General features: G+C 34.5%; 341 protein-coding genes, 1 other RNA gene and 2 pseudogenes. 144 read left to right on the forward strand and 200 right to left on the reverse strand.

Going from position 1 to position 351999, the window contains the following annotated elements; genetic code table 11:
* The first annotated feature begins 153 nt into the window (after window positions 1-153).
* The 7 genes from IL45_RS04605 to IL45_RS04635 all read left to right on the forward strand — a co-directional run bounded on the left by IL45_RS04605 (window position 154) and on the right by IL45_RS04635 (window position 8972).
* The gene (locus IL45_RS04605) at window positions 154-360 is read left to right on the forward strand and encodes a helix-turn-helix domain-containing protein (protein WP_036580901.1); all 207 of its coding nucleotides are present in this window, start codon (window positions 154-156) and stop codon (window positions 358-360) included.
* A complete protein-coding gene (locus IL45_RS04610) occupies window positions 357-2165 on the forward strand; it encodes a type I restriction-modification system subunit M (protein ID WP_036580904.1) in 1809 nt (602 codons plus the stop codon). Before IL45_RS04605 ends, IL45_RS04610 begins: the two co-directional genes overlap by 4 nt.
* The gene (locus IL45_RS04615) at window positions 2165-3562 is read left to right on the forward strand and encodes a restriction endonuclease subunit S (RefSeq protein WP_051788651.1); all 1398 of its coding nucleotides are present in this window, start codon (window positions 2165-2167) and stop codon (window positions 3560-3562) included. Before IL45_RS04610 ends, IL45_RS04615 begins: the two co-directional genes overlap by 1 nt.
* A gap of 2 nt (window positions 3563-3564) precedes the next feature.
* A complete protein-coding gene (locus IL45_RS04620; RefSeq protein ID WP_036580907.1) occupies window positions 3565-6570 on the forward strand; it encodes a type I restriction endonuclease subunit R in 3006 nt (1001 codons plus the stop codon).
* 10 nt (window positions 6571-6580) lie between these two features.
* Entirely contained in the window at window positions 6581-7465 is an 885-nt protein-coding gene (locus IL45_RS04625) for a phosphoribosyltransferase-like protein (RefSeq protein ID WP_036580909.1), read from the forward strand.
* 3 nt (window positions 7466-7468) lie between these two features.
* Window positions 7469-7783 (forward strand): hypothetical protein, encoded by a 315-nt coding sequence (locus IL45_RS04630; protein ID WP_036580910.1) that lies wholly within the window; start codon window positions 7469-7471, stop codon window positions 7781-7783.
* A gap of 154 nt (window positions 7784-7937) precedes the next feature.
* Window positions 7938-8972: a reverse transcriptase family protein gene (locus IL45_RS04635; protein ID WP_036580912.1), complete on the forward strand. Its 1035-nt coding sequence runs from the start codon at window positions 7938-7940 to the stop codon at window positions 8970-8972.
* Window positions 8973-9397: 425 nt separating this feature from the next.
* Here the strand turns inward: IL45_RS04635 and IL45_RS04640 are convergent, their stop codons facing one another.
* Genes IL45_RS04640 through IL45_RS04650 form a run of 3 tightly spaced genes read right to left on the reverse strand, consistent with a single transcriptional unit; the run spans window position 9398 to window position 10578 of the window.
* Entirely contained in the window at window positions 9398-9712 is a 315-nt protein-coding gene (locus IL45_RS04640) for a hypothetical protein (RefSeq protein ID WP_152550762.1), read from the reverse strand.
* Entirely contained in the window at window positions 9697-9903 is a 207-nt protein-coding gene (locus IL45_RS04645; RefSeq protein ID WP_036580918.1) for a hypothetical protein, read from the reverse strand. The genes IL45_RS04640 and IL45_RS04645 overlap by 16 nt, the downstream gene beginning before the upstream one ends.
* Before the next feature lie 18 nt (window positions 9904-9921).
* Window positions 9922-10578: a recombinase family protein gene (locus IL45_RS04650; protein ID WP_160165386.1), complete on the reverse strand. Its 657-nt coding sequence runs from the start codon at window positions 10576-10578 to the stop codon at window positions 9922-9924.
* A 438-nt stretch (window positions 10579-11016) separates the two neighbouring features.
* On the opposite strand from IL45_RS04650, the gene IL45_RS04655 reads away from it, so the two are divergent.
* Genes IL45_RS04655 through IL45_RS04665 form a run of 3 tightly spaced genes read left to right on the forward strand, consistent with a single transcriptional unit; the run spans window position 11017 to window position 14443 of the window.
* On the forward strand, window positions 11017-11727 hold the full coding sequence (locus IL45_RS04655; protein WP_036580923.1) for a hypothetical protein: 711 nt from the start codon (window positions 11017-11019) through the stop codon (window positions 11725-11727).
* Window positions 11728-11730: 3 nt separating this feature from the next.
* Window positions 11731-12459 (forward strand): hypothetical protein, encoded by a 729-nt coding sequence (locus tag IL45_RS04660; protein ID WP_036580926.1) that lies wholly within the window; start codon window positions 11731-11733, stop codon window positions 12457-12459.
* Entirely contained in the window at window positions 12446-14443 is a 1998-nt protein-coding gene (locus IL45_RS04665) for a hypothetical protein (RefSeq protein WP_036580930.1), read from the forward strand. Before IL45_RS04660 ends, IL45_RS04665 begins: the two co-directional genes overlap by 14 nt.
* On the opposite strand, the gene IL45_RS04670 is transcribed toward IL45_RS04665, so the two are convergent.
* From IL45_RS04670 to IL45_RS04680, 3 genes are all read right to left on the reverse strand, one after another.
* Window positions 14436-14720, reverse strand: coding sequence for a hypothetical protein (locus IL45_RS04670; RefSeq protein ID WP_152550763.1), 285 nt, complete (start codon window positions 14718-14720; stop codon window positions 14436-14438). The two genes, IL45_RS04665 and IL45_RS04670, sit on opposite strands and share 8 nt — an antisense overlap.
* A 38-nt stretch (window positions 14721-14758) precedes the next feature.
* Complete coding sequence (locus IL45_RS04675; RefSeq protein WP_036580935.1) at window positions 14759-16063, reverse strand: hypothetical protein; 1305 nt, start codon at window positions 16061-16063, stop codon at window positions 14759-14761.
* A gap of 62 nt (window positions 16064-16125) precedes the next feature.
* On the reverse strand, window positions 16126-16539 hold the full coding sequence (locus IL45_RS04680) for a lipocalin-like domain-containing protein (protein WP_036580938.1): 414 nt from the start codon (window positions 16537-16539) through the stop codon (window positions 16126-16128).
* A gap of 97 nt (window positions 16540-16636) precedes the next feature.
* Here IL45_RS04680 and IL45_RS04685 point away from each other — a divergent pair, with 97 nt between their 5' ends.
* A complete protein-coding gene (locus IL45_RS04685; protein WP_036580941.1) occupies window positions 16637-16900 on the forward strand; it encodes a helix-turn-helix domain-containing protein in 264 nt (87 codons plus the stop codon).
* A 143-nt stretch (window positions 16901-17043) separates the two neighbouring features.
* Here IL45_RS04685 and IL45_RS04690 read toward each other — a convergent pair whose 3' ends face one another.
* The 7 genes and pseudogenes from IL45_RS04690 to IL45_RS04720 all read right to left on the reverse strand — a co-directional run bounded on the left by IL45_RS04690 (window position 17044) and on the right by IL45_RS04720 (window position 23696).
* The gene (locus IL45_RS04690; RefSeq protein ID WP_036580943.1) at window positions 17044-18801 is read right to left on the reverse strand and encodes a recombinase family protein; all 1758 of its coding nucleotides are present in this window, start codon (window positions 18799-18801) and stop codon (window positions 17044-17046) included.
* A 60-nt stretch (window positions 18802-18861) separates the two neighbouring features.
* Window positions 18862-19701: pseudogene (locus IL45_RS04695) on the reverse strand (YifB family Mg chelatase-like AAA ATPase); the annotation flags it as partial.
* Window positions 19702-20590: 889 nt separating this feature from the next.
* On the reverse strand, window positions 20591-21247 hold the full coding sequence (locus IL45_RS04700; protein ID WP_036580946.1) for a response regulator: 657 nt from the start codon (window positions 21245-21247) through the stop codon (window positions 20591-20593).
* A gap of 6 nt (window positions 21248-21253) precedes the next feature.
* The gene (locus IL45_RS04705; protein WP_235183319.1) at window positions 21254-21988 is read right to left on the reverse strand and encodes a sensor histidine kinase; all 735 of its coding nucleotides are present in this window, start codon (window positions 21986-21988) and stop codon (window positions 21254-21256) included.
* A gap of 11 nt (window positions 21989-21999) precedes the next feature.
* Window positions 22000-22665 (reverse strand): hypothetical protein, encoded by a 666-nt coding sequence (locus IL45_RS04710; RefSeq protein ID WP_036580948.1) that lies wholly within the window; start codon window positions 22663-22665, stop codon window positions 22000-22002.
* Between the two features lie 14 nt (window positions 22666-22679).
* On the reverse strand, window positions 22680-23354 hold the full coding sequence (locus tag IL45_RS04715) for a hypothetical protein (RefSeq protein WP_146128652.1): 675 nt from the start codon (window positions 23352-23354) through the stop codon (window positions 22680-22682).
* Between the two features lie 9 nt (window positions 23355-23363).
* A complete protein-coding gene (locus IL45_RS04720) occupies window positions 23364-23696 on the reverse strand; it encodes a hypothetical protein (protein ID WP_036580953.1) in 333 nt (110 codons plus the stop codon).
* 131 nt (window positions 23697-23827) lie between these two features.
* Here IL45_RS04720 and IL45_RS04725 point away from each other — a divergent pair, with 131 nt between their 5' ends.
* Window positions 23828-24391 (forward strand): nitroreductase family protein, encoded by a 564-nt coding sequence (locus IL45_RS04725; RefSeq protein WP_036580956.1) that lies wholly within the window; start codon window positions 23828-23830, stop codon window positions 24389-24391.
* Window position 24392: 1 nt separating this feature from the next.
* Here the strand turns inward: IL45_RS04725 and IL45_RS04730 are convergent, their stop codons facing one another.
* Window positions 24393-24821 carry a DUF4268 domain-containing protein gene (locus tag IL45_RS04730; RefSeq protein ID WP_036580958.1) on the reverse strand — a complete coding sequence of 143 codons (429 nt, stop codon included), beginning with the start codon at window positions 24819-24821 and terminating at the stop codon, window positions 24393-24395.
* Window positions 24822-25026: 205 nt separating this feature from the next.
* Here IL45_RS04730 and IL45_RS04735 point away from each other — a divergent pair, with 205 nt between their 5' ends.
* From IL45_RS04735 to mnmE, 3 genes are all read left to right on the forward strand, one after another.
* Window positions 25027-25998 carry a 3-oxoacyl-ACP synthase III family protein gene (locus IL45_RS04735; RefSeq protein WP_036580961.1) on the forward strand — a complete coding sequence of 324 codons (972 nt, stop codon included), beginning with the start codon at window positions 25027-25029 and terminating at the stop codon, window positions 25996-25998.
* 30 nt (window positions 25999-26028) lie between these two features.
* Entirely contained in the window at window positions 26029-26853 is an 825-nt protein-coding gene (locus IL45_RS04740) for an SDR family oxidoreductase (RefSeq protein ID WP_235183320.1), read from the forward strand.
* 90 nt (window positions 26854-26943) lie between these two features.
* Window positions 26944-28380 carry a tRNA uridine-5-carboxymethylaminomethyl(34) synthesis GTPase MnmE gene (gene mnmE / locus IL45_RS04745; RefSeq protein WP_036580965.1) on the forward strand — a complete coding sequence of 479 codons (1437 nt, stop codon included), beginning with the start codon at window positions 26944-26946 and terminating at the stop codon, window positions 28378-28380.
* A gap of 108 nt (window positions 28381-28488) precedes the next feature.
* Here mnmE and IL45_RS04750 read toward each other — a convergent pair whose 3' ends face one another.
* Window positions 28489-29076, reverse strand: coding sequence for a DUF6642 family protein (locus IL45_RS04750; RefSeq protein WP_036580967.1), 588 nt, complete (start codon window positions 29074-29076; stop codon window positions 28489-28491).
* 345 nt (window positions 29077-29421) lie between these two features.
* On the opposite strand from IL45_RS04750, the gene IL45_RS04755 reads away from it, so the two are divergent.
* Window positions 29422-29784 carry a DUF6567 family protein gene (locus IL45_RS04755; protein ID WP_036580971.1) on the forward strand — a complete coding sequence of 121 codons (363 nt, stop codon included), beginning with the start codon at window positions 29422-29424 and terminating at the stop codon, window positions 29782-29784.
* Window positions 29785-29856: 72 nt separating this feature from the next.
* Here IL45_RS04755 and IL45_RS04760 read toward each other — a convergent pair whose 3' ends face one another.
* A complete protein-coding gene (locus tag IL45_RS04760; protein ID WP_146128653.1) occupies window positions 29857-30570 on the reverse strand; it encodes a hypothetical protein in 714 nt (237 codons plus the stop codon).
* Window positions 30571-30920: 350 nt separating this feature from the next.
* On the opposite strand from IL45_RS04760, the gene IL45_RS15110 reads away from it, so the two are divergent.
* From IL45_RS15110 to IL45_RS04770, 3 genes are read left to right on the forward strand one after another with little or no spacing between them, the layout of a single operon-like run.
* Complete coding sequence (locus IL45_RS15110; RefSeq protein WP_160165387.1) at window positions 30921-31094, forward strand: hypothetical protein; 174 nt, start codon at window positions 30921-30923, stop codon at window positions 31092-31094.
* 35 nt (window positions 31095-31129) lie between these two features.
* The gene (locus IL45_RS04765) at window positions 31130-32761 is read left to right on the forward strand and encodes a tetratricopeptide repeat-containing sensor histidine kinase (RefSeq protein ID WP_081866535.1); all 1632 of its coding nucleotides are present in this window, start codon (window positions 31130-31132) and stop codon (window positions 32759-32761) included.
* Between the two features lie 3 nt (window positions 32762-32764).
* A complete protein-coding gene (locus IL45_RS04770; protein WP_036580979.1) occupies window positions 32765-33430 on the forward strand; it encodes a response regulator in 666 nt (221 codons plus the stop codon).
* Window positions 33431-33584: 154 nt separating this feature from the next.
* Here IL45_RS04770 and IL45_RS04775 read toward each other — a convergent pair whose 3' ends face one another.
* The 16 genes from IL45_RS04775 to IL45_RS04845 form a co-directional block, all read right to left on the reverse strand.
* Window positions 33585-36644, reverse strand: coding sequence for a type I restriction endonuclease subunit R (locus IL45_RS04775; protein WP_036580981.1), 3060 nt, complete (start codon window positions 36642-36644; stop codon window positions 33585-33587).
* A 156-nt stretch (window positions 36645-36800) separates the two neighbouring features.
* Window positions 36801-37331: a hypothetical protein gene (locus IL45_RS04780; protein WP_036580983.1), complete on the reverse strand. Its 531-nt coding sequence runs from the start codon at window positions 37329-37331 to the stop codon at window positions 36801-36803.
* Between the two features lie 35 nt (window positions 37332-37366).
* Entirely contained in the window at window positions 37367-39208 is a 1842-nt protein-coding gene (locus IL45_RS04785; RefSeq protein WP_036580985.1) for a DUF262 domain-containing protein, read from the reverse strand.
* 10 nt (window positions 39209-39218) lie between these two features.
* Window positions 39219-43004, reverse strand: a complete 3786-nt coding sequence (locus IL45_RS04790; protein WP_036580987.1) for an NACHT domain-containing protein — start codon at window positions 43002-43004, stop codon at window positions 39219-39221.
* On the reverse strand, window positions 42991-43374 hold the full coding sequence (locus tag IL45_RS04795) for a hypothetical protein (protein ID WP_036580989.1): 384 nt from the start codon (window positions 43372-43374) through the stop codon (window positions 42991-42993). The genes IL45_RS04790 and IL45_RS04795 overlap by 14 nt, the downstream gene beginning before the upstream one ends.
* 10 nt (window positions 43375-43384) lie before the next feature.
* Window positions 43385-44716: a restriction endonuclease subunit S gene (locus tag IL45_RS04800; protein WP_036580991.1), complete on the reverse strand. Its 1332-nt coding sequence runs from the start codon at window positions 44714-44716 to the stop codon at window positions 43385-43387.
* Window positions 44716-47103, reverse strand: coding sequence for a type I restriction-modification system subunit M (locus IL45_RS04805; protein WP_036580993.1), 2388 nt, complete (start codon window positions 47101-47103; stop codon window positions 44716-44718). The genes IL45_RS04800 and IL45_RS04805 overlap by 1 nt, the downstream gene beginning before the upstream one ends.
* Window positions 47104-47167: 64 nt before the next feature.
* Window positions 47168-47782: a GIY-YIG nuclease family protein gene (locus IL45_RS04810; protein ID WP_036580994.1), complete on the reverse strand. Its 615-nt coding sequence runs from the start codon at window positions 47780-47782 to the stop codon at window positions 47168-47170.
* A 9-nt stretch (window positions 47783-47791) separates the two neighbouring features.
* The gene (locus IL45_RS04815) at window positions 47792-49642 is read right to left on the reverse strand and encodes a VWA domain-containing protein (protein ID WP_036580996.1); all 1851 of its coding nucleotides are present in this window, start codon (window positions 49640-49642) and stop codon (window positions 47792-47794) included.
* Window positions 49626-51155: an AAA family ATPase gene (locus IL45_RS14715; RefSeq protein WP_051788652.1), complete on the reverse strand. Its 1530-nt coding sequence runs from the start codon at window positions 51153-51155 to the stop codon at window positions 49626-49628. Before IL45_RS14715 ends, IL45_RS04815 begins: the two co-directional genes overlap by 17 nt.
* Before the next feature lie 4 nt (window positions 51156-51159).
* Window positions 51160-51297 carry a hypothetical protein gene (locus tag IL45_RS15240; protein WP_170062952.1) on the reverse strand — a complete coding sequence of 46 codons (138 nt, stop codon included), beginning with the start codon at window positions 51295-51297 and terminating at the stop codon, window positions 51160-51162.
* A gap of 159 nt (window positions 51298-51456) precedes the next feature.
* On the reverse strand, window positions 51457-52095 hold the full coding sequence (locus IL45_RS04825) for an EcsC family protein (protein WP_051788653.1): 639 nt from the start codon (window positions 52093-52095) through the stop codon (window positions 51457-51459).
* 136 nt (window positions 52096-52231) lie between these two features.
* The gene (locus tag IL45_RS04830; protein ID WP_036581000.1) at window positions 52232-52597 is read right to left on the reverse strand and encodes a hypothetical protein; all 366 of its coding nucleotides are present in this window, start codon (window positions 52595-52597) and stop codon (window positions 52232-52234) included.
* A gap of 4 nt (window positions 52598-52601) precedes the next feature.
* Window positions 52602-52811 (reverse strand): hypothetical protein, encoded by a 210-nt coding sequence (locus tag IL45_RS04835; RefSeq protein WP_036581002.1) that lies wholly within the window; start codon window positions 52809-52811, stop codon window positions 52602-52604.
* Between the two features lie 7 nt (window positions 52812-52818).
* Complete coding sequence (locus IL45_RS04840; protein ID WP_051788654.1) at window positions 52819-53244, reverse strand: hypothetical protein; 426 nt, start codon at window positions 53242-53244, stop codon at window positions 52819-52821.
* 5 nt (window positions 53245-53249) lie between these two features.
* Window positions 53250-53645, reverse strand: coding sequence for a hypothetical protein (locus tag IL45_RS04845; RefSeq protein ID WP_036581004.1), 396 nt, complete (start codon window positions 53643-53645; stop codon window positions 53250-53252).
* Between the two features lie 212 nt (window positions 53646-53857).
* Between IL45_RS04845 and IL45_RS04850 the strand changes: the two genes are divergently transcribed.
* A complete protein-coding gene (locus IL45_RS04850) occupies window positions 53858-54670 on the forward strand; it encodes an endonuclease/exonuclease/phosphatase family protein (RefSeq protein WP_036581006.1) in 813 nt (270 codons plus the stop codon).
* Window positions 54671-54998: 328 nt separating this feature from the next.
* Here IL45_RS04850 and IL45_RS04855 read toward each other — a convergent pair whose 3' ends face one another.
* The 5 genes from IL45_RS04855 to IL45_RS04870 form a co-directional block, all read right to left on the reverse strand.
* Window positions 54999-55376 (reverse strand): PH domain-containing protein, encoded by a 378-nt coding sequence (locus IL45_RS04855; RefSeq protein WP_036581008.1) that lies wholly within the window; start codon window positions 55374-55376, stop codon window positions 54999-55001.
* 75 nt (window positions 55377-55451) lie between these two features.
* Complete coding sequence (locus IL45_RS04860; protein ID WP_036581010.1) at window positions 55452-55877, reverse strand: hypothetical protein; 426 nt, start codon at window positions 55875-55877, stop codon at window positions 55452-55454.
* 224 nt (window positions 55878-56101) lie between these two features.
* On the reverse strand, window positions 56102-56398 hold the full coding sequence (locus tag IL45_RS04865; protein WP_036581011.1) for a hypothetical protein: 297 nt from the start codon (window positions 56396-56398) through the stop codon (window positions 56102-56104).
* A 98-nt stretch (window positions 56399-56496) separates the two neighbouring features.
* Window positions 56497-56670: a hypothetical protein gene (locus IL45_RS15115; protein ID WP_160165388.1), complete on the reverse strand. Its 174-nt coding sequence runs from the start codon at window positions 56668-56670 to the stop codon at window positions 56497-56499.
* A gap of 171 nt (window positions 56671-56841) precedes the next feature.
* Complete coding sequence (locus tag IL45_RS04870) at window positions 56842-57237, reverse strand: hypothetical protein (protein ID WP_316930401.1); 396 nt, start codon at window positions 57235-57237, stop codon at window positions 56842-56844.
* Window positions 57238-57278: 41 nt separating this feature from the next.
* On the opposite strand from IL45_RS04870, the gene IL45_RS15245 reads away from it, so the two are divergent.
* Window positions 57279-57434 (forward strand): hypothetical protein, encoded by a 156-nt coding sequence (locus IL45_RS15245; protein ID WP_170062953.1) that lies wholly within the window; start codon window positions 57279-57281, stop codon window positions 57432-57434.
* 50 nt (window positions 57435-57484) lie between these two features.
* Here IL45_RS15245 and IL45_RS04875 read toward each other — a convergent pair whose 3' ends face one another.
* Both IL45_RS04875 and IL45_RS04880 read right to left on the reverse strand, forming a co-directional pair.
* Window positions 57485-57874 (reverse strand): YchJ family protein, encoded by a 390-nt coding sequence (locus IL45_RS04875; protein WP_036581015.1) that lies wholly within the window; start codon window positions 57872-57874, stop codon window positions 57485-57487.
* A 60-nt stretch (window positions 57875-57934) separates the two neighbouring features.
* Window positions 57935-58363, reverse strand: a complete 429-nt coding sequence (locus IL45_RS04880; protein ID WP_036581017.1) for a hypothetical protein — start codon at window positions 58361-58363, stop codon at window positions 57935-57937.
* A gap of 192 nt (window positions 58364-58555) precedes the next feature.
* Between IL45_RS04880 and IL45_RS04885 the strand changes: the two genes are divergently transcribed.
* The 4 genes from IL45_RS04885 to IL45_RS15330 all read left to right on the forward strand — a co-directional run bounded on the left by IL45_RS04885 (window position 58556) and on the right by IL45_RS15330 (window position 62913).
* Window positions 58556-60145 carry a protein adenylyltransferase SelO gene (locus IL45_RS04885; RefSeq protein ID WP_036581020.1) on the forward strand — a complete coding sequence of 530 codons (1590 nt, stop codon included), beginning with the start codon at window positions 58556-58558 and terminating at the stop codon, window positions 60143-60145.
* Between the two features lie 251 nt (window positions 60146-60396).
* Window positions 60397-61155 carry a hypothetical protein gene (locus IL45_RS04890; protein WP_146128654.1) on the forward strand — a complete coding sequence of 253 codons (759 nt, stop codon included), beginning with the start codon at window positions 60397-60399 and terminating at the stop codon, window positions 61153-61155.
* Between the two features lie 122 nt (window positions 61156-61277).
* Window positions 61278-62681, forward strand: a complete 1404-nt coding sequence (locus IL45_RS04895) for an exonuclease domain-containing protein (protein WP_036581023.1) — start codon at window positions 61278-61280, stop codon at window positions 62679-62681.
* Between the two features lie 103 nt (window positions 62682-62784).
* A complete protein-coding gene (locus IL45_RS15330) occupies window positions 62785-62913 on the forward strand; it encodes a hypothetical protein (RefSeq protein ID WP_262496349.1) in 129 nt (42 codons plus the stop codon).
* Between the two features lie 50 nt (window positions 62914-62963).
* On the opposite strand, the gene IL45_RS04900 is transcribed toward IL45_RS15330, so the two are convergent.
* Both IL45_RS04900 and IL45_RS04905 read right to left on the reverse strand, forming a co-directional pair.
* The gene (locus IL45_RS04900) at window positions 62964-63398 is read right to left on the reverse strand and encodes a hemerythrin domain-containing protein (RefSeq protein ID WP_036581024.1); all 435 of its coding nucleotides are present in this window, start codon (window positions 63396-63398) and stop codon (window positions 62964-62966) included.
* 10 nt (window positions 63399-63408) lie between these two features.
* Window positions 63409-63909, reverse strand: a complete 501-nt coding sequence (locus IL45_RS04905) for a pyridoxamine 5'-phosphate oxidase family protein (RefSeq protein ID WP_036581025.1) — start codon at window positions 63907-63909, stop codon at window positions 63409-63411.
* Window positions 63910-64210: 301 nt separating this feature from the next.
* Here IL45_RS04905 and IL45_RS04910 point away from each other — a divergent pair, with 301 nt between their 5' ends.
* From IL45_RS04910 to IL45_RS04930, 5 genes are read left to right on the forward strand one after another with little or no spacing between them, the layout of a single operon-like run.
* Window positions 64211-65962, forward strand: coding sequence for a hypothetical protein (locus IL45_RS04910; RefSeq protein ID WP_146128655.1), 1752 nt, complete (start codon window positions 64211-64213; stop codon window positions 65960-65962).
* 11 nt (window positions 65963-65973) lie between these two features.
* Window positions 65974-72486 carry a hypothetical protein gene (locus tag IL45_RS04915; protein WP_036581028.1) on the forward strand — a complete coding sequence of 2171 codons (6513 nt, stop codon included), beginning with the start codon at window positions 65974-65976 and terminating at the stop codon, window positions 72484-72486.
* Between the two features lie 9 nt (window positions 72487-72495).
* Window positions 72496-74565 (forward strand): fibronectin type III domain-containing protein, encoded by a 2070-nt coding sequence (locus IL45_RS04920; RefSeq protein ID WP_036581031.1) that lies wholly within the window; start codon window positions 72496-72498, stop codon window positions 74563-74565.
* Between the two features lie 17 nt (window positions 74566-74582).
* Complete coding sequence (locus IL45_RS14720; RefSeq protein WP_051788655.1) at window positions 74583-77411, forward strand: sensor histidine kinase; 2829 nt, start codon at window positions 74583-74585, stop codon at window positions 77409-77411.
* Entirely contained in the window at window positions 77398-78135 is a 738-nt protein-coding gene (locus IL45_RS04930) for a LytR/AlgR family response regulator transcription factor (protein WP_036581033.1), read from the forward strand. The genes IL45_RS14720 and IL45_RS04930 overlap by 14 nt, the downstream gene beginning before the upstream one ends.
* A gap of 26 nt (window positions 78136-78161) precedes the next feature.
* Here the strand turns inward: IL45_RS04930 and IL45_RS04935 are convergent, their stop codons facing one another.
* From IL45_RS04935 to IL45_RS04970, 8 genes are all read right to left on the reverse strand, one after another.
* Entirely contained in the window at window positions 78162-79148 is a 987-nt protein-coding gene (locus IL45_RS04935) for a YihY/virulence factor BrkB family protein (protein ID WP_036581034.1), read from the reverse strand.
* 85 nt (window positions 79149-79233) lie between these two features.
* Window positions 79234-80076 (reverse strand): 5-oxoprolinase subunit C family protein, encoded by an 843-nt coding sequence (locus tag IL45_RS04940; RefSeq protein ID WP_036581035.1) that lies wholly within the window; start codon window positions 80074-80076, stop codon window positions 79234-79236.
* Entirely contained in the window at window positions 80069-80776 is a 708-nt protein-coding gene (locus tag IL45_RS04945) for a 5-oxoprolinase subunit B family protein (protein ID WP_051788656.1), read from the reverse strand. The genes IL45_RS04940 and IL45_RS04945 overlap by 8 nt, the downstream gene beginning before the upstream one ends.
* Entirely contained in the window at window positions 80769-81518 is a 750-nt protein-coding gene (locus IL45_RS04950; RefSeq protein WP_146128656.1) for a LamB/YcsF family protein, read from the reverse strand. The genes IL45_RS04945 and IL45_RS04950 overlap by 8 nt, the downstream gene beginning before the upstream one ends.
* On the reverse strand, window positions 81505-82701 hold the full coding sequence (locus IL45_RS04955; RefSeq protein ID WP_036581042.1) for an Nramp family divalent metal transporter: 1197 nt from the start codon (window positions 82699-82701) through the stop codon (window positions 81505-81507). The genes IL45_RS04950 and IL45_RS04955 overlap by 14 nt, the downstream gene beginning before the upstream one ends.
* Window positions 82682-83800: a DUF2891 domain-containing protein gene (locus IL45_RS04960; protein WP_036581045.1), complete on the reverse strand. Its 1119-nt coding sequence runs from the start codon at window positions 83798-83800 to the stop codon at window positions 82682-82684. The genes IL45_RS04955 and IL45_RS04960 overlap by 20 nt, the downstream gene beginning before the upstream one ends.
* A gap of 94 nt (window positions 83801-83894) precedes the next feature.
* Window positions 83895-85247 carry a TrkH family potassium uptake protein gene (locus tag IL45_RS04965; RefSeq protein WP_036581047.1) on the reverse strand — a complete coding sequence of 451 codons (1353 nt, stop codon included), beginning with the start codon at window positions 85245-85247 and terminating at the stop codon, window positions 83895-83897.
* Between the two features lie 101 nt (window positions 85248-85348).
* A complete protein-coding gene (locus tag IL45_RS04970) occupies window positions 85349-87016 on the reverse strand; it encodes an alpha-amylase family glycosyl hydrolase (protein WP_036581050.1) in 1668 nt (555 codons plus the stop codon).
* Window positions 87017-87149: 133 nt separating this feature from the next.
* Between IL45_RS04970 and IL45_RS04975 the strand changes: the two genes are divergently transcribed.
* On the forward strand, window positions 87150-88019 hold the full coding sequence (locus tag IL45_RS04975; protein WP_036581053.1) for a sterol desaturase family protein: 870 nt from the start codon (window positions 87150-87152) through the stop codon (window positions 88017-88019).
* Window positions 88020-88051: 32 nt separating this feature from the next.
* On the opposite strand, the gene IL45_RS04980 is transcribed toward IL45_RS04975, so the two are convergent.
* The 3 genes from IL45_RS04980 to IL45_RS04990 form a co-directional block, all read right to left on the reverse strand.
* Window positions 88052-89329 (reverse strand): hypothetical protein, encoded by a 1278-nt coding sequence (locus tag IL45_RS04980; RefSeq protein ID WP_146128657.1) that lies wholly within the window; start codon window positions 89327-89329, stop codon window positions 88052-88054.
* A 10-nt stretch (window positions 89330-89339) separates the two neighbouring features.
* Window positions 89340-90641, reverse strand: coding sequence for a hypothetical protein (locus IL45_RS04985; protein ID WP_036581059.1), 1302 nt, complete (start codon window positions 90639-90641; stop codon window positions 89340-89342).
* A gap of 168 nt (window positions 90642-90809) precedes the next feature.
* On the reverse strand, window positions 90810-91352 hold the full coding sequence (locus tag IL45_RS04990; RefSeq protein WP_036581061.1) for a CopD family protein: 543 nt from the start codon (window positions 91350-91352) through the stop codon (window positions 90810-90812).
* A gap of 192 nt (window positions 91353-91544) precedes the next feature.
* Here IL45_RS04990 and hemN point away from each other — a divergent pair, with 192 nt between their 5' ends.
* The gene (hemN, locus tag IL45_RS04995) at window positions 91545-92909 is read left to right on the forward strand and encodes an oxygen-independent coproporphyrinogen III oxidase (RefSeq protein ID WP_036581063.1); all 1365 of its coding nucleotides are present in this window, start codon (window positions 91545-91547) and stop codon (window positions 92907-92909) included.
* Between the two features lie 202 nt (window positions 92910-93111).
* Here the strand turns inward: hemN and IL45_RS15250 are convergent, their stop codons facing one another.
* From IL45_RS15250 to IL45_RS05035, 9 genes are read right to left on the reverse strand one after another with little or no spacing between them, the layout of a single operon-like run.
* Entirely contained in the window at window positions 93112-93255 is a 144-nt protein-coding gene (locus tag IL45_RS15250; protein ID WP_170062954.1) for a hypothetical protein, read from the reverse strand.
* Window positions 93256-93260: 5 nt separating this feature from the next.
* A complete protein-coding gene (locus IL45_RS05000) occupies window positions 93261-93992 on the reverse strand; it encodes a sulfite exporter TauE/SafE family protein (RefSeq protein WP_036581066.1) in 732 nt (243 codons plus the stop codon).
* A 1-nt stretch (window position 93993) separates the two neighbouring features.
* Entirely contained in the window at window positions 93994-94437 is a 444-nt protein-coding gene (locus IL45_RS05005; protein WP_036581067.1) for a FixH family protein, read from the reverse strand.
* A 59-nt stretch (window positions 94438-94496) separates the two neighbouring features.
* Window positions 94497-95918, reverse strand: coding sequence for a cytochrome c oxidase accessory protein CcoG (gene ccoG / locus IL45_RS05010; RefSeq protein WP_036581069.1), 1422 nt, complete (start codon window positions 95916-95918; stop codon window positions 94497-94499).
* A gap of 17 nt (window positions 95919-95935) precedes the next feature.
* Complete coding sequence (locus IL45_RS05015) at window positions 95936-96886, reverse strand: cbb3-type cytochrome c oxidase N-terminal domain-containing protein (RefSeq protein ID WP_036581072.1); 951 nt, start codon at window positions 96884-96886, stop codon at window positions 95936-95938.
* Window positions 96879-97070 (reverse strand): hypothetical protein, encoded by a 192-nt coding sequence (locus IL45_RS05020; protein ID WP_036581074.1) that lies wholly within the window; start codon window positions 97068-97070, stop codon window positions 96879-96881. The genes IL45_RS05015 and IL45_RS05020 overlap by 8 nt, the downstream gene beginning before the upstream one ends.
* 3 nt (window positions 97071-97073) lie before the next feature.
* Window positions 97074-99278: a cytochrome-c oxidase, cbb3-type subunit I gene (gene ccoN, locus IL45_RS05025; RefSeq protein WP_036581076.1), complete on the reverse strand. Its 2205-nt coding sequence runs from the start codon at window positions 99276-99278 to the stop codon at window positions 97074-97076.
* Window positions 99279-99280: 2 nt separating this feature from the next.
* Entirely contained in the window at window positions 99281-99463 is a 183-nt protein-coding gene (gene ccoS, locus IL45_RS05030) for a cbb3-type cytochrome oxidase assembly protein CcoS (RefSeq protein WP_036581079.1), read from the reverse strand.
* A 60-nt stretch (window positions 99464-99523) separates the two neighbouring features.
* Complete coding sequence (locus IL45_RS05035; protein ID WP_036581082.1) at window positions 99524-101926, reverse strand: heavy metal translocating P-type ATPase; 2403 nt, start codon at window positions 101924-101926, stop codon at window positions 99524-99526.
* A gap of 138 nt (window positions 101927-102064) precedes the next feature.
* Between IL45_RS05035 and IL45_RS05040 the strand changes: the two genes are divergently transcribed.
* Window positions 102065-102757, forward strand: coding sequence for a Crp/Fnr family transcriptional regulator (locus tag IL45_RS05040; protein WP_036581084.1), 693 nt, complete (start codon window positions 102065-102067; stop codon window positions 102755-102757).
* On the opposite strand, the gene IL45_RS05045 is transcribed toward IL45_RS05040, so the two are convergent.
* Window positions 102754-103557, reverse strand: a complete 804-nt coding sequence (locus tag IL45_RS05045) for an SDR family oxidoreductase (RefSeq protein ID WP_036581086.1) — start codon at window positions 103555-103557, stop codon at window positions 102754-102756. The two genes, IL45_RS05040 and IL45_RS05045, sit on opposite strands and share 4 nt — an antisense overlap.
* Window positions 103558-103601: 44 nt before the next feature.
* An RNA gene (gene ffs / locus IL45_RS14905) (signal recognition particle sRNA small type) lies at window positions 103602-103701 on the reverse strand.
* An 87-nt stretch (window positions 103702-103788) separates the two neighbouring features.
* On the opposite strand from ffs, the gene IL45_RS05050 reads away from it, so the two are divergent.
* Genes IL45_RS05050 through IL45_RS05060 form a run of 3 tightly spaced genes read left to right on the forward strand, consistent with a single transcriptional unit; the run spans window position 103789 to window position 106783 of the window.
* Window positions 103789-104838, forward strand: a complete 1050-nt coding sequence (locus IL45_RS05050) for a glutaminyl-peptide cyclotransferase (protein ID WP_036581087.1) — start codon at window positions 103789-103791, stop codon at window positions 104836-104838.
* Window positions 104838-105248, forward strand: coding sequence for an acyl-CoA thioesterase (locus IL45_RS05055; protein WP_006797096.1), 411 nt, complete (start codon window positions 104838-104840; stop codon window positions 105246-105248). Before IL45_RS05050 ends, IL45_RS05055 begins: the two co-directional genes overlap by 1 nt.
* The gene (locus tag IL45_RS05060; protein ID WP_036581090.1) at window positions 105245-106783 is read left to right on the forward strand and encodes a hypothetical protein; all 1539 of its coding nucleotides are present in this window, start codon (window positions 105245-105247) and stop codon (window positions 106781-106783) included. Before IL45_RS05055 ends, IL45_RS05060 begins: the two co-directional genes overlap by 4 nt.
* A gap of 364 nt (window positions 106784-107147) precedes the next feature.
* Here IL45_RS05060 and IL45_RS05065 read toward each other — a convergent pair whose 3' ends face one another.
* The 8 genes from IL45_RS05065 to htpG form a co-directional block, all read right to left on the reverse strand.
* Window positions 107148-108620: a carboxypeptidase-like regulatory domain-containing protein gene (locus IL45_RS05065; protein ID WP_051788657.1), complete on the reverse strand. Its 1473-nt coding sequence runs from the start codon at window positions 108618-108620 to the stop codon at window positions 107148-107150.
* A gap of 16 nt (window positions 108621-108636) precedes the next feature.
* Entirely contained in the window at window positions 108637-110151 is a 1515-nt protein-coding gene (locus IL45_RS05070) for a CsgG/HfaB family protein (RefSeq protein WP_036581094.1), read from the reverse strand.
* A 17-nt stretch (window positions 110152-110168) separates the two neighbouring features.
* Window positions 110169-110588, reverse strand: coding sequence for a curli production assembly/transport component CsgF (locus IL45_RS05075; protein WP_036581098.1), 420 nt, complete (start codon window positions 110586-110588; stop codon window positions 110169-110171).
* Window positions 110589-110599: 11 nt separating this feature from the next.
* Window positions 110600-111328 carry a CsgE family curli-type amyloid fiber assembly protein gene (locus tag IL45_RS05080; protein ID WP_081866538.1) on the reverse strand — a complete coding sequence of 243 codons (729 nt, stop codon included), beginning with the start codon at window positions 111326-111328 and terminating at the stop codon, window positions 110600-110602.
* A gap of 6 nt (window positions 111329-111334) precedes the next feature.
* On the reverse strand, window positions 111335-111841 hold the full coding sequence (locus IL45_RS05085) for a hypothetical protein (RefSeq protein ID WP_036581103.1): 507 nt from the start codon (window positions 111839-111841) through the stop codon (window positions 111335-111337).
* Between the two features lie 65 nt (window positions 111842-111906).
* The gene (locus IL45_RS05090; protein ID WP_036581106.1) at window positions 111907-113181 is read right to left on the reverse strand and encodes a hypothetical protein; all 1275 of its coding nucleotides are present in this window, start codon (window positions 113179-113181) and stop codon (window positions 111907-111909) included.
* A 101-nt stretch (window positions 113182-113282) separates the two neighbouring features.
* Complete coding sequence (locus IL45_RS05095) at window positions 113283-114563, reverse strand: hypothetical protein (RefSeq protein WP_036581108.1); 1281 nt, start codon at window positions 114561-114563, stop codon at window positions 113283-113285.
* Between the two features lie 556 nt (window positions 114564-115119).
* Window positions 115120-117012, reverse strand: a complete 1893-nt coding sequence (gene htpG, locus IL45_RS05100) for a molecular chaperone HtpG (protein WP_036581110.1) — start codon at window positions 117010-117012, stop codon at window positions 115120-115122.
* Between the two features lie 327 nt (window positions 117013-117339).
* Here htpG and IL45_RS05105 point away from each other — a divergent pair, with 327 nt between their 5' ends.
* The 6 genes from IL45_RS05105 to IL45_RS05130 all read left to right on the forward strand — a co-directional run bounded on the left by IL45_RS05105 (window position 117340) and on the right by IL45_RS05130 (window position 122835).
* Entirely contained in the window at window positions 117340-119055 is a 1716-nt protein-coding gene (locus IL45_RS05105; RefSeq protein ID WP_036581113.1) for an OmpA family protein, read from the forward strand.
* Window positions 119056-119112: 57 nt separating this feature from the next.
* On the forward strand, window positions 119113-120000 hold the full coding sequence (locus IL45_RS05110) for a hypothetical protein (protein WP_146128658.1): 888 nt from the start codon (window positions 119113-119115) through the stop codon (window positions 119998-120000).
* Between the two features lie 135 nt (window positions 120001-120135).
* Window positions 120136-120663, forward strand: a complete 528-nt coding sequence (locus IL45_RS05115; RefSeq protein ID WP_036581118.1) for a hypothetical protein — start codon at window positions 120136-120138, stop codon at window positions 120661-120663.
* 3 nt (window positions 120664-120666) lie between these two features.
* Entirely contained in the window at window positions 120667-121299 is a 633-nt protein-coding gene (locus tag IL45_RS05120) for a hypothetical protein (protein WP_036581121.1), read from the forward strand.
* Complete coding sequence (locus tag IL45_RS05125; RefSeq protein ID WP_036581125.1) at window positions 121292-122092, forward strand: sensor histidine kinase; 801 nt, start codon at window positions 121292-121294, stop codon at window positions 122090-122092. The genes IL45_RS05120 and IL45_RS05125 overlap by 8 nt, the downstream gene beginning before the upstream one ends.
* Window positions 122089-122835 carry a LytR/AlgR family response regulator transcription factor gene (locus IL45_RS05130; protein WP_036581127.1) on the forward strand — a complete coding sequence of 249 codons (747 nt, stop codon included), beginning with the start codon at window positions 122089-122091 and terminating at the stop codon, window positions 122833-122835. Before IL45_RS05125 ends, IL45_RS05130 begins: the two co-directional genes overlap by 4 nt.
* A 3-nt stretch (window positions 122836-122838) precedes the next feature.
* Here IL45_RS05130 and IL45_RS05135 read toward each other — a convergent pair whose 3' ends face one another.
* Window positions 122839-123444 carry a DNA-3-methyladenine glycosylase gene (locus IL45_RS05135; RefSeq protein WP_036581129.1) on the reverse strand — a complete coding sequence of 202 codons (606 nt, stop codon included), beginning with the start codon at window positions 123442-123444 and terminating at the stop codon, window positions 122839-122841.
* A gap of 51 nt (window positions 123445-123495) precedes the next feature.
* Between IL45_RS05135 and IL45_RS05140 the strand changes: the two genes are divergently transcribed.
* The 4 genes from IL45_RS05140 to IL45_RS05155 all read left to right on the forward strand — a co-directional run bounded on the left by IL45_RS05140 (window position 123496) and on the right by IL45_RS05155 (window position 127092).
* Window positions 123496-124344, forward strand: coding sequence for an OmpA family protein (locus IL45_RS05140; RefSeq protein ID WP_081866539.1), 849 nt, complete (start codon window positions 123496-123498; stop codon window positions 124342-124344).
* A gap of 132 nt (window positions 124345-124476) precedes the next feature.
* Complete coding sequence (locus IL45_RS05145; RefSeq protein ID WP_036581133.1) at window positions 124477-125610, forward strand: DEAD/DEAH box helicase; 1134 nt, start codon at window positions 124477-124479, stop codon at window positions 125608-125610.
* 103 nt (window positions 125611-125713) lie between these two features.
* A complete protein-coding gene (locus IL45_RS05150) occupies window positions 125714-126409 on the forward strand; it encodes a hypothetical protein (protein WP_036581135.1) in 696 nt (231 codons plus the stop codon).
* Complete coding sequence (locus IL45_RS05155) at window positions 126409-127092, forward strand: hypothetical protein (protein WP_036581136.1); 684 nt, start codon at window positions 126409-126411, stop codon at window positions 127090-127092. Before IL45_RS05150 ends, IL45_RS05155 begins: the two co-directional genes overlap by 1 nt.
* Here IL45_RS05155 and msrB (IL45_RS05160) read toward each other — a convergent pair.
* Window positions 127089-127475 carry a peptide-methionine (R)-S-oxide reductase MsrB gene (msrB, locus tag IL45_RS05160; protein ID WP_036581139.1) on the reverse strand — a complete coding sequence of 129 codons (387 nt, stop codon included), beginning with the start codon at window positions 127473-127475 and terminating at the stop codon, window positions 127089-127091. The two genes, IL45_RS05155 and msrB (IL45_RS05160), sit on opposite strands and share 4 nt — an antisense overlap.
* A 72-nt stretch (window positions 127476-127547) precedes the next feature.
* Entirely contained in the window at window positions 127548-128060 is a 513-nt protein-coding gene (gene msrB / locus IL45_RS05165; RefSeq protein WP_036581142.1) for a peptide-methionine (R)-S-oxide reductase MsrB, read from the reverse strand.
* 194 nt (window positions 128061-128254) lie between these two features.
* On the opposite strand from msrB (IL45_RS05165), the gene purE reads away from it, so the two are divergent.
* From purE to IL45_RS14990, 5 genes are all read left to right on the forward strand, one after another.
* Complete coding sequence (gene purE / locus IL45_RS05170; RefSeq protein WP_036581144.1) at window positions 128255-128749, forward strand: 5-(carboxyamino)imidazole ribonucleotide mutase; 495 nt, start codon at window positions 128255-128257, stop codon at window positions 128747-128749.
* Window positions 128742-128981 carry a hypothetical protein gene (locus IL45_RS14985; protein WP_146128659.1) on the forward strand — a complete coding sequence of 80 codons (240 nt, stop codon included), beginning with the start codon at window positions 128742-128744 and terminating at the stop codon, window positions 128979-128981. Before purE ends, IL45_RS14985 begins: the two co-directional genes overlap by 8 nt.
* Window positions 128982-129065: 84 nt before the next feature.
* Entirely contained in the window at window positions 129066-131126 is a 2061-nt protein-coding gene (locus IL45_RS05175) for a M3 family metallopeptidase (RefSeq protein WP_036581146.1), read from the forward strand.
* A gap of 7 nt (window positions 131127-131133) precedes the next feature.
* Window positions 131134-131697, forward strand: a complete 564-nt coding sequence (locus IL45_RS05180) for a sigma-70 family RNA polymerase sigma factor (protein ID WP_036581149.1) — start codon at window positions 131134-131136, stop codon at window positions 131695-131697.
* Window positions 131698-131701: 4 nt separating this feature from the next.
* The gene (locus IL45_RS14990) at window positions 131702-131947 is read left to right on the forward strand and encodes a hypothetical protein (RefSeq protein ID WP_146128660.1); all 246 of its coding nucleotides are present in this window, start codon (window positions 131702-131704) and stop codon (window positions 131945-131947) included.
* Between the two features lie 2 nt (window positions 131948-131949).
* Here the strand turns inward: IL45_RS14990 and IL45_RS05185 are convergent, their stop codons facing one another.
* Entirely contained in the window at window positions 131950-132801 is an 852-nt protein-coding gene (locus IL45_RS05185; protein ID WP_036581151.1) for a hypothetical protein, read from the reverse strand.
* Window positions 132802-132937: 136 nt separating this feature from the next.
* Here IL45_RS05185 and gcvP point away from each other — a divergent pair, with 136 nt between their 5' ends.
* Window positions 132938-135775: an aminomethyl-transferring glycine dehydrogenase gene (gene gcvP, locus IL45_RS05190; RefSeq protein ID WP_036581153.1), complete on the forward strand. Its 2838-nt coding sequence runs from the start codon at window positions 132938-132940 to the stop codon at window positions 135773-135775.
* Between the two features lie 239 nt (window positions 135776-136014).
* Complete coding sequence (locus tag IL45_RS05195; protein WP_036581155.1) at window positions 136015-137073, forward strand: 3-oxoacyl-ACP synthase III family protein; 1059 nt, start codon at window positions 136015-136017, stop codon at window positions 137071-137073.
* 133 nt (window positions 137074-137206) lie between these two features.
* Here IL45_RS05195 and IL45_RS05200 read toward each other — a convergent pair whose 3' ends face one another.
* Window positions 137207-137947, reverse strand: coding sequence for a peptidylprolyl isomerase (locus IL45_RS05200; RefSeq protein ID WP_036581157.1), 741 nt, complete (start codon window positions 137945-137947; stop codon window positions 137207-137209).
* Between IL45_RS05200 and IL45_RS05205 the strand changes: the two genes are divergently transcribed.
* The 8 genes from IL45_RS05205 to IL45_RS05240 all read left to right on the forward strand — a co-directional run bounded on the left by IL45_RS05205 (window position 137938) and on the right by IL45_RS05240 (window position 145880).
* Window positions 137938-138594 carry an NUDIX hydrolase gene (locus IL45_RS05205; protein WP_081866540.1) on the forward strand — a complete coding sequence of 219 codons (657 nt, stop codon included), beginning with the start codon at window positions 137938-137940 and terminating at the stop codon, window positions 138592-138594. The two genes, IL45_RS05200 and IL45_RS05205, sit on opposite strands and share 10 nt — an antisense overlap.
* Window positions 138587-140413 carry a T9SS type A sorting domain-containing protein gene (locus IL45_RS05210; protein WP_036581160.1) on the forward strand — a complete coding sequence of 609 codons (1827 nt, stop codon included), beginning with the start codon at window positions 138587-138589 and terminating at the stop codon, window positions 140411-140413. The genes IL45_RS05205 and IL45_RS05210 overlap by 8 nt, the downstream gene beginning before the upstream one ends.
* A gap of 75 nt (window positions 140414-140488) precedes the next feature.
* Window positions 140489-141292, forward strand: a complete 804-nt coding sequence (locus tag IL45_RS05215) for a lysophospholipid acyltransferase family protein (protein WP_036581162.1) — start codon at window positions 140489-140491, stop codon at window positions 141290-141292.
* 26 nt (window positions 141293-141318) lie between these two features.
* Entirely contained in the window at window positions 141319-142086 is a 768-nt protein-coding gene (locus IL45_RS05220; protein WP_036581164.1) for a hypothetical protein, read from the forward strand.
* A gap of 80 nt (window positions 142087-142166) precedes the next feature.
* Window positions 142167-144590, forward strand: a complete 2424-nt coding sequence (gene pheT / locus IL45_RS05225) for a phenylalanine--tRNA ligase subunit beta (RefSeq protein ID WP_036581167.1) — start codon at window positions 142167-142169, stop codon at window positions 144588-144590.
* Window positions 144591-144699: 109 nt separating this feature from the next.
* Entirely contained in the window at window positions 144700-145419 is a 720-nt protein-coding gene (locus IL45_RS05230; protein WP_036581169.1) for a hypothetical protein, read from the forward strand.
* An 85-nt stretch (window positions 145420-145504) separates the two neighbouring features.
* Entirely contained in the window at window positions 145505-145696 is a 192-nt protein-coding gene (locus IL45_RS05235; RefSeq protein WP_146128661.1) for a hypothetical protein, read from the forward strand.
* Window positions 145686-145880 (forward strand): hypothetical protein, encoded by a 195-nt coding sequence (locus tag IL45_RS05240; protein WP_036581174.1) that lies wholly within the window; start codon window positions 145686-145688, stop codon window positions 145878-145880. Before IL45_RS05235 ends, IL45_RS05240 begins: the two co-directional genes overlap by 11 nt.
* 75 nt (window positions 145881-145955) lie before the next feature.
* Here IL45_RS05240 and IL45_RS05245 read toward each other — a convergent pair whose 3' ends face one another.
* Window positions 145956-147575 (reverse strand): ABC-F family ATP-binding cassette domain-containing protein, encoded by a 1620-nt coding sequence (locus IL45_RS05245; RefSeq protein WP_036581176.1) that lies wholly within the window; start codon window positions 147573-147575, stop codon window positions 145956-145958.
* A 138-nt stretch (window positions 147576-147713) separates the two neighbouring features.
* Between IL45_RS05245 and IL45_RS05250 the strand changes: the two genes are divergently transcribed.
* Window positions 147714-149168 (forward strand): TlpA family protein disulfide reductase, encoded by a 1455-nt coding sequence (locus IL45_RS05250; RefSeq protein WP_036581179.1) that lies wholly within the window; start codon window positions 147714-147716, stop codon window positions 149166-149168.
* 59 nt (window positions 149169-149227) lie between these two features.
* Here the strand turns inward: IL45_RS05250 and fsa are convergent, their stop codons facing one another.
* Complete coding sequence (gene fsa / locus IL45_RS05255) at window positions 149228-149881, reverse strand: fructose-6-phosphate aldolase (protein ID WP_036581181.1); 654 nt, start codon at window positions 149879-149881, stop codon at window positions 149228-149230.
* A gap of 124 nt (window positions 149882-150005) precedes the next feature.
* Between fsa and IL45_RS05260 the strand changes: the two genes are divergently transcribed.
* The 5 genes from IL45_RS05260 (at window position 150006) to IL45_RS05280 (ending at window position 156483) form a co-directional block, all read left to right on the forward strand.
* Window positions 150006-150806, forward strand: a complete 801-nt coding sequence (locus IL45_RS05260; RefSeq protein WP_036581184.1) for an SUMF1/EgtB/PvdO family nonheme iron enzyme — start codon at window positions 150006-150008, stop codon at window positions 150804-150806.
* Between the two features lie 48 nt (window positions 150807-150854).
* A complete protein-coding gene (locus IL45_RS05265) occupies window positions 150855-151808 on the forward strand; it encodes a calcium/sodium antiporter (protein WP_036581187.1) in 954 nt (317 codons plus the stop codon).
* Between the two features lie 118 nt (window positions 151809-151926).
* On the forward strand, window positions 151927-154113 hold the full coding sequence (locus IL45_RS05270; protein WP_036581190.1) for a glutamine synthetase III family protein: 2187 nt from the start codon (window positions 151927-151929) through the stop codon (window positions 154111-154113).
* A 95-nt stretch (window positions 154114-154208) separates the two neighbouring features.
* Window positions 154209-154898 carry a hypothetical protein gene (locus tag IL45_RS05275; protein WP_036581193.1) on the forward strand — a complete coding sequence of 230 codons (690 nt, stop codon included), beginning with the start codon at window positions 154209-154211 and terminating at the stop codon, window positions 154896-154898.
* A gap of 406 nt (window positions 154899-155304) precedes the next feature.
* Window positions 155305-156483 carry an AIR synthase related protein gene (locus IL45_RS05280; protein WP_036581195.1) on the forward strand — a complete coding sequence of 393 codons (1179 nt, stop codon included), beginning with the start codon at window positions 155305-155307 and terminating at the stop codon, window positions 156481-156483.
* Between the two features lie 78 nt (window positions 156484-156561).
* On the opposite strand, the gene IL45_RS05285 is transcribed toward IL45_RS05280, so the two are convergent.
* Complete coding sequence (locus tag IL45_RS05285; protein ID WP_036581198.1) at window positions 156562-157038, reverse strand: peptide-methionine (S)-S-oxide reductase; 477 nt, start codon at window positions 157036-157038, stop codon at window positions 156562-156564.
* A gap of 62 nt (window positions 157039-157100) precedes the next feature.
* Between IL45_RS05285 and prfA the strand changes: the two genes are divergently transcribed.
* Both prfA and pyrF read left to right on the forward strand, forming a co-directional pair.
* Window positions 157101-158177: a peptide chain release factor 1 gene (gene prfA / locus IL45_RS05290; RefSeq protein ID WP_006797143.1), complete on the forward strand. Its 1077-nt coding sequence runs from the start codon at window positions 157101-157103 to the stop codon at window positions 158175-158177.
* 84 nt (window positions 158178-158261) lie between these two features.
* Window positions 158262-159071, forward strand: a complete 810-nt coding sequence (gene pyrF / locus IL45_RS05295) for an orotidine-5'-phosphate decarboxylase (RefSeq protein WP_036581200.1) — start codon at window positions 158262-158264, stop codon at window positions 159069-159071.
* 125 nt (window positions 159072-159196) lie between these two features.
* On the opposite strand, the gene IL45_RS05300 is transcribed toward pyrF, so the two are convergent.
* A complete protein-coding gene (locus IL45_RS05300; protein WP_036581202.1) occupies window positions 159197-161182 on the reverse strand; it encodes a DUF3352 domain-containing protein in 1986 nt (661 codons plus the stop codon).
* A gap of 91 nt (window positions 161183-161273) precedes the next feature.
* Between IL45_RS05300 and IL45_RS05305 the strand changes: the two genes are divergently transcribed.
* The 3 genes from IL45_RS05305 to IL45_RS05315 all read left to right on the forward strand — a co-directional run bounded on the left by IL45_RS05305 (window position 161274) and on the right by IL45_RS05315 (window position 164742).
* The gene (locus IL45_RS05305) at window positions 161274-162047 is read left to right on the forward strand and encodes an alpha/beta fold hydrolase (RefSeq protein WP_036581205.1); all 774 of its coding nucleotides are present in this window, start codon (window positions 161274-161276) and stop codon (window positions 162045-162047) included.
* Window positions 162048-162051: 4 nt separating this feature from the next.
* Window positions 162052-162744, forward strand: coding sequence for a response regulator transcription factor (locus IL45_RS14725; RefSeq protein ID WP_051788659.1), 693 nt, complete (start codon window positions 162052-162054; stop codon window positions 162742-162744).
* A gap of 66 nt (window positions 162745-162810) precedes the next feature.
* Window positions 162811-164742, forward strand: a complete 1932-nt coding sequence (locus IL45_RS05315; protein ID WP_160165389.1) for a T9SS type A sorting domain-containing protein — start codon at window positions 162811-162813, stop codon at window positions 164740-164742.
* An 84-nt stretch (window positions 164743-164826) separates the two neighbouring features.
* Here the strand turns inward: IL45_RS05315 and IL45_RS05320 are convergent, their stop codons facing one another.
* Window positions 164827-166455: an acyl-CoA carboxylase subunit beta gene (locus tag IL45_RS05320; RefSeq protein ID WP_036581208.1), complete on the reverse strand. Its 1629-nt coding sequence runs from the start codon at window positions 166453-166455 to the stop codon at window positions 164827-164829.
* Window positions 166456-166571: 116 nt separating this feature from the next.
* Between IL45_RS05320 and IL45_RS05325 the strand changes: the two genes are divergently transcribed.
* The 3 genes from IL45_RS05325 (at window position 166572) to katG (ending at window position 171601) form a co-directional block, all read left to right on the forward strand.
* A complete protein-coding gene (locus IL45_RS05325; protein WP_036581209.1) occupies window positions 166572-167735 on the forward strand; it encodes an aspartyl protease family protein in 1164 nt (387 codons plus the stop codon).
* Between the two features lie 77 nt (window positions 167736-167812).
* Window positions 167813-169207: an aminotransferase class V-fold PLP-dependent enzyme gene (locus IL45_RS05330; RefSeq protein WP_036581211.1), complete on the forward strand. Its 1395-nt coding sequence runs from the start codon at window positions 167813-167815 to the stop codon at window positions 169205-169207.
* Window positions 169208-169360: 153 nt separating this feature from the next.
* The gene (gene katG, locus IL45_RS05335; protein WP_036581212.1) at window positions 169361-171601 is read left to right on the forward strand and encodes a catalase/peroxidase HPI; all 2241 of its coding nucleotides are present in this window, start codon (window positions 169361-169363) and stop codon (window positions 171599-171601) included.
* Between the two features lie 71 nt (window positions 171602-171672).
* Here katG and IL45_RS05340 read toward each other — a convergent pair whose 3' ends face one another.
* The 11 genes from IL45_RS05340 to IL45_RS05385 all read right to left on the reverse strand — a co-directional run bounded on the left by IL45_RS05340 (window position 171673) and on the right by IL45_RS05385 (window position 180068).
* Window positions 171673-173316 (reverse strand): SulP family inorganic anion transporter, encoded by a 1644-nt coding sequence (locus tag IL45_RS05340; RefSeq protein ID WP_036581213.1) that lies wholly within the window; start codon window positions 173314-173316, stop codon window positions 171673-171675.
* A gap of 130 nt (window positions 173317-173446) precedes the next feature.
* Window positions 173447-173596 (reverse strand): hypothetical protein, encoded by a 150-nt coding sequence (locus IL45_RS15120; protein ID WP_160165390.1) that lies wholly within the window; start codon window positions 173594-173596, stop codon window positions 173447-173449.
* Window positions 173597-173760: 164 nt separating this feature from the next.
* The gene (locus tag IL45_RS05345) at window positions 173761-175038 is read right to left on the reverse strand and encodes a DEAD/DEAH box helicase (protein WP_036581218.1); all 1278 of its coding nucleotides are present in this window, start codon (window positions 175036-175038) and stop codon (window positions 173761-173763) included.
* Between the two features lie 57 nt (window positions 175039-175095).
* Window positions 175096-175521 (reverse strand): hypothetical protein, encoded by a 426-nt coding sequence (locus IL45_RS05350; protein ID WP_036581222.1) that lies wholly within the window; start codon window positions 175519-175521, stop codon window positions 175096-175098.
* Window positions 175522-175587: 66 nt separating this feature from the next.
* Window positions 175588-176247 (reverse strand): hypothetical protein, encoded by a 660-nt coding sequence (locus IL45_RS05355; RefSeq protein ID WP_036581224.1) that lies wholly within the window; start codon window positions 176245-176247, stop codon window positions 175588-175590.
* A 109-nt stretch (window positions 176248-176356) separates the two neighbouring features.
* A complete protein-coding gene (locus IL45_RS05360) occupies window positions 176357-176914 on the reverse strand; it encodes a CPBP family intramembrane glutamic endopeptidase (RefSeq protein WP_042246337.1) in 558 nt (185 codons plus the stop codon).
* A gap of 230 nt (window positions 176915-177144) precedes the next feature.
* Window positions 177145-177513 (reverse strand): hypothetical protein, encoded by a 369-nt coding sequence (locus IL45_RS05365; protein WP_036581227.1) that lies wholly within the window; start codon window positions 177511-177513, stop codon window positions 177145-177147.
* An 88-nt stretch (window positions 177514-177601) separates the two neighbouring features.
* Window positions 177602-178390, reverse strand: coding sequence for a TPM domain-containing protein (locus IL45_RS05370; RefSeq protein ID WP_036581230.1), 789 nt, complete (start codon window positions 178388-178390; stop codon window positions 177602-177604).
* On the reverse strand, window positions 178390-178830 hold the full coding sequence (locus IL45_RS05375) for a TPM domain-containing protein (protein WP_036581233.1): 441 nt from the start codon (window positions 178828-178830) through the stop codon (window positions 178390-178392). Before IL45_RS05375 ends, IL45_RS05370 begins: the two co-directional genes overlap by 1 nt.
* Window positions 178831-178834: 4 nt before the next feature.
* Window positions 178835-179458: a LemA family protein gene (locus IL45_RS05380; RefSeq protein WP_006797160.1), complete on the reverse strand. Its 624-nt coding sequence runs from the start codon at window positions 179456-179458 to the stop codon at window positions 178835-178837.
* A 271-nt stretch (window positions 179459-179729) separates the two neighbouring features.
* Window positions 179730-180068, reverse strand: a complete 339-nt coding sequence (locus IL45_RS05385; protein WP_006797161.1) for a single-stranded DNA-binding protein — start codon at window positions 180066-180068, stop codon at window positions 179730-179732.
* Window positions 180069-180448: 380 nt separating this feature from the next.
* On the opposite strand from IL45_RS05385, the gene IL45_RS05390 reads away from it, so the two are divergent.
* Together IL45_RS05390 and IL45_RS05395 are read left to right on the forward strand one after the other, a co-directional pair.
* The gene (locus tag IL45_RS05390) at window positions 180449-180856 is read left to right on the forward strand and encodes a hypothetical protein (protein ID WP_146128662.1); all 408 of its coding nucleotides are present in this window, start codon (window positions 180449-180451) and stop codon (window positions 180854-180856) included.
* 10 nt (window positions 180857-180866) lie between these two features.
* Complete coding sequence (locus IL45_RS05395) at window positions 180867-181331, forward strand: hypothetical protein (RefSeq protein ID WP_051788660.1); 465 nt, start codon at window positions 180867-180869, stop codon at window positions 181329-181331.
* 127 nt (window positions 181332-181458) lie between these two features.
* Here IL45_RS05395 and IL45_RS05400 read toward each other — a convergent pair whose 3' ends face one another.
* Window positions 181459-182055 carry an NAD(P)H-dependent oxidoreductase gene (locus IL45_RS05400; RefSeq protein ID WP_036581240.1) on the reverse strand — a complete coding sequence of 199 codons (597 nt, stop codon included), beginning with the start codon at window positions 182053-182055 and terminating at the stop codon, window positions 181459-181461.
* Window positions 182056-182149: 94 nt separating this feature from the next.
* On the opposite strand from IL45_RS05400, the gene IL45_RS05405 reads away from it, so the two are divergent.
* The 10 genes from IL45_RS05405 (at window position 182150) to IL45_RS05450 (ending at window position 189264) form a co-directional block, all read left to right on the forward strand.
* On the forward strand, window positions 182150-183061 hold the full coding sequence (locus IL45_RS05405) for a LysR family transcriptional regulator (protein ID WP_036581242.1): 912 nt from the start codon (window positions 182150-182152) through the stop codon (window positions 183059-183061).
* 116 nt (window positions 183062-183177) lie between these two features.
* A complete protein-coding gene (locus tag IL45_RS05410; RefSeq protein ID WP_036581245.1) occupies window positions 183178-184629 on the forward strand; it encodes an FAD-dependent oxidoreductase in 1452 nt (483 codons plus the stop codon).
* Between the two features lie 125 nt (window positions 184630-184754).
* A complete protein-coding gene (locus tag IL45_RS05415; RefSeq protein ID WP_036581247.1) occupies window positions 184755-185321 on the forward strand; it encodes a TetR/AcrR family transcriptional regulator in 567 nt (188 codons plus the stop codon).
* A 66-nt stretch (window positions 185322-185387) separates the two neighbouring features.
* Window positions 185388-185936: a carboxymuconolactone decarboxylase family protein gene (locus IL45_RS05420; RefSeq protein WP_036581248.1), complete on the forward strand. Its 549-nt coding sequence runs from the start codon at window positions 185388-185390 to the stop codon at window positions 185934-185936.
* A gap of 91 nt (window positions 185937-186027) precedes the next feature.
* Window positions 186028-186345, forward strand: coding sequence for an EthD family reductase (locus tag IL45_RS05425; protein WP_036581251.1), 318 nt, complete (start codon window positions 186028-186030; stop codon window positions 186343-186345).
* Window positions 186345-186989 (forward strand): DsbA family oxidoreductase, encoded by a 645-nt coding sequence (locus IL45_RS05430; RefSeq protein ID WP_036581254.1) that lies wholly within the window; start codon window positions 186345-186347, stop codon window positions 186987-186989. Before IL45_RS05425 ends, IL45_RS05430 begins: the two co-directional genes overlap by 1 nt.
* A gap of 29 nt (window positions 186990-187018) precedes the next feature.
* The gene (locus IL45_RS05435; RefSeq protein WP_036581257.1) at window positions 187019-187681 is read left to right on the forward strand and encodes a peroxiredoxin-like family protein; all 663 of its coding nucleotides are present in this window, start codon (window positions 187019-187021) and stop codon (window positions 187679-187681) included.
* Between the two features lie 15 nt (window positions 187682-187696).
* Window positions 187697-188386, forward strand: coding sequence for a haloacid dehalogenase type II (locus IL45_RS05440; RefSeq protein ID WP_036581259.1), 690 nt, complete (start codon window positions 187697-187699; stop codon window positions 188384-188386).
* Between the two features lie 136 nt (window positions 188387-188522).
* A complete protein-coding gene (locus tag IL45_RS05445) occupies window positions 188523-188885 on the forward strand; it encodes a DUF1304 domain-containing protein (RefSeq protein WP_036581261.1) in 363 nt (120 codons plus the stop codon).
* 10 nt (window positions 188886-188895) lie between these two features.
* On the forward strand, window positions 188896-189264 hold the full coding sequence (locus tag IL45_RS05450; protein WP_036581264.1) for a DUF4870 domain-containing protein: 369 nt from the start codon (window positions 188896-188898) through the stop codon (window positions 189262-189264).
* A gap of 50 nt (window positions 189265-189314) precedes the next feature.
* Here IL45_RS05450 and IL45_RS05455 read toward each other — a convergent pair whose 3' ends face one another.
* Entirely contained in the window at window positions 189315-189641 is a 327-nt protein-coding gene (locus tag IL45_RS05455) for a MerR family transcriptional regulator (protein WP_036581266.1), read from the reverse strand.
* Window positions 189641-190621, reverse strand: coding sequence for a M23 family metallopeptidase (locus IL45_RS05460; RefSeq protein ID WP_036581268.1), 981 nt, complete (start codon window positions 190619-190621; stop codon window positions 189641-189643). The genes IL45_RS05455 and IL45_RS05460 overlap by 1 nt, the downstream gene beginning before the upstream one ends.
* A gap of 158 nt (window positions 190622-190779) precedes the next feature.
* On the opposite strand from IL45_RS05460, the gene alaS reads away from it, so the two are divergent.
* The 6 genes from alaS to IL45_RS05490 all read left to right on the forward strand — a co-directional run bounded on the left by alaS (window position 190780) and on the right by IL45_RS05490 (window position 196229).
* Entirely contained in the window at window positions 190780-193401 is a 2622-nt protein-coding gene (alaS, locus tag IL45_RS05465) for an alanine--tRNA ligase (RefSeq protein WP_036581271.1), read from the forward strand.
* Window positions 193402-193947 (forward strand): hypothetical protein, encoded by a 546-nt coding sequence (locus IL45_RS05470; RefSeq protein ID WP_036581274.1) that lies wholly within the window; start codon window positions 193402-193404, stop codon window positions 193945-193947.
* A gap of 141 nt (window positions 193948-194088) precedes the next feature.
* Window positions 194089-194358 carry a hypothetical protein gene (locus IL45_RS05475; RefSeq protein ID WP_146128663.1) on the forward strand — a complete coding sequence of 90 codons (270 nt, stop codon included), beginning with the start codon at window positions 194089-194091 and terminating at the stop codon, window positions 194356-194358.
* Window positions 194359-194363: 5 nt separating this feature from the next.
* On the forward strand, window positions 194364-194645 hold the full coding sequence (locus tag IL45_RS05480; protein WP_036581278.1) for a hypothetical protein: 282 nt from the start codon (window positions 194364-194366) through the stop codon (window positions 194643-194645).
* Between the two features lie 46 nt (window positions 194646-194691).
* The gene (locus IL45_RS05485) at window positions 194692-195609 is read left to right on the forward strand and encodes a GSCFA domain-containing protein (RefSeq protein ID WP_036582061.1); all 918 of its coding nucleotides are present in this window, start codon (window positions 194692-194694) and stop codon (window positions 195607-195609) included.
* Window positions 195606-196229, forward strand: a complete 624-nt coding sequence (locus tag IL45_RS05490; RefSeq protein WP_036581281.1) for a DUF4230 domain-containing protein — start codon at window positions 195606-195608, stop codon at window positions 196227-196229. Before IL45_RS05485 ends, IL45_RS05490 begins: the two co-directional genes overlap by 4 nt.
* Here IL45_RS05490 and IL45_RS05495 read toward each other — a convergent pair.
* The 4 genes from IL45_RS05495 to IL45_RS05510 form a co-directional block, all read right to left on the reverse strand.
* Complete coding sequence (locus IL45_RS05495; RefSeq protein WP_036581284.1) at window positions 196226-196564, reverse strand: hypothetical protein; 339 nt, start codon at window positions 196562-196564, stop codon at window positions 196226-196228. The two genes, IL45_RS05490 and IL45_RS05495, sit on opposite strands and share 4 nt — an antisense overlap.
* Before the next feature lie 122 nt (window positions 196565-196686).
* On the reverse strand, window positions 196687-197160 hold the full coding sequence (locus tag IL45_RS05500) for a hypothetical protein (RefSeq protein WP_036581288.1): 474 nt from the start codon (window positions 197158-197160) through the stop codon (window positions 196687-196689).
* Window positions 197157-197660 (reverse strand): hypothetical protein, encoded by a 504-nt coding sequence (locus tag IL45_RS05505; RefSeq protein WP_036581291.1) that lies wholly within the window; start codon window positions 197658-197660, stop codon window positions 197157-197159. The genes IL45_RS05500 and IL45_RS05505 overlap by 4 nt, the downstream gene beginning before the upstream one ends.
* A 35-nt stretch (window positions 197661-197695) precedes the next feature.
* Complete coding sequence (locus IL45_RS05510) at window positions 197696-198244, reverse strand: RNA polymerase sigma factor (RefSeq protein ID WP_036581294.1); 549 nt, start codon at window positions 198242-198244, stop codon at window positions 197696-197698.
* A 122-nt stretch (window positions 198245-198366) separates the two neighbouring features.
* Here IL45_RS05510 and IL45_RS05515 point away from each other — a divergent pair, with 122 nt between their 5' ends.
* Both IL45_RS05515 and IL45_RS05520 read left to right on the forward strand, forming a co-directional pair.
* Window positions 198367-199086, forward strand: a complete 720-nt coding sequence (locus IL45_RS05515) for a Bax inhibitor-1/YccA family protein (protein ID WP_036581297.1) — start codon at window positions 198367-198369, stop codon at window positions 199084-199086.
* Between the two features lie 43 nt (window positions 199087-199129).
* Complete coding sequence (locus IL45_RS05520; protein WP_051788661.1) at window positions 199130-199933, forward strand: zinc-dependent peptidase; 804 nt, start codon at window positions 199130-199132, stop codon at window positions 199931-199933.
* On the opposite strand, the gene IL45_RS05525 is transcribed toward IL45_RS05520, so the two are convergent.
* The 5 genes from IL45_RS05525 to IL45_RS05545 form a co-directional block, all read right to left on the reverse strand.
* Entirely contained in the window at window positions 199930-200298 is a 369-nt protein-coding gene (locus IL45_RS05525; protein ID WP_036581299.1) for a hypothetical protein, read from the reverse strand. The genes IL45_RS05520 and IL45_RS05525 overlap by 4 nt on opposite strands.
* A gap of 88 nt (window positions 200299-200386) precedes the next feature.
* Window positions 200387-202078 carry an energy-dependent translational throttle protein EttA gene (gene ettA / locus IL45_RS05530; RefSeq protein WP_036581301.1) on the reverse strand — a complete coding sequence of 564 codons (1692 nt, stop codon included), beginning with the start codon at window positions 202076-202078 and terminating at the stop codon, window positions 200387-200389.
* On the reverse strand, window positions 202075-202488 hold the full coding sequence (locus tag IL45_RS05535; RefSeq protein WP_036581303.1) for a hypothetical protein: 414 nt from the start codon (window positions 202486-202488) through the stop codon (window positions 202075-202077). The genes ettA and IL45_RS05535 overlap by 4 nt, the downstream gene beginning before the upstream one ends.
* Window positions 202488-202664: a CAL67264 family membrane protein gene (locus IL45_RS05540; protein ID WP_235183329.1), complete on the reverse strand. Its 177-nt coding sequence runs from the start codon at window positions 202662-202664 to the stop codon at window positions 202488-202490. Before IL45_RS05540 ends, IL45_RS05535 begins: the two co-directional genes overlap by 1 nt.
* A gap of 141 nt (window positions 202665-202805) precedes the next feature.
* Complete coding sequence (locus IL45_RS05545) at window positions 202806-203972, reverse strand: THUMP domain-containing class I SAM-dependent RNA methyltransferase (protein ID WP_036581308.1); 1167 nt, start codon at window positions 203970-203972, stop codon at window positions 202806-202808.
* 44 nt (window positions 203973-204016) lie between these two features.
* On the opposite strand from IL45_RS05545, the gene IL45_RS05550 reads away from it, so the two are divergent.
* Window positions 204017-204817 (forward strand): SAM-dependent methyltransferase, encoded by an 801-nt coding sequence (locus tag IL45_RS05550; RefSeq protein ID WP_036581311.1) that lies wholly within the window; start codon window positions 204017-204019, stop codon window positions 204815-204817.
* A gap of 91 nt (window positions 204818-204908) precedes the next feature.
* A complete protein-coding gene (locus tag IL45_RS05555; protein WP_036581314.1) occupies window positions 204909-205577 on the forward strand; it encodes a ZIP family metal transporter in 669 nt (222 codons plus the stop codon).
* Here the strand turns inward: IL45_RS05555 and trhA are convergent.
* From trhA to mnmA, 4 genes are all read right to left on the reverse strand, one after another.
* Window positions 205574-206209 carry a PAQR family membrane homeostasis protein TrhA gene (gene trhA, locus IL45_RS05560; RefSeq protein WP_036581316.1) on the reverse strand — a complete coding sequence of 212 codons (636 nt, stop codon included), beginning with the start codon at window positions 206207-206209 and terminating at the stop codon, window positions 205574-205576. The two genes, IL45_RS05555 and trhA, sit on opposite strands and share 4 nt — an antisense overlap.
* Window positions 206202-207155, reverse strand: a complete 954-nt coding sequence (locus tag IL45_RS05565; protein WP_036581318.1) for an NAD(P)H-dependent flavin oxidoreductase — start codon at window positions 207153-207155, stop codon at window positions 206202-206204. The genes trhA and IL45_RS05565 overlap by 8 nt, the downstream gene beginning before the upstream one ends.
* A gap of 80 nt (window positions 207156-207235) precedes the next feature.
* On the reverse strand, window positions 207236-208816 hold the full coding sequence (locus IL45_RS05570) for a S8 family serine peptidase (protein WP_036581321.1): 1581 nt from the start codon (window positions 208814-208816) through the stop codon (window positions 207236-207238).
* Window positions 208817-208825: 9 nt separating this feature from the next.
* A complete protein-coding gene (gene mnmA, locus IL45_RS05575) occupies window positions 208826-210004 on the reverse strand; it encodes a tRNA 2-thiouridine(34) synthase MnmA (protein WP_036581323.1) in 1179 nt (392 codons plus the stop codon).
* Window positions 210005-210193: 189 nt separating this feature from the next.
* Between mnmA and IL45_RS05580 the strand changes: the two genes are divergently transcribed.
* The 3 genes from IL45_RS05580 (at window position 210194) to IL45_RS05590 (ending at window position 212170) form a co-directional block, all read left to right on the forward strand.
* Window positions 210194-211147 (forward strand): fasciclin domain-containing protein, encoded by a 954-nt coding sequence (locus tag IL45_RS05580; RefSeq protein ID WP_036581325.1) that lies wholly within the window; start codon window positions 210194-210196, stop codon window positions 211145-211147.
* Window positions 211148-211253: 106 nt separating this feature from the next.
* Window positions 211254-211712, forward strand: coding sequence for a transcription elongation factor (locus tag IL45_RS05585; RefSeq protein WP_200875684.1), 459 nt, complete (start codon window positions 211254-211256; stop codon window positions 211710-211712).
* A gap of 2 nt (window positions 211713-211714) precedes the next feature.
* Entirely contained in the window at window positions 211715-212170 is a 456-nt protein-coding gene (locus IL45_RS05590; RefSeq protein WP_036581327.1) for a hypothetical protein, read from the forward strand.
* A gap of 11 nt (window positions 212171-212181) precedes the next feature.
* Here the strand turns inward: IL45_RS05590 and IL45_RS05595 are convergent, their stop codons facing one another.
* Window positions 212182-212541, reverse strand: coding sequence for a hypothetical protein (locus tag IL45_RS05595; RefSeq protein WP_036581330.1), 360 nt, complete (start codon window positions 212539-212541; stop codon window positions 212182-212184).
* Window positions 212542-212634: 93 nt separating this feature from the next.
* On the opposite strand from IL45_RS05595, the gene rluF reads away from it, so the two are divergent.
* A complete protein-coding gene (gene rluF, locus IL45_RS05600) occupies window positions 212635-213396 on the forward strand; it encodes a 23S rRNA pseudouridine(2604) synthase RluF (RefSeq protein ID WP_036581333.1) in 762 nt (253 codons plus the stop codon).
* A 71-nt stretch (window positions 213397-213467) separates the two neighbouring features.
* Here rluF and IL45_RS05605 read toward each other — a convergent pair whose 3' ends face one another.
* The 14 genes from IL45_RS05605 to recQ all read right to left on the reverse strand — a co-directional run bounded on the left by IL45_RS05605 (window position 213468) and on the right by recQ (window position 231450).
* A complete protein-coding gene (locus IL45_RS05605) occupies window positions 213468-217079 on the reverse strand; it encodes a T9SS type A sorting domain-containing protein (protein ID WP_036581336.1) in 3612 nt (1203 codons plus the stop codon).
* A gap of 131 nt (window positions 217080-217210) precedes the next feature.
* A complete protein-coding gene (locus tag IL45_RS05610; RefSeq protein WP_051788662.1) occupies window positions 217211-218686 on the reverse strand; it encodes a TolC family protein in 1476 nt (491 codons plus the stop codon).
* The gene (locus IL45_RS05615; RefSeq protein WP_036581338.1) at window positions 218664-220019 is read right to left on the reverse strand and encodes an HlyD family secretion protein; all 1356 of its coding nucleotides are present in this window, start codon (window positions 220017-220019) and stop codon (window positions 218664-218666) included. The genes IL45_RS05610 and IL45_RS05615 overlap by 23 nt, the downstream gene beginning before the upstream one ends.
* 6 nt (window positions 220020-220025) lie before the next feature.
* On the reverse strand, window positions 220026-221699 hold the full coding sequence (locus IL45_RS05620; RefSeq protein WP_036581340.1) for a peptidase domain-containing ABC transporter: 1674 nt from the start codon (window positions 221697-221699) through the stop codon (window positions 220026-220028).
* A gap of 3 nt (window positions 221700-221702) precedes the next feature.
* A complete protein-coding gene (locus IL45_RS05625) occupies window positions 221703-222374 on the reverse strand; it encodes a TetR/AcrR family transcriptional regulator (protein WP_036581343.1) in 672 nt (223 codons plus the stop codon).
* A 151-nt stretch (window positions 222375-222525) separates the two neighbouring features.
* Window positions 222526-222801, reverse strand: a complete 276-nt coding sequence (locus IL45_RS05630; RefSeq protein WP_036582071.1) for an ATP-dependent Clp protease adaptor ClpS — start codon at window positions 222799-222801, stop codon at window positions 222526-222528.
* Between the two features lie 60 nt (window positions 222802-222861).
* The gene (prmA, locus tag IL45_RS05635; protein WP_036581345.1) at window positions 222862-223713 is read right to left on the reverse strand and encodes a 50S ribosomal protein L11 methyltransferase; all 852 of its coding nucleotides are present in this window, start codon (window positions 223711-223713) and stop codon (window positions 222862-222864) included.
* Window positions 223703-224287 carry a DUF1287 domain-containing protein gene (locus IL45_RS05640; RefSeq protein ID WP_051788663.1) on the reverse strand — a complete coding sequence of 195 codons (585 nt, stop codon included), beginning with the start codon at window positions 224285-224287 and terminating at the stop codon, window positions 223703-223705. Before IL45_RS05640 ends, prmA begins: the two co-directional genes overlap by 11 nt.
* Window positions 224277-225029, reverse strand: a complete 753-nt coding sequence (gene tpiA, locus IL45_RS05645) for a triose-phosphate isomerase (RefSeq protein ID WP_036581347.1) — start codon at window positions 225027-225029, stop codon at window positions 224277-224279. The genes IL45_RS05640 and tpiA overlap by 11 nt, the downstream gene beginning before the upstream one ends.
* A gap of 21 nt (window positions 225030-225050) precedes the next feature.
* Complete coding sequence (locus tag IL45_RS05650) at window positions 225051-226127, reverse strand: ABC transporter permease (RefSeq protein ID WP_036581350.1); 1077 nt, start codon at window positions 226125-226127, stop codon at window positions 225051-225053.
* Window positions 226124-227215: a BT_3928 family protein gene (locus tag IL45_RS05655; protein WP_036581353.1), complete on the reverse strand. Its 1092-nt coding sequence runs from the start codon at window positions 227213-227215 to the stop codon at window positions 226124-226126. Before IL45_RS05655 ends, IL45_RS05650 begins: the two co-directional genes overlap by 4 nt.
* Before the next feature lie 157 nt (window positions 227216-227372).
* On the reverse strand, window positions 227373-228305 hold the full coding sequence (locus IL45_RS05660; protein WP_036582076.1) for a peptidylprolyl isomerase: 933 nt from the start codon (window positions 228303-228305) through the stop codon (window positions 227373-227375).
* Window positions 228306-228438: 133 nt separating this feature from the next.
* Window positions 228439-229026 carry a hypothetical protein gene (locus IL45_RS05665; RefSeq protein ID WP_106200854.1) on the reverse strand — a complete coding sequence of 196 codons (588 nt, stop codon included), beginning with the start codon at window positions 229024-229026 and terminating at the stop codon, window positions 228439-228441.
* Between the two features lie 228 nt (window positions 229027-229254).
* Window positions 229255-231450 carry a DNA helicase RecQ gene (gene recQ, locus IL45_RS05670; protein WP_036581358.1) on the reverse strand — a complete coding sequence of 732 codons (2196 nt, stop codon included), beginning with the start codon at window positions 231448-231450 and terminating at the stop codon, window positions 229255-229257.
* 86 nt (window positions 231451-231536) lie between these two features.
* Between recQ and IL45_RS05675 the strand changes: the two genes are divergently transcribed.
* The 6 genes from IL45_RS05675 (at window position 231537) to secA (ending at window position 238471) form a co-directional block, all read left to right on the forward strand.
* Complete coding sequence (locus IL45_RS05675) at window positions 231537-232502, forward strand: KpsF/GutQ family sugar-phosphate isomerase (protein ID WP_036581361.1); 966 nt, start codon at window positions 231537-231539, stop codon at window positions 232500-232502.
* Window position 232503: 1 nt separating this feature from the next.
* Entirely contained in the window at window positions 232504-233343 is an 840-nt protein-coding gene (gene tatC, locus IL45_RS05680; protein WP_036581364.1) for a twin-arginine translocase subunit TatC, read from the forward strand.
* A complete protein-coding gene (locus IL45_RS05685) occupies window positions 233336-233683 on the forward strand; it encodes a carboxymuconolactone decarboxylase family protein (protein WP_036581370.1) in 348 nt (115 codons plus the stop codon). Before tatC ends, IL45_RS05685 begins: the two co-directional genes overlap by 8 nt.
* Window positions 233684-234004: 321 nt before the next feature.
* Window positions 234005-234577 (forward strand): cob(I)yrinic acid a,c-diamide adenosyltransferase, encoded by a 573-nt coding sequence (locus IL45_RS05690; protein WP_036581373.1) that lies wholly within the window; start codon window positions 234005-234007, stop codon window positions 234575-234577.
* A 152-nt stretch (window positions 234578-234729) separates the two neighbouring features.
* Window positions 234730-234951 carry a DUF2795 domain-containing protein gene (locus IL45_RS05695; RefSeq protein WP_036581376.1) on the forward strand — a complete coding sequence of 74 codons (222 nt, stop codon included), beginning with the start codon at window positions 234730-234732 and terminating at the stop codon, window positions 234949-234951.
* A 121-nt stretch (window positions 234952-235072) separates the two neighbouring features.
* Window positions 235073-238471 carry a preprotein translocase subunit SecA gene (gene secA / locus IL45_RS05700; RefSeq protein WP_036581378.1) on the forward strand — a complete coding sequence of 1133 codons (3399 nt, stop codon included), beginning with the start codon at window positions 235073-235075 and terminating at the stop codon, window positions 238469-238471.
* A 97-nt stretch (window positions 238472-238568) separates the two neighbouring features.
* On the opposite strand, the gene IL45_RS05705 is transcribed toward secA, so the two are convergent.
* Complete coding sequence (locus IL45_RS05705; protein WP_036581380.1) at window positions 238569-239192, reverse strand: DUF6705 family protein; 624 nt, start codon at window positions 239190-239192, stop codon at window positions 238569-238571.
* Window positions 239193-239207: 15 nt separating this feature from the next.
* A complete protein-coding gene (locus IL45_RS05710; protein WP_036581382.1) occupies window positions 239208-239981 on the reverse strand; it encodes a hypothetical protein in 774 nt (257 codons plus the stop codon).
* A 211-nt stretch (window positions 239982-240192) separates the two neighbouring features.
* Here IL45_RS05710 and IL45_RS05715 point away from each other — a divergent pair, with 211 nt between their 5' ends.
* The 8 genes from IL45_RS05715 (at window position 240193) to IL45_RS05750 (ending at window position 248929) form a co-directional block, all read left to right on the forward strand.
* Window positions 240193-240612 carry a hypothetical protein gene (locus IL45_RS05715; RefSeq protein WP_036581385.1) on the forward strand — a complete coding sequence of 140 codons (420 nt, stop codon included), beginning with the start codon at window positions 240193-240195 and terminating at the stop codon, window positions 240610-240612.
* On the forward strand, window positions 240613-241635 hold the full coding sequence (meaB, locus tag IL45_RS05720; protein WP_036581387.1) for a methylmalonyl Co-A mutase-associated GTPase MeaB: 1023 nt from the start codon (window positions 240613-240615) through the stop codon (window positions 241633-241635). It abuts the gene before it with no gap.
* A 111-nt stretch (window positions 241636-241746) separates the two neighbouring features.
* Entirely contained in the window at window positions 241747-242625 is an 879-nt protein-coding gene (locus IL45_RS05725; protein WP_036581391.1) for a DUF2971 domain-containing protein, read from the forward strand.
* Between the two features lie 21 nt (window positions 242626-242646).
* Complete coding sequence (locus tag IL45_RS05730; protein ID WP_036581394.1) at window positions 242647-242958, forward strand: hypothetical protein; 312 nt, start codon at window positions 242647-242649, stop codon at window positions 242956-242958.
* Between the two features lie 133 nt (window positions 242959-243091).
* The gene (locus tag IL45_RS05735; protein ID WP_036581396.1) at window positions 243092-244942 is read left to right on the forward strand and encodes a M1 family metallopeptidase; all 1851 of its coding nucleotides are present in this window, start codon (window positions 243092-243094) and stop codon (window positions 244940-244942) included.
* Window positions 244943-245110: 168 nt separating this feature from the next.
* Window positions 245111-245599 carry a hypothetical protein gene (locus IL45_RS05740; protein WP_036581397.1) on the forward strand — a complete coding sequence of 163 codons (489 nt, stop codon included), beginning with the start codon at window positions 245111-245113 and terminating at the stop codon, window positions 245597-245599.
* Window positions 245600-245851: 252 nt separating this feature from the next.
* Entirely contained in the window at window positions 245852-248158 is a 2307-nt protein-coding gene (locus tag IL45_RS05745) for an acyl-CoA dehydrogenase family protein (protein ID WP_036581400.1), read from the forward strand.
* A 147-nt stretch (window positions 248159-248305) separates the two neighbouring features.
* A complete protein-coding gene (locus IL45_RS05750) occupies window positions 248306-248929 on the forward strand; it encodes a MarC family protein (protein WP_036581402.1) in 624 nt (207 codons plus the stop codon).
* Window positions 248930-248957: 28 nt separating this feature from the next.
* Here IL45_RS05750 and IL45_RS05755 read toward each other — a convergent pair whose 3' ends face one another.
* The 6 genes from IL45_RS05755 to IL45_RS05780 form a co-directional block, all read right to left on the reverse strand.
* Window positions 248958-249695 carry an SCO family protein gene (locus IL45_RS05755; protein ID WP_235183321.1) on the reverse strand — a complete coding sequence of 246 codons (738 nt, stop codon included), beginning with the start codon at window positions 249693-249695 and terminating at the stop codon, window positions 248958-248960.
* A complete protein-coding gene (locus IL45_RS05760; protein WP_036581404.1) occupies window positions 249604-250122 on the reverse strand; it encodes a toxin-antitoxin system YwqK family antitoxin in 519 nt (172 codons plus the stop codon). Before IL45_RS05760 ends, IL45_RS05755 begins: the two co-directional genes overlap by 92 nt.
* 229 nt (window positions 250123-250351) lie before the next feature.
* Window positions 250352-251032, reverse strand: coding sequence for a YHYH protein (locus tag IL45_RS05765; RefSeq protein WP_235183322.1), 681 nt, complete (start codon window positions 251030-251032; stop codon window positions 250352-250354).
* A 99-nt stretch (window positions 251033-251131) separates the two neighbouring features.
* On the reverse strand, window positions 251132-251581 hold the full coding sequence (locus tag IL45_RS05770; protein WP_036581407.1) for an OsmC family protein: 450 nt from the start codon (window positions 251579-251581) through the stop codon (window positions 251132-251134).
* Between the two features lies 1 nt (window position 251582).
* On the reverse strand, window positions 251583-252173 hold the full coding sequence (locus IL45_RS05775) for a phosphatase PAP2 family protein (RefSeq protein ID WP_200875685.1): 591 nt from the start codon (window positions 252171-252173) through the stop codon (window positions 251583-251585).
* Window positions 252173-252403, reverse strand: coding sequence for a hypothetical protein (locus IL45_RS05780; RefSeq protein ID WP_036581412.1), 231 nt, complete (start codon window positions 252401-252403; stop codon window positions 252173-252175). The genes IL45_RS05775 and IL45_RS05780 overlap by 1 nt, the downstream gene beginning before the upstream one ends.
* A 155-nt stretch (window positions 252404-252558) precedes the next feature.
* On the opposite strand from IL45_RS05780, the gene lptB reads away from it, so the two are divergent.
* Window positions 252559-253305, forward strand: a complete 747-nt coding sequence (gene lptB, locus IL45_RS05785) for an LPS export ABC transporter ATP-binding protein (RefSeq protein WP_036581414.1) — start codon at window positions 252559-252561, stop codon at window positions 253303-253305.
* A gap of 9 nt (window positions 253306-253314) precedes the next feature.
* Here lptB and IL45_RS05790 read toward each other — a convergent pair whose 3' ends face one another.
* Window positions 253315-254070, reverse strand: coding sequence for a CDP-alcohol phosphatidyltransferase family protein (locus tag IL45_RS05790; RefSeq protein WP_036581417.1), 756 nt, complete (start codon window positions 254068-254070; stop codon window positions 253315-253317).
* 109 nt (window positions 254071-254179) lie between these two features.
* Here IL45_RS05790 and IL45_RS05795 point away from each other — a divergent pair, with 109 nt between their 5' ends.
* Complete coding sequence (locus IL45_RS05795; RefSeq protein ID WP_036581420.1) at window positions 254180-255262, forward strand: putative type IX sorting system protein PorV2; 1083 nt, start codon at window positions 254180-254182, stop codon at window positions 255260-255262.
* Between the two features lie 29 nt (window positions 255263-255291).
* Window positions 255292-256899 (forward strand): apolipoprotein N-acyltransferase, encoded by a 1608-nt coding sequence (gene lnt, locus IL45_RS05800; RefSeq protein ID WP_036581423.1) that lies wholly within the window; start codon window positions 255292-255294, stop codon window positions 256897-256899.
* Between the two features lie 60 nt (window positions 256900-256959).
* On the opposite strand, the gene IL45_RS05805 is transcribed toward lnt, so the two are convergent.
* The 35 genes from IL45_RS05805 to IL45_RS05975 form a co-directional block, all read right to left on the reverse strand.
* Window positions 256960-258351 carry a sugar transferase gene (locus tag IL45_RS05805; protein ID WP_036581424.1) on the reverse strand — a complete coding sequence of 464 codons (1392 nt, stop codon included), beginning with the start codon at window positions 258349-258351 and terminating at the stop codon, window positions 256960-256962.
* A gap of 28 nt (window positions 258352-258379) precedes the next feature.
* Complete coding sequence (locus IL45_RS05810; protein ID WP_036581425.1) at window positions 258380-259393, reverse strand: glycosyltransferase family 4 protein; 1014 nt, start codon at window positions 259391-259393, stop codon at window positions 258380-258382.
* Window positions 259393-260766 carry an O-antigen ligase family protein gene (locus tag IL45_RS05815; protein ID WP_036581426.1) on the reverse strand — a complete coding sequence of 458 codons (1374 nt, stop codon included), beginning with the start codon at window positions 260764-260766 and terminating at the stop codon, window positions 259393-259395. The genes IL45_RS05810 and IL45_RS05815 overlap by 1 nt, the downstream gene beginning before the upstream one ends.
* On the reverse strand, window positions 260766-261833 hold the full coding sequence (locus IL45_RS05820; RefSeq protein ID WP_036581427.1) for a glycosyltransferase: 1068 nt from the start codon (window positions 261831-261833) through the stop codon (window positions 260766-260768). Before IL45_RS05820 ends, IL45_RS05815 begins: the two co-directional genes overlap by 1 nt.
* Window positions 261830-262975, reverse strand: a complete 1146-nt coding sequence (locus IL45_RS05825) for a glycosyltransferase (RefSeq protein WP_036581429.1) — start codon at window positions 262973-262975, stop codon at window positions 261830-261832. The genes IL45_RS05820 and IL45_RS05825 overlap by 4 nt, the downstream gene beginning before the upstream one ends.
* Complete coding sequence (locus IL45_RS05830; RefSeq protein WP_036581431.1) at window positions 262972-263520, reverse strand: serine O-acetyltransferase; 549 nt, start codon at window positions 263518-263520, stop codon at window positions 262972-262974. The genes IL45_RS05825 and IL45_RS05830 overlap by 4 nt, the downstream gene beginning before the upstream one ends.
* Window positions 263520-264512: a glycosyltransferase family 2 protein gene (locus IL45_RS05835; RefSeq protein WP_081866544.1), complete on the reverse strand. Its 993-nt coding sequence runs from the start codon at window positions 264510-264512 to the stop codon at window positions 263520-263522. The genes IL45_RS05830 and IL45_RS05835 overlap by 1 nt, the downstream gene beginning before the upstream one ends.
* 1 nt (window position 264513) lies before the next feature.
* Window positions 264514-265545, reverse strand: coding sequence for an exostosin domain-containing protein (locus IL45_RS14730; RefSeq protein ID WP_051788665.1), 1032 nt, complete (start codon window positions 265543-265545; stop codon window positions 264514-264516).
* Window positions 265542-267032 (reverse strand): glycosyltransferase family 2 protein, encoded by a 1491-nt coding sequence (locus IL45_RS05845; protein ID WP_036581436.1) that lies wholly within the window; start codon window positions 267030-267032, stop codon window positions 265542-265544. Before IL45_RS05845 ends, IL45_RS14730 begins: the two co-directional genes overlap by 4 nt.
* The gene (locus tag IL45_RS05850) at window positions 267029-268171 is read right to left on the reverse strand and encodes a glycosyltransferase family 4 protein (protein WP_036581439.1); all 1143 of its coding nucleotides are present in this window, start codon (window positions 268169-268171) and stop codon (window positions 267029-267031) included. The genes IL45_RS05845 and IL45_RS05850 overlap by 4 nt, the downstream gene beginning before the upstream one ends.
* Entirely contained in the window at window positions 268171-269589 is a 1419-nt protein-coding gene (locus IL45_RS05855; RefSeq protein ID WP_235183323.1) for a glycosyltransferase family protein, read from the reverse strand. Before IL45_RS05855 ends, IL45_RS05850 begins: the two co-directional genes overlap by 1 nt.
* Before the next feature lie 45 nt (window positions 269590-269634).
* Entirely contained in the window at window positions 269635-270510 is an 876-nt protein-coding gene (locus tag IL45_RS05860; protein ID WP_036581440.1) for an N-acetylneuraminate synthase family protein, read from the reverse strand.
* Complete coding sequence (locus IL45_RS05865) at window positions 270497-271666, reverse strand: acylneuraminate cytidylyltransferase (protein WP_036581441.1); 1170 nt, start codon at window positions 271664-271666, stop codon at window positions 270497-270499. Before IL45_RS05865 ends, IL45_RS05860 begins: the two co-directional genes overlap by 14 nt.
* A 67-nt stretch (window positions 271667-271733) precedes the next feature.
* Window positions 271734-272876 carry a hypothetical protein gene (locus IL45_RS05870; RefSeq protein WP_036581443.1) on the reverse strand — a complete coding sequence of 381 codons (1143 nt, stop codon included), beginning with the start codon at window positions 272874-272876 and terminating at the stop codon, window positions 271734-271736.
* A complete protein-coding gene (locus IL45_RS05875) occupies window positions 272873-273988 on the reverse strand; it encodes a glycosyltransferase (RefSeq protein ID WP_036581444.1) in 1116 nt (371 codons plus the stop codon). The genes IL45_RS05870 and IL45_RS05875 overlap by 4 nt, the downstream gene beginning before the upstream one ends.
* A complete protein-coding gene (locus tag IL45_RS05880) occupies window positions 273985-274890 on the reverse strand; it encodes a glycosyltransferase (protein ID WP_051788666.1) in 906 nt (301 codons plus the stop codon). The genes IL45_RS05875 and IL45_RS05880 overlap by 4 nt, the downstream gene beginning before the upstream one ends.
* 7 nt (window positions 274891-274897) lie before the next feature.
* Entirely contained in the window at window positions 274898-275851 is a 954-nt protein-coding gene (locus IL45_RS14735; protein ID WP_081866546.1) for a glycosyltransferase family 2 protein, read from the reverse strand.
* Between the two features lie 5 nt (window positions 275852-275856).
* Window positions 275857-276495, reverse strand: a complete 639-nt coding sequence (locus tag IL45_RS05890) for a NeuD/PglB/VioB family sugar acetyltransferase (protein WP_036581445.1) — start codon at window positions 276493-276495, stop codon at window positions 275857-275859.
* A complete protein-coding gene (locus IL45_RS05895) occupies window positions 276495-277592 on the reverse strand; it encodes a DegT/DnrJ/EryC1/StrS family aminotransferase (RefSeq protein WP_036581447.1) in 1098 nt (365 codons plus the stop codon). Before IL45_RS05895 ends, IL45_RS05890 begins: the two co-directional genes overlap by 1 nt.
* The gene (locus IL45_RS05900; RefSeq protein WP_036581449.1) at window positions 277585-278655 is read right to left on the reverse strand and encodes a glycosyltransferase family 2 protein; all 1071 of its coding nucleotides are present in this window, start codon (window positions 278653-278655) and stop codon (window positions 277585-277587) included. Before IL45_RS05900 ends, IL45_RS05895 begins: the two co-directional genes overlap by 8 nt.
* Window positions 278648-279769, reverse strand: a complete 1122-nt coding sequence (gene wecB, locus IL45_RS05905; protein ID WP_036581452.1) for a non-hydrolyzing UDP-N-acetylglucosamine 2-epimerase — start codon at window positions 279767-279769, stop codon at window positions 278648-278650. The genes IL45_RS05900 and wecB overlap by 8 nt, the downstream gene beginning before the upstream one ends.
* 63 nt (window positions 279770-279832) lie before the next feature.
* On the reverse strand, window positions 279833-280858 hold the full coding sequence (locus IL45_RS05910; RefSeq protein ID WP_036581454.1) for a glycosyltransferase family 2 protein: 1026 nt from the start codon (window positions 280856-280858) through the stop codon (window positions 279833-279835).
* Window positions 280859-280864: 6 nt separating this feature from the next.
* Window positions 280865-281785, reverse strand: a complete 921-nt coding sequence (locus tag IL45_RS05915) for an NAD-dependent epimerase/dehydratase family protein (protein ID WP_036581456.1) — start codon at window positions 281783-281785, stop codon at window positions 280865-280867.
* Between the two features lie 42 nt (window positions 281786-281827).
* Window positions 281828-282688 (reverse strand): glycosyltransferase family 2 protein, encoded by an 861-nt coding sequence (locus tag IL45_RS05920; RefSeq protein ID WP_036581459.1) that lies wholly within the window; start codon window positions 282686-282688, stop codon window positions 281828-281830.
* Between the two features lie 6 nt (window positions 282689-282694).
* Window positions 282695-283504: a hypothetical protein gene (locus IL45_RS05925; RefSeq protein ID WP_146128664.1), complete on the reverse strand. Its 810-nt coding sequence runs from the start codon at window positions 283502-283504 to the stop codon at window positions 282695-282697.
* Window positions 283501-284469 (reverse strand): glycosyltransferase family 2 protein, encoded by a 969-nt coding sequence (locus IL45_RS14740; RefSeq protein ID WP_051788668.1) that lies wholly within the window; start codon window positions 284467-284469, stop codon window positions 283501-283503. The genes IL45_RS05925 and IL45_RS14740 overlap by 4 nt, the downstream gene beginning before the upstream one ends.
* Window positions 284466-285425, reverse strand: coding sequence for a glycosyltransferase family 2 protein (locus tag IL45_RS14745; RefSeq protein WP_051788669.1), 960 nt, complete (start codon window positions 285423-285425; stop codon window positions 284466-284468). The genes IL45_RS14740 and IL45_RS14745 overlap by 4 nt, the downstream gene beginning before the upstream one ends.
* A 3-nt stretch (window positions 285426-285428) precedes the next feature.
* A complete protein-coding gene (locus IL45_RS14750) occupies window positions 285429-286322 on the reverse strand; it encodes a glycosyltransferase family 2 protein (protein ID WP_051788670.1) in 894 nt (297 codons plus the stop codon).
* Complete coding sequence (locus tag IL45_RS14755; RefSeq protein WP_081866547.1) at window positions 286316-287353, reverse strand: glycosyltransferase family 2 protein; 1038 nt, start codon at window positions 287351-287353, stop codon at window positions 286316-286318. The genes IL45_RS14750 and IL45_RS14755 overlap by 7 nt, the downstream gene beginning before the upstream one ends.
* Window positions 287354-287376: 23 nt before the next feature.
* Window positions 287377-288501 carry a glycosyltransferase family 4 protein gene (locus tag IL45_RS05950; RefSeq protein ID WP_036581464.1) on the reverse strand — a complete coding sequence of 375 codons (1125 nt, stop codon included), beginning with the start codon at window positions 288499-288501 and terminating at the stop codon, window positions 287377-287379.
* 25 nt (window positions 288502-288526) lie between these two features.
* Complete coding sequence (locus IL45_RS05955; protein WP_036581467.1) at window positions 288527-289780, reverse strand: ABC transporter ATP-binding protein; 1254 nt, start codon at window positions 289778-289780, stop codon at window positions 288527-288529.
* Window positions 289777-290604, reverse strand: coding sequence for a polysaccharide pyruvyl transferase family protein (locus tag IL45_RS05960; RefSeq protein WP_036581469.1), 828 nt, complete (start codon window positions 290602-290604; stop codon window positions 289777-289779). Before IL45_RS05960 ends, IL45_RS05955 begins: the two co-directional genes overlap by 4 nt.
* Window positions 290604-291464 (reverse strand): ABC transporter permease, encoded by an 861-nt coding sequence (locus IL45_RS05965; RefSeq protein WP_036582100.1) that lies wholly within the window; start codon window positions 291462-291464, stop codon window positions 290604-290606. The genes IL45_RS05960 and IL45_RS05965 overlap by 1 nt, the downstream gene beginning before the upstream one ends.
* A gap of 42 nt (window positions 291465-291506) precedes the next feature.
* On the reverse strand, window positions 291507-293969 hold the full coding sequence (locus tag IL45_RS05970; protein WP_036581472.1) for an exopolysaccharide transport family protein: 2463 nt from the start codon (window positions 293967-293969) through the stop codon (window positions 291507-291509).
* 1 nt (window position 293970) lies between these two features.
* Window positions 293971-294774: a polysaccharide biosynthesis/export family protein gene (locus IL45_RS05975; protein WP_036581474.1), complete on the reverse strand. Its 804-nt coding sequence runs from the start codon at window positions 294772-294774 to the stop codon at window positions 293971-293973.
* Between the two features lie 245 nt (window positions 294775-295019).
* On the opposite strand from IL45_RS05975, the gene IL45_RS05980 reads away from it, so the two are divergent.
* From IL45_RS05980 to IL45_RS15125, 4 genes are all read left to right on the forward strand, one after another.
* Window positions 295020-296900, forward strand: a complete 1881-nt coding sequence (locus tag IL45_RS05980) for an ABC-F family ATP-binding cassette domain-containing protein (RefSeq protein ID WP_036581476.1) — start codon at window positions 295020-295022, stop codon at window positions 296898-296900.
* A 78-nt stretch (window positions 296901-296978) separates the two neighbouring features.
* Window positions 296979-297746 carry an O-methyltransferase gene (locus tag IL45_RS05985; RefSeq protein WP_036581479.1) on the forward strand — a complete coding sequence of 256 codons (768 nt, stop codon included), beginning with the start codon at window positions 296979-296981 and terminating at the stop codon, window positions 297744-297746.
* Window positions 297747-297803: 57 nt separating this feature from the next.
* Window positions 297804-298505 (forward strand): ABC transporter ATP-binding protein, encoded by a 702-nt coding sequence (locus IL45_RS05990; RefSeq protein ID WP_036581482.1) that lies wholly within the window; start codon window positions 297804-297806, stop codon window positions 298503-298505.
* Window positions 298493-298660, forward strand: coding sequence for a hypothetical protein (locus IL45_RS15125; protein WP_160165392.1), 168 nt, complete (start codon window positions 298493-298495; stop codon window positions 298658-298660). Before IL45_RS05990 ends, IL45_RS15125 begins: the two co-directional genes overlap by 13 nt.
* 2 nt (window positions 298661-298662) lie before the next feature.
* Here the strand turns inward: IL45_RS15125 and IL45_RS14760 are convergent, their stop codons facing one another.
* Together IL45_RS14760 and rimO are read right to left on the reverse strand one after the other, a co-directional pair.
* Window positions 298663-299343: a TlpA family protein disulfide reductase gene (locus tag IL45_RS14760; RefSeq protein WP_051788672.1), complete on the reverse strand. Its 681-nt coding sequence runs from the start codon at window positions 299341-299343 to the stop codon at window positions 298663-298665.
* Between the two features lie 190 nt (window positions 299344-299533).
* Window positions 299534-300838 carry a 30S ribosomal protein S12 methylthiotransferase RimO gene (rimO, locus tag IL45_RS06000; protein WP_036581485.1) on the reverse strand — a complete coding sequence of 435 codons (1305 nt, stop codon included), beginning with the start codon at window positions 300836-300838 and terminating at the stop codon, window positions 299534-299536.
* Window positions 300839-300948: 110 nt separating this feature from the next.
* On the opposite strand from rimO, the gene IL45_RS06005 reads away from it, so the two are divergent.
* Both IL45_RS06005 and IL45_RS06010 read left to right on the forward strand, forming a co-directional pair.
* The gene (locus IL45_RS06005) at window positions 300949-301773 is read left to right on the forward strand and encodes a hypothetical protein (protein ID WP_036581488.1); all 825 of its coding nucleotides are present in this window, start codon (window positions 300949-300951) and stop codon (window positions 301771-301773) included.
* Window positions 301774-301798: 25 nt separating this feature from the next.
* Entirely contained in the window at window positions 301799-302668 is an 870-nt protein-coding gene (locus IL45_RS06010) for a carboxypeptidase-like regulatory domain-containing protein (RefSeq protein WP_036581491.1), read from the forward strand.
* 16 nt (window positions 302669-302684) lie between these two features.
* Here IL45_RS06010 and IL45_RS06015 read toward each other — a convergent pair whose 3' ends face one another.
* The 10 genes from IL45_RS06015 to guaB all read right to left on the reverse strand — a co-directional run bounded on the left by IL45_RS06015 (window position 302685) and on the right by guaB (window position 310255).
* The gene (locus IL45_RS06015; protein WP_146128665.1) at window positions 302685-303008 is read right to left on the reverse strand and encodes a hypothetical protein; all 324 of its coding nucleotides are present in this window, start codon (window positions 303006-303008) and stop codon (window positions 302685-302687) included.
* Window positions 303009-303020: 12 nt separating this feature from the next.
* Window positions 303021-304622: an amidase family protein gene (locus tag IL45_RS06020; protein WP_036581495.1), complete on the reverse strand. Its 1602-nt coding sequence runs from the start codon at window positions 304620-304622 to the stop codon at window positions 303021-303023.
* 82 nt (window positions 304623-304704) lie between these two features.
* Window positions 304705-305658, reverse strand: coding sequence for a signal recognition particle-docking protein FtsY (gene ftsY / locus IL45_RS06025; RefSeq protein ID WP_036581498.1), 954 nt, complete (start codon window positions 305656-305658; stop codon window positions 304705-304707).
* A 165-nt stretch (window positions 305659-305823) separates the two neighbouring features.
* A complete protein-coding gene (locus tag IL45_RS14910) occupies window positions 305824-305976 on the reverse strand; it encodes a DUF4295 domain-containing protein (RefSeq protein WP_081866548.1) in 153 nt (50 codons plus the stop codon).
* A 6-nt stretch (window positions 305977-305982) separates the two neighbouring features.
* A complete protein-coding gene (rpmG, locus tag IL45_RS06030; protein WP_036581501.1) occupies window positions 305983-306165 on the reverse strand; it encodes a 50S ribosomal protein L33 in 183 nt (60 codons plus the stop codon).
* Between the two features lie 19 nt (window positions 306166-306184).
* A complete protein-coding gene (gene rpmB, locus IL45_RS06035; RefSeq protein ID WP_036581503.1) occupies window positions 306185-306424 on the reverse strand; it encodes a 50S ribosomal protein L28 in 240 nt (79 codons plus the stop codon).
* A 158-nt stretch (window positions 306425-306582) separates the two neighbouring features.
* Entirely contained in the window at window positions 306583-307830 is a 1248-nt protein-coding gene (locus tag IL45_RS06040) for a CinA family nicotinamide mononucleotide deamidase-related protein (protein WP_036581506.1), read from the reverse strand.
* Entirely contained in the window at window positions 307831-308166 is a 336-nt protein-coding gene (locus IL45_RS06045; protein WP_036581508.1) for an Hpt domain-containing protein, read from the reverse strand. It lies immediately after the preceding gene.
* Window positions 308163-308777, reverse strand: a complete 615-nt coding sequence (locus IL45_RS06050) for a fumarylacetoacetate hydrolase family protein (protein ID WP_036581511.1) — start codon at window positions 308775-308777, stop codon at window positions 308163-308165. Before IL45_RS06050 ends, IL45_RS06045 begins: the two co-directional genes overlap by 4 nt.
* Window positions 308778-308779: 2 nt before the next feature.
* Window positions 308780-310255, reverse strand: a complete 1476-nt coding sequence (gene guaB, locus IL45_RS06055; protein WP_036581514.1) for an IMP dehydrogenase — start codon at window positions 310253-310255, stop codon at window positions 308780-308782.
* Window positions 310256-310510: 255 nt separating this feature from the next.
* Between guaB and IL45_RS06060 the strand changes: the two genes are divergently transcribed.
* The 4 genes from IL45_RS06060 (at window position 310511) to IL45_RS06075 (ending at window position 316777) form a co-directional block, all read left to right on the forward strand.
* Complete coding sequence (locus tag IL45_RS06060) at window positions 310511-311716, forward strand: DUF4856 domain-containing protein (protein WP_036581517.1); 1206 nt, start codon at window positions 310511-310513, stop codon at window positions 311714-311716.
* Between the two features lie 79 nt (window positions 311717-311795).
* Window positions 311796-312917 carry an imelysin family protein gene (locus tag IL45_RS06065; RefSeq protein WP_036581519.1) on the forward strand — a complete coding sequence of 374 codons (1122 nt, stop codon included), beginning with the start codon at window positions 311796-311798 and terminating at the stop codon, window positions 312915-312917.
* A 67-nt stretch (window positions 312918-312984) separates the two neighbouring features.
* Window positions 312985-314367, forward strand: a complete 1383-nt coding sequence (locus tag IL45_RS06070) for an HTTM domain-containing protein (protein ID WP_036581521.1) — start codon at window positions 312985-312987, stop codon at window positions 314365-314367.
* Window positions 314348-316777, forward strand: coding sequence for a TonB-dependent receptor domain-containing protein (locus tag IL45_RS06075; RefSeq protein ID WP_036581523.1), 2430 nt, complete (start codon window positions 314348-314350; stop codon window positions 316775-316777). Before IL45_RS06070 ends, IL45_RS06075 begins: the two co-directional genes overlap by 20 nt.
* Before the next feature lie 202 nt (window positions 316778-316979).
* Here the strand turns inward: IL45_RS06075 and IL45_RS06080 are convergent, their stop codons facing one another.
* Window positions 316980-317777, reverse strand: a complete 798-nt coding sequence (locus IL45_RS06080; RefSeq protein WP_036581526.1) for a class I SAM-dependent methyltransferase — start codon at window positions 317775-317777, stop codon at window positions 316980-316982.
* Between the two features lie 82 nt (window positions 317778-317859).
* Here IL45_RS06080 and IL45_RS06085 point away from each other — a divergent pair, with 82 nt between their 5' ends.
* From IL45_RS06085 to IL45_RS15255, 6 genes are all read left to right on the forward strand, one after another.
* Window positions 317860-318513 (forward strand): flavin reductase family protein, encoded by a 654-nt coding sequence (locus IL45_RS06085; RefSeq protein ID WP_036581529.1) that lies wholly within the window; start codon window positions 317860-317862, stop codon window positions 318511-318513.
* Window positions 318506-318637 carry a DUF2256 domain-containing protein gene (locus IL45_RS14915; protein WP_081866560.1) on the forward strand — a complete coding sequence of 44 codons (132 nt, stop codon included), beginning with the start codon at window positions 318506-318508 and terminating at the stop codon, window positions 318635-318637. The genes IL45_RS06085 and IL45_RS14915 overlap by 8 nt, the downstream gene beginning before the upstream one ends.
* Before the next feature lie 13 nt (window positions 318638-318650).
* Window positions 318651-319979, forward strand: a complete 1329-nt coding sequence (locus IL45_RS06090; protein WP_036581532.1) for a DASH family cryptochrome — start codon at window positions 318651-318653, stop codon at window positions 319977-319979.
* Window positions 319980-320047: 68 nt separating this feature from the next.
* Window positions 320048-321589, forward strand: coding sequence for a cryptochrome/photolyase family protein (locus IL45_RS06095; RefSeq protein WP_036581534.1), 1542 nt, complete (start codon window positions 320048-320050; stop codon window positions 321587-321589).
* An 88-nt stretch (window positions 321590-321677) separates the two neighbouring features.
* Window positions 321678-321845 (forward strand): lmo0937 family membrane protein, encoded by a 168-nt coding sequence (locus IL45_RS14995; protein WP_036581536.1) that lies wholly within the window; start codon window positions 321678-321680, stop codon window positions 321843-321845.
* Between the two features lie 28 nt (window positions 321846-321873).
* Window positions 321874-322014: a hypothetical protein gene (locus tag IL45_RS15255; protein ID WP_170062957.1), complete on the forward strand. Its 141-nt coding sequence runs from the start codon at window positions 321874-321876 to the stop codon at window positions 322012-322014.
* Window positions 322015-322088: 74 nt separating this feature from the next.
* On the opposite strand, the gene IL45_RS06105 is transcribed toward IL45_RS15255, so the two are convergent.
* The 5 genes from IL45_RS06105 to IL45_RS06125 form a co-directional block, all read right to left on the reverse strand.
* A complete protein-coding gene (locus tag IL45_RS06105; protein ID WP_036582103.1) occupies window positions 322089-322646 on the reverse strand; it encodes a hypothetical protein in 558 nt (185 codons plus the stop codon).
* Window positions 322647-322726: 80 nt separating this feature from the next.
* Entirely contained in the window at window positions 322727-325204 is a 2478-nt protein-coding gene (locus IL45_RS06110; RefSeq protein ID WP_036581539.1) for a TonB-dependent receptor, read from the reverse strand.
* Between the two features lie 40 nt (window positions 325205-325244).
* Window positions 325245-325481 carry a hypothetical protein gene (locus IL45_RS06115; protein WP_036581541.1) on the reverse strand — a complete coding sequence of 79 codons (237 nt, stop codon included), beginning with the start codon at window positions 325479-325481 and terminating at the stop codon, window positions 325245-325247.
* A 155-nt stretch (window positions 325482-325636) separates the two neighbouring features.
* Window positions 325637-326623, reverse strand: a complete 987-nt coding sequence (locus tag IL45_RS06120; protein ID WP_036581542.1) for an NHL repeat-containing protein — start codon at window positions 326621-326623, stop codon at window positions 325637-325639.
* Between the two features lie 179 nt (window positions 326624-326802).
* Window positions 326803-328773 (reverse strand): putative porin, encoded by a 1971-nt coding sequence (locus IL45_RS06125; protein ID WP_235183324.1) that lies wholly within the window; start codon window positions 328771-328773, stop codon window positions 326803-326805.
* A 222-nt stretch (window positions 328774-328995) separates the two neighbouring features.
* On the opposite strand from IL45_RS06125, the gene IL45_RS06130 reads away from it, so the two are divergent.
* A complete protein-coding gene (locus tag IL45_RS06130; RefSeq protein WP_036581546.1) occupies window positions 328996-329595 on the forward strand; it encodes a ribonuclease HII in 600 nt (199 codons plus the stop codon).
* 62 nt (window positions 329596-329657) lie between these two features.
* Window positions 329658-332087 carry a hypothetical protein gene (locus IL45_RS06135; RefSeq protein ID WP_036581547.1) on the forward strand — a complete coding sequence of 810 codons (2430 nt, stop codon included), beginning with the start codon at window positions 329658-329660 and terminating at the stop codon, window positions 332085-332087.
* 8 nt (window positions 332088-332095) lie between these two features.
* Here the strand turns inward: IL45_RS06135 and IL45_RS06140 are convergent, their stop codons facing one another.
* From IL45_RS06140 to IL45_RS14920, 6 genes and pseudogenes are all read right to left on the reverse strand, one after another.
* Window positions 332096-333175 carry a DNA topoisomerase IB gene (locus tag IL45_RS06140; RefSeq protein ID WP_036581548.1) on the reverse strand — a complete coding sequence of 360 codons (1080 nt, stop codon included), beginning with the start codon at window positions 333173-333175 and terminating at the stop codon, window positions 332096-332098.
* An 83-nt stretch (window positions 333176-333258) separates the two neighbouring features.
* A complete protein-coding gene (gene lipB / locus IL45_RS06145; protein WP_036581551.1) occupies window positions 333259-333954 on the reverse strand; it encodes a lipoyl(octanoyl) transferase LipB in 696 nt (231 codons plus the stop codon).
* A 68-nt stretch (window positions 333955-334022) separates the two neighbouring features.
* Window positions 334023-334406, reverse strand: a complete 384-nt coding sequence (locus IL45_RS06150) for a hypothetical protein (RefSeq protein ID WP_036581553.1) — start codon at window positions 334404-334406, stop codon at window positions 334023-334025.
* 115 nt (window positions 334407-334521) lie between these two features.
* Window positions 334522-334967, reverse strand: a pseudogene (locus tag IL45_RS15275) (lipoyl protein ligase domain-containing protein); the annotation flags it as partial.
* Between the two features lie 54 nt (window positions 334968-335021).
* Window positions 335022-335750 (reverse strand): hypothetical protein, encoded by a 729-nt coding sequence (locus IL45_RS06160; protein WP_036581556.1) that lies wholly within the window; start codon window positions 335748-335750, stop codon window positions 335022-335024.
* 43 nt (window positions 335751-335793) lie between these two features.
* Window positions 335794-335952, reverse strand: a complete 159-nt coding sequence (locus IL45_RS14920; protein ID WP_081866550.1) for a YqaE/Pmp3 family membrane protein — start codon at window positions 335950-335952, stop codon at window positions 335794-335796.
* Window positions 335953-336112: 160 nt separating this feature from the next.
* On the opposite strand from IL45_RS14920, the gene lysS reads away from it, so the two are divergent.
* From lysS to IL45_RS06180, 4 genes are all read left to right on the forward strand, one after another.
* Entirely contained in the window at window positions 336113-337804 is a 1692-nt protein-coding gene (gene lysS / locus IL45_RS06165) for a lysine--tRNA ligase (RefSeq protein WP_036581559.1), read from the forward strand.
* A 39-nt stretch (window positions 337805-337843) separates the two neighbouring features.
* The gene (locus IL45_RS06170; RefSeq protein WP_036581561.1) at window positions 337844-338413 is read left to right on the forward strand and encodes an OmpH/Skp family outer membrane protein; all 570 of its coding nucleotides are present in this window, start codon (window positions 337844-337846) and stop codon (window positions 338411-338413) included.
* A 130-nt stretch (window positions 338414-338543) separates the two neighbouring features.
* Window positions 338544-338969, forward strand: a complete 426-nt coding sequence (locus tag IL45_RS06175; RefSeq protein WP_036582105.1) for a hypothetical protein — start codon at window positions 338544-338546, stop codon at window positions 338967-338969.
* A 110-nt stretch (window positions 338970-339079) separates the two neighbouring features.
* Entirely contained in the window at window positions 339080-339454 is a 375-nt protein-coding gene (locus IL45_RS06180) for a hypothetical protein (protein ID WP_036581563.1), read from the forward strand.
* Between the two features lie 68 nt (window positions 339455-339522).
* Here IL45_RS06180 and hemL read toward each other — a convergent pair whose 3' ends face one another.
* The 4 genes from hemL to IL45_RS06200 are packed head-to-tail and all read right to left on the reverse strand — an operon-like array spanning window position 339523 to window position 342953.
* Entirely contained in the window at window positions 339523-340815 is a 1293-nt protein-coding gene (gene hemL / locus IL45_RS06185) for a glutamate-1-semialdehyde 2,1-aminomutase (protein ID WP_036581565.1), read from the reverse strand.
* Window positions 340815-341666, reverse strand: a complete 852-nt coding sequence (locus IL45_RS06190; RefSeq protein ID WP_036581568.1) for a glucosaminidase domain-containing protein — start codon at window positions 341664-341666, stop codon at window positions 340815-340817. Before IL45_RS06190 ends, hemL begins: the two co-directional genes overlap by 1 nt.
* Window positions 341656-342621, reverse strand: a complete 966-nt coding sequence (locus tag IL45_RS06195; RefSeq protein ID WP_036581571.1) for a 1-aminocyclopropane-1-carboxylate deaminase/D-cysteine desulfhydrase — start codon at window positions 342619-342621, stop codon at window positions 341656-341658. Before IL45_RS06195 ends, IL45_RS06190 begins: the two co-directional genes overlap by 11 nt.
* Complete coding sequence (locus IL45_RS06200) at window positions 342618-342953, reverse strand: M14 family metallopeptidase (protein WP_036581574.1); 336 nt, start codon at window positions 342951-342953, stop codon at window positions 342618-342620. The genes IL45_RS06195 and IL45_RS06200 overlap by 4 nt, the downstream gene beginning before the upstream one ends.
* A 76-nt stretch (window positions 342954-343029) precedes the next feature.
* Here IL45_RS06200 and IL45_RS15130 point away from each other — a divergent pair, with 76 nt between their 5' ends.
* From IL45_RS15130 to IL45_RS06215, 4 genes are all read left to right on the forward strand, one after another.
* On the forward strand, window positions 343030-343200 hold the full coding sequence (locus IL45_RS15130) for a DUF5522 domain-containing protein (RefSeq protein WP_160165393.1): 171 nt from the start codon (window positions 343030-343032) through the stop codon (window positions 343198-343200).
* Window positions 343200-345209, forward strand: coding sequence for a urocanate hydratase (locus tag IL45_RS06205; protein WP_036581576.1), 2010 nt, complete (start codon window positions 343200-343202; stop codon window positions 345207-345209). Before IL45_RS15130 ends, IL45_RS06205 begins: the two co-directional genes overlap by 1 nt.
* Window positions 345210-345268: 59 nt before the next feature.
* Window positions 345269-345805 (forward strand): DUF4136 domain-containing protein, encoded by a 537-nt coding sequence (locus IL45_RS06210; protein WP_036581579.1) that lies wholly within the window; start codon window positions 345269-345271, stop codon window positions 345803-345805.
* A gap of 219 nt (window positions 345806-346024) precedes the next feature.
* Window positions 346025-347734 carry a hypothetical protein gene (locus IL45_RS06215; RefSeq protein ID WP_146128666.1) on the forward strand — a complete coding sequence of 570 codons (1710 nt, stop codon included), beginning with the start codon at window positions 346025-346027 and terminating at the stop codon, window positions 347732-347734.
* A gap of 36 nt (window positions 347735-347770) precedes the next feature.
* On the opposite strand, the gene IL45_RS06220 is transcribed toward IL45_RS06215, so the two are convergent.
* The 5 genes from IL45_RS06220 to IL45_RS06240 all read right to left on the reverse strand — a co-directional run.
* The gene (locus tag IL45_RS06220; RefSeq protein WP_036581583.1) at window positions 347771-348187 is read right to left on the reverse strand and encodes an OsmC family protein; all 417 of its coding nucleotides are present in this window, start codon (window positions 348185-348187) and stop codon (window positions 347771-347773) included.
* Window positions 348188-348625: 438 nt separating this feature from the next.
* A complete protein-coding gene (locus IL45_RS06225; protein WP_146128667.1) occupies window positions 348626-349099 on the reverse strand; it encodes a hypothetical protein in 474 nt (157 codons plus the stop codon).
* Between the two features lie 33 nt (window positions 349100-349132).
* Entirely contained in the window at window positions 349133-349582 is a 450-nt protein-coding gene (locus IL45_RS06230; RefSeq protein WP_146128668.1) for a hypothetical protein, read from the reverse strand.
* A 10-nt stretch (window positions 349583-349592) separates the two neighbouring features.
* Window positions 349593-351467, reverse strand: a complete 1875-nt coding sequence (locus tag IL45_RS06235; protein ID WP_036581591.1) for a hypothetical protein — start codon at window positions 351465-351467, stop codon at window positions 349593-349595.
* Window positions 351468-351650: 183 nt separating this feature from the next.
* On the reverse strand, window positions 351651-351999 hold a 349-nt coding region (locus tag IL45_RS06240), incomplete at its 5' end, for an OsmC family protein (protein ID WP_235183325.1).

Here is a 351999-nt window from a genome sequence, read left to right on the forward strand (position 1 = left end):
ATATATTCCTTTCATACCTAGAGAACGTGCGAACAAATAATTCAATTTAATAAAAGAGTCAAAACATCAAAAATCAATAAAATACAGTGTAAAAACTCACTATATTTCAATGGCATTTACTAGATTAGTGCATAACTTAAAAAAAGGTTTAAAATGAACCGAATAAAAGAAGTTCTTAAAGACAAAGGAATTAGTCAAACTTGGCTTGCAGACAAAATGGGTAAAAGTTATAATACGATTAATGAATATGCCCGTAACAAGAGACAGCCGAGTATTGAAGCCCTTTTTGAAATTGCTGAAATATTAAATATGGAAGCAAAAGAACTAATTGAGAAACGAGATTTGAAAGAAAATAAATGAATTTAGATACACAAAGTTTACAACCTATTATCAATTTTATCTGGACAGTAGCAGATGATGTATTGATAAATAAATACCTAGAAAACCAATACCAAGATGTTATTTTACCGATGACGGTTTTAAGACGTTTAGATTTGGCTCTAGAACCAACCAAAGACCAAGTACTAAAAACATACAATGAGTTCAAAAGTAAAATGGATAATCTTTCTGGGTTATTAACAAGTAAAGACCACGGTTCTGGATTAGAGTTTTATAATACGTCTCCCTACACAATGAAGATGTTATTGGACGACCCAAAAAATATAGACTCAAACTTTTTGGATTATCTAAACGGATTCTCCGAAAACGTTCAAGACATTATTCAAAAATTTAAGTTTCGTAATCAACTAGAAACATTTGAAACCACAGGAATTACATTTTCTTTACTTGAAAAATTCTGTAGCCCAAAGGTAGAATTGCGCCCAGAGAAAATTTCTCCAATGGCAATGGGATATATGTTTGAAGACTTAATCCGTAGATTCAACGAAAAAACCAATGCAGCCGCAGGACGACACTTTACACCTAGAGAAATTATTGAGTTAATGACTCATTTGGTCTATTTACCAGTAAAAGATAAAATACAAAAAGGAACGTACTTGGTGTACGACCCTTGTGCTGGTTCTGGTGCAATGCTTACACAATCTAAAAAGTTTGCCACAAATCCAGAAGGTGAAATAAAAAGTAAAGCAAGCTTTCATTTGTACGGACAAGAAAACACTGGCGAAATGTATGCGGTTTGTAAATCGGATATGCTCCTAAAAGGAGAAGACCCTGACAAAATACAATTTGGCTCTACACTTAGTAAATATGGTTTTGACCCTAACCTGAAGTTTAACTTTATGCTGACCAATCCTCCTTATGGAACGAGTTGGAAAGAAGACCAAAAAGAGCTGAACGTAGGTACAGCAAAAAAAATAGAAATAAACGATACCCGTTTTAACTTAGAAATTAAAAACTTTAAAGGAGAGTTAGAAAAACAATGTTTGACTTCTCGTAGTAATGACGGGCAGTTAATGTTTATGCTGCACATGTTGTCTAAAATGAAAGACCCTAAGGATGGAGGTAGTCGTATTGCTTCTGTACACAATGGTTCTGCTATTTTTACAGGTAGTGCAGGTAGTGGAGAAAGTGGTATACGACAATATATTTTAGAAAACGATTTGCTAGAATGTATCATTCAATTGCCAAATGCTATGTTTTACAATACAGGTATAGCTACTTATGTTTGGATATTAAGCAATAACAAAAGCCCTGAGCGAAGGGGTAAAGTGCAATTGATTAATGCTTCTTCTGAAAAGTTTTATAGCAAAATGCGTAAGGCATTGGGAAGTAAAAGCAATGAGTTGAAGCCGAATCACATATTAGATATTCAAGATATTTATTTCACTTTTGAAGAAAACGAATATTCTAAAATATTTGACAATGAGGATTTTGGATATTACCAAATAACAACTCATCAGCCAGAAAAAGACTTTAATGGGAAAATTGTTAAAGACAGTAAAGGAAATCCTAAATCAGACAAAGATTTAAAGGACACTGAAAACGTACCAATGAAAGAAAATATTAACGACTATTTTGCACGTGAAGTATTACCTTTTACTGACAATGCTTGGTATGATACGAAGAAAATGAAAGTAGGATATGAAATACCTTTTAACAAATATTTCTATCAATATAAAGCCCTACGACCTTTAAATGATATTGCGGCAGATATTTTGACTTTAGAAAATGAAACAGATGGTTTATTAAAAGAAATAATAGACTAATGAAAAAATATCCAAAACAAAAAGATAGTGGTATCGCTTGGTTAAGGGAAATTCCTGAGCAATGGAGAATAGAATCTTTTAAAAACATTCTAACTGAAAGAAACGAAAAAAACAACCCTGTTCGTACAAAAGAAATTCTCTCACTTTCCATAAACAAAGGAGTTACTTTATATGCTGAAAAAACTACAAATTTAGACCGTTTTAAAGATGATGTAACTAAATATAAGTTAGCTCATAAAGGTGATTTAGTACTCAATAGTATGAATATGATTGTGGGTGCAGTTGGTGTTTCAGACTATTTTGGTTGCGTAAGCCCAGTTTATTATACTTTTTATGGAAATAATAATGATACCTACACTACCAGATTTTATGAATATTTATTTAGAACTAAAACTGTGCAAAGTGTTTTGTATAGTCTTGGAAGAGGTTTAATTGCTATTGATAGAGGTGAAGGAAAATACAACACTTTAAGATTAAAAGTTTCAAGAGATGACTTACGTTCAATGAGATTACCATTTCCAAATATCTCCGAACAAATCGCTATAGTTAGTTACCTTGATTTTAAAACAGAAAAAATAAACCGTTTTATTGCTAAGAAAAAACAGTTAATACAATTACTTACAGAGCAAAAATCAGCGATTATAAACAAGACTGTTACTAGAGGAATAAACCCAGAAGTAAAACTAAAAACTTCTGCTGTTGAATGGCTAGGTGATATTCCTCAGCATTGGGAAGTTAAACCTTTGAAATATTATGTTACTTATAATGATGAAGCATTACCAAATAGCACAAATAAGAATTTAAAACTAAATTATATAGATATAAGTAATGTGAATAAAGATGGAGAGATAGACGAAATAATTGAATATACTTTCCAAGATGCTCCTTCAAGAGCAAGAAGGATTGTAAAAAAAGGAGACGTAATTCTCTCCACAGTAAGAACCTATTTAAAAGCGATAGCAAAGATTGAAGATGATAAAGACGTTATTGTATCTACAGGTTTTGCCGTTTTAAGACCTAAACATAATATAGATTCTGAATTTCTAAATTCTGCTGTTAGAGCAAATTATTTTATTGAAGAGGTTTGTGCAAATTCCTTTGGAGTTAGTTACCCTGCAATAAATGCAAGTGACTTAGTTACATTGAAATTAGCAGTTCCTAATTCTATTCAAGAACAAAAAAAAATTTCACATTTCATAAAAACAGAAACTACCAAAATAGACAAAACCATTTCTACTATAGAAAAGGAAATATCATTAGTAGAAGAATACAAAGCAGCATTGATAGTAGAAGCCGTTACAGGTAAAATAGATGTAAGAGATTTTAAGGTTCCTGTTAAAGAAGAATCTTTGGCAATGGTAGCGGAAGAAGCTGAAAATTATAATAAAGCAAATTAACAATGAGTAAAACCACTAACACAAAAGAAAACGGCTTTGAAAAGCACATTGTAGACCATTTAATAAATACAAATGGATATGTATTGCGTATATCACAAGATTATGACAACGTAAATTGTGTAGATAGTGAACTCTTGTTTCAATTTTTAGATGCTACCCAACCAAAAGCAGTAGAAAAACTAAAACGCTACCATAAAGAACTGTATCAGCAAAAAATAATTAAACGCATTAACGACCAAATAAAGCTAAAAGGTGTTATTGAAGTATTGCGTAAAGGCGTTACAGACGGGTTTACAGATACTAAAGTCCATTTGTTTTACGACAAACCAGTTTCTAATTACAACACTAAAAACAACAAGTTATATCAAGCAAATATTTTTTCGGTTATTCGTCAAGTTTACTATTCTACAAAAAACAAAAACTCTTTAGATGTAGTTAATTTTATAAATGGTTTGCCAATTATAAGTTTTGAGCTTAAAAACGAACTTACCAATCAAAATGTAAAACACGCCATAAAGCAATACAAAACAGACCGTGACCCTAATGAGGAGTTGTTTCGTCTGGGTAGAATGGTTGTAAATTTTGCTGTAGACACAGAAGAAGTTTGGATGTGTACACAGCTAAAAGGAGACAGCTCTTATTTTTTGCCTTTCAATAAAGGAAATAATAACGGAGCAGGAAACGAACCCAATGGTGGTATAAAAACAGACTACTTGTGGAAAGAGATTTTGACTAAAGAAACTCTTACTGACATTCTTCAAAACTATGCTAAGTTAATTACAGAAGAGAAAGAATACAAAGATGCTAAGGGCAAGAAGAAAATAAAGAAATCTAAAAAATTAATCTTTCCTCGTTTTCATCAGTTAAATGCAGTTTCTCGATTATTAGTAGATGCGCAAGAAAAAGGAGCTGGTCAAAAATATTTAATACAACATTCGGCAGGTTCAGGTAAGAGTAATTCCATTTCTTGGTTGGCGCACCAATTGGTTGGTTTGCACGATAAATCTGGTTCAAAGACAATTTTTGATACCGTTATTGTTATCACAGACCGTAGAGTTTTAGACAAACAAATACGAGAAAACATAAAGCAATACCAACAAGTAAAAGGTGTTGTACAAGCCATCACGGAGGGTAGTAAGCAATTAAAAACTGCTTTAGAAGAAGGTAAAAAAATCATAATTACTACTATTCAAAAATTCCCACATATTGTTGAGGATATTGGTGATTTACCGAGTAATAATTTTGGAATCATTATAGACGAAGCGCATAGTAGTTTGAGCGGACAGATGGCTCGTAAATTGAATGAAACACTCGCCAATGTTTCAGATGAAGAACAGCTTCAAAGTGATTTAGAAGATTATGACGAAAAAGAAGATGATGAAGTAACGGGGGAAGATTTTATCAGAGCAATGGTAAAAGCTCGTAAACTATTACCTAATGCAAGTTATTTTGCTTTTACCGCTACACCAAAAAACAAAACCTTAGAGTTATTTGGCGAACCATTTGAACAAGATGGGAAAACCAAATACAGGGCATTTCATTTGTACTCAATGAAACAAGCCATAGAAGAAGGGTTCATCAAAGATGTATTGCTCAATTATACAACGTACCAAAGCTTTTATGCTTTGCTGAAAAAGATAGAAGACGACCCAGAGTACGATAAGAAAAAGGCTCAAAAGAAATTGAAAGCTTATGTTGAAGGTCACGACCACGCCATTAAGAAGAAAACTGTTTTGATGATTAATCACTTTATAGATAATGTGGTTAAGAAGAAAAAAATGGGTAATAAGGCAAAGGCTATGATGGTTACGAGTAGCAGAGCTAAAGCGGTACAATACAAACACGCTTTCGATAATTATCTGAAATCCATCAATAGTCCATACAAAGCAGTTGTTGGTTTTTCTGGGGAAATAGATGGAGAAACAGAATCTAGTTTAAACGGTTTTCCGAGCGGTAACATTCCTGAGGAATTTGAAAAAGATGAATACAAGTTTTTATTGGTTGCTAATAAGTTCCAAACTGGATTTGACCAACCACTACTTCACACTATGTATGTAGACAAGAAATTAGGTGGTGTAAACGCAGTACAGACCTTATCTAGACTAAATAGAAGTCACCAGTTAAAAACAGACACTTTTGTTTTAGATTTTGCTAATTCTTCTGAGGATATAGAAAAGGCATTTAAGCCCTATTTTGAAAATACAATTTTAGGAGAGGCTACAGACCCAAATAAGTTATTTGATTTACAAGATGCTTTAGACAATTATCAAGTCTATTCTAGAGAGCAAGTAGAAGAATTTTCCAATAAGATTCTAGCAAATGTAACTGTAGACCAACTACACGACATTTTAGACCAGTCTAGTGCGGTATTTAGAGAAGATTTAGAAGAAGAGCAACAAGCGGATTTTAGAGCTAAAGTAAAGACCTATGTGCGATTGTATATTTTTCTATCACAAATTGTAGACTTTGAAAATGCGTATTTAGAACGTCTATATATTTTCTTAAATCATTTGCAAAACAAATTGGGAACAGAAGCTGAACCTGATTTTTCACAAGGTGTTTTAGATAATATAGATATGGATAGTTACCGCTTACAATTGGAGGCTACCACAAATATAGCAATGGAACAAGGAGAAGATTTACTGCCTATTCCAACAGAAATGAGAGGTGGCACAACTGACCCAGAAATTGACCAATTATCAAACATTATTCAAACTTTTAATGACCGCTACGGAACTGAGTTTGAAGATGCTGATAAGGTGAGGCAAATGGCTGAAAGCATCGTCAATGGAGTAGCTAAGAATAAAGATATGCTAAACTCTATTGAGCATTCTGATGAACAGAACGCAAGAATCACGAGTGATAAAATAGCACAAGACGAATTACTAAAGCATGTTACTACTAACTTTGATTTTTATAAAGTAATAAATGATAATCCTGAAGCTAAAGAGGAATTTAATTCTATGGTTTTCAACATGGTGAAAGAAATAGCAAGAAAATCACTCTAAGTTAGCAACTATGCGTTTAAAAAAGAATTCTAAATTAACATTCTCTGAAATCACTAATTTAAAAGAATCTTTTATCGAAAAGGGGTGGGATAAATTCTTAGGTTTTGATGCCTTCTTCGATAATTATTGTGATTTTTTAGAAGAATTGAATAAAGAGCAGTGTCAATTAATAGGTGAACTAACTGATGACTTTTTATGGATTCCAGATATTTCATACTTTGAAAATCTAATTATCGCACTGAATAAATTAACTCAATTTGAACATCTTAATTTTGATAAGATATATATCGTCCCAATATTAAGTAACAAAGATAGAAAGAAAAATAAGCCTAAAAGTTCTACAAAAGTAGCTTATGAGTTTCAAAGTACCCTCTTAAATTTTGATGATAGATTTGGCGATTCAGAATTCATTGTAATTAATAATTATGAAACTCTTCCAAAAAAATCAAAAATTGAAGGTAACAATCACCCTGTAATTCTTGTTGATGACTTCATTGGCACTGGTGAAAGTGCCATTACAGCATTAAGTGAACTTTTAGCTGTAAGACAATATTCAAATAAGCACTTATTTTTTTTAACTTTAGTAGGTCAAGAAAAAGGTTTACATGCATTAAAAGCTAAAGGATATAATGTAGCATATAGTATTCTTAGAAAAATGGGGTTGGATGATAAATACGTAGGAGCGGAATTACAGCGAAATAAAGATATAATGAATAGTATCGAAGATGTGTTGGAAAAAGACTTGAATTTTGAAAGGATAAAATATTCCTTCGGATATAAAAACTCTCAGTCTCTTGTTTCGATGGTAAGAACGCCTAACAATACTTTTCCGTTGTATTGGTTTTCACCTAAACTAAATGATAATAAAAAAAGGAAAGCTCCTTTCCCAAGATAGAATATGGAAATATCAACAATTATTAAAATTTTACTTCTCGTAAAAAATAATGGAAATATCTCAGAGCTATTAAAAGATGGTTACACTTACGGTCAAATAGCACGAATGACAAACGAGTGCATGGATGAAGGTTTTCTTGAAAAAGATGTCAACCAAATTAAAGTGTCCACTAAAGGTTTAGGATATTTAGATGAGAAATTTGCTAAAAAAAATAAGTTTGGAAGTGAAAGTTGGATAGTACCAGAGGAAAAAAGTAAAATTATGCAATTAGGTAAAAATGAGATATATTTACCCAATAGAAAAGAACTTGATTTTTAGAATTCTGAATGGTGAGTCACCATTTATTTAGAGAACTTACTTTCAAGCAAAACAACTTAAAATAAAGATTCAATCCGTAGGTATTCATCTTTTTTTTAAGTTGTTTTATCAGAACGGGGGCTTTTTTCAAGTCCCCCGTTCATAAGGAAAATCAATGAAAAATTTTGAGTCTTACAAATCCGAGTTTACTAAAAGGGCTTATAACGAAGGATTTTCAAGTGATGAGATATCCAAATGTCTTAATTATTCGGAAACGCTTTTAAAAAAGAATCTACCTATTATATTTAATTCATCTCATCTTTCTGCATTAGTTGGATACAATAAGGATTATTTAAATAGAGTATCTAAAGTAAATAAAACTTCATATTTCTACAGGGATTATTATATCCCAAAAAAGAATGGAGAAAAGCGTTTGATAAGGGAACCTTTACCCAGTTTAAAACAAATTCAGAGATGGCTACTTGATAACCTTTTTATAAAATTACCTATTAGTCCTTATGCTAAAGCTTACAGAGCTAAGAAAGGCATTCGAGACCATGTTAGGTATCATAAGAAAGAAGAAGTTGTAATAACAATGGACATCGAAAAGTTCTTTGATAATTTAGAATCAGGTTTAATAGTTAATATACTTTTATCAAAAGGTTACTCATTTCAGGTAGCCAATTTGATAACTAAAATATGTACATTAAATGATGTATTACCGCAAGGCGCACCTACTAGCCCAGCAATTTCGAATATATTGTTATACGAGTTTGACAACGAGATTTCCAAATACACAAATAGTAAAGGTTTAAAGTACACTCGTTACGCTGATGATTTAGCATTTTCAGGAAGCATACAAGACGTTGACACTCTTATTAAAATAGTAAAAGAGAACTTAGCAAAAATTAATTTGAAAATAAATCATTCTAAAACTAGGGTGATGTCTAAAAAAGCAAGACAAATTATATCTGGGATTGTCGTAAATGACAAAATTCAAGTGCCAAGAAAAGACAGAGATGACCTTAGACAGGCAATGTATTACATTGAGAAATTCAGTTTGGAAGAACACCTAAAGAAAATTGACTGTAATAAAGCAAATTACATAGAACATCTACTGGGTAAAGCGAATTATATGCTTAAAATAAATCCTAAAGATGAAAAGATAAAAGTTATTTATAACAAATTGAAGGTCATGAAAACTGGATGATAGAATCTAAATCATATAGAAATCTTTAATTTAAATCTCAACAATACCTAAGTAAAGAATAGTACCCACTGTGATTTTTAGCTTTTACGTCTTTTAAGCGTGCTATTATAGAACCGTTAACATAACGTAAGACGACCAAAAATATCATTTAATTGAGGTTTAAAAACCCTTTCACTAGAAGCGTGAAAGAATTATAAGCGACTAAAGCATACATTAATGCTAAGAAAATATAATTCAGCTTCTTTAAAAATTTAAAAGGTTTTTATTTATCGGAATAGGTTTAAAAATTTCTCCCACATATTTTTGGGCGGTAATTGTTTGTAGGTAGTTATGTATTCACCACATCCCTCGCATAAAAGAGGCAAGTTATCAGGATACATATTAAAATTTCCAGCACAATTTTTACAAAATTCAGCCATATGTCTTTATAATTTAAGTTGTGATTTTACATATCTACTTACGGAATCACTTAAAGATGGCTCTAACTCATCAAGTTTTTGGATGTCATCCCAAAAAGAGTCCAAGATGCATAGCTCATCATACTGATACACCTGCCATTCACTGATCTTAGTTTCCTTTATACTTTTCAGGAAATTCATCTTTTTGACTCGCTCCTGCTTATCGATACTAAGTTCTCCTAAATTCACGAAGAAATCAAGGAACACTAAGTCTGATAGTGAGGTGTCATAACGACACGCCTTTTCTATATAATCTATATCACTCATTAGGTTAAACTCCAAGTGACTTCACCTATCTCAAGTTCGTTCTGCATTTTAAAATCAATCCACGAGATACCGCCTTCTATAGAGTTGAGCTCTACGGTAAATCCTGAATGAGTTTCCTCTTCAAAGTTTATTTGAGTTCCATTAGCGATTTCTTGATTCAATAATTTGTATTGCTCTTCTGAAAGCTCTATTTTTAATTCCCTCATTATGGATAATTTAATATTTTAGTTAAGTAATCTACTTATTTGTATTGAGTTAAATTTATAACCTCTGGAAGTTAAAAATCCATTTTCATTTAAGTCATCTGCAATACTTTGAAGAGTAAAACCTTTTTCCCTTAAAACCTTAGCATAACTGCTCGCTCTTCTATTATTTTGATTAAGTTGTTTTTTAAATCTCATCGATAGCGCACCTTTACGTCTACCCTCATTAGTCAAATTATTTGGACTTCCTAATTTGAAGCCTTGTTCCTTTTTTACTTTTAAAGCTGCTTTCGTTCGTTCACTAATCTTCTGTCGTTCATCCTTCGCAATAGCCAATTTTAAATTCTTTAAGAGCTCATTATCATTTGGCGAGTCGGACTCGATGTAACTAACTCCTAGGTCTTCCAAACGGACGGCTATCTTAAACCCACTTCTAGATAATCGGTCTAGCTTCTTCACAATAAGAGTAGCTTTATTTGTTTGGCAAGCAATAATTGCTTTATTAAGATTCTCTCTGTTATTGTCACTACCTGATTTAATATCGGTGAATGATTCAACTAATACTCCACTAGTTGATTTTATATATTTCAAAATAGAGTCTTTCTGCGATTGAAGACCTAAACCTGATATTCCCTGTTCTTTTGTAGAAACCCTGTAGTAAGCAATAAACTTCTTCATATTTATAAAGATAATCATTTTATAACAAAACTGAAACCACCGTTTATGATTTGTTACAAGTAATAAATCTGATTGTATTTGTCACGACAACTCGATAAATATTAAAACTATTTTTGGAATGAATTTGAGAAAAACCTAAGGATTTAAAACTGTAGGTCTATCTTTAGTATTAAGTAGTCATTTTTAATTGTAAAAAAATATACAAAATGACTTAAAAAGAATACTATTGAAATTATACGTTTAAGAGTAACTCTATCAATAGATTAACTGTCTTAATATATGTATATTAAATAAATATTATTATAAAATACCCCAATTTCAGAAAAGACCTAACACAGTTGCCATAACCGCCTAATGGTCTTGTTTTTATATTTTAAGTATAAATTGAGCTTTTTGAAATTTAGAAACGCAAACCATATATAAAGTAAAGAATTATTAATGATACAATTAATAGATAGAAAACATATCAAGTCTGACGGTATAATGAAATTAATATCAGATAATGGCTTATTATCTCAACGCACTCAGAAAGAACTGATGAGGATTCCTTGTATTAGAACTAGAACTATTCTACTACAATTTACTATTCTTCGAAAGCAAGTAGATAACAAAGTACAAACTTTTCTTCCTCCCAATGAGCTTAAAGAACTTGTAACCAATTTATTGAAGGAAAATGAAAATTACTATAAACAGCTGGAACTGGAAAAATCTAAAAGTATAGCCATATATCGTAACCAAGAAATGAAGAGTTTAGGTCTTACTATGAAGGCATATGCTAAAAGACTAGGTATCAGCTACTCCCATTTGAAAAGGCTACAGAGTCTTCATATAAAGCCCAAATCATACGATTTCAAAAGTATAATAGACACTCACAAAAGAATTACAAGGCTACAAATAAGCTTAAAAGAGTATGCCAGACGAGAAGGAATAAGCTATATAAAGCTTTACAGAGAACAACAGATAATGAAATTACCCTCAATTATTTTAAAAGATATCGAATCTGGTAAAATAGATTTAAAGACCGCTAAATATTATTTAAAGTTACCTAGAAGTAACAGAGAACAAGTATTCAAAAAGAATTATCATTTAATGTATGATAAGAAAGAACTACAACAACATCTTGAAAGGGAATCCAATAAATTAAAATGAAGCATGGAATTGAAATATATAAATCCAAAAAAAGGTTCTCAAATTATTATGTATGAAGGATGCTCAAAACGTCTAAACACTGTGAAAAATCATCATAAGTTTAAACTTCAAAAAAAATGTACCATAATAAATTTCAACTTAAAAACTGACAGTTTTGAAAATTTTGAATGGTCATTTTATGAGTCAATTGAGTCTTTGAAAAAGTTAGTTAAGAATAAAGATTTCAAATACATAATTATTGATAAATGGTACTTATCAGCAATGTTCCAGATGAACTATAAAGGAATATTAAAAAATAATTTTCAAAATGAAAATGAGCTTGATGTTTACATAAAAAATATCGAGAAAGAGATGTACCGTAAATTTAATTTTATTAAAATCATTACCATTCTAGACAAGTCTCTATCGAAGAGTAAATTTTTACATAATAGTATTGACTTTTTCGATGATGAAGTCTATATAAAAAGGGACTTAATAATCAAAGATATCTTTGAACACGGTAAAACATCACTCTCACTTGCAGAAGATGACAAAGACTACTTAAATGATTATCTATATCTATTACTACAAAACCGATTTTTCATTGAGTATAGTTCATTTCATAAAAAGAACTCCTACGTGTACTTGATAAAAAACAATTCATTAAATCCTAAAAATATATCAGGTTACTTGTCAAAATTCACACAAACAAAACCAACAAAATCCAAAATAAAAACTAATGCAGAAAAGTAATGAAACACCTTTATTCGGAAGGTTATACCAAGAAAATGCTTACGGAAAAAAGCTGTTTGATTATATCGGAGAATCGAAGATAGGGAGCGAGATACCTTATTTCTATGACCTTGCAAGAAAAAACTTGTTAGGCGTGGTAACTACTAAGATATATTTTAATATCTCTGAGTTGTTTCTACAGGAAGATATGTTCATTAATAATATATTCGTTTACAAGTATGCAAGCTTTCTTCAAGCTCACAACATTAACAGAGATATATCTATAGAAGAAGTATATCAATTATCAACCCTCCTAGATAAGGATAGCGCTCAGCATCCAGATACTGATGAGTTCAGACACGCATACTTTAATGACAAGGAGAAACAGAACTTTTATATATCTAGAAAGACCAAATTTTTAGAATTTATTTATTCTTTAGACTTGAATGATTTAGAATTTAGAAGAAGGGTCAAAGATGTTTTATATAATAGCACACAGCGAGAGGTTAACACCCTTAACCCTTATGTAATTAGCAAAGAAAATAATCCCGATTTAGGGATGGCTACTAAAGTTTTTACTCAATTAAAAGAGTACAATATTACACTGCAAACTTTAGAAAATAATTTATTGAATTCTCTTGACGATTTCAAAAGTTCCTTGTTTCTATTGGATAACAGACTATATAAGGTCGATGAAACCCTTGAATATTATGATTTGGAAAATCCAGATGATAAAATCAATAGATTAGACTTTGTTAAAGATAGCGAAGAGATTATTAATAAGAAATATAGAAGACTACTTAAAAAAAGAAATTCTGCATCAGAGGACTACTTAGATGCAATTAACAAGCAAGTAAAGTACGTAAAGGAAATTTATTTGAAAAGACAAGGAGTTACAAGGGATGGAGATACTTTTATCCTTTGTGAATCATCAAATGGATACATAATATTTAATCTTCGAATTGCAAACAACAATACTTCAAAACTCAATGTCGAAGTATTTTTACTAAATAGACAGCATCAGCAAATTGGTTATCTCGATAACTATGAAATTTTCGCTGCCTCTCGAAGTTTTCGTAAATCATATTCGGATAAATTAGAAGTTTTAGATAAAGTTTTAAACGAAACTTTGACTAAAATCTTCACAAACTACCAAGTAATTTCGATTTCAAAATATAGCAATTTCAAGTATCTGTTTTTGACTTTATCTTCATCAACACATAACTGTTTGGTTTTTCCTATGTACCAACAAAAAAAGCAACTTGAAATAGTAAATGAATTGGTTTATTACAACCGACTTGAAGAATATATTGAAGAATTAAAAATTTCTTTCGTTCAAAATGGTAGTGTATTAATACAAAATTATGACGAAATTCAACATATGAAATCTTATTTAGAGTATGAAGAGATTAAAAGGTATGAATTTGAATTACATGCGTATTTTCATTCATTTAGAATAAAGGATTTTACTTCAAAATATGATACTATAGAGTCGAGTAAAGTATTGATAAAAAATAATGAAAAGTCTATAGAGAATAGACGTCGTAAAGACTTAAAACGATCTGAAATAGAGGGTTTGAAAAGAGATAAAAAGAACAACAAACTACTAAAAAAAATAACCCAAGAGCAATTAAGAAATTTACCATATACGAATGGTCTTCATAAGGATGTTTTAAGTCTTAAATATAATAACGAGAATGTATTAACCGAGAAATATTGTATGGTAAATTATCTAAATTATTTAATAAAAGGAAATGATAGAGACTTAATTATGTATTTAAAAAGTGAAGTATTCAGAACTTTAACTTTAGGTGAAGCTGAAAGACTTTTACAGCTTAAAAAAGAAGCAGAAAACGGGAATATTGCTGATGATGACCTAGAGTATGGTTATCTAAAAAACGTAAAAATCATAGATTTTGATAAATCCAATGAAAGTATGCAATTCTCAAAAAAAATAAAGCGATTCAAAGAACGACGTTACCCTAACATCCCTAATGTTATTTGACAGCATCATGAAGAAAAATGAACTCACCATTATCAAAAGGATAAAGTATAGAATATAAAAGTTGCTGTCCAAATAAATCCTGAGCCTTCGATAATGCAATATCTCTTAAAGATTTGTAATCAAAATTTTTTGGAGTAAACGCTGTTATTTTTCCTGATGGATAAACTTTAAAACATACAGTTTTTCTGTTAGTAAAAACAACATTATATAAAATTTCATTCTTTCCGTAGAATGTAGTGAACTGATAATTCATATTCTCAAAAATAATTAAAGCCACTCTATTTTAGAGTGGCTTTTTTATGGATAGACGTTTAATCAAAGACCAAGTATCTCAACAGAGCCGTCAAGCAACTGCTTGAAATCTGTGTAATCCTCAATTTCTTTGTAATCGAAGTGTTGTGATATGCTCCATAAAACGTCCTTGTCCCATCCTTTTAGCCTTTTTAATCTTTCATTGTAGGCTATCCCTGTTTTGCAGTCTTTCGTCCATTGAGCTAGTCTTGTAGTGGTCATTGTACCATTGTTATATGCAGATATATGTTTTGATAGTTTAGTTCCTATTACGTCAGCTTCTGGCATGGTACTTTTGAACTTCTTTAGTGAACTAGCAATTTGGTCTACGTGAGCCTTAGACGGGTCTTTCAAAATATTTCTTGTCATATAAACAGTTATACCATTAACCTTAAAGCGATTGCCTTCACCATCTTTAATGATTGTATACCCGTAATTTTCTATCTTCTTTAGTGCTACAGAATAGTCAACGATGAACTCATATCTTTCCAATAAAATTGAAGGTTCTGGGAGGTATAAATCGCCTGTTCTGCTATTGACGATTACTGTTTTGACTGTGTTCGAGTGGTCTGGTATCTCACTTTTTGTCCATTCTTTTATTTCATCTTTCAGGTTTTGACCGTCATCTTGGTCATACCTTATAAAAGTCTTATTTGAAACATAAAACTCCCCATTTAGCTCTGAAAGACGATTTTTCGTAACGTCTAAAATTAACTTTGTAAATTTAATGGTAGAATCCGATTTTACGATTTTTGTATCAAACTCTGGATAATGTCTTAACCTGTATTTTAAGTCCCTTAGCAAACCTTTATCAGTATCAACACTTCTCATCATAGGCTGAACATTGTAGCCACTAATTGAATAAGTCAAATCACTAAGGTACTTTTGCAGTTGTTCACCTTTGTATTTAGCTTTGTCTTTGTCTATGTTGTAAATAAAAACATTAAGTCCTATTTGGTCTGCTATCTTCTGTGCATTTTCAAGATATTTTTTCTTTACATTAAAAACAGAAGTATCACTTCTAAAGGAATTGATATTGTTTATAATCTGAAACTTTGATTTTATCTCCTGATACTTGGGATTAACGGTTTTTACAGTGTCTAATTTAGAGACTTCAACTGTTCTATTCTCTATTCTAAATATATCAACTTTATAATCGTATTCTTCAAGAAATGCCTTGGTTCGCTCAGGTGTGATACTGACTGTGTCTGTTTGTGCATTAGCGAAGAAGGTTGTAAAAGTAACAACACTGAAGATTACAATGCCCTTTTTAAAGAAATTCATCATTATTTGATTGTCGATTAGAGAAGCTAAAATTTGTTCTAACATTTAATTTTATTTCAATTTGCTTACATTAATTCAATTTATAAACTTTGGATATTATTTTGTTGCTATAATTTGACGTACGTCTCTTCTATAAGCACATTTCCATCCATGAACGTAAAGCGTAAAGTTTCATCAGTGAGCTCTACTACTTCATAAGTATCTGTATCTCCATCTAGAGAAAGTGTAAGAGTATCATTTAGTAAAGAGTATGTGCCAGCTTCAAATCGCTCATCGCAGAAGTCATCAAATTCTCGTTCTGTTACCATTCCATTGACTTCAAAAGTATAAAGCTCCCGCTCACCGTTGCATATAGTCTGAGAAGTGCTATCTACACCATCAAATGATACATTCGATTCTTCCCAAACACCTAATAAAAGATTTGTATGGTTGGAAGGTTGTTCTGATTTGCCATCATCGGTTGAACATGAAGTTATTGTGATTACACAAATAACTATACTGATTAATTTTAAGTGTTTCATATTAAAAATTGTGTTTTCAAAAATAACCAAATAATACTTATACGGAGTTATGTATACGGTTCTTTATAGCCTATTTTTTGTTAGCATCTTGTTTTTTATGAAAAAACGAGTTCGTAAAAATGCAATGCCTGTTATAGTCATTGAATTAGGAAAGAAAATCAGAGAAATTAGGGAAAGTAAAAAAATGTCTACGATGGAACTAGCGTTCTCTATAGGAATCGAAGCTCAACACCTAAGAAGATATGAAACTGGAAAGCAAGAAATGAAAATAAGTATGCTCGAAAAAATAGCGAATGGCTTGCAAATGTCTATAGGAGAATTGATTGAATATGAACTAATCAAAAAAAAGGACGATATTTAAAAACGGTTTTATTCATTTACGATATTTCAGGAATCCCATTGTTCTTGGAATTGTCGCTTATTGAAGTTTCCGTTACTCAATCCATAGCTACTAATACTTTGTAAGACAAAATTCGAGTAGTTTACTAAGGTCATAGTCAACTATTATTTATTGAAATGAAAAAGACTCTTTTTGTCAACATATATAGTCTGGAATTTCTTTTGTTTATTAATATATCTATTTGATAGACCCTCTTTTTTAAGATGACTAACTAAATTTTCATTCATCGAGGACATCTGCTTTAAGTAGTTAAATATACTATCATTTATATCATCTACTTGGTTTACTTTACCAATAAATTCAAATTTCTCGATACTCTTACCATTCATTCGTTCAGCCACCCATAGCACTTTTTCTTTATCCTCCAAATCAATATTTTTATATGAAATACTTAATTTGAGAAAAACTGACTTATCTTCTCTAATTGTAGAATCAATAACTATTTCATCTAAGATTTGATGTATAGCTTCCTGCAAGCTTTCAAAATCATTCATCAAATCATTCGATTTAATTTTTTTCTTAATTTCTTTGTAGTTGTTCAATCCCTTTTTTGATGATAAGTCATCAATTTTAGCTTGAATTTTCATTTGTGTATCTATGCCAATTTCAAGCTCTCGCTTTGTTTTTTTGTACAGGTCTAAAATCGTCTCGTCACCTTCTAGTTCATCGGCTAAGTATTTTGCATACTTATTTTTTTTTCTACTAAGTATGGATATTTTAGAAATAATTTCACTCAACTCATAATTTAAAGTTTTGAGTTTATCACTATTATTAAGCACCTCTTCAAGGTGGTTAATAAGATTTTTACTTTCGAATAAATGCTGAATTATGAAACTATCTAGACGAGGGATGTTAATACTGGCAGAGCCGCAATTCATGGTCGCTTCTCGTTTACTGCTACACATATAGTAATTCTCTCTACCGTGTTTTTTATAGCGACCGTATAAGTTTCTTCCACATTTACATCTCAACTTACCTTTTAAGAGATACTTATGTTTTCCCTCAAAACTTCTAAAGTTTTTCCTTTTTTTAAATAAATTTTGAACCTTATAAAAGTCAATATCGTTAATTATGATGGGACATGCGAAAGTTTTCTCACCATATGTTCTGGTACCAACATACCATTTATTTTGCAACATATCGGTGACCGTTTTTGCAGCCCAAACTATATCTTTTTTGCTTTTTCTGCTGACCTCCTTAGTATATTTGTTCTTGGTTTTGAGCGTTCCTTCGTAGTTATGGTATCTCGTTGGTATCTTGTCAAGATTGAGTTTCGTCGCAATCCGTTTTCCTCCCCATCCTTTTAGTGCTAATTTGAAAATCAATTCAACCACTTTGCTCTCTTCTTCATAAATCTCTAGTTTTTGATTCTCATCGGTGCGATAACCGTATGGTACAATGCCCCATACTTTCCCCTTTTCAGCATTGTCATGAAGTACTCTTTTTATCTTCTTTCTAGATGCCCCTGCATAGTAAGCATTAAATGCGGATAGGATACTTGTGTTAAGCAATGTCTGGGGGTCATTAAAATCCAACTGTTCTTTACTTCCGAAATAAACTAATACATTCGATTTTTTGACTGCATCAAGAAAAATGAAATAAACCATACTATTTCTGTCAAGTCTGTCTTGACTTCGCATCCATACGGCAGATATATTTTTGGAAGTATCCGAGATATCTGATATTAACTTTGAAAGAACAGGACGTTCGGTTATATCATTAGTACCACTTACACCAGCTCCTTCATCGTACAGTTCATACTGTAAAGACATTTCCTTTGCAAACTGTATTCCTTCTCGTTTTTGGTAGTCTATTGATTTACTTTCACTCTCGACAGAGAGTCTTGTATAGATGGCTAGCATTGCTTGATTTTATCTAGTAAAGATAAAGATTTACAACACCCCCACAAAATTACTTTTCTCATCTGATATGGTATGATGTGGACTGCGGAATGGGCGTTGTGCCATCAATCCTACTTTTTCTTGAGTACGACCGGCAACGCTATGAATTTTTGTCGTCTCTAATGCCTCATGTAATGTCATAGGTGGTAAGATGGACGGTAGTCTTTTTGCTAGCATTGTTTTTCCTGCACCTGGTGGTCCTATCAGGATAATGTTGTGTCCACCGGCTGCAGCTATTTCCATACATCGTTTAATAGATTCCTGTCCTTTAACATCTGCAAAGTCAAATTCTGGATGCTCTAAAGCCTGAAAGAACTCATCTCTAGTATCAACTATGGTAGGTTCTAGTGGCTTGCCTTCATTAAAAAAGTTTATCACTTGTGATATATTATCAACGCCATAAACTTCTAGTCCATCAACAATAGCAGCCTCGCGAGCATTTTGTGCCGGCAGTATAAATCCTTTATACTTCTCTTCTCTAGCTTTTATGGCAATGGGTAAAGCGCCTTTTATGGGTTGTAAGCTACCATCTAGAGATAACTCACCCATAATAAGATATTGGTCTACTTCGTCTGCTTTAATTTGTCCAGAGGATATTAATATACCTATGGCAAGTGTTAAATCATAAGCACTTCCTTCTTTACGTAAGTCTGCCGGCGCCATGTTAATAGTGATTTTCTTACCTGGCAGCTTATATCCTACATTAGACAATGCTGCTGCGATACGATAAGAGCTCTCGCTAATCGCTTTATCTGGTAACCCGACGAGGTGATATCCTATTCCTTTTACACTATTAACCTCTACTGTAATAGTTGTTGCTTCTACACCAAAAACGGCGCTTCCATAGACTTTTGTGAGCATATTATAGGTTTATGGTTTAAAAGTAGGAAATTTAACAGAAGTATTATAAATCTAATATATAGTAATACAAAGAATGGGACCTAAGTCCCATTCTTGCGGTTAATGTGTTGCTAATGCAGGTAATTTGATTACCCTAAATTGATGAAGTGATACATTTTCCCCCGAAAACTAGACGATCCATAACCATCAAAACAATTAGCAAAACTTATTAAAAACACTCAATTCAAATACTATTCCTTTTTAAAAAGGAAAGCAGAAATGAGGCGCTAGCCCCATTTCCTTTCCCCTTTAAATACTCTGTATACAGAGTGTGTAATTTCAAGTTCAACTCATAAACCTTTTCCCCTACAAAACTGAATAAAAGAAGAACTCTAGCTTAATTACAATCCAAAGTTATGCATACCTCATCGTTCATGAAATAGGTATAAATACCTGTTTTTGTATATTGAACAAATAGTGCGAAATAGAAAATGAGGCCGAAGCCTCACTTTCATTGCCTTAGAATATGATTCTTGAAGGTTAAATAAGTAGTTTTCAAACAGAATCAGAAGAGTCTCTCGGTTTTCCCTACAAAAACAAGAAAATCACCTGGTTAAAACTACTTACTTAAATATACAATATTTATATCGATTAACAAACTGAAAATCAATACTTATTAAGGTCATTAAATAGTAAATGAGGCCTAAGCCTCATTTACATTTTTCTAAAAATAAATTTTTGATGCGTCAAAAATTTATTTTAGTGTTCAAAGTTGAGATATCTTCTTGGTTTCCCCTACAAAATCAAAAAGAGTCTTCAACTTCTCTTATTTACTTATTTTACTTGTTCAAATTTATACAGTTTAAGAGGTGTACACAATAGGTATAAATACCTGTTTTTTGATAGAAAATCAAATTTTGACTGTGATAATGGCATTCTGTATGGCATAAGCCACAAGTCCAGCGACGTTTCTCATTTTTGTCTTAACCAATAAATTATTGCGATGCCCATCCACCGTGCGTTTAGAAACACAAAGTTGTTCTCCAATTTCGGCAGTTGTAAATTGCTCACAAATTAACTGTAATACATCTAATTCTCGTGGCGTTAATAAATTATGATCTAGTGTGCTGCGCTTATAATTTCCATCTTGAGAATTATCCTGTAATATGCGTAAAACATTTTTATCATAATAAAATCCTTTTGCCGCGACTTCTCTGATGGTAAGCTCAACTTGTGCAGGCGTGGTGTTTTTCACTAAATATGACGCGGCTCCTACACCTAACATATTAGAAATAAACACATCTGTATTGTAACTACTTAATGCGATAACACTTAGTTCTGGAAAAAGTTCTTTGATCTTTTTAGTAGCTTCTACTCCATTTAATTCTGGCATTTTAAGATCGGTAACTACTACATCTGGTAATGGCGATTGAGTAGAAAGTTGATTTACGAGATCCTGTCCATTTGTTGCTGTAAAAACCACATTAAAATCTGGAATTCTTTGCAACATAAAACTTAAGGTATCTAGAAATAAACTCTCATCATCTGCTAGGGCGATGTTTATCATATGGGTTTAAGTTTTAGGGAATTTAAAAGTATATGTAACACCATTACCATCACTAGTTTCTAGGTGATAGATTCCATTTAATAGGTCTACTCTACTGCTTATATTACTAGTTCCTAGACCTATTTGAGCATTATCCTGAAAACCTATTCCATTATCACTATAGGTAATTAGTCGATTATGTTCTTCTTCATGAAGTACTATGGATACTTTATCTGACTGTGCATATTTAATGGTATTATTGAGTAACTCTTGTATGACACGATACACATGTAATTGTGAATCAGGATTTAACTGCTCTTCATTCCAGTCACAGGAGAAATGAATATCAATTTTATCACCTTTAATACTCTTAACAACCTCTGTAAGTGCTGCACATAAACCAAATTTCTCAAGTACTGGAGGCAAAAGGTTATGAGCTATTTTACGTGCGTTTTCTAATGTTTTACCTGTTGCTGTTTCAATACGAGAAATCAACATTTCACGCTCTTCAACAGATAAAGATTCTTCCTTAAGCATGTTAGTATTCATGGCTATCACGTTCAATTTTGCACTGATCTCATCGTGCAAGTCTCTCGCGATGCGCTGTCTTTCTTTTTCTTGAGTTACAAGTGTAGCAGACATGACATCTTTTTGAGCTTTAATTTGAGTGTCCCTTACTTCCAGATCAGCTTCTGTGATACGCTTCCGCGAAAGCAGGAAAAAAATAACCATACCTATAGAAAATAGAATAATAAAAATCATCAACCCTATAGCTATATAGTTAATCGATGTATTTGAGATTTGAAGTATAACAGGCATTCGTAAATAAATAAGGTATGTAAAATTGTTAATGGTAAAACATGAAGAGTTCTGAGTAGAATTTTCACATCTGGAGGAACGCCTTCGTAAAACTGCATCGTCATAAAAAAGATCAAAGTTGTTCCTAGCATTATAAATAAACCAATATTAATAAAAGGATAGCCCATTTTATTTTTAAGTAATTCTATAAAATAATATGCACTAAAAAACAATAATAAAGGTATAGTCATTAAAGGTAACCAAACTGAGAATTCTAATATCCATGATGGATTAAAAATATATGGTATGATACCGATTATTAAAACTATGATTACCGAAGATTTAAAATATTTAGTAAAAACAGGACAGTCGATTACTTTCTTAAAGAAATAAGATAAAAAGACAAATTGCAAAATAGTGAAAAGAAAGAAAAAGGGAGCATTTGTTTTCTCACCTAAAACTAGAAAATAATCCCAAGTAATCATTTTACTCATGACCTCAGTAAATGCGCCAGCCATAAGGTATAAAAAGATAGGCTTGAAATCATTTTTCCCCATACTTATCGCTATAGTATAAAATAAAAAAGCGAGAATCAGTAGGGTTTTATAAACTGTAGAAAGATGGTCTAAAAATGACTCCATTAGTTAATCATACATTACTGCTGTAAACGTTGTAGCTTCATAACGTCATTTTCTTTAAAATATAAATATGATTCTAACAAAAACATGACATACATAATAATTAAAACCACTCTATTAATGGACTCTCTAAAAAACCAAACTTCAAGATCAACACCTACATAAGTACCATTTACAGCACTAGATATTAAAAAACTACCCGACACTAAGAAAATCCCTGTTGTGATATAAGGATAACCATCTCTAGCTTTCAACAATTGAATAAAATAAACCATCGAAGCTATGATGATAGCTGACATTAAAGAGAAAGCTAACCATGGATCATTTTCTAACCAATAATGTTTTAATCTTGATTGAGAAAAAATACCTATTACCGCACAAGTGGAAAATAGATAAACAAAATATCTTTTTGTTGCCTTACTTTTTTGAACACTGTATAAAAAGAACCCAAAAGTTAAGAAAGAAGTCCATTTATAAACATGACCAACTATCGCATTATTTTGTTCTCCCATAATTAATAAGTGGTGCTCACGTATTAAATATGTAAAGAATTCACATAAGATACCTATGATTAAACAAATAGTAATAGGTAAAAACTTTCTGGCACCATAAACAATTGATACTGAAAACACAATCGTAGTCAGTATCAATAGTAAATAGTATAAATCAGCAATGAAATCTGAAAAAGACAATGTTTAAATCTAATTTAAAGGACTTGATGAATCTCCATTAGGCGGAATACTGCTCGAATTATCGTAGATATAATATCCATTCTCTGCATCTATCAAGTCTTTACCGTCGCTCCCTACAGCCACTAACATTACTTTTGCCACGCCGCCGGTTCCTGGTTCAGTAAGACCTAAGTAAATTCTACAATCTACTCCGTTTTCTCCAGTTACCTGAGAAAGGTCACTTCCTGGAACTAAAAATCCTTGTAAACCATCTGTTTGTGCTTGGATCCACTCTTTACCAGATGCTTTCCAGTTGCTACGCCATTGTTGGGCTTGTTCTAATGGGATTGTGTTTTCTGACATAATACTCTAAAATTAATTGGGGTTAAAATTCATAATTCGATATAAAGCTAACATAATTTTGTTAAATCGGCATTAAAGCTTTTTGCAAACCCGTTATCGTCCACCATATTCATATTATCTTTATTAAAAAAATGATAGATCAAATCATCAAAACGCGTCGTAGTGTATTTCCTGCGCAGTATACCGGAGAAATAATACCAAGAGAAGATATTCTAAAAATTTTAGATAGCGCCAGATGGGCACCTAATCATCGTAAGACAGAACCATGGCGTTATCAAATACTGACTGGTAAAGCATTAGAAAGATTAGGTAACTTTATGGCGACATCTTATGCCCAAACCGAAGGCTATAAAAAGTTTAAACTAAAGAAATTACAAGAAAACCCTACCAAAGCTAGCGCTGTCATCTTGATTTTTATGCATCGTGACATCAATGAAAGTGTACCAGAATGGGAAGAAATAGCAGCGGTATCCATGAGCGTGCAAAACATGTGGTTAACTAGTCATGATATGAAATATGGCGCCTACTGGAGTTCTCCTAAACCATTTGCTAACATTAAAAACCTAGAAGGAATACATGTCGCAGATAATGAACAGTTTTTAGGTTTTTTCTATCTAGGAACATATCCTTATGAGGAGCAAGAACTTCCAGAACGCAAATCAATAAAAGAGATGGCTAGCTTTATTAACGAGTAAATCAACTTTCTATAAAATCTTTGTATTCCCAGAAAAATAATTCCAGCTTATCCATATAGGTATAGAAAAACTCATAGACCTCTGGCCATTGCGTCTTTTTCTGGATTTTAACACCTTCTAGCATCACATAAACCCGAGAAATCTGCTTGCCAGACTCTAGAACATAGTCTGCATCTAGAATAATATCTGGTGAGACTTCTTCCTTCAGAATCGCTTGAAGACTTATAAGCTTTTCAAAATAATACTCACGATAAAACATCTCATCATGTTCTATATCCATGGAAACCAGCGCACGTCGATCCTCAAAAGAGAACTTAAGAACCACATCTTTAATTTTAGTATTGTATAACAACCACTTACGATCATATCGTTTACCGAACATGGTCCAGAATTGCTGTCTAACTAATTTTGCTTCTTCACGTGAATACATTTTGCAAAAATAAATGTGATTAAAGAGTAAATCCTAGAAATGAGACTTTTTTATTTTATCAATTTGATGATTTAATGCAAGATTATTAAGTAAATAAAAATGAATTACGGATTAATTTACGAATATCTTAATTTACCGATATTTTCTTAGATATTACTCTTTTTTATTGTTTAAATGTCACATTTTTATGCGCTTATACTCATTTATGAATAACGCATATATTAAAGGAACTGGATCCTATGCTCCAGAAAACATAGTGAAAAACGATTTTTTTGAATCTGTAGGATCTAATGATGCCTGGATACAAAAAAACTTAGGAATAAAAGAAAGACGCATCTCCACAGGTGAAACTACCAGCGACCTCGCTGCAATGGCTGGTAAGGAAGCTATTAAAAATGCTGGTCTCACTCCTCAAGATATCGATTTAATCATTCTTGCCACCGCAACACCAGATAAGCTCGCTCCATCTTGCGCCTGTTTTGTACAAGAAAAAATAGAAGCGTTTAATGCTGTAGCCTTTGACATTTCTGCTGTTTGCTCAGGTGCTTTGTTTGCTACTACTACCGCAGTACAGTACATAAAATCTGGAATGTATAAAAATGTGCTTGTTATAGGAGCAGATACTTTTTCAAACATCACAGATTGGAATCGTAGAGACGCTGTATTTTTTGGTGATGGTGCTGGCGCCATGGTAATCTCTCATACTAATGAGGATAAAGGATTTATAGATTTCTTATTACATACAGATGGTCGTGGTAAGGATTGCTGGAATATACCTGCTGGTGGTTCTCTCACTCCTACTACCCCAGAAACTTTAGAAAAAGGGCTTCAATATTTTCAAATGGATGGTCCAGCCGTTTTTCAAACCGCTATAAAAGTTGTTCCAGAATCTATTGAAAAATTGCTTCATAGAAATAATACTCACATAGATGATATTGATTTTCTCATTCCACATCAACCTAGTGTGCGCATCCTTGAAGAAGTTGCAAAACGTGTCTCTTTACCATGGGAAAAAGTAATGACTAATATGGATCGTTATGCAAATACCTCTGGTGGTACTATACCTATCATGCTTCATGAAACCGTTTCAAAAGGAAAACTTAAGGATGGTGACATGGTATTATTTGCAGCCGTAGGCGCTGGATGGACCTGGGCAACCTCACTTTATAAATGGTAATTTTATTTTAATACTAAAACTTCACATCACATGATGTTCTCAAATAAAACTTTTTTAATTACAGGAATAGCAGACGAGCATTCTCTAGCCATGTATGCTGCAAAAGAAATTATTAATAATGGCGGTAAGGTCGTTTGTACAGGTCTAGGCGTAAGTCGTTTTCACGAAAATTTATCAGATAAAGCTAAGTCCTTTTTAAATAAAAACTTTGAAGATTTTAAATCCTCGGTTCATAATTCTTTAGGAGACGCCATGGTGGAGATCCTAGATGTTTCACTCGATGAAAATATAGAAGCATTTGCTCAAGAACTAGCCGCACGCAACATTAAACTCGATGGATTTCTTCATGCCATTGCCATGGATAAAACCATACGTAAAAAAGAAGTAAAACCACTTATAGACGTCACACTAGATGAGTTTTGTGATACCATGAATGTAAGTGCTTATTCCTTAATAAGAGTAACACACTATCTTTTAAAACATGACGTCCTACAATCTGGTGCTTCTATTTGTTCCCTAAGCTACATCGCTGCTGCAAAAGTGACGTTCCATCCTTATAGGAATATAAGTATTGCCAAAGCCGCTTTAGAACGTATCACCGTAGAACTAGCAGATGAGCTAGGACGCAAGCACGGTATACGTGTAAATGCCATAAGGTTCTCACCGTACATGGGAAGTAAAGCAGGAAATGCAACACTAAAAGAAGAAGATGTCGCCACATCCCATAAAATGAGTCCGCTGGGGAATGCTTTACCTATCGATCTAGCCTACGAAATTGCGCACCTTTTTAGACCAGAAAGTCGCATTACAGGTGAAATAAGACATGTAGATGGTGGTTATAATATTACTGGTTAATAGATTCCATTAAAGGTTTCAATAATATCTTAATTTAAGAATTGTCATAGGATTAAGATAGAACTGCTGGCTTCTCTTTACCTTTGTACTATGTATAAAAACGATACCATTGTAGCGCTGGCAACACCAGCAGGTTCTGGAGCTATTGCCGTTGTAAGATTATCAGGCTCTGAGGCTCATGAAATAGCAAGTAAGATTTTTGTTCCCGCTTTCGCGAAAGCGGACTCCAAATCAACATCAGAGCTATATCATAATCTAGGAGCAAACACGGTTACTTTAGGTCATATCTATGACGGTAATCGCATGGTGGATGAAGTGCTGCTTACTAAATTTAACGCACCACGATCTTACACAGGCGAGCACGTTGTTGAGATATCGTGCCATGGTTCTATATACATACAACAAGAGATTATTGCGGTATGCCTTAAAAACGGTGCCCGTATGGCAAACGCTGGTGAGTTCACTTTACAAGCATTTTTAAATGCAAAAATGGATCTCAATCAGGCAGAAGCTGTTGCAGATCTTATTTCTAGTGAAAGTGAGACGGCACATCAAATTGCGTTACAACAAATGCGCGGTGGCTTCTCTAGTGAGCTTAAGGAATTAAGAGGTCAACTGCTCAACTTTGCCAGCTTGATAGAACTAGAATTAGACTTTAGTGAGGAAGATGTCGCCTTTGCAGATCGTGAAGACTTGAAAAGATTATTATCAGAAAGTCAGCAAACCTTGCGTAAGTTAATCGACTCCTTTGCACTAGGAAATGTACTTAAAACAGGTATTCCTGTTGCGATAGTAGGTGAACCTAATGTAGGTAAGTCTACCCTACTCAATGCTTTACTTAATGAAGAAAAGGCTATCGTAAGTGATATTGCTGGTACCACTCGTGACTCTATAGAAGATGAAATTAATATCGATGGCGTACGCTTTAGATTAATAGATACTGCAGGATTAAGAGAAACGACAGACACCATTGAAGGTATGGGAATACAGCGTTCTTATGCCAAAGCGGAACAGTCTAAACTAGTGTTATATCTACTAGACGCCACACAGCTAAATACGGCACCTAGAATCATGCATTGCTTAATGCGCATACAGATTTTAAGAGAGAAATTTCCAGACAAACCACTAGTAGTAATTGTCAATAAAATAGATCAAATCACCGGTCTAGAACATGCTGAAATCACCAAACAAATTAACTCAAAGTCACCAGAGACGATTCTAATTTCTTTAAGTGCCAAGTCTCGTGCTGGTGTGGACGAATTAAAAACAGCACTGGTTAGTAGTTTTAAAAGTGGTGCTTTATCACAAGATGATACTATTGTGAGCAATGCTAGACATTATGATGCCTTACAGCAAGCCTATAGCTCTTTACTAGAAGTTCAAGAAGGAATAGAAAATGACATCTCTAGTGAATTTCTAGCTATTGACATACGCGCCACGGCAGAGTCCTTAGGCATTATCACTGGTGAGATTACTAATGATGAATTGTTGGGTAATATTTTTAGTCAGTTCTGTATTGGGAAGTAAGAATAGCAACATCCCTTTTAAATGTATTTATTCAGTACTATCTTTTATGTAATTGATGGATATCGCTTTCGCGAAAGCGTCTTCAAAAAAACTAAGGATCACAACAGACTAATAATACAACCTAAAGTCCAGCAGTTGACACAGTTTATACTGCTTATAAAACAAGCGCTCCACGACCTCTTTTAAATCATCGTTCTCATAGAACAAACTGAAAAACAAACGATCTAGCGTAAATGCACTGGTCATGTGAGCCGATGAAACTCCATAACCAGAAATGGCTCTGGCACCAGTGACATCAAGAAAATACTGTGACTCCTCATCAGTAAGGTCTAGTAGTTTTTTGTTTGCAAAATGTATGACTTTACCATCCATTTTACCTTCAAAAAGCTCTGCGATTTCCTCGATACTGTAGTAGTAACCATTGATTAATATATTGTTAGCCTCACCAGGTAAGACCAGATAAATCATTTCATAATCTTTAAAATGATGGTCATCATATAGTAAATGATTGATACTATCTTCTAGATCTTCAATGGTATCACAAGCTTTATAGATACTAGTAATTTGTTGCTGCAGTGCCATATCTTCTAGTATGGTAAGCACCTCAGTCGTATCAGTAGAAGCGGCATCGGGAACGACCTCTAGACAGTAAATAAAATTCTCAATCTCGGTTATGGGGATTTCCAGTTCGCTCATAGACGCCTCGCAATTCAATTTTAAAATGCAATATTAACCTTGAAAAGTTAGAATCAGACACTTCAAAATCTTAAAATGTAGAGGTGATTGTGGTGTGTGACAAAAGTTTTACCTCTTAAACTTATTTGAGTACTCTCGAAGCACTATCGATAACAACTACTATTATTTTCTTCTTATTAATGCCTTCACATTATGAGAACCTACTAGTTTTTCAAGAAAAAAATATCGTGAATTACGGAAATCCGTAAGAAAATATTTCATTGTAAAATTATGTTTGCCTGTCCGTCGGAATATGCTGAAAAACGACTTGAACCAGGAGTAGGCAATAACTAAACACTTTATTAAATGAAAAGATATTTATTAACCTTCTTAATGGCCGCATTATTTCTAACTAGCTGTGCAACACACCATGGTATTCCCAAAAACTATATTCAGAACTCCACTGAAGTAGTACTTACTCAAAATAATTTTAAAGTTATTGAAATAGTAAAAGGAGAAGCTGAGGCTTCCTATATTTTGGGCTTTGGAGGATTAGGCAAAAATGGCTTGGTGGCTGAAGCCAAAGCAAATATGTTAGCATCTGCAAAATTAGAAGGTACTTCTAGAACCATAATTAATGAAGTGGTTGAAGTAAAAACATCTGGAATATTTTTTATCACAAAGTATAAAGTTATAGTATCTGGCCAATTGATTGAGTTCGAGGATTAATGTCCTATAAAATAGGTCACAAAAGAGGAAAGGATTTAATTATTATTCCTTTCCTCTTTTTTATTTAAGGAATTAATCAATACATACATATTTGTTAATCATGTAATCCGTTATAGGCTTTAAGGTCTTACCTGTTTCGGGATGTAGACCTAAATCTGTAAAATATTCTATTTCTTTATTCTTATTCTTTCCATACCAGAAACGAACGCTATTATCATTATTAAAGAAAATAGTGTCACAGCTCACTTTTACTTTATTAAAAGATAAAACACGATCTTCTTTATATAATTTAAGATTACGCACACCATATTTTTTGGCATCAAAATTTACTTCAACATAATGGTCTTTTTGCCACACCATCCAGCGTTGCCTGTGAGAGTATTTATATATTAAAAAAGCTATGAAGACAATAGTACTCGCTGCGATAAAAAGTTTTACAACTTGAGAATAATTGGGTTTGCTTTTTATCATATCGGGTTGAGGTTCTATTCTTTTAGAATTCTTATTTTGAAAAAATTCTTGATAATTATGAAAGCCTAAGTATTGACATAGACCATTAATCACAGCGATTTGTTTGATGCTTATATCACTTTCATCATCATTTAACTTCAGTGCATCGCCTCGGTAATCTCTCAAACTCCTTTCACCCAATATAAAATTCTCTTTCTCTTCAATAAAAGCCGATAATTCGGTGGCCATTTGAGTTAAAGAAGGCTTTAACACACCTCTTTTCTTTATTTCTTGTTCCGCTTTCGCGAAAGCGTGTAATATTAAAATCTTATTCATACCGCTGATATTCAGTTTTTTAATCACGGAAATTTTCTGGAAAACTATTTCTATAAAGTTTCCTAATCAATTCCATGACACTTCCAATCATATTTTAAAGACAGCTCTTTATTTGTATCAGAATTAATTACCGCCTTATTCGCAATAGGGCTTGCGAAAATCAATTCTACCATGGAGTTGCATTGTAAAACGAGACAACCATTTGGGAAGTAATTATCTCTTTTACTCTTGCATGTCCATACTTCCCATTGAAGAGGAAGCTCTTCAAATTATAGCAAGTGTTGCTAACTGAAATTCTCTGAGAAAATCTCGGACAGCAACACTATTGTCCAATTTTAAATCATTCAAATATGAAAAAAATAACATTAATAGTGTTTACGGGAATCCTCATTTCTACATTAATATCATGTACACCAGATAGTATCATAAAAGACACCAATGATAAACAAGCGTGTTGTGAGAACGAGGGCACCATTGAATTACCACCGCCGCCACCACCACCGGAAGATGTTACCGGAGATTAATACTATATTTTCAATTTAGTTATTACATTAGAGGAATGAAATCGACCATAACTTCATTCCTCTTTTTTTGTTTGACCATCTTAGCCGTACAACTCTCTAGAGCCCAGGTCACCGACAGTTTAACATACTATACTCGCATCGTATCGAACCCAACTAAACCAGAGGATCTTGCTAAAGCCTATACCTTTTTTACAAAAGAAAAAACAAAGCATGCTAACAATAAAAAAAGTATTACAAATGAAATTTATGCCACTCAGTTTCTTGCTGAAATTCAAAAGCGACTAGGCTATTCTTCTGAAAACGAAAAGTTGAACCTAGAAAGTTTAAACCTATTAGAGCAAATTGAGACTAAAACAGAATGGACTCATATCAGTTACTTGAGAATAATTAATGAGTTAGGTATTATTTATAGAGAAAGAAAGGATTATACTCAAGCACTCCATCTATATCAAGAGGCGTTAACTAGCGGGACAACATTAACTCATCAGGCTGTTCTATTAAATAATATAGGACATGTATATGAGTCAACAGAAGAGTATGAAACGGCGCTTGATTATTACCAACAAGCTTATGACAAAGCAGTTGCTTCTTCTAATGATAGAGAAACTGCAAGGTCTTTGAGTAATATGAGTTTTATACAATCAAAACTAAACTTACCTCAAGCCGAAAGTGGTTTATTAAAAGCGTTGGAAATAAGAAAAACGAATAAATACAATTATGATTTAAGTTCGAGTTATAATCATCTTTCTAGATTTTATTACTCAATAAAAGATACGTTATCTGCGTCAAAATATTCAGATGATTTTTTACGACTCGCTCTTAAAAACAATAATGCCGAACACTTACAAAGTGCATTACGACTGAAAATAGAAACTAGTCAACCACAATATGCAAAACGATATGTAGCAGTTAACGATAGCATTAGTGCTTTAAAGCAAATGCAACGCAATAACTTTAACTACTATGTATATCAATATGATAAGAAAGAAAAAGACCTACAAAAAAGTCAATTATTCAGTGAGCGATTGTTGTATCTCTTATTATTAATTGCTCTAGCTTCTGTTTCCATTTATTTTATCTTAAAGTACAAGCACAAAAGAGAAAAATTACAGGAGGTTTATCATACCGAAACAAGAATTTCTAGAAAAATTCACGATGAAGTAGCAAATGATGTCTACCACGTGATGACCCAATTACAGACAGGAACAGAGCAAAACAAGGAACTATTAGATAATCTAGAAAATATTTACCATAGAACCAGAGATATATCTAAACAAAACAGTTCCATTAACCTTGATCTTCCTTATACAGAGTTGCTGAGTGATCTCTTTTTGAGTTATCAAGATGACCAAGTTAATGTAATTACAAAAGGGCTTCAACTGATCCATTGGGAACATTTAAAAGATGTACAAAAAGGGACGCTTTATAGAGTATTACAAGAGCTATTAACTAACATGAAAAAGCATAGCAACGCCAGTATCGTCATCTTAAGCTTTGAACAAAAGGGAAAATCACTTATCATAACCTATAAAGATAATGGTAAGGGAACAACGCTGATTAAAGGAAATGGTCTTCAAAATACGGAAAACCGTATTCATTCCATTAATGGAACAATTACTTTTGAGTCAGAAATAGAAAAAGGCTTTAAAGCCATAATTATGATTTAGGAAATGTTTAAAAAGGTATTAATTTCAGACGATTATAGCAGTATTAATCAAGGTGTTCTTGCTGTATTAGATCAAGTAGGTATTACAAAAGTGAAGCAAGTACAGTATTGTGATGACGCTTATCTTGAGATTAAAAGTGCTATAAAAAAAGGAGAGCCTTATGATTTGTTCATTACAGATCTTAATTTTAAAACAGATCACCGTAAACAAAAGTATTCTTCTGGTGAAGAACTCACAGCCCAGCTACGTAAAGAATATCCAGACTTTCCTATCATCGTATATTCTGTAGAAGATCGTTTACAAAAAGTACGCTATTTAATAAACTCCATAAAGGTAAATGCCTTTGTGTGTAAAGGAAGAGATGGCTTAAAAGATTTATCCAATGCTATACTCGCTGTAGATCAAAAAAACAAGTTTCTCTCTGCGCATGTAGAACAAGCCTTAAATCCTAGAAACCATCTAGAGATCAATGATTATGATATTGAACTATTATCTTTATTAGCATCAGGTCAGTCTAAAGAAGCGATAAGCAAACAATTTAAAGATCATGGCATTTCACCTAGTAGCCTAAGTTCCATTGAAAAAAAACAAGCAAAACTTCAATTACAATTTAGAGCAAATAACGCGATACACCTTATAGGTATTGTAAAAGATCTAGGACTTATATAATTATTATCCAGTCCTTACGGGAAACCGTAATTTAAATTAAGCCACAAATTTTAAATTTGATTTGAAGTTAGCATAAAGCTAATTTTCAGGGGTAATACGAGCGCATACTTGATAGGTATGCGCTTTTTTGATGTCGTTAAATTTTCTGCTTTAATTACTGTCCAACACTCGCCATACGCCTCATCGTATCAAACAGAGCTATTTTAAATGCATCATCTTTAGCATACAGCCTATAAAGATCTAGTTCTTGTTTACGTTGCTTAGACATCACGTCATTCATGATTTTTTCAAAAGCGATACTTTTATTTTGCTCGTCAGAATTATTTAAATATTTAGATTCAAAGTCTGGATGCGCCTGTATGGATTTTGTTAAACTAATAAACTTCACTCGTTGATCTTCTGGTGTGACTTCCCAACTTTGAAACCAGCGTTCATTAAAGCTTTGGATAATTAAATCTAATGGATCCTTATCTTCTTCTGATCCGTGAGCTCCTCTTGGATTTGGATTTTGAGGATCTAAGGTGCTGTCTGAATCATCTAAACCGATTTTCTCATTCAATCTTACTCGCTCTAAGCCATATGTAGATAAATCTACCGAGTTTAAGAGCTCGTCTAAAGCATCGATTTCTGGATTCTTTATTGGTAATTTAGGAACCAAGAATTTTAAGAACCAATATAGTTTTTCCCAAACCAAAATTTCAAAAGACATGATAGATGCCATTTGTCCATAGATTTTCACAAACTGCTTGGCTTTAATCTTAAAATCAGCTTTATCATCATCTTCTAATTCTAATTCATGAATAAAGCGTTCGGCAGCACTTTCAATAATCGGGCTCAACACTTGTGCGTCTTCTTTATTAAAAAATTTAGTGTTGAAATCTTCTACTTCGTTCCACTCATAAACACCTACATCATCTAGCACTTCTTTTAACTCGTGTAACACGTTTACATCTGTAGCTTCACTTAATGAGGTTGCTGTATAAAAAGGATCAAATGATGCTTTAATATCGGCAGAAGAATTGAAAAAATCTAGTACAAATACATCTTCTGTTTTCTTGCCTAACTTGGTTGCTGCTCTGTTTAAACGTGATAAGGCTTGCACGGCTAGTACGCCTTGCAACTTTTTATCTACGTACATCGCACACAATTTAGGTTGATCAAAACCTGTTAAATACTTATTGGCAACTACCAATATTCTATACTCATCTTCATCAAACTTAATACGAGTATCTTTTTCTGCAAAGCCATTCATCTCGGCTTCTGTGTATTCTATACCATCAACCTCTTTACTACCAGAAAAGGCTATTGCAATTTTAAAAGGATGTCCTTTATCTTTTAAAATAGATTGTAAGGCTTTGTAATACCGTATCGCAGACTCTATACTCTGCGTTACCACCATCGCTTTAGCTTTACCTTTTAGCTTTTTCTGATTGACAATTTTAGGAATAAAATGGTCTAGAATTATTTCTGCTTTGGTATTGATCGTTTGTTGATGTTGCTCTACATAAGCACGTAATTTTTTTTGCGCTTTTGTAGAATCAAACAACGGATTCTCCTCAATAGATTTTTCTATCTCGTAATAGCTTTTTAAAGTTGTATAATTTGCTAACACGTCTAAAATAAAACCTTCTTCAATAGCCTGCTTCATAGAATACAAATGAAACGGTTTAAAACTACCATCTTCCTGAGGTACTCCAAACTTTTCTAAAGTAATAGGTTTAGGTGTTGCAGTAAATGCTAGATAACTCGCATTTCCACGCATTTTTCGCGACTGCATGGCTTGTACTATTTTATCTTGAGCATCTCCAGCTTCGTCTTCTGTATATTGCGGTCCCATGGCTCTATTCATATTGTCATGTGCAGATCCACTTTGACTAGAGTGTGCTTCATCAATAATTACTGCAAAACGCTTGTCACTTAAATCTGCAATTCCATTAATTATAAATGGGAATTTTTGAATTGTAGTGATGATAATCTTTTTGCCTTGCTCTAAACTATTTCTCAACTCGGCAGAGGAATATGCTGGAGCGATAATATTTTTAACTTCAGAAAAATCTGCGATGTTATCTCTTATTTGCTTGTCTAATAGTCGTCTGTCTGTCACAACGATGACCGAATCAAACAATGGCCTTTGCACATCTGTAATGCCTGGTACGTTACTATTTACTGGATAGGTTTCTATCAATTGATAAGCTGCCCATGTAATGGAATTTGATTTTCCAGAACCGGCAGAATGTTGTACTAAATACGTTTGTCCTACACCTTTGATACTAGCATCTTCTATAATTTTGCGTACCACATCCATCTGGTGGTATCGTGGAAAAAACAAAGTCTTACTTTGTAGAGGATCTTTCTTCTTACCATCTAAACGCACAAAATGCTGAATGATATTTGCTAGACTTTCTCTAGTAAATACTTCTTCCCATAGGTATTGCGTACGATGTCCTATGGCACCAGTAGGTAATTCTGGATTGCCCTTACCGTGTTTATTCCCTTTATTAAATGGTAAGAAAAAGGTGTTTTTCCCATTTAACTTCGTGGTCATGTATGCTTCGTCTGTGTCTACTGCAAAATGTACCACACAACGCGCAAATTGTAATAAGGGCTGTTTTGTATCGCGCTGGGTTTTATATTGATGTTGCCCATGCACTCTAGCATTTTGACCTGTCCATGCATTTTTAAGCTCCATAGTTACCACAGGCAAACCATTTATAAACAGGACCATGTCTATTTCTTCGCGCGGATTGTCTATACTGTAACGCAATTGTCTGGTCTCACTAAAACGGTTTTTAGCAAAGTTATCTTTTACATGCTGACTGCTACTGGCTAGCGGCAATTGATAAAACAGCGTAAAATGAGCATCATCTACCTGCAAGCCTTTTTTAAGCAGATACAGAATACCATACTTTTTCACCAAACGATCATAACGGTTTAGAATTTTTAATTTCCAGTCGTTTTGCTTTTGTAGCTTTTCTAACTCTACCTTTTGAGTAGTTTCTAAAAAATCCCAAAAGAACTGCTCGTCTATGGCAAACTGTGCATTAAAATTAGAAGGCTGACCAATATAATAACCTTTACCAGTTCTATAGATTTCACCGCTTTCGCGAAAGCTATCTACCGACAAACCTTGTGCTTTAATTTCTTCTTGAGAAGTTCCTGTTAGGTGTTTTTCGATGGCTGCTTCTAGAGCTTGTTCGTTTAGTTTGCTATGCATAAAATATCTGTATCTTTACTTATCGGTTTTGTATAAGAATCGTTGCGTGTTTGCGTGCGAGGATTTTCCTTCGGAAAATCAGATGTAGCAAATACCTAACTACCTCTATTTAAGCACAAAATAGCAATTATTTTTATACGCTGTTGCCATTAGTTTTTATTCTTTCAGTTGTTTAATACTCCATTTTGTTCCGTAAATCAAATAGCGAAAAATAAAAAATATTAAAAATAAAGTCAGTCCAAATCGGAAAACGTCATCTTCACTAACACTATGATTGAAGATTGATTTTTTTGTCTTTTCCAATTTTGTTTCTAATGATTTATATTCCGTTGCTTTTTTTATTTCATTTTCTCCCAAAGCATCTTTTAAAAAACTATTAAAATCCGCTTCAGTTTCTAATTTACTATATGATAGTTTTTGTAGTTCTAAAGATTCTTTGAAATCAATTACAAATTCATCATAAGTCGCTTCAGTTGATAATTTTCCATAAACCAGTTTCAAAAGTTCTTTGTTTACAGATTGATTTTTTTTCTCAAATATCTCAATCTCTGTTTTAATCTCATTTTGTTTGTCATAATTTGATTCGGTTATTGAAATCCAAACAAATAGAATAAGGAAAAAAAGAATCGTTGTTCCTATTAAAAAAAGGAACTCTCTCGCTATTATTTTTTTTAATGTTCTGTTCATTTTAAATTAAAGGCAACAATTAATAAAAACTAAAATTAATTTTGAATGAAATTTGAATTGTCCCAAATACGTTCACAAAGTTCTTTCACTAAAATTGCTCTTTGATCTATATCGTTTCGATTTAAACTTTCATGAGGAACAAAATTCAAATCGCTTATGGAACTATTACGGTAATTAGGATTTTTCACATAAAATTCTGGATGTAATGTCTGAGCATAATTATTTTCTTTCAGATAATGAAGCAATTTTTGCTCATAAGGATCATCACCATAAGATTGATTAGTTCCATTTTGAACTAAAATTAATCCACCAATAGAATTACGTTTTTCTCTAAACTCTTCTATGTACTCAAATTCATGCTCATATCTATCAAAATGATCTGCCCATAGGTGTTCGATTTCATATTTCTTGCCTTTAGGTCTTGCATAAGTTAAATAATTTGTTGCTCTTCCAGTTTCTTGATCTACGTAACTGGTTATTCTACACAATAAATGCTTTACAAATCGTTTATTTTGACCGTGCAGTCTAAAAAATTGAACAGCATTAAGGTCTTGATCCATTTCATCTAAAAAACCTTTCAAAGAACTACTTAATTCTGGTAAGGATTGATTTCTAATTTGACGTATATAATTGAAGAACGTATATCGTATTGACGAGGCGCTAAACTTCTTATAATTTATTGAACGTTTAACGGTATAGGCCTCAAGAAATCTACCTATTACATCTAACTTTTTGTAACGTTCATCTGCACTATCTTCTGGATTAAGTGCAGCAAGATAGAGTTGATCTGAAAGACTATCGGCAATGCGCCACTGGTATGAGTAGAATACATGAGGACACATATCATTTAAGCTATTAGCATTTTCATATAATAACAAATATGATTTAGCCATGTAAACAAATTCAGTTGTGAAAAAAGAGTAAAAATCATCACTAGACTTTAAACCAAACAATTCCATATGATTATCCTTGAACCAATTATGGAAGCGTGTAGCGATCAATTCATAGTCCTGATTTTCTGATCCAGCTTTACCAGGTCTAATAGACTGTGCGTATTTACCTCTAAACCATGCTTTAAAAAACTCTTGATCTGCATCTTTATCCCATTCTTGAAAATTGAGCATTTGCTCTTTCCATAGCTCATTGAGCTTGCTACGTTTTTCTGGGTCTTGAATGCGGGATAGAACATATCCTTTTAGCATTTCACTACTAGTCAGGTTCATACCTCGATCATTCATCGTCTCAAAAATCGTGTAGGCATTCTCGTCAGAATATGCCTTTATTTTTACTAGAATTACTTTATCAATTAACCAGTCTATGAAAAAGGGTAAAGCTTCTTCTTGAAGCTCTTCTGGGAAATTTTTATGGATATCTTCATAACGAGCACTTATATTAATTACTGTAGCGTCTTCATCTTCTTTAATAATGTATTCTCCAGTTTCATATAAAGATTTAAGAATCACTTTTCTATCCTCATCAGTCATATTGAAGGACTTATCACCATATTTTTCTGAAAACACTAGATTAGAAATAGGCACTTTTACTTCACTATTTTTTTGAAGATTTTGTAAGTAAATTAATAGTAAAGTAATTGAAGTAATACGTTGCTGTCCGTCTATAATTGAATTTCGACCTTCGCTTTCACTAAAAACTACTGGGCCCAAGTAATAACTAGGATAATTTGCTACTTCTTGTCGTTCATGATCTTCTTGATAATGATTTAAAAAAGTGGTGGTTAAATCTTCAATTAATGCCACCATGTGCCTTTCTTCCCAGCGGTATTCTCTTTGAAAATAATCAATATAAAATTTTTGATCTTTGAGTAGATCATTAATATTTTTATCTGATGCTTCTATTTTGTTTTTTAGGTTGCTCATTTGTTTCTATTTATCTATTCAAAATTGAAAAAACAAATTGCATTCCTCTGAAATGTCCAGAAGGGCTATTAGTTGTTTGATCATAAGTATGTTGTTTCAATTGGTACATCAATAGTTGATTTGTTTCCTTTAAGTATTTCTCTAATAAATCAGTCCTGAAATAATGAAAGTTTTCTGAGTTCAGTCCATATTCAGAATAATATTCTTTAAAACACTCGGAAAGATTAGAATCTAATATTTTTGTTCTAGCAGAATCTACCGTTAAGTCTAAGTGTTTCCCTAAATTAACAGCAGGAATGTCACACCTTAATGATGTAATTTCTTTAGAATCTGTTTCCCATAAGAAATCCATTAAAGTTGCTTGATAATCAAAATTACAGTTTTCATAAACCGTTTCATCCGTATCAATTTCAATATCCTCGCGATTATATCTTTGCGACATCAAAGTATCAAAAACGCTTGGTTCCTTGACTTCTTCATTTACCGTTGTCAACGGTATATTGTGATTACTTTTATGAGCTACCGGTATCGTATCTGCCCAATATAATTCACCAAAGTAAACGTTAGAAATGGACTCGCCTCCATGCAATTCAAATTTCCAATCAAACTCTCTATTTTCAATCTGATCTATAAATTCTAAAACCTGATCTTTATTAACGAAATAAGAGTTTGCCTGTATCCATGATCTTGTGTTGTATTGTTCGTCTAATTTCTGATCTATAAATGCAGATAACAAAGTATATTCATCCTTATTATATAAAGAACTTAAAATGTCATAATTAGTTTCAGATATCCACGTATTATCGCCCGGTTTGCGGTTGATAAAAAAATTAGTCTCTATTACTTTATTATCGATTTTAACATGAACATCATAACTAGGTTCAATTTCTGTATCACTTAATCTTTCATAATATTTGTCATAGCCTCCATAATTGCTCCACACACCCAATTTATTTTGACTAAGTAAATAACCAGCATAATTAAAATATGCCATCCACGAATATTTCTTACCAAGACGATCAATCTTCTTATTAACGCCAATTATATTAGATCCTTTATAGAAGGAGTATTCTCTTTTAGACAAACCTTCTTCTTCACTTACATATCCAAGTCTAAGAATTTCTTTATAAATATTTGCTGTATTTTCTAATCTAGATTCATGATTTAAATTATCTAACCTCGGTATAGTATAGTGAACAAAATCTCCTGCTAATGGATCTGGATTTGGACTTAAATGCCATTGACTTGTTGAAGCAACTAATTCTCTATCTTGATCATCAATCTCAAACCAATCATTTTTAACGAAATGATATTCACGTAATCTTGCTAAACTTTTTTTATCTAACTCAAAAACTCCCTTTAAAATTGAAAGATCAATTATATGTTTATATGAATCAATAACTATATAATTGTATGTTGGTTTTTCTGGATCTTCTGCAAACTGCAAATCATATAAAACAGATCCCAATTCACCCAAATGATTATCAACAAATGATTTATCATTTTGTAAACGTAAACAGACACCATAACATACAAGTGCTAATCGTTCCTTGATGTAGAAACTATTAGAGTCTGAATATTCCTTTATATAACCTAACAACAAATCTGGATAATTGGAGAAATAACGCAATAGAAAACGAGTACTCTTATCTCTTAAATCTCTTATCGTTGTCTCGTTCAGCCATATAACTAATTCTATAATAATAGAATCCTTTTCATTTCCTTCTAATTCATCTGAGTTTTTAATAAAGTAGAGTAAGAACTCATTATAATCATAATGATTATTGTAGATATGAAATGTCCAAGTAAAATCTAAATTATAATTTGAAAGTTTGGTCAACACATCTCTTATGAAAAGGAAGTTTATATTAGAGTCTAAATCGTAAAATGTAATCGAAGTGTCATTTATTAATGTCCTTATTTCTTTTATTGAAAACTCAGCTTCCTTAAGCAATGAAACGAACTCTTGATATTTATCTGATTGTTTAGATCTTTGTAAATTTAGTAATGTAAATTTCTTAACAACGTCGAGAGAGATATAATCGGTAAACAATAAAGAACTGGCTTCACTTTTGGCTATTAAGAATTTTAAAATATCATCTTTTAATTTGTGATACGATCCAGAATTACCTAAAATAAAATTTTGGAAAAATTCTGAATTTACAATAGCATCCACATTGTCATAAGTCTCTATTAATCTATTCGCTAATAAATATCCTCCAACTTCTTCCTGTGTATGTACGACAACATCTCTGTTGTCTTTATTTTCATCTAAATAAATCAAGTATTCTTGCAATATTTCATAGCCAATAGAGCCTACGATATTATCAATAAATCTCCCTTGCATCTTTTCAAAAAATTCCATTTTTGGAACATAAGCTTTTATTTCATCTAACATTGCTTGAGAAACAAGAGCTATACCATCAGAAACTTGATCTACTGTTGGAAGGTTTAATTTTTGAAATGTCTTATTTGATAAATTAGAAACATACATATCAAACACTTGTGTAAAACCTTCTAAGCCCAATAAAGGGTCAACCATGTTAGCTTTATCTCCATTTAGCATTTGACAATACAGATCGAGAAATAAAGGTGTTTTAAAAAAGAATTTATCAGACTCTATTAAAATATCTGTATTTATTTTATAATCAATAAAATATTTTTGAATTAGTTCATTTAATTTACTTCCGTCAAATCCTTTAAGTTCAATCTGCTCATAAGGTAAATTATTATCTGCCCAAATTCTAGGGATATATGAGGTACGCAATGTTGCTACTAAATATAAGTGTGGAAAAGACTTAAGTGTCTCTACAAAAGAGTCCAAGCTCTTGATCCACATTTGACTAAAACCTTCATTTGCGTAACTAGTTTCATTTAAACCGTCAAAAATTAAAGATACACGTGTGTTATTTTTCTTAGCGTATTTATTGAGCTTTTTCAAAACTTCTTCTATCCTATAATTATCAGGTATTAAAAGATTATTCATGAAAATTTTATCAAAACTATCTGGATCTCCGCTAAAAGATTTTCCACTAATAATTATTGCAGGTTTTTCTTTTTTAGTTAACTCATTATAAATAAATGCTGAAAAATTGGATTTGCCCATTCCTGCATTACCATGGATAAATTTTAATTGATTACTTTTTTGTTGATTAATTAATCCATTAACGATTGCTATTTGGTTAACGATTTCAGATAACCTTCTAAATACAATCACAACGGAAAAACTATCCGTAGGTTCATACTCTATAAAACGATGTTCTTGACCGTATTCCTTAAGCCTTTGAAAATTAAAACCTTCCGAAACTTTAAGATTTGTATTATCAATTAAATTAAGCTGAATTGGAAGTGTTAATTTTTCAGAATCGATAATTCTCTCATTCGACTCAATCTTAGATAGTAATTTTTTACAGGTTTTTAATAAAAACTCGAGTTGTACAAACTGTTTTGAATTTTGATTTAATTCAATTTTTTCTATTTTCAGTAAGCTCTTTAGATTAGTATACTCTTTTTTAAAATCTTCAATCCATTCTTTAAGAACCCTAAGTTCATTTGATAAATAGCCAAAATGCGCTTGATTTAAAAGTATTTCATTTATTAAAGCTTGACCTGAATTTTTGTCTTGATCTACAAATAGGTTTTCGTTATATTTAAAGGTGAATTCAGAAGAATAGTGTTTTGTATGTAACTCCTCAAAAAACTCATTTGTAATTTTAAATGGTTTTCTGAATATCTTAAAGTTGTTAATAATATTTAATTGAAACCATCCCGAAAAAACACTTTTATTCTTTGTCATAATGATTAGTTTGAATATTAATTGTGAACCAACCAGAAAAGATATTCTTTGCGTTAATTACTTTTTGAGGTTTTAAGACATTAAATTCTATAAGTAAACAAATCAACAATATTATCAGGGCTACAGCAATACCCAACCAATTTATTCCACTTCCAAACTTATTTACAAGCCAGCCAGATATAGCTTTTACAGTTTCACCATATTTCTCGCCGATTTCTGCATAATTAGGTTCCGCCTCTGTTGGAATATCAGCATTATTTAACTCAATGAACATATATGTTACACTAGCAAAACCAGCAATACGATATAATCGTTTTCTACGAATTAACCATTTTACAACGATTACTATTATATCCAAAAATCTTTTCATAAATCTTTTTCTAACAAACCCTAACCTTCCCAGTAACAACACCATTAATCAAACTACTCTTATACTCCTTTAACTTCTCGATCTCTTGCTGCTTTAATGCTATAGCCGTTTCTATCTTTTGTGAAGCGGTTTCTATATAAACTAAAATCTCTTTTTGTTCATTTTTTGGAGGAACTGCAACATGAATATCAAATAAATCAGAGGTGTACAATCTTATTAAGCCTTCAACTATTCCTGTAGCTCTACAAATAAATTCTTTAATGTATTGTGGATTTCTAAAAAGTAATTCTAAGAACTTTAAATCTTCAATAATCCCTTTAGAATAATAAACCGCATAATCTGGACTTACAATTCCATCATAATCAATATTACTTTTAAAGAAAACTCCAAGATGAGCCTTTAATTTATTGAAAACCAAATCATTCTTTTTAACAATTTTATTGCCTTCATTATTTTGAGCAACTTCCGCCTTAGAATGGAATTCTGAACGAACAACTAATCCATGTATTTGACTCATCATCAAAAGCGGTTCTTCACCATCTTTTGAACGCTCTGTTCTTTCCTCCAATAAGTGTTTGACACGCTTCACTTCCCAATGCTCCGGAATCTCCCCAATCCACTCCACACCAGAATCTTTCATTGTTACACGATCATCTAAACCACGAATCACGGCTTTGTGTATTAAGATTTGTTTGCGCTCTTTAAGCAAACTGATTTGTTGCTCTTTAATGGCAATAGCATCCTCTATTTTGCTGGTTTTATCGTCTAAAAATTGGGCGATGGCGGTTTGTTCTGGAAGTGGTGGAATTGGTAAACTTATATTTCCTAAAATTGTTCTACTAATTCTTTTCATAATTGCACCTCTTGCTTTATTTTCTGTATGAGTAAAATACTGAGGCGAATTCATAACATAAACTAAAAAACTTCTATTAAACTCTAGATCTGCTCGTAATACACATACATCTACAGAAACAATAGTTTTTTTATCAAATTTTGGTGCTAAACAACATCTTCCTATAGGTAAATTTAATCTTGAAATTAAAATATCATTTTCAAAAATTTCCGTACAATTTAATTTGGCAAATGTTTTATTAGAGATAAACGTTCTTTCTTTATCATAAAACTTAAGTTCTCTAATATTTCCAGTAGTAAAATAGTAAACTTCATTACTACCAATATCTTTACTTTCTATCCAATCTCCATCAATAAAAATTGAATCTTTATTTTTATAAAAGAATTTAATTTTTCTTGTTTCCCAATGTTCAGGAATTTCTCCCAACCATTCTACTCCAGAATCTTTATACTTCTCGTAACGCTGTAATTTATTTTCAACTTCTATCATTACACCAAGTTTAAAATTTCAGCAATTAAACCATCGCTTTGTTTTTCTAAGTCTAAAATATCTTTGGTAACGTCTTCTACGTTACGCAATGGCGCATGCTTGTAAAAGTATTTGTTAAAGCTAATTTCGTAACCAATTTTGGTAGCGTCTAGGTTCATCCAAGCTTCTGGTACGTGTGGTTTTACTTCGCGTAAAAAGTAGCTATGTATGTTGTCTTTAAGTGGTACGTTTTCTGTATCGCGCAAGTCGCTTTCGGTCTCGTAGGTGATGTAGGTGTTTTTACTGGCAGATTGCTTCGCTCCTGCGTCGCTCGCAATGACGGTTTCATAAGAATAATAACCAAAATCTGCCAATTCTTCTTCTTTACAGTCTAGGTGTGCTAAAAGCTGGTTTAGTTTATCACCAGATAGTTTTTCTACTTTTTTTATCACTTTTTCAGCGGTAGCATCGTACCAACTTACCGCATTTAAAATGGCTTTTTTATCGCTCGCGCTTATATTTAGTTCCTGCTTTTTAATCGTAGCATCTACTAATTTTTTAAACTCGTTAAAGTCATTGTATTCATCTTCACCTATAGCTTTGAGTAACACAGTTCCTGCTTTTACTAGGTTTAAATGCTTTTGCCATGTAGCAGGCTTGGTGAGTTTGGTTTTATTTGCAGATGATAGGTTCAACTCGTTTTTATCGCACCATTCCAGTAATTCGGTAGCGTGTTGTTTAGGGTTGGTGTATATACGTTCTCCGTAGGTTTCAAACGCATATTGCATGGGTTCTTGTAACACACGATCATAACGCAAGCTCTCGATACGTTCTGGTGTAAATTGTGCTTTCAGGCGTTTTGGTCGTTCTATCGTCGCTTTATAGTAGCCAAAATCTTCATTTTCAAAAATTTGACTAGCAAGAGGTTGGTTTTCAGTTCGCTTTCGCGAAAGCGAACTCATATACACACTTGTTATTTCTTTTACATGCTCTGGTGCAAATTCACAGTTCTTATTTCCTAAGTTTTTGCGCAGTTTGCGGTACAGCTGTCCAGCGTCTATGAGTTGTACTTTACCTTTACGGTCAGTCGCTTTATTATTGCTCAAGATCCAAATGTAGGTGGTAATACCTGTATTATAAAACAGGTTATTAGGTAATTGTACAATAGCTTCCAGCCAGTCGTTTTCTATGATATAACGACGTATGTTGCTCTCGCCACCACCAGCATCACCAGTAAATAAACTACTACCGTTATGTACTGAGGCGATGCGAGTACCAGCTGGACTTTGAGATAGGGATTTCATTTTATCTACCATTTCCATAAGAAATAGTAATTGTCCATCGCTAGAACGTGGAATGGCATCTACCTCTTCTTCTACATCCCAATAATTTTTAAGACTGATCTTAAATCGTGGATCAATGACGTCTTTGCCATCCTTAATATATTTTTGCTCACTGCTCCAGGACTTTCCATAAGGTGGATTAGATAACATGAAGTCAAAGGTCTTTCCTGCAAACTCATCTGTAGAAAGTGTAGAGCCTACTTTTATGTTCTCTGGATCGTTGCCTTTAATCATCATGTCTGACTTACAGATGGCATAGGTCTCGTCATTTATTTCTTTACCAAAAAGGTATACATCACCAGTGGCACGTATGGCGCCTTCTTCATCTTTGATAAAATTTTGACTCTCGGTAAGCATTCCACCACTACCACAGGCAGGATCATAGATGGTCATGACTTCTGGTAAATTATCTTTAATAGGATCAAAAATGATGTGCGTCATCAGGTCGATTACCTCACGTGGTGTGAAGTGTTCACCAGCCTCTTCATTATTCTCCTCATTAAATTTTCTAATGAGTTCTTCAAACACATAACCCATTCCTAGGTTAGAGAGTGCTGGTAGTTTGCGGCCTTCTGGATCTTCTTTTTCAAAAGGCGTTAAGTTTATGTACGGCGATGTGAACTTTTCTAACACATCTAGCAGCACATCTTTGGTCGCCATGTGACGCACCTGACTGCGCAGTTTAAATTTCTCAATGATTTCCTTTACATTAGGACTGAAACCGTTCAGGTAATCTTCAAAATTTGCTTGTAGTATTTGCTGGCTATTTGTCGCAGTATCTTTTAACTTCTGTAAGGTATAGGTACTGGTATTATAAAATACATATCCAGAGGCTTCTCGCAGTCCTACTTCATCCCATTCTGTAAAGCCAGCTTCATCACGTTGAAAAGCCAGTTCTTCTAACACGGCATCTTTAGTAGGTTCTAATAGTGCATCTAGACGTCGCAATACGATCATAGGTAATATCACGTCGCGGTATTTACCGCGCACGTAAACGTCACGCAGGCAGTCGTCTGCAATGGACCAAATGAAGGATACTAATTTATTGTGGGATGATTTATTCATAGGTTATAGTTCTGGTAGTGTAGTTCTCAAAGTTAGGGAATAAGGATGCATTAGACCTGATATTTTAGTGTGTTCTAAATGTATTCATAGCTATTTTATGCGCGACCGCAAAGTGAATTTCAAAGCTTGCCAAAACATCATCATTTTCAATGGGTAAGTAAGCGATTTCACAATTTTGTAAAAATTCGAAAATAGTCTGCGTGTCAATATGTTGGAAAAAGTCCTTTCTAGAACCTTTGTATGGGCTTTCTATATTTTTTAAATTATAAATGTCTTTACCTATACGATAAGCTAAAGTAGATGTAAAATGAGATTGAGTACGTAAATGTTGGTGCGTTCTATAAATACAACTTCTAGATATTCCTACATAGATAGGTTTGTCTTCATAGAGATAGATGTATGCTCCCTTAAAATCTTCCTTTGTGATTTTAGCTTCTTGTTTTCGATTTATTGAATGCTTTTTAAGATCAGGATGATATTTATAGATTGTTCTTAATATTGGTTTATAGGTTAAGGCTTCATTACCAAAATATGAATTTGCCTTTATGATAAATGATTTCTCTCTCCAATGCGCGTTTAAATGCACAACATTTTCAAGTAAAGAATTAATATCGATTCTTTGCGTGCGTGACTTTGATAAAACATTTCTTATATCAGTTTTGTTATATTCTAGTTTCATATTTTCTAATTATTTCACCATCACTTTTAAATCCTTTACTAGCTCTATTAAACTACCGCTACTACCATCTACCGTCCAAAGATTATCGCACCAGTCCATACTGCCCCAAGAGCTACTACCTATGTTCATACAGTGAAATCGATTTTTCTTTTTTTGAAGTTTTTGGACTTCTTTAATTCGCTGTTCGTTTAGAGATGGGAAAACACCATCAGTAATCATTAATAAATCCGCATTTTTATAAGTATCAGATTTCATGGTATCAATAGCATATTCTAATGCTGGATCGATGTCCGTACCACCATGGAAACTATGCCCTAAAAATCTAGCTAGTTGCGCGATGTCCATGGTTTTGGTATTCAACTCTATTGTTTTAATGCATGTAGAAAATGAAATGATCGTCATAGGTCTATCGTCCTTTGAGGCTTCTTTTGCAATGGCTAGCGCGATGAGTTTTGCCATTAACTCTGGTGTACCGTGCATACTACCACTAGTATCTATCGCTATTAGAAAAGGGCCTTTATCTTGCGGTATTTCTTTATCTACCGTAATCGTACGGTTTTCTTGAAACTGTGCGGTATTTCTATCAATTAACTCTAAGGTTTGTATTTTCTTTTCGGCAAATTTCTTGAGAAATATATCTTCTGTTTCTGGTGTTTCAAGAAGCGCCATCTCGCCTGGTAATGCATAATTGAGGTCATTACTTTCTTTGATACCCATTACCTCAGCCTTACCATGTGGATTAATAACATCTTCAGGTTTGATAAACATTTCTTGCATTTCTTCTTTCTCAACGGCAATTCCTGCTAGTCTCAATCTGCCTAAAAGTGCTGCCAGCTCTTTTACATGTTTATTTTCTTCTAGTAAAGCGGCATATTTCTCAATGGCATCCGTGTCCATTTCTTGCCATAATCCATTAGATAAATCCCATAATCTACCTGGTGGTAAGATTTCCTTAAGAATAGGATTAAGCTTTTTCATGAGGTCTAAGATCTTCTTTACATGCTCCTCTAATCGTTGCACCAGTTCTTTTCTCCACTTATCAATAGCATCAATTTCTGCCTGCATCGCTGCTAGATCTAATTGCTCTTCTAGGTTTTTGATACGTTCATTTTTTAAGCGATCAATTTCTTTTTGAGAAGTAGATTGAGGTAAAGCAATGATTTTTTTAAACTGTTGATCTAGTTTATTGAGGTCTATCTGTCTTTTCTTATACTTTTTTCTAATAAAAGATTTATGTCTGTTATTTTTCTTCCAGTACTTTTCAATGTATGTGTAGCTATACCCATTAAGATTTGCTATTAATTTATCCTCATCAGTGGTAATACCAGCATCACTTATTTGAGCAGCGAGAGCTGTATTTGAAATAGGCTTCCGTTGCTTTTTCCATAAGGCTATTAAATCGTTTTGAAACTTTTTTATTTGTTCTGTTCTAGACGTTTGTAAGTCGTTGTCTTTTGCGGCAATTTCTTCATTATGGATTGTATACTCTTTTGATACAGGAATATTGTTTACGCTTTCGCGAAAGCGTAATTCCTTACCATCTTTCCACTGCTGTAATAATTCTCGATCTTCCTGAAATTGATCTTCTATTTCTTCAGGTGGCGATTCTTCCAAAGCCTTTAAAATCTCTTCAGTGATTTGATCTTTAAATGAAGCATCTTGTTTCAATAAACTTCTAATAGACCTATTACTCAAAAACTCTTGTAACAAAGATCGTGTAGAGTCAATCAATACTGATTTCTCTTTTGTAATTAAACGCCACTTATCTATGGTCACAATAATTTCTGATCGTTGTTCTCTATTATAAAGAACACCAAAGTCAAGAAAGTCTTGCAGTTGTTCTTTATTTGAGCTTGTCATAATCTACCTTAATTTGAGCGAGTTGTTTTTCAAGGGCTTTAGTCTGGGATTTTAATTTAGACAAAGGATGATCTAGCATACTAGTAAGATGCTGTGATACAAATAGATTATCAAACGTATCCTTATTCTCCAAGATGTTGGAAACCTTTAGAAATTTTTGAAATTCCTTAGTCAGAGATTTATGATTTTCTAGAATGTTTTTAGAGATGACGTCGTTGGGTTTTTGTTTAACCATTCCTCGACTTTGAGACACATGAACTTGCAACTTGTAGGAACTGTAATTTTCGCTCCGATTATTAACTTTTTTATGTATAATATTTTTACCGTGTTTCTTGAAGTAATTTCGATCTCTACTACCATCTTGATAATAAGTAAAAAGTTCAAAAGTTGTGCTCAAAGCAATCCAGTCTTCTTTCCGTATGTGGATTACATCACTTTCATTTTCTCTATTTTCAAATTTATAATAAGTATAATCGCCAATCTGTTTTTCTGTAATTTTCACCTCATCTATCGTTCCATAAATTAAAGTATGATTTACAATTTCATTTTTGAACCGTTCTATTTTACTAGTCCAGTCTGCTAAATTCGATAAACCAGCGACACCATGATTTAAGGTTGCATCGGTAACAAAATCGAGAACTCTATTCTCTTGAGAAGGATGATCCCAAATCATGTGGCGTATCAAAAAACAATCTGTTGCATCAATGACTTTACGACCATTTAGGTAGGCACTAGTTTTAAGAATTTCAACAATCTTTTTCCATCGCCTGTCTGACACATAAATCTTGTGCTCGTTAATGGCGTCATTATTATAGAGATTGATGTAGTTTTTAATTTTTAATACTACATCTACTATGTGTGGTAATACCTTTACTTGACTTGCCTTTTTCCTATGCATTTCATAGTCACGCGTTGACAGTTGTAATTTGGGGTCAATTTTAAAATCTGTTTGCGGCGCATTCATCAAGTAATCACTAAACTGAGACTGACCAGCAATATTTTTTACAGAAATACGTACAATGAAACGATCCCATAAGGCTTCCAGCCCTTGACCTTGATCGGGCAACTCATTACTTGCCGCGATTAATCCTTTGAGTGGAACTTTAATATCTTTACTACCATTGCGATATAGCTTTTCATTGATAATAGTTAATAATGTATTTTGAATGGAAGGACCAGCTTTCCATATCTCATCTAAAAAAGCAATGTCTGCATCTGGTAAATAACCTTTTACAGCTCTTTCATAGGTATCTGACTTTAGTTTAGAAATTGCCACAGGACCAAAGATCTCATCTGGTGTACTGAATCTATTCATTAGGTATTCAAATGCCGTAGCGTCTTTAAATACTTCTTTAATTCTGCGAGCAATCAAACTTTTAGCAACTCCAGGTTTTCCTAATAAAAATATACTTTGTCCTGAAAGAACGGTAAGCAAGGTGAGACGTATAGCTTGCTCTCTTTCATAGAGATCTTCATTTAAGGCTATTAGTAAGTCTTCAATGTGTTTTTTCATGCAACTACTTTCTCCCTTTTTGATTAGGATTCAGCTGCTTACCTCTATTTCCCTGCACCTTATCATAGGCCTTATTAGTGCCAGATGTTCCTTTGTTTTTATTTACTTGATTTGAATTGTTGTTATTGTTTTTTTGAGCCATGGTATTATTTTAAAAATTAAAAAACCCTAAAACGCACTGATCCAACAATGTAGGAAAAAGAGTGTTTTAGGGGAATGTGAATATAAGAAATTGTACGTTTTTTTTGTGAATCCTAATACATAAAAAAAGAAACACCCATAATAAATTCAGATACAATTCCTATCTACCACTGTAATATTTGATTGCAAAACTTCCTACAACTCTTGTGCTGAAATAATCGAATCCAAATCCTATAGGAGCGCCAAGTAAAGGGACCATTTTGGTAAAACTAGTCAATGATTTCTCACCAGCTTTAGTAATAATTTTTTGTGGGACAACTTTCCATATTTTTTTCATTACTTCCACAGTAACCTTTTTCTGTATAGCTTTTTTTGTAATTTCTTTAGAAGCTACAACACCTACTGTTTTTAACGCTTCTTTTGCAGAGTTCCCTGCTAGTATTAAATAAACATCAGTTTTAAGATCTGCTGTATTGTGCGTCTGTCCATAAACATGAGCAATCGCAAAAGCTAGTCCTATTTGAATTTTCCAGGATGCAATTAAATCCACTGGAACAGTAATAGGTAGAGTTATTAAACCTCCTACTCCTGTGGCGGCACCAACTAATCCATTTTTAAATGATTTTCTATTCCTTATTTTTTTAGCAAGTTTTTCATTTGATATATTAGGATTTTGCTCACGTAATTTCGCAACATATCCCTCAATATATGATTTGTTTGCACCTAAAAAAGTTTCAATGTATTGCTCGATCCAAAGAGCAACTTTGCCTTTATCTTCTTCTATGATTTGATTTGACATAATTAATCCTTTATTGGACCGGTGGAACATTCACAATCATTAAAATTCTCTCCACAACTCGCACAAACTTTACTCCTTTTACTTTCTGGGTATTTTTTCATGTAATCAATTTTTATATTTTGTATTTTTAAAAGAATTAATCCAAATCTGGCGCACAAGGCGAGTTATCTCCATAAGGTTCTATATAACTCCAAAATGCTTTTCCAGCACTATCCAGATAGTTCATTGAGTAGTTGTACTTTGTATTGGACCCTACTTGATATAAGTACTCACTACAGCCATAAGAGTATTTGCTCTTAAAACAAACTACGGCAAAATACACGGTGCTGTAATCTATAGTGGCTTCATAGAAAGTAACTTGAGATATCGCTGTACTTAATGGACTACTGTAAGTAGAGCCATAATAATTATCTTCTAAATATTCAATTTGCTCTTCACAGGATTGTGAGAATGAAAAGATAGAAAGTAGAAGTAATACAGTTGTCAAGTATATAGTTTTCATAAAATTATATTTTATCGTCTATTTTTATATTCTCATCCCATTTCATGATTGGTTTCATAAAGTGAATCCAAATCATAGCAAGAATAGGAGAAATAAATCCAAAAAAGCCCCAACCACCTGCGCTTCTATTTAACTCTTTAGCTTTATTTGAGCAGACTACGGCTCCTACAATTCTTAATACTAATTGAATAATAACTATTATTCCTTCATCCATAATTAAATTATTTAAAGTTAACTTTTAGATCTAGCACAGCTCTTTCTTTAAGCTCTGTAAGTTTTTTATAATCTCTTTTATTTTTAGAAATTTCTTGAAATAGGTCTTGAGCAATAAGTTGTTTATCTGTATTGATAAAAAGATCTGGATGACATTTTCTACTTAATTCTTTATAAAGATCTCGTGCCCCATTAATACTATCCATTAAATCTCCCATATTCACTTTAGAATCTTTAGCATTCTTAAGATTTTGCTTTATTGCATCTGATCGTTGAGAGCCATTTGCAGCTTTCGCAAGCTTCCAGATTAAAAATAAAATTATGAGTAACTCAATTATAGCAATCCATAAAAAAATAGATATGGAAGTATCAACTGTACTAACTGTTGCCTCAACAACATCAGTTTCTTCTAGGTTTGGTTGAAATAAAATCATATCAATTAACTTAAAAAACCACCGATATTAGCATATTCTTTTAACGCCCATTTTGCACCATTATGACCTTGATTAGAATGAACCTCTAAGGTATCCCAACCTAAAGAAATCATTTTTCTGGTGAGCGTTTCATTATCTAAAACGACTCTTCCTATTTCTATTAATTCACTTTTACTTAAAGGTTGTCCAGAGAGCGCTTTAATTCTAAAACCACCAGCTCTCCATTTGGAGAAAGCATGTTTATATGTTGGATCTCCTTTTGTTATTTTAGCTTCCAATAAAGTAGGTGAAACTCCAGATATAAATGACATTTTTGCTGCCATATTAAAATCTCTTAAGAGCTTATATCTTTCAGCTACATCGCCAAACCATTCCTTAATTTCTATGATTTTATGCCACATTTTTATAGTAGGTTTATTAGTTGTAGACAAACCTATATCACTTCCTTAAATATACTTTACGGATTCCCGTAACGCAGTTCTAATTTGTTATAAATACATTTGTAATTCTTGATTAGTTTACTTGCTCAGCATGAGCAGTAGACCTCTTTGTAATATCGCTTTCGCGAAAGCGAAATGAATAAAAAATCATTTCCATTTCAAATCCCATTTTTATGACCATAAGACATCTGCTATTATTAATCATAATATTTCTAAGCTTACCGCTCACCACTAATGCACAAGAAACCTCACTTGTTTCTTGGAATATTAGAGACTTCGGAAAAACAAAGTCTGCTGAAGAAATAGAAAATATTGCGGAAATCTTAAGAGATTACGACATCATCGCTATTCAAGAAGTTGTGGCAGGATATGGTGGATCGCAAGCGGTTGCAAGACTGGCTGACGAGCTGAATAGAAAAGGTAGCAAATGGGATTATTCCATAAGCTATGCGACTAAAAGCCCTAAGTATAAAACGGAGAAATATGCCTTTTTATGGAAAACAAGTAAGGTAAAAGTGATTGAAAAAGGAGCGTTAATAACAGAGCTGGAAACCTGTGTATATCGAGAGCCTTATAGAATGAGGTTTGAAGCAAATGGAAACTTTTACACCATTCTCAATTATCATTCTAGAAAATACAGTGAACATCCAGAAATTGAAGTGAATTGTATCAATGATTATATCATCAGTCATCAAGATGAGAATATCATTCTTGCGGGAGATTTTAATTTAGCAATAGATCATCCTGTATTTAACACGATCAAAGAATATAATTTTGAAGCATGTCTCAATGGCAATAAAACTACCTTAAAGCAGTCATGTAACGACCATAGTTATTTAAATCATGCCATAGATAATATTATCTATGACGCTCTTAAAAACGAATTGATAGATTGCGGCACCATTGACTTTGTACAAGAATGTGAACAGTTAGAAGCTATGAGAATGCTATCTGATCACTTGCCTGTATATATGAAGTTCCATTAACTGTTACTAGTTCAACCTTATAACTTTAAGATAGCTGCATCTATGTTACCACACAGGTCGTTTGCGATGTTGCAGAGTATTTGTTTTTTTTCTTCTTCTGACATTTAGGGTACTATTTGTGTGTTGTAATTACGCTTTCGCGAAAGCGTAATTTAAATCAAAAAACCCTAAAACGCACTTATCCAATGATGTAGGAAAATCTGCGTTTTAGGGGAATGTGAATATAGAAAAAAACTAATTTTTTAACTAATGTATAGCATTTAGTTTTAAGCGCTTTTTAAGTAAAAAACGGTATGGCATCTCAAGTTAATTACCGGTAACATGGCGGTTACATTACCTTACTGGCGAGGTATTTTTGAACCTCATACACATTAATACTTTTATTAAACTTCTTACTTACTGAAGGTATGTTTTCACTAGAAATCCAGATTTTTAATTCCGCATCTAGATCAAATGTACCTGCCGTTTCTAAAGAAAATCTTGAAATACTTTTATAGGGCAATGATTTGTACTCTACTTTACTACCTGTTAAACCTTGAACATCAATCAGTACAAGTCGTTTATTGGTAAACATAAATACATCTCTGAACAGCTTAAAACCTAGTTCAATCTGTTCACTATCGGTAAGCAGTCTTCCATATTTTTCACTTAGCTGTTCTGAGGAGACTTCACTGGCGTTACCTAGTATCTTATTCAACAATCCCATGGTTATTATTGTTTTATAATCTTGATTTGAATATTATTTTATTATTTATTCACTGATACAGTTTAAAAAAAGCTCTTACATCTCTTCATAAACCTGTTTCCAGCTTAAGGTTTCTCTTTTAGTCTCACCTGCTGCACTTATAGCTAATTGTAAACCATCATCAGTTACAAATATTTTAATTATCATATCTGCTTCTCCTATAAGACTGTCTATTTCTTCTACTTCTCCATTAGCACTTATTTCATCTGTCAATTTTGTCATGAACATCGTTGTTAGTGCAATTAAACGATCACGATGCACCATACAATCTTGAGGCATTTGTGCTTTTAAATGCATTTGAATTGATTCACCCTTGGATTTAATTATCATAAATTCTTCGATGACATAATCATCTCCGACTATTTCAATCATAGGCTCTACTAATTCTTTCTTGTAATCTTTTTGAGCAATAGAAATTAAAGACAAAAACACAAAACTGATGGATAATAAAAAACTTTTCATTCTTAAATTTAAATTTGGTTGATATTAAAAAACCCTAAAACGCACTTATCCAATGATGTAGGAAAATCTGCGTTTTAGGGGAATGTGAATATAAGAGAATTAAAAATAAATGGGAAATGAAAAGTATAAATATGATAGTAGCACGTAGAGGAAAACCGCCACTATCAAACTAATGTTTCCCACGGCAACCACCTATAAATTCATCAAGTTTCTACTGGTGAAAATCAATTCCCAGCAGCTTCTGCTTCTAGTTGTTCTCTTAAAGCTTTAAGGTCTGCCATTTGTTGTTCTCTTGCGGCTTTTTCAACCTGGTAAGCAGAGTCTCTTAATCGGGTTTGTTCTGCGAGCTGGGCATCAATTTCTGCCTGGCGTTGGTTTTGAATCAATTGTTGTGCTTGCTCTTGCGATACCGCATTTACTTCTTGCAATCGCTGGTCGCGATCGTATTTTTTGTATAATCGACCTGCAGTTATGATGATGATGATTAAAACGACAATGATAATTCCCCAGGTCTTTTTCATAATAAAACGGTTAGTTATCAAATATATGGGTATGATTTGAATATCAATATACCCTTTATAGGGAATCTTATAAGGACAGAACACAAAGGTTAAAACCCTTAATCTGGAATGTCTTTCATTAAATACTTGAGAAAGTATTTATAATACATTTTATCTTTATAATTTTTATGACCAGTGGCGCGCTTTTTCTTAATAGCTTCTACAGACAGGTAGATCCTAATAATTAGAAACGCCATGAAAATGAGTAGGCCTATTAAAAAATATTGATTCATTGTGTTTACCTGATCGGTGTATGATGAAAACGCTTTGAGTAAGGTTATATCAAATACGAAACTAGGCTCAATTTAGTTTTAAACTTAAATAAATATAAGAATATTCTTCACTACTTACCAAATACCAGAAAAGGAGATGAATCACCACAAAGAATAGTGATATTGTTTTATTTAGTTCAGTAAGTCATCGGTTTCCTTAATTCTATAGGCTTGTTCTACTCCTAGATAGTCTGGATCACCTAGTTCTTCTGACCAGAATCCGTCTAGAACATCCATGGTCAGACATTTATACACCACAACACCTTTAAATATCGTGCCGGTATCAGACTTATAATTAAAGTTAATTACCAGAATATGGTCTTTATAAAAGCCTACTCCTTGTTGCACTTGATCATCACCTATTTGCCATAATGCAACAATTCTATCATGTGGATCTAGTGATAAGGTAAGGATACCGCGATAGCTGCTTTGGGTACGATCTTGATTATGACCACTAATTTTATAAGTTCCTACCAGATCATTTACGGTCATCGCTTTTTTGTTTGTAAAGGTAAGTGCTATCTTCAAGTATTCTATATCGACTACCTTTGTCGCCTGATGATATTCTCATGGCCAAAGCTGGAAAAGAAAAAAACACTAAAAACAAGAGTAAGCATACTAAGCTTATGAATCGCAAGAAGAATAAATTGCGCCAAGAGAAAGAGGCGCGTGCCCTGCGCTTAAAGGCTATTGTAAAAGCTGGGCAAAATAATAAAGAGGCTTAGTTGCTTCAGTACGCTTTCGCGAAAGCGGAATCCAACAACCCATCTGCACATTATACCAAAGCGTCTAAATAGACCCAATGTCCATTCTCTTTACAGAATCTAGAATGCTCGTGGATAATTTCTAATCGACCATTCTCCATATAAAATGCTTTAAACGCTACCGTACCGGTAAGATCATCTTTAAGCCCATGACTGGTTTGCAACACTTCTAATTTTACCCATTCTACAGACTGAGTCCATTGTTTCATCTCGCGAGCTTCTTTTTTACTAGGTCTTTTAGAGCTGTGATGACTGCGTTGTAGATAATCGATATCACCCATTACAAAAGCACTATAACGCGATCGCATCAATTGTTGTGCTGTGTTCACGTCGTTGATGTGATGATGTGCTATGGCACAACAGTTTTTATAGAGTCGCTGGGAATCGCAAGGGCAGTTCAAAGGGTCATTTTTTAATCGCAAAATTAATCACTTATTACCTTATTGGTTTATAAAGGCTACTTATTTCACCCTACTGAAAAGTAATGCGTCTGTGGTAAAATCTGTAGGACGAGCTTCCCGACCAAAACCCAAGGCTATATGTAATTGATCCTTTGATTTCATTTCTAAAATTCCTTTAAGACGTCCTACTTCTGTATCATCACTTTTATCGATTCTTATCAAATCGATAGCTATAGGTGATTGCTTATCATCAATTTGATAAGTCATAGCGAGTTCTTTTCCGTCATGGAAATAGGATTTCCCACCCATTTTAGATCCATTAAATTCTAAGATTGCATACCCATCACTGGTGAGTTCTAGAAAGCCTATATTGCTTTTATCCTCACCTTTCCAACGACCTACATGAGGACTATCGCCCAGTAATGATGTAAAAGAGGTTAGAAACAGCAATAAAACTGCGGTAATACTTAAGGCTTTTAAAATTTTCATGTCGTGTTATTAATGAGTTGGTTTTCAATAATACGAATTCTTTTAAATTTTAAAGAGATTGGGTAGGAATTGAGACTATGGTTTTAAAAACTACAATATCACTCCTTTAATGATAAATTTTTGAGATCCCATTATATATGGTTTGGCATATCATTAAATCTAGTTTCCTTACAATTCTGCTACCTTTGTATGATGCACGACATTCATATCAATAACAGCTTTACAGACGCGTTACCACAGGACCCAATAACAGAAAATTACACCAGACAAGTTACTGGTGCTGCTTATTCCCTATCGCAACCTTTAGTTTTTAAAAACGCACAAGTCATTCATGTATCTAAGCTAGCACAAGAGCTGGGTTTTACAAACGAAGAAGTGCAGTCTCTTGCTTTTAAAAATATAGTAACTGGACAAGAATTCCCTGATGGCGTTGCACCTTATGCGATGGCATATGCCGGACATCAATTTGGCAATTGGGCTGGACAGTTAGGTGATGGACGTGCCATCAATTTATTTGAAATGTTGCAACATGACCAGCGATGGGCATTACAGTTAAAAGGTGCTGGTCCTACTCCATATTCTCGTAGTGGTGATGGACTTGCCGTGCTGCGCAGTAGCATACGCGAGCATTTATGTAGCGAGGCGATGCATCATCTGGGCATACCTACCACGCGTTCTTTATCATTGTCTTTAAGTGGTGATCAGGTGTTGCGTGATATGTTGTACGATGGCAATGCTGCACATGAAAAAGGCGCTATTGTATGTCGTGTGGCACCTAGTTTTATACGCTTTGGGAATTTTGAATGGGCGGCAGCGCAAGGCAATCCAGAGTATTTAAAGCAGCTTACAGATTATACCATTAAAACATTTTACAGTCATATTACCACGACCGGTAAAGAGGCTTACTTACAATTCTTTAAAGAAGTTACCGCTCGCACACTCGATACCATCATTCACTGGCAACGTGTCGGATTTGTACATGGTGTTATGAATACCGATAATATGTCTATTCTAGGACTTACCATAGATTATGGACCTTATGGCTGGCTAGAGCCTTATGATCATGGATGGACACCTAACACGACAGACCGACAAAACAAGAGATACCGCTATGGTGCGCAGCCAGAGATAGGTTTATGGAACCTATTACAACTGGCAAATGCTTTGTATGAATTAATTAATGATGGTACTGCATTAGAGGAGATTTTAAACGATTATAAAGCAAATTATCAGTCTCAATATCTCAGGATGATGCAAAGTAAATTGGGTCTTCAAACATCGCAAGAAAATGATCAAGAGCTTATCGCTACTTTAGAACATCATCTACAGTTACACGAGACCGACATGACCTTGTTCTTCAGAGAATTATCTTTAGTTGAACCACAAATGGATGCCGATAAAGCTTTTGTAACTATTTCAATGGCTTTCTATGATCTTGAGAACATCAGCGAGCCTCATCAATGGAGCTGGCTAGAATGGTTAGAACGTTACTTAAAACGATTACAGCTAGAACAGGACGCGTTGGGTATGGATGGTATCGCTTTCGCGAAAGCGAAACAACAACAAATGAATGCTATAAATCCTAAATACGTACTTAGAAATTACATGGCACAACTGGTTATCGATGATGCCGACAAAGGAGATTATACTTTATTAAACGATGTCTACAAAATGTTGCAGCGACCGTATGACGAGCAACCAGAATTTGACAAATGGTATGATCTGCGACCAGATTGGGCTCGCAACAAAGTAGGTTGTAGCATGTTGAGCTGTAGTAGTTAAGAATGAAAAGGATCTGGTATAATCGCAATCCATACAACACGATTTTTTGAATCAACAACAAAACTGACGATCTAGAATATCGCCCATGAATGCTATTTTGATAGTGCAAGAATTCTGCTCATAGATCGTTATGAAAGAAAATACCTCATATCTCTAAAAGTTTTCTTTTAATCGAATAATCTAGTAATCAATGAGCTATTATGTTTAAGTAGAGTATTATTGAAAGACTCTAGTACTTAAACCAAACCTTCATGAATTCTTTTTGCTTCATTATTATTTTGTCTCTATCCTGTATTGCACAAGCACAGGTAGGTGTCGGAACAGTAAATCCTCAAAATGATTTACATGTTGCAGGCGGTTTACGTATCGATGATGCACCTAGTGGTACAAGTACAGATGCTCAAAACCGATTGCTGGCGAGAGATTCCAATGGCGATGTAGTGAATGTAACCATTGATCAGGCAGTAGAAAATGTGGGGATTCCTCAACTGGCGTTTAATGCAAAATTTGGTTCTGGTGGTAATGTGTTTTTTAGTGATTGTATCCCATGTGCTACAGGACAGGAAAGAAGATTTCATTTAGAACTACCACAAGTTAATATCAATAATACATCTCTAGTAGAATTAGAAGACCCAACAGGAACAACAGTTTTAGGAGATGAATATTTTGAGATTAAAAAGGCTGGTTTTTATAGATTTGAAGTCAACTCTACTGTTGCTATTTCAGGATCAAGTACTTTTTTTATCAATCTTTATCTTAATAATTTGAAACTTTCAGGTACTACTGAGACGGATAGTTTTAGAATATTTGGTGGTATCCCTAGAGGCTCTGTAGATTCTCCTGTTAGCGTTCCTTTTTATGCCACAGACATACGCTATTATGATGTAGGAGATCAAGTGAGCCTAGGTTTAAAAGCTGCCGTTGTAGAAGGTGCTGGTAGTAGAGAATTATTTAGCATACTACCTATAGATGCTACCTATATCGCTCAAATAACGATTACGAAGTATTAAATTCTTGAGCAAGGATGATTCTCGTAGTTCGTGCTGGATTTTAGCTATATGTTAAAAATCCAATTGAAGCTATATTAATTGGAATTATTCCATAATTTTGGAACATTTCCAAATAACAGCATTTGAATCATCTTGAAAATTTATATTGTGTCGTTGACATAGAGACTACTGGTAACCGTATGAGCGGTAATCGTATGACCGAAATTTGCATAGTACGCATGCGAGGCGATACCATACTGGATAAATACAGCTCTTTAATTGACCCAGAAGTTTTAATCCCAGATTACATTACGACTTTAACAGGTATAGATAATGCTATGGTCGCCAATGCACCAGTATTTGCAGATGTTGCCGAAGAGATCTTGAACTTTACCAAGGATTGTATTTTTGTAGCACATAATGTCAACTTTGACTACAACGTATTGCGCAACGAGTTTAAAAGACTACATCATGACTTTAAACGTAAAAAATTATGCACGGTAAGATTATCTAGAGAATTAATACCTGGAATGAGGTCGTATAGTCTGGGAAAATTATGTGATGCAATAGGCATTCCATTAATCAATAGACATCGCGCCGAAGGTGATACCGATGCAACAGTCATCCTTTTTAAAAAATTACTCGCAATAGATGATGATGGTGTGACATTTGACAAATTTATTAAAGGTACTTTTAAAGAAGGAACTTTTCCGCCACATCTGGAACGTTCACAATTTGATGAATTACCTGAAACCGCTGGTGTATATATCTTTAAAGATAAAGGACATAAAATCATTTACATAGGAAAAGCTATTAATATACGTAAACGTGTATTATCTCATTTCTATTCTAAAACGTCTAAGTCTTACTTGATGTGTCAAGAGATTTTTCATATTGATCATATCGTGACGGGTAATGAGCTGGTTGCTTTATTGCAAGAATCTGATTTGATTAAAAAACATTATCCTCAGTTTAATGTGGTTCAAAAAAAGCCTAAACCAGCCTATCAAATCCTGCATTATAAAAATCAGCTAGGGATTATTCAATTTGCAGTAGGATTAGTTAAGTCCTATGATTATTCTGTAGTGACACATTATAACCGCGCTCATGCTGTAGAGCAACTAGAACAGCTTTGTGCAGATTATAATCTGTGTCCTCGATATTGTAGCTTTAAAACCAAAGAGGATTGTACATCACATTATAAATTAAAGAACTGTAAAGGCGTGTGTAAAAAAGAAGAGCTTGTTTCTTTATACAATTTGCGTGCACAACAGGCGATAGAATCTTTACATAATCAGAATCCTAATTACATCATTAAACAGCCTGGTAGAACCCATGAAGAATCCTGTTTTATTCTCGTAAAAGATGGTGAATATCAAGGCTATGGTTATGTAGATCGTTATGCAACGATCAACTCTTTATCAGACTGTGAAGATTTTATAGACCGCAAGGCAGCAAACTTTCATACCAATCAAATTATCAGAGCTTACCTTAAAAAATATGGTGAGCAAAACGTGATTCATGAAGAGATTGCTGCTGAATTGTAAATGGATATGTTAAGTCCATTTGTTAGTTATGTTAATAGATTATCAATTAAGAATTTATTAAAAATCTGAAATAGACATTTCTCTTAATTTTAAAATAAAAAAGATGAACTACACATTTTCACCTAACGGCTATAGCGATTACAAACGCAAGACTATTGATGATCATGAAAATTATGATGACGAAGACGTGAATAATACTTCATCATCTTCACGCTTTGAAAGCTATTTATAAAAAAATCCGATCGATTGATCGGATTTTTTTTTCATGATATTCAGATATAACTATCTGTTTTGCTCCATAAATTCTTGATAATCTTTTGCTAGACTAGATTTTTCTTTTTCGTTAAGAGCTTTACCTGCTAGTTGAAAGACCTCTTGTTCTTCTTCATCAAGATGATGTTCTACTTGATGTGCCAGCTCTTTCATGTACTTGAGCCATGCACTGCTATCCATGTCTGTTTCTTCTAGTTTTTCAACTAGCTCATCCATTTCGTGATGCTCGGCAATACTATGTCTAGCTTTTTCTTGAGTAAGATCAGATTCAATTAATGGAACATAAAAATGTCTTTCCTCAGCATCTGCATGAATGGCTAATTCATGTTTTAATTTATTAAACATGTTCTTTCTCAATGCTGTTTCACCAGATGTGTGGACTAGTTGATCACAAAGATCTCTCTGAATTTCATGATCTTTTCTTAGAGCTTCAAAAATATTCATATCGTTGGTTTTATAATTTTAAACTTCCACTAGTTCCTATTTCTGTTTCATCGCCTGTAATAGCAGTGTAGGCTAATTTTGCTAAGGTTACAATTGAATTTGTTTTAGTATCCCAATACTGCGCTTGTTCTGGTGTGAAGGTCAATACCGTTATTGTTGTGTCATCTTTTCCATCAAACCAATTATTATCAAGATTTCCATAAAGCTCTTCAATTAAAATAGGATCCTTACTAATACTAGTAGATCCATAAACACTCAAGAACTCTTTAGACTTTATATCACTAAAAATCAATTGAGTATCTGCATCTTTTTCGATGTTTTTATTGTGATCACTCGTGCTTTTACTGAAAAATAAGATTGATCCATTATCATTAATTCTCTTAGGCGTCATCGGTATACTGTCGACTGGCTTTGACCCTAGATTAGTAAGCATCATACTGGTCTCAATCGATCTGGATAATTCTAAGTATTTCTCTAAAGCTTCTCTTTGGTATAGGTTTTCTGAACTCATTTTTTATTTTAAATATACAGACACATCATTGGTAATACTCTTAATTAATTACGAATTAACTCGTTTTTTAGAAGTATCACTAATCATATCCGTATTTAAAATGATTATTATCAGATACTTTAAAACTTACACTCAATTTATCCTCTACTGGTAAATCTCTAAGAATGTTAAAATATGTTAAGGAACCAAATAAGCATTTCATGGAATGAAACCAACCATTGAATAAATAGCGATTGTCTTTTCTTAATGAAAGTCTCAAATTGTTCTTGTTAAATTGAAGAAGCCTGAATTAATTATTTAATTGAAGGTGACTTTTTATCAAGACTACAACATTATGGGGAGGAATGTTCAAATCGTTTTTACATTATTATTGTGTTTATTGATGGGTTTTCATGTTAGTAAGGCACAAGATGAAAAAGAAGATAAAAAGTCACCTATTCAGGTTACAGGAAGTTTAGGTTTTTACTATGACTACTATTCTTATACACAAGAAAACTATGCAAGTTTTAGACCTCGATATCCCGAAAATCTATTAAGACTTAACGCTCAAATGAGCATCAACTTTGGCAAGCACTTTAGTATACCTATAAGTGTCAACGTTACTAATCAAGACGTTATTTATAATTTACCTAGTGTACCAGAAGAAAGTGCTCTAGATTATATTCAAAATCCAGCAAACAACATAAGTATCAATCCTAAGTACAAATGGGCTCAAGGCTTTTTTGGTACGCAAACACCTATGTACACACCACTAACTACTGGTGACATTCCCATCTTTGGAGTTGGTCTAGAAATAAACCCAGGTAAATTTATTCTATCTGCAGCAGTAGGGAAATCTCAACGTGCTATCGAACCAGATATATTATTAAACGTACCTGGCGCCTATGAACAAAGTATTATCACGGCACGCATAGGAGTAGGAAAAATAGAAGGCTCTAAATTCACAATTAACGTAGTACGTGTGAGAGATCATAAAAATTCTGTTCTTGCTAATCCCATAGGAATAGAACCTATTGAAGGTTTGACCATTTCACCCTACGCAGAATTTAAGGTGTTTAAAAAATTAAACATCCGTACAGAGACTGCTGGATCTATATTTACCAAAGATCTCTTTAATAATGGAGTCATCGATGAAGATTACATAACGGCAGTAGAAGATTTTATCACCGTTAATGCAAGTACTACCGCAGACTTCTCTCATAACACACGTATAGACTGGAAAGGAGATAAATTTCAATTAGGTGGTGAAGTACAATATATAGGTCCAGGATTTTTACCTGTGGGATATCGATTTGTAGAACGCGACATCCTAGATTATAAGGTCAATACTGGTATGAAACTATTTGACAACAAAGTAAACTTTACAGGTAGTTTTGGTATAAGAACTAATAATTTAAACGATACAAAATTATCGTCTTCAGAACGCATTATTTCTAATGCAAACCTATTTGCGCAAGTGACAGAATCTTTCTCTGTCAACCTCAATTACAGCAACTTTGGATTCAAAAACGATGCTAACATATTGAATCAACGCATAGAACTAGTCAATAATTCCATCACGGTATCGCCTTCCTACACGTTTAAAACAGAAAAGTACATGCACCTTATTACAGGTAATGTGGCGCTGACCAGTTTTGAGCAATTTGATGTCGTTAGTAACGCTTTCGCGAAAGCGGAAAATACCACCTACTCTATCAATTATAATATCTCTTTCTTAGAAAAGCCTTTGAGCATCGGTTTACAAGGCATCTATCTAGAAAACCAATTACCTACTGGAGATTTTACCATGTTGAATTATGGTCTTATAGCCAGCTACAAAATGCTAGATAAAAAATTAACGCCTTCCATAGGATTCAACTTTGCTCATGTAGACGTTCCTGGATTCACTACAGATTATAGAAAAAATTTAAACCTAAGATTGGGTTATAAACTGACTAAAAAACTGCAATGTAAACTGCAGTATCGCTACACAAATTTCAGATACGGTAATTCTAAACCTGGTGCCGCACTGGATCAAAATAGAGTTCAATTCTCTATTCAACAACGATTTTAATACACTGGATTATGAAAAAGATATTATTAATATTAGTTTTCGCATGCTGTTGTCAATGGGCTCAAGCACAATTACAAGCCACACTTAATGTAGATTCAAATCCTACTCCAGAATTAAGTGAATGGGTAAATCGTAATAATCTCGCCATTTTAACGGTGACTAATCCAGTTGCTGGTCTGACTATCGATTACCAAATTAAAGTTAGTCTACTATTAGATGGTGATGTAAAATTAACTACCGATAGATCTGTACCATATATGACGGCTGATCTAGGTACAGAAACATTTCTTGCAGATGAGTTGATCCCATATACTGCGGTACAGTTTATAGATGCTAAGTTTAAAGATAAAGTGTCTCGCACTGGTATGTTACCACCTGGCTCCTACAGTTTTTGTGTAGAGTTATTAGATCAAGAAGGTCGCAGTTTAACGCAACCAGAACAAATCTGTAGACCTATGATCATTACAGATTATCAAATGCCAGAACTACTTTCACCTGTAGATGATAAAGTAATCGATCCTTTATTGATTAACAGTCTCATGTTTCAATGGACACCACTAGTTCCTGTACCAGATGCCATGACTGGTATCACTTACCTAATTGCCGTAAGTGAAGTGCAGCCTGGACAAACGCCTAGTCAAGCATTCAGTGTGAATTACCCGATTATAGAAGAAGAAGTAACCATCGGGACGCAATTCATATGGCCACTAGATATCCCAGCACCAGATGAGGATCAACAATATGTTTGGGGAATTAAACCTATGACTAGAGAAGGTAATACTTATCGAGAAAAAAACAATGGTTTTGTAGATTATGGAGTGTTTACCGTACGCGGCAATAATAAAAGCGGTGATGAAAAAAGTAATAACAATGATTTTACAAGCAATAATAAAGATCAACGTAGCAATGACGATTTAAGTGGCGATAATAAAAATCCTAAAGTTCCTATTCCTTGGGAATGTGAACCAAATCCATTCACAGATGGCAATGACTTATTTTTCTCTTTTGACAATAAAGATAATGGTGCTGATATAGAGTTAAAAGGATTAATGCAAGTTCAAAATCAATTTTTATCACAATATCCTGGTGCTATTTCTCTAAGTCAGCATCAATTAATTACTTACATCGATTGGGGTTGTGACGCCCATAATATGGAAATGATAGCTCCTAATACATCAAGTGTAAGGCATGATTATAACAATAACGATCATCAACGGACTCCTGAACGCCATGATATCTCTACACCTGATGAGGTAACAGTTCATTTTAAATTAATTAATAAACAAACTGGAGAAAGCTGTGAAGTTCAAGTATCTAAAAAATTAACTGGTTGTGATTTCCCTTCACAAGATGATTTTGAAGACGCTTTAGAATTTGTTATGGATCCAGATGAAGAAAATTATCCTCTTAACCTATATCTAGATGGAATTAGCGATTTTACAGAACAATTAGATAGCTATGTATATGATTCCAGAAACACTAATAAAAGACCGAATATAGAATTATTTATAAGCTATGACAGTGAGCATGAAGAAGAACCTATTATAGATGGCAGCCCTAGATACAATGGAGCGGTATCTCCTTATCCATATGGTGATGATGGATCTATGCAATTCTTATCTCATAATTACTCTTTAGACTGCATGGACGGACCTGATATTCCAACGGAGATATGTCTGACCTATGTAACAGAACGTAAGATAGATGGCGAAAAAATTATTTGTCAGAAAACCTATTGTATACCATTACCTGATGAGACCATCGAGGCTTTAATTGACTTATATACTAAAAATGAAGATGCTGCTGACACAAATGACAAAGCTGGTGAAGAAGAATGTGATTGTCTAGATAAAAGCAGTGTGACTATTCCAGATCTTACCATGGACTATACCGCAAATGGAGCTGGCACAGAACATACACTCACTATTCCTGGTTCACCAGCAGTTCTACAATCCATTATAGATTGTATGGCTACAAATGAACAATTTGAAGGTATGGAAAATATGGATGGGCATCAGGAATATAATTATCAAGAACATTTTTTTACAGGAACAGTAACACATGAATGGCATATACCAGATGCTATAAATGACCCTAGTAACACACATATGTTTACCGTTCTAGAGGACACAGATCAACCACTAGCAGAATTTGTGACCGTAACTTTTCATATTATAAATGATAATGCTGGGATAGATTGTTATTTCACACAAGACGTGCCTGTACCACATGATGCATATAACGCGATAAACGGGACAGAAGAATGTGAATGTGATGATGACACAACGCTTACTGAGCCAGCACTTACCTTATTAAGACCAGATGTTGTCGAGGAACCTCGAGAAATTTTATTCGGCGGAATTACGGCTTATAGAGATTACTTATTAAATTGTAATAGTAATTACAGCCTTTCTACTCACTCTATGGAAGTCAACATTAATTGGGACGATGACCATGACGAAGAGTCTATAGTAAATGCTGGACCTTTTACACATGCTTATGATACAGAAAATCATCAAATTCCATCTGAAATATGTGTAACCTTTACCATAACGCCTTTATTCCCTTCAAGCGATGGTCAAGCGTGTGAGGTAACTAAGTGTTTACCGGTGCCTGTAGAATGGTTAGCATTAAATACTGCAGCTGAAGGAGATGGAGACATCGCTGATGGAGATAGCATTTTTGCAGGTGAACATGTGGATGGACAAGGTGAGTTTGAAATAGTCATAGACAGCATCTCAGGAGATGGCCCATATTCTGGAACTGGAATCACACATATCCCATGGTTACTCGCAAACGTGGCTGTAGAATTCACCGATATTACCGTAGACGCAGATGCAAATCTTGTTTCTGGAGAAATCACAGTAATAGTAGCCGATACAGCGCCTGCTTATCCTTATGGATGTGTAGGAATGGGACACGATAATGCCGATGATATTCAAGATTGGTTAACCACAGATGGAGCTATCGTTGAGTACACACCTGCACTACCCTTTCTTGCACCTTTAGAAGCTCCATTTGGAATTGAATTTCCTGGTGGTGATATTATCGCAGTAAGTTCTATGGTTTTTAAACCTGCAAAATCAGAGTTTAATTTACTAGTCATCAAACAATTTGAGCCAGACGTGAATCCAGATCAAGTATTAGGATTTAAAGCCTGTGATACAGACTTTCATCTAGCAGCACCTGTATGGCCACCAGAAAGACTAGAACTACTTGAAGATATTACTATAGGAAACGTCAATAATAAAATCACCTTCACATTTAAAGCTCCAGTACCAGGAACTAGTCCTGGTTGTTTTATAGAATGGGGCAGTTCAGGAATTACTAACTATGCTGTTGAACTGGATGTAGATTTTACTAGAGAATGGTTAATTCCTGTAGATGAAATTGATGGAACAGAAAAATCAACAGCAAACCTGGTAGGCGCAGGAACTGCATGGGAAGGAATAGTACTTACTGGTAATCTTGAAGAATCTATATTATCTGCTACAATACCCGACCCAGATAATGGTACACCTACAGATTCTGGAGCACATGACTTTATTATTCTTGCCGACGAGATTGCCATGGATATGTCTGATACCATGAACACGCCTGGAATGTCCTTTCCTCCAATTTACACTGGTGAAACTACCAATCTTTTTAGAGGTTTTTATATGGATGAATTAACGGTAAAATTCTCTCCTAATAAAATGAATACACCAAGTGGTGGTCCTATAGAAGTGAGCATTAATGACATGATCATAGATGATACTGGAATCACACTAACTGCTGAGGTAGAAAATCTCATCGCTTTCGGCGGTGCGGAAGTTGGTGATATGGTTGCTAGTGTAGATCGTATTTATCTAGAAATACTATCTAGCAATTTTGTAGAAGCTGGCGTTGAAGGTCGTATCGCTATACCAGTAAATGAAGGAAATGGAATTGATAACTCACTTGCCTATACTGCTTTGTTTAATAACCCGTTAGATCCAGCGTTGAATAACAATTTTCAAATAATTCTAGAACCAGATCAACCTATACAGAATGATCTTTTCGGTGGTGGACAATTTACTCTTGATGAGACTTCAAACTTATCAGGTTACTTTGATAAAGATAAAAGAACCTTTACCATGGATCTTAATGGTGATTTTGCGTGGGAAGATGCTACCGTAGGGCCTGTAGATCAAATCAACATGGCATTAGGATTTGAAGGGTTAGGATTTGATTATGACAGCAGTTTATCCAGCAATAAATTATCCTTTGATGCAGGAAACTGGGCTTTTGCAAGTCCACAAAAGAAAGCTGCAAATTTCCCTGTGACGATTGAAGAAATTAAATTCAATCAAATGACTACTACTGGCAATCAATTAATGCGCGGTAAATTAAATTTTGATTTGATTTTCAATCTCTCAAAGAAAATAGGAGGACGATCAACATTAGGAATAGAAGGAGCCATTACAGATACTAAATCTAGTGGTGGGAAAACTTTTGATCCAGAATTATTAGGTGTAGTCATAGATGAAATTCATGTCTCTGCAGATTTAGCAGCCGTGAAAATAGATGGAATGATTGCTTTTAGGACTAATGATCCTGTATATGGAAATGGGTTTCTAGGAACGCTAGAGGCCGAGTTTAAAGCTGGTGGTATTAAAGTGAGTGCACTGGCAGAGTTCGGAAATACCACTTACAACCACACTAGTCCTTACCGATACTGGCGTGTTGAAGCTGCAGCAACTTTCCCTGCTCCAGGAATTACATTTTTACCAGGAATTGCCTTTAGAGGTTTTGGCGGTGGAGCTTTTCAAAATATGATTGCGACGCCTGATGGAAGTGATTTTATATTCACACCAGAGTATGATCAACTAGGTTTCAGAGCAAATGCAGTTATCGCAACGACTCCTAAAGAAGAGACTTTTAACGCAGACGTAGGACTACTGGCTGCATTTTCTGGTAGTGGCGGTATGACCAATATTGCTTTTACCGGAGACTTCTTTGTAGGAGCAAAAATTGTAGATCGCAGCAAAGCCAAAATAGATGGTGCCGTAGGTGTTAGTTACAATTTTCCAAACAAGAAATTTATTTTAACCGCAGCTGTAAATATAAATGCACCACCTATCACGACTCCATCACCTATGAACTTGATTCTTGATATTGATGGAAAGAAGAATGAATGGTTCTTCAAATTTGGAGAACCCGATTATTTAAATACCGTTAATATAAGTGGAGTTTCCTTATATGAATATCTCATGTTTGGAAATAAAATCCCATTTCCAGGTGGATTTACGACGAGATTCAAGAATAACTATTACAGTGCCGTAGGGAACTATCCTTATGCAGGAACCACTGGTTCTGGTGGTGTAGGCAGTAATACAGAGCAAGGAAAAGGATTTGCCATGGGAATAGGTTTTATGTTTGATAAAAGTGGAGAATATAAAGTCACAAAATTCAATAGCGGAGAAAAAAAACATGTCTTAGGATGGGATCTAGCCGCTGGAGCAGAACTACATCTCTCTTACATGCAGTATGTAGGTAGTTGTGGAGGATACACTCCATTAGGTATCAACGGTTATAGAGCAAAAGGTGGATTAGGAATGTACGGTACTGCTGGTGCTAGAGTAACAAGATATAAAAAGAACGGAAGTACAAAATGGAATATTAACATCGCATCTATAAAAGCTGGCGCCTGGATAACGGGAGAATTTCCAAAACCAGTCTATGCCGCTGGTGCGGTAGAAGGTGAAGTAGGTCTTTTTGATGATCTTATTTCATTTGACTTTTATCAAGCTTTTGAATACGGAACTTATTGTAACAATGGTAGTGCGAGTTCTGGTGCGCCAGTGACACAAGGAGATGCCGCTGCAGAACAGCAAAATGCATTAATTACTTATGTAAAAGCCAGTCCTGGTGCTAATTTCCCTTTACAGCAGCCTGTTATTGCAAAATTTGGTTTAACTCCAGACGTTGCGTTTGATGTCAGCGAGCAACAATCAAACGGTACCGTAGAAATGCGTACTTTCAAAATGGTAAAAACTCAATCATTTAAAATTGAAAATGAAACGACAGGAGCTTGGGAATTTGTAAACTTAGCACAAAAACAAAATAACCTCGGTGAATACTTATATATTAAACAAGCAAGTACAATGACAGCTACTATAGCTGCAGTAGCTATGCCACCTGCACCTAGTTTTGGGCTTTTAGGAATTGCCCCAGCAGCTTCAGTATATACTTCTTCACCTGCAATGGGAATATCTGGCTTATCTACTACAACCGCAGTTGCTGGACCTAGTTCTCTTACCTCATTTCCGGTAACACCTAGCAGTGATTATGACGACTTACCACCAGATCCAGATCCTGTAATTAATGATTTACTGTACAATCGCAGATATAAATTTACGGTAACAGCAACATTAAAAGAGTACGTAGGAAACAGTTGGGTTACCGCTGTTAAAAACGATGGAACTCCGGTTACCCAAACAATCACTAAAACATTTAGTACGGGACCGGTGGTCGCAGTAGCAGCTAGTACTTCAACATTTTAAATAAAGGACATGAAAAAATATCTATCAATCATATTTATCAGCTTTTTATTTTTGTTTTCCGCTTTCGCGAAAGCGCAACAAGAACCGACTACCGTAATAAAAACCAAAGGACGGTATATCAATAATACCGTTGAGTTAAGATTTTTTCCTGACAGAAAAAGTACCATGAAACTTGCATTTAAATCTGGTTTTATAATTGAGCGAGCAAACGGTAGCGCAGGAAATTTTATAGAAATAGGTCGTACTACACCATATAGTGAAGCGCAGTGGCTAGAAGTCATGAACGCTGCTCCAAATGAAGATAAAATGAACGAAATAGAACTTGCTATGGATTTTTATCTAGATGTACTTGAGGATAATGGTGGTACGATGAGTTTTAACGACGGAATAGGCGAACTTAAGAATCAAAAAGCAGCTGAAGATTTTCAACTAATGATCTCTTTACTTACCGCTATAAAAAATGCCGAAGCTGCAAAAGGATTAGGGTTTTCTTATGTGGACCAGACTGTAGAGAATGGAGTTGATTACACTTATAGAGTTAAACTAGTTGCACCATCAACAATTTATAAAATAGAATCTATTCCATTCAGTATAAAAGCAATTAATAATTCAGATGCCCTTAAAAATAAAGTTTACATAAAAACAGGTGATACAGAACTAGGGTTTGTCTGGAATGAACATCCTGACTTGAGCGGTGTCGATGTAGAACGTACTATTAATGGTAAGAACGTTAAACTTAACAAGGCTCCTATTTATGCCATAAGAGGTAGCGACTATGACGGCCCTAAACGTACTGGATTTGATGAAGACAGTTTAGTTAACTATCAAAAATATACGTATCGTTTCTATGCTCAAACTCTCTTTGGAGAACGAGTACAGTTTGCAGAAGTAACAGGAATGCCTCGCGATAGAAAGCCACCACAGCAACCTTTTTTAAAGCAACCACAGCATGCTCAACCTGATGAGGTACATATCGAGTGGGAAATGCAAGCACCTATTGCTGGAGATTTTAAAGGTTTTGCCATATCAAGATCTGAAGAAAACAACGGTACATTTACCTTACTGCACGATAAATTATTACCGCAAACAGCTCGTAAATTTATAGACAAATCATTCTTGATGGATAAAACTAATTACTATCTCGTACAGGCAGTTGATACCGCAAATAATGTAAGTTCATCTTTTCCTGTAGCGGTAACACTAATTGATAGTATTCCACCTAGTAAACCTATATTTATTAAAGGTAAAATAGATTCCACTGGTGTCGTTACTGTTGATATTAAGAAAAACCCAGAGGCGGATTTAATGGGATATAGATTATATAGATCTAACGCTGCAGAGCATGAATTTTCTGCAATTAAAGAAGGTTTTCTATCTATTGATAGTATGGGTAGAGATGTAAAAACCGTATATAAAGATACCGTTACTTTAAAGTCTTTAACTCCTTATATATATTATAGAGTTGAAGCTCTTGATTTTAATCACAACACATCCGAATTTTCAGAAATTTTGAAAGTCAAAAGACCAGATAAAATTGCTCCTACCACTCCAGTATTTAAAAAAATAAAATCTACTGAAGATGTTATCGAATTACAGTTTGCCTTGAGTAAAAGTATAGACGTAAAAGAACAAATCCTCTATCGTAAAACAGACCTTAAAGCACCATGGGAAAAATATCAAGTTTTAAAAAATGACCAACTTACCTTCATAGATAAAAATGTAAAAAAAGGAACGATTTATTATTATAGTATGAGAGCAATCGATGAAAGTGAAAATGCATCAGAATATGCAGTTCCGGTACAAGGTAAAACCTATAAGACTGGTGTTAGACCACCTGTAGAAGATTTAAGAATTACTACTAAAAATGGTGAGGTCACTCTAGTTTGGAGTTATAAAGACTTAAATAAAGAAACCTATTTTGTGATTTACAAGAAAAATAAAGATGGTCAGTTTGTGAGACACGGTAGGTCGTTAAAATTACGCTTCAGCGAAAGCGAAAAAAACAAAAGCACCTATGCTGTTAAAGTATTTACAACTGACGGTGGGCAATCTAAATTAAGTAAAGAAGTAAGTATTTAATAGTATTTTTATACAGAATGATAAAGTCGTGGATTCTAGTTACTTTTTTTATCGCCTTTAACTGGAGCGCTGCACAATCTTATACCAATTATTCTGAAAAAGATGGTTTACCTAGTAATCATATTTACAAAATCACACAAGATTCAAATGGCTTTATATGGATTGCTACTGATGAAGGTCTCGTAAAATATAATGGCACTGACTTCAAAGTTTTCACTACTCAAGAAGGCCTGCCTACTAATGATATATGGAATGTGTTCCCTGCTACCGATGGGAAGTTATGGTATATCGCAAAAAGTACAAGTATGGGATACATTCTCGATAACGTGGTCCATAATTTTGTAAATAAAGAGGCGAATGTAAGTATTGATCCCATCTATAGTGGATTTACCGGTGATTCTTTAATACTATCGGGAACCTTTAGATCTCATAAACTTAATTCAGATTTCAAATGGGAGGAAATCGACTACAATTTTTATAAGGATTTTTCAAATGTATCTTATTTATCCCATAAAAAATATAAAGGTATTGTACGAAGCGTGTTAGATCATGATAGGCTTAATTTAGTGACTAGAGATAATAATTTACACCCATTACAGGATTCATTATTTACATTTAACAGCCATTCTAGAGGGCAACTAACAGATTCACTTTATGTAGGTAACTCCAACGATTCTTATGGCTTTATAAATTTTAATAATTTAGAAACAAAGAGATATACCTATGAAAGTGAATTAAACGTGCCATTTTTAAAATATTCTCGTTTACATCTAGCAAACAACAATATACAGCTAACTGGTGAGCACGTTGTTGCAATGCTTGATGATTCATTAAAAGCCAAAGAGGTTGTTCACATTCCTATTGAATTGAAATCGCATTACTCCTTCATTGATAAAGAAAATACTGTATGGATTGCTACATTTTCAAATGGTATTTATAAATACTCTTTAAATGAACGACTCATAAAAAAAGAGCTGAGTCATTTTAAAATAAGTGACATTAAACGAGTCAATGAAAAAATAATTGCTTTTGTGAGTGGTAAGGGATTTTATGAATTAAATGAGAAAACCAATACTTTTCAACCTTACATAGATAGTAATGATTTTTTATATGACGCCGAATATATAAAGGAAACAAACACTTCTCATTTCATAACAAAGAAGAATATATTTTCAATCACAAAAAATGATTCTCTCAATCTGAAATTTGACGTGGATAATGAGAGAGCAAGATCAATGACCTTTTATAAAGGGTTCATTTATGGTCATTATACAGTAGGTATAAATAAAATAGCTCCATATAGCTTAGAAAAAATTAAACCCTATAGTTTAAGCGGTGTGAGATGCTCAACAACCATGGATGACCGATTAATTTTTGGAGGATCTAATGGACTGTACGAGTTAGTAAATGATAAAATTATTGGAATTGAGTCTTTAACTAATTTTAAAAAACCTGTAATTGATATCGCTCGCGTTAATGATAAAACTTTGATCGTTTCTACTAGTGGATATGGTGTATATCAAACTGATTTAAACACTATAGAACTTTTAGAAGGCAGCGAATTTTTAAAATCTAACAATCCATGTATTGTAAAAAATGAACTTTACATACCTACTAATAAAGGAATTTATAATTATAAATACTTAAATGGAAAATTTCGATTTAAGCAATTGTGGAATAATAGAAATGGATTATCTACTAATAAAATAAATGGAATTGAGAAAGTCAATAATGAGTTATTAGTTGCTACTAATCAAGGTATCATCCACTACCCTATAGATTATATTTCTTCTCAAAGCTTATTAGATATCTATGTGGACAAAGCTCTATATGCAAACCATAATTTGAAACTTAATAACAACACAACTTATATTCCAGATAGTGATCTTCAACTCGTCATTAATAATATTGATTATAGAGTAAATAAGAAAATGTACTATGAGTTCAGGTTATTACCTACACAAAAAAAATGGACCGTTGCAAATTCTTCTAACCTGACCTTCTCTGATTTAAGCCCAGGCGAGTATAATTTAGAACTGCGCAGTGGAGGAATTAATAAGAGTTTTAAGTTTCAACTAGAACCGCGCTGGTATCAAAGCTGGTGGTTCTATTTAATTACCCTATTAACTGTAGTGACTCTTATCATATTAGTAACAAAAGCTTTAACTAAAAGATCCGAAGAAAAAAAGAATAAAGATTTATTACAAGCACAAAAATTATCAGAATTACAACTTAAGGCATTGCGCTCTCAAATGAATCCACACTTTGTCTTCAATTCTCTAACAGCCATTCAGTATTACATTAATGAAAACGATTTTGAAACTTCAGATCGATATCTTGTAAAGTTTTCAAGGCTCATAAGAGAATTTTTTGAGCTCAGCAAAGAACAACATATCACTATAAAAAGAGAAATTGAGTTATTAAAAAACTACTTAGATTTAGAATCTCTACGTTTTAATAAAAAACTTCATTATCAAATTGAGGTAGATCCAACTTTAAATTTAAACGATTTCATTCCTAGTATGTTATTACAGCCCATTGTTGAAAACGCTGTTAATCATGGCATTTTTAATAAATCAGTAACTGGATTGATCATTGTTAAATTTGTAAAGCTGGATGAAAAACAAATACAAATTCATATCATTGATGATGGTGTAGGGTTTAAATTTAAGAAGGATGATGTTAGGTATAAATCATCATCTGTTTTAGAAGATCGTTTGAGATACTTAAAAGCTTCTGGTTTATGGGAAATAGAATTAAAAAGAGGACCAGCATCAAGCGATATTGAATATCCTGGACATGAAGTGATTTTTAATCTAAAAAAATTAAGTAATGAAAACCTATAAAGCTATACTGGTAGATGACGAGCACTCTGCTTTACAAAATCTTAAAAAGAAGATTGAAAAAGTATGCCCTAACGTTTATGTGATCGCAACATTTCAGGATCCCAAGATGGCATTAGATTACATCAATTCACATGCTACAGACATTTTGTTTTTAGACATTCAAATGCCTGGCCTTAATGGGTTTGAATTATTAAATAGTATTAATGAATTAAAATCTCAAGTCATTTTCTCGACCGCTTATGGAGAATATGCTTTAGAAGCTATCAAAAAAAATGCTGTTGATTATATACTTAAGCCTGTTGATAACACAGAGCTCAAAGAGGCATTAGAAAAAGCAATTTTTAATATAGAAAAAGAGAACGCAGATCAAAATTCAAATCTTGTAGAGTTGCTCAATAAGATAATCGATCGTGATCATAAACTAAAAGTTCCAACCCAAAAAGGTATCTCATTCATTCCGCAAGAAGAAATTATACATCTAGAAGGTTATGAAGGTTATACAAAAATACATCTAGCAGATGGTAAAACTCTTACCAGTTCCTATAGCTTAGGTAGATTTAACGACTACCTAGACGACTATTTTTTTAAGTGTCATAAGTCTCACATAGTAAATATAAAAGCTGTAAGAGCCTTTGAAAACGAAGGTTATGTTGTGATCGGCGATGAATACCGTGTACCAATAACTAAGACATACAAACAGGCTTTTCTCGAGTTATTCAGTTAGGTTCATTACGCTTTCGCGGAAGCGAACTAGCGATCCACAATAGGATTATCATCTGAATTTATCAATTCTTCAATTTCTTTCTCGGTTACATCTGCTCCTTTATCTGTGATGATAAGCTCTTCTCTATACTTTAAGGATTTTGAACTCGGTGAGATTCCATTACCATAACGAGAAGCATAAATTTTAATAAATTCAGCCCCATAGAAAAGAATCAGTGATGAATAAGACACCCATAAAAGTAATAATACAATAAGACCTGCTGCACCATAGGCACTAGCTGGCGATGATTGCGTGAAATAAATTTCTAATAAAAATTTCCCAGTTTCAAATAAGATACCTGTTAACAAAGCTCCAGGCCATACCATTTGCCATTGAAGTCTTGCATCTGGCAAGTATCTAAACATTAAACCGAATAAAAACGAAATGATTGCCAGTGAAACGATATAATTAACAATTAAGGCTAGTTGCCCTAAATAATCTGCAATATGAACTTGAATCCAGTCCTGTAAGACACCGATGACTGCAGATAGAATGAAACTTATTAAAATTAAAAACCCAAGAACGAGAATAAACCCAAAACTCTTTACGCGATCCGTAATGATTTTCCACCACGGTGTTTTAGGATTAATTTTGAGCTTCCATATTTTATTTAAAGAAAGTTGTAGCTGATAAAAGACACCTGTTGCAGCAAAAACTAATGTCGATATCCCTACAATTTTTGCAAACCAACTGTCTGAATCTCGGCTTGCCGCTTGTAAAATTCCATTGATACTTTCGGCACTATCATACCCAATTAATGATGTAAGGCTAGAGGTTAATCTACCTGTGGCAATTTCAGTATCCCATACCGCTCCCACGATGTTAATCATAATGACTAGCAATCCTGGTAGTGCTAGTATTGTATAATAAGCAACACTAGCACTTAATTGCCACACATCATCATCGTTCCATTTTTTTGCACTTTCCCATAAAATGGACGGCAAATGAAGCCATTTAAATTTTTGCTGAGACATTGTTTCTTTTAAGCATGTTACTACGAATTAAAGAAGTAATCTTAAGTATTCCAATAGCATTAGATATAGTTTAACTTAAAATCTATTAATTCTTAATTATAAAATCAACGGCTTCTCCTACTCTTTTTTGACTAATGATATTCACAGCTTCTTCAGTAAGTTGTAGAACTCTAGGATAACCACCTGTAGTTTGTGCATCTCTCATTAAAACAATTAATTTACCGTCTGGTGTTAACTGAATCGTGCCTGGCAATACTGGACTACTTTTAATAGCTGATAGAGTATGAACCAAAGTCTCTTCTAATTGAAACGCCATACGATTCCATAGTTTTGAAATGGTAAAAGAGGTACCTAGTAATTGTTCTTGTTGTTTTCTAGAAAGTAAATAAAACTCTGGACCTACATATGCCTTTAAACTTGAATTCCATTTGGATTCCATGTCATTGAATTTATCTGTTGAGACAACACCACCGCTATCATATAAAAGATGATCGCCTTTTTTGAGAAATGAGCTATCTAAAATACCTGTATAATATGAACGACTACCTAGAGATACTTCGGTCTGAAATCCATTTTTGATACCTAAATAAATAAAATTACCATCCATTGCAGCACCTATTTGAAGTACATCTCCTGTTTTTACAGCTATAACACATGGACTTTCATATCCCAAGTGTTGAAGCATTATCTTGCAATGAGCACCAGTGATTGCTATTTGGGTAGGTTCTGAAAAGATAATCTCTACACCTGATAAAGTCATTTCAATTACCGCATCACTCTCCTGATTATTTAATAATTGGTTTGCGAGACGCGAGCTATCTTGATCCATAGCACCACTATGTGGCACACCATATGCTCTATATTCTAGTCTACCTATATCTTGAATAGTAGAATTAAATCCTGGATTAAGAATTGTAAGTCTAGCCATTTTTAAATTGATTAATGTCTAGATGACTTGTCTTCTGCTTTAAATCTGTAAAAGTTGATTTATCGACTTCATAAAATTCAACTTGATCATTGATAGATAGTAAAAAAGCTTGTTCTCGTTCTCTATTAAAAAGTGGTACAGGACAGTTCCCTAAAACATACCAGCCACCAGGACTACTTTGTGGATAGATTCCACAAATTCCTGCCGCAATAGCTACAGATCCTGTTTTAACCTGTAATGATGGTGTCACCTTACGAGGAATGGATAATGACTCGGGCAACCCATTGAGATAGGGAAATCCTGGCAAAAACCCCATAAAACTGACTGTATAAACTGCTTGTTGATGTAGACGAATTATTTCACCAACTTCTAAATCTGTATACTTTGATAATGCTCGTATATCTGCCGAAAGACAATCATAATAAACCGGTAATTTCCATTTATTAATAACACGCACTGGTGATGGAGTAATGCCTTTTAATAGCAATTTTACCTCATCGATTAAAGTACGAGTTACAGACTCTTCACGCCATAATATGAGAACAGAATTAAATCCTTGATTCAATACAACCCTATGCCTATATTGATCATTAATTAATCTCGTAATGTATGAACGATATTCCTGTACATTGGTATCTACATCGATAGTAACCAGTAGACTATTCTCATTATATTGATGATATAAAATGAAGCTATCCAATTTTAATTTGATTTAAATTCAATGCGGTAATGACCTCATTAAAATTGTGGACTATCGATAGGTTATCTCCATGTACACAATAGGTTTGGGCATTTAAGAATATTTCATGCTCATCTATGCAAATCACTTTATTTTCATGAACCATAATGGATAGTTGATTAACAAGCTTTGACACATCTTCAATAACAGCATTAGCATCATTACGAGAAACTAATTTTCCATCATTGTCATATCGTCTATCTGCAAATGCCTCTCGATCATAGGATAATCCATGATTCTTTAACTCTTGTTCTAATAGACTACCAGGTGGCACATATAATTTAACCTCAGGATATTTATCTTTAACTAATTGAATAGTCCAATTTACATAATCAGTAAGGTGTGCCGTGGCATGATATAAGGCACCATGCATTTTAATATGATTCATGGTTATTCCTAGCTCTAAAGCTACATCCTGGAATTGCTGAATTTGTTTAGATACGCTTTCGCGAAAGCGTGCTTCATCCCAATCTAATTGTGACCTACCAAAATTCTTCAAATCATCAAAAGATGGATGTGCTCCTGTTTTTACATTATATTTTTGAGCTAAAAGTAAGGTCTCTTTTATAGAATCGTAATTTCCATAATGACCACCACATGCCACATTACAAGAGCTTATAAATGGCATGACCTGTCCTTCAACATTCATTCCTTCACCTAGGTCCATATTGATATCAATCGTGACCATATTAGATGATTTCAAATACTTTTAAAAAGGTTTTTGCACCTAACATAATGGCTATTGCGATAACGATAAGAGCCATAATATTTTGCCAACTGCGATTTTGATAAGCACCTAAAAACTTCTGATTCACCAGCCAAAGTAATAGAATAGCCATAATGGGTAATAACAATCCATTTGCTATTTGAGCAAAAGTGATGATATCTAGTGGCTTTAAACCTATACTAGAAAATAGCACTCCTAGTGCTAGTATAATCATCCATACCGCTCTAAAAGACCAACTTTTCATATTACCATGCCAGCCTAAACAACCTTTTACTACATATGCAGCAGCAAGAGGCGCAGTAATCGCACTGGTAATTCCGGCTGCTAGAATACCTATAGAAAATACGTAAGTTGACGCCAAACCGAAAATCGGTTCAAGAGCTTTGGCTACATCTGCTCCTGTAGAAACTTCAGTGGATTGTAAGGCTGTTGCCGCAACAATGATAGACATAGATACTAATCCTCCTAAAATGACACTTATAACGGTATCTTTTCTAACGGCACTTAAATCTGTAGTTTCATTCCACTTCTCACTTACCAATGATGCATGTAAGAAAAGATTATAAGGCACTACGGTAGTACCTATTAAACCGACAATGGTTAACAAATTACCTTCATTAATAGAAGGAGTAAATAATCCTTTTAAAATCGAACTAAAGTCTGGTCCTATCGCTATTGCGGTTGCTATAAACGATATTCCCATGATAACGACTAGCGTGATTAACACACGTTCTAATACCTTATAATTTCCATAAATGAGTAAACAAAAAGCGATTAATCCTAGTAGTAACGGAAAATACCATTGTGTACCGAAAATGATATTTAATCCTAGCACACCACCAGAAATATTACCAGCTTCATAAGCCGCATTACCTACCGCAATGGCAGCTAGTACAAGAATAATTATAGCCACTCTAATGATTTTATTGCTAATCGTACTGTGCAATATTTCTGGTAATCCTTTACCAGTAATCAATCCTAATCGGGCGGCCATCTCTTGTAATACAATCGTCGCAAAAACAGAAAGCAGCATAGCCCAGAGCAGACTATAACCATAGTTTGCACCAGCAAGAGTACATACGGTTACCGTTCCAGGACCTATAAAAGCCGCAGCTACTAAAGTACCAGGACCTATATTTTTAAAGATCTTCTGGAACATGCGATGCATTTTGTAAAGCATAAATAGCAAAACTACCCAACCAGTGTCCACCGGCATAATCGTCTGCCACGAGATTAGGTAACGTATTGGTCAAATGTGCATCTGCAGTTTCTTGTAATGCAGCATATTGCTGTGGATACTGACTGATCAAGCCATAAAGCACCCATGCACGACTTAAGTTCAATCCATCGATATGCACTAGTTTACCATCACTACGATCTGATACACGTCCTATTTCAATATCTAAATCTCCATGTTGAATATTAGGTATAAACGCAGCAACCCATTGATGAAAATCTGCAGCTGGTATAATGCGCCTCATGATATCAATTTCTTCTAGACATGGTGATAGGAAGTCATAACCACTAGGTTCCCAAGATAATGGGCAGTCTGTATCACCAGTATAAAATTCTTTGGCTTTAGATTCAATCACATTTTTAAAATCTTGTTCACCAGCATGTGTGGCATAATCCCAGGCAAATACCATCCCAAATGCTGTGTTAGAATGCTCACCTACTCTTATGGCATAATTAAGTTTAGGTAAGTAGTCTGTATATCGCTCTATAACGACATCACTTAAAGGTTTTAGAATTTGAGCTAGTTCTTGTCCTTGAGGATCTTCCCAGGTGTCCAGCTCTTGTTGTAATTTAAGTAACCATGCCCAACCGTAAGTGCGTTCAAATGTTTTATTATTCTCCGTATTTAAGTACGCTATTTCAACCGCGATATTCTCTGTGGTAAGATTGCGTTTTATTTTTGCTAGTAATTCTTCTCTAGCTTCAAGTTTTGGAAACTGCTTAATTAAAGTCACAGCGCTCCAATAGCCGTGTACTGCACTATGCCAGTCAAAACAACCATAAAATACCGGATGCTGGTCTGTTGGTCTTTTTTGATCTTCTGGTGCTGCGGTAACATGCCCCATTTTATTAGGATACTCTGTCTCAATACAATGTAAAGGTAATGCCGCAAGATTATTGGCCTGATCTAAATGTAGTTGAGGCGTTGCAATTTCATCAACGATATCCACCTTTTGCTCTTCAACTTCATTTTTACATGCGATTAAACCCAATACTATAAGCGAATAAAAAAAATACTTCATCTTTAAATCTTAGTTAAGATTCTAAAGATAAAGCATCCTTAATGGATTATAATAATTACGCTTACGCGAAAGCGTAATTGCCAAACCTCAATTTCTAAACAGCAATATCATCTTCCATATGTCGAGGCTGCTCTTTCTGTAAGGACTTAGACCAAATAGCAAGCCCAAAAGTCAAGACTCCTAATCTACCGATAAACATAATCATGATCAGTAACATCTTACCGATACTAGATAAATCACCTGTTATTCCCATACTTAATCCTACGGTTCCTAATGCAGAGCTGACCTCAAACAAAGATTTTTCTAGACTGAAATCATCTGTAAACGTAAGTGCCAGAGTGAAAATAAAAATTAAACTAGTATAAAAGATAAAAGATGACGTCGCGATGTATAATCGTTCAAAAGGAATCTTACGGCCTAAAAAAGTTATTTCTTTTGAGCCTCTAAGTCTACTTTTCATGATAGCAAATACGGCGGATAGTGTTGTTATTTTTATTCCACCAGCAGTACCAGATGGCGAGGCACCTACATACATTAAAAATATGGTGACCAGTATGATAGGTATAGAATAGGATCCATAATCAACAGTATTAAATCCTACTGTGGTCATTGCAGACATGGTTTGAAAAAAAGCTGCATATAATCTGGCACTTCCATCCAGTACAGTGATTGTAGGCTCAAAGAAATACATGAATACAAACCCAAAACTTAACAAAAATGCAAAGCCTATAAATATGATTCGTGACGTAAAACTTAATTGATGAGAACGATCTTTAATCCATAGTACTAGATCCGTCACAACTATAAAGCCTAACGAGCCTGCGATTGCCAGAAAAGCAATAATAAAGTTTACAAAGCCATCATCTACATAGCCAGTAAATCCACTATTAAAAAGACTGAAACCTGCCGTACAGAATGCACTAACACTATGAAAAATAGAGTTCCAAATTGCTTCACCTACAGGCATACCATTATTATAAAACGCTATAAAAAATAGAATAGCACCTATGGTTTCCATAATAACTGTAAAGAGAATAACGGACTTTAAAAAATCTTTAATTTTAATGGTCACAGGTAAGGTAAACTCACAATTCAATAACTTTTTATGCCAGTGAGTAATACGTCTGGTAGTGGATAATAACATAAAAGTTGTAAAGGTTAAATATCCTATCCCACCTAATTGAAATAATGTCATGATCACCAGTTGACCAGCAATATTATAGGAATCAAATATACTTACAGTAACTAGACCTGTAGTAGACACTGCACTAGTTGCGGTAAATAAGTTATCTATAAATGCTACATCCGTTTTTTGCAACCATGGAAGAGATAGTAAAATAAATCCCGCTATGACATAAGTAAAGAAACCATAAAAGAGATTCTGCTGCGGACTTAACTTTAATTTGAACTTAGTGTATTTATTTTTCCAAATTTTAAGCTTATTCATAACAGTACCATCTATTCTTCTGACAAAATTCTGAATCAATAATGAAACAATGCGTTAATAAAATGCCATAAATTCAATAATGTGTCAATTACTAAATGCTTTTACAATGATTCAAGCAGCATGACACCGCGATTAACTTGAACGGTAACTTTTCCATCTATCACATCTAAAATTGTTCCCGTATAAGCATTACGTAATTGAGTAAGATCTTTAAAAACAAGAGTAACGTCTATAGTTATACTACCGTCTTTTAATCCTGCTCCAGCGATTATTTGATCTTTGAAACCGTTTTTATCATACCATCTAGCAAAAATGGTTCCCGGTCCATCATGTTCTAGGGAATGATGGCTGCCTGCGCCTACCGCAGGATGACTGTTACGGTACTTACCTAATTTTTGCCAGTGGCTCAATAGATCTTTATCGATAGAATCCCAGTCCATAACGGATCTTAATGTGGCATCGCCTTGAGTTCCTTCTATGATAAGAGGTCTTGCTATCTCATCACCATAATAGATTTGAGTCATTCCTGGTGAGAGTAATAACTTAGTAGCGCTCTCAAATGTACGTTCTCTAGCTGCATCAAATGGTTGACCATCATCATGACTGCTGATATAATTCATAAAAAAAGCAGGATCTTTAGGGTTTTCTAGAAGTAAGCTATCTCTAAAGCCATCATATCTTTTAAATAGCTCTTTATATGGCGCTATGGCATGTCTCTTGAAACCAAAATTAATCATCGCGTCATAGCCATAATCAAAATAGTCTACTGGGTTATCATTAAAATAATATTTTCTACCACCACTCGCCTCATAACCGTATAATTCTCCTAGAATGAAGAATGCATCGTCGTGTATTTTCTTTTCAGGATTGGCTTTCTTCCAATCTTCATAAGCTATAGTGGCTTGTTCATTAAAGACTTTCCAAACCTCTTCTTCTACGTGCTTTACCGTATCAATTCTAAATCCATCGACACCAGTTTCACGAGCATAATCAGTAACCCATTTAATAATATAGTTAACCGGTGTGCGTGGTAATTCTGTGCGATTAAAGAAGTCATCTAGCTCTTTAAGTTCTGCTTCAAGGCGGCCTTCTTGTCTCCATTTTTGAACCAAATGTTCTGGTAATTCTACTTCTTCTTTACTATCCGTTCTTATATCTGGTAGATTATCAGTTAATGTACAACTTACAGCAGTTTCTTGATCCTGATAGGTACAAGAAGGACCTGTACGTACCCAATCTGCTGGCCATACAGGATCCATATCTGTCACAGGTCCAGTATGATTTATAACCACATCTAGTAAAATCCTTATATTTTTATCATGCGCTTTTTGAACTAATGATTCAAATTCTGCCTGTGTGCCATAACTAGGTTCTACTGCAGTCCAGTCTTTTGCCCAATAGCCATGAAAGGCATAAGAATATCCAGTTCCTTCATCAACACCATCGTGAATTTGTTCCCAAATAGGTGTTAACCAAATGGCATTAACTCCTAAATCTGTAAAGTAATCATCGTCTATTTTTTCAATGATTCCGGCAAAATCTCCACCTTTAAATCCACGTAATTTACCTGTCTCTTTATTTCTGTTTATAATGGTATCGTTTGAAACATCACCGTTTTTAAAACGATCTGTCAGTAGAAAATAAACATTTGCTGCACTCCAGTCATAATGAGCCTGCTCTTTTTCTAGTGGTATGGTTTTACTTTCAACCTCAGTCTTACAGGAATAAATTACTAATATTAAAAATAGAAAGAGAATGGAGTTTTTCATGAATTTAATTTTACTTGCTCAAAAATAAAGGATAGACAGTACTTTATACTAGAATAGATTTCTAATATTGAGATAACGTTGTAGTAAGTGCAACAAGTAGTAATTTTATACATTATAAAACGACATTACATACATGCAAGATTATATCGATCTATTTATTAATTCCTTTTCTGATTATTGGAATTATCTCGTTAAAGAAATCACCACGCCATCATGGACCAACTATTTTTATTGGCTAGTGGGACTTTCATTATTAGTATTTACCTTAGAAATTATAAAGCCGTGGCGCAAGGATCAGAAGGTATTACGTCGTGATTTTTGGTTAGATCTATTTTATTTGTTTTTCAATTTCTTTTTATTCTCTTTAGTCGGTTATAACTCTATTTCAAATGTTGCCGTTGCAGCATTTAATGATGGTCTTAAAAGTATAGGAATTGAAAATCTAGTTGCCATCGAATTGGGTAGCCTTCCCGTATGGAGCCAGTTGCTTATCATGTTTATTATTGCAGATTTTATACAATGGAACATCCATCGTTTATTACATCGCGTGCCTAGGTTATGGGAGTTTCACAAGGTACACCATAGTATTAAAGAGATGGGATTTGCGGCGCAATTTAGATTTCATTTTATGGAAACTATTATTTATAAAAGTCTTCAATACATACCATTAGCTATGTTAGGCTTTGGTATTGAACAATTCTTTATAGTCCATATGCTCAGTGTCTTTATCGGACATTTAAACCATGCAAATTTGAGTTGGGATTATGGTCCTTTAAAATACATTATCAATAATCCTAAAATGCATTTATGGCATCATGCACGAGATTTACCTGCTGACCATAAGTACGGTGTAAATTATGGATTATCCTTAAGTATTTGGGATTACCTTTTTGGCACTGCTCATGTTCCTTATCACGATGCTCATCTAGAATTAGGATTTCATGGCGATGAACACTATCCGGATAGTTTTGGCGAGCAGTTGGTTGAGCCTTTTAAGAAGTAAATTGGTTTTAATTACGCTTTCGCGGAAGCGTTCTAATAATGGACAATAACTTCAAAAAAGTCATTTGAAGAAGAACCTACGATATATTCCGTCGAATTACCACCACCGTCCACAAACAACTCTACTTCAATAGCATAAGTAGTTCCTGAAGAGTTTCCCGTAAGAGGTTTATATCCTTTGCCATTCAAATACATAAATCCTGAGGCAATGCTACTGCCAGTTGCTGCAGATGTATACATTTTTGAGGTCTGACCTATAACGCGACCATCGACTTTAACTCTTATCCCATATTTTCTAGGTTTACCATCTGTTATGGCACCACCTGTATGACTTCTTACTGAAAACGATGTTTGATAAACTACTTCTAATAAACCATCATCAAACAACTGTTCTGACGTTGAATGAAGCACAACGGTACTTTCTCCTTGAGTGGCGTTACTTACCGTAACGCTAGAGGATAAATAAGCAGATTCAAATTCAAATTGTGGTAATTGAGTGATGTGCGGTGTCGCTTCTAAAATTAATTCTCCTTCTTGATTTACGTAAAGTAATGATTGATCGACACCGTTATTATTACTATGCGTCGCTCCTAGACTGTGAATACGTACATTGCTAGTTACTCCTTGTACATGCATTGAAGCTTCAATAGGTGCTGTTGAAGCTATCCCTAAACTGTTTGAACTAGCATCCATTTGTAGCACTGGCGTTGTGTTACCTTGAATAGATAAATCGATATTTTCTTGAGACGGATTTATAACTACAGCATTAGTCGCAGCTGCAGATATATAGTCTTTACCGTCAAGACCTATTCTTAAATCATTTCCCAAACTATATGCACCTATTCCCGTATTAATCATAGACCATGACGGATTAGATATCGTACCATTATTATGAGCAACTAACCGTTGGCCAATTGTAAAATGTAGGCGAGGTAAACCTGCTGTACCTATAATGAAGGAATTATTATCTGCCGTGCCTAAAAAATTAGAACTAGAAAAGTTATCATCGCCATAAGTACTCCAAAAAAAGTTATTATTAACATGACTCCAAGAGCTCCCATTCCAATAAGTAAAACCTTTACCTAAGGTAACATTAGTATTATAAAGTAATAGAGATTCTGTTTGCGAACCTACAGGCAAATTAAAACTATCAAAATCATTAATCGAGATACGTGGTAATAACAAACCTTTATCAACAGAGTAAACGTCCATCAATGTTTCTGGCTGTGGTCCACTTGTACCAAATCCTATTTGAGCTGTAGCAGATAGAAAGCTCATTGAAAACAATAAGATTGTATATATATTTTTCAAGCTCATAATATTAATATCTTACTAGAACTTGAAAAATGTCATCTCCATTACCACCATAAGAACACCTAGTAGATGCAGTGTTTCCATAAACCTCTGCAAATACTTTAATTTCATGCGTCGTTCCCGTAGTAGATCCAGGTAATTGAACATAGCCATTACCATTAAGGTAAAATGGTCCATTCACTATAGTCGTACCTGTCGCACTTTTACTGGTGTAAGCATCTCCTTTATAAGCCACTTTTCTTCCATCTATTTCTACAAATATTCTATAGATTCTAGGTCTTCCATCATAAATAAAAGCATTTGATGTATCCGTTATAGTTACACCTGCCTGATAAACCACTTCAATAAGTGCGTCTCTAGTTAAAGTAACCGTTGTAGCATAAAGCTCTGTAATTGTTCTACCACTTGATGTATTGTCTACAATTACAGGTGTAGATAAAAAGGCTGTATTATCTTCTACTAATTGAGTAATGACGTTTGAACCTTGAATACTTAACTCACCATTTGCATCTACAAATACTGGTGTCGAAACCGATCCTTTATTATTAACATTATTAGTGGAATTTAGAGCATCTATTCTAATTGTACTAGTAGTACCACCGACATGAAGTGTTGCTTGTGGATTGCTGTTTGCAATTCCGACACGGTCTGAACCAGCATCTACAAAAAGCATATGAGATTCTCCTTGTGAAGCGATGCGAGTATCTACATCTAAATTAGTAGGATTCAGAATTGTCTGAGGATTAGAACCACCATCAAATTCTACCATATTATTACCTGCCGCGCTCACGTTTAACTTATCTGTTCCCTCAGAATAGATACCTGTATCGCTGTCTGAATGAAAAGAAAAAGTAGGTGCTGCCGCAGATCCTGCGTTAGAAGCCAAAACTTGTCCATTACTAGTAACTCGCATCACCTCAGTACTATTAGTAGCGATAACTAAATCTTGTGCGTCTTTAGTACCTAAATAATTCTCACCAGATGATGTACCAGGTGTTGTTCCAGTATTACCGTCTTTTTCCCAGTATAAACCTTTACCTACAGGAACCCATTCGACACCAGACCAAAAATAGAAACCTTTACCAGTAGTGGTATTTGTATTATAAACCAGTAGACTTTCTGTAGCACCACCAGTAACAGGTGCTATAGTAGATAAATCTGACAGATCTAATCGTGGTATCAATATACCTTTATCAGTTCCTTCTATATCTAAAGCAGCGTCTGGAGCAGGTGTATCTGTATTGATTCCAACCTGACCGATAGATTGACTACTGAATAGAATTAACAAAACGAATAATACGTTTTTCATTTGGGAGATATTTTTTTTAACGCCGCAAAGGTATCTCGTTAAGATAGGTTGATATATTAACTTTTGATAAAAGAAATCGGTTTTCGTTAAAGAATACTAAATTGACGTTTAACAACAACTTCATATTAAACAAACACCACAAACAACTGATTTACAACATCAATACAACTAAACTTTCTCTCTATATCTTTTATAGATCTTAAATAAAATCATTAAAATAGCCGCTAGCAAGAAAATACCGATTACTCCATAAATCCAATTAATAGCACTTTTAAGTATCACTAAAAAAATTACTGCAAATAAGATAAGGGTCGCACCTTCATTATACAATCTCATTCCGTTTGATGTCCATTTTACTATATTGTTCTCTAATTCTTTAAAGATAAAATGGGTTTTTATGTGATATATAAAAAGTAACAGCACAAATCCCAATTTAACCTGCATCCATTGAGCTTCAATTATCGATGGGTTGATATAAATCAAGCAAATTGCAAATAAAGTGGCTAGAACAGCACTAGGCCATGATATGATATACCATAATCTACGTGTCATTAATTGAAGTTGTTTTAACAAGATTGATTTTGCTGGTTCTTGTTCTTGATGAGCCTCAATTTGATAAACGAATAACCTAGGAATGTAAAAGAGACCTGCAAACCATGTTACAATAAAAATAAGATGTAAAGACTTGAAATATAGATAGTAATCTTCCAATGATTCTTTTTTATGAATTGTCGTAAAAATATTAAATCAATACCAGTATATCACTAAACATCAAAATTCTTTTGTAACAACTTAAGAGCTGACAATTATCATTTTTTTAAAATAGGTATACTGCTAGTTTTGAATCCTTAAACGATGCACACATAGGACTCATTTAAGAGGTGTGTATATTAAAAATCAGGTATGTCTTCACTCGTTCAAAAATACAATGTGGCTGGACCACGTTACACTAGTTATCCTACAGTACCTTACTGGGAAGAGAATTCTTTTACTAAATCAGATTGGGAAAGTTCTGTTATAAAAAGCATTAAAGAATCTAATCAAAAAGAAGGAATCAGCTTATACATTCATTTACCATTCTGTGAAGCGATGTGTACATTTTGTGGCTGTAATAAAAGAATAACCGTAAATCATAATGTAGAGCTACCTTACATATCAAATGTGCTTAAAGAGTGGTCATTATACTTGGCACTATTAGATGAAACTCCTATCATCAGTGAATTACATCTAGGTGGAGGAACTCCGACATTTTTCTCTCCAGAAAATTTACAAATTCTCATTGATGGAATTTTTAAAAATGCTCATAAAGCAAAAAATGTGGCTCTTAGTTTTGAAGGACACCCTAATAACACAACAAAAGAACACTTAAAGACTTTATTTGAATTAGGTTTTAATCGCGTAAGCTATGGAGTTCAGGATTATAACCTAGAGGTCCAAAAGGCTATTCACAGAGTGCAACCATTTGAGAATGTTCTAAACGCTACACTTAACGCAAGAGAAATAGGTTACACCTCTGTCGGACATGATTTAATTTACGGCCTTCCTTTTCAAAAAAAAGAACATGTTATACATACTATTAAACAAACGATAGCACTCAAACCAGATCGTATAGCCTTTTATAGTTATGCATTTGTGCCATGGATAAAAGGTAATGGGCAACGTGGTTTTAGTCAGGATAACTTACCTAGTCCAGATGAAAAAAGAGCTCAATATGAGATCGGAAAAAAAATGCTAGAAGACGCTGGATATATTGAGATAGGCATGGATCATTTTGCGCTGGCTAGTGATGAGTTGAACATAGCTATGGAGACAAAAAAGTTACATCGCAATTTTATGGGATATAGTTCTAGTAGTACACAAGCTATGATAGGTCTAGGAGTTTCTTCTATCAGTGATAGCTGGTACGGATTTTCTCAAAATGTAAAAAGTATTACAGAATATAAAAAGTTACTAGATCAAGATCAAATTCCAGTTTATAGAGGACATTTATTAAACAATGAAGATTTAATCATCAGAAAACACATCCTGAATTTAATGTGTCACTTTGAAACCCAATGGGAAAAGAATGGAGAATTATATTTTAAAGAGATTCCTGATATATTAATTAGTCTTAAAGAGATGGAAGAAGACGGATTACTTATTCTAGAATCTAATGGTATAAGCGTTACTGAAAAAGGTAGACCATTTGTACGTAATATTTGTATGGCTTTTGATCTTAGGTTAAAACGTAAAAAACCGAACACACAATTATTTTCTATGACGATTTAATATGGTAAATAAATTTAATCACCTCAAAAAATCTCCTTTAACTGGGAGATTTTTTTTGCTCTAATATTATTCGTTTCCACGTGTACATTTAGGATTATAAAAAAGAAAGAGGTACTCTAAACAGAATACCTCTTTCAACCAATTAACCAAAATAAATCATGACCAGCCTTACAGCTCGCCCTGAAACATTCTCACTACGGACTTATTCAGCCCTAGTACTTTCATCCTTTGTTTTATCTGTTTTCATCATATTCATAACTATCGCGACCAGAGCGACGCATACCAGTGCAAACACACCTATTAAAACTGCTCCCATGGTCCAATCTACTAGAGGTAACATATTCATAACTTTTATTTTTGATTTGTATTTAAAACTATAGGTGTGTGACAAGACTGCTGCGCAGACTGTTGATTCTTCATATTTTTAGGCGATAGATATGGGATACCTAGACCTAGACCTCTCACGATAAAAAGTAATCCAATTAGGATAACAAACACAGGAACTGCTTTTCTCATAAATGTCTTCACTTTTACAGATATCACGTTACCTAAATAAACGGCTGCCGTCATTAATGGCACCGTACCTAATCCAAAAAACATCATATAAGCAGCACCTTCCATTGCATTTCCAGATCCCACTGCTCCTATAACTGCCATATATACCAATCCACATGGTAATAAACCATTTAAAAAGCCCATAGTAAAAAAAGCATCATAAGTTTTCTTTTTCAGCTCCTTACCCATCGCACTTTTTAATTTACCTACCAGTCTATATAACGGTTTAGTAACTGTAAAATTCATACCTATGAAATAGGTAGTTATTACCATTACTATCATCGCTATTCCCACTGCAATGCTCAATTGCTGTTGCCACCCAAAAAGGTCAAAACTTTTACCTAGCAAGCCTAATAAAAAACCTATCAAGCCATAAGCAAATAATCTTCCAGCGTGATAAACACTAACTTGAAATGCTTTTTGAGTTGGGTTTTTATGATTTACCGGTAACAAAAAGGCTATAGGACCACACATTCCCATACAATGGAAACTGCCCAATAAACCTAATATGAAACCAGACCACAACATATTAATAGATTATAGATTCTTTATATTTAAACGGTTTACCATCTAAGGTACCCGTTATAAGAATGTCCCATCGACCGTCGATTAAGCGATTGTCAGGTATGAGCAAATAATTACCAGATAAGACAATAGGCAAGTCAAAATCTAGTTGCTTATCTGACGGTCTATATAGGGACACTGTTCCTTTAAATTCAGTTTCTTTAATGCTTTCTGGAAACTCAATAGCCCATCCAGTGGTAGTTTTCATACCTTTTATTTCACCCAGATTCTTTGCGTTTTGTTCTGCATCAATTTCTTGTTGAAATAGTAATTCCTTTTTATAATATTCGGTTGTGACCATATCGTGGTCAAAACCTTTATCTGCAAGCATCGTTACAACCATCACCATTATAAAACCTATAAAAAGTGTTATCGCAATCGCTATACCGGTTCCCCAATTTAATTTCATGATGGTAATGTTTATCGTTATTACGCTTTCGCGAAAGCGTTTTCTAATTCAATAATTTTCTATTTATAACTTCTAGGCCCTAAAAATGATGTAGTCGTTGTTTCTATCAAGTCATCACCACTATAGATCCCTATCTCCACACGTTCTTTGTCACCTTTAATAGCACCTGTTTTTAGTTCTATAAATAAAGTCCCTTCTGCAAGGCCTTCTTTTGCTATACTAAAACCTTGATTTTTAACTAGATTAATATCTCCTTTATGAGATAATAATTTAAAATGAATATCATCGATAGAAACGATCGTCTTATTCACCAATTTATAGGTGTACACGTTACTAATCACGTCTTCTCCTTTATGCTCATATAAGGAACCAGGCAATCTTAAAACTCGTGCTTCTACATCATTACGCAGTAGCATCATACCAGAAAATATACCTAATAAAATAGCTAGAACTGCGACATAACCTTTAAGTCTAGGTGTCCATTCAAATTTATTGCCTTTAGTGATATTATCTTCACTTGCATAGCGTATCAGACCTTTAGGAAGGTCTACCTTTTCCATAATCTGATCACAGGCGTCAATACATGCCGTACAGTTAACACACTCTAGTTGTGTTCCATTTCTAATATCTATTCCTGTAGGACATACCTGAACGCACTGCCCACAATCTATACAGTCACCTTTTCCTGTTGCTGCACGATCTTCATTCTTTTTAAATAAGGCACGACCTTCCTCTTTTTCACCTCTTTTATGATCGTATGCAACAATAATAGATTTATCATCTAATAATACACCTTGCAACCTACCATAGGGACAGGCGATTATACAAACTTGTTCTCTAAACCATGCAAACACAAAGTAAAATACTGCAGTAAAAATGATTAATGATAACAATGTACTTAAGTGAGCCAGTGGCCCATCTTTAATATATTTAAACAGCTGGTCGCTACCTATCAAATAGGCAAGAAATACGTTTGCGATGATAAAAGAGATGACTGCAAATATGAACCATTTAGTTCCTTTTTTACGTATTTTTTCGGCATCCCATTTTTGTTTATCTAATCTGATTTGTTTTCCTCGATCACCTTCTATCCAATACTCAATTCTACGGAAGACCATTTCCATAAAAATGGTTTGTGGACACATCCAGCCACAAAAAATTCTACCAAAGGCAACTGTAAAAAAGATGACAAACACCACGCCGATAATCATCATTATAACAAATAGATGAAAGTCTTGTGGCCAGAAAGGAAATCCGAAAATATTAAATCTTCTTTCCAGTACATTCATCATAATGAACTGGTTGCCATTTATTTTAATAAACGGAGCGGCCAGTAAAAATGCTAGCAATCCATAACTTACCCATTTACGGTAGTCATAAAATTTACCTGTTGGTTTTTTAGGGTACAACCAGTTACGCTTACCATCTTCATTAATGGTACCGATGCTATCTCTAAAAACCTCATTCTCTGGTGTCTCCATTTTATCGTTCTTTAAACTTAATCGTTAAACGTTACTGCTGTAGAATCTACTTGAGTTACTGGTGTAGCTGGTGCTACGTCTTTAGGTGCATCTGGATCTTCCCAAATTTCACCTTCTGCTTCTTTAGGTTCTGCAGGAGTTGTACCTTGAAAAGACATCACATAACTTGCAACTTGTGCCATCTCACTAGGAGATAAATCTGCTTTCCAGGACACCATACCTTTACCGTCTCGTCCACCTTCACTAATTGTATTAAATACATTTTTAATTCCACCGCCTAAGATCCAGTGTCTATCTGTAAGGTTAGGTCCTATACCACCACCACCATCGGCTTTGTGACATGCTATACAATTGTCTTGAAAGATGCTTTTACCTGCTTTAAGGTCAGATGCATCAGTAAGTAGAGTCACGGTATTAACATCTATAAGGTTTTTTGCCGTTTTCTTGTATTCTTCTATTTCTTTCTCTGCGACGGCTACTTCTTGCAAGTATTCTTCAGCTTGATCTGGTGCTATATCAAAAACATGATATTTAGTAAGATAAACGACACCAAAAAGAATGGTCGCATAGAATAAATAAACCCACCATGGTGGTAAGTTATTATCTAACTCACGTATACCATCATAATTATGATCTAGTTCTATCTCACCTTCATCTTCAATAGGTTTACTTCCTAGCATTTTTGCATAAGTCTTTTTAATACCTGCAAATTCTTGCTCTTTGCGTGCTATTGTAGCTGCATCATATCTTTCTTTTGCTTCATCACTTAATGTATTGTATAGTACTCTTTCTAGAGTTTTCACACTAGTTTCTAATAGATATGCACATAAAAATAACACACCTAGGATAAGCCATATTAAAGGGTATTCTTGTACTGCCCAAGTTCCTTCTTTACCAGCTACTAGTTCAAATAGAACTAAAGCTAGAATCATAAAAATGATTATTCTAAAAAGTGCTGATTTATTCATCTTCTTGGGTTTTAATTGGTTCGTTTAGTGGCATCTCACTTAAGGTATTGATGTGATCTTTTTTTGCTGTAAACACATAAACAAATAATAATGTGAAAAAAGTAAAAAAGATAAGTAGTGATATAATCGGATAGATGGACACGCCTTCTATCGCTTCAAGATTTCCTTTTATAAATTTGAGCATGGCTTAGTCGTTTTGATTAACACTTAAATCTTCGGCATTTTTAACCTTGATATCGGTTCCTAATCGTTGCAAGTACGCGATAATAGAAACCACTTCTCTATCTCTCATTTCAATAAACTCTTCTCCATTTTCCTCTGCATATTTTTTGTCTGCATTATATATTTTTGCAAAGTCAGGATCGTTCATTAAACTCATTTCTATTTTCAGTGCTTGAGAAGCCATCGTTTCTGGAGCATTTTCAATATCTGCTGGTGAATAAGGAACACCTAGACTTACCATTACCTCCATCTTATCCTGCGTCTGGCTGCGATCATGTTCATTTTCAATTAACCATTTATATGATGGCATTATAGAACCTGAACTGGTTGTTTGAGGATCATAAAAGTGATTTAAGTGCCAGTTATCATTATACTTACCACCTACTCTCATTAAATCTGGTCCTGTTCTTTTTGAACCAAATAAGAATGGATGATCGTATACATATTCTCCAGCCTTAGAGTATTCTCCATATCGTTCTACCTCACTACGGAAAGGTCTAATCATTTGCGAGTGACATCCTACACAACCTTCTCTGATATATATATCTCTACCTTCTAATTCTAATGGAGTATATGGTTTCACACTAGAAATTACTGGTATATAATCATCTACCATTAATGAAGGAACTATTTGAACCAATCCACCTATCAAAATAGCGATTGTTGAATACAAAGTCATTTTTAAAGGCTTTCTTTCTAACCAGGTATGCCATCCTTCACTAGCTGTTCTTTTCTTAGAAACACGAGTTAATGGTGCTGCCTCTACTAGTTCATCTGTAACTGTACTACCTTGTCTAACCGTCATAATCACATTGTACACTAATACTAGCATACCAGCGATATATAACGTACCACCTATAGCACGCATCCAGTACATAGGCATGATTTCATTAACGGTTTCTAAGAAGTTACCATAAGCAAGTGTACCATCTGGATTAAATTGTTTCCACATAAATGCTTGAACAAATCCTGCTACATACATAGGTAATGCATAAAGAATAATACCTAACGTACCTATCCAGAAATGGAAGTTAGCAAGTTTAGTAGATGCTAATTTTGTTTTGAAAAGTATAGGAACTAAATAATATATGATACCAAATGTCATAAACCCATTCCATGCTAGTGCACCAACATGAACGTGAGCAATAATCCAGTCAGAGAAGTGAGCTATCGCATTTACGTTTTTAAGTGACAACATAGGCCCTTCAAAGGTTGCCATACCATAACCTGTGATAGCTACTACCATAAATTTCAACACAGGACTAGTACGTACTTTATCCCATGCACCACGCAGTGTCAGTAATCCATTAATCATTCCACCCCATGATGGTGCAATTAACATTACAGAAAAGGCTACTCCTAGGTTTTGTGCCCAGTCTGGTAAGGCACTATATAATAAGTGGTGAGGACCAGCCCAGATATAAATAAATATTAAAGACCAAAAGTGAATAATAGATAATCTATATGAATAAACTGGTCTGTTTGCAGCTTTAGGCACAAAGTAATACATCAAACCTAAGAATGGTGTTGTTAAGAAAAACGCTACTGCATTGTGACCATACCACCATTGAACAAGAGCATCTTGCACACCAGCATATGCAGAATAACTCTTAAACATATTAACTGGTAAGGCCATACTATTAAAAATATGCAATACTGCAACCGTTACAAAAGTTGCTATATAAAACCAGATTGCTACATAAAGGTGACGCTGTCTTCTCTTTATAAGTGTACCGATAAGGTTCACACCAAACGCTACCCAAATCAAGGCAATTGCTATATCTATAGGCCATTCAAGCTCTGCATACTCTTTTGAAGAGGTCATACCTAATGGTAAGGTAATCGCCGCAGCAACGATAATTAATTGCCATCCCCAAAAATTAACTTTAGATAAAAAGTCACTCCACATACGTGCTTTAAGTAAGCGCTGAGTAGAGTAATATACACCGGCAAAAATAGCGTTACCTACAAAGGCAAATATCACCGCGTTAGTATGAAGAGGTCTCAACCTACCGAAACTAAGCCATGAAATGCCATCTGTAAGGTTAGGAAAAAGAAACATAAACGCCAGTAATAAACCGACTGTCATCCCTACTACACCCCAAAGTATGGTAGCATACAGGAAATTCTTAACGATTTTATTATCGTAATGGAATTGTTCTAATTGCATAATTATTTTGAATTAATTTGGTTGTTTTCTTCTTTAGTTTTAACGACTTCGTCATCAAATAGCATGCGCACACTAGGCGTGTACGTATCATCATATTGTCCATCCTTTACAGAAACTATAAATAGAACAAAAAATAGTAGCGCTACCACAACGCTCACTGCTAATAACATATATATGATACTCATACCTCTTTGAATTATCGTTACAAAAATATTTCTATAGCCTTCCTTAAAACATGACAATTATCAGTTTTGAGAAGTTTTATTAGAAAATTTTCTACCCATATAATTAGTCATAATAGTTGTAAATGCCACAACACTCAATGAACTCACTGGCATTAAAATCGCCGCCATTACTGGTGTTAAGTTTCCACTTAAAGCAATTGATATTCCGATTATATTATAGAATAATGATAGGATGAAGCACCAATTAATAATGTTTACTGCTTTTCGCGAAAGCGTAATCACCTCATCCATTCTGCCTAAAATACTCGCGTCCATAATACCATCACAGGCTGGTGTAAATACGTTTACATTTTCGGCGATAGAAACACCTACATCTGACTGTGTGAGTGCACCAGCATCATTTAAACCATCTCCTACCATCATTACTCGAGCGCCTTGTGATTGAAGTTCTTTGATATAATTAAGTTTCTCTTCTGGTTGTTGATTGAATTTAAGAACTACACCAGATGGCAGCAGATCTTTAAGATGTTCTTTTTCTCCGGCATTATCACCAGATACAACATGTAATTTATAATCCTTAGACAAACGTTCAAATAGTTCATCTACACCTGTTCTATACTTATTCTTAAAAGTGTATTTCCCTTTATAATGCTGATTATAATTAACATGAACTGCGGTCTCTATATGTTCTTCTTGTGTGGCTTGTGATGATGTAAATGACGGAGACCCTACTTTAATGACTTCTTTATCTATTCTAGAAATAAGACCTTTACCGGCTACCTCTTTAAAATCATCTAAAGCTGGTAAAATATCATTTTTTTTGAGTTCATTATACAAAGCTCTACTTAATGGGTGATTTGAACCGCGTAATGTACTAGCAAGATTCTTTTCTTCTTTTTCGTTTAGTGGTTCTCCTTTATACTCTATTTGTGAGGCAGAACTAGTTGTAATCGTTCCTGTTTTATCAAATACAATCGTATCTATTTGAGACATACGCTCGATAATTACAGATTCTTTAAGATATAAACCCATATTGCCATAAATGCGCAACATATTACCCATTGTAAATGGAGTAGATAAAGCTATTGCACAAGGACAGGCAACAATTAAAACTGCAGTAAATACATTAATAGCAGTTAATGGATTAATAAATAACCATATTAAAGCACCTATTACAGCTACGCTGATAATGGTAACTGTGAATTTTTTTGAGATACGATCAACCAGCGTTTGAAAACTAGAGTGTCGTTTCTTTTTGAAAACATCATTACTCCACAGACTGGTCAAATAACTTTGCTCTACATTTTTTATAGCCTCCACCTCGATAAGTCCTGATTGCTGTCTACCACCAGCATATAGTACCTCTCCTAAATATTTAGTGATATGATCAGATTCACCCGTTACAAAACTGTAATCCATCGATGCTTTATCACTTAATAAAACAGCATCTACCGGTAAAATCTCACCTGATCGTATTAACAATCTATCTCCTTTTTCGATTTTATAAATAGGTACTTGATCTTCTTCTACTTGACCATGTTTTTTAAGCAATCTAGTTACGGCTATTGGAAAATAAGATTTGAAATCTCTATCAAAAGAGAGGTATGCATAGGTACGTTGTTGGAAAAATCGACCTAGTAATAGAAAGAATACTAAACCCGTAAGACTATCTAAAAACCCAGTTCCTAAGTCAAACACAATCTCAATCGTACTGCGGACAAATAACACGATAATCCCTAAGGCTATAGGGATGTCAATATTTAATACACCTGATGTAACTCCTTTATAAGCAGATTTAAGATAATCGATACCTGCATAGAATACGACTGGTAATGAAAACGCAAACATCATCCAACGAAAAAGCCCTTTAAACTGATCTAACCAAAATTCTTGTACCTCAAAATACTCTGGAAACGATAAAAACATAACATTCCCAAAAGCAAATCCCGCTACACCTAATTTATAGATTAAAGAACGATCAACTTTTTTATCTTTTTCTTCATAATCATCAAGCGATATATAAGGCTCATAACCTATTGAGGCTAATAATATTGCCAGTGCTTTAAGATCTAATTCATTTGAATTAAAGGTAACTCTTACTGTTTTTTTAGGAAAATCTACTTGAGAAGACTTAACTCCATGATGAATACGTTGTAAATTTTCTAATACCCAAATACAAGAACTACAATGTATCGATGGTATGGATAGTTGCACCACTTGCACCTCTTGCTCATTGAACTCTAGTAATTTTTGAACTATTTCTTCATTTTCAAGAAAGTTAAATTTATCCTTTGAAAAAGAAGGAGATGTACCTGGATTATTCTCGATATCATAATAATTGCCTAGATCATTATCACTTAGTATTTCATAAACCAGTTTGCAACCATTACAACAAAACTTCTTATCATCATGTATGATAGTTTGTTCTGTGCATGGATCTCCACAATGGAAACAATTATCCATAATTTATTTATTTGCTCATTATACCTATTGCAAATGTCATTTTAAAAACAGATTTAAAACATGATAATTATCACATTAGGAAATAGACTTCACTCATCAACATGCTTTAATTTTGTAACTGCCTAATCTGATAATACCATGAGTACAAAATGCGAAAACTGCGTCATTAGACAATACAATGCATTAAGAGTATTGAATACAGAAGACCTTGCTGAAATTAATGCAACTAAAAAGCTACAATCTGTATCAAAAGGAGATATGATCTTTAAAGAAGGGCAACGTTTAAGTGGTATTTACTGCGTGCGCAATGGAGCTACAAAATTATCTAAAATAACAGCCTCAGGTCGCGACCAAATTGTAAAAATCGCTTCTAAAGGTGAGATTTTAGGGCAACGATCTATAGTCTGTGATGAAAATGCAAATTTAAGCGCTACGGCACTTAACGATATGGAAGTGTGTTTTATACCTAAGTCTGCTATTAAAAATAGAATCGCTCACAATCCTCTTTTTGTAAAAGAATTATTGGTAAATATGGCTACAGAGTTAAGAATTGCAGATGACATGATTGTCAACTTATCTGAGAAGACCGTGAAACAGCGTCTAGCGCAAGCGTTATTATATCTAAAAAAACAATTTGGTGAAGATCCTTTAACGGGTGATTTAACCTTAGTTCTTTCTAGAGAAGATCTCGCAGCAGCTATAGGCACTGCAACAGAATCATGCATTAGGCTATTATCTGACTTCAAAAAGAAAGGCTACATTACAACACAAGGAAAAAACATCAAAATTTTACAACTTGATGCTCTAGAAGAGTTGACTAAAGACTTTTAAAGCTTGTAATGTTTCTTGAGCATTTTTTCATAACGCTTTTCAGGCAAGATTTTTTTGAGGACAATCGAAAATTTCTGTAAAAAACTACCAACCTTATAATGTATTCCAGGATTTTTTTCTTGTAGGACATCATAAATCTTATAGGCAACTTCCATAGGGTCACTACCATCATCGACATGCTCATCAATAAGCTTTAAAGTTTGAGAATATCCAGTAGCATAATCACTACCTTCTACAACCGGAGCATGAAAACGACCTGCTGCAATATTAGTAGCAAAATCTCCCGGCGCTACATTGCTAAAATGTATATTTAAATGAGCACACTCCATACGATACGCCTCGGTAACGATTTCTAAAGCTCCTTTACTAGCGCTATAAATACCTCGGTAAGGTAATCCCATATACCCAGCAATGCTGGTTATATTAATAACTCTACCAGATTGTTGTTTTCTCATGTATGGTAACACGGCTTGCAGCACTCGTAATGGACCATAGAAATTTGTATCCATAGCGCCATGTATTTCTTCAATAGGCGTTTCTTCAACCGGACCAGTAATTCCTACTCCAGCGTTATTTATAAGAATATCAATTTTACCTTCTTTATTGATAATTTCCGCAACAGCTTTTTCGATAGATATTGGGTCTTTGACATCCATAGCAACAAGGTCAATAGGACTGTCTGGATAGCTACCAGGATTTCTACTCGTTCCATAAACGGTATAACCTTTACTTTTAAGATAAATAGAAATAGACTTTCCTATACCGCTAGAACCGCCGGTTACAAGAACAACTTTATTCATAACAACCTATTATTGAGATGATTAGATTTGAGTATTGGACACAAAAAAGGCAAGCTACCTACATCACACTGCTACGACCGCTTACCTTTGCTGCGTTCCCGCCCTGGAGGAGTTCAACAGGAGCTAGTTGTGTAGGACTTGCCAGGTGCAAATATAATACCTAGTTTATACTCTGCAAAGATTTTAAGCAAGCAATTTTATCGTTATATTTCGACCTCTTAAAAACCATATATGAACTGGAAAAATGCCGCTATAATCTTACTAGCAACCATCTCGTTAACAGCCTGTAAGAATGATATCGATACCTTTAAAGATAATTATAGTTTAGAGATAACTAACCCTAAAAATTCGTATACCAACTCAGATTCGATCAATTTATCAGTTATAGATGCGTCAGAAATAGGAAATGACAGCATCATTTGGCATATAAATGCTGGTAAAGTTATGGGAGAGAATAGTAATACGCTTTCGCGAAAGCTGGATACTCAACCCTATGGAAAACTAACTTTTGAAGCGTCGATATATAAAGACGGTAAAGTGGTGACTAAGTCTGCACATATTACAAGATTAGCTCCTAATAATGTAAAAGTTTATCAAATAGAAGAAATTGCTACTTATCCTCATAAAACAGAATCTTACACGCAAGGGCTTGAGTTTTATGGCGACTCACTTTATGAGAGTACCGGACAGTTTAAAGAAAGTGACCTAAGAATTACAGATGTAAATAGCGGAGAGGCTTTAAAGAAATTTGAATTACCAGACCACATATTTGCAGAAGGAATGACTATTCTAGACAATAAGGTTTATCAATTATCGTGGCAAGCTGGTTATGGCTATGTTTATGACTTATCTCTCAATCGCATAGACGAGTTTAAATATGGGCGTAGCAAAGAAGGTTGGGGACTTTGCAATGACGGAAAATTCCTTTACAAAAGCGATGGAACTGATAAAATTTGGAAGATTGATCCAATAACTTTTGAAGAAATAAGTTATGTACAAGTGGTTTCTACTAAAAATAGTATCACAAAGATTAATGAGCTAGAATGGATTGATGGTAAAATCTATGCCAATGTTTATCAAACTAATGGTATTACCATTATTAACCCACAAACTGGTGTCGTAGAAGGTATCGTCGATTTAAAATCATTAACCGCTCAAATTCCAAATGCAAATAAGGATGATAACGTACTTAATGGTATAGCTTTTAACCCTAAGAGCGGTACTATTTTTGTAACTGGTAAGAGGTGGGATAAAATGTTTGAAATTAAAATTAAGAAATAGTGATTAGTGCAGATTTACCAACATATACAGTAACTAGAAAAGTTACAGATGCAGAAATTGATGATCTTAACCATGTTAACAACGTGGTTTATAATCAGTGGGCAAATGAAATTGCAATAGAACACTGGTTAAACGTAGGTACAGAGGCTTTAAAAAAGCAATTTGACTGGGTAATGATTAAGCATAATCTAGAGTACAAAGCTGCGGCATTTTTAGGCGATACGATTTTGATTAAAACTCAAGTAGGTCAGGCAACAAATGTTAAATACGAGCGTTTTATAGAAATATATAACGCCACAACAGAACAGCTATTAGTCAAGACTAAATCTGTCTGGTGTGCAATAAATAAAAAAGGTAAACCTGTAAAAATATCTCAAGAGTTAAGAGATCTATTTGAAACACTTACATGAAGAAATACTTTATAATCATTCCGTCTCTATTATTATGTATCATCTTTGCTTCTTGTAGAGATGATTTTGCTTTTTCAAACAGTACGGGAGATTTAGGTTTTTCTCAAGATACCGTTTTTTTAGATACCGTATTTACTAATATAGGATCTAGCACACGTACGTTTAAGGTTTACAATAATAGTAGTGATGATATCGTCATCCCTCGTGTTGCGCTGGCTCAAGGCGAGAACTCAAACTATAGACTAGCCGTTGATGGTGTGCCCGGCCGCATATTTGAAAATGTAGAATTACTGGCCAAAGATTCTCTTTTTGTATTTGTAGAAACCACTATTGATATTAACGACTTCTCATCAGGAGACGAGTTTTTATATACCGACACCATAGAATTTGATAATGGCCCTAACCAGCAAGTAGTAGAACTTGTAACTCTAGTCCAAGATGCTATATTTCTATTCCCAGAAAGAGATGCGCAAGGTATTGAAGAAACTTTATTATTAGGTACTACAGATGAAGGTGAAGAAATTAGGATAAGTGGCTTTTTTCTGGATGATACTGAATTAACATTAACAGCTGCAAAACCATATGTCATATACGGATATGCTGGAGTACCTCCTAATAAAACTTTAACCATAGAAGCAGGAGCAAGATTACATTTTCATAGCGGAAGTGGTATTATTGTCGCAAATGAAGGTAGCCTGCAAGTTAACGGCTTACCTTCAATAACTGATGATCTAGAAAAAGAAGTGATTTTTGAAGGCGACAGATTAGAACCGACATATGCAGACATACCAGGTCAATGGGGTGCTATATGGCTTACCGCTGGTAGTAAAAACAATATTATAAATAACGCAACTATTAAAAACGCTAGTGTAGGTATAATTATGGATAGTTTAAATACAGCATCTACTGGCGCTACTCTTCAAATCAATAATACCCAAATTTATAACAGTTCAAACTCTGGTTTAATAGGAACTACCGCTCATATAGAGGCAGAAAACTTAGTCATTAATAATTCAGGGCAAACATCACTAGTTCTACGTTTAGGTGGTGAATACAATTTCAACAATTGCACTATAGCAAACTACTGGAATAACAGTTTTAGACAAGAACCTACCCTATTTATTTCTAACATCATCCCAAACACAGAATTAACTGAAGACCTAATCAATGCAAGTTTCACGAATTGTATTATTTACGGCGATAGAGATATAGAATATATCTTAGCAGATGATGGCGTGTCTCAATTCAATTTTAACTTTCAAAATTCCTTAATTAAATTTAATGATCGCTTTGATGATTTTGTAGGATTTGCTAATTATGATTTTAATAATGCTAGTTTATACAACCAAAGTGTCTTTAATGTCGACCCTATTTTTAAGGATGAGGATAATAATCAATTACAAATCGATACGACAGGTGGAGCAAATGGAATTGCAAACCCAGCAAATGCGACCGTTAATGATATCTTAGATAACCCTAGAAGCATTACTCCAGATGCTGGTGCTTATGAATCTACTGACTTAAGCGCAGGATAAACCACCGATTAAAACATCGATTAAAAGGGCGTTTACTACCAAAAATCTGTTAAATACAACCTTTAAACGTCAAAATATCTTAAAAATATTGCGAGACAACAGATTAAAGTATATGTTTGTCCTATCTTAAACAAGAATATATTTCTTTTCAAGATATTTAGAAATGATAAATGCCCAGTAAAGAATCCCTACATTCTTACTGGGCATTACCTTTTATAATATTAATACCAAAACGGAATAGGCACAGAACTATTGATAATTGCGTAAGTATCATAGTTAGTTACCCTAGACATATTTGAATCTTGCTCAGGGACTCAAGTCCACTATGTAGATAACGCATTTACTACATAAGGATAAAAAGCGCCTATTCCCAATCTGGCATTATAGCATTTGTAAATAAATCTTCTCTAGTATCTGCTATAGTTAATTCTAGAGTTTGTATTATCGGAGCAGAGTTTCCATCATTATCTTGATTTTTACATATTACTAAACCTTCTGTAGGAGAAAATCGAGCATCTAAATCATTGGTTCCAGCAGGCTTATTAAATGACACTTCTAACTCTTGCAAAGTGTTCAAATTATAAACAAAAAGTCTAGAGTCTAGCAGTCTGTATGCTATGTTTTCAAATCCAGAAATATCTCTAGAATATAATATGGTAGAGTTGTCTGCACTTAAATCTATACTACCAGCAGCACCAGGCATACCACTTAAAACGGTTTGCACCACAGTAGCCTGCATATCTAGTATCAAAATTTCAACATTGTAACCTGCAAAATCATTAGTTTTCACGGCTATTCTAGGCTCATTAACATCTACATCGGTAATGATATTACCATTAGATGTTTGATAAAGTTGTGTTAGACCAGCACCACTAGGCTGTATGGTGTATAATTTATCTAGTGAAGGGTAATAAATTATAGAACCATTAGAAGCCCATGAGATATCGAGCTCATCTAGATTAAAACCAGCAACAGCGACTGTAGAAGTCACTTGCTGTACTTGTGACCCATCTAATTCCATGGTAAACACATGTACCTGTGCTCCGACATTTCTAAGAAATGCTATTTTATTAGCCTGTCTATTTACTCTAGGTCGCCAGCTATTAGTAGTCGTTGTGGTAAGGGCTACTTCTGTTCCGTTCTCATCACTACTGTAAATAACATTATTACCGTTAACCTTACGTACATATAGAAATCTATTGGTCGGAAAATCAGAAGTACTGAAAGAAAATAAAGCACTATTAATAGTCTGGTTGATTCCATCATCTGCTCTTACTTGCCATAAATATGTAGTACCAAAATCCAGAGTCACGTCCAGCATAGGTTCTGTGATATCTTCAAAAACTTCTACCGTATTATCTGAAGTGTTTCTCAATTCAACTATAAAGGTTAAATCATCATCTTCAGGATCAGTTGCTAGCCATTCTAGCGTTACATTAGACGATACGTCGACCTCATTATCTGCCGGTGATACTAGTACAGGAGTATCTGGCGCTCTATTATTTGCCGTTTCAACTTGTAACTCAAATACGATTTCAACTGTTTCATCCACCTCAACTGTAGCACTCTCAAAGTCTGTTAAAAAACCATCTTTCTCAGCTTGTACAGAATACTGACCATTATCTAATTCAAATTCAAATAATCCATCAGCATCAGTAAAAACTGTATTCGTATTAGGATTAGTTGATATTTTCACATTTTCTTGTGGTAAAAATGTCTCGGCAGCTACGACCCGACCTTTCAAGGTTCCTTTACCATTAATTTGTAATTTATCTTCGCTACATCCTATTACTAAAAGTAGGATGGTAATTCCAGCTATATATTGCAGTAATTTCATTTTTTCTATCTTTTAATTATGGATTAGGGAAGTTTGAATTATTACGCTTTCGCGAAAGCGTGTCACCAGCAACTTCTTGCTCTGCTTGAACTCTTAATTTCATTTTTTCAATACGTCTTTGTGTACGACGGTATTTTCTCATTTTACGTTTCTCATCATTATCCTTTGCCTCATTACCACCTAGATAGATATTGACACCTAGACCAAATTTGAGATAATGATCATCACGCTGACCAGCGACTATATAATCTAGATCATCAGATAAAACTGCATTATAATCAGCATATAATTTAACACCTATAGATGGTGATAAGGTATACTCAAGACCTAATCCTGCTTGGACCTTTAAGTCATTCTGTTCAAACCAGTTTGCATGATTTAAACCACCTCCACCATATACATAAGGAGTAAATTTATCATAAGGTAGCATTGTTAAATGCACATTAAGTTCTGATGCAGCAAATTCTCGATTGAATAAATCTGTATTCTTCAGTCTAAATTTATGTACCGATCCATGAATTCCTACATAAGGTGAAAAATTATATTGTGCTCCTAAAGTTAGTGCATACTCATAGTAAGCGTTAGGGTAATCACCATTAATTAAAGTACCACCGGCACCAACATCAACTCGCCATTTACTACGTCTGTTTACCATATTACGTTGATAGACGTCTGTGTTTTCTGCTACCGATTTTTCTTCCTTATAAGCGGCGACCATCTGATCGGCCACAGGTTTTCCTCCTTTAGGATACCATAATTGCGCATCGATCCCTTCAATAATTAATGCTTCAACAGCTTTTTCAATTGCTTCTTTAACTGCTAATTGTCCTGGTTCATTTCTTGTAAAACCAGTTTCTGCTTCTAATAGTCTTTTGAAACTTACGTATCTAAACAAACTCGCATCTACCGCTTGAGAGTAGATTGTTTTTGACACATAAACGGTCTTCATTATTTTACCCGTTTTTGTAGAAACGGCTCTTAAATAAACGGTCACTCGATCCTGTCTATATTTTGTAGAACCACCAGCGCCAAAATATCTCGCTCCTGCTCCACCCGTTAATACGTTAGTATCATAAGAAACAATTCCACCTTCTATAAGCACGCCTGCATATAATAATGGATCTAGTTCCTTAACCTGCGTATTACTGCGTGCTGCATAATCTTTTCGAGTATTGAGGATAATATTACGTTCTTGAAGTAAATTTCCTAAATTTTCTCTTTCAATAGGTGTGAACCATTTTGAATCCTCTAATGCTTTTACTAATATGGTTGTTCCACCTTGGGTAACAGCATTACTGAAGGTACTTCCATTTTCTGACTGTTTGAATTGACCAGTTTGGTCTTCAAATTCATAGACACCGACAACGGCAGGTGCACTAGGTTCTGGTAGAGCGATTAATCTCTTAGAGACTTCAGTCGCTTCTCCTATACGGGCTGGTTGAGTTCCCATGGGTTGATTCATGTATGCTCCACAAGCAGATAATAGCATGGTAAGCATCATGAGAATCATGATGTTTTTATAAGATTTCATAGTAGAGTTCTTTGGTCCTAATTATTAGGAATAATAATTTGGGTTTGATCTCCAGTATTAGTGTCCAATAAGTTAACTACTAATCCTTCTAAAGATTCCAAGACTTCAACTTCATAAGATCCTATCGTAAAAACTCCTGGTCTTAATTCTTCTTCTCCTAATTGAAGATTTAAAATCTGACGTGAAAAACCACTAAGTAGTTGTCTATTTAAACCATCAGTAAAGGCGTCCAATTCAGATGTATCATCTATAGCAGATTCTGCTGGATCTGTGAACCTATTTTGTGCTTCAGCACTTTGTATTAACCATTGATAGTTAAATGTATCACCACCAAATGCAGGATTAATAGGTTTGTAAGTAAATTGTTGTGCGTTACACGCTGTATAAGCGAGAACTAAAAATAACAACGAGAGCAATGTTGTAGATTTTGTGAGCATAATATATTTATTTAATTAGTTTCTTCTTTTTGAAGTTGTAAAAATTTTTGAAAAACAGAGCGTATGGCGTTATCCGCCATCTGTTTCATGTACTTCTTTTTAGGGGTTACAAAAAATTCATAAACCACTTCTCTACCTACGGTAACTTTAATTAATGAATTTCTTCCCTGACCAAATTCTTCCTCTACAGTAACAATGCGGTTACCATTAATTTTATATTTATGATATTCTCCATAGAAATAATCGTAAAAATCTCTAGCTGGTTTTGTTCTTGTTTTCTCTATAACAATACCTCTAATCTCAACTCCATCATTAGAAATTATTTCTTCTTTTTCTAGTTGCAGAGAGTTCTCTTTTAATACTTGGACTGCTTTACCTACCAGTTTGTTATCTAAATCATAGATGAGTAACATGATAGTTATTTTTGAGGGGCTGTTAATATTTACAGTAGTTGTGGATAGAATCGCTTTAGTCTTTGCATTTAAAACCCCACGTCCTTCTTGTTTATTCTTTGAGGTATTATTAAGACTATCTTTTTTGAAAACGGTAAGTTCATACCTAATACTTGCTGATACATCTGTAAGGTTTAAAGCAACACCTTGAATAGAAACATAATCTCCTTTTTGTTCTAAAAATAATTCTCCACTTATCTCCTGATTATAATAGGATTTTTGCTCTTGCGATTGAGCGTGCAAGGAGCAAAAAATAAGTAGGACCAATAAATTCAGAGCAATCTTCATAGTAACTTAAAAATTGATTACAAAAACAGATCTTCCGTTTCCAGTTTGATTAATTCTCATATTTTCAGATATGGCATTGGAACCTGCAGTAATCGATGTATTAAAATTTCCATTCTGAATAATATCTAATGAATGGTTTGCAGCACTAATAGTACTATAGTCGTATACTACATTAGAATTTCCAATTTGTACGATGTTTTGCCTAATGCGATCTGCAGAGTGATTTAAAACAGTGCTATTAAGAGTACCATTTTGATATATGTTAATCTGACTATCATCTGATGAAACGCTTACAGTAGCGTTATTACTTGTACCTACCTGTTCAATAAACACACTATTTTGATTAACAAATTGAGTCGTCGTCGTTGCTGATGAATTTTGATCAGAAGCTAGATTGAGCTGCGCATTTGTTGTTTGTAAATTTGCTGTATTGATTACCTGACTATCATCTACATAAGTTTGACCAAAAGCTGTAAATGTGGTAAAAACGAGTAAGAAAAGTATTTTTTTCATAATGATAGTTTTTAATGAAACCGAGAAGCCCAATAGGACTTCTCAGTTCAAGTAATTAAGCAATATTAAAATGTGTGAGCCTTAGTAGCAGCAGCACGTTGAGTTTGACGATTTAAAGAAACATTTGCATTTCTTTGAGTAACTGTTGCTGTATTACTACCACCTGTACCTGGTGCAGTTCCTAGGCTATTTTGATTTATTACAGATACATGATTCATTCCTAGTTGATCAACATCTGCGATATTTCCATTTGCCATCTGATTCACGTAAGAATCGTTATTCATTCCATTCTGGATAGTTAAGGCTTGATTTCCTACCATTTGCCCACCACTTTGTATAACAATAGTTTCGTTTAAAACCCCATATTGCTCTTGTGATGCAGAATGATTCTTACCATTTTGATTTATATATGCTTCATTTAAGCCACCTACTTGATATTGTTCAGCATAATTATCTCCGCCTGTAGAAGATATGTTTTGATGTACTTCTGCCGTATTTACTAAGCCATTTTGCTCTTGGAAAGAAGTATTATCTGATCCATATTGTGTAGAATATGCATTATTATAACCACCAGATTGTACTTGTTGCGAGAATGCTCTCTCTGCTGTTATCGCTGCATCTCCTTGATTAGCCTCAGCATAGTTATTACCACCAAACGGCTGGTATTCACTATCTTGATTTTGAACTATTTCATTATCATCTCCATACTGAGTACCTATTGCTTTATGACCTGGTGTTTGGTTTCCATCAGAGATTTGACTTTGATAAGATCTATTCCCTACTCCATTTACAGCATCATTATTTTGAGTAATAGTAGATTCATTATTGTCATATCTTTGTTGTACCTCAGCAAAGTTGCCTTTACCATCTTGATTAACTAAAGCAAGATTATCTTGAGCTTGTTGAGCAAGATCAGCACCTTGTTGAACAATTGCTGTGTTATCTAACCCAGTTTGAGTACCAAAAACTTCATTCTTGTCCCCTTGTTGAGTTACCGTGAAGTTATTTCCTGCACCATTTTGTTTGATTTCAGAATAGTTTTCTTCACCACTTAAGGCTGATACATTTCCCCATTGAAGGACAACAACTGAATTACGGTTACCGGCATCTGTACCAGTTTGTTCTATAAAAGAAGCATTAGCTGTTCCTTGTTGTTGAACTAATGCATCACTACCGATTCCTTTTTGATCGATGTTAGAATAGTTACCTCCTACTGTTGCACCAGCTGTCGGAGAAACTTGTTGAGCAGGCGCCACAATTGTTTGTGGTGTCTGTGATGTTTGAGCGATTGCGATACCACTAACGAGCAGTGATAATCCGCATATTATTGAGCTTTTCATATAAAATATTTAGAAATATTAATAAAAGGATGGTAATGGTATGATACAATTACCATCCTTAAGTACTTATTTAAATTAAACCGTCCCTACTGGTTTAATAATTAAAATGTGTGTCTTTTAGACGCAGCGATTCTTCTAGTTTGTGGAGTTAAAGCTACATTAGCATTTCTCTGAATAACAGTTGCAGTGTTATAACCACCTGCTGCAGCGGCTGCTCCAGTCGTTGGGTTATTTTGGTTAATTAAACTAGTTTGACCATCACCTGTTTGATCTACCATAGACATGTTTCCATGAGATTGTTGGTTGATTACAGAGTTGTTTAAAGAACCATCTTGAATAGATGTTGCCATGTTACCAGCATCCTGACCATAACGTTGCTTCACGCTAGAAAAGTTATCTTGACCATATTGCTCTTGGTTAACAGTGTTACCGTTACCATTTTGATCAGAACGAGCCTCGTTACGATCTCCATCTTGGAATTGCTCAACTAAGTTGTTTCCTCCAGAAGAAATTCCACCAGTGTTTTGCTCAACAACAGCTTTGTTGTCTGTTCCTAATTGCTCTTGGTAAGACTCATCACTAGAAAGATATTGTGTAGCATATGCTTCGTTAGTTGCACCAGACTGAACTTGTTGTGCAAATGCACCAGTAGCTTCAGTAGTTGCATCACCTTGCTGAATTTCAGCATGGTTTCCACCACCTAATGCAGGAGAACCACTATCTTGAATTTGTACAGCCTCATTGTTATCACCCCATTGCTCACCTATCGCAACTTGTCCTGCAGATTGATTTGGGTTTGATCTTTGATCTTGATAAGAACGGTTACCTACACCAGCTACAGCATCATTTCTCTGAAGAATACTAGCTTCGTTATCATCATAACGTTGTTGAACTTCAGCATAGTTATCTTTACCATCTTGGTCTACTTTAGCTAAATTGTTTTGAGCTTGTTGTGGAGAAGTTGCTCCTTGTTGTACAAGTGCAGCATTGTCTAATCCATTTTGTAAACCTAAGATTTCATTTTCATCACCTTGTTGTGTTGCCATGAAATCATTACCTGCACCATCTTGCTTGATATCAGAATAGTTAAGGTGTCCACTTATACTAGGTTGTACATTACCCCATTGTAGTACATCTACTGAGTTGCGATTTGCAACATCAGTACCTGTTTGCTCGATAAATGAAGCGTTTGCTGTTCCTTGTTGTTGAACTTTTGCATCACTACCAATACCTTTTTGGTCGATGTCAGAATAGTTTCCACCTATTGTGGCTGCTGCTGTCGGAGATGACTGCTGTACTATTGGTGCGATTGTCTGCGGAGTCTGTGCAAAGACAAATCCTCCTATTGCAAGTGCCGCGGCACTCATGATTACTCTTTTCATAATTAAATATTTAGAATTAATATAAACACATTTGCGAGCGATGAAAATAGCCTTACATGCTATAATTCATTTGCGAACCAAGGTTCATTAATCTAAGGGGTTAATTATGACAGGAGATAGGGATATCTGCCAATTGTTTTTAAAAAACTTGAGCTGTTTCTTAATTACGCATCAAAGATAACAGCGAATTCTAAAGATATGCAAATGCACCTAAAGAAATGTTCTTTCACTTCTTAATAAAAACTAAATTTTTACAGCAAAAACAACACCTAACAGATTATGTTAATTTTATGTTAACTTCTATTTTGTAAGGTAATTCCGAGATTAAGTAGGTTTCGAAAAGGATTTCGTTTAACAATTGACCTAATAAAATTAAACAAATAATAAAGAATTCACATCTTTATCCTACATTAATTAATGATTTCTAATTATTAACACAAAAATGTCTATCGCTTTAAGCTGGTAAACTATTAGTTTTTGACCTCAAAAATATCAACAAAAAAACACTCACCTTTTGAGTGAGTGTTTTTGTTAGTTAGCTTAAACTTAAGCTATTTTATTTAATTAAATCATAACTTCTCTTAACAAAATCTGTAAGTGCTTCTCCTTTTAGAAGACCTTGAGAAAGCTTAGCTAGATCGACTGATTGTTTAATTAAACTCGCTTTCTTTTCATCAGATTTTGAGTTAAAAATCTCTTGAATAAGATCGTGATTTGCATTAACAACTAAATTGTACATATCTGGCATATTACCGAAGCCCATCATACCACCGCCGCCACCAGTGGCTTGCATTTCTTTCATACGTCGCATAAACTCTGGCTGTGTAATAATAAAAGGCGCTGAGTCACTACTCATTGCTTCTACTTGAACAGTGTAGCTCGCGTCGCTAATCGTGTCAGTTATGGTTTTTTGTAAGGATTCTTTTTCTTCATCTGATAATTTTGAAATTTGATCCTCATCTTTCTTAATCAAATTATCTATATGATCTGCATCTACTCTCACAAAAGAAACATTCTCTTTAGAACTTTCAAGTTTTTGCATTAAGTGAGATACTATAGGAGAATCTAACAACAATACCTCATACCCTTTATCTGATGCTGCATTTACATAACTATGTTGAGCTTCTCTATTTGAAGTATACAATACAACTGTCTTGTCATCTTTATCCGTTTGAGTAGGCTTAATTTTCTCTATTAACTCATCCCAAGTATAATAAGATCCATTTACAGTAGGATAAAGTGCAAACTTATCTGCTTTTTCAAAAAACTTCTCCTCACTCAACATACCATACTCAATGACTATCTTTATATCGTTCCACTTTTCTTCAAAAGCAGCGCGATCTTCATTAAATAGGGATTTAAGCTTATCTGCAACTTTACGGGTAATGTAACTAGATATTTTTTTAACCGCGCCATCTGCTTGTAAATATGATCTCGAAACATTTAAAGGAATGTCTGGAGAATCTATCACACCACGTAACATGGTTAAAAATTCAGGCACGATGCCTTCCACATTGTCAGTAACGTAAACTTGATTTTGATACAACTGGATACGATCCTTTTGTACATTCAAGTCTTGAGTCATTTTTGGGAAATATAATATACCTGTAAGATTAAAAGGATAATCAACATTTAAATGAATATTAAAAAGAGGCTCCTCAAATTGCATCGGGTACAATTCTCTGTAGAAATTTTTATAATCCTGGTCCTCTAAATCCGCTGGTTGTTTAGTCCATGCTGGATTAGGGTTATTAATAATGTTATCTACTTCTTGAGTCGGCGCTGGATCTTCTTCCTTAGCATCATCTGGCTTTGGTAGAGTTTCTGTTTTCATTCCAAATTTAATTGGAACAGGCATAAATTTATTGTATTTATTTAATAACTCTGTGATACGAGATTCCTCTAGGAACTCTAATTCATCATCAGAAATATGCAATACAATCTCTGTCCCAAAATCGGTCTTATCTGCAGGTTCAATCGTATAATTAGGTGAGCCATCACATGACCAGTGTACTGCTGGTTCATCTTTAAATGATTTAGTAATGATATCCACCTTATCGGCCACCATAAAAGCACTATAGAATCCCAGACCGAAATGTCCTATAATACCACTATCCTTTGCGGTGTCCTTATATTTTTCAAGAAACTCTTCAGCTCCAGAAAAGGCAACTTCGTTGATGTACTTCTGCACTTCATCTTCTGTCATCCCTAAACCTTGATCAATAATATGCAATGTTTTTGCCTCCTTATCAATCTTCACCTCTATTTGCTGCTCGCCCAATTCTACTTTTGCTTCTCCTATACGAGCAAGATGTTGCAGTTTGAGCGTTGCGTCGGTAGCATTTGAAATAAGCTCACGTAGAAAAATCTCGTGATCACTGTATAAAAACTTCTTAATAAGCGGAAAAATGTTTTCCACCGCCACGTTAATGGTTCCTTTTTGTGACATAATATGTGTTATTCTTTAAGTTATTGTAATTACGCTTTCGCGAAAGCGGGATTATTCATCTTCCTTCTATTACTCAAAGGCAGTACCATTTCAAACAAAATGACAAGGTGGCAGCAAAACTGAAAATCTATCAGCTTTTCAAAAAAACCATTGCTGTATTGAATGCTACCGTTCATCAATTACCTCTAGTTAACTCTTGTATTAGATTTCATATTTGAACCGTGGAAAGCCACAAATAACAGTGACAGAGCTGTGGTTTAAGGATTAGCCAAAAAAATAAATCATCGCTCTTTCACTTAATAAATAAAACTCTTAAAACTCTGAATCATGAAATTTTATAAACCATTACTTATTTTATTAATCCTATTACAAGGTATCATTTCATGGTCGCAAGTGAACTATGCGACCGACAATTATCTTCAAATATCACCTCGTATAGGTTATGATTTTCCATCTTATCACAATAACACACCATACATAGATTACAATGGTGGTCTTGAAGCTGGAATAAGTGTTGATTATTATTGGAATTGGATCGGTGTAGGTATAGATGTAGATTACATCAAGAACAGTCCCGAAACTACTTATCCTACAGAAGGGCTCATCGATTTTGACGGTTCTGCCTTTAATTCATTTAATGTGACAGAAGATGGAATAACCCGACTTTTCTATGGGATAGGACCTAATTTTCAATATCGCAACGCAAATAGAAACTTCAGTGCCGAGTTCAATTCTCGTGTAGGACTTGCGTCCATAAAAGGCGGACGTGTCTCTCATGAAGGTTCTACTGCTAATAGTACAGATGTTCCATTAAACTTTCATGCTGGATATGACGTAGGTAGTGCCTTGACCTTTAAGTTACAAACTAGATTAACTTACTTTTTCAACTCGTCGTGGGGAATTCATGCTGGTGCTTATTACATGAGACATCTCAATGTAACAGAATCTGTAGAAAGTAGCATTTCTACTGGATATCATGAATTTAATGACGATCAAGGAGCTCTTTTTTTAACACAGCGTTCTTATAGACAGCGAGAAGAGCCATGTGATTGTGACATTTCTTCAGTAGGAGCTTTTGCTGGTGTTACTTTTAAGCTCAATAAACATGATAAAGAAGAATGTCAAGTTTGTGATAAGTACAATTTAACTGTAATTGCACGAGATAAATTCACCAAAGAACTATTAGCCGATACTGAGGTCGTTCTTAAAGATACAGAAGGAAATATAGTTCAAACTGGGACTTCAAATTCCTATGGTGCAGTTGTTTTTAACGACATTAAAAAAGATGACTATACTATAGAAGGAAAATTATATGATGTAAATCTAGAAGGAACTACAGCAGTAAAAAATGAGTTCAAGGCAAATGAAACGCTTCAAAAAGAAATTGTTTACAGCGATCTAAACTTTATTCTTAAAGGAAATGCTGTAGTATGTAATACAACAACAGCGCTAGATGGAGTCTCTGTTATTTTAAATAATCTTACCGATGCAGAGCAAAAAAACACCATCACAAATATTCAAGGAGAATTTGTTTTCAACGTAAAGCAAAAAGCTACCTATTCTCTACGTGGTAAAAAAGCAAACTACTTCTCACAAACAGAAACGATTTCTACAGAAAATTATGACCGTAGCACTACTCTATTTGTAAAATTAGAAGTATGTCTAGAAGAGGCAGACTGTGGTAAAGCCATCGCTCTTAAAAACATCCTATATGATTTAGACAAGTACTATATACGAGCCGATGCTAAACCTGAATTGAACAGACTTGTACAATTTATGAAGGACAATCCAGGTATTCACATAGAAATATCATCTCACACAGATTCTAGAGGTTCAAACGCTTATAATAAAACACTTTCTCAAAACCGTGCTAGTGCCGCTAGAGATTATATCGCTTCTCAAGGAATAGATGCTAATCGTGTAGTGGGAATAGGCTATGGAGAAACCAGACTTTTAAACCGCTGTGCAGACGGTATTGAATGCAGCGCTGCTGAACATCAAATCAATCGTAGAACAGAGATGAAAGTAATCTGTCCAGAATAATTCATTTATAACACAATATCTCTGTCACGGATGTGGCAGAGATTAAAAATAGAAAACATGAAAAATATTGTAAGTAATTTTAAAACAATAGGATTAAGCTTCTTAGCTATTATGATTCTTTCCTGCGACGGCGATGAAGTTTGCGGCTACACTGGAGATAATGATCCCGATTGCCCTAACCTAGAAGCAAACATAGGTGATGATTGTGACAGTAATGGTGACACCATACTCGACGGAACGGTTAATGAGTTTTGTGAGTGTATTGGGGAAATGATGCCACCTGTAGCATGTGGTGATTTCATGCAAAATGTGGACTTTGAAGTAGTAACAGGAGATGTAAACGCCAGTATCGATCAAGATATAAACCTTGCAACGTCTTGGGGTCCTTTATGGGGCAGTGGTAGTGGATCAGCTAGCCTTGCAGATTTATGGAACTCATCATCTACATTACCAGGTGGATTTGTTCAACCTACTCCTTCTTCAGGAAACTATGCAGGAATGTGGATAGAAAATTCAAATGCTGCTAGCCCTAGTTTCAGAGAAGGAATGTTTAACCAGCTCAGTACATCCATTTTACCTTCTACAGGAATTTATGTCATGTCTTTCAATCATGCAGTGATGGGCATCACAGTAAATAATGATGTAAAAATAGGCGTGTATGGTGTGAACTTTAGTGGGACACTACCTCCTAACCCTACCAGTATGCAAACTCCATCTAATCTAGATTTATATGGACCTGGAAACTCTGTATTATTAGGTGAGATTTTAGTTCCTGCGGGATCTTCAAACACATACACAACAGCAAGTCTAAGTTTTGACACCAATAGCTTAACTATGCCAGCAGCTGGGTTTACACATATTATGATAACTCACAGTCATATCGTATTACCTGATTTTGGTAGAATGTTCATCGCATTTGACGATTACTGTTTAATTAGTGAATAATGATTTTTAAGGGGACAGTGTAGTGCAGAGCAATCTCGCTGCGCTGGTTCTTTTATAATATTTCGCTTTCGCGAAAGCGATTCTAACGATAATAAAAAAACATATACCTTTAAAACTTACTTAAAACCCAACCTTATGAAAACTAAAAAAATTAACTATCTATTACTGGCTTGTATTGTTCTATTAGTAACCGCTTGTAACTGGCCAACTGACACACCAGAAACAGCTCTAGATTGTTCAGGTGATGGACATGGAATTATTCAAAGATCTCAAGGAGTTCAAATGGTCAATGATTTTAATCAAATCAATCAAACGATTATGAATGAAAATTTACCTTATATAAATACAAACGGTGATTCCATTAATGTTTCTCATACACCTGAAGTTCACTTTAACTTAGATGATATGAAATGTTTTATTGAATACGTGGAGAGTTTTGAAGGAGAATATGAAAACTTAGGAATAAGAGCATATCTAGCTGCTCAAAATGACCCTACAACTAATAACTATAAAACGACCATCATTTTTGCTCCTACAGGATATCCAGTGGTAACTACTGGCTCTGCAATCTTCCCACAAGCACCTAATATTCCTGGTGCTGACTTATTAAATCATGGTAACGCAGGAATGCCACCAGTAGGTACTGGATTATCTAATCCTTAAACAATGACATTAGTAGAAGTAACGAGTTATATTCTGTATTCTAGTATGATTACTGCATTATTATATGCAGTAATTAACTGGAATCACATTAAAAATAAACCAGAATTATGGATACTTATTTTTTTATTAGTAACTACCGTTCTTGACTTGTGTGGTGTATATTTTAGGCTTTATCATGGTTCTAAACTACAGGTTTTCAGCAATCTTATTATATTAATTTCTAATCTTATATTGTCCTATTGGTTTTATAAACATATTAAAAATAAAGTCTTGCTCTTTATCAGTATTTCTACCATTTTTTTATCATTTTTCATCAGCGCCTTTCAACAAAATTTTTTAAGAGAGATATTTTATTATGCAAATTTTATAATCTCTATCATTTTATTAATTAATGTCTTTTTCTATTTATACAAGCTCTTGCTTTCAGATAATGTAGTACGCTATAACAAAACGCCGGCTTTCTGGATCTCCATAGGTATAGTTATCTATCAAATAAATCTAGTTATTGTATTCTTTCTTATACAAGAGAAACTTAAACTTACTACTAACATTTATTTCACGATTATTACAACGGTAAGCGTATTACTTTATAGTAGTATCATTTATGGAATAAAGCTATCTAAAGATTATGGATAATCTAGTATTAACTTATACTTTACTTTTCATTTTAGTACTGGTTGTTGTGTTAGGGATGGTGTTTTTATTTATAACCTTCAACAATCGTAAAAACCAGCTTCTTCAACAACAACTAGAAGATCAACTGGCCGCACAAAAGAAGCAATACGAGAGTGAACTTAATGCCTTGCGCAGTCAACTCAATCCGCATTTTGTGCATAATAGTTTAAATGCTATTCAATATTACATCCAGCGCAACGAGGTTGAAATAAGCGAAGATTATCTTACCAAGTTTTCAAAATTAATGCGTCTCTTTTTTGATTATTCTCGTACCAAAACTATTACACTTAAAGAAGAAATAGCCTTCATTAAAAAATATCTAGATATTGAAAAACTAAGGTTTGAAGATAAAATTGAATATTATATTAATATAGATAAATCGCTAGATACTACTGACCTCAACATACCTACCATGATGATACAGCCTATACTAGAGAACGCGGTAAATCATGGAATCTTTCATAAAACCTCAACGGGTACTATAGAAGTCGATTTTAAAACAACTAAAGAGGAGAATCAATATCAAATAGTTATTAAAGATGACGGAATAGGAATCAATAAGACTAAAAAACACAATAAAAACACCACAGGAACTGCAAAAGCACACTCTAGTACTGTCATTGCAGAACGATTAGATATTTTAAACGATAGTGGTGACTGGAACATCTCCTTCTCTATCCATGACCGATCTGATATTGATGACGGTACAGGTACCATCGTTCAATTAACCATTCAAAATTTAAGTGAGTTATGAGCATAAAAACTATTTTAATAGATGATGAGCCTAAGGCTATCGCGATACTTAAAAATAAAATTGAACGCTTATGTCCAGATCTGGAAATCGTAGCAACGATAGAAAAACCAGCGCTCGCATTTGATATTATAAACGAGTTACAACCACAACTAGTATTTATAGATATCGCCATGCCTGGCATGAGCGGTTTTGATGTATTGGAACAGTTTAAAAAACCGCAATTCGAAATCATATTTGCCACAGCTTTTGATCAATATGCCTTAGACGCTATTAAACAGTGCGCTATAGGCTACCTAGTTAAACCTATTGATAATGAAGACCTTGTAGAGGCAGTCACTAATGCTACAACAAATATCGAGCAAAAAAATGCACTAGTTAAAAACACGCAACTACTGGAAAACATCAATCAAGAAAACTTTCAAAAAAAGAAAATTGTCATTCCATCAACTGATGGATTAGAGTTTGTAAAAGTTAAAAGTATCACGCATTGTGAAGGCGTTGATGGATATACTAAAATTCACTTTACGAACCGTAAACCCATTCTTAGCTCCAGCAGCATTGGACATTTCAAAAAACTATTATCTCATCCAGATTTTTACCATGTGCACAAATCTTATGTAGCAAACACTAATCATATTATTAAGTATTTAAACGATGGATATGTAACCTTAACAGGTGATGTGACCATACCTGTCGCAAGAGCAAAACGTGCAGAGTTTTTAGAAAAATTCCGCAGTGCGTAAGAGTTATCGCCTGCTTATATAATCGCTAGTATTTAGGTAGAAACGCCATGGCAAATTCTTATCTTCATCAGCATAATCGATTCCTATTCTAGTGGTTGATATAATATCGCTTTCGCGAAAGCGGAATAAATCACTCTTCTCTATCCATACTTCATCACCGGTTAAATCTGCTCCATAGAACGATTTATCGAGTGCAAAGGCTTTACTAAAATTACCAGGTCCTGAGGTTAAGGTCTTATCTAGTTTCTTTTTACCTCTGCGTTTTAGCATGATGTCTATACCTTCTACAGGCTCTACTGCACGTATTAAAATAGCGTCTGCATTACCATCAGTATTTGTGATGATATTAAATAAATGATGGATGCCATAACACAAGTAAACATAAGCAACGCCACCTGGTTCATACATCACCTTAGTACGATCTGTAAAACGACCTAAATGTGAGTGACAAGCCTTATCATCATAACCACGATAAGCTTCAGTTTCAGTAATTATGCCGCTTGTTAGTTCTCCATTAATGTTACTCACAATCTTTTTACCTATTAAATCTCGAGATAATTCCACGACATCATTATGTTGATAATATGATATAGTTAACTTCTCAGACATCGTTTTGGATTGAAAACACTAAATTAATGCTTGCAACGTTTTTCTATTGTTATGAAGATGATAAAATACTTTTTCTTAATTTTTTCTGTCGTGGTTACCGCTCAACAAAAGACCGAACAGTTTTCGGTTTACTTTGATACCGATAGTGCTGTTTTAAATACTCAATCACTGGATATAATTAACGCCTATGTTATCAATTCTGAAAGTTCTAGAATCACAAATATTTCTCTATCAGGTTATTGTGACGACCGTGGTAGTGTTGTTTATAACGAGCAACTAGCATGGGAACGAGTTTGGTCTATTATTGATTATTTGAAACCTAATTATGCATACGGTGCATTTAGCGAGCAAGCTATAGGAGAAGTTGCATTACAGTCCAGTTCAAACATTAAACAACAACGCACTCAAAATAGACGAGTAGATATAACAGTAACTTATGAAGAAGAACCTGAGCCTAGAGTAGAACCTATAGCCGTTGCTGCAGATAGTATTGAAAAATACCGTTCTTATGATATCTTAAAAGACAGTCTTCAAATTGGTGATAAACTAGTATTTAACAATGTCATTTTCTATCCCGGCAGGCATGTTTTAAGAGAATCTTCTTTTCCAGTAATGGACTCTATTATCAACTCTTTATTACTTCATAAAAAATATGAAATCGAGATACAAGGCCATATATGCTGTCTATCTGCTGGTGTTTATGGACGAGACATGGACACAGGCCAATGGAATCTATCACAAGCTAGAGCAGAACAAGTAAAACGTTTTCTCGTTAAATATGGAGTCGCTGCTGATCGTCTAACGACCATAGGGAAACAGGCTAATTTTAAAACCGGAAAAGGTGATTTTTATGACCGTAGAGTTGAGATTCACATCACCGGAATACGTGAAGATGATTAAAAATAGTCAACCTGAAGATTTCATAGTCTAAACTTGAAATTTTAAAACTAAATATCATATCAGTTACACATACTAAGACAGATGCATTTTACTGCAAAAACGAGCTATCTTTGCATGGTATAAAATCAACATATGTCTTTTGAATCCTTAGGATTATCTAACCAATTACTTTTTGCCTTAAGAGAAAATCAATTCTCTCACCCTACACCTATTCAAAAGCTAGCCATGCCTGATATCCTGGCTGGTAAAGATGTGCTAGGAATTGCAAAAACTGGATCTGGTAAAACCATGGCCTATGCCCTACCGCTTTTACAGCGATTAGAAGGAATTGAATCTGAAAACAGACATATTACCGCATTGATACTGGTACCTACCAGAGAACTAGCAGCGCAGGTAAGTGAGGTTTTTATTCCATACTCTAAAGCTTTAACAAAGCCGTTGATTACTACGGCAGTTTATGGCGGTGCTTCCATTAATCCGCAAATGCGTAAGATGAATAACGTCGATATTCTAGTAGCGACACCTGGTAGATTGTTAGAACTTATTGAAGCAAATGCAGTGCATTTAAAAAATGTCAAAGCTTTAGTCCTCGATGAAGCCGATAAAATGCTAACTAAAGGTTTTAAAAAGGAACTCGACCAGATACTAAAACTATTACCTAACAAAAGACAAAACTTGTTATTCTCTGCCACGTTGAGTGAAGATGTTGATGAATTACAAAGAGTTTTGCTGAATGATCCAGTAACAGCATCTGTAGAAGAAAAGGAAGAGGATATATCTTTAATTAAGCAAATAGGTTATCGAGTCATTGAGAATAAAAAAGGAGCATTATTAAGACATCTCATGAAAGAAAAAGAGATGACTCAAGTACTGATTTTTTGCTCTTCTACCTACCAAGTAGATCATGTAAACGACAAGCTCAAAAAGAATGGAATAGCCTCAAAAGCTATTCATAGTAAGAAAAGTCAAGGTGCAAGAAACTCTGCATTGAGCGAATTCAAATCTGGAGAATTAACGGCATTAGTCTCAACAGATTTACTCGCTCGCGGAATAGACATCGAGTTTTTACCTTTTGTAGTAAATTATGAATTGCCTCGATCTCCTAAAGACTTTGTTCACCGTATAGGAAGAACCGGTCGAGCTGAAAATCCAGGAGAAGCTATTACGTTCATAAGCTCAGAAGAGTCTCACCACTGGCGAGTGATTCAGAAGAAAATGAAGATTAAAGTATGGACTGAGGATTTGCCGGAGTGGAATTCTAAGTAGGTCTTGAGTCTTTTTTAAGTTTTTACTCGCAGCGCAGTATCAAGTTTAGGTTTAAGTTTAAGTTTAAAATACTTAAAGGCACAAAACTTGATGACTTACCTATATGAAAAAACTCTTACTACTTTCTGTATTCACCTTGCTTTTTGTTTCTTGTAAGGACTCGGTTGAAACTGAAGTTCCTGAGGAAAAAGCATTTGACTACAAAGCTTATTTGTTGCGGAATAATGATGAAAATATTCCAACTTTTGAATTTCCGGCAAACGCACCTTCTAAGAATATTTTTAAAATAATAGATAATTATACACAACAGGAATGTTTTGATGGTTTCCGATTCAATTACAAGATTGGTGCTTACAAAGTACAATGTTTTGCTGCCGAGTTTTGTCACAATCCGCCACCACCATCGAATCCAACAAGGTTGTCGTTTGAAATAAATGATAAGAATGGGCTTTGGTTCAATTATAAAATTATCAAACCAAATCAAGTCAAAGATCAAAGCTTAATATTTTTGAATACTATAGAACGTGACTACAAACGTTTTATAATACGTTTTAAAGTAGATTCAAAAAGTGACGCTTTAATAACAGAGATAATTCTTGAGGATATTATTGAAGCTTACTTAACTTTCTCAAGTTCTTTATTTAAGCAGGAATATGGAAAACCTATTCATAAGGCATCGCAGTCAGATTTAAATGATTTTAAAAGAAAACACGGAATGTTAATTGTATTTTATGATATAGAAAGCTTAAGAGTTCCACCGCCACCGCCACCAGCTTCTGAAATCAACAACGAGTTTTAATGAGAAAACTTCTCCTACTTTTAGTATTAATTGCATTTCTTTCCTGTAAACAAGAAAAGAATACTATTCTAGAAATCGATACTCCATTTGACTACACTAGTTACCTACTAAGTCATTCTGATAGTGTTCCTACTTTAGAGATAAAATTTGACCAACCCGATTCATTAGTCTTCGTTCAATTAAACGAGGAATTAATGCCAGATGGCTGTGAAACCTCTAAAGATTTTAATCTCAAAATTGATAGTTTAACTATTGCAGCAAGATTTCAACAGCCATGTGATATGCCTATGTTCTGTGGCCTAAAATTGAATGTAGAGGTACTTATTAATAGAGATAATCAAATACTAGTTGAACAAGAATTTGTAAATGACACTTCAGATTTACTTTTAAAAATTGACAGAGTTATTAAGAATAAAAATGAATATGCTTATAAAAACAGAACTGGACTAATCATTATAAGAGATAAAAAAGCAGATTTAAGTCAAAGTAAACTTGTCATTCAATCTTTTGTAGCGTCTTATAATAAATACATGGATAGCATCGCATTAAACCGTTTCTACAAAAACCTTGAAAAACTAAACCTAAAAGAACTTGACGAACTTAAAAAAGAAAGAATTTTAGTTCTAGAATACTGGAATTATCCTAAACCTAGAATTCCGGAAAGACAAGAATTAAAAAATTAAGAATCTTTCTTAAAATCCACACTCACACTGTTTACGCAGTGTCTAATTCCTGTCGCTGTAGGTCCATCGTTAAAAACATGGCCTAGATGGCTACCGCAGTTAGCACACATAATCTCGGTACGTATCATACCATGAGATACATCACGTTTGCGCATAATAGCTCCTTCTATTTCATCATCAAAAGATGGCCATCCACAACCGCTGTCAAATTTAGTTTCAGACTTATATAAGTCATTTCCACAAGCGGCACAGCTATAAGTTCCATCTTCATAATGCGTATTATACTCACCTGTAAATGGTCGCTCTGTTCCTTTTTCTCTTAGAACTCTATATTGCTCTGGAGTGAGTTCCTTTTTCCACTCTGCATCTGTTTTTTCTAACATAATACTATTGTTTGTTCGCTTTGATTTGTAAATACGCTTTCGCGAAAGCGTAATCTACACCAGCTCATGGGATTATTTATTTAAAGCAGGAATTGCCTCACCTTCAGGTATAAATTCTAGAGCTACTCCATTTATGCAATGGCGCTTTCCCGTTGTATCGCTAGGTCCATCATTAAACTCATGTCCTAGGTGACTACCGCATGTATTACATTTTAATTCTGTACGTGCGTAGCCTATTTTATAGTCCACATCGCGTTCCACTTGACCTTCAATCGCTTGGTCATAACTAGGCCATCCCGTACCAGAATCAAATTTGTTTGCATTATCATAAACAGGAGCATTACAAGCTGCGCAGATTAAGGTTCCTGCGGCGTATTGTTTATTTAAAGGGCTCGTGTGAGGTCGTTCTGTACCTGCACGACGCAGTACATCATATTGCGCTGGTGTTAACTCTGCTTTCCATTGTGCATCAGATTTTTGTACTTCATATACTTTTTCTTGAGTATCATTCTGTGCTAAATCTGTTGTTGATGTTTTACAACCTATAGCTGCAATAATCGTTAAAGTTATTATTAAATATTTCATGTCTTATTTTTAAGTAAAGTTACATGATTAAAGAGTTTTCGGTTCTTTAAGATTTGTTAAGTATTATGTCGTTTATATCACAAAAACATTGCAGATAAGTAAACAGTAAGTAGGAATGATTGCAGAAACAAAAGAAAATAAAAAATGCTCTTAAATAGCGACTGCCTTTACGGCATAATTGCTAATTTTAGGGCATGAATAAAAAAGTAGCAATAATAATGGGCTCTACTAGTGACTTGCCAGTGATGCAGGACGCTATAGACGTTTTAAAAGAATTAGGAATAGAGACCTATGTAGATGTTGTAAGTGCACATCGTACTCCAGAGAAAATGTATGATTTTGGTAAAAACGCCCATAAGAATGGGATTGCTGTTATCATAGCTGGTGCTGGTGGCGCTGCTCATTTACCAGGTATGGTAGCAAGTTTATCTCCTTTACCTGTAGTAGGTGTCCCTGTAAAATCATCAAACTCTATTGATGGATGGGATAGTGTTCTTTCAATTTTACAAATGCCTGGTGGCGTACCTGTCGCAACGGTTGCACTTAATGGTGCAAAAAACGCAGGAATTCTTGCTGCACAAATCATAGGTGCCACACAAGAAGACGTACGTGAACGTATTGTTGCTTATAAAGAAAGTCTTAAGGAGAAAGTAACTAAGGCCGCACAAGAGATGCGCAACAATGTCTAGATCTTTTCAAATAGCATCTATTATAATCATAAGCCTTACCATTGTTTGGTTTATGATTATGGGAATGGATAAATACACACCACAATGGCAATTTCTAACCGCTGGTGGTATTCATTTCTTAATGTCTATCATTATTAATAGACAATTTGTAAAAGCACGTTATAATTACCTAGGCATCATACACAGTATATTAATGATTACGCTAGGTGGCTATGGCTACTTTTTTGTTTAAATTATTTTGTTTAACCTTTTTGTACAAAAGTTTAACAGTTCTACATGGAACATATTGACTTTTGAAGATTAATTTTACCATATCATGAGTGTTACTAAAAACCCTTTATTAGAAAAATTTGATACTTTTCAAAATACCGCTCCTTTTTCGTTAATAAAAGAAGAGCAATTTGAAGAAGCATTTGATACTGCCATAGAATTGGCACGTAAAGAAATAGATGCTATAACTAATAATACTGTAGCGCCTACTTTTGAAAACACGATTGAAGCCCTTGATGCATCAGGAGATGTATTAAGTCGCATATCAAGTATATTTTTTAATTTGAATAGTGCCGAGACTAATGATGAGATTCAACGAATTGCTAGAGAAGTAAGTCCTAAACTCTCACAATTTGGTAATGATATCACTTTAAACGAGTCACTATTCAAACGTGTTAAAGAGGTTTATGAATCTAAAAACGAACTCAATTTAGATGTAGAACAATCTACTCTATTGGAAAAAAAATACAAGAGTTTCTCACGTAATGGTGCAAATTTAATTGAAGATAAAAAATCACGCTTGCGCGAGATTGATAGTCAACTATCCCAGTTGACCTTAAAATTTGGTGAGAATGTTCTCGCTGCTACTAATGCTTATGAATTACATTTAGAAGATGATTCTAGACTAGCTGGTTTACCAGAGAGTGCTAAGGAAGCTGCAGCAGAGCTTGCTAAAGCCAAAGAAAAGGAAGGATACATTTTCACATTAGATTACCCTAGCTATATCCCTTTCATGACTTATGTTGACGATCGTGAATTACGTAAGGAACTATCAATGGCTTTTGGGTCTAGAGCTTTTAAAGACCAATTTGATAATCAAGATAATGTACTTCAAATAGCTGCTTTAAGATATGAAAGAGCACAACTTTTAGGTTATGAGACGCATGCTCATTTTGTGCTAGAAGAACGTATGGCCATGACACCAGAAAAGGTCATGGAATTTTCTAACGATATTCTAGAAAAAGCAAAACCAGCAGCAGAACGTGACTTTTTAGAATTACAAAATTTTGCCATAGCTGCCGCTTCAAAATCTGATGTGAGTGAGCCTATTACAAAATTGCAAAAATGGGATGCCGCATACTATGCTGAGAAGTTGAAAAAACAATTATTTGAACTAGATGATGAATTATTAAAACCTTATTTTAAACTAGAAAATGTAATCGATGGTGCCTTTGAGGTGGCAAATCGTCTTTTTGGACTAAGCTTTGAAAAGACAACACAGGTAGATAAATATCATGATGATGTCATGACTTATGAGGTTAAAAATGAAGATGGAAGTTTAAATTCTATATTTTATGCAGACTTCTTCCCACGTAAAGGGAAACGCAATGGTGCCTGGATGACCTCTTTTAAAAGTCAATATGTAGAAAATAACAAAAATGAACGTCCACACGTTTCTATCGTTTGTAATTTTACTAAACCTACAAATACAAAACCGTCATTACTCACGTTTAATGAAGTTACTACTTTGTTTCATGAATTCGGTCATGCATTACACGGCATGTTAGCAAATACACGTTATCGTAGTTTATCAGGAACATCAGTTTACTGGGATTTTGTAGAATTACCTAGCCAGATTTTAGAGAATTGGTGTTATGAAAAAGAAGCCTTAGAGATTTTTGCGAGACATTATGAAACCGATGAGGTGATCCCGCTAGAGTACATTGAAAAAATTAAAAAAGCAGCAAATTTTCAAGAAGGCTTACAGACCTTAAGACAGTTATCTTTTGGTATGTTAGACATGAGCTGGCATGGTATTAATCCATCAGATATTACAGATGTAAAAGCCCACGAAAGAACAGTCTTTGAGAAAACAGATTTATATCCAGATGTTTCTTCCAGTTGTATGAGTACGGCATTTGGTCATATTTTTCAAGGTGGTTACAGTGCGGGATATTATAGTTATAAATGGGCAGAAGTACTCGATGCAGACGCCTTTGAAGTTTTTAAAGAGAAAGGGATTTTTGATAGATCGACAGCAACCAGCTTTAAAGATCATATCTTATCAAAAGGAGGAACAGAAAACCCTATGATATTATATAAACGCTTCCGCGGAAGCGAACCTAAAATAGATGCCCTGCTTAAAAGAGCAGGACTCGTTACATAAATAAACGATGCCAGAAGTAAAACTGATACCTGAAAAATGGGTAGACCGATACGGTGACTACCTTTTTAATTTTACCATTTCTAGAGTAAATGACTCTATTATGGCTCAAGACTTGGTGTCTGAAACGTTTTTGGCAGGTTTAAAAAGTGCTCATAGATTTAAGGGACAATCTACAGAACGAACTTGGTTAATCTCGATTCTCAAGCGCAAAATAATAGATCACTATCGTAAATCTAATTCAAAAAAGGGTCAGGCCGAAGTGCGCATGAGTTACCTAGATAATGGAGATCAGAATGGTGACTGGATGGAAGAACAGGTTAGAGACCTGCGCAACCCAAATGTTGAGGATGAAATTGAACAAAAAGAATTGGGTGTAGCATTAAATGATTGTATTGCTGCTTTACCTGAGAGATATGCTACTATATTTGTCCAAAAGACCATTGACAAATTGGATACAGAAACTATCTGTAAGGAACATGATATCACAGCGTCCAACCTATGGGTAATCATTCACCGTGCACGCGTACAGTTAATGGATTGCTTAAATAGCAAATGGTACAAGAAGGATTAAGAAAATGAGTAGAATTTTTATCTCGTGTGATGAGGCGAGTATTTTAAGCACAAGAGATCAGTATAATGATCTTTCTTCCAAAGAAAAATTTAGGCAAAGTCTACATCATGGACACTGCTTGAGATGCAGAAATTTTGATAAAAAATCACGTTTATTTTCTAGAACAATCAACAGTTTAGGATGGGTAAAACTGTCTAAATCTCAAAAGAATTCTATTAAAAGCAAACTGAAAGCTGCCATGAAAAAGTAAGCTTATATCGCCCAAAATATTATCAACCATAATAATGGTATAGCCTCAACAAAAAAGCTAGCATAATAATCTGACTTAAATTTACCTGAAAACCATATAGCTGCTCCAGTTATAGTAACCATAATGATCTCGCTGTATTGAATATCTTCAATTTCAAAATTTTGAAAATATAGCAATAAGAGATAAAGTACACATAAACACAATCCGATATATTTAGATACTTGAACTCCTAGTACTTGTGGTAATGTCTGTAGTTGTTCCTCATCATATTTTAAGTCTCTAATTTCAAAAGGTATACAAAGCGCTATTACTAAAATGAAAATTTTTAAAGTATGAAGCTCGATATAATGACTAGGCAAAAAACTCAATTTATAGTCATTAATCAGGTGTGCAGCAGGTATTGTTTCATAATATAAAAATTGAGGTATAGCGATAATTAAAATAGCCCAAACAATAGAAACAGAAAACAATTTAAAAAATGGGCTATACCTTAATCCATGACCTTTCCAAATGGGTAAAACATATAACAAGTTGATTGCTGTTATCATCATTAATAAGATCAACGCATAACCACTTATTTCTAGTTTTATTAAAACTGCCAAAGCAATTACTGTTGCCATAAGTGATAACAACTTATAAGTGATGTTAAACCCTAGTGGCTTTTTAAGCCATAAAAAGCCGTATTTAATTAAGTTATATCCTGCAATGGCAGAGCAAAATAAAAAAATATAATATCCAAAAGGAACATATAATTCATAGACGTTATTATAAACAATAGCCAAAGCCACAAAGCAAATTGCCACGTGTAAACTACTGCGTATATAAAAGTCTAGAATTAATTTTAATAACCTCATCATTCAAATTTACAGCGCATAGTTAATAACTAGGTTAAAAAGGTTGAAAAATACATCCATTTCTTGCGAACGCTTGTTAGTTTAAAAGTCTTAAACGACTACTTTTGCACTATCTCAAATAGACCATATAAGTACTATGAATACAGATCGTTTTGCCCTAAGACATATCGGACCTCGCAAGGCAGACCTTGCGCCCATGCTAGAAACAATAGGTGTAGAATCTATTGACCAACTAGTTTATGAAACCGTTCCAGAAAACATACGCCTTAAACAAGATTTACAGCTAGATACTGCTATGAGTGAATATGAGTTTTTATCTCATATTAAAAAATTAGGTGATAAGAATAAGCAATTTAGATCTTATATAGGTCTAGGTTATAACGCTCCTATAACACCTGCGGTAATCCAAAGAAATATTTTGGAAAATCCAGGATGGTATACTGCCTATACACCTTATCAGGCAGAGATTGCTCAAGGCCGTCTAGAAGCTTTACTTAACTTCCAGACCATGATCACTGATCTTACTGGTATGGAGTTAGCAAACGCATCTTTACTAGATGAGTCTACTGCTGCTGCAGAAGCAATGACATTACTATTTTCAGTAAGAGAAAGAGCTCAGAAAAAAGACAAGGTTGTAAAATTCTTTGTAGATCAAGATGCCTTACCACAAACTAAAGAGCTTTTAAAGACTCGCGCTATTCCTCTAGGTATAGAGTTAGTAGAAGGTAATCCACAAGAAATAGACGTAAATGCAGGATATTACGGTATTCTATTACAATATCCTGGTGCTAGTGGTAATGTAGTAGATTATACCGCTTTTGCAAAAAAATGCCAAGAGAACAATATACGTATAGCAGTATCTGCAGACATACTTTCCTTAGTACTACTAGAAGCTCCTGGACATTGGGGTGCAGATGTGGTTGTGGGAACAACACAACGCTTTGGGATACCACTAGGTTATGGTGGACCACACGCAGCATATTTTGCAACACGCGAAGAATTTAAAAGACAAATTCCAGGTCGTATTATAGGTGTTACAAAAGACACTGATGGAAAACGTGCACTGCGTATGGCGTTACAAACGCGTGAGCAGCACATTAAAAGAGATAAAGCAACTTCAAACATTTGTACCGCACAAGTACTACTAGCAGTTATGGCTGGTATGTATGGTGTTTACCACGGTCCACGTGGTTTGAAATTTATCGCAAATAAATTACATTCTCAAACAGCAACACTTGCAGACGCTGTAGAGAAATTAGGTATTTATCAAACTAACGAAAACTTCTTTGATACGTTAAGTTTTAAAGTAGATGCTGAGGCCGTTAAAAAAGAGGCTTTGGCTTTAGAAATCAATTTCTATTATCCAGATGCTGAAACAGTTCAGGTTTCTTTAAATGAAACTACTTCTTTGGCAGACTTGAATGACATTGTTTCTGCTTTCGCGAAAGCGGTAAATAAAGACTTTACTCCTATTACTGAACTTTTAGATAGCACTCATTTAGGAACTGGTCGTCAAACTGAGTTTATGACCTATGAAGTATTTAATTCTTATCACTCAGAGACAGAATTAATGCGTTATATCAAAAAATTAGAACGAAAAGATCTAGCATTAAATCACTCAATGATTGCGCTGGGTTCTTGTACAATGAAATTGAATGCCGCTGCAGAAATGCTACCACTTTCAAATCCGCAATGGGGAAATATTCACCCGTTTGTACCAGTTGATCAAGCTCAAGGTTATCAAGAAATGTTGAATAAATTAGAACTTCAATTAAATGAAGCTACTGGTTTTGCAGGTACTTCTTTACAGCCTAATTCTGGCGCACAAGGTGAGTTTGCTGGTTTAATGGCAATACGAGCATATCATCATAGCCGTGGAGATCACCACAGAGATATTTGTTTAATTCCATCTAGTGCGCATGGTACTAATCCGGCAAGTGCAGTGATGGCTGGTATGAAAGTTGTCGTTACTAAAGCGCTAGAAAACGGAAACATCGATGTAGATGATTTACGTGAAAAAGCCCTTAAACATAAAGATAACTTAAGTGCTTTAATGGTAACTTATCCTTCTACACATGGTGTTTATGAAAGTGCCATTAAAGAAATAACAGGTATCATCCATGAGAACGGTGGACAGGTTTATATGGACGGTGCAAATATGAATGCGCAAGTTGGGTTAACGAATCCTGGTAACATCGGTGCAGATGTTTGTCACCTTAACTTACACAAAACATTTGCTATCCCACATGGTGGTGGTGGACCTGGTGTAGGACCTATATGTGTGGCGCCACAACTGGTTCCATTCTTACCTAGTAATCCTATTATTCCAACAGGTGGTGATCAGGCAATTACACCTATCAGTGCTGCGCCATATGGTAGCGCATCTGTATGCTTAATTTCTTATGGTTACATCTGTATGTTAGGTGCAGAAGGCTTAAAACGATCTACAGAGTATGCGATTATCAACGCAAACTATATCAAAGAGCGCCTTAAAGGAAGTTATGAATGTCTATATACTGGCGAGAAAGGTCGTGCGGCACACGAAATGATTATAGACTGTCGTCCTTTTAAAGAACATGGTATTGAGGTAGTTGATATCGCAAAACGTTTGATGGATTACGGCTTCCACGCTCCTACTGTATCGTTCCCAGTAAATGGAACGATGATGATTGAGCCTACTGAGTCTGAGTCTAAAGAAGAAATGGATCGTTTCTGTGACGCTATGATTTCTATTAGAAAAGAAATTGCAGAATGCTCTAGTGATAATCCTAATAATGTCCTTAAAAACAGTCCTCATACTTTACAGATGATAACGAGTGACGACTGGGAACTACCATATACTAGACAACAAGCAGCATATCCGTTAGAATACATTGCAGATAATAAATTCTGGCCTACCGTGCGTCGTGCAGACGATGCTTATGGAGACCGTAATTTAATGTGTACTTGTGCGCCTATGGAAGAGTATATGTAGCATTTAATGTTTATACATTTTAATAAAAAAAGGCCAAATTGACCAGCAGTTAATTTGGCCTTTTTTAGTAATACAGCAATTTAACAGGTATTTACTATGCAGTGCATTATATTATTCGCAACGAAATCGTTGTAAACGTAGAAAATTCTTAAACAACAGAAAAGTTCTATATATTAAGCTTTCAATTATTAGGAAAACATCGCATTTATCACTTTTTTTGTCTTTACAAGTTGATGAACATGAGAGCAAAAATTACAGGAGTAGGTAGTCATATACCTGATGTAGTGAGAAAAAATGAAGAATTCATGAATCATGAGTTCCTTAATAATGATGGTAGTTCCTTCGGTAGTGACAATGCTACTATAATTGAAAAATTTGTAGCAATTACTGGTATTGAAGAACGTCGTTATATGGACGACAAACTCGTTACTAGTGATATTGCAACTTTTGCAGCACAAAAAGCCATTGACGATGCAAAGTGTGATCCTGAAACATTAGATTTTATTATAGTTGCTCATAACTATGGAGACGTAAAAGCAGACGGTAGTTCTAGTGATATGGTTCCTAGTCTCGCAAGCCGAGTTAAAAACAAACTGGGTATTAAAAACCCAGCTTGTGTAGCATATGATGTCCTTTTTGGGTGTCCAGGATGGGTTCTAGGTTTGACTCAAGCAGACTCTTTTATAAAATCAGGCCTTGCAAAAAAAGTCCTCGTAATAGGTTCTGAAGCCCTATCTAGAGTAGTAGATCCTCATGATCGTGATTCGATGATTTATTCTGATGGTGCTGGTGCGGTGGTAGTAGAACCTAGCACTGACGAACACGGTATACTAGGTCAGGCAACAGCAACTTATACTGAAGAAGAGGCATTCTTTATTTTTAATGAAACCTCTTATAATAAAGACTTACAAGACAAGACTAAATACATTAAAATGTATGGACGTCGTATTTATAACTTTGCACTCTCTAAAGTACCTGAAGGTATGAAGGCCGCTATGGATCAAGCTGGTGTTGACATTAAAGACTTGAAAAAAATCTTTATTCATCAGGCAAATGAGAAAATGGATGAGGCTATTGTAGAACGTTTCTACAAGTTGTACGATATGGAAGTACCTCGTGATATCATGCCTATGATTATACACAAACTAGGAAACAGCTCTGTAGCTACAGTTCCTACGGTAATGGATCTAGTAGTACGAGGTAAAATGCCTCAACACAAAGTAGAAAAAGGTGATGTAGTCATGTTTGCAAGTGTTGGTGCTGGTATGAATATTAACGCCATTGTATATCGTTACTAAAAACGACCTTTAATAATAATTTAAAAGACACCTTATCTACTATTGAAAAGGTGTTTTTTTTATGTTCTATTTTTAAAACTACTACCCTATAATATAACTTTTATCGCATTCAAAATCAAAGTATTAAAAACATTTACTCCATCACACTCATCTCAATATAAATATCCGTTTTAGGCCAGTCTCTTGAATCGGTTTCAACTTTTGAAATCGCTTCGGCGACATCCATGCCTTTAGTAACACGACCAAAAATAGTGTGCTCACCATCCAGATGTTTTGTAGCACGTAGTGAAATAAAAAAGTCAAAAGGATTATGCCAGTTTTCTGGGTTATTCTCCCAATACTTTGCACTACTCAAAGTACCATAAGAATGTTTTACGTCGGGTAAAATATGCATAGGTAATTGATAATTTCCTGCACTACCCTTTTTCTGTGCAGTAATCATATTATCACTATTCCCAGCTTGAACTATAAATCCCTTAACTGCTCGATGTACTACGGTCTCATCAAAATATCCATTATTAATCAAAAACAGAAAACTAGCTCGATATAAAGGTGTTTCTTCAAACAATTCCATTTCTATATCACCATACGTCGTTGTCATTAGCACCTTAGTCTCGGGATGTTCTTGAGCATATCTAGTAAAAAAAACCTCTACAGAATCTTGAGGAATATATGGTAATAAACTATCTCCTTTTCTATTAACACTGCGCTTATAGAACCTAGCAATTTCTTTTTCCTTACGTTCTTTTAAGACCTGTTCTTTAGTACGTGTCTCTTCTATTTTAACATGTACCGGCGTTTCTTTTTGTGAACTATCTTTACAACTTAAAGTAAAGAGTATCACTAATATAAAAAACAGACCATTTGATTTCATTTAACGCATTTAAAGATTCGGTTTCAAAAATAAAGAAAATGCCTTTACCAGGTTTTGAAGCGCAACTTAAAATGGCTGCAGTAGAACGACTAGAAGAATTGCAACGCGAGTCGCTACGTAAAAAAACACCTCGCAAGGCAGCTGTTATGATGCTAGTATATCCCGTAAAAGATATCGCTCATTTTGTTCTCATCGAACGCATGATTTCTAAAGGTGCTCATAGTGGTCAGATAGCATTTCCTGGCGGCCGTAAGGAAGAAGAAGATCAAGATGATGCTGTTACCGCTATAAGAGAGACTCATGAAGAAGTAGGCATAATGCCAGAACATCAAGAAATTATCACTGCAGGCACTCCTATCTATATTCCTCCTAGTAATTATATGGTAGCTCCTTTTCTCGCTTTCGCGAAAGCGGAATTAAAATTCACAAGACAGCCTAGCGAGGTTAAATCTATCATAGAGGTACCATTACATGAGTTAATGGACCCTACAAACGTGAGCCAACATACACTCTCTACTAGCTATGCAACAGATATAACAGTACCATGTTATTATCTACAAAACCAAGTCGTTTGGGGTGCTACTGCAATGATGCTCTCAGAATTTAAAACTATGTTACAAGAAAGTTTATCTTTAAGGCATGACTAAAAAGGCTTTTTTTATAACAGTGCTACTGGGACTACTTTCAATTGTGGCACTGGCTCAAGAACGTGTATTTATAGACTTTGGCTCTACTAATGAAGATCTAGCAAGTCGGGAATACATCAACAATATTTCAACCAGTTATCAAGCTGGCTATTCAAACGGTGTATTATTATATAATCATTTAGGTGTTTCATCAGGAATTAACCTCAAAGTGCATGACGCTTGGTTAAATATTAACCTATCAGGTTCATTAGACCCTTCATATCAGGTGAACGTTGCTCAATCTGCAAGTAGAGATAGTTTTTTTGGTGCCACAAGTTCATTTAATGGCGGCACTCAGGTGACAGGTGGATTTAAATTAAGACAGTTAGATCCTAATAAATTTTACAGCTTTTCATTTTTTGCTTCTAGAATGAATGTAACTGATAATCGTGAAACTTCGTATACAGTTAATGGTAACACAACTCAAGTCGTAAACCTAAACGCTTCAAATAACACAACTCAAAAGATTGAGGTTTATAATATGCAACCAGACAGTAATGGCGAGATAGAGATTACTGCAACAGCTGGTGCAAACAATACAAACAGTTATGGATTTTATTATCTCAACGCTCTTGAAATACAAATCGATAACACACCTATCTCTCAATTTATTACACAACAAAATTTGCTACTCACCTATCCCATACAACAATCAACTTGGGAAGTAGGTAAAACGGTTCCATTATCGTGGATTAGTGAAGGTATCGATCAGGTTACCTTAGAATACTCTATCGATGGTGGAAATACCTTCAACAATATAGCAACAGTTCCTTCCACAGATCGGAGCTATGATTTTACCGTTCCCAATTCCCTTTCTAGTAATGTGATTATAAGATTAAGTGATGGAAGCCAAGTAATAGACAGTGTACCTGTTACAATTATACCAAATGACAATACCGTTTATCGTATAATTGTGCTAGGCTCTTCTACAGCTGCTGGAAGTGGTCCTTCAAACCAGTATAACGCTTGGGTATGGAAATACCGCCGTTACTTAGAACAATTAGACACACGTTATGAGGTTATAAATCTGGCACAAGGTGGATTTGTTACCTATAATATTTTACCTACTGGAACCACAATACCTGCAGGTGTTAATAAAACCATTAATATAGATAAGAATATAACTAAGGCTGTCAACCTTAATGCACATGGAATTATCATCAATCTACCATCTAATGATGCAGCTGGCAACTATCCTGTAACAGATCAATTGCATAATTATAGTTTAATCTCTCAAACGGCTTCTCAAAATCAAATACCATTATGGGTGGCAACACCACAACCACGTAACTTTCCAGCAAACGGAAGTCAAGTCGCTATACAAACACAAATGGTCACAGAAACATATAACACTTTTGGAACTTTTGCTGTAGATTTTTGGACAGGTATAGGTAACACTGCCGGAAATCAAATATTACCAGCATATAATAGTGGTGATGGTGTGCACGCTACAAACGAGGCTCATCAAATATTTTATGAAAGACTATTATTAAAAGATATACACGGCACTGTTAAAACACAGGTGGACGCAGCACTATCTATACCTGATGAACAACAGATTGAGCTAGCCTTATACCCTAATCCGGTTAAACATTTACTATTCTTAGAATCTACGAGTCCTATTTCAACAGTAAAAATTTATAATCAACTAGGTCAATTAGTATTAGAAAATCACCATACTGTAAACATGATTAACTTACAAGATTTACAATCAGGTTATTATGTTGCTCACATCTACATAAATGATAAAATTTACTATAGAAAAGTGTTAAAAAATTAAACGATTTTAAATGTGATTAACAGCTAGTATCCTTACAATCCCTATCTTAGCCGTCCCTTAAACTTAAATGACTCTATGGGATTATTCAAAAAAAATCCTTTCGGACATATACTATGGATTAAACGTTTTTTAATACGCTTTTTAGGTGTGTTATCTCACAGACGTTTTAGAGGTTTTAATGAATTACAGATTGAAGGAAGTGAGATTTTGAGAAACCTACCAGAACAAGGTGTTCTTTTCATTTCAAATCATCAGACCTATTTTGCAGACGTGGTAAGCATGTTTCATGTATTTAATGCTGCCTTATCTGGCAGACAAGATTCTATTAAAAACGTAGGTTATCTGTGGAACCCTAAACTTAATATCTATTATGTAGCCGCAAAGGAAACCATGACCAGTGGATTTTTACCGAAAGTGTTTGCTTACGTAGGCGCGATTACCGTAGAACGTACCTGGCGTGCAAAAGGAGAAGAAGTAAATAGATCTGTTAATCCAGATGACACTAAGAATATAGGTGTCGCCTTAAATGATGGCTGGGTTATTACATTTCCTCAGGGAACTACAAAACCATTTAAACCTATTAGAAAAGGTACTGCCCATATCATTAAACAATATAAACCTATTGTTGTTCCTATTGTAATTGATGGTTTCCGTAGAAGTTTTGATAAAAAAGGACTACGTATTAAAAAACGTAATATTCTACAATCTATGGTCATTAAAGAACCACTAGATATCGATTATGAAAATGAAAGCGTAGAATCCATCGTAGAAAAAATTGAATATGCTATAGAACAGCACTCATCATTTTTAAAAGTGATTCCACAAGAAGCATTAGAAGAAATGGAAGAGTTGAATCAAAAACGTAAATGGGATTACTAGAAACATTTCTTTAAATACTTTTCAGATTGGAAACTTTCATCTTTCTTACTTTTCTACTGACTGCACTAGCCATGATAGGCTTTGTAGTAGGAATGTTTTTTTTAATAAGATGGTTTGCAAGAAAAGCCAATAAAGAAAAGTCACCACAGCAGACTCAAAATGAAAAGCAGCAGTTGCTGGCACGTGTTGATTATATGAAAAAGTCCCTTGTTCCTTGGGGTGATCGTAGTTTTACAGATATATCTTCATGGATGACTTATCAATTTTCTAAAGGAATGACGAGACGGCTAGTAGGAACCGTTTATGCAACAGATCAAAAACCTATCATGGCTTTCAGTCGTATAGAGCGAGGTTTTAGATCTGATGGACAATTCTATGTGGGCTCAACGATTTTTAACTTGGGCTATGAAGTGAAAGAAGATACCATATACATTACTCTCAATAATCAATATTTAGGTAGTATTACAAATTCAGGTGGTCTCTTTAACTCACAAGGAAATTATATAGGTAATGCCGTTCACCCGACAAAGATTTCTATAAATTCGGGTAACTTCAGGTATCGCTTTGGTGATTCTAGCTATGAGGTTATTATCAATGACAAGAAATTAGCGACCGTTTATGTTGCACCTAATTATGCAGATTTTGAAGAAGGCCTTTTCAAAAACAACTTTAATGAAAACGCTATTGGACAACCTATAATGTCATTACTCAACACACCATCACCAGAAGAGGAAAAATGGTTACTCGCCATTGCTGTTTTAGAAATAGTACATCATGGTCATTGGATGATATAAACCTAATGTGATTATATGGGATACGCTTTCGCGAAAGCGCCATTAATACTATCTTTACTGCCTTAAAAAACTACAATTATATGAAGGTTTCTTACAACTGGATACGTCAATTTATAACTGTTCCTGAATCAATTGAAGAGCACGCAGCTTTGCTCACTTCTCTAGGTTTAGAAGTAGAAGGTATTGAGAAATTTGAAAGCGTAAAAGGAGGATTGCAAGGTATTGTAGTAGGTCACGTACTGGAATGTGTGAAACATCCCAATGCTGATAAACTTAAACTTACCAAAGTAAATATAGGCACTGAAACAGTGCAGATTGTATGTGGCGCACCTAACGTAGCTGCTGGGCAAAAAGTACCGGTAGCCACCATAGGCACTACACTATACACAGAAACTGGTGAGGCATGGAAAATCAAAAAAGGAAAAATACGTGGTGAAGAAAGCCATGGTATGATCTGTGCCGAAGATGAACTGAACATAGGTACATCACATGATGGTATCATGGTTCTAGACGCATCATTAGAACCAGGAACATTATTTAGTGAAGTAATAAATATAGAAAATGACTATACTATAGAGATTGGACTGACGCCTAATAGATCTGATGCGATGTCACACCTAGGTGTTGCACGTGATTTAAGAGCAGGACTTGCGATTGAAGGAGATTTATTAGAGTTTATCACGCCATCTGTAAGTAGTTTTCATGTAGACAACCGTTCACACAGAGTTGATATAGCAATTGATCAACCAGAACTTGCACCTAGATATTGTGGTGTTACACTTACAGGTTTAACTATAAAAGATTCTCCAGATTGGATTCAAAATAGATTAAAAGCCATAGGTATTGCTCCTAAAAATAATGTCGTTGATATAACTAACTATGTGATGCATGAGTTAGGTCAACCACTGCATGCTTTTGATTTAAGCGCCATTGAAGGAAATAAGATTGTTGTAAAAACATTACCGGCTGGAACTAAGTTCACTACTCTAGATGAGGTAGAACATGACTTACATGAAGAGGATTTAATGATTTGTGATGGTGTAAAACCATTATGTATTGCAGGTGTTTATGGTGGATTAAATAGTGGTGTTAAAAAAGGGACTAATTCTATCTTTTTAGAATCTGCATATTTCAATCCAGTAAGCGTACGTAAAACGGCAAAACGTCATGGTTTTAACACAGATGCTTCTTTTAGATTTGAACGTGGCATAGACCCTAATATTACAGAATATGCACTTAAGCGTGCTGCCTTATTAATAATAGAAACTGCTGGTGGAGAAATAAGTAGTGATATCACTGATGTTTATTCTCATAAAATTGAGGACCAACAGGTTTTTCTTCCCTTTTCTAAAGTCAATTCTTTAATAGGAAAGGAAATACCTAAAGAAGAAATCAAGAGTATTCTTAGAACATTAGATATTCACGTTAATAATGTAACAGAAACAGGATTAGGTCTGACAATTCCTGCATATCGCAATGATGTTACTAGACCAGCAGATGTCATTGAAGAGATTTTACGTGTTTATGGATATGATCGCATAGAAACTAGCGATAAACTAAATGCTAGTATTGCAAAAAGTTCGAGGTTAGACAATCATAAACTACAAAACCTAGTAGCACAGCAACTTGCTGGTCAAGGCTTTTATGAAATGATGGCAAATAGCCTTACCTCTGATAAATACCATACACTTACAGAGCAAATATCTCCAAAGAATGAAGTGCGCATGTTAAATCCTTTAAGTAGTGATTTATCTGTTATGCGTCAAAGCATGATCTATGGGGCTCTAGAGGCTGTTTCTCATAATATTAACCGTAGACAAGAGAATTTAAGATTGTTTGAATTCGGTAATACTTATCATCAATATCAAGAAAGACAATTTACAGAGCAAAAGCATTTAAGTTTAATAACTACCGGTGCTATACATGAACAAAGTTGGAATAATACATCTCGCACGGCTGACTTCTTTTACTTAAAAGGTGCCGTAATAAGTGCTCTTAAAAGATTAGGTATTACTAAAATAAATGAGAAACCTACTAAGATGGATTTCTTAAGTGAAGGAATATCATTGAATAGCGGTACTAAAATCGCAGATCTTGGAGTTGTTAAAAAGAAGGTATGTAAATCATTTGATATAGATGCAACTGTGCATTATGCAAATATCTATTGGGATGAAGTATTGAAATTAGTAAAAGAAGATCGCAAATCGGTAACTGCAATACCTAAATTTCCTGCTGTTAAAAGAGATCTAGCTTTATTAGTTAACGATGAGACTAGCTTTAAGGAATTACATGATATTGCCTTACAAACTGAGAAAAAACTCCTCAAAGAGGTTCAACTATTCGATGTTTATGAAGGTAAAAATCTTGCAAAAGGTAAAAAATCCTATGCATTAAGTTTTTTATTACAAGATGAAGTAAAAACACTTACTGATAAACAAATCGATAAAGCGATGCAAAAAATACAACAGCAACTAGAAAAACAAGCTGGAGTAGAACTACGTTAAAATATATCTTTAACTGATAGCTTTTAAACTCCTTTACGACATAGTTTGTGAAGGAGTTTTTAAATTTAAAAAATTCCTCATATTTTTAAATATCTAATTATAGGAATTTATGTTTGAGCGCACAGATATTGAACAACAACTACAGAAAGCTAGAGATAAAAAGTATCAAGAGGTTGATATTCTAGAACAAGTATCTCAAATTCTCAAAGATGATCAGTTGAAAGAGGATGCTATTATGGCTCGCATGAAAAGCCCTCAAAAACCAACTCCTCGCAATCAATTTAACCTTGATTTACTAGAGACCAATCGCATATATCATATTGATCAAATAAGGGACATATGTGTGGATTATAGATTGAGATTTCTAGATACTAAGTATTTTAAAAACGAGATTCCTCAAGAAGCCGTGAGCATTATTAAGCAAATGGAAAAGAGACATCATATCACTATGAAAGGTTTTAAGATAGTCGCTCCTTCAAAAATGTTTAAATTAGAAAATGCTGATGACCCATTACTTTTTGCTCCTATAGGAAATGGATACTTTTATTTGATTCATAAATGGGGAAATGATTTAAGTCCGATGAGAAAAATATGGGCTTGGTCCTTTAAATGTTTTGAAAACTTAATAGTCTCAACTTTATTAGTGAGTTTATTGATAAGTGCACTTGTACCTGGAGGCGTTTTCTCACCAGAAACTAGCGGGATTCAATTCGTATTAATTTTCTTTTTTATGTTCAAATCAGTTGCGGCAATAGTTCTCTACTATTCTTTTGCAAAAGGTAAAAATTTTAATACCGCCATATGGAATTCAAAATATTTTAACGCCTAATTGCTTATTCAAAAACAAGGCAATGAAACGCTCCTATTTTTTAATAGGAGCGTTTTTTTATTATCTTGCTTTCATATATTTAAATATGAAAACTAGAAACCCATTTTTAGGAGGTATCATTGCCGCAGTAATGATTGGATTTGGTTCTTGGAGACTATACAATCATTTTATTCTAGGACAAGAAATGCCCACATGGCGAGTAGTCTTATCAGTAGCAATAGTAGTTTACGGGCTTGTCGTGGCCTATAATGCTTTGATTAATAAAAATGCAGAATAAAGAGTCCATCAAATTTTTTCTAGGACTCGCTTTTTTAGGATTAGGAGCTTGGAAGATTTATGAGCGATTTATGTTAAATAAAGACGTCTCTAATTTTCAACTAGTAGGTTCAATTTTCTTAGTAGGTTTAGGGTTATACCGAGGATTTGAGTATTTTAAAAATAAAAAAACTAAGTCTGAATAGACTTAAAATATACCCTACTAAAAAACCCATTTCTAAAAACAGAAATGGGTTTTTTAATTTTATAACATTGGAAGTTTAAGAATTATACATCTTATTTCTTAGCTCTCTAATTGCTTTATCATCCATATACTCTTCAAATGTTGTGTAACGGTCGATAACTCCATTAGGTGTTAATTCAATCACTCTATTACCTACCGTTTGTGCAAACTCATGATCATGTGTCGTAAGCAGTACCGTACCTTTAAAATTCTTTAAACTATTATTTAAAGCTTGTATAGATTCCAGGTCAAGGTGGTTAGTAGGCTCATCGACGATAAGAACATTTGCTCTCTTCATCATCATACGAGATAGCATACATCTCACTTTTTCTCCTCCAGAAAGTACTCTAGCACTTTTCAGTGCCTCTTCACCAGAGAAAATCATCTTACCTAAAAATCCACGTAAGTGAACTTCTTCACGCTCTTCTTCAGTTTGAGCATATTGTCTTAACCAGTCCACTAAGTTCAAATCAACGTCAAAAAACTCTGCATTATCGACTGGTAAATAGCTTTGATTTGTAGTAATTCCCCACATAAAAGTACCTGCGTCTGCTTTCATTTTATCATTTATTATTTGATAAAAAGCGGTCGTTGCACGGCTATCTCTAGAAAACACAACTACTTTATCACCTTTTGCCAGGTTGATATCGACATCTTTAAACAGCACCTCTCCATCAATTGATGCAGCAAGTTTTTCTACATTTAAGATTTGGTCTCCAGCTTCTCTTTCTCTTTCAAAAATAATTGCAGGATAACGACGTGATGAAGGTTTGATTTCTTCAATATTTAATTTATCAATCATCTTCTTACGAGAAGTTGCTTGTTTAGATTTTGCCATGTTTGCACTAAAACGTGCGACAAATTCCTGAAGCTCTTTCTTCTTCTCTTCGGCTTTCTTATTAGCTTGTGCTTTTTGTCTAGCCGCAAGTTGTGAAGATTCATACCAAAACGTGTAGTTACCACTGTATTGATTTACTTTACCAAAATCGATGTCTGCAATATGTGTACATACAGCATCTAGAAAGTGACGGTCATGCGATACGACAATGACTGTGTTCTCATAATTTGCTAAAAAGTGCTCTAACCACGAGATTGTTTCATAGTCCAGATCGTTAGTAGGCTCATCCATTATAAGAACATCTGGATTACCAAATAATGCCTGAGTAAGTAACACACGTACTTTAAGTTTATTATCCATATCACCCATTAAGGTGTAATGGTACTCTTCACCTATACCTAAGTTAGAAAGTAAAGATGCCGCAGCACTATCTGCATTCCATCCATCCATTTCTTCAAATTGTACTTGCAGCTCTCCTATCTTCTCTGCATTCTCATCAGTATAATCTGCGTAAAGAGCATCAATTTCAGTCTTTAATTTATACAAAGGCTTATTACCTTGCAGCACCGTTTCTAGAACCGTAACCTCATCATAGGCATTGTGATTTTGCTCAAGAACAGACATGCGTTTACCAGCCTCTAACGAGACATGACCGCTTGTAGGTTCCATTTGTCCAGTTAAAATCTTTAAAAATGTAGATTTACCGGCTCCATTTGCACCTATAATTCCATAACAATTACTACCACCAAACTTTGCGTGAACATCATCAAAAAGGACGCGTTTACCAAATTGAACAGATAAATTAGAAACTGATAACATATTTTTGTCTTTGAGCGTGCAAAAGTACTGATATTATTAGGTATTTACCACATTGATTTTGTTGTTTTTAACAGCTCATTAACTAGTTATCGCACATATAAATGTTTCTTTTGCTATTAGCCCAAATGAGTACCGTTAATGATTTTTTATAGTCTGCTTTCGCGAAAGCGTAATTATCTTCTTATTAGCTCCTTAATTACTGGAGTACTATTACTATTTACCTCATGTAAGGAAGATAATTCTAATGCTGTTACTCATATTTCAGGTAAAATTATCAATGCTCATAAAGAATTTGTAACCTTAAAAGATTTTAATGGCTTAACAGATACAATTCCTTTAGCGGCAGATGGTTCTTTTTCAAAATCGTATAACTCACTTAAACCTGGTCTATATACATTTGCACATCCTGGAGAATATCAGTCTGTATATCTTTCACCTGGAGACAGCACTGTTTTAAGGCTTAATACTAAGGCCTTTGATGAAACTCTAGCTTTCTCTGGAACACATTCAAAAGAAAATAATTATCTTATTAATCTTTTTGTGCAAATTGAAAAAGATGATCGTGAATTTCTTAATAATTATAAGTTATCACATACAGAATTTAAAAAAGTGTTAGATAGCATTACCGAGGCTAGAATATTAAATCTAGAATCTATTGCTGAAGAACATTCACTAGATCCAGATTTTTTGTGCCATGCAGATAAGGTTTTTAAATTTTCAATGTGGTCAAAAATAGAGCGCTTTCCTTTTGTACACTATGGTAAAAATGATTTTTTAGAAAGTAAAGAATTGCCGCCTTCATTTTATTCTTACAGAAAAGATTTTGACATAGATGACAAATCACTACTTAATAATATAGCCTTCAGACCTTATGTAAATTCCCTGATTTCTAACCTTGCATTTACTAGCCTGGCAAAAGAATTAGGATCAGGTGTGCTGGTAGACCGATCTAGTTTAAAATATCAAAAGAAGAGACTGGCTGTAATTGATAGTTTATTTTCACGTGGAATAGTTAAAGATATTTTTGCTTCTAACATTACGCAACATTTCATAATGAATCGTAAAAATGCTAATGAGATTAATGAATTAGTTGACTTATTCACAAGCATGACTGACGATGCTGAGTTAAAAAACAGAATTACTACTACAGCATCTACCTACATTAAACTGGATCCTGGTAATGAAATGCCTAACATTAAGATCCAAAACACTAATAGGGATAAAATGGAATTATCTGAGCGTGTAAAGAAACTGACGGTCTTATTCTTCTGGTCTGATGATGAGCGTGAATATGCAATAAGAGTACACGATAAAATTAAAGATTTAAGACTTAAGTATCCTGAGATTGATTTTATAGGTATTAATCTAGATGATTCTGAAGGTAATCAATGGGAAGAAGCTTATGAGCGTTATAGTTTTAACTCTAACATGGAGTATCAAATCCTAAACACCTCACCGGTGACCGCACAATTAGCATTGCGCAATGATAATCGCAGCATGGTAATTGATAAAAATCTCACGATAATAGACCCTAGTATTAATCTATTTCATTATCAAATAGAAACAACGCTGTTGGGTTATATTAACAGATAAAGATTAAATAAAAAAGGCTCGCAATGCGAGCCTTTTTTATTTAATAACTGAGCTATCTCTTAATTCCCTTTCTTATAATCTGCAAGAAATTTTGCAAGACCTATATCTGTTAATGGATGTTTTAATAAACCTTCAATCGAACTTAATGGTCCTGTCATAACGTCTGCCCCTAATTTTGCACAGTCAATCACATGCATGGTATGTCTTACAGATGCAGCCAGAATTTCTGTATCAAAACCATAGTTATCATAAATCATTCTGATTTCAGCAATTAGGTTTAAACCATCTGTAGATATATCGTCTAATCTACCTATGAATGGAGATACATAAGTGGCACCTGCTTTTGCTGCAAGTAATGCCTGTCCTGGACTAAAAACTAAAGTGACATTAGTCTTAATACCTTTATCACTAAAATACTTACAAGCTCTTACACCATCCTTAATCATAGGTAACTTTACAACGATCTGGTCATTCATTGCAGCTAGTGCTTCTCCTTCTTTAACCATCCCTTCAAAATCTGTTGAAATCACCTCGGCACTTACGTGTCCATCAACAATATCACATATCTTCTTGTAGTGATTTAAAATATTCTCGCTACCTGTTATACCTTCTTTTGCCATAAGAGAAGGATTAGTGGTTACTCCATCTAGGACACCCATCGATTGGGCTTCGGCAATTTGATCTAGGTTTGCGGTGTCAATAAAAAATTTCATAGTTGTGATGTGTTATTATAAAAGTTGATGTTAAGTAGTTGCAAAAGTCGTCAATGTAATGTCTAAATTTGTAACCTTGTAGTCTTAAGATATTAAATGTTTTTAACAGCTAAGTTTTACTTAAATGAGTTTATTAAAAAAATTACCATTACCATTATTTATCCTTATTATTTTAACCATCAGCTGTGGACCTAAACCTAGCAATACTGAGGTTGCGATTGAGTTAGAAGACACATCAATCCCACCTGGAACCATTAAACTTACCGACAAGTTGTATATTGATAGAGTACCTGTTACTAACCTTATGTATTCTGAATTTTTAGATCATTTAGGCAACTACTGGTCTGAGAAGAAACATGAGAAAATGAAATCTTACCCATCCTATGGATTAGAAGCAGACTCTGTTTTCCAACCATATAACGGTAGTACAAGATTAATGATAGGAGCTACATTAGACCCTAGATTAATGGTAACTCCTAAACTCACACTAGGAAACTATACCAGCCACCCATATTACCAATGGCATCCTGTAGTTCACGTATCACAAGAAAAAGCTGAGCTATTCTGTAAATGGCGCACAGATATGGTAAACGCAGTTTATGGTATACGCAGTAAGAATGAGAATCAAAGATCCCAATATCCAACAAAAGTTTCTTATCGACTACCTAGTGAGAAAGAGATGATTGCTGCTCAAAACTTACTAGACAAGCAATTAAAACTACTTACCTATCAAGATGAGATCTATAGCTATGCTGGAGATTTTTACAAATTCAGAAGAATTCAAGACGACTATCACATGGCTGTTTTTGAAATGAAAGAATTGTCTAAAAACGGACCTTACTTACCTTTATATAAATCACTATCTTATTATGAGGCTAAAGAACTGAATACAGGTTTCCGTTGTATATGTGAGGTTACCCCATAATTAAACCATCCTAGTTATTCTATAAATCATTCTATACCTTCTTCTCTTATGAGTTTATTTTATTTATTAATAGGTTTAGTTCTTTTAGTCATAGGTGGTGAATTTCTAGTAAGATCATCTGTGGGATTATCTTTAAAGTTAAAACTATCTAGAATGATCATTGGGCTCACAGTAGTATCATTTGCTACTAGTGCTCCAGAATTAATTGTCAGTATTCAATCTGCATTAGATGGACTTTCTGGATTAGCTTTAGGTAATGTTATAGGTTCTAACATTGCAAATATCGCTTTGGTATTAGGAGCAACAGCACTCATCGCACCACTAGCCATTGACAAAGATTTCTTTAAATTTAACTGGCCATGGATGATGGCTTTTAGTATCGTATTATATATTCTTTTATTATCTGACAACAACTTAGTGCGATGGGAAGGTGGCGTTTTATTAGGTGGAATAGTCATTTTCTTGGTTTTACTTATAAGACGAGCTCGCAAGAATCCAGAAGCTGTTAATGTTGAAGAGGAATTACAAGAAACTAAATGGTGGAAGATTTTCATGTTTTTAGTCTTAGGAGGACTCGCATTATGGCAAGGAAGTGAGTTACTAGTTAAAGGTGCTGTTGATATTGCAGCTAGTCTAGGAATTCCCGAAAGTATCATTGCAGTTTCCATGGTAGCCTTAGGAACATCTGTTCCTGAACTAGCAGCTTCTATAATAGCCGCATTAAAAAAAGAGAAGGCAATTTCATTAGGAAACCTTATAGGGTCAAACATCTTTAATATAGGATCAGTTCTCGGTATCACCGCTTTAATCCAACCTATACAGATCAACCCAGAAGGAATGGGATTATTAAATAATGATATCTACTGGATGTTAGGCATCTCGTTTGCTTTATTACCACTAGCGTTTTTACCTAAAGCTTATAATATTTCAAGATATAAAGGTATACTATATCTAGCAGCCTACCTGCTATTCATTTACCTCGCCTTCGCCACCCTATCATAACTAAGGGGTTATTCACATATTTTAATGTTTTGTTGATATTACATCCCTAAAAAAACAAGGGTTGATTTATAAAAAGTGTTACTTTTGCGGTGTATTATTATAAAAATAACACCACATCATGTCTACATTAAGATTTAATGCTTTAAAAGAAACACTCAATCGCCAGCCTATTGAAGTGAATGAACCTAAACGTCGTAGTGAAATATTCGGTAAGAATGTTTTCAATAAGCACGCGATGCGTCAGCATTTGACGAAGCAAGCTTATAAAAGTGTCATAGACGCTATGGAAAACGGCACAAAAATAAGTCGTGAAGTAGCAGATCATATTTCAACAGGTATGAAAGAATGGTCTATCCAAAATGGCGCAACACACTACACGCACTGGTTTCAACCTCTTACTGGTGGAACTGCAGAGAAACATGATGCTTTCTTTGAACTAGAAATGGATGGTGAAGTGATTGAGAAATTTGGTGGCGGACAATTAGTTCAACAAGAGCCAGATGCCTCTTCTTTCCCTAATGGTGGAATAAGAAACACATTTGAAGCTCGTGGATACACTGCTTGGGATCCTACATCTCCAGCTTTTATAATGGGAACTACCCTATGTATTCCTACTGTATTTATCGCTTACACAGGAGAAGCCCTAGATAATAAAACTCCACTTTTAAGATCATTACAAGTGGTAGATCAAGCAGCAACTGATGTTTGTAAATATTTTGACAAAAACGTTTCTAAAGTAATCGCCACTTTAGGATGGGAACAAGAATACTTTTTAATAGACGCTGCACTTGCTGACTCACGTCCAGATTTACAACTAGCTGGTCGTACATTATTAGGTCACTCATCTGCTAAAGGACAACAACTAGATGATCATTACTTTGGATCTATACCTTCTAGAGTATTGAACTATATGCGTGACATGGAAACAGAATGTATGCTATTAGGTATACCTGTTAAAACACGTCATAATGAGGTGGCTCCTAATCAGTTTGAGCTTGCTCCTATTTTTGAAGAAGCAAATCTAGCGGTAGATCATAACTCTTTATTAATGGATGTGATGCGCAAAGTAGCTTCACGTCACAATTTTAAAGTATTATTCCATGAAAAGCCATTTGCAGGAGTAAATGGTTCTGGAAAACACAACAACTGGTCTCTAGCTACTAATACTGGTGTGAATTTACTATCTCCAGGTAGCACACCTATGAAGAATTTACAATTCTTGACATTCTTTGTAAATACGATTAAAGCCGTACATGATAATGAAGAATTAATTAGAGCTACCATCGCTAGTGCATCAAATGACCACCGTTTAGGAGCAAATGAAGCGCCACCGGCTATTATTTCTGTATTCATCGGTTCGCAATTAACTAAAGTTCTTGACGAACTTGAAAAAGTAACTGATGGAAAGCTTTCTCCAGAAGAGAAGACAGACCTTAAACTTAACGTTGTTGGTAAAATTCCAGAAGTAATTTTAGATAATACAGACCGTAACCGCACATCACCATTTGCGTTTACAGGAAATAAATTTGAATTACGCGCCGTAGGTTCTACAGCAAACTGTGCAAACCCAATGACCGTTTTAAACGCGATTGTTGCACAACAATTAATTGAGTTCAAATCTGAAGTAGATGCTCTAATTAAAGACAAAAAGCTTAAGAAGGACGAAGCTATCTTTAATGTATTACGTGAGTACATTAAGCAATCTAAAAAGATACGTTTTGAAGGTGATGGATATGGGGAAGCATGGGAAAAAGAAGCTAAAAAACGTGGCTTAAGTAATAATAAAACGACGCCTACAGCTCTTAAAGCAAAAGTTTCTAAGAAAACTATAAAGCTTTTTGAAGACTTAAACATCATGAGTAAGATCGAGACAGAATCTCGTTATGAAATTGAAGTTGAAGAATATGCAATGCGCATCCAGATTGAAGGACGTATCCTAGGTGATATCGCACGTAATCATGTGATTCCTACAGCAGTTAAATATCAAAACAGATTGATAGAAAACGTAGTAGGATTAAAAGAAATCTATGGTAAAGAATTCAAGAAAGTAGCAAAAGAGCAAATGATTCTTATTGAAGAAATCTCAGAGCATATTGAGAAGATCAATAAAGGAATTACAGAAATGACTGAAGCTCGTAAAAAAGCAAATAACGCAAAAAGTGCTGAAGATACTGCAGCTCAATACTGTGATAAAGTAAAACCTTACTTTGACGTGATTCGTTATAGCTGTGATAAACTAGAATTATTAGTAGACGATGAATTATGGCCACTGACTAAGTACCGTGAATTATTATTTACACGTTAGTATTACTAAAACATAAATGATATAAAAGCCTCTAATTTAATTATTAGAGGCTTTTCTTATATTTATACTTTCGAGAAAGTCATTAAAAAAATAGAATGCTCAAAAACTATATACCATTATTATTAATACTTCTTATCGCTCTTAATGCGAACAGTCAAAGACTAGACTCACTCACTTTTCATTTTGATACTGTTATTGAATATGACGAAATTCGCAAACACGATAAGAAAATTTTTAAACGATATATCTATATTAATCCTGAAAATCCTGATGTTCATTTAATTTCATACGAAAAAGACAACTTACGAATCTATAAGCTAAAAGGGAAAGCACCTAAAGTATCAATCTCTCACCAAAAAGATAGCTTATTATTTTTTAATGAAATAATAATTGATGTAAACGGCGACTTGAGCAATCACCGCGAACCATTTTCAATTAAATTTAACACCAATAAATTTAGAACAAAATGTAAAACTAAAACAATAGTTAATAACGATTCAATAATAAAATCTGAATCTAAAATAAAAGTTTACTCCAGTTTTGGAGGTGTTAAGAATCAACTTGCTGTTAATCAAGAAATACACATAGATTATAACAGAAATCAAATACCTATCAAAATTTTCACTTGGTATTCTGGAGAAATAGCAAAACATACAGACTCATTAACTCAAGGATTAATGACTTATTTTAAAGACAGCTACGATGGTGATGCTAAAGATGGAATTGAGCTAAAATTAGTAAGTATTAACAAATATGATCTAAAATTGAAACTCAGAAAATTATAAAAACAAAAATACACTTAAGGTTATATTACTCTATTTTAAAAACCAATTCTACTTGCCGCTCAATACTGTGATAAAGTAAAACCTTACTTTGACGTGATACGTTATAGCTGTGATAAACTAGAATTATTAGTAGACGATGAATTATGGCCACTGACTAAGTACCGTGAATTATTATTTACACGTTAGTCTAACTAAAACATAAATGATATAAAAGCCTCTAATTTAATTATTAGAGGCTTTTTTTAATAAACGCTTTCGCGAAAGCGTGGTTATAAGAAACAGGAACCACATTTTAAAAAACAGAATGGTTTTATTTAAATTCATTTCTTAACAACCTATTCATACTTTTTACTTAATACTTAGAACTTCATACCTCATAATTATATGTAAATAGTAAATTTGCCATATGAGCCAAGACATTTCCAAAAGATATGCGCAGCGTGGTGTAAGCGCTGGCAAAGAAGACGTACATAACGCGATAAAAAATGTAGACAAAGGACTGTTTCCACAAGCCTTTTGTAAAATCGTTCCTGATTCGTTGACCGGTTCGCAAGATCATTGTCTTATCATGCATGCAGACGGCGCCGGTACTAAAAGTAGTCTAGCATACATGTACTGGAAAGAAACAGGAGACATTGCAGTCTGGAAAGGTATTGCTCAAGACGCACTTATCATGAATGTAGACGACTTGCTTTGTGTAGGCGCGACAGATAATATCTTACTTTCTAGCACGATAGGTAGAAATAAAAACTTAATTCCTGGTGAGGTGATCAGTGCGATTATTAATGGTACTGAAGAGCTTATTGCAGATCTTAAAAAACATGGTGTAGAAATCATTTCTACAGGTGGAGAAACAGCAGATGTTGGTGATCTAGTAAGAACTATTATCGTAGATTCTACAGTAACGGCACGTATGAAACGTAGCGATGTAGTGGATAATGCAAACATTAAAGCTGGTGATGTTATCGTAGGACTTTCTAGTTCTGGTCAGGCTACTTACGAAATAGAATACAATGGCGGTATGGGATCAAATGGTCTCACTAGCGCTAGACATGATGTATTTAATAAAACACTAGCTCAAAAATTTCCAGAGAGTTTTGACGCAGCCGTACCAGAAGACTTAGTGTATTCTGGATCTCAAAATTTGACTAATCCAGTTGAAGGTAGTCCTCTAGATGCAGGTAAACTAGTCCTTTCTCCTACTCGAACTTATGCTCCTATTATTAAAAAGATTTTGAGCGATGTAAATCGTGCAGATCTACACGGTATGGTACACTGTTCTGGTGGCGCACAGACTAAAATTTTACACTTTGTAAATGACTTGCATATCATCAAGGATAACATGTTTGAATTACCACCACTTTTCAAAATGATTCAAGAAGAATCTGGTACAGATTGGAAAGAAATGTACCAAGTTTTCAATATGGGACATCGTATGGAACTCTATGTAAATGAATCTATTGCACAGCAAATCATTGATATCTCAAAATCCTTTAATGTCGATGCACAAATCATAGGTCGTGTAGAAGCTGCAAGCTCTAAAAAGTTGACTATTGATAGTGAATTTGGAGTTTTTGAATATTAAGATCTAAAGAGTCACACCGGGCTTGTCAAGGCACATTGGTTTATAATAAAAGCCTCGTCGACTACCTGAGACAGACGTTTAACTTTTAAGTATTTCGCTAACTAATTTTAACTTCGGTTCGATATATCTTTTACAAAATGGCGCGTCTGGTCTGGTTTTATAGTAATTCTGGATGGACTCGCGAGATGGTTCAAATGCTACAAAAGGTAACACTGCAGTGATGTATTTTTTATTACGCTTACGCGAAAGCGTATTTATAATAGACTTCACCTTTTTTTCAGTCTCTACATCAAAGAAATATACCACACTACGATAGTCTTCTCTCCTACTATGTTGTTGTGTTGAAGCATGTGTTTCTAAATGAACGTCAATAAGTTGCTCTAGATCAACTAGAGTAGAGAAATGAACGATAACAGCTTCACTCATAGAATCATAAGGTGTCTCACTAGAAATGTATCCTTGCTCTACTTTTACCACACCAGTCACTGCTTGAAAAACAGCCTCAGTACACCAGTGACAGCCGCCACCTAATCCTATTTTGAGAATTGTTTTCATAGAGATTAATATAGTAAAAAATTGGGCCGAATTTTGTATTTTCGCAGGACTTGATATAGACCATGATAGATAAATTAAATATAGTAAAAAATCGTTTTGACGAGGTTAATGATTTAATCATCCAACCTGATATTATTTCTGATCAAAAGCGATATGTTCAACTTACTAAAGAATATAAAGACCTTAAAGCTTTAATGGAAGTACGTGAAGAGTACATGACTCTTACGGCAAATCTTGATGAAGCAAAAGAAATCATAGCAGATGGTAGCGATGCAGACATGGTTGAAATGGCGCAGATGCAGTATGATGAAGCTAAAGAAGCTATACCTGAATTAGAAGAAAAAATACGCATGATGCTGGTGCCTAAAGACCCAGAAGATGCTAAGAATGCTGTAATGGAAATACGTGCTGGTGCTGGTGGTGATGAGGCGAGTATTTTTGCTGGAGATCTTTTTAGAATGTATGAAAAATACTGCTCTAGTAAAGGATGGAGCACGAGTGTAGTTGATACCAGTCATGGTACTAGTGGTGGTTATAAAGAGATCATTCTAGAAGTAAATGGAGAAGATGTTTATGGAACACTTAAATTTGAAGCTGGAGTGCACCGTGTACAACGTGTACCACAAACTGAAACTCAAGGTCGTGTTCACACGAGTGCAGCAACAGTTATGGTTCTTCCAGAGGCAGAAGAATTTGACGTAGAACTAGATATGACTGAAGTACGTATAGAACGTACAACTTCTACTGGTCCTGGTGGACAGTCTGTAAACACAACTTATAGTGCTATAAAATTACACCACGAGCCTACCGGAATGATCGTGAGTTGTCAAGATCAAAAATCATCTCATAAAAACCTGGAAAAAGCTTTAAAAGTTTTACGTTCTCGTTTATATGAAATGGAACTTGCAAAGAAAATGGAAGCCGATTCTGAGAAGCGTAAGAGCATGGTAAGTTCTGGTGACCGTAGTGCCAAAATTAGAACTTATAACTACTCACAAGGTCGTGTTACAGATCACCGTATCAACCTGACTTTATATGACCTAGACAATATCATTAATGGTGATATTCAAAAGATTATAGATGAACTTCAACTGGTGGATAATACCGAGAAGTTAAAAATGACAGATGAAGGTTTGTAACCTCGCATGCAATGAGCGGAAACTAGAAACGAAGTAGCCTAACCAGTAAGGGCGGATTGCATCCGCCGAGACAATGCAACCACGATGACTTTATCCCAACTCACCCAGCAAATTCACGATAAGAAATCCTTCCTATGCGTAGGCTTAGATGTTGATCTTGAAAAAATACCAGCTCATTTGTTGCAGGAAGAAGATCCTATTTTTGCATTTGCAAAGGCGATTATAGACGCTACTCATGATTTGTGTGTGGCTTATAAACCTAATACGGCTTTCTTTGAAGCTTATGGTGTGAAAGGCTGGCAGGCACTGGAAAAAACTATTAATTACCTTAACGAGAATTATCCGGACCACTTTACCATCGCCGATGCTAAACGTGGTGATATAGGCAATACCTCTACTAGATATGCAAAGGCTTTTTATGAAGACCTAAGTTTTGATAGTGTAACTATTGCCCCATATATGGGTAAGGATTCTGTAGAACCCTTTCTAGATTTTGAGGATAAGTTTGCGATTCTTCTGGCACTTACTTCAAATGGCGGCAGCACAGATTTCCAAACTAAATCAGTTGACGGAAAACCTCTATACCAAGAGGTTCTTAAAACAGCTTCACAATATAAAAATAGTGATCGCTTGATGTATGTAGTAGGTGCTACAAAAGCTGAGTATTTAAGTGACATTAGAGCTATTGTACCAGATGCTTTTTTATTAGTTCCTGGTGTAGGAGCTCAAGGTGGTTCTTTAAGTGAGGTTGTAAAATACGGTAAGAATGATCAGGTAGGTTTATTAGTAAATTCCTCTAGAGGTATTATTTATGCATCTCAAGGAAAAGACTTTGCTCAAGCTGCACGTGCTAAAGCGTTAGAATTACAGCAGCAAATGGCTGGATTATTGTAATCTGTCATTCTGAACTTGATTTAAAATCTGCCGTTAATGAAATTCTATGGCTGGTGGTAGCAATACACTAGCGTCGTTGTAAAGTGAGATGTTGAAATAAATTCAGCGTGACAGATTTAGCTTTACTAAAACTTCTTTTTATGATATAATTTACCATCTCTTGTATAAGCTCGCCAGGTTCCTGTTTTTTCTCCTTTATTAAAACGACCAGAAATCTTTAATTCACCATTAAAGTAGTAGAGTTTATAGCGTCCATGTGGTATACCGTCTTTTAGGTATACTTTCATTTCTGTTTTACCGGTATTAAATTTAGTTACATAACTGTTCGCTGTAAAATCGTTAGGGAAAATCTCAGGAATATCAAAAATCGTTTCCTTGCTAATTTCCTCCTTTTCAATTTCTAAAACCGAAAACGGTATGCCTTCAGATTTTTTTTCAAGACGTTGTGCCTCTACATCATAATCTGTATCAAAATGAATTACGGCTTTAGTCTTAAAATGGTTCCCATCTGCTTTAAGCTCTAGTCCTAACTGTGTGAATTGCGAGAAGAAATTCTCATTATCTTGAAGCTCCTTCTTAGAATCAGCATTTAAATATGATTGTGAAGCGTGCGCTAGCTTGTTGGTGTCTACATATAAAAACACATTGCTAGAATTACTAAATTCATCTATAAAATCACGATAATACTCGTCTGTAAACAAGGTTTTTTGAGATTCATAAGCATCTATATATAGTTTCAAGGTTATAGGTGAATTACTAAAAACTACGTACTCATTAATCGTGGTGTAATATGGTTTTTCTATGTTTTCAAATAACGAACCCAATATTAATTTAAAAAAGCCTTTGATATTTAAATAGTGAATATCATATCCTTTGTACTCTACCGTTTGGAACTTTACTGGCGTTGTTTTTCTAATCTGATTTTCTATGTGCTGTAAATGCTTATTACTATCATCTACGTCTTTAGTTTTAAAGGCAATGGCAAGTCCGTCCTTATCGTTGAGTTGTGGGAAGTCCGCTTTCGCGAAAGCGATCTCATCATCAATCCAGCTATAAAAATCATTTTCTAAATCGATGTCTATGAACTCTTCTACTCTAGTTTTTCCATCTTCATACTGCTTCGCCATATCAGGCTGTTTTTCACCCAATAAATTGTAAAAAGACTCGTGTAGTGTGATAAAGTCTTCAAAGCCAAAACTCATGTACAGCGCTGTTTCTTGAGGCAAAACACCTATAGCATCTATAGAACCAGTGCCCGAATCATCAAGCGCTTTTACCAGCGCATCCATTACCTCATTACCGCTAGAATAACCTGTTGCGGTTAACAAACGATCATCATCTTCATCTATATTAAATCCAGAGAAATTAAAATTGGTTTCTAGTGTTTCAACAATTGCACTAGGTTCATTTGAGAATACTTTGTAGTAGCTGGTAAGTTGCTTATGATTAAGATATAAACGAAATAAACCTTTCTTTTTGAGCTCTTTTTGGATCTCTAAGAATTGTAAATCTCTACCGATTTGTGGATTTTCATATTCATCTATGGACTTCTCCACTAGAGAATGTGTGTATGAGGCAATCATTTGGTTTTTTACAAATGCAATGGAAAGAGTTTCAAAGGACTCTAGATCAGTGATTTCTGTAATTTCAACTTCTTTAAAATTTCTTTTAGTTACTTTAAAATCCTTATTGAGTAATTGATTAATATTATTTTTAATAACGCCTAATCGCGATAACTTATCCATATCCACTACATAGAGAAAAGCATAATCATCACGCTTAATCATATGGGCAGATAGTAGGACATCGCGTTCTCCTATCATATTAAAGAGATCACTTTTTTGCTGAAACAAAGAGTCTAGCGCATTAACTTTGGCAGACATCTCATGAATTTGATCATTAGTCTGTAAATGATCCCATAGAGCACTCGTGGAGAGTGTTTCAATATTCTCTAGCGGCTCATCAAATTCCATGATGAAGATAGCGTCACTTGGTATTAAATATACCGAGTTAATTTTATCTTCTTCTATTGCAAAAAAGCTTATCGCCTGATAGCCTAAAAACGCAATCATCGCAATAATGATAATGTAAATGATTTTTTTTAAAGTCAAAATATTATAAATTAAGAGATTGACTAAAATTAATCAATCGGTTTCTTTTGTAAGAAAATTAAATTGATTTAATTTGAGTAACCTACATTTTATGAAAAGTACATTTATCAGCTCAGATGAAGAAAACATCATCGTTTTACTTCACGGAAACTCATCTTCATCTAAAGTTTTTAAAGATTTAAGGTTAAATAACTCAGTTTTAATCCCTACGCTTTCTGGGCACGAAATTAACGAGAATCCAGATGATAATATTGATTTTAGTTTACAGTTTTACAAACAAGAGTTAACATCCCTTATTAATAGTTATGACCAACCTATATTACTGGTAGGCAACAGTTTAGGCGGTCATCTTGCTATGGAAATCGCAAATCAAATAAAGAAACTTAAAGGGTTGATTATTTTTAGTGCGCCACCTGTTAAGAAGCCTATTAATTTTGAAGAAGCTTTTATACCTGTAGAAGCATTACAGACCTTTTTAAAAGAAAAATCTACTGATGAAGAAATAGCAAGTGCAGCATCTGTAACGGTGTATGAGCAAAAATTTACAGAACAAATAGTCAGTGATTTTAAAAATTCTAATCCCAAGGTAAGATCTGCGACAGCTGAAGACTTATTTAATGGTAATTGGTCAGATCAATATAAGTCTTTTACAAATCTAAAGTGTCCTAAAGTTATAGTAAGTGGCTCGCATGACCCATCAGTAAACAAAGAATATCTGAAAAAGGTAGTTAAAGAATCATCGCATAACACCAGTTATATTGAGCTAGAAAACTGCGGCCATTATCCAACTTTAGAGCGACCTGAAGAGATGTCTACTATTATCAACCATCTTGCCGGTGACGTTTTTAAGCTTCATTTAAAATAGAGAAATGAATCTATTTACCGAGAAAGAGTACCGCATTCAATCACAACATCTTGCCTTTAGGTTAAAACACTTATTTCAAAATGATAGAAATAGTTTTAACTCGATAGTAGATTTTCTACCTCAACCGGTTTATGTAAATGATAGAGAAACCTTAGAGTATGAAGTTTTTGCCGATGTATTTTTTAGTTATGGTCAAGAAATGGAATTGCTTTATGAAATTGGGATCGAATATTTACCATCCATATCAAATCCTCATTTATACCAAAATGCTATCAACAAAGCTAAAATTCTAAATTTAAAAAATGACTTTGATGAAGTTAGTGACTATTTACAATGTGTGTCAATGAATGGTAAAATGGTTACTTATTTCACAAATAAGATATTATTGAATGAAACTTTAAGCCTCAACACTACTTTTTTTCCACACCAACAAAGTGGATTAGAAAAAGTATTGAAGCAAATAATTCCATGGGGAGAAAAATCTCTTCTACAATGGCAACGATTTCAAACCTTAACTAAAAGGGAAAAAGAAATCATAAAGCTTATCGCAAAAGGAAAATCTAATCAAGAGATAAGCGAAATTCTTATTATTTCTAAGCATAGTGTCCATACCCATAGAAAAAATATTTATAGAAAACTTGATGTATCAAAAAATGCTGAAATTGTTAAAATTTCTTTAGCTCTTGAACTGTTGTAAAATATACCCCAAATAGGGTATTTTAAACTCTATGCTATGATTGTAGTTTTGACCAAACTACATATTATGAAAATTAAATTACTTATTATCATTGGGTTTGTGCTCAATATTTCATTAATGACAGCTCAACCTAATGATTTTATGGTTGGCTTATACCAACTTACTAACGGGACTACCGGAGTAGGTTCTGCTTTTACCGCTTCTAATTTTAATGAAACAGATGTTTTTATTTCAGTCGGAAACACACCTAGTGAGAGAGTATTTACGATTCAATTACTTCCTGAGTTTAATGGTGCAACAGTTTCGGTAGTTTTAGACTTATCAAATAATGAAATAGCTGTTCCCTTATTAGACACAACCCTACAATGTACCACGGCTCCTAATATCATCTATGATGAGGCTAGTGCCGGTAACAACTCTTTATGGAGTATTACTAGTGGTGATAATAATTTTACTATAAATTATACAGAAAATACCATGGCTGCTTGTGGGATTCCAACCGCTCAAGCCACGTTTAATCTATCCAAAATAAATGTTCCAGCAGGACAAACTATAATTCCTGATGATAATTTTGAACAAGAACTAATCGCTTTAGGTTATGATACGGTATTAGATAATTTAATAGATAGTGCAAATGTAAGTGCCGTAAACACTTTAGACATATCTAATAAAGGTATAAGTGACTTAACTGGTTTAGAGGCATTTGTTGCTCTAGACACATTAAGAGCAAATGATAATTCCATAGCTACATTTAACTCTCAACTAGTTAATAACGCTCGCTTTGTAAATCTAGGTAATAACTCTATTACTACAGTGGACATGAGTTCAACAAATTCAATAACATATGCCAGCTTTATCTTTAATTTTAGCTTACAGAATATCGACATTTCTGGAGCTATCAATCTTGACTTTCTAGATGCCATAGGCGGAACCTTCTCAAGTATAAACACCAATAATAACCCCAGTTTAAGAACCTTAAGACTTGCATTTGCAAGTCAATTAACATCCATTGATGTTACTCAAAATCCTTTATTAGAACGACTAGAATTACTATCCTGTCCATTATTAACAGGTATTAATATTTCTCAAAATCCGCAGTTAGAATACTTAAGATTTGGTTCAAATAATTTTGATCGCACCAGTACTGACTATCCCATATCATCAATTGATTTTACTAACAACCCAAACCTTATAGATCTAATCAACATTGGTAGTAGAATAACAAATCCAGATTTCAGCCTTTTGGGTAGTGTAGAATCTCTTTTTTGGGAAAATAGCGAACTTACCGCAGTAAATATTAATAGTAACGTTAACTTGATTGAGGTTGGTTTCGCAAACAATCTTTTGAGCACAATAAACTTCAGTCAGAATGTTTTATTAGAAGGCGCTTATTTCAATAATAACAATTTAAGCAATTTAGACCTTTCTATGAATAGTGCTCTACAATTTCTAAGAGCAGGAGACAATAACCTAGGTCAATTAGATTTATCTTCAAATGCTTTACTCACATTTATCGACGTAAACAACAATCAATTAACACAACTTAATTTAAATAACGGTGCAAACGGTCTGCTTGCTGCAAATGACCCTATAGATCCTACCAATCAAAACTTTTGGAGTTTTAATGCTCTTAACAATCCAGCTCTTACTTGTATTGAGGTATCTGATATAACCTACATGAATAGTAATTTTGTAAATAACATCGATCCTACAGCTTCATTTAATATGAATTGTGCAACAGCCAGTATAGTCGACATAGAAGTCGATTTGGAACTATTTCCTAATCCTTCACATGATTTAGTAAATATCAACACAATGAACTCATCTATAGAAGCTATTAGTATATATGATATCACTGGTAAAAACATCAAACGTATACAGTTGAAAAACCAGAGTAACAAGTATGCACTTAATATTGAAAACCTAAGTAAAGGACAATATTTACTTGTAATTGATACCAACAATGGTAGAAGTGCTGAAAACTTCATTAAGAACTAGCAACTATAATTTTTCTTTAAAAAAATAAAGCTCCAAAATCAAGAATGATTTTGGAGCTTTATTTTTGTTGTGTTATTAATTTAATTATGTCTGTATAACGCCTAAGTTAAAATCCTTTGTTATAGGCGCATGATCTGCTGCTTCAATTCCCATAGAGATCCACTTACGTGTATCTCGTGGATCGATAACACCATCAGTCCATATGCGTGATGCAGCATAGTATGGAGATACTTGCTCATCATAACGATCTTTTGTTTTTGCAAATAATGCTTTCTCTTCCTCTTCAGTCAGTTTTTTACCTGACTTTTCTAGCGATGCTTTTTCAATTTGCATCAGTACTTTTGCGGCACTATTACCGCTCATCACAGCAAGCTCTGCACTAGGCCATGCTGCTATTAATCTAGGATCATAAGCTTTTCCACACATCGCATAGTTTCCAGCTCCATAACTATTTCCGATCACGATAGTAAATTTAGGAACAACAGAATTGGAAACAGCATTTACCATCTTAGCACCATCTTTTATGATGCCGCCATGTTCTGACTTAGAACCTACCATAAAACCAGTTACATCTTGTAAAAACACTAGCGGTATTTTCTTCTGATTACAGTTAGCTATAAAGCGTGTAGACTTATCTGCACTATCGCTATAAATCACACCACCAAATTGCATCTCACCTTTCTTGGTCTTTACAATTTTACGTTGATTTGCTACAATTCCTACCGCCCAACCATCAATACGAGCATAACCTGTAATAATAGTCTGTCCATAGCCATCCTTATAAGGTTCAAAAGTATCTGCATCTACCACTCTATTGATGATTTCCATCATATCATATTGTGCAGATCGTTCTCTAGGAAGTACTCCAAATAATTCTTCAGGATCTAGAGCTGGTTTCACAGCCTCTACTCTACTAAATCCTGCACGATCATAGTCACCTATTTTATCTATGATGTTTTTGATTTTATCAAGTGCATCTTTATCGTCTGCAGCTTTATAATCAGTCACACCGCTAATCTCGCAATGTGTAGTTGCTCCACCTAGGGTTTCATTATCAATACTTTCCCCTATTGCAGCTTTTACTAAATAAGAGCCAGCAAGAAAAATACTTCCTGTTTTATCAACGATAAGTGCCTCATCACTCATTATAGGTAAGTAAGCACCACCAGCGACACAACTACCCATAACCGCAGCAATTTGAGTAATTCCCATACTGCTCATCACGGCATTATTTCTAAATATGCGTCCAAAGTGTTCTTTATCTGGAAAAATCTCATCCTGCATTGGTAAATAAACACCAGCGCTATCTACTAGATAGATAATAGGCAATCTATTTTCCATAGCAATTTCTTGTGCTCTCAGGTTCTTTTTACCAGTAATAGGAAACCAGGCTCCAGCTTTTACAGTAGCATCATTTGCCACCACCATTACTTGTCTACCTTTTACATAACCTATTTTAATAACCACGCCACCACTAGGGCAACCACCGTGTTCTTTATACATTCCATCACCTGCAAATGCCGCTATCTCAATACAATCTTCTGGATTATCAACCAGATAATCAATACGTTCTCTCGCCGTCATCTTGCCTTTAGAATGCAATTTTTCAATGCGTTTCTTTCCGCCACCTAGATGAACTTCACCTAGCCTACGCTTTAAATCTGAAAGTAGTAACTTATTATGATCTTCGTTTTTATTGAAGTTGATGTCCATGTATAGAATGTTTGCTCAAAAATAGCGATTTTAGATGTTAGAAAAATGTGAATTATTACGCTTTCGCGAAAGCGTACCCATCTTAACCTCTATCTTTAAAAGTTAAATTATTGATTATGAAAAAACTGGTCTACTTAATATTAATCCTAACTATTATAGGTTGTAATAGTCTTTCTAAAACACTCAATGGTGGCAAGGTGGCAAAGGATGATTATATGGAAACTATAAAATTTAATTATGATTATAATTTTGCATTAATAGATGTAGTGATCAATCAAAAAACCTATACTTTTTTAGTAGATACCGGTGCTCCTACCGTTATTTCTAACCAGATTTATAAGGATCTTAATATTAATCCGGCAAATAGTACGAACGTAACAGATTCCCAAGGACAGTCCAATAATCAAGAGGTCGTTATTATACCAGAAGTAAGGATAGGAAATCTAATTTACAATGATATAGGAGCTATAGTTGCAGACCTGCGCGATGTTTTTGAATTCAACTGTATGGGAATCGATGGAATTATAGGCGCTAATCAGATGGCAAAATCATTTTGGAAATTTGATTATCAAAATCATGAAATAACAATAACAGACCAGCTTGCTAATTTTGATATTACCAGTTATGAGGATCGTCTTAACTTCTTTACTAGCAATCAAAAAACTCCATATGTAGTCGGATTTGTAAATGGTGTTTCTACGACATACACTTTTGATACAGGATTTGCTGGGCATCTAGATGTTGATAGTGACATCGCAGATTTTGATGATGCCATAGGTTTTGTAAAATACGGCAGTTCTAGTGTCGGGCTGTACGATGTAAAAGACTCTATTTCTACTAGAACAATAAAAATAGATAGTTTAAGAATAGGCGATATAGATATGGGACAACAAATTGTAGAACTGGATCATGGTAGTTTGATAGGTAATGACTTTATGAATAAACATGACATGATTATGGATTGGTCTTCTAACCTTATTTATCTCAAAAAAATAAAAGAATATGAAAAAGGAGAGAAAAGTGTTTTTGGATTCCAAACAAGATTTAAAGAAAACAAAGCTATTGTAGTTGCTGTGATTAAAGAGGTAGATTTAGATTTACAAATAGGCGATCAACTATTATGTATCAACGACTATAATTTAAGAGAACTTAATGATCAAACGTCTTGTGACATTTATAACGATCTTGATTTAGAAAAATTAGAAACGATAGATATCATCTATTTACGTGATGGTAAAGAGTACAACACCACATTAAAACGGGTAAAACTCATAGAATAAAATAGCGATACATTAATTCCTCCATTATATTTTCTTAACTTAGGCAAGACATTGAAAACTAACCATTAACATAAGTCATGTTAAGCAGCCTATATAAAAAACAAACAGCCCAAAAACCCACTTTACTACATGATACATATTTTAACGATTTAAGACGCAAAGAGTACTCGCGTCTATGTCAACAGCAACATACGTATCTAGACTTTACTGGTGGTAACTTATATGCTCAATCACAACTTGATGAGCATCAATCTTTATTGCGCAATAATGTATTAGGTAATCCACATTCTGGAAACCCTTCTAGTTTATTAGCTACACAATTAGTTCAAGAAGCCCGAGATGAGGTTCTTACTTTTTTTAATGCTAGTGAAGACTATCAATGCGTTTTTACACAAAATGCCAGTGGTGCCTTAAAGATTGTAGGAGAATGTTATCCTCATAATAAGGATAGTCACTTACTTATGCTTGCAGATAATCATAACAGCGTGCATGGCATGCGAGAGTATTGCAGCAAGCAAGGTGGCAGCTATAGTTATGCACCACTTAACTATGAAGATCTTATGATAAGCGATCAAGATCTGGAGGAAAGTCTTCAACAACATGCATATAAAAAGAATAAATTATTTACTTATCCGGCACAATCTAATGTATCTGGAGTAAAACATGATCTAGAATGGATTAACAAAGCACAAAGTAATGGATGGGATGTATGTCTAGATGCCGCAGCTTATGTACCGAGCAGCCCTTTAGATTTAAAAAAATATCAACCAGAATTTGTTGCTGTTTCATTTTATAAAATATTTGGATATCCTACAGGTCTAGGTTGTTTATTAATAAAAAAATCTGCTTTTCATAAACTAGAAAAAAAATGGTTTGCTGGCGGCACAGTTCAGTACGCGAGTGTAAGCAATCCTTTTTATTTTCTGGCAGATGACTATGAACGTTTTGAAAATGGCACCATAAGTTATCTAGATATTCCTGCGGTCACCATAGGCCTTAACTACATCAGTAAAATAGGTATGCAACGTATTAATGAACGCATCACATCTATGACTAAGTACTTATATCAATCTCTTAAGGACATACGTTATAACGATGGCTCTAGGTTTATACATTTATTTGGTCCATCATGTCGTGAGACTACTGGTGGGACAATTATTATGAACTTTTTTAATCCTGATGGAGCATTAATATCTGTTTATGATGTTGAAGAAAAAGCAAACCTTATGAATATCTCTTTAAGGTCTGGATGTTTCTGTAATCCTGGAATTGATGAACTTAATAATCACATTACAAATGACGGTATCGAGAATGAATTTTATACCTCTGATAATAGTAATCGCAAAGATTTAGTTCGTAAATTAAAAAATATGCGTGGTGCAACTCGTGTTTCTGTAGGCATTGCTACCACACAAAAGGATCTAGATTACTATGTGGAGTTTGTGAAATCCGTAAGAGCTGAATTTTCTTAATTCAATATTTATAAATTATAATCAAAATATATTGATTTTTATTAAGTGATAGTTTTTACTTATATCAATGTAACTATAAGAAATTAACATTCTTAAAACGAAACCTATCTTATACCTAATTTTAACCATAATCTAATTTAAAAAATTCAACATATGGATTCCTCTAATAATACAAAAGTATGGGACATCAATAATTCTGATGCCGTTGCAAAATGTCCTTTTATGGGTAGCGCTACACCTAATACAGCTGGTCGTGGTACACGCAATAAAGACTGGTGGCCTAATCAATTAAGATTAAATGTTTTGCGCCAAAACGCACCTAAATCAGACCCAATGGATCCAGATTTTAATTATGTGGAAGCGTTTAATAGTTTAGATATGGAGGCGTTAAGAAAAGACTTGACGACATTAATGACAGATTCACAAGATTGGTGGCCAGCAGATTATGGGCATTATGGTGGATTCTTCGTGAGAATGGCTTGGCATAGTGCTGGTACCTACCGTGTCGGTGATGGACGTGGTGGATCATGTTCTGGTAGTCAACGATTTGCTCCTTTAAATAGCTGGCCTGATAATGGTAACCTAGATAAGGCTAGATTGTTATTATGGCCTATTAAGCAGAAATATGGAAAAAGTATCTCATGGGCAGATCTTATGATACTTACAGGTAATGTTGCGATGGAATCTATGGGGCTTAAAAAATTAGGTTTTGCTGGTGGTCGTGAAGATATTTGGGAACCAGAACAAGATATTTACTGGGGTAGTGAGACAGAATGGTTAGGAAACGATGCTCGATATGAAAATGGTGAATTAGAAGGAACTCTAGGTGCTGCGCATATGGGATTGATTTATGTAAATCCAGAAGGACCTAATGGAAAACCAGATCCAATGGGTAGCGCACACGACATTAGAGAAACCTTTGGTCGTATGGCTATGAATGATTATGAAACGGTTGCATTGGTAGCTGGTGGTCATACCTTTGGTAAAGCTCATGGTGCTTCAGACCCAGAGAAGTATATGGGACCAGAACCAGCAGGTGCTCGTATCGAAGAAATGAGTACAGGATGGAATAGCAGCTATGGTACTGGACACGGTGATGACACTACCACCAGTGGTCTAGAAGGTGCATGGACTCCTAATCCAGATCAATGGGATCATGATTACTTTAGGGTATTACTAGATTATGAATGGGAACTCACTAAAAGTCCTGCAGGCGCTCATCAATGGAGACCTACTGACGCATCTAATGCAGATCGAGCTCCTATGGCTGGTGACTCTTCAAAACGTCAGGATTTAATGATGTCAACAGCAGATATAGCCTTAAAAACAGATCCAGAATATCTTAAAATATCTCAACACTTTAGAGCAAATCCAGATGAGTTTGAAGACGCTTTCGCAAAAGCGTGGTTTAAATTAACACATAGAGATATGGGACCTACCACAAGATACTTAGGTAATGACATCCCAGAAAAAGAAGAATTATGGCAAGACCCAATTCCAGAAGTTACTCATGAATTAATCAATGATGAAGATATTAGCAATCTGAAATCTCAAATTTTAGATAGTGGTTTAACGGTTCAAGAATTAGTATCCGTAGCATGGGCAAGTGCTTCAACTTATAGAGATAGCGATAAACGTGGAGGCGCAAATGGTTCACGTATAAGGCTAGCGCCGCAAAACCAATGGGAAGCAAATAACCCAAAACAATTGCATAAGGTTCTTGATGCATTAGATAAAATCCAAAGCGACTTCAATAATGCACAAACTGGAGGCAAACAAGTTTCTATGGCAGACCTAATCGTTTTAGGTGGTAATGCTGCGATTGAAAAAGCTGCAAAAGCTGCTGGACATGACGTTACTGTGCCTTTTAACGCAGGAAGAGCAGATGCTACTCAAGAGCAAACGGACATTGAATCTTTTACTTATCTTGAGCCGCGTGCAGACGGATTTAGAAACTTCTTAGGTAGTGAACAAAAAGCGGCTGGTGAAGACTTATTGATTGATAGAGCTAACTTACTGAGCTTATCAGTACCAGAAATGACTGTCCTAGTAGGTGGATTAAGAGCAATGAATACTAACTATGATCAGTCTAACTATGGTGTTTTCACAGATCGACCAGGTCAGTTAACTAATGACTACTTTGTTAACGTATTAGATCTAAGCACAAAATGGCAATCTAAATCGTCTGCAGATTTATTATTTGAAGGACGTGATCGTAAGACTGGTGACTTGAAATGGACAGGTACACGTGTTGATTTAATATTCGGTTCTAATACAGAGTTGAGAGCTATAGCAGAAGTTTATGCAAGCAATGACAGTAAGAATAAGTTTATAGCAGACTTTATCGCTGCGTGGCATAAAGTGATGAACTTAGATCGTTTTGATTTAAAGTAATAACTTAATAGAATGAAATAAAAAAGGTGGACTTAATCAGTCCACCTTTTTTGTGTATTATAATTGTAATATTAAACCTCAGCATCTAGTAAATCTGTTGCGATGTGATATCTCGGGTCTTCGATACTACTTTCTATGATAGTATCAAACTCTGGACTATTCTTAATTAATAACTGCTTACATTCTGGGCTCAGGTGTGTTAACTTAATTTCTTTACCTAGGTCTAAGTATTTATTAGCTACACCTCTTAATGCTTCTATACCAGAATGATCTTGTACACGAGCCTCTATAAAATCAATTTCTATTTTATCTGGATCATTTTTAGGATCAAATTTCATATTGAAATCTGTTACAGAGCCAAAAAATAATGGTCCCCATATTTCATAAACTTTAGTCCCGTCATCTTTAATACTTTTACGAGCTCTAATGCGTTTTGCACTTTCCCATGCAAACACTAAGGCTGAAATAATTACACCTACAAATACAGCAATCGCAAGGTCAAATATTACTGTTACTACAGACACAATAATTAAAACTACAGCATCAGACTTAGGTATTTTACCCAGTATTCTAAAACTAGACCATGCAAAGGTCTCTATTACCATCATAAACATAACACCTACTAGAGCTGCAATAGGAACTTGCTCAATATATTGATCTGTAAAAAGTAAGAAAACTAGCAATGTTAGGGACATCATAACACCACTTAAGCGTCCTCGTCCACCAGCATTAATATTAATAACGGTCTGACCTATCATACCACAACCACCTGTTCCACCAAAGAGTCCACTAACGATATTACCAGCACCTTGAGCAACACACTCACGATTACCACTACCTCGTGTTTCTGTCAGTTCATCAACTAGATTCATGGTCATTAAGGATTCAATTAATCCTACGGCTGCTGCGAGAAATGCATAAGGCAGTATGAATTTAAAAGTCTCTAGACCTAGTGGTAGTTTTTCCCATAACTCTGTATTAAAAGTTGGTAATTCACCTTTTAAACCAGTACCACCACCATCTCTTATGTAAGAACCTACTGTGCTTACTCCTTCCATGTCACCCAATATAACAATTGCAGTAACAACAATAATAGCGGTCAACGCAGCAGGGATTTTTTTTGTAAGTTTCGGAAGAAAGAAGACTATCGCCATTGTAAGCGCCACTAACCCTATCATGATATAGAGCTGGGATCCTTCCATATAGCTCGCAACATAATCCGTGACACCATTCTCATCAACAACAGCCGTTCTGTTTCTAAACATTTTTACTTGTGCCCAGAAGATGACTATAGCTAGACCATTCACAAATCCCATCATCACAGGATGTGGAATCAATCGCACAAACTTCCCTACCTTAAAAACACCAGCTAATACTTGAATAATACCCATTAAAATAACTGCAGCAAACAGGTAGATGTACTGCATGTTATCCACAGGCACTTCCATAGCAAGGCCTTTTTCATGACCTTCTATAATTAGATCTGCAAAAATTACAGCAACAGCACCAGCCGCACCAGATATCAATCCTGGTCTACCGCCAAAAAGAGCTGTAATCAAACCGATCATAAAGGCTCCAGAGAGCGCTACTAAAGGATCAATCCCGATAACAAAAGCAAATGCTACTACCTCTGGAATCATCGCGAGAGAAACAGTGATACCTGAAAGAATATCGTCTTTAGGGTTCTTTGTAAAATTATTGAAGATCTTGCGCATGCTGCTTGATTTTTAAGCGTGCAAAAATACGTCTTTAAAAAGAATAATGTGAATTACGCTTTCGCGAAAGCGTAATCAATAAATGATAAGGCATATCCATCAACACTTGCCATACCGTAAAGGCTTAATGTTAAATACCCAAGTGATCTTGATCACAGTAGTAATCGTGTAGGCTTAGGTTTTCACAATGTTTCTCTGCAATAAGAGGTGATTGATTTTTGTAAGCGCCTTTTCTAAATATTTCAATAAGATTGAATAATGATTTTACGGGATTTTTCATGATGTATCGTTTTATGATTAATGATGATACAAAGATGAAAAGACTTTAAGGTTTTGAGAAGATGTGTTGTTCCCTATCAATGATTGATTATTCCCTTAAATAGTGAAAGCCACGATTCAATGGTTTAAATCGTGGCTTTTATATATGGAATTAGAAAATCGTTATTAATATCTTCTTCTCGGCTTATTACCACCAGTATTTTTTGATCCGCCAGATTTAGGCTTCCCATTACCTGATCCCGTTTTACGTTGTGGTCTACGACCACGTTGACCTTGCTTTTTCAAACTAGGCTCTGCAGCGTCTTCCATTTTAAAAGGGTACTCATGATCCTCTATTACAGGAATTTGTTGCTGTATCAATTTCTCAATATCTTTTAGAAATGGTCGCTCTTCAAGCATACAGAAAGAGACTGCTAGACCACTAGCACCTGCTCTACCGGTACGACCTATACGGTGTACATATGATTCTGCAACGTTAGGCAAGTCATAATTCACTACATAGCTCAACTCATCAATATCGATACCACGTGCCGCAATATCTGTAGCTACTAATGTTTGAATTTTCCCGTCTTTAAAATCACCTAGAGCTCTTTGTCGAGCTGCTTGAGATTTATTACCGTGAATGGCTGCACTACCGATTCCTGCTTTTTCTAGATCTTTTACTATCTTATTAGCACCATGTTTTGTACGTGAGAACACGAGTGTAGAATCTAACAACTTAGTTTCTAAAAGCTCGATTAATAATGCTGTCTTGTGCTTTTTATTAACATGATAGATTTGTTGCTCTACTTTCTCTGCAGTTGTTTTTTCAGGTGCGATAGTCACACGCTCAAAATCACCTAAGATTTGTCTAGATAACTCTACAATAGTTTTAGGCATGGTAGCACTAAAGAAAAGCGACTGTCTCTCATGAGGCAATAATTTCAGTAGTTTTTTAATATCATGGATAAAACCCATATCCAGCATTTGATCTGCTTCATCTAGGACAAAGTATTCAATATGCTTTAAGGTAATAAAACCTTGATTAATTAAATCTAGTAATCTACCAGGTGTTGCGACTAGAACATCGATACCACTTTTAAGTCTATTGACTTGTTGTGCTTGTTTAACACCACCGTAAATAACCGTATTTCTAATATCAGTATACTTTGCATAGGCCTTGAAATTCTCATCAATTTGTATAGCAAGTTCTCGTGTAGGTGTTACTACTAGTGCTTTAATAGGTCTGCGCCCTTTAGGCGGTGCACCGTTATATAAATGTTGTAAAATTGGAATTGAAAACGCGGCTGTTTTACCGGTACCTGTCTGTGCAACTCCTAATAAATCTTTCCCTTTTAATAAAACAGGAATGGATTGCGCTTGAATAGGTGTAGGATTTTCATATCCTTGGTCTTGCAGCGCACGCAAGATAGGCTCTACGAGCCCTAGTTCTTTAAATGTCATGAATTGTATTAAGCTACAAAGGTAAACTAATTAAGCTGGGCAAACGTGCCCAGCTTATTATTGTATTTGCAATGAGTAAAAACGCTCATCGGTATAAGAGCATAAAGAATCTCCATCTTCTAATGGACCGTCATCATCATCAAACACTAGATATTGTGGTTCTACTTCTAGAAAAACTTCTATACTGTATCTACCAGGTGACTGTGGTGTACCAAAAATATACAAGTCCTGTCCTACAAATTCATAATCCATTCCAGCGGGCAAACCAGTTACTGTAAAATAATACCAGTAATCGCGGTCTCTAGGTTCGTTTCTAATTTCGGCTCTAATAAAGTCTTCATAGTAAACGCCTTCTCTACCATCTACAAAGTCCGTATGTGGTAAGTGTGGACGTGTGTTAACAATACAGTCTGTGACAGGATCACAGCTCATCATTACCGTAGTCGTAAATATCAATAAAATAAGTCTCGTAAAATTTTTCATAATCCTGGCTTTAATTAGCTATATCAAAACCTTTGCCAGAATGATTTTACTCATCTCAAGATTTACTTACTCACCAGCGCTTTGCTCTAACTCTTTAAGCAACTCATCATAATCGATTTGTAAACCACTATCATCACTCTCTACGTCATATTCTAACTGCTGGATCGTTTCAACCGATTGATAAAAAGCTGGAAAATAACGATCTCTTCTATCTGTTAAAGTCCAGCAAGTAATATAAAATATATCGTGATCACTTTCAATAGTTGTGATTATGTAGGATACATTAAGACCATCAATAGAAGCGTTTGCCTCTACGATCATAGCAGGCATATCATTAATAACCGTTGTAGTTTTTTCTTTTACTATATCATAAGTAAAAGCCTCAGTCATGGACTCTAATTGCATGTCCATATAATTCTCTGCATAAGAAAGACTATCATTTCCCATACCTAAGATTTCACTAGCAAAATCAAAATCAGTCTTCGACTCTGCCATGACGATCATGTAGGTCTCACGGAACATGTTTTGCATTTGCATCTCTGCATCTTCATTTAAGTCTGCTGTTTCTGTTAAGTAATCCGGCACTTTAATGCTGAATTTTTTACTTTCAAAAAGCTTAAAGTCTTTTTCTACATCTAGTTTTTCAGGTGCATTAGATCCACCTAGACAGCTAGATAAAGTTGTTAATAATACAAAAATGAAGGATGCTTTTAATAGAATTTTCATGAAATGAGGTAAAAGGTTGGTTAAAGGTTTCGCTTATGCGAAAAAGAAATTACAACACAAATGTACTATTATTTGAGCCCTTTTATACAACCGCACACTACTACTCTATTTACATCTCAAAATACTTCACAAACAAAATAGATGGTATCATCAATACGCCATTATACAAAGCATGAAACAGCATAGAATAAAGTAAGCCTACTTTTACACGTATCAATCCTAGAAATAAACCAGTCACGATTTGTGGTCCAGTGATGATAGGCAATAGTAGTATGGTCGTTAAACTAACTCCATAGTTTGAGATATGTACAGCACCAAAGGCTAAGGCAAACAAATAAAATATCCATCTAAAATCACTGCGATCTACCGTACGGAAAAGTGTTATAGGTGCTCTAAAAATTAATTCTTCTAGCAATGGCGCTAGCACAACAGCAGCCATCAAAATAAAATAGACAGACTCGTTCTTTACCATGTCCATGACCGCATGATTATCGGTATCAATAAGACCTAGAGCTTCAATACCATAAATAAGAATGGAAAAAGCGATGTTACCAACCATGATCATCCAGAACGATGTCCAGAATAATTTTACCTTTTGAGTATTGAAAACGTTATCACCTTTAAGGCAATCGGGATTTTTAAAGTAATCGAGAATATCTTGAACCATCTAACTTATTTTAAAAGTTAGTATGGGATAAAGCAGATTTGTTACAGTTGCGTTATTGGAGAATAACAAATCTGAAATTAAAATATCACTATCATAACTTATCGCGTTGAAATAAGAATAGATACTTGTTTTTAACACATTAGCAAGGAAGTAAATTACAATTAGTAAGTCAGCGAGAAAACTCTTAGTAACTGAAAAGATCAATTATTTTATAAAGTCTTAGTTATTTTCTATTGATAGTAATCATGAATATCAACAACTGTGTCATTACCTTTTTTATAAAAGCTATATTCTCTAATTATCCCAATCCCATTTTCATCCACATCTACTCTTTTTTTAATTAATCCGGAACTCAAATCTTGGTTAGTTGTAAACTCTATTGAGTAAATTCCGCTCGCATTGAAATAATCGAAAAAAGTGTTAATCGGTTTTACTGTCAAATCAAAAGTTTCAGGTATTTCAGTAAGTCCTAATTTTTTTCTCTCACTATTATATTCTATTCCGTATTTACTCTGATTCACATTAGTATATCCAGTTATAAATCCATAAACTAAGTATGCTATTATGATAATTGAAGTAATAAGTATAATTTTTTTCATCTTCAGAATCTAATTGTCAATTGGTACCAAACTTCTATTAACGGTTTCTATGCTTGCAATAGAGTCTTTATAAATTGTAGTCCATCCACTACCAGCCACCGCTAGCACCACCACCACCAAAGCCGCCGCCGCCAAAGCCACCACCGAAGCCGCCGCCAGACGATCCACCACCAAAACCACCACCGCCAAAGCCGCCGCCCATACTGCCACGACCCATATTGCTCAGGATGATAATATCAAGTAAAGATGGATTACCACCACCACGACCACCATTATTGCCGTTGATTTTACTAGCGCTTAAAATGATGAAAAAGAGAAAAATCCCAAAAATGATCAAAGAACTCCATGGAAAATCTTCTTTAGTAAAATCTCGTGATTCTGTAAATTCTCCAATTAATACTTTAAAAATAGCATCTACACCATCGTTAAGACCAGCGTAATAATCGCCTGTCTTAAAACGTGGTATCATAACGCCATTAATAATGCGCTCAGACAATAAGTCTGTCATGCGGTATTCTATACCATAACCAGTTGATATATCGACTTTACGATCTTCTACAGCCAGTAAAATAACGATTCCATTATCTTCTTTTTCCTGACCTACACCCCATTTTTGTCCCCATTTTGTGGACACCATAGAGATATCATCGCCTTTAGTAGATGTAACGATAAAGACCACAATTTGTGTAGATGTAGAGTCTGCATAGCGCAGTAATTTATTTTCTAGCGATACACGTTGTGACTGGTCCAACAAACTGGCATAATCATACAGTGATGTCTGTAAATTATCTACCGGTTTTGGCGGAATTATAAATTGCCCATATACCTGTAAAGTAACCAGCAACAACAATCCTATAACAAAATGGAGCTTCTTCATTAACTGGTCGTTATCTCATCTGGTAGTTCATTGACATCATCTACATCCCATGGGAAATAGCACGCTAACTGTTCACCGGTAAGGTGTATGGCATCTATAAGGCCTTTGTGAAATACGCTTTCGCGAAAGCGTGATACCAACAACTCTTTAATACTTACCCAAAAATCGTCTCCTACATGCTGGTGTATCCCATGATCACCGATAATGGCAAATTTGCGATCTGTAACGGCGATATAAAATAGGATACCGTTTTCATCCTTTGTATTATCCATTTTAAGTAGATGAAAAATCTCTTGCGCACGTACATAAGCGTCACCAGCGCAGTGAGATTCGAGATGTACTCTTATCTCACCACTTGTGGTACGTTCTGCCTTTCTAATGGCGGCAATGATTTGCTGCTCTTGTGCGGCAGTGAGAAAATTTTCTACTTTAGAACCCATGGTATTAGTCAAATAAGTCTTCTACAACAGGTGCGGTTTCTGATCCAGCCTCTGCCTGGAAATATGGCGAACCAGTAAAGCCAAACCATGATGCATAGAATCTACCTGGTATCATACCTATGTGTGCGTTATATGCTTTAACGTCACCATTGTAACGGTTACGCTCTGTATTGATACGATTTTCTGTACGTTCTAGTTCGTTGATGAGTTCTAGGAAATTCTCGTTGGCTTTAAGGTCTGGATAGTTCTCATAGGTAGCAAGTAAACGTCCTAGCCCAGAACTTACCGCACCTTGTGCCTGAGAGAATTCTTGAATTTGCTCACTGGTTAAGTTTGATGCATCGACGTTAATAGAAGTTGCTTTGGCACGAGCCTCTATCACTTGCGTCAGTGTTTCTTGTTCAAACTCTGCATATTTTTTGGCCGTTGCGACTATATTAGGTATAAGATCTGCACGACGTTGATAACTACTTTCTACGTTTGCCCATTGCGCTTGTACATTTTCTTTAAGTCCTATCGCGTTGTTATACCAGCTGTATGCGTTAATCGCGATAATAATGGCGATAACCACTACACCTATTAATCCTAATCCTGCGCAGCCTAAGCCCGCAAATTTTGCTTTACTCATAATCTTTTATTTAATGTAATTTATTGGTATCTAATTAAGGTCTAAAGTTACAAAAAAGAATGGTGGACTATTAAAAGGAATCGGGATGTTGCATGCTATCCGACTAAGGTGAGTTTTGTATCTGTTAAACGCTTTTTTGCGATCTTAATGCTGTAGATTTATTATTTTAAAGAATACTATATTCCTGTTGAAACAGCAGATATCTTTCCTATGGATTCATAAAAAAAGACCTGATTGCTCAGGTCTTTTTAAATATAAAATGGATAGTGGTTTAAGCTTTATTTCCCATAAGAAGTAGCTCGCTGCATACAATCTCTGTAACGTATCTTTTGATACCATCTTTATCTTCATAAGATCTAGAGGTCAGTTTTCCCTCAACACCTATTTGGTTCCCTTTTTGAACGTACTGCTCTACAATGTCTGCGGTTTTTCCCCAGGCGATAATGTTGTGCCATTGGGTATCGTTTACTAGCTCGCCTTGCTTATTTTTATAACGATCTGTTGTTGCGATAGAGAATTTTGCCAGTTTATTACCAGAGTCTAAAACTTTGATTTCTGGAGTCTGACCTAGGTTACCGATTAACTGTACTTTGTTTCTTAATGTGCTCATAATTAAATTGTTTTTGTATGGATTAAATTAGTTTATATATCGTGACATCATTGTTTGTTTGTTGATGACGGTGCAAATATGTGACGAGTTAAAAGTTGTATAAGTATTTTAAACGTTTGTTTACGTTTATTTACGTTTGTAATGGTTTAAATCGCTTTTAAGTCATTAAAACACTATGTAATAGCATTTTAATAATTAAGATGAGATTTTAATAAAAACTAATTGATAAAGTTGTAAAATTGATTTTAGAACATGTTGTATATCATTTAATTAAGATGAGAAACTGGAATAACAATAAATGGATTTTTAAAAGTGACGGAGCATTAAGAGATATTTATGTCCAAAACACAATAGTTTCTGATTGAGAAAAAGTGATAGACTTGCTAAATTCTAAATACCAAATCACATTCGGAGTTTATCAAGATGATCTAAAAAACAAGATTGACTTTGATTTCGTCAGAACGATGTTTAAAGATGAAACTGGCGAATTCGAAACTAAAACTGCTACGATTGATCTAAATGTGATTGTTATTAAATGTTACTTTTTTATTGAAAACCAAATCGAATTTGATATAACCCCAACAGATATCAAAAGCGTACAAGAACTAAACAATCTTATTAATTTTATGAAATCGATTAGTCTAAGATTGGGTAAACAGGTAACTCTTTGTGGTCAAAACCAACCTGAATTTCCATTAATAAAAATTGATCATAAAAATGGAATTGAGAAAATATTGACTAAAAAAGATGCTGAAAACTTATGGAATGAATTTATTAAATCAAACTAAAAGGAGTTAAATGGGAATATTTGACAAAATTTTTGGAAGCAAAAAAGAGAAGTCTTCTGAAAACTCAACAAATCAAGACATGAGATTAGAGTATAATGTCATGAAAAATATCTCAATAGGTAAAAGTCTTAAATATGAGAATTCTGAACAATTCAAACCAATTGAAAATGGTATTTATCAAGATTTAAAAGATAATGATGATACAAAATACCGAATGACTATTTGTTATGAATTAGAACCTGATAATGAAACCAACAACCAATATCCGCTAGAAGATATATTAGATAAGTATTATCTATATGTTGCTGACTTTTTAGAAACTGAAAACCATACAGGACCTAATAAATTTAAGCTTGAACTGGCCGGAGAATTAACAGACATTAAAAATGGTCAAAAAATAATAGGTAAGAAAGTATATAATCAAGAATTTGAAGATGATGATGGACAGATAAGAGTACATCTAAAAATTGAGTAAAACTATATATAAATTCAATCTTACAATTTGAAAACAGACTTATGCTAAATTGAAAGGTTATTAATTTGTCAATGTACGATATGTCATAAACTATACGGTAAGCATATCACTCAAGCACATCTAGTCCCTATAATTTATCTTTTAAGTGATTTAAAAATTCACTGTAATGATCTAATTCTAAAGGGACATCGGCATTTTTTTCCATATCGTGAAAGTGATGTGTTGCTAATAATTGCATTCCTGTAAAAGCATTCATTTTGTGAAACCCAAACATGACTCCATTGTCAACACTTCTTTGATCAAAAAATTCATTTTCTAATGTAAAAGCCGTTTTAGGAGCATTCCAACTAGTGGTCAGCACATATTTTTTTCCATGCATTAAACCACCAGTTCCGTAATTGATGTTTGGATTTTTTCTACTTCTTCCATCGCTGGTATAAATACCATTTTGGTGACCTTCTGTAAAAACTTCATCTATGTATTTTTTGAAACCAAAGGGAATTTGAAACCACCATATAGGTGTATGATAAATGACTAGGTCTGCCCATTTAAACTTTTCGACCTCATCTTTGGCATTATATGAATCACCTACTTGGGTACATTTAATTTCAAAACCATCTAAAGATTCAAAAAACGAAATAGTGGTATTAAAAAGGGTTTCATTAAATCGTCCTCCAGAATGTGCAAATGGATGACTTCCATTAATTATAAATATGTTTTTCATAGATCTCTTATTTTATTTTGGGACAAAATTAAGTCGACACTATTTATTATAAAAATAATACAAATCATACCTTTGTATAAATATTATAATAGTTATGGTAAATTTGGAGTGGTATAGAACTTTTAAAGAAATATATGAAAATGGAACCTTGACCAAAGCTTCTGTTGCCTTATATGCATCACAACCAGGAGTTAGTGTACACTTAAATGCTTTAGAAGCGTATGTAGGTAAGAAGTTATTTGAAAGAACATCAAGAAAAATGATTCCAACAGAAGACGGGAAATTTTTATATGAATATATTATTGAGTCTTTAAATAAACTAGAGATAGCAGAGCAACATTTTAAAAAAACGACTCAAGAAAAAAATCCTTCTTTAAATATTGGGATGTGTTCAGAAATGTTTCAGCTTATTATTGAACCTGAAATTCCAAACCTAAACTTTGATCTAGTCGCTAGGTTTGGAGCACATACAGATTTAATAAAAGATCTTAATAATGGAATATTAGATTTGGTTATCACACCTAATAAACAGAATGAAAAAAGATCTTTGGTGGAATACCTTCCTTTTTCAAAAGAAAGAATTGTCTTGATCGCAGGAAATAAAACAAATACTGATGACATTCAAAGTCTTATCAATGCTAATCAATTTGATGAATTAGAAGAAGAACTACTCAAAAATGTATGGTATAGCTCATCAAACGAAATGGAACATTTCAGACGTTTTTGGTTTGAGAATTTCAATAAAAAGCCTGCCTTCAAACCCAACTATATTTTACCCAATATCACTTCCATTATTCGATGTTTAAACAATGGAAAAGGATTAGCTTTAGTTCCAGATTTCTTATGTCAAGAAGAAATTCGAAGAAACGAAATTGAATTGGTTTGGAATGGAAAAGTTAAAACAGAAAACACCTTATATTTTGCATCTAGAACAGATTTGAAGTACAAAAAAGAACTTGATACCATACAGAATATTTTTAAATCAAAAATGAAGTCTATGTCCTAAACTAAAGACCTGAGAAGAAATAATTTATCAAAACGAAACTAGAGTACAACACTTACCAACGATACTTCAAGCTTTTTTATCTTTACCATTCCATAATTTTTAGATTTCTAATACCATTGAGTAACGAGCAGCAACATCATTCTTGCTGGACCAGCTGTCCAGATTGTCAAGGTCGAGGCAAGAAAAGTGGCCGCTTGCGCAAAAAAGATAAGTTGGCTTATCAAAAAGCTTTAGAGCAATTTGAAAACAGTGATCAGAAAGGCATTGCGCCTACTCGACCTAAAGCGCATTTACACATTTGTAAAATATGCCATGGAAAAGGTATTATTCCTTCTACAAATTTCCCAACACCTGACGCAGAGGACTATCCGCACGTGGCTATTATCGGCGGCGGAATCGGTGGCGTGGCACTTGCAGTAGCTTGTTTACATCGTGGTATACCGTTTACTTTATATGAACGCGACAGTAGTTTTGATGCAAGATCACAAGGTTATGGATTAACCTTACAACAGGCCAGCAAAGCTATTGAAGGCTTAGGAATCGAAACACTTAAAGATGGACTGATATCCACAAAACATGTAGTACATACACCTGAAGGTAATGTTGTAGGTGAATGGGGAATTAGAAAATGGTTGCCATCAGAAAACAAACCATATCCAAAACGAACCAATATTCATATTGCGAGACAATCCCTTAGATTAGAATTAATCAACCAATTAGGTGGACCTCAACATATTCAATGGAATCATCAATTAATCGATGTCCAAACTGCCCTAGAAAACGGTGGAGCATTGACTTTTAATGTCAACGGAGAAAAGAAAACCGTTCAAGCAGATTTAATTGTAGGTGCAGATGGTATACGCAGTACGGTGCGCAAACAACTTATAGGAGAAGAACGCACACCTTTAAGATACTTAGACTGTATTGTGATTTTAGGTATTTGCCCTTTGGACCAACTTAAGAATGTGGAAAGTTCTTTATTAGATTCGGCAACGGTTTTTCAAACTGCTAATGGAAATGAGAGAATCTATATGATGCCATATGATGCTCATTCTGTAATGTGGCAACTCAGTTTCCCGATTTCAGAACAAGAAGCTAAAGATTTAAGTTTAAAAGGTGCTCAAGCCCTAAAGACTGAAGCCCAATTAAGAACTCCATGGCATGATCCTATTCCGCAAATTCTCGAAGCTACTAAAGAATCAGATATTACCGGTTATCCTGTTTATGATCGTGAATTGTTAAATCCAGACTTATTAAGTCATAGTAAAGTGGTGACCTTAATAGGTGATGCGGCGCATCCTATGAGTCCATTTAAAGGACAAGGCGCAAATCAAGCTTTACTGGATGCTTTATCCTTAGCTCGCTGTATCACTATGGGTTGCAGACCACAATCCAACTGGCGAGAAGTAGGATTAAAGAAAAGTGTCTTAAAAGACTTTGAAACTGAAATGCTTCAACGTACCGCTACTAAAGTGAAAGATTCGGCTGCCGCAGCACAATTTCTACATTCTGATGTTGTACTTCATGAAGGAGATGAACCTAGAGGTCGTTGTCTAAAACGTAGATAATTGTACCAGCCCAAATCCATTAATATTAATGTTTTACTTAAACTGAAATAAGGTTATTGATAATTATTAGTTAAAAGCTTTTTTAATACTAAACGGTTGGTTAGTTTTGTATTGTATTAGAAATAATGGCTAGAAAAAAGGAATATATCGAGAGTGAAGTCATTGAAAAAGCGATGACTCTTTTTTGGCGTAATGGCTATGAAAATACCTCTATGCAAATGCTAGAGAAAGAAATGGGCATTAATAAATTCTCTATTTATTCAAGTTTTGGCAGCAAACATGGCGTTTTTGTAGAAAGCCTAAAAAGCTACAAAAATAAGGTCAAAGATGTATTTGATAAACTGAAAAATGCTTCAAATGGTGTTGAGGATATCAAACAATTCTTCTATGATTCTGTTCAGTTAGGTCGCGGTGATGAAAAGTCAGCAAAGGGTTGTTTAATCACAAACACCTATAATGAATTTTCACAAAGTCCTGATGAATTAATTAAAGAACAGATGAATACTTTTATGAATGACCTTAAAGAAGTATTTATAGAAAAATTGAGAATGGATTCATCTAAGGATGAAGAAACCATTCAAAAACAAGCTAATTTTTTATTGTTAGCAAAGCATGGTCTAGCCGCTGCTTCTAGAGTAAACAGCACCAAAGAAATTGAAGATTACATCGAGATGACATTCGATAGATTGTAATATATTTTTTACCCTATAACTAAACGATTGTTTAGCTAAAATTAACATAAATTAAAAATTGAAATTATGACCACTTTAAAAGTTCACAACATTGAGAGCGCACCAGAAGAAAGCAAAGCTTTACTAGAGAATTCTCAAAAAGCATATGGAATGATACCAGGTTTACACGGTGTACTAGCAGCTTCTCCACAATTATTAACGGCATACCAGCAATTACATGAACTGTTTGTAAACTCATCATTTAATGAAGATGAATTAACTGTTGTATGGCAAACTATTAATGTAGAGCATGCCTGTCATTACTGTGTACCAGCACACACTGGTATTGCAAAAATGATGAAAGTAGACGATGGCATCACAGATGCTTTACGTAATGAGACTCCATTAGAAGACTCAAAATTAGAAGCCCTACGCAACATGACTTTATCTGTAGTACGCAATCGTGGTAATGTATCTCAAGAAGACTTAGACGCTTTTTATACTGCAGGTTATGGAGAAAGACAAGTATTGGACATCATTCTAGGAATGTCACAAAAAGTAATCAGTAATTACACAAATCACATCGCTCATACTCCAGTAGATGCTGCATTTGAAAAATTTGCTTGGAAAAAATAAATTGTTGATTCCCTAAATCTCAATTTATAACAATAAGCCTTCCGTTTAAGTGCGGAAGGTTTATTAACTTACTAAAATAAATATCATTATTATGATTAAAGTATCTGTAATGTATCCTAACGGCAAAGACGTTCAGTTTGATACAGATTATTACAAAAACAGTCATTTACCGATGATTTCTAAATCATTAGGTAAAGATTTAAAAGGACTAGAATTTGAAGTAGGAATTGCAGGAAGACAGCCTGGTGAACTAGCTCCTTATGTTGCAATCGCGCATTTACTGTTTGACGATGTCGCTAGTTTTAAATCTTCTTTTGCTCCGCATGCTGCAACATTTGCCGCAGATGTAAAAAACTATAGCAATGTCGATGGTGAATTACAAATTAGCGAACTTATAACTCTATCCTAATGGCTGATAAACTAAAAATAGATATTGTATCTGATGTTGTTTGCCCTTGGTGTACGATAGGCTTTAAGAGATTAGAAAAGGCTATTAATGAACTAGGTATTCAAGATCAAGTCGAAATAGAGTGGCAACCATTTGAATTGAATCCTAATATGCCCGTTGAAGGTCAAAACCTTAATGACCATATCACTGAAAAGTATGGTTCCACTATAGAACAGCAGCAAGCATCTAAACAACATATGATAGAGGCTGGAGCACAACTAGGTTTCACCTTTGATTACTTTGATGAGATGCGCATGGTCAACACCTTTGATGCCCATATCTTACTTGAGTATGCAAAAGATTTTGGAAAGCAAACCGAGTTAAAAATGCAGATTACCAAAGCCTTTTTTAGTGATCGTAAAGATGTTTCTCAACGCGATGTTTTAAAAGAAGCATTGATTTCAGTAGGTCTTAATGCTACAGAAGCTTTAGCACTAATCGATCAACCTGAAGCACAACAAGAAGTTAGAAAAAAGGAACAATTCTGGCAAAACTTAGGAGTAAGTTCAGTTCCTACAATAGTATTTAATAGAAAAAGCGCTGTTTCTGGTGCTCAACCTGTAGATATTTTTAAACAAGTACTATCTGAAATCATTGCAGAATAATATCCAATCTCAACTATAAAAAAAGAAAAATGGAAACCAAAAATGGAGCATTAGACCGTATACTAGAGCCACAGCGCAAGGCAGGAATTGCAAAATTTACAGCCGAAAAGAATAAAATCTATAATGATGGTATTGAAAGTGTTGCTAATTCAGGTGTTTTAGAAAATGCATTAAACATAGGTGATAAAGCCCCAAATTTTGAACTTAAAAATGCTTTAAATCAGTCCATTTCTCTGTATAATGAGCTAGAAAAAGGTCCTATTGTTTTAACCTGGTATAGAGGTGGATGGTGTCCATATTGTAATATTACATTGCACTATTTACAAGAAATATTACCTGAGTTTGAAAAGTTTAATGCCCAATTAATTGCTCTAACACCAGAACTACCTGACAATTCATTGAACACAGCTGAGAAGAATAATTTGAAATTCAACGTTTTAAGCGATATAGGAAATACCGTAGGTAAAGCATATGGTGTAGTTTATCAATTAACTGATGATGTTGCTGCGATATATGAAGCTGGGTTTAAATTAAGTGAGAAAAATGGTGATCATAGTAATGAATTACCACTTGCTGCAACTTATGTCATCGATCAAAAAGGAATTATTCAATATGCTTTTTTAGATGCAGATTATAAAGAAAGAGCAGAAGGAACAGATATACTATCTACATTAAAACATTTGAAAGCATAGATAAATCATTTGAACATGGAACCTAAAATCAAGCCTAAAGTATTATTCTTTGACGTTAACGAGACTTTGTTGGACCTTACACAAATGAAAAAACAGGTTGCAGAGGCCTTAGGAGGTAATGATCATTTATTACCGCTGTGGTTTACAACCATGTTACAATATTCATTAGTAATGTCTGCGAGTGGTCGATATGAACCTTTCGGTCATATAGGTGCGGCAGCTTTACAAATGGTCGCTGCAAACCACGATATTAAGATGACCGAAGAAGATGCTAGAAATCTTGTCATTAATGGATTGCGCAACTTACCACCACATCCCGAAGTTAAAGAAGCCTTATCAAAATTAAAAGAAGCTGGATACACATTAGTTTCTCTTACTAACTCATCTGATGAAGGTGTACAACATCAATTTGAAAACGCTGGATTGAATAGCTATTTTGATCGCAGACTAAGTATTGAACCCGTAAAAAAGTTTAAGCCTTTTACCGATTCTTATGATTGGGCTGCAAATCAACTTCACGTACAGCCAAAAGACTGTATGTTAATTGCTGCTCATGGTTGGGATGTTGCTGGTGCTTTATGGGCTGGATGGCGTGCCGCATTTGTAAGTAGACCAGGACAACAACTTTTTCCACTAGCTCCACAAACGGAAATCAATGCTCCAGATTTACTGAAAGTGGCAGATTTATTAGTAGCATACCATTAAACTTTTTTATTTCAGTGATTTACGATGTTGACAGTTCTTATTATTTGAAAGAAGGCAGATAAATGTAAAAGTTAAAACATGTATTAATTCTTATATTTAGCCTTGTTATACCTTACTCATTTTTCAAAATCCTTATATGCAGATTCTCATTTCCATTTTAATAGGTTTTATTGCTTTAATTCACGTCTATATTTTATGGTTTGAAATGTTTGCTTGGGAAACTAAAGGAAGAAAAGTATTTAAAAGCTTCCCCAAAGAATTATTTGCTCCTACTAAATCCATGGCTGCAAATCAAGGCTTATACAATGGTTTTCTAGCCGCAGGATTAATATGGAGTTTATTGATCACTGATGATATATGGCAATCATATGTTGCCCTATTTTTTCTAGCATGTGTCGCCATCGCTGGTATTTATGGTGCTTTAACAGTGGAACGTAAAATACTTTTTGTTCAAACCATTCCTGCTGCGATTACTATCTTATTAATATTGATATTTTAAAAAGAGATCAATGAATCAGAATTACCCAGAATTCAGGCCTTGGGGAATGGAACTCAACCAATTTTGTATGCTGATGCATCTTTCACAATTTGCAGGATATATCGTTCCCTTAATAGGCATTGTATTACCTATCGTGATGTGGTTAACTAATAAAGATCAATCCTATGTAGTTGATCAACATGGTAAACAGATTGTTAACTGGATGATTAGTTCTTTTATATATGGTATTCTAGGTTTGATTTTAACTTGTGCCATTATAGGCGTACCATTATTGATAGGATTAGCAATATTAACCATCGTTTTCCCTATCATAGGAGCTGTTAAAGCTGCTGAAGGTAATTTTTACAAATATCCAATCAACATAAAGTTTATTGCTTAATTACTGGTTAAGGTAAAACGGTATTCCCTAAAAAACCTCAATATCGGATCTTATAATTGATCCTTTATTTTTAACAGTTCTGCCTTGACATGCTCTAGTTTCTTGATGATCTCTAGATTAGATAATTCGTTTTTATGAGACTTCATATATTCTCTTGCACCTTCTAGAGTAAATCCACGTTCTTTTACCAGATGATAGATGGTCTGTAAATTCTTTACGTCTTCTTTAGTAAACTTGCGATTACCTCTCGAGTTCTTTTTGGGCTGTAGAATATCAAACTCCTTTTCCCAGAATCTAATTAATGATGCATTTACCTGAAAAGCTTTAGTAAGCTCTCCCATAGAATAATACAACTTATCGGGCAGGTCTATATACATTAGTCTAACGAGATATTTTCTTGTTGAGAAGCTTTCAATAGTAAGTTAAACTCTTCTGGAGTTAAATTACCATAATAGAAGTTAATAGGGTTGATACGCTCCTTATCCTTAAACACTTCATAATGTAAATGCGGTGCTTGAGAACGGCCTGTACTACCTACATAGCCTATGATATCACCACGCTTTACACGTTGACCTACTCTTACATTATAGGGTTTATTCTCTCTTAAGTGAGCATATAGCGACACATAGCCAAAACCATGGTCAATACGTATGTGATTACCATATCCAGCACTGTTTGCATCTGCTCTATCCACTACTCCATCACCAGTCGCAAACACAGGTGTACCACGCGGTGCTGTAAAGTCCATACCATAATGGAATTTACGGGTCTTATTAAATGGATCTGTACGATAACCATAACCACTCGCCATGCGCGTTAAATCTTCATTACGCACTGGTTGTATTGCAGGAATAGAAACTAAAAGTTCTTCCTTACTCTTTGCTAATTCTTCAATCTCATCCAGTGATTTAGACTGTATAGCAACACGCTTTTTCAATTTATCAATAGACTCTTTAAGACCTACAACCTTTTTAGAACTATCATAACCTTCAAAATCCTTATAGCGATTCACACCACCAAAACCCGACTGTCGCTGCTCATCAGATATAGGTGCCGCATCAAAATAGATACGATATATTGAATTATCTCGCTCTTCTACATTTTTAATCACCTTTGCAAGATCATTGACATCTTCTTGCGACTCTTTAAGGCTTAATTTAAGAAACTCGTTCTCACGTTTCAACTTACGTGCTTGCGGTGATTCATAAAACTGTGATGCCAGATTAAAAAACAAAAAACCAAACAATGCACTGGCCACTGTAAACAGAGCTATTTTTCTAAAAGTATTGCGTTTGCGCTTCTCTACTTTGCGGTAAGAAAGCGTTTCTGCATCATAGTAATACTTGACCTTTGACATATGGTATAAAGTGCTATTTTTGTCTCGTTAAATGGATTGTTTTAATAACGCATAAAAGTGGTAATTGTTACGCTTTCGCGAAAGCGAGTTCTCAACAACCCAACTACTCCATTTCAACAAAAATAACAAATTACCATTAACCGCTTTTAAAGCTGCACATGAAATCACAACAGATACGACAAACGTTCCTAGACTTTTATAAATCCAAGCAACATGAGATTGTGGCCAGCGCGCCTATGGTGATTAAAAATGATCCAACGTTAATGTTTGTAAACGCTGGAATGAACCCTTTTAAAGAATACTTTTTAGGCATAAATGAATCTAAATTTAGCCGTATTTCAGATTCTCAAAAATGTCTACGTGTAAGCGGTAAGCATAATGATCTTGAAGAAGTAGGCGTTGACACCTATCATCACACAATGTTTGAGATGTTAGGGAACTGGAGTTTTGGCGATTACTTTAAAAAAGAAGCGATTGCTTGGGCCTGGGAATTGCTTACCGAGGTATATAAAATTGATAAAGACTGTTTATACGTCACCATTTTTGAAGGTGACACCAGTGAAAACTTAGAACGTGACACTGAAGCCTACGATTATTGGAAAGAATTTATCGCAGAGGATCGAATCCTAAATGGTAATAAGAAAGATAACTTCTGGGAAATGGGTGATCAAGGTCCTTGTGGTCCATGTTCTGAAATACACGTAGACATAAGAACGGCTGAAGAAAAAGCTGCTGTTGATGGCGCTAGTCTTGTAAATGCTGACCATCCACAGGTAGTAGAAATATGGAATCTCGTTTTCATGCAATTCAACCGCATGGCAGACGGTTCTCTTAAAAATCTACCGGCACAACATGTCGATACAGGAATGGGATTTGAACGTCTTGCTATGGTAATGCAAGGTGTGCAATCTAATTATGACACAGATGTATTTACACCATTAATACGTGAAATAGAAACGATCACTGGTCATGCTTATGGTAAGACAGAACAAGAAGATATCGCCATACGTGTAATTGCAGATCATGTACGCGCTGTAGCCTTCTCTATTGCAGATGGGCAACTACCGTCTAATAATGGTGCTGGATATGTGATACGTAGAATCTTGAGACGTGCGATACGTTACGGATTTACCTATTTAAATAAAAAAGAACCATTTATATACATGCTCGTTAATACGTTGTCTAAACAAATGGGCGATGCTTTTCCTGAGCTTAAATCACAAAAGAATTTGATTCTTAACGTGATTAAAGAAGAAGAACAATCATTTTTGCGTGCACTGGATCAAGGGCTAGTCCTTCTAGACTCCATGATTACTGCGGCAAAAAGTAACTCACAAAATATCATTGACGGAAATAAAGCATTTGAGCTCTATGACACCTATGGTTTCCCTATCGATCTAACGGCATTAATCCTGCGTGAAAAAGGGATGGAACTCGATGAAGCGGGATTTGAGAAAGCAATGGCTGCTCAAAAACAACGATCACGTGCTGCTAGTGAAACCACAACTACAGACTGGACAGAATTGCGCAGCGATGACACTCAAGAGTTTATAGGATATGATAAACTTGAGGCAGATGTACGCATCTCTCGTTACCGTAAAGTGACTACTAAAAAAGATGGTGATTTATATCAACTGGTTTTTAACATGACTCCATTTTATGGAGAAAGTGGTGGACAGACTGGTGATAAAGGATATCTAGAAAGCACCAGTGGTGATACCGTTTATATCATAGATACTAAGAAAGAAAACGGACAAACCGTACATCTTACTAAGAATCTACCTAAAGATTTAGAAGGCTCTCATAAAGCAGCCGTGGACGCAAATCAACGTCATAGAACAAGCTCTAACCATACAGCTACTCACCTATTACATCAAGCATTGCGCAAGGTATTAGGAGATCATGTAGAACAAAAAGGTTCTATGGTACGTAGTGCGAGTTTGCGATTTGACTTTTCTCATTTTGCAAAGGTGACACCAGAACAATTACAAGAAGTAGAAAACTTTGTAAATGCCCGTATCCGAGAGCAATTACCACTTGAAGAAAATAGAACCAACACCTATGACGCCGCTGTTGAGGATGGTGCAATGGCCTTATTTGGTGAAAAATATGGGGACGTGGTACGTACTATAAAGTTTGGTAAGAGTTATGAACTTTGTGGTGGAACGCATGTGGCTAACACTGCCGATGTGTGGCATTTTAAAATCATGAGTGAAGGAGCTGTTGCGGCAGGAATACGTCGTATTGAGGCTATATCTAGTGATGCCGTTAAAGATTTCTTTGCAGAACAATCTAGACATTTTGATGAGATTAAAACCATCTTAAAATCTAATACTAAAAACCCTGCAGAGGCAATTGCTCAACTACAAGATGAGAACACAGCACTTAAAAAGGAAATAGAACAACTTTTAAAAGCCAAAGCCGGTAATTTAAAAGGTGATTTAATGGCAAGTGCACAAGATATCAATGGTGTCAACTTTATCGCGACACAAACAGATCTTGATGCTAAATCTGTAAAAGAACTAGCTTTTGAAATTGAACGCGAGATGGAAAACCTTTTCCTTATTATAGGAGCAAGCGATGGAGAGAAAGCGACTTTAACCGTTATGATTTCTAAAAATCTAGTAGAAGAAAAAGATCTGAATGCTGGAACTATGGTGCGCGAACTAGGAAAGCACATTCAAGGCGGCGGCGGCGGACAAGCACATTTTGCAACTGCTGGAGGAAAGAATCCTGCTGGAATTAGTGCAGCGCTTGATGCCGCTAAGAAGATGGTTTAAATGGATATCGTTAAGGAGAAGTTTACTTTAGAAGATAATTTAATAGGGCTTTTTTATAAAGCACAGCATTCTAAGGAGTATCAAGCAAAACTTCTAAAAACAAGACTTACTTTTCCATTAATTTGGTCAGCTTTAGTAATTGTTCTTTTTATAATAAATGATACCATAAGTTGGTTTGGAATTATACTATTGATATTTAGCATATTGTGGTTTTTCTTTTACCCATTAAGGTATAAACGTTTAAACATCAAACATTATAGAAAATATCTTGAAAACAAGAAAAAGGAATTAGGCGACAGCTATACCGAAGAAGATATATTTTATCTAAATCACACTGATTTTAAAATCTATAGTGATGGAGTTGAATTAAGTATCCCTATTTCTCGCATCGAAAAATTAGTTGAATTAAATACCCATCTCATTCTATTTATAAAAGCTGGAGGATTGATTGCTTTCAATAAAACCTCTGATAATTACGATAGATTCGATGAATATTTTAAATATATAAATATTCCTACAGAACAGGATTTAAACTGGTCGATGTAGTTCATTAAAATATAAAAGGTGTAGAAAAAAAGTTTGCACCTTTTTTTCTGGACCTCAAAAATTTTGTAACGTTTCATTGACTTATCAGACTGATTAAGTAATATGGGTTCAGGCGGCAGTATATCATCTATGGTAACTATTATGAGAAACAACAAGAAATTGTTTCTCGAGAGAAAAGAACGTCGTAAAAAAAGAAAACAATCTCAAGCTACTTATTCTCAAGGTGTAGAAAGAAAAGATTACACATTACAAGAAGTAGAAAACGCAAAACGCAAGATACGCAAGCAGGCAGATAAGGATAAGAGAAAATCACTTCTTATCATCATTATAACGGTTATCGCGGCACCTATCGTTTTTTATGGAATTGGCACCTTGCTATATGAAATAATGAAGTTTCAGTCTAATTCTTAAGCTGTATGTATTATAACAATCATCTCTATAAAAAAATACAGGCTATTCAAAATAAAGCGGCGCAACGTAGAACCAACAGAATAAATGATGCACGTGATTCAGTTTACAATGAGCAGACGAGTTCAAAAATGAGTCTGCAGTTTACACCAGAACAAGTCGCAAGTACTAAAAGAAAAATAATAGCAAAGGCACTTAAAGACCAGCGTGACAACAAACGCTTCTGGTACCTCAAATTAATACTCACCATCGTTTTATTACTCTTAATTTATTGGTGGTTATTTTTATAACTACAGCATTGCTATACCTTTGATGTTATTAAATGTGAAGATAACAATGCAACTTACCACACCAGTTCCTATTACTCCATTACAACCTGCCATTAACTATGACAGTTCTCTGGTATTTTTAGGTAGTTGTTTTACAGAAAATATAGGTAGCAAAATGGCTTATCACGGCTTTAAGACTTGCGTAAATCCATTTGGGATCATATTTAATCCTCATAGTTTACTGGTATTACTCGAGCGTTCTTTGAGTGGCGACTTGTTTACTCTAGAGGATGTAGAAACTCATTTTTCTTACCTCGCGCATTCTGATTTAAATGGTTCTACTAGAGATGCGGTTTTAAATAACCTGAATATTGCTGGAACATTACTTACTCAACAGATTAAAAAAGCCTCACATGTGTTTATCACGCTAGGCACGGCTTGGGTATATGAGCATATTGAACAACAATCGATTGTCGCAAATTGTCATAAACAACCGCAAGGATTATTTGTCAAGAAACTATTATCTATAAATGAAATTTCAAAAAAATTAAGCGACATTATCTCCATCATAAAAAATGCAAAACATGATGTTACCGTAACTTTCACATTATCACCAGTACGTCACATTAAAGATGGATTTACAGAAAACCAACGCAGTAAAGCAAGACTTTTCGAGGCCATTCAAGCGGTAGTAGAAACGCAAAAAGCGCAGTATTTCCCAGCATATGAGATTGTGATGGATGAACTGCGTGATTACAGATTCTATGGCCGTGATATGATTCATTTAAATGAAACGGGCATTGAGTTGGTCTGGGAACGCTTCCGCGAAAGCGTGATTTCTACAACTTGCTCACCTATAATGAAAGCGGTAGATAAACATCGTAAGCTAATGGCGCATCGACCTTCAAATGTTGATTTGCATTTGGAACAGATTGAAAAATCTCTGATAAGCCTGCAACAAAAATTTCCTCAAGTTGAATTATGAAAAATTTAAAAACACTAATTCTAGGTGCTTTGATGATGCTTGCCATCGTTTTGATTTATGACTACATAAAAGGCTATCGCACAGAGCAAGCAAACCTTATTGCGCAAACAGAACTTATTGAAAAAGAAGTGCAAAGTGTGAGTAAATTAATCGTCACTGAGGCTAGCTATGGTAAGATCTATACCTATGAAAACACAAAGTCCTATGGCTGGGATTATTTCTCTAGCCAGAAAACAGCCGTTGTGATTTCAAATGCAAAAGCACAAGTAATCTATGATTTAAAAAATCTAGAGTATTCTATTGATAGCGAGCGTAAAGAAATTGTTTTTTCAAAATTACCTGATGCTACCATTAACATCAACCCTAATTTAAACTTCTATCAATTAGATAACGGAATACTCAACACCTTTGAGGCTAAGGATTTCAATAGCATGAAGCAAAAAATATCTAAAGATATTGAGCGCCAAATTAGAAATAGTGATATCCTCAAAAACGCAGACGAGAGACTATTAATAGAACTGACACGTATTTTTGTGTTGAGTAATTCTATGGGATGGACCGTTGTTTATGATGGTAAATCTGTAGAAAACGCGACTGAAATAACCGAATTTAAAGATTAGTCTGCTTTGATTTGATATTCTTCAGACAGTTTATCATATTCAGTCTGTAACATTTGCCATCTTGTATTAAAGATTTGTTTTTTAAGAGCACACATTTTAGCATTCTTCTCTAGCGCTTTTTCAAACTCTGGTGCTGTAAGCTCTTTATTCATGTAGGCATTGGTTATTCCTGGACGCTCTTCTTTGCAAGCTTGATATTCATTAAAGGCTACTACATAATCTTGATAAGCTTGACTGCTTTTGATGCCGTCTGTCGCCTCGATAGTAGCTGTAGAATCCTGTTGATTGCACGATGCTAATCCTATTACTAAAAAGATTAAAAAGAACTTTTTCATGATTATTAATTTTGATTCAAATTTAAGCTTTGATATTAAATTTTAAAAACTAAGAAAGCCTTTTCAATTGCTTTTTGAAAAGGCTTTTATCCATTAATAAATCAAATAAACCGACAGTTGTTTTAAGGTCTGCCTCTACCTCTGCGTTCTTTGTATTCTTTCAACATCTTTTTTCTGAAATCCATTTCGGCTTTCATTAATTTCAAGAACCTTTTTGCTCCTATAATTTTTATGATCTCAGCATTGTTTTGCTCATAGCTAGAAGCATGAATTTGATTATCTAAATCTGTAATTTCACTTACATAATTTGTCGCTTCACTATTTGACATGGTGTCAATTTTAGCTTCCATTTCACGAATCAAAGCTTTCTTTTTACGTTCTAAATCATGACGCTTTTCTCTTAATTTATTGAAAACAGGCCAAAATTTACCGGCTTCATCAGGCGTCAATTCTAATTGCTCTGTGATATAAGCTACAGCTAGTGCTTCAATTTTCTCTTTATTCATACGACGATGATCATCTCGATCACCTTCTGGTCCTTGAGCCATACCTATAGTACTTATAAGAACAGCTATTATTAATATATACTTTTTCATTCTGTAATAATTTCGTTTAAATCCATTTCATCTTCTAGATAGTCATACAACACATCTGTGTCAACACTTTCAGTAAGACTAATATTGTCTAATATATCGTTATCTGCAAATAATATATCTACTGTAGCGTCATCATATAAAAAAGATTCTTCAATGAGATAATCTTCTAGTACTGACGTATCTACACTTGCTATATCTACTGACTCATTTCCACTATTTAAAGTTAGAACAATAGCAAGCATTGCCGCTATTGCAAGGACTGGATATAAGAAAGTAGTGACATTAGACTTCTTAGGTAATTGTCTTACCTTATCATCAACTACCGGTAATAATTGTTCTTCTAGAGTTTCAAAATAACCATCAGGCACTTCAAAACCAGTTTCTTTACCTAGCTTATCTTCAAGATTCAATTGTGTCATCATGTCCTCTTCAAAATTTTTGAAGAAGTCTTGAGGCACTTGAAAACCTAAATCCTTATTATGTTTATTTTCTTTTTCCATGTTCTGATTTTAAGACTCTTAAGTTCTCAAATAGTTTAATCTTCTTTAATAAATTGTTCAATTTTTTTTGCAGCAATATGGTAACTAGACTTAACAGCGCCTTCACTTAACTCTAACAAATTTGCAATATCCTTAAATTTAACCTCATCATAATAACGCATCTTAAAGATTTCGCTTTGTCTTTTAGGCAATTGAGCGAGTGCTTTCTGTAGTGCTAATTGGATTTCGTCACCAGTAAAATATACATCTGCTTCAATTTGTTCTACTAAATGAGCTTGTAGCTCTGCGTCACTTATTTGTAGCTGTTTCTTTTTTTTAGTAAGAAAGGTCATGCTTTCATTATATGCGATACGATATAACCATGATGAAAGTTTACTATCGCCTTTAAAATTTTTAATTCCTTTAAAAACTTTTACAAATACATTTTGCAACACATCATGTGCATCATCATGATCTATAACTAACTTTCTAATTTGCCAGTATAATTGCTCTTGAAACTCCTTTAAAAGCATGCGGTAGCCAGCCTCTGTGGAATGAGGCACTTTCAAAAGTTCCAGAATCTCGTATTCTTTATCTGCTATCATAGTCTACCTTATGACTCAAAAAGAAAGATAAGGTTTAATTCAATTGCAGAAAATTTTATTAATGTTTTAGCGTTGTAAAAAAGTAGTTTAATTATCTTCACTAATTGTAATATAAACTAACCATGGATCAAAATAATATTTCTTCTTATCAACCACTTATTGCCGCTAGCGATGATACTAGAGTAGCATTTTATAAACGCACCTATGCGCACGTTGCACTAGCCGTTTTATTATTTATAATAGTAGAGTCTATATTTTTACGCATTGAGCCATTGGTAGAGTTTGCGTTATCCATGACACAAGGATGGAGATGGTTATTAATGTTGGGAGGATTTATGCTAGCAACAAACTATGCAGAAAATATTGCGCATAAATCACACGATAAAACCAAACAATATCTCGCATTATTACTTTATGTGATTGCAGAGGCATTTATTTTTCTTCCCATGATATGGATTGCCATTGCTTATTCTGGTGGAAGCATGAATATCTTTGACAATTCCATCATTAATCAAGCAGCTGTAATGACTCTAGCTTTATTTACAGGCTTGAGTGCGATTGTATTATTCACTAAAAAGGATTTTAGTTTCCTGCGCAACATACTGATGGTAGGCTTTTTTATAGCTATAGGTTTAATTATCGCAGGTATGATATTTGGTTTTAATCTAGGGCTTGCTTTTAGTGCAGGTATGGTAGTTCTTGCTGCAGGTTCTATACTTTATCAAACCTCTAACTTAGTACATAAATATAGTACAGATCAACATGTAGGAGCTTCACTAGGTCTATTTGCATCATTGATGTTATTATTCTGGTATTTACTGAGTATATTCTCTAGAGATTAGATTTCTCTCTCACATACTTGTTCTTAATCCAGAGACTGAATGGATGGCGCCATATGCATTTGCGGCTGTAGCCATCGGATTTTTATTTTTCTTTGGACACCTCATTTTGCGCAAATTACAGCACAAGAACGATTTTGTATGGAATAGACAACCCGTAACGTATCGCAAGTTAACGCTTTCGCGAAAGCGTATTCTAGAAACATATCCTTTCTACCAACAGCTCTCTAAAAAATACCAACGACAGTTTGAACATCGTATGGTGGCTTTTATAAAAGATAAAGACTTCAGACATCGTTATGAAAATGAAGTATCTGATGCACAAGTTACTTATAGCGCTGCTGTGGCTATACAATTAAGTTTTGGTAGAGCAAACTATTTGTATAGTATGATGAATACGGTATTGTTTTTCCCACAGGCATTTCAAAGCCCTACCAATGAGGCAATGCATAAAGGTGAATACAATCCACGAGCTAAAGTACTTGCTCTATCCTGGGAAGACTTCTTAACAGGTATGGCTATTGATAACGATAATCTTCATTTAGGACTACATGAATTTATGCACGTTATGCATTTTGAAAGTAAGCATAGTACAGATGTAGATTCTGCTAGATTCCATAAATACGAGCAAAAGATATTACATCATATCATGCAACCTGAAGTAAGAGAACGACTAGATAACACTAAATACTTCAGAGAATATGCATTTACAAATGAATATGAATTTCTATCTGTACTTACAGAATACTTCTTTGAATCGCCAGCCGACTTTAAATCGGGTTTCCCAGTATTGTTCAATTATTTAAAAACTGCCTTACTTTATAAGGACGAATGGATTTTTGAAAATTAATACCGAGCCATATCATTGCGACCATTCCATATCAAATATAGTCCCAGCACAAATGGAAATGTATAAACAGCAACCACAAATTTATTTAAGGTGACCACATTATAAATGAACGGGAAAACACAACCAAAAAATACCAAAGCAATACCTATCCATAGCTTCGTTTTTCCACTTTGATGAATCCCTTTTAATTCTGTTAATCTAGCAGCTCTTTTATCAACTCTATGAACCGTATACTTTACGTCCTCTAGGTCCATCATTTGATTTTTAAGCTTGTTACGTACAGCACTTAAATCCATCTTACCACTGCTCACTTCTTGTGCATAATATTCTATTTGAGCTCTTAAGTCTGCCGTATGGGGAATCATATATTATATTTTTTCAAATTAAATAAAAAAAGTCCGTAATTCAAGTTTGAACTACGGACTCTATGTTTAAAACCTTAAGATCTCAATCCTAGTCTCTAATTAATTTCTTATAACGGATTCTCTTAGGCGTTACATCACCTAATCGTTTACGTTTATTCTCTTCATATTCTGTAAAACTACCTTCAAAAGAATAGATTTGAGAATCTCCTTCAAATGCGATGATGTGTGTACAAACTCTATCTAAAAACCATCTATCATGCGATATGATAACGGCACAACCTGCAAAGTTATCTAGCCCTTCTTCTAGTGCACGTAATGTATTTACATCTAGATCGTTAGTAGGCTCATCAAGTAATAAAACGTTTCCTTCCTCTTTAAGCGTCATCGCTAGGTGTAAACGGTTACGTTCACCACCTGAAAGTGTAGATACTTTCTTATTTTGTTCAGAACCTGAGAAATTAAAACGACTTAAGTAAGCTCTAGAGTTGACCATCTTACCTGCCATCATCACCATATCTTGCCCATCGGCAAAGTTTTCCCAAATCGATTTATCTGGGTCGATATCACTATGCGATTGATCTACATAAGCTAGTTTTACCGTTTCTCCTACTGTAAATGATCCTTTATCTGGTTGCTCTTGTCCCATGATCATTTTGAAAATGGTTGTTTTACCAGCACCGTTGGGACCTATAATCCCTACAATACCATTTTGTGGTAACACAAAATTTAAGTCTTCATAAAGTAATTTATCGCCAAAGGCTTTACTTACTCCTTTTGCCTCAATAACATTGGTTCCTAAACGTGGTCCATTAGGGATGTATATTTCCAGCTTTTCTTCTTTTTGCTTTTGATCTTCATTCAATAACTTATCATAGTTATTTAAACGTGCCTTTTGTTTAGACTGTCGACCTTTTGCACCTTGACGCACCCAATCAAGTTCACGCTTAAGCGTTTTCTGACGTTTAGACTCTGTTTTTTCTTCTTTTCTTAATCGGTCACCTTTTTGCTCTAACCAGCTTGAGTAATTACCTTTCCATGGAATTCCTTCTCCACGATCCAGTTCAAGAATCCATCCAGCAACGTTATCTAAGAAATATCTATCGTGCGTTACAGCGATTACCGTTCCTTTATATTGAGCAAGGTGTTGTTCTAACCATAATACAGACTCTGCATCGAGGTGGTTAGTAGGTTCATCCAGCAGTAAAATCTCTGGTTGTTGTAATAGTAAACGACATAAAGCCACGCGTCTTTTCTCTCCACCAGATAGGTTTTTAATGCTGGCATCTCCAGGTGGTGTGCGCAAGGCATCCATGGCAATTTCTAGTTTAGTATCTAGTTCCCATGCATTGGTTGCGTCTATTTTATCCTGCAGCTCTGCCTGACGGTTCATTAACTTCTCCATCTTATCTGCATCAGAGTACACTTCTTCTAGACCAAAATCGTCATTGATTTTATTATACTCGTCCAGTATAGCTACCGTTTCTGCAACTCCTTCTCGCACGATTTCCATCACCGTCTTAGTGTCATCGAGTTCTGGTTCTTGTTCAAGATAACCTACGTTATAACCTGGTAAGAAATGAATATCACCTTGATAGTTCTTTTCAATACCTGCAATGATTTTCATCAATGTAGACTTACCAGAACCGTTAAGACCTAAAATACCGATTTTTGCACCATAGAAAAAACTAAGGTGAATATTCTTTAAAACTTGTTTCCCTGTACTTTGATAGGTCTTTGAAAGACCTGACATGGAAAATATTACTTGTTTATCATCGCTCATAATTGCGCTGTTTTTTGTTGTATTAATGTATGTAATTGTGTGAGAGAATCTTCTTGAAAACGCTTTCGCGAAAGCGTCACCTCATCCATCTTATTCACTTTAAGAGTCATGCCCTTTTCTGTAAGGTCATAATGCTCTATTTCTTTAAATTGAAAGCCAAAGGTTTTATGACCTAATAATTTTGCCGTTAGACCTGTGTTTGTAAATTTAATAGTGTTGCGCTGTCTTATATTTTTGATTTGTGGAATACCGATGAGGATAATCCCTATAAATGCAGGTATAATGTAATAAAGGTGAGCACCATCTATTATAATTAAGGTTCCAAAAACAAAACAAGAAACTACAGCTATAATAGTAGGAACAACTACTTTAAGAGCTGTAAGATCTTCAAATTGAATTTTTTCCTTCACTAAACTCGCCCTTTTAATGCATTAAAAACCCAAGCGATAGCAAAGAAACCTACACCTACTGCAGCAAATCCATAGCCAGCTACCTGATTATATCTAAATGCGCCCAGTGCTATAAGTCCTAGTCCTATGATAATCATGATTAAAGTTGCCCAGCCTAAAACGCCATTTTTATTCATCGCCATATATTCTTCTTTTCAATTTCAAAGATAAGAAGGAAAGAACAAGTAATTAAATTGATATTATTACAAACATGACTTCCTTTAAATCTCTATGTTGTATTCTTTTAATTAACTATTTAAAATTCTCTAATGATTGCATTACTTAGAGTCTCCATCAACTAATTTATGGAGTTTCTTTGTACCGCGATACATTTCATATTTTACAAACCGTGCTTCTAGTTTACCATTATATACTTTAATCTTGCGCGATGGACGCAATCCTACAGATTTTAATGCCTCGAGATTACCGGTTATCATCCATGCCGTAGAACCAGTATAACGTTGTTTTAATGTATCGCCTATTGATTTATAAAATGCATCGGTATCGATCTCTATACGTTCATCATACGGTGGATTGAACATTATAAAGGCTTGTGCACTTTGATGATCTCTAAAGAAATCACCTTTTTCTAGTTTTATAAAGTCTTGAAGATTAGCATTTTTTACATTTTCTTTTGCTTTTTCTAACGTGTACCCATCTGCATCGCGTGCGATGATAGGACCTTCAAACTCACGCATTTTCTTTAGACAGCTTTCTTGAATCATTTCAAAAAGAGCATTATCATAATTGGGCCATTTTTCAAAGCCAAATTCTGGTCGGTTTAAATTAGGAGCAATGTTTGCTGCAATCATAGCGGCCTCAATCGCTATAGTTCCACTACCGCACATGGGATCTATAAATTGTGATCGTTGATCCCAATCACTAAGTAATATCAAACCTGCTGCAAGCACTTCATTAATAGGTGCAATATTAGTTTCTTGACGATAACCACGTTTGAATAGCGGCTCACCACTAGAATCTATAGAAACATCTACTTTTTGATCATTAATATGCACCGATACTCTTAAGTCTGGATGTTTTGTGTCTACATCTGGACGTCTACCAGTATTATTACGTATTTGATCTACAATAGCATCTTTAGTTTTTAAAGCAACATACTGACTATGATTAAAGTATTGTGACGCTACAGTACCATGTACGGCAAGTGTATCGTGCGCCGTCAGATACTTAGACCAATCCATCTGATAAATACCATCATATAAATCTACCTCATTACGGGCTCTAAAAGAATGTATAGGTACTAGAATACGTATCGCGGTGCGCAACATCATATTTGCCTTGTACATAAAGCCTAGATCGCCTTCAAAACTCACCATGCGCACACCTTTCTCAATACGTGTTGCACCTAACTGGCGCAGTTCTTTTTCAAGGACTTCTTCTAGGCCAAAAAGTGTTTTGGCAATCATCTTAAAACTTTGGGACATTCTTCACAGATTTGAGCCGCAAAATTAAGCTATTTTTGTTGCCTATGAGCACTGCATCCCAAACAGATCAATGGTACGCGAGTTGGTTTGATACTCCATATTATCACATTCTTTATCGAGATAGAGATTATCTAGAGGCTGGCGCATTTATGCGTCGACTTACAGACAGCCTTCACTTATCTAAGTCTTCTCATATCATGGACTTAGCCTGTGGTCGTGGTAGACACAGTATGTATTTAAATCGTTTAGGATATCGTGTAACTGGTGTTGATTTAAGTCCATCTAGTATTGCATTTGCAAAAGCACAATTGAGAGACAACACGACTTCTACCTCAGATGTAGAAAATGATAAATCGCTTTTACCAATCGATGCAAGCCGTATTAATTTTGAGGTACATAATATGACCGTACCCTATGATGGTCAATTTGACGCGGTATTTAATCTCTTTACTAGTTTTGGTTATTTTGATGATGTGGCAGATAATGTAAATACCATTAAAGCTATACATTCAAATTTAAAGCCCGGTGGATATGGAGTTATCGATTTTATGAATGCTCCTTTTGTCATTAAAAATCTGGTTGCCTATAATGAGAAAATTGAGGATGGTATTACCTTTAAACAATGGCGTCGTTATGAAAAAGGTCATATCTATAAAGATATTAAATTTACTGATCAAGAACGTGATTACCATTTCACAGAACGTGTGAGCGCCCTAGAATTAGCAGATTTTACGAACTATTTTAAATTAGCTGGATTAGAATTAATAGAGGTTTATGGTGATTATCATTTGAACAGTTATGATGCTGCAACTAGTGAGCGGCTAATTATGATAGTCAGAAAGTAAATCCAAACTAAACCAATTCTTTATTCAGACTATAAATCACCTCACAGATAATTCATTAACATTACTTTTACGCTTTAATACATAACCTGACTTGAATTTTTTACTTCCATTTATCGCAGTTTTATTAGGAGCTGGAGCAGCCATGTTTTTTAAATCACCAGCTGCAAATAGAATGAAATTGCTATTGGCTTTTTCTGGTGCGTTTTTATTAAGTAGTGTCGCTTCAGAGTTTTTACCAGAAATTTATGAAGATGGCGATAGCAATATGGGTATTTATCTTATTGCTGGAGTTTTTATACAAATCATATTAGAGTTCTTTTCAAAAGGAGCTGAACATGGACATTTACACGTGCATAAAGAGATTCAACAGTTTCCTTATCTACTTTTCGGTAGTTTGTGTTTGCATGCATTTCTAGAAGGTATGCCATTACAAGATCATGGCGGTATGGTATATGGAATTTCTATTCATAAAATACCTATAGCCTTTATTTTTGCTAGTTTTCTATTGAACAGCACCATGTCAAGATGGAAGGCTATTGTTATATTATTATTATTTGCGGTTATGTCACCATTAGGTAGTTTACTCGCTAGTGAGCTGAGCTTTTTTGATGCTTATATGACACCTATTAAAGCTATTGTGGCTGGTATAGTATTGCATGTGTCAACCACTCTTATCTTAGAGTCGAGTGAGGCACACAAATTTAATCTTGCTAAGATTTTAGTAATGTTAATAGGTGCTGTGCTGGGATTTTTGGTTTAAGTTGAAACCACCTCAAGCACCATTAAAAAATGACTAATACTACCACCTAAAACAAATAGGTGCCAAATTACATGGTTGAAATAGAGTTTATTCCAAGCATAAAAAATGATTCCTACGGTAAAGAAAACGCCACCTGCGATTAACCAAAAAATCATCGAGTCTGTAAATAAGATCTGCACACTTTCTAAATCTAGAACAATCAGCCAGCCCATCACCAAATAAAGGATGCTCGAAAACGCCTCATATTTACCTGTAAAAAACAGTTTCCAAACAAGTCCAAATAATGCGATTCCCCATACGGCATACAAAATCATCCAGCCATTACTATCTTGTAACATTAATAAACACATAGGCGTATAAGTCCCTGCAATAGATCCATATATAGCAATATGATCCATCTTGCGCAGTAAGTCTTTTCTTGACCCTACCGCAACCCAATGGTAATAAGTAGACGAGAAATAGAGAAAAATCTGTGAAAATGCATATACCATTATAGCAGGATATACATATGCCTGATTACTATCTTCTATCTTTAAAAATAATAATACAGCACCTATTAAGGCTAGTAAAAAACCAAAGCCATGTGTGATGACATTCCACTTTTCTTCTAGTGGTGACTGTGCTCTAGCCATGTAGTGACCTATTCATCATTTCTTTTCTAGCTTCCTCATATTCAGACACCATATTCTCAACGACTTGTGCTGCCGGAATAATATCATCAATCAATCCAGATATTTGACCTATTTCTAGTTCACCTTCATTTAGATCTCCTTCAAACATTCCTTTCTTAGCTCTCGCTCGACCTAGTAAGGTTTTTAATTCTTCAGTTGTTGGTCCTGTTTTATACAATTCTTGTACATCACCCCAGAATTTATTGCGTAATAAACGTACTGGCGCTAATTCTTTAAGTGTTAAGTGCGTATCACCTTCTTTAGCATCCACTACAGCTTGCTTAAACGCTAGGTGGCTACTTGCTTCATGGGTGGCTACAAAACGGCTTCCTACTTGAACAGCTTCGGCTCCTAATGTCATCGCGGCCAGCATACCTCTACCTGTTGCAATACCACCAGCAGCAATTAATGGGATTTTTAAAGCTGCTTTTACCATTGGAATTAAAGTAAGTGTTGTGGTCTCCTCTCTACCGTTGTGTCCACCAGCTTCAAATCCTTCTGCAACAACAGCATCTACACCTGCATCTTGACATTTTAAAGCAAACTTCACAGAGCTTACCACATGTACTACAGTGATTCCTGCATCTTTTAATCGTTGGGTATAAGTTTTAGGATTTCCAGCACTGGTAAATACGATAGGAACTTTTTCTTCTATGATTATTTGAAGTATTTCTTCTAGATCTGTATACAGCAATGGAACGTTAACACCATAAGGTTGATCTGTTGCTTTTTTTACTTTTTGAATATGTTCTCTCAATACATCAGGATACATGGATCCTGCACCTATAAGACCTAATCCACCAGCATTGGATACGGCGCTGGCCAGTTTATAACCACTAGCCCATATCATACCACCTTGAATTATAGGATATTTTATACCAAATAACGAAGTAATTCTATTTTCCATAGCTTGTGTTTACTCCTGCAAATTTAAAAGAAATTGAGAGGTGTGGAGCTTAAAATTTAGAGAATGGATGCAATAAATACTTAAAAAACTACTTTTATTGATCTATTCATATCTTCGATATGGAATATATAAATACCAGAATTAAAAGAGTTCAAATCTAATGGCTTTTCATTCTCAAGCATGCCATTCCACACGCACTGGCCCATAAGGTTATACAGTCTAGCTTTTACCGCTGGATGCTTTTGTGGTAAATCAATCATGAACTGTTTACTACCATTGATGTAGTGGTTCAATTCTAGACCTTCTAACTGTATTGTACTCAAAATTTGAAATACCGCGCCAAAATCAGGAATACCATATCCAAATTGATTATTTGGAGTCATAAAATTATCTGCACTTTGTTCTACAGCATTTTTAATTTGTAAAGGTGTTACATTAGGATATGCTTGTATCAGACAGGCAATAGCACCGCTAACTAAAGGAGCGCTATAAGAGGTACCACTACCAGAAACTAAAGCTCCATTTTCAGTAATTAGTGCCGTACTGCTTCCTTGAGCTACTACGTTAGGTTTTAAACGATTATCAAACGTTGGACCTATACTAGAGAAATTAGACAACTGTTCCGTTGCTGTTACAGATCCTATGCTAAAGGCTCCATCAGCATCTGCAGGTGCACTTATATAGGGATGCGAAGTCGACGTTCCAGAATTACCGGCACTTACCACGACAAACAATCCTTTCTCAAAAGCCACATTTGCACCACGTGATATAAAAGCCGTTTGTCCGTCCAGATCTGTATAACTCAAACTTTCTGCAGGGTTATCAAATCCTAAATAACCTAGCGACACATTGATAACATCAACACCTAGTGAATCTGCTCGTTCTGCTGCGGCAACCCAATAACTTAATTCTACTGGTGTTTCTGTTGCAACATCTTCCGTTCTGAATAGATAATATTGCGCATCAGGCGCGCTTCCTTCAAAATTACCAGCCTCATGTGCTGCCATTATACTTAACACTCGTGCACCGTGAAAATGATCTCCATAATAACTGTTATCGCCTGCTACAAAATCATAACCACCGGCGATTCCATTATTATTACGCAATTGATTAAATGCAGGATTAGTATCTACGTTAGGGAAACCGCTATCAGTTACAGCGATAGTAACACCTGTTCCTGTATGACCCAAATCATGTAAATCATTAAGTCCTATCATGTTAATTTGGTTCAATGCATTACCATACGTGAGCGGCGGCATCGTAGTCTGGACAAATTTATTATGGTTGTTGATTTGAGCCATTTTAGTCGGATCTGCAAAATCCACGCTCGAAACAAAAGAAAATGTTGTTAATGCATTAATATCTGTTTCTAAACCCGTAACATGTACACAATTAAACCATTTAGACTGAGTTTTATAAGTGATACCAGGCTGCGATTGGATTTGTGCAACATAACTTTGATTGACAGGCACGTCTCGATCATCTATAGCAATTCCATGCCTTGCCTTGCGTTGTATTGCCTTTTGAGTAAGTATACTTTGTGGCGACGCTATACTAGCAGTGACATTAGGCTTATCTGTAAAGTAAATCCATGCATGAAGTTCTTGTGCATACGCTTTCGCGAAAGCGAGATAAAAAACAATACACAGAATAACTCTCATGTGAGCAAGTTAAGAAATAACACCCGAACCTAAACATTCATTATCCCGATACCATGCTGCAAACTGTCCAGGTGAAATAGCACTTTGTGGTGTGTCAAAAATCAAATAAGCGCCATCACTTACTACATTTAAAACTGCCTTTTCTAAGGTCTGTCTGTAACGAATTCTGGCCATCACATCCATGGTCTGTCCTGGTTGAAATGCCAGATCTTCACGTATCCAGTGCAACTCACTTTTATCTATAAAAAGTCCACGACGGTAAAGTCCTGGATGCTGTTTTCCCTGTCCTACATAAATAGTATTACTCTTTACGTCTGTCTCTATCACAAATAATGGTAGTGGTGTTCCTCCTACAGCGAGGCCTTTGCGCTGTCCACGTGTAAAGTAATGAGCTCCTTGATGTGTGCCCAGTTTTTTACCTTCATGTGGTTGATAGTGTCGCTTGCGCGAAAGCGTCACCATAGTATCCTCATCTTCCACAACTTCAGCTTTATCCATACTTACCTGTGCCGGAATTTCTATAATATCACCTGTTTTAGGTTTCAATTGTTGCTGCAAAAAGTCTGGTAAACGTACTTTACCTATAAAACACAATCCTTGCGAGTCTTTCTTACCTGCAGTAATTAAATCTTGTGAAGCTGCAATTTCTCGAACTTGAGGTTTTTGAAGATGCCCTATAGGGAATAACGTACGAGCTAACTGCTCTTGTGACACCTGGCATAGAAAATAGCTTTGATCTTTATTAAGATCTGCACCACCCATAAGATGATGAATTTCTTTACCATCAATCATGGTGGTTGTCTTCTGACAGTAGTGTCCTGTAGCAACATAATCTGCTCCTAATTCTAAAGCGATATCCATAAAGACATCAAATTTAATCTCACGATTACATAAAACGTCTGGATTAGGCGTGCGACCACGTGCATACTCATCAAACATATAATCGACGATACGCTCTTTATATTGTTCACTTAAATCTACAGTCTGAAACGGTATCCCTAGCTTATCTGCGACTAACATCGCGTCATTTGAATCTTCTAACCATGGACACTCATCACTTATGGTAACGGTATCATCATGCCAATTTTTCATAAATAGACCTATAACTTCGTGGCCTTGCTCTTTTAAAAGATATGCCGCGACGCTAGAATCTACTCCACCTGAAAGTCCTACTACTACTTTTGCCATGCTGCAAAAATAATTCATATGTATTACAGTTAACCTTGTAGGCAGGTTGATTTTTCTTATAGTGAGCATGATAAAAATTGATAATGAACAGTCCTAATTTATTGTTTAATATTTTTAACAAATCATTAAACATAATAGAAAGTGTTTGAGACTATATTTGAACAAATAAAAAAACTAAAACCCAAACTCATGAAAAAGTTAATAACCAATTTCAAGGTATTGATGCTTGTGGCACTTACCATAGGTGCAGCATCTTGTACAGATGATGATGACAACGGCGGAGTATTAGATAATAACAATTCTGCTTATGACTTAACAGTAGACAATCCTGATTTTACTATCCTTAATGCGGCATTATTAAGAACAGGATTAGACGCTACACTAGATCAAGCAGGTGGAACATTTACCGTTTTTGCACCGACAGACACAGCTTTCCAAACATTTTTATCAGCAAATGGTTTTGCTACTATAGATGATGTGCCAGTTTTAATTTTAAGAAACACATTGCGCAACCACGTACTAGGAACTGTGGCACGATCAACAGACCTTACTGATGGGTATGTAAAGACCAGTGCAACGAACGGTGATGGTGACGCATTAGATTTATACGTAGACCTTACAGCTGGTGTAGTACTTAATGGTGGTGCAGAGGTTACTATGGCAGATGTAAGTGTGGATAATGGAGTCGTTCATGTAGTGGATGAGGTAATTGCTTTACCTACAGTTGTAACACTAGCAGCTGCTAACCCTAGTTTTTCAAATCTAGTTACTGCAGTAGACCAGGAAGGATTAGTACCTACATTAAGTGATGACACAGCAACTTTTACTGTATTTGCTCCTACTAATGATGCTTTTCAAGCATTAATAGACGAAAGCACAACAGACGGATTAAATAATATATCAGACGTTCTAGCTTTATCTAATTTAACAGATGTACTTACTTACCACGTAGTGAGTGGTGCAGCGGTAAGAGCCGAAAATATTGTAGACGGCGCAAATGTAGATCCTATAGGACCTGGAACTTTTTCTATTACAGGAACAGTAATTACAGACGCACAAACAAGAGATACAAACATTATTGTAACTAACGTTACAGCAATTAATGGTGTAGTACACGCAATAGATAACGTGTTGCTACCATAAACTTTTAGGTTAGTAGAGAAAAAGCCTCATTGCCTCGTGCGTGAGGCTTTTTTGTTTTATAAAATCTCGCGATGATATTGTTTACTTTTACAGTTTAATATCCTTTATGAAATCTACTGCCTTTAAAAAAGAAATTTATGATCACTGTCATCATATTTTAGAAGACCGAATGGCAACCATTACTAAAAATCTAGATCGCCTTATGGACTCAAAACAAAATGAGACCAAAAGTAGTGCTGGTGATAAGTATGAAACAGGTATGGCCATGATTCAAAATGAGGAAGATTTATTCAAAAGGCAACTTGCAGACACCTCTAAAATAATAGAGCATTTTAAAAAAATAGATGCTGTAAAAAAATGTGATATGGTAGAACCTGGTGCACTTTTAAAGTTGCCTGCCGGCTGGTTTTATGTAAGTGCTGGAATGGGAAAAGTTATGGTAGATGGAGAAGCCATATTCTGTATCTCTCTACAATCACCTATAGGAGTAGCTTTAAAACATAAAAAGAAGAATGATATCGTAAGCTTTAATCATCAAAAATTTACGATTCAAGAAATCTACTAGTCATGAAAAAGCTACAACAACAACTCACAGAACTTCAAAAGTTTATTGAATTAGGAGATAAGCAAAATAAAACAATATCTAAAGTAGGTAGCTACTGGCACATTGATCATACCTTACGTGTATTTAATGGTATACCACAAGCTTTAAAAAACTCAAATCCTCAAAATTTTGAACCTAAATGGTCTTTTCTTAAATGGACAATCATGACATTTAAGAAAATCCCTAGAGGAAAAGGTCGTGCCCCTAAACATGTGTTACCAGAAGATCATATCACAAAAACTGATTTGCTTCAACAAATACAGCTAGCAGAAAATGGCATTAATGATATTGAACAGCTAGATGCACAATGCCATTTTAAACATCCCTTATTTGGGCATTTAGATTTAAAAGAATCTCAAAAATTCCTTGCCATTCATACAGAGCATCATTTAAAAATTATCAGAGATATTTTTAAATAATCATCTTATAATTATTCCTCTTCGTCTTTAACTTTAGGAACAAATATTTCTGTGCGTTCTAGAAGCTTATCAGACACCTTAAATTCTGTACTGAAATTATACGTTTTATCTTCATAAAAGTATTTATAATAAGCAGTCTTCAACCATCTTACGTCAGTTGCTTTCTTGTTGTACTCATCATGCGTTGCTATTTTAACCACTTCATTATCTTTCCATACTAGCAATCGATATGCTCCTACTCCATTACTTGCACATCGATTGATAAGTTCTTTAAAATGGTCTGCATTAAACACATAAATAGATTCCTTTTTCACCTCATAATTAAGGTCGCTAAAAAGGATTTGCGTTAAGAATTGTTCTTGTGGAGTCATGGAAATAAATTAAAGCACAAAGGTAGGTTGAACTATAGTGTCAATAACATCTTTAAAGAAGAAAATATAAACTCAAAATCCTACCTTTGCCACATGTCTGAAAACAAAGGAATACGCATTAATAAATACTTGAGTGAACAAGGTTTTTGCTCACGTCGTGCCGCAGATCGATTAATCGAGCAACAGCGCGTCACCATCAATGGTTCTGTTCCTGAAATGGGAACTAAAGTTCAACCTGATGATGAAGTTGCTGTAGATGGTGAACCTATTTCAAAAAAGAAAGAAAAGCCTGTTTACATCGCATTTCACAAACCTACTGGGATTGTATGTACAACAGACACACGTGTAGAACCTGATAATATTATTGAGTACATTAATTATCCTACTCGTATTTTTCCCATAGGACGATTAGATAAAATGAGCGAAGGCTTAATTTTTCTAACTAACGACGGTGACATCGTTAATAAAATATTACGCTCTCGTAATAATCATGGTAAAGAATACATTGTTACTGTAGACCATAGTATTGATGACCGATTTATTAGAAGAATGGCATCAGGAATACCTATTCTAGACACGGTAACTAAAAAGTGTGAAGTAGAGCAAATAGGACGTAAAACCTTTAGAATTGTATTAACGCAAGGATTAAACAGACAGATACGTCGTATGTGTGAGTATCTAGATTATCGAGTAACAAAATTGAAACGTATACGCATTATGAATGTAGAGCTAGATATTCCTAAAGGTACTTATCGTGATTTAACTAAAGAAGAACTAGATGAAATCTACAGACTTACTGCAGAGAGCACAAAAATATATCAAGAAGAAAATAATATTTCTGACGAAGTAGATTAACCTATCCATAATAGATAAAAAAGCCTCGATAATTATCGAGGCTTTTCTATTTAATATAATTACGTTTTCAATTATTGTTTCACCACTTTAGTGGTATAAGTTTCATCTCCGTTACGCAACTCAGCAATGTAAATTCCTGCAGGTAGTTCAGTAAGATCTATTTGAGGATGGTTGTTTGTTAGCTTTCGCGAAAGCGTAATTCTACCTCTCACATCATATAAAACAACCTGTGCGTTTTCTAACATACCATTTTGCAAGTTTACCTGTACGCTTCCAGAAGTAGGATTAGGTACTAGACTGAAGTTTACTGTTTGTGGTGTATCAATACTTAATGGTGTTTGGAAAGTTGATGTAAACGTATTAGTAATAATAGGCGGATTGAAATCGAAATAAATTTCGGCTGTATTAGGTATTACCGTTCCTTCCATTGATGTTATAGGTTTTATTTTAAAGTATACATAACCATTTGCGCCTACTGGATCTGTGGTAGCGTCTGGTAATAAAATATTATCAAATCTCCAAACTACTTGATCTTCCATACGTTCCATAACATATGCATGACTTGCATCTATCATTTCAATAGAGTTCCAGTCCAGTTGTGCGTCTAGTGTATCTTCAATGCGCACGTTAATCGCACTGGCTGTTCCAGTATTTTCAAACCTGATGGTGTAGTAGAAATAGTCATTAGGACCAAATTCTGCTGGGTTAATAAACGCTCCACGAGATTCCATTTTATCATTAGGGTCATAACTACCTATGACGATTTGTGAACTTATACTAGAATTGTTATTAGGCGTGATGTCATTTGCAACTGGTGTTATACTTGCGGTATTTGTTAAAACATCTCCTAGGTTAATATTAGGTATTACAGGAATTTGCATCTCTATTTCCATCGTGCGGTATTCAAATGGTAATAGATTAGTGTAATTTAAGTCCACAGTCAATGGGTTAATGACTGCCGCTGGATCATCTACCGCAACTATAGAGAGCTGTGTGTCATAAGTATATTGTAATTGTCCCATTGCCACAGGTGTAGTTCCTAGATTTGCATAAACGACGGTTTCTTTATAAGTGAAACCTGGTCGAGGTTGTTGTTGCGGTATAATGTAAACCACTACATCTTCATAAGCAGCAAGAGGTGTTACTAGAAAATCTCTTGTAGTGACTCCTGATCCTGCAGGAATACTTTGTGCTGTATATGTTGCTGGTGATACGGAGTAATTTGATGCATAAGCTGGTAAAACAGTATAACCTAAATCATAACTATTTGTTGGGTCTGAATCATAGATACTATATGCTGCTAGTGGTGTTGCTACTTGCATGACACTACCATTCATGTTCATTTCCCAATCAAAAATCCCCAATGGAAAAGGTACATCTGTTGCGTCCACTACACCATTTAAGTTAACATCTAGGATAGATTGCATTCTAACCCCATCACAATTAACGGTAGCCGTACTACTTGTGCCTATTTCTACTTTTAAGAAACCTGGAGTATTTGAGAAGTTTGAAGTCAACAATAAATAGTAATCACCAGCTTGTGCATTATTTATTTGTCCGATTTCTGGCATGTTTACAGAAAAACTATGATCAACATAATTAGCCTGTGTAATACCATTTGCACAACCACCAGTAGCGGTTGTAAAAGGACCATATAGGGCATAATCGACATCTAAGTCTTGCCCTAAAAAGTCAGGTTGTGTGTTTTGCCACACCTCAATAGTTAAGTCACCACTTGTTGCGATGGGAATATAGAACCATGACGGATTGCGAGGTCCTGTAGCTGAAGAAAACGGATAATAGTTCCCGGCTTCGGCAGTTGAACCGTCAAAAATATTAATGAATGGTTGACCGATACGATCACATAATGAAAGTGCATTATCACATAAATAAGAGTTATTGCAATTTCCTTGAGCATTCAACTGTATAGAATAAATCACATCACAATCACCAGCCACGGTTTCTCTTACAAATATTGTATTGAATGGACTATTAACTGGTAAACTATAAAGCAAAGGGTTAGTAATTGATTGGGTCTCATTTTGAGCATCTACAATATCCTCGTAGTAAGTCAATACATTACCGGTATTAAGTTGAGTTGCCACTACAGTAAGATCAAAATCTACATTTCCATTAAGGTCAACGTCGCATTCATCTAATATCAGCGAAGTTGTATTATCATAGGTATAAGTATTAATGAACAGATCAAAGCTACCTACTCTATAAGCTCCAGTCGCATTTTCTTCTAGCCTAAAGTATATCATCTGATTATTATTAATACAGTAATTGTTAGGAGTTGATATCGCACTGGTATCGGCATTTGCGTCTGCATTAGTATTATGATAAGAAATACTGAAATCTGCAGGATTATTAGTTGCCATAATTTGAGCAGCGTGTTGTGTAAGGTCAAAGCAAACTTGAACTCCAGGATCTGCACATTGTAATAAATGAGATGGATTACCTATAGAGAAGCAAATAGGATCTATAATAAGTTGTAATGGTGAAGTACTAGCGCAACCAGAAGTAAAAAAGTCTGTTCTTACAAAAACTTGACTAACTGCAATTGCCGTTGATAACTGCGCACCATAGCCTACTGGATTTATGCGGTTTAAAGCATCTTGTTGTGTTAAATAGTATTCTGTAAATGCACTATTCACATTAGGTGTCGCAGTCGCGTCAATCTCTGCAAGTACAGTAGCGCTATTCCAATCAATAAATCCATCACCATCATCATCACAGCCCGTAATAGGAGTTAAATTAAATACTGGTGGTGCTGGACTGATAACTAAGTTAAAAGATTGAGAAGTATCTCCACTTCCTGTAGTAAGATCATGAACTCTAACAAAGATAGGTTGCGTTGTAGATGTACAATAAGGAGAAGTTAACGGGTTTACGTTGTTATCAGCATCTGCTTGAGAAATATGATAAGTGACACTATACTGGTTTGGTGAAAGCGTTCCGAGAGCTGGAAAATCATTCACGTTTAAATCAAAACATGCTGAATTATTTTGATCTTCGCACTCTTCTAAATCGATTACTTGAGAATTCTGATTACAGTCTGTTAGAATTGCGACTACATTAATGACTACATGACAGTTTAATGATGTCTGTACTCTTATAAATAAATCTGTGGGAATGTTTGCTTGATTAATAAAAGTAGTCGACAGCGGATTTGAATTAGTATCTGCATCTTGATAACTCAAAAAGTAAGTGAAAAGTAAATTATTCTGTCCGTTTGAAAGAAAAGGTTCTATATCAAAAAGGTCTACTTGAACTTCACCGGTGGCAGTAATTGAACCACAATACGTAAAAGTCTGTAAATTATTAACTACAGGTAATGACTCAACGACTAAATTACTAGTAGTAATATTAAAATTACCCGTTGTATTATCATCAACACGTATAAAAATCAACTCTGGATTAGTAACATTTGAATAATTTGCCATGGGCAGTTGATTCAAATTATTAACGGCATCAAATTGAGAAGAAAAATAAGTGACGCTATGTGTCGTTGAACTTTGGTTTGCTAATGCTGTAGCGTCCCAAAATGTTAAATCAAAAACTTCTGTTCCGTCATTAGAAACATCATCACATAAAATATAATCTGGAACTGGACCAGCAGTTACTTGTGCTGTAGCAATGGTAGTCAATAGTAGTACTGTTAAGAGTAAAATTCTTTTCATGGCGGTAGTTTTATGGTTATAAGTTAGTTGAAATCATGGTCATTTCAGGTATTGAACGACCTTTTTAGACTACTGACTTATTCCATAGATGAACTAATAACCAGATGGTTGCGTGAAAAAGTTTCCTACTTTTATAGATTCTCTGGCATTACTGCTAGACTCTTAAATAAATTTGCTTTTGATATAAAAAGTTTTTTATAGGTATTAATTTCTTTAAGTTTTGAATCGATTAATTTAACCTCTCTACTGTTGATGAGGAATAAGGAACTATCACCTAAGTCAAATTTACGTTCTTCTCCCGTTAACATAATTTGCGATGACTCTACAATATTAGTAATCATATTTACTTGAACATTATAAGAATCTAACTCATTAAAAATACTTGTCACCTTATTCTTAATTTCTAGTTGTGAAGATGCTAGATCGTATTGTGCATCTGCAATTTTAATTTTTGCTAGCCTTAAATCTCCGCGTTCCTTTCTTAAAAATAAAGGCATAGAAAAAGTGATACCACCTTTATAATTTGCTGTTTGAAAACTATTAAACTCATTCCACTCTGGTGAAAGAAAATTATAATCGAGTGTTAACTTAGGCAGTAGTTTATTTGCCTTTAATCGTCTATCGATATCTAATTGATCAATCTTAAAATTCATGGAGCGCAACTTAGGATGATTCTCGATGGTAAACTCATTTAAAGTAAAACCATAAATCTCTAGCGTTGCGTCTATCTCGTTATTTAAATCTTCTTGGGGCACTATATTAGGTTGTAATTCTACAGGCACTTCATTAAGCCATAGAAAATTAGAAAGTTCGAGGCGCTGTTTAACTAGCTGTATGCGTGCCTGCTCTCTATTAAGCGCTCTGTTTTGTGCCGCAATGCCAGCCTCTACCGTATCGATAGCTGCTTTATCACCAGCCACAAAACTACTTTTCACTGCTTGAAATCTGATTTGAGCATTTTCATAAAACTGATCATAAACTTTATATTCTTCATGGATTTGCCACCACTTAAAATATGCTAGTGCAGCTTCATATAACACCGCATTTACTAACAAGTCGCGATCCACTACACTTTGCTCACTATAAATTTTGGCTTTGCGCAATGTTGCCATACGTTCATTAATCAAAAACCCTTGTCCTAGATTAACACTCACACCAGCGTTATACAACCCATTTTCTGGAACTGTATTTGACGGGTCTAAAAAAGTACCTTCATTGCGTTCTACACCAGCTTTAAACTCTACACCATACCAGGTAGGTATTTTAAACATTGCATTAAGTTGATCATAATACTCTGTTCCTTTAAACTCTTTACGGTCATAGTCTACCTCAATTTTTGGATCAAATCCACCACGAGAACGCAGCAAATTAGCCTGTCCACCATCGATTAATAGTTGCGCTTGTTTTGCTATAGGATGATGTGCTTTTACAAATCCCATGTACTCTCTAAAACTCATTTCAGTAGAATCCAGAGCAACAGTTGATTGTTGGGTAGTGTGATGAGTCCGCTTTCGCGAAAGCGGACTCTCTAACACCGTAGCATTGATCATAAAGCTTATAAACGTCCCTAAAATGAATAGGTATTTACTTCTTTTTCTTATCGGCATCTTTTGTAGTTTTAGGCTGATAATAATTAGGTGGGAAACCGTTTAAACGTCGCCATAGTTCATACCATATAGGTACATCTTCTAACAATGCAATGGTATATGCACCCGAACCAGCGCGCAATGCGGTAGGCCATGGATGATCGTTCTCATCTGGTGCTAGTAGAACACGATATTTTCCATTATCACTGATAAAGGTTTCAACAGCAACCACTTTTGCGCCATAGGTACCATAGGAAACATTAGGCCAACCTGAAAAAACAATAGCTGGCCAGCCATCAAACTGAACTCGTACTTCTTCACCTAGATGAATTAAAGGTAAATCTAGTGGCTCTACAAAGGTCTCTACAGCTAGGTCATAGTCTGCTGGCATCACATTTACTAATGGTTCTCCTTCTTTAAAAGTTTCTCCTATTCCACCAAATATCGCCTTATTTATATAACCATTTTGAGGTGCGGTAATGAAGTAAAGATCATTACGCATTTGATAGTTTGTACGGTCCGTCTCTAATTTAGATACTTGCGCCTCTGCATCAAACTGGCTGGATTGTGCTGTAAATTGATCACTACGTGCTTTGGCGATCTTTTCTGCATACTCTTGTTGTATGCGATTAAGGTCAATTTGCGCATTAATGATATCATTGCGACTCGTTAATAATTTATTTTCTTGAGATATTAATTTAGCTTGAGTCTCTTGAGTTTTTAAGCGTTTTTCTTCCACCTCAGTCATAGGCTTAAGACCTTCATTATTTAAGGTCTGGGCTCGTTGCAATTGAGTTTCGGCTATTTTTAAATTAGTTTGTGCTGCGATGTAGTCGATACTATCTGTAGTCACTTTTAGTCGTGATTGCATCAACTTATTGCGACCTTGCTCTAATTTTAATTGTCTTTCTTGAGCAAGAGCAGCAATCTGACTATTTAGAGCTTTTACCTTCTCGCTATAAGATGAAACGCTCATCGTTTTGGCATCAATTTGCTGTCCTGTACGTTCTACAAGATTAGGATCAAAATACTCGTTCTTGATCTCGCTGATGCGCAGGATTGTATCACCCTTTGCAACAAAGTCACCTTCCCGAACAAGCCATTGTTCAATTCTACCAGGAATGGGAGATTGAATAGTCTGTGGTCGTTGATCTGGTGTAAGTGTAGTGACATAACCATTACCAGTAACATTTTGAGTCCATGGTAAGAATAGTATAACAACACAAGCAATTGCTGCGCCTGTTAAAAATCTATTGAAATATTTATAGTGTCTACGTTCTAGAACACGCTGACCCGACTTATAATTAATAAGATCTAGCCTTTTAACTAATTCTGTTTGAGAAATATTGAGCATCGTTCTTTATTTATCTTCTATTAATTTTCCTTGATCAAGTGTCACTACTCGACTACATTTAGTAATCCACGCTGGATTTTGACTTACTACTACTAAGGACCATCCATTACTTTTATCTGTTAAGAACTCCATAATTCTATCTGCCTCAGCATCATCAAATTGATCTAATGGATCTTTGAGTATTAACATCTTAGGCTTGCGCACTACACTGCGAGCCAAAACGATTTTTTTTGATACGGTGTAGGATAGTTGTTTTCCTTCTGGGAATAACATTGTCTTTAAACCTAGAGGTAATTTTTTCAAAAAACTGTTTAAACCTACTTTACTTAAAGCCCAGTATACTTGATCATCTGTAATTTCAGGATCACCAAAGGTAATGTTCTCCCTTAAGGTACCTTCAAATGGTGACTCTTCAGTTAATGACTGACCAATGTGAGACCTATAATAATTTAAATTGACACCTCGTAAATCTGTATTATTGACATATATATTACCATGTGTAGGTTCAATGATACCGGTTATGAGTCTCAATAAAGTTGCTTTACCACTACCATTACTACCTCTTAAAGCGATATTACAGGATTGAGTAATTTTAAGTGAAACATCATTTATGATAGGCAAACTTCTGTCCTCTACTTCATAGGTAACATGCTCTAAGTCAACAGAAAAATTATCGTCATCTTTAAATGGTTTTTCACCATCCATAGGCTCTAATTCCTTATCCACCACGTTACCTAATTTCTCTAATGAGGTTAAAACGTCATAAACCGATTCTAGGCCTGTGATTAATTTTTCAACAGCACCGATAATAATAAGGATTATCAACTCTGCAGCTACAAACTGACCTATGTTCATTTCCTGACTCAATACTAGAATACCACCTATTAACAGCAATCCTGCAGTAACTAGAACTTTAAAACCTATCATCTGTGTAAACTGGCTGATTAAAACATTAAAATGCTTTTCTCTATGCTTTAAATATTCAGACGTAAGTTGATCGTTTTTATCTACTGCAAGTGTTGTCTTCCCAGATAGTTTAAAACTTACAATTGATCGAGCTACCTCTTGTAACCAATGTGCTACTTTATATTTACTTTGAGACTCCATAAGGCTACTATCGAGACCCTTTTGTGCTGTAAATTTAAACAGGATATAGACCAGCAATACTAGTAGAAATCCATAAATTATAAAGAATGGATGGTAAAACGAGAGTAATATTAAACCAAAGATAATTTGCAATAAAGCTGTAGGATAATCTACTAAAATCTTAGAAAGGCTTTTTTGTATCGTAAGTGTATCAAAAAAACGATTTGCTAGTTCTGGCGGATATATACCATGCAGTTCACTCATTTTTATTTTAGGAAAACGATATGCAAATTCAAAAGAGGAACGTGTAAAAATCTTTTGCTGTATGTTCTCTGTAATTCTAATTTGCATTAATTGTAATACACCACCAAAAGCAACTCCTAAGGTTACTAAAATAACCAGTATAATCCACGAGGTACTGATTTGTGCACCTTGTATTAAATTAATAATTGCTTGTATACCTAATGGTAAGGATAAACCAACTAATCCAGCAAATATGGCATAATAAAAAATCTGACGCACATCTTTTTTATCCAACTTAAGCATTCTTACTAAGCGCTGCCATGCGGTTAAAATATTCTTACTTTTTGCCATGATTTATTTTAAAGTTTGAAATACTAAATGTTTAAAATAGTCTGTAGGAGATACTTGATCGTTACAATCTGTTAAGTTTTTAAAATGATCTTTTAAAAAATGTTGATGTAAAGCACCTTCTAATATCGTACTACTTAATGAAGAAGGATATGGGTAATCTGAATTCACCATTAAAATCATATCCTTTACTCTTTCTACTAATCTCTTATAAATAGTAAAGTAGCCGCTTTTATTTTCTTCATCGACCTCTTTTGTAAGGTATGATTTAGAATACTCTGCAATGACGATTTTATTTAAAACAACCTCATCAATATGTTCAAACTTTGAGTCTTGCTCTATAGGTTGTGTAATAATCTCTACCGCTCTACTTAAGCGATCTATAGGTACTGTAATCTTTAAAGTTTCAATCACTAATTGGTACTCTAACCAGCCCCAATACCATGAAGTTAGATACAACAACAGCTTATGTTTATTTTCAAAATATCTATAAATAGAACTCTCATTAGAGCCTATTGACTTACCTAGTTTTTTAAAGGTAAATTGTTCAAAGCCCATTTCATGAATCATAGTTATACTGTTGCTAATGATACGCTGGCCTAATTCAGACGATTCAGGATCTTTGACAAAGATTTTATCATTGATCTGCACCTTCAGGTTTTGTAGTAATTGGTCCATAGTGATTGTATTACCATACAAACATAATAGTATTACTATTAATAATAAATAGTTTTAGTATTATTTAACAATACCAAGACTTTCATTTAATTTTGAGATATAAAAAAAACCTGTGATTCTCACAGGTTTTTAAAATGAAATCGAGATTATTCTATTCAATCTCTGCCGTTAATCCTGCCTCAAGCAGTTTTGTACAGCGTGGTTCTAAATCTTTATATGCACCTGTTTTAACGCTGCATTTCCCTTTATAATGGACGATCATAGAACATTGCTCTGCTTGCAATGGAGTATGGTCACATGCCGCTACTAACATATCTATAACATGATCAAAGGTGTTTACCTCATCATTGTAAAGAACGATCTTATTTTCTTCTTGTTCTAGTATCTCTAAGTCTAACTCTGGAGACACTTTTTCTTTTGTACTCATAATCATCATATTACAAAGTTAAAAAAGATATTAATCTAAATTTTAAAAGCGTCTTAAATTTTACTTCTTTATCATTTTTAGCCCTACCCAGTTATCTCTAACCATATGTGAGTCGTATCGAATACCTACTTTATTACAGGCTTCTTTAATTAATTCTAAGTCTTCGGTGTAAAATCCAGAAAAAAGTATGGTTCCACCAGGTTTTAAACTTTCACCGTATACTGGTATATCTTGAAGTAAGATATTTCTATTAATGTTTGCTATAATAAAGTCATACGTTTTGCCTTCTAACTGTTCTGCACCACCTAGGATCACTTTTACTTTATCGGCTTTATTACGTTCAACATTTTCGATAGCATTTTCATAACACCAGGTATCGATATCTATTGCATCGACGTCAATTGCACCACGCATTTGGGCAAGAATACCTAGCACTCCTGTACCACTACCCATATCTAAGACTCTTAATCCGGTTAAATCTTCATTTAACAAATGTTGGATCATCATATGAGTGGTCTGATGATGACCTGTACCGAAACTCATTTTTGGTTCAATAACGATATCGTATTCTACACCAGTCGCTTCATGAAAAGGCGCTCTTACCTCGCAGCGGTTGTCTACAGTGATTGGGTTAAAATTCTTTTCCCACTCAGCATTCCAGTTGGTAGGTTCTATTTCTGCTTTCGCGAAAGCGATATCAACTAACTCACTGCTCAAAACCTCTACATCATTTAGTATAGAATCATTATCGAGTGATTTCAATACATAAGCTGTTACACCTGTTTCTGTTTCAACAAAGCTTTCAAATCCTGCCTCACCTAGTTGAGCTATTAAAACATCGTTCCACGGCTGAAGCGGTGTTATTGTAAATTGATATTCAATGTAAATTTGATCTGTGACGCTATGGCTCATATCTGTAATGTCCTGTTATTTTAAATTGAAACAGACAGTCTTCATATACCTGTCCTGCTCCTATATTGTGGACTATATAATATCTATTAGTCCCTTTAATTTTATTGCTACTCACCATGCCTATATGAGTTAACCCATTAGATAGTACCCAACTTACTATATCTCCTGGTAAATAATCTGACTCTAATGAAGTAACTGCTATAGAGCTGTTATGTCGTTCAAAAAAGCGTCTCAAATTAGGCACGCGCCTGTGGTCTATATTACTATCTGTACGAGTTAAACCCCAGTTTTGTGGATAAGCACTGAAGTGTTTCTTCATATCCTCATGTACTTCTTTTTGAAGATCAATGTCTACTGCTCTATATGCTCTTATGATGACATCTGTACAAACTCCATAACCAGATGGCACATCGCCGCCAGGATAATCTATTGAGAAATATGCGCCATTATACACCACATCATCTTTAGTAAGTTCATCTGCAGCATGCGCAAGTTGCCACCCAAAAGTAGTTTGACAAATTCCGCCAAATGGAATTAAAAGAAACGCGGTTAACAGTAATGTTTTAAAATGCATCTGCAATAGCAAGGAAGGATTTTGCGTCTAGTGATGCTCCACCTACTAATCCGCCATCAACATCTGGCTTTGCAAAAATCTCTGCAGCGTTGCTAGGTTTCACACTACCACCATAAAGTATGCTTGTATGTCTAGCCGTCATGTCCCCATATTTTGCCTGAATAAACGATCTAATATCTGCATGCATATCTTGCGCCTGTTCTGGACTAGCTGTTTCTCCAGTACCTATTGCCCATACTGGCTCATATGCTATTACAATTTGTTCCATTTGAGAAGCATTTAATTGAAAAAGACCTTTTTCAATTTGTGCCGTTACTGTACTTACATGATTACCAGCTTTACGCTGTTCTAGATGCTCTCCACAACAAAAAATAACACGCATACCTTTCTCTACTGCAGCAAGAGTTTTTTCAGCGAGCAGCTCATCAGATTCTGCATAGATATCACGTCGCTCTGAATGTCCAACAATAACAGTTTTAACACCTACACTTTGTAGCATGTCTATAGAAACTTCTCCTGTAAAAGCTCCTTTTTCTTGTTCACATACATTTTGAGCCACTACTTCTATAGGTGTATCTAATGTACTATTGAATGCTGGATATAGACATGGATGAGAAGGTGCTATCATCAACTCACAGTTATAATCTGCCTTAAGTCCTTTTTTCAGGTCACCTATTAAGGTTTGCGTCATGGATAAATCACAATTCATTTTCCAATTACCTGCAACTATATTTTTTCTCATCGTATTATTTTTAAAATGATATTAATCTAATTTAACTCTAGGATCGAGCCATACATAAATTACATCTACAAAGATATTGATAATTATAAAGAGCGTAGCAATAACTAAAACTGCTCCTGTTATTATGGGCAAGTCTAGTGTGTTAAGTGCTTCCACAATCTCTTTCCCTAGTCCGTTCCAATTAAAGATATATTCAACAAATACTGCGCCAGCAAGCATGCTAGCAAACCAACCACTAACCGCAGTAACCACTGGATTTAAAGCATTTTTAAAAGCATGCCTTTTTATAACTTGTAAGGTTGTTAGACCTTTTGCATATGCTGTGGTTATATACTCTTGACTCATCACCTCTAATAAACTATTGCGCATTAATTGAGTAATAACAGCAAGCGGTCTTATCCCTAAAACAATAGCCGGTAATATCAAATTGCGCCATTGAAGGTGCATTGCCTCTCCATAATCATCCATTTCATACAGACTACCACTCATTTTTAATCCAGTAAATTCATGCAAGACATAGCCAAATAAAAATGCAAATAAAATGGCACTAAAAAAGGATGGTACACTCATCCCCATGGTACTTACTACCTGTATGAATTTATCTAACCAGCCATCACGATATAATGCAGATATCACACCCAAGAATAAGCCTAAAACTAGTGCTACACTTATCGCTGCTACAGCAAGGATCATTGTATTAGGCAAGGTTTCACCTATGACAGTGCTTACATTTTTCCCTGTTTTCTGAAAAGACTGACGTAGATAAGGAAATTTTAAAACAGTCCTAATATCTCCAATTGTAAACAATGCCACACTCGTATATTTTAAGCCGTCATCATAAGTAAAATCAGATGTCTTTGTACTATGAAAGGATAACGGTGATAAATCATTTAAAAAATACAGATACTGTGTACCAATAGACTGATCAAAACCATACTTATGTTTTACAATGGCTAGTTGGTCTGCACTTTCATTTTGTCCCATCATCATTTGTGCAGGATCACCTGGCAATAGATAAAAGAGTAAAAAAACTACTGTTACAACTCCATAAAGAGTAAGTAAAGCATAGCCTATTTTGCGCAGCGCATATGATATCATAACTCTAGGCTATCGATATCGTTCCAGTGTGATTTTGCTATTATGGTTCCTTTATCTAAGAGCATGATTCCTGGATTAGATCGTATAATAGTCTTAAGTGCCGTTTCATCAGTAACATAGAAAGTAGTTTCAAATCCATACTTTTTCATGATCTCTTGTGCTTGACTATCGCTAGACGCACTTAATGCTAGGACTTCATATCCAGCACTTTCTGCACGGTCAATAAAGGCATTTAATTTATATAAACCTTCACTCTCAGACTTACTTAAGTTATAGGTGATTACTACAGCAATTTTCTCTTTAGAAAGTATATCTGCAGTAAAATCCTCTCCATTTCTTTCAATAGAAAAATCATGAATAGGTGGCACATATCCTTTTTCAACTAGTCGTGGCTCCACTTTATCATACTTTGGATAACCGCTAGGCGGCGCTCCTTCAGTTGAGACGATTTCCTCTTTTCCATCTATAGTATAATACCAATCATATGCATATACATCTGGATTATTAGGATCTTCTGCCATTCCTTCTTCAATATTCACACCTACTTTATATGCTCTAAAATCTAGGATTGGTAAATGCATTAACACATAATAAGCTATTGCAAAACAAAATATAGTGACTACTAAAATGATGTATTTCAAAGACGCTTTCGCGAAAAGCGGTTGAATATACTTCATATTAAAGAACATGATCACAATTAAAATAGTAAGCAATACATCTTTAAGGAAAGACTCAAACGGTACTAAAGGTATGGCATCCCCAAAACAACCACAGTCTGTCACTTTATCAAATGCCCAAGAATAAAAGGTAAGAAACGTAAAGAATACAATCATTAATAATAAGGACCAAATCGTAAATTTCTTTTGAAAACCTATGAGCAACATCACACCCAAAACCACTTCAAAAATGACTAAAAATATAGCAAGAGGTAAGGCTAACGGCTGTAAAAATTCTAATCCCAAAACCGCAGCACTGAAATATTCATCTAGTTTATAAGAAAAACCTAGTGGATCATTTAATTTAATTAATCCGCTAAAAATAAACAGGATACCTACAAACCATCTGCAAAATTGAACCAGTGCTTTCATTATATTTTTTTAGTTATTCAAATATAGGAATTAGGGCTGAGTTGTAGGCTTTTGCTGGTTTAGTTTATGAGATTTTTAGTGGTGTTCTAAAAGGTGAGCAATAAAAAAAGCATCGGCTTTTTAAAACCGATGCTTTTAAAAGTATAGTAACTAAGGATTATTTAATCCCTACTAATTCAACGTCAAATACTAGTGTAGCATTAGGTGGGATAACACCACCAGCTCCAGCACTACCATAACCTATATGAGAAGGAATGACTAATCTAGCCTTATCTCCTACTTTAAGTAATGCAATACCTTCATCCCATCCAGCAATAACTTGTCCTGCTCCTAATTGGAAATCAATAGGCTGCTTACGCTCAAAACTTGAATCAAACACTTTACCGTTAGGCAACATTCCTTTATAGTGTACAGAAACTGTTTTACCATTCTCTGCCTGCGCACCATTACCTTCTTGAATAATTTTATAACGCAATCCACTTTCTGTTTTATCAAATCCAGCTGCTATTTCATCTAGATCTTGCTCAGCTTGCTTGCGTGCCTGCTCTTCACGTAGTTTAGCAGCTCCTTCAAACTGACGGAACTCTTCTACAGCATTAAAAGATTGCGCTGCTTCACCTTCTCTAATAATTTCTACAGTTTCAATAGAATCTCCTTGTGCGATAGCATCTACAACATCCTGACCTTCTACAACTTTACCAAAAACGGTGTGCTTATCATCTAACCAAGCCGTTTCTACATGGGTAATAAAAAATTGAGAACCATTTGTTCCAGGACCAGCATTTGCCATACTTAATACTCCAGGACCATCGTGACGTAGTTCTGGGTGAAATTCATCATCAAATTTATAACCAGGTCCACCTGCACCAGATCCTTGTGGATCTCCACCTTGTACCATAAAGTCTGGAATTACTCTGTGAAAAGTTAACCCATCATAATATGGTGTTCCTTGTGGCTTTGCATCGTTTTCTAGATTACCTTCGGCTAAGGCAACAAAGTTTCCAACTGTACCAGGAGTTTTATCGTGGTGAAGTTGAATTAATATTGAACCTTTAGTCGTATTAAATTTTGCATAAATACCTTCTTGCATGTCTTCTTTTTTTAAGGCTACAAAGATACGCAATCAACGTAATGTCTAACTCATAGCTTATTCACAAATTCTTATAAAAAAAGCCACCACAACAATTTTGTTGTGGTGGCTTACTAATATATATTGGTAATAATTATTCTGTAGTTCCTCGCTTAAAGAAAACTCCATCATCCCAATCATCGTGATTATCATCTGGAAAATGACCGAAATCTTGGTTGTGAGTAAGTCGTTCACGCATATTTACCTGTCCACGTGCAGCAATTAATTTACCATTGCGATTATATCTTACTTCTAATCCACCTACTTGATTCAATACACCTCTTCTATATGTGTAATCCATATTAATATGTCCAATACGAGCGACCTGACCACTTGCAAAATATGAGATACGAGTATTGCCTATTTTAGTTACTTGACCTCGACGGTTATATTTCACAAAAACACGATTGTTAGATCGATTTGACGACCTTCTACTCGTATCATATCTGCGATAGCTACTGTTATTACCGTAAACCTGTCTTGTATTAGGTAATTCAAACTCAACACGACCATCTGGAAAAACAGCATAGTCTACATTATTAAGAGCAAAAAGAACTGGTTGCGCATTGCGGTAACGTGTTAATTCACCCTGTAAATTATCTTGGTTTACAAGAACTTCATTTGCCTGTGCAGTAGTCATCATCATCAGACCAGCTGCCATTAAAAGTATCATTTTTTTCATGACTTTAATATTTAGGGTTTTGCCTACTCTATAAGCTTTTCGGCGTTCGCTTATTAGGTAGGTTTCAAATCTCGTGCCATTTACGCAAACGTTTGCGTAAAACATAAATCACCCTTCAATAACTGATTGAAATCGTGATAATTAACTTTATTATAAATAATATACTGAATAAAAAAACGCTCTTAAATTTTAAGAGCGTTTTTGATTATTTGTACTAAAAGCAATTATTTAATTTGCCACTTCACTAATAAATTTTAAGCGATATAATCGTATTTCTTCTTCTTCATAGTCACCGTCAAATTCCTCCATGGCATCTTCTATTTTGTCTGATTCCGACTCAATAAAATACTCGTGTAACTCCTCTTGTTGATCTTCATCGAGTACTTCATCAATCCAGTAACCTACATTAAGGCGAGTACCACTATAGACTATACTTTCTAATTCCTCAATCAACTGATCGATTTCCATTCCTTTTGCACTAGCTATATCATCAAAACTCAATTTACGATCTATACTAGTAATAAAATAAAGTTTGTTTCCAGATTTAGATCCAGTTGATTTAATAATTAAATCGTCTGGCCTTGTAATGTCATTATCCTCTACATAGCGCTGTATGAGCTCAATAAATTTTGCTCCATACTTTTTAGCCTTTCCTTCTCCTACGCCATGAATGTTTGCTAGTTCTTCCATGTTAATAGGATACTTGGTAGCCATATCATCTAAGGAAGGATCTTGAAAAACAACGTATGGTGGAACATTTTTCTGGGCGCCTACTTTTTTACGTAGTTCCTTCAACATTTTAACTAGTGCTGCATCTACTGCACCACCTTGACCAGCAGCAATTACTGTGGTACTAGCATTTTCAGGATAGGTATGATCTTCAGTCATCATAAATGACTTCCCATTCTTTAAAAACTCTTCACCTTCTTTTAACAGCCTTAAAGTTCCATAAGATTCAATGTCCTTTTTTATATATCGCGCGACTAGTATCTGTCTTATCAATGCCATCCAGTAAGTAGGTTCTTTGTCTTTACCACTACCAAAAAAGTCTTGTTGATCTAGCTTATGAGAGCTAATCATCGCATTGGACTTACCTATTATTATGTTCACGATGTCTTTGGCCTTATACCGTTGCCCGGCAGACTCAATTACATGTATTAATTTTTTAACTTCTTCAACAGCTTCTTTTTGTGGTTTTGGATTACGCATGTTATCATCCATGTCACCACCATCGCCAGTAGCTGGATCAAACTCTTCACCAAAGTAATGAAGAATAAACTGCCTACGGCTCATACTCGTCTCAGCATACCCAACCATTTCTTGTAGTAAAGCGTGACCTATTTCTTGCTCAGCAATAGGCTTTCCAGCCATAAACTTTTCAAGCTTTTCAATATCCTTATAAGAATAATACGCTAGACAATGTCCTTCTCCACCATCTCGTCCAGCACGCCCAGTTTCTTGATAATAGGACTCAATACTTTTAGGTATATCATGATGTATAACAAATCGCACATCGGGTTTATCTATTCCCATCCCAAAAGCGATGGTAGCGACAACGACATCACAGTTTTCCATTAAAAACTTATCCTGATGTAATACTCTAGTTTTTGCATCCAGTCCAGCATGATAAGGAACGGCATCAATACCATTTACCTGTAATACTTGAGCTAGTTCTTCTACACGTTTACGTGACAGACAATAAACAATACCACTTTTACCTTCATGTTGTTTTATAAACCTAGTAATATCTGCATCTACTTGCGATGTTTTAGGTCGTACTTCATAATAAAGATTAGGTCTGTTAAAAGAAGCTTGATAAGTAGTCGCATTTGATATCTGTAAATTTTTAAGAATATCTTCTTGCACTTTAGGCGTTGCCGTTGCGGTCAACCCTATAATAGGGATACCTTCATCAATACGGTCGATAATTTTGCGCAGGTTGCGATACTCAGGTCTAAAATCGTGTCCCCATTCACTTATACAGTGCGCTTCATCTACAGCAAGAAAAGAAATCTTCTCACCTTTTAAAAAGTCTACATATTCTTCTTTAGTAAGTGACTCTGGCGCGACATAAAGTAATTTTGTAATACCATTGGAGATATCATCCTTTACTTGTTGAATGTCTGTTTTTGATAATGAAGAGTTCAATACATGTGCTACTCCATCATGATCACTGATACCACGTATGGCATCTACTTGATTTTTCATTAATGCTATTAAGGGAGAAACCACGATAGCGGTTCCTTCTTGCATTAATGCTGGCAATTGATAACAAAGAGATTTCCCACCACCGGTAGGCATTATTACAAATACATCTTCCTTATTAAGTAGTGATGTAATTACTTTTTTCTGTAATCCTCTGAATTGGTCAAAGCCGAAATACTTCTTTAATTGTTCCTCTAGTCCTGTAGACGATTCTGGCATGGGGCTGATACGTTTTACTTATCTTTGTAACTTGAAATTTACGATTTTTATCTTTTTCTACAAACCATAAAAAACAATTAACTTTTTTGGACACTGAGAATAATATTTTAGAAGTAGCAAAACGCACGATTCGCATAGAGTCTGCGGCGGTTAAAAACCTTGAAAATAGTTTGGATTCCGCTTTCGCGAAAGCGGTACAACACATCCATACTGCTCAAGGAAGAGTTATAATTACCGGTATAGGTAAAAGCGCCATAATAGCGATGAAGATAGTCGCAACAATGAATTCAACAGGTACACCAGCTATTTTCATGCATGCTGCTGATGCTATTCACGGTGATCTAGGGATTATACAAAGGAACGATGTCGTTATCTGTATTTCAAAAAGTGGTAATACACCAGAGATTAAAGTTCTGGTTCCTTTAATTAAAAACTTTGAAAATAAATTAATAGCGATCACTAGTCATAGAGATTCTTTTTTAGGTAAAGAGGCAGATTTTATTCTTCATGCACCTATTGAAGAAGAGGCATGTCCTAACGGTCTTGCCCCTACAACCAGCACAACTGCTCAACTAGTGGTAGGTGATGCGCTTGCGATTTGCTTGTTAGAATTAAAAGGCTTTACAGATAAAGATTTTGCTCGTTATCATCCAGGTGGTGCGCTAGGAAAAAAGTTATATTTAAGAGTTCAAGAACTTATAGATCAAAACACAAAACCGCAAGTAAACTCAAAGAGTTCTCTTAGAGATGTAATTGTTAACATATCAGAGAATCGCTTAGGAATGACTGTCGTTGTAGATGACTCTAAGTTAACAGGTATCATAACTGATGGAGACTTAAGACGTATGTTATCTACCGGAAAAGACATAGATAGTCTTACCGCCGCAGATATTATGACCACATCACCTAAAACCATCGCTGCAGACGATATGGCTGTGCAAGCTCGTGAAGTGATGGAAGAGTATAATGTTTCTCAACTAGTCGCGGTTGATGATGATGGATATGCTGGAGTGGTTCATATCCACGATTTAATCAGAGAAGGAATTTTATAACATGGCACGTAAAAAGGCAGACCCTAACAATATGTCATTTCTAGACCACGTAGAAGAGCTGCGCTGGTCTCTCATACGCTCTATATTAGGTATTCTTATCGCAGCTATCGTTGCATTTATTTTTACTGAATTTATATTTGACACTATTATTTTTGGCCCTAAGAGTAAAGATTTTGTTACTTATGGCGCTTTGTGTGATGTTGGGCGATTTATAGGTGTAGAAAGTGAATTTTGTGATCCTCAACTAGACTTCATGCCTCAATCACGTAAGATGTCTGATCTTTTTAGCGCACATGTATGGACCTCTATAACAGTAGGTTTTGTTGCGGCATTCCCATGGATCCTATGGCAATTCTGGAAATTTATATCTCCTGGCCTTAAAGCAAATGAGCGCAAGTACTCCAGTGGTTTTATCATTATAAGCTCGATTCTATTCTTTATGGGAGTTGTTTTTGGATATTACCTTATTGCACCACTATCTGTTCATTTTCTTGCTACTTATGATTTGAGTGATGGAATTAAATTTGAACCAGACTTACAGAGTTATATCGCGTTAATAAGAGCTAGTGTACTTGCTAGCGGACTCATGTTTGAGCTACCGGTTATTGTTTATTTTTTAACTAAAATAGGTCTTTGTACTCCACAAGGAATGAGAAAGTATCGCAAATATGCGCTAGTACTTATCCTTATTGTAGCAGCCGTTATTACACCACCAGATATACAAAGTCAGGTCATAGTTGCTATACCTGTGTTAATTTTATATGAGCTAAGCATTTTTATATCGATGTTTGTACTCAGAAATAAACGCAAACAGAAATTAGCTGCTTTAAACAATGAGTAATATCGTAGAAGAATTTAATGAGTATCGTGAGAAAATGAACGATGCCATTCTTGAGGACAACAATAAGATTATCAAACGTATCTTTAATTTAGACACTAATGCATTTACAGAAGGTGCATTGGATAAAAAAACTAAAGAGTTATTAGGCCTTGTTGCCAGTACCGTACTGCGTTGTGACGACTGTGTGAAATACCATCTAGAAGCAAGCCACAAAGCTGGCCTGACTAAAGAAGAGGTTGTTGAAGCACTATCCATTGCAACATTAGTAGGTGGAACCATCGTGATACCGCATTTACGACGTGCATATGAGTACTGGGATGCTGTAGAGAAACAATCATAATCATTTATGATCTATTGAAATTTACAAAACTTCTATCCTATGCAGGATAGAAGTTTTTTTTTATAATCAACATCAATAGAAATTGGCTATTCTAGTTGCTCTATTTTATATTTGAGAAATTAGCATTTATGTTTTATTGGGGACTTTTTGGTTTTGGCGGAATCTTCTTTTTTATTTGGTTAAGTAATAAGAATCGTAAGTTGCGACTACAAAAAAGAAAAAGTTATCGCAATAATTTAAAAGCTAGATTTAAAGATAACAGAGAAGGCAGAGAGATGAAGTAACGATGATTCTTAAATTTCAATGCATAACATACCAAAAATGAAAATATATACTAAAACAGGTGACGAAGGAACCACAGCATTATTTGGCGGCACTAGAGTACCTAAACATAATTTACGTATCGATAGTTATGGTACCGTTGATGAATTAAACTCATGGATAGGACTTATAAGAGATCAACCTGTAGATGACCACACTAAAAGTATTTTGATTCAAATACAGGACGATTTGTTTACCGCAGGTGCCATACTGGCAACTGATCCTGAAAAACTTATACTTAAAAATGGTAAAGAGCGATTAAACATCCCTAAAATAAACAATGAGAAAATAGAAGTACTTGAAAAGGAAATGGATGCCATGGATCAAGAGTTACCACCTATGACTCACTTTATCTTACCTGGCGGCAATCAATCCGTGTCATTTTGTCATATCACACGTACGGTGTGTCGTCGTGCAGAGCGACTCGCGACCGAATTACATGCACAATCACCTATAGATACTCAAGTATTAAAGTACTTAAATAGACTATCTGACTATCTTTTTGTCTTGGCACGTAAATTGTCACAAGACCTACAAGCAGAAGAAATCAAATGGATCCCAAAGAAGTATTAAAAACGTGGGGCAACTGAAGAGTATTTTTCAGCAAAAACATTTTGATTCTCAAAAGCTTACACGCTCTTGTAAATCTTGATATCATTAATTCAAAAATAACTTGCATAAATTCACAAGAAGTTTATTTTTGCAAAAATTAAAACGGTAAAACTATGTACTGGACATTAGAACTAGCATCTTATTTAAGTGACGCACCTTGGCCTGCTGAGAAAGACGAACTTATTGATTACGCTATTCGCACAGGTGCTCCTCTGGAAGTGGTAGAAAACCTTCAAGCAATTGAAGATGAAGGTGAAATGTACGACTCTATTGAAGAGATCTGGCCCGACTACCCTACAGACGATGACTACCTCTGGAATGAGGACGAATATTAATAGCGGTAATCGCTGCTTAAAAAGTCTCGTAAAGAGGCTTTTTTTTTGCCTTAATTTTTAGATATTGCAACTGGAACGTGTGTTTTTATAAACCACTATAAACCAATTAAATAACCACATAATGGGACTATTAGATTCCGTACTTAAAGTATTTGTAGGCGATAAAGCCAAAAAGGATGTTAAAGATATTCAACCTTTAGTTGATAAAATCCTAGCTATCGAGCCGTCTATGGAAAAACTTTCAATAGATGAATTAAGGCATAAAACGGTAGAATTCAAAGAAAAAATCGCTCTTGCAAAAGCTGATACTGTTGCTAAAATCACAGCTCTAAAAGCCGATGCTGACAATGAAAGTGACATCGATAAGCGAGAAGATATCTATAATGAAATTGATAAATTAGAAGATGTTGCTTATCAACAAGGTGAAGTCACTTTAAATGAATTATTACCTGAAGCCTTTGCCGTTGTAAAAGAAACTGCAAAACGCTTTTTCCACAACAGTACGATAAAAGTAAAAGCAACAGAACAAGACCGTATCCTATCTGCAAATAAAGATTATGTAAGTCTAGAAGGTGATGATGCTGTCTGGCAAAACTCGTGGGATGCCGCTGGTAAACCTATCGTATGGGACATGATTCATTATGACGTACAACTTATAGGTGGTGCCGCATTGCATCAAGGTAAAATTGCCGAAATGCAAACTGGTGAAGGTAAAACTCTTGTAGCTACTTTACCTGTTTACCTTAATGCTCTTTCAGGTAATGGTGTTCATGTTGTAACTGTAAATGATTATCTAGCAAAACGTGATGGCGCATGGATAGGTCCATTATTTGAATTTCATGGTTTAACGATAGACTGTATCGATTATCACAAACCTAATTCTGAAGAACGTAGAAATGCTTACAACGCAGATATCACTTATGGAACTAATAACGAGTTTGGATTTGATTACCTGCGCGATAACATGGCGCACAGTCCTAAAGATCTAGTTCAAAGACGTCATAATTATGCTATTATTGATGAAACCGATTCTGTTCTTATTGATGATGCACGTACTCCATTAATTATCTCTGGACCAGTTCCAGAAGGTGACCGTCAAGAGTTTGATGTTCTTAAAGCTCCTGTAGAAAGTATTGTACAAGTGCAGCGCAATGAGTTAATCAAAACCCTTGCACAAGCAAAAAAATTAATTGCTGATGGCGACCTTAAAGAAGGCGGAATGCAATTATTGCGTGTATATAGAGGACTGCCTAAAAATAAAGCGCTTATTAAATTCTTAAGTGAAGAAGGAATTAAAACTCTTCTTCAAAAAACGGAGAATTTCTATATGCAAGATAACAATCGTGAAATGCCTAAAGTAGATGAGGCTCTTTACTTTGTTATTGATGAAAAGAATAATCAAGTAGAACTTACTGATAAAGGTATCGATTACCTATCTGGTCAGGATGACCCTAATTTCTTTGTCATGCCAGAAATGGGAATGGAGATAGGAAAAATTGAAAACTCTAGTTTGAGTATAGAAGAACAAGCAGAAGCAAAAGAAGATCTTTTCCGTGAATTCTCTATAAAATCAGAACGTGTACATACCTTAAACCAGTTACTTAAAGCTTATACCTTATTTGAAAAAGATACGGAGTATGTAGTACAACCGCATGAGAAACGCACACCTAATGGTATAGTGCAAGAAATGCAAGTAATGATTGTAGATGAGCAAACCGGTCGTATCATGGATGGTCGTCGTTATAGCGATGGACTACACCAAGCGATTGAAGCAAAAGAGAATGTAAAAATTCAAGATGCAACGCAAACCTTTGCTACCATTACATTACAAAACTACTTCCGTATGTATCGCAAACTATCTGGTATGACAGGTACAGCGGTAACAGAAGCAGGAGAATTCTGGGAAATCTACAAACTCGATGTAGTAGAAATACCTACTAACAGACCTATCGCACGTGATGACCGTCAGGATTTAGTTTATAAAACAAAACGTGAAAAGTATAACGCTGTAATAGAAGAAGTAACACGATTAAAACAAGCTGGTCGTCCAGTATTGATAGGTACAACTTCAGTTGAGATCTCTGAGATTTTAAGTCGCACCTTACAACGTGCAGGAATCGATCATAACGTACTGAATGCAAAACAGCATAAACGTGAGGCAGAGATTGTAGCACAAGCTGGTGATCCTGGACAAATTACCATTGCTACTAACATGGCTGGTCGTGGTACAGATATTAAATTGTCTGACGAAGTAAAAGCCGCTGGTGGTCTTGCCATTATAGGTACAGAACGTCATGATTCACGTCGTGTAGATAGACAATTACGTGGTCGTGCAGGTCGTCAAGGTGATCCAGGAAGCTCTCAATTCTATGTTTCTCTAGAGGATAACTTAATGAGACTCTTCGGTTCTGAGCGTATGGCAAAAACCATGGACAGATTAGGAATGAAAGAAGGCGAAGTAATTCAGCACTCTATGATTTCTAAGTCTATTGAACGTGCTCAAAAGAAAGTAGAAGAAAACGCATTCGGTGTACGTAAGCGTTTACTAGAATATGATGATGTGATGAACGCGCAACGTGAAGTAATTTACAAGCGCCGTTATAATGCTTTGTTTGGCGATCGTCTTGCAGTAGATATTGCAAACATGGTCTATGATATTGCCGAGGTTGTTACCGAGACTAATAAACAAGCTCAAGATTACAAAAACTTTGAATTTGAAATCATGCGTTACTTCTCAATGAGTAGCCCAGTTTCTGAAGCAGAGTTCGGTTCTAAAAATGAGCAAACCATTACCGGTATAGTTTATAAAGCAGCTTACCAGCATTATAAAGAAAAAATGGAACGCACCGCTACAGAGGTGTATCCAGTCATCAAAAATGTATATGAAAATGATGAGCGCCAGTACAAGCGCATCGCTGTACCATTTACAGATGGAATAAAAACTTTAAACGTTGCTACAGATTTAGATGAGGCTTATGAATCTCAAGGAAAATCATTAGTCCTTGATTTTGAAAAGAACATTACACTAGCTATTATCGATGATTCTTGGAAAACGCACTTGCGCAAGATGGATGAATTAAAGCAAAGTGTTCAACTAGCCGTTCACGAGCAAAAAGACCCATTATTAATCTATAAGTTTGAAGCTTTTGAGCTTTTCAAAAAAATGGTTGATAAGGTAAATAAAGAAGTGATCAGCTTTATGTTTAAAGGCGATTTACCTACACGAGACACTGCAGCTATTCAAGAGGCAGAACAACGCAAGGTAGAAAAAACCACTACTCAAAAAGAAGAAATCTTAAACAGTGATGAACGTGCTGCACAAAACCGTGCCGTAGGTGCTGGAGCTAGTAACGCAGGACAACGTCCTCCAGTAACTGAAACCATTACTCGTGACCAGCCTAAAATAGGTCGTAATGATAAAGTCACTATTAAGAATGTAATGAACGGCGAGACTAAAGAAGTCAAGTATAAAGCTGCTATTCCTTTAATCAATAAAGGAGAATGGGTTCTAGAACGATAATTCTATAATCTCGCTATTGCGAAAAGATAATTTCAAAAATGCCTTTCTGTTTAGTAAGGCATTTTTGACTTTAAGTAAAATGAACTTAAAAAGGTAATTACTGTTTAGTCAATAACATATTAGGTGGGATTTGATAAGGAGTTGAATCTTGCTGACCTATTAAATAATTACTTGTATCTATCAGTTCTTTACCATTAAAAGTTATCCTATTCCAAAGTAGTTGATCAATATTATTAGTTAAATCAGGTTGATAAGTTAATTCTAGCGTTGAACGATGTAAGCCATAATTATTATAATAAGAATCGGTATAAATGTTATCAGATTCACTATAAAATAGTTTAATTTTTCTATTCAAATTGTAAAGCCTGTGACCATCATGAATAAGATAATTATCAGTTGAATTTAAATTATTATAAACTGTTACTCCATTCAACTTTAATTCAAAATTTGCAACTAATTGATCGAAATAAATAGGAGTGTTATCCCAATCATTAATAGCACTGTTTCTTTCTTTTTTTTGAAATACTACTTTAAAATAAGTAGTCCCATCATCATAAATCCATGTACCCACAAATTTATCTAAAACTCCATTTACGTCTTTATAATAATCGTTTAGACTGATTGATTCCGCAGAAAATTGTTCCAGTGGTATAATATTATCTTGAGCTAACCCTTCTAAAACACTTATAAACGCTATACTTAATAAAAACATCTTTTTCATCTCTTTACTTTATAATTAATCTACACAATTCCAGACATAATTTCCATCTGAATCTTTTGTTGCCGTAAACAAATCAATACCTAGATTTGCGTCATCTAAAAATTTATCAAAATTATTTTTATATTTCTCTTCTAAAATAGGGTCAGCACATAATTGATTTGTACCAGCAAAGCATTCTTCATCTATCGGCTCAATAACACGGCTATTATAAGCTCTTAAAAAGAAATCATGTAGATTTTGATTAAATATTTTATCATATAGATTTTCAAGCTTACTCAAATCTCCAATTCTCAAAGCGACTATTTTTCCATCTGAAATCATAATAGCAGTAATATTTTGTCCATTATTTAAAACAATCCCATTACTGTTAGTATTTGCCTCTTTAACTTGGTTAAGAAACTCAGATAATAGTACCAGATCTCCGTCCGAATGATAATCATAATCCCCTACTCCATGAGCATGAATTTGTACCACTGTATTAGCACTAGCCGTTGCAAAACTAGTAAAACCATTGCCTGTTGAGACCGGTGGCACAGATGTATAAGACCCATCACTTTCTAATTGTAATTCAACACCATCTTCATTAACAGGATTTCCATCCACATAAGCTTCCAAAGCTTCCATTTCTGGCTTCACATCAGGATGATTAGTCAGTTGATTTAAACGATTTACTAAAAAAGTATAACTATGAAAAGAACTATCTACTGCTTCTAAATATTTGACTTTATCAAGATTAACGTAAAAATCTTGAACAGAATCTGCAACAACATTACTTTTTTGGGATAACAACCTAGAATTCTTTTCTACAAAACGAGAATTATCTTTTGCAAGTGCAGACTAGCCATTATTTTGAATTTAATTCCTACTTCTATAATGGCACTAATCTACTAAAAAATGAAACATGTCCAACAAATGTGATAGCCAGAAAGCTTAAAACCTATGAGCTTTCACTGCTGTGAAAACTATTATTAGTATTTTTAAATCTTAAAAACCAACCATTATGAATCCAATTATAAAAAACATTCTAGCCGTACTCGCTGGAGTAGTCATAGGTAACGTTGTTAACATGGGATTTATAGAATTGGGTAATTTTGTGGTCCCTATTGAAGGTGTGGATGTAAGTGATATGGAAGCTTTAAAAAAAGCCATGCCCAATTTTGGTATTGAAAATTTTATCTTTCCATTTTTAGCCCATGCTTTAGGTACCTTGGTAGGTGCTTACATAGCAGCACGTCTTGCTGCTACTCACAAAATGAAATTTGCGATGGGAATAGGTGTCTTTTTTCTCATCGGTGGTATCGCTGTAAATATGATGCTGCCAGGTCCTACATGGTTCACTATTATGGATATCACACTGGCATATATTCCAATGGCCTACATAGGCGGTACTCTCGCAATAAAACACACACAAAAAGCATAGTTGGTCACTAATTCACATATTAATCCTCGAGCACGACGTAAAAAAGAAATTGTAAACGTCGACTCACTATTTAATGACTTGAAATCTGGTCAGGTAAGTGCGTTAAGTCGTGCGATCACTTTGGTAGAAAGTACCGCTAGTGGTGATTCCGCTTTCGCGAAAGCGATCATAAAACAAGCCTTACCAAAGTCAGGGAAATCATTTAGACTAGGAATAACTGGCGTGCCAGGTGTGGGAAAGTCCACTTTTATCGAAGCGATAGGAAAAGAACTCATTCAGCGAGGTAAAAAAGTCGCCGTACTCGCTATAGATCCATCCAGCAACATCTCACGAGGAAGCATTCTAGGAGACAAAACCAGAATGGAAGAACTGGTTAAAAGCGACCAAGCCTTCATAAGACCAAGTCCTGCAGGAACAACATTGGGCGGCGTGGCTCGAAAAACACGCGAGGCGATCATCTTGTGTGAAGCCGCAGGATACGACTTTATCATCGTAGAAACCGTAGGCGTAGGACAAAGCGAGACCGCAGTCCACTCCATGACAGACTTTTTCTTACTCTTAAAACTTGCAGGCGCTGGCGATGACTTACAAGGTATCAAACGAGGCATCATGGAAATGGCAGACGCCATCATCATCAATAAAGCCGATGGAGAAAATCAAACCGCCGCAAAACATGCCCGACGTGAATTTAAAAACGCGGTGCACCTTATGCCACAAAAAGATCACGGCTGGCCTACAGAAGTACTGACTTGTAGTGGTTTAAATGGCGTAGGAATCACAGAAGTCATAGAAGAAATTGACAACTATAAAACGCACGCTACCGATAACCTAAGCTTCACCAAAAAACGCAACGCGCAAGAACTTTACTGGTTCCATCAGACCATAGAAGACGCCATTAAAACCAACTTCTATAACCGCCCAGAAGTCATCGCAAAACTCGCTATTCTAGAACAAGAAGTTTTGAGTAAAAAGAAAAGCCCTTTTGATGCTGCTGGAGAATTGTTGGGGTTGTATTTCACTTAATTAAAAAAGTTCTATGAGCATTTTTTATGAAATAGATTAATTTTCAATGAATATAAAAAAAACAAATTGATAGAGTCCGTCAGATTAAACAAATTTTTACGAAATCATAATATGTCAATTGATGAGTTTTCAAAAATCATCACACATTTAAATCTGGACATAGAATTAAGACCTACAGCAAAAATCGACATCGTTTCAATTGAATTTATTGAATCATATCTAAGAATAAAAAAAGATGACAAATATCTATCAAAGCAAAATGATAAATTTGATTATTCAAAATCTACGGAAGGCGTACTTCTAAGATTGCGTAAACTAAAACCTCAACCAAAAACAATTTTTAAATACTATTCGAATGACGAAAAAGGTTTAAATCTAGATGCTTTGAAAAATAAATATTTATACCATAGCAGTTTCAAATCATTTAATGACCCATTTGATTGCAACATTAATTTAGTTTCATTTAGGAAAAACGGAAAATTTAAAAAAACTCAAAAGAAAAAGAAGGATTTATTCAAAAACAAACTTAATAATGTTGGTATTTGCTGCTTTACTACTAAAAAGGATTCAATTTTAATGTGGTCACACTATTCTAATAGTCATAAAGGTTATTGTTTAGAATTTATGAAAAAAGAGGAAGAATTATACCCAGTTAATTATATCAAAGATTTTAATAAAACAAATTACTATGATAATATTAAGGATTCAGAATTTCATTTAACATATAGTAAGTCAGAAGAATGGAGTTACGAAAATGAGTACAGATCGATTGTGGATAATATTGACCCAACTAATCCAAATTCAAGAAAAAGAAAATATTCTCCACATAGATTAAAATCAGTCTATTTTGGAGTAAATGCAAGTGATAAACTAAAATTACAAATAATTGAAATACTTAAAGAAAACTATTTGAATTTTAAAGAAATAGAATTATACGAGAATCATCTAAAGGAGAATTCATTCGGTATCGAGTCTGTTAAAATTAATTAAAAATCGGGACAATCTATAAAAATGCCAGAAGCAGAAGCTGTAATTTGGAGATTTGCAAAGGATATAATGATTTTGTCTAAAAGAATGGATAATGAAAATCAAATTTTTGCTGAGTCATTTACAGAAGGATTGTTCGCGTATGAACAAATTTTAAAAACACATAAAAATATAAATGGTAATGCCAATGAGATGTACTTCTCAAAAGAATTATTAAATAAAATCCCAAGTTCAATTAATCAAGCTATATCAGGTGTTGTGTATTTAAAACAATCAACAGAAAAATTTCCTGATGATTTTGAGCCTTTAAAACAGGATAAATATGTTATGTTATAGGTCTATTTAAATAATTATAAAGTCTTTAAAATATTCCACATTTGCCACGCAAGTATCAAACATCGCATATTCAGTGTGACATCACACATCTTAGAAAACGTAATCTTATCTTAGCAATATCAAAACCCAACAAATGAAAAATACCTTTTTTCTAATTCTAGTAACCCTATTCATACTCACCAGCTGTCAAGAAAACAAAGAATCACTCCAAAAACTACCTAACTACTTAGAAGAATCCCATTCCTACGCACAACCTAATGATGCAGTGATTACTCATCTAGATTTAGATATTACTGTAGATTTTGAAACACAAGTGATTAGCGGTACTGCGACATATGATATTGAGAATAGCGGTAGCAATCAAATCATTCTAGACAGTAAATATTTAGAGATTGAAAGCGTTACTCAAAATGGTGAACAAACAGAGTTTGATTTAGGTGATTTTGATGAATCATTAGGGCAACCGTTAACCGTTGCTATTAAAGAAGACACTAAACAAATTGCTGTCACCTACTCTACCACGTCGAAAACAGAAGCTTTACAATGGCTTACTGCTCAACAAACAGCAGACAAAACAAATCCATTTCTATTTACTCAAGGTCAAGCGATTTTAACGCGCACTTGGATTCCTATTCAGGATAGTCCGCAAATACGTATTACTTATGACGCTACTGTAAAAGTTCCTTCACAGCTTATGGCAGTGATGAGTGCTGAGAATCCTAAGGAAAAGAACGGAAATGGCGTTTATCATTTCAAAATGAAACAGCCTATTCCGGCTTATTTAATTGCACTTGCTATAGGTGATATCGAGTATAAAGCCATCAGTGAACGCACTGGTGTTTATGCGGAGAAATCAATGATTGATAAAGTCCATACAGAGTTTTCAGATATGGAGAAAATGGTTGTTGCGGCAGAGAATCTATACGGCGATTACGATTGGGATCAATTTGATGTGATTGTATTGCCACCTAGTTTTCCTTTTGGCGGTATGGAGAATCCGCGGTTGACCTTTGCGACGCCTACGGTTATTGCAGGCGATAAAAGTTTAACATCGCTGGTGGCGCATGAGTTGGCGCATTCGTGGTCAGGTAATTTGGTGACCAATGCCACTTGGAACGACTTCTGGCTTAATGAAGGTTTTACGGTTTATTTTGAGATTAGAATCATGGAAGCATTGTATGGAAAAGACCGTGCTAATATGCTTGCCTTAATAGGCAGACAAGATCTTGAAGATGAACTGGAAGCTCTAAAAGAGTCACCTAATGACACCAAGTTAAAACTAGACTTAAAAGGTCGCAATCCAGATGATGGAATGAACAGTATTGCTTATGATAAAGGTTATCTGTTTTTACGCACGCTAGAAGAAAAAGTAGGACGTGACAACATGGATGCATTCTTAAAATCCTACTTTAAAAAGAATGCTTTTTCTACCATAAATACTGAGGACTTTATCACTTACCTCAACGAGAATTTGCTAGAGAAAAATAACATCACGTTCAATACTGAGGAATGGATTTACCAGCCTGGTGTGCCAGAAAACGCTGCTGTCATAACTTCTGACGCATTTTCAAATGTCGAGAAAACGCTGGAAGAGTTCTTAAAAACAAACAAAATAGACGTTACTAAAACTGAAAACTGGACACCGCAAGAATGGGTTCATTTTGTGCGCAATTTCCCAGAAGATATTTCTGTAGCCCAAATGCAGCAATTGGATAATAGCTTTGACTTCACTAATTCAACCAATTCTTACATCACCATGGTTTGGTATGAGCAATCAATTTTAAACAACTATCACGGTAATAATGTCGACACAAAAATCGCTGAGTTTTTAAATACTGTAGGACGTCGCTGGTATGTGACGACTCTTTTTAACGCTTTCGCGGAAGCGGAACGAATAGAAGAAGCCAAAGAAATTTACAAAACTGCAAGAGGTAACTACCATTCCGTTACCGCAAATACAGTGGATGAGATGTTGGGAATATAAATCGCAACTGTAACATTTGTAGGCTATTCCCATCTTTATAAAAAGAATATCATGTTTTTACAGATGACCAACCTTCCCAATTCTACAAATATTTTCCCTCCTTTTCATTTGAATAGATTAGTACAAAAATGTTTGAAGCCATTTTACCTACTGCTATTTACCTTATCTATGTTTAATTCTGTAAGCTTAAAGGCCCAAGAATTAAATCTGGATAAGGAATTCCATAAGATTGAATCTTACTTAATGGTTATGGATGAGACAAATTTAGAAGTGTCTGAAGCTCCTGTTAAGTGGCATTTGTTCCATTCTTTACAAGTAATTAATGGAGTGCTTAAAGAAGCTGAACATTCAAATCCTGATGAATATAATTCAAAGACTAATTTTCAATGGAGATTTGTTTCCGTATTTAATAAAATACCGCGCAATAAAGTCACAGCACCGGACAAGGTTAATCCATCATATAATATTACAAAAAAGCAAATTCTAGAAGAGCTGAAAAAGGCACGTAAAAGCATAGAAGGATGGAGAGATCTAGAAAAGAACAATTTCTACAATCATGCTGTATTAATGAATTTGAACAAACGTAAGATTAGAAAATTCCTAAGAGTACATTCCAGGCATCATCTCAAAATAATACAAGATATATTGAAAAAGTAATCTTGATATTTTTTTGCAATATTTAAATACAATGGTTCATAAACTTAAACTATATTTTTAATCGATATATAAATAACTCCTTTTCTTAAATTATGAAAGTTGACAAAACGAGCGAGAGCAAGTTTTGGTCGGAAAGAATCATAGCGGTATTATTTAAAACTACTCATACTTTTAAGATTTTTTAATGCTGATAATATAGAATTGCAAAGTATCTTACTACCTGTTAAACCAGCGATTAAGATATAAAGCATTATGAAAACTTCCTTCAGCATTCAAGATTCTCTATTACCATTTTTACCTTTATTATATATCGCATGGGCTGATGGCATATTAGAAAAGCATGAAATCGATTATATTAAAAATCAGATTGATGACAACAACACCATCACTGACGCAACAAAACAACTGATTTCAAAGTGGTTAGACCCTAGTCATCCACCATCTGCAAGAGAATTAGTTTATTGGAAAAAGTATATAAAACAGCATGCTGATGTGCTGGACTTAAGAGAAAAACAAGATTTATATTCCCTAGGAACGGTACTGGCTAAAAAACCGAACCTAGAAGAATGGGCAAATGAAAAGACAAAACAGTCGTTACAGCAAATTGAAAATTACCTAGGTGTTTCAAGTCATGAAGCTATACGATTTATAGATGATTTTAATCCTGCTTTATTTAAGGTAGATTCTAATTTAAAAAGGTCTGAAGCGCCATACTCTAAGGCTTTAAAGACTTTGCTACAACATGGAAATACCGATTTAAAAAATAAAGTACAAAGCATTCTAGATCCACATAAAGAAGAGATAGAAAGCCATAGTGAGGATCTGTATTCTAGACGTGAAAAAGTATTGCAATGGACTCAAGAACTTGCTGATGCTGGACTAGGTAAACTTGCTTATCCATCTGCTTATGGAGGATCTGATTCCATGGTACAATATGCAGCCGTATTTGAAGAAATGGCCAAATATGATTTAAGTCTGACGATAAAATTTGGTGTTCATTTTGGATTATTTGGTGGCAGTGTAGAATCTTTAGGAACTAATTATCATCATGATAAATATTTAAAAGATATAGGCACGATGGCTTTACCAGGCTGTTTTGCAATGACAGAAATGCACCATGGCAGCAATGTAAAAGCATTACAAACTACTGCTATTTACCAACCAGATGATCAATCTTTTATTATTAATACACCAACACATAATGATAGAAAAACTTATATAGGGAACGCCGCGATGCATGCCCAAATGGCTACAGTGTTTGCACAACTAATAGTCGATGACGAGGAACATGGAATACATGCTTTTTTAGTTCCCATTAGAAACAAACAAGGTGCAACCATGCCTGGAATTACGATAGGTGATAATGGTCATAAAATGGGACTCAATGGTGTAGACAACGGGACATTACATTTTAATACGGTTAAAATCCCAAAAGAAAATCTGCTCAATAAATTTGGTGATGTAGATGAAGAAGGACAATACACAAGTCCTATAAGTAGCTCATCTAGACGTTTCTTTACTATGCTAGGAACACTAGTAGGTGGAAGACTTTGTGTTCCTATTGCCGGAAACACTGCTGCCAAAAAAGCTCTAAATATGGCTATCTATTTTGCACTGGATCGCAAGCAATTTGGTCCACCAGGTAAACCAGAACAGTCCATTATGGACTATCCAACGCATCAAAAAAAGTTAATGCCGTTAATTGCAAATGCTTATGCATATGATTTTGCACATGAACACTTGCTAAGAGAATATACCAGCCATTCAGATCATGATGCTCAAGAAATAGAAGCGCTTGCTGCTGGATTAAAAGCACTAAGTACATGGAATGCTACAGACACGATTCAAACCTGTCGTGAAGCCTGTGGTGGAAAAGGTTATTTAAGCGAGATGTATTTTGACCGTTTAAAAGCTGACACGGATATATTCATGACCTTTGAAGGTGATAATACAGTATTGTTACAACTTACCGCAAAAAGTCGTCTGACCTATTTCAAAAAGCAATTTGGCCGAATGGACTGGTGGGATACCCTTAAATATATTTCCAACATCGCGTCTACAAATCTAACTGAACTTAATGCTCTTGTAACAAGAGATACTTCTCAAGAACATTTATTAGGTGATGAATTTCAACTAGCAGCGTTCACTTATAGAGAAGAATATTCCTTGCGTACTCTAGCGATGAGACTAAACAAAAAGATTAAAAGTGGTATGGATAGCTATGAAGCTTTTCTAGATGTTCAAGTACATTTAATAGATATGGCTAGTGCTTATATCGATCGCATCGTTTTAGAACAATTTATAGGAGCCATCAAGAAACAAGAACAGAACAGCGTAAAAGAAGTTCTTACTTCCCTTAAAAATTTATATGCCTTGCATCGCATAGAGGAATATAAAGGCTGGTATCTAGAACACGATTACATATCAGGTTCAAAATCTCTTGCTATTAATAAGCTAGTTTCAAAACTGTGTAAAGAATTAAAAGAAGAAAGTCAGCATTTAGTGGATGCTTTTGATATTCCAGCACACATGACTGCAACCGCTTTAAAATTTTATTAGTACCGTTAGTTTATTGTAACCATTAATGCTGGATTTATAATTGAGCTTAGACTTTCATTTTGCTTATTATTGCACAATAAGTACAGGATATTTTCAAAATTGAGCGGTATCATCAATTTTTCTACACAGAGATATTAAAACAAATTAATGGAAGACTTACTAACCTTTGCGTTTACTGTTTTTACAGGTTTTTTTGCTATTATGAATCCTATTTCTAATATGCCTATCTTTTTAACGATTACTGAAGGAGCAGATAAAGAAACGAAGCAAAGAATTAATCTCAAAGCGATAATTGTAGCCTTTATCATTGTTAGCACCTTTGTGCTTTTAGGAAATTACATTTTTGAGCTATTTGGAATTACTATTCCAGCTTTTAAAATTACAGGCGGAATTTTAATATTCTTTGTAGGTTTTGAAATGCTGCAGTCTAAGAAGTCAAACATCAAAAGACTGAAAACGGTAAATTATGATGAGAATATCGCTATATCACCACTTGCTATTCCTATACTTGCAGGTCCTGGTACTATAGTAACCGCAACTAACTTTGTGGCAAACACCTCATCGTATGCTGATATTGCTGTAGTTCTTCTTGTTTTTGCTTTGATGTGTTTATTGAATTACATCGCATTTTCACTAAGTGATGTCATCGCTAAGAAAATAGGTGATAATGTCATTTCTGTAATCGGAAAATTGATGGGATTAATTATTGCGATAATAGGTACTAGTATGATTATTTCAGGTTTGAAATTATCATTTGACGTGTTGAACTAATATAGTATCGGTGAATTAATTATTATACTTACTCTGCTTGTAAGGTCTTTACATCTGCAATAAGTTGAGTTATTGATGCTTTATTGAGACCGTTATAAATACCACGAATATGTTTGTTTTTATCTACTAAAATAAAGTTTTCAGTGTGTAAAAAATCATTGATATCTTTAGTGGTACCTAGGTCTTCTTCTACAAAATAATGATTTCTACCTAGATCATAAATTAAATCCTTATCACCAGTAACGAGATTCCACTTTTCAACATTCACATCTTTACGTTGTGCATATTCCAATAAAACAGCAGGCGTATCATAATCTGGCGTGACAGAATGAGAAAGTAATAACACTTCTTCGTCTTCTAAAAATTCGTTTTGAAGGCGATTCATATTTTTAGTCATCGCAGGACAAATTCCAGGACAAACGGTAAAAAAGAAATCTGTAATATAAATTTTGTCTTTATAGAAATCTTGAGTGATGGTATCACCATTTTGATTGATAAAAGTAAAATCAGGAATTCTATGAAAATCTATAAGCGAGTCACTATCTTTTGAAAGCCAGTATGGTGTAAAAGTGGCCTCTTGGTAATAAGGCAACGCCTCTACTCTACTTACTACCTCTTCTTCAATGGGTTTATTTTTCTGTTCTTTAGAGCCACAACTAACTATTAAAGCAACATTACAAAGTATCAGTAACGACTTCTTGATTCTCGAGAGAGAAACAAAGTGTTGCTTTTTTGAGTCCAAAGATTCTACCATTTTTTGCTTCATAATTATTATAAAGTTTACCATTCTGACGGTAAGATTTTTGCATGCCTTGCTCACGTCCATCGACTAGATGTATTTCTTTAAAAATAGAACCGTTAGTATACCATTGAAACTGGGCACCTTGAGCTACACCATTCTCAAAATTACTTTGAGAACGTTTATGAGCATTATTCCACCAGGATATTGTTTTACCATGCTGTAGTCCATTCTCATATCGAGATTGAAAACTCAAAGTTCCATCCCTAAACCACTTCTCATATAATCCATGGCGTAATCCATTGAGATACTCAATCTTTTCTGCAGTTAATCCATTAGAGTAACTAATTACAGAGAAACCTGTAAAGGGCTCGTTGTTATAATACATGAGCCCTTCATTAGGTCTTAATTCTAAAATTGCTTTATCAATCTCTAACTTTTCAGTTGTTTTCACAACATGATTTGAGTCTGTTTTACAGCTTGATAAAAGCAATAAGACCAATATACTACTGTATGTTATTAGGTGTGCCTTGATAATCGCCAGGGAATATGATATAGTATTGATTTAAGTATACTGTATTCTGAATATGGTAATGATACTCTGCAGTTGTTGTATGTTGTGTAGTAGAGGTATGCCCACCAGAAGCATCTAGATCAGTAGGATATGTTCCTGTAGATGTACATTATCTACCATAAATAAAGAAACCATCGCTTATGATACCAACTAGTGCATCATCATCATCAGAAAAAGCTTTAGGTTCTAAGTGGTAGTGGTAACTTTGTGGTCCTGTATGCGCTGCGGTATAATCTAACGAGCCTACCGCGCTATCTAGTGGTACATTAGGTCCTTCTTCATCATTATAAATTACTGAACCACTAACAGCAATACCTATGGCTCCTAAACCAGTCGTTGAGGAACTACTAGCCAGCGTTGGACTTGATGGAACTGTTAAAGAAAAGGAACCGTTAAAGTCGTCTATGTTACCAGGTGCCATTTGATCTCCACTAGTAATAATAGGATCCACATATAAAGGATGGTCAGTAGCGGCAGGACCTGTCACAACCGCATTACCATTAGGACCAGTTATGGTACGTACATTTGTGCTGGACCAGTAAGGTGAAGTGTGATTAGGCAAACCATTAGTCTCAATATTTACAGATGAAGTACCACTCATCATAATCGTGACATTATCTGAGTCAAATTCAGCAAAAGCGGCATGTAATTCTGTTGCACCATTTCCACTTCCATCATCAGTTGTACTTCCATTATCGTCATCGCTTGAAGTACAAGAGTAAACTCCTGCGATAGCCATTATCGAAATCCCTATATACATAAGGAAGGATTTATTTTTTGATTGATTCATAAATTCAAGGGTTGTGCGACTTAGATTTAAGCGCTGTTCATTGATATAAAACTTAGACTATTAAAAAATCTAAAAGTTTAATCAACACTTAAAAAAATGTTAACGACCTTTAACTATAGGCTTTATATCAATCGCAAAATTGACAGAATTTGCTATGAAACAAAGTTGGTGTGCCTCTTCATGTAATTTTGTAGCTATATCTATTTGTTGAGCATCCAGAATTAAGACTTCGGGATTAAGAATAACTTTTTGAAAAGCACCACTAGCGTCTTCGTTTAATAATAAAGTACCTGAAACCTTATCTGTATATTCTAAGACATCTATACCATGCTGCTGGCACACGTAGAAATAAGACATCATATGGCAAGAAGATAATGCGCTTAACAAAAGGTCTTCTGGGTTGTGTTTATTCTTATCTCCTTTAAATTCTCGGGCTGCAGATACGATGATATCTTTTTTCCCTTCTATAATAGAGGTATGAGTTTTATGGTTTTTAAATTGTCCTTTTTTCCACTGAGTTTGTACCTCGAAAAAGAATTCTTTTTTCATTCTAAAGTGCCGTGGATGATGAAGAAGCTGGTGCATATTTCGCTTTCGCGAAAGCGAATAATCGATAACATAACCAACCTATTACAGTTCCCATAAACATCCCCATCAACACATCACCTGGATAATGTACTCCTAAATAAACGCGACTATAAGCCACTAACACAGCCCATATAAAAAGCAATATTCCAGTAGTTTTATGAGACTGCTTGAGCATATGCCACATAAATACAGCAAGTGCCATGGCATTACTAGCATGTCCACTATAAAAACCATAAGTACCACCACTTTTACCTACTTTAGAGATCAACCCTTCTAAAGCTGGTTCTCTAAACGGTCTTAATCGCAGTACCCATGTATTCTTAAATAGCATCGCAACTTGATCACTTATCGCAACTAATAATACAATAGTGATTAACGCTATAATCAATTCTTTTTTATTTAACTTTTTAAAAAGCACATAAAACAAGTACAGATAAAGTGGGATTGCATAAAATTTATAAGTAATGATATTGAAAATTAAATCAACGGTATCGTTTCCCCAATCATTCAACAAAAGCATTAAATCCCAGTCTAGCTGTTTAATATCTTCCATTATTCTTTATCATAGATAGCACACTGCTCGTCGTAGAATCGACTAGCTTCTTCGATTAGGTTCTTGGTTTCTTCCTCAAGTTCTTCTTCATCTTTCTTTTCAATATCTTCTAGAAATTCTAGAGTATCATCTTTTAAATTTATCACAAATCGAGGATAATCGAGGTGTACTACAAAAATATCTTCGGGATGGTGAGCGTTATCGCCCATAAGAAATCTAGGGAAAGCCATGTTACTAGTTATGAATTATATGTTATCGTTGAGAATTGTAAAATGTTGCTGTCGCAGCAGTTTTACTAAAACTCTAGGTTACCTTAACTTAGTTTTTAATAATAGTGCAATCTAAGAAATTCTAAATTCAGAATTATAAAAAGTATCTTTGTTTTATGCAACAACTAAGAGCAGATAATTTACAGAAGTCCTATAAAGGCAGACCAGTAGTTAAAGGTGTTTCTTTTGAAGTGAACCAAGGCGAAATCGTAGGTCTACTGGGACCTAACGGTGCTGGTAAAACAACATCTTTCTATATGACTGTAGGACTGGTTAAACCTACTGGTGGTGATGTGTGGCTAGATGATAAAAAGATTACTCAATACCCGATGTACAAACGTGCACAAAATGGTATAGGCTATCTGGCACAAGAAGCTTCTATATTTAGAAAATTAACAGTAGAAGAGAATATACTGGGCGTACTGCAATTAACTGACCTGACTAAAAAAGAACAACGAGAACGTTGCGAGATGCTATTAGAAGAATTTAGTCTAGAAGATAGACGCAACCGTAACGGTGACTTATTAAGTGGTGGAGAAAGACGCCGTACAGAGATTGCTCGCGCACTTGCGACTAACCCAACATTTATACTGCTAGATGAACCATTTGCAGGAGTAGATCCAGTAGCTGTAGAAGACATACAACGTATTGTCGCTCAACTAACTAAAAAGAACATAGGTATTCTTATCACTGATCATAACGTTCAAGAAACGCTGGCTATTACGGACCGTACCTACCTGATGTTTGAAGGTAATATTCTTAAACATGGTAGTCCAGAAGAACTTGCTGAAGATGAAGTAGTGCGTCGAGTATACCTAGGTCAGAATTTTGAGCTGCGCAAGAAGAAGTTGTTTGCTGATTAAAGATTAACCTTACGATTTTACAGCGCTTAAATTATTAAAAACGCTCATCAACACGTAAAGAACGATAATACAAGGAACCGCATAGATTTTAAGTATTACAATCATTGCAATGCATATCGCTATAAAAATCCATCTTATCTCGTTGCTTTTCCAGCCGAAGGTTTTAAATTTTAACGCAAACAACGGTAATTCTGCATTAAGTAAGTAACAGCTTATAATCGTGATTAGTATTAAAACATATGGATTACTTAATAATCCAAAAATAAAATCGCTAGTTGTCATTTGAGCAATAATCCCTAGTGAGATGATTAAAATAGCATTTGCTGGTGTAGGTACACCTATAAAAGAATCTGTCTGTCTGGTATCTATGTTAAATTTAGCCAGTCGATAACCACTGGCCGCAGTAATTAAAAATCCTAAAAAAGTAATTTCCTTAAATAAACTGGTTGCACTACTCCATCCTAGATCGCCATTCACAGCAAATAATGTAGAAGAGTGACCTGTAGCATCTGCAAGTAATTGACACATGACAATACCAGGCACAACACCACTAGTCACCATATCTGCAAGTGAATCTAACTGCGTACCTAACTCACTAGAAACCTTTAATAATCTAGCTGCCAGGCCGTCAAAGAAATCAAAAAATATACCTAGCGCCACAAAAATACCAGCAAGTATCAACTCATCTTTGAAAGCATATACCGCAGCGATGCAACCAGACAACAGGTTTAACATCGTTATTAAATTGGGAATCCATTTCTTCATTCTACAAATATGCAGTTTTCTACGATACTTGTTTCAACTTGATATGCAATATCCTAGGGTTTTGCTAGTTATTTAGTGAGAAACCTAGATATTTGCAGCTAGATTATATATGACCAGAAAAGCTAATTTTATTATTGTATTGTGTTGCGTTCTCGCTTTCGCGAAAGCGTATTCACAAACCTCTAGAGCATACTCTAACGAATTCTTAAACATAGGAGTCGATGCAGCAGCACTAGGTATGAGTAACGCCGTGGTTGCTAGCACAAATGATGTCAATGCTGGTTACTGGAATCCAGCAGGATTAATGCGTGTTCAAGAACAAGAGATTAGTGTAATGCATGCTAACTATTTTGCAAATATTGCACAGTACAATTATGGTGCATTTGCCATGCCTATAGACGACTTTAGTTCCTTTGGGTTTTCTGTCATACGATTTTCTGTAGATGACATATTAAATACAACTCAATTAATTGATCAACAAGGAAATATTAATTATGACCGTATTTCTACATTCTCAACTGCAGATTGGGCGTTCACATTTTCTTATGCAAGAGAATCACAATTAGATGGTTTTAGTTATGGAGGTAATGTGAAAGTCATACGACGAGTTATAGGAGAATTTGCAAATGCATGGGGTTTTGGCTTTGATGTAGGCGCACAGTTTAAACGTGGTGACTGGGAACTAGGTTTTATGGCTAGAGACATTACAACAACCTATAATACCTGGACCATCGATGAAGAAAAATATGCCGAAGTACAAGGAGCCGTGGAAAATCAAAATCAAGATTTACCAGAAACAACAGAAATAACATTACCTAAATTACAGATAGGTGTTGCTCGTACTTTCACATTTCACTACGACCATATTCTAACTGCCGAAGTTGATTTAAATATGCGCTTTATACAAACTAATGATATTATATCCAGTAGTGCCGTAAGTGCTACACCAGCATTAGGCTTACAGTATGGATTTACAGATTTAGTTTTTGTGAGAGCTGGAGTCGGTAATTTTCAAAACGTGCAACAACTCGATGGAAGTGATAATGTGAACTTTCAACCTAATATAGGAATAGGCTTTAAGTACAAAGGTATTGCGGTAGATTATGCACTGACAGATATAGGCGATTCTAGCGAGGCGCTTTATTCAAATATTTTCTCGCTTAAGGTAGATCTTTCTACATTTTCTAGATAAGTTTGATACCTTAGCATCTTAGTTTATTTATGAAGTACTCTAGTATTCTTCTCGCTCTTTTATCAGGTATATTATTATGGTTAGGATGGCCTACTTATGGTTTTCCTTTACTATTATTTGGTGCCTTTGTCCCTTTACTATTTGCAGAACTTCATATCAGAAAATCTGAATTAAGATTCAAAGGATGGCGTGTTTTAGGACTTTCGTATCTCAGTTTTTTTATTTGGAACATTTCAACCACTTGGTGGCTCTATCTTGCAACAGGATTTGGAATGTGGTTTGCTGTTTTAGTAAACAGTTTATTGATGGCTCTAGTATTTTTATGTTATCATAAATTTGCTAAAAAAGTATCACAAGGTGCTGCGTTTACCTTCTTAAGCTGTTTATGGATTAGCTTTGAGTACATGCACTTGCAATGGGACTTTTCATGGCCATGGCTCAATTTGGGTAATGGTTTCAGTGAATATGTAAGCTGGATTCAATGGTATGAATATACCGGCACTTTTGGTGGTACCTTGTGGATCTGGTTATTAAATGTAATCCTATTTTATACCATTTTCAAATTGAAGAATTATGGCTTTACTGTGATTCAAGCTCTTAAAAAATCAGTATTACCAGCGTTGGTGATTTTAATTCCCATAGGAATATCTCAAATTATTTTATTCAGTTATTTTGAAGTAAATAAAGATAGCGGCACTGATGTAGTAATTGTGCAACCTAATATAGATCCTTATGAAGAGAAATACACCTTTACAAATGATAAGGTCACTCAACTCATCACAAACCTTGCTTTACCTGAAATAACACTAAACACTGAGTTTGTAATTGCTCCAGAAACTGTAATCGCTGATAACATAAGGATAAGTCAAGTTAATTATCATCCTACACTACAAAGTCTGAGAGGTAATTTTGCCTCCTATCCCAACCTGAGTTACTTAGGTGGTATATCATTAGTTGATGTATTTAAAAATCCTGATCAAGCTACCAATCAAACAAATCTGGCTAGCGATGGAGTGACCTATTATAACGATTACAACAGCGCGATGTTTTTTAACCAGCTGGGACCTGTTGAGTTATATCATAAATCTAAGTTGGTTGTAGGTATTGAGAACTTTCCATATAAAAGTATTCTTAAACCAATACTAGGCGATGCCATGATAGATTTAGGCGGAACTGTAGCTACTAAAACCACACAAGAAGAACGTAGCGTCTTTACTTCATTAAATGAAACTAAAGTAGCATCCATAATTTGTTACGAATCTGTATATGGAGAATACGTCACTGGATATATAAATAATGGAGCGCAATTTCTTGCTATTATCACTAACGATGCGTGGTGGGGAAATACTCAAGGACATCAACAACATTTAAGTTTAGCTAGGCTGCGTGCTATAGAATCTAGAAGATGGATTACAAGAAGCGCTAATACGGGCGTAAGTGCTATCATCGATCACCGTGGAAAAATCATACAATCATTGGGATACGGTAAACAAGGCACCATAAACGGTACGATAAGAAAACGTGATGACATTACTTTTTATGTACAACATGGTGATTACATAGCTCGTATTGCGATATTTATGGGTGTATTTACTCTATTATTTGGCTTTACTAGACGCCGTAAAAAACGTGCCTAAATAGAATAATTCTAAAATGACTTCAATGTCTATTGAGTAAGATGAAAGTTTTATTGTTACCTATTGTCCTTTAAAAAAGATGATGGTAGTTAAAGTTTTAACGATGATTCTTAAGTCTAGGAATAAACTGCGATGCTTAATATAATAAAGATCATATTGTAACTTTCTTAGGCTGTCTAGCTCTGACTCTCCATATTTAGTTTTGACTTGTGCCCAACCAGTTAATCCAGGTTTTACGACATGTCTGGTTTCATAGAAAGGAATCTTTTCAGAAAGTTGTTTTACAAATACAGGCCTTTCTGGTCTAGGTCCAATAATACTCATTTCACCTTTTAAAATATTATAAAACTGGGGAAACTCATCAAGACGAGACTTTCTTAAAAACTTTCCAAAAGCAGTAATTCTGCTATCATTTTTAGTGGCAAATTGAGCTCCATCAACCTCAGCATTTTTGACCATTGTTCTAAACTTATAAATCTGAAAAGACTTACGATTTTTACCAACACGCTCTTGTTTATAAAACAACGGACCTCTATTACCCATTATATTACCGATAAAAATTAAAGGCAACAACACTAGTCCAAAAATCAAACCTAATATGGAGCAAACGATGTCAAACAATCTATGATATACCATATAGAGTTTATTCTGATTGCTACGTGCAAATGGGAAGTATTTATAAAAATCTTTACCTACATATTGAACAGGCACTCGATCTGTAATCTCCTCATAAATCTGAGTATATTCTCTTACAGAAAAACCGTTTTCTACTAACTCGATAAGCCACTCATACAGCTCTGGCGTGATCCCTTCAACATTTGAAGAAGCTATAACAATCTCACTCACCTCTTGACCTTCTAATCTGTTTTTTGCTTCTGGTATTGTTAATATACTTATACGATCATCATGACCTATTTCAAGTTGCCGATCTGTATTAATATAACCTGCAATTTTATAATTAGGATCAGCTTCCTGTAATGTTTCTGCTACTTGAGCAGCGTCTGTGGCATCAGCAATAATTAGTATGTTCTTATAAAATCTAGAACTAGAAAATAACTTAATATAAAAGGCTCGCCAAATTAAAAGTGATAAAGTAATGGCTAGATAAAAATATAAAATCTGTAATCTATTCTCTGGTAAAGATGGTGTTAAGAAAGGTGTCAACAGGTAAATTAACGAAGTAATAGAACTGGTAAAAACCACACCTCTCAATGTAGAAGTAATTCGACTTGCACGTTGTAAATGATACAATTCAAATACAGTCGCAAAAAACAATAAATATGCACCTAACAATATAATCCAAGACCAATGTTCTTCATTAATTTTAAAATAATCAAAATTAAACACAGTACCTACTAGATGAAGCGCGCCTAAAACGACGGCTACATCTATGATACGCAATAAAACCTTGCGTTCAGAGATTTCAAAATGTATAGAACCTGGTTGGGACATCGTTCAAATTGGGGCTCTAAAGATAAGATTACCCTTCAAATAATTGAAGCCATAATCCTTTAACTTTATCCCAGTTGAAATTTTCGGCAGTTGTCCTGGCATTTTGAGCTATACCTGTTACTAACTGATTATTCTCTAATAACTCATTAATATGGTTAGCCATTTCAACAGCCTTAAAAGGTGGCGTTAGAAATCCATTTTCACCATGTTTTATTAAGAATGGAATACCGCCTACATTTGTAGATATCACTGGCAATCCTAATGCCATGGCTTCAATGACACTTACTGGTAGATTATCAAAATTAGAGGTGTTTATGAATAGATCATAGTTTTTACTCAATGATATCCAATCTTCCTTATCGAGCAAACCTGTAAACTCTACAGATAAATTCTTTTGAGCTGCTATTGAAATACATTTCTTCATCGATCCATCCTTATCCGGTCCGACCATACATAATTTGGCATTGGGATAATTTTCAGATATCAAATCGAGAACTTCTAAAGCCATTTCAGGATTATAAATATCAGCAAAAGATCTAACCCATAATAATCTAGGTTGTATCTCAGATCTCAACTTAAATGAATATTTATTTAAATCGATATGATTAGGTATTTTAACTAGTTGTTTAAAATCCGCTTTCGCGAAAGCGTCTATCAAATAATCACTAGGACTCACAACAGTATGAGCATTATTAATAAAAGCTTGAATAGCTTTAGGATTTTTACTTAATCGGTCTGGTAAGTTACCACCATGAAGTATAGGAATATATTTGATTTTTAAAGATTTACATAACCGACCGATTGTTATAGCATACCAAAAATTACGAGTACTATAAGTGTCAATTAAGACATAATGTGCCCAGTTTCTACTTAAAAAAGTTAGACGCATCATATGTAATAATCTAGCATTGGTATTTTTTACGGAAGATGCGTATCTCAATTTAAAACCTTCTTTTTGAAGCAAAGGTCCAAGTATATCGATCGTTGTGGCAGTGCGTCCTTTACCAGCTAACTTATTCCCTATATACAGAATGTTTTTCATTAGGCGAGAAGGGCATTATCTGTACTATTTACAGTTGATATTTTCTTTTTAATTTTCACAGGTCTAACATATAATAAAGCCATTCCATAGAAAAATGCTGGTGCTGCAATACGCATGGCACTATGATTTATAGTTGCTATCCAAAAAATTAAAAAAGCATAGAAGTAAATATTACCTCGATGAAAAAGTCTAAAAAACAAAGGAGTAAATATTAAAACTAACAAAGAGAAAATCCCAATAGCTCCATGTTCTGAAAGTAATCTACTGGTCTCATTATGTGATGCAGCTATAATTCCATCTTTTTTTGCTCTATAATACTTTACCTGTCCAGCACCTATACCTGCAATAGGGTTTTCAAAAAAAGCTTCTAATTCAATTGATATAAGTTCAGTACGTCCAGTTGACAAATCATCTTTAGCACGACCAGCAGCATCTTCATTTGCATAGCGCTTATCTATCAGACCATTTGTTACTAGTGAGGTAAAACCCCAAGCCATTATTAAACCTAATCCAATAACCGCAAGCTTTGGAATAAAAGAAGCTCTGAATTCGCTTCTTTTTAAAAGAAACAAAGTTCCAATCACCGCTATAATCATTAAGAATGAGGTGTAAACGCCACCTCTGGAAAAAGTCACCCAAGCCCGATAGGTCATGGCTAGAAAGAGAACAATATCTAAAATATTAATCATTAAATTCTTAATACGTAAGAAACGAACAAAGGTGATAAACATACCTATCCCTAAAACTGTAGCTACTTGATTAGGACCATATCCTCCAGATGTCGCAAAGTTTGAAGCCGTATTAGTTACCACATCTCTAATATCTGGCGTTACTAAGAATAAATACGTGGTTATCATAACTACAGGTCCCACGCAAAGTTTTAATATTTGATCTAATCTCGTATTTGTAATTGTCCTTTGATAACAGTAAATGGCAGTTATTCCTAAAGTTACTGGACCACTTAAATTAAATGCTACAGCTTTACGCAAGCTCTCTCCTAAAGGAATATTTCCAGCAGCAACAATAATACTAGGTATTAATAACAAAAGATAAAAAACATAGGGAATGGACTTTAATGAAAAACCTCTCATGATAATCCCCATAATCATAAAAACGATGACTAGGTATTTCATAAATTCATAAAAGATTAAGGCTTGATTCATCCTTAAGAAAACCTCTAAAGTCACTAAATAAGCACAGGCTAAAAGTGCTTCTTGACCTGAATCTTTTTGTAACAAAACCCTAAGTCCAAAATAAATAATGGAAGCATAGAAAAACAAAGGAATCAAAAATGGTGCTGCAATCATGAATATGGTCAAAATGATATGACCAGCAATCAATAACGGATATGGTAATTTCTCAAATTGAATCATTATAAGGAACTATAAAAAGTCTCTAACTTCTCAATGTAAGAAGCAGCTCCAAAGGTAGTCATTACATGTTGTTGGTATGAGTGAGCCATTGATTTTGCTTCTTCAGGATTAGCTATAAATTCTTGAATGGCTTGAGATAACGAATTGATATCTTGAAACGGTACTACCTTACCATAACCCAACACCACTTCTTTACAAGCTCCTACATCTGTTGTCACAACAGGTAAACCTGCAAGTCCATATTCTAGTATTGCCACTGGCAAACCTTCAGACTTTGAGGACAACACTCCTAAATCACATGCTTTTAGAATTGCAATCGTATCTTCTCGAGAACCTAACAAGTGTATGTGTTCATCTAATTTTAAGTCCTCTATTGTAAATTTAATGTTTCGAGCATAGTCATCTTGAAAATCCATTCCGACTAGTAATAGATTCCATCCGGTAGTATTTTTAGTTACTTCTTGAAATGCTTTAATCAAAGTTGTATGATCTTTTTGAGGCCTCAGATTTGCCAAATGTACTATTCGTTTACCTGATGAACCAGGTAACGGTTTTAATAGTTGCTGTTCTAGGGAATTAGAAACAAAATTTCTTAAATAAATAACTTTTGAAGGTTTCAAATTACGGATAGACCAATCTTTCAAAATTTGATTCACACTTATAATCCCATCAAAAAAACGTGAGGATTTCCTTAAGAAACCAACTTTACGATTATCTAGATCTTCAGCATTACCATAATGGTCATGCCATATCAACTTAACAGAAGGTATCCACCATTTTATAATTGTTGCTGTAAAAAATGATGTGCTATGCCCATGAACTGTATCAATGTTATTTTTAACAATATAGGTTTTCAACTTGGTCATCGCCTTAATACCTAGCTTACCTTTTTTTTCTATAAATAGATAACCTACCTCATCATTAATTGTTTTTTTAAGTAATCCTTCTCTTCTTGTAACACATATGTGCGATTCATGTCCTGCGATTTGCAATTCGTTTGCAATTTGCACCGCCATACGCTCAGCTCCACCAGCATCGAGACTATCTATGATTTGAATGATTCTCATGAATGAAGCAATTTAACTATTTCATCTTCAAACTTCTCTAACGTATAATCCTGTGACCACTCTTGTGCGTTTTGAGATAATAAATTGATGTCTTCTTGTTGATTTAAAAATTGTTTTATAGTTGCAATGGTATTGTCTATATCTGTAAAAATAACACCTCTAGAACCTAAACTTTTATTATCACTTACACCTAACATCCATGGGACACAACTTACTGCTGTCGCAATAGGAATGCAACCATACCACATAGATTCTGCAACAGCCTTGGGCCAGCCTTCACTTTGTGAGGCAAGAAATGAAAAGTGCGCTTTTTTGTAACCATTTTGAACTATTTCCTTAGGTTGATTACCATAAAAATAAAAAGCTTTTTCTGAGCCGCATAAACTATTTACTTCAATTAATGAACTTTCATTTTTAAGCTTATCCATTAAAATACCATCTCCATAAAAATGAGCTTGAGATACTATTCCTTTATGATTCAATAGCTTAATAAGTTCCACTAATAATTGCGGATTCTTATTAGGAGAAAGTGTCCCTACAAAAATAAATTGTAGTGGTTCTTTAAACTCTTTTTTAAAGTGTTTCTTATCCTTTTCTGAATAGGTTGCAGTAAAAAACGATTTGATATTTCTAGACTGACCACTCCATTTTCCATAAACTAATACATCGATATTTTTAGACAGACTAGTATTTGACAATATTCGCTTCTGCCATCTGTAAGAAAGAGGTTGAGATGCATTAGGACTAAAATTACCTGCGTACTTTATAGTTTTACGCTTTCGCGGAAGCGTAATTTGAACAACGCTGGCAAGTAAAGCCAAATTCCCTGGACATCTTACATGGATATGATCTGCTTTGCGCATGGCATTCCATAAAATAATAGTCTGATAAGGAATTGTGATTATTGAAATTAATGCCGAAATAATGTTATGAAACTCTAATCGCCTGAGGGAAGTTATTTTAAAATCTTGTTCTTGAAAAGGCTGTGTTAATAGTTTGCGTTGATATCGCGTAGGACATACAAATGAAATATCGCTAACATGCTGCATCCATAAATCCATCTCACGCACGTATGGCGCATATGCTTCTTTTTTATCTGAGAGACGCAAAATAGGAGCGTCTGATATAATGAGCAGTTTCATAAAATATAGTCGGCTGAGTCGTTATCACTAACTTTTATGGCTGGAACACCTAAAACGGTTGTGCCTTCTTCCACATCTTTAATAACTAAACTGTTAGCACCTATAACCGCTTTATTGCCTACAATGATATTGCCGGCAATAGTAGCATTGGCTCCTATATATACGTGATCGCCTATGACTGGCACACCTCGATTTTCTCCACGACCGCTCACTCCTATCGTTACTCCTTGAGAGACATTACAATTGACACCGATTACAGCATTAGCATTAATAATAATCCCTGAATGATGACCTATGTAAAAACCTTCTCCAATGGTTGCGCTATATGGAATGGTTATCCCTGTCAACACTTCAATACCTTTCAATTTAAGGACTCCTATACCTAATAAAGGCCATTTTATTACTTTAGGCCATTTAGAAGTATAAATCCAGTTGAAGAAACGATACTGTAGTAATGCCCATAATCCTTGCTGAGTCAACAACATGATTAATGCAGACTTACCACTGTAATCTGTATATCGTTTAATGTCTTTTGAAAACTTCATTAATTAGGTTTATTGAAAATCAAACTTAGGATCCCAACGGTTCTACCCATCGCTTCTGTAAAAGCTTCTTTACGTTCACTAGTAGTAAAGATATTGAGAAATCTTATAGCAGTAAGCAAAATGGTGATTTGATACCATTTCACTTTGTTTTTAAATGACGGGTTGGGATGCTTAACACGCCACACATACCAGCCATTGCGCACTACCATTTTACCGTATCTATACTTATTAGGTCTTCCTGCTGCGTCGTGATGATGTTCTAATAGTGCTGCTGTATTTACATACAAATCTCCTATATGAGATAATCGCAATGTAAAATCTGCATCCTCGTAGAGACCATAACCTTCAAAATATTCAGAAAACTTATGTTCTTTTAAAACAGCAAGAGGAAAACTAGAAACACCACCCATTAACTGTTCTACTTTATAAATCTTACCAGAAGGTGGCAAAAAACTTATAGATCTACCATGACCAAACTCTGGATAAACAGCAGGTTGTGTCGTTTGAGCCAGTCCTAATTTTCTTCTTAGTTTGTAACGACTACTCTCAACTCTCCTATAACCATCGTAATAATAGTAGTTTAAATCTGCTAGATTTTCTTTTGATGATTCTTCCCAAGAAACTTCGTTTGTGATATAACCACCTACTCCTACTGCTTTTGGATATTGAGCATAAGTAGATACTAAATTCTCAAAATAATCTGAACTTAAAATCGTGTCATCATCTAAGAAAGCGACAATATCCATATCACCTTGCACTCGTTCAATACCATAATTACGTTGTTTGGTAAGACCACGATGATCTGGAGGCACTTTGTAATATTTTATAATCTTGTTTCCGCTTTCGCGAAAGCGAGTTTCAGTCTCATCATCTGTAGAACCATCGATAATTAAAATCTCTTCAGGTACTTGAGTTTGTACCATAACCGATTCCATAAGTCTAGTTAGCGGTTCTGGACGCATGTAAGTGCATATGATGAGAGAAAGATTCAATTTATAAAAGTGCTTTTAATGAATCATGCAACTTACAAAAAAACGCATGTCTAACTAAGTAATTTTCATATAGCGCGCGATTTGATTTTTGTAAGTCCCGAAAACTTGCAGGTGTTTGAGTTTTGTGAAAGGCAATTAGTTTTTCGGCAAGATTTTCATTGGGCAACACACGACAGATATGTCGATCCCAATCTATTTGATCTTCTAATGGTAATTGCACATCTGTATCCACTAAAACTGGAATACGACCACAAGCTAATGATTCATAAAATCGCACTGAAAAATTACCAGCACCACGCAAGCAAAATGTATAAGGAGAATTATTTAAGTTTTGGAAGAATTCAATTGTAGATTTTTCACGTTGTTCATTAGTAATAGCACCTGCACGATACTTATCTCGATAAATAAAATCGGTATGAATTGCTAGATGAGACTCCAGTTGTTTAAGGTAAGCATACCTTTTACCAGCCGCATTATAAATGGATTGTTCATCACTTTTATCTTTTTTCAACAGTCTTTTTAAATTCCCATTCATTGTTGATAAATAAACTCTTAATGATTCTAGAATACTAGGATTTGCAAAACCTGTAAAAGATACTTGCGGTTGCTCCTTATAATCGTGAATCATCAATTTTAAATCATCACGTTCTAACGGATCATTCATAAAGGCTGGAATCACAATCGTTTGTGAATCATTAGTAGATTTAAACCCTGCATTGCGCCAGGTAATGATTACCTCATCGTTAAAAGTAGTTCCATAATCACCACCGGTGTAAACGAGTAATTTTTTCTTCTGAACTTTTGCTAGGTCATGAATTGCGTTAAACTGTAACTCATATCCTTTTTGAGCAATGGAATAATAATTTATTGGAACTATAAAAGCATCAGCGAGTTCTGGTTGTTCTACCAGTTCATAATGTTTTCCAATTGACTCATGAGCATTTTCATAATAATGTAAATCAAAGAGTAATGGATGCACCTGCTTTCTATTCTCAGGAATGAGTAATTCTTGAAATGTGTAGAGTTTTATCATAATCTACTGGCCCATTTTTCGCTTTGATTCCAAGCTTGCAGGTACTTCTTGTAGTGTTTCCAAGGTAGTTTAGTCCCAAAAACACCAAATGTTTTAAATAGCTGCACCATTTTATATCCTGACAATTGTTTATGCGTATAATTTTTTTTGCGATAATACATAATTTGAGGTGAAGGCTTCGGCTTTACATCTTCGTTATCCCATGGAAACACATGTGATTTTCTAAATCCACCTATCGGTGCTTTTAAGTGTAAAATTTGAATCTGTGGTGCGTAAGTTACATCGTAACCTGCATTACGTATTTGCATTCCAAAATCGACATCTTCTCCATAGCCATGCTCTAGTGCCATATCAAAATTACATTGTTCTAATACATCTCTATGAACTATAGAACAACCTGAACCAAAAAACGGCCACTGTTTGAAAGTTTTTTGAGACTCAATTTCTCCTTTTTGAAGATACGCCATATTTAACACAGCTGTCTTAGTAATAGATAAACTATTAAAAATACGTTCGATTAAATTTTTATCAAATCTATTATCATCATCAAATAGTAATACCCATGGTGATCTTGTATGCGCTATCGCAATATTACGAGCATTACAAGCGCCCGTTTGATGTATAAATTTATGGATGATTTTAAAAGACCAATTCTCATTATTTAAAAAACCCAAATCAGAGCTAGAACTATGATCGCCATTTTGTTCAATTATTATTACTTGTTGAGGCTTTATAGTTTGTTGGTCAAGATCGAGCAGTACATCTTTAAGATAAGAAGCTCTTCCCATTGTTGGAATTATGACATCATAACGTTTCTCCATATCACTCTCTGGCACTGAATACTGTATGGGTTCTAATCTTAGTGTATAATTCAGTTGTCTTTTAAATAACGCTTTCGCGAAAGCAAGAATAGGAAACTTTTTTTCATAATATATCTGGCATAACAATAGAAAAAAGATCCATGTTTTCTTTTTAGTTTGAGAAATGAAAGAGAACACCTCTGAACTTGAAATTTGAATACGTTCTCTAGAAAGTTGAGAATAACAAAAAAGACCTTGAGACTGATAGATTCTGGTAAATAGATTTAAATCATAAATCCAATTACCAGTAGATTTAAATTCTATTTCTTGTTGAAGAACGCTTGAATGAATTAAACCAATGTTATCACTCATCATCCAAGTAGGATACCATTGATCTTCTTTAAAGTTAATAAAAGGTGTATCATCTACATAATCTATAGAATCCCTTAAAAAGCCAGGAGCTGAACCTTTACTTAGCACCATATAAGGGACAGTTGCTTTATTAAGTAAGTCATTCCAATCTGAAACTGGTCTTTCTATAGAAGTCCATCCTATCCATTGTTGAGGAAACTTGCGAGCCAATTCCTTTAAATGGTCGAAGGTTGTTCCAGCGTCTAATTTTAGTTCATTATTATTTAAATAAGCCTTATCAAAATCTGGATGTATATGTGATTTAAGGATGATCATAATCCTAAAACATATTGATAAAACTTCACATTTTCCTCAACTAAATGATTAATATCAAACTTAGAAGCTACGCTATTTATAGCATTTTGACCTATGCGATTCACTTCCTTTTCATCGGAAAAAAGTTTATTAATAGAAGTAACATAATTGTCTATATCATCCGGATGGTGCATATAACCATCTACTCTATCTTCAATCAGATCTTGAGCCCATCCTATATTTGTATTGACAACCGCCTTTCCCATAGCCATGGACTCTATAGTAACCATTCCTAGAGTTTCGGCGAGTGAGGGATATACACAGACATGTGCTTTTCTAATATGTTCTTGAACTTGAGAGTAAGGTACTTTTCCTAAATAATTGATATTCTCAAGAACAAGCGGTGGTGTTATATTCTGTATTAATTCCCATGTAGAGTGCGCACCTGTTTGAACATCATTACTATCTCCACCAATAAATGTAAGTTGGGATTGCGGGTATTTTTCTAGGACTTTTTCAAATACCTGAACAAGCTGAAAAACTCCTTTTTTGCGTATCAAAGTTCCAACGTTAAGAATAGTAAAGGGATTATAATTTGAAATATCTTCATTTATAAACTGACTTAAATCTAGTCCGTATGGAATTACCTTTAATAAATCCATAGGTAGATTAAATAATCGCATAGAAGTAGATCCAGCAAATTGTGTAGGTGCTATGTAGGCTTGCGCTTTGGAAACGGCATTACTTTCAAAGTATTTATTTTTTTTCTTTTGAGGCCTGTTTTCTACATGACAAAAATATGTATCACTTCCATGAAAACGTATAATTAACGGCATCTTTAATTTCATAAAAGCCGTAATACCTGTCCAGTCTGGTGCCTCTAGAAGATCAACGTTTTTTAAGTGTTTATTTATGTAATTTTCAATGTTCTTACGATAAAAGTAAAAGCCACCTATTTTATATTTTTTTTGTTTTATAAGATGAAAATGAATACCATTTTCATCAAATTTCTCTTGCGTTTTCTGACCATAAACCACTATAGTTATTTGGTGGCCTTTCACAACTAATCGAGACACCAAATTTTTGATACTCGTTCCCATGCCACCAGAGTGACCGGTTTTTTCATGAGGATATTCTGGTGTGAGGTAGGCGATGTGCATTATTTTATAATTCTTTTAATCCCATCCCATATACGTTCACTCGCTTTTTCTGGAGATTCAGGTTTATTAACTATTCCATACCACTTTTTAGTAATAGGTACTGGATCTAAATCACCATCCAGCAATCCTTTAATTCCATCATATATTTCTGATTTATTCATCGCCCAAATGACCGATGTATCATAATCTGGCATAGAACGGAAGTGGACATACTTATAATTTTGTCCTATATCACGTATTCCTTTTTTGAGTTGCGGTTGCTCATAGTTAGGATAAATAGTGGGCTTACCGTGCGCCACAAAATCAAACACCATACTAGAGCAAATGTTAACCACAAGTTCACTGTGGTGACAAGTATTCACTAATAATGTAAAATCCTCTTTGGTAGGCATTATTTGATTCCACTGGCTTCCCATAGGTTTCCATAAAGGATCTATAGGTGTAATGACATCTTTATATTCTTCAAGTACCTTATCATAACGACCAGAAAAGTCTATAGGTACTTTACGATAAATAATCGCCACATCTCTACCTTCTTCACGCAGCTTACGTATGGCGATAGCTGTATCTTCTAAATAATATTGGTCTAGCGGAGATGTCGTCTGATCATCTCCTGAAAAACAGATGTATTTAGTGTCTTCATTTAAACCATGACCTTCACAAAAACGCTTTCGCGAAAGCAATATAGAAGCATCATAATGAGGCTCAAATTGAGGTGTTCCTGTAACAAATATTTGTTTTTCTCTGGTTTTAGGGTAATATTCTAGCAGTTGCGATTTCATCAAATCTGACCAAACAAAATAATAATCAGTTTCAATGGTTGTCATTCCTTTAGGAAGATTATCCCAACTGTAAATCCAGCACGCAGTTTTAATCCCAAGATCTTTTGCAGCAAGTATAGGTGCTATAGCTTGTGTTGCTCGTTGAGTGGTGCAAAAAACCAGATTTGGTCGGTGTTCTTCCAGTTGTGCCTTAACTTCTTGATACCGTTGTGTAGAACGTTCGGCAGCATTCATGTCATCCATTAAGCATTTCCAGCCTTTAGGTGTAGCGCTAAAGGTTTCATGAAACTTTACAAAAGAACTTTTAGCTATATTCTTAATACTATTCCATCGTAGTGGAAATCTGTAGGTAGGATATACCTTATCCTTAGTCCGCTTTCGCGAAAGCGATAACTCCACTCTTTTACGAGCATGATTGATTACCGGTGTTTTAGGATGTATTCTAGTACTTTCTATCTTTATTTCTGGATAGCCCAACTCTTTTTCAAGAGAAAAAACAGTATTATTCCAGTATGTAATATCAAAGCCTTGTTGCTCACCGATTTCTTTGAATAGAGTAAACGCAAAATTGCGTAGTCCTACCCCATCTGGAAAAAGAATGAATACTTTTGGCTTTTTAGAATTATAAATTGACACAGTGCGGTTGTATTTTTCAAGTTCGAATTTAAATTCGAGTTCGATTTAAGCTTTACGGAATTTCAACTTATCACGTTGCACTTGCTCAATAGGTAAAATATCTGTCGCTTTATAATCTAATGCTTGATAAACGGCTTTTAAATCACGAGCTAATTTTCTCATTCCTGCTGGTTCTAGAGATGCGCTATGATCGGTTCCTTTCCAAGTACGATCTAGTGTGTAATGACGTTCTACCACATTTGCGCCTAGTGTATAAGCAGCAACATCAACAGCGATTCCCAAATGATGTCCAGAGAATCCTATCGTTTTTACTCGCTCACCATATTTTTGAATCATGGTGGTGATATCTAGTAAACACACATCGGGAAATGGCACTGGATAACCTGAAGTACAGTTGTAAAGCACAAGATCTTTTGCACGATGATGCTTTTCAAAAAACGCTACGAGTTCTTCCACCTCATCCTTAGTAGTCATTCCTGTAGAACAGTGAATTTCTCCTTTATAGTTTTCACACAACCAGCCTAGCATTTCGTAGTGATTGTTACAAGCACTAGGAATTTTAATAAATTTAGGGTTTAGACCTGCTATTTCTTTGGCACTGGTAACATCCCATACACTTGTAGAATAAGTAATACCAACCTCTTCACAATAGGCTTTCAATTCTGCATGCTGATTGACATCAAATTCTAAAAATTCTCTATGCGCTCCATAAGTATCTCCATATGAGTTTACTGGATTAGGATGTGGCGCCTCGTATTGTTCTTTAGTTAACAACTCTACGTTATGACGTTTTTGAAACTTTACCGCATCTACTTTACAAAAAATGGCAGCTACTTTGATCAACTCTTTTGCGATTTCCATATCGCCTTTATGGTTTCCACCGATCTCTGCAATGGTATAAGGTTTTTTATAATGACTCATATCGGTTGTTATACTTTATGATAAATTCTGTCGCTTCACGGATAGCTCCTTCGGCACTATTGTTTTGCAGAATCACATCTGCATGATTTTTTATGGGTTGGGTGGCGTTTGCTGGAGTAAATGACCAGCCAGCGGCACAAATATTTGCCATATCGTTAACGTCATCACCGATGTAGGCAATGTTGGAGAATGATAAGTTCCTGTCAGTTACTATCCTAGAGAGTAAACTGTATTTATCCTTTACACCTAGATAAACGTCTTTAATTTTTAATTTCTTCATACGGCTAGCGACTATCTGAGAATCCTCAGAAGTCATGACCATTACCTCTACTCCATACTGACGTAGAATTTCTAGACCCATACCGTCACGCATGTCAAACTTTTTCATCAACTCACCATCTGCACCATAATAGATGCAACCGTCTGTAAAAACGCCGTCTACATCTAGAATTAAATGAGTGATGCGATTACTTTGTTTCTTCGTTTTTAGACGAGATGCTAGTAACTCTTCTACTATTTTCCAGTCGGTTAAAGAATCGATTTCAGTAAGACTGTCCTCAGGCATAGGGACTGTTGCTATGTTACCGCTTATTCTATTTTGACTTTCGCGTAAAGCAGAATCAGTAGTCACATAACAAGCACCATTTTCTATGAGAAGTCCTTCAAAATCTTGTCTTCTCGGTCTGTTGAAAATATCATAATTTTTAGGAGTACCGTCTGCATGCCAGGTGAATCGATGAGAATTTACGACGGTTAAGGCACTGTCATATTTCATCCCATTTGTAACGGCATCTAGACAGTTGTTGATATCAACAGCAGTTGTAAAAGGTGAAGTCGCTTGAAGTAAACAGAATAAATCAAATGCGGAATCAATGCTGTTTACAAATTCCATCATTGCTAGTTCTGTACTAGCGGTATCTGTAGCGCTGGCATCACTGCGTTTTATTGCTTTTACCTTAGTAGTCCAATGGTACTCTTTTTCTATAAAAGAAAGAATGTCGGCATCGTCTGTATAAACGTAAATCTCGTCGAGATTTGAAGCGATTGCTTCACCTAGCGTCCAACAAAAAAGAGGCCTTCCTAAAAGCTTCTTTTTATTTTTACCAGGTATGCCTTTTGAGCCTGAGCGTAATGGGATAAATCCTATGGATTTCATAGATATAGGGTTGTGAGCAAATTTAAGGAAAGATATTATTAAAAACGTTTTATAAGATGCTCAGACTTCAATTCCTCTTAATTAGTTTTTTAACACCAGCTTTTATTCTCATAAAGTGTCCATTAAGATAATAACTCATTTTAATCTGCTTTTTTTCACGATACAGTTCGAGCAATTCTTCATCGTGAATAGAATTTTTACCGGTTAAAAGACGGGATAAGTAAATCCTTTTATTTTTACGATAGGTATCTAAACAGAAAACCTCATGATACTTATTGAATACTCCTAAAATATCCAAGGTAGCTGCGGTTCTCATACATTTCTCGCAAGATGTACAATTTTGCTTTTTTAATAAACTTGCGATCATAGAATTAGTACACACGTCCAGATATTTATGAGAAGTCTTAAAAGTCGAAATGTACCCTACACGTTCTACTCGATTCATATTTCCTAGCGTGGATTGAGTACTAAAATAAGAGGCGAATAATTGAGGTAAAATTATGTGATCAAAATTACTTGTGTCTCCAGATTGCTCAGAGCTCTGCCTTAATGAATATGCAGATGCGTAGTGATAATGATTCAACAAACCTAAGGTTGCAAATGCACATGAAAGATTTAAAAAACTATGAGCACTTTTAAATCGACCGCTTAAAAAGCTGTGAGCATTAGTCTCTACCTTAATCATTTCACGCCCCAACTCTTGAGAAGCACGAGTAGCGTTTAATAATCTATGTTTATAATTAATTTTTGAATTTTGAGTATCATAAGCACCATGCGAACCTGCATTAAAAAAAGTGAGATAATCGAGCTTTTTAGAATGTTCTTTAAATGATTTTATTGTTGCAAAACTATCGACACCACAAGATATACCTGTTGCTATGGAATTATTCTGCAGCTGATGATTAATTGAAGTTTTTGAACAATTTATGGTTAAATTCAAAGTGATTTGATGAATCGCAAGCAGTTTTGGAATAACTATTTCATTAAGTTGTTTCTGTAAGGTAGCATCCATTAACCCTTTAACAATTAGAGATTCTTTTTTTTCTATCATTAAAGGGATAACAGCTATAACAAATGCGTCATAGATAAGCTCTTTCTCATCTATTAAAACTATGTGAGACGTTTCAAAATATAACCGTTCTTTATTTAACAAGCATTCTAAAACGTGTAATTGTCCCTGCTTCCTTAACTTTATATCGCTTAAAATCATATTAAAGCTTTATATAATTGTAAAACCTCTTCTTTCACTCGTTCTCTAACAAATCGATCTCTAATACTTTTATTTGCTTCATAAAAACCCTCTATAGTTCTTGAGCTATTTAAAGCTTGTAAAATGAGCTGTTCAATATGATCTACATTCTCTGGTTCTTCTATTAAATAACCATTAATAGTATTACTAATGAGCTCACTAGTAGCATTCCCAGGATTAGATTGAATAGGAATACAACCGCAATAAATAGCTTCAAGTAATGTATTAGGCATTCCATCACTTAAACTATTACCTATGTAAAAGATAGAATTATCCATTAATTCAAGCACCTCTTCATGAGCTATATCTCGATGTAATTCTAATTGAAGATTAGAAATCTCCTGACCTTCTATAAATTGAAGTAACGGCTGAGTCGCACCAAAAATTGAAATACAGATATTATAATTATATGCAATTTTAAAAAGAGCCTTAAATACTGGAATGGCTTTCCCTAACTCATTTTCATATCCTTTTACGACAAAAGAGTGATTTCCTCTTTGAGTATTAAATTCCCTTTTATCAAAACCACCACCACCTGGAATCGCTCCTAAATAGGTGCCGGCAAACCCCATATTCCTTGCAATTTGATGATCTCTTTCACAATCTGTGATTAGATAATTTACTCTATGTAATACTTGTGAAACCTCACGCCCATAGTTAGGCTTATTTGCTTTGTTAAATAGATCACTACCCCAACTGGAATAAATCCATTTTATATTTTCGTGCTTGTTCATTATATCAATAATTGGCAAACCTGATATGTAAAGTGCAAAACTATGTACTAGGTCCGGTTGTATTTCCTGTAACGCTTTAGCGAAAGCGTCTTCCACATGATTATCAAATTTATGAACGAGCGCATTGAATAATTTAGGAAGTTTACTCTTTAAAAAGCTACGTCCACGTTTTTTAAGAAAGCCTTTTTTCCAGCCGGTAATTTGAGTCATCCAGCTCATGGATGGTGCATAACCTTGATCTAAAATATCAAACCAATAAACCTCATGCCCACTATCTCGCAACTGATCTGACCAGCGACGGAAGTGAATAGAATTCATGGATACAAGAAGAATTTTCATCTTTTTATTATTGTTTTAAAATATCTTTTAAAAATTCTACCAGATTGATTTAGATTATTAAAAAATAACGAAATGAATAACTTAAAGGAATTTAAAAAATAATTATGTTTGTTATAATTACCCATTAAAAGATAGTTTCTCTCAAAAATCTGATTTATTATGACTGCATCACTATCGTGTTTCAAATGATTCTTCATCAGGTTTTCATAAATATACAAGTCTGCTTTTAAAAATTTAATATCACTTGTAGCTGTTTTTTTTGTGACTCCAATAGACTTTCTATAAACCGTTGTAACTTTATTTAGCACTCTTATATCTTGACCGTTTTCTACAGATAATAAATATAAAGGCCAGTCACCATAAGAACTCTTCATTAACCATTCAGGTAAATTAACGTGTTTATTTCTCATAACTACTGTAGATGCAAGAAGCATATTTGAAGCGATTAAGTCTTCATAGCTATAACTTTTAACTTGTTTTAGTTGTGGTGGTTCTTTCCACTTGTTATCAGGAAACAAAATTGAGGCTTGAGTACCTAAAATATCTGTTGTTCGATGTGCTTTGAGGTAGTCTATTTGAGTTGCTAATTTCCTTCTATCTATCCAGTAGTCATCTCCATCGCAAAATGCAATAAACTCTTTATCGCATTTACTTATGGCATCTATAAAATTGGGTAATATTCCTATGTTCTTATCCCTTAAAATAAGATCAATAGCTGGATATTTTTCCTGATATTCTTTTAAGATATAATGTGTACTATCTTGCGAACCATCATCACAAACTAAAATCCTAAAAATAAAATCAGTTTCTTGATTCAAAATACCGTCCAAGGTTTGTTGAATAAACTGCTCTTGATTATAAGTAAGAACAACGACGGTAAGAAGCTCATCTTTAGAACACATCATTACGCTACTTCTTTTTAATTAAGTTATGTATTCCAGTAATAATTAAAACATACTTAAGAATAACCCTAGATTTCAATTGAAAAAGATTTTTTAGACTTCCTAATTTGATCTCTTTCATTAATTCAACACGATCCCTATTACTTTTAACAAAATAAGCGCGATTAATAAATGAAGTGTTATGCCCCTTTAAGTAAAGTTGCAACCATGATTCAGGTAATTTATTTCTTTCTGCAAATTGCTCTCTACATAGTAAAGAATCTTTTTTGATTTTAATAAACTTCTCAGCCTTATTAGAATGGCTTGCACTATCTTCCAATATCCTGTATACCGACATAGGTTGATCAATGTAATGAAAATCACCTAATAAAGTTGCTTCAAGAAAAATTCTAGTATCTGCTATGATGGCATTTTTTAATTCATGTTTGATACAATCAATAATATTAAATAGTACCTGTGAAGGATACACTGAGGTAGCAAATTCTACAAATTTTGAATCAAGCATTCGTCTAGCGTTTGCTTTTTTGCTTGTTAAAGGTTTGCGAAGTGGATGATCTGATAGCGTACCACTGGAATTATTTAAAAATAAAGAATGAGTATATGATAAGCTGTACTGCGGGTTTTGAGCTAAAAAACTGACTTGTTGCTCTATTTTGGAGTTGTCCATCCAGTAGTCATCACCTTCACACATAGCTATAAAATCTCCTGTGCATTTTTTAATGGCAAATAATAAATTTTCCATCGCACCTACATTAGTAGCATGCCTATAATATTTGATATGGATTTGAGAAGTGTTATTTACTATAAATTGATTCACAATACTTTCAGTAGCATCAGGTGATGTATCATCTGCTATGATTAATTCTATCTCGTGACTAGTTTCTTGGGAAAGTACTCCTTCAATTGCCTGGCCTATATATGAAGCATGCCCATAAGTAATCATACATACAGATACCTTCATAATTCTTATTTATATTTAATAACTCGAGCAGGAACACCTACTGCAACTGCATTTGCAGGAATATTTTCTGTCACTACAGCACCAGCACCTATTGTGGCGTTATCTCCTATAGTAATGTCTGGCAAAATTGTAGCGCTTGCACCTATAAAACAATTATTTCCTATAGTCGCTCTACCTAAAATTAAAGCGGCTGGAGCTATATCACAATTATTTCCTATCACTACATCATGCAGTAATCGAGAACCTGCATTTATAAGGCAATGATCACCTATGGTAACATGAGTAGTTATACATGCTTGTGACATAATTTGAATACCAATTCCTAAAGTAATTTTATCTTCACCTATAATAGATGATGGAGCAATAACTTGTTTCAATAGTGCACCTATATCACTAAATTTATTTTCGATAATCACTTTAGCATTTAAGCCACCTAGCCCATAAACATAACTATTATCATTAGTAGAGTTCATCCATGAGGTAAGCTCATTTATTGATTTTAAATGTTTACATAAATCCGGTAGCTGCACATTTTGTATGGAATTCACATCATCAAAAAACGCTATATCTTCATTTTTAAATCCATTCAATTTTAAAATTTCGAAGACTTCATGTGCATGACCTTGTGAACCTGCAATAACCATTAAATGTGATTTTTAATTATTTGAGTAATAGTTTTAATTTCTTGAAATGACAATTGATTTGATAAAGGCAAACATAGAATTCTATCAGCGATATCCTCAGCTACTGGCATAGTAACTAGATGATCTAAATATGGTAATTTATTTAAACTAGGATAAAAATATCGTCTAGGAAAAATTTTATTTTTTTCGAGAGCTTCTTTTACTTGAGTCATGATTTGATGACTCGGAAACAAGACCGGGAAATAAGAATAATTTCTAGTAGCTCCTTTTCTCCATTTTATGAAAGTAATTTCCACATTTGAAAGAAGTTCTTCATATCGTTTACTTACAGCTTCTCTTTTTGATAAAATCATTTCCATGTGAGGCAATACGGTTAAACCCATAGCCGCTTGCAACTCACTCATCTTAGAGTTAATACCTAATCCATGAAACTCTTCAGCACCGTTATGTCCAAAATTATGATGGTAAAAAAGTTGATGTTTTAATTTTTCATCGTTACAGAAGGAAGCACCACCTTCGGCCGTGTGAAATAATTTAGTGGCATGAAAACTACAAGTACTTACATGTCCATAATTAAACAAGCTTTCACCTTTATAATTCACACCAAAACTATGTGCAGCGTCATAAATTACGATTAACCCATGTTTTAGTGCAATTTCTTCAATAGCTTCAATATCACATGGATTACCAAAAACATGAGTCGCAAGAATAGCCTGCGTGTTTTCAGTTATTTTCTCTTCTATTCTTTTAGGATCGATAGTCCAGTGTTCCTCTTCTATGTCTGCAAAAACGGGTTTTGCTCCTTCCCAAATTATGGCACTCGTTGTAGCGACGTAACTAAATGGAGTTGTAATTACTTCTTTATGAATACCGAGTGCTTTTAGGGCTATTTGAATAGGTAAAGTCCCATTAGTATGCAACGTGATTTGATTCACACCTAGATAATCCTGTAATTTATGTTCAAGCTCTAGAACTAGTTCACCTCGATTAGTCAACCACTCTTTTTTAAATGCTCGATCTACATTTTTTTGATACTCCTCTATGGGTGGAATAAATGATTTAGTAACATAGATTGGTTTTTGATCTGAACTACTCACAAAGCATAATTTTAAGAGATATAGACTCTTTTGAATAACTATAAAAATAAGGTAAGTTTCTATAACGGTTTACTATTTCTAGAAGTATCATATCGTTTACTGCTGTGGCATCTAGAAAATATTGTTTGGGCTTTAAATAATTCTTGATTTTATCAGTCCATGAAACTTCCTCTTTTATAAAACGAATCTCAATCACTTTGTTAAGACCCATAATAGGTAAACTAGCTAGCGTGGCAATTACATTGTTCTTCTCAAAGTTTACAGATATTAATTCTTCAGTAGTCTCTAGTCTACCATAATCTTGCTCAACTGGCATGAGTCCAAAACTATGATGTAGGTTTGACTGGACAAGTTTGTGTTTTTTAACGATTTCGGTACGTTGATGATTGATTTTTTCAAGTTGAGTGTGAAATATAGATCCTTGATTTAAACTTCTATAAGCCTTTTCATGCCATTGATGTTTAAAGTAAATCTCGCTTTCGCGGAAGCGGACTTCATAACCAGCATTTCTCAATCGCAAATGAACATCTGTGTCCTCACTGCCCCAACCGTGATAAAACTCATCAAAACCATTAATTTCTAACAGCTGATGAACTGGAAAAATAGAGATTCCAGTAGCCTCTTCATTAGACATAAACTTGATGGTTCTTTGATCAAAACTCACATCCTTCACAGACTCTTCTTGAGACATAAAACCAACTGGAAAATAAGATGTACTCTTATTATCGAGCTGCGGCATCATTGTTTCTAAAAAATCAGGATGCCAAATTAAGTCCATGTCAGACACCATTAAATGTGTTGCTGTAGTGTTTTTTAATATCAAATTAATGCAGCGCGATTTATTCCATAGCTGACCTTGAACTGGGCAAGTAATCAATTCTATTCCTTTAAAACCATCTATAAGTTCCTTGAGCTGGCGCTGGTAAGAAAGAGCACTACCATAATCCACGAGAGTAACCGTTACATGATCTATTAGTTGAGGATGAATAGATTTTAACGATTGTTTTACGATTTTTAAATCCCGATTGCGATTAGGAACAACGATAGTGAGTATATTATCCATCCAATTCTCTAATTAAATCAATGATTTCACTGACCGCATTTCCATTCCCATAAGGATTTAAAGCTCTAGCCATTTTATCATAATAATCTTTATTATTAATTAATTTACGTACCTCATTAACAATACGCTCTTTCTTATTTCCAACTAGAACTACTGCTCCGCTTTCTACAGCTTCCTGACGTTCGGTAATGTCTCGCATTACTATAACAGGTTTATTTAGTGAAGGTGCTTCCTCTTGAATACCACCACTATCTGTAATAATTAAAAAACTACGTTTCATCATCCAAATAAAAAGCTCATAATCTAAAGGTTCTAATAATGTAATATTATCTAGACCACTTAGTTCTTCATAAACAGGAGTCAGTATTTTAGGGTTTAGATGGACAGGAAAAATAATTTGAAATTCGGGAAAATCATTAGCGATGATTTTCAAAGCTTTGCATATTTCAAGAATACCTAAACCTTGATTCTCTCTTCTATGGCTCGTTACTAAAATAACTTTTGAATTCTTAATTTCTCTTTTAAATTCTAATAATTTTCTAGAAGGAGAATTCTCCACAATTTTCAATCCTAAAAACAAGGCATCTATTACGGTATTACCTGTAACAATAATATTTTTTTTAGGGATTTTCTCTTCTATCAGCGCCATCTTACAATTTAAAGTTGGTGCAATGTGTAAAGATGCGAGTCTAGATATAATTTGTCGATTTGCTTCCTCTGGAAATGGTGAATTAATATTGTAAGTTCGTAATCCAGCCTCAATATGAACAATCTTTTTTTGAAGATAAAACGAACACAATGCCGCAATCATCGCCGTACTTGTATCTCCATGAACAAAAACAAAATCTGGATTAAAACTATTAATCACAGATGTGATACCATCCATTAAACGACTAGACAAAGTACTTAGACTTTGATTAGGTTGCATAACATTTAAATCAGTGTCTGGAATCAAATTAAAGAAATCTAAAACCTGATCTAACATTTGCCTGTGTTGTCCAGTTACACATAAATGTGTATCAAACTCATTAGGTAAATTTAAAAATGTCTTAACGACAGGTGCCATTTTAATAGCCTCAGGTCTGGTCCCAATAACAATTAGTATCTTTTTCATGCTACTTTAGTTAATGATCTTCAAATCCTTATTATTAGGAATAACGATAGTGAGTTTTTCCATTTATTTTAAATAATGTTCTTTATAGATTCCGGGAACCTTGAATCTATTCATTGCATAATTGTAAAACCTTTTTCTGAAAAGAATTTTTTTAAAAAATTCAAATTTTAACCAATAGCTAAATTTCTTTTGAGATAATTTTTTATAAACAGACCATTCAACTAAAGATGGCGTGTTACTTTCTAAAGCCTCCAATTCCGTATCCATCCATGATTCCCAGGTGTTACCCAAGTGATAGGCATGGTTTTTAAAACAGGATAGTCTATATCCATCGTTTTTAATAGTAGGTAAGTCTAAATAAACACCTTCAGAGTTTCCACTCAATAAAAATTCTGACGGCACTTGTGGTGCAAATAACAAAGCTTCTCTTTTATAAGTAGTGCAGAAGTGACTGCAACCTACAATTGCTTGGGATGTTCCGTCAGATATAGTAAGTATGGTGTTTTTTTGCTCATCATTAAGATAAGACCATCCTATACTATTAGCAAACTTCTCTAATCCTTCAGGATCACCTGGCGTCTTAAATTTAACTCTACCAGTCCATAAATTTTCCAACCAAATATTACTCGTAAATTGATTGAAAGTTTTAAAAACAGGCACTGGAGAAACTGCCGTTGCTCGAGGGAAATTTTTAAAAACGGCAGCTACTTCTAGATCCCAATTTTTTAAAAACATCACATCACCATCTGTTATGGTAACGTAGGGTTCATCGCTAGCACCTATCACTCGACGTAAACTATTTACTTTTCCTAATTGTTCTGTTTCAAGAAGTAATTCATCAATAAGTCCTTCATTTTGCAGACCGAGTAACTTCTCATGAATGGATGGTGAGCAGCCATTTGCAATAACACTTATAGGTGTACCAGCGCTAGTAGTTTTTCTTAAACTTAAAACACAGGCTTTAAATATCTTAAAAGAATCTTTATAATAATCTTCTTCATGCGGAATGTATAAAGGAACGATAACTCTATGTTGCGCTTTATTTCCTTCATACTTTTTATCATGGGTATTACTACGTCCTATGCGCATAAGAGCTTATTTTTTAAGATGCTCCATTAATTTAACGATTCCATTTTCTAGTGTTATTAATTTTCTATTTAAAATAGCTTTCATTTTTGAATTATCAGGCTGTCTGCGCGTCATATCACCTTCTTCTAGTGCAGGTAAGTGTATGATTTGCGAGTTGCTACCAGTGACTTTCAGAATAACATCTACGAGTTCTTTAATATTATAAACTAAATCACTTCCTATATTGAACACCTCGTTTTTTAAGGAATCATCACTAAAAATGCGATAACTAGCCTCAATATTATCATCTATATAACAAAAAGTTCTCGATTGTAATCCATCTCCATAGATCGTGATATCTTCATTATGAAGCGCTTGATGAAGTAATTTAGGAATCACAAAATCCTTACTTTGTTGTGGACCATAGGTGTTGAAAAATCTAAAAATAGTATAGTCTAATCCATATTCCTGATGATAGGATCTAAAATATGCCTCACCTAAATTCTTAACTACTGCATAGGGCAACTTAGAATTTAAAGGTGTTTCATCTTCAATTTGGGGTAAGCTCACTGGCTCTCCATAAACCTCACTACTCGACGAGTATGCTACTTTTTGCACTCCTGTATTTTTACTTAATCGTAATATATTTTTAATCCCATCGATATCTTCTAAAACTTTAATAGGATTATCAAGAGTGCGTTGAACTCCTACCATAGCAGCATAATGAAAGACATAATCAAATTTATGAGATAACATTACCTCTGCAAGTTCTTCATATATATTAACATCTAATTTTATAAAAGTAAAGTTGTTGTCCTCAGGTAATTTTGAAATACTCCCAGTACTCAAATTATCTACACCTACTACTTGATGTCCTTTTTTTAAAAGGTAATGAGCAAGAGCACTTCCTACATTTCCAGCTACTCCGGTGATTAATGTTTTATTCATATTTACAAATATACTTTAATATGGTTTTAACCTAATTATAAATCAACTTTGATGACTGGAGAATAGAACCAATCTGTTCAAGAATCCAAGCCTATATTTAATTAGCAAAAGGGCAATTTTAAATTTTCTGTGTAACATGGACATAGTACCCCATTTTTTATGAAATTCTATAAGCCCAGCAGTCATTTTAGTATTTTGGATTTTCCAAAAATGCTTATTTTCGATGATTTCGGGTGGAATAGTATCAAATAAGTGACCATTTATTTCTTTTAGTTCTTCTAGATTTTCGATCATTTTAACCTGTTGCTTTTCCCTATGCTCCACAAAGGAATTCAGTACCACAGCATGTCTTATATTAAACTTAAGTAGTTCTAGAACAAAGTCATTATCTGCAAAATAAAACTGAAATCTTTCATCAAATTTCTTCAAGCGTTTCATCGATTGATTTTCAATTACAAAACACCATCCTTTAAAAAATTTTTGAATTTCATAACCTTCTATAAAACTCAAATTACTTTTATCAAACATCCATAGTTTATCATCCTTAGGATCTACTGGTGAACCAGCATTTAAACCGTTTTTTTCTAAAACGTTTTTAATGTTTTCAAACCAGTTTTCATGAAAAATCACATCGTTATTGCTGAAACAAACATATTCACCTCTTGCTTTTACAAACCCTTGATTCAATGCTTTGTGAAAGTTAAAATCTTTAAAGTCATAAGCTATAACAATACCTCGTTTACCAATGATATTTTCTGATTGAAAAAGATCTCCACTTTCAACTACAATGACTTCATAATCATTATGTGAAATACTACTGGATAAAGAACTTACCGCATCCACGAGTAGCTCAGCAGAAGCTGAATCTGTAATATTTGATAAAATCACAACCGATAACTGCATGGATACTTAATTTAAGAGACGCTTTAAGGCATCGGTCATTCTCATTTCGTCAGACCTTAGTTTGAGCCTTCCTTTATCTCCATCTATATAAAGATTAGGTAAATGGTGAATAAGATTTTCTTCAAAATCAGTAATACAAATTACTTTCTTCATTCCGCCATAGCGATATAAATCTGTATTCACTTTACATTTCACACTATAACTACTCGCTCTAGTTACTTGAATTCCTGTGAGTTTTTTGAACTTGATGACGACCTTAGAAACCAATGACGGTTTCTCATCCACTAAAGTTGTAAAATCAATAGCCTGACCCAATTTTTCAAGTTGATCCTTCGTAATTATAAAAGTAGCCTGATGCAAATTTGAAAAATGAGCAAAGAGTTTGCCTCCATGTTCTTCGACAGAATTAAAATCCCAGTCAAAATCTAAATGATACGCAGGATAATAGCGCCCTAAATCATTAAATTCATACTGAATCAATCCAGCGATGCGATTTTTAGGCAAGATATTAGAATACTTGATATGATTATCTAAGTGATGCTCTTTAAATAAGTGATCATTTTCTCCATAAAGAAACAATTCATAATCATTTCTATATTTCCAAATGACAGATCTACAGGTTAATGGTAATAGCTGATAATCTTCTAATTTTACAACATTCACCTCATCTATTCCTTCTATATCGAGCGGTATGTTAGATTGTACCACGATATATACTTCATACTTCTTAAAGCTTTTTAGTTCCTCAACAACCTCTTTTAAGTAAGACAACTGCTCTTCACCAAAATTTACTAAGACACTCAATACCTTCATCATGATTGTAATTTCTTAAAATCTAACAACTTTAATAAATTTTCACCTTTCTTAAAAAAGAAAAAACTGAATATACTTAATATTCCTACTATCAAAAACCTAGAGGAATAAAAATACTTCAGATTATAAAAATATAAATCTAGAGCTTCACTTATCCATCCAAATCTTTGCTTCTTCTTAAACTCGTCCTTGAAATATTTCTGAAAGTACAATTTAAGTCGATCCGTAAAAATTTCATGAAATTCACTGTAATATAATTTTCTTGCTAGCACATAACTAGATTCTCTTATTCTCAACTTATGGTCTGCATAAGAAATAGAATCTTCATGCATTCTAGAATGATAAAGCAAAGAATCTGCAAATGCATGAACAGGACTATGTAATAGTGCTCTAGATATAAAATCCCATTCTTGAGCCGCTTGAAGCTTTATATTAAAACTCATACCATGTAAACTCAAGAAGGCTTTACTCCACATCACAGAACCGGTTAAGATGGTTAATTGTCTAGTGACGTAGTTTTCCCATAATTCTTTATGATAGCAAGGTTTTTCCCGAGTAAAATAGTGGTCATTTTTCTCAAAAAAATCCATTTTACATACACTGAAATCAGCGTTACTATTTACTATATTATGTAATTGTTTTTCTAGATAAGTAGAAACCATCAAATCGTCACTATCAAAAAAGACAAGGTAATCACCACTAGATTTAGCCATCCCAATATTTCTACAAACGTTTGCCCCTTTCTCTTCAAGCTCTGGACGTTTTAATAAAACAAACCTTTGATCTTTTTCTATAAAAGATTTTATCACTTCTATTGTTTGATCTGTACTACCATCATCTACAAGAATACATTCCCAATTTAGGTAGGTTTGATTCTTAATACTATGTAAGGTTTCAACGATAAGCGCTTCCCTATTAAAAACAGGGATGATAATACTCACTAAATATGTGGTGTTCTGATTTCTCATAGCTCATCCCTTACAAGGCCGTTTAAAAGATTCTTTTTTAATGAAAATCCCTTATTCAACTTGATAAAAATAAAGAGGTATGCACAATATTGTATTGCAAATAAAAACCCTTTTATGCTTATTAACTTAGCAATCATAAAACTAAACTCATTGGTAACATGAGAGTTGACAAGGTAATTTTCTGCCATTTGGAGAATAATACTATCTAAAGATTCCTGATTCACTTCACTTTCACTTAACTCTACATAAGTTTCTTTGAACAGTTCAGATTTCTGTTTTACTAATTTCTTTGAATCTTTATTTAATTTAGAACGTATAGATGAATCATGCATCCTTCTCAGTGTTGTGATTTTATCTAAAACTACCGCTTTGCAGGTCTTCAACGTTAATTTTGAAAACAAATTAAACTCTTGGCCTGATTTAAGATTCTCATTAAACCTTAAGTTTTCAAAGAGAAAAGACTTCCCTAAAAAATCGGGAGTAAGCCAGTTGATATGTTGACTCACATAATTATAGTTTGTTATTCCAAAAGAATCAAATCGATAATACTTGTCATAACTCACGATAATATCTGAAACATTTGGGTGTTGAAAGCCATGAGTTTTAGATATTACATAGTCGTAATCTCCACTCTCCAGTAATGCCAACTTATCTTCTAACATAGAAGGAATCATAATATCATCACTATCAAAAAACTGTATGTAGTCGCCAGTGGCATGACTTAAACCCATATTTCTACAAGATGGCGCTCCCTTTTGCACCTCTTGAGGCCTTTGAATGAATTGAAACCTCTTATCTGTTGCTATAAAATTTTGAATGGCATTTTGACTACCATCAGTACTACCATCATCAACTATGACGCATTCCCAGTTTTGATAAGACTGTTGAGTAATAGAACCCAATGTATCTTTCACTAGATCCACTCTATTAAAAACAGGTATGATTATACTGATCATTATTTATTTTCTTAGAATAGAATTATTTAATGTTCCCAGTGAGATTATTGAAGGCCTCAAAAAGTCAATGATGAAATTTTGAAAGTAATAATCCTTTTTAAAAAACCATTTCTTAAAACAACGAGGCAACTCTTTAAAGATTGATATTACAAACACTTTTATCAAATCAAATATATTCTTATCATTTGTCTTTAATACGGCGCTATCTCGATACTCTGTATAAATTCTTTTTAAATGCCATCCTAAAGCAAGCTTAGAAGAATGAACAATATGATCCATTTTCAATTCTGGATCAAAACCTATGACAAAACCTTTTTCTCTTATGCGATACTGCAATTCACTTTCTTCACCATATCTCATGACAGTTCCTGTCATTCCATAGTCCAATTTAAACCCGTCTAAAAGCTCGAGGAGATCACGTTTTACATTAAAAATACCACCAGAAAGCGTATTCTTTTCAATAACACCTATATCATCTCGTATCAATTTTTTAGTTCCAAAATCATTAGAGATCCACCGTGGCTTTTCATCTTCGTAATACCCATAATACATTCCTCCAAAGCAATCAAAATCATAGTTCTCTATTACATAAATCAATCGCTTTAGATAATTATCATGCGGTATTCCATCATCATCGAGATAAGCGATCCATGTGGCACTGGACTGTTGCCATGCTGTGTTACGCGCAACTGACAATCCTTGCTTTTCTTCAAAAATATATTTGAGAAAAGAATATTCTTTTTGTAAACTTTCAACTAAACCTTTAGTAGTGTCTTTTGAATTATTATCAATAACAACCACCTCAACATCATCTCGATTTACCTGCGGTAATAAAGCATCCAGGCACTTTTTTAAAAGCTTCACACGGCTATAGGTACAGATGGCAATGGTTAGCATATTCGAAGCGGGTTATTTAAATAACTCCTAACAAGTCTCTTAAAATTATAATTATTCTTTAACAACAAAGTCTCAGGCCAGTAAAAAGAGCAGTATAACAGTGCACATAGACTAATTTCAATACGACCACTGAAGATGTTTTTTTTAATTTTTTCAATCAAAACTTTGGTGCAACTAGTTTTTGTTAACCCTATTACTTTTTCAAACTCACTAATTTCTTCAATGGCTAAATTCAAAAATTTAATTACTTTATAACCACTCAGTTTTGATGATTTACGATCAGTCAAATGTAAATTAACCAATAAATCCACCGTGGTTTCTGAAAACATATTATTATTTAAATTACCATAAGACATTGTCAAAGCTTTGGAATACTGTTGAAACTTTGTCGTGTTTCTGTTAATATTTTCAGTTAAACTTGATTCGTGTTTTCTAAAAAAATAAAGTTGTTCATTACAATGTGAAAATTTAAAGTTTAAACTTGCTCTGAGCCAAAAGTCATAATCTTCTACCAGAAACAAATTCTCATCATAACCGTTTAGAGATTTGAAAACTTCTCGTTTATAAAGGAATGAGGCCTGTATAGGATTTCCTAATAAAAGATTATCTAAGCTGGATAATTTTCTGGTTCCAGTAATTACTTCTTCCTTATCAATAATTTGAAAGTCAGAATAAACAATATCAGAACGTGTAGAGTTTAAATGATAGCGCATTCTTTCGAGAAAATTAATGTCAAAAATATTATCATGAGATATCCATGTCATCAATTCACCTTTTGCCATCTGATGGCCTACATTCAAACTCTTTGGTAGTTTTTGGTTTGTTTTATTATTTACAATAAGTATTCGTGGATCTTTTTTAGAGTACTCTTCAATTAATTCAAGTGTAGAATCTGTAGAACAATCGTTAACTACTATCAATTCCCAGTTTTCGTAAGATTGTTTTATACAACTCTCAATACATTCACGAACGTACTTTTGACCATTATATACAGGAAGAATTATTGATATTAAATTGTTTAGATGCCTCATTAACTAGTTACAGTTTGCCTTAATTATCTTTTGATTTTATTAATAATTCTTTGTGAAAATGAAAAAAACTTCAATCTTAAAAACAAAAGCAAATTTGGCCTTGCAGCTCCAATATTTTCTAAAGCTCCAATTTCTTTTTGCCCAACAATCTCAAAACTAAATTTCTCTTTATGAATTCCTCTTAGTCTTATGGCATCTGATTTAACATCAATTTCGTTAGCTGTAAGTGCTTGATTTATTAATTTAGCTAAATCTTTTGGCGACTCAAAATTATCAACTAAAAAAACATTTTTAAACTCACGAGGTAAAATATCACTCATAGGTTTTTTATTACTAGTGACGATTTTAGAACCTGCTGCTGCGGCTTCAATAAAAACAACACCAAAACCCTCATTTCTACTTGGAACACAGAATACTTCACATGAATTATACAAATTATTAAGTTCATGATTTGGTATAAACTGTTTTAGAACTAAGCGTTTTTCAACACCATATTCTTCTGCGATTTCTTGGTAAACACTGTCATCACCTCTTCCTATTGCAATCAAATTAACGTCTTTTGGCAGGAAAGTCAGCGCCTTTATAACATTGTCTAAATTTTTTTGATTTGTCTTTTTACCAATATGTAAAATATTTCTACCTTTTGGTAAAACTATTGAGTTATGAGAATTACCTTCTAAAGGCTTGAAAGTAGAATAATCAATTCTATTGCCTATCACGGTAATTTTATTCTTCTTAACTCCTTTTACAATCAAAATATCCTTTAAGACATCACTAACAGCTAGAATCCTATCAGCATATTTAATACTATCGTGAATAAAACTATCTCTATCATCATGTATACTTACAACAACAGGATATTTAAGAAGTCTTGCGTGAATAGCGAATGTGCAACTATGATATGAACCATATACTCTTACAAACAGAGGATTAATTCTTTTTAAATGCTTTTGAAACTCTACATAAGTTTTTGTTGGAATTACTTTTAAGTCTTCCCAAACAAATTCTTCATCCTCAAATGGTGACAGAATAATTACTTCATCAAAGTAATTATTAGGGTTATAGATTCTTTTAACTACTCCAGAAGTACCCTTTCTATCATAAGCTTTTACGGGATCTGTTGGTACAACTACTATAGTTTTATTCATTGAAACAAATTTTATTCTACTTAATTCAACTCCAACTAGACTTTAAAATAACATCTCCTTGACCATGTAAAAGATCTTCACCTGTTTTAAAGTAATCGTTGTTCAATATGGTGAGCTTTCCAGCAAACTCAATTATTTCAAAGTTTTGTCGAGGAGTTTTAGTTCCTACTGCTAATAGAACATCATAATCTCCTTGCTTAATGTTTACATTTAAGATAGTGCTTTTCAATGTTGAATTAGGCTCTATAAGTTTATTAAATGAACCGTCTTGATGAGTACCTACCGATAGAACTCGTCTTTCATTACTATCAGAAAAAGCAAGAAAGCAATAATTCAAATCTATATTTAATTTAAAATCATGAAAATCCACCTCAACATTAATATCATCGCCAATATAAAATGTATCATTCTCGACATTATTCTTAAAAAACTTTAAGCTATTAATAATATCACTTTTAATCCCTTTAGTCTTCTCTTTTTTATTGTCGGCCATATATAAATTCACAGCTTTTTCAGTTTTACCTTCAAAAGAAACAGAACCATTTTTAAGTAAAATAGCCTTAGTGCATAATTGTCTTATCGATGTCATGTTATGACTCACAAAAAGCACTGTACGACCACCAGAACTAGAAATATCTTGCATTTTCCCTATGGCCTTTTTTTGAAACTCGGCATCACCTACTGCGAGTACTTCATCTACTACAAGAATATCGGGCTCTAAAAATGCGGCTACGGCAAATCCTAATCGCACGCGCATCCCACTGGAGTATCTTTTTACAGGCGTGTCTATATACATTTGACAACCAGAGAACTCAACGATTTCATCAATCTTACTTGCTATTTCGCTTTTAGTCATTCCCAGGATAGCACCATTGAGAAAAATGTTTTCTCTACCGGTAAGTTCTGGATGCATACCAGTTCCTACTTCTAATAAACTTGCGATGCGTCCTCGAGTTTTTATAGATCCTGTGGTAGGACTCGTGACTCGCGATAAAATTTTGAGTAAGGTCGATTTACCAGCACCATTTTTACCTATGATTCCTAATATCTCACCACGTTTTACCTCAAAGTTGATGTCTCTTAATGCCCATACATAGTCAGAACTAGCTGTGGCACTGCGATCGTTAACAGCTCCTATTTTTAAATAAGGATCCTCTTTTCCTCGTACTTTATGCCAGAAACGGTTTAAATCATGTCCTAATGTACCTGTCCCTACAGTTCCTAGACGGTACTGCTTAGAAATATTCTCTGCTTTTAAAATGATATCATCATCGATCATAAGTCAGTAGCTTTAAAAGGACATACTTTCATTAAGTTAGTTTGAATTTCTTGAATCATTTCAGCTTGTGGTAATCGTTGCTCGTGTTGCTTCACCTTTTCTATTCCCATTTCTATGCTATGCAATTCACTTATAAATTCTGGATCATATGGTTCTAGACCTACAGACGTTAAATAATCATGGTACTTTACACCATCACCATAAATGCGGTCAGAAAACTGTACTTGCACTGCAGGAATTTGATATGCATGCGCTACTATAATACCGTGTAGTGAAGAAGATAAAATACGCTCACAAGAAATAATCTCGCTAGTCGTTTGCTCTACATCATTGGTCTTAAAGTTAATGATTTTTACCGCATCATTATCCTTAAACCACTCCTGAACCAGTTCATAATCATTAATATGTGGTACGATTCCTAATTGGTATTCTTTTTCTACTATAGGGTTATAATGCAGCGGTAAGAGCAATGCAGGATCACCATAAACGGCTGGACAATCGTAGCCCAGTTCTTGTATACGCTTTCGCGAAAGCGGACCTCTAACCGCCAAAAATGTTGCGCCAGCTATTTGAGCGTCTCTAGAAATAATACCACTACCCCAAACGGTACAATGCGTACCTATATGCTCTAAAATACTACCTATGGTCACGTATAATGGTTTCCAGAAGTTTTGAAGGTGAAACTTGTGAGCTCGTTGCCAGATTACTTTTTTGTGAGATATTTTCTCCACAAGGTATTTCCCCAACAGATCACCATAGTTTTCATAATCCTTTTTCTGGATTAAAACCTCACTCCACCAGTATAAACGTATCGATTTGCTCATTATACAGTATCTATAAAGGTTTTTTCTGTTTTATTAAAAACAATCAATCCTATAAAAAACAGTACCAATCCTAATCCTAGACCTACATAAATTCCAGTCCAGTGAATCTCTAGATTATCAAACCATAAACTGCGGTAACTCTCAATAATATGCGCTAGTGGATTCCACTCTACTGCCCAATAATATTCTCCTAATTTATCTCGAGCAGCTTCCATAGAATACATCACGGCACTTAAATACATTAATAGATTTAAGCCAAATCCTATAAGGATGGTTAGATCTCTATACTTAGTAGTAAAGGCAGATAGAATCATACCTATTCCCATCGCCATAAGTATGACAATAAATATGACTAGTATGATCAAAGGTAAAAACACCGATGGCTGTATCGCAACATCTTTGTAAAACACATAATAACAATAAAAAATAACTAGGATTAAAATCTGTATTCCAAATTTAAAAAGTCCCGATAGCACCTTAGACGCCGGCGCTATAAAGCGTGGAAAATATACCTTACCAAAGAGCCCTGCATTTGATTTAAAGGTATTACTAGTCGCATTAAGTGCTTCTTTAAAATAACTCCATAGCGTTAAACCGGTTAAGTTGAATAAAAAATTAGGAATGATTCCATTATCTATTCCTGCCACTTCATTAAATACGAGTGTAAAAACAACACTAGTAAAAAGCGGTTGTATTAAAAACCATAATGGTCCTAGAATGGTTTGTTTATAAACCGTAATAATATCGCGTTTAATAAATAGCACAAGCAAATCTCTATAACGCCAGATCTCTTTGAGATTAAGGTCGATTAACTTGCCCTTAGGCTTGATTTCATACAGCCATTCTTGTTGATTACTCATAGTTTGTTGTAATTCCACTTTCGCGAAAGCGATACCTTTAAATTATCCAGGTTTAAAAATGCCCTTGATTATTTTTTTGATTCTTGCAATAAAACCATCTTTCAGATCATTTTCATGATATCCATTCCCATAAGCTCCATAACCATAGCCATAACCGTAGCCATAGCCATAGCCATAGCCATATTTACCGCGTTCATTGAAATAGTTAAAGACAAAACTTAGGTTTTTAATTTCCTTACGGTCGTATTTTTCATTAACTACATCCAGCATTCCTTTTTTAGTATATCCTTGACGGACCATATATAGGGAAGCATCTGCATGTTTTGCGATTTCCATTGCGTCTGCCACTAGACCTAATGGTGGTGTATCAAGAATCACATAATCATAATCCATTTTGAACTGTTCAATCATTTCTCCAGCACGCTTGGACATAATTAATTCGCTTGGATTAGGTGGTACTGGACCAGACAAGACTATATCTAAGTTCTCCATACCTGCGGATCTTATAATCTCATTAAGCGAACAATCATTTACTAAATAATTAGAAACTCCTAAATCATTATCAATACCGAAATCATCGAAGATTTTAGGCTTTCTTAAATCCATACCAACTAATAAAGTACGTTTACCGCTTAATGCAAATACTGTTGCAAGATTGATACTTGTAAAAGTTTTTCCTTCTCCACTCACGCTACTGGTTACCATAATCGTACGTGAACCGTGTAGTGATTCTTGATCATATATAAAATGTAAACTGGAGCGTATTCCCCTAAAGGACTCTGCAATGGTAGACTTAGGTTTATCCTTCACAATTAAATTAGTAGGATGTTCCATTTTCCCTACTACACCTATTAATGGTATTTTAGATAATTTTTCAATATCCTTAGGAGAATGAATATAAAAATCAAGTATGGTTAAAACAAAAGCCATACTGAGAGGTATTGAAAAACCAACTAGTAGAGCCATTAAATAATTAATGTTTGAATCGCGACGAGTTCCACCACCACCGGTATCTTTTGCGTCATCGATAACGTACACATCAGACACGTTTGCAGCTTTAACCAGTTCTGCTTCCGCTTTTTTAGCCATAAACAGATTGTAAGTATTTTGATTCACATCAAATTGCCTTTGAATTTTTAAAAACTCTTGTTGTTCTTTAGGTAGCTTTTTAATTTGAGATTCCACTTTTCCTATTTGACCATAAAGTGTATTAAGCTCTTTATTTAATAGTGATTTAGAACTGATGATATTCTCAAATATTACATCTTTAACGGCGTTAATTTTCCTGTCTATTTGTTGAAAAACTGGAGCATCTGCTCTCATCGCAAACTCTCTTCTTTTGCGTTCTTCTGATAAGGATATCAATCGACCTACTGCTCCAGATATACTTCCTTCTTCAATACCTACTACTGATGGAGCTTGTATAATAGTATAGTCTGTTCTGTTTTGTAAATATTGATTTAGGTTATCGTAGTAATTCAATTTATTTTGAATACCACGTTTTTGAATTTCAAATTCTGTTAATTTTTGATTGAAGTCAGTATTCTGAGCAGTAGCGTCCAGTATTTGGGACTTGTCTCTAAAATCTTCTAAGTCTTGCTCGGACTTTTTAAGAGCCGCCACTTGAACTACAAGTGAACTATCAATGTATTTAATCGTACTAACAGCAAATTTATTTTTACGCTGCAACTCGCCACGTTCTAAAATAACAGAACTCGTATTAATATAGTCGATTAATCTTTGCTTATTGCCACCAGACATACTCAATAACAAAATAGACGAACCGTCAGGCTGCTGTCTAATCGATATACCTTTATATCTATTTACTGTACCCCAATAATTACCAAAATTGAACAACCATTCTCCTGTTTTAATAGACTCGGTACGTTTATCAATGACCACATTTAGAAAAGGTAATTGAATAGAGTCTCCAAATTTGAATTGTTGTTTCCAATCTCCTTCGGGCACAGTGACTACTTGACTTTTTTTCAAACCGTAATGATAACCTGAGGCTGTAGTACTAGAGAAATTACTAGAAAGCTCAAATCGTTCTTGATCTAACACTTTAATTCTAATATTTTTTCCGGATAATTGCGCTTTGCTGCTATCAGCATAAATATAGAATGGTGTTTTTTTATAAGCATCAGTATTATAATAATCACCTTCTTTTATATAATTAATATAAAACTGCAACTCGTCAACAACTTGTTCTGCATGTGTACGAGACTTGAACTGTACTATCGCAGTAGTTACCTTATCTGTAGTTCCACCCCAATTAAATGTAAGACTCTGACTACTCGTAAATAATGGATTTGAATTATCCTTAATACTAATTAAAGAGCTAGCTCTATAAACAGTCTGAATGAACTGATTTTTATAATGAGCATATCCAAGACCTATCCCAATACATAAAATAAACAACCACCATAACTTGATTAGCTTACTAAAGAACTGTCGTATATCAAATATTCCCGATAAGGAATTAATTTCTTTTTCTTCTTCCATCTTACAAACGAGTAAATAATAACACTGTAGTAACAAGTGTAGTCAACACTGATACTATAGTAGTAAAGGATGCAAGACCTGTAGTTCCTGTACCTAAAGATTTTTGCGGTAATGGATCTACTACAATCATATCATTGGGCTGTATATAATAGTATGGTGAATAGATAACATCTAATTGCGTTAAGTCTAAATGGTGCACTTTTACACCATCAGGATACTGCCTTACTATACGAACATTAGTTAAATCACCGGTTATTGGAACTCCACCACTGTTTGCTATGGCCTCGACTATGGTAACTTGATCTCTGTAAATGGTCTGTTCTCCTTTACCACTTACTTCACCTGCCATCACATAACGTAAACCTCCTAGACGTACCGTGACAAATAAATCTGCGTTCGGTTTGAAATATTCAGCTAGTAAGCGTTTTTCAATTAATTCTCTCAACTCTTCCAGAGTTAACCCTATAGCTTTAATCTCATCTAATTTTGGGACACGTATATCACCATGTTGATTTATGGTATAACCAGAAAAATAAAGTCCTCCAGCCGAATTTGAAGTAGTCGCATTATTTGATGTTCCAACATTAAACATAGAAACTAACTCTGGATCATAAGGTGCCTTTATTTGAATGCTTAAAACATCATTAATTTGTAATCTATAAGGTGGCTGTACTTTTTGAATGGTAATAAGAGAGTCATTTTTTACAGTTGGAGACTCTTGTAAATAGGTTATATTACGTGTAGGGACGCAAGAACTTACCATTAAAACCAAACCTATAATTAATAAACCTAATACGGTACGCATAAATCTTCTCGGAATAAGCTGTAAATATAAAATTATCTATTTAAAATGCCTATAAACACCATGCTATTATCATTACAGTTCTATGAACAACATTCCATGATTATTTTTATTTGAGCCATAAGTAAAAACGACTCTCCAATTTTTATATAAAATTGATCCAATAACCCATAGAAAACCAGCAATCTTAAATATCAAACCCCTCAAAAAAACACGTATTATTGCAATCCATTAAAACATAGGATTTCATGAACTATATATCTGTTGAAAATGTCTCTCGTAGCTTTGGAGAACGCGTGTTGTTTGACAATATCTCACTTGGGATTAATGAAGGTCAGAAAATAGGTTTTGTAGCAAAAAACGGTTTCGGTAAAACATCGCTACTTGATATCATTATAGGGAAAGAAATGCCTAATACTGGATCAGTAAACCGTCGTAATGATTTACGTATGGCATTCTTACTACAAGAACCAGATTTAGATCCCAATGCCACGATAGAAGAAATCATCTTAGATTCTGACATTCCTATTATAAAGATCATAGCAAATTATGAAAAGGCTCTTCAAAATATGGAAGATGCAGATAAGTATCAAGCAGCCTTTGACGCCATGGACTCTTCAAATGCTTGGGATTTTGAAACTAAATACAAACAGATACTTTCTAAATTAAAACTAGATGATCTTTCTCAAAAAGTAGAAAATCTAAGTGGTGGACAAAAAAAGCGAATCGCTATGGCTATAGCTTTACTATCAGATCCACAGCTATTAATCATGGACGAACCTACTAACCACTTAGATCTTGAAATGATCGAATGGCTAGAAGAGTATTTCAAGCAAGAAAACTACACCATTCTTATGGTGACACACGATCGTTATTTCTTAGATCGTGTTTGTAACGAAATTATAGAGCTGGATAATGGGAAACTTTATACCTATAAAGGGAATTATTCTTATTATGTAGAGAAAAAAGAAGAACGTTTAGAAATTGAACAAACTACACAAGAAAAAGCGCAGCAACTTTATAAAAAAGAGTTACAGTGGATGCGCCGCCAGCCTAAAGCACGTACAACAAAATCTAAATCGCGTATTGATGACTTTTACCAAATAAAAGAAGCTGCCCACAATCGTCGTAAAGATCATAAAGTAGAATTAGAAATTAACATGGAGCGTTTAGGCACTAAAGTGGTTGAACTTCATAAAATATCTAAATCCTTCCCTGGTAAAAAGCTTATCGATAATTTCTCGTACAACTTTATTAAAGGAGAACGAGTAGGAATTATAGGGAAAAATGGAACTGGTAAATCGACATTCCTGAATATGATCACTGGGAATCTACTACCAGACTCTGGTAAAGTAGTGAAAGGTGAAACAGTAAAAATAGGCTACTATACTCAAGGTGGAATAGACATCAAGCCTGGCCAAAAGGTCATTGATGTGATTAAAGAATACGGTGAATACATTCCTCTTAATAAAGGAAAAATCATTAGTGCAAGTCAGCTGTTAGAACGATTTATGTTTGACAGTAAAAAGAAACATGACTTTGTAGAAAAACTAAGTGGTGGTGAACGCAAACGACTTTACTTATGTACAGTACTCATTCAAAACCCTAATTTTCTAATTCTTGATGAACCGACTAATGATCTAGATATCCCTACTTTAAATATCTTAGAAAACTTTTTAATGGATTTCCCTGGTTGTCTAATGGTGGTAAGTCACGACCGTTATTTTATGGATAAAATTGTAGATCATCTATTTGTTTTCAATCAGTCCGGAACCATCACAGATTTCCCTGGGAACTATAGTGATTTCCGTGCTTATGTAGGAAACACTGATCTCGCACTAGACAAGGATGATAGTGCTCAAGGCGAAAAAACAGTTGCTAAACAACCTGCCGTTAAAGCCGCTACTACGAGCACAGGTCCTACTCGTGAACAGCAAAAAGAACTTTCCCGATTAGAAAACAGCATTAAAAAACTAGAAGAACAACGTGTGAAACTTCAGGAGTCTTTTCTAGACACTTCTCTTACACCAGAAGAACTAGCAGCTAATTCTATAAAACTAGATCAGGTAAAAGCAGACTTAGAAGAAAGAGAAATGGAATGGTTAGAACTTACGGAGTCGATTGGATAGTATTTTTATAAAATTAAAATTGGATTCAAATACTACTTTTAAATAAACAGAAAATAGTAACGCAGAAATAGTTTCCTCTTGCTACACCAACTCAAGAACTATATAAAACACAGCATTAAATCCTTTCATTTACATGGGATTCACTCGCCGTTTGTGTTTACACTCGAGAAAAAGTGCTTAAGAGATAAAGCCGTTTATGAGCAATATGATGTTATGAGACGCTTCCGCGAAAGCGTGAAAAATAACAACACCATTTTACACATAGAAGACTATGGAGCTGGAAGCAAAATCTTTAAAACTGATGAACGTCGTGTGAGCGATATTCTGAAATACAATTCCAGTGATAGAAAATCTGCCGAAATGTTATTCCGGTTGTGTAACTATTTTAAAGTAAACAATGTTCTAGAACTTGGCACTTCCATAGGTATAGCAACACATGCTATGGCTTTATCAGGTGCTCATATAACCACAATTGAAGGTAGTCCTGAAGTTCAAAAATTTGCACAATCGCAATTTGAAAAATTTAGCCTTGATAAGGTAAAAAGTGTTTGCAGTAAGTTTGATGAATTTCTTATAAATCAATTAGGTACAACATATGACCTGATTTACATTGATGGACATCACGATGGAATGGCTACCATAGACTATTTTAATGCTTGTCTAAAACTATCTCACAAAGACACTATTTTTATACTGGACGACATATACTGGTCGCGAGATATGACAGATGCATGGAGTCAACTATGTCAACATGTAAACGTCACCGCTAGTATAGACCTATATGATGTAGGACTCTTATTTTTAAGAAAAGAACAATTAAAAGAACGTTTTTACATCAAGTTGTAACGTTATCAGAATTTGAACGTCCTATGAGAAAGGCTAATAATTCCATACTTTTAACCTATGAGTGATAATGTAATAGATGTGCGTGGTATCGTGCGTAATTTTAAACTGGGACAAGAAGTTGTCAAGGTGCTTAAAGGAATAGATCTCGAGATTAAACGTGGTGATTATGTCGCACTTATGGGACCTTCAGGTTCTGGAAAATCAACTTTAATGAATTTACTAGGCTGTCTAGACACTCCTACAGCTGGTTCTTATAAATTAAATGGCACAGACGTTTCAAGCTTAAGCGATGATCAACTAGCAGATATTAGAAACACAGAAATAGGTTTTGTATTTCAAACTTTCAATCTTTTACCTCGCACAACAGCATTAGATAATGTCGCATTACCTATGGTTTATGCCGGTAAGTCTAAGAAAGAACGTAATGCACGCGCCACTGAAGTACTTGAAAGTGTAGGATTAGGCGATCGTATGGATCACCAGCCTAATCAATTATCTGGTGGACAGCGACAGCGTGTTGCCGTAGGTAGAGCTTTAGTTAATAATCCATCGATTATTCTAGCAGATGAACCTACAGGAAATCTAGATTCTAAAACAGGTGTTGAAATTATGGCTCTTTTTGACAAGATTCATGCCGATGGAAATACAGTGATTCTAGTAACGCATGAAGAGGAAATTGCAGAGCATGCTCATAGAGTCATAAGACTACGTGATGGCGTTATTGAAACAGACATTAGAAATAAAGAATGGAAGGATTAAGCGACTACCAAGACTGGCTGTATATAGGTGCTGTTATCATTGCCTTTTTTGTATTCCTATTATGGAATCGCAAAACACATGGCCGCTCTAGAACAAAAAATAGACGCAGCTTTAAAGCCCGACTAGAAGATCGTAAAAAAGAACAACAGAAATAGTATTACTCATTTACCATTTCTCTTAATGTTGCAGATAGGTTCAAATGCTCTGCAATAATATCTCCATAAACCTGAACAATTCTACCATCTTTATCTAATAGTAAGTTCATAGGAAAAGCTTGAACGCCATATGCATCGATTGCAGGTCGCACATCTGTAAGATGTTCAAAATTGAATGCCTTTCTATCTAGAAAATGATTGACCACATAGTCTTTATCAAAAGTGATAGCTACAAAATTAACTTCGCCATTAAACTCTTGTTCTAATTGATTTAAATATGGGATTTCTATAATACAAGGTCCACATCTCGTAAACCAAAAATTAACAACCGTAGGCTTACCTGTATAATCCACATCATCAATTCCAGAACTATCACTAGCTATAAAGTCCTCCATAGGAAAGCGATCACCTATCTTTTTGCGATGCACTAAAAAAGGATCATAATAATTGGAATCTGGATTACTGTCTACCACAGTAACTTTAACCGTTTGAATTACAGAATCCTGAGCCGTTCGTGTACTAACTGAATTATGTATTACTAAACCTGTGGATAAGGTTTTTTTATATTTTTCAAACTCAAAAAAATCCATCACAGTTCCATCCTCTATCTGATAGTAAGTAATTTGCGCTTGAGACAATGCAGCTGCACTGATCAATAAAATAATAAAAAACAACTTTTTCATAAGTCAAAAATACGGATTTGTAGAACGTATCACAGTATTCAAAGAAGATGCCACGTTCTGATTGAATAACTTTTATACATCGACAATATTGAAATAAACTATTTCAACGGCAAATAAAAAATGCTTCTTTAGTTCTCACCCAAAGAAGCATTGTTCATTATAAATTTAATAGTTTATTAAAATACAAACATTACTCTACCGGCGTACCATAAAGATCAAAATCCTCAGCCTCAGTTATAGTAACATTTACAAATGATCCTACAGACAGGTAATGCTTCTCTGCATCAATCAATACTTCATTATCCACATCAGGACTATCAAACTCTGTACGTCCTACAAAGTAATTACCTCTTTTGCGATCTATAATAACTTTAAAAGTCTGACCTATTTTATGCTGATTCAATTCCCAAGAAATCTGTGATTGAATTTCCATGATCTCGTTTGCCCGCTCTTGTTTTACTTCTTCTGGCACATCATCTTCTAACTTATAAGCATGTGTATTCTCCTCATGCGAGTATGTAAAACATCCCATACGCTCAAAACGTTGATCTTTTACCCATTGTTTTAAAATCTGATAATCCTCTTCTGTTTCTCCAGGATATCCTACAATTAAAGTAGTACGTATCGCCATTTCTGGAACCGTCGCTCTAAAATCTTCTAGAAGCGCATTAGTCTTCTCAAATGTAGTACCGCGACGCATCGATTTTAAAACAGGTGTTGAAATATGTTGTAATGGTATATCTAAGTAATTACACACTTTAGGCTCTGATTTCATTACCTCAAGAACATCCATAGGGAAACCAGTTGGGAATGCATAGTGCATGCGTATCCACTCTATTCCTTCTACTTTCACCAGTTCTTTTAAAAGATCTGCAAGACGTCTCTTTTTATATAAATCTAGTCCATAATAAGTTAAATCTTGAGCGATAAGAATAAGCTCTTTAACACCATTTGCAGCCAGTTTTTCAGCTTCAATGACTAGATGTTCTATAGGTGTGCTTTTATGACCACCACGCATTAATGGTATTGCACAAAAAGAACATGGTCTATCACAACCTTCGGCGATTTTAAAATATGCATAGTTTTTAGGGGTCGTAGTTACACGCTCACCTATCAACTCGTGTTTATAGTCTGCACCTAGCGCTTTTAATAATGATGGCAACTCTGTAGTACCAAAATATTGATCCACATCTGGAATTTCCTTTTGCAAATCCGGCTTATAACGCTCTGATAAGCAACCCGATACAAATACCTGATCTACTTCTCCGTTATTTTTGCGCTCTACAAAATCTAGGATTGTATTTACAGATTCTTCCTTAGCATTATCGATAAAACCACAGGTATTTATCACAACGATATTTCCTTCTTCTTCATGAACCACATCTTTGCCACTGGCCTTCAGCTGTCCCATCAATACTTCACTATCATAGACGTTCTTTGAACATCCTAGAGTGATAACATTAATCTTATTCTTTTTTCTTGATTTTGTTCTCATAAGCGGCTGCAAATTTACGACTTAACTAGATGTAAATGTTGTTTTTGATCACGCTTTCGCGAAAGCGTATTCATAAAAATTAGTATTTTCAACAATCTCAAGTAAATCAAATGGTAATATTCAACGGAGCAGCTTTTTTTCAAGGACTATTATTGGCCTTATTTTTTGGTGTCATTTATTTTATATTATACTTATTTAACATAGATGACAGCATCTGGCAGATAGGGAATGCGCGACCTATGGCGGTTATATTTCAAGCACATTTATGTGCATGGATTTGCATGCTCACAGCAACTTTTGGTGTTAACGGAAGATTGTTTTTTATTCCTACGTGGATTTTATTCACAGCTTTGTGCATCATTTTATGTTTGAGCCCAGAAACGCATTGGTCTCGCTATATATTTATGATGGTATCTTTTGCTATTCCGTTGGCCTTTTTCCGTTTGAAACGTAGCTTTATGAAGACTGCATGGTCTGAAGCTCACGAGGCTCTTACATTATTAAAATCAGGTACTGATACTTCTCAAATAGAATATTGGAAACTTGTGCAGGCTTCGGCTATTGTACCACAGTATACTTTTTTTACCGTTCATTTTTATTGGAAAGCTATGTATTACGGAATTTATAACGGTAACGACTGGCTTAACCATTATAAAGAATTACTACCCATAATAGGCAATCGATATGTAGGTTTTAATCAAAAACAGCAGCGCAAATATGTTGAATTACAACAAGCTGTCACTAACGCTTTGGACTGGAAACAATACAGTCACCCGATGCATGCATTAAGTACCTTACATTACTCGATAGAAGGAATGATTAAAATGGCAGAAAAAATGCCTCAACCACAAATTGCTCCTATCACTGGCCCATCTACTGCTAAACAGAACCTAACGTCAGAGAAAGAAGTGCGTGCTAATTTTGATCGATTGTAAAACGTCCTCAATACTTCTAATTTTAATGAAACATAGTTTCTTTCTTTTTTTATTACTGTATTGCACCACCTGCGTCGCTCAAAGGACGATTACTGGGAATGTGAGTGATACAGATGGTGAAGCAATTTTAGGAGTTACTATTGCTATTAAAGACTCTGCTATAGGTGTAGTATCAGATTTTGACGGGAATTATTCTATTGTTGCAAGTATTGAAGATGTTCTGGTGTTTTCTTATGCCGGGTTTGAACCTCAAGAGATTTTAGTTGGTTCTCAAAATACTATACACGTAGTTCTTGAAGAAGATTTGACTACAGTACATGCGATTGTTCACTATTATCAAAAAACATTTGAAGTTTCTACAAGCTATGGATTCAATTACAACACAGTTGGACTTGGAATCTATAAAAGTATATGGCACCCTTTATATATAGATTTAAATGCTTCAATAAGCAGTGATTTTAATATCAATAAGAAATTTGAATTCTCTTTGTCTAGATCATTAAGCGTAAAGTCTTTTTATTTTAAAGTAGGTTTAAATCATGAACAAGCAGATTTTAACTTTAATAATTTTAAGAAAAATGAACTGTTTTTTAAAAAAAACATAGGAAGAAATCGGGATCCTTTTCAGTATTTAAAGATTAAACTAGGCCAGCTTAAAATTCAAAACATTGAGTTAAATGAACATGATTTAGGAGCAGGAATTGAATTAAGAAAAAGATTAATTAGTGGCTTATACCTTAACTCGGCATATACCTACTGGAATGGAATTAATGAAGTTGAATTGAAAGGAGATTACAATATAAGATACAATTGGATAATAAATGTAAGATATCATCATATCAGTAATTATGAAGAAGTAAGCCTAGGTATATCTTATAATTTAAGAAATTGGTAAATCAGTTATCATTAATCTAATTCACCCAAGTTACAATATCCTCAAAAAAGAATCGTGTATACAGTGAGATCACTATGCAGGCCACGGTAACTAACCAATAATACTTTTTAGTCATTAGCATCGCACCACAAATTAGCAACATGATAAAATGTATACCAGCGACTATATATATAGGCAACTGATAGGTATCCACGATTGTTGATTCTTCAGATAGGGAATCTACATAAGTTTTTCCTAACACAGTTATAATATGAAAGGCTGCATAGATTGCCATAAACTTCGTTAGAATAACGAGGCTTTTAGAGCTAAGCAACGACGGCTTTTGAGTTGAATCTTTCAATGACTGATGATTTTAATTATAACCTTTAGGCATCTTACGGTGTTGGGTTGCTTTTTCATAAGCAGCTGCCCATTGATAAAGCATCTTCTCTTCTTCGGTAGGTGCAATAAAAGTTAATCCAAAAGGCTGACCATTCTCATCATATCCCATAGGAACAGTGATAGCAGGATAAAAAGCCACAGCAGCTTCTGCAGCATTATAATTATTTACCGATAAGAAACCATCTAGATTATGAGACTGAATGTAATAATCAAAATACTCTTGTGCTTGAGTTGTTAATCTAGTTTTAAGAGCTGCAGATTCTGCTGGAGAATAATCCTTTTCATCTGTTATACCTTTAAACAATCGTTGACCATAAGGCATATAATTTAATGAATCTGCTTTATTTAATTCCATCACCTTAGCCACATCCCATCCTTGATACTCAGGCAATCCTAATCCCATGAAATATGCAGGCAAATCCTTTTTCATATCGACATTAAGTAAAGAAACAAATCCATCTAGTTGCGGTTGTTTTTCTTCTAATTCTACCACAGTTGCACCTAAAGCTATAATTTGTTCAACAGCACTAGCATATAATGGATTCTTCTTATAACCAGGAAAAACTCCAAAAACACGACCTTGAACCGTAGAGGTCCCCAAATTTGCTATAAATAAATCACTAAACATGCGTTTATCACTTAACATCCCACGCATTAAAATGACATTATCCACAACATTTTTAGACATAGGGCCTGCTGTATCGAGATAAGTTGATATAGGAATAATACCTATCCCACTTAAAGTACCTACTGATGGTTTTAAACCTACTACACTATTTTGTGACGCTGGCGATAATATCGAACCTGCGGTTTCAGAACCTACAGCAGCTACCGCAAAATTAGCTGCTATTGCAACTCCACTACCACTACTAGATCCGCCAGTATCTATTTCCTTACGACCATATGGATTTAAAGTCTGTCCACCCATAGCGCTATAACCACTAGGACAATCACCACAAAAGAAGTAAGCCCATTCACTTAGATTTGCTTTTCCTAAAATAATAGCATCTGCCTCTATTAATCGCTGTACGATCCGCGCATTTTGAGGTTCCAGATCTTTTAAAACAGCAGCGCCACCAGTTGTTTTCATACCTTCGGTATTGATATTATCTTTTAACAAAATAGGCATACCCATTAAACTATAAGGGTTAAACTTACCTTCTCCACGTCTGAATTCATCAATTCTCAAATCATAAGCATATGCATCTTCCATTGCCTTTGGATTTAGAGCTATTACAGAATTTAATGATTTCCTGTTCTCTCTATCATACTTTGCAATTCTATTGATATAGAATAAGGTTAATTGTTGGTAAGAAAGCTTACCATCATATACAGCTTGTTGAATTTCAGGGATGCTTTTTTCTAGTATTAAAGATTTTAGTTCCTCGCTTTCGCGAAAGCTGGATAAATCATCTTTAAAAGGAGCAATAATATCTTCTTTTTTCAAAAACCTAGAATCCAAGACTTTAAATTGCTCATCATCCTGATTAATAGTTTGGGAGACTTCATTTACAGCTTTAGGAGAGTTACAACTCCATACTGTGAACGCTAAAAAAAGTAATATAAAACGCATAAAATATTTTTCTTAAAAATAGAAAAACTCTTAGACCTAACCGAGGCTAGATTTAAGAGTTATAAACTGTTTAATGAGCACTCTAATTAAAGAAACTGTCTACAAATTCTGATTTATTAAAAACTTGTAAATCATCCACTCCTTCTCCTACTCCTATATATCGAACAGGTATTTGAAATTGATCAGAAATCCCTATAACTACACCACCTTTTGCAGTACCATCCAGTTTTGTAACTGCTAACGAACTCACTTCTGTCGCCGCAGTAAACTGTTTTGCTTGTTCAAAAGCATTTTGACCGGTAGAGCCATCAAGAACTAACATTACGTCATGTGGAGCATTAGGAATTATTTTTTGCATCACACGTTTTACCTTAGTAAGTTCATTCATTAAATTGACCTTATTATGTAAACGACCTGCAGTATCCAGAAGAACCACATCTGCATTCTGAGCGACGGCACTTTGTAAAGTATCAAATGCAACACTAGCTGGATCACTACCCATATCTTGTTTAACAATTTCTACACCTACACGATCTGCCCAAATTTGTAATTGATCTACAGCTGCTGCTCTAAATGTATCTCCAGCACCTAGCACGACCTTAAGACCTTTTTGCTTAAATTGGTGAGCGAGCTTACCTATGGTAGTTGTTTTACCTACTCCATTAACTCCTACCACCATAACTACATAAGGTCCATCTTGCTGAGGAATGGTGAAATCAGTAGCGTCACCATTATTAACCTCGCTTAATAAACCTGCGATTTCATCACGTAAAATACCATTGAGCTCTGTAGTGCCTAAATATTTATCTTTTGCTACACGTTCTTCAATACGATCAATGACTTTAATTGTGGTAGCCACACCTACATCACTAGATATTAAAACGTCTTCAAGATCATCAAGCACATCTGCATCGACTTTAGATTTACCGGCAACGGCTTTACCTAATTTATCTAAGAACGTTGTTTTGGTTTTTTCTAGTCCTTTATCTAGGGTTTCCTTTTTCTCTTTTGAAAATATCTTTTTAAAAAAACTCATTTTTGGCTATTTCTGGTCGTTGCAAAGTTAATCATATATGTGATAATATAGAAGCATCATATTGTGTAGTCAATTTGCGAGCCACAGAAACATGACTGACAAATGGTCCATAAAAAAAGACCGCTCTGCAAGCAGAGCGGTCTTTTATCATCTTAACTAACCAACTTATTTCTTTTTCAAGAAATCGTTTACTAATTCAGGTGCCATAATAGCACTTACGAAAGTATATGCACCTGACTTAGGTGATTTAACCATCTTGATGGCTTTCGTTAATCTCTTTGACCCAGTTTGTAGGGTTGCTACTGATTTCTTTGCCATGTCGTATTATTTAATTTCTTTATGAACAGTCATACGCTTAAGGATCGGGTTGAATTTTTTAATCTCCAAACGATCTGGCGTATTTTTTTTATTCTTAGTCGTGATGTAACGAGAAGTTCCAGCTTTACCTGACTCCTTGTGCTCTGTACATTCAAGTATCACTTGAATTCTATTACCTTTCTTTGCCATCTTCTAGTATATTAATAGATTACTTGGTAAGAAGCCCTTTAGCGCGAGCTTGCTTCATTACCTCAGTAATACCTAATTTATTGATGTTTTTTATCGCCTTAGCAGATACTTTAAGTGAAATCCACTTATCCTCTTCAGGAAGGTAGAAACGCTTAGTAAAAAGATTCACGTTGAATCTACGTTTAGTCTTATTCATTGCGTGGGAAACATTGTTTCCTGACATCGCTCTCTTACCTGTAAGTTCACAAACTCGTGACATGATTATCTGTGTTTAAAATCGGACTGCAAAATAACGATTATTTATTCGTTCTCACAAGCCTAAATTGCACCCTTTTTTATAATTTTTTCTCAAACGCCTATTTTCCTACTATTCAAGCATTAAAATCAGCGTGTAATATTCTATTGTAACAGTAATTATTACTGAGCTATCAACTCTTTTTGCAATAATTCTAGTGATTTATTAATTGTTTTTTGAACCACTCTATCTCTATGATTACCCATCATAAACTGTAGCGCATATGTCTTTTCTGGTGTCGATATTCCTATAAAAACAGTTCCTACAGGAGCATCACTATCTCCTTGAGTAGGTCCTGCATTACCTGTAGTTGCAACGGCATAATCTGATTTAAACTTTAATCGTGCCTTATAAGCCATCTCATGAGCTACCTGCTCACTTACTACACTATATTTTTCAATAATTGCTGGATCCACACCTAGCATGTCAACTTTAGACTGTGTAGCATAAGTAACGGTGCTACCCATAAAAACTTTAGACGCTCCTGGAATTTCTGTAATAAGGCTAGCTATTTTTCCTCCTGTACAACTCTCTGCAGTGGCGACCGTTTTGTTATTCTCTTTCAATAATTGAACCACAGCATGCACTATACTTTCATCATTACTTTCACCTACAATGACATCTTCGATAATCCCATACAATTTCTGAACCTGATCATCTACCGTTTCAAGAATAAGATCTTTATCCTTTCCACGAGAAGACAATCTTAAACGTACAGTTCCTAAACTAGGTAAATAAGCCAGTTTAATATGAGAAGGTAAATCATTTTCCCATTGCTCTAATCTAGTAGCTATAGTACTTTCTCCTTGACCTGCTGTAAGAATTGTACGATGATGTATAAATGGTAATTCACCTATATTAAGAATTTTAGGTATGACACCATCAGACATTAAGGCCTTCATTTCAAATGGTACACCTGGCATAGACACAAAAATAGTTCCTTCACTCTCAATCCACAATCCAGGTGCTGTCCCATACTGATTAGAGATTACCTGTGCTTTAGAAGGGACTAACGCTTGGTCTTTATTCATATCGACCATTGGTGCTTTTACAAATTTTTCAAAAAGCATAATCACGTGGTCTAAGACTTCTTGATCCAGTACGAGTTGATCATCAAAGAATTCACAAATCGTTTTCTTTGTAATATCATCCTTAGTTGGACCTAAACCACCTGTAACAAGCACAATATCTGATTCTTGTTTCGCTTTCGCGAAAGCGGAAAGGATATGTTCCCGATCATCACTAATAGAGATAATCTCATAAACGTTAACGCCTATCTTATTGAGTTCGCTTGCCATCCATGCAGAATTGGTATCTACAATTTGACCTATAAGGATTTCATCTCCTATAGTAATTATAGTTGCTTGCATTTAGAAATCTCTTTTAAGTTGAATTAAGGCCATATCCAATTCTTGGTTAACACGCATGAAATGTTCTTTAATCTCCATTTCATCATCTGATTTTCCCCATGCCTCAATTATCAATATGTCGGACAAGCACTCTAACCCAAACATATCAACACTGGGTTTCATTTTATGAGCATACTCGTGAACACGTGCTCTATCGTCATCAATTATGGCGACCGCAAGATGCTCAAGATCTTTAGGTATTTCTGTAATAAACATCTCTACCATATCCTTAATAAAGTCTGCATCATTGTCTGAGAGCTCTATTAACTTTTGTAGATCGTATAGGTTTTGCTTCATTTTACTTTGATCTGGAACATTTCTTTACCAGCAAGAGTTCCTTTTAAAACATCATTCTCTTCTACTCTTGATACACCTGCTGGAGTTCCCGTAAATATAAGATCCCCTATTTTAAGTGTAAAGAATTGAGAGACGTGCTCTATGATTTCATCTATTTTCCAAAGCATATGACTGGTATCACCACTTTGCTGCAAGTTATCATTTTTAAACAATTCAAATGACAAGTTATTTAAATCACCTAATTCTTCTTTATTGATAAACTCTCTAGAAACTACACTTGCTCCATCAAAAGATTTTGCTTTCTCCCACGGCAATCCTTTTTCTTTACAACGTTGTTGCACATCTCTTGCTGTAAAATCAATTCCTAGGCCTATTTCATTATAATACTTGTGTGCAAATTTTTTATCGATATGCTTACCGATACGATTAATACGCACTACAACTTCTACCTCGTGATGGACATCATTTGAGAATGCAGGTATAAAAAACGGCTGTTTATGTAATAAAATAGAAGTGTCAGGCTTTAAAAAAACGACTGGCTCAGTAGGTCGCTCGTTTTGAAGCTCTGCAATATGTTCTGTATAATTGCGACCGATGCAAATAATTTTCATAATTATTTACGGCTATAATTAGGCGCTTCTTTAGTAATGGTCACATCATGTGGGTGACTTTCATTTACACCAGCTGCTGTAATTTTTACAAAACGGCCATTATTCTTGAGGGATTCAATATCACCAGCACCACAATAACCCATTCCGGCGCGTAATCCACCTATAAACTGAGTCATGCTTTCTACTAGATCTCCTTTATAAGGTACACGACCTACAATTCCCTCAGGAACTAGTTTTTTAATATCATCTTCTACATCTTGAAAATAACGATCTTTAGAACCGTGTTGCATCGCCTCAACAGATCCCATTCCGCGATAAGATTTAAATTTACGACCATCATATATAATGGTTTCTCCTGGTGACTCTGTAGTACCAGCAAGCATAGAACCTAGCATTACACAGTCTGCTCCTGCCGCTATTGCCTTAGGTATATCACCCGTGTAACGTATTCCTCCATCTGCGATGACAGGTACTCCAGTACCTTTTAATGCATGAGACGCTTCCATTACAGCACTTAATTGAGGAAAACCAACACCAGCTACAACACGAGTTGTACATATTGAACCAGGACCAATTCCTACTTTTACAGCGTCTGCACCAGCATCTGCTAGATATTTTGCAGCTTCGGCAGTGGCAACATTTCCAACCACAACGTCCAGATCTGGATAAGCGGCCTTCACTTTTTTAAGAACATCAACAACGCCTTTAGTATGACCATGTGCCGTATCGATTACTACAGCGTCTACACCAGCTTCCACTAATGCACCAGCTCTATCAACAGCATCACCTGTAACACCTATTGCAGCCGCTACTCGCAAACGACCATACTGATCCTTATTAGCATTAGGTTTTAAAGTTAGCTTAGTGATATCTCTAAAGGTTATGAGTCCTACTAATTTATCTTGATCATCAACAACTAGTAATTTCTCTATTTTATATTCTTGCAAAATCGCTTCTGCATCATGTAAAGATGTCCCTGCTTTTGCTGTGATTAAATTCTCTGAAGTCATCACATCAGTAACTGAGCGACTATTATCTTTTTCAAATCGTAAATCTCTATTAGTTACAATACCTTTTATATAACCAGCATCATCCACTATAGGAATCCCACCTATACTGTGCTCACGCATACTAGCTTTTGCATCACCTATGGTAGCCTCAATAGTAAGAGTAACTGGATCGATAATCATACCACTTTCAGCTCGTTTTACACGTCTCACCTTCTGAGCTTGAGCTTCAATAGACATATTTTTATGCAAGATCCCTATTCCACCTTCTTGAGCCATAGCAATAGCCATGCGGCTTTCTGTAACGGTATCCATAGCAGCACTGATTACAGGTGCGTTAAGAGTAATATTTCTTGAAAATTTAGTCTTTATACTTACTTCTCGAGGCAGCACCTCACTGTAAGCAGGTACAAGTAGTACGTCATCATAGGTTAAACCTTCACCTAGAAATTTGGAATCGTGGGAAATCATGCAATAGAATTTTATTGCATGCAAATATACGTTATTTAATTGGTGAGTATTCAAATGGATTAATACAATACTTAACTATTCAAACACTTACCTATTTAGAATCAATATGAATAATGAAAATCAATCCGAATATTATATAGTATCAGAAATATCAATAACGAATTTCCTACCTTATCTTTATTAAATCTAAATAAGGACTTAAATTTGCAGCCGAAATCAATTCAACTATTTATATCAAGTCTAAATAAAACCAAAATGACTCTAAAAAAAATATCTTTAATCGCCACTGCCGCTATAGCAACTTTTTTTACTACATCATGTGATAATGATGATGATCTAACCGTTAATAACGTTATAGCACCAGCAACATATTCTTTTAATAGAGGAACAGAAAGCACCGTTAGCTATTCTGGCCAGACTACTCGTATAGCAATGGCTGAAGAAATTAAGACCGCTTTTAAAGAAACATCTACTACCGAAACACAATTGTCTAACATGTTTGCGCATGTAGCAGGAGCAAATGATTTTAGTGATGCAGCTTTAAATTCTTCTGACAAAAGTGTACGTAGTAAAGTAGCTGCTAGTGCAGACTATTTTTCTAGCAACGCAACAGATGCTGCTGCGATTAGAGCAGATTTTGATAATTATATATCATCTCAAGTAAATGATATTTTCCCAGCATGGAACAATACAGCTAGCGCTGGTGTACCAGGACAGATTCAACAAGCTGGTGGTGGAACTATTAGATATGTAAACGCAAAAGGTCTGGAGTATGACCAAGCGTTTGCTAAAGGGCTTTTAGGGGCTTTAATGACCGATCAAATTTTGAACAATTATTTAAGCACGTCTGTTCTTGATGAAAGTACTAATAGAGCAGATAATGATAACGAAGTATTAGTATCAGGTAAAAGTTATACCAACATGGAGCATAAATGGGATGAGGCTTTTGGCTATTTATACGGTGCAGAACCAGATGCTACAATGCCTATTCTAGATCAAGATAGTTTTTTAAGTGAATACATTGATCGTGTAGAAGGTGATGCAGATTTTGCTGGAATCGCAACTACAATTTATGATGCATTCAAATTAGGACGTGCAGCGATAGTTGAAAAAAACTACAGTGTTAGAGATGAACAAGCAGCAATTATAAGAGAGAACGTCTCTTTAATTCCAGCTGTAAGAGCGGTGTTTTATTTACAAAATGGTAAAGACAATTTAACAGCAGATCCAGCAAGAGCATTTCATGGATTATCTGAAGCTTATGGATTTATCTACAGCCTTCAATTTACACGCAATCCTGATACTGACGCACCATATTTTAGCAAAACTGAAGTAGACACCTATTTAAGTCAATTAATGACTGGTAATGGATTCTGGGATATTACACCTACTACTTTAGATCAAATATCAGATGACATTGCGGCAAGATTCAATTTCACAACAGCACAAGCTAGCAATTAAATTATCATTTATTTAATGTAGTTAATAGGACATACTCTCGACTACAACGGTACATTTGCAAACTTTTAAAAAATTAATAATGAAAATCAAGCAATTAGCATTAGCACTGTTTTCTATCATACTGATCACCGCGTGTACAGAATCTAACGATGATTCTACTAGCGGATCATCTGATAACTTTGATAGAAAGGCTCTTTTAGAAAATGCAGCAGATAACATCATCATTCCTGCATTACAAGATTTGAATTCTGATTTAACAGCTTTAAAAGCGTCAAAAGAGACTTTTATAACAACACCTAATCAAACAAATCTTGATAATCTAAGAACTGACTGGTTAGCAGCTTATAAAACATGGCAGTACGTTGAGATGTTTAACATTGGTAAGGCTGAAGAAATTTTATATGGTTTCCAGATGAACATCTATCCTACTAATACGACAGATATCCAAAACAATATCGCGTCTGGATCTTATGACCTTACTAGTCCTAATAATAATGATGCCGTAGGTTTCCCTGCTTTAGATTACTTACTATATGGTCTAGGTAATGACGACAGTGCCATAATAGACTTTTATACCACTGACAGTAACGCGCTAGGTTACAAAAATTACCTCAGCGATGTGATAGACCAGATGGACAATCTAACTACTACAGTATTAACAGACTGGACCAGTTCTTACAGAGATATTTTTGTTAGCAGTACGGCAAACACAGCATCTAGCTCTGTGAATATGCTAGTGAACGACTTCATTTTTTATTATGAAAAGGGATTGCGTGCTAACAAAGTAGGCATACCTGCAGGAGTTTTTTCTACAACACCACTTGCAGATAAAGTGGAAGGATTATACAGTAAAGTTTACTCTAAAGAACTTGCCCTAACTGCTCTACAAGCGGTTCAAGACTTTTTTAACGGTAAAGCTTATAATAACTCAACAATTGGTATAAGTTATGCAAGTTATGTAACTCTTTTAAGGGATAATAGTGGATCTTCTGACCTTACAGCCTCTATAAACAGTCAGATAGAAGCCGCTAGAACTGAGCTTGATCAATTAGATAACAATCTATATAATCAGGTGAACAATAATAATGTAGCTATGTTAATGACTTATGATGAGTTACAGCGCGTCACTGTTTTATTAAAAGTAGACATGTTGCAAACACTTAATATAAGCGTAGATTATGTTGATGCTGACGGTGATTAAACCATATCAATAAATTTTAAAAAAGGTTGTCCTCATATTAAAGTATGAGGCAACCTTTTTTTAGGTTATGAATAAAACGATACAATCATATCTAGATAAAAGCGCATCTGCTGCGCCATTAGCGGTTTTCCGCATTGGCTTTGGGTTGATGATGCTTTATAGCATCATTAGATTTGCTGCACATGGTTGGATCAATAGTCTTTATATAACACCTCAATTTCATTTCTCTTATTATGGATTTGATTGGGTAAAACCATTAGGGTCCTTCACTTATTTATTATTTACTATATGCGGTATAGCCGCATTTTTCATTGCCATAGGATTTAAGTATAGGTTGTCCATTATTCTATTTTTCTTAAGCTTTACTTATATAGAATTGATGGATAAAACCACCTATCTTAATCATTATTACTTCATCAGCCTACTTAGTTTTTTAATGATCTTTTTACCTGCAAATAGGCATTTCTCAATAGATCATCCTAAAGCAACTGATCACACCTTAAAGACACCAATAATCCCGCAATGGAGTATCGACAGCATTAAATTGCTATTAAGTATCGTGTACTTCTATGCTGGATTAGCAAAAATTAATAGCGACTGGCTTTTAAAAGCCATGCCTTTAAAAATATGGTTGCCTTCTAAATATGATTTACCTTTTCTAGGCAACCTTATGCAACAAGAATGGGTACATTATGCATTCAGTTGGACTGGTATGCTCTATGATTTGCTCATTCCTTTTTTATTACTTTATAAAAAAACGCGGCTTTGGGCATTTATAGCTGTGGTTATATTCCATGTATTAACTCGTGTATTATTCCCGATAGGAATGTTTCCTTTTATAATGATTGTAAGTGCATTGGTGTTTTTTGACAGTTCACTACATGAAAAAATTATTGCTTATTTAAGAAGATTTTTAAGTCCTTTAAGCACTTTATTAGGTCCGCTTTCGCGAAAGCGTACCAACAACAAACCATTTGTAATTACATATCAGAAAGTTATAATACCAGTACTAGTGATATTTTTCACAATTCAATTAGTATTACCATGGCGATATCTCGCGTATCCTGGAGAATTGTTCTGGACAGAGGAAGGCTATAGATTCTCGTGGCGCGTGATGTTGATGGAAAAAATGGGAAACACACAGTTTAAAATTGTTGACGGATCTGGACAGTCATTTTATGTTCAAAATGATGATTTTCTAACGTCGTTTCAAGAGAAGCAAATGAGCTTTCAACCTGACTTTATTTTAGAATACGCACACTTTTTAGGAGACCATTATAGCTCCCAAGGATATAAGGATGTAAAAGTTTATGTAGACTGTTATGCCGCGTTGAATGGTAGAACCAGTCGCAGACTAGTAGACCCCAAAGCAAACTTATATCAAATTAAAGATTCATTCCAGCATAAAGACTGGCTATTACCATTAGAAGATGAAATTAAAGGATTATAGTATTTTAATACTATTGATATTGACATGGTCTATATCATATGCACAGTCATATCAAATATCAGGCACCGTTTCTGATAATATTACTGGTACTGCCATTGAAAACGTTGCTATTTATGATAAAAATGCTGGACAACTAGCCATTACAGATATAAATGGGAAATATCGATTTGAAACTACTCAAAAAGAATTAACCCTAATATGGTTCAGTTATGAATATGTTGTTCTAGAAGAATCTCTTACTATCAACAATGATCTTATTAAAAATGTACAATTACAACAATTAGGTGAAGAGTTAACAGCCATTGAATTAACAGTGCGCAAAGAAAAACTATTTCAACTAGAGCGTTTAAAAGATGTTGAAGGCACTTCTATTTATGCCGGTAAGAAAACTGAAGTGGTTCTTATTGAAAACTCTACCGCAAATCTAGCTGCAAATAATGCGCGTCAAATTTTTAATCAAGTTGCTGGTCTTAATATCTATCAAAATGATGATGCTGGATTGCAATTAAACATCGGTGGACGTGGACTAGATCCTAATAGAACTGCAAATTTTAACACTAGACAAAATGGGTATGATATAAGCGCAGATGTGTTGGGTTATCCCGAAAGTTACTATGCTCCACCGGCAGAAGGTCTACAGAGTATTCAGGTAATACGTGGTGCAGCATCATTACAATATGGTACTCAATTCGGTGGTTTAGTGAATTTTGTTATGAAAGAACCTCATCAATCTAAACCTCTAGAGCTTATTACCAGAAACACTATAGGTTCTAATGGATTGTACACTAATTTCACAAGTCTAAGTGGTACTAGTGGTAAATGGAGCTATTATACTTTTTTTAATTATAAAAAAGGTGATGGCTTTAGACCTAATTCTCAATTTGAATCTAAGAATATTTATGCTCATGTAGGATATCAATTTAATGATCAGACTAAGGTCACAGGAGAAATCACTTACCTAAACTACCTAGCCCAACAAGCTGGTGGGCTTAATGATCGACAATTTGAGGAGAATCCTTTTCAAAGTAATCGAGAACGTAACTGGTTTGAAGTAGATTGGTTTTTATACAATCTTAATTTCTCTCATGATTTTACTGAAGACACAAAATTCACTTTTAACGCCTTTGGATTACAAGCACAGCGTAATGCACTAGGCTTTAGAACTAATCGTGTCGATCAAATTGATCCTGGTACAGAAAGAGATTTAATAAAAGGAGATTTTAATAATTATGGTGCCGAGGCGAGATTCTTAAGCACCTACAATCTTGCTGGAAAGAAAAATATTTTCTTAATCGGTTCTAAGTTTTATAAAGCAAACAACACAAGTACTCAAGGTCCTGGAAGTGATGGTAGCGATGCAGACTTTGACTTTCGATTTGATGAATATCCTAATTACTCAAATCAAAACGACTTTGTATATCCTAATTTAAATATCTCTCTATTCGGTGAGAACATCTTTTATGTAAACGATAAAATTTCATTTACTCCTGGTTTTAGACTAGAATATATCAAAACAGAAAGTGAAGGTTTTACTAGAGAAATAAGAACTGACGCTGCTGGTAATGTTATTTTTAATGAAGTAATTGATGAAAATAGATCTAATGAAAGAACCTTTGCCTTACTAGGTTTAGGAACTAGTTATAAAGCAAATGATGCGATAGAATTATACGGTAATATTTCACAAAATTATAGGTCTGTAACATTTACCGACATAAGTACTATTAATCCTGCTTTTGAAATTGATCCCAACATTGACGACGAGAAAGGTTTTACTGCAGACATAGGTGCTCGTGGTAATTTTAACGATTTCATATCTTATGACGCTAGTGCATTTGCATTATTTTATAATGACCGAATAGGTTTTACACAAGTCGTTGCAGATGATGGTCGTGTAAAAAGTCAACGAGGTAATGTAGGAGACGCTGTTATCTATGGACTAGAAAGTCTAGTAGATCTTAATCTACAAAAGCTACTCATTAAAAACCAAGCTTATAAATTCAATCTATTTTTCAACACTTCTTTAGTAAGTTCTGAATACACAAATTCTGATGCCAACGGTATTGAAGGAAATAAAGTAGAGTTTATACCAGAATTAAATTTTAAAACAGGTTTTCAATTAGGATATAAAAACTTCATGTCTAGTATCCAATACTCATATCTATCGCAACAATTCACAGATGCTACAAACGCTACTGATGGGAATCTTAGTGGTGTAATAGGCGCTATACCAGCTTATGATGTTTTAGACTTTTCGGCCTCATATAAATACAGCAGGTTTAAATTAGAAGCTGGAATTAATAACGTGCTAGACAACTCCTATTTTACAAGAAGAGCAACTGGTTATCCAGGACCTGGAATTATCACCTCTCCTAATCGTAATTATTACATAACTCTAGAGATTAAGATTTGAGAAAACAATCTTTAATATTATTATATTCTTAATACCTGCTATCCCAAATTACATATATTAGAATATTCTTACTAATAGTTAGGATATTTTCATTTTATTCTATTGTATCTAGAAAACTATTTTACTAAATTGCTAACGTTTTGTAAAGTTAATTCAAAATGCTTTCCCCTAAAATGCCCTAATTCATAAGTAGGGCATTTTTTTATGCCTTTACAGCACTAATTTCAAAAAGCATCGGATATAATCCACCTTCTAAATAATACAACCCATCATCCCTCAATTTCATATTAGGAAACACATCGTAAGGGCTACCATCATGCTCTGCCAGTAAGTTTACAGAGAGACCAGCATCAATAAGCGACTGTACGACTTCACTAAGACTGTGGTTCCAACCATACTCTTTACTAACCATTTTAGATTTATTATTTGCATAGGTGCCTTCATACTCATCATATATAGCTTCTTCTCTAGCATAGTGGTATTTCATAACTGGTGGTGTCACATTATAATCATACATCCATGCGATAGGATGAAAATCAACAATATAAAAAACACCGTTATCATTTAATCGCTCACTGATCATCTGTGCCCATGGCTTTAAATCTGGCAACCAGCCTATCGTACCATAACTAGTAAAAATGATATCAAACTTTTCTTTAATATAATCTGAGGTTTCAAGCACATTGCAGCACACAAATTGTGCAGGTATATCTAGCTCTTTACTTAATTTACGAGCTAGTTTTATAGCCACATCACTTATATCTACTCCAGTTACCACAGCACCTTTATGTGCCCAACTTAAGGAGTCCTGACCAAAATGACATTGTAAATGCAGTAACTTTTTGTCTTTTACATTGCCTAGTGCGTTTAACTCGTAGGAGTTAAGTGAATTTTTCGCTTTCGCGAAAGCGTCCTTATCATAGAACTCACTTTCAAAATGTATAGCTGTTTTTTGATTCCAAGTGTTCTTATTTATTTCAAATGCTTCCCGTAAATCCATATCGCAATTTAGCAAAGTTTAAACATTTGAAAATGACGCTCATGAATAATTTGTTTTAACTTTGAGGTAAAATATTAAACAAATGAAGCATATTGATGCCATTGCTATAAAATCTATGGACCGTTTTTATCGCGGCAACCTTATTAATAGTGTTACCGGATTTAAGAGCGCAAACTTACTTGCCACTCGTTCCATAGATGAAATAGACAACGTAGCCATGTTTAGTAGTGTCACCCATTTAGGAAGTAATCCAGCCATGTTTAGTTTTGTACAACGACCACTAGGACATGGAGTCGGGCATACCTATGAGAACTTAAAAGCTACTGGTAAAATCACATTAAACCATGTGAATATGAACTTAGTAGATAGAGCACATCAATCAAGCGCAAAATATGCTGAACATATTTCAGAATTTGATGAGTTAGATATAGAATTACTTCGTCGTGATAATTTCAAAGCACCATTTGTAAATGAAGCGACCATACAAGTCGCGGCAGAATATGTAAACGAATATCCAATTAAGGAGAATAACTGTATTCTAGTCATTTGTAAAATTACTGACATTTTTATAAAACCAGATATTTTACACAAAGACGGATGGGTAGACATAAGTAAAGCAGGTAGCGTTGCTATAAACGGTTTAGACGGTTATGCCATCGCCAAAACAAAGAAGCGATTGTCTTATGCGCAAGTTGATAAAGAGTTAGAAGAACTTTCAATTGACAATGATGCGTAATCAACACAACTTACCTACTAAAATATGTCCGGTGTGTAATAGAGAATTTACCTGGCGTAAGAAATGGGAAAAGAATTGGGAAACTGTAAAGTATTGTAGTAAAAAGTGTAGCGCAAATAAATAGCATTAATTGATATATGAATAATCTCGTCTGGTTTAGGAATGATTTAAGAGTAACGGATAATCATAGCCTTAAAAAAGCATGCGATAATGACGGTAAAGTAATAGGTGTATATTGTTTTGACCCTATTTTTTATCAGAATAGTAATTTTGGTCTTGATATCGATATAGAATTACCTTTCGGTAAAACGGGAAAATTTAGAGCACAATTTATTATAGAAGCTATAGAAGATTTACGCAAACAATTAGATAAACACGGCATTCCTTTATTAGTCTATCATGATTCCCCAGTAAATGTATTTCCAGACATCATTAAGGAATACGACATCACAAATATCTATCTACAAAAAGAATGGACACGCGATGAAGTTGAGCAAGAAAAGCTATTGGGTAAAGCACTCAAGCTGCTAGAAGTAAAACCTAAAGGACATCGGACTTATGATCAGTTCATTTATCATCCAGATGACGTTCCCTACTCCAACTTTCAAGAAATCCCAACCGTTTTTACGCAATTCCGTAAAAAATGTGAGAAAGAATCTCACGTAAGAACACTAGTTGATATAAAAGATTATCAGCAAGAATTGCCCAGCATTGTGATGACTACTATTCCACAACTTGAAGATTTAGGCTTAGAAAGTTTTGAAAAGGACCATCGTAGCGCTTTCCCATGGAAAGGTGGCGCAACTGCAGCATGGGAAAGACTCAACCATTATTTCTGGGATACGGGCAAACTTCAATATTATAAAAAAACTAGAAACGGTTTAGTAGGTATAGACTACAGTAGCAAGTTAAGCACATGGTTGTCCATAGGATGCATAAGCGCTCGAGAAATCTATTGGGAAGTCCAACGATTTGAAAAAGAAGTGAAAAAAAATCAAGATACCTATTGGCTAATTTTTGAGCTTATATGGCGTGACTTCTTTAAATATGTTTCACTAAAAAATGGGAACGACATCTTCAAATTAGGTGGTATCCTACAAAAAGAATATGAGTGGAAAAGCAGTGAACGTGAATTATCAAAATGGATTAATGGTGAAACACATGAACGCTTTGTAAATGCAAACATGAAAGAACTAGCTACCACTGGATGGATGAGTAATCGTGGTAGACAGAACGTTGCCAGTTACTGGTCCATGCATAAAGAACAAGACTGGCGCATAGGCGCTGCATATTTTGAACATATTTTAATCGACTATGACGTGCATTCTAATTATGGCAACTGGATGTATAATAGCGGTGTAGGTAATGACCCTAGAAATAGAACCTTTAATATAGAATTACAAGCCAGTAGGTATGATAGTGATGGTACATATCAAAGAATGTGGTTACAAGAGGAATTGTTTTAAATCTCACTTATAATAGTTCAAATCCTTAGGTAAAAAACCATTACAGACCCAATCTGAAATTTTAAAAAATGAAAACATTAAGACTCATACTAGGCGATCAACTTAACCACAAGCACTCGTGGTTTGATGATGATCAAGAAAATATCATTTATTTCATGGCCGAAATGCGTCAAGAAACAGATTATGTCACACATCATATACAGAAGGTAGTTGCCTTTTTTATGGCGATGCGTGGTTTTAATGAATGGATTAATGATCGCGGCTGGAACAGTATTTACTACCATCTCGATGATGATAAGAATAACCAAGATCTAGTAGAGAACCTCAACCAAATCATCAAGGAACAAAAGATTGAAAAGTTTGAATACTTAGCTCCAGATGAATACAGACTTGATCAACAGCTCAAAGAATTTTGTAAATCACTAGAAATCGAATGGCAAGGTTATGATACCGAACATTTTTTTACTAAAAGAAAAGACGTTGAGAAATTTTTTGAAGGTAAAAAGCGTATGACAATGGAGTACTTCTATCGAGACATGCGCAAGAAGCATCAAATCATGGTTGATGAAGATCTAGAACCTGAAGGTGGGAAATGGAATTATGACCATAGCAATCGCAACCAGTGGAAAGGCGAAACTGATATACCACATGAGCGCGGTTTTAGAAAAGACGTTACTGCTATAGTAAAACTGCTCCATAAAGCAGATGTCAAAACCATGGGACGCATCGATGAACACAACTTTAACTGGCCTACCACGAGACAAGATGGACTTGATGTATTAAATTATTTCTGTGAGAATCTTTTAATAGAATTTGGTACTTATCAAGATGCGATGCACACTGATCAGCACTACTTATATCACTCTAGGTTAAGCTTTGCCATGAATTGCAAACTATTAAGCCCACGAGAAGTCATAGATGCTGTTTTGTCTCGCTTTCGCGAAAGCGGGAAACCAAAAATTGACATTTCACAAGTAGAAGGTTTTATAAGACAAATACTAGGATGGCGAGAGTATATGCGAGGAATATACTGGAAGGAAATGCCTAGCTATCAAAGTCAAAACCAACTAGAAAATCATAATAAGCTACCAGATTTTTACTGGACTGGAGAGACTAAGATGAACTGTTTAAGTCACTCTATTAATAACTCACTAGATAATGCATATGCTCATCATATTCAACGATTAATGGTCACCGGCAACTATACGTTACTCACCATGACTGAGCCTAGTTATGTAGACGAATGGTATCTAGGTGTCTATATAGACGCTATAGAATGGGTAGAAATTACTAATACACGCGGCATGTCTCAATGGGCCGATGGCGGAATAGTCGCTACTAAACCTTATGTTTCTAGTGGTAGTTATATTAATAAAATGAGCAACTACTGTAAAGGATGTCATTACAAAGTATCTAAGAAGAATGCTGAGGATAATGCCTGTCCATTCAATTCTTTGTACTGGAATTTCCTAGATGAAAAAAAGGAATACTTTAAAGGAAATCACCGCATGGCCATGATGATGAATTTGTTGAAAAAAATGGATACTGAGAAATTAGAAGCGCATAAATCAAGAGCAAATAACGTTATTAAAAATCCTTACAATTATTAACATAATTTAATGTGAATTCTGATTATATTAATAAATTCATAGAAGATTAGTTATAAATTAGTCTTGTAACCAATTAAACATTTAAATTATGAGAAGTATTTTATGGCTTGTAGCAGTAATTTGTATAATCATTTGGGTTTTAGGATTAGCCGGCATAGGTGGTGGAATGGGAATGGGTAACCTTATTCACGTTTTACTAGTAATCGCGGTAATCGTAATTCTTTACAATATTATATCAGGTAAGAAACCACTATAATTAATCACTAACTAAAAAAAACAGAATCATGATTAAAAAATCAATCGTATTAGTAGCAGTTGCTTTATTTACCATATCAATATCTAGTTGTCGTGAAGAAAGCACTGGAGATAAAGTTGAAGACGCAGTTGAAAGCGTTGCAGATGACGTAGAAGATGCAGTAGACTAGTTGTACTGTATATCATAAACAAAAAGCCATTCTTTACAGAATGGCTTTTTTCTTAAGGCTATATTCAAAGGTTCTTATTGAACAACTAAATCAAATTCAACTTGCACATCAGTTTCCCCACCGGCATTTAATAATGTACCATCGTTAGGCTTTAAAGGCTCGTGTCTTAAGACGATTGTTAAAGTTCCTGTGCCAGCTGCTCCGGTTGTGAAAGTAGTATCTAATCCTAGTGAATTACCATTTGCATCTGTGTCAACTTTTGCGACAGTAAGATCTGTTATAGAATCGATGTAAAAAACTTCGTGTTCATCAGCTTCTTCTGCTACTTCCACAGTAATATCTTCTGCAGGTGATTCTAATTCATTTAAGAATTTTATACTTCCGTCATAAACAGTGCTAGCCATTAAAGTTCCTGTTACTGTTTCTACTGGAGCTAATGGTCCTTCACCATCTGCGTCTACAGATGTAAATACCACTACGTTAGTAGCATCTGTAGTACTAGTTAATGTGTATTCTACAGTGGTTATCACTTCTTCTTCATTTTCAGCGCTAATATCATCGTCGTTATCACATGATGTAAATACTGCTGTTGCTGCTAGTAATCCTAGCACTTTAATTGCATTTGATCTCATTGTACTTGGGTTGATTGTGTTAATTGTTTTCATTGTTTACTTAATTTACTTGTTTAATTAATTGTTATTATGGTTTATTATTAAATATTATAGATGAATTGAAGCTGAATATCACGACCTATATCATCGGCATAAAATCGTTGTCTATTGAGATAGTTGCGATAATTAGTATTAAATATGTTAAACACACTTAACTTTAATAAGGACCTTTTAACCTTGGGATTTTTCTTTGAGAAAAAACTATAACTCACGCCTGCATTCCATAAACTATAGGCTGATGGTGGTTGAGAAATGTTAACTTCACGCATTTCAAAACCACCTGTTTCTAACGGAACATTCACCTCATAATCATTATCTGGAAAACGTGTTTGTTCAAGAGTGGTTTGATTAGTCAAATGAAAGTCTAATCCAATATTTATAGCATTAAACCAAGTTATTGTGTTACTAAACTGCGCTGGCGGCATATCTATAAGTGCCTCATTTGCATCCACATCTGTCCCATGTATATATGAAAATTGCGAGTTAAAATTTAAAAGCCTTTGTTGATTACTGTTTAGTCCACCTTCTTCGGTCACATCAGCTTCTTTTTTAGCAAACACATCGTAGCTAGCACTTACATCTATTCCTAATAAACGTGCATCCAACTGTTCATACTGATAAACTGGAAATGCTCCTCGTGTTGTTGTCTCAATAGATGTAGGTACTAATTGAATAAAATCATTTACTAAGTTCAAGTAAGGATTTAGTTCTAGATCTAGATTTTTGTGATTGAAATGAAATGTAGTATTAAGTTTATAAGACTGTTCTTTCGCCAAGTCCAATCTTCCTAGTTCAATCGTTGCTAGCGCATGATGCAATCCATCACTAAATAACTCACTAGGATTAGGCGCACGATTTGCCGAACTTAAATTAACCGCGATATCATAATGGTCATTAAAGAAATATTTAGTCCCAACTGTAAATGCATACAGACCGTAGTCTAAAATAGGATTTGTAAGCAGCTGATTTCCTTCTGTCCTTCTTTCAAATTGTGGAAATTGCTCATCATAGCCCAAACTTTCCCAGCGAGTTTGAAAATAAAATTTATCAGCATCAATTTTATAGGAATCGAGTCTCAAACCAGCATCAATAATCCAATTATCCTTAAGTTGATGATTAATACTAATGTAAGCTCCAACTTTAGTAGCATCATAATCTGGAATTAAGCGTCGCACACCAGTATTAGCATCTGGAGTATTAACTTGATACATACCATCAAGACCTACATTAATAGTGGTAGTTTTATTTGAGTCAAACAACATGTTTATTGCGGCGATATGTGTCATCAAATCCATATCTAGCGATGCTCTACCAGCATTACTTCCTCGCCGTATATCATATTCCTTTCGGTTATTGAACTGCAAAGAATAATCTGCTTCTAGCTTTCCTAAACCTGCAAACCTTTTAAAAGAACTAAGTCTTAAACTGTGATGTGCTACCTCTTGTCTAGGCACATCTATATCATAGGTAAAATCATTAATAACTGTAGGTACACCAGAGTTTATACTGCGCACTAAATCGGCAGCATTACCTATATGTGAAGCTCTTAAAATTCCTAAAGACGATTCGTAATAAGAATATTTTAAATCTGCTCCATATTCAAATGTCTTAAATCCCAATCCCAAATTAAATGCTGCTGTCTCACTACCCGTATTACTTAGAACATAATCTGGCGCATCATAATCGCCTAACCGTTTATATGTCAAAGTAGCTTGTTGATACCAGCCAGATTTACGATAATTATTGATGGATCCTGTAATAGAGCCACCTCGTCCATTTGTTTGTAATTGACTAATGATAGATCCTGATAAGGTATCTTTTGAAATAATTCTTGCTGGTTCTATAACTATTGTTCCACCTATCGCATCACCACCATATCTTAAAGCACTTGCTCCTTTAATAACTTGTATACTATTTGCCGTATTAACGTCTATATTAGGCGCGTGCTCGATTCCCCATTCTTGATCTTGTTGACGGATTCCATCATGCACAATTGCCACTCTACTTCCGTAAAGACCATGCACCACAGGCTTAACGACACTATTACCTGTTTTTAATGAACTGACTCCAGCAACACTAGTTAGAGCATCGCCTAAAGTTGCTCCACTAAAGTTTTGCAATATCTCTTTCTTAATGCGTGTTGTTGCTTGTGTATTTGAGTGATCATCATGTACATCTGCAATAACTTGAATGGTCTGCAGGTCCTCGACATGATGTTCTAGCAATATTTCAATTTTTTGCGAGCCTGTCAGGTCAACTGTAATTTTCTTAGGCTCACAATCGATATGAGCTATTGATAAATTATAAGTACCAGTACATAATCCCTTTAAAATGAAATAGCCATTTACATCAGTACTTACTGTTTTTTGTAAGCTCTCAACATAAATAGTAGCTAGTTCAAGAGAACTATTGTCGTGATAATCTTTAACGGTACCTTCTAATATATAGGTACAGTCTTGTGCTGTTGCCCATGATGCTGAAATAAGCATCACAAACAACCACAATGTTTGTAATTTCATTGTAATAATTTAACTGTTAATCGTAAGAGTAATAATAAGATTAAACAGCTGGCGGTGGCCTAATGGAAAGATGTGAAGGTGTGTAAGACGCTTTCGCGAAAGCGAAATAAACATCTATTTTTCTTTGAACAACAGGTATTTGAGTAACTGTAGAAACAGTCGTTGTTGTTGCTAATTGAAATGATTCTGATTGAAAATCATGAGAAATCATACAAATATCGCAATTGTGCGATGCATCATCGTGCTGCAATTCATGCAATACCGATAGCTGAACCATTACAAAAATGGTTAGCAAAAGACGCGATATGAATAATCTAGATTTCATCAACTCCAAATATAGACTACTAATTCTTAATTAATTCTAAATAAAGGCATAAAAAAAGCTGCTATTGAAATAGCAGCTTTTAAATAATATTGGTGTTTCCCAATTAACTATTCATTATAAAAGTCGACAGAACTTGCAGAAGTCAACATATTATTTACACTAGGTGTCGCATCACCAGATGCTGTTACTGGAAAACCTAAGATTCTACCGCCACCGTTAGCAATCTCTGCGATATAAACCACATTTGCATCTGTATCATATGTTACATCTACTGGATTACCTAATAAAGTATTAGATCCTGCAATTCTAGTTTGAGAAGCTACTGCTAGTGTACCACCATTAGTAACACCAGAAATTTGTGAACTTGCATTTTGTATAAGATGATAACCACCATCTGAGTCACTTCCTGCATCACCTATATCAGTCATGATTAATAAATCATCTGACGCATCGTAAGCGATACCATGTGTTCTAACTATTCCTTCTATTGTAATTCTTTTAGATGCTGCAAGCGCTCCATCTGTAGAGTTGCTAAGAAAATTATTAAATACAGCAAGATCACCTGTGGTATCTACTACTACATAAAGATCATTACCTACAAATTCAACACCCCAAACTGGAAATGAAATATCAAAGGTATTTGCTAATGATAAACCACTAGAAGTTCTGTTGTATACAAATAGCTGATTGTTTCCATTATCTGCTACTACTACTGAATTTCCATTTACCGCTAGAGCTCTAGGACTTGTGAAATCGATTGATCCATTCACACCTACAATTGCAGATGTAGTCCCTATAAGTTGAGCCTCAATATTAGAATATGCATTTAAATTAAAAGAACTTCTGGAAGCTACATAAAGCTCGTCTTGAGATGCACTGTATTGTATACCTTCATTTGAAGTAGATGCAGTTGTCAGTGTACTTGTAGTAGGGCTTGCACCACTAGCAAAATCATAAACGGTAATATCTCCGTTTGCTGTACTTGTTGCATAAAGTTCAGCTCTTTTTGTGTTGTTGCCTCCATTATCATCATCATTTGAACATGAGAAAATGGTTAAACTTAATACTGCGATGGCAATAATTTGCTTTTTCATAGTTGTACTATTTATTGTTAGTTATAATATGTACGCTAGAACAGTTCTTATGGTTTTATCTAATTGTCGGTTTTAGATAGGTTTTAACACTTTAAACGAATTTACTGCATTCATAGCCCAAGTAAAATTCAAAAATTAACAGTGTTTAAGAAAACATTTAGAACCTGAGGAAGGTGATTTTATAAGAAGAAATTCCAAACGACACCAAAACGAACAGTAAAATCTCGATATGGTGTACGTGGTGCACTGAAGTAATCGTCACCACTAGCAAATAGCTGATTAAGATGTTCAAGTTTAAAAAAGATTCGAGTCTGTCTTACCTTAGCATTTACAAAAACATCTACCATAGGAAATGCTCCCAATTCTTGGTCTGTCTGTACAGTAAATTCACCTAATACAGGATCATAAGAGTCCATATAATAGCTGCTAAAGTATTTCAACGTAATACCTGTTTGTAATAGAAGAGCATTTTTAAAAAGACGATCTTTATAATACAGCGAGTTTCTAGTTGTAAATTCTGGAACATTAATAATATCTGATCCTTGTGAAACACTTTGAAACATGACGGTGTTATCAATTCCAAAATGCCTGAAAAACCTAATATCCTTATGTGCTTTTATTTTTAAATAAGTAATATCATCTAAAGCCTGAACTGGACTAGCATTATAACCAGTCACCTCATTATCTGTATCAAGCACTTGATTTTCTTCAAAATACACATAGTCTTGTAAAGTAGTGAAGCTTATATCTAAATCAAGATATTTTTCTGACTGAACATTAAATGATAGTTGTTGTTTTTCAATATTACTAAAACTATTTTGCCAGTTATAATTGACATAGTCACTCTGAAATAATTGATAATTAAAATCTGGCGCTCTAGAACTAATTGCTATTCCTGCATTGACCTCAACATCTTTAAATTTATAACTAGCACTTCCATTGAGGTACTGACCATCCAGATCACCTGCAACATTAATTCCAGTAGCCACATTTATATCAAATTTACCAATACGCTTTTCAAAGGCGCCTTTAAACTGATACAGTTCACCTTTCAGTCGGTTTGTAATAAAGTTACCAGAGCCTAAATCTAATGTTCTATTGTAACCATAATTATACTCTTGCCTAACAATACCAGCTTTAAAATAACCTAGTATATAATGATCATAAGTTATTCCTGCTTCAATAGCGCCTTGCTCCAGATCAGTCTGATCTCCTAAACTGCTACTCACATAAGAATCACCTAAAAAGCTATTACTAGCGGTGCTCTTTTCAAAACGATAAAGTTTATCTTCATAAAACGCAGTATTATAAATGCGTGCACTATAGTATGATGTAGAGTCTTTATCTCCTATAATCTCATAATCATGATTGAGGTAATAACGTTTTCCTTCTAAAAAACTAGTAGCGTCTGTTAAATTAGGTTCTAACCTACCGCGATCTTGTAAATCTTCATTACCTGTCACAAAACCTTCTAATGATTCGGGATCTAGACCACCGTTTTCTTGATTTGAGTTATCTTGAAAAACAGTATGCAGCCTTAATCTATAACGTTGATTTTTTGACACATAATTTGTAGTAAACTTAAAGTTACCTGTGCTAGTCAATGTATTTACATAATTACCTGCACTTCTTAAACCCTTATATGATAGCGAGAAGTTCAATCCTGGCGACACATTTGTTGTAAAAAGGGCATCTAGTTGTTGACCTTGATTTACAACGGTTTTGAAGTATAATTCAGTTAACGGTGTCGGGACGTGGTAATCTAAAACATCGTCAATCTCGATATAATTAAAATGTCTTGCCCGTGCACCCATACGTGGTGACAGTAAATCAAAATCAAAGTTTCTTCCTAAACTATTATAAGGTCTACCAATGTTATGAAAAGGCATTAATTCAAAATCATCACGACGCAAGTAATTATATTTATAATCCTTGGCCATAGTAAGAGTTGTGTCTACAAAGGTCGTATCCCGATCTTGCGATATGATTAAATAATCCGTAATGGGCGGTTTTTCACCTTCAACCGTTAAATCTTTTTCATTACCGAATTGTGGGCGATTGTTACCGAGACCACTTGTTGTAGTTTGGGTAGGCAGTTGAGCCCAAGCCCAAAGCGGTAGTAGTAAAAAGAGTAAAATATTCTTATTCATGTGCATAGCTGCTCAAGGCATCAAAAGTAAACATTATAACGCTTTTAAAGTGGTGGTATTATGAAAAACGATTAACCCGTGTAATTGTATCAATCTGTTAAAGCTTAAAATTAACAGTACTTCATATTCATAGAATTTGTCACTAAACATATGATGCGGTTTTAAAGCACCATCATAACAGTACTCCTAAAAAGATTATAACTATAATTCATATTTTAGCATATGCTTTTAAATCAAATACATCCTAACATTGTTGAATGCGGTACTGACGAGGCTGGACGAGGCTGTCTTTGTGGACCTGTAACTGCTGCCGCTGTAATATTACCGCCAGATTTTAAAAGTGATTTATTGAATGACAGTAAGAAGCTTTCGCGAAAGCGTAGATATCAACTACGCGGTCTAATCGAAGAGCATGCTATCGCTTATCATGTATCCCATGTTATGATGGAAACTATTGATAAAATCAATATTCTTAATGCTAGTATTCTAGCCATGCATCAAGCCATTGACGGTTTACAAACAAGACCAGAACATATTGCTGTGGATGGAAACCGATTTAAACCATATGCTGATATTGATGCCACTACAGTAATTAAAGGAGATGGTAAATATTTACATATTGCTGCAGCATCTATACTTGCTAAAACATATCGTGATGATTATATGGAAAAGATTTCTAAAGAATTTCCCGAATATGGTTGGAATCAAAATCAAGGATATCCTACTAAAAAACATCGAGAAGCAATTAGAGAATTTGGAACTACTCCTTACCATAGAATGACCTTTAAACTTTTACCTGAAGAATTAAAATCTACATTATAACTTATTGCAAACTGTGATGTTATCGTAAATTATCTTTCTATTTTTGTGCAAATACTTAAACTATGCGTGGCCTTATTGCCGTCCTTTTTATCAGTCTTTTTTTAATAGGTTGTAATGATAATGTGACCGTTAATCAACAGATTTTAAATCGCATCCCTACAGATTCAAAAATAATTATTGCTACTAATGATGTAAAGAACCTTAACGATGTTCTTTCCTCTAGCGCATTAATGGAAGAGGTTAAAGAATTGGAACGCATTCAGGAATTAAAAACAGCGAGCGCTTTTTTACTTGATTATGATTTAAAAGGGGAAAGTATCATCGCAATTAGTCCAGAAGGCAAGGACGATATTGCCATTACATTAATTACAGACATTTTAGAAAGCAAAATCATTAAAGCAGATAGCATGTCTGTTCATACCTATGACCAGATCACTTATGCCAAAGATACTACACATGAAATTCCTTATTATTATCTTAATCATAATGGCTTTCATATTGCGAGTACCTCACGTTTAGTCATTGAAAGTTTAATACGTCGCAATGTAGAAGATTATATCTTTGATTCTCAATTTGCGTCTATTTATGATCGTACTTCAGGATCAGACTTGAGTATATATATCCATGGTTCTCAAAAGGACTGGTTACAGCATTTTTTATTGAAACAAAACTCTCGTACTTCTAAAGTTAGAGGCCACTGGTTTCAATTAGAACCACGTAAAACAGATCATGCATTTAATATTGATGGGATCTTCACTTATGCAGATTCTTCACAGCAGTTCCATGCTATTTTTAATGATTTGAAAGCACAACAAAATAGGGTTCCTGCCATCATTCCTAGTAATGTGGATCAAGCAGTAATTGTAACCTATAAAGATGCACATAAATTACACAGACAGGTCAATCATTACAATGGCACTACCTCAAAACTCAATAAAACCCTTCAGTTAATACTGGACAACAGTACTGAACTAGCACAAGTTGCTTTACCTAAAACAGACGCACTCGTATTTTCACTTAAACCATTTGAAGCCTTGTTCATGGATATGGACAGCGCCACCAGTGCAAAATTTGATTATCGCAATTTCACCATTTATGAATTAAGAGAACCTGTTAAAACTCAAGGTATGCAACCACTGCTGCCTGTCAATAACTATAAGTTCTTAACAGTAATAGAAGACTACTTAATTCTATCGACCACAGCTACTGCACCAGAAGAATTTATCGTCAGTTACCAAAATAAATCTGCACTATCTCAGCAAGCTTGGTGGGAAGATTTGTCTAACAACATAAGCGATTCTAGCACGCTCATGTATTTTACGAGCTTAAATATTATACAAGAGTCTGTAACAGATAAAGGTGATTCTAAAATTATCAATAAAATATCAAGTAAAGATTTCCCTTTCATGGTCAGTCAGTACGTTCATGAAAAGGGCTATGCACATTACCACACCAGCATACCTCAAATAGATGCTAGCATACAGAATACAGGAATCGTTCAAACTGGTTCTTATAAATCACCACGCAAGATTATTGCAGGTCCATTTTTATTTCCCAATCACCTCACAGGAAAACATGATGTCGCTTTCCAAGATGAAGATTTTAAATTACATCTATTAACAGATACCGGTAAAAAACACTGGAGTAAGCAGTTAGACGCCATCATAATAGGTAAAATAAATGCTGTCGACGGTTATAAAAATGGTCGTAAACAACTTGCTTTTTCTACCAGTAAATCCGTTTACTATCTAGACCGCAATGGTAAAGATGTCAATAAATATCCTATTCAAATTAAAGGTGGCATCACCCAACCACTCAGCGTATTTGACTATGATAATAATCGCAATTATCGTTTTCTAGTGACACACGGTAAAACACTTACCATGTATGATATTAATGGTAACGTAGTAAAAGGATTTAAGTATAAGAAGCAAGATGAAATCATAAGCCAGCCACAGCATTATAGAGTAGGAAGTCGTGATTACATCGCTTTCGCGAAAGCTGACAACACCATCTCACTACTCAACAGAACAGGTAAGGTAAGAACTAAGGTTAAAGAAAAAGTATCATTAACTGGAACGATGAGTTTTCAAAAAAACCTTATAAAGATGCTAGATGGTAATCAACTGATTTATCTAAATCCAGTTACTGGTAAAATTACAAATTCTGGTAAAACAGTTTCTGCAACCGAGTATTATATCGCTCTAGATGGTATTGAAATCATTCAAAACAATAATAAGTTATTAATTAATGGCAAGTCGACAGAGCTACCTTACGGCACATACAACAATGTAAAAGTTGATAAGCTGTTAAGAGAAGAGTATATACACCTAATAGATTCTGGTGAAAATCAAGTTTACTTACTTGATAAAAAGGGTGCAATTTTGAACTCATTTCCAGTATATGGTAAAGAAAATACTGCTATTGCAAGATCTAAGAGTAATTTCCTAACGACTCTAGATGGTGATGACATTATTATTTATAAGTGGTAAATTGTGATTTAGACATCAAACTCAATTTCAAAATCTGCTATAATTTCTTGAACGCATTTCTCACTTGATTCAAAGTACTCACTATCTTTTGAAGCATGATACCTAGCCCTATACTTTTCAAAAGAACCATTCCTATAAGATTCTGGTAATTGTGGATGCACATAATACTTTTTACATACCGTTCTCGTGTTTCCTAGAGCATCTGCAGCTGCGTCCAATGATTTAAGAATATTTTTCTCACAGCCCTTTTCATCATCATAAAGATCTAATTCTATAAGACTTTTAAAAAACTCACGTGTCGCGCCCCAAGTTCTGAAATCTTTTGCACTAAAAATATCACCTGCAACGTCATGAATATAGTCATTAATCATTCCACTATCTATAGATTGATGTTGTCCATGCTTATCATAGTATTGAAATAATTCCCATCCCGGTATTTCCTCACATTGATGGATATGATCTACCAGATCTGAATCCTCGATACTGGTTTCTTGCGACACACCTTTTTTCCCAACAAATGAAAACAGTACACCTTGATCAGTATCCTTAACATGTCTGGTGCGCATGGTTGATAAGCCATAAGTATCATTCTTATCTGCATAGTGTTGATTACCTACTCTTATGTAAGTTTGATCCATGATGCTTAAAACTAGGGCGAGACACTTAGATTGTGGCATTCCATCTTGATCAAGATCATTTTCCAATCTCTTTCTTATCTTAGGCAACACCTTTGCAAAAGCAGACATTTTAAAAAACTTAGTTTGATTGCGTAATAGCGACCACATGTCATGATATAAATAGACTTTTCTACCTTTATCATCGCGACCTACTACTTGTAAATGCCCATTAGGCAGTTCACTAATCCTAACCTCACTCCATGCCGGTGGAATCACCAAAGATTTAATTCTTTTAAGCTGTTTTTTATCAACTAGACGCTCTTTATTATGAATTAAGTAAGTGAATCCTCTACCATACTTTTTGCGGTAAATATTTAAATGATCGTTATGTATATACACTAGATCTGCTAGTTGAGCCGCTGCTTCTGGTTGAGTAAGGCATTCTTTTATTTGATCTGGTGATAAAGTCATGACTTAAAAATAGAACAGAAACCTACTTTCAAAACATAAAAAAAGGCTAATTCTGAAACAATTAGCGTAGTAAACTCAGGTTTTTAAACGAGTTCTGCTTCAAACAATTCTGAAAAATAAAGTTTGATTTTCTCTTTTACTTCATCTTCATTCACTGGTCGCTTTAACTCTGCAGCAAGTGAAGTGACTGCTTTGTCTTCTATACCACATGGGATAATATGATCAAAGTAGCCTAAGTTAGTATTTACATTAAATGCAAATCCATGCATGGTCACCCAGCGACTAGCACGCACGCCCATTGCACAAATCTTGCGAGCAAATGGTGTTCCTACATCTAGCCACACACCTGTTTCTCCATCGCTACGCTCTCCTTTAAGACCATAATCAGCAAGGATTTTAATAAAGATTTCTTCTAGGAAACGTAAGTATTTATGAATATCTGTAAAGAAGTTTTCTAGGTCTAGTATAGGATAACCTACAATCTGTCCTGGCCCATGGTAGGTAATATCACCACCACGATTGATTTTATAAAAAGTAGCGCCTATGTTTTTAAGCAAACTTTCGTTAGCGAGTAAATTTTCAAGATCACCACTTTTACCTAATGTATATACGTGATCATGCTCTACAAATAGTAAATGATTATCAGTTTCTAGACCTGCATCTTCTCTCCTATTCTTAATTTTTACATCAATAATATCTTTGAAAAGTTGTTCTTGATGATCCCAAGTTTCTTTATAATCCTTGCGACCCAAATCTTTAAACTGCACTTGTTTATTCATATGGCAAAGGTAAAACTTGCAGTCTTAAAACTATCAGACTAGTATCTTAAAAAAGCAATAAGACCTATCTAATTATATACAATCTCATTATTTATTTCTCTTAATTCACTCAAGGTTAAATCATATCGCTCATCAAATAGATTATCATTCACAATATCTTGCCATGAATTTGTATCATAGACATCTTTAGTGATAATAATAAGCGTTAATTCTTTATTCCCGGAAAAGACACTTTCATCCACAGAAAACAGATTGCTGCTCATAGATTGGATTATTCTTGAAGATTCAAGACTAGAATCTTCAAACGAAGAAATTACAGAATTATCAAAATCAAAGGCGATATAAATCTCTTCACTAGAGTTGTTAGTTACATTAAACGTGTTATAATCTTCTTCAATCGAACAAGAAACAATAGTAACTACAGCGATAAATAAAAAAATAAGGCGTTTCATAAAATTGGTTGATTATATAAAAGGTAATGCTTTTACAGTATTATAGATGCGTGTTTAACTTATAGGTTGCTTAAAAAAGCTAGTTATTTTTATTTAAAATAATCAGCGCAGCAATCACACCTGTTTCTCGATCGCTACGCTTTTCTTTAAGACCATAGTCTGCAAGAATTTTAATAAAAATTTCTTCTAGAAAACGCAAGTATTTATGAATATCAGTAAAGAAATTTTTGAGGACTAGTGTAGGATAACAAAGAATTTGTCGAGGACCAAGAATAGGTAATATCACCACCACAATTGATTTTATAAAAAGTAGCGCCTATGTTTTTAAGCAAACTTTCGTTAGCGAGTAAGTTTTCAAGATCACCACTTTTACCTAATGTATATATATATATATGATCATGCTCTACAAATAGTAAATGATTATCAGTTTCTAGACCTGCATCTTCTCTCCAAATCTTAATTTTTATATCAATTATATTTTTGAAAAGTTGCACTTGATGATCCTAAGTATCTTTATAATCCTTGCGATCTAAAATCTTTAAACTGCACTTGTTTATGCATATGGCAATGGTAAAATTTATAACGTCTAAATTATAAGAGCCATCTCAGAATACATTAAGGTTCAATTTCATGGATTATATTTTGTAGATGCTCTCTATGTTCTTTCAATTGATCTCTAAATTGATATAATTCAAATTGATAAGCGTCAAACACAATTAAATTAAAATAAGTTACTCTATTACGATAATCACAGCTTTCATTAAAGTAAGTCATACAGTCATCATTGCATTCTCCTTGAGATATAAATGCTGTAAACCAACTATTATTATCTTTCAAATAATTCATATTTTCATGCAGAACATTTTGAGCAGATTTTATATAAATATCAGATATTTTGGAATAAGCATTATAGTCTGCCGTTATTTTTTGAGAAAGCAATGATAAAGAGTCATTATCTGATCTAATCATATCTGATCTGACTGCAGCGCGATTATCTATTTCAGGATACAAAAACCCAAAAAGCATTTGATTACAATTTTCACAGTTTGAAATGGGTTCGTCCGTTGGTGTGTAAATAATTTTTGAAATAATGGGCTCAAAAGCTTCATATTGCTCCATAACCATGTCTAATTCTTGAATATGCTGATCCATATAAGTAAGGACCGTTTGAGCATGCTTGAGATTGTCTTGCTCAATTTTTGCTTGTGCATTTTTATTATTAAGCCATAATGCAATTAAAATTCCAGCAACCACAAGAACTATTTCACCAATAGCATATAGCAGGTATTTTCTAAATGAACGTGCACGAATAGTATTAAATCTTAATTTATTGAAGATCTTCATCAAAAAGTAATTTTATTAAAAGTAATAAAAGAACTCTAATTCACTAATCGTTACCTTTATTAAGTATAATCAGTGCAGCAATCACCCCAGGAACCCAACCTAGACAGGTCAGTATAAAAACAATTAAAATAGAACCACATCCTTTTCCTATCACAGATAATGGAGGGAAAATAATTGCAAGTAATACACGCCAGAAACTCATATATTTATTCAGTAATCAGTTGGAAAAAAAATTAAAACTATACTTAAATAGTAAATGCTTTAAGGAACAAAATGTCCCATAACTAAAAATAGGACTCTATAAAAACAATTTTGTTACACCATGTAAGCAAGTTATCTTTGCAAGCTTAATAAATTAAGACATGAATCCACTTTCTGAACAAGAAATCATACGCCGCGAGAAACTAGGCAAATTGCGTGAGATGGGAATTGATCCTTATCCAGCAGCTTTATATCCTGTAGATAACACATCTACATCCATAAAAGCAGATTTCAAAGAAGGTAAACAGGTAAACGTTGCAGGACGTTTAATGTCTAGACGTATCGCTGGAGCAGCCTCATTTGCAGAGCTTCAAGATAGTGAAGGCCGCATTCAAGTTTATTTTAATCGCGATGAAATCTGTCCTGGCGACGATAAATCACAATATAATGATGTTTATAAAAAGCTTCTAGATATAGGAGATATTATAGGTATAGAAGGAGAATTATTTAAAACACAGGTGGGCGAAATGACCATCATGGTTAAAAAATTCACACTTCTTACTAAAGCATTAAAACCATTACCATTACCTAAAGTTGATGCAGAAGGTAAAGTACATGACGGATTTGTAGATCCAGAAATGCGTTATCGCCAGCGTTATGCAGACCTAGTGGTAAATCCACAGGTGAAAGAAGTTTTTGTAAAACGTACAAAGTTATTTAACGCCATGCGCAACTTCTTTAATGAGCGCGAGTACTTTGAAGTAGAAACTCCTATCCTACAACCTATCCCAGGTGGAGCTGCTGCACGTCCTTTTATTACACATCACAATTCATTAGACATACCGCTTTATATGCGTATTGCAAATGAGTTGTATTTGAAAAGATTAATCGTAGGTGGTTTTGATGGTGTGTATGAGTTCAGTAAAAACTTCCGTAATGAAGGTATGGATCGTACTCATAATCCAGAGTTTACCGCAATGGAGATCTATGTAGCATATAAGGACTACAACTGGATGATGGATTTTACAGAGCGTCTTTTAGAACATTGTGCTGTTTCTGTTAATGGAAAAACAAATAGTCAATTTGGAGATCAAACAATAGAGTGGAAAGCTCCTTATCCTAGAATCACCATGCGTCAATCGATCATTGATTTTACAGGATTTGATATTGATGGAAAAAGTGAGGCTGAGTTATACGCTTTCGCGAAAGCGGAAGGAATAGACGTAGATGCCACAATGGGTAAAGGAAAGCTTATCGATGAAATCTTTGGAGAGAAATGTGAAGGAAACTATATCCAACCTACCTTCATCACAGATTACCCTAAAGAGATGTCACCGTTATGTAAAGCGCATAGAGATAACCCAGAACTTACAGAACGTTTTGAACTTATGGTGTGTGGTAAAGAGATTGCAAACGCTTACTCTGAGTTGAATGACCCTATTGATCAACGTGAGCGTTTTGAAGCTCAAGTTGCACTAGCAGACCGTGGTGATGATGAGGCGATGTTCATCGACCAAGACTTTTTAAGAGCACTAGAATACGGTATGCCACCTACCAGTGGACTAGGAATAGGAATGGATCGTTTAATCATGTTTTTAACTAATAATCCATCAATACAAGAAGTATTATTCTTCCCTCAAATGAAACCTGAGAAGAAAGCACTAGACCTTACTGAAGATGAAAAAACCGTTTTTGATATTCTTAAAAAACAAACAGAAATGGATTTAAATGAACTTAAAGGACAAGTTGGTTTAAGTAATAAAAAATGGGACAAAGCCGTAAAAGGATTGAACGCAAAAAAGATCACTAAAGTTGAAAAGACTGATGAATCTTTAATTATCAAGACTATTTAATACGTAATCAGTCGTTTTTAAAAATATAAAAAAATATACATGAAAAATATTATATCCTTAGTTGCCATTTTAATAATTGCAGCATCTTGTCAAGAAACTCAAAAAGTTGTTTTTATTGATAATGCTAAAGTTTATGAAGAATATCAAGAAAAAATAGATCTAGAAGCGTCTATAACTAAAAGACAAGAGGACTTTAAAAAGAGAACAGATAGCCTAGCGATGGCTTACCAAATGGAAGCCGCACCTCTTCAAGCCAAATTTAATAACCTGAGTCAACAACAACAGCAAACAAATCCAGAAATCGTAGCTTTTGGTAAAAAATGGCAGATGATAGAATCACAAATCAAAACTCAAGAACAAAGCATGCAAGAGCAACTTGAAAATAATTTGAAAGAACTCGATACTCATGTAGAGGAATTTATTGCTGCTCATGCAAAAAAGAACAATTATGCGTTTGTTTTAGGTAAAAATAAATCTGGTGGATTAATCTACGGGAATGAATCTAGCAATATTACTGAAACTGTTATTAAAGAAATAAACGCTTCTTATAAAGGTAAAAACAGTTCTACTGAAACGTCTTCAGAAACCGAAGAAGTAACTGAAGAATAAGATATTACAAATATTTTATTTTTATTAAAATTAAAAAGTCAAGCCATGTGCTTGACTTTTTTTTTGAGTTGTGATTAAACCTTTTTATCTATACACTAGTCATAGAAGTGTAACAAATAATATAAATAACATGAAAAAGATAATCGTTTTAATTGCCTTAATGGCAATGACAGTTGCTCAAGCACAACAAGGTAGAAAAGGAGATCGAGGAGAAAAAATGAAAGATGTTACTCCTCAAGAAATGGCAACATTTCAATCTAAAAAATTAACACTAGCATTAGACCTTTCTGATCAACAAGAAAAAGAAGTATATCAAGTACTTTTTAAACAAGCAGAGAAAAGAGAGGCTAATAAAATTTCACGTGAAGATCGTGAGAAATTATCTGATGATCAGAAGAAAGAAGCTCGATTAAAAATTCTAGATGAAAAAATAGCCGTCAAACGAAAAATGAAAAAGATTCTTAACAACGACCAGTATGCAGAATGGGAGAAAATGATGCAACAAAGAGCAAAAAAACGCGGTAAAGGCGATAAAAAAAGAAGAAATAGAGATTAGTTTGATTTAGTTTAGTTTGGTTTAAAAGTCCTTATCATGAGAATGTTAAGGGCTTTTATTTTGTTTAACTATTTTATTTCTTATTTTTAAAATCTTGAAAAACAACAATCATGAAAAAATTACTTTTTATTATAGCAGTATCAGTTGCAGGTCTAGGCTATGCACAAACACCTCAAATAACTGACGCTCAATTAGAAAACAGTCGTGTGATCTCAGAGAAGAACGATAAGCTTAATGCAATTGTAGATCAAAAAGTAGATCAAATCATGACATTAGGGAATGTAGATGCTAAAAGAAGAGGTGAATTACTTGAGCTAGTTCACGAAAAAGAGACTCAAACATTAAGTGTTAAAAGAGAGAATCTTTCTGATATCGCAATGCAGTCGAAAATTAATGACATACGTGATTCATTTGAAACAAAATTAAAAGCATTCTTAGGAGAAGAAAAATACGCAATGGTAAAAAATGCGATCAGTCCTAAGTAAAAAATTAATTCATATATATAAAAAAGCCGTTTCAAATGAAACGGCTTTTTTATATATGATTTTTCAAACTACCAATCTGCTACTACTTCTCTAGTCGCTTCAATAGTTTTGTCTATATCCTCATTACTCAAGGCATTGTTTAAGAAATAACTTTCAAATGCACTCGGTGGTAAATAAACACCACGCTTTAAAAGTCCGTGGAAAAATTTCTTAAACCATTCATTATTTCCAGTGGCTGCACTAGCAAAGTCGATTACAGGCTGATCTGTAAAATGCACAGACATCATTGAGCCATATCTATTAATTTGATACGGCATTCCTTTCTCTGTTAAAACAGTATCAATTCCTTTATGAAGTCGTTCTGTTTTTTGGGCTAGACTTGAAAAAATATATGGGTTGTTATTTAAATGAGATAGCATTGTTAAACCAGCACTCATCGCCAGCGGATTTCCACTCAAGGTTCCTGCTTGATATACTGGACCTAGAGGTGCTAGATGATTCATGATTTCTTGTCTCGCACCAAATGCTCCTACTGGCAATCCACCACCTATCACTTTTCCATAAGTAACAATATCTGCTTTAACGCCAGTTGTTTCTTGCGCGCCACCTGCAGCAAGTCTGAAACCTGTCATTACCTCATCAAAAATGAACAAGGAATCGTTCTCATCACACAAAGACCTTATACCTTCTAGAAAACCTTCTTGCGGTACAATACATCCCATATTACCAGCGATAGGCTCTATGATTACGCAAGCTATTTCTCCTTCATTTTGCTTGAAAATATCAGCAACTTGTTCGAGATTATTGTACTGTGCTAGCAGAGTATCCTTTGCAGTACCTTGAGTTACACCAGGACTATTAGGACTACCAAAGGTAACCGCACCACTACCTGCTTGAATTAAGAATGAATCACTATGCCCGTGATAACATCCTGCAAATTTGATGATTTTATCGCGTCCAGTGTATCCTCTTGCCAGTCTTACAGCACTCATACAGGCCTCAGTACCAGAATTAACCATACGTATTTGATCCACATTAGGCGCCATAGAAACGGCAAGCTCTGCAATTTTTGTTTCTAATTCTGTAGGCATTCCGTACGAGGTACCTTTATCTGCGGCTGCTTTTACTGCATCTACAACAGGATCAAAGGCATGACCTAAAATCATAGGTCCCCATGAAGCTATATAATCAATAATTTTATTGCCATCGACATCATATAAATATGCGCCTTTAGCATGATCTACAAAAACAGGAGAACCACCTACAGCATTAAATGCACGAACAGGAGAATTGACTCCACCAGGAATTACTTTTTGCGCTTCTTTAAAAAGCGCACTACTACGTTGGTAACTAAATGACATTAAAAATCTTTAGAAATTGGTTTAACAATTAGGACTTGTCCTATACTTAAGGTTGTAGACTTCAAACTATTATAAGTTTTTAATTGTGCTACAGTAATATTATATTTTTTGGCGATACCATAAAGTGTATCTCCAGACTTAACGATATGATTTTCAGTTTTATCTGTTGATGTGGTCGTTTCTGTATAGGTTTTCACAGGATTACCTAAAACAATGGCATCATATTGATATAACTCATACCTCTCAATAAGGCTTATTAATTTTTGTGGATATTTTTTATCTGTGGCATATCCTGCTTTGCGCAAACCATAGGCCCAACCCTTATAATCATCTTTATCTAGCTTAAATAAGCTTGCGTACCTTTTACGCTGTGTTAAGAATAAGGAATGATCACGGTATGAATAATCAGGCGAAACGTATTTTCTAAAACATTCTTGATCTTCATCATCATCGTGATAGATACGCTCACCTGTCCATGCAGTGTGACACTTAATTCCAAAATGGTTATTTGCCTCTACCGACAATCTACCGAATCCAGAACCACTTTCTAAAATCCCTTGAGCTAGAGTGATACTTGCTGGAATTTTATAGAGTCGCATTTCCTTCATCGCAACATCTTTAAATTGATCTACATAATTAGCCACTTTATCACCGCTACGCGTTTTTACAGTTTCTGTGATTTTTTCTTCATCTTCAGTAATTACTGTATTCTGTGTTTCGGTATTAGGGTTATCGTTACGGGTTTTGGTCGTTTTATCCCGTTTTTTAGTGGTGACCACCTTTTTATTAGAGCCACAAGAAGCTATAAATAAACTAATAAGTGCGATGTAGAGTATGGACTTAAATTTCATTGATATAATCTAAGGTAATTTTGCCTTTCTTTTCAAGCATGGCGTTGTATCCTGCGACACTTTGTAAACCACCAGTATGAATGGCTAAAATACGAGTTTCTCCAGATATAACGCCAGTCTTAACAAGATGTTCTAATCGATACATCATTTTTCCGGTATAAATAGGTTCAAGTGGTATTCCCTTAGGATTTTGCTCAGTTACGCTTTCGCGAAAGCGTCCATTCATAAACTTAATCAATCCATCACTAGACTTTGCATATCCACCAAATCTATCCTCATCAAAAACCATAAAATTCTCTCTATCTGTATACTGTGCAATTTCATCAAACATAAAATCACCTTTCAATGCAGAAAACACCAACACTTTCTGGTGTGGCGCAGCACTATTTATAATTCCAGCAGCAGTACCGCCAGTTCCTGCGGCCACACATATATAATCATAGTAATCTTTATCTTTAATTGTTAAGATTTCTTCAGTTCCTTTAACTGCGAGATCATTAGTTCCACCTTCAGGAATATTGTAAAATGAATTAAATTCCTTTTTCAAGGCAAATTGAAAAAAATCTTCATACTTATCTCTGTAAGCGGAACGAGAGACAAATTTAAATTGCATGCCTAATGCGTGTGCGGTATTTAAAGTCTTGTTTCCGGCAAGTGTTTTCTCTAGGTCATGTCCCAATTCTTCACCTCTAATAACACCTATCGTCTTAAATCCACAAATATTCCCAGCCGCGGCTGTTGCTGCTATATGATTGGAAAAAGCACCACCATATGTGAGTAACGTGTCTAAACCTAGTCGTTGCGCTGCTAGAATATTGTATTTCAATTTGCGCAGTTTATTTCCAGATACTTGAGTATGTAATAAATCTTCGCGTTTTATATCCACTATAATCGCTCTATCATTAAATTCACGATATCGCTGATTCACCGCATTTTTTACATTAAAAAGCTTCATACCCTATATTTTTGAGAGTAAAACTTTATAAAACTCCATGTTTTACGGAATTTTAAGTAATCCAGATCACATTCCATAGCATAAGCTTCTCTTTCAAAAACAATATTGCGATAAGCTCTATCATGACTATACTTTAGTCTTAAGACACAATACTCTATTAAATACCAAATAAAAAAAAGTATTAATATCAACTCTAATTGTTGTCTAGCATGGATGCGCTCATGATTCATAAAAACTGGATCTTTTATGGACTTTTTATCTTGAACTAATAAAAATGGCCATATCACCATTCCATTTACCCATTTAAATAATGTAACGCGTCTTATAAACATGGAACAAAAATACCACTTCTAGGATTCTGCTACTACAATACTTTATAGACCGCAAACAGAATCGTATTTTTATACAATGAAAAAAATCATTCCCGTAGAAGAAGGAGATTACTACCTGACACCTCAAGGTTACAGATGCTTTACTGAGCAGTACCACCTTAAAAGAGGCTATTGTTGTAAAAGTGGTTGTCGCCACTGCCCTTACGGATATGATAAATCATTAGACAGTATTAAAAAAAAACAATAATGCAAACAGCCGTAGATAATTCCTTAGTTCGCTTCCGCGAAAGCATAAAACAAGGAATTCCTGATACATTACCAGCACCTCATGTTTATAACAAAAATGTAAATCACGCACCTAAACGTAAAAAGATTCTTTCTACAGAAGAGGAAGAACTAGCCCTACGTAATGCCTTACGCTATTTTGAACCACATCATCATGCTATTTTACTTCCAGAGTTTAAGAAAGAACTTGATGATTATGGTCGTATCTATATGTATCGTTTCATGCCAGAGTATGAAATCAAGGCTCGTAATATTGAGGAATATCCACATCGCTCAAAACAGGCTGCGGCACTAATGTTAATGATTCAAAACAACTTAGATCACGCTGTAGCACAACATCCACATGAGTTGATTACTTATGGTGGTAATGGTGGTGTTTTTTCTAATTGGGCACAGTACCTACTGACCATGAAGTATCTAAGTGAGATGACAGATGAGCAAACACTGGCTATGTACAGTGGTCATCCCATGGGACTGTTCCCTTCTCATAAAGGCGCACCACGTTGCGTAGTAACTAATGGTATGATGATTCCTAACTATTCTCAACCTGATGACTGGGAAAAATTTAATGCACTAGGTGTTACTCAATATGGACAAATGACTGCTGGTTCATACATGTACATAGGACCTCAGGGAATTGTGCACGGTACTACTATAACTGTATTGAATGCTTTTAGAAAAATTAAACAAAAACCTACTGGTAATATTTTTGTTACCTCAGGTCTTGGTGGTATGAGCGGTGCACAACCTAAAGCCGGTAACATCGCTGGATGTATCACAATTTGTGCAGAGATGAATCCTAAAGCTGTTCATACCAGACACTCACAAGGCTGGGTAGATGTTGTGATTAAAAGTACAGAACAATTAATTACACGAGTTAAAGAAGCCCAATCTAACAAAGAGATAATATCCATAGCATATGAAGGTAATATTGTTAATGTATGGGAAGCACTTTATGAGGCAAACATAGATATATCTATAGGTAGCGATCAAACCAGTTTACACAATCCTTGGGCAGGTGGATACTATCCAGTTGATTTAAGTTTTGAAGAGTCTAATGAGATGATGAGTGATCATCCCGAAGAATTTAAAAAAGAAGTGCAACGTTCTTTGCGCAGACACGTTGAAGCCATAAATAAACACACAGATAAGGGCACTTACTTCTTTGATTATGGTAACGCATTCTTACTAGAATCTAGCCGTGCAGATGCTGATATCGCTGGTGAAGACAAAGAGTTCAGATATCCATCTTATGTACAAGACATTATGGGACCTATGTGTTTTGATTACGGCTTTGGTCCATTTAGATGGGTTTGCGCATCTAATGATCCAGAAGATCTTAAGAAAACAGATCAAATTGCGACAGATGTATTAGAACAATTATCACAAGACGCACCTGAACGTATCCAACAGCAAATGCAGGATAATATAAAATGGATAAAAGGCGCTCAAGAGAATAAACTTGTGGTAGGTTCTCAAGCGCGCATCCTTTATGCAGATGCGCAAGGACGTATAGAAATAGCAAGAGCATTTAATAAAGCGATTGCTGATGGTTACATAGGACCAGTTGTTCTAGGTCGTGATCATCACGATGTATCAGGTACAGATTCACCATATAGAGAGACCTCTAATATATATGATGGTTCTCGTTTCACCGCAGACATGGCGATACAAAATGTTATAGGAGATAGTTTTAGAGGTGCTACTTGGGTATCTATTCACAATGGTGGTGGCGTAGGTTGGGGCGAGGTAATTAACGGTGGTTTTGGTATGCTTATTGATGGTAGTAATGAAGCAGAAGCTAGACTTGATTCTATGCTTTTCTGGGATGTTAATAATGGTATTGCTAGGCGCAATTGGGCTAGGAATGAAAATGCTGTTTTTGCTATCCAAAGAGCTATGGAATTGAATCCGCAACTGCAAGTCACCATTCCACACAGTGTTAGTGATGATTTATTGAATGAAGTTTAATTGTTTTTGAGAAAGTTGATTAGTAATCACGTTTTCGCAAAAGCGTAATCTATAAAGCCATGATAAAAAAAGCTACTTTACTAATCGCAGCAATTGTATTGCTAGTAGGATGTCAAACCGTGAGAGTTTCTCAAGACTATGCGGTAGGAACTGATTTTAATCAATTTAAGACCTACGGATATTTTAAACAAGGTATCGATGAAGCTGACATTAATGACTTAGATAAAAAACGTATTTTAAAAGCAATTGATGAACAAATGCTAGCGAGCGGCTGGAGCAAATCACAAACGCCTGACGTTATGATCAACATTTTCACTAAAACACAACAGCGTGTTGATGTGTACAACAATTGGGGCTGGAATGCTGGCTTTGGTTGGGGCTGGGGCGGATTAGGTTGGAATAACGGTTTTGGCGGTAATAATGTTAATACAGTAAATGAAGGTGTTTTACATATTGACTTTATAGATGCACAGAAAAAAGAATTGATATGGCAAGGTGTAGGAACTGCACCAATACGTAGTAATGACCCAGTTAAAAAAACAGAACGAATCAATAAGATTGTTCAAGAAATTTTAATGCAATATCCACCGCAGTAAGGTTAATTCTAAAACTAGAAAAGATTTAAATATCTCGTATCATTTTGTTTGAAACGAGATATTTTTTTGCTTTAAAACTTACGAATTACAGTTTAAAAGCACCTTACACCATACGCTTTACCGGTACTAAACGTACTATCATCGATTAAATATACGATTATTAGATTTTCAGAATATCAACGGGTAACAAAACTTAAATTTGAAAACAATAATGTTTATATGAAGTTTTTTACACTCATTCTAGTTTTCTTGACATGCCAAGTGATTTTGGGACAAGTAGGGATCAATACCGCTACACCTGCCGATGGAACTGCATTGGATATTAATGAAAGTGATAAGGGTATATTAATTCCTAAAGTTGCTTTAAGTGCAAATAACAGTCTAACAGGAATTTCGCTTTCTGGTACCACGTTAGAAGAAGGTGTTTTAGTTTACAATACACAAGTTGTTACAGGATCAAATCCTTTAAATAAAGGTTTTTATTATTGGAATGGTACAGATCAATGGGTAGCATTAGGGAATGATTCTGACTGGTCCTTAAATGGTAATACTATTGACACTACAAACCGATTGGGTAGTAACAATGCATTTCCTCTGATTGTCAAAACCAATAATAATGATAGATTTAGATTTGAAACAAATGGTACGTTAAGAAGTTTATCTAACGGTACAGAAACCTCACCTAGCTATTCTTTTACAAACTCAACAAATTCTGGAATGTATCTGGCCACTAATAACACAGATTTGACCTTTACTAGTAATGGTGACGATTTTCTATCACATCGATCTTTTGGTAGTTCAAGTCAGGTTACTTTTAATCCTGATGGTGATCCAGATATGAATCTACAAATACGTGGAGATTCTGGAGTGATACTCAATGCAAATCCAGAGAGAGAAAACATTCAAATAGGAGCAAATAGTAATCCTGATTATGCTTCATTATCTTTAGCTCACAATAACAAAGGTTTTCTACCTAACCGTATTAATATTGCAGATTTATCAACCTTTGCTCCATTAGTAAGTGATCCATTAAATGGTTTAATTGCTTATAATTCGAGAACAAGTTCCGGTACTGAAGGCTTATATGTCTGGCAAGAGAGATGGAATAGAATTATAACAACTGCTGACAAGGATTATGACTGGCATGTAGAATCTACTACTAACGCTGCTACTGATATTACTGATAACATTTACACTAATGGTAGTGTAGGAATAGGTACTACTTCTATAGAAGATGCAGCTAGTCTAGAGCTAGGAGCGACAGATAAAGGACTATTAATTAATAGAGTTGCTCTTACTGACGCATCACTAGCAGCACCGGTTACTGGTGTAGTAAAAGGAACGATTGTTTATAATACTAATGAGGATCTAACTCCATCAGGTTATCGCAACGATGTTAGAGAAGGATTATATTCATGGAACGGAAGTAGATGGATTCCTCAATTTAGAGAAGATCGTTCAGCACGTTTTGGTAATGCGGCAAATAGAACTCAGAATTTAAATGATTTTACAACGAACGAATTAGAGTTATTTGCTTTCAATGAATGGAATGATGACACAAGTCTTTTCACTGTTGCTGAAAGTGATTCACAAACTCGTCTTACCGTTAATGAAGATGGGCGCTATAGAATTGTTGTAGCAATGGCGATAGTTATCGACCCTACGACTACTGTAGTGGACTTGCAATTAGATGCCGAATTAAGAATTAATCGTTCTGGATCCATTGAGTTTCCTGGCTCACCTACATCAAATAATTACATAAGAAATCGAAACGGAGTTAATACTTCCAGTATTAACATCACAGAAATAATTGAAATTCAAGCTGGTGATGAAATTTTTATTCATGTTGAACAAGCTGGAAATAATGGAATCATTACAATGCGTCCAGACGCCGGTAGCAACTTTTTTACGATTGAGAAAATAAAATAATTTCAATATTATCTTCAAATAAACAAGCCTTCTTAACTAAGAAGGCTTGTTTATTTGAATACTATAGGTGATCTCCACACACTTATCAAAACTCTTTGAAACTGAGCAATATTTATCAAAACTCAAATCGGCTGCTTTTTGAGCTTTATCGAGATTGATGTCTCCTTCTAATTTCACAAGAACATGCATAGATTTAAATGGTTTAGAGTCATCTAACTCATAACGCTCTCCAGTGACCTCAACCTTATAACTAGTAATATTCTGGCGTTGTTTTTTTAAAATCGCGATAATATCTATCGCACTACAAGAGCCTACACCCATAAGAAGTAACTCCATAGGACTTACTCCTTGAACAGTTTCCATACCGCTATGGTCTATCATCACGGTGTTTCCAGATTTTCCTGTCGCTTCTAGTAGGTATTCTGTATTCTTTCTTTCTATGGTGATTTTCATAATTATTACTTTTATTTTTATTTTAAATTAAGTTCTGATAAGTTATTTATTTGGTAGTTGTATTCAAACTCGTCTAATTCTCCTTTAAATCTTACTTTTTTAGATAAGTAACAGAGGTACAGTTTATTTATCTTATTTAATTTTTCTTGGCTCAATTTTATCTTTTAATCTAATAAATGTTCCTTGTATACAGTTTCAGGAAATACACTTAATGAACCTTTTAAATTTACCATATAATTGAAATCGGCACCTCTTAAATCTACTCCTGAGCAAAAAGTAGAACGCACTAACAAAATTGTGAAAGAAATATTGAAACAATATCCACCGATGCCTAAGAGGTAACTTATGTTAGTCTGAGCTTGTTGAAGACAATTTTAAAATTTAAAATCCCATTTCATTGATTTGAAATGGGATTTTTATTATCTAGAATTTATTTTTTTAAGGCAAATCAAATGCGTTATCAAAGTCTTGTTGGGTAATGGTAAATGTATAATTGTTACCGTCTTGTTGCCAAGCAATAGTTGACCCAGCAAATAAATTCCGATCACCAGAAAAACATTTTGTGTTATCTCCGATTACTATGCAATCATAACCTAGATTATCTTTAAATTTTATAATGATTTTATTACCTCGCTCAATGCCGTCTATTTCTGGACAACCGAGTAAGGACATAAAACCTTCTGCTACATAATCACAGTTAAAAGAAGAATTACTAGCCACTACAAAAGAATCAAGTAAAACACTAATGCTTGCATTAACGCCATAAAATTCTAATGTAACTGGCACATTACTTTCATTAGAAAATATTAAATTATATTCTCTTTGATCATCTTCTATAGAACATCTATATAGAAACATGGAGAAAAGGACAAAAAGAATACTAATTTTATAAATTATTTGCAACTGTTTCATAATCTTCAAATAAAAAGGTTAATTGATTTTAAATTATGGTAAATCAAATGCATTATCAAAATCTTGCTGGGTTATTTTGAAAATATAAACATTGTCTACCAATTCAAATCCAGCACCACTGCTCCCAACCACGTTATTACGATCATCTGTAAAACAAAAACCGTTATCCATAATTTGACAAGAATAACCTTTGTTATTTTCAAATAAAAATACAACCTCCGATAGGTTCGTAAAAAATTCTTGATTACGGCATAGTCTCAAGGATTGAAAATTCTCAGATACATAGTTACAATCATAACTGTCCATTGAATTTACCACAATCATATCTATTTCTTCACCATTTGAATTTTTATAAATAAGCTTCACTGTACTAGTACTAGTATTATCAATTTTAATAGAAAAAGTACTTAGATTCTCCTCTTTGGTACAACTTAATATTGTTGTGAATAAGACCATCCAAAAAACAAGTTGAATAAATTTCATTTTTATGTATTTAAAGTGCATCCGCAACTCGTTGATAATAAGTAAATAATGCATTTAATTCAATTTCAGTAGGATTAATATGATCATCAATTAAGTTATTTCGCCAAGTATCCAAAGAACGTCTTCCATCCAAAGATTGCCACATCTGTGATAGTTGATAGTTTCTTACCATATCGTTTGCTCTGTCTTCTGATATATCGAATTGATTTGCATTGTCGATCATATCATAAACAATAGCGGTATATTCATTTTGCTGTGAAAAACTCCTAAGTTGTTTATCACTATTTCTTCCACTTATAGTATTAATATTAAAAAATGTTGGATCTAAGGTAATATATCGAGTATTAGTTGCAAAAGTTTCCACTCCTTCAGCCCAACTCTCTCTCATTAAATCTCGTTCTTTAACTTTACCATCAAATAAAATTAACGGATGAAATATACCACTATCCTCTCGATAATGAGCAGCATGAGTCATCTCATGAATAGTAGTAGCATAGACACCTACAGTTCCACGAGGCTGACCGCTTCTTATCCTACTAATTCTAAGATCATTGAAAAAAGCTGGGGCAAACACTCTGAATCGAGAAGAGACATCACGATTATATTTAGCGCTTATTTTAAGTTCAGAGATAATATTAGGAACTGGAATATTATAAGTAGGAGATACTCGATTATAATAATCAAATGCAGCATATTGAACCTGAGCATAAAAATGTCTTTTTGTGCCAGCGGTAAATAACGCAGGGTTCCAATCTTTCCTTTTATGTTTTCTTGTCGATCGATATCTAGCGTTCCAAAATGCTGTTCCAGCTTTAATTACAAATCTATGATTGTTATTTTTAAAATAAACAGCATATTTAACTCTCTTAGTCCTAGTACTACTAGTTTGAAAATAACCATCGACATTCGTGTGCGCTTTTCGGATAACTTTTAAACCCCATTTTCTAACTCTTATTCTAGCGCCTGCAACTCCGACTTCTGGTTGTCCAACCACATCGGTTTCTTGAAATTTCAATGTGCCTTTAGGTGTCCATGGACTTCTTCTTCTGAATAATTTTTGTTCAGAAACAGTATAGTCTATCAACAAATCTGAAACATTCAAGTTTCTGTTGCGTACCTCAAATATATCAATAGATACTAATTCCTGAACTGGATATTCTGGATCAAGAAATCGTAATGCTTGCAATTCTTCCTCATCAAAATTTCCTGTCAATTTAAAAGCTTCATTTTCTAACATATCAAAAAACTCTGTTGAAAACAGAATATTTTCTGCATTAGTTCTACTCTCTTCACTTTCATCCTCAGCGGGAAAATAATAATCATCAATTTTAATATTATCTATTTGATTTAGTAAAGAATGACTCGGAGAAATAATCGCATATAAAGGATATACGGTAGGTTGAGAAAATGGCTGACCATCCTCAAAATTATCATTTTGGTCTTCCACATCAATATCTTCACCTGTTGCTTCAAGATCAAGATTTTCGTCTAAATGTGTAAGCAAAGTTTCTGATGGGTCAGCCTTAGGATCTTCCCATAAACTTTTGTATTGGATGGAATCTGATGGGATAAATTTATACTGAGCATCTGAAGTGTAAATTTCAAAATCTGAAATACTTAAATTATTGTTTTCAAAAAGTTGATCAATATTTGCAGTTGGGTTATTTTTTAGGTTCTCCCAAGCAGTTTCCATATTTGCAATTAGAAAAGGGTTTTCACCATTTACGGTGTCATCTTCAATATTATAGCTTTTTAATAGAGCTTCCTTATTTACTTCATCGTCAGCAGTACAGCTAGAAAAAGAGGTTACTAGTAAGGAACAGATAACAAAATATTTCAAAACATCTTGTCTTTTCAATTTTTGAAGTTGAAATTGTTTTTTCATTTAAAATTATTTAAAGTTTGTTATTCATTTTTGAACCTTGTAGATAAAATCTAAAAACCAAATGAAAATTTTTTCAATTAAATAATTTAACTAAAAGTTAACTTAAATAATTTTAAAAGATTGAAATTAAAACCTTAAAAGAACGTATAGCCCGACTTGAGAAAATAGTTCTTAAGAAATAGCTTAAACTGTTTTTAATTCTACTTCATAAGTAATCTCAACACACTTGTCAAAACTCTTAGAAACAGAGCAGTACTTTTCAAAACTTAAATCTGCTGCTTTTTGAGCTTTTTGAGCATCTATTTCTCCTTCTAGAATTACTTTAACATGCATAGATTTAAAAGGCATGGAGTCATCTAATAGGTAACGTTCTCCTTCTACTACTACTTTATAACTAGTAATTTCTTGACGTTGTTTTTTAAGAATATGAATAATATCTATGGCACTACAAGAACCTACACCCATAAGAAGTAACTCCATAGGACTTACTCCTTGAACAGTTTCCATACCGCTATGGTCTATCATCACGGTG

The sequence above is a fragment of the Nonlabens ulvanivorans genome (assembly GCF_000732625.1).
Lineage (GTDB): Bacteria > Bacteroidota > Bacteroidia > Flavobacteriales > Flavobacteriaceae > Nonlabens > Nonlabens ulvanivorans.

Excerpts from the sequence above, each read along its gene's own strand:
- IL45_RS04915 (WP_036581028.1), top strand. The coding sequence starts at position 65,974 with ATGAAAAAGATATTATTAATATTAGTTTTCGCATGCTGTTGTCAATGG.
- IL45_RS05515 (WP_036581297.1), top strand. The coding sequence starts at position 198,367 with ATGGATCAAAATAATATTTCTTCTTATCAACCACTTATTGCCGCTAGC.
- IL45_RS04800 (WP_036580991.1), bottom strand. The coding sequence starts at position 44,716 with ATGATAGAAGTTGAAAATAAATTACAGCGTTACGAGAAGTATAAAGAT.
- IL45_RS05285 (WP_036581198.1), bottom strand. The coding sequence starts at position 157,038 with ATGAAAACAATTCTCAAAATAGGATTAGGTGGCGGCTGTCACTGGTGT.
- IL45_RS04725 (WP_036580956.1), top strand. The coding sequence starts at position 23,828 with ATGATAGATCAAATCATCAAAACGCGTCGTAGTGTATTTCCTGCGCAG.
- IL45_RS05440 (WP_036581259.1), top strand. The coding sequence starts at position 187,697 with ATGGAACCTAAAATCAAGCCTAAAGTATTATTCTTTGACGTTAACGAG.
- IL45_RS05520 (WP_051788661.1), top strand. The coding sequence starts at position 199,130 with ATGGCGCCATATGCATTTGCGGCTGTAGCCATCGGATTTTTATTTTTC.
- IL45_RS05580 (WP_036581325.1), top strand. The coding sequence starts at position 210,194 with ATGAAAAAGTTAATAACCAATTTCAAGGTATTGATGCTTGTGGCACTT.
- IL45_RS05270 (WP_036581190.1), top strand. The coding sequence starts at position 151,927 with ATGTCTACATTAAGATTTAATGCTTTAAAAGAAACACTCAATCGCCAG.
- ccoG (WP_036581069.1), bottom strand. The coding sequence starts at position 95,918 with ATGGAGACACCAGAGAATGAGGTTTTTAGAGATAGCATCGGTACCATT.
- IL45_RS05110 (WP_146128658.1), top strand. The coding sequence starts at position 119,113 with ATGAAAAATATTGTAAGTAATTTTAAAACAATAGGATTAAGCTTCTTA.
- IL45_RS05570 (WP_036581321.1), bottom strand. The coding sequence starts at position 208,816 with ATGAGAGTTATTCTGTGTATTGTTTTTTATCTCGCTTTCGCGAAAGCG.
- IL45_RS05870 (WP_036581443.1), bottom strand. The coding sequence starts at position 272,876 with ATGATTTTAAGCGATATAAAGTTAAGGAAGCAGGGACAATTACACGTT.
- IL45_RS05035 (WP_036581082.1), bottom strand. The coding sequence starts at position 101,926 with ATGGATAATTGTTTCCATTGTGGAGATCCATGCACAGAACAAACTATC.
- IL45_RS05340 (WP_036581213.1), bottom strand. The coding sequence starts at position 173,316 with ATGCGCAAGATCTTCAATAATTTTACAAAGAACCCTAAAGACGATATT.
- IL45_RS05965 (WP_036582100.1), bottom strand. The coding sequence starts at position 291,464 with ATGAGTAATCAACAAGAATGGCTGTATGAAATCAAGCCTAAGGGCAAG.
- IL45_RS05140 (WP_081866539.1), top strand. The coding sequence starts at position 123,496 with ATGAAGATGATAAAATACTTTTTCTTAATTTTTTCTGTCGTGGTTACC.
- IL45_RS05585 (WP_200875684.1), top strand. The coding sequence starts at position 211,254 with ATGAAATCTACTGCCTTTAAAAAAGAAATTTATGATCACTGTCATCAT.
- IL45_RS05070 (WP_036581094.1), bottom strand. The coding sequence starts at position 110,151 with ATGAAATCTTATAAAAACATCATGATTCTCATGATGCTTACCATGCTA.
- IL45_RS06140 (WP_036581548.1), bottom strand. The coding sequence starts at position 333,175 with ATGACTTTATCACCAGATCAAATAAAAGAATGCCTTACTCAACCAGAA.
- IL45_RS05180 (WP_036581149.1), top strand. The coding sequence starts at position 131,134 with ATGCCAGAAGTAAAACTGATACCTGAAAAATGGGTAGACCGATACGGT.
- IL45_RS05145 (WP_036581133.1), top strand. The coding sequence starts at position 124,477 with ATGTCTTTTGAATCCTTAGGATTATCTAACCAATTACTTTTTGCCTTA.
- IL45_RS05920 (WP_036581459.1), bottom strand. The coding sequence starts at position 282,688 with ATGCAGTTATCGGTTGTGATTTTATCAAATATTACAGATTCAGCTTCT.
- IL45_RS05975 (WP_036581474.1), bottom strand. The coding sequence starts at position 294,774 with ATGCGTACCGTATTAGGTTTATTAATTATAGGTTTGGTTTTAATGGTA.
- msrB (WP_036581142.1), bottom strand. The coding sequence starts at position 128,060 with ATGAAATATTTAATAATAACTTTAACGATTATTGCAGCTATAGGTTGT.
- IL45_RS06210 (WP_036581579.1), top strand. The coding sequence starts at position 345,269 with ATGATAAAAAAAGCTACTTTACTAATCGCAGCAATTGTATTGCTAGTA.
- IL45_RS05375 (WP_036581233.1), bottom strand. The coding sequence starts at position 178,830 with ATGGGTTCTAAAGTAGAAAATTTTCTCACTGCCGCACAAGAGCAGCAA.
- IL45_RS05615 (WP_036581338.1), bottom strand. The coding sequence starts at position 220,019 with ATGCTCAATATTTCTCAAACAGAATTAGTTAAAAGGCTAGATCTTATT.
- IL45_RS06065 (WP_036581519.1), top strand. The coding sequence starts at position 311,796 with ATGAAAATCAAGCAATTAGCATTAGCACTGTTTTCTATCATACTGATC.
- IL45_RS04765 (WP_081866535.1), top strand. The coding sequence starts at position 31,130 with ATGAAATCGACCATAACTTCATTCCTCTTTTTTTGTTTGACCATCTTA.
- IL45_RS05355 (WP_036581224.1), bottom strand. The coding sequence starts at position 176,247 with ATGAAAATTCTATTAAAAGCATCCTTCATTTTTGTATTATTAACAACT.
- IL45_RS05590 (WP_036581327.1), top strand. The coding sequence starts at position 211,715 with ATGAAAAAGCTACAACAACAACTCACAGAACTTCAAAAGTTTATTGAA.
- secA (WP_036581378.1), top strand. The coding sequence starts at position 235,073 with ATGGGACTATTAGATTCCGTACTTAAAGTATTTGTAGGCGATAAAGCC.
- IL45_RS05260 (WP_036581184.1), top strand. The coding sequence starts at position 150,006 with ATGAGTTTATTAAAAAAATTACCATTACCATTATTTATCCTTATTATT.
- IL45_RS14730 (WP_051788665.1), bottom strand. The coding sequence starts at position 265,545 with ATGATAAAACTCTACACATTTCAAGAATTACTCATTCCTGAGAATAGA.
- IL45_RS05860 (WP_036581440.1), bottom strand. The coding sequence starts at position 270,510 with ATGAGTCATTATAAAAAACCTTATACCATTGCAGAGATCGGTGGAAAC.
- IL45_RS05045 (WP_036581086.1), bottom strand. The coding sequence starts at position 103,557 with ATGAATAAAGTTGTTCTTGTAACCGGCGGTTCTAGCGGTATAGGAAAG.
- IL45_RS05475 (WP_146128663.1), top strand. The coding sequence starts at position 194,089 with ATGAGAAACAACAAGAAATTGTTTCTCGAGAGAAAAGAACGTCGTAAA.
- IL45_RS15110 (WP_160165387.1), top strand. The coding sequence starts at position 30,921 with ATGAAAAAAATAACATTAATAGTGTTTACGGGAATCCTCATTTCTACA.
- trhA (WP_036581316.1), bottom strand. The coding sequence starts at position 206,209 with ATGGCTAGAGCACAGTCACCACTAGAAGAAAAGTGGAATGTCATCACA.
- wecB (WP_036581452.1), bottom strand. The coding sequence starts at position 279,769 with ATGAAAAAGATACTAATTGTTATTGGGACCAGACCTGAGGCTATTAAA.
- IL45_RS05795 (WP_036581420.1), top strand. The coding sequence starts at position 254,180 with ATGACCAGAAAAGCTAATTTTATTATTGTATTGTGTTGCGTTCTCGCT.
- IL45_RS04985 (WP_036581059.1), bottom strand. The coding sequence starts at position 90,641 with ATGAAAAACGTATTATTCGTTTTGTTAATTCTATTCAGTAGTCAATCT.
- IL45_RS04770 (WP_036580979.1), top strand. The coding sequence starts at position 32,765 with ATGTTTAAAAAGGTATTAATTTCAGACGATTATAGCAGTATTAATCAA.
- IL45_RS05015 (WP_036581072.1), bottom strand. The coding sequence starts at position 96,886 with ATGAATAAATCAGCACTTTTTAGAATAATCATTTTTATGATTCTAGCT.
- IL45_RS05790 (WP_036581417.1), bottom strand. The coding sequence starts at position 254,070 with ATGAAGAAATGGATTCCCAATTTAATAACGATGTTAAACCTGTTGTCT.
- IL45_RS04930 (WP_036581033.1), top strand. The coding sequence starts at position 77,398 with ATGAAAACCTATAAAGCTATACTGGTAGATGACGAGCACTCTGCTTTA.
- IL45_RS05425 (WP_036581251.1), top strand. The coding sequence starts at position 186,028 with ATGATTAAAGTATCTGTAATGTATCCTAACGGCAAAGACGTTCAGTTT.
- IL45_RS04830 (WP_036581000.1), bottom strand. The coding sequence starts at position 52,597 with ATGAAAACTATATACTTGACAACTGTATTACTTCTACTTTCTATCTTT.
- IL45_RS05330 (WP_036581211.1), top strand. The coding sequence starts at position 167,813 with ATGTTAAGCAGCCTATATAAAAAACAAACAGCCCAAAAACCCACTTTA.
- IL45_RS05845 (WP_036581436.1), bottom strand. The coding sequence starts at position 267,032 with ATGATCATCCTTAAATCACATATACATCCAGATTTTGATAAGGCTTAT.
- IL45_RS06045 (WP_036581508.1), bottom strand. The coding sequence starts at position 308,166 with ATGAAGCAAAACCTATACGATCTACAAAAGTTAATAGAGCTCTCAGAC.
- IL45_RS04735 (WP_036580961.1), top strand. The coding sequence starts at position 25,027 with ATGAATAACGCATATATTAAAGGAACTGGATCCTATGCTCCAGAAAAC.
- IL45_RS06050 (WP_036581511.1), bottom strand. The coding sequence starts at position 308,777 with ATGAAAATTATTTGCATCGGTCGCAATTATACAGAACATATTGCAGAG.
- IL45_RS14740 (WP_051788668.1), bottom strand. The coding sequence starts at position 284,469 with ATGAGAAATCAGAACACCACATATTTAGTGAGTATTATCATCCCTGTT.
- IL45_RS04880 (WP_036581017.1), bottom strand. The coding sequence starts at position 58,363 with ATGAAAATTTTAAAAGCCTTAAGTATTACCGCAGTTTTATTGCTGTTT.
- IL45_RS05245 (WP_036581176.1), bottom strand. The coding sequence starts at position 147,575 with ATGTTATCAGTTTCTAATTTATCTGTTCAATTTGGTAAACGCGTCCTT.
- IL45_RS05430 (WP_036581254.1), top strand. The coding sequence starts at position 186,345 with ATGGCTGATAAACTAAAAATAGATATTGTATCTGATGTTGTTTGCCCT.
- IL45_RS05630 (WP_036582071.1), bottom strand. The coding sequence starts at position 222,801 with ATGAGTACAAAAGAAAAAGTGTCTCCAGAGTTAGACTTAGAGATACTA.
- IL45_RS05640 (WP_051788663.1), bottom strand. The coding sequence starts at position 224,287 with ATGCATTTTAAAACATTACTGTTAACCGCGTTTCTTTTAATTCCATTT.
- IL45_RS05715 (WP_036581385.1), top strand. The coding sequence starts at position 240,193 with ATGAATCCAATTATAAAAAACATTCTAGCCGTACTCGCTGGAGTAGTC.
- IL45_RS05740 (WP_036581397.1), top strand. The coding sequence starts at position 245,111 with ATGTTTAATTCTGTAAGCTTAAAGGCCCAAGAATTAAATCTGGATAAG.
- IL45_RS06135 (WP_036581547.1), top strand. The coding sequence starts at position 329,658 with ATGCGTGGCCTTATTGCCGTCCTTTTTATCAGTCTTTTTTTAATAGGT.
- IL45_RS05820 (WP_036581427.1), bottom strand. The coding sequence starts at position 261,833 with ATGAGAATCATTCAAATCATAGATAGTCTCGATGCTGGTGGAGCTGAG.
- IL45_RS04805 (WP_036580993.1), bottom strand. The coding sequence starts at position 47,103 with ATGAATAAATCATCCCACAATAAATTAGTATCCTTCATTTGGTCCATT.
- IL45_RS05525 (WP_036581299.1), bottom strand. The coding sequence starts at position 200,298 with ATGATTCCCCATACGGCAGACTTAAGAGCTCAAATAGAATATTATGCA.
- IL45_RS04865 (WP_036581011.1), bottom strand. The coding sequence starts at position 56,398 with ATGAAAAAGACCTGGGGAATTATCATTGTCGTTTTAATCATCATCATC.
- IL45_RS06110 (WP_036581539.1), bottom strand. The coding sequence starts at position 325,204 with ATGAAATTACAAACATTGTGGTTGTTTGTGATGCTTATTTCAGCATCA.
- IL45_RS05130 (WP_036581127.1), top strand. The coding sequence starts at position 122,089 with ATGAGCATAAAAACTATTTTAATAGATGATGAGCCTAAGGCTATCGCG.
- IL45_RS06080 (WP_036581526.1), bottom strand. The coding sequence starts at position 317,777 with ATGGATTTACGGGAAGCATTTGAAATAAATAAGAACACTTGGAATCAA.
- IL45_RS05235 (WP_146128661.1), top strand. The coding sequence starts at position 145,505 with ATGAAAACTAGAAACCCATTTTTAGGAGGTATCATTGCCGCAGTAATG.
- IL45_RS04785 (WP_036580985.1), bottom strand. The coding sequence starts at position 39,208 with ATGAGCAACCTAAAAAACAAAATAGAAGCATCAGATAAAAATATTAAT.
- IL45_RS06125 (WP_235183324.1), bottom strand. The coding sequence starts at position 328,773 with ATGAATAAGAATATTTTACTCTTTTTACTACTACCGCTTTGGGCTTGG.
- IL45_RS05250 (WP_036581179.1), top strand. The coding sequence starts at position 147,714 with ATGATTTTTTATAGTCTGCTTTCGCGAAAGCGTAATTATCTTCTTATT.
- IL45_RS04970 (WP_036581050.1), bottom strand. The coding sequence starts at position 87,016 with ATGAAAAACTCCATTCTCTTTCTATTTTTAATATTAGTAATTTATTCC.
- IL45_RS06040 (WP_036581506.1), bottom strand. The coding sequence starts at position 307,830 with ATGCAAGCAACTATAATTACTATAGGAGATGAAATCCTTATAGGTCAA.
- IL45_RS04855 (WP_036581008.1), bottom strand. The coding sequence starts at position 55,376 with ATGGGATTGTTGAATAAGATACTAGGTAACGCCAGTGAAGTCTCCTCA.
- IL45_RS04660 (WP_036580926.1), top strand. The coding sequence starts at position 11,731 with ATGGAATTGAAATATATAAATCCAAAAAAAGGTTCTCAAATTATTATG.
- IL45_RS05085 (WP_036581103.1), bottom strand. The coding sequence starts at position 111,841 with ATGAAAAAAATACTTTTCTTACTCGTTTTTACCACATTTACAGCTTTT.
- IL45_RS14745 (WP_051788669.1), bottom strand. The coding sequence starts at position 285,425 with ATGATCAGTATAATCATACCTGTTTTTAATAGAGTGGATCTAGTGAAA.
- IL45_RS05275 (WP_036581193.1), top strand. The coding sequence starts at position 154,209 with ATGCTCAAAAACTATATACCATTATTATTAATACTTCTTATCGCTCTT.
- IL45_RS05890 (WP_036581445.1), bottom strand. The coding sequence starts at position 276,495 with ATGGTTATTGCAGGTTCACAAGGTCATGCACATGAAGTCTTCGAAATT.
- IL45_RS06200 (WP_036581574.1), bottom strand. The coding sequence starts at position 342,953 with ATGTTTATAAGACGCGTTACATTATTTAAATGGGTAAATGGAATGGTG.
- IL45_RS04975 (WP_036581053.1), top strand. The coding sequence starts at position 87,150 with ATGCAAGATTATATCGATCTATTTATTAATTCCTTTTCTGATTATTGG.
- IL45_RS05730 (WP_036581394.1), top strand. The coding sequence starts at position 242,647 with ATGCCAGAAGCAGAAGCTGTAATTTGGAGATTTGCAAAGGATATAATG.
- mnmE (WP_036580965.1), top strand. The coding sequence starts at position 26,944 with ATGTATAAAAACGATACCATTGTAGCGCTGGCAACACCAGCAGGTTCT.
- IL45_RS05810 (WP_036581425.1), bottom strand. The coding sequence starts at position 259,393 with ATGAAAAACATTCTGTATATAGGGAATAAGTTAGCTGGTAAAGGACGC.
- IL45_RS05360 (WP_042246337.1), bottom strand. The coding sequence starts at position 176,914 with ATGGTTCAAGATATTCTCGATTACTTTAAAAATCCCGATTGCCTTAAA.
- IL45_RS15245 (WP_170062953.1), top strand. The coding sequence starts at position 57,279 with ATGGCCAAAGCTGGAAAAGAAAAAAACACTAAAAACAAGAGTAAGCAT.
- IL45_RS06115 (WP_036581541.1), bottom strand. The coding sequence starts at position 325,481 with ATGGTTCAGCTATCGGTATTGCATGAATTGCAGCACGATGATGCATCG.
- IL45_RS05685 (WP_036581370.1), top strand. The coding sequence starts at position 233,336 with ATGAGTAATATCGTAGAAGAATTTAATGAGTATCGTGAGAAAATGAAC.
- IL45_RS05210 (WP_036581160.1), top strand. The coding sequence starts at position 138,587 with ATGACTAAAAAGGCTTTTTTTATAACAGTGCTACTGGGACTACTTTCA.
- IL45_RS05240 (WP_036581174.1), top strand. The coding sequence starts at position 145,686 with ATGCAGAATAAAGAGTCCATCAAATTTTTTCTAGGACTCGCTTTTTTA.
- IL45_RS05880 (WP_051788666.1), bottom strand. The coding sequence starts at position 274,890 with ATGTGTTCTAAAGATGAGCTTCTTACCGTCGTTGTTCTTACTTATAAT.
- pyrF (WP_036581200.1), top strand. The coding sequence starts at position 158,262 with ATGACTTTATCCCAACTCACCCAGCAAATTCACGATAAGAAATCCTTC.
- IL45_RS05485 (WP_036582061.1), top strand. The coding sequence starts at position 194,692 with ATGCAACTTACCACACCAGTTCCTATTACTCCATTACAACCTGCCATT.
- IL45_RS06060 (WP_036581517.1), top strand. The coding sequence starts at position 310,511 with ATGACTCTAAAAAAAATATCTTTAATCGCCACTGCCGCTATAGCAACT.
- IL45_RS15250 (WP_170062954.1), bottom strand. The coding sequence starts at position 93,255 with ATGAATATGTTACCTCTAGTAGATTGGACCATGGGAGCAGTTTTAATA.
- IL45_RS15255 (WP_170062957.1), top strand. The coding sequence starts at position 321,874 with ATGATTAAAAAATCAATCGTATTAGTAGCAGTTGCTTTATTTACCATA.
- lipB (WP_036581551.1), bottom strand. The coding sequence starts at position 333,954 with ATGAATAAACAAGTGCAGTTTAAAGATTTGGGTCGCAAGGATTATAAA.
- alaS (WP_036581271.1), top strand. The coding sequence starts at position 190,780 with ATGAAATCACAACAGATACGACAAACGTTCCTAGACTTTTATAAATCC.
- IL45_RS05825 (WP_036581429.1), bottom strand. The coding sequence starts at position 262,975 with ATGAAACTGCTCATTATATCAGACGCTCCTATTTTGCGTCTCTCAGAT.
- IL45_RS04740 (WP_235183320.1), top strand. The coding sequence starts at position 26,029 with ATGATGTTCTCAAATAAAACTTTTTTAATTACAGGAATAGCAGACGAG.
- IL45_RS05200 (WP_036581157.1), bottom strand. The coding sequence starts at position 137,947 with ATGAAATCAAATGGTCTGTTTTTTATATTAGTGATACTCTTTACTTTA.
- htpG (WP_036581110.1), bottom strand. The coding sequence starts at position 117,012 with ATGTCACAAAAAGGAACCATTAACGTGGCGGTGGAAAACATTTTTCCG.
- IL45_RS04650 (WP_160165386.1), bottom strand. The coding sequence starts at position 10,578 with ATGAAGAAGTTTATTGCTTACTACAGGGTTTCTACAAAAGAACAGGGA.
- IL45_RS04665 (WP_036580930.1), top strand. The coding sequence starts at position 12,446 with ATGCAGAAAAGTAATGAAACACCTTTATTCGGAAGGTTATACCAAGAA.
- IL45_RS05915 (WP_036581456.1), bottom strand. The coding sequence starts at position 281,785 with ATGAATAAAACATTAATCACCGGAGTAGCTGGAAATGTAGGAAGTGCT.
- IL45_RS04900 (WP_036581024.1), bottom strand. The coding sequence starts at position 63,398 with ATGAATATTTTTGAAGCTCTAAGAAAAGATCATGAAATTCAGAGAGAT.
- ccoN (WP_036581076.1), bottom strand. The coding sequence starts at position 99,278 with ATGCAATTAGAACAATTCCATTACGATAATAAAATCGTTAAGAATTTC.
- IL45_RS05050 (WP_036581087.1), top strand. The coding sequence starts at position 103,789 with ATGAACTGGAAAAATGCCGCTATAATCTTACTAGCAACCATCTCGTTA.
- IL45_RS05775 (WP_200875685.1), bottom strand. The coding sequence starts at position 252,173 with ATGGAAGATATTAAACAGCTAGACTGGGATTTAATGCTTTTGTTGAAT.
- IL45_RS04625 (WP_036580909.1), top strand. The coding sequence starts at position 6,581 with ATGCGTTTAAAAAAGAATTCTAAATTAACATTCTCTGAAATCACTAAT.
- IL45_RS14915 (WP_081866560.1), top strand. The coding sequence starts at position 318,506 with ATGCGTAATCAACACAACTTACCTACTAAAATATGTCCGGTGTGTAAT.
- IL45_RS14995 (WP_036581536.1), top strand. The coding sequence starts at position 321,678 with ATGAGAAGTATTTTATGGCTTGTAGCAGTAATTTGTATAATCATTTGG.
- IL45_RS04690 (WP_036580943.1), bottom strand. The coding sequence starts at position 18,801 with ATGCTAGCCATCTATACAAGACTCTCTGTCGAGAGTGAAAGTAAATCA.
- IL45_RS05265 (WP_036581187.1), top strand. The coding sequence starts at position 150,855 with ATGAGTTTATTTTATTTATTAATAGGTTTAGTTCTTTTAGTCATAGGT.
- rpmB (WP_036581503.1), bottom strand. The coding sequence starts at position 306,424 with ATGTCACGAGTTTGTGAACTTACAGGTAAGAGAGCGATGTCAGGAAAC.
- IL45_RS04645 (WP_036580918.1), bottom strand. The coding sequence starts at position 9,903 with ATGAGGGAATTAAAAATAGAGCTTTCAGAAGAGCAATACAAATTATTG.
- IL45_RS04635 (WP_036580912.1), top strand. The coding sequence starts at position 7,938 with ATGAAAAATTTTGAGTCTTACAAATCCGAGTTTACTAAAAGGGCTTAT.
- IL45_RS14985 (WP_146128659.1), top strand. The coding sequence starts at position 128,742 with ATGTCTAGATCTTTTCAAATAGCATCTATTATAATCATAAGCCTTACC.
- IL45_RS04920 (WP_036581031.1), top strand. The coding sequence starts at position 72,496 with ATGAAAAAATATCTATCAATCATATTTATCAGCTTTTTATTTTTGTTT.
- IL45_RS04720 (WP_036580953.1), bottom strand. The coding sequence starts at position 23,696 with ATGTCAGAAAACACAATCCCATTAGAACAAGCCCAACAATGGCGTAGC.
- IL45_RS04680 (WP_036580938.1), bottom strand. The coding sequence starts at position 16,539 with ATGAAACACTTAAAATTAATCAGTATAGTTATTTGTGTAATCACAATA.
- IL45_RS15240 (WP_170062952.1), bottom strand. The coding sequence starts at position 51,297 with ATGGCTCAAAAAAACAATAACAACAATTCAAATCAAGTAAATAAAAAC.
- mnmA (WP_036581323.1), bottom strand. The coding sequence starts at position 210,004 with ATGGCAAAAGTAGTAGTAGGACTTTCAGGTGGAGTAGATTCTAGCGTC.
- IL45_RS04825 (WP_051788653.1), bottom strand. The coding sequence starts at position 52,095 with ATGTCAAATCAAATCATAGAAGAAGATAAAGGCAAAGTTGCTCTTTGG.
- rpmG (WP_036581501.1), bottom strand. The coding sequence starts at position 306,165 with ATGGCAAAGAAAGGTAATAGAATTCAAGTGATACTTGAATGTACAGAG.
- hemL (WP_036581565.1), bottom strand. The coding sequence starts at position 340,815 with ATGTCATTTAGTTACCAACGTAGTAGTGCGCTTTTTAAAGAAGCGCAA.
- IL45_RS04620 (WP_036580907.1), top strand. The coding sequence starts at position 3,565 with ATGAGTAAAACCACTAACACAAAAGAAAACGGCTTTGAAAAGCACATT.
- IL45_RS05755 (WP_235183321.1), bottom strand. The coding sequence starts at position 249,695 with ATGAAGCAAAAAATGGTAGAATCTTTGGACTCAAAAAAGCAACACTTT.
- IL45_RS04760 (WP_146128653.1), bottom strand. The coding sequence starts at position 30,570 with ATGAATAAGATTTTAATATTACACGCTTTCGCGAAAGCGGAACAAGAA.
- IL45_RS15330 (WP_262496349.1), top strand. The coding sequence starts at position 62,785 with ATGAACTACACATTTTCACCTAACGGCTATAGCGATTACAAACGCAAG.
- lysS (WP_036581559.1), top strand. The coding sequence starts at position 336,113 with ATGAATCCACTTTCTGAACAAGAAATCATACGCCGCGAGAAACTAGGC.
- IL45_RS14910 (WP_081866548.1), bottom strand. The coding sequence starts at position 305,976 with ATGGCAAAGAAATCAGTAGCAACCCTACAAACTGGGTCAAAGAGATTA.
- IL45_RS05970 (WP_036581472.1), bottom strand. The coding sequence starts at position 293,969 with ATGGAAGAAGAAAAAGAAATTAATTCCTTATCGGGAATATTTGATATA.
- IL45_RS05850 (WP_036581439.1), bottom strand. The coding sequence starts at position 268,171 with ATGCACATCGCCTACCTCACACCAGAATATCCTCATGAAAAAACCGGT.
- IL45_RS05540 (WP_235183329.1), bottom strand. The coding sequence starts at position 202,664 with ATGAATAAAAATGGCGTTTTAGGCTGGGCAACTTTAATCATGATTATC.
- IL45_RS05135 (WP_036581129.1), bottom strand. The coding sequence starts at position 123,444 with ATGTCTGAGAAGTTAACTATATCATATTATCAACATAATGATGTCGTG.
- IL45_RS05405 (WP_036581242.1), top strand. The coding sequence starts at position 182,150 with ATGGTAAATTTGGAGTGGTATAGAACTTTTAAAGAAATATATGAAAAT.
- IL45_RS06020 (WP_036581495.1), bottom strand. The coding sequence starts at position 304,622 with ATGCGTTTTATATTACTTTTTTTAGCGTTCACAGTATGGAGTTGTAAC.
- IL45_RS04815 (WP_036580996.1), bottom strand. The coding sequence starts at position 49,642 with ATGACAAGCTCAAATAAAGAACAACTGCAAGACTTTCTTGACTTTGGT.
- katG (WP_036581212.1), top strand. The coding sequence starts at position 169,361 with ATGGATTCCTCTAATAATACAAAAGTATGGGACATCAATAATTCTGAT.
- IL45_RS05005 (WP_036581067.1), bottom strand. The coding sequence starts at position 94,437 with ATGAAATTAAATTGGGGAACCGGTATAGCGATTGCGATAACACTTTTT.
- IL45_RS04850 (WP_036581006.1), top strand. The coding sequence starts at position 53,858 with ATGACCATAAGACATCTGCTATTATTAATCATAATATTTCTAAGCTTA.
- IL45_RS14735 (WP_081866546.1), bottom strand. The coding sequence starts at position 275,851 with ATGAAGGTATCTGTATGTATGATTACTTATGGGCATGCTTCATATATA.
- recQ (WP_036581358.1), bottom strand. The coding sequence starts at position 231,450 with ATGCCAGAATCGTCTACAGGACTAGAGGAACAATTAAAGAAGTATTTC.
- IL45_RS05420 (WP_036581248.1), top strand. The coding sequence starts at position 185,388 with ATGACCACTTTAAAAGTTCACAACATTGAGAGCGCACCAGAAGAAAGC.
- IL45_RS05150 (WP_036581135.1), top strand. The coding sequence starts at position 125,714 with ATGAAAAAACTCTTACTACTTTCTGTATTCACCTTGCTTTTTGTTTCT.
- IL45_RS05395 (WP_051788660.1), top strand. The coding sequence starts at position 180,867 with ATGGGAATATTTGACAAAATTTTTGGAAGCAAAAAAGAGAAGTCTTCT.
- IL45_RS05910 (WP_036581454.1), bottom strand. The coding sequence starts at position 280,858 with ATGCGCATAGGACGTAGTAATACCCATGATAAAAAGTATGAAGGAAAT.
- IL45_RS05125 (WP_036581125.1), top strand. The coding sequence starts at position 121,292 with ATGGATAATCTAGTATTAACTTATACTTTACTTTTCATTTTAGTACTG.
- IL45_RS05195 (WP_036581155.1), top strand. The coding sequence starts at position 136,015 with ATGAGAGCAAAAATTACAGGAGTAGGTAGTCATATACCTGATGTAGTG.
- tatC (WP_036581364.1), top strand. The coding sequence starts at position 232,504 with ATGGCACGTAAAAAGGCAGACCCTAACAATATGTCATTTCTAGACCAC.
- IL45_RS06070 (WP_036581521.1), top strand. The coding sequence starts at position 312,985 with ATGAATAAAACGATACAATCATATCTAGATAAAAGCGCATCTGCTGCG.
- IL45_RS06170 (WP_036581561.1), top strand. The coding sequence starts at position 337,844 with ATGAAAAATATTATATCCTTAGTTGCCATTTTAATAATTGCAGCATCT.
- IL45_RS04940 (WP_036581035.1), bottom strand. The coding sequence starts at position 80,076 with ATGGCTAGACTTACAATTCTTAATCCAGGATTTAATTCTACTATTCAA.
- IL45_RS04605 (WP_036580901.1), top strand. The coding sequence starts at position 154 with ATGAACCGAATAAAAGAAGTTCTTAAAGACAAAGGAATTAGTCAAACT.
- IL45_RS05605 (WP_036581336.1), bottom strand. The coding sequence starts at position 217,079 with ATGAAAAGAATTTTACTCTTAACAGTACTACTATTGACTACCATTGCT.
- IL45_RS05215 (WP_036581162.1), top strand. The coding sequence starts at position 140,489 with ATGGGATTATTCAAAAAAAATCCTTTCGGACATATACTATGGATTAAA.
- IL45_RS15130 (WP_160165393.1), top strand. The coding sequence starts at position 343,030 with ATGAAAAAAATCATTCCCGTAGAAGAAGGAGATTACTACCTGACACCT.
- IL45_RS05370 (WP_036581230.1), bottom strand. The coding sequence starts at position 178,390 with ATGAAGAAGCTCCATTTTGTTATAGGATTGTTGTTGCTGGTTACTTTA.
- IL45_RS06120 (WP_036581542.1), bottom strand. The coding sequence starts at position 326,623 with ATGAAAAAGCAAATTATTGCCATCGCAGTATTAAGTTTAACCATTTTC.
- IL45_RS14755 (WP_081866547.1), bottom strand. The coding sequence starts at position 287,353 with ATGAGGCATCTAAACAATTTAATATCAATAATTCTTCCTGTATATAAT.
- hemN (WP_036581063.1), top strand. The coding sequence starts at position 91,545 with ATGTCTTCACTCGTTCAAAAATACAATGTGGCTGGACCACGTTACACT.
- IL45_RS04675 (WP_036580935.1), bottom strand. The coding sequence starts at position 16,063 with ATGTTAGAACAAATTTTAGCTTCTCTAATCGACAATCAAATAATGATG.
- IL45_RS04615 (WP_051788651.1), top strand. The coding sequence starts at position 2,165 with ATGAAAAAATATCCAAAACAAAAAGATAGTGGTATCGCTTGGTTAAGG.
- IL45_RS05750 (WP_036581402.1), top strand. The coding sequence starts at position 248,306 with ATGGAAGACTTACTAACCTTTGCGTTTACTGTTTTTACAGGTTTTTTT.
- IL45_RS04810 (WP_036580994.1), bottom strand. The coding sequence starts at position 47,782 with ATGAAACTAGAATATAACAAAACTGATATAAGAAATGTTTTATCAAAG.
- IL45_RS05320 (WP_036581208.1), bottom strand. The coding sequence starts at position 166,455 with ATGGACATCAACTTCAATAAAAACGAAGATCATAATAAGTTACTACTT.
- IL45_RS05990 (WP_036581482.1), top strand. The coding sequence starts at position 297,804 with ATGAGTGATAATGTAATAGATGTGCGTGGTATCGTGCGTAATTTTAAA.
- IL45_RS04750 (WP_036580967.1), bottom strand. The coding sequence starts at position 29,076 with ATGAGCGAACTGGAAATCCCCATAACCGAGATTGAGAATTTTATTTAC.
- IL45_RS05665 (WP_106200854.1), bottom strand. The coding sequence starts at position 229,026 with ATGAAAAAAATGATACTTTTAATGGCAGCTGGTCTGATGATGATGACT.
- IL45_RS14990 (WP_146128660.1), top strand. The coding sequence starts at position 131,702 with ATGAGTAGAATTTTTATCTCGTGTGATGAGGCGAGTATTTTAAGCACA.
- IL45_RS06195 (WP_036581571.1), bottom strand. The coding sequence starts at position 342,621 with ATGAAGCTTTTTAATGTAAAAAATGCGGTGAATCAGCGATATCGTGAA.
- IL45_RS06150 (WP_036581553.1), bottom strand. The coding sequence starts at position 334,406 with ATGAAACGCCTTATTTTTTTATTTATCGCTGTAGTTACTATTGTTTCT.
- IL45_RS04790 (WP_036580987.1), bottom strand. The coding sequence starts at position 43,004 with ATGACAAAGAATAAAAGTGTTTTTTCGGGATGGTTTCAATTAAATATT.
- IL45_RS05690 (WP_036581373.1), top strand. The coding sequence starts at position 234,005 with ATGAAAATATATACTAAAACAGGTGACGAAGGAACCACAGCATTATTT.
- IL45_RS15125 (WP_160165392.1), top strand. The coding sequence starts at position 298,493 with ATGGAAGGATTAAGCGACTACCAAGACTGGCTGTATATAGGTGCTGTT.
- IL45_RS05765 (WP_235183322.1), bottom strand. The coding sequence starts at position 251,032 with ATGAATCAATCAAAAAATAAATCCTTCCTTATGTATATAGGGATTTCG.
- IL45_RS05650 (WP_036581350.1), bottom strand. The coding sequence starts at position 226,127 with ATGATATCATATGCGCTGCGCAAAATAGGCTATGCTTTACTTACTCTT.
- IL45_RS05780 (WP_036581412.1), bottom strand. The coding sequence starts at position 252,403 with ATGGCTTTCCCTAGATTTCTTATGGGCGATAACGCTCACCATCCCGAA.
- ftsY (WP_036581498.1), bottom strand. The coding sequence starts at position 305,658 with ATGAGTTTTTTTAAAAAGATATTTTCAAAAGAGAAAAAGGAAACCCTA.
- IL45_RS06075 (WP_036581523.1), top strand. The coding sequence starts at position 314,348 with ATGAAATTAAAGGATTATAGTATTTTAATACTATTGATATTGACATGG.
- ettA (WP_036581301.1), bottom strand. The coding sequence starts at position 202,078 with ATGAGCGATGATAAACAAGTAATATTTTCCATGTCAGGTCTTTCAAAG.
- IL45_RS15115 (WP_160165388.1), bottom strand. The coding sequence starts at position 56,670 with ATGAATCAATATTTTTTAATAGGCCTACTCATTTTCATGGCGTTTCTA.
- IL45_RS05980 (WP_036581476.1), top strand. The coding sequence starts at position 295,020 with ATGAACTATATATCTGTTGAAAATGTCTCTCGTAGCTTTGGAGAACGC.
- IL45_RS04890 (WP_146128654.1), top strand. The coding sequence starts at position 60,397 with ATGAATTCTTTTTGCTTCATTATTATTTTGTCTCTATCCTGTATTGCA.
- IL45_RS05280 (WP_036581195.1), top strand. The coding sequence starts at position 155,305 with ATGAGCCAAGACATTTCCAAAAGATATGCGCAGCGTGGTGTAAGCGCT.
- IL45_RS05460 (WP_036581268.1), bottom strand. The coding sequence starts at position 190,621 with ATGTCAAAGGTCAAGTATTACTATGATGCAGAAACGCTTTCTTACCGC.
- IL45_RS05955 (WP_036581467.1), bottom strand. The coding sequence starts at position 289,780 with ATGATCGATGATGATATCATTTTAAAAGCAGAGAATATTTCTAAGCAG.
- IL45_RS05325 (WP_036581209.1), top strand. The coding sequence starts at position 166,572 with ATGAAAAAACTGGTCTACTTAATATTAATCCTAACTATTATAGGTTGT.
- IL45_RS14720 (WP_051788655.1), top strand. The coding sequence starts at position 74,583 with ATGATAAAGTCGTGGATTCTAGTTACTTTTTTTATCGCCTTTAACTGG.
- IL45_RS05175 (WP_036581146.1), top strand. The coding sequence starts at position 129,066 with ATGAGTGTTACTAAAAACCCTTTATTAGAAAAATTTGATACTTTTCAA.
- tpiA (WP_036581347.1), bottom strand. The coding sequence starts at position 225,029 with ATGAGAAAAAATATAGTTGCAGGTAATTGGAAAATGAATTGTGATTTA.
- IL45_RS05400 (WP_036581240.1), bottom strand. The coding sequence starts at position 182,055 with ATGAAAAACATATTTATAATTAATGGAAGTCATCCATTTGCACATTCT.
- IL45_RS04935 (WP_036581034.1), bottom strand. The coding sequence starts at position 79,148 with ATGTCTCAGCAAAAATTTAAATGGCTTCATTTGCCGTCCATTTTATGG.
- IL45_RS06235 (WP_036581591.1), bottom strand. The coding sequence starts at position 351,467 with ATGAAAAAACAATTTCAACTTCAAAAATTGAAAAGACAAGATGTTTTG.
- IL45_RS04905 (WP_036581025.1), bottom strand. The coding sequence starts at position 63,909 with ATGAGTTCAGAAAACCTATACCAAAGAGAAGCTTTAGAGAAATACTTA.
- ccoS (WP_036581079.1), bottom strand. The coding sequence starts at position 99,463 with ATGAGTATCATATATATGTTATTAGCAGTGAGCGTTGTGGTAGCGCTA.
- IL45_RS05545 (WP_036581308.1), bottom strand. The coding sequence starts at position 203,972 with ATGTCCCAAAGTTTTAAGATGATTGCCAAAACACTTTTTGGCCTAGAA.
- IL45_RS05900 (WP_036581449.1), bottom strand. The coding sequence starts at position 278,655 with ATGGATAATATACTCACTATCGTTGTTCCTAATCGCAATCGGGATTTA.
- IL45_RS05105 (WP_036581113.1), top strand. The coding sequence starts at position 117,340 with ATGAAATTTTATAAACCATTACTTATTTTATTAATCCTATTACAAGGT.
- IL45_RS05155 (WP_036581136.1), top strand. The coding sequence starts at position 126,409 with ATGAGAAAACTTCTCCTACTTTTAGTATTAATTGCATTTCTTTCCTGT.
- IL45_RS05350 (WP_036581222.1), bottom strand. The coding sequence starts at position 175,521 with ATGAAAAATTTTACGAGACTTATTTTATTGATATTTACGACTACGGTA.
- IL45_RS05950 (WP_036581464.1), bottom strand. The coding sequence starts at position 288,501 with ATGAATAAAACTATAGTAGTTGTACCAACAGATCCCGTAAAAGCTTAT.
- IL45_RS05925 (WP_146128664.1), bottom strand. The coding sequence starts at position 283,504 with ATGATGAAGGTATTGAGTGTCTTAGTAAATTTTGGTGAAGAGCAGTTG.
- msrB (WP_036581139.1), bottom strand. The coding sequence starts at position 127,475 with ATGTTAGAAAAAACAGATGCAGAGTGGAAAAAGGAACTCACTCCAGAG.
- IL45_RS04710 (WP_036580948.1), bottom strand. The coding sequence starts at position 22,665 with ATGGAGTCATTTTTAGACCATCTTTCTACAGTTTATAAAACCCTACTG.
- IL45_RS04885 (WP_036581020.1), top strand. The coding sequence starts at position 58,556 with ATGCACGACATTCATATCAATAACAGCTTTACAGACGCGTTACCACAG.
- IL45_RS05185 (WP_036581151.1), bottom strand. The coding sequence starts at position 132,801 with ATGAGGTTATTAAAATTAATTCTAGACTTTTATATACGCAGTAGTTTA.
- IL45_RS06205 (WP_036581576.1), top strand. The coding sequence starts at position 343,200 with ATGCAAACAGCCGTAGATAATTCCTTAGTTCGCTTCCGCGAAAGCATA.
- IL45_RS04860 (WP_036581010.1), bottom strand. The coding sequence starts at position 55,877 with ATGAAAAGTTTTTTATTATCCATCAGTTTTGTGTTTTTGTCTTTAATT.
- purE (WP_036581144.1), top strand. The coding sequence starts at position 128,255 with ATGAATAAAAAAGTAGCAATAATAATGGGCTCTACTAGTGACTTGCCA.
- IL45_RS05505 (WP_036581291.1), bottom strand. The coding sequence starts at position 197,660 with ATGGAAAAAGAAAATAAACATAATAAGGATTTAGGTTTTCAAGTGCCT.
- lptB (WP_036581414.1), top strand. The coding sequence starts at position 252,559 with ATGCAACAACTAAGAGCAGATAATTTACAGAAGTCCTATAAAGGCAGA.
- IL45_RS06180 (WP_036581563.1), top strand. The coding sequence starts at position 339,080 with ATGAAAAAATTACTTTTTATTATAGCAGTATCAGTTGCAGGTCTAGGC.
- IL45_RS05865 (WP_036581441.1), bottom strand. The coding sequence starts at position 271,666 with ATGAAATCCATAGGATTTATCCCATTACGCTCAGGCTCAAAAGGCATA.
- IL45_RS05450 (WP_036581264.1), top strand. The coding sequence starts at position 188,896 with ATGAATCAGAATTACCCAGAATTCAGGCCTTGGGGAATGGAACTCAAC.
- IL45_RS05075 (WP_036581098.1), bottom strand. The coding sequence starts at position 110,588 with ATGCTCACAAAATCTACAACATTGCTCTCGTTGTTATTTTTAGTTCTC.
- IL45_RS04780 (WP_036580983.1), bottom strand. The coding sequence starts at position 37,331 with ATGAACAGAACATTAAAAAAAATAATAGCGAGAGAGTTCCTTTTTTTA.
- IL45_RS04795 (WP_036580989.1), bottom strand. The coding sequence starts at position 43,374 with ATGAAAAGATTTTTGGATATAATAGTAATCGTTGTAAAATGGTTAATT.
- IL45_RS06230 (WP_146128668.1), bottom strand. The coding sequence starts at position 349,582 with ATGAAATTTATTCAACTTGTTTTTTGGATGGTCTTATTCACAACAATA.
- IL45_RS05595 (WP_036581330.1), bottom strand. The coding sequence starts at position 212,541 with ATGACTCCACAAGAACAATTCTTAACGCAAATCCTTTTTAGCGACCTT.
- IL45_RS05495 (WP_036581284.1), bottom strand. The coding sequence starts at position 196,564 with ATGAAAAAGTTCTTTTTAATCTTTTTAGTAATAGGATTAGCATCGTGC.
- IL45_RS05435 (WP_036581257.1), top strand. The coding sequence starts at position 187,019 with ATGGAAACCAAAAATGGAGCATTAGACCGTATACTAGAGCCACAGCGC.
- IL45_RS06090 (WP_036581532.1), top strand. The coding sequence starts at position 318,651 with ATGAATAATCTCGTCTGGTTTAGGAATGATTTAAGAGTAACGGATAAT.
- IL45_RS04705 (WP_235183319.1), bottom strand. The coding sequence starts at position 21,988 with ATGATTTTTATTATTCTATTTTCTATAGGTATGGTTATTTTTTTCCTG.
- IL45_RS04965 (WP_036581047.1), bottom strand. The coding sequence starts at position 85,247 with ATGAATAAGCTTAAAATTTGGAAAAATAAATACACTAAGTTCAAATTA.
- IL45_RS04700 (WP_036580946.1), bottom strand. The coding sequence starts at position 21,247 with ATGATAAACATCGCCCTAGCAGATGATGAGAGTTTATTTCTAGATACC.
- IL45_RS05000 (WP_036581066.1), bottom strand. The coding sequence starts at position 93,992 with ATGTTGTGGTCTGGTTTCATATTAGGTTTATTGGGCAGTTTCCATTGT.
- IL45_RS05470 (WP_036581274.1), top strand. The coding sequence starts at position 193,402 with ATGGATATCGTTAAGGAGAAGTTTACTTTAGAAGATAATTTAATAGGG.
- IL45_RS14715 (WP_051788652.1), bottom strand. The coding sequence starts at position 51,155 with ATGAAAAAACACATTGAAGACTTACTAATAGCCTTAAATGAAGATCTC.
- IL45_RS06005 (WP_036581488.1), top strand. The coding sequence starts at position 300,949 with ATGGTAATATTCAACGGAGCAGCTTTTTTTCAAGGACTATTATTGGCC.
- IL45_RS05020 (WP_036581074.1), bottom strand. The coding sequence starts at position 97,070 with ATGCTCAAATTTATAAAAGGAAATCTTGAAGCGATAGAAGGCGTGTCC.
- gcvP (WP_036581153.1), top strand. The coding sequence starts at position 132,938 with ATGAATACAGATCGTTTTGCCCTAAGACATATCGGACCTCGCAAGGCA.
- IL45_RS04955 (WP_036581042.1), bottom strand. The coding sequence starts at position 82,701 with ATGTTCCAGAAGATCTTTAAAAATATAGGTCCTGGTACTTTAGTAGCT.
- IL45_RS05415 (WP_036581247.1), top strand. The coding sequence starts at position 184,755 with ATGGCTAGAAAAAAGGAATATATCGAGAGTGAAGTCATTGAAAAAGCG.
- IL45_RS05815 (WP_036581426.1), bottom strand. The coding sequence starts at position 260,766 with ATGATTCAATTTGAGAAATTACCATATCCGTTATTGATTGCTGGTCAT.
- IL45_RS05040 (WP_036581084.1), top strand. The coding sequence starts at position 102,065 with ATGAGTACAAAATGCGAAAACTGCGTCATTAGACAATACAATGCATTA.
- IL45_RS05445 (WP_036581261.1), top strand. The coding sequence starts at position 188,523 with ATGCAGATTCTCATTTCCATTTTAATAGGTTTTATTGCTTTAATTCAC.
- IL45_RS05830 (WP_036581431.1), bottom strand. The coding sequence starts at position 263,520 with ATGAAGTTTTCAAAAGACATTAAACGATATACAGATTACAGTGGTAAG.
- IL45_RS04845 (WP_036581004.1), bottom strand. The coding sequence starts at position 53,645 with ATGTGGCATAAAATCATAGAAATTAAGGAATGGTTTGGCGATGTAGCT.
- IL45_RS06175 (WP_036582105.1), top strand. The coding sequence starts at position 338,544 with ATGAAAAAGATAATCGTTTTAATTGCCTTAATGGCAATGACAGTTGCT.
- IL45_RS05705 (WP_036581380.1), bottom strand. The coding sequence starts at position 239,192 with ATGAAAAAGATGTTTTTATTAAGTATAGCGTTTATAAGTGTTTTAGAA.
- IL45_RS05550 (WP_036581311.1), top strand. The coding sequence starts at position 204,017 with ATGAGCACTGCATCCCAAACAGATCAATGGTACGCGAGTTGGTTTGAT.
- IL45_RS05735 (WP_036581396.1), top strand. The coding sequence starts at position 243,092 with ATGAAAAATACCTTTTTTCTAATTCTAGTAACCCTATTCATACTCACC.
- IL45_RS05770 (WP_036581407.1), bottom strand. The coding sequence starts at position 251,581 with ATGAAAAAAGAATTCTTTTTCGAGGTACAAACTCAGTGGAAAAAAGGA.
- IL45_RS06085 (WP_036581529.1), top strand. The coding sequence starts at position 317,860 with ATGAAGCATATTGATGCCATTGCTATAAAATCTATGGACCGTTTTTAT.
- IL45_RS06220 (WP_036581583.1), bottom strand. The coding sequence starts at position 348,187 with ATGAAAATCACCATAGAAAGAAAGAATACAGAATACCTACTAGAAGCG.
- IL45_RS14920 (WP_081866550.1), bottom strand. The coding sequence starts at position 335,952 with ATGAGTTTCTGGCGTGTATTACTTGCAATTATTTTCCCTCCATTATCT.
- IL45_RS14725 (WP_051788659.1), top strand. The coding sequence starts at position 162,052 with ATGAATCTATTTACCGAGAAAGAGTACCGCATTCAATCACAACATCTT.
- IL45_RS05345 (WP_036581218.1), bottom strand. The coding sequence starts at position 175,038 with ATGACATTTAAAGAACTAGGGCTCGTAGAGCCTATCTTGCGTGCGCTG.
- IL45_RS05695 (WP_036581376.1), top strand. The coding sequence starts at position 234,730 with ATGTACTGGACATTAGAACTAGCATCTTATTTAAGTGACGCACCTTGG.
- IL45_RS05080 (WP_081866538.1), bottom strand. The coding sequence starts at position 111,328 with ATGAAGATTGCTCTGAATTTATTGGTCCTACTTATTTTTTGCTCCTTG.
- IL45_RS05625 (WP_036581343.1), bottom strand. The coding sequence starts at position 222,374 with ATGGACCAATTACTACAAAACCTGAAGGTGCAGATCAATGATAAAATC.
- IL45_RS06095 (WP_036581534.1), top strand. The coding sequence starts at position 320,048 with ATGAAAACATTAAGACTCATACTAGGCGATCAACTTAACCACAAGCAC.
- IL45_RS06010 (WP_036581491.1), top strand. The coding sequence starts at position 301,799 with ATGAAACATAGTTTCTTTCTTTTTTTATTACTGTATTGCACCACCTGC.
- fsa (WP_036581181.1), bottom strand. The coding sequence starts at position 149,881 with ATGAAATTTTTTATTGACACCGCAAACCTAGATCAAATTGCCGAAGCC.
- IL45_RS04840 (WP_051788654.1), bottom strand. The coding sequence starts at position 53,244 with ATGATTTTATTTCAACCAAACCTAGAAGAAACTGATGTTGTTGAGGCA.
- IL45_RS14750 (WP_051788670.1), bottom strand. The coding sequence starts at position 286,322 with ATGCTAACCATTGCCATCTGTACCTATAGCCGTGTGAAGCTTTTAAAA.
- IL45_RS06105 (WP_036582103.1), bottom strand. The coding sequence starts at position 322,646 with ATGAGATCAAATGCAATTAAAGTGCTAGGATTACTAGCAGCAACAGCA.
- lnt (WP_036581423.1), top strand. The coding sequence starts at position 255,292 with ATGAAGTACTCTAGTATTCTTCTCGCTCTTTTATCAGGTATATTATTA.
- IL45_RS04775 (WP_036580981.1), bottom strand. The coding sequence starts at position 36,644 with ATGCATAGCAAACTAAACGAACAAGCTCTAGAAGCAGCCATCGAAAAA.
- IL45_RS05115 (WP_036581118.1), top strand. The coding sequence starts at position 120,136 with ATGAAAACTAAAAAAATTAACTATCTATTACTGGCTTGTATTGTTCTA.
- IL45_RS05620 (WP_036581340.1), bottom strand. The coding sequence starts at position 221,699 with ATGGCAAAAAGTAAGAATATTTTAACCGCATGGCAGCGCTTAGTAAGA.
- IL45_RS05385 (WP_006797161.1), bottom strand. The coding sequence starts at position 180,068 with ATGAGCACATTAAGAAACAAAGTACAGTTAATCGGTAACCTAGGTCAG.
- IL45_RS05610 (WP_051788662.1), bottom strand. The coding sequence starts at position 218,686 with ATGCCGATAAGAAAAAGAAGTAAATACCTATTCATTTTAGGGACGTTT.
- IL45_RS05060 (WP_036581090.1), top strand. The coding sequence starts at position 105,245 with ATGAAGAAATACTTTATAATCATTCCGTCTCTATTATTATGTATCATC.
- IL45_RS04730 (WP_036580958.1), bottom strand. The coding sequence starts at position 24,821 with ATGTATTCACGTGAAGAAGCAAAATTAGTTAGACAGCAATTCTGGACC.
- IL45_RS05805 (WP_036581424.1), bottom strand. The coding sequence starts at position 258,351 with ATGTCCCAACCAGGTTCTATACATTTTGAAATCTCTGAACGCAAGGTT.
- prmA (WP_036581345.1), bottom strand. The coding sequence starts at position 223,713 with ATGAGCCATAGCGTCACAGATCAAATTTACATTGAATATCAATTTACA.
- IL45_RS04610 (WP_036580904.1), top strand. The coding sequence starts at position 357 with ATGAATTTAGATACACAAAGTTTACAACCTATTATCAATTTTATCTGG.
- IL45_RS06130 (WP_036581546.1), top strand. The coding sequence starts at position 328,996 with ATGCTTTTAAATCAAATACATCCTAACATTGTTGAATGCGGTACTGAC.
- IL45_RS05565 (WP_036581318.1), bottom strand. The coding sequence starts at position 207,155 with ATGGAAAATAGAATTACTTCGTTATTTGGTATAAAATATCCTATAATT.
- IL45_RS05875 (WP_036581444.1), bottom strand. The coding sequence starts at position 273,988 with ATGAAAATTCTTCTTGTATCCATGAATTCTATTCACTTCCGTCGCTGG.
- pheT (WP_036581167.1), top strand. The coding sequence starts at position 142,167 with ATGAAGGTTTCTTACAACTGGATACGTCAATTTATAACTGTTCCTGAA.
- IL45_RS04835 (WP_036581002.1), bottom strand. The coding sequence starts at position 52,811 with ATGGATGAAGGAATAATAGTTATTATTCAATTAGTATTAAGAATTGTA.
- IL45_RS15120 (WP_160165390.1), bottom strand. The coding sequence starts at position 173,596 with ATGAAAAATCCCGTAAAATCATTATTCAATCTTATTGAAATATTTAGA.
- IL45_RS05510 (WP_036581294.1), bottom strand. The coding sequence starts at position 198,244 with ATGATAGCAGATAAAGAATACGAGATTCTGGAACTTTTGAAAGTGCCT.
- IL45_RS05490 (WP_036581281.1), top strand. The coding sequence starts at position 195,606 with ATGAAAAATTTAAAAACACTAATTCTAGGTGCTTTGATGATGCTTGCC.
- IL45_RS05315 (WP_160165389.1), top strand. The coding sequence starts at position 162,811 with ATGAAAATTAAATTACTTATTATCATTGGGTTTGTGCTCAATATTTCA.
- IL45_RS05230 (WP_036581169.1), top strand. The coding sequence starts at position 144,700 with ATGTTTGAGCGCACAGATATTGAACAACAACTACAGAAAGCTAGAGAT.
- IL45_RS05095 (WP_036581108.1), bottom strand. The coding sequence starts at position 114,563 with ATGAAAAGAGTAATCATGAGTGCCGCGGCACTTGCAATAGGAGGATTT.
- IL45_RS04685 (WP_036580941.1), top strand. The coding sequence starts at position 16,637 with ATGAAAAAACGAGTTCGTAAAAATGCAATGCCTGTTATAGTCATTGAA.
- IL45_RS04630 (WP_036580910.1), top strand. The coding sequence starts at position 7,469 with ATGGAAATATCAACAATTATTAAAATTTTACTTCTCGTAAAAAATAAT.
- IL45_RS05480 (WP_036581278.1), top strand. The coding sequence starts at position 194,364 with ATGTATTATAACAATCATCTCTATAAAAAAATACAGGCTATTCAAAAT.
- IL45_RS06215 (WP_146128666.1), top strand. The coding sequence starts at position 346,025 with ATGAAGTTTTTTACACTCATTCTAGTTTTCTTGACATGCCAAGTGATT.
- IL45_RS06190 (WP_036581568.1), bottom strand. The coding sequence starts at position 341,666 with ATGAAATTTAAGTCCATACTCTACATCGCACTTATTAGTTTATTTATA.
- rimO (WP_036581485.1), bottom strand. The coding sequence starts at position 300,838 with ATGAGAACAAAATCAAGAAAAAAGAATAAGATTAATGTTATCACTCTA.
- prfA (WP_006797143.1), top strand. The coding sequence starts at position 157,101 with ATGATAGATAAATTAAATATAGTAAAAAATCGTTTTGACGAGGTTAAT.
- IL45_RS06160 (WP_036581556.1), bottom strand. The coding sequence starts at position 335,750 with ATGAAGATCTTCAATAAATTAAGATTTAATACTATTCGTGCACGTTCA.
- IL45_RS05660 (WP_036582076.1), bottom strand. The coding sequence starts at position 228,305 with ATGCAAGAAGGTATTTATGCAAAATTTAATACGACTAAAGGTTCAATA.
- guaB (WP_036581514.1), bottom strand. The coding sequence starts at position 310,255 with ATGATTTCCCACGATTCCAAATTTCTAGGTGAAGGTTTAACCTATGAT.
- IL45_RS05305 (WP_036581205.1), top strand. The coding sequence starts at position 161,274 with ATGAAAAGTACATTTATCAGCTCAGATGAAGAAAACATCATCGTTTTA.
- IL45_RS04655 (WP_036580923.1), top strand. The coding sequence starts at position 11,017 with ATGATACAATTAATAGATAGAAAACATATCAAGTCTGACGGTATAATG.
- IL45_RS05380 (WP_006797160.1), bottom strand. The coding sequence starts at position 179,458 with ATGAGTAAAGCAAAATTTGCGGGCTTAGGCTGCGCAGGATTAGGATTA.
- IL45_RS05745 (WP_036581400.1), top strand. The coding sequence starts at position 245,852 with ATGAAAACTTCCTTCAGCATTCAAGATTCTCTATTACCATTTTTACCT.
- IL45_RS05065 (WP_051788657.1), bottom strand. The coding sequence starts at position 108,620 with ATGAAATTACTGCAATATATAGCTGGAATTACCATCCTACTTTTAGTA.
- IL45_RS05725 (WP_036581391.1), top strand. The coding sequence starts at position 241,747 with ATGTCAATTGATGAGTTTTCAAAAATCATCACACATTTAAATCTGGAC.
- IL45_RS05500 (WP_036581288.1), bottom strand. The coding sequence starts at position 197,160 with ATGAAAAAGTATATATTAATAATAGCTGTTCTTATAAGTACTATAGGT.
- IL45_RS05960 (WP_036581469.1), bottom strand. The coding sequence starts at position 290,604 with ATGAGCAAATCGATACGTTTATACTGGTGGAGTGAGGTTTTAATCCAG.
- IL45_RS05655 (WP_036581353.1), bottom strand. The coding sequence starts at position 227,215 with ATGAAAGCACTGGTTCAATTTTGCAGATGGTTTGTAGGTATCCTGTTT.
- IL45_RS05365 (WP_036581227.1), bottom strand. The coding sequence starts at position 177,513 with ATGAAAAAAATTATACTTATTACTTCAATTATCATAATAGCATACTTA.
- IL45_RS06225 (WP_146128667.1), bottom strand. The coding sequence starts at position 349,099 with ATGAAACAGTTGCAAATAATTTATAAAATTAGTATTCTTTTTGTCCTT.
- IL45_RS05120 (WP_036581121.1), top strand. The coding sequence starts at position 120,667 with ATGACATTAGTAGAAGTAACGAGTTATATTCTGTATTCTAGTATGATT.
- IL45_RS04755 (WP_036580971.1), top strand. The coding sequence starts at position 29,422 with ATGAAAAGATATTTATTAACCTTCTTAATGGCCGCATTATTTCTAACT.
- IL45_RS05090 (WP_036581106.1), bottom strand. The coding sequence starts at position 113,181 with ATGAAAAGCTCAATAATATGCGGATTATCACTGCTCGTTAGTGGTATC.
- IL45_RS04960 (WP_036581045.1), bottom strand. The coding sequence starts at position 83,800 with ATGAAGTATTTTTTTTATTCGCTTATAGTATTGGGTTTAATCGCATGT.
- IL45_RS05455 (WP_036581266.1), bottom strand. The coding sequence starts at position 189,641 with ATGTATATAGACCTGCCCGATAAGTTGTATTATTCTATGGGAGAGCTT.
- rluF (WP_036581333.1), top strand. The coding sequence starts at position 212,635 with ATGTCTGAAAACAAAGGAATACGCATTAATAAATACTTGAGTGAACAA.
- IL45_RS14760 (WP_051788672.1), bottom strand. The coding sequence starts at position 299,343 with ATGAAAAAGTTGTTTTTTATTATTTTATTGATCAGTGCAGCTGCATTG.